Genomic DNA, 461,373 nt, shown 5'->3' with positions numbered 1-461,373 from the left:
ATACCTTTAAGCCTTCCACTCCAAACTGCTCATACATGGCAAGCTGGGGTTTTACGGAGGGAATCAGATCATAAACATGATCTACAATTTCTTTATTGAACTGCCAGATTGCTTCTGCAGCACCCTCTAATGTCTCACCCAATTCATGATATGCCTTCTTTGTTACGTGATCGGGAATATAACTTAGCATTGGATCAAGTCCCACACAAACCGGTGCATTTGTTTTTTGAATTCTGTCAATTAATTGCCTGATCATGTTTTCCTCCTCGGTTCTCTTCGCCCTGTTTTTTCTTTATCTTACCAATTCTATCATAAGAAAGTTATGGCTTCAAGCCTTTTACCAAACTGATCATAAAAATCCTGTTCTTTCTCATAGGGAGTTAAATAGAACATTTTCAGAACATTCATGCTCAACTCCCTGGTAAAATTTGGATCATCCTGCTTTTCCATCTCATTTTCAGCTTTCTTTAAAAAATCGTGCCAATCCGCAATAAATTTGTCGTATCGCTTCCCATCCGGATTGTCCATAAAGCTGCGTACCTTCACCTTGGTTCTGTTCTTCTTTGCGCATTCATAAATCTGCAGAAAATACCGGATACCTTCCTCTGTATAAATTCTTCCAAGAGGAAACAGACGGCAGATCCCGGGGCGGAACGAATGAATGCTGCACCGGCCCTGAGGATCGAGAAATCCGCATGCCTCCCCCGCTTCTCCCATCCGGATACTTGGAAGGACAATTCCATCCACAACATTTAACTCTGCCTGCTTCTGAATGAGCGCTTCAAAGGTGCAGTTAAGCCCTTTTGTCAGCCGGAATACATCCAGAGGGTCCAGCACAATGGAATTGCCCATCCCCTTGCAGCAGGCAGAACAGCCTTCGCAGTCTTTGCAGTCCGCTTTTACCATATCATTTAAGTCATACAACTTTCCATCTGAAATTTCTTTTATATCAATTTCCCGCTTCATGAATTTATCCTCACTTCTCCATTGTAGCCAAACAGTGTCATTCTATCATCTTCTGCCATCTGAAGAAAGTCTAAATGTGAAAAAAGAGAAGATTTTATTACACATCTCCTCTTTCCCCCTGTTATAAAGCTTACTTATAGTTTATATTCTTTCAAATATGCAGTGGCTACGTACGCGCCGCTTTTGTATGATTTCTTTTCCATGGCCTTATCCGCTTCCAGGCTGACATTGATCCACATCTCTTCTGCTGCAATGGACAGATGGGAAAGCATGATCCCCACGCTGATCTCCCGAAGTGAGATCAGATAAGGGTAGGGCAAAAACTCCCTGCAGGAAAACACATATATTTTATCGTGATAAACAATAAACCTCCATGGCTGGGTATTCATAATTGATGGGGAAAGCCGTACCGCTTTTAATATATTTTTTACGGACTCTCCTGCCTCTTCCTTAAACACACACAGTTCCTTAAGGGGCATCCGCTTTGCAGTTGCCGGATCGCGGTAAAGCAGCGTCCTTGGATATCCAAAGGCAATGGTTATGACCTGTTTAAAACCAGCCGGTGCAGGTCTCTGGCTCTTTGCATTGGCAAGATAACAGGTACCAAGACCCTTTCCAGTCATATATAATAAAACAGGTTCTGCCACATAACCGGCATTGACAAGATATCCTTCTTTTTCCTCCGAATAAAGGATCAGATAATAAGGAGCATCTACCTTCCACAGACCTTGTGACAAAAGCTCATCCTCCGCACTGTCACATATCTCCATCTTCACCTGAATATCGCCGTATAACCTTGAAACACAATCCCCAAAATAAAGAATATCCCTTTTTAATTGCTCCGGAACCGGTTCTTTCTTATATTTTTTAATGGATCTTCTCTTAAATATCATCTGATACAGATTCATACCTGCTCCCCCTCTCCTCTATCTGGAAATCAGTTTTATATAAGCCTTCTCATCTCTTCCAAAAGGCCTGAAAATACCAAAAGGGCGTCTTTCACCGGCTCTGCCGTGGACATGTCAACGCCACACAGCTTTAAAAGCTCAACTGGAGGCATGGAACTTCCTCCGCTTAAAAATTCATAATACCCCTTAATAACGGTTTCATCTCCTGCTAAAATCCGGCTGCTGATCGCCACTGCAGCGGAAAATCCGGTAGCATACTGGTAAACGTAAAACGGTGTATAAAAATGGGGAATCCTGGACCATTCGTAGTCGATTTCAGGATCTATCACCATCTCAGGGCCAAAATAATCTGCATTTAACTGATGATACATCTGGCACAGCGTCTCTGATGTCAAAATCTCTCCCTGCGCTGCAAGGCGGTGGGCCTTGTCTTCAAATTCCGCAAACATCGCCTGCCGGTATAAGGTACCACGGAAACTGTCCATAAAATGATTTAACAGGTAGGCGCGTTCCTTTTTATCCTCTGTAATCTCAAGAAGATGTCTGATTAAGAGGGCCTCATTGCAGGTACTGGCCACCTCAGCAACAAAAATCTTATAACCTGCATCTACATAAGTCTGGTTTTTATCAGAAAACCAGCTGTGGAGCGCATGCCCCATCTCGTGAGCCAGGGTAAAGACACTGTCAAGGGTTCCATTAAAATTCAAAAGTACGTAAGGGTGAACTCCATATACTCCCCAGGAATAAGCACCGCTTCGTTTTCCTTCGTTCTCATACACATCGATCCACCGGTGATCGAAACCTTCTTTTAACAGAGACAGATAATGATCTCCCAAAGGCTTTAACCCTTCAAGCACCATATTCTTTGCCTCTTCAAAAGATATGGTCCGTTCTTCTCTGGATACCATGGGCACATAGAGGTCATACATATGAAGTGTGTCCACTCCCAGTGCCTTCTTTCTCAATGCCACATACTCATGAAGGTATGGAAGACCGTCACGGACAGCCTTGATAAGATTATCATAAACCTCTTCTGAAACCTCATTTTCTGACAGGGAATGGGCTCTGGCAGAAGGATAATTTCTTGCTGTTGCGTAAAATGCAGATTTTTTTACATTAGAAGAAAAGGTAGCTGCCAGAGTATTTCCAAACTGCTTATATACTCCATAAAGACTATAAAATGCGGATTTCCGAACTTCCCTGTCCTGTTTTTCCATAAGGGCAACGTAATTACCATGACTGATTTTTACAGCGTTTCCGTTCTCATCCTTAATTTCAGGGAATTTTACATCTGCATTATTAAACATATTGAAAATTTCCGAGGAACCGGAGGTTGCTTCCATAGAACCAGCAAGCAACGCTTCCATGGCTGCTGGAAGTGTGTGTGCTTTCTTTTTTAATATCACTTCAAAGGTGCGGTTATAGCGGTTCAGCTCAGGAACTGCTTCACGGTATTCCTTTAACAGTTCTTCGGATATGGTTAAGATCTCAGGTACAATATAGGATGATAAACCAGCAGCCTGATAGGACAATGCCCTGGCTTTTGATGACAGCCCCTGATATCTGGCATTCCCCGTGTCTTCGTCAGATTTTTGTTTTCCATATACGAACAAAGTCTCAATCTTTAATGACACCTCTTCATCAAATTTGAGACAGGAAAAAAGCATCTCGCCAGACTGGGCCAGATGACCTTCAAAATTTTTATAACCTGAAAGCGAGCGTTCTGTTTCGTGGAATAAATCCTCCCAGGCCTCCTCAGACGGCAGTATATCCGCCAGGTTCCAGGTGTCGCAAACTGGTATTTCTTCTCTCTTTTTCAATTTGATCCCTCCAACTGCTTTACATGTGTTTATTCTATCACCCATATTTCAAAGAGACAATCAGCAATATGGAAAATATTTGATTGAATTTTACTATTTTATTGTATTATACTATACGAAAACAAACCAGGAGTAAAACCATGAATCTTATCCGAACAAATGCACCAGATGCCCGTTTGACAAAAGACCTCCGTCTTTTACAGGAAACCTGCAATAAATACGATCATATCTCTTTCTCATTTCCTTTGGAGGAAGAGTGCATCTGCTGTTTATTATATGAAAATGAACGCCTCTTATCCGCTCTTATCGCTTTTTTTACTGATTCTGACACCATGGAATGCTACGGCTGTACACTTCCTGACGAACGGCAGAAAGGACATTTTACATCTCTGTTAAAAGAGCTGGTAAATGATCAGCCTGACTGCGATTTTTTATTCCCAGTGTACGAAAACTGCAGGGATGGGATTAAAACGTTACAGGCCATGGAGGCTTCATTCTGTTACACGGAACATTTTATGGAACGTTCCATTCCTGTTTCAGCAAAATCCGGTTTGGAGGAAGAAAACGAAGATAGGAATCATTTAACCATCTCATCCCATAAAAATTCCGATAGTCAAATCTGCTATGAGTTTTTTAAGGATAAAGAAGCAGTCGGGATGTGCAGTCTTGATATTCAGGAAAAAAGCGCTTATTTATATGGGTTTGAAATATTAAGGCCCCTGCGGGGGCAGGGTCTTGGAACTGCCTGCCTGGGTTTATTTTTAAAGACTTATATTTCTCTTCCCGCAGATCAAAGAACAAAAACCATCTATTTACAGGTATCCGGCGACAATCTTCCGGCCGTGGCTCTGTATCAGAAAGCCGGTTTTAAGATTCGGGAAAGCCTGTCCTACTATTTATACTAAGCCCTAGTACATTTCTCTTATCATACAGTACTGTTTTAACTCAAAATGCTTTTCTACCACGCCGAAAAGTCTGAAACCAAAATGTTCATAAAAGCTTACATTGCTGTGTTTGTGTGTTTCCAGTGATATCATGAGGTGATTTCTGTCTGCAAATTCTATGGCTTCTTTTAGAAGGCAGGCAGAAATTCCATGATGCTGCATACTGGGTCTCACTGCCAGATAGATAATGTGAAGCCGTTCTTCCTGATGAAGCTGGTCAGTCCATCTGGAATTTAAATAATCCCTTCCCTGAAAAAAATTCCAGAATGTCTTTAGCGACCTGTCTTCCTTGATTAAATAACTATCCGTTTTCAAAGTCGCTGCTGCTTCTGCCAGATAATAATGAACCGGATTGTAAACTTCTGATTCATCATCTACAACCATAATTCCGTTAATATCCGGACTGTCCGCATAAATCTCACAAGTCTCAAAAAATTCTTCCATATCACATTCAAACAGTTCGGGGAGAAGACGTTTCCTTGTATCTGCGTCCGGGATCAGATTGCAATAAAGTGGATCCCCCTCAAAACATTCTGTCAGCAGTTGCTTCAATTTCTCAATATCTTTTTTTTGCACCCGGTACAATCGGTCACTTTCCATAATCCTTGAGCCTCTTTTTTAATCTTTTTCACGGTGATTGTAGCACAATAATCATCAAGCTTCAATGGATTTCGCAGATATTACTGCTTACTTCCTTGCTTGTATTTATCCTACCATTATTATATAATAAGTATGATAAAAAGGTACCGCAAATTACAAGAGAGGGGCATGCATACTATGATCGATATCAAAAAGTTTATTGATTTGAAGGCATTGCAGTCGATTCAGGACCAGTTTTCGGAAGCGACAGGGTTAGCAGCAATCGCGGTGGATGCAGAGGGTAATTATATCACAAAAGGCAGTAATTTCACTGAGTTTTGCATGAAATACACAAGAAACAGTGAAGAAGGCTTAAAGCGGTGTGAAGCCTGCGACAAAGAAGGAAGCGGAGCTTATTTTTGCCATGCGGGGCTTATGGATTTTTCCTCTGACATCGTTGTGAAAGGTGAAAAGGTGGGAGCAATCATCGGAGGACAGGTTTTGCCCTCTCAGCCGGATGAAGAAAAGTTTTGCGCCATTGCCAGAGAGCTGGGAATTAACGAAGAGGAATACATCCGTGCACTAAGAAAAGTACCGGTACGATCAGAAGCCACCATCAAGGCAGCTGCACAGATGCTTGGCAGCATAGTGAACCAGCTGGTTAATATGGAATACATACAGGCAATCTCCGGCAAAAGAGACAGCGTACTGGATAAAGAAATTGACAGCATCAAAATCTCATTGAATGAAGTAACAGCAAAAACCCATGACCTGCAGAAGGTGGCTTCCATGGAAAATATTCTTTCTATTAACGCCTCTATTGAAGCGGCCAGAGCCGGTGAAGCAGGGGTTGGCTTTGCAGTAGTAGCAAGAGAATTCGGGGAAATCTCCAAAAGCTCTGGTGAGGTCTACGAGCGAATTCATGAACTGGTTGCAGAGATTCAGAAGTCGGTTAGAAACTTAACTGAAATTGTGTAAGGGATCTATAATAAAAAGGCATGCACCGATTCCCGTGCATGCCCATTTTTTTATTCGTCCCAGTTATGATAGGTCGCCTGTACATCATCTTCTGCATCTAACAGATCCAGAATCCGGTTCATCTTCTTTAATGAATCCTCATCTGTCAGTTCCACCCATGTCTGTGGAATCATGGTAACTTCAGCCTGAATCATGGGAATTTTTGCTGCTTCCAATGCTTCTCGTACTGCGCTGAACTCTTCTGGCGCAATCAGAACTTCGTAGCTGTCCTCTTCTTCTGAGAAATCTTCTGCGCCTGCATCCAGAGCAATCATCATAAGCTCATCCGCATCCATATCACATTCTTCTTTATCTATAATGATCTGTCCCTTTTTGTCAAACATAAAAGATACACAGCCTGGAGTACCCACATTTCCGCCGCCTTTTGTAAATGCGTTCTTTACGTTGGCAGCAGTCCGGTTTTTATTGTCTGTCAGAGTATCTACGATGATCGCCACTCCATTGGGGCCGTATCCTTCGTATGTAATTGTCTCATAGTTAACAGAGTTGGCATCTCCGGCAGCTTTTTTAATACCCCTGTCAATGGTGTCATTGGGCATGTTATTGGCTTTCGCTTTTGCTATTACATCACGGAGCCTACTGTTGTTCGCAGGGTCTGATCCGCCTTCTTTTACCGCTACTGCAATTTCTCTTCCAATTACAGTAAATACTTTACCTTTTGCGGCATCGTTTCTTTCTTTTTTGTGCTTAATATTTGCGAACTTTGAATGTCCTGACATCGCTACAACACTCCTTTTCTTTCTCTATTTCGTCCTCTTTATATCGGAAAATAACATCTTTTCTATTCTATCACTATTTATTTCATCTTGCAAGAAAAAACAATACACAGCTGCCATATCCTTTCTGGCTGATGCAGAAAAGTTGTGGCAGCTGTGTGCTTATGATTCTTTTTCAGAGTCTTTTAATTCGGATTCCGTTTTTCTGACTGTTTTTTCTTCCTCAGAAAGCACCTCTGGTTCTTCCTTCCAGACACGAACCGTCTGAATCATCTTGTTCTCCACCTGAAGGATCTTAAACTTATAGCCCATAATGGATACTTCTGATTCTTCCCCTTCCTGGGGAATCCGGTCCAGTCTGGAAATAAGCAGACCATTTATTGTATCATAGGAGTCATAATCCTCCTCATCAAATTCAATGTCTAATGCCCGTTCCACGTCTTCCAGGGTGGTCATACCATTCATAACGTAAGTACCGTCATCCGATGGTACGATAAATTCCTCATCCATGTCATACTCGTCAAGAATGTTGCCTACAATCTCTTCCAGAATATCTTCCATGGTAACAATACCGGAAGTCTGACCATATTCATCAACCACAATTACCATGTGGATCTTTCTGGACTGCATCTCTTTAAACAGGGTATCAAGATTCCTGGTTTCGGGAATGAAATGAGCCTCTCTTAAAAGTCCTTCAATCTCCCAGAGCTGCCGGCTGCCATTCTCCTCTATCTCAGCGGCAATCAGTGCATCCTTCATGTGAAGAATACCAATGATGTCATCCACATCTTTTTTATAGACCGGATATCGGGAATTATATCCCTCTGTCAGGATAAATGTCACCGCTTCTTTTAACATCATCTCTCCGTCTAAGGAAACCAGATTCTTTCTGTGAGTCATGATATCCGCAGCTTCCTTGTCATTGAGCTCAAAGATATTGGTGATCATCTCCGCTTCCCTGGCTTCTAACACACCCTGTTCATGCCCCTCATTTACCATAGACATAATATCTTCTTCGGTTACGTTCTCATTGTCCGATGCCATATCAATGCCCATAACCTTAAGAACTATGAAAGCAATCAGGTTTGCAACCCAGGCAAAGGGAATCAGGGGAATCATAATAAAAGTTACTGCGGGAAGCATACGGTATCCCCACTTTTCCGGATTCTCAGCCGCACAGCGCTTTGGAATAATAATACCGAAGCTGATCAGCAGAATAATTAAGCAGGCACCTACAAGGAAAAGACTGAAAAGAGAAATCCACCGGTTGGGGCCATCGCTCCCCCGGCTTAAGATTGCCTCCAGCCAGATCTTAAACTGTCCTAATACAAACGCTCCCGTTACCATACCAATTAAATTGGTGGTGATCTGAATGGTGTTCACAAATCTGGTGGGTCTGTTCACGATATGCAGCAGTTTTGCAGCTTTCTCGCTGCCTTCTTCCATCTGATGTTCCAATTCTGTCGTATTCACATTCTGAATTGCTGCACCAAATCCATAAAAAATTGCATCCAATACGATAAAAGCAATAAATATAATCACGCGTATAAGCGGATTGCCATCGTCCATCTGAAAATTCTACTCCTTTTGTTGATTTTCTTTCGTATTTTTTCTCACAACTATTTAAGAATATACCATTTTATCAGCATTCCGTCAATGGTGAACTATGTATTCAGTTCTAAGCTGATTCTTAATGCACAGTCCACTTCCTGCTGCAGTTTTTCATCAATATGACAAATTTTCTCTTTCAGTCTCTGCTTGTCAATGGTCCGCAGCTGCTCCAAAAGTATCACTGAATCTTTGATCATATCGCACTTTTTTGTATCCAGCTCCACATGGGTAGGCAGCTTTGCCTTATTCATTCTTGAGGTAATCGCTGCACAGATCACAGTGGGGCTGTGCTTATTACCGATGTCATTTTGTATAATAAGAACCGGGCGAATCCCGCCCTGTTCAGAACCTACTACCGGTCTTAGATCGGCATAATAAATGTCTCCACGTCTGATTATCACATTCTCACACTCCGTCAATTTATTTAAGTCTATTATTGACCTACTTTGACTCGTGTATTCACTTAAGTTTTTCCGCCGCATACCTTATCATATGATATGGACATGGAGTTGGTTATCACACCTTTAAAAAGGAGTTGTAACAATCGTTAAAATAATCTTTGGTTCCCACTACTTCACCGTGTTCCACATAGACCCTGGGCACCCGTTTGCTGATGTCACAGAGAATTTCATAATGAAAGCCACCGCACCGCTCGGCCAGTTCTTCCACGGTAATCTGTTCCTTTCCCTGTCTGCCGACCAAAACAACCTCATCCTCTTCTTGGACCCCCTGGATCGATGTGACATCAACCATAAACTGATCCATACACACCCTTCCAAGAATTTTAGCCCGCTGTCCCCTGATTAAGACCTCGCCTTTTCCAGATAAATTTCTGGGATAGCCATCTCCATATCCCACAGGGATTGTAGCCACTGTCATTTCCTGTTGGGCAGTAAATGTTCCACCATAGCTGACAGAAGTTCCAGGTCCGATTTTCTTTATGTAGGTAATGGTACTTTTTAATTCCATGGCAGGTTTTAACTTTACAGGTTCTTTTTTTACCTCTGTGGAAGGATACAACCCATAGATAGAAATTCCAGCACGGACCAGATGAAAATTAGCCTCCTGCAAATCAATAATTCCTGCACTGTTGGAACAGTGAAGGACTGGAATAGTGATTCCTCTTTCCCCCAGCATGTCTACAAATGCCTGGAATTTCTCAATCTGTGATCCCGTTGCTTTTTTATCCGTTTCATCTGCTTTTGCAAAATGAGTAAAGAGCCCTTCTGCATAAATTCCCGGCAGTCTGCAGATCTTTGCCGCTTCCTCCGCCGCTTCCTGCGTCACCGGATATCCAATCCGGCTCATACCAGTATCAAGTGCCAGATGAACCACCGCTTTCTTTCCTGCTTTTTCCGCCAGTTCAGAAAGGCGCATGGCCTTGTTCAGCTGAAATGCGGCAGAACTGATATCATAATCCACCAGAAGCTGATAGCCATCACAGGGAACCACTCCAAGAACCAGAATAGGCTTTGTGATTCCATGTTTTCTAAGTATGACGCCTTCTTCCACTGTGGCAACTGCATATCCCCACACATAAGGATCAATTGCCAGAGCCACAGGGACAGAACCATGACCATATCCATCGGATTTTACAACCCCGATCATCTTTGTATCCGGCTTTAAATTTGCTTTCATCTCTTCCATGTTGTACCGGATTGCATCTAAGTCTACTGCTTCATATACCCTTCCATATGTTTTCATGATTTATTCCCTCGTTCGCTCCTGCAATATTATACCAGTCTCATCTGCCAGTTCTCTGGCAAGAAGACTGTAATCTCCATATTTCTTCTTTCTCATATCCCCTGCCAGACCGTGAAGCCATACACCCAGAGCCGCTGCATCCGGCCCTTCCATTCCCATTGCCAGTAACCCGGCCAGAATTCCGGTCAGTACATCTCCTGCTCCTGCCTTTGCCATGGAACTGTTCCCGCTGCTGTTTACGTAGGTTCTCTGATCATTAAGGGCAGCAATGGTAACTGCATCTTTTAAGATACAGGTTATACCAAACCGGTCTGCATACTCTCTGGCTGTCTGAATGAGATGTTTTTTTATTAGTTCTACCGAGCTTCCGGTAAGTCTTGCCATCTCTCCCAGATGAGGGGTAATGATAATATTCTCCGTGTAATAACTGGTAAGCTCCGGATTATTGGCAATGGTATTCAGACCGTCAGCATCTACTATTACCGGAACATAGGCATTTACAAGAATGGATTCCACCAGATTTTTCACATAAGCATCCTGCCCCAGTCCCGGTCCCAAAACAATCACACTGGCCCACTCACACTGTTCAATCAAAAGCTGCTCAAAGTTCTCCGTTTTCCGTTCAGCATCTGATGACCGGTAAGAAACAATCACAGCTTCAGGAAGTAAGGTCTGCAAAATCTCCCTGTTTTCCTCCACAGTAAAGATCCGAACCAGGCCAGCACCAGTCCGATAGGCGGAAAGTGCACTTAAATAGGCAGCTCCACTCATGTTTCTGGAACCAGCTACCAGAAGAACTTTTCCAAAGCTTCCTTTATTGGAATAAGCCGGCCGTGGGGGAACCAGTGCCATGTCAGTCTCCTGGAATGTAAAATATTCTGTTTTTACATAATTCATACTTTCAGGAGGGAAACCAATATCCTCTACAATCACCCTGCCGCTGTATTCTTTTCCCGGGTACAGCATGGTACCAAGTTTTTCAAATCCGAATGTAACCGTTAAATCCGCGGGGATTGCAGTTCCCATAATCTGTCCGGTATTGGAGTGAATGCCGGAAGGAATATCCACTGCTATTGTAAATTCCGGTTTACACCTGTTTACAGATTTCATAATCTCCAGATGGGTACCAAGAATCTCCCTGTCAAGCCCTACGCCAAACAGCGCGTCAATGAGCAGACTGCAGGTTCCCAGGTTTTCCTCCATGCCTTCCATCACTTTTACTCCTGTTTTCTCTGCAATGGAAAGCTGGGTTAAATATTCACTGCTTCCTTTGTCCTTTTTTCCAGCAAGAATAACCAGAACATCATAACCGCTTATATGAAGCATTCTGGCAACAGCGATTCCGTCAGCACCGTTATTACCGCTCCCGCATAGCACCCACACCGGTTCTGTCTGTTTCACATGATTTACTGCTTCGTTAAAAACGGCCAGGGCTGCCCGCTCCATCAGTACCAGTGATGGGATACCAATTTGTTCTATGGTATATTGGTCAACCTGCTTCATCTGTTCTCCCGTTACCAGATATCTCATACTGCACCCGCCTTTCTCCATAGCAAACTACCGGCAGCAAAGAGGAGAAACTCCTCTTTGGCTGCCGGCAGGCATATTAACTGTTCCTTGCTGATTGTCTTTGCTTTTCATCAACCGAGTTATCCTGCATACTGCAGACCCGGTAAGACAGTCTCATCAGACTCTCTGATAAGTGTACATTCTCTACCACAACATCATCCGGCACCGTTAAGTCTGTATGAGCGAAATTCCAGATAGCCTTGATGCCTGCCCTTACAAGACGGTCTGCAATTTCCGGTGCCTTGGTCTTTGGTATGGTCAGGGCTGCAATCTGAACATCATTATCTTTTACAAACTGTTCCAGATCATCTACACTTCGGATCTCAATTCCACGAACAACCAGACCGATCAGACGTGGATTGATATCAAACATTCCTTTGATTAAAAAACCACGCTTTTCGAAATTTGCATAATTTGCAATCGCCTGTCCTAAATTGCCCGCACCAATAATCACTAAATTGTGCTGTCTGTCAATTCCTAATATCTTCGCTATCTCTGTATATAAGTATTTCACATTATATCCATAACCCTGCTGTCCGAATCCGCCGAAATTATTAAGATCCTGGCGTATCTGAGAAGCGGTCACTTTCATACGCAAACTCAGCTCATTAGAGGAAATACGTTCCACTCCATCCTCCATAAGCTCTCCCAGATGACGATAATACCTGGGAAGCCTGGCAATCACTGCTTTTGAAATTTCTTTATCTGCCACATCTTCACCTTCTTTTACTTAGAATTTTACTAACACCATTATAACTGCGTGATAAAATAATGTCAAACGAGTTTTACGATTGTATCCTTGAAAAATATATGGACCTATATTATACTGGTACTATTGTCCCAATTTATTCAGGAGGAAAGAAACCATGATTCTCTCATGCAGCAATATCAGTAAAGCATTTGGCACCAACGAAGTGATTAAACACGCTTCCTTTCATATAGAAGATCATGAGAAAGCCGCCATTGTAGGCATTAACGGAGCCGGTAAATCCACTTTGTTAAAGATGATTATCGGCGAGCTGGCATCCGATGAAGGAGCGGTGGTCATATCCAAGGGGAAAACCTTAGGCTATTTATCACAGCATCAGGATTTATCCGGAGACCGGACGGTCTATGAAGAAGTTCTGGAAGTGAAACGTCCCCTTATGGATATGGAAGCAAAAATCCGCAAACTGGAGCTGGATATGAAGCACGCCACTGGTGAGGAACTGGATGAGATGCTTACCGTTTACAGCCGCTTAAACCATGAATTTGAGCTGCAAAACGGCTACGCTTACCGAAGTGAGGTTACCGGCGTATTAAAAGGTCTTGGTTTTACAGAAGACGAATTCGGGAAGCCGGTATCTGCTCTTTCCGGCGGGCAGAAAACCAGGGTAGCCCTAGGACGCCTTCTCCTTACAAAACCAGACATCATCCTGCTTGATGAGCCTACTAACCATCTGGATATGGACTCCATTGCCTGGCTGGAGGGTTATCTGATTAATTATGACGGCAGCGTAATCATTGTTGCCCATGACCGATACTTTTTAAACCGTGTGGTAACAAAGATCATTGAGCTGGATAATGGCATTTTGTCCGTATATCAGGGTAACTATACGGAATACAGCAGCAAAAGAGCCATGATTCGGGAAGCCAAGATGAAGGCCTATTTAAACCAGCAGCAGGAAATCAGGCATCAGGAAGAAGTAATTACAAAATTAAAATCTTTTAACAGGGAAAAATCCATACGGCGGGCTGAAAGCAGAGAAAAGATGTTGGACAAGATCGAGTTGTTAGAAAAACCTACCGAGGTGAACGACGAGATGCGCATCCAGCTGGAACCTAACGTGATCAGTGGAAATGATGTTCTGACTGTAAAAGATCTGAAAAAATCATTTGGAGACAATCTCCTGTTTGACCACATCGGGTTTGAGGTTAAGCGTGGAGAACGGGTAGCCATTATTGGCGGCAACGGAACCGGGAAAACTACAATTTTAAAAATATTAAACGGCATACTGGCGCCCGATGAGGGAGAAGTTTCCTTAGGCTCCAAGGTACATATCGGATATTATGACCAGGAGCATCAGGTTCTCCATATGGAGAAAACTTTATTCGATGAACTTCAGGATACTTATCCATATATGAACAATACCCAGATCCGTAATATCCTGGCCGCCTTTCTCTTTACAGGAGATGACGTATATAAAAGGGTTAAGGATTTAAGCGGTGGGGAACGGGGACGTGTTTCTCTGGCAAAGCTTATGCTTTCTGAAGCCAATTTCCTGATCCTTGATGAGCCGACCAACCATTTGGATATCACCTCCAAGGAGATACTGGAAGGCGCCCTGGTCAATTACACCGGCACCGTGCTTTACGTATCCCATGACCGTTATTTTATTAATAAAACTGCCACACGAATTCTGGATCTGACCAACCAGACTCTTGTTAACTATATTGGTAATTACGATTATTATCTGGAAAAGAAAGATATTATGACAGGTCTTTTGACCCCGGTGGCCGAAGCTAAAGTTGTAACCGGCGAAGACACTTCCGGGATAAAGCTTGACTGGAAAGCACAAAAAGAAGAACAGGCAAAGATCCGCAAACGCCAGAACGAACTGAAAAAAACAGAAGAAGAAATTCATAAACTGGAAACCAGAGACGGGGAAATCGATGAACTTCTTGTAAAAGAAGAGATTTTCACAGATGTACCAAAACTTATGGAATTAAACCATGAAAAAGAGATGATCAGCAAACGTCTGGAAGAGCTGTATGAGCTTTGGGGTGAGCTGGCAGAATAAAGAAAGGGAAAGCTGTTTTTTGCAGCTTTCCCCTTGTTTTATTTGTCGTTTAAAAACTTCTGGTCTTTCATGGTTGGATAAACATCAGGGTAATAAACATTCTGATAAATTCCCGCGGTATATTTACTCCAGTTTCCTTCCTGCTGACGCCCCACTTCTTTTAGATAATCTTCCATCTCCATATCGTACTGGTCGATGGCTTCTTTCATTTCCTCTGTGTGATAAACTTCATTGTGGCGGAATGTGGAGAATGGAAGTCTTGGTTTCTTGTGTGATTCGTCTTTGGGATATCCCACTGCCAGGCCAACTGCCGGATAGGTATAGGGAGGAAGATTCAAAAGCTTTATGATTTCACCTGGATTTTTACGGACTCCGCCAATTGGTACAATCCCAAGATTCAGCGACTCTGCGGCTATAATTGCAGCGCCCATGGAAAGTCCTGCATCAAAGGTTCCTGCCATGGTTCCTTCCACACTCTCATGTATCACCTGAGTCAGCCCGTTTTTCTCAGCCGCAAGATTAGTTTTATAAAAATCCAGTACGAACAGTAGAAATACAGGTGCATCTTCCACCCATTTCTGGCCACCGGCCAGCTGGGCTATTTTCGCTTTCGTTTCTTTATCCTTAATTACTATTACTGAACTCTGCTGGCCATTAATCGAATTGGGCATGGACTGTGCAGCCCTTAGGATCTCGTCGATGATAACGTCATCAACCTCTTTATCCAGGAAACTTCTGATTGATCTGTGATTCTGAATTGTTCTTATAGTCTCATTCATATATATTACTCCTTTAATTTAAATAATTATTATTATAAAAAGTGCTGCAATTGCAGGCAACGCCTGTTTAAAAAATATAGTTTTCGATGAAGTCAGAGCTCCATATACCCCTGCGATAATCACACAGGAAAGAAAAAATATGGAAATTCTGTCTGCCCATATTCCTTCCCTCACAAGCAGGGACCAAATAAGACCTGCGGAAAGGAACCCATTATATAACCCCTGATTTGCCGCCATTACTCTTGTTTCCTCAAAAAATGACGGTTCAAAACCAGGTAACATCTTTTTTCCAGCTGTCTTCCAGGCAAACATCTCCATCCATAAAATGTATAAATGTTCTGCTGCAATCAATAGAACAACGATACGGGGTAATAGATCCATTCTCATTCTCCTTTTATATTGCTAAATTCAATTTTATTAAATATAATTTTATAATATTATATATTGATTAATTTGTCAACCATATTTTAAATTAAAAAAGCAGCGCTGAATTGGTATAATCTATATCAGACTATAAATGCCTGCTATAAAAATTATTCGTAATTCAACTCTGCCTGTATAATATCTTTTTTAATATCCTGGTCACTTCCGGGGCTTCTGCCTCCATCTCTGACCTGGTTGATGCACTTCCCAGATATGCTGCTGCCAGCTTTCCAAAATAAAATTTCATATCATCCGCATAGTAATCCGGTATGTAAACATATTCGTCCATCAAAGATTTATCCATGGATAAATCCGTCGCCTCCTGAAGCGTTCCCTTGTATAAGCCGTATTCATATCCGATATATTCGCAAAATGCTTCCGTGAGTTCAGACGGATTGCATATCTTTATTTTCTTATAAGCGGTATCCAGTGAATGGCCTACATAATAAACACCACTCCCAGTATTAGGTGCAGAAAAATACAGTTTGTCCGGATAATAAAGAATTTCCCAGCCCTGATCCGTAAAACGCTTCACCCACTCCCGTGGCAGATTCTTGGAGGCTTCTGTAAACCCTTCCTTTACTTCAGCAGAAACGGTAGTATTCTTTTTCTTACTTTCAATTATAATATCAAAATTTTTGTTTCTGTTTCCGGTTTCATCCATATAAAAAAGACCGACATACTGGTTCGCCGCCATCTGCCCGTTATCAAAGAAATAATACTTTCCTCCGGTTACATACTTATATCCGGAAGAAGTCATCTCACCCTTTGCAGAAAACCAGTACCAGCTTCCATCCTGGTCCTGAAACCAGCCTTTTTGCGGGGTACCATCTTCCTTGTAATAATGCCATTTTTCCTCTTCGTCGTTATAGCACCAGCCAAGCTGCAGCTCCCCGGTCTCGGCAAAGAGATAATCCATACCGCGGATGGTTGTCCAGTCTGTGCTCATATAACCATCAAAGCCAAAATAATACCAGCTTCCGTTAATCTTCTCCCAGCAGTTCTTTTTATAGGTTTCATCCTTTTTTATGTATCTCCAGCCTCCGGAATCTTCCTTCCACTGCCACTCTTTAGTGGCTTCCATAAGATTAATGGGGGTGCTTTGTTCCTGTCCATTATCTTCTGAAGCAAGGGAACTCATCATCCCTCCCATGCTCAGAAGGATCCCTGCTGAAATTACTACCAACCATTGTTTCCTCAAGGGTACCAAGCACTCCTTCCACGTTGTCTGTAATCTATTAAAAGTGTACTATAGATTGAGAGAAATGTACAGTTTTCAATATCTGAAGATTTTGTGAACATTTTCCAAACATTTCTTTCCAAATGTACTGTTTTGGGATATAATAAACCCAGTATAATTCTATCAGAAAGAGAGGTTTCTCCATGAAATGGAAACGCGCCCTGGCTATTGTCGGTCTGGTACTAATCTGTTCCCTTTATCTTATTGCACTGGTAGCCGCATTTTCTCATAGTGCAGAATCAAAGAAATGGCTGATGGCGGCTATCTATTCCACAGTAGTTATTCCTGCATTTATATATGCTGCACAGCTGGTTGTCCGGGTCATTAGACCCAATGATAATCATAACCATACTGATACCATAAAAAAAGAATAATTTATGTTTGTATAGGTATATTTGGGTATTTTACCGAAATCACTTGAAACTAAATAGAGAATTGACTATAATAGAAATATAAAGAGGAACAACCACCTCACACAAGAGGTTGCCTTTATTGAATAGACAGAATACCACCCAATACCGGTCAAAGTATACAAGGGTGGTTTTTCTGTACCCATTCCTGGGATTTATAGAAAAACTTTACTTACGATTATTATAAATAAAGGTAAGCAATGCAATAATGAACATGCCAAAAGCCATAAGGTCTTTAAAGTCAAAATTCATCTGCATCACCTCCCATCTTATGTAAAATGGAAGGCCAACTCCTTGTAATAACATGATTGTTCCCTATGAATATTCTATCACAAGAACTGATGTTCTGCAATCAAACTTTATATCATTGCAGCCGGACCCTGGTGCAGATTTAACCAGACAAAAATAAGCAGAGACAATAGGAAATAATCCTAATGCTCTGCTTATTTATTAAATCCTATCGATAAATAATATCATCTCTTCCCGGTCCATTGGAAACCATGGTTATGGGAGTTTCAAGCTCTTTCTCAATAAATTCAATATAGTTTCTGCAGTTTTCTGGCAGATCCTCGTATTTTTTAATTCCTCTAATCTCACATTTCCAGCCTGGAAGTGTGGTATAAACCGGTTTTGCCTTATTAAGCTCTATGGTATTTGGGAAATCTTTTGTAACTTTTCCATCAATCTCATATCCGATACAAACAGGAAGTTCATCCAGATAACCAAGTACATCCAAAACAGTAAGTGCTGCTTCGGTAGCTCCCTGAATTCTGCAGCCATATCTGGAAGCCACTGCATCAAACCATCCCATGCGTCTCGGTCTTCCTGTCGTTGCGCCATATTCGCCGCCATCACCGCCGCGGCGTCTTAACTCGTCTGCCTCGTCTCCAAAGATCTCGCTGACAAATGCGCCAGCACCAACTGCACTGGAATATGCCTTTACTACTGTGGTAATGTTCTTGATTTCATATGGAGGAATGCCTGCTCCAATTGCACCGTATGCTGCCAGTGTGGAAGAAGAGGTAACCATAGGATAGATTCCGTGATCGGTATCCTTTAAAGATCCCAGCTGTCCTTCCAGCAAAATATTTTTACCTTCCTTAATTGCATTATGAAGATAATTGGAAACATCGCAGACAAACGGTTTTACCATCTCGCGATACTCAAGTAAAGTCTTAAATAATTCTTCCGGATCAATGGCTGGTTTGTGATATAAATGTTCCATTAAAACATTCTTCATCTCACAAACGCGTTCCACCTTTTCCTTTAATGACTCTTCATCAAACAGTTCGCATACCTGGAAACCGATTTTTGCGTATTTATCTGAATAAAATGGTGCAATCCCTGATTTTGTGGAACCAAAGGACCGTTTTCCCAGACGCTCTTCTTCATACTGATCAAACAGAATGTGATATGGCATCAGAATCTGTGCACGGTCAGAAACCAGAATAGCCGGCTTTGGAACTCCTTTGCTCACAAGATCATTCACTTCCTTAATTAAATAAGGGATGTTTAATGCCACGCCATTGCCGATAATGCTGGTTGTGTGGTTGTAGAAAACACCTGATGGCAGAAGGTGAAGGGCAAACTTGCCATAATTGTTGATAATGGTATGCCCGGCATTGCTTCCTCCCTGATAACGGATAATAATATCGGACTCCTTTGCCAGCATATCTGTGATTTTACCTTTTCCTTCATCGCCCCAGTTGGCGCCTACGATTGCTCTTACCATTCGATTAATCCTCCTATGAGTGAAAAAATACCTTTTACTTCCCTATGATAGCGCAAAGACTCACATAAGTAAAGTCAATATTATTTATATTTGGCATAAGTTTAGCTTATATCATCAATCATCAGTTTCAGAATCTTCTTCCCAGCAGGAGAAATGGGAGTCTTACTGTCTGTAATTATTGCAAACTGCCGTCCTGGCATGGGCTCTTCAAACTGCAGTTCTATCAGGTTACCTTTCTCAAGCTCCATTTGGGCAAATCCAGACATCACACAGCCAATTCCTAAATTCCGCATGGCAAACTGAACGATCATATCGCTGGTAGAAAGTTCGAATTCCGGCTCCACCTCCACTTCCCGCTCTTTTAAGAACTCATCCATAAATGTCCGTGTGCTGGTATTCTTCTCCAAAAATATACAGGGAAGTTCCTTCAGGATATCATAACTGAGTTTTTTCCCTTCCAGATGCTTAAACTTCTCGCCTGCAATAAAAACATTGCGGACTTCCTTTACAGGAGTACTTTTCACCTCGTTCCTTGCTTCAAAGGGAGTACTGACCACACCGAAATCAATCTTTCCTTCATATAGAAAGCGAAGTGTTTCTGGTGTGGGGCCATTGGAAACCGTTACTTTAATTCCCGGATAAAGTTCATGAAATTTTTCCAGATAAGGGAGTAAATAAAACTGAAGTGTCATATCACTTGCTCCTATGCGTACCTCACCGGTCTCTAAATCCCGCATCCGTCTTAACATATTTTCCCCGTGCCAGATGCTCTCTAAACCGGATTTAACATAATCAAATAAAAATTCTCCTTCTCTGGTCAGCTTTACTCCTTTTGACAGCCGCATAAAAAGCTGGCAGTCCAATGACTGTTCCAGCTGCCGGACTGCCTGGCTGACTGCCGGCTGGGAGATGCAGAGTTTTTCTGACGCCAGTGTAATACTGCCTAAGGTTGCCACATAATAAAAAACTTTATAATATTCCAGACTACTGCTCATCGTTCCTCCTTGCACACAAAAAACTGCAGACAGACTCATTAATAAAGATCAGTCTGTCCGCAGCTTTCTTATACATTGATTTCTGCTGTCATACCAAGAAGTTCCTGGTTGTCCTTAAGAAGAGGACGAATTACCTCATCAAGGTATATGGTAACCTGAGCCGGGGCGCAGCCTACATATTTTTTAGGATCCATGCTTTTTTTCAGTTCTTCTAATGTAAGATTAAATGATGGGTCTGCTGCAATGAGTTCCAGCAGATTATTATCAAGTCCGTTTACTTTCACATTCTTTCCGGCTTCCATGGAAAGCTCCCTGATCCGCTCATGGAGTTCCTGTCTGTCGCCGCCTGCTTTTACCGCATCCATCATGATGTTTTCTGTGGCCATGAAAGGAAGTTCCGCCATCATATGCTTTTCAATGACCTTGGGATAAACCACAAGACCATCAACCACATTCAGATAGAGATCCAGAATTCCATCTATTGCAAGAAAGCCTTCCGGCACACTCAGACGTTTGTTTGCAGAGTCATCCAGTGTCCGTTCAAACCACTGAGTGGAAGAAACAAGCATGGGATTCATCACATCTGCCATAACGTAATTGGACAGGGAAGCGATTCTCTCACTTCTCATGGGGTTTCTCTTATAAGCCATGGCTGAAGAACCGATCTGGCTCTTTTCAAATGGCTCTTCCACCTCTTTTAAATGCTGGAGAAGGCGGATATCATTGGAGAACTTATGAGCGCTCTGAGCAATACCAGCCAGAACGTTGACCACACGGCTGTCCACTTTCCGGGAATAGGTCTGACCCGATACCGGGTAACACCCCTTATATCCCATCTTCTCAGCAATCATGGCATCCACTTTTCTCACTCTGTCCATGTCTCCGTCAAACAGCTCTAAAAAGCTGGCCTGGGTTCCGGTTGTTCCCTTGGAACCAAGAAGGCGTATGGAATCAAGGAGATAATCCAGATCCTCCAAATCCATGGTAAGATCATGGAGCCATAACGTAGCTCTCTTACCTACAGTCGTAGGCTGGGCAGGCTGAAAATGGGTAAATGCAAGAGTTGGTAAATCCTTATAGCTATCTGCAAACTTTGCCAGCTCAGAGATTACATTAATCAGTTTTTTCCGTACCAGCACAAGTGCTTCTGTCATAACAATAATATCTGTATTATCACCCACATAACAGGAGGTGGCTCCAAGATGAATAATGCCTTTTGCCTTGGGACACTGGACTCCATATGCATATACGTGAGACATTACATCGTGGCGGACTTCTTTTTCCCGCTGTATGGCTACCTCGTAATTTACATCATCCTGAAACGCCTTCAGTTCCTCTATCTGTTCTTCCGTAATAGGAAGTCCAAGTTCCTTTTCTACTTCTGCCAGTGCAATCCACAGTTTTCTCCAGGTCTTAAATTTCTTATCAGGAGAAAAAATGTACTGCATCTCCTTGCTGGCATAACGCTCAGACAGCGGGCTTTGGTAACGATCTGTCATGTTATTTTCATTCCTCCTTGGGTTTCGTTGTAGAGCTATTTTATCATAGTTTCTTTATTATGGGAAGAGCAGTCAGGGACTGTCTTCCGGTTATGCAGCGCAAACCGGCCTGACAGCCCCTGATTTTTAAGTCATATTATCTGCTGTATTCACCGCGTATATCTTCTTTCGGCGGTTCAATGGGATAGTTTCCACTGAAGCATGCCGTACAGATGGGCAGTCCTTCCGCCATCTCATTCAGACGTTCTATATTTAAATAAGACAGGGAGTCTGCTCCAAGAAGATCCCGTATCTCGTCAATGCTTCTGTTATGGGCGATCAGCTGATCTTCATCTGGAATATCCGTTCCGAAATAACAGGGGTGTAAAAAGGGCGGCGCACTGATCCGTACATGAACCTCTTTGGCACCGGCCTCCCGAAGCATGTTTACAATCAGGGCACTGGTAGTTCCCCTGACTATGGAATCATCAATCATGATTACCCGTTTTCCCACAACTGCTTCCTTAAGTACGTTTAACTTGATTCTCACCGATGATTCCCGGTAGCTCTGCTTTGGCTTAATAAAAGTCCTGCCTACATAGGAATTCTTCACAAATGCAGTTCCATAAGGAATTCCTGACTGAAGAGAATATCCGAGGGCTGCTGCATTACCGGATTCCGGAACTCCCACAACAACATCTGCCTCTACCGGTGAATCCACAGCCAGCGCACGGCCTGCACAAAGCCTGGAATGATAGACACTCACTCCGTCAAATACGCTGTCTGGCCTTGCAAAATAAATATATTCGAATACACACCTGGCCTCTTTGGATTTTTCTTTAAAGCAGAGGCTTGTGTCTGAAACAATTCCGTCTTTTGTTATAGTTACTATTTCGCCAGGCAGAACATCACGGACAAATTCCGCACCTATTGTGTCGAGGGCGCAGCTTTCTGATACAATGATGTAAGAATTATCCCGTTTCCCAATGCACAATGGCTTAAATCCGTATGGATCCCTGGCTCCGATCAGCTTACGGGGACTCATAACAACCAGGGAATAAGCTCCCACGATTTTTTTCATTGCATTGGCAACTGCTGCCTCGACAGAAGGGGTCTTAACCCGTTCTCTGGCAATATGATACGCGATTACCTCGGAATCAATTGTAGTCTGAAAAATCGCACCGCTGTACTCTAATTCTTTGCGAAGCTCCGGCGCATTCACCAGATTTCCGTTATGAGCCATGGCAAGAGTACCTTTTACATAATTAAGAACAAGAGGCTGGGCATTTTCCCGTGTACTGCTACCTGCCGTTGAATAACGAACATGGCCTACTCCGATATTTCCATGAAGACCTTCCAAAACCTCGGGAGTAAAAACTTCGTTACATAATCCCATCCCCTTATGCGCACTTACTTTTCCTTTCGGACCTTCGGTATCACTGACAGCAATTCCGCAGCTCTCCTGTCCTCTGTGCTGTAATGCAAACAGACCGTAATAAATGGTGGAAGCAACGTCGTCTCCGTCAAAATCATAGATGCCCAAGACGCCGCACTCCTCATGTAACTCTTCTTCTATATTGAAGTTCAATTCGTTACTCATGAAATATCTACCCTCTCTGTGCTGTTTACTGAATTCCAAGACGGCGGAATATCTCCTCATATGCGTCTTCCACACCGCCTAAATCTCTGCGGAAGCGATCCTTATCCAGTTTTTCGTGAGTATCCTTATCCCACAGTCTGCATGTATCAGGAGAAATCTCGTCGGCAAGAATAATCTGTCCGTGATAACGGCCAAACTCGATCTTAAAGTCAATAAGATCAATATTTAAAGTGTCAAAATACTCCATGAGAACTTCGTTTACTAAAAACGCATACTTTGTAATGGCATCAATCTCTTCCTGTGTCGCAAGATTAAGAGCCAGAGCGTAATAATCGTTAATAAACGGATCTCCCAGGTCATCATTTTTATAGCTGAATTCAAGAGTCGGACAGGCAAACTTAATTCCCTCTTCCATACCCATCTTTTTTGCAAAACTACCTGCAGAATAGTTTCTGATGATTACCTCAAGAGGAACGATCTCTACTTTTTTTACTGCAGTCTCACGGTCGTTTAACTCTTCAACCAGATGAGTCGGAACACCTTTGGCTTCTAATTTTTTGAAAACGAAATTAGTCATACGGTTGTTGATTGCACCTTTTCCAACAATGGTACCCTTTTTAAGACCATTGAAAGCTGTGGCATCATCTTTATAAGAAACAATTAACACGTCCGGATCTTCAGTAGTATAGACCTTCTTTGCTTTTCCCTCATACAGCATTTCTTTTTTCTCCACGGTATCCACCTGTCCTTTTCTGAATTAATTTATAAGTTTTTCAAATAAAACTATGGTGTTTCAGTAGAAATTATAATACAGTGAAAATTGGATTGCAACTGGTTTTATTATTATAAATACTAATGATCAATATACATGTCTGTTTCTCAATGTGATTCGTTCAGGATCTGACGCTCCACTTTCTGCCATAATTTTAATTCCCCTTCTTTTAAATCCAGCAGAACCCCACGTTCTTTTATTTCCCCCTCCGTTCCTTCAAAAGAAGAAATTTCAGTAATTGCTTCTTCCATGATCTCATCGTTCACTGTATATATTTTTACCAGCTCTCTGCATATTCGGTCTCTTTCACTGGGAAAGAACAAGGCTGCTTCAATAAACAGGCAGCAATACAAAAGATAACGCAATCTGCTGCGACTTTTCTCGCGGTTAAATGCCCATTTCAAACTTCTCCATGGCTTCTTTTTTTTATTATATTGCAGTACGCGATAATTTTTTAAAATATAATTCATAAACAAGCTCCTGACTGATAAAAGGCATAGCATAAAGGGGAACGGAAGAAAAACAGGAATACAAATCAATAGAATTTAAGATGTGTGTCTGATCTGATTATATACGAAAGTAAAAAAAGCTTCAAGCATAATTTTATGCCGAAGCTTTTTGTTAAAGATTATTTTGCTGCTTTAGTAGTTTCTGTAGTAGGCTGACCATTACTTTCACCGGTAATTTTATCAACGCCTTTTTCAACGCTCTTTACAGCATCATTGACAACACCTGTGCTTTCCTTGCCCTCATCAGCCTTTGTTGCTCCGGCTGTTGTTGTCTGCGCTTTTGTACCCGCTGCAGTGGTTGTCTGTGTGGTTGTCGTTCCTGCTTTTGTTGTTCCGTCAGTTCCCTTGGTTGTACCGCATGCTGTCAGACACATAACTGACATAATAACAAGAATCGCAAATAAATATGGTTTTATCTTTTTCATAATACTTCTCCTTTCATGTTCTATGCTTAGTATGTGTCAAGGAGAAATGAATTATAGTGGAAAATTTTGTAAAATCAGGATTCTATCACATCTTTCATGGTATAAAGTCCCGGTTTTTTCCCTGCTAAAAATTTGGCAGCAGAAACTGCTCCTCTTGCAAAAATAGCTTTAGAATACGCGGTATGCTGGAAGGTAACAACTTCATCTGTTCCGGCAAAAATCACATCGTGTTCTCCTACAATGGTGCCGCCGCGAACAGCAGAAATTCCAATTTCTTTTTTATCCCTTGCTTTTCTTACCTGGCTTCTGTCATAAACATAATGGAATTCCTGATCCATCGCCTCATTAATGGAATCTGCAAGGGCAAGTGCTGTTCCACTGGGGGCATCCAGTTTCTTGTTGTGATGTTTTTCTAAAATTTCAATATCAAAACCAGCGCCGGCAAGAACAAGCGCAGCATCCTTTATAAGCTTCATTAACAGATTAACGCCCAGGGACATATTGGCAGACCGAAGCACCGCTACCTGTCTGGATGCCTCTTCAACCAGCTTTACCTGATCCTCAGTAAGTCCCGTTGTGCATAAAACTACCGGAATCTGCTTTTCAATACTGTAATGAAGGAGACCCTCCACAGCTTTAGCAGAAGTGAAATCAACGATTACATCCGCTTCTACATCACAGGACTCTAAAGAAGAAAATACCGGATACGGATTTTCTTTCGTCATGTTGGGATCGATACCGGCAACAATTTCTATATTATTCTCTTCCGCTGCAATACCGGAAATGACCTGTCCCATGGCCCCGTTACAGCCGTGCATTATCATCTTAATCATGATTTCCTCCATATGTATAGCATATACTTCTTATAAAATTCCATACTCTTTCATGGCAATTTTTAAATTTTCCTGATTTTTTTCTTCCATTTCAGTTAACGGAAGACGCATTGGTCCTGCCTGTCTTCCCATGAGATTTAACGCTGCTTTTACAGGAATGGGATTAACTTCACTAAATAACGCATTAATTAATGGGATAGCTTCCAGCTGAAGTCTCGCGCTGCGCTTTACATCACCGTCAAAATACGCCTGGCAGATCTCATGTGTCTTTGCAGGAGCAACATTGGATAAGACAGAAATAACTCCTTTTCCGCCTAAAGACATCATGGGAACAATCTGATTATCATTGCCGGAATAAACATCTGCTTTCCCATCTGTCAGACTCATTAAATCAGCAATGGCAGAAAAGTCGCCGCTGGCCTCTTTCACGCCTAAAATATTAGGAACAGTAAGACAGAGATCTGCAATGGTCTCAGCTTTTATGGTTACACCGGTTCTGCCCGGGATATTATATAGAAGAATCGGAATATTCACAGCATCTGCCACAGCTTTAAAATGAGCCTTTAATCCGTTCTGTGTCGCTTTATTGTAATACGGAGATACCAGAAGAAGACCATCCGCACCCAGCTTTTGTGCTTCCACAGACAGATAAACAGCTGTATCCGTGCAATTAGAACCAGTTCCGGCTATGACTGGAATTCTTTTCTTCGTTACCTCACATACGTATCTGATTACATCCAGATGTTCCTCATGAGTCATGGTAGATGCTTCGCCAGTGGTTCCACATGCAACAATCGCATCGGTTCCCTCCGCAATCTGCTCCTCTACCAATTTTTCAAGTACCTCATAATTAACAAGTCCGTTTTCCTGAAATGGTGTTACAAGCGCTACTCCTGCGCCTTCAAAAATTGCCATGGTCTTATCCTCCTGATTCTTTATCGTTATACATAGTAAACTTCTAAGGGCCCTTTGATACTCTGCTCTTCCTGTCAAAACGAAAAAACAGAGCTGACAACAGGGTCAGCTCTTAAAGTCCAGAATCTGGTAATCTCATCTTTCTTTAAGTAGCTCCCCATCCATACGGATGACAGTCATATGGCTCTTAACCATATGCCCAGAACAGATATGTTCAGGCCATACCGTTCTTCGGCGTCTCTTCCTTTCCACTGTCCTCCTCTGTACCTGATACATCGGACAATATACTGATAAGCAACGCAACCTCTACTCTATTATGTATGTTACCATACTAACATTATTATTTTGTATTGTCAACTTTAACATGATTGATTTCCAGAATACTGTCTACATAAGGTTCTATCTCTTTTGAAAATACCTTACCGGTTAATACGACTTCCATCTCATCCACTTTAGCCTGAAGAAGTTTTATGAGTTCTCCCGCTTCTACAATACCCTGGTCCAAAAGTCCAAGAATTTCATCCAGGATCAGCATATCGCATTCTCCTGTAGACACTACTTTTCTGGCAAAATTAAGACCATTGCGGATATTCATACGTTCCTCTTCCTGCCGTTCCATGGACAGATTCTCAAATAATCCATCGCACTTTTCAAACCGGAAGATCTTCATCTCCGGTTCCAGTCTTTTCATAATCTCCAGAGATCCCCGTCCCTGACAGCCTTTCAAAAACTGAATCATGATGACAGTTCTGTTCTTCGTCAGAGCCTCGATTCCCATGCCGAGTGCAGAAGACGTCTTGCCTTTCCCTTCCCCGCATATAACCTGTATCGTACCTCGATTCATCTTTCAGCACCTCATAACAGCTAAAAAGCAATTATTTACTTATTATGTTAGAACCTGCTTATCGTATCATATATTTAATATTTTTTCAAGTTTTCTTATTATTTCCTTAACATATTAATAATATTTTATTCAGAGCACTCCAACTTGCTGACCGATACCTCGTAAGCCACTCTTTTTTCACATTCCGTATCCGTAAGCTTTTTGGTATACTCTCTGCTCTGAACTCTTCCCCAGACTTTAACTCTGGTGCCTACTGTAAAACCAGAAGCATATCTTGCATTTCTTCCCCATGCGATACAGGGTATGTAATCGGACTTTCCATAAGGGCGGTTCACTGCAAGAAGCAAATCTGCAATTTCCCTGCCTAACGGGGTTTTTCTGTAAATGGGTGCTTTGCAGATATATCCATCCAGAAAAATTTGATTGGTTTTTGTGTAATCTGTAAACTCTTCCATAAAATGGATCTCACGGACAAATACGGAAAGTACAAGGCGGTTCTTTGTTCCTTCATGACGATTATAGGAACGGAACTGACCAACCGCTTCTATGGTACAACTTTCGTAATTTCCTTCCACGTCGATGAGACGCTCGGAGATCATTAACGGAATCACGTCTGCCTGATCACTGAGACGGTTTACCGCAATGTCCACCATATAGAATCCTTCTCCAAATACCTCATGGCTGAAGGTGAAGCCGGAGACAATCTCTCCGATAACGCTTACTTTGTTGTTTTCAATCATTTTTTCTGACATAGTATTTCTCCTCTTCTTTCACTAATTTGCTAATATGCTTCACAGCTAATATTAAATTTATGTGGCAGAATACATGAAAATGATAAAAAGCATACCAAAAATATCGACAGAAGGAGGCAGAATGCACAAAAAATAACAGAGAATGCTGACTGATCGGCGATATTTCGGCGATCTACGTCAGCATTCTCCTGTTTATAACAATTTATACTAAAGATTTTTTATTCTGAGAAGTACGTTTTCTGATTGTTGGATCCAGAATTTTCTTTCTGATTCGAAGGCTTACCGGGGTGATCTCCAACAGCTCATCAACATCAATAAAGTCAAGAGACTGCTCTAAGCTCATCTCCTTTGGAGGGCTGAGTTTTAAAGCGTCATCTGCTCCGGAAGAACGGGTATTGGTCAGTTTCTTTGCTTTACAGATATTAATTTCAATATCTTCTGCCTTGGGGTTCTGTCCGATTACCATACCGGAATATACCTTCACTCCAGCTCCAATAAACAGAATTCCTCTCTCCTGGGCATTGTAAAGACCATAGGTTATGGATTCTCCTGATTCATAAGCAATTAAGGATCCGGACTTTCTATAAGACAATTCACCCTTAAACGGTGCATAATCATCAAATGTAGTATTCATGATTCCGTTGCCCTTGGTGTCTGTCATAAATTCACCGCGGTAGCCGATTAATCCTCTGGATGGAATGGAAAATTCAAGTCTTGTATATCCGCCGTTAGCCGGACTCATACCCTGAAGTTCACCCTTACGGCCTGTAAGCTTCTGAATAACAGCTCCGGTAAACTCTTCCGGTACATCGATATAAGCGATTTCCATTGGTTCCAGTTTTCTGTTTCTTTCGTCATAATGATACAAAACTTCTGCTTTACTTACTGCAAATTCAAAGCCTTCCCGTCTCATATTCTCAATCAGAACAGATAAATGAAGCTCTCCTCTACCGGAAACCTTAAAGCAGTCCGGAGATTCTGTCTCCTCCACACGAAGGCTGACATCTGTATTTAATTCGCGGAATAAACGTTCTCTTAAATGACGGGAAGTGATAAATTTACCTTCCTGACCTGCAAGAGGGCTGTCATTTACCATGAAATTCATGGCGATTGTTGGTTCAGAAATCTTCTGGAATGAAATGGCTTCCGGGTTTTCTACAGAACAGAGAGTATCACCAATATGGATATCTGCAATACCTGAAATGGCTACAATGGCACCAATTCCTGCTTCCTGTACTTCTACCTTATTAAGGCCCTCGTATTCATACAGCTTACCAACCTTAACCTTACGGAATTTGTCAGGATCATGATGATTGACAATGACGCATTCCTGGTTAACTCTGATTTTGCCGTTATCTACTTTACCAACTCCGATTCGTCCCACATACTCATTATAATCGATGGTACTGATTAAAAGCTGGGTTGAAGCTTCCGGATCACCTTCCGGTGCAGGAATGTGGTCAATGACTGTCTGGAATAAAGGAGCCATGTCAACGCCTTCATCTTCAAGCTGTTTTTTTGCAAATCCAGCTTTTGCTGAAGCATAAAGGAATGGACAATCCAGCTGCTCTTCACTAGCGTCAAGATCCATAAGAAGCTCTAACACTTCTTCTTCTACTTCTTCCGGTCTTGCTTCCGGTCTGTCAATTTTATTGATACAGGCTACCACAGAAAGTCCTAATTCCAGTGCTTTTCTTAATACGAACTTGGTCTGGGGCATAACACCTTCATAAGCGTCTACTACCAGAATAACTCCGTTAACCATCTTTAATACACGCTCTACTTCTCCGCCGAAATCTGCATGTCCAGGAGTATCAATAATGTTAATCTTTGTATCTTTGAAATGAACTGCCGTATTCTTGGATAAGATGGTGATTCCGCGCTCTCTTTCAATATCGTTGGAATCCATAACGCGTTCTACCACTTCCTGATTCTCACGGAACACACCGCTCTGCTTTAACAGGGCATCCACAAGCGTAGTTTTACCATGATCGACGTGGGCAATGATTGCCACATTCCTGACGTCTTCTCTTTTCATCTTCATAAATGTACTCTTCTTTCTGTTATTCAAGCATAATACAGGTAATTCACTCCCATATCATAAAAAACTAAGGACCTGCTATGCCCTTAGTTTCATCTACATTATCACGATTTATTAGTATAACACCTGAAATATAATATTGCAAGATTTTTTTTATTTTATGCAAAACTATGATCCTTCGGGAAACAATAAGACTTCTTTTTCATGGATACCAAAAAATACGCAATCGCCTGTCTCAAGATTTGCTTTCCCACCGGTAGCCTCCGTTATGTCTGCCTGAAGCTTTAAAACTTCCTCATCAGGCACCAGCACCGTGAGCATGACATGATCTGTATATTCACTGTTTAACGTAGTAATATTTGACTGGCCCAAGAGATACTGTATTTTTCCCACTCCATTATAATCTGTGTCAATAATAAGTTTTTTTGCCGGTACCAGCTTAAGAACCGTGCATGACTTAAGGCCTTCCTTTACCGCTGCGGAATAAGCTCTTACAAGACCTCCCGTACCAAGAAGGGTTCCTCCGAAATAGCGGGTAACTACCACGCAGAGATTCACGATCTCCTCCCCTTCCAGAACATCAAGCATGGGCTTTCCGGCAGTCTGACTGGGTTCTCCGTCGTCACTGCAGCGCTTCCCTTCCCCATTCTCACCCAGAATCCAGGCATAACAGTTATGACTGGCATCCCAGTACTTTTTTCTTATTTCCTCTATAAACGCCTGAGCCTCTTCTTCTGTTTTAACAGGTCGGAAGCTGGCTATAAAACGGGATTTCTTTTCAACAATTTCTCCCGTACCTTCTTTGTATAATATTTTATAGGCTTTTCTCATACGCATCCTCATTTCTTCTATATAAACAATCCTCTCCCATTATATCTAAAATAAGGTGCAGGATCAAGGTTCCATGTATAAATGGATAAATTTGTTCCAAAAATGGTAAGTGTTGAATTGCACGACAATTTTTGGTATAATGAACCGGTAAAGGAGGTTTCCCATGAATTACGGCAAGCAAGCGACAGAGAGAAAGATCAAATCTGCCAATTCAAAAGCGAGGAAATACACCACAAAGGTTTTTCTTGCCTTTTTAAAAAGTCTGTTTATCCTATGCCTGTTTGGAAGCATTGTGGCTGCAAGCGTCTTATTAGGCATGGTAAAGGGAATCATAGACAATGCTCCTGATGTGGACATCTCAACCATTGTTCCCAACGAATATGCCACTACCGTTTACGACAGTGCGGGCAATGTCACCGAGACCCTGGTAACTGCAGGTTCAAACAGAGAGGAAGCCACTTACGAGGAACTTCCTAAAAATCTGGTCAATGCTTTTGTTTCTTATGAGGATTCCAGATTCTGGGAACATAACGGAATCGATCTGCGCTCCATTATGAGAGCGGTAAGAGGTGTACTGACCGGCGATTCCACAGCCGGAGGAGGAAGCACCATTACACAGCAGCTGATCAAAAACAGTGTGTTTGGCGGAGGTATGGAAAAAAGTTTTGGAGAACGTCTGGAACGAAAGTTTCAGGAATGGTTTCTGGCCATTAAGCTTGACGGTGTTATGTCAAAGGAACAGATCATTACCAACTACTTAAACACCATAAACTTAGGCAACAATACCCTGGGCGTCAAAGTGGCTGCCAAGAGATATTTTAACAAAAATGTATCGGATCTGACTTTATCAGAATGTGCAGTTTTAGCAGGAATCACACAAAACCCATCTAAATTTAACCCCATATCCGGTCAGAAGAATAACGCAGACAAGCAGAAGGTCATCCTTCAATACATGCATGATCAGGGATATATTACAAAGGAAGAGGAAGACCAGGCTCTTGCAGATGACGTCTATTCCCGAATCCAGAATGTTGACACTGCAACCAAGGAAACTGCTTCTCCTTACAGTTATTTTACAGACAAACTGGTGGAAGAAGTTATCACTTCCATGAAAGAAAAGTTAGGCTATACCGATACTCAGGCTCATAATATGCTATACAGCGGAGGTCTCTCCATCTATACAACACAGGATCCTGGAATCCAGACCATTGTAGATGAAGAAATCAATAATCCGGAAAATTATACTGCAGCACGCTATTCCATCGAATACCGGCTGTCCGTCACTCACAAGGATGGAACAACCACCCACTACTCCGAAGAAAATGTCAAGCGCTATCACAAGGAGATGGGGGATAACGGCTATGATGGCTTATATAATAACGAAGAAGCGGCGGATGCAGATATACAGGGGTATAAAAGCTATCAGCTGAAAGAAGGAGATACCATAATTGGAGAAAGCCTTCATAAAACCCTGCAGCCTCAGGCATCCTTTGTCATTATGGATCAGAAAACAGGAGAAGTAAAAGCAATTAACGGAGGACGGGGACAGAAACTGGCCAGCCTGACATTAAACCGTGCCAGCAATACCTATCGTCAGCCAGGTTCTACCTTTAAAATCCTCACCGCATTTTCTCCGGCTCTGGACACCTGCGGTGCCACCCTGGGATCGGTTTATTATGATTCAGTTTACACAATTGGTAATAAAACTTTTTCCAACTGGTACAGTTCCGGATATCAGGGATACTCAAGCATCCGTGACGGTATCGTTTATTCCATGAATATCGTGGCTGTGCGCTGCCTGGTTGAAACAGTGAAGCCCCAGCTGGGTGTAGAGTACGCTAGGAACTTTGGAATCACTTCCCTGACTGACACCGATTACAATCCGGCTCTTGCACTGGGAGGAATCACAAAAGGCGTTTCAAACTTAGAGCTTACCGGCGCTTTTGCCACCATTGCCAACGGCGGAGTCTATACAAAACCGGTCTTTTTCACCAAGATCCTGGATCACGACGGCAAGGTTTTAATTGATAATACACCCGAGACCCATCGTGTTTTAAAAGACTCCACTGCATTTCTCTTAACCGATGCAATGGCAGCTTCCATGGAAAGCAGCCGGAAATTTTCCAGTTCCGGTCCCAGTTCCACCAGCCCTGCTGCTAAAATACCGGGAATGTCCGCTGCCGGTAAAAGTGGTACTACCACAGCCAACAACGATATCTGGTTTATAGGTTATACCCCCTACTATACTGCCGGTATCTGGGCTGGATGCGACGATAACCAGAAACTGACGAAGCAAAACGGAGGTGCCTCCTTCCACAAGGCAATCTGGCGCAAGATCATGACCAGAATCCATGAAGGAAAGCCAGACCCTGGTTTCCCCATACCTGACAGTATAGAAACGGCTCAGATCTGCCGAAAATCCGGCAAACTGGCAGTGACCGGCGTCTGTACAGAAGATCCCAGAGGCAATGCTGTTTATACAGAATACTTTGCAAAGGGAACGGTACCCACAGACGTATGTAACAATCACGTAAGAGCAACCGTATGTTCCGTATCCCATCAGCTGCCCACTCCTTATTGTCCGGAACGGACAACTGCCGTATTTATGGTTCTTCCAAACGGCGAGACAGGTCAGACAGATGATTCCAAATACGCAATGCCTGGATATTGCACTATTCATTCAGCAAATTCCATTACCATACCTCCAGGCAGTTATCCTTACGAAGATGAGACATCTCCCCAGCAATACGCACCGGGCTACATTCCACAAAATCCCGGCGCAACTAAACCCATTTATCCCTGGCAAGATTATTGATTAAAAAAAAGAAGGGCATCAAACCTTAAAACAGGTCTGATGCCCTCTCCTTATATAAAAAAATCAGCTTTTCATTTTGGGCTTGAATATAATGGATCCCAGATATCCAAAAATCAAAGCACCGGAAATCCCCACTGCGCTTGCAGTAAATCCACCTTTAAACACTCCCAGAAAACCGTCCTCTCCCATGCTCTTTAAGACGCCTTTCCACAGAGAATTGCCAAATCCCAGCAGAGGAACCGTTGCTCCTGCTCCTGCCCAGTCACTAAAGGGCTGATAGATTCCAAGAGCTCCAAGAATGCTTCCGATTACTACTAAAAGCACCATAATCCGCCCGGGCATCAATTTGGTATTGTCCATCACAACCTGAACCACTGCGCAGATTGCTCCGCCTACCAAAAATGCTTTTACAAATTCCATAGCGTTCTCCTTTCCAGATCAGTTGTCTATATGCTCGATCATAACTCCATGAGCAATACCAGGAATAGTTTCTCCTTCGTTAAAGCTTACTGTGGACAGCAGTGCACCAGTTGGCACAAAAAGAACTCGCTTCCACGTTCCATCCTTGATTTTTGGTAATATATAAGAACAGAGCGTTGATGCTGCACAGCCACAGCCGCTTCCTCCTGCATGTGTATCCTGGGAATCAGGATCGAATATCTCAATTCCGCAGTCTGTATGGATGGCCTCCAGATCATGCCCTTTGTTTCTCATGAAGTCCAGGAGAATGGTGCGGCCAACCCGGCCAAGATCTCCTGTTATGATTTTATCATAATAATTTTCATCTACATTAAAATCGTCAAAGTTCTGCTGTATGGTATGAAATGCGGCAGGTGCCATAGCTGCTCCCATATTCATGGAATCTTTGATTCCCATATCCACCATACGGCCTGTGGTAATACCTGTAATCGCCGCTATTCCTTCTTTCCTGTGTTTGGTGAGAATAACAGCTCCGCAGCCGGTCACTGTCCAGGAAGAAGATGACGGGCGCTGACTTCCGTAGCCCAGTGGAAATCGAAACTGTTTTTCAGCTGTTGCAAAATGGCTGGATGCCATTGCCATTACTTTGTCTGCATAACCTGCAGCCACTGTCATAGAGCCAAGATTTAAGGCCTCACCCATGGTGGAGCAGGCGCCAAAAAGACCAAATAAAGGAATTTCCAAATCTACTGTACCAAATGATGTTGCAATCAGCTGCCCCAGTAAATCCCCGGCAAACAAATAACGGATGTCCTTTTTCCGGACATCTCCTTTTTCAATTGCCAGGTCTGCGGTTTGCTTTTGCAGTGCGCTTTCTGCCTTCTCCCACGTATCTGCTCCAAACATATCATCCTGCTCCACTACATCAAAAAGCTTGCCAAGGGGACCTTCCCCCTCTTTTTTTCCGACTATGGAAGCCATACTCTCAATCACCGGAGGCTCTTCAAATTTTATGCTTGCTTTTCCAACCTGCATTTTACTCACTCCATTTCTCTATCAATCTGGTCTACACTATGCCGAAGGCTTTCAGGACATAGGCGATCACTCCCAGTATCCACGAACTTAATATGCCATAAAGAATAACCGGTCCGGCAATGGTAAAAATCTTACAGCCAATTCCAAATACCTGTCCCTCTGCTTTAAATTCTACCGCTGGTGCTACCACGGAGTTTGCAAAGCCAGTTATGGGCACCAATGCTCCTGCACCTCCAAACTTGGTTATTTTAGGATAGATATTTAATCCTGTAAGAATCACGCTGGCCGCAATTAAAATCAAAGTGGTCCAGGCGGACGCAGTATCCTTTTCCACTCCCTGGTTCATAATCAGTGTGGTGCAAATCTGACCTATGGTACAGATAATTCCTCCTACCAAAAAGGCTTTGATGATATTGGGAAGTTTTTTATTTACCGGAGTTACTTCCTTTACATAAGCTTCATAGGCTTTTTTATTAACTTCCATTCGTTTCCTCCATTCTGTAATAATTGCTGTTATTGTCCAAAGCGTTCTGCAAAAAATAACAGGGATCCTGTCAATTTACCAAGGGCGATAGACAGTATGATATATTGCAGGCCAACTCCCAGATTAACTCTTCTGCTAAAAACAGGTAGTGCTTTCAATGTTTCTGCAAGAGACATTACCAGGCAGCCTACAAATATTCCCACTGACAATCCAAAGATACCTAAAAATATATTACCTCCAAATCCAATGGGTGTTTCGTAAATGTCACCGATATTTCCAATCACACCTCCAAGAATAATACATGACTCATACAGCATAATGTGTTTCTTTGTATGAGTAAATCCAATCAGGCGGGGGAACACTCCAATGATCGCCAAAAAGGCAAAAACGCCGGCTGCTATGATGCCGCCAGCGCTTAATCCGACTAAGCATAGCAACACCTCTTTAGGAAGCATCGATATCAGACTCCTTTCTCCCTTCATTCTGGATCAGGGTTTTGCTGATATTATCTTCATAAAGACGCATTTCCACCTCCAGTGGGGTCGGATCGGTATTGATCTTAATTTTTGCAAAATGATTAAAAAATCCAACAATTCCAACAGCCAGTCCAATGGAATAACTGACTTCCAGAATCGTAAAACCGCTGGATTCCTCTCTCATAATAATCTTATAAATTTCCTTGAACACCTCCGCGACACTTACATCATTATTAAATGTCATAATTGCAAAAGCTGCACCGCAGTAACAGATCACGCAGACAAAAATTGTTTTTATCCACTGCCACACCCAGTTTGGAGATTTGGGTTTGTGATAATCTATGATATAATCAACTTTACCCACGTTATTGACAGAGATAGCCGGGTCCATTTCCACCAGCTTTTTAATCACATCAAGTGTACTCTCAATATAACGCTTGTTACGATCAGAATGAATGGTTTTAATCCGCATTGCATTACACTTATTTAAAACAGCAGAATCGTCACAATAAACATCAGCTACATCTTTCAGCTGCACTTCCTTGTGGTGTACCTCTGTAATTTCACTAATGTTTAAATATACGGTCTTACTCATGAAACCATCTCCCATCTGGGAGCGGCCTCAACAAGTGTTCCCTCCTTCTGTGTACCATCGGGCATAACGGCGATCATATACCAGATTGCAGCTGCGATTGCAATTAAGCATATGACCAGTAGCGTCATGACTAGTTTATGTTTCATGGATTCCATACATGCTCACATCCTTTTCTCTGGTTTTTCAAAATTAGTATGAGCCGTATGAAATTTTTTTATTCTATAATTTTTCGCGCATCTGTTTTAAAATCTTTTTTTCCAGCCTGGAAACCTGAACCTGGGAAATGCCTAGCTTATCAGCAATCTGACTCTGGGTCTCATTGTAATAATACCGTCGTATAATAATTTCCCTGTCCTTATCCGATAAATCGGTTAGCAATTCCCGAAGCACCATTCGGTTTAACAATTCTTCCTGTGCAGAGCTTTCTTCTTCAATTTTATCAATGAGAAGCAGACTGTTTTCGTCATTTTTATTGACAGAACGATATAGCGATTCCACCTCAGCTCCAGCTTCTATAGAAGCTGCCACTTCTTCTTTACTGGCCCCGATTTCTCTTGCTATCTCTTCTACTGTAGGCTCTCTTCCAAAGCGGTAAACCAGCTCCTCCCGCACATTTTTTACCTTCATCCCCATTTCTTTAATGGACCTGCTGACTTTTATGATTCCATCATCTCTTAAAAAACGCTTAATCTCTCCGGTTATCATTGGGACTGCATAAGTGGAAAACTTGACTTCATAGGATAAATCAAATTTATCAATGGCTTTCATTAAACCAATGCTTCCAATCTGAAATAAATCCTCAGGCTCATAACCACGCCCTGTAAATCTGCGCACAATACTCCAGATCAAACCAAAATTCTCGGTCACAAGCCGGTCTCTTGCCGCTTTATCTCCATCGTGAGCCATTTGTATCAATCTCATGGTCTCATCCATAGGGCTCACCTGCTAATCTTCTTTTTCATAATCACCGCAGTTCCCTTATCTGGCTCCGACTTAACTTCCACCTGATCCATAAATGCTTCCATAAAAGAGAATCCCATACCAGACCTGACTCCGTCAGGATCCGTGGTAAACATGGGTTCCATCGCCTGTTTAATATCTGTAATCCCAATTCCTGTATCCCTGACGGAAACAGTCAGTTCCTGTCCCTCAACCGTCACTTCTATGTAGATGATTCCTCCCTTCCCCTGATATCCATGGATGACTGCGTTGGTGACTGCCTCTGAGACAGCCGTTTTCACATCTTCCACCTCCTCCAGGGTAGGATCCAGCCTGGCCATAAAAACGGCTACTGCTACTCTGGCAAATTCTTCATTTTGGGACAGGGCTTCCAATTCCATTTTCAGAATTTCTGGTTTGTTTTGTTCTGACATATGTTCCTCCTCAACCTGTGACTGCTGCTTCCTTAGAGTCATATAATTTCATTAATTTTAAAATTCCTCCCATTTTTAAAATGCGGAGAGCCTGAGATCCCGCACCGTAAATGGCTACACTTCCTCCGCTTAATGCCATCTGCTTGTAACGATTAAGCAGGATTCCGATCCCGGAGGAATCCATAAATCTTGTACTGGAAAAATCGAATATAATACGGCGGATATAATTCTCGGAAAGGATTAAATCTGTTTCATATTTTAACCCGGAACAGTTATGATGATCCAGTTCCTCCGGCAGATGAACAATTAATGTGTTGCCTTCTGCCTCATACGTAAAGTGTGGTTGATTCATATGCAATACTCCTCCATTTCTTATTGTCTGTCCGTAATACCAGAGAAGAGTGTTTTTTATACCGAAAATAATCCGGGTGAATAAAAAAAGACACCACAAAAATATGTTTCTTCTGTAGTGTCTTTTCGAATTCTGCCATTAAAAACCTCGTTCTGTTTTCGCCTTAGCAGATAACGTTTCGTCTTTGCTGTTATTTATGATATCAGAAAACAAACCATTGGCCTGATCCTTCTGATCCATTCCCTTGTAGATAACGGCAGTCTTAAACTTCGCCTGCCAGCTGTCTGGTTTTAACTCAATACATTTTGCATAATAATTAAGAGCGGACTGACTGTCCCCTGCTTCCATGGCTTTATCACCCAGACTCTCTAAAATGGGGCAGCCCTTCTGTGCCATATCCTTTTTTATCTCAACAATAATCGCCTGAACATCTGCTGAAGCAATGAGCCCAGAATTGAGATCTGCATAGATTTTCACTGCAGATGGAAAATCATCCTTTTTATATGCCTGCAAAATACCGATAACCGACTGATACTGAGCCAGAACGCTGTCAGAGTTATTGGTTAAGGACGCCAGAGAATCCTCTGCTGTCTTCTTTTCTGATTCCAGAGAATCAAGCTTTTGGGTTAAAAGATCCGCCTTTTGATTGGCCTGGCTTAATTGCTCGCTGTATTTTAACATCTCTTTGTTATGGTTATCGTTAATGGATTTGGTGTTCGCCGGCATAACCATAAAGAACACCACTGCGGCTCCCAGCAAAAGTCCTGCCAGTATGTTTAAAACCGCCTGATCCCTGGTGTTTTCCTTATAGCTTGGCGGGATAATCACATCATCATCCTGCATCTGCCTGTGGGAAACCACGTTCTTTAGTTTTCTTTTTTCCGGTTCCCGTTCTGGCTTAACCCTGGTACCGGTCTCTTTCATAATTGATTTATAATAAAGCGCTTTCGGATGATTATGATCAATCTGAAGCACCTTATTTACTGCCTTCCCCGCTTTCTGGTAATCCTCCCTGACGATGTACAGGAGTGCAAATAAAAGCTGGGCTTTTACATAATTGGGCTTGTCCTCCACTGCTTTATTAAGCTGTAGTATGGCCAGATCCTCACTTTCGCTTTTGACGTAAGCCAGCGCCTGATTATACCGGCGCACTGCCCTCCGCTCCAGATCCATGGTGCCCTTTTTCTTCTGAATCACTTCCAGATAGTAATCGGCTCGGTTATCTTCAGACTGTAAATTCTTGCTGATAACCCATTGAACCAATGCATCTCCCACCTCTCCTACCTCATAGTAGATGAGACCAAGAAGATTCCTTGCATCTGTCATATATTTATTAAAATGAAGACACTTTTTTAAACAATCGGCTGATCCGGTTAAATCTCTTAGCCTGGCCTTCTCCAGTCCCATATTATAATAGCTGTTTGCAATCACCCGGATTCTTCGTTCATAATCCATATTTTATCCGCCTATTCCTTGCTGACTTCTTTAATCAGATTCATCATAAGATCATTCATATCCGTTAAATCACTTCTTACAATGGCATCTTCAACTGCATCGACCTCCAGGCTTGGCCTGTAGTCCTTAATCTCAGAATCAAAATCAATCATGTTTAATCCTCCTTAAAACGGCTTTTATCTCACCCATTAAATAGAGTGAACCTACACAAAACAGCAGATGATCCTCATCCTGTTTATGAAGCATAGAAAGCAATGCATCCTCTGTGTTTTGAAATCCTGTTATTTCGCAATGAATCACTTCTTCAAACTCATGTAAGGCTGTCTCTGTCTTCATTCCCCTGTGGGAATCTATATGGGTCACTGCCACCTCGTCCAGTGGCAGACTGGCTGCAATCAATCGTATCATTTCGTGGTAATTCTTATCGGAAACGGCAGAAAATAAAAGATTCGCCCTCTTTTTCCTGTCTGCACACAGTTCAGACCCAGTCTTTACAAATTCTTCCATACCTCCTGGATTATGTGCCCCATCCAAAAACACGTCTGGCTGAACTTCCTCCATTCTGGCAGGCCAGCGCATTTTTAAAAAGCCTGTCCGGATCTGTTCCCTTGCTTTTTTCAGTCTCATATCTCCCAGTAGTCCGGATACTTCTACTGCCCGCAAAGCGAGAAGAGCATTCATGACCTGATATCTGGCTGGAGAAGGAATCATTACCTGATATACATCCCCTTTTACCCCTTTCATTTCTGCCTGGAAGCCGTTGTTTTCTGATCCTGTGATCTGGTAACAATGCCTGTCCGTTTCAAAATAAGGTGCGTCCTGTTCCACTGCTCTTTTTCGAATCACGTCCGAAACAATCTGGTCATTTGCGTCATACACCACTGGAATATTCTTCTTAATAATACCTGCCTTTTCAGAAGCGATCTTTTCTATTGTATCACCTAAGTATTCCGTATGATCCAGACTGACTGAGGTGATAACAGATACCAGCGGATTACGGATGACATTGGTTGTGTCAAGCCTTCCGCCTAAGCCAACTTCCAGAATCACAAGATCAACCCCGGACTTTTGAAATAAATCCATAGCCATATAAAATAAAAATTCAAAATAAGACGGATGGCAGTATCCCTGTTCTATCATCCGTTCAGAAAGAGATCTCACTGTCCAGCAGCTGTCTGTAAAAGCTGATTCCGATGCCATCTCTCCATTTACACAAAAACGTTCTCTTATATCAATCAGATGAGGGGATGTAAATGTACCCACTTTATATCCAGCACTTAAGAACACAGACTGCAAAAAAGCACATACAGAACCTTTTCCATTGGTCCCTGCAACATGAATGATTCTCATGGTTTCATCAGGCTCGCCCATCTCTTTTAAAAATGTCCTGATCACTTCCAGTGAATTCTTCTTTTTCGCCCACATCGGGATACGGCTTAAATATTCCTCTGCCGTTTCTTCAAATCTCATCCTTAAAGTACCAACTTCCTGCTTAAATTCATAGAAAACGGACTGATCCAGCTTCCTCAATTAATTATAATATAAGTCTGCCAATATGCAACCCATTTCTTTCGCAAAAAGTCCTTTATTTCTACATCTTGTCCCCCGTACATTCCCGGAAAGGGGGAAATTGCCTGAATTTAAAATAGGGAATGCCAGTTAACCGGCATCCCCTTTCTACTTATCTGATACAGCTTATGATTCTCCGCAATATGCAATGGCTTCAATTTCCACTAATGCGTCTTTCGGAAGAGCTGCCACACCAAATGCTGCTCTGGCTGGGCATTCTCCTTTAAAAAAGGTTGCATATACTTCATTCATTGCTGCAAAGTCATTGATATTCTTTAATAATACCGTTGTTTTAACCACCTGATCCATGGATAAACCACCACTCTCCAGTATGGCCTTTATATTGGTTAAAGACTGTCTTGTCTGAGATGCAATATCCTCACCTGCAAATGCACCGGTTGCCGGATCAATGGGAAGCTGACCGGACACGAACACATAATCGCCCCCGCGAACACCCTGAGAATAAGGACCAATTGCTGCTGGAGCCTTTTCTGTCGCCAAAACTTTTTTCATAATTATGTATCTCCTTTCGTTCATTACAATGATATTTCTAGATTAACACACATTCCTCAAAAGTCAAGAAAATTATTTTGGTACACTCAAAAATATTTAGTTTAAGTGGAGTTTTTACCCCTTGTCATCTGGTATTGAATACTATATAATATGACTAAGGGGATTATCACATGTGCGGAGCTTTCCCGTGCAGAACGGAGGACATATGAAAACCAACGAGGAACGATTACAAAAAATTTTAGAGCATTTGGATGGGCTTGGCTATATCTCGCCGGAAACCATTCCAAACATTGATTTATATATGGATCAGGTCACTACTTTTATGGATAAGCATTTAAGCGAAACAAAGCGTTATCCAGATGATAAGGTCTTAACCAAGACTATGATCAATAATTATGCCAAGAATAATCTTCTTCCCGCTCCTAATAAAAAGAAGTATACGAAAGAACATATTCTTCTGCTTATATTCATCTACTATTTTAAAAATTTGTTATCCTTTAATGATATTGAACAGCTTTTCAGACCAATTACCGAAAAGCACTTTAATCCTTCTGATGGCATGCCATTAGAAGCAATCTATAAGGAAGTATTTTCTCAGGAAGGTTCTGATTTAGAACGTATTAAATCCGACATAATGGAAAAGTACCAGCATTCCAGCAAGACCTTTGAAGAAAAAGGAATTGAGGGTGATGATCTGGAATACTTACGCCTCTTTTCCTGGATCTGCGAGCTGTCACTGGATGTATACGTAAAAAAGCAGGTGATCGAACAGCTTATTGACGATTTAAGAGAAGATCCTTCTTTAAAAAAGAAGAAATAACGAACAGGGGACAAGAACCGGTATGGGCTTGTCCCCTGTTTTCTATATCTCTTTCTTCTCTTCCAGACGCTTAAATACCATATCATAACCGTCATTCCCGTAATTTAAGGAACGGTTCACCCGGCTGATGGTCGCTGTGGACGCACCGGTCTTCTCTGCAATCTCCAGATAGGTTCTGCCTTCCCGCAGCATCTTAGCTACTTCATATCTCTGGGATAAGCTTAACAGCTCATTCACCGTACATACATCCTCAAAAAACGTATAGCACTCCTCCGGTGTTTTTAAGGTTAAAATTGCTTCAAACAGATGATCAACTGCATCTGTCTTAATTTTTTTATTCATATGAGATCTATCCCCTTTTTATTCCTTATGGTCTATCTGTATTTTAACATATTAACGTTATAAAATCCACCCCCTGAGGCATCAGGAAAGCATAAATTTTTCCACTACCAGAGCAATTCCGTCATCATTGTTGGAAGCAGTCACATAATCAGCTGCTTTTCTGACAGGAAGAACTGCATTTTCCATGGCAACTCCAAGCCCGGCGTACTCAATCATAGACAAATCATTGTAACCGTCACCGCAGGCAATCATCTCCTCCCGGCTCATGTTAAGATGAGTAAGAAGCCGTTCCAGACTTGCTGCTTTATCAATTCCTTTGGGAAGAATCTCTAAAAAGTAAGGTTCTGAGCGGTACACGCTGTAATCACGTCCCAGCGCAGCCTTGACCTTGGGCTCTACCATGGCAAGATAGTCTCCCTCTTCCAGCATCAGATATTTGACTACAGGAAACTGTACATAGCCTTCCATATCTTCCACTTCTCTGACTTTCAGTTTATTAATGGCAGATTCCTTGCCTACATATTCATCTTCGGCATTCCCGGTTATGATTAGATCATCTTCATAAGTTAAGATATTAACCCCGTGCTCCTTGGCCATTCGTATAATCTTCTGGTTGGAAGATACCGGCAGCTCCTTTGCAAAGATGGTTTCTCCTGATTTACAGTCTATAATACGTCCTCCGTTAAAGGATAAAATATAACCGCCTGTTTCATGAAGCTTTAATTCTTTTGCAACGGGCATGATTCCATAAGTCGGGCGGCCGGAAGCCAGCACAATCACTCCGCCCTGGCGCTGCAACTCAAAAAGTGCTTCTTTTGTTCTGGGCGTGATTTCTTTATCCCGGTTCGTCAGCGTCCCATCCAAATCAAGCACTATTATGCGATATTTCATTGTACTTCACCTGCTTTTGTAAATTTTACTATAGCAGTATAGCACAGTTTTAACCTATATACCATCTTTAAATAAGAAAATATGGAATAGTTCGTAAACTCTGCCTGTCAGCCTACATAGCATTCTATCAGGAGGATGAATGGAGGAGAATCAAATGAAGAAAGCAATTGCAATCTTTCTGGCTGTAATTGTGGTCGCCGGCTTACTAACCAGCTGCAGAACAACATCCAGAAAACAGATCAAACCCCTTTTTTCCCACGTATCCGCCCAGATCTTTATTATTTAAAATTTTTTAAGACAAGGTACTTTCCCGTATTACAACAATACAATGTAGTATTAAGATATGAAAAAGGAGGATTTTATGAGAAAAGCCTATCGTACATTTATCATGGCCGTTCTCACCGGAGCGTCTTTACTAAGCTTAACTGCCTGCGGTTCAAAGACAAAGTCATCGGACTTAACCCCGGTCAAATTAAATGAAGTTGCCCATTCCATCTTTTATGCCCCTCAGTATGCAGCCATAGAGCTGGGATACTTTGAGGATGAGGGCATTGATTTAACCTTAGTAAACGGAGCCGGCGCTGACAAGGTTATGACCGCCCTTATATCCGGTGATGCAGATATTGGTTTTATGGGCTCCGAGGCCTCAATCTATACTTATGCTAACGGCTCCCAGGATTACGCAGTTAACTTTGCACAGCTGACTCAGCGTGCAGGCAATTTCCTTGTTGGAAGAAGTGAGCAGCCTGATTTTAAGTGGGCCGACTTAAAAGGGAAGAAAGTATTGGGCGGCAGAGCCGGTGGTATGCCGGAAATGGTATTTGAATATATCCTGAAAAAGAACGGAATCAATCCTGCCACAGATCTGACAATCGATCAGAGCATTAATTTCGGACTGACGGCAGCGGCCTTTACCAGCAATGATGCAAATTATACCGTAGAATTTGAACCGTTTGCAACTGGACTGGAAAAGGAAGGCAATGGCTTCGTAGTTGCTTCTTTGGGCGTAGACTCAGGCTATATTCCGTATACCGCCTACAGTGCCAAAAAAAGCTACCTGGAAAAGAATCCGCAAACAATACAGAAATTTACCAATGCCATTCAAAAAGGCCTGGAATATGTAAATTCTCATTCCTCGGAAGAAATTGCAAAAGTAATCCAGCCCCAGTTTAAGGAAACCGATGTAAAAACCATTGCCGCCATTGTAGACCGTTATAAAGCCCAGGATACCTGGAAAAAGGATACTGTTTTTAACAAAGACAGCTTTGAGCTTTTAGAGAATATTCTGGAGGAGGCTGGTCAGTTAAAAGATCGGGTTCCTTACGAAAATCTAGTGACGACTGAGTATTCTGAGAAGGCTGCCAAATAATCAGCTCAACAACAAAGGGGACATTGCGCAGGCAATTGTCCCCTTATCATAGTGACATTATGAGGTGAAATCAATGAATGCTCCATTCACTCAGATACTGAATCCCACCAATGAAGAGCGGCAGGAAATGATCAGAAATTCATTGGAGATGGCTGGACGGCCGGAAGATTACGAAAATATTGTTCGTTTGCTGAGTCCGCCTCCGGACATTACAAATTATGCACAGCCAGGAGAACTAAAGGGTGTAAAAATCGGCGTGATCGGAGGAGGTCTTGCCGGTCTGTCTGCTGCATTTGAGCTTCGAAAGCTGGGGGCTGACATTACCATTCTTGAGGCCAATGACAGCAGAGTGGGAGGAAGAGTTTATACCTACTATTTTAATACGGAATATTATAACGAATTCGGCGCCCACAGAATCCCGGTTACCCATCAAACCACCTGGCACTATATTAATTTGTTTGGTCTCAATACCCGTCCTCTCTCTGTAAGGCAGCGCAACAATTTTTTGTATGTACATAACACCCGCTTAAGAACAACAGAATCCATCGAGCAGAATCTTTATCCCCTGTACGACTTAACTCCTCAGGAACGAAATACTCCCTGGGCAGAGCTAAATGACTACGCCTTTACGTATCCAATGATGCAGCTTTCGCCGGATATCCGCTCGGAGCTGATACAGATCTTACCCCGGTACTCTTCTGAAATTCTGCCCTTTATGAACTATTCTGTCCGGCAGACTCTGGAAAATCTGGGTCTCAGCCAAGGGGCAATCAGCCTCATCTCAGGGGTGGATCCGGGAACCGGGTCTTTGATTGATGCCAGTTACGCTGAAACTGTCCAGGAGGAGTATACCCTTGATTACCGTAATACCTATACCATAGAAGACGGGATTGTAAACCTGCCCTACGCCTTTATTCAATCCTTCTACAATGACAATTTACCCCAATATCAAAATATTCCGTCCTCTCAGCTAGGCACTGTCACTTACCAGCCCGGTCAGACGGTCACAGGTATTTACCAGCAGGAAAATAGCGATCAGATTGTTCTTGCCCATCGTAATGTGCGGGATTTGAGCAGAACTTCTGATACGTTCGATTATGTTATATGCGCAATCCCCTACTCCACTCTGCGGGAAGTGGAAATCAAACCAGGTTTCAGCAATCCAAAGATGCAGGCCATTTTAGAATATAATTATACCAATTCTCAAAAAACCTTCTTTTTATGCAGAGAACGTTTTTGGGAACAGGATACGGATTATGGTCGTATGGTAGGAGGATTTTCCCAGACAGATCTGCCGATTCAGTACATTTTCTATCCCGGAGATCATCTTCTGTGTCCGGATCCTTCTTTCTGCTCACCAAATGAACCAGGTGTACTGATTGCTTCCTATAACTATCATTTAAATTCAACAAGAGTGGGGAATATGCTAGAGCCCCTTCGGTTTGAGTATATAAAAGAAAGTGTAGAGGAGGTTCATGGACTGCCAAGAGGATACTTAGATCCCATTGTGGCAGACCATAAGACCGTGGTCTGGGATAATGAGCCTTACAACCGGGGGGCTTTTGCTGAGTCACTCCCAGGGCAGAAACCATTGTTCGCTTATGAGATGCTAAAGCCTGAATTCAATCAAAGGGTTTTCTTTGCCGGCGAGCACATATCCACAAAGCACGGCTGGATGCAGGGGGCGCTGTATACAGGAAAGGAGGCTGCCAATCAGCTGGCCTATTCTATTTACAGTCAGCCAATGTAGTATCATTAAAAAGCAAGGGGCTGCCCTAATAGAATCTTCTATTAAATGCAGCCCCTCTTTTAATGGTCAAAAAATTTATTCATTTTTCACTCTGATATCTAAAATATCCAATAAGAACATAAACATGGGAATACCTAAAAGCAGTCCCCACACTCCGATATAATGCTCACTGACTAAAAGAATAAGGAAAACCAGAAATACCGGCAATTTGGTTTTAGCCGACATCAATTTAGGATTGAGCACATAGGTCTCCAACGAATGAAGCACAAATATCATGATGATAACCTCTATAATTTTAAACGCACCTCCAATGTTAAACGCTATAATGGAAAGAGGTATAAGAGATATAATCACTCCTGCAACCGGAACCAGTCCAAGTATAAAAATCATGGCTCCTAGTCCCAGCGTCTGGGGAAATCCCATAATTGTTAATGCTACTACAGACAAGAACGAATTAATAAATGCAATGACGATTTGCAATTCAATGACTTTTCCAAAGGAATTTAAAAACTTCTTTCCGTAAAATGTAAAATATCGATAGAGAAATGACACTTTACTGTGCTCCATATGTTTAAAAAATGCTATAATCTCTTCCTTCTCCAGAAGAAAGAGAAAGCTGATCAACAGAGACAGCAGAATGTTGATGCTGAAAGTTCCTGCAGTCGTTACAAAGTCCAGCAAATGGCTTTCCGCCATACGAATGTAGTCGCTGATCTGATCTTCCGGAATGCTGCTTAACAGATTAAACCGGTCATAATTTTTTAACTGATTTAAGTCAAAGGTAGAAATCAGATTGATTACATCAATCAGCTGCTGGGTAACTTTAGGAATATAAGCAATCATGGTAATGATAAAAATAAGTAAAAATATAAGATACATTAAAATGGTAATAAGCTTCCGACTGATCTTTATATACTTATTAACCTTATCATATATAAATTTTTGAAGCTGACCAAAGATGAAAGTCACCATAAATATCAGCAAAAACTGATTAAGCATTCCTCTTAAAAAATAAAGAAAAACTGCCAAAAGAATGATACTGATTATTTTTTTCGCCAGTTCTCCGTTAATAAAATGATCCAATTTATCCATTGCCTGTGCCTTTCTGTTGTCAAATATTATTTTTGTCACTGTTAGTCATCTGACACACTATCTATGAGATTATAATATAGAAACAGGACAATGGAAATACTTAATAGAAAAAAATCCGGAAACTCCCATGCATTTTAACAAATTCATAACTATCCCTTTTCATTCTGTCATATGGTGTTATAATTGTTTTTACAGGACTATTATTATTAGTCCCTGTAATTTTATGATTGATCGGAGTGATACATATGAATATCGTATTATTAGAATCTCTTGGAATTCCTGACAGCCTGTTAAATGAATGTGCAAAACCATTGATTGATGCAGGTCACACTTTTACAGCTTTTGAAAAAAACACAGATACCAAAGTTCAGATTGAACAAGCTGAAAATGCCGATGTCATTATGATAGCCAACATGCCACTAAACGGTGAAGTCATCGATGCCTGTAAGAACTTAAAATTTATAGATGTTGCTTTTACAGGTGTGGACCATGTAGATCTGGCAGCAGCAAGAAAAAATAATATTTCCGTCAGCAATGCCGCCGGTTACTCAACTGAAGCTGTTGCTGAGCTGTCTTTATGTCTCATGCTCTCCCTGTTACGCAATGTGATGCAGACAGATGCCCGCTGCCGGGAAGGAAAGACAAAGGAAGGTCTGGTAGGCTGTGAGCTGAGAGGAAAGACCATCGGGATTATCGGTGCTGGTGCAATTGGAACAAGAACTGCAGAACTTTGCAAAGCCTTTGGCTGCCGCGTTCTTGGGTATAAACGTACAATCTCTGGGAACGAACCGGATTTCATAGAATTTGTATCTTTGGATGAACTTCTTTCCAGCTCTGATATCGTGAGTCTCCACTGCCCGTTAAATGAAGAATCCCGCCATTTAATAAACAGAGATACAATCGCTAAAATGAAACAGGGTGCTTATATTATTAACGCTGCAAGAGGTCCGGTAGTGGATTCTGAAGCCCTTGCGGAAGCTTTAAATAACGGATATCTGGCAGGTGCTGGAATCGATGTGTTTGAGAACGAGCCGCCGATTGATACTTCCCACCCACTTTTAAACTGTAAAAATACCATTGTTACTCCACACATTGCTTTTGCCTCTGCAGAATCCATGAAATTAAGAGCCCAGATCGTATTCGAAAACCTGAAGAAATGGATGGAAGGCGACCAGATTAATAAAATTTTATAATTAGGAACCAGAGAGGCATCCCACAATTTGATGCCTCTTTTCTATGATATTACTGGAAGTTTTTTACAACAAAATCCACAGAAAAGAGCGAAAAATATTTTTCTATTTGTGCAAATAATACTTGTAATTCAGAATCTTCATGCTATAATTTAGACAAGGGGATATAGCTCAGCTGGGAGAGCGATGCGTTCGCAACGCATAGGCCACGAGTTCGAGTCTCGCTATCTCCACGAAATGGAAGTATAGCTCAGCCGGGATGAGCGTTCGCCTCACACGCGAAAGGTCATGGGTTCGAGCCCCATTACTTCCATTTTTCTATAAACAGCCAAAACACCGGAATCACTTGTGTATGCAGGGGATTCCGGTGGTTTTGTTTCGTAACAATTTGCTTAATAAAGATGTATATACCCATAAATACAACACATTAGCATATAATAGAATTAATAAGATCATTTGAGGGAATTCATGATCATACATGTTGTCAAACAAGGTGAAACCATCGTTTCCATATCAGAGTATTATAAAATCCCCGTTGACCGATTAATATTGGAAAATGGAATTACAAACCCCGATAATTTAGCTGTCGGCCAAACCATCGTAATTGTACAACCGGAAACACTCTACGTTGTTCAGGCAGGCGACACTTTGGAGAGCATTGCAAAGCAGCATGGTACTACTCCAATGGAATTATTAAGAAATAATCCCTATCTTTCCGATAGAGAAATTTTGTATATCGGTGAATCCATAGTTATAAGCTATCAAACGAATAAAACAAGAACAATTGCCACTAGTGGTTATACTTTTTCATATATAGATAAATCTGTTTTAATAAAAACGCTTCCATTTCTAACATATTTGACTATATTCAATTATAGGGCTACAAGTGAAGGAGAAATTATTACTATTGCTGATGATGCTGATGTAATTCAGTTGGCTAAAACTTATGGTGTTGCGCCCATAATGTTCGTTTCTACAATTACGGAAGAAGGAACTATTATTCGTGAAGTAACTCAGAATATCTTAAATAACTCTTCTGTGCAAGATCGTCTTATTGACAATATTCTTCAAATGATAAAAACAAAGGGTTATTATGGAGTGAATATGTATATCGAAGATATTACACAGGATAACATAAATAGTATTGTAGAATACATAAAAAAGGCTTCTGCTATATTTCGTTCTGAAGGTTATAGAGTACTAATCACCACTACGCCAATTATGAATATTCAGGGGCCTATTGTCAGCTTTGAAAAGTTGGATTATTCACGATTATCTGGATATGTAGATGGAATTCTATTTGCTTCTTATGATTGGGCTAGATTTTATAGTTATCCAAGCTCAATTTACCCAGTTAATGTTTTAAGAGAACTATTAGCCTACGTAACCAGTATTATTCCACTGGAATTATTATTCTTAGGAATCACTACACTCGGTTATGATTGGACACTACCCTATGTTCCGGGTGCAACAGAAGCAACTGCTATAGCAAACAATAATGCAATACAGATTGCAGCAGATAACAATATACCAATACAATTTAACGAAGCAGCACAGTCACCTTTTTTCTATTATATGGATAGTAATGGGATTCTTCACTTAGTGTGGTTTAATGATGCGAGAAGTTTTGAGGCAAGAGCCGGGCTGGTAGCAGAATTTGATCTTCAAGGTTTATCCCTATGGACTATTATGAGATTTGATACCCAAATGTGGTTTATTATTAATACTCAATACTACATCCAGAAATTGTCCTTTTAATTACTTACGGATATCGTTTATAATTGGAGTTGTGCAAACTGTACAACTCCTTTTTCTAAATAATTCTGGCTTTACGGCAACTAATTCTTATAGATGAATCCAATACCGTTTAATCCTGTCCCCATCCACAACCACTTCCTTTTCAAAAAGCCCCCCGTTTGCCAGAATCGTCTTCTCACTTCCCACATTATTATAATCGCAGGTAACTAAGACTTTATCTAAACCATAATCTTTACAGTTTTTTAAATTCTGCCGCAACATTTCTTTCGCGTACCCTTTTCTTCTTTCATCAGGACGAACGGAGTATCCAATATGACCGCCCCAAACGCTCAAAATAGGATGGTTTATGTGATGTCTGAAATCAATAACTCCAATAATTTTATTATCGGCTGACCGGACCGCAATAAATGTATTAGATGTCACCCTGTCTTCGGGACAGGTTTCATCATTTTCCAAAAGATCAATGGTTCTAATCCATTCATCTGCCGAAGAGCACATCTTTAAATTGCCGCAGCCATCCAGGCTGTCACCGGAATCTAAAAATTCCTGACGATACTTCATGATATCGTCTGCATATTCCATTACTGGCTTTATTAATCTGATTTCATCCATTCTTTTTATCTCCTACTCAACGATTTTCTATTATATTAATATATCAGTTCTGAATAATCAATATTTAATCCTCAAACTGTATCAAAATACCCCAGATAACTCCCTACCATATAACCTGCTCTCTCATATTCACTTTTTTTCAGCATAATATAGAACAAATGCTCCTACCTTTTTTAAGGGAGGCCTCTTTTGGAAAAAATACTGGACAATAATTACTATGATCTGATTATTAATAACGTCTCTGTGCCTCTGTATGACGAAGGGGATAATATCACACCTTTAAATATCAGACATTCTCTGCTGAATGTTCCTGTAGGAAATGCTGATCCATGTAATCTGGGTAAATATCCTTATTACAGTTTCCCATCCCTTTATACTCCTACCTCCACCGTAAGCCATGAAAAATCCGGAATGGGAGCCGTACAGCGTAACCCATATTTAAATCTTAACGGACGGGGAATTATCGTGGGTATTATTGACACAGGCATTGATTATCAGCATCATACCTTTCTTTTTAATGATGGCACTTCAAGAATACTCTCTTTATGGGATCAGTCTGTTCAGGATGGTAAACCACCGGAACAATTTACATATGGAACCGAATATTCACGGGACACCATCAATTTTGCTCTGGCATCTGACGATCCTTTATCCATTGTTCCTTCCAGGGATACTGATGGGCATGGAACCGCAATCGCCAGTATCATCGCCGGAGCACCGGAAGAAGAACTGAATTTTTCCGGTATTGTTCCTTTTACCGAACTGGCAGTTGTTAAGCTGAAAGAAGCGAAGAAAAATTTAAAGGATTTGTTTTTTGTCCCAGAGGGTATTTCCTGCTATCAGGAGACTGACCTGATGCTGGGCATTACTTATCTTCTTTCCATCGCGCAGAAAGCCAACCGCCCTCTTGCCATCTGTATTGCCATGGGAAGCAGTCAGGGAGCACATGATGGCAATGGGGCTTTGAGCAATTATTTGAATTATCTGGTGCGTCTTCCCGGTTATGGAATCGCTGTTTCTGCGGGAAATCAGGGTAATGCCCGAAGGCATTATTTTAATTCTACGCAGCAGGAACCATTTACCAATCAGTTTGAATTGAGAATCGGGGAAAAAGACCCCATGTTTTCCATGGAAATATGGCCATCTGCTCTTGGCAGGCTTTCCATTAATATTAACACACCCAACCAGGAATCGACTAAGCTCATACGTCCGGGACTGGGGGAATGCAGAAGATTCAAGTTTGTTTTCACTCCTTCTGTCTTATGGGTTAATAATATGAGCTTTGAGGAAGAAAGCGGGGATCAGCTGATTCTGCTGCGCTTTCAAAACGCCATGCCAGGCATCTGGAGTTTTAACGTGCAAAGTATGGAAAAAGAACCGCTTGCTTTTCATTCCTGGCTTCCAACAGGCAGCCTGATCAGCGATGATACGTTCTTTTTAAATTCCAATCCCGGCACAACCATTAACTCCCCCGGAAATGGATCCCACCAGCTGACAGTCACCGCTTATAATCAGTTTAATGACAGCATTCTAATAGAAGCCAGCAGAGGTTATTCCAGAAATAATTTCGTAAAGCCGGATATCAGCGCTCCAGGGCACCAGATCCCCTGTGCACTTCCTGGAAACCGGTTTGGGACCTTAACCGGCACAGGCGCTGCTACCGCACATGCCACCGGTGCTATTGCAATGATTTTAGAGTGGGGTATTCCCAGAGGTAACTATACCACCCTGTCAGGTAATGTGATCAACAGTCTGATTACCCGCGGAGCACGACGGGAATCTTCTATTATATATCCGAATAATATCTGGGGTTATGGAATGTTAGACGTAAATGAATTGTTTCAGCGACTTACCAATATTTAGAGGATGTAACATTTTTCCATTCTCCCCCCTCCTTTCATATTAGAATTCCTGCTGCATAAACTTATCATATATGCCCTCAGTATAAGACAGGAGGACTTTTATTGAATAAAATTCTGGACAATAACTATTACGACCTTATTATGGGCAATACCATAATATCGGGTTACGACACAGGCGATAATATAACCCCGCTGAGTGATCGTTACTCTCTGCTTCATATACCAATTACGTCCCCGGATCCCTGTGACCTGGGAACTTACTCCTATACCAGCTTTCCTTCCTTATATGCATTGGAATCTGAGGTAAGCCTGGATAAATCAGGAATTAGTTCCGTGCAGCAAAACTCTTATCTGGGTCTCATGGGGAAAGGCGTACTGGTCGGCGTAGTTGATACAGGAATTGAATACACACACCCGGCATTTCAAAATCCCGACGGTACCAGCCGGATCTATTCCATCTGGGATCAGACAATACAGGAAGGAACCCCTCCAGATAGTTTTACCTTTGGATGCGAATACAAAAAAGAACAGATAAATGAAGCTTTATTATCCTCCCAGCCGCTGTCTGTAGTTCCTTCCACAGACAACAACGGGCATGGAACTGCCATTGCCAGCATAGCTGCCGGATCACCCTCAGCAGACCTCTCCTTTTCTGGAGTCGTTCCATTATCTGAACTTGTTGTAGTAAAACTAAAGGATGCTAAAAATAATCTGAAAAATATTTTCTTTGTTCCTGAAGATACCTACTGTTTTCAGGAATCGGATATTTATCTGGGAATCCGTTATCTGCTGTCAGTTTCCCAGAAAGCGGCAAGACCCATAGTAATATGTATCTGCCTGGGAAGCAGCCTGGGTGGCCATGACGGCAACGGGGCAATCAGCAGTTTCATGACAGCAAAAACACAAGATCCCGGAATCTGTTTTGTTGCTTCCGCTGGCAATGAAGGAAATAAAGCCAGACATTATCTTAATAATACCAGCCAGATCCCCTGGTATCATGATTTTGAGCTTAAGATCAGCGAAAAGGATAAAGAATTTTGTATGGTTCTCTGGCCTTATGCAACAAGCCGGATATCCATTGATATTTCAACTCCCAACAGAGAATCCACACAGAGAATTTTTCCTACCCTGAACGAATGCAGAAAATTTAACTTTATTTTTGCACAAAGCATCATTTGGGTAAATAATATTCTTTTTGATGATGAAACAGGTAATCAGGTAATCGTAATGCGGTTTAAAGATCCGATGCCCGGAGTGTGGTATCTGCGGGTGCAGTCAATGAAGGAAGAACCTTTTTCTTTTCACTGCTGGCTTCCCAACGGGAATTTTCTGTCCGATGATACTTACTTTTTAAATCCAGATTCCTCTGTGACCATAACCTCTCCCGGAAACGGGACTCATCAGTTAACAGTTACTGCTTACAATCAATTTAATGACAGTGTTCTGGGAGATGCCAGCAGGGGTTATACAACGGCGGGTATAATCAAACCAGACATTGCGGCTCCAGGTTTTTTGCTTCCCTGCGCTGTTTCAGGGAATTCATATGGCAGCGCAACGGGAACTGGTACTGCTGCTGCACATGCTGCAGGTGCTGCAGCCATGATTCTGGAATGGGGAATCGTCAGAAAAAATCTCCCGACTTTAACCGGATATGATATTAACCGAATGTTCATGAGAGCCGCCAGGCACGGGGCTGCGAACACATATCCAAATAACCTTTGGGGGTATGGTCAGCTTGACATAAATAAAGTTTTTCAGCAGCTTACAAATATGTAACGGCAAATATGGAAAAATGGACCGGAGGACTGTCTTTTGGAAAAGATTCTGGATAACGATTATTATGATCTGATCATTAATAATGTCTCAATTCCCAGCTATAACTCAGACAATATAACCATGATTAATTTCAGACATTCCCTGCTTCATATTCCTGCAGCCGGTTCAACTCCATGCCTGCTTGGAGAATATCCATATCACACATTTCCTACTCTTTATACACTTAACTCTACCATCAGCATAGAAAAATCGGGAATTGGTCCTGTACAGAGAAATCCTTTTTTAAATCTGACAGGGCGGGGAATTATTGTAGGAGTGATTGATACAGGGATCGATTACACACATGAAGCGTTTCTATACAACGATAATACTTCCAGAATTCTTTCTATCTGGGATCAGTCCATTCAAAGTAACAATCCCCCGGTGGGATTTACATATGGAACAGAATACAACAGAGAATCCATTAATATTGCTCTGAGATCAGATGATCCCTTATCGATTGTACCTTCTGTCGACACCGTAGGACACGGAACCTCCGTTGCAAGCATCATTGCTGGAAGATACAATCCGGAGAATTCCTTTACTGGTGTGGTACCGGAAGCGGAACTGGTTATTGTAAAGCTAAAAGATCCCAAACAGAATTTAAGAAGTATGAATTTTGTAAAGCCGGACGTATTGTGCTACCAGGAGTCTGACATTATGCTGGGTGTCCGGTATCTGGAAACATATGCCCAGAATGCCAGCCGCCCGTTAGTTATCTGTATTGCCCTTGGCAGCAGCCAGGGAGGTCATGACGGCACAGATGCACTTAGCAACTATTTAAATTATCTTTCCAGACTGCCGGGAATTGGAATATCTGTTTCAGCAGGAAATGAAGGCAATGACAGACGTCATTATTTTAACAGTACCACAGCCCCGCCTTATTATAATAATTTTGAATTAAGAATAGGAGAAAATGATTCCTTGTTTTTTATGGAAATCTGGCCTTATGCACTGGGCCGTGTATCCATAGATGTTTCCACTCCAAACAGAGAATCCACTCAGCCCATTTTCCCTACCATTGGTTCCTGCAGAAAGTTTGAATTTATTTTTACAGGAAGTACCCTGTGGGTAAATAACTTTATATTTGAAGAAGAATCCGGCGATCAGCTGATTCTTCTGCGTTTTCAAAATCCCCTTGCGGGAGTCTGGAATATCCGGGTACAAAGCATGGAAAATGAACCCATTTCATTTCATTCCTGGCTTCCTTCTGGTGATATTATTACAAATGATACATTTTTTCTAAATCCCAATCCGGATACTACTATTACCTCTCCCGGGGATGGAATCAGTCAGCTGACTGTTACTGCTTATAATCAGTTTAATGACAGTATTCTAATTGAATCCAGCAGAGGTTATACAAGAAACGGCCTGATAAAGCCAGACATTGCCGCTCCCGGCTATCAGATACCATGTGCCATTCCCCGAAATCTTTATGGAACCATGACTGGTACTGGTGCCGCTGCTGCTCATACAGCGGGAGCTATTGCCATGATACTGGAATGGGGAATACCAAGGGGGAATTACACATCCATGACCGGAAATGACGTGAACCGGCTGTTGATCCGGGGAGCTGCACGTGACAGTTCTATCATCTACCCAAACAACATCTGGGGATATGGCCGGCTTGATGTAAATAACCTGTTTCGAAGGCTGACCAATATCTGATCCGGTTGTCTTGAACGGGTGTTTTAATTCTTAATATTGGTGCAGTGAGGAGGCCTGATTTTGAATAAAATACTAGATAATAATTATTACGACTTAATCATTAATAATATCTCGGTCCCCTCCTACGATACGGGAGACAATATTACACCACTTACAGAACGAAGCTCACTGCTTCATATTCCCACAACTGGAACGGATCCCTGCGATTTAGGAACACACCCCTACAACGCCTTTCCCTCACTTTATACTATTGAATCCACCATCAGTATAGAAAAATCGGGGATTGGCACGGTTCAGAGAAATCCATTTCTGAATCTGACCGGTCAGGGTATTTTAATGGGCTTTGTGGATACCGGCATTGACTACCAGCATAACGCATTTCGCAATAACGATGGAACCACACGCATTGTTTCTATATGGGATCAGACATTGCAGACCGGAGTCATTCCGGAAGGTTTTACCTTCGGCAGTGAATATAACAGAGAGGCCATCAATCTGGCCTTAACATCAGAAGATCCGCTTTCCATTGTTCCCTCTACTGATACCAACGGTCACGGAACTGCCATGGCAAGCATTGCGGCGGGCAGCACCAGTGCTGATCAGGTCTTTGCCGGAGTGGTTCCCAATTCCCAGATTGTAATTGTAAAGTTGAAAGATGCAAAGGAAAACTTAAAAAATGTATTTACCATACCAAAAGATACATACTGTTTTCAGGAATCAGATATTTTACTGGGGATCAGATATCTCTTTTTGACAGCGCAAAAACTGAGTCTCCCCCTTGTTATCTGTATTGCACTTGGCACAAGCCAGGGCAGTCATGATGGCAAAGGTACACTAAGCAGTTATTTAACTTATCTGGTACAGCTTCCTGGAATTGGCGTGTCTACCTCTGCTGGAAATGAAGGAAATACACAAAGGCATTATTTTAACAGTACGTCTGCTGTACCGTTTTATAATGATTTCGAATTGAGAATTGGAGAAAATGACAAAGAATTCTGGATGGAAATCTGGCCATACGCACCAGACCGAATCTCCATTGATATATCTACGCCAAACAGGGAATCCACCCAGAGAATTTATCCTTCCATCTCAGACTGCCGGAAATTCAATTTTATTTTCACCCAGAGTGTGGTCTGGGTGAATAATATTATTTTCGAAGAAGAAACCGGAGATCAGCTTATTTTAATCCGTTTTTTAAACCCTCAGCCCGGAGTGTGGTCATTACGGGCTCAGAGTCTTGAAAATGAATCCTTTTCGTTTCATTGCTGGCTCCCAAGCGGATCAATCCTATCAGACAGCACCTATTTTCTAGCACCCAATCCGGATACTACCATCACATCTCCGGGCAATGGTGCCAACCAGCTGACCGTAACAGCTTATAATCAGTTTAATGATGGAATTCTTCCTGAATCCAGCAGAGGTTATACCAGAAGCGGTCTGGTTAAGCCGGATATTGCAGCACCCGGCTACCAGATCCCCTGTGCTGTTCCCGGCAACCAGTACGGGACTGCAACCGGCACCGGAGCCGCCTGCGCCCATGCAGCAGGAATTATTGCCATGGTACTTGAATGGGGAATTCCAAGAGGCAACTATACTTCTCTGACCGGATATGACGTCAACCGGTTAATTATAAGGGGTGCCGTAAGAAGCCCATCAGAAGTTTATCCAAATAATGTCTGGGGGTACGGACGCATCAATGTAAACAATTTATTTGAACGGCTTACCAATATCTGATTTTTAAGAAACAGGCACCAGAATTCCTGATATCAGGATAATCTGGTGCCTGTTTCTTTTCCTTGCATGTTCAGTTAAAGACAGAAATTCCATATTTCAATTTTCTGTAAAATTTCCAAACGATCACTGCCGGGAAGCTGAAAAACAGATAAAGTGTTGTCAGCCCACCGATAACAGCATATACCGCCATAAGCAAAACAATTATGAACCCCATAATTCATCCCTCCTTCTACCCTTCTATTTTAGTAATATATGCTATAAAAAGATAGAGATTAGAGGGAATCTTAACGCTATTTTAATAAAATCGATTATAGTCGAAACCGGTCGATTAAATTCTTTAAAATCTGTGCCTGACCAGAAAGTTCCTCACTGGTTGCCGCACTCTCTTCGGCTGTTGCGGAGTTTGTCTGAACCACACTTGAAATCTGATCAATCCCCAGATTTACCTGCCCAATGGAAACTGCCTGCTCAGCTGACGAATTGGAAATTTCATTGATCAAAGATACGGTTCTTTCAGAAGAAGCAGCGATCCGGTCTAAGGATTCTTTTGTTTCTGCCGCAATCAGTGTTCCATTTTGTACAGACTGGTAGGAATTTTCGATCAGGGAAGATGTATTCTTTGATGCTTCCCCACTTTTGGAGGCAAGATTTCTTACTTCATCTGCAACCACTGCAAAGCCCTTTCCTGCTTCCCCTGCCCTTGCAGCTTCTACTGCCGCGTTCAATGCCAGAATATTAGTCTGGAAAGCGATGTCTTCAATCGTCTTTATTATTTTTCCAATTTCCCCAGACGTCTGGGAAATCTCATCCATGGCCTTTGTCATCCTTAGCATCTGTTCTTTTCCGCTGCTTAATTCCTCAGCCATTTCTTTCGCCCTGTCACTGGCCTCCCTGGCACTTTTTGCATTTCCTTCTACCTGCTTTGATATATCACCGAGAGTAGCAGCCAGTTCCTCTATGGAGCCTGCCTGTTCCGTAGCTCCCTGAGACAATGCCTGCGCACCTGCAGATACCTGATCCGCTCCTGCTGCTACCTCACCAGATGAACGGCTGATGCTTAAAAGGGTATCTCCCAGCTGAGCCTTTAGCTGATGCATCGCCTCGTGTATGCCACTGAATCCCCCCACGTAGGCGGAGTCACAGGTGGTGCTGACTGTCAGATCTCCTGCTGCCATCTCATGAAGAACGTAATCCACATCCTTGATAATCATACCAAGTCTGGAAACCAGATCTCTGGTAGCATCTGCAAGAATACCTGTTTCATCTTTGTTTTTTACCTCTGATACAGGAGAATCAAGATCTCCCTCTGCCAACAGCTTTAACCGGTTTGCGCAGGAAGTAATGGGGCTTGCTATCTTGCCTGCCAGAACAGCAGATACGATCCCTGCAACTACGAGAAATACTGCAATCAGAAAAAGTGTAATCCCGGTTGCTGTTTTAGTGGATCCCATAAAATCCGACATAGGTGCACTGATTCCAATGCTCCAGCCATCCGTTCCTGCGATGGGCGCATAGGAAAGGAACATCTTATGCCCCTGGTTTTCATAACGTCCGAAACCGCTTTTCCCCTGGGTCATCTCTGCTTCAAGCGCTGCAAGCTGGGCAAGCCGTGAGTCCTTTGAAGCACTTTCCTGGACATTGATTCCGTTGGTGACCTTATCCATGTTGGGATCGGCAATTACCTTCCCTGACTGATTAAGAAGATAAGTATTGGAACCCTTGCTTACCTGTATAGAAGCAGCAATATCATTTAAAAAGGTTTCTTTTGGCACAAAATAAACAACTCCTACCACTTTTGTTCCGGGAATCCCCTTCTCCCATAAAGGGGCTGATATAATTATCGTCATCTGCCCTGTAACCTTACTGATTAATGGTTCCGATACCGCCATCTCGCCTTTGATTGAACGTTTAAAATAATCCCTGTCCGAATAGTCTTTTCCATCAAAAATGCTGATACCGTCGATCCCTATAATATTCCCTCTCTGGAATTCGTGAGTCTTGGCTCTCTGATCAATAATAGACTTCTTTTCATCAACACTTGTATCCGGATTGGCCAGTCTTGCTATGCTTCCCGCTTCATAAGCAAGGTTCTTATAGATATCCAGTTCCTTTGCCACCCGCTCAGACGCTGTCTCAGCCAGTTCCGTCATGGACTGGTTCATGGTTCCGATCATACTGAAATAATTTAAATAAATACTGATGCCGCCAACTACTGTAAGTGAGATAAAAACAGTGAAAGCCATGTAAAAAAATATTTTGTTTTTTATGCTCTTCATGACAATTCCTCCTTTGTGTCTCAGCAGAAAATTTATGGATAAATCTGCTGTTCAACTTAATTTCAGTATACTTCACAAAGGTATAATTGTCTATTCTCTTTTAGAAACCCGGTTATTCCACCTATGGTGTAATCCGGTACATGGCAATTTCATCAATTTCCCGGTTTGCGCTGATCAACAGATCCTCCCCGTCTTTTTTCAAATGCAGGACATTGGCAGGTCCGCAGTCCCGGTCCATGATCTCCCATTGATATGTCTTAAGTTCTTTATTCCAGGTAAAGCAAAGGAGATTTCTCTCTCCCTGCCTGTGCCCCACTACCAAAGCAGGCTTCCCGCATAAGCTTCCCCCAAAGATCCCATGGGAAAACTCTGCCTTTTTCTCATATTCGTATACTTTTTTATAGCTGCCTTCCAATTTTTTATAAATAGAAATGCAGTCACCATGGAAAGGGGACAATACAGCAAGCTCTTTCTCTCCATCCTCATCAAAATCAAGTAAAACACCATCACTGGCAGGCGTGTCAAGCAGCTTATGTACCTCCCATTTTTCCCCTTTTTGAAAGGGCGGAACAAACTGAAAGACTCCTCCTTCACATGATATCAGCCCCGTGTCTGCTCCGTTTTCCTCCACCCGGTAATAGCCGTGGTTCTTAAACAGTCCTTCCTCAATCACTTCAAACTGCAGCGGACTGGACTCACTAAGCTTTGAAAGATCCTCCGGAAGCACTGCAGCATAAACCCTGCCTGGACTTGACCAGTCTTCCTTATACTCATGGCCGGATTTTAAGGTACAGGCAATAAGATACAGTGTCCTGCCCCTTTTTAGTATGTCAAACCGATGAACATGAGGAAGGACTGCAATGGTCTTAACCTGCCATTTACCAGAATGGTCCGGCGTCACCAGTACGATGACTGCCTCTTTGGAATCATTGGGAGAATAAAACCGCTGGGTTGCCAGAAACTGTCCGTCTGTACCGGGAACCTGTACCATGGACATCGTGCCTCCAGGTTCTTCCCAGACAGTATCCACCTTATTTCCGTCCATATCAAATAAAAGACAGGGATCTTCCTTTTCTGCTGCCACCAGAAAATGTTCTGTCCCTTTATAATTTAAGGGGGCAACCGAATAGCATTTTGTTAAATGCCCCAATACCTTTTTCTCTGCTTTCATCCCACACTCTCCTTCAGGCATTGTTTATCCAGAATCTCAGTCATCCGTTTGTTTGCATCATAAAGTTCTCTCATCCACTGGGAATTACCGGTATACCAAAACTCTGCCACATATTTTCTGATTCCCAGTTCCCAGGCTGTCTGAATGGCACTTTCAAAGTCCACATGCCCTGTGCCAAATGGAATCTCCCTGAACTTTCCAGGAACGGTTTCTTTTAAATGCATGGCAACCAGATGACCTTTCCCTGCGCGTAAGTCATCTAAGGCATTGATTCCGTAAGTTTTGGCTGCATTGGTAATATTCCCGATATCCGGATAGACGTTTAAATACATAGAAGATACCAGCTTTACGTATTCCATGGACTTTTCCACTGTATTCATGAATTCCGTTTCCATGGTCTCAAATCCCAGTACAACTCCCATTCGCGCCGCAATTTCCGTGGCTTTCTTCAGATTTTCCAGAAAATACTGTTTCGTTTCCTCGCTTGAGTCCTCATAATATACATCATAGCCTGCCAGCTGGATGATTCTGACCCCCAGATCATCTGCCAGCTGGATTGCTTTCTTCATGATCTCCATCCCCATTTCCCGTATCACAGGATCGTGGCTTCCAAGAGGATATTTGCGGTGCCCGCTTAAACACATGGTGCGAATGGGCAGTCCCACAATCTTCATGGTATTGATTAATTCCAGCCGTTCTGCCTGCGACATGGATAAACGGCTTAATTTTTCATCTGTTTCATCAATGCTGATTTCCACAAAATCATAACCTGCAGCCTTTGCTGCCTCCAGTTTTTCTTTCCATCCAAGCCACCCAGGCATGGACTTCTCATATAATCCAAGGGTATATGCCTTTTCCATAAATTTGCCTCCACGAAAGATGCAATCAACATGGACGCCCGGGCATTGTTCCACTATGATTGATTTAAAAATCTGACCGGTGGACTACAAACACTTCCACCCCTTTTTCCCTGATCAGATCCAGAGCTTCTGATGATGCTTTCTCATCGGTGATTAAATACTTGATTTTTTCAATCGGGCAGCTGACAAAGCTGCTGTTTTTCCCGATCTTTGTGTGATCGGCCAGGACATAGACATCCTGGGTCGCATGGCCTGCCATCATTTCATTGATACTGACCTCGTTGAAGATCTCCGTTGTCATGCCGTTTTCCCCGCTGATTCCGGAACAGCCGATAAATGCTTTCTTCGCGTAGATTGTCTGTAAATTGCGTAGTGCAAAATCTCCTACCATAGCTTCTTTTGGATAGCGCAGTTCACCGCCTGTCAGCACAACGTTTACTTCCTGGGAATGCTCACAGTGAATGGCTTTTCCGTTATTGGTAATGACAGTTACATTGGAACAGTTAATGTATTCCAGTATTTTTAATGCATTGCTGCTGGTATTAATAAACAGCGTATCATTATCGGTTACGAACTTCGCAGCAAATTCAGCAATCAGTCTCCGGTACAAGGAAACCTCATCGATAGGACTGCCGGAAGCAATGGCGCCTCCATGGGTGCGTACAAGAAGCTTCTTATCTTCTAAATACTGCAAATCCCTGCGTATGGTAATAAGTGATACCTCTAATGCTTCCGCCAGTTCATCTACCCGCACCCTGGGATTCTTTTCCATCAGCTCCAGGATGCGGCTCCTTCTGTTCTCAACACAAGCTCTGTCTTTTTTCATTGTTTTCCCTCTCAACTCATAAAGATATGATTCTTTATCCTCATTATAGCCTGTTCAGAAGCCTGTGTCACTTGTTTTATGTTCGTTTTGATTGAAATTAAAGAATTCCATTTTCCTTCATTTTTTGTTCCATCTCCTGGGGAGACATGATATTTCTAAGACCAATCACCAGAGTCCCTTTTTCCTGTGCCCCTTTAAACATGCTGACAAAATTCTGTGCGCAAAAGACAACATCGTACTGAGCGGCTGCCGTTTTTCCTTCCGATAAGGCGCAGTGATGAACTTTGGTGGGCTTTATACCCGCCTTATCAAGTACCTTCTGCATGGTCATTTTCATCATCAGACTGGAGCCGGCCCCATTGGCACAGCAAACCATAAAACTCATATTTTCTTTTGACATTTTCCTTCTCCTGACTATTATTTGATTCCTTTTAATTCTTTATAGGCTTCGTAATTTTCTGTAATAAGGAAATAACCTTTTTTATCCTTCCGGTACTGAATCTGGGGAATTGCCAGTAAAACAGCCACTACAATCAGTACACCGGCATAGCTTAAGAACTTCATGACTGCTGTCATAACCGGCCATACAACAGCCCAGTCCCACATACCTAAGTATCCGCCATAAGCTGCCATTCCAACCCAGCCTGCGATAATTGCTGAACCGAATACCTGACAGATACCGGAGAAGAATGGTAATAAAAGAGCTGCTTTAATTCCGCCTTTCTCGTTGGCAAATACGGCAATGGTTGCATTGTCAAAAAAAACAGGAACGAAACCGCAGATTACAAGAACCGGGCTCTTTAAAACAATCAGTGCGATGATTGCCAGAATCTGACCGGCAAAGCCTGCAAGGAAACCAAGAGGTACCGCATTGGCAGAACCAAATCCGAATACAACAGCACAGTCAACTCCGGGAAGGGAACCAGGAAGGAGCTTATCTGCAATTCCCTGGAAGGAAGCGGTCAGCTCAGTGACGAAGGTTCTAACTCCCAGCTGGAGGATTGCTAAGTAAACAGAGAAATAAAGGCAGGTCTGAATGACATAGAAGACCATGCTGGCGCCCTCTTTCATGAACTTTTGTTCCACCAGATAATCCCTTCCTAAAATACACAGAATTGCTCCGAAGAAAACGATCATCAGTATGGAGGTACATACCATGTTTTCATTGAATATGGACATGAATCCGGGAAGCTCGATCTCGTCAATCTTCTTAATTTCTTTCCCGTTTTTCTTTTTGCCAAACAGCTTTTCTGCCAGCCAGGTATTAAATGCAATGCCGAACATCTGCTGATGTGCCAGACAGAAGCCTGCGCCATCGGTCAGTTCCTGACAGGGCTTGATGGTTAAGTTTGAACCCACTGCCCAGTAAGCTCCGAGAATCAGTGCCATTACTACCAGGAGGGCAACATTATTGTTTAATAAAAACGGGCAGGCAAAGAGGATCAGCCAGTAAGCGGTAGCCGCCTGCTGTACCTGTACATGGCCTGTGGTAAACAGGGCTCTTAACTTGGTGACCTTACTGAAACGAACCAGAAGAATATTTACAATGAACGCGATTAATAGCAGAATCATGGCATTGCCGAATGCCTTGCCAAACACTTCTTCCACTCCTGCTGTTACCGCATTCTGCCCAAAGTAAGGGTCAATTACCATTGCGTTCATATTGAAACGGTCTTTCAGACCCACAAGCACAGGACGGAAATTATTGACTAAGCCCCCGGAACCCACAGTCAGAATCAGATAACCTACGATTGCCTTAATTACTCCTGCAAGAACATCATACCAGGGTTTTCCAAGCAGTATATAACCGATCATTACGATCAGACCAATCATAAAAGCCGGCTGCTGTAATACATTGACTGCAAAATACGACCAGATCTTTAATAAAATATCCATAAGAAACCCTCCCCATTATGAATCCAGATAATCGCTCTGGATTTTGATTAAATCCTCTGGTGAATTGGCACTTAACAGTGCTTCCACCGCCCCTTCATTCATTAACAGTTCCGACAGCCTTGTCATATTTAACAAATGCTGCTCCGGATTACAGGAAGCAAGGGTAAAGAAAAGCCTTGCATTCTTTTCCTCGTCCCCCGGTTCAAAACTGACCGGCTTATTCAGCTTCATAAATCCGATTGCAGTTTTGTGCACCCCTTTTGCACCTTCCTGGGAATGCGGCATGGCTACGTTTGGCATGATAATAATATAAGGTCCATATTTCCTGATGCATTCAATAATTTCTTCCTTATAATCTGCCTCAACGGTTCCATCCGCCTCTAAGGTCTCACAGCTCATCCGGACCGCATCCTCCCAGCTTGCCGCTTCCTCAGCGAATTTGTAATGCCCCAGTTCCACAAACTCTTTTAACAGCATGGCTAACCCTCCCCAATTGTTTACAAACAGGACCGAAATGGTATGTTCTGAGGAGCTTCAAAGCAATCCTCAAATCCCCTGGGGTGATGATAGGCTTTTTTCTCTCTGTCTGTTGGATAGACATATTTTCCGCCCACCTCCCAGAAGAACGGATGGAACCGGTAATCCAGACGGTCCTTTTTCATCTCATAAAGCACCCGGATTTCGTTGACATCAGCCATAAAGTTGCTCCACACATCATAGTGAATGGGAATCACCACATCACAGTTTAATGCTTCCGCCATGCGAAGTACATCACAGGAGGTCATCTTATCGGCCATACCTACCGGATTTTCTCCATAGGAGCCGAACGCCACATCAACCTTATGATCCTTTCCATGCTTTGCAAAATAGATGGAATAATGGGAATCACCGCTGTGATAGATATTGCCGCCTGGCGTTTTTATTAAGTAATTGACCGCCTTATCGTCCATATCGGTTGGGCAGATTCCGGTCAGTTCTTCTCTGTCCGCTCCGGTGGAATCCGTTGTTACAAGACAGGTTCTGTCAAAGGAATCAAGCACTACGATTTCCACATCCTTGATCTTTATGGTATCTCCCGGACGCACTACCTTACACCGCTCTTTCGGAACTCCCCATTTGATCCAGGTCTCCACCGATTTTAAAGGACCGATAAATGGAACCGGAATCTCATTTCCATTCTCGTCAGTGGTTGTCATCCCGCTTTGAATGACGTGAGCTGCATACTCCGCACTCATGTGATCCTGGTGATAATGAGTTGCTAAAACTCCATCCACCTTTTTGATGGCAAACGGATCAATGACAAAAGGTACTGCTCTTAAATTGGGCTGCATCTTCCTGGCACCGCACATATTAGCCATCTGATGACCTTCTGCCATCATTCCGTTTCCATGGGTACGTTTTCCATTTCCACACCATAAGTCGATGGTTAAATTACAGCCGCCTGGCGTTTTAAACCAGATTCCCGTACAGCCTAACCACCACATCGCCACAGTGCCGGGTTTTACTTCCTCGCTTTCAATCTCTTCATTCAGCCAGGTCCCCCACTCTGGAAACGTGCTCATGATCCATGATTCTCTGGTCGTTTCACTCACCTTGCTCATACTACCTTCTCCTTTGATCTTAATGGGTGTTTTATATGTTCGTTTTGTTTCTGTAATGCCATATTAACATGATTAAATTTGAATTTCAATAGGCATATATGTTCGTTTATCTTTTATATGATCTTTATTGAATTTTTGTAATATCATACAGATTTTGGTCGTTTTTTTGTGCATTTTTACATGGGATATCCGGATTTTTTCTCCACATAATAAATGGAAACAGGAGGTTAACCAACATGTTTCCAGATAAAATTTATTTTGAACCAGATTCTCTAAACTATGAGTTAGGCGGATTATTAAAAGAGAAATACAAAGATATACCTTGGATCCCCATTGAAAGCCATAATAAAATAGATGAACTGCGCACCCGGCCCAACAAGGATTTCCCTGAATTAAAACGGCTGCTGGTAATTGGAGTCAGGAAAACCCATAATTACGTTCCAAACCATAAAGTTTCAGATTATCTGGTTCCTTATACTTCATCCGGCTGTACTGCCATGTGCCACTACTGCTATCTTGTCTGCAACTATAACAAATGTTCCTATCTGCGCCTGTTTGTGAACCGGGAACAGATGCTGAATAAAATAATTAATCATCAGGCTAAATCCGTAAAAGACAACACTTATGAGATTGGCAGCAACAGTGATCTGGTTCTGGAAAATACAATTACCGGCAATTTATCATGGACCATTGAACAGTTTGGAAAAACAGACAAAGGCTTTTTAACCTTTCCAACTAAATTTAATCAGGTGGACCCTCTTCTTAATTTAAACCACGGTGGACGCATTATCATGCGTATGAGCGTAAATCCCCAGTCCATCATAACCAGGTTCGAACCTGGTACTTCCGGATTAAATGCAAGAATAACCGCATTAAACAAAATGTGCGATGCCGGTTACCGGGTTGGAATCCTCATTGCACCTGTCATTTTAACAGACGACTGGAAACAGCTTTATTCCGAACTGATTACAATTCTTTCCATGCAGTTAAGTGAAAAGGTAAAGCGGACTGCTCTGGTTGAAATAATTTTCATGACTTACAGCTTTGTTCACAATGCCATTAACAGTGAGGCATTTCCTGACGCAGGAAAACTTTATGACAAAGACTTAATGACTGGAAGAGGCAGGGGAAAATATTGTTACAAAACTGATTTAAGAGAAGATGGTGAGCTGTTTTTAAGGCAGCAGATGAATGAAAAATTAAAGGAAATGACTATTTTATATATTGTGTGATACGTGGAGACATTCGGCTTTCTTTGCAATGTTTTAAAAGATATGATATAATAACTTCGTTTTTATTCTAAAGATTAAAGAAGGAAGATAACCATGTATAACGATTTATTCTCCATCGGGGGCTTTACGATTCACGGATACGGTCTGATGATCGGCATCGGAATTGCCGCAGCCTACTTAACAGCAGAATATCGCGCCAAAAAAGCTGGGCTGGAACCGGATCACTTATTCTATCTGCTTATACTGGGAGCAGGAGGCGGCCTTATCTGTGCCAAGCTTCTTTACTACGTTACAATATTTGATGAGATCAGAAGTAATCCCAGGCTTTTACTTGATATCTCTACCGGATTTGTGGTATATGGAGGAATCATCGGTGGAATTGGTGCCGGATTTGTTTACTGCCGTATTAAAAAAATAAGCCCAATCCGTTATCTGGATCTTGTAGTCCCGTCAATTGCCCTGGCACAGGGGTTTGGAAGAATCGGATGTCTTCTTGCCGGATGCTGTTATGGGCGTCAGACCCCCGGACCTTTTTCCATTACCTTTCAGAGCTCTCAGTTTGCACCCAACGGAATTCCGCTGCTGCCAACTCAGATTGTATCCAGTGTTTTTGATTTTGCCAACTGTTTTGTACTGCTGGCACTGGCACGGAAAAATCCCCCTGCCGGAAGAGTCAGCGCTTTCTATCTGATTTTTTACAGCCTGGGGAGATTCGTCATTGAATTTTACCGGGGTGATTTAATCAGGGGTTCTGTTGGAAGCTTATCAACTTCCCAGTTTATTTCCCTGTTTGTAGCTCTTGCAGGTTTTATCCTTTTGTGGAAATCAGGCAGATATAAGAACCAGCTGTCATAAACGTGATCATCAGCCCGCTTCAAGGTCTAAGTTGTTTCTCTCTCAATAAGAGAAGCTTCAAATACTTTGTGAAACGGGCTGTTTTTTTTATCCGGCCCGCCTTCGATGTCGGAAATAATCATCCTGGTAACCTCTTCTCCCATCTCTTTTGCCGGAACCTCCATGGAAGTCATTGCGGTTTCCAGCATCCCTCCGATGGAATGTCCCGTCAGGCTGATGATCTTCACTTCCTCCGGAACCTTTATCCCCCGCTCCTTTAAAGCTCTGATTGCCCCCAGCCCCTGCATATCCACGGCTACCATAAGGCCGTCCAGTGCTGTGTCTTTCTCCATAAGCTCCAGAATTCCGTTATATCCGTTTTTAAAATAATCTTTTGGGGGAAATGGAGAATCGGCCACATATTCTGTTGATGACAGTTCCCGGATTGCTTTCCGGTAACCCTTATACCGTTCTTTGTATGGGATAATTTCCATTGAACCGTTAATAAAGCCAATATGACGGCAGCCCTTCCCATAAAGGTATTTAACACCCTGATAGCCGCAGGCATAATAATCGGCTACAACACTGCTTAATATGCTGTCCTGATTTCTTACGATCTGCATCACCGAAATACCACTGCTTTTAATGTCCCTTAGCAGCCGCCCGTTCTGCCCGGTTGCCGCTATCAAGATTCCATCCACCAGTCCGTTCCGGAGTCTGCTTAAACACTCCTCTTCTGCATCCTGCCTGTCTTTTGTATTGCATATGATGATACTGTAACCCATCTTTCTTGCCTGGATTTCTATCCCCTGTACCATTTCCCCAAAGATGGAAAAATTGATTTCCGGTATAACAACACCAATGGTGTGCCGCTTTCCCTGTCTCAGCCCCTTGGCCAGAAGATTTGGCTTATAGCTAAGCTGCTCCACTGCGGCATATATTTTTTTCTTTGTCTCAGGATGGACATAAGAGGTATGATTAAGGGCTCTTGAAACAGTGCTTACATCTACATTGGCCAATCTTGCCACATCTTTTAATGTTGCCATTTTACCAGTCTCCTTTCGCAATACAACAAATCCCTTTAAATCTTTTATACCACACAAATTTTTCCTGTCAACAAGATGAGATATCTGATACAATAAAAGTCTTCAGCGGCCGGACAGCCCTCTGAAGACTTTCATTTAAACTGTTAATCAGGAGAATATTTTCATTATGGACTCAGCAAATTTGGGCAGGGCCGTTTTAAGAGCTGAAATAGTCAGTACCAGACAGAATATGTAGCTGATTACCATGCAGATTCTTAATATTTTAGGCTGCTTCACACCTTTATTTACGTCCTTGTTCCAAATCAGCATACATACAAAGAGGCCAGATACCGGAGTTGCAACGGCTGTCATTATGTTGGCAAAAAGAATCAGCTGAGTGGGCGACCCATTATAGGAAAAACAAATTACAGCGGCAATTGCAAGAACAATCATAGAACCAATTTTTATACTTTTATGATCCAGATTGGTAGGCTTGTCAAAACCGGCATTCAGCAAAACAACCGTGCGGTGAGTATTACCAAGAAGGGAAGAAAAAGCAGCTGCTAAAAGTGCAATTCCCATAACTACATAGGCTGCTTTCCCCAGCAGCGGCACCATCATTTCTCCTAATTCGGCAGGATTTTTAATTACAATTCCTGCCGGGTGAAGAACGATTGCGCCTACAAGCATGACTGCTCCACTGATTAAGATCACTCCTACAATATGGGTGATAGAATCAACCAGCATTGCACCGTTAAACAAATCTTCTTTCTCCCACTTCTTTTCTTTTCCAAGGTAAGTGCCGTAAACACCTGTGGTAACAGATGCATTGGTGCTGATAAACCCCAGGGCAGTCGCAAGACTTCCAGCTGGAAATGTCCAATGTGTAAGACCACTTCCAAACTCTCCAAAGGAAGGCCCCCCAGCCCTCACCAGCGTGGCATAATAAGCGAATATCATACCAATAATACAGATTGTAATTCCTTTTTCCACCTTGGAATATACACCTTTTGTCAAGTAGCAGAATACAGTGATTGCAATCATAATGATTGCTCCTAATTTCCAGTCCATACCAAAAATCAGATTCATACCTGATCCTGACCCGGATATATTCCCCATTGTGAAAAACATACAGGATAAGAATGAAGCAACTCCCACAAAGGCTGCAGCTTTCCCTCCATAATAATGACGAATGGCATGGATAATCGGTTTACCTGTAAGCAGCGCAATCCGATAAGTAGTAAGTAAAAATGTAACCCCCATAAACAAAATGGGAATGAACAGCCAAAGCATTGCATAACCATATCTGGCTCCCAGCATGGCTGCAGTTGTGATGGCTCCCGGACCAATAACAATTCCGGTAAGTACAAGTCCCGGACCGATTCTCTTCACTAACTCCAGAAACGGCAGGGTTTTTATCGCTGAGTTGTCAAAGGGTGCATCTAGTGATACAGTAGCTGTACTTATATTATTTTCCATTAACTGACCTCCACCATAAGAAACTTAATATTCCTGACGTTTGAATTGCTTAAAGAGTGATTTTAGATGTATAGCCGCTTCCCTTTAAGCCTTCTGATACCTGTGCCTTCTCCTCATCGGTTAATGGTAGCACCGGCCGGCGCATCAGAGCTGAAGAAAAGATTCCTCTCTGATAAAGAGCCTCTTTCATACGGGCATGTGCTTCTCCTGACGGCTGTCCTCCGCCGTAAATTGCTCTGGAGATCGGGAAAATTTTATCATCGTATTCATGGATCTTTTTAAAATCGCCTGCTTTATAAGCTTTAAATGCTTCTGTGATCAGTTCCGGAATACATGCAGCAAAACCGATTAATGCACCATCCATACCAGGGAATGTTAGAGAAGACATCAGGCTTTCATCATGGCAGGTAATGAGAGAAACGTGGGGAGCTTCCCTGCGCAGAATCCGCACATCATTTTCATATAATGGAGTCACACGGGTTCCCATCTTAATTGCTTTTACATGATCGATTTCTTTGCACATCTTAACCAGAGTATCAACTGGATAAAATGCCTTGCTGATTGCCGGATATAAATGGATAATAATATCAATATCTGCGCCGTCTGCCACGTCTTTAATATAGTTAAATGGTGCATCCGGATGCATTCCAAAACGAAGCCACATGTGAGGAGGCATAAGCAAAATACCATCAGCGCCTGCTTCCTTTACTTCTTTTGCCATCTCAATGGACTCAACCGTATTTTCGCAGTTGATTCCTGAAATGATTGTCAGTCTGTCGCCAACCTCATCTGCTACAATTTCAACCACTCTTTTTCGTTCTTTTCTGCTTAATCCCGTTACCTCTCCAGTATGCCCGTTACAGACTAAACCTTCGATCTCATCAAAGCCGGCAAGCCAGCTGACATATTTTCTCAGTTCAGCTTCATTAATGCTATAGTCATCATTCATAGGAACGCAGATTGCAGGGAATATGGTTTTCCAGTTTTTTACTTTAGACATTTTTTTATCTCCTTTTTCATGAAAGAATGTAATGAATCTGATTTCATATGTATTGCGCTATACATATGAGAGGTTTTCAGCCCGGGTTAGATATAATATACAATTTTATTTGGATACAAACGTTTGTATATTGTGAATCAGATTATATCACTCAAAAATGTCGTTGTAAATATAACCAAATATTCCTGCAAATAGTTGCATAAATTGGTGTTTTTTATAATCCGTTGTACTTTGGCATGGGGAAGTCCAGTTCGTAACACCTGCAAAGATCAATGAATTCATGAATGGTCCTGGTTAAAAGCTTGTCTTTGTGATGGACGATATAGAAGTACCGTTTAAATTCCGCTCCCTCTATTTCCAGCTGGTAAACCAGTTTTTTCTCCAATGGGCCGGAAACCATGCGCTTTGGCACAACGGCAATTCCAAGTCCATGAATGACTGCATTAACCAGTGCGGTTGTACTCATCCCTTCCCAAACTGGCTTTACCGTAATACCTGATTTTTCCATCACCTCTTCAAACAATTCTCTGGTCCCGCTCCCATGTTCACGCAGGAGAAATTTTTGTCCGCTTAACTCTTCCGTTTTCAGCACCTGTCCCTGGTAATAGGGGTGACGGCCCGGAGCGATGACTGCAAGGGAATCTTCCATATAAGGCTCTGCAAGCAGGGAGCTTTCATGAACCGGCCGCTCCACCAGCGCAAAATCCAGTTCATTACTTAGAAGCTTCTGCTCCAGCTGATGGGAAGTTCCGATAAACACCTGCACTTCCGCTTCCGGATACATTGCTGAAAATTTTTCCACATAGCTTGGCATGAACTGGGAACCAATGGTGATACTTGCTCCGACTCGCAGCACCCCGATGGTATCCCAGTTTCTGATCCCTTTCTCCATATCATCAAGGAGGGCAAATATACGCTGGGCATATTCCAGAAACTGTCTGCCTGCCTCAGTCAGATAAAGCCTTCTGGATATGCGGTCAAATAGCACAATCCCATAGTATTTTTCAAGCTCCTGTATGGCTACAGAAACCGATGGCTGGGTCATATATAGTTTTTTCGCTGCTCTGGTTATACTGTTATTGCATTCACACACAGTAAGAAATATGCGCAGATGGCGTATGGACATTGGGATACCTCCTGTTATTATAGCTAATATCATATGTTTTTCATAAAATTATACTATTTTAATTATAAACCATCAAGTGCTATACTTGTAAAGGAATAAACAACCTGAAAGGAAACTTCTATGAAATACTTAATAAAAGCAGGAAAACTTTATATCCTTGATAATGAAAGACCATCCACAAAGCTTGCCTGCTTAAAAATGCCCTATTATCCTACAAGGAAGACCATACTTTCCCCTGACGGCAGAATTAAATTATATGCAGATATAAAAACCTGTGAGGGCGGTGAACACAGCCAGGAACAAATTTATATCCTTTCTGATTCTCTCAATCAGACCATATTATCCGGAAGTCCTGTATTCCCGGAAAATCTGTCTTTGCTGAATGGCCAGCCACTCAACCAGATCAAGTTCATCATGGATCATAAAGGTTATAATTTATTTATGAAAAGCAGCGAGGAATACTGGATCATGGATGAGGAAAGCTGGGTGACTGCCAGGCTTGTACACAATATAAAAGGTGGTGGCTGGAATGTGGAGGCAGATCCGGTGTTTTCTCCTTTTATTCTAATGGGACTCTTTATTTTTTGCAGATATTTAGACAGAGAAAATGAATTTGCATCAGAAACAGGAGACTTACACAGATGAACAAAAAAATACTAAGCAATATATTCTTATCAACACTTTATTTAAGTTCCTTTACCTTTGGGGGCGGCTATGTAATTGTCACTTTACTGAAGAAAAAATTTGTAGATGAGCTTCACTGGATTGATCAACAGGAAATGCTTGACCTGGTAGCCATCGCCCAGTCCTCACCAGGAGCCATCGCTGTTAACGGAGCTATCGTTGTGGGATATAAACTCGCCAGATTACCCGGCGTTATTTGCGCTGTATTAGGTGCTGTGATTCCACCCTTTATTATTCTTACTGTCATCTCATTTTTTTACACCGCCTTTAAAGAAAATTTTATCATTCAGGCGATGCTAAACGGTATGAAAGCAGGAGTTGGTGCTGTGATTCTTTCCGTTGTTTATGACATGGGAGGTGACGTGGTAAAGGGAAAAGATCCCCTTTTAATTATTTTGATGGCAGCTTCCTTTATTGCCGCTTACTTTTATCACGTAAATGTAATTTTTATCATCCTGGCTGCAGCACTGACCGGCATAGGTAAGACTATCATTAGAAAACTTAGAAACGAGGCATAATTATGATCTATTTAAAATTATTCTGGGCATTTTTTCAGATCGGAGCGTTCAGCTTCGGTGGTGGTTATGCCGCCATGCCGTTAATTAAACAACAGATTATCACTACTTATCACTGGCTCACCATAAACGATTTTACCGATTTAATTACCATCTCACAAATGACACCTGGACCAATTGCCATAAATTCTGCAACCTTTGTAGGAAATCAGATTGCCGGAATACCCGGCGCTTTTTTTGCCACATTGGGATGTGTTCTTCCTTCCTGCCTGTTTGTCACCTTCTTATCCTGGGCATATAACCGATATAAAAATTTAAGCATTCTGCAGGATATATTAGAAAGCCTGCGTCCTGCCGTCGTATCTATGATCGCAGTGGCGGGAATTGATATTTTACTTCCTGCTGTCTTTCCCTCTGGCTCCCTCTCTTTTTTACCTGGTCAGGTAAAACTTCGTCCAGTGCTCTATTTTGCTGCTGCCGTATTTCTGCTCCAAAAGAAAAAGAAAGACCCTATTTTCGTTATGGTTCTTTGCGGTGTTGCCGAAGTAGCAGCTCAGTTGCTCATGCCTGGTATATAAAGTTGTTCATCTGTGTCACAGCCGATTGAATCATGAGTATTACCGTTTAAATTATCTTATTTCCCTTATTATTAATAATTATAGTAATCTTTTTTATGAATTTTCTATTAACAAATTGTCACTTTGTGTCGAATAACAGTTGATGGTGAAGAAAAATGAAACTAATGACAGGAAAGGAGGGTCATTTTTTTAATATATAAAAATTTAGCTGCATGATATGCAGTTTATTTTTTATACGGTAATTGGTAAATTTTTCCTTATAAGCAAACTATATTACCGATGCACAGGAGGGAAGTTTTTTACTATTTTTTTAATTTGAGGGAGCATTAAGATGAAGAACAAGAAAAAAATTAATTTCAATGATATGAAGCTTGCAATGAAAACAACCATTGCTACAGGTATCATACTGATTATGAGTTTGACCGTGCTTATTACCATCTCTTCCATACTTGCAAGCAGTTCAATATCCAAAGCAATCAATGGTGAGTTTACAGGAATTGCAGCTCAGAACGGTCTCATGGTCCAGTCTATTATTAATGATGCGTCTGGCACTGCCAAAGATTTACAGGATTACTTAAATCGGGTGTATAACGGTGGGGAAGCCACCAGTGACTGGAAAGACATTAACAGAAAAAGCAAAATATACAATGCCCAGCTGAAAGAAGTCAATTATGAGGTAGAGAATTACATTACAAATTCAGCCTGGGCAGCGGTTAATGGCAACGATTCCTTATATGGTGTGGGCGCCTTTTTCGAGCCTGGACAATTTGACCCGGCAGTCAAAGATTACTCTGTTTATGTTGACCGTGACAATGCAAAAAATAACACTGCCCAGTCTCTCGGTGCCTATAGCGAATACTCCAATCAGGATTATTACCGGGTCGCAAGAGAAACAAAAGCGCCTTTTCTGACTGATCCCTTTGATTATAAAGGAACCATGATGAGTACCATTGCATATCCAATTATGAACGGAGACCGTGTAATTGGTGTGATTCTGGCTGATATTAACGTATCTAATTTTTCCAGAATTAAAACCACCGATGCCAAGTATCCTTCTATGTATGTGGATATTTATACAGAAGGAAATATGATTGCTTTTGACAGTAAATCAAGTGACAACATAGGTAAAAAACTGGAAGACTTAATTCCTCCATCAGAATATGCCAGGATTGTAAAAATGCAGGAAAACAAGAAAGAATTCCACATTGATACAAAAAAGGCTGACGGTTCTCTGGAAGCCAGACATTACTATCCCATCACCTGCGGATCCCAGACCTGGTGGGCTTCAAGCAGTCTTGACAAAAGCGATTTGAATAAGGATGTGGTAAAAAGCGTTATTGTCATGATTGTACTGGCTGTTATATCTCTTATTTTTATTAATTCGGTTATTATTGTATTTTTACGGAGAACATTAAAACCCATTGACGGAGTTGTGGCCGCAGCGAAGAACATTGCGGCTGGAAACTTAAATGTTGAGATTCAGGTCAAAAGTAATGATGAAATCGGCCAGCTATCAAAAACATTCGTGGATATGGGACAAAATTTAAAATTAATTATTCAGGATATCAATTATCTGCTTGGTGAAATGAGCCAGGGAAACTTCAAAGTTCAATCGGAGTGCCAGGATCAATATACCGGGGATTACCGCTATATCTATGAAGCAATGCATAACATCCGCTTAAATTTAAGCAGCACCCTTCTGGAAATTGACGAGGCATCCGAGCAGGTATCCACAGGAGCCTCCCAGGTAGCTGACGCTTCCCAGGCATTAAGCCAGGGAGCCACAGAGCAGGCCTCCTCCATAGAAGAATTGTCCGCAACAATCACGGAAATCTCAGAACGTGTAAAACAAAATGCGGCCAATGCAGCGGAGGCAAATACCCTTTCTCAGGAAGCAGGTATGGGTATCATGGAAAGCAACCAGAAAATGAAAGAAATGACGGAAGCCATGAACGAGATTGCCAATACTTCCAATGAAATCAGCAAAATTATCAGAACCATTGATGATATTGCTTTCCAGACCAATATCCTTGCACTGAATGCAGCTGTTGAAGCAGCCAGAGCCGGATCTGCGGGCAAGGGATTTGCTGTTGTTGCTGACGAAGTACGAAACCTGGCTGGTAAATCAGCAGAAGCAGCAAAAAATACGACTGCTCTTATTGAGAATGCCATATCTGCAATTGGAAGCGGAACAAAAATCGCTGACGAGACAGCAAATGCACTTCGCCTGGTGGTTCAGAAGTCTGAAATCTCTACCGGTAAAATCGCAGAAATTGCAGAAGCATCTAATGTACAGGCAGATGCCATTACACAGATCACAACTGGAATTGACCAGATTTCCGCAGTAGTTCAGACGACTTCCGCTACTTCAGAAGAAAGTGCCGCTACTTCAGAGGAATTGTCTGCCCAGGCAGTGAACTTAAAATCTCTGGTAGGAAAATTCCAGCTGGTAAACAGCAAGGAACAGCTGGCAGATGCGCCCCAGCTGACAGAACGCAGCCATAAGGCTACTACTGAGTTCTCTGAAACAAATACAGATTCCAAGTATTAAATTCAATCAATATAAGAAACGTACATGAACGGTTTTCCCTGTCATGTACGTTTTTCTTTACAATTCCATTCCAAGTGCAATAAGTCGGAACATACGGATTGCTCCCTGATAATATAAATCTTCTGCCCGGTTAAATGCCTCATTCAGATCCATAACCCCATTTACCGTAGTCATAATAGAACGGATTCCATAATCATAGATTTTCTCCGCACCAGGTCCCATGGATCCGGTCAGGGCCACAGCAGGAATCCCTCTCCGTCTGCATCTTTGTCCAATCCCCTGCATCACCTTGCCAAAGCAGGACTGCCAGTCTGCCCGCCCCTCTCCTGTCACTACAAGGGAAACGCCATTAAGTCGGGAGTCAAAATCAATTAAATCCAGAACCGTTTCAATACCGGATTTTAGTTGCCCCCCTAAAAATATGCAAAGTGCAGCGCCAAGTCCGCCAGCAGCACCTGAACCAGGAATTTCATCCGGATTGATTCCAAATTTCTGTATCATTATATTTCTGTAATTTATCATGCCATTTTCAAGCTGGTCTAAAACAGGCGGAGTCCCTCCTTTCTGCTTCCCAAAGGTATAGGCAGCTCCATCAGGACCGCACAGCGGATTGTTTACATCACACATAACAGTAAGCTTTACCTGGTTAAGTCTGGGATCCAGACTGGAGGTATCAATGGAAGATACCCTGATTAAATCCTCACCCGTACCATTTAGCTCCTCTCCGCTAACATCCAGGAACCGGACACCCAGCGCTCTCATACACCCCATTCCGCCATCATTTGTTGCTGATCCTCCTATGGCAATGGAGATGTCTGTAAACCCTCTATCTAACGCATCTTTTATCATTTCACCAGTTCCAAAACTTGTGGTGGTTCTGGGATCTCTCTTCCTTTCTGGTATCAGGGTCAGACCGGAGGCTGCCGCCATCTCGATAATGGCCCGGTTCTCATCCAGGCTTCCATAATAGGTGTGAACTGTCTCTAAAAGAGGACCATGTACAGTCACCGGCACCCTTTCTCCCCTGACTGCAGAGATTACCGCGTCTGCAGTACCTTCTCCTCCGTCGGCAACCGGAATCCCTTCCCACTCACAAAGTCCAAATACTTCATTAGCAGCCTTACCTAACAGATCAATGGTCTGTGGGCTGGTAAGCGTTCCTTTCAAAGAATCGGATGCAAATAATAGCTTCATATCAGGTCTCTCCTTTCCCCCTCTCTGTCTGATTCCTAATGAAGAATCAATGACAGAATAAAGATTTCCAGTATTCCTGCTATACCAAGTACCAGAGTTGCCATAGTCTGAGTCTTATATCCCTTTTCCGGTGTCATTGCTCCAAAGTTTGTCACAACCCAGAAATAGGAGTCGTTGGCATGAGAAACAGTCATTGCACCAGCACCGATTGCCATACATGCAAGCGTAACTCTGACTGGACTCTCCAGCCCCAGCATAGGAAGTAAAGGTGCCACAATTCCAGCCGTTGTGGTTAAGGATACAGTTGAGGAACCTTGTGCGCTCTTTAAAATTGCTGCCAGAATAAATGGGAAGAAAATACCCATGGTACTTAACACAGAGGCGTGATCCTTAATGTAATTAACCATGTCAGTGGATGAAATCACTTTACCCAAAACTCCCCCTGCAGCTGTGACAAAAAGAATTGGTCCCACTGTTTTTAACGTTTCATTAGTGATTTCATAAAAATCACTCATTTTTCCTGCACCTTTCAGCTGAATCACACTAAAAAGTGTACCAACTGCCAAAGCGATAATCGGTGTTCCTAAAAATTTGATTATATCCCCGCCAAGTCCCGTCATACCAGCCATGGCGGCTATAGAAGAAAGTGCCATCAGAAGAATTGGAACCAAAATCGGAGCCAGAGCATTTGCGCCACTGGGGAGCTTTCCATATTCTGCTACCAGTTCTTCATAAGTCTTTCCGATCTCTCCCATATCCGCCTCATCATTTGATTTTACCTTTTTGCCTATGTATCTGGCATAGAAGTAACCTGCTATCAGAGGAAAAACAGAACACAAAGCGCCCATTCCCATTACAAGAAGCAGATTTTCACCAATTCCAAGGGTAGACGCTGCTGCAATGGGGCCTGGTGTAGGCGGAATAAATACATGGGAAATATATAATCCGGAGGAAAGCCCAACTGTCATTGCCACGGAGGACGCCGCCGTCCTGTTTACCAGTGCTTTTCTGATGGGATTTAAAATTACAAATCCCGAATCACAGAAAACTGGAATAGAAACCACCCAGCCCATCATTTCAATTGCCAGTACAGGATTGTTTTTTCCTACCAGCTTAATTACCATATCTGCAAGTTTCAGTGCAGCCCCTGTTTTTTCCAGAACTGTTCCAATTAAAGCACCCAGAATAATTACGATACCGATGCTTGAAAAAGTGCCGGAAAATCCTGCTCCGATTACAGATGCCAGTCCGCTTACTTTTGTTCCATCTCCCAATGTTTTGTCTGCCAGCGGTATTCCTGCTACAAGGCCTAACAGCAAAGAGATGGTCATAATTGCGATAAACGGATGAATTTTAAATTTGGAAATAGCCATAATCATCAGAATAATCGCCAGGATAAATACAAAGATTAACGGTAAACCTGTCATAAAATGACCCCCTTCTTAAATGAAATTAATCATGCAGCTAACTTCTTATGCCAATAGTATCATCATAATAAATCCAAAACCACTGCTGTGAATCTCAATATCACGGTGATTTTTGTATTATCAATACGAAACTAATGTTCTTTTGTTAAAAAAGAATAAAAATTCTCCATAAAAAACGGTCTTTTGCTGCTTCAATGGGGTTTATATTAAAGTAATCTTTGATCTTGCCGTAGCGGTATAAAAGCGTATTTTTATGAACAAAGAGCTCTTTTGAAGCTGTCACCAGATTATAATTGGATTTTATCAGCGCACCTGCAATCTCAATGAATGATTGTTTCAAGTCTTCATTCATTTCCTTTTCATAAGTCTGAAACATCCACTGAAGTTCGTTAAAGGGTACAACGGAACGTACATAATTTCCCGTGTAATCATAAAAAAATGCTGCGGTCGTATTCACTGCTTTTTCCTCCAGCCATACGCAATGTTTGTAAGCGTAGTAATACTGAGTGAAATTTTCCTGAAAGGAACCAATATAAAATCTACATTGCTTCTCCTGCTGACGCAGCCATTTTAATACGGTACTGAGATAATCCCCAATCAAATATTTATAATCAGCAAACAGCTTGGTGTTTTCTGTCTTCATGGTTTTAAATATCAGTACATGGGTATCATTTAAAACTGCACTGATATCCTCTCTTCCATGACGGGGACCATGTTTTAACATGTCCAGAATTAATTCAGCTTTTACCTCTTCTGTTTTGCATAAGATGGGAATCCGGATTATGTTTTCAGAGTAATTGAGCTGATGGGCCATACTCCGCAATTCTCCCGGGTCGGTATGTTCCACATGGATCAGCAGATTGGTAAAGTGTTCTTTTTTATCTCTTCTCCTCCGGATTTCCTCCTGCTGTTTTTCATATTTTAACATCGCCTCAATTGCCATTTTGGTAATCAATGCTACCGGCTTTATTTCAGCTGGCTCTCCGGTTATCCCAACCACACCCTCCCGCCTTCCATCGATGTTGATTACCATGTTAATTCCGGGTCTGACACCGGGATAATCTTCCTCTCCTGATGTGACCACCATATCTTCTTTCCCTGTCACAATATAATAAGCGACCTCATGAAACGTTCCCACCCGGCTCTCATCCCGGCTTGCAATAATAATCCCCTGATCATTCATAATATTGATATTATACTGGGTATACTGGGTTACCTGTTCAATAAATTTCCTTGCCAGATCTGTTTCAATCATACCTTACCTCCTGACCTTCTCTGCTGCATGCCAATAACAGCTTAACATATTTTTCCATCTGTAACAATCATGGGTATGTGCTTAAATTCTTTACTTTTTGATTCCGTTATGATACAGTAATTCTTGCCTGAAATTTATCAAAAATAGGAATTCAGAATCAGAATAGGAGAATATTATGCTGACAGATGATTACGCTACACGGATCAATAATGGAATGGTTAGTACACTGTTAAAACTGATTTTTAATATAGAGCTGGGAAAAAATGATGACAGGGCTTTTAAAAGCCGGGAAATGGAAGAGAAATTTGAAGAGCTGAAAAAACTGATTGAAGAAGGATCCATTAATGATGCTGAGAATACTCTTTTGGAAGAACTGGATTCTGAGGATATGGAATACTTAAAACTGGCTTTGATGTTCTATTATACCTTAAATGACAAAGACGGGGACTTCTTAGATAAGAACGATTTTTCCAAATCTGAGATATCTGACGGACTGCGTTATGTATCAGGAATCTACGGATATGAGAGCATGGCAGAGGCAATGCTTGGCGACAGTGACATCTGATTACATCGAAAAATCCCCCATTCTGCATATTTCCTACTGATGCAGAATGGGGGATTTTCTAAAATATCATTTATTTGGACATATGTCCGTTTAACTTTTCTACCAGTTCTTCCACTGGAACTCCGTGTACCATGCAGGCTTCTTCCAGACTTTCCATAGTTGAGGAAGGACAGCCAAGACAATGCATTCCCATTTCAAAAAAGTATGGTGCTGTGGTGCGGTCTGCTTCTAAGATTTCTCCGATTAATGTTTCCTTTGTCACTGTAAGATTCATTTAAATTACCTCTCTTCTCATATTGTTTTTCATAGGCTCGATGGTTTCAAACAACCGCCCTGCCCCTTCTTTTGGCATAAGTACCTGCTCCATCCGTGGCAACGCTATTCCTATGGTTTCTCTTATAACATCTTCTATGGTCTCCACCGCAATGATGGTAAGCCCTTCTTTTGTTTCTTCCGGCACATCCTTTAAATCAACCACATTATCCTGAGGAATCAGTACTTTCTTAATTCCTGCCCTCTGTGCTCCCAGAAGTTTTTCTTTCAGTCCGCCAATTGGTAATACGGCTCCTCTTAAGGTGATCTCACCAGTCATTGCAAGTCTGGAATCAATCTTAGCGCCTGTGACTAAAGAAGCCAGTGCGGTAAAGAGTGCAATTCCAGCGGAAGGGCCATCTTTTGGTACAGCACCTGACGGTACATGAATATGAAGATCTCTCTCTTTAAAATTAAAGGTATTAAGGGGCAGTCTGGATTTTAAAAGGCTTAAGGAGATTCTGGCGGATTCCTTCATCACATCTCCCAGCTTGCCGGTTAATATGATGTTACCGGTGCCCGGCATATCAGCCGCTTCAATAAATAAGATCTCTCCTCCTACCGGTGTCCAGGCCAGTCCGGTTACCACACCAGGCGGGTTGTCAAGCTGGGCTTTCTCATGGCGGGAAACTTTTCTTCCAAGAAGGTCTTCCAAATCTGCAGGTTTCACTACAACTGGTATTTCGGTCTTTTTTGATACTATTTTTTCTGCTGCAGTTCTGGCAAGGGATGACAGCTGCTTTTTCAGGCCTCTGACCCCGGCTTCCATGGTGTAATCATTGATAACCGCTTTCAGAACTTCATCTGCAATCACAAGCTCTTTTTCACTTAATCCGTGTTCTTTTAATACTTCCGGAATCAGATGATCTTTTCCGATATGAAACTTTTCATCTGCCGTATAGCTTGTGATGTTTATGATCTCCATTCTGTCAAGCAGGGGACCGGGTATGGTTTCTAAGGAGTTTGCCGTAGCGATGAAAAATACATCGGACAGATCATAAGGAACATCCATATAATGATCCGTAAAGGTATTGTTCTGCTCCGGATCAAGCACCTCAAGGAGTGCGCTGGCAGGATCTCCGCTGTATCCTCCTGACATCAGCTTATCCACTTCATCCAGTACCATAACCGGATTGGTGGCGCCAGCTTTTTTCATGCTCTGAATGATTCTTCCAGGCATGGCTCCCACATAGGTTCTCCGGTGTCCTCTGATTTCAGATTCATCCCTGACGCCGCCAAGACTTAACCGTGTATAAGGTCTGTCAAGAGCTTCGGCAATGCTTTTTCCAAGACTGGTCTTTCCTGTTCCCGGAGGTCCCACCAGTAAGAGGATGGAGCCTTTCTTTTCTTTGTTCAGTTCCATAACCGCCAGATGCTGTATGATCCTGTCCTTTACTTTATCAAGTCCGTAATGTCTCTCATTAAGAATTTTCCTTGCTCCGTCTAAATCAACGGATTTTGCGGGCTGTTTTTTCCATGGCAGCTTTACCAGTAAGTCCAGATAATTGCGCATTACCTTGTAGTCGGGCTGGTTTGGTCCCTGCTCTTCCATCTTTTCATATTCTTCCAGAGCAGATTCCTTTATATCCTGGGGCATGCCAGCTTCTTCAATCTTGGAACGGTAATCATTCTCTTTCTTGCCGTCCCCTTCTTTTCCTTCGTTTAATTCTTCCTGAATGGCTTTTAACTGTTCTCTTAAAACTGCTTCCCGATAATTTTTATTGGCTCTTTCAGAGAACTTCTCCGTTACCTGCATCTGCAGTTCAATCATTTCCTTCTGCTTCAGAATATGATCCATGAAACGAAGGCTTCTTTCCTTTAAGGACTGGATTTCTAACAGCTGATAGCGTTCCTCGGAAGAGATCTGTATAAACTGGGATAAATACATCATAAGTGCATTGATATCCTGAAAACTGTTTACAATTCGTTGGTACTGTTCTCCACCTGTGAATTTACCGCTGATCTCATTGCTGACTTTTTTAATGTATCCCAGCATTTCCTTAAGGCTTGCCTCATCTAAATCTGCCAGATCCGGCTCTTCCTCAAATGCAGCGTATAAAACACCTTTATCTTCACTGATCTGGTTCACCATGATTCTGCTGCCCAGTTCCACGGAAAGGCGGAATCCCTTTTCCGTCTGTTCCACTGAGTTTATGGAAAAGGTAACACCAATCCGGTGAAAATCATCTTCTGTCTTATCTTCTGAGCCTGCATTCTGTTTCAGCGGCAATGCAATCTTTACGATTTCCTCCTCTTCCAGGCTCATGATCTGTCTTTCATTTAAATGTTCCAGATGTATTATTGTCGCGACACCAGGCAATAATACTTTATTAAAAACCGGAACAATTATGCCGAGATTATTATCATTATAATTTTTCATAGTTTTATCCTTTCTGTGCGTATTTTAAGTGAATGTTCATTTAACAATCAGATTTTTAATGGCGAGATATCTCTTACTAGATCAATAAAAGAATCCCGCTTATAAATATTACATCATAATTGCGTTTTGTATCATGATAATCAGCTCTGTGAGCAAATCTTCTTTCTGAGCTTCATCCTTCCGGTTATCAACCGCAATGGCTTTCACCGGCTGGAAAATAATTGCCAGTAAATTATCTTCCCTGTAATCTCTTAAGATATGGTTCTGCTTCATCTCTGCCATCATATGATAGATTTTGCAGATGCCCTGTTTTCCAGAGCAGCTGTTGGCTAAAGATGGACAGTTGGAAAATTGTTCCACAAAACTGAATATTTCCTTATTCTCCAGAATGTAGTTATAATAACTTCGGATCAGTAGCTCAATCTGCCTGCGCCCTTCTAACTCCTGCTTCATGCTGTCTAATAAGTAGTCGTAAATCTCTTCTGAATATTCCAGGTAAATGTCATGCAGCATCACATCCTTATTCTCGTAATAGATGTAAACCGTTGCCGGCGAAACCCCTGCCAATCTGGCTATTTTAGAGACAGAAGTGCCGTGAAAGCCCTCCTGCAGGATCAGCTTTATTACTGCTTCCTTGATATTCCTCACCTTTTCGTCGTCTTTTCTTCTCATTTCATCACCTCTATAGGTTTATAATAAATGATCATTCACTTATTGTCAATACTTTTTTTACACACATTATTTCTTCTGTGATTTTATTACTGAATTACAAACCAATTAACTGCTATAATGCAGAAAAAGAAACGGAGGTAGAGAACATGGCATGGTATCATCTAATTGGCATAGCGGTTGGAGGGGTTGCCGGGATTGTATATAATAAAAAGGTGGGATGCCCCAGCGGAGCGTGTCCAATCACTTCTAATCTGCATTTAACGATTCTCTATGGAGCAGCAATTGGTTACTTAATAAGCAATTTTTTTTAATGTAAGATACTATAAAAAGCCAATTACCTGATCAGTTTCTGATGTCAGGTAATTGGCTGATTTTATATTACGCTGGCTTAAAGGGGTAACCTGTCCTCATCTGCACAATATTCAAAAAAGTCAAAATCTGCATAATGACTGTGCTTTACTCTGTCCGCACAGGTTAACCCAACCATAGTACCGGTGAATTCCCCGTACTTACAGTATTCATCAGAAAATCTGGTAGTGTCAAAGACCCGGCCGATCTTCTGGTAATTTACTCCGTCATAACACCAGGAGAAATAAGACTGCCGGCCCTCAATTGTAAGCCTCAGATAAATGGGGTCATCACTTACCGGTATCCTGGTATTTAAAAATTCGGTCTTTTCTCCGTTCTCCAGATGGATAATGGAAAGTGCACTCTGTCCAAGGGTTTCACTGTAATATTTTCTTAAATTAATATAATTCATATTGTCATAATATAAAATCAGTCCGGCACTGTGCTGATGAACTTCCGGAACAAATTCCATCTTTGTAGTCACGGTTGCATAGACAGAGGTCAGCTTTCTCGCCAGGATGCTTACCTGATTTAAGGATGTCCGTGATTCCTGACCACGAATCCGCACATAGCCCGGGCGGGCTTTTAAGTCAGCAAAGCGCTGAGGCATGATTCTGGGTGCGTAATACTGCAGTCCCAGTTCCTCTTCATTAAAATCATCAAAATCAGGAATTTGCTTCACCGGCACTTCAGGCAGGTTACTTGCTTCAACCAGAACTTCCGCTAAATTACCGCCATTTGCCATACGCAGCCAATGATCATCTGTCCATATCATCTTCTGAATGGCCGTTTCTCTTCCAAGAGTGCAACGCAGTTCTGGTACAAAAGGCCGGGCACATAAATGAACCAGATAGGTTTCCCCATTCTGGGTATCTATCACACTGCCATGGCCGGATTTCTGAAGGATGGAATCAGGATTATAATATCTTGGTTTTAAATGATCCGGATCGTGGCGCTCATTAGACTCCCCATGAACAGAGGTTACGATGGGATTCATTGGGTCCGCTGCATATGGCCCCCAGATTTCTTTGGATCTTCCCATGGTTACACAATGATTATAGCCGGTTCCCCCTTCTGCACACATGATGTAATAATATTCTCCCCGTTTGTATAGATGGGGTGCTTCAATGCAGCCCCGGTCCGTTCCACCGTTCCAGATGCGTTTGGGATAACTGATAATTTCTTTTTTTTCGGGATCGTATTCCACCATACAGATTGCACCAGGCTTTTCATAGCCTTCCCTGGTCTCCCATTCCAGAGATACAATATACTTTTTGCCGTCATCATGCAGGATTGATGCATCGAATCCGGAGGAATGAAGATATACTGGTTCACTCCAGGGTCCTCTGATATCTGTTGCAGTAATCAGATAATTGTTTACATCAAAATATCTTGCATTCATGGAATTCATGACTCCGTAGATCACATAAAACAGATCTTCCTCTTCACAGTACGTGAGGCATGGAGCCCAGATACCTTTTGCAGATGGAAGCTTTTTTAAATCAACTGTTTCATCGTCTGTCAGAACATGGGTGTACAACTCCCAGTTTTTTAAATCTTTTGAATGGTATATGGGGATTCCCGGAAACCATTCAAAGGTTGATACTGCCAGATAATAATCATCCCCTTTTCTGCAAATGCATGGGTCGGGATTAAAGCCCGGTAGAATGGGGTTTTTTATCATATTATGCTGTTCGTTCATCATTCTTCCTCCAAAATGACAGCAGCCCAGTCTTTCAGGGGTATCCTGTCACCTTTTTTATAACTTGTTCCGTCTAATATATTTTTCACCCGGTCATAGGGGCAGATAATGGTTGTTTCTTCCTCTGAATAGTGAAGTACATAGTGTATTTTTTTATGATCCCGATTCACTCCGCTGCGAATGATCACCGGAAAGCATACAGCCGGTATGGAATCAGAAAGACCTGCATCTTTTACAGCCATCTTTAATATTTCTTTTACAATATCCTTATCTGTATAACAGCCGATGTAATAGGTGCTGCCTTTTTCGTAATCTGCCTGGGTAATTCCCGCATACTTTCCCCAGTATTTATGCTCATAGGACGCCAGCACCCTGGCTCCGGCTGTATGAAGCAGTTCTGCAAAGTACTGAACCGGTCTTCCTTTGATTTTTGCAGTTCCCGGTTCCGTAAACTGGTTGTAGTGAATTTTGAAGCACTCATGAAGCAGATGAGGCTGTGTGTCCGGATAAACACTTAAATATTCATTGGAAACGAAGGATTTAAAGGTGCTGACTAATACTCCTCCGTTGGAAACGAATTCTTTTAACTGCTTACATTTATCTTCTGTAATGCAGTACAGAGCAGGTGTTACAATCATCTGGTATTTAAAAGGATCCAGACCGTTGACATCCACTACATCACATTCCATATTTAATTCATAGAGACTGTCATACATCCATCTCACCACATCATTATAGCCTAAATCCCGGTCTATGGGGAACCATTCCAGTGCTTGAAGGGACTGATTGTCAACTATCAGCGCAATCTTGTTGTCTTTTCTCAGATTCAGGAGACTATTTCCCATCTTTTTCCACTGGTTTCCGATCTCCCATGCCTCTTCGTATGCTGGATTGACTGCCAGATCATGGCTTAACAGCCCTTTCCAGTAGGTCTCATATCCATTGTGAATGGAATGCCAGTTCCAATACATAATTCCGTCTGCTCCGCTTGCCAGATGGCTGTAAACGTGAAGCTTTAACTGTCCGGGATAAGGCGTCCAGTATTTAAACGCCTGAGCCTGACATTCCAGTACCAGATAATTACTTTCTTTTAAAGAGCGTATGGAATCTCCGCCAAACGCGATCTCCGCTCCGGTAAGCTGATCCTGGGTGTGATGATAGATATCAGTACCGGCAATTGTTACCGCAGCTGCGGCTTCATAATGATTCATGTCTGGCTGGACACCATAGGAATATCCATCCTGAGCAATATCTGCTCCGAATTTCTTCCACTGAAAATCAAAATTGTGGGTAATAAACTGATCTTCTCTTTTATATTCTTTTACTATTTCCGACTGCCATAAGAGAAATCCAGCTGCAAGACTTCTCTTAAAACGTTCAAATTCGCAGGATAAACCAGCATTGATACAGCCATTCATATCGGGAAAATCATTCCAGTCATGGATGGAATTACTCCAATAGGCAAGACCAAAGGTTTCATTTAAACGGTCAGTTGTAACAAATTTCTTCTGCAGATGTTCCACAAACAGCGTTTGCACCAACTCTGATGAGGTACCATAATGCTTCGTTTCATTGTCTATCTGAAAGCCTGTGACACATGGGTGACCTGCGGTATGTTCAAGAAGTCTGCGAATCACCCGTTCTCCATAAAAACGGTAGGAAGGATTCATAATATCCATCGCCTGTCTTCGCCCGTAAACAGCCTGTCCTGCTTTCGTCTTTACCATTACGTTCTTATCTTTTTTCTCCAGCCAGCTTGGGATGGCGTATGTTGGCGTACCGATAATTACCTCCATCCCCTTCTTTTGGGCAACTTCAAGAACCCGGTCAATAAAGCTGAAATCATATATTCCATCGGAAGGTTCCAGCGTACTCCATGTGGATTCCGCAATCCGAACCACGTTCATCCCTGCCTCACACATCATGGACAGGTCTGTCTCCACCCTGTCATAAGGCATATATTCCGGGTAATATGCAGTTCCAAACAAAAGAGTATCTCTTTTATATCCAGTGTTATCTTTCATCAGTTCTCCAATCTGTGTTTTCCTGCTGATAAATCTGAAACAATCTTATCATATTTTTTATCAAGATCAAATAATAAGAGGCAGACAACCCCAATTCCCATGGTAAGCGCCGGAATCCAGATAAACGCCCAGTCGATTGCTGCCAGGGAAGCCCCGCTCTGCACTGCCTGATCTGCGTGGAATCCGCCAGCTGCCAGAACCCAGCCAAGTGCTGCTGTTCCAATACCCGAGCCGACTTTCATACAGAAGGAAGATGCCGCATTTCCCATACCAGCCGTACCGTAGCCGTTATACCATTCCCCGTATGTAATGGCATCCTGCAAAAGCCCGAACATACACGCTCCCGATAATCCGAATCCGATTCCCTTGATTACTGACATGACACTGATAAAGGTTATATTATAAGACATTCCTGTTAAAGCAAATCCCAGGGTTGCAACTGTAAGACCTGTAAGCATCAGCTGCTTCTTTGTGAATTTCTTCATTAGAAACGGTGTAATGAATAAGGTTATGATCTGGGACATGGACAGGAAGTTGGAAACAGGTGTAAAATAGTTGGCATCTCCCAGACGGTACTGTGCAAAATAAACTGCAGATCCAAAGAAACAGGACATCATAAAATACAGGGCGAAAATAGCAATTACAAGTAAAATCCAGTATTTATTCACTAATAACCCTTTTATGCCCTTGGCAAACGATATTTTCACTTCCTGGTTTTTCTCTGATTCTTCATCTACTACCCGCTCTTTACACACTGCAAATGTGAAGAGATTGATTATAATAAATATAATCATCAGGATAATCATGGTAATCGTCCAGCCCTTCTGGCTGTATTTATCCCCACCGCCAAAGTAACCGGTCATTTTTAAGACTACCGTATTAATGGTCATTGTACCCGCCGTTGCCAGAAGATTTCTGAAATTGCCCAGAAGACCTCTCTCATACTGGTTGGTTGTCATCAGGCCGTGCATGGTTGCATATGGAATGTTGATTCCAGTATAAAATATGGTGGAAACAAGATTATAAGTCAGGAACATGTATACCAGCTGTGCCTTACCCTCCATACTTTGAGGCACGGTAAACATCAAAACTGTGCACACTGCAAGAGGCACACATAATCTGGCAAGCCAGGGACGGGCCTTTCCCCATTTGCTTTTCGTATGGTCTACAATGTACCCCATGGCAAGATCCGAGACCCCGTCAAAAAATTTTGATACAGCAATAATTCCTGCAGCTGCCGCTGCACTCGCTCCTACCACATTGGTATAATAAACCAGCAAGAATGCGCTGATTGCAGAATAAACAAGATTTCCCGCGTAATCTCCCATACCATATCCAAAACGCTCCACAAAAGAAAGCGATCCGTTTGCTTTTGTCTGTTTCATATCTTCTCCTCTTTTCTGAATTATATTTTACTTTTTACAGGAAACCAGCCAAAATCCACACATCTTCCCAAATCCCAGCTGTCCCAGCCGCTCCAGCCGCTGGTGTTGACAGTATCCGTTAAAAGCTTATAACTCCAGTAAAAATGACCAGAACCCTTATTCCATGCTTCCAGCTGGGCCTTTGCCACAGCCTGATAGATTTCTTTTTTCTCTTCTGCAGATTTCAGCTCTTTGTCAGATCCCTCTACACCGTTTAAGACAGTCTGACCCCCTTTTGTATCCCAGCCGCATGCCAGAGAATTAAAGAGACACCATTCCCCGCATATCACTGGGACATATTCCTGTATTTTCTCTATCTCTTTTGCAAAATGGGTCTGAATATAATCCAGATATTCGTTTAAGTTCTGACCGCATCCCATCATTTCTGCCATCATCAGATACTGATGGGTATCCAGAACGATGTTTTGGAAATTATCTTCTTCAAAGAATTCCTTCCAGCCGGATAAGTCAAATGCATCGTGAAAGATCACATGCTTTTCCTCCGACATAAATGCTCTGATTCTTTTGTAGGCCTCCCGGTAAAATTGTTTAATAAATGAAATGGGGATTCCACAGCTTCCCTTTCCCATGGTCTCATCTTTGGGAGGATATCTTTTTTGCACATTCATTAACTCCCAGATTGCCTCCGTAGCCGGCTCATTGAGAACCTCAATTCCCCACAGTCCATTCCTTGTTCCATATCGTTTTGCCAGGCGTTCCAGAACAGTCAATACAAACTCCACCTCCTGGGGATTTTGAGCCCATTTGCATACGCCGCTGATTCCTCCGTTATCGAATCCGTTCTGACCTTCTGGTGCCGTATGTAAATCAATCAGTATTTTAAGACCATACTTTTCTGCCCAGTTAAATGCCTGATCAAGCTCATTAATACAGCCCAGAAAAGGCTTTCTGTCACCAAAAACAAAATATGGAACCGGAATACGTATGGTATCCATGCCCCAGGATTTGATTGTCACAAAATCCCGCTCCGTAATATATTCACTGCGATGTGTTAAAATCCTGGCTTCATAAACTTCTTTTGTCAGACTGCGGGGAAGCCAGTATTCATCCGCTGCATCCGTTCCTTCAAATAATCCGGGGCTCATCCATTTCTCCAGTACCAGCCAGTTTCCCAGATTTACACCATTCACTTTCATATAAATCTCCTTGTTGTATCATTTTTTAGTTGCTTTCATTTTAAATTAAGTTATACTGATCTTATATCAATATTTACAGTTTTTTATCACGTTTCTCAGATAAAGGAGTTTGTATGATTACAAATTATTTCATGAAACACATTTCCTATCATCTTCATACCTTTGTAAAATCCTATACGATGGATAAAAAACCAGGAGAGACTATATGTGCCCGCAAGGACTTTTCTGATCTCCCGTTTTCCTCCCCGAAAGTCAGGGACGCCGTACTTGAGATGAAATCAGAACCTTTTCCGACACTTACCTCTGTTAATGGCAATATCATTTATGCAGCAGTCCCTGCTCAGAACATGATTTACGTGATTGGGCCAGTGGGCTTTCATACACAGGTGAATATTAACCGCAGCATCCAGGCTGCAGATATTGACTCTAACTGGATCCAGAGTCTGAGTATCTGTGATTTTGATGATTTACTGCGGGATATCCTTCTCATTTACAACCTGTTTCATGAGGAAATGCTTACAGCAAGTGACATCATAAAGGAAAACTGTGTGGATTCCCTGACGAAAGAGCAGATACAGAAGAATTTTTCAGAATTGATCTTTGAGAATCATGAAAATGGGAAAAAACACAACCCATATGATCAGGAGGTCAGGGAATTTTCCAGCATTGAAAACGGAGATATCAAGCAGTTGGAGCAAAGCTGGGCGGAGGACTACACCGGACAGCTGGGCATCCTGGCAAAAGACCGGCTTCGCAGTTTTAAAAATGTATGTATTGTGGTTATTACTCTGGCAAGCCGGGCTGCCATACGGGGAGGTTTAAGCCCGGAAATTTCTTTTTCCCTCAGCGACATATTTATCATGAAAATAGAAGAATCCAACGATATCGCCACTCTGATTCATATCAAAAACAGTGCGGAATATGAGTATGCCAGGCTGGTTCATGAAGGAAAGGAAAAGCAGAAAGGAACGCAGAAAAAAGAGAAAAATCCCCGCGTTGAGGAATGCAAGGATTATATCTTTTCCCACCTTCACGATAAAATCAAAATTGGGGATATGGCTTTGGAGCTTCAGATGAACCCCAATTATATTTCCGATTTATTTAAAAAGGAGGAAGGGATTTCTATTACAGACTATATTCGAAATGAAAAAATAAAGCTGGCTGAAAATCTTTTAATTTATTCCAAATATCAATACATTGAAATATCAGCCTATCTGGGATTTTCATCACAGAGCCACTTAGGTAAGCAGTTTAAGGAAGTGACTGGCATGACCTTAAAGCAATACAGGGACTGTTATGGTGTAAAAGAGTTTATCCATAATGGAAAAAAAGAAAATACAAAAGCAGAAGCCTGACTGTAAGATAAGTCAGACCTCTGCTGATTCTATTAAAACTCCCCTGTTTTAATACGCTCTTTTTAGTTCGTCTATGTAGCTTTTTAATGCATCAAATCCTCCCTGCTGATAACGGCGGATAAATTCGGTTCCAATTATGGCGCCGTCTGCACCATTTTTCATCACCGTTTCTACATCAGAGGCAGTTTTGATACCAAAACCTACAAATGCGGGAATGGAAGTAAACAGTTTCACTCTTTTAGCAACTTCGATATATTGATCAGGCAGTTTATCAAAAGAGCCTGTTTTTCCTTCTCCCGATACCACATAGGCAAACAGATGATTGTGTTCTAATGCTTGTTTCAGTTCGTCATTACTTTTTGACTGACTGAGTACTTTGATTGGATCATGAAGGATCTCCGCCGGATAGTCACCATTGACACAGATAAAACCATCATATAACTCATGTGGAATCCGGGTAAGGGAAAAGCGTTCCACACCTTCCTGATAAGTCATGATAACAACTTTAAAACGAAAACGGCTGCGAATCTCCTTTAACGAAGCTGTAATGTCTTCCCCGGTTAACCCCTGGTTCAGGATCACTTTGTTTGTTTCACGGATAATCTCCCCATCCATATAAGGATCTGAAACAGGAATCCCAACTTCCACATACCCCGCCCCTTCTTCATCAAGCAGCTGAAGAATTTTAAAAAAACGTTCTCTGTCCGGATAATGCAGTGGGATATAAAAAGCCAGATGTTTCATTACATTCCTCCAAACATTCTCAGGATCCATCCTAAAATAGGTCCGTAGAAGGAGTAGTCTGTCTCACTTAAGATTCTCATAATCGGTGCATAGGTACCGATCATTGGCAGTAATAGGGCTTGTCCGAAGATCAGAATCAGACCATTTACAAAGGATCCGATTATGGCTCCTCTGCGGCCGCCGTGGGCATTGCCGAAGATTGCGGTTACTGCACCGGTGAAGAACGTTGGAATCAGTGCCGGGAATACTACTACCGGATAATTCAATAAGCCAAGAACCATCATTCCCAAAAGTCCTGCAATCAGGCTGGTAAGGAAACCAAGTATGACTGAATTGGGGTAATTAGGGAACAACAGTGGAATATCCAGTCCAGGTACGGAATTAGGAATAATTTTATTGGCAATTCCGTGGAATGCAGCAATAATTTCGGAAAGCATCATTCTGACACCGGTAATAATAACTGTAATCCACATACCAAAGGATAAGCCTTTTAAGAAGCTGAAAACCAGGATATCCTGTCCGCCGGTAACGTTTTTAAGTGCCCAGGATGGACCGGAAAGAAGGCTGATGGCGAGGAAAAGGATAGTCATAACAATGGTCAGTGATATGGTCATTTCCCTTAAAAAGTTCAGTTTTTTTGGTACATTGATATTCTCCAGATCATGCTCCTTGTTGCCAAACGCTTTTGCCAGCAGGGAAGAAATAAGAATTCCCACAGAGCTGGAGTGAGCCAGAGTAAATCCTTCTCCGCCTTTTACCTCTTTCATAAACAAAGCGACGTAAGCGCAGGAAAATGTCATATAACAGCCAAGTAAAACAGCACCCACTGCTACTAACGGTATCGTGCTTAAGCTGGTTCCGAATTTCAGCAGTGCTGCGATGAGTCCTGCATAGAAAAAGGATACGTGAGCAGATAAATGTACGTATTTAAAGCGGGTGAATCTTGCAAGGAGAAGATTGACTACAAATCCCAGTGCAAAGATCAGCGCCATCTCCGTTCCGATTCCGGAAAGACTTTCGCTTTGTGCCGCGCCGATATCAACGGGAATTTCCGGCAGATTAAATATTTTCGTGATCATGGTCTGCAAAGGCAGCAGCGATACACCAAGAGTCTGTCCCCCTACATTGATCATGGTGAAACCAATCATGGTTTTGATTACGCTTGGCAGAATCTGATCCCAGGTCTTCTTCTGCGCAGCCATACCTATAATTACTACGATTCCAATGATGAACACCGCCTGGCTGAACACATTGCGAATCAGATACATCATTACTTCCATAGTTCTCCCTCCCAGGGTTTCTACACCTGTTATCTCTTTGTATTAATTGCTTCCATAAGCTGTTCTTTCAAATACTGCTTATCCATCATATTATCAATGCGGATAATATGAGCCTTTGAATCTCTTAACACATCAGCAAAATCTGAGGTGGTTATTAAGATATCATAAAAATCCGGGCTCACAGAACCAATATCAGACGCGTCTACCACTGCTTCAATCTTTTCTCCGTCTAAAATCTGCTGGGTAAACAAACGAAGCATCATGGAGCTCCCCACTCCTGCACCACATACCGTAACTATTTTTAACATTTAGGATTCCCCCTTTATAATTTTCATGATTTCCTGCTGCGAATCTGCGTTAATAATTTCTTCTACTTTCTTCTCATCCATAAGAATGTCCGCAAGCTCTGTCAGAGCTTTTAAATGAGACTGGTGATCGATGGCGCATAGACCAACGACGATTTTAACAGGATCATTTTTGGGATGTCCAAAAACCACAGGCTCTTTCAGCGTAACAATGCTAAGTCCGATCCCAAGTGCCCCTTCTTCCGGTCTTGCATGAGGCATGGCGATTCCGGGAGCAATTACAATGTAGGTTCCGTTGACCTCCACATTTTTAAGCATTGCCTCAATATAAGCTTCATCAGCCAGACCTTTCTCAACAAGCAGTCTGCCGCTCTCCCTGACAGCTTCGTCTCTGCTGCCTGCAGAAAACTTTGCCTGTATTAAATCGGTTGTCAGTATTTCTTTTAGCATAGGTTGATAAATTCCTTTCCTGGGTTCCGTTTTTTCAGAGAACCCCAAATATAGGCTTAATTCTTTTTTCAGAGCTGGAAGCTGTTCTTCTTTGATATCTGCGTATTTGCGGATAATGCCCATAACATCTCCCAGATGAATTCTGGCAGTTAAAAAGGATAACTGGTTTTGTATTTCTCTGATATCATAATCTGACAGAAACGGACTGACTTTTAATACCTGTATATCTTTCCATTTAAAAGGTACCGTTGAAACAATAAAATCGGGCACGTGCTCCATCAGCCACAAAGCTGCATTGCGAAGGCTGAATGTCCCCAGTATGTTTACATGGAACATGGCTTCCAGTCTGCTTTTTAAGATCTCGGAGGTGCTGATTCCTGCATTGCAGACAATAATTACATTGGGCGTTCTGCGCACCTGTTTTTCATTTCTCTCAATTACAGAAGCAAACAACAGTGTGAAGTATGATACTTCATGCTCATTAAAATGAACTTTCAGCTTATCCTCTACCAGCATAACCCCTTTTGAGACAGCATCATTAAGCTGGGAGAAGTTCTCCCTTACATAATCAAGCAGCGGGTTTTCCGCCCATTCTTCGGATAATGCCCTTTTATAGGCTGGCCGGAGATGATTGAGCAGTCCCTCGTAAAGCTTTGTATCTGTAACAAATGCTTCAAAGGGATATTCCTTTGTGACTGCTTCGATAAACTGATTGGTTACCAGATGAAAGGGGAGCCATTGCTCAGAAAGCAGTTCTTCATACTTTACCACAGACGCTTCCGTCAGCTTATTAGCCAGATAAAAACAGTCATCTAAGGACACTTCTGTTCCAAAAATGTATGCAAGCTCTTTTCTTTTCTGTAAAAAGGTGATTTCCTCTCTTGTCAGCGGATCTTTGGGACCTTCCGGAAAGACCTTTCCCATGGAAATTCTTGCATAGGTAACCCAGAATGCAGCCAGCATCCGGTGAAATGAAACATCACTGAGTTCCACGCTCAGTCTCCCTGACACATCATCTAAAAAAGCTTCACACTTCTTTATGATTTCCAGATCGTTAAAAGGCCGGTTTTCAAAAAACAATGGGTCTTCACTGACTGACAGGATCAGTAGATTTCGGATATTTAACTCTTTTCCAATCACACGATAACCTTTAAAAGGTGTGGATTCTATTGCAATTGAGTGAATGGCCAGCATTTCTTTTATTTCCTTTAAATCTGCAATCAGCGTGTTTCTGGAGATATCCAGAACCTTGAGTAAATCCTCTACCGTAAACTGGTCTCCTGCCAGAAGTATGGTTTCTACAATCCGCAGGCGCCGGATCCGTTGATTGGTTAAAACAAAATCCGAGGTGGAAGCAAGAAGACTTTCAAATTCAATTGTTAATGGTTCTGCATAATGCAGCTTCCCTTTATCTGCCTGTATAATGGGATATCCGCCTGTCTCCAGAAGCTCATTCAGCTTTTTTACATCACTGTAAACGGTTCTGGTACTCACTCCAAACTGAGTGGCAAACTCCCGGACTGTTAATTCCCGTTTGTTCTGACAGACAAGTTCAAATATTTTTGGAAGTCGGTTTTCCATGATTTCCTCCTTTATGTGCTCAGTATAGCATTTCGGTTGTTTCGCCCGCAAAACCAATTTGCTTCACAGGCTTTGCATACTTTGGTATATAGGGAACGAAAAGAGACACCTTTCAGTGTCTCCCATAACTTACATAATTAGAATGGTTACAGATTAATATCGTCATTAATGTTTTTCTTATAACCATCTTATGTGAAATATCTTTTTATTTTTCTTTCCCGCCCAGTTCCGCGGCTTTGAATATTTTTCTTTTTGGATTTTCAGGAAACCAGCCCTTTTCCACTCTCTTCTTCTGCTCAAAAATTTCTTTTATACTCCACAAAAGAGAACAACCAAGGACCGCTGACAGGGACCGTTCCGTGGAAGATGGAGACACAAGAGAAATCCCAAAGCACAAAAGTCCAAATATCAGAAACAAGGGCCATATTTTAGTAGTAAAATAATACTCTGCCTTAATCACAACCGGATGCAGCAGTCCGATAATAAGAAATGTCCCTATGCCAATGATGATTCCATCATAATTCATTCAGTAGTACCTCGCTTAATTACATTTATTACATTGTATTAATGGAATTTCAGGTTTATACGGATAAATCCCAGAAGAAACTTGCACTTTACCTTAATCTAACGTATGATTTTATCATACAATCAATATTTTGGAGAAACGAGGTTTCCTGTATGAAAATAAGCAGATTTGGTGGTTTGATTGCGGCAGCAAGCAAAAAAGCGGCACTGCCCATGCTGAAAGTCGGCTCAATTACGATTATCAAACGAATCGTTATTTCTTTTCAGCAAGCCGGAATTTTCCCCATTGTTGTCATCACCGGCGCAGATGAAGATGAAGTAAAATATCAGCTGAGCAATTATGGTGTCATTTTCCTCCCCTATGAACAAACGGATCAGCTTGAAATGTTAGACTGCATAAAGCACGGATTACGGTATCTGCAGGGAAAGTGTGACCGAATCGCCTTTACTCCTGTCAATGTCCCCATGTTTACACCTGATACACTGATTCGACTGAAAAACACCAGTGCAAATATTGTAATCCCTTCTTTTTACGGCAAGGGAGGCCATCCGGTAATATTATCGGAACAGATTATTCCGGATATCTTAAACTACAACGGTCCTGACGGTTTGCGGGGAGCAATCCGGTTACTAAGAGAGGACACTTTATGGCTGCCCGTTGCGGATAACGGAATTTTAACCAGCGTACGTAATGTGGAACAACTCCAGGAACAGCTTGCTGAGCACAACAATGCCATCGTTCACCCAATGCTGCATATGAGCATCGAACGGGAAACTGCCTTTTTTAATGCACGTCTTAAGCTTCTTCTCTATCTGATCTCGGATATGCATAATGTCCGAAAAGCATGCAATGCCATGTCACTATCCTATGGAAAAGCATGGGACATGTTAAACCAGCTGGAAACAGAGCTGGGGTATTCCGTGGTTTTGCGAAAGCAGGGAGGCCGACAGGGAGGCAACACGCTTCTGACGAAAGAGGGCTATGCATTTTTGTCCACCTACCAGCAATTTGAAGAAGAGGTGTTTCACTTCACCCAAAGCCGCTTTCACGATTTATTTCTATCCTCTGACTTATTATAACAGCTTACCAAGTTCCTTTTTAAAAGAACTTGCAGTCAAATACCACCCCTTTTACAATAAAAATAGCAGTAATCTGTTGATTCGTTCAGAAAACTGCTTTCTTATGAAAGGAGTGGTTTTTTGTTACACAATCAGCAAAATCTAAGCAGTCTGATCCTGGCAGCAGGTTTATCTTCCCGCATGGAGAATTTTAAGCCTCTGATGCCTTTCCGGGGTAAAACACTGATCGAAAACACCATAGACAGTGTACTCTCAGGCGGTGCGCAGACAGCCGTTGTTGTAACCGGGTTTAAGAGCGAAGAATTGGAAGATCTCTTAATGAAACGCTATGGAGATCAGATTCTGCTGGTAAAAAACCAGCACTTTAAGGAAACCGACATGATGACTTCCATAAAGACAGGCTGCTATGCCCTGCCGCCCTGTGATGCCTTTTTTCTGCTTCCCGGTGACATGCCGGTGATATGCCCTTCCACATTTGAGAAATTAATAAAAGCCCGCAGCCTACACATACCCAGTGTGGTAATCCCCACCTTAAACGGATACCGAAAGCATCCTCCTCTCATCGATGGAAGGCTGATTGCGGATATTCTTTCTTTTCAGGGAAACGGCGGACTTCGCCAGCTTTGGAGGCAGCGTGAAGAACTGATTTGCACGGTACCGGTAGATGATGAGGGGGTCACCATCGATCTGGATACCAGACAGGATTATCAGACATGCAGACAAAAATATGAAATATCAGGAGGTAAACTTTAAGCTATGGAGAAGGAACTTAACAGACAACCCTATGCCCTGTGTATCAATGGAAAGAATTACTATTCCGACCATGACAAGAAACTGCTTCGTTTTTTAAGGGATGATCTTCATCTGACTGCCACAAAAGATGGCTGCAGCGAAGGCGCCTGTGGCACCTGTATGGTTTTGGTTGATGGCGTTAAAACAAAAGCATGCGTGATATCCTTAAGCAAATTGCAGGGAAAACAGATATTGACGGTGGAAGGGATTGCTCCGGAAGAAATGAAGGTTTACGAGCACTGCTTTGCAGCTGCCGGGGCCGTTCAATGTGGTTTTTGTATTCCCGGTATGGTCATTTCTGCAAAGAGTCTGCTGGATTTCAATTTAAATCCAACCCGAACTGATGTGAAACAGGCGATCAAAGGGAATCTGTGCCGGTGCACCGGTTATAAGAAAATTGAAGATGCTATATTAATGGCGGCTGATTTTTTCAGGGAGAAGAAGGAGATTCCATCCGCTCCCTCCTCACTGCATATGAATGAGACCGCAAAACGAATTGATGCAGAAGAAAAAGTAAACGGTACCGGTATTTTTGCTGATGATATCATAATTGATGGAATGCTGTATGCAAAACCGGTGTATTCCAAATACCCCCGTGCCAAAATTGAACGGATTGATATCAGTAAGGCACTGTTGCACCCTGATTGTGAAAAGATCCTTTTAAAATCGGATGTTCCCTGCAATAAAATCGGTCATATCAAGCAGGACTGGGACGTAATGATGGGACCTGGTGATATTACACGTTATGTGGGAAATGTTCTGGCTGTTGTGGCCTCCAGAAGGAACGAGACACTGGAAGAAATCTGTTCTATGGTGGAGATTGATTATATCGAATTGCCACCTGTCACCACACCCTTCGATGCATTAAAGGGGGACGCTCCACTCATTCATGAGGATGGAAATGTTATGAGCCGGGCTAATCTAGTGAGGGGCAATGCAGACGAAGCAATCAGTCAGTCTAAATTTGTAGTTACACGAAAGTATAAGACTTCCTGGCAGGAACATGGCTTTATGGAGCCAGAATGTTGTGTTGCCATGCCGGAAGGGGAAGATGGTCTGCTGATTTATACAAGCTGCCAGTCCGTCTATGACGTTCAGAGGGAATGTGCCAAGATGCTGCAGATTCCAAGAGAAAAACTGCATTGCCGCGCACCTTTGATGGGTGGAGGATTCGGCGGCAAAGAAGACATGTCAGTGCAGCAGTATGCAACGCTTATGGCCTGGGTAACAAAAAAACCGGTAAAAGTGAAATACACCCGCCAGGAATCCTTAAACTATCATGTCAAACGTCACCCCATGGAAATGGAGTTTACAACCGCCTGTGACGAAAACGGGATTCTCACAGGTATGAAAGGGGTCATCATCGCCGATACCGGCGCCTATGCCTCTCTGGGTGGTCCAGTTCTTCACCGTGCCTGTACCCATGCGGCAGGACCTTACAATTACCAGAACATTGATATCTTTGGTATGTCTGTCTATACCAACAATGTGGTTTCAGGGGCATTCCGGGGCTTTGGCGTCACGCAAAGCTGCTTTGCTACCGAAATGAATATTAATCTTCTTGCAGAAATGTCAGGAATCGATCCCTGGGAATTCAGGCGACGTAATGCCATAAAACCGGGAGACATTCTGCCAAACGGACAGACTGCGGATTCCAATACCAATATGACAGCCTGTCTGGATGCAGTGAAAGATTTATTCTATTCCAATCCCTACGCTGGAATTGCATGCGGCTTTAAAAACTCCGGGACCGGTATGGGCAAAAAGGATATCGGCCGTGTATTATTGTCAGTTGAGAATGGCAAAATCCATATCCGTACATCTGCCGCCTGTATGGGCCAGGGGATCGGGCAGATGGTTCTGACAGAAATCTGTCATGTAACCAGCTTAAATCCGGAAATTTTTGTGTTTGAGAATGCTGATACAGTCCGCACGCCAGATGCCGGAACATCCACTGCTTCCAGGCAGACAGTCATGACTGGAGAAGCAGCACGCCGGGCAGGGGAAAAGCTCAAATATGAGCTGGAAAAAGGAAAAACGGTTGCAGACCTGGAAGGCAGAGAATTCTTTGGTGAATATTCTGCACTCACCGATCCTCTGGGAGCTGTCAAAGAAAATCCAATCAGCCATGTATCCTATTCTTACGGCACACAGGTAATTGTTTTAAATGAAGAAGGGAAAATCACCAAAGCTGTATCAGCTTTTGACGTTGGAACACCGGTGAATATCCAATCGGTTGAAGGACAGATTGAAGGCGGCATGCTGATGGGCATTGGCTACGGTGTGACAGAAAAATTTGAATGTGTAGAGGGATATCCAAAGAGCAGATTCGGAACCATAGGCTTTATGAAAGCTTCTGAGGCACCTGAGCTTTCTGTAATTCTTTGTGAACCGGAAGAGAAAGATAAACTGCCTTACTCCCTGGGGGCTAAAGGTTGTGGTGAATTATGTATGATTCCTACTGCTCCCGCCTGTGCTCATGCGTATTATCGGCTGGATGGAGTATTTCGTCAGAGTCTTCCCCTGGAACACACACCATATAGAAAATAGTATCAGACAGACAATAAGAGCTGCAAAAACCCCAACTTCCGGTTTGTGCAGCTCTTATTATTATATCTTCATTTCAAATTCCAGACCCAATAAATCATCACGCCAGGCCCGATTCTCCTTCTCTGTCGTCTTCATAAATCCAGCTCACCTGTATCTGTTGACTGGGCAAAACAATAATAAGAATTCTGTTCGTCTGTAAAAGTTCGGACTTCAACACCAAAAAGAGTTCTTATACTTTCTAAAATACGACTATCACCAGTTGTATGGATGTCAAAAACACCTCCCTGCCTCATAAAAACCAGGGAATCCGAATATTGAAGAGCCAGATTCAAATCATGAAGCACCATCACCACCGTTTTTTTCTGCTCCCTGTTCAGACTTCGAATCAGTTCCATCATTTCATAAGTTACATGAATATCCAGATAGGTAGTTGGCTCATCAAGAAGAATTAAAGGAGTATCCTGATTGTATATCATTGCAAGAAATACTCTCTGCCGCTCTCCGCCTGAAAGCTCCGCCATGCTTTTGTGACGAAACTCTTTGCACCCGGTTAACTCCATGGCATATTCGCTCATCTCTTCCTCAGCCTTAGTGTATCCGGCAAAAGAAGTCTGGTAGGGATATCTGGCTGCCATCACTGCACGTAAAGCCGTCATATCCGGAATCTGGCTGTTCTGCAGGAGCACGGACACTTCTCTTGCTACCGATTTCTTACTCAAATGTGAAATGTCGTTATCACCCAAAAAAATTTTTCCGGTCTGAGGTCTCAGAAGACAGGATGCCAGCTTTAAGACTGTACTCTTCCCGCATCCGTTTGGTCCTGCGATAGTAGTTATCTTTCCAGCCTCGATGTCTAAATCCAGATTAGTGATAATCGGTCTGTTTTTATGATAGGAATAGGAAACCCCCTTCATTTTTAACATTCCATATCCCTCCTGCTTCTATTTTTCAGGATAAGATAAAGAAAGAACGGACAGCCCATGAAAGACAGAATAATTCCAACCGGAAGTTCATAAGGAACAAATAAAGTCCGTGCAAATAGATCACACAATATGACAAACATTCCTCCAAGAAGTGCGCTGCCTGGTAATACGAAACGGTTATCCGTACCAATTAAAAGCTTCACTCCATGGGGAATAATAAGACCGACAAAACCAATGAGACCTGCAAAGCTGACTGCTGCACCTGCCAATGCTGCTGCAATTACAATAGCCAGACCTCTTGTAACTGGTACGTTCATCCCTAAAGCACTGGCACGTTCTGTACCAAGTCCCAGATGATTCAGTGCTTTTGCAAAGCATAAGGAAAGTAAAATTCCTCCCAGAATGCCAAAAGAGGGATAGATCAGCATAGCAGTCGTAATCCCGGAAAGACCTCCTGCCAGAAAATTACCGGCGCCTACATAGGCATCCGGAAATAATATCAGCACCCCGTTCATTCCGGCTGTAAACAGGCTGTTGATCACAAAACCGGTTAGCACTAGTAATAGCTGAGACATTCGTCCGGTCATCGCAATCAACAGAATCAGCACTGAAGCCAGCAGCCCGCCTAAAAATGCGGCAAAGGGGATCAGTTCTCTGGCTCCTGGAAATAGAATGGAACAGATCAGTACAAACAGCCCCGCTCCCGCATTAACACCGATAATATTGGGGCTTGCCAGCGGATTATGAAATACCGTCTGAAGAATTGATCCGGAAACAGCAAGACCGCTTCCTGCAAGCAGCGCTCCCAATACCCGCGGCAGTCGCACAGTCATGAAAATACGGTAAACCGGATCCTGGGTACTGCCAGAGAACAAAGCCTTAAACAGCACAGATGGAGGAATGAAGCTGGAACCGGAAAATAATCCCAGTAAAACAGAAACAGTAAGAAACGAAAAGGAAATCACCACAAGCAGCCACCCCTTTTTATCTGCTGCCGCTAAGAATTTCAGAAAGGTAAACATAGCTCTCCCCCCATTTCTCATTGGGCTTATATAAAAACTTCTCTTTGGGAAGAAGAATATAATGCTGATTCTGAACCGCTTTCAAACCATTCCACGCCGGATTATTTTCTATGCTTTCTTTTAGGTTTTTATTCGCCTGAGCTTCGTCATTGCCCATGGGGACAACAAAGATATAATCCGGATCTTCTTTGATTATGGCTTCCATGGAAAATTCTTTTAACAGGCTTTTATCCTCATCTGCCAGATTGGTACACCCTAAGTCCTTCAGCATTTTGCCTGTCATACATTCAGAATTTTTAGCCACAACACCGCCGGAATAAGTGATAAGAAAAAGAACTCTTGGTGAACTTTCCGTGATATTCTTTTTAATTGCAGCTTCAATCTGCTGTTTTATCTCCAATCCGTTTTTCTTATATAAATCCTCTCTTCCTGTGATATCCGTGCAGATTTGCAGCATAGAAAGATAGTCCTCAAAGTAAGTTACACGAAAATAGGCAGCTGTTATTCCTGCCTGCTTAAACGCTTCTTTTAGAGCGGTGTGCTCTTTGGTCTCAGACGACAAAATAACAAGATCAGGGTTTAGACCAATGATCGTCTCCAGATTAGGGCTGTTGTACATCCCAACAGAGATTACGTTTTCAGGAAGTACAAGACCCCTCTCATCCAATGCATCATCTGTTACTCCGCATAGTTCACCCCCTGCTTTTTGCCAGGTATCCGCAAAACTTCCCATGAGCGCAACAACACGTTTGGGATTCTTCACCCGGATCTCCTGTCCTAATGCATCCGTAAATTGATAATACCCGGTCTGATCATCTGCCTCATTGCCGGCTACAGCCACAGTCCGTGTTGCGCATCCAGATAAGAAGGAAGTAAGTATCGTAATTAATACCGTTATTTTCAGCAAGCGGAAATTCATTGTGCAGGGAGTCCCTCCTTCCACTTCTTTCCAAACCCACAGTAACTGTCCTCCGCCATATAGTCACCGTCGTGGTAATATCCGGCTCTCGCCCGGCAGCCACCGCAGTCTTCTTTGTAAACGCATGTATTGCAGGTGCCTTTATACTCCCTGCTTCTTAACCTTTTAAACACACTGCTTGTGGACCAGATTTTATCAAATGATTCCTCTCTGACATCTCCCGCAATTTCTGTCATATATGCACAAGGTCTGACCAGTCCCTCAGGTGTAATCACACAATAAGACAAGCCTGCAAGGCAGCCCTTTTTAAAACGAGTCTGAACCTCCAGTTCCTTTGCCACACGGACAAATTGGGGCGCACAGGTGGGCTTTATATCAATGGGTACATTTTTCTGTTTCTCCATAATGGTTTTTAATAGTGCTTCATATTCCATAACCTGCAAGGAAGTGTCTTCCAGAAATTTTCCTCTCCCTACTGGAATGAGAAAAAATATGTAGTTTGCCATGGCTCCCACATTTACACTAAAATCAATGATATCGCTTACTTCCGCCTGATTCCAGTCCAGAACTGTGGTATGGATCTGAAATGGCAGTCCCACTTTTTTGCAGTTTTCAATTCCTTCCATGGTTAAGCGGAATGCATCGGAGCAGCCTCTGAAATCATTATGCTTTTCTTCATTTAAACTATCCACGCTGATTCCCATGGCTGCAGCACCGCAGTCTTTTAACTTTCTGGCCGTTTCTTCCGTCAAAAGTGTCCCATTGGTTCCAAAGACCGGCCTTAGCCCGGCTTTTGTGGCATGAGATACCAAATGATAAATGTCCGGCCGCATCAGTGGCTCTCCCCCACTAAAAATCATGATTTTAAATCCTGCCTTTGCGATTTCACCGATCATCTTTTCTGCTTCTGCTGTTGTCAGTTCTTTTGTTTTTCTGCTTCCGGCATCCTGGTAACAATGCCTGCATTTTAAATTACACTCGTTGGTTGTCAGCCACGATACAATCATGGATGCACTCCTTTCGTTTTATGCGCCTTATGCAGTTTCAAAAAAGTACATCCTATCTATATGCTGAGAAGCTATGACATAGAAGCTTCTGAAGATTGGTAAAATCCACAGATCTCTGAAGAAAGCCGCCTCATCTTTTCCCGCATTTCCTCCGGCTCCAGACATACACATCTGGTTCCCATACCAAGCAGATAGCCACAGGCAAGATCGTCCACAGGCATATATAGTTCAGCTATATAATAATCCGGACCGTCCGGAGTCAGACAATCTTCCCCAAAACGCGTTATAACTAAATCCTTTACTCCTTCCTGAATCCTCAGCTTTACCCTTGTTAGAGAATTTTCTCTGGTCTGTATCTCATCCAACCGTTCCATGGGAAAATCCCGGATTTGAAATCGCTGATCTGATATTAAAAGATCGCTCATCCTTATCAGCTTAAAAGTACGAAAATCCCTGCGTGACAGACAATATCCCTGAAGATACCACGCCTCTCCCTTCCATAAAAGACGATAGGGTTCTACTTCTCTGCTGCTTTTTCTATCTCTGATATCCCGGTATTGGAATGTGAGAAGTCTCTGCTGATCTAACGCTTCCTGTACCAGTTCAACTGTGTGAAACAGATTCCCGGCATTAAACCAGGGTAAAGCATCTATTTTCATCTGATTTGCGCGATATTCCCACTCCTTATGATGTTCTTTTGGAATCATACCCTTTACTTTGGCCAGCGCTGCCATGGTCTGTTCTCCTGGCAGATTATTTTTAATACTGGATAATCCCATCAGAAGTGCGGTGATATCATTTGCAGAGAAAATTCGTTTTTCTACTTTAAATTCTTTCATGATTTCAACGCCGCCGCCCGGTCCTGAAGTGGCAAAGATTGGAATTCCGGCCTGATTAATCACTTCTAAATCCCTGTATATTGTCCGCATGGAAACCTCAAACATTTCTGCCAGAGATTTTGCGGTTACTTTCTCCCGTTCTAAAAGAATCATGATAATTGCAATAAGCCTGTCTATTTTCATCTCATCACCTTCATTTTTTTAATCAGCTTAAATCATTGACATATAGATGTCAACAATAGGATGTTATACTTTTTAAAAAAGGAGAAATCAAACATGGATAAAATAATTGAAAAGGCACTGGAAGGCCTGGAAAAAGAAATTGGACAAGATAAACTTATGGTTCTTGCAACGAGAAATGAGGAAGGCGTTTCTGCCCGAACCGTTAATATTTATACTTACGAGGGATGTTTTTACTTTGTGACAGAAGCTGACTCCAACAAATATGAGCAGATAAGTAAAAACAATTCTGTTGCCTTAAGCATTGATGCCATTCAGATCAGAGGGAATGGAACCTTGCTTTCCCATCCCTTAAGTGATTCCAATGAGCGGATAATAGGTTATGTACAGTCCGGGCTGCCTCAGCATTTTGACCGTTATAAAGATGATTCTGCTATGAGGCTGATTAAAATCACCCCTTCTTATGCCAGTTTTCTATCTATGAAGACAGGGAACGGTTATGTGATCGATTATAAAAAACAAACAGCAATGCCCATTGAGCACCAAATGTAATTGAATTTGTTTGCCACTTGAAGTATGGTATAGAAAAAGAACAGGAGAACAAGATGAAAAAGAATGTACTATTTGTAATATTAGAAGGATTTGCAGATTGGGAAGGCGCCTATTTATCGTCCGCAATCCGGACATTTGATGCCAATCAATATAATGTCAAGACTGTGTCCTTAGAAAAGAAGGCAGTGGAATCCATTGGCGGATTCCGGGTTATTCCTGATTATGATATCCATGATATGCCAAAGGATTATGAGGCTCTCATCCTCATCGGTGGGACCTCATGGAGGGGGGAATCAGCGCAGCAGATCCGGCCCCTGGCAGAAAGCTGTTTTCATGATGGAAGAATTTTAGCTGGCATCTGTGATGCTTCCGCATTCCTGGGTACAATTGGGCTGTTAAATGACGTTCGTCATACCAGTAATGACTGCGATAATTTAAAGCAATGGGCCAAAAATGCTTATACAGGAGAAAAAAACTATATTGTGGAGCCGGCGGTAAGAGATGAAAAAATCATTACTGCAAATGGAGTTTCGCCTTTGGAATTTGCAAGAGAGGTTCTTATGGCATTAAATATTGCGCCAGAAAACCAGATTCTTAGTTGGTATCAATTTTATAAATACGGCATTTATGAGGGAAATCAGAACTAAGTAAAGCCCAGGGTATGTCCCCAGACCTCACCTGTCTGGGGACATACCCCAAAATATGATTAGAGCTTAAGCCTCTGCATAACTCCCTGTTCCATATAACAAATGGAAAAATCCAAAGCCGCAAAATTGCAGATTAACTCCGCCCACTTATCATTTGCGGTTCTTCTCATAATTAAGATCCCCTCGGAAGGAACCGTAACCTCCAGATCTCCATCAAATGCATCAAATGTATTCCGAAATTGCATCAGTGATCTTAATTTTTTAACAACATCTCTCTGAGCGCAGGTTCTGATCTCTTCCACCGTATAATTATGGCGGTTAATGGATCTGTGATCTTCTGACTGTTCCAGTGCTGCATAATCATTTTCACCTGCCAGCATTCCAACGTAATACACCTGAGGGATTCCCGGCGCAAAGAACTGTACCGCACGGGCAAGTAAATATGCCTGTTCATTTTCATGAAGCGCGGAAAAGTAGGTTGTGTAAAGCTGATATGCCTTTTTAAACCGTTTCTTCTCCGGATTCAGCGGCTTAAACTGATAGCTTAAGCGGTCTTCAATCCGTTCAATTAATTGGGCTGCTTCCTCTTCATTAACCCAGTCATAGGCATCATATACACCAATTCCGTCATGAGTATCCAAAACCGTGAATTGTGTACGGGGAGCCACTTCCAGCCAGCCCGCCAGCTTTTTTGCGTCCCCGGTATAGATGGCATGAAGCATCAGGAACGGCAGAACAAAATCATAGCTCCATACCTGATGCTCCTCTAACTTTTTTGCTGTCTCCCATGTATCGTGGATCTCCGGCAGAAGCCATGCCCTGTCACCGGCCATTCCGGTTATCTCATCAATCACGTTCCAGATATCCGGTTCAACCATAAAACAGCTTGTATCCCGTTTTTTCACCACATAGCCAAGTGCATCAAGCCGGATAATGCTGATGCCATTCAATGCCAGATGATTGAAATTCTCTCTCAGGTACTGCTTTGCTGTTTCAGTCCGAAGATCCAGATCAATCTGCTCATTGGTAAAGGTACACCAAAGCTTAACAGTCTTTCCATCTGCCCGGACAAAACTCTGATACGGCTCTCCATCCTTTCGCCGGTAGAGCAGGTTTATGTCCCGTTCATCCGGTCTTCCCTCTCCCCAGAACTGCTCATAATCAAGGAACATGTCCGCAAAAGGGGAAGCTTTACCTTTCTCAAGATAATCCAGAAATTCTTTACTCCTTTTGGAAACATGATTTACCATCACATCACACATGAGATAATATGTTTCTGACAGTTTTTTAATATCAGCCCAGTCTCCAAAATCAGGTTCTACCGTTTCATACGTAATGGGGGAAAATCCCCGGTCTCCGCTGGAAGGAAAAAAGGGCAGAATATGTATCCCTCCAACGGCATCTTCAAAATACTCTTTCAGTACATTTCTTAATGTAACAAGATTTCCTCCAATGCTGTCCGGATAAGTTATCAGCATTATTTTGTTCGATATATTCAAGTCAGCTTACCTCCATTATTTAATAGCCCCATCCATGACCCCTGTCACAATCTGCTTCTGAAGGAAAAGATAAATCACAACAACAGGCAAAACACTTAAAATTAAAGCAGCCATTGCCAGACCCAGTTCCGCGGTATATTCACCAAAGAAATAGAATGTGGAAAGGGGAATTGTCCTGTTCTTATCTTTGATGAGAACTAAAGAAGGAAGAAGAAAATCATTCCAGATCCATAATATGTTAACAATTAATATTGTGGTTGTAATTGGCTTTAAATTGGGAAATACGATTTTCCAGAAGCAGTAAAAATGGGAACAGCCATCAATCAGAGCCGCTTCCTCCATCTCTCTTGATATCCCTTTCATAAAGCCGTGATACATAAACGTAGTCATTGGCATACCAAAGCCCATGTAGAAAAATATCAGGGCTGTCCGGCTGTTCATAAGTCCCAGTTTTCCAAAAATACTGACAAACGGAATCATTAATGACTGAAACGGTATAATCATGGCGCAGATTAATACTGTAAAAATAATTTTGTTGGCTTTAAAGTCCCAGCGAACCAGCATATAAGAAAGCATTGCACCAAATACAATCAGCAGAATCTGAGAGAATGCTGTGATATAAGCGGTATTCATCAGCACTGTTCCGAATTTCATGGTCACCCAGGCTTTTGTAAAATTGGCCAGTGACAGGGCATGGGGAAGGGCCATGGGGTTCTTAATAATTTCAATTCTTGGTTTTAACGCATTAATCAGGACAAGAAAGAAAGGTAAAAGCATAAAAACTAAAAACAGAATAGCAAACAACTGTTTTATCAGGGAGTTGATTCTTCTTTGTGTCATCATATGGCATCAACCTCCTTCTTTTTTAAAACTGCTACCTGGGCAACCGCAATAACAGCGACCAGTATAAACAGTAAAAATGCCTTTGCCTGACCAGGACCCATGTTCTGGTTTAAGAATGCTTCATTGTAGACATGCATGGAAATCAGCTCCGTGGTATTATAAGGTCCGCCCTTTGTCAGGGATAAGTTCACATCATAAACCATAAATGCCTTTCTGAGGGTGAGAAACAGCGTGATGGTAAATGCCGGCACCATCATGGGTACTTTTATTTTCTGAAGCATCTGAAGGGGGCTGGCCCCATCCATCCGCGCCGCTTCAATCAGACTTTTATCAATTCCAACAAAGCCCGCGATATAAATTAACATCATATAACCAGCATTCTGCCAGACACCCACGATGATCAGCGCCCATAAAGCTGCGTGAGGCTGTGTCAGCCAGCTGATTTCAAAAAATGGGATTCCGGTCTTTGTACCGAAATAAACAAATACTCTGGAGAAGATGAACTGCCAGATATATCCTAAAATCACGCCGCCAATCAGATTAGGCGTAAAATACCCCGCTCTGTAAAAATTCTGTCCCTTCATACCGCTGGTTACCAGCAAACCGAATAAAAAAGCAGATGTATTTGTTAAGATCATAACAAAGAAAACATAATAAAACGTTTTACCCAGGGAACCCCAGAATGCGGGGTCCCTGACTGCTGAAATATAATTTCCGATTCCTATAAACTCAATTTTACTGTCTAAGGAACCATTCCAATTGGTAAGCGATAAAAACAGACCGGAAAAGAAAGGGATGAGTACTACGATACCAAAAACCAACAGAGGGATTAACCCAAATGTAGCAAAAACCTGAAAACTTTTCAAATTTGATTTTTCTTTATACATAATATCTCCCATTTTGTCTTTTATTTCTTGGAGAATTCCACCCATTTATCCTTAAACTGATTGGCAACATCGGCTCTGGTTATTTTCCCATCCAGATATTGCTGCATGGTTGCACCAAACTGATTCATAACACCAGCCGGGAAATAATCGCTCATTCTCTCCAGAGTATTTCCCTGTTCCATATAAGAAACAATCTGCTTTGCTACCGGATTGGTAGGCTGTATCTCAAAACCTTCAAATATCGGTACAAACATAAGGGTGTTGACATAGGAATCCTGACCATCTTTGGAAGTAACCAGCCAGTTAAAGAAATCGATGGCTGCTGCCTGCTGTTCCGGTTTGGACTGCTTTGCGTCAATGGCAAACATGGAATAAGATAATACAATTTCCTTATTTCCAACAGCTGCTTCATCATCTCCCATTGGATAAGGCATCAGGCCAACCTGTGCATCCGGGTTAATATCTACAATGTTTGGATAAATATAATTACCGATAGGCCAGAAAGCAACTTCATCACTTGCCATTGTTAACTGATCATCCTCATAAGCATTGGCAAGTGGTGACTTGGCGTATTTGTTGTATTTCATGAGAAGATCAAAGGTATCCATCCAGTTGTTAAACACCTGGCTGTCAGCAAAATTGTATTCTCCCTTGCGGCATGCCTCAATGACAGCCTGTCTCTCATCATAATTCTTACTTACTGCGCCATATAAAACAGAAGTCAGATGAGATCCTAACAGCCAGTCCTTATTGGTAATCTGAACCGGTGCATACTTAGTCTTTGAAATCTCTTCTAAAAGCTGTGCAAAATCTTTTCTTGATTTAATTGAGGATGGATCAAACTCTTTTCCAGTCGCTGCCTCAATTACTTTTTTGTTATACATAATGCCGATGCCTTCAGCGGTTGTGGGAACAGCAAGAACTTTTCCATCTGATTTCGTCTTATCCTGTGCCCAGCTATAAACTTTTTTAGCAAAATCAGTATTTGTAATATCTAAAAAATTATCTTTAAAGGATGTAAATTCTGGTCCTCCTACCATTGTGATCGTAGGCGCATTCCCAGATGCATATAGGGATGTAAGTTTTTCGTATATTGTCTGTCCTGACAATGGAATTGCAGTAATTGTCACATTGGGGTGAGACTCGGTGTAACGTTTGAATGTCTCTTCAAACTGGGGAACAATTTCCGGTTTTGTTACAAGGAAACTAATCTCCACTTTTTCCCCGCTTCCTTTGCTCTCACTGGTTTGTTCTGCTGCTTTTGTATCTTCCTGTTTTGCAGGAGCCGTTTCTTTCACGGAACCGGAGCAGGCAGTCAACGATGCAGCCATAACACCAGCCAATAAAAAACTAATAGCCTTTTTCATAAATAATCCTCCTTCTCATTGTACATATTGCCATTTTTCTCTGAGATCTATTACAATCTCTTGTATAAATTATAACATTATGAATTCAGAATAAATAACGAAAACTGGCGTGAACATTGCAAATGTTGACAATTTCCGATTTTAATGTTTCTTATTAATCTGATCGCGGTCCACCGCCAGCTGTATGGTACTGTTATGACTTTGAATCATATAATTCTTGTAGTCTCTGGGAGACATTTGGTACGCAGATTTAAATGCCCGGAAAAAGTTAGAATAGTCATCAAACCCGCTTAGTTTATAGATATCCTGTATTCGTGCCCCCTCCATCAGATAATTCCTTGCAATAATCAGCCGACGCTTTTTGCAGTAATCCATGATGGTCATTCGTGTATGCTTTTTAAATTTTCTCATAAGATGATATTTATTCATAAAGAAATGCTGCGCTATCATGTCCAGAGTGATCGGTTCCATATAATGCTGGTCAATATAATCCATAATGGATTGAATCATCTCGTCGTTTTCAAACGTGGTCTCTTCCACTGACTGAGAATTCTGGCTATATCGGCAAAAAAGCAAAAGGAGCTGGCTTAAATAACTCTCCTGAAGATAGGAACTTGCAAAATCCACTACTTCACTCTCACGGCACATTTTCCTGAAAATGGATTCGATTTCTTCACTCTGCTGCCTGGGAAGACGAAATATCTCTGTTCTGCTTTCCTTTCCTATCATTGTATTATATTCAATTTTTCCACCCAGCAATGTCTCCAGGTAATTATATTCCAGCCATAAAACAAACCGCCGGTATGGTTTTGTCATATCCTTGATCACAGCCCGATGTAAGCGCTGATTGTTAATCAGTACAATATCTCCGTGTTTCAGGGTATAGATCCTGCTGTCAATGATATAATCGCAGTCTCCTTCTGCATGGTAATATATTTCAAGAAAATCATGGTAATGGAGAGGATGATCTGCAGAAGGAATATTATCCTTATAAAAAACTTCGTAATTAGGTGAATCCATATTATCTTTGATATACAACGTATTTTCCAAATAGTCTCCGTTCTGCCTACCGAATTACGATTTCGGACTAAGCTGATATTCTTATATTATTATCAGCATACCAAATCAGATCATACAATTCAATGCCAACTGAAAGAACCGATAAAACATAAAAAACGAGCGTCGATATGCTCATTCAGAACAATCAACGCTCATCTTTTGTTTATCAGATTACTTCTCCATTTGTTTCGATTACTTTTTTATACCAGAAAAAGGAATCTTTTCGTATTCTCTTTAAACTTCCATTTCCCCTGTCATCCTGATCCACATAGATCATTCCATAACGTTTGCTCATCTGAGAAGTCCCACAGCTGATTAAGTCAATACAGCCCCAGGATGTATATCCCATCAGTTCTACACCGTCACAGACAGCTTCTTTCATCTGCCGGATATGCTCACGCATATATTCAATCCGGTAAGGATCATGTACTGCTTCATCTGACTCCAGAGTATCCACCGCTCCTAAGCCATTCTCAACCACAAACAGTGGGATCTGATATCTGTCCCATAACTTATTTAACGTAATTCTTAAGCCAATGGGATCAATGGGCCAGCCCCAATCTGTTAATTTAATATATGGATTTTTAATCTTAGATACAAGATGTCCGGAAAGTTCCTTTGCATCCGGTCCTCCTTTTGTTACATAGGTCATGTAATAGCTGAAGGAGATAAAGTCTGCGGTATTTGACCGGATAATTTCAAAATCCTCTGGAAGAGTCTCAAATTCTATCCCGTTTTCCTCAAAATAACGACTCATATAAGCCGGATACTCCCCCCGCACCTGTACGTCCGGATAAAACAGATTGATATGATCTTCCTTAAGCGCCTGAAGCTGATCCTCAGGATTACATGTCTCTGCATATGTTTCCAGCCTGCATATCATACAGCCAATTTTCGCCTGGGGCATGATCTTCTTTCCAATCTGAATGGCCAGGGAACTGGCAACAAACTGGTAATGGGAAGCCTGATATGCAGCTGCCTCCTGATTGGTAACCAGATCAGGAAGAGTTCCTGCACCTGTATAAAGACTGTTTAGATTCATATTCATCTCATTAAATGTGATCCAGTATGTGACCTTATCTTTATACCTTTTAAAACATGTTTCCGCAAATCTGGTAAACAGGGGAATCAGTTCTCTGCTCTGCCAGCCATTGTATTTTCTTGTAAGCTCAATGGGCATCTCATAATGTGATAACGTAACCAATGGCTCTATTCCATATTTTTTTAGTTCATCAAATACAAGATCATAAAATTCAAGACCCTTCTCATTAGGCTCTTCCTCCATTCCGGTGGGAAAAATTCTTGCCCAGGATATGGAGAGCCGGAATACTTTAAATCCCATCTCAGCAAATAATCGGATATCTTCTTTGTAATGATGATAAAAATCAATTCCCCAGCGTTTGGGAAACAGATATCCGGATTCATTTGCGGTATATTCTAAAAGCTCCTGTGAGCTTACATTAAAGGTGAAATTATTAACTTCTCCCCCTGCATAAGGATCCTTATAAGCAGCAAAATCGGATGTTGACAAACCTTTTCCGTCTTCTAAATAAGCACCTTCCACCTGATTGGCAGCAACTGCACCTCCCCACAGAAAACCTTCTGGAAAACCTTTTTTTAACTGATTCATTCTAGTTCCTCCTGATTAGTATTTTTTTGAAATTTCTTCTTGCCTGGGGGTAATCTGCAAAACAGGGTCAGAAAAACACACTGTTTCTTTATTTGTCATATTTTTGACTGCATCATACACTGCCGTATTCGTGATCAGAACGGGAGAAATTAAGTCAAATCCTGCATTCATGATTTTTTCCATGTCAAACAAAAGGAGGGAATCTCCCTTTTTTACCTTCTGTCCTTCCTTTACAAGCAGTTCAAAACCATCACCGCCCAGATTTACGGTATCAATTCCGATGTGAATCAAAAGTTCGACTCCCTCATCTGATGTCAGACCGATTGCATGCCTGCTGTCTGTAATGGCTGAAACAATCCCCTGAAACGGTGCTTTTACAACGCCTTCTGATGGTATGATTCCAACCCCCTGCCCAACAATCCCTTCTGCAAAGGTCTTGTCCGGCACTTCGGAAAGGGGAACCAGTTTTCCTGCTAAAGGGGATCCGATCTCCATTTTGGACACTTTGTTTTCAAAATTTGATAATAAGGTCAGAATAAAAGCAACCACAAAGCTGCATCCAATACCAAGTAAAGCGAAGAGAAAGTTTTTTGTTCCATGCTCAACATAAGACGGCAATGCGGTAATTCCCGGAACTGAGAATGAGAAAGCCTTTACTGCAAAAGTTCCATAAATTCCTCCTCCTACTGCGCCTCCGGCAAGAGCCGCATAAAAGGGTTTTTTCAGCTTCAGGGTCACTCCATAGATTGCAGGCTCTGTGATACCAAATAATGCAGACACCGTTGTAGAAAAAGCAAGTGACTTCATCCTGGAATCCTTTGATTTGACTGCCACACCCAAAGCCGCTCCTGTCTGAGCCATATTTCCCACCAGATTTAAGGGAAGCAGAATCGTATCATAGCCCAGCTTACTGAAGTTTAAGAACGTGCTTGGGAAAAAGGCATAATGCATACCTGTTATAACGATCAAAGGCATGATTCCCCCTAATAGTGCACCTGCCAGAGGTCCCGCTATTTTATAAAGGTAGGAGAAGAAAAGCTGTACGTAAACACCAGCATAACTGCCTAAAGGTGCAACCACAACAAGGACAAGAACCGCATCTGTAAAGAGCACTACCAGAGGCGTCACAATTACCTTCAAAAAATCAGTTACGATCCGATCTACAGCCTTGTAGATGTAGCTCATTAAAAATACACCTAAGATGATGGGAATCACCGTTGAACTGTAATTGATCATGGGGATTTTTAAACCCAGCAGACTTAAGGAAGCAACCTCTCCAGATGCCGCATATTGAATTATGGTGGGATACATGATGACTCCGGCAATGGTAACTGCCAGGAACTCATTGGTCTTAAACTTTTTTGCCGAAGAAAAAGCCACTAAAAAAGGCAGAAAATAAAAAGGTGCGTCTGCAATCATGTTTAACACTGCATAACCGGAATCTGCAGGAGCCATCAGTTTGCAGGCAATGATCAGAGACAGCACTCCCTTTAACAGACCTGCACCCACAATTGCCGGAAGAATTGGTGCAAATATTCCTGATATTATATCAAAAACTGCATCAATTAAATGTTTCCTTTTTACCGGCCGGGCCTTTGCAGATGACTCCTGATTGCCCAGAACCTGGGCTACTGCCTCGTAGACTTCTGCTACCTTATTGCCAATAATCACCTGAAACTGTCCATTCTGGTACTGTGCACCCATTACGCTCCCCAGTGCCTTTAACCCATCCAGATTGACCTTTTCTTCGTCTGCCACATTAAAACGCAGACGGGTGATGCAATGCCAGCTTTGCAGAATATTTTCCTTCCCGCCAAGTTCCTGCACAATTTTTTCTGCTAATTCCTTTTTGTCCATATAACGCTCCTCCTAAGATGAAGTAGAAATTTATTATTACCCCTCGAAGAAATCATAGCACAAAGAACGATATTTGATGGCTTCATTGTAGGAAAGCTTTTTCTTCTTTTATATTGATTTTCATTTTTTGAAAATAGAATTATTTTTTGATTTGCCCGTACTTTTGACAATAACGATTAATAAGAATTTCGGTATAAAGCTGCATCTTATATCTTCCTTCTGTAGCACCTTTATAGTCACCTAAATAATACACATAATCACATTGCCCCGCCATTTTCAGAGCCGGATTCTGGGTAACAAGAACAATCTTCCCCCCATTCTTTTTTAATGTAAAGAAGATCTCAGATTTGTTTCTTAAAAAATTACCATCAACAGAAAAAATAATGGACAGACTGTCTGTGGCAGACATCTCCGCCAGTTTTTCCTGATCACCTTCCAGGCAGGCGTAACTTGCAAATTTACCCGCAAGAAACAGATGATATTGAAGGTTCTGGATAAAATATCCGGATAAATGAAAACCGAATAAATTAATTTCCTTTGTTTCATGAATCATTCGGATCAATTGATCCACTTCCTCCAGATTTAATTTGTCGGCAAAATTCATTAATGATTCTCCAATGGATTGAGCCAGTCCAATGACAAGTCCTTTATCATCTCTGGATCCAAAACGAAGATTGAACTCATTATCTACCAGAATTTCCGAATCCAGCCTTCGCTTCTCAATACATTTTAATTTGAACTCATTAAAGCTGGCATATCCCAGCTTTTTTACAAACCTGCTTATGGTAGAAATGGAGGTATAGCACAAATCTGCAAGTTCCATAATGGATATATTCTCCATATCCTTGTCCAAGTTTTCCAGGATAACTCTGGCTATAGTAGAATTCGTCTCGTCTACCCCTTCTGTATTAACAATAATTTGCAGCTGATATATCAGATCCCGTACCATGTTTCCTCCTTGCAGCATCCATTGTGGTCGATGTATTTGTTATCATTTCACTGATTTGTTTTTTAATACAGCATAAAGCATCGATCCACAACTGTCAATAATAAGGAAAATACACCATAGCAGGAAATTTTTAAAAAAGACAGGCAACAAAACATGCCCGTCTCTTCTTTAAACTTATATAATTATGTTTCTACTTCTTATCATTAATACAGTCCACCAATTCCTGCAGTTCTTTTAAAGAGCTTACATCCGGTGCAAAGCTTAATATCTGGCGAAGAGGCATATAACGGAACATGGCATCGTCCATCTGCTGTGAAATTGCCGATTTAGCAGCATCTCCGTCGGAATTCCCCAGTGCACTGCCTTTTTTATAACGGTCGATAAGGGGGGTAATTATTTCTGCAGCATCCGGATCAGACAAAATGTCCCCTATGGTGCTGTTTAAATCGTAAACCACCGGTTCCTTTCCTGTAGATTCTACGTACACACTTATCATCTGACGAAGATCTCTGGAAGAAGATCCTGCATGTATGAGATATGCACCCGTTTCTGCAAACCAGTCTTTTAATTCCACGTGGTAGTAGGAAAATGCCCGTTTACCAAGAATAAAAGCCACTGTTTTTGTTTCTCCAGGCTCTAATTCAACCTTTGCAAATTCACGCAGCTCTCTTACCGGGCGGATTACATGGCTATCCGGCGCTTCCACATAAATCTGTACAACCTCTTTCCCCATAACCTTGCCTGTATTAGTGACATCAAGAGAAACGATCACCGTTTCATCATCTTTCATGATGGATCTATCAGCTTTCATATTGCTGTATTCAAAAGTGGTATAACTTAGTCCATGACCAAATGGATACAGTACTTCCATTTTCTTTTTATCATAATAACGGTAACCTACAAATACTCCTTCCCGGTATTCTGCCCGATCCTTTTCTCCGCCATAATAGAGATAGGACGGATTATCTTCCAGCTTGATCGGAAATGTCTCCGCCAGTTTTCCGCTGGGATTTACATGACCGTATAAAATGTCCACAACTGCACCGCCAACTGCCTGACCGCCTAAATATGCCTCCAGCACTCCTTTTACCTTATGAATCCAGGGCATCTCCACTGGTGAACCATTGTGAAGCACAACTACAGTATTGGGCTGAACGGCAGACACTGCTTCAATTAAGGCATTCTGACATTCCGGCATAGCCATATGGGTTCTGTCATACCCCTCTGATTCAAAGGAATCGGGAAGGCCGGCAAAAACAACAGCTGTTTTAACTTTCTTTGCCACTTCAACAGCTTCTTCTAACAAGGTATTATTCCTTTGATCAGCATCGATTTCATATCCCTGGGCATAGATTACTCCCTTGTCCTTGGCCGCTTCCACAGCAGACTCTACCTTTGTAGAATTAATGTGTGAGCTGCCACCTCCCTGGTATCTGGGATGGGCTGCAAAATAGCCAATAAATGCCACCTCATCGGAATCAGAAAGAGGAAGTATTCCCTGATTTTTCAGGAGTACTGCACACTCTCCCTCTATCTTTCTCGCCAATTCGTGATGGGCTTCTTTATCCCATACGGTTTCCGGCTTCCGGTTCTTTAAGTATCGGTCAACAATAGTCAGAATTCTGGTGACGGCCTGGTCAAGAACTTCTTCTTTCAGCCGTCCCTCTCTCACTGCTTCCACCATACGTGCATCATTGACTCCGCCTGAGGAAGGCATCTCCAAATCAAGCCCTGCAATTACTCCGGCAACACGGTCATTAACCGCTCCCCAGTCACTCATAACATAGCCGTCAAAGCCCCATTCATCTCTTAGTATATCTGTTAAATAACGCCTGTTTTCCGAACCATAAGTTCCGTTTATTTTATTGTAAGAACACATCACAGTCCAGGGCTTTCCAGCTTTTACCGCCCCCTCAAAAGCAGCCAGGTAAATTTCCCGCAGTGTTCTCTCATCCACTACAGAATCAGAGGTCATACGCCTGTGTTCCTGATTATTGGCAAGGAAATGCTTTAAACTGGTACCTATCTCCTTACTCTGTACGCCCTTAATATGGCTTCCTGCCATCTCGGCCGCAAGATAGGGATCTTCGGAAAAATACTCAAAGTTTCTGCCGCATAAAGGAGAACGCTTAATGTTAACAGCAGGTCCCAGTATAACACTGACATTCTCCGCCTGACACTCATCTCCCAAAGCCTCACCAAGACTTGTAAGCAATTCCCGGTCAAAAGAGGAAGCGGTTGCGCATGCGGTAGGAAAGCAGACTGCTTTTATACTGTCATTGACACCTAGATGATCGCTTTTTTCATCCTGCTTTCTTAACCCGTGAGGGCCGTCACTTACCATAGAGGCCGGAACGTTCAGCCGATCCACTGTCTTTGTATGCCAGAAATCCGCACCGGAACACAGTCCAGCTTTTTCCTCCAATGTCATTTCCCCAACCAATTTTTTTATATCCATTTTTATCTATCCCTTCTTTTCATTCATTGTTATCGGATGTTATAAACACTTCTCACAGTTAACTCCTCTGGCAGGCCTTTTAAAACCCTGACTCTTCTTTCTCCCGGATTCATATCAAAGAAATTATCGCTTAACAGAAGATTATCCTCTTTATTACGGATCTCTACAGAGCGGGCATAAGTCTTTGCCTCCACGATCAGATATTCTCCCTCTGACCGTACAGTCAGCTGGGGATCAAGAAAACGATAGTGTTTGGGCGGGCAGAATAACACCGTTCCCTGGGAAATGGTTTCCCCCATCTGCTCCAGTTTATAGCTGACATAATCCTCATAAAGACTGGCATCCTGCATTGAAACCTTATCAAACCACAGAGATGAAAGCTTTGGAACTACACACTCTTTTCGCCCGCTTTTCACTATCTCTCCGTTATTTTTTCTCAGTTCCCAGACGGCGGTCACCGTTTCATCCCTTCGGGTTTCATTGGCCACGCACAGTCGTATGGATTTCATCACCTCATAAGGCTGGGCGTTGGGATTGGTATCCTGGGTAAGTATTCCCTCTTCCTCACAGGAAATCATAAGGGGTGCAAAAAACCGCTTCTCATAGTAATGAAGCGCTTTCCATCTTCCGTAATAATCGATGGACGACCACGAAGCTACAGGCCAGCAGTCATTGAGCTGCCAGACAATTGCTCCCATACATCGTCCCCGGTTTCTTCTAAAGTGCTCCACTCCATAACGCATGGCCTCTGCCTGCAAAAGCTGGGAAGCATAAAGAAGGGTATCAAAATCACTGGGATATAAAAAGGTCTGCTCCATATAGTTCATGATCTTTCCATTTGCTGCGGAATTGCGCTGATGCTTTTCCATGACATAGGAAAAGATATTTCTGTCCTCTTTTTCCGTAAAAGTCTCCACTGTCTTTATGGATGGAAATGACTGAAAACCAAATTCTGAAACGTACCGGAAATAAAATTTGCGGTACTCTGTAATAGGTTTGTTTCCATGCCACACATCCCAGTAGTGGACATCTCCCCGGTTTTCATCGTTGGGGTTGTCAAAGCTTCCCCCAGATGAGGGGCTGGCAGGCCAGTAAAAGGTATATGGATCTTCTTCCTTTAATATTTTCGGTATTATATATTCATAGAGCTTAATATAATCAGCTTTCTGTCTGGGAGTACAACCCCAGATTTCCGTATCCGTAAACATCTCCATCTCATTGTTGCCGCACCAGAGTCCCAAACTTGGGTGACTGCGGATTCTGCGGATGTTATCAATTAATTCCCTTCGGACGTTCTCCTCAAATTCCTCTGTCAGATCATAAAGTGCGCAGGCAAACATGAAATCCTGCCACACCACCAGTCCCAGCTCATCGCAGATATCCCAAAAACCATCAAAGGGATAATGCCCGCCTCCCCAGACCCGGATAACATTAAAATTTGCTTCCTTGCACTGGGTCAGCAGCTGCCTTGTTCTCATCTCACTGCATCTGCCTAAAATACAGTCCTCAGGAATGTAATCAGCTCCCATGGCAAAAAAGCTGACTCCGTTAACCTCGTGAGCAAAGGATTCACCAAACTCATCCTTTGTTCTTTTCATTGTAAGCGTACGAAGGCCGATCCTCTTTTCCCAGGTATCGACCTCTTCCTCATTTTTCAAAAGCCGGACCAGTACCGAATAAAGATTCTGCTCTCCATACCCATTGGGCCACCAGAGTCTGGGATTTTCAATGAGAATCTCTTCTGGCTTTCCACCAAAGGTATGAACCTTCTTTTGGTTCTTATCTGCAAGGTCTGTGACCGTAATGCTCAAAGCATAACCATCTTTAAGAAGCTCTTCGTTATCTTTCTCCCAATCAAGCAGACGGTTATCGCCAGTCCTGCCGACTAAAACCTTAAAATTTAAATATACCCCTTCCGCTTCATGGCGCTGACTGACCGAAACACTGTTAAAACTGGCGCCGGTTACACCTGTCAGGAATATATCCCGCCAGATACCGGCATCCGGAAGTCTGGGACCCCAGTCCCAGCCAAACATGCAATGTGCCTTTCTCAGCTTTGAAAAGCCCCGCATGGCATCCTCAGAACCTCCGATTTTATCCTTTTCATATTCTTTTTCAATAAACCTGGTGGGAGAATGGAATACCAACCGAAGTTCATTTTCTGTCTGCTTTATTACATCTGTTACTTCAAATTCCCATTGGCGGTGCATGTTATTTACACTGCCAAGAAGAGTCTTATTCAAATAGATATCTGCCAGAGTATCAAGCCCCATAAAGTGAAGGTATACTTTTTCCTGCTTTAATATCTCGTCATCTCCGTCAAAAACGCCCACATATTCAAAATCCTCATTCATCAGCTCCAGCGCTTTTAACTCATTGTCCCTCCAGTAAGGATCTTCTATCACTCCATTGTCCAGAAGATCTCCATACACGCTGCCAGGCACCGTTGCCGGATACCAGGTTTCTTCTGAAGCAATCCGCATTACAAATGCTTTGTCTATTACCCTTTTTTTCATACATTCTCCTTTCAATCCGCAGTCAGACCGTCGATAAGTCCCACTCTTCATGAATTTTGGGTACATCATTAATAAGGCGTTTTGTATATGCCGCCTTGGGATTTAGAATCACAGCTTCTGCTGTTCCTGATTCCACAAATTTTCCATGCTCCATTATGTAGATGGAATCAGAGATGTAAAAAGCAAGCCCGATATCATGAGTGATGAAAATTATGGTCATATTGGTCTCATCTCTCAGCTTTAACAGCATATCCAGTATGGTAGCTCTGGAACAGGCATCAATCATGGACGTGGGCTCATCTGCCAGCAGAATCGCCGGCTTTAAAAGAAAGATCCTTGCAATCATCAGCCGCTGCATCTGACCTCCGGAAAGCTCAAAGGGATATTTGTTGGTCAGTTCTTCAAATTTCAGATTAACAAAACGGCAGGCTTCTGTCATCATCTCCACCTTTTTCTCATAAGGGAGTCTGGCGCCGCCTCTCATTTTAATGCAGTCTAAAAGCACCTGATCAATTTTATAAAATACATTAAAGGAGGAAAACGGATCCTGAAAAATTGCCTGAATTCCCTTCCAATACTCTTTCTTCTTACGATAGCCTTTAATATCCCTGGGCTTTCCCTGAAAGCTGATTTCTCCTTCTGTGACACTGATTAATCCCAGCAGCATCTTAGAAAGAGTTGTCTTCCCTGAACCGCTCTCACCTACGATAGATACAATCTCACCTTCCCGAAACTGAAAATCTACATGATCCACCGCCACTGTTTTTTCTTTCCCCATTCCAAAGATCTTCGTCACACCAGTCCCGCTTAAACAGGAACTGTTCTGTACTGGTTTTTTTTCTTCACTCATCCTGATATACCTCCCTTAATTCCTTTTCTTCCAGATAGCAGCGGTACATCCGGCCATCTTCCAGGCGGCTTTCCGCAATTGGGTGAAGCATACAGGCAGGCTTGGCATAACGGCAGCGATCAGCAAACCGGCAGCCTTTGGGTGGATTTTTTAAATTAGGCGGAGTACCGGGTATGGCAGTCAGCTTGGCATCTCTTGCCCCCTTCTCCGGAACCAGGATGGAACCCATCAGGCCTTTGGAATATGGGTGGAGAGGATCAAAAACCATCTCCTTCGCAGTTGCATGCTCCACGATCTGCCCCGCATACATCACCATAATCTCATCCGTAACATTATAAAGGAGAGGAAGCTCATGGGTAATGAATATCATGGATTTAATAAAGCCTTTTTCCATTAAGTTCCGAAGCATCTTGATTACCATCTTCTGGGAAGTCACATCAAGAGCAGAGGAAGGTTCATCTGCAATCAGTACTTTGGGTGATAAAATAGTGGATATGGCGATGACTGTCCTTTGCCTCATGCCTCCGGACAGTTCCACTGCATGTTTCTTTAAGACACTTTCCGGCAGTCCCAGAATTTCAAACCGCTCCCTTGCAAGATCATAAATCTCCTTTTTTGAAGCACCGGGGTCATGAGCCCGTATGACATCTTCGATAAAAGAAATAATCTTTTGTGTAGGGTTTAAGGCATTCATGGCAGCCTGAGGGATATAAGCAATTTCATTGCCAAGTACCTTCTTACGGATCTCATCCGGCTTCATTCCGGTTATATCCACTCCATCCACCTTTATGGTCCCGCTCTGATAATGAAGGGGCGCAAAATAATACCCCATCAGGCTCAGTGCCAGTGTGGATTTTCCGCAGCCTGATTCCCCTGCGATTCCAAGAGATTTCCCTTCTTCTATTTTAAGCGATACACCGTCAACTGCAAAGACATTTTCTCCAAATCTGGTAATATATTTCGTTTTTAAATGATCCACTTCCAGCATTGTCTTTCCCACGTTTTATCCTCCTCACTCTCTTAACTGCGGATTAAATATCTGATCCAGGCCCGTATTCATCAGATTTAAGGAAAATGAAATCAGTGCGATGGAAATGATGACAGGAAAATAAGCCCACCAGTCCCCATTCAAATGTGCACTGTAAGACATCGCCCAGTTCATCATAAGACCAAGAGTGGATACCGTCGTTGTGGCAGGACCAAGCCCGATCATGGATAACTGCGCTTCTGCAAGAATCCCGGAGGAAATCTGTAAAATCAGTGCCATTACAACGTAAGATGCTATGTATGGAAGAATATCTGTCAGAATAATCCGAAACAGACTGTGCCCGGAAAGCTTTGACAGATTCACGTGATCTCTGTTTCGAAGAGAAATCACCTGGGAACGAACTGATCTGGTAGTCCAGGTCCATGAGGTAAGTCCGATAATAATTGCCACCATCATCACCCCTCTGGCATTTTTACCTATGCTGTAGGAAATGAGAATAAGAAGAATAAAGCTGGGGATTACAGTAAACAGATTGGTAATAAACAAAATAAAGTCATCGATGATTCCCCCCAGATACCCGGCAATCAGACCCAGAGAAAGCCCAATGGTTGTGGCGATCAGTCCTGCAATAAATCCTATTTTTAAAGAGGTTTTAATGGCTGCCACCAGCTCTGTCAATACATCACGTCCGAAATTATCTGTCCCCAGTATGAATACCCGTCTGCTTCCTACATCCTTAACATTGACATAAGAGGTTGATGGTATGGTCTTTTTCACCGATACTTCCCCCGTCTCCTGATTCTTTTCAGCCAGAAGAACATCTCTGTCCTCAAGCAGACCTGTAATCTTTTTGTCAAGACGGCTGAAATACTTTTTTCTGGCAGCGATAAGACCTTTTTGCTCACTGGCAGAATCATAATGGTCTTTCCACAGTGAAACAAGCCCCCCGGCATCCGTTACATCCATCTCCTTTGAAGAAATGCCTGCGAACTGATTCAGCCAGTCAGCCATAGCCATACGTTCCTCCATGCTTAAATTCTGCTCAAGCCTGCCAGAGGACGCATTTAAATTTAAGGTATATGGATTTGTATTTACCGCTTCTGAGACTGAGATATAGGTTCCAGGCTTAAAAAAGTTCCCCTGTCCTACCATCTCCAAAGGATCATTGGTCACAATCAAAGGATAAAAAACGGTTAATACAAGCAATGCTGCAAATATGATAAATCCCACTGTAAATTTAGGGGAATGGAAAATCTGTCTGATCTGGTTTTTCATCACTCGCCCTCCTAATCCTGCTGTGCTGCCTTGATCCTGGGATCAATGACACCGTAAATCAGCTCTACAAATAAATTAGCCAGTAATACCATGATTGTAATAATCAGTGTACAGGCAGATATTAAAGGGTAATCCCTTCCTTTGACAGCGGCCAGCAGTGTGGTTCCAAGACCCGGATAACTGAAGATGATTTCCGCAACCAGCGCCCCTCCGATCATGGTTCCAATGGACATGGCAAGACCTGTGATCTGGGGAAGCATGGCATTTCGAAATACATATCCTACAATTTTTCTGTCTTTAATTCCCATAAAGCGGCTGTATTTTACGTAGTCCGCATTTAATTCATAGATTGACATGGAACGCATTCCGATGGCCTGACCACCAACCGTTATAAGCACGACAGACCAGAATGGAAGCTGGTAATGAGCCAGAACAGAGCGGAAAAATGTAATGCTTGCGCTGGGAATCAAATCAAAACCATAGCCTCCGCTGGAAGGAGCCAGACCCAGCTTCAGTGAAAATATATAAAGAAGAACAGTCGCCATACCAAAAGCCGGTACATTGCTCATAAATAAAAATGCAGGAAGAATTCCTTTATCAAATATACCCTTCTTATAGGCAGAAACCGCTCCAAGGACATTACCAAGAATCCAGCCAAGCAAAATTGCAGGAAGCTGAAGACAGACGGTCCACCATACGGATGAAGCAATAATATTCCCAACGGTTCTTGGATACTGGCTGAAAGAAACTCCAAAATCCCCTCTTAAAGCATTCTTTATGAAAATAAGAAACTGCGTGCTCATAGGCAGATTCACACCGAATTTTTCCGCATAGTCCTCATATACGGCCTGGATTGCGGTAGAATCGGTCATACCGTCTACCGCCCTGGCCGCAATGGCTGAGACCGGATCACCTGGCATCAGTCTGGGCAGAATGAAATTCAGCACCACAGCAATTACCAGAGTTATCAGATACCAGATGATTTTATTGGTATAATATTTTTTATATCCCATCAAAGTCTCACCCCTTTTGTAATTCCTCTTATTTTACATTAACCAGATTATAAAGCGCTGCGATTCCGTAACCATCGGTACAGTCTGTTGGCGGAATATTATCACCATCATCTAGCTGCGGGAATCCGGTCCATACACTTTCATTCACCGCATGAAACACCATTGGTCTGTACATCAGGGAGAAGGAAGGAACCTCATCTAAGTAAATTCTGCTCAGTTCTGTATAATACTCTTTCAGTGTATCTTTATTGGTCTCTAACGGGATCTTCTTTAACAGATTGTTTGCATCCTCATTGATATAACCGCCGTAGTTGCCAGTCCAGTTTACCTTAAGCTTAGCGTAATCAGTGGACATAAAGGCCATAGCTCTGCCCCATGGGTTTGCAACAGAAGCTGCAGGCGGACTCCACATACAGATATCAAACTTCCTGGTGGTCATATCGTCATAGAAGGTATTGGCATCTGGGAAATAAGTCTCAATTCCGATTCCTATTTTGCTTCCTGCTGCTGCAACGATTTCCAAAGATGCATTCCAGTCCGTCCAGCCATCCGGACATTCGGCCTTAAAGGTAAGATTCTTACCGTCAATTTCACGGATTCCGTCTCCATCTTTATCTACAATACCAGCCTTGTCTAAGAGAGCTTTCGCTCCTTCCACATCATTGCCTGTAAACTGATAATCTTTTAACGCATCCTGATTCACCAGCGCCTGTTCCCCGGAAGTAGGATTCATAATGGAACGGGGTACATCTTTAAAGCTTGGTGACTGATTGGACATGGCGGAAGCGATGATCTGATCATAATCAACTGCCATGGCAATGGCTTTTCTTACTTCTTTCCGGTCAAGTCCTGGTTTCTCCACGTTAAAGAAAGCGGTTGGCATGGTGGCACAGACGCCGTAAGGTGCCTCATCAATATAGGTGGAGATTGGCAGACCATCTTCTTCCCAAAGTTTCTGCACATTGGTGATGAACTGCTGGGAAACATCAACCTCTCCGGCTTTAAACGCAGTATCTCCTGCGGCATTATTCTCATAGATTACATGGGTAATATATTTTGGTGCGGGAAGCTTTCCCCACAAGGCCTTTCCCCAATAATTCTCATCTCTAACAAAAACAACTTTCTGGTCGTCATTGTAATAGGATTTATAAGGTCCGGAAGCGACAAAATCGTCCATACGATCCTGTTTGATTTTGTCTGCATCGTTGCCATTACGCTGCTCCACTTTTTGTAGATAAGCTTTCTGCATAACATAAATTTTCGGAACATATTCCACAACCTTTAAGGGATTCTCCGGAAGACCTTTGTCATCAAGCTTCGCCTTAAATATTACGGTGTGATCATCCTTTGCTACAACTGAATCAATGTAATTGGAATAATCACTGCCCTGTGCAGAGGCATATTTTTTATGGCAGTCAAAGGTGTACGCAACATCCTGTGCAGTAACCGGAGTCTGATCGCTCCATTTGGCATCCGGATTTAAGGTTATGGTCAGCTCTGTCTGTGCATCGTTCCAGGAATAATCCTTACCTAGAAGTCCGTAAAGTTTTCCGTCCAGCATGTTATACATGAAAAGAGTCTCATATACAAGCACCCTTGCATTATCCTGCTGTGTAACTGCCATTGCATTGTTTGAGTTAGAGCTTAACGGATTCCAGTCATTAATTGTCCCCCACTGCTGTCCGTTGAAATAAAGAGTTTCATTCCTTGGTGTGGAGCCGGCATCTGCCGAATCCTTTTTTTCTTCCGCCGTTGTCGTCTGTGCAGTAGTCTGTGTTGTCTCCTCAGCCTTGCTTGTCTGCCCGGTTCCATCCGTGGATGCTGCTTTCTGGCATCCGGAAAGAAGGGTCATAGTCATTGCGCCAGCAGTAAGCAGCGCAGACCACTTGTTAAATCTCTTTCTCATTCATAAACCTCCGCCCAATGATCTCCCAGGTCTTTTAACCTGGGGCAATTATCTGCTACAATTCTATTGTAGATGTTAAAAGGTTTGATTAAAATGTTACTATTTTCGTTTTTGGTGTAATATTTTCAGTTTTCCCATCCTTCACTCTTAAATTTTTCCGAAATTCACTGGGAGTGATACCAGCCACCCACTTAAAAGTCTTCATGAAATGCTTGGGATCTTCATACCCTGTCATCTGTCCGATTTCGCCGATCTTATAATCAGTTTCTGCCAGCAGCCGCTTTGCTTCATTCATCCGGATCTTTCGTAAATAATTAACAAAGTTATCACCGGTGTATTCCTTAAATGCAATGGAAAATACGGTGTAATTCATGTTTACGTGATTGGAGACCATGGCCATGTTAATATTTCTGGAGTAATTTTCATTCATATAGGCCAGTGCCTCTTCCACCTTTAAGCGGCTTTTATAATCATCATTTTCACGAAGCACCCGTTCATTGATACAGGAGAACACCCGCCTGATTTCTGTACAGTACTCATCAATGTTGTTAAATTCAAGCATATGGCAGAGTTTTTCCAAAGATATCTCTTCCTCTGCCAGGATTCTGCCGTAAAATTCTCTGACTCTCATAATAATGTGACTCATAAAATCCTGAAACTGTAATCCTTCCACTTCTCCTTTTTTCACTCGGTCTGCAAGTTCCAGTAGAATCGCTTCGTTTTTACTGTTTTTCTGGGTTCCAATCCGTTGAACAAAACACTCCATTTCATTTTGGGGCATCAGGCAGTTTTTACTGGTTATCCCTTCTCTTTCCTGCATACAAAAGCCACGGATTCTCCGCTGTCTGGCTTGTTCATACGCTTTCCTTAAATTTGAAACTCCCTGAAAGGGATCGCTGACTCCAAAGTCTGAGCTGCCACTCCTGTTTAAAATAAAATCTTTCACTTCTTTTTCTGCCATTAAGGTCACCTGGCACCCCTCCACATCAGGGAACGTAACTATCTGTATATCATCTGACTCATTAAAAGTCCCGCTGCTTATTACGACTGAATAAGTTTCCTCATTGAACCAGTTTAACCGCTCTGCCTCATTCATCTCTTCTCTGGTAATAGTTTCAGATAAAAGAATTCGCCTTATCTGACTGTAACACAACGCCCTCTTTGCCCGTTTTTCAGACTGCTCCTTCTGTATCTCTTCCTCCAGCTTCATCATAATTGAATTCAGTTCTTCCCTTTTCACTGGCTTTAACAGATATTCTCTTGCTCCACATCTAAGCAAATCAACAGCGCAGGAAAAATCATCATATCCACTGATTGCAACAATTCTTGGTATGTACTGGCTTTTCTGAAGTTCTTTCACCAACGTGATTCCATCCATATCCGGCATACGAATATCTGTAATGAGAACATCAATGGGCATGTTCCGGATAATCTCCAGTGCCTCCAGACCATTTTTACATTCTATAATCTGGTTAATCGGAACCTGACACCGGGCAATCATGGCAGAGATTCCTTTTCTTATAATTTTACAATCTTCTGCAATCAGCACATGATTCATGTGATCCCCTTCTTTCTTTTCTGATATGGAATTTTTACCGTAACCTCTGTAAAAGCATGCTTTCTGGAATCAATAACGATTCCATAATCCGGACCAAAGCCAATTTGTAACCTGTCATGGACATTCTTTAATCCAATTCCATTTTCCTGCCCGGATGTATCTTCTATTTCTCCGCTTAACCGTTTGCGCAGTATTTCCAGCTCTGCTTCTTCCAGCCCGCACCCATAATCTGTGATGTGAATATAGCAGATATCTTCAATGATCTCTCCTTTCATATAGATGCAGGTATCTTCCGTAAATTCCCGCATCCCGTGGCCAATTGCGTTCTCAACAATGGGCTGCAGTGACATCTTGGGTATTTCCTGACACAGAATTTCCTGGGGAAGTTCCATACTTAAGCCTATTTCATCGTCATACCACAAATTCACAAGCGCCAGGTAATTCCGGATCTGATCAATTTCTGCCTCCACCATAACGTAGCCTGATTTCCACCGCATGCTGTAACGCAAAAGCTCGCCAAAGGAAGCCACAGTATCTGCAATCTCATATTTTTCATCAATTTCCGCCATCATTTTGATTGATTCCAATACATTGTAAATAAAATGATTATTGATCTGATTCTGCAATGCCTTAATCTGGGCATCCTTCACAAGCAGCTCACGGTGCAGGGTTTCATCCATCAGCTTCTGTATCCGGTCCAGCATGGTATTTAGCTCAATTCCCAGTTCTCCGAATTCATCCCGGCTCATATTCTTTACCCTTACCTTTAAATCCCCCTTCTGTACCTGATAAACCGTATCGTAGATCTCAAAAAACTGCCTTAATATATGGGTTACCTGCTTATTGGAAAATAAAAACAGCACGATGAGAATCATAATCCATAGAAGAGAAAACTGTAATTTGGAAGTACGAAGGGCCATTTTTTCATTTTTCATGGAGACAATCCGGATTAAGTATCCCTGAATGGATTTAATTTTCACGCAGCCGGCTAAAACCTCTTCTCCCCCAATTCTTGTTCTTTTGCTGACTGCACCGTTTGAAAGCGAGTCTGATTCTTCCAGACTATGTATAAAATCCATCATATCTTCTTTTTGCTTTTCCCACAGAGGGGAAAGCTGTTGACTGCTGTATATAATGCCTTCCGAATCGATAAAACAGGTTCTGTCTGTCACAGTTGAATGATAGAGATCAGGAAACATATTTTCCATGGTTACCGCAGATTCCACTATGCCATACCGTCCGTACCGGTAATCATTGAGCCTTGTTATGAGGGAAGCGATTCTGGGAATATGATCCTGATCATCCGCCTCACCCAAAGCGTCCTCATAATCAAAACACCAGGTTCCTGTAGGCGGTACCCCGTCTTTTCCCCATTTTAAGTCAGCAATTTTATCTTCTTTGTAGAGAAGAGGAATAATCTCCTTCACGGTATTGGAGTTGACAAATATTCGCAGCTTATAAATATAGGGATTGCTTTTGACAATCTTCTGCACTCCGCTGATCTCTTTCCCGTAAAAGTCCAGAATGTCCATAAAACTGAATTTTTTATCGGACGCAATCTGATTTAAGAAATCATTGATGGATTCATTATTTACAATAATCTCAGAGGATAATTTACAGTTTACTGCAATCTGCTCCGCATTCTGGCAGCTTTTATCCAGTTCATAAATCATCTGTGTTTGTCCATCCTTGTATAAGGACGCTTCCATATTATGAAAAAACAGCAGAATAAAAATTCCAATGGGTACCATTAAAACACCAAGAATCAGCAATGTAAATTTACTGCTCAGTGACAGCATTCTGAATTTTTTTCTGGATATTCGTTTTCTGTCGATCAGAATCTGAACCCCCCTTCCAATTCAATTCAGGTTCCAAGGCTGATTTCCAGCTTGTCTTTCTGGTAATCAGCCCTATTTAATATATATTTTGCTGCATTCGTCTTATGATTTTAATGTCAGAAAATTTCAGATAGTTGTTAACTCAACGAATGTAATAGATATGTCTGTCAATTAAATGTTAAATGAGATGAAAGAAATCCATCTGCCCATCCTTTATGGACTTTACGGGTCTTTCCGTTATCACTGCATCCTGAGGAACTGATCCAAACAAGACCGGGGACTTGGGGTCGTGATTCTCCCGGTTTATACGGGCTCGTTCTCTTGAATAAACTCCATAGCAGTACTTGCAGCCATTCCCACAGCTGTCATAGCTGCCGATATCCACACTTTCCATGCAGCCACATCCGGGACGCTGTCCATTATCCTTCTTTTTGCGAAGGCTGCAGCCAGTCAGTTCTTCAATTAAGTCCCCATCGATGCAGGAAGCATGGCTGATGCCGAACCGGCTCAGATCAACAGATTCACAGCATGTGGACAATTGGATTCCATGCTTTTTTGCACTTTTTGAAAATCCTTCCCCAATCCTTCCCATGTCCTCTTCCTGTATGTCACGGACTCCCATATTTTGCAATTGGTATTTCAGTCTGGCATAAAAATCAAGGAAACTGAAGATACAGCGGTTTGTACTGCCTTCCAATAAACCTGCCATTTTTTCAAAATACGTTAAATGGTACTCCACATTCATCCTGTCAGTGAATACCACAGGATCATAGCGCCAGATAACGCGATTAGAACCAATTTTTGCACTTAGCTTTAAAAATACCTCAAGCAGTTCTTTTTTATCCGGTAAATATTCCTCCACATCTCTTCCATAAGGAGTAAGGGTAAACTGGATATAAAAATCATATCCCAAAGCGGATATCACGTCAAGCTTAGATATCATCTCTTTGGGATTTTTAGTCCAGAATACAATACAGTCCACGGTCTCCGGGCTTAGCTGTATCCGGCTGTAATGTGAAGGATTTCTTGGATTGGGAACCAGGACAAACCCTTCTTTTAAACGATTTAACAGCCAGTCAGAATAAAAGGCCGGAATATCAGTCCGGCGGCTGGCACTAAGTATCATGATACCTCCTTTTCTGTTACCTGATCATATGGGCAAACATACCGGAGAAATAAGGTATCAGCCAGATCAGCCATACAAACAGGCTGAATTTATGAAATCCAGCCATCATATCTTTATTATTTCGTATTAAAACCACCGTTGCCCAGACTGCATGGATAAGCATAAGCAGGATTGCCGCAATCCCGGTTACTGAATGAAAATTAATGGCACTCTGTCCCACTGCAAGACGGCTCATTAATGATGTTCCCGTAGTATCACAGACAAATCCAGCCCAGAAAGCAACAAGATGCCATGGTTTTAAAATCTTTTGCAGTTTTTCACCAAACACTCCCAGCGTATAAAAGATTAAAGCTAATGTAATAAAAAGCACAGCGAAAAATAACATATCAGCTCCTCCTGTTTCTTATGAGATTACTATTTGTATATAATGATTCCTCAAATGAACCGGTTTTATAATTATTTCTTATTCCCGAATAGTTACTTTAAAAAATACAATAATATCAAATAATCTGTTTTATAAATTACAAGGAGGTTTTTATGAACAAATACAATCAGGGTATTGAATTGCCTTTAGGCTTCGGGCTGGCACTGGAAGAATTTCAGGCGATGAATTACTTTTTTTCCCTGCCGGAAAAAGAACAGCAGCATATGGTTGACCATGCAGAAACAATCCAGTCAAAACTGGAAATGCTGGCTTACGTTCAATCAATTGTGAAATCAGGATCCTCTGACAACCACACTTATTAATATGATACATGATAATGATTGTAATAACAATCTGGAAATTATAAAAAGCAGACCGATCTTGAATAAATCGGTCTGTTTTTTATAATTGTTTTCCTTTTATTTTATTTACAGTGATATTATTAACAATAATTAATAATTCTTAATATTTACTGACATATGTTAGGATTAGAAAAATAATTACGATAAATAGTTTATGAAGTAAAGGAGGTGGTTCCAATGTGGAGTTTACAATAATAAAACAAATTGATTCAGAACAAATGTAACAGGGGTATGAAAAGCAAATGATAAAAACGAAAGGAATTAATAATGCACAAAAAGATTAAATATTTAACAACAGGAATTACTGCAGCTGCAATGCTTGCAATGATGAGTTTCAATGTTTTGGCAGCACCATATGTCAATAAACAGTTTGAGTTAATTCAGCCGGACGGCAATAAAGTTTTAGTAAATGCCACAGGAGATGAATATTTCCAGCAGATAGAGACTCCCGAAGGGTATACTCTTTGCCGTGACGATAATGGCTGGATCTGTTATGCAAAGTTAAATGATGACCAGACAGAATACATATCATCGGGAATTGTTTACAAAGGAACTCAAAACCGGAGGAATACTGGATCAGCGGGTGAGGGTGAACAGGGAATCACAAACCTGGAGAAACATGTAAAAATCAAAAGTGAAGCAGTTCGGGAGAAAGTTGATGAAGTAAGAAAAAGACTGCACGGAACTGATTTAAAAAATGCTCCTGAATCAGATAACGATTTCGAAAGAGGCCTTCTCGATTCAAAAATAAAAGCCTCTGGGGACGTAAAAGGCCTGACAATTTTAGTGGATTTTCCAGATGTAAAGAGTGATATTTCTGAATCAGAAATAGAGCGTTTCTTTAACGAAACAGGCTACACAGGTTTTAACAACAATGGATCTGTAAAAGATTATTATTACGATGTCTCAGGCGGAAAAGTTACTTATACCAATCAATTAATCGGATTTTACACAGCAAAGCATCCAAAATCCTATTACGACGATATTTATGAACAAACAGGTTCCTATGCCAAATCAGACGAGCTTGCCGAAGAGACATTTCAGTGGCTTAAATCCTCTGGTTTTAACCTTTCCTCACTTACCACAGATTCCAGCGGATACTTAAAAGCAGTTAATCTTCTTTATGCAGGCACTCCAGATGCAGGATGGGCAAAAGGATTATGGCCCCATCAGTCCTGGTATCCAAAATCCGACTATATCAGTGGCGTTAAAATCCAGAAATATGAGATGTCCAGTATCGGAAGTGATATGTCACTCTACACAATATGTCACGAGAGCGGTCATATGATTTACGGATATCCGGATCTTTATGATTATGATGGAGATTCACAGGGTACTGGAGCATACAGCCTGATGAGTACTGTATTAAATGAAAAGAATCCAGTCCCGCCAGACCCATATTGCAGAAATGTGATATCCCGCTGGAACCTTCCCATGAGCATGAATGAATATGGCGCAGGTACAAAATTTACTGCTGCAGCTGATGGAAATGGAAATTCCTATTGTTATAAGTGGTCCGGCAATCAGACCAATGAATATTTTTTAATAGAAAACATACAAAGAAACGGCAGATATGCAGACGTTCCAGATGCAGGACTGGCAATCTGGCACGTAGATGAAAAAGGGAATAATTCTAAAAATGAAATGACATCCGGCAGCCACTTTTTAGTATCCCTAGAGCAGGCAGACGGGAAATATGATTTGGAAAGAAATATAAACGGAGGAAACCGGGGCGATTTATTCCGTGCAGGATACAGGGATTCCTTTACCAGCACCACAACTCCTGATTCCAAATGGTGGAATCAATGGGAATCAGGTTTGGAATTATCTCAAATCAGCAATTCAGGTAAGGAAATGACATTTGTGCAATCGGCCTCCAGTCAAATTCCTGATCCGGATCCGGAACCACAGTTAAAAAACATCGCGGGACTGGCTTCTGCCACAACCTCTTATGTATCCGATTGGGAATCTATCACTGCATTAAATGATGGAATTGATCCTTCCAGTTCAAACGACCGGAGCGGCGCTGTATACGGTAACTGGCCAGAAACCGGGTCACAATGGGTTCAGTACACATTTAATGAAAATCACACCATTACAGGGTGTGATATCTATTGGTTTAAAGACGGTCAGGGGATCGATGTTCCAGCTTCCTGTCACATCTATTACTGGGATGGAAATGCATGGCAGGAGGTGGAAAATGCCAAAGGCCTTGGAACAAAAATCAATCAGTATAATACAACTACTTTTACTCCAGTAAATACAAGAGCAATTTCCATTGTAATGGAATCAAAAGGAACCAGCTCAACCGGGATTCTTGAATGGAAAGTATATGGGAAATAATAATGATAAATAGCTGGATTTATTCTACTTCCTGACTGCCAAATTTTTTCTCCCAATAGTCCTGATAATCTTGGGTAAATCCGGCATTCAATGCATTTTTCCAATATAAATAGTCCAGTGTACCGTTGTAATCCGGACTCCATGGTTTAGGGAGTCCGGTATAATGAATGACAACTGCAGTATCTTTTATATCGGAGAGACTACATTGGTCAAAGGGATACGTCTGGGTATTATATTCCTGGCCGCAAAGCTTAATATGATTCTTTAAAAGGCAGTTTAATACATCCTGATCAAAATAACGCAAGGCTTCCCTCTTCTCTTCAATCAGAGCCATAATATCTTCAAGCGTAATCTCTTTTCGAAACAATGCCAGATTAAACAGCATGACTCCTGAATTAAAATACGAATCTTCTTTTTTTAATCCAAGCTTTTCTTTAAGGACAACCACTTTATCGATGTTTTCAAACCGGTCTCTGACAGCAGCGGCATAATTGTCTTCAAAGCTTTGATTGTAAAACTCATTCAGGGATCCATTGATAATAATATCCGCATCCAGATATAAAACCCTGTCAAGTTCAGCAGGAAGCAGATATGGTGCCAGGATACGGTAATACAATTCCGGCTTTTTATACCGGCTGGAAAGAGGAACGTTGGTAAAAAACCCAGAGACACAGACCGGATGAAGCCTTGCTTTACACTTATTAATCAGAAAAAGCTCCAAATCATTGATATCTTCCTGGGACAATGAACTGTATAATAAGTATATATCAACATCTTCATGGAATCTGGAAAGGGAATACAGCATCACCTTAGCCGGTGTTAAAAAACTTTCACAAATTGAAATTAACAGATTCATACTCTCCTCCTCAATCACACTATCATTTTTAATTCTATGATCCCCTTATGGCTTCCATGTCTTTAAAGACAATACAGTACATAATCCTGAAGTTCACGGCGAAAACCTGCCAGCCGAAGCAAATCTTCCGCTTCCCTGGGGTATTCTTTTATTACGATTCTGTTTCGTGAAGAGTAGATTCTATGTCCCATAAATTCTTTCACAAACACCTTAAGCGCATCTTCTGCACAATCCATATCAAATATCTTTAAGACTTTTCCCTGGCGTTCAAAAATGGCTGCCGGTATTCCTTTGCATAATGCCACTGCTGTTCCCTGTACATTAAGAAATGATCTTCCTTCCTGATGCTTTAACACTTTCCCCCAAAGCTGGGCGGGATCAGCTCCGTTTAACCAGATTACCTCTTTACCGGGATTGGAGAGACCTGCCATGGTTCCTGCAAAATTTTTATCCCGGATAAACTGGATTCCTGACAGACCTTCAATAAAATACCCCCTCCGCACCCTGCCAGTATATTCCCAGATCCGCAGTGTTTCCAGTGCTGCACTCCAGGTCAGTCCCTTGATTGTCTCTCTGCACACAATCACTGTTCTGTCAAAGCAGCGGTCAAGCAGTTGTTCAACATTAGCTTCCTTACGTGGACGTACGACTTCCCATCTGCCGGTTAATAAAATTTTTGTCCTTGCATTTACCCGCTGGCGAAGGGTTCCTTTATTCAGTTTATCCCGGTTCATAAGCTGCCTGACTGGAATCAGACTGTCTGCACTTACAAGCCCCTTTTCTGCCAGCGAAAACAAGGATTCATAAGGCGATCCCCCTATAATTTCATCCAATCTCTGCATAAAGCATGCCCCATGTTTCAACAGGGCGCCATATACGGCTTTTTCCTCTCCCTCCAGCTGTTCATGAACTTCCCACAAATCTGCACTCCAGTCAATATCAGCAGTCTGATGGAACGTAAGGTCAGAACCGTTTTCCAGCTGCCAGAATACTTTACCGGCTGATAACAGCGAATCCATAAGTTCCGGGCGATAGTTTCCCACTCGTGCAGGCAAAAGAACATTTTCCCACAGATCTGCCTGAAAAGGCTGATCCAGTAGTCCTTCCAAGGCAGTCTGAAGCTGCTCAAGAGGTGAGGCGGATATCCGAAGGCGCATTGCCATAAGAGCGGCATAGCATCCGGAAGGGAGGGTGGTAATCTGCCTTCTTCTGCTTTTAATTGTCTCATTTCTGGCTCTGTCATAAAGATCAGCGTGATAGTAAACTCCATCCTGTAAAATCACCTTCTTCTGGTCACACAAAGAAGTTAAAATATCAAGTGCCTTTTCCTCTGACCACAGATACCGTTCCGCTGTCTGTTCTAACGATTTTGCTCCCCGATACTTAAGCATTCTCTGAACAAGACGTTTTCCCCCATTTTTCTGTCCCTTAATCAGAGCATTTTCATATTCATCCCCATGCTCTGCCGCAATCCATAAACCGGGTTCTACGTAGAGTGCCCTTCCCTTAAAAGCCAGGGACTCCAGCCATTCAATGGGGATATCAAGTTCTCCTGCTTCCATATCCCCTTCTATCATAAGAAGTGTATGAAGCTGTTCCTCATCTTCCGGAAGATGCATTCTCTGGGAAACGCGGGCCAGATGCTCAGGCTCGGGGGTGATTTTGGCCGCCTCATGAACCGCCTCCTTTACCGTCTCATGGATGCTCTGGGGCGTGGGAGCATAATCATACATCATGGATGCTTCTGTCTGGCGCCTTAAAGGCAGTGACATGGGGGAAGGTGTCTCTAAGTACATCTCCCGTATCTGAATGTTTCCTGATTGTATCTCATATAGAACAGACTGCAGTCCCTTTAAATCCCAAAAGTCCTCCAGACATTCCCGTTTTGTCTCCCTTAGTATGGGATGGGTTTCCTCTTTTACCAGACCAGACAGCATCTGTGCACTTTTCATTCGCTGAATCCAGAGTGGCTGTCGTTTTTGATTTCTTACTCCCATAAGCAGCGCCCTGGCGGCATTGTAACGGAAATTCATGTTAAATAAAGGGGTGACCGGAAGTAATGCAGCCACAATGGCATCTGCTTTTTGAGGAGATACTTCATAAATAAGTCCATCAGGCAAAGGGGTTCCATCATAAGGGAACAATAAAAAGCCATCGTCATCTGCCGTACAGTTAATGGTAGTATCCATATGAAGTTTTGCCGCTTCAGTCACAAGAAGAGACAGGGGTTCATTGATCTGACGTCCAAATACTGAGTGAACCATCATCTGATGATTGCTGTTTTCATCCATAAAGTGCTCTACCAGTATGGTTTTGTCATCTGGAAGGATTCCCGTGCTTTTTTGCTGACTGAGCAGGAAATCAAGGGCACGCTCTCCTGTCACTTCATCTAAGCCAAGCTTTGTTAATTCTTTATATAACGCTTCTGTACTGCCGGACTCATTAAACCTGCGAAAAATCTCACCGAATACAAGTCCGGTTCCAAGTTTTCGCCCCTTAATATCTCCATGCCAGAAGGGAAGCCTGGCGCCGGAAGTATTTGCCTGTGATACGATCACTGTATCCCGCATAATACTGACAATCTGCCATGCGAAAGTACCAAGTAAAAACCGATCCCCGATTCTGCTTTCAAAGACAAACTCCTCATCAAGCTCTCCCAGCCTGACTCCACTCTCTGACCGGACTGTATAAAGACCTCTGTCAGGAATGGTTCCACCTGCGCTGACCGCCAGCATACGGCTGTAAGCATCTCCGCATATCCGGTCATGAATCCGGTCGTAAATAATTCGTGGCCTTACCGGAATATCCCGTTCATGCTCATAATCACCTGCAAGCATTCGTAAAACATCTTTTACATCCTCAGCCGTTACCTCATAAAACGGATAGGCTCCGGCTAAAATATCCATCACATCTTCCACCCCAAATTCCTGGGTACATGCCATGGATACCAGATGCTGGGCAAGTACATCCAGACATAGTCTGGGCGGTCTGGCATATTCTATCTTCCCGTTTCTGGCCGCTTCTGCAGTAAGTCCGCAAAATAAGACTTCCGAGGCCTCTCTGGGAAACATATACATAACGCTGACACGCCCGGGATTATGCCCGGCACGGCCCAGCCGCTGCATGGTGCTGGAAACAGAGCGGGGGCAGCCAACCTGAAATACCTGTTTGATTTCTCCTACGTCAATTCCAAGTTCCATGGAGGAAGTGGTGCAAAGAAGTTTCAAAGAACCATCACGCAGTGCCTGCTCCACTTCAAAGCGCTGATCCTTGGATAGGCTCCCGTGATGGGTACGGGCGAACCCTTCTCCACCTAACTCGTTAATAAAATGGGCAAGCTTTTCTGCATATGCCCGTCCTTCCACAAATGCCAGAGAACTGCCTGTTCCTTCTATATAAGAGTATATGGTTTTTGCAATGTCTTTCCAGACAGAGTCCTTACCCTGAATGCCTCCGTCTGAAAATGGACTTTTTATTTCAATCCGGATCTCCTTGTTCATCTTAGGCGCGACAATGGAAACCTCTCCGGGAGCCAGGTAGCTTGCTGCAAGATCAAGAGGTTCAATGGTAGCGGACAATCCGATCCGCTGCAAAGGTTTCCTGCAAAGCTTGTCCAGTCTGGCTGCAGAAAGCATTAAATGGGCTCCTCTTTTGGTGTCAATCATCACATGCAGCTCATCGATAATCAGTGTTTTTGCTGTCTTTAAGATTTTCTGCCCTGATTTACTGGTCAGCATCAGATAGAAGGATTCCGGAGTTGTTATGAGAATGTGGGGAGGCTTTTTAATCATCTGATTCCGCTCTTTTTGTGTGGTATCGCCGGTACGGATTCCCACGGAAAGTCCCTGACCATTATAATTCCCTGACTTTTTTCTCTCCTCCACAATTCCTTCCAGAGGCCGGCGGAGGTTTTCCCTGATATCACCAGCCAGGGATTTTAAAGGAGAGATGTAAATCAGCTGCAGTTCCTGTTTTAACTCACCCTTTGCTGCTTCGTTTAAAAGCCTGTCAAGAAATATCAAAAATGCGGTCAGCGTCTTACCCGTTCCGGTAGGGGCGGAAACAAGGGTGTGTCTGCCTGCTGCAATTTCAGGCCATGCCTGTTTCTGAACCAGGGTAGGAGTACCAAGAGCACGTTCAAACCAGTGTCTGGTATCTGTTTGAAAAAGTTCCATGGAATGATCTGACATAGACGCCTCCGTTTTTTATATTTCACCGATCTTTCTGTCTTAATCACATATACTTTAATATATCACATCGCTTTTATAAAACAAAGTGAAAACCTCAGAAATATGATTTCTGAGGCTTTTTTAGCCGGTTGGTCAAACATCACAGCTGATTTTTACTGATACATGCCAATCACTCCAAAATCATATGTTTTGTTATATTCAGGATTGCCTGAGATAAATTGAATATACACTGGTGCATGATCCAGATCAGGTTCTTTTTCAAACAAAAATCTGTCAGCCTGGCGTAATGCCTGAAGTGCAGTAGGCATTTCGTTATAGAATATCTTATTTCTTATGGATGGATCTCCGGTTACACCCTCACCATCAACAATCACAGAGCCAATTAAAGCAACTCCTTCATTATATAATTCCCAGGCAATTTTCACCTCGTCATGCATTTTGGTAAATTGATCCTCTGCATACTCAGGGGCTACAAACACAAACAGTTCTGCGGTTATATCTGAATGTGTAATCGTATATAATCTGCCCTTAACAGGCCCGTATGGTTCCATTATATCCCGATATTGTACAAATACCTTTTGAGAATTAAGCTTTTTCACCTTATAAACCTCTTTCAGCAACAGTCTCATTTATGGTATGCTTAAACACATAAATTTGTGATAATTATCAGTCAGCGCACAACGAAAGCCCCAGAGGTGTGAGCTCCAGGGCTTGCTTCATACTGTTTTTACTATGAGTGACTAAACATCATTGTGCTTAATGGACTTACGCTTGGCATTTTTATTCTTATTCTGATTTTCTCTTGTAAGAGGCGTCTGACCATTGCATTTTTCCATTCTGGCTTCCTTATTATCCGGCTGACTGTCTTTTGGCATAAACAGGCTCCTTTCATTTTTTAATTAGGATGTGTCATTTTCGGAATCCTATGTATGCCTGCCGGTTATTTATCTGCTCAGTATCTTTGTGATGCCTCCAATATACAGATGATGATAATCTTTATCTGCATAAAATTTGGTGTCTATTTCTGGAATGATAAAGTTCTCCGGCTTCATGTCTGTTACAAAGAGTTTCTCACAGATTAAAACTTTGGACGCTTCATCAATAAATGGCACACCGTCTTCATGATTTACTGTTACTCCAACCTTTTTTATCTTATCTTCGTCTCTTCCTGATACGCTGCCTAGATACCCCAGTTCTTTTGCATATGCTTTATGATCCAGAAACGAGAGGGAAAAATGATCAGCACCATCAACAAATTCTTTTGTAAAACGGCTCTGTCTGATGACAGCATAGGCAACACTTCTGTTCCATAAAATCCCAAGTCCGCCCCAGGAAGCCGTCATGGTATTTACCTTCCCGTCTTTTTCAGCAGTAATCAGCATCCATTCATCTCCAATTAAATGAAATGGATTGTAATCAAACTCTTTTGCAGTAATGGTTTGAAACGTGTTCATAAATTACCTCCTGATTTAATTGTTAATCAGCACCCTTTTCCATCAATAGAACAGGCATTTTGAACCGGTTGGGATTTGACATCATCTATAAAATCAGCGATATCAAAGGTCTGGGTTCCATCTTCCAGAATAAAGAGAGGAATTCCGATTCTGCCCTCTTCCTTAACCGGTTGAAACATCTCATCATGATCCCGGTGGCGGAGAAATTCTTTTAATGTTGCAGTATTCTCTGTAATATTCCTGTAATCCAGCTGGGCTGTGGTAAGTTCCCCCAGCTGAGCCTTTGCTGCTACACAATCTGGACAGATTTCTGTCCCATACATAATGATTTTCATTTGGATCTCCCTTTCTTTATAATGCAGTCATAATATCTGATGAGATCAGTATATCATAGAATCCGGTTTCTTTTCTTATTTTTTTACAACAATTCTCCGTACCGTTTTATATAGACTGTTTTTAAAACAGTGGCAAGCACCATATAGCAGACTACAATCAGCCCAAGCCATGCAAAATAGATTCCGGGCAGCCTTGCCAGCTTTAATGCCTGCGCCACAGGAGTGAATGGGATCATGGTAAGAAGTGCAATCCCTGCAAAGGAAAGGCATACCACCTGTTTGGAAGCCCAGCTCTGAATAAATGGTATTTTAGGTGTTCTGATCATATGAATAACCAGTGACTGGCTCCACATGGATTCGATAAACCAGCCCGCCTGAAACGTTGCGATAAAAAGAGCCTGCATTGCCGGATCCGTAATCTGATGGAACATAAGCCCGCCGCATACTGCCGGGCAGATGACAAAATACATCAGTAAATAAGTGGCTATGTCAAAAACAGAACTGGCAGGTCCTAACCAGACCATAAAACGTCCCACAGACGATGCATCCCATTTTCTTGGCTTTAACAGATATTCTCTGTCAACATTATCCCACGGTATCGCCGTGCAGGAAACATCATAAATCAGATTCAATAAAATCAGATGAATGGATGCCATAGGAAGAAAGGGAAGGAATGCACTGGCTGCCAGCACGGAAAACATATTTCCGAAGTTGGAGGAAGCCGTCATCTTTATATATTTTATCATATTGGCATAGGTCTTTCTGCCTTCTATAATTCCCGATTCCAGAACCATTAAGTCCTTATCAAGAAGAATCACATCTGCCGATTCTTTGGCGATATCCACTGCAGTATCAACCGAGATGCCCACATCCGATGCTTTCATGGCGGAAGCGTCATTAATCCCATCCCCCATGTAGCCCACCATGTGACCATTTTCTCTGAGAACTCTTACCACTCTGGCTTTCTGGGCCGGTGAAAGTTTGGCAAAGACAGTTATGCTCTCGGCTTTTTCTGCCAGGGTTTTGTCATCAAGATCATCAATCTCAGAGCCAAGAAGAAGCTCATTGACCGGAAGTCCCACCTGTCTGCAGATACAGCAGGTAACCTTCTCATTATCACCAGTCAGTATTTTCACATCCACACCATGCTCATGAAGTGCTTTGATTGCCTGGGCAGTGGTTTCTTTGGGCGGATCTAAAAAAGCCAGATATCCGATCAGTACCATATCCGTCTCATCGGAGACAGAAAACTGACCTTCCGGTGCCGGATTTGTCTTGTGAGCCACTGCGATTACACGCATTCCATCGGCATTGAGCTCATTGGATTTGGATAAAATAAATTCACGTATCTCTTCTGTAAGCGGTTCAACATTACCATTATATTCTGCAAAGGAGCAGCATTTGAGCATTTCTTCTACAGCTCCTTTTGTGATCAGCTGAGTCTTACCATTTAAATCCGATACCACCACACTCATACGGCGGCGGTTGAAATCAAAGGGAATCTCATCCACCTTGGTATATCCAGTTTCAAGATGACTGTTCTCAAGCTCACGGTTTTTTGAAATAATTGCCAGATCAATGAGGTTTTTAAGCCCTGTCTGATGATAGCTGTTTAAGAATGCGTGACGGAGAACTCTGTCATCCTCATTTCCATGGATATCAAGGTGATATTCCAAAACCACCTTATCCTGAGTCAGTGTTCCGGTTTTATCCGTACAGAGGATGTCTATGGAGCCTAAATTCTGTATTGCGTTTAAGTTTTTAATAATTACCTTTTTTCTGCTCATGGCAACCGCTCCGCGGGCAAGTGATGTGGTTACAATCATAGGCAGCATTTCAGGGGTCAGCCCCACTGCTATGGAGATGGCAAAAAGTGTGGCATCCAGCCAGTCACCTTTGGTAAATCCATTAATAAAAAGTACAATTGGCACCATAATGAGCATGAAACGGATCAGAACCCAGGAGACTGAATTCACTCCCCGTTCAAAACCGGTCATGGGCGGTTTCACCGTCAATTCCTTAGCAACCGTTCCAAGCACGGTATCATTTCCCACTGCAACTGCAACTGCTTTTGCGCTTCCACTGATTACGTTGGTTCCCATAAACGCCAGGTCCGTGATCTCAGTGAGCACCTTGGTATCTGCATGGTTAACTGCAAGCTTTTCCACCGGCTCACTCTCACCGGTCAGTGCGGACTGACTCACAAATAAGTCCTTGGAGTTTAGAATCCGTACATCTGCAGGCACCATATCTCCTGCTGAGAGATGTAAGATATCACCCACAACCACATCCTCTAAGGGAATCTCCTCCCTGCCGGCTTCTTTTCGCTCCACACAGGTGGTGGTGTGAATCATCTGAGAAAGTCTGGCTGCAGCGTTGCCGCTTCTTGTTTCCTGAACAAAGCGGAGAATTCCGGAGATCATTACCATGGTTGTGATAATGATCACGGTTGTATAGCTTTTATTCTGGGGTTCTGCATAAATAATATCGGTGAATACAGAGACCACAGTCAGGAGAAACAGGATTGAAGTAAATGGATTGACAAATGCAGCCCAGATCCGTTTCCATATGGAGTCTTTTTTTCCATGTGTAATCACATTGTTTCCATAGGTTTCTCTGGATTCCTCTGCCATTTCCTCTGTGAGTCCGTCCTCAAAGGTTCCCAATGCATTCAATACCTGTTTTGTATTTCCATCAGCAGCATGAATCAGTCTCTGTTTTGTTTCATTGTAACGGGAATGATCGGTCAAAAGTCCCCCATTCCTCTTTCTGTTTAAAATAATCTTCTTCATGGTTTCTACCTCCATAATTATAGTTTGTAATTTCAAAAATTATGGCGGCCAAGAGAAGCGTATTGAGTTCAGGAGCCTGGAGCAGACAAGTGTACGTCCTGTTCCAAATCACTCCTGCTGCTTCGCTTCCCGGGGGCCGCGCCGCTACTTCCGTCTGCATCCATTCTCCTCACCTCACTTTCAAAATAATTAAATAACCCAAAAACAGGCACAAAAAAACCACCATTATCAAAAAACGTGTTTTTGAGAATGATGGCCGTAATATCTGGCTGAACAGCACAACTAAGTAACAGGCAAAGACTGCCTGTCACCGATATCATATACTGCCATCATCCGTTTCATACAACTGTGATAATTACCACTATCCAAAACAGGCACATCCTTTCTTTTTAAAATTTAAAATAAAAAATTCCCGCATATTCGGAAAGAATATACGAGAATGTATTGACATTTTCTTATATTTTCGTATGAGTTTTAGCTTTACAGGGCAATGTAACTGTATTATGCTGCACCTTAATGTCGATGCAGCCTGTTCAAACCATCTCATTGTGTCTCCACAACTTTGCGGCAACAGCCCGTATCCCTGTAGTAGCCTCACCTACCGAATATTCGTCTTTATACTAGTTCAATTTGCCTCGTTTGTCAACCCCCTAAATCGTTTTTCATCCCATAAGCCATGCCTTAGCAGTAAAATCACCATCCATAAGCCCATATTCTTTTATAATTTTTTTATTCTGAAGGAAATCAAGGCTAATATCTTTGGAATTTTCAAATCTATGGGCGATTACTAACTGTTTATTGCAAAATTCCCGGATAACAAGCTGTTCTCCCTGTGGATTATTATAGCTTTTCGTACTGTTTTCATATTTTGTTGTTTTACCATATTTTATGATATCAGCTGCTTCTTTATAAAATTCCATTCCTGCCTCAATCACTTCCCACTGTTTTGCAGTAAGATCGTAGATATCACCGCTTAAGCACATTCTGCCTAAAAAAGTACTGATCATGGAATAATAGATTCTGTTAATGCTGTCACTGCTTCGCATAACTGCCCAAATCTGACTTTGGGACGGTTTTATAACTCTATGCATATTTGCTGCTATAATCGGTATTGCCGTTGTTTCATGTGCATCGGAAAAGCTGGCCTGGGATACCAGTTCCATCATGGATGGCTCAAGCCTGTGTCCCCCGCTGGAACAGTTTTCAATTACAATATCCGGAATCTCCCTTTTGATTTTTTTGAAAAATTCCTGGGTTGCACTGACTTTCTGTCTTAACCCTTCACCAAGGCTTTCGGCACCGTCACAGCCAATGCCGATGGTATCATTATAATCAATTTTAATATAGCCAAATCCGCATTCTTTCAGGGTTTTTATAACCGTATTATTTAAATACTCCATAACCCAGGGATCGGACATATCCCAAAAGCGTTTATCGCCCACAGTAAGTACTACACCATCTTTTTTCAGCAAATGTTCTGTATCGTCCCAGTGTTTTGACCGTCTGCCCACAGATTCCAGTTCAAACCAGAGGCCTGGTATCATCCCGCATTCCCTGATATGATCCGCAGCTTTTTTTAAGCCTCCCGGGAACTTTTCACAATTGACATCCCAGTCCCCAATGCTTTCCCACCAGCCATCATTTTTACCATACCAGCCGGAATCAATTACCAGGTACTTAACTGCCTTATCTTTTAACTTATTGCAGATTTTACTGATGTTTTCAAGGCCTGGGTTACCCCAGGTAGTACAATATTCATTAAACATGATACCCATATCCTGATCCAGTTCAGATACCTCAGGCTTTTGTGCCTTTACCAGTTTATCGCACACCTCATAGAGTGAATTTCCACTGGCAATGACTGCTTTGGGGGCAGTAAAGGTTTCTCCCGGCGCAATATTCTTAAACCAGTGTCCAAAGTCCCTGTCTGCAATACCACCCACAAGTGACAGAGTTTCATCCTCTTTACACAGGATCTCAATTTGCCAGGAAAAGGGTATGTATAACTGAACCGCCGTAAACTCATGTGTTTCACTGTTTTCCAGCGCTATAAAAGGAAAATACTTTCTCACTGGCATAGATCCTAAATTGCCAAATTTTTCAACCCGCATACCACATCTGTTCCAGGAGGGCTCTAAGTGCAGCTCCTCAATTGTTTCTGTCCTGAGTTTTCCTTCCGCACTCCAAAAGGATTGGAGTCTGTGAATTTTATCCGCTTTTATTCCCTTTAGAGCAAAGGATGAGAGCATTTCTAAAATTGCACTTTCAGTACCTTTATTCTCAAATGTAGTGCTTACCTCAACGGTATCGTCATTCATTACCATATCCAGTGTTACATACTGATTGGTACTGTTTTTATAAACAATTTTGTCATCCTTTTTAAGAATTCTTTCAAGTCCTCTTGTGGATTCACCTCCGCATAAAGTCAGGCCATTGGAAAATCCTCCGTTATGAGCATCTTTTCTAAGTTTCAGTTCTGCATAATATTCCATTGCCAATCTCCTTTCTCACAGCTTCCGGGCTTGTTCTCCATAGATTCCTTCTCCTGCCTTAACTTTATGCTAAGAGCTGTATTTCATAGATACCCTCACCATTACAGACTACCTTCTGCCCTTCATAAGTTACGTCTACCGTTTCCCCGGAAACGATCTTTGTAATGCTGTCAGGCTTTATAAAGCAGCATCTGTCGCCTTTTTCCACAAGAATACTGCCTGAAATAACCTCTCCGTCCTTCCAGGTAAGGGAAACGGTAAGGGCACCTTTGGCTTTTAGTCCGCTTATATGTCCGCAGTCCCAGGTTTTTGGCAGTGCGGGCAGGAACGTTAGCTCACCGTTTAAGCATTGCAGTAACATTTCCACAATTCCTGCCGTCCCGCCGAAATTTCCGTCAATTTGAAACGGAGGATGACAGTCAAAAAGATTGGGATAGGTTGATTTTGTCAGTAGATCCCTGATATTCTCTCCTGCTTTTTCACCGTCCCTGAGTCTGGCCCACATGGTAATAATCCAGGCTCTTGACCATCCGGTATGACCGCCGCCGTTCTTAAGACGTCTTTCTAGGGTCACCCTTGCAGCCTCCATTAATTCCGGCGTTCTTTCATAAGTTATCTGCTCAGAAGGATACAGCGCATACAGATGTGAGATATGACGGTGACCAGGTTCCATTTCCTCATAGTCTTCCGCCCATTCCATTAATTGTCCGTATTTACCAACTGACAGCTCCGGCAGACGGGGTAAAATTGTTTTTAGCCTATTTGTCAATTCATCCTCGCAGTCAGTGATATCTGCCCCTTTGATACAAGCCTCCAACAGGTCCCTGATAATCTCGGTATCCATGGACGGTCCGATACAAAGCTGCCCCTCTTCTCCGCTCTGATGGAGATAGGTATTTTCCGGCGATATGGAAGGTCCTGTTATCAGTTTCCCCTGATGGTTTTCAAATAGGTACTCTGATATAAAAAGACTGGCTTCCTTTATCAAATCCATATTCTCTCTCAGAAATTCCTGATCCAGCGTATATTCATAATGATTCCAGATATGAATGCAAAGCCAGGCTGCACCCATAGGCCAGATCGTAGACGACATGACTGCATCCTGGGGCGCGCAGTCTCCGAACAAATCCGTATTATGGTGTGCAACAAAACCGGGCAGACCGTACATATCCCTTGCAACCTTCTGACCATAGGGAAGCATTCTGCGGATTAATTGGAATAGGGGAAGGTGGCATTCCGATAAATTGCAGCTTTCTGCCGGCCAGTAATTCATTTCCGTGTTAATGTTAATTGTATATTTACTGCCCCATGCCGGATGCTCATTGCGGTTCCAGATGCCCTGTAAATTTGCCGGCTGTGATCCCGGTCTGCTGCTTGATATTAACAAATATCTGCCAAACTGGTAATACGCTGCAATCAGCTCCAGATCCTGCTCTCCCTCCTGCATGGCTTTCAGTCTTTCAGGAATCGTCTCTTCCACTTTTGCAGTATCCTGACCCAGCGAAAATTGAACGCGATTAAAGTAGCTTTGGTACTCCTTTCCATGCTCCGACTTTACAATCTCATAAGGCAGTTTAAGTACAGACTCCAGCTTTTCTCTGCACCAGACGGCCGGTTCTCCTTTATAGTAGTCACTTCGGATTGACAAATAGATCGTAAAGGAATCTGCTTCCTTCACGCGGATCTGGTCTCTGTGAATCTCCACGGTACCGCCTTCATTCTTAATTGCAGCCATGACGCAATAGCAGCAGCCCTCCCCGCCTTCCTTTACAGTCATGGATAGGATGTGGTCGGAGATTTTTTCAATTTTTTCTACATTGCTGCGAAAAAAAGTCAGAGTCAGGCAGCCATTTACCTTTTCTTCACCTTTACTCTCCTGATGGATGGCAATTACCTGATGTACGGCGCTGGCAAAATATTCCCTTTGGTACTCTATATCGTCAATTTCATATCCCATGGTTACAATTGCCTGATTTAAGTCAAGACACCTTATGTAATTCTGAAACTTCTGGCTCTCTTCATGAAACTCTAAAAAGATTTCACCGGCTGTACTGTAATTTCTCTGCTGGTCTGGAATTGGCATCATCGTATCACTGGCAAGCTTCGAAGCATCTGAGACCATGCCGTCTGACAGTAACTGTCGAATCTTAAGATAATTGTCTTTCGCTTCCGGATTCACACGGTTTCTGCCCCCGTTCCCATACCAGATGGTATCCTCATTCAGCTGTAATTTATCTATCTGAACTCCACCAAAAACCATAGCGCCCATGTTCCCGTTGCCAATGGGTGCTGCTTCATTCCAAATTTCTTCACTGTCAGGTCTGAATCTTTGGTACGGAACCGGTCTGTCATATAGTAAACGATTCTTCATAAGAATATCCTCCAGACTAAATTAAAGTAAACGATTGTAAAGACGCACTGCCTTCTCCACGATATGTAATATAAATTGGCCAGATCCCAGGAGGTTTTTATCTCAAACTGCCCCTGCAGTTGCCGCGTACTTTAATTATAACACTTTTCACTCCCTGACAGTCAAAATATTTAAATCCAGCAGTTGCCGTATCACACATATTCTGTATATAACCAGCTTCCTCATCCCCGTCTTTCCCGTCCTGCGTTATTTTGGGGAACCGGCTGTCCATCCACAGGCCTCCAAGGGGAGTATAAATTTCTGGGCCTTGGATTTTCTGAATAATTTAAAAGTTCTTTTTCCATTTTGTTTCATGACAGGTCTCCTTATGGAAAATATTATTTTTTTGTATGATGCAAATAGAAATAAAAAAGGAATGCTGCAAAATAAGTAAAGGAGATAGATTTCATGACTGTTTCTTAATGCTCTTTTTATAGTCAGCCACATATCATCTTATTTCCCGTTACTATAATGCAACACCCCTATTTATTGTTTTAAATTGATAGTCTCAAAACTTTATGTCACAGCATCGTTCATGATATTACCGAGCAGATTTCCATCCGTTTAAACACTATTATTACATAAAATAATAAAAACGTGTATATTCAATCCCTAATTTGTCATATACAATTTTTTAGAATTTCATCAAAGCCCATCTGTCCTTTACATATACATGGTTTCAAACATTCGGATTCCTGCTGCTGTTGCAAATATCTTCTTCCTGACATTCTCAACTGCCTCCCGGGACATCCCGTCTTCCCATGCATTGACAAGAAAATCAGCTTCCACTAGAATCTGATAATCCTCACCTTCTATATTTTTGTATGTATGATGGTGACCTACCAGCCAGCAAATCCGGTCAATCTCTTCCGGAGAATAATCAAGAGACGCAAGAAGTTTTCTTGCAATGGGCGGTCCCTCCAACTCCTGGTAATTACCTGCGCTGCTGTGATATTTTTCTTCACTTGCCTTAATGCCGATATCATGAACCACGCAGGCTGTTTCCAGTATCCGCTGCTTCTTGGCATCAAGCCCCTCTTCTTCTCCAATCAGCTTACCAAACTGGTATACTTTAATAAAATGCTGAATCCTCTTTGGATCCCCTTTATAATAATCCATCATTTTTTCAATCACATTGTTTATGGTATTCATCCGTTGAGAGCCCTCCTTATTTATTCTGTATTTATCTTACTGAGGCGGAGGGCATTTGTCAACGCAGAGAACCAGTTTCATCTTTTAATTATGGCTGATGTCAAATTCAAAGCTTTTTAAATCAGCCGTAAGCGCAGCATAATAGGTACCCCAGGTGCGTATGATAGTCAGCTCATAATCCTTTTTTAGTTTTACTTCCATATTTCCTTCCAATGCAAATGCCGGGTGAGTGTTTCTAAAACGCATCAGCTCAAAAAGCCGTTTCACAACCGGACGATCTGTCTCTTTTGCTATTTCTTCCAGGCTGTAGTAGTGGCGGTTAATGTCTCTGCCATTTTTCGTCTTTTCCATCAGCTCAATATCATTGGATCCGGCAAGCAGACCCACATAATATACCTGGGGAATTCCTGGTGCAAAAAACTGAATGGCTCTTGCCAGCAGATATGCATCGTCTCTGTCACCAAGTGCAGAATAATAGGTAGTGTTCACCTGATAAATATCCAGATTGTTATAAGCCGCTGTATTGTAGATCTTTTTTACATTGGCTCCCTTGGTAAACATTTTTTCTTTCGTCTCCTCAATCGCCTCATCAGGCATTAAGTCTCTGGCATCCACAATTCCGATTCCATCATGGGTATCCAGCGTGGTAAACTGCTTTTTCGGGGACATCTCAAGCCATCGTTTCAAATACACTCCGTTTCCTGTATAAAGCGCATTTAAAACCAGCACAGGAAGTGCAAAATCATAGATCCAGAAGCCCTGCTTTGCAATTTTCATCTGGATGGTATAATGCTCATGGATCTCCGGTAATATATCCACACCCTTTGGGGACACAACATCCTGAATATCATGAAGCAGCTCCCAGATATCCGGTTCCACAAAAAAACAGTTAGTATTTTTCTTTTTTACAGCATAGGCAAATGCATCCAGCCGAATAATGGATGCCCCATTCTCACACATGCCAGTTAACGATTTACGTATGAATTCCTTAGTTGTCTCTGTCCTTACATCCAGGTCAATCTGTTCCTCACAAAAGGTACACCAAACCTTTTCCACATCCCCATTTTTAAATGTAACCTCCGTATAGGGTGCCCGTGGCTTTCGTTTGTAAATTAAATCCACCTCTTCTTTGGTTGGTTCTCCCTGATCCCAGAATTCTTTATATCGTATAAACATTTCCTTATAATCAGAAAGCTCCTTTTTTTCCTCAAAATCCTTAAAATAATCAGAGTTTCTGGAAATATGATTTACCATAAAATCAAACATCAGGTAATAATCTTTGCTGATCCTCTTTATATCTTCAAATGTTCCAAATTCTCCATCCACCTGATCATAGCACAGAGGAGCAAAGCCTCTGTCTGCAGAAGAAGGAAAAAAAGGAAGAATGTGCACACCGCCTACCTCATTCTGCAGATAGGTGTGCAGAACTGTATCCAGTTCTTTTAAATTCCTGCCCAGACTGTCCGCATATGTAATTAACATGATCTTATTATTCAGTTCCATTCATCTAACTCCCATCTATTCACTTATCCTGATAGCCCTTAATGCATGAAGTTTTATATCTCCCATGATCCCGGAATACTCTATCTCCACAGATCCTGAAACGCTGTCACTTTCATTATCAGTCACAGCATATGTCAATCCTTCGCAGGCAAACACTTCAAACACATCCGTATCTGCATAAATCCTTAAATGATGCTCTTTTTCTTCTTTTAATGGTATTCTGTGTGGTCCCACTTTTATTTCAAGGCTATAAAGATCTATAGAAAACAGGGTTCCAAATACAGTCAGCTTTATATACGATTCACCTTTACCCATTATTTGTCTGGCGTCACTAATTGTCAGTTCTATCTCAAATGCCTGACCCTCACCAGAATAAAGGCTTGCAAAACATGGTGCCAAAGTCTCTTCTTTCTTATCCAGAACTTTACTGAATGTCTCACTTCTCAGCTTTGCCAGTTCCTTTGCCGGATTGATACAGATCCGGTATCCCTCAGTGGTTTTACTAAGCCCCAGCTCTCCAGGCAGGGACAAAATACCGGCGTAATTCCTGTCTTTTTTCACGCTGGTTATCCAGCTAAGCTGCAGAATGCGGTCACCTGTCCCTTTAAAAATCTGTGCTGCATATGGCCTTACAAAGTTTCGGTCAGCTTTGTTCTCCCCATTTGTGATTATGTTATAAAGCTGATACCTGGCAACGGTATCTCCCTCTTTATTCTTCTCTGCCTGAAAATACATACCGTCAAAATCTCCCAGACAGTAATATCCGTCTGCAGACCACAGAGCCCACTTCTTCCCCCCATCCCCTTCGCAGGTAAGTGGAAAAAAGTCCGGACATTCCCACATACCCGGTATGATAATTTCCTGCATCTTCTCCCAATGAATCAGATCCTTGGATCGAAAGAAACAGAAGGTATCATCAGAGATATAAAGCACCATAATATAAGAGCCGCTCTCTTCGTGATAGAACACCTTTGGATCTCTGTTTTCCTCATTGATATGAGGCAGAACAGATTCATTCAGCTTTTTCAGAGTTTTTCCATGATCGGTGCTTACCGCCAGTTTCTGGGTGAACTTATGCTCCTTAGACCAGTGGCTGCGTCCGCCAGCTGAAGTATAATAATACGCAATTGCATCCCCACCTAGTCCCAGGCAATTATTCTGATCCAAAATAGCTGTCCCGGAAAAAGCCGGTCCCTCTTCATCCGGAAACAGAACATCCTCCGTCTGTGTATAAGACAGAAAATCACGAGTACTGGTATGTGCCCAGTGCATGTTCTCCCACCTGACTCCGTAAGGATTATGCTGATGGTAAATGTGATAGACTCCATTGTCATAAATCAGCCCATTGGGATCATTGAGCCACCCAAATTCAGGCGCATAATGGATCAGGGGTCTTTTGGTTCCTGGATTTACTGGTTTTTTATCTCTTACCAGAATGTTCTCAAACCATTTTTCTTTGTAATCCCCTTCTATGGTCATGATAGCGCCCAGATACGCCGATGCATCAAACCATGCATAAAAATGTGGTTTATCTTCTCCGGTCTCAATACACATCTCCTGAATCTTAACGCCATTCGTATAAAAAGATACAATGGAATCTTTCGCTCCTGGTGTGATGGGAATCCACAGATATTTTCCTGTAATACGAATTGTCTTTTCCAACCTGCTGCCCTCTCTTTTTGTCATTTTTCTGTTAAAAAAGCCCTGCGTCACCAAATATGGAATCACAGGGCTGTCTTCTATGCCTTTACTGCTCCCGCTACAACACCGCTGATAATCTGCTTCTGCAATATCAGATATATAACAATGACTGGCAGTATGGTCAGCACCAGACCTGCCATGATTTTACCCAGATCGCTGGAATACGTACCATAAAAAGTATAAGTTGATAAGGGCAGCGTATATAGTTTCTTTTTTCCGAGTATCAGGCTGGGGAGAAGATAATCATTCCACAGCCATAAGACATCAAGGACAATCAAAGTTGCGGTAGTGGGCTTTAAAAGTGGAAAAACAATCTTAAAAAACAGCTGGTAAGGGGTGCAGCCATCAATAATCGCCGCTTCCTCCAGGGAAATGGGAACCCCGGAACGGATAAATCCATAATAGATAAATATCGCCAGACCCATACCAAATCCGATATTCATAAATATTAAAGTCGACCTCATATTCAGCATTCCAAACATATTCCCATAAATGGATATGAGGGGAATCATAATCGTCTGAAATGGAATTACCATAGCTGCCACAATCAGTGAAAAACTGAATTTTGCTGCAAAGGTTTTGGTTCTTGCAAAGAAGTAGGCTGCCATAGATGCAAACAGGACAATGAAAGCCACACTGACAAAGGTAATTAGCAAGGAGTTTCCAAATGCCCTTACATAGTTCATCTCCCGAAACGCCGAACTATAGTTATCAAAGGAAAAGCCTTTGGGGTCTACCAGCATAAGGGGATTCTTAATAATCGTAATCTTTCTTTTAAACGAATTGATCAGGATTAAGAAAAATGGAATCATGTATAAAATCAGCACCGCCGTTAATAAAACCAGCTTTATAAGGTTCATAAAAACTGCTTTTCTTCCGCCTACCACAGTTCTCCCTTTCGCCATTACGCTTCCACCTCCTTCTTCCTGCTTAAGTAATACTGGGTGACAGCCACAACTGCGACTACTGCGAAAAGCACCAGCGCCTCTGCCTGACCTAACCCGTACTGTTTGGATTTGAACGCCTTCTGATACACATGGAGAGCCGCCATAATCGTACTTCCATATGGTTCTCCACCTGTTAAGGATACGTTTAAATCATATACCATAAAGCATCTGGTCAGTGTTAAGAATGTACAGATGGAAAATGACTGAGCCATCATGGGTATCACGATGTGTCTGGTCCTCTGTGTATTGGTGCATCCATCAATACTGGCCGCTTCTATTAAATCCTTTGGTACTCCGACAAAGCCTGCAACGTAGATCAGCATCATATATCCCGAATACTGCCATACGGTAACCAGAATTAAAGCAAAGAACGCTTTTATGGGATCCGATAACCAGGAACTTTCAAACAGCGGCGCTGAAATGATCGCTCCGAAAGCAGTAAATGCTTTGGAAAACACAAACTTCCAGATAAATCCTAAAACAATCCCGCCGATTAAGTTTGGTGTAAAAAATCCTGCCCGGAAAAAGTTCTGACCTTTCAGCCCGCCAGTCAGTAAATATGCCAGCGCAAATGCAATCACCTGTACCAGGATTGTACTGATTGCCACGTAAGACAGGGTCAGTAACAATGCATTCCAAAATCCCCCATCCTGAAATACTGCTATGTAGTTGGTGATTCCGATCAGATGTTTTTTCTCTGAAATCCCATCCCAGTTGGTAAAGGTTAAATACACACCATAGATAAATGGAATGATGACTACTGCGAAGAAGAAAAACATTGCCGGACCCGCAAACATCATATATGTTTTTATTTTATTGGATATCGCATTTTTTTCCATAAAAGCGTTCCTTCCCTATCCCCTATTTCTTGGATTTCCAATAGCCCTCTAAGTCAGCTGCAAGGCCGGCCCGGTCTGTTTTCCCTCCCAGATATTTCTGTACAAAACCACCGCATACAGACCAGTGATCTCCAGGCAGTCCGTTATACTGATCAAAGGTCAGCCCTGCATCAGCGTAAGCCTTTAATGCCTGCCCCAGCTTATTGTCAGGGGAAGCGTTGAAGGTACTAAAGCATGGTACTGCAAGAATCTGGTTTGCCACAATATCCTGGGCTGTCTTATCATAGACCAGCCAGTTTAAAAAGTCTTTCGCAGCCTGGATCTGTTCCGGAGAAGCGTTTTTGTCAATCATGATCTGTTTGGAACCAACCGCATTGACCAGAGTGTTGAACTTATCGTCCTTTGTATTCTGAACAACAGGAAGCATTCCAAACTCAGAACTGGAATCTGCAAATCCGGATACAACTTCCCATACCCAGTTACCGTTAAACCAGAATGCAACGTCGCCTTCTGCAAAATAAGCATTATCCGTATCGTAATCAGCCGCAAGAGGATCTTTTCCATTAATGTTATATTTCATAAGCACATCAAAGGTATCAAACAGGCTGTTGAATCTTGCGTTGTCAGCCAGCTTTGCAGATCCATCCTTTAACGAACCGATGAGACCTTCTGCTCCTTTGGAAGTTCCGTCCTGTTCTTCATACATAAGTCCCAGATAATGAGCTCCCAGTGACCAGTCCTCTTTGGAGATACAAACCGGTTTTTCCATTCCTGCAGCAACCAGTTCATCACAGATTGCTTTAAAATCATCAAGATTTTTTATGGATTTCTCATCAAAATCCTTTTCCAACGTCTTTTCGATGGCGGTTCTGTTAAATAAAAGTCCTCTGCCTTCCAGACTGAATGGGAATCCATACAGCTTTCCGCCAACCTTTACACCGTATTTATCTCCTCCGTCGGCCACCCATTTTTCCCCATCTAACGGGAGGGCCTTTTGTTCTGCTAAAGCAACAATATCATTGCAGTCCATGATGGCAAGTGTAGGAGCATCTCCTGCTGCATATCTTTTCTGAATTGCCTCGTAGGGAGAATCTCCCTCTGAAATAGAAGTCATCTCCACCGTAACTCCGGTTTTTTTCTTATAATCCTCAAACGCCGGTTCAAAAAATTTCTCCATGCCTGCTTTCGTGTTTAAAATGGTGATAGTGACTCCATTTGCCGCAGTTCCTGCGCTTTGGGATGATTCTGCTTTGTTCCCTTCTGTGCTTCCTGCTGCCGTTGTGCCTGCGTCCCCCTCAAGCGTCTTGCTTCCGCCGTTACATCCTGCTGCAGTAAGCATCATAACAGCTGCCAATCCCAATGAAAGAACCTGATTTCGTTTCATTCCAATACCTCCCTGATATTCTGATTTTCCGCAATATCTGCTTCCTGATGAAAGCGTATTTACGTATGCTGTAACCTGAGTATATTCCTCTCCGCGCTCCATGTCAACCGCTTGACATATTTTTGTCTTATCTACAAATTTTTCATTCTATTTTTTGTGCATTTTGCTCAAATATTCATTGTAATATATATGATATATGTTTTATTATTCATTTTAAAGTGCTTATTTTATAAGTCAATCGCTTATAATATTTTATTCTACATTCGACAACAAAAAATGACACTGGCTTTTACGTTCCAGTGTCATTTTTATTTATGTGGAATTTCTTTTTACAAGTGTTACCGGCAGCTTAAACTGTTCCGGAACTGCTTCATGATCCAGACTCCTCTGTATAAACTCGATGGCCCATTCCGCCATCTCTCTGACCGGCTGTCTGATGGTGGTAATTGTGGGAGTTGTCAGTCTGGCAATATCCACATCGTCAAAACCAACCAGCCGGATCTGTCCGGGTATGGATATCTTCATCTCAGCGCAGATCTGAATGGTCTGGGCAGCAATCAGATCACTGCTGGCAAAAATACCGTCTACGAAAGGATCTTCCTCAATGGCTTTTCTGATGTGCTCATGATAATCCAGAGTATTGTAAATGGTGCTGGTAGCCATCACTTCCCGGTGATGGACTCCGTGCTTTTCACAAACAGCAATAAATCCTTCCGCTCTGGCATCCGCCGGCATGTTTTCATTTTTAATTCCGCTTAAATGGAGCAGATTCTTACATCCTAAGGATATTAAATGTTCCGTCGCCAGACAGCCTCCCTGATAGTTGTCGCACTGAATTCCCACTGTTCCGGCTTCTAAGTTACGCTCTATGGTAATGACCGGAATGTCTAAATTCTTCATCTCTTCAATATCCACGTTTCGGCTGCACAGTACAATCCCGGATACCCGGTTGCTCTTACACATCTGGATGTATTCCAGTTCCTTTTCATTCTTTGCTTTGGAATTACAAAGCAATATTTTATAGCCTTTGTTGGCAGCTGCGTTTTCTAAGTTGCTGATGAGCTTGGCAAAATACGGGTGGACTATGTGAGGGACAATAATTCCGATGGTATTGGTTCTTTGCATGGAAAGAGACCGTGCCAGTTCATTGGGCTGATAATTAAGCTCCTTCATAACATCGTAAACTTTTTTTCTCGTCTGTTCACTGATATAGCCCCGGTTATTAATGACTCTTGAGACAGTGGTGACCGTAACTTCTGCCCGTTCTGCCACATCTTTAAGGGTTGCCATTGGTCAATCTCCTCCCGCCGTCTTTTATTCTGAAAATAAATTTTGGATTCAGTATACCATATTGCCCGGCTATGGTCTAGTACAATCCCGGAAAACACATTTTACTTCTGCTATCTCTATGCCTGATGTTTTCTAATGCGGACAGCCATATATTCCTTCCCGGGCAGCTCCACTTTAAATTTCCCCTTAAATGTTCCCCTGTTCTCAATAACCATATCCCATGTATCGATAACTTCCACATCAAATTCTGTTGTGTCATCAAAATAAAATTCCCGGAAGGAAGGTCTGTTAAAACCATAGTAATATAAATAATAGCTGACACGTTCCACAGTTGCGCAAACCTCGTCCCAGGCCTGTTTTAACGGTGTGAGCCCATACCCCGGTGTTTCTGATAAGATCTGATAGAGAAACTTCAGTCTGTCAGGACTTTCTCCGTGTAAGACACCGCCGTGAGACCACCACAGGATGTCTTTTGGATTCATATAAGTTTCTCCATGACCGGCGTATCCCCCTCTTAAGCTGGCTTCCCAGAATCTTCGAACCAGTTCCTTACCGCTTATATTTCCCCAGCCATGCTGAATGTTTCCTTCATAGGCTATCTCATCCAGCACCACCGGCTTTTGGTACCTCTCTCTCCATTCATCCACGTACTCCGCCGTTTTATAAACATCCTGCCTCTGTATGCTGCAGTGGGTAATCCATGGTCTGGTATAATCATAAAAAGCCATGCAGTTATGAATGGATCTCAAGTGATTGTATTTGTCCTTCCTGCAAATGATCTCTGCATAATTTTCCCAGTCCTCCACGGACTTTTGAGGCATAAGATCATACTCATTGGCAAGTGACCACCAGACATTCCTGTATGCAGAAAATCTGGCAATTACGTAGTTCCAGTATTGTTCATCCTGTTCTCTGTCCATAAGGCTGAATCCCCACCGATCGTAAGGATGCATAACAATTAAATCCGCTTCTATAGAAAGATCTCTCAGCTGTCTGATACATTGTTCAATATGCCGGAAATGATCCGGATTAAAACGGAAATAATCCCACTGGTTTCCTTCTGCCCTTCCATTAAACTCCATAAAATTATCACTGGTTAATTTTGTACTGTCGCAGGGAGTTCCTATGTATGGATAAGAGATCGGTTCGTTTAAATTGTAATCATAATGTTTCGGTAAAATACAGAAACGAATTTTGTTAAATGCGCTCTTCTTAAGAGTTTCAAGAGTCTGTTTCTGTAATTCTTCTGATTGCAGCTCCCAAACATAACAGGTCGTTCCTATGGAATAATAGGGAGCTCCGTCTTCATAGGCAAAATGATAGGTATTCGCTACATGAACAGGTCCACGATTGTTACCAGAAGCAGGAAGTACTAAAAAGGTTCCTTCCCATGTTTTCTCAGAAAAACTTCCGCAAATTAAAAATTTATAATTCCCCTCAAAAGAAGGCATGAACCGAACCACATAATTTCCGTCTCCATCGTAAAAACCATCCACTGTTTTGCATTCATGATCGCCGGTAAAGGTTCCGTGAATCTCGTAATCCACAAATGGATTTCTATCGGTGTGCCCGGAACAGGTAATTTCCCAGGTATCCCATTTTTCAAGTCTTTGAATAAATTCTGTCATATCTATTCCCCCATATGCATTTGTGAAAGAAACGTTCCCTTTTTATTATATTCGATTGTACAACCATCAGCAATACATATAATAATTACCAGACTATTAAAAACGAGGCATATATTCATATGCCTCGTTTTATCACATTACCATTAATCCTCATTCTTATTTCCTGTTTTGTAATCGTCTCTTGCCCAGTTTGGCGCATTGACGGGACCTGCTTTTTCACTGCTGTTTTTTGCAGCTCCCTGAATCTCAGGAACCTTGGCCTGTTCATTCTTAGGATGATGCATTTTTTCGTGATTTTCCGTTCCATGATTTTTGGGATCATAAGGACTTGGTCTTCTCATTCCTGCTTTTGCCATTTTCTTACCTCCTGTATGACATTAGTTTCTGTAGTCATCAGGAAAATATACGGTCAAAAATTTTTATTTCATATTACGGAAACCGCGGCTGGCTCCGTCTCCAATATATAAAATATCATCAAAAGCGGATATGTTTAGTCTTCCTTCCCTGTTTAAATATTCTTCCGCTACAAGACGGCCTTTTATTTTAGCCAGAATGTTTGTAATTCCTATATGATTTTCGCTTTCAATTACATCCGTCAGGCTGCATTCAATGGAAATGGGGCATTCTTTGATGACAGGAGCATGAATAACCTCAGATGCAATCGGTGTCAGACCGATGCTGTCAAACTTTTTGCACTCTGCTCCTGTGTTGCCTCCGCAAAAATTCACTGCCTCCTCCATGCTGATGTCAACAATATTTACCACAAAATCCGACGTCTCTTTAATCCGCTTTATGCCATATCCCTTTGAAGAAAAACCCAGCGCCATCATATCCTTTAAAGTATAGGATGAAGACACAGTAGTCACATTGGGAGTCCCATCTGTATCGTAATAACTTACAAGTACAACTGGAAATCCATAATACAGCTTCTCATAATTTACATTTACCTTTTTCATGTCTGCCTCCATATCGATTTGTATCATTTTAGTAAGTCAGCTCTTACTTTTCTATGATAGCAAAAAAAGTCCACCCAGGATGTTGCACACGCAACATCTGAGTGGAACCTGTCATCTAATACCTGGTTGTAAACAGAAAACGGCTTATCTCCTCCATCTGGGTAAAGCAGTTCTCAAATAACATCCGGTAGCTTTCGCAGAAATAATTGTCCTCCATACCATCTCTGCAGCGATAGCAGCCGCCGCGGCAGAGAGAAAACCAGCGGCACTGTCTGCAGTCTTCGGAATGATTCTGGGACCGCGCAATAAAGCCGATCTCCGATCTACGTTCCTGGATTTTCGCCATTGTATCCTGGTTTAGATTTCCCAGTTTAAAATCATCCAGAACATAAAAATCACAGGGATAAACTCCGCCGTCCGCCTCTACCACATTCTGAATCCCGCATACCCCTCTTTGTTCACAGGATTCCGGTTCATATTTTAAGAGGATGCCGATATAGTTTTCAAACTGTCTGATATAGGGCTGTTTTCCCCGTTTCCAGTCCTTATACCACAGGTGAAAAAGCCTGACTAAGAACTCACCGTACGCCTTTGGAGTAAGGGAATATTCTCTTTGGCCGCGAATCTCCCCAATCGGGTCCAGGCAGGCAATAAACTGTAAATATTCCCAGCCATTCCTCTTGTATTCCTTATAAATGGAGTCAATATTTTCTGCCGTTTCTTTATTAACTACTGTAAGTATATTGAAATCTACACCGCCTTTCTTCATCAGCCTGGCTGCCTGAAGAACCTTCTGGTACGTTCCTTCGCCCTTTTTGTCATGCCTGTACTTATCATGTGTGGCTTCCGTTCCATCCACGGATAAGCCCACCAGAAAGTGGTTTTTTTTAAAGAATTCACACCATTCCTCTGTAATTGCATATCCATTGGTCTGAAGCGCAAACTCAATTTTTAAATTATTTACGTTATACTGTTTTGCTAACCGGACTGCCTCTTCAAAAAAATCAATTCCACAAAGAGTTGGTTCACCCCCCTGAAAAGCGATTCCTACACTCTGTTCTGCATAAGAAAATGCTTTACGAATCACGTTGGCCAAGGTCTCTTTTGACATCAATCCGTAAGAAGCCTGCTTCCTTTTTTGTGTCTCATCACAATAAAAACAGTAATCACATTCCATATTACACAACCCGGAAGCTGGTTTTATCAATAAATTTACCGGCGGCATACCACCCTTTCCTCCTTGCCTTTTAAGATAACTGATAAATATTATAGCAGCAAATCATCATAATCTCCGCCATCAGTACAATAAAAAGTTTATTCACTGTAATCTCGCTGAGTCGCTTACAGACCTTTCTGCCAATCGCCCCTCCCGCAATGCCGCTAAGTACCATAACCGCAAGGATCAGAAAACTGAATTCCGGTATCTGGCTGGCTGCAATGGAATTAATCAGACTGGCTGCCTGGGAGAATAGAATTATGTACAGAGAATTTTGCCCAGCGGTTTTCGTATCCATAGAAAAGAAATAAAACAGTACCACCAGATTAATAGGGCCACCCCCGATACCAAGAAAGGAGGACAGAATTCCTAAAACAAAACCAATAATAATACAAACTACTTTATTCGTAATATGGTGGGTTTTAATCCTGTCTTTTTTTATCGTATAAAGTAATGTTCCCATAGTAATAAGTAAAAGGCACACCGCCTGTACAGAACCCACCTGATCACGATCAGAAAAACTGCTGGCAACCATATGAAACATTACTTTTCCTGCCACACCCCCGGCTGCTGCACCGATTGCCAGAGGTGTACCAGTTGTTTTGTCAACAGAAGAAGCTCCGCCTGAAATTGATTTTAACACAGAAAAGCAGGCCATAGCAAGCACTGTGCAGCCGGATAGAAAACTTATGGCTTCCACGCTGAGCAAACCAAATGCATCTAAAAGAGGCTTTATGATCACCCCGCCACCAATACCGCAAACCGCCCCTGCTGTGGAAGCACTTAAACCAATCAGTCCAAACAATATATATTCATGCAGCTTCATAATTTTACACCGACTCCATTTATTTTATGATGAATTTCGTTGTTAATCTTCCTTTATCAGAACAGCTCTTAAAATCCCCGGACATTTGTAAGCTCTCTTTCCAGCGCCCAGACCGGTTCTGCACGTGGTGAAATGACCGGGAAGCTGCTCATCCGTACGGATTGCAGCGGCAATTGCGGCTCCTGTGGGAGTAACCAATTCCCCTTCCACTTCAGTGGTGTGAAGATTCAGCTTATGTGCCATGTCAATATTTTTCACTGCAGGCACCGGAACAGACAGCATCCCGTGGCGGCAGCGGATGGTTCCAGTCCCATCGCAAATCTCAGGAATGATGGTTTTGCTGATTCCCAGATTGTCAAAGCAGACTGCCGCTGCAACGATGTCCGCAATGGAATCTACCGCTCCCACTTCATGAAAATGGACTTTTTCTACCGGAACTTCATGGGCTTTTGCTTCCGCATGTGCAAGAATTGTAAATATCTTTACAGCCAGTGTTCTTGCACCAGGGGTCATATCTGCCTTTTGTATCATTTCTTTTATTTCCACAATTCCTCTGCACTCATAGTCATGAGTATGTGCTTGGTCTTGGGAATCACCCTTTTTCGCACCATGAAGATACTCCATATCATGATCGTGGTTTTCATGTTTTTCATCTAAAATTACATTAAAATCACAAGCATGATATCCGGACTTTTCCACTCTGCTTATTTTGACTTTAAATCCCTGAACCAGAAGACTGTTTAATGCATTTAACATAACCTCTCTGTCAGCTCCCAAATCCAGCATGGAAGCCACAAACATATCTCCGCTGATCCCATAACTGCAATCCAAATATAATGTATTGTCCATATCTGCTTCCTCCTGTTGTTTGTGAGATTCATTCTAGCATTTTTACACAAATATATGTAACAATTTTACTCAAACGTTTGCATAGACAGTAATCGAAATGTTATACTAAATCCTGTATAATTGAATTACAGGAGGAACTTCCATGACATTGAAAGAAATAGCAAATTTAGCGGGTGTGTCAGTCTCAACTGTTTCCCGTGTAATAAATAATAACAATACCAAAGCCGCCAGCAAAGAAGTTCAGGATACCATATGGCGCATTGTCCGGGAAACCAATTACACTCCCAATACGGCAGCACGTAATTTAAAGCTGAACAGAGATCCCGATGGCCTTTCGGCCCCTGTGAAAACAATTGGCTGTATCTTTGCACGGTCAAACAGCACCACTGATGATCCCTTCTTTTCAAAGATAGCAAGATCCATTGAACAGGAGGTTTACAGACAGGGGTATATTATGAAATATTCCTTTTCCGCTTATGATATAAACGATGCCGCCACTTATCAGGTCATAACAAACAACCGGGTAAATGGCATAGCAGTTCTGGGACGGTTCGATAAGGATCTGCTGGAATTTATCAAAAAGCAGTACAAACACGTTGTTTATGTGGGACTAAATAAAATCGATACAGAGTTTGATCAGATCGTAAGCGACGGATACCAGGCATCTATGGCGGCAATTCAATACCTTCATAAGCTGGGTCACAGTTCCATTGCTTATGTGGGAGAAAAGCAGAAAGAATTAAGATACCAGGGGTATCTGGAGGCCATGAAAGACTTAAAGCTGCCTGTTTTACGGGAACATATCATAGCAGCCCCCATGTCCCCGGAGGGGGGATATAACAGTGTAAAAGCATTTCTTCAAAAACAGCAGGAAAAAACTGTCACCGCGTTATTTTGTGCCAATGATTCCACTGCAATCGGTGCAATGAAAGCCATTAAAGACTGCGGCTTTCGCGTACCACAGGATTTCTCAATCATCAGCATTGATGATATTGATACTGCCCAGTACATGTCTCCCATGCTGACCACTATCCGTATTCCAATGGAGGAATTGGGAAAGATGGCTGCAAAGATCCTGATTGACCGGATTGAGAATGGAAAAGGCATTCACGCAACCGTAGAACTCCCATTTCAGATTATCACAAGAGAAAGCTGCTGCAAATCAAGCAGGATAAGAAGAACATAACCATGTCAGTTTTTTTCATAAGGAATCGGAACGTAATTGCTTTCCGATTCCTTTTTTTATTTCAGGCTTCATCTTAAAACTTTTTTAATCCGCTTTATCTCTGAGATCAGTTCCTGCCTGTCGGGTGTATGGCTGTTGCTGACATAAAACCTGGTTGCTGCATTGGCAATGGCAAGACGTTCCACTGCCTTTAAATCGCCAAGACAGGCGGCGATGTAACCGCCATTAAACGTATCCCCGGCTCCTGTAGTTATAACTGGTGCATCGCAGTAATCCTGTTCCAGTAATTCCACTCCCTCTGATTCCGATGACATCACTGCATATTGAGGGGTGTGTACGATCAGCTCATCAAGCCCGATTATGTTCCTGATGAACTGGGTATCCCGGGCAACCTCTTCCCTGTTTTCAGAGAATTTCCGGTCATAATAGGAAAATAATATAACAGCTTCGTGCTCATTTAAGCTGAGACTCACCGGAATTTTATGGTTAATACTCTCTAAGACCTGGAAGGTTCCCTGAATCGCCTCTTTACTGCGCTTCTTGATATTTGCAAAATCAAAAAATAATCTTCTGGGCCGGTTTGTATGAAAATAGTTCTCGGTAAGCTCCGTTATAAAGGTGTCAAAATCAGGCATATTAGACCAGTAGCCCAGGGATACAATATCCGCATTTAATAATATCTTTTGTAACTGCTCATGCCCAATTATGCTTAAAAAGTCCTTCCATGTAAAGTTTAACAACTCATCTAAGTTAGGCATCATTATTTTTCCGTCAGTAAATTCCAGAATCGTACTGACGACTGGATCCCCAACGGAGATCAGCCTGCATTTTTCCTGAAGATCATGAAAGATCTTATCAATTTCTTCTTTACCATACATTCCAATCAGGGTCGTGGGCAGGTTCATATTTCCAAGAGCTTTTCCGGTATTGGCAGTAAACCCGCCATAGCTCCTTCTCTTTTTAATCAGCTCATTTGCCATGCCGCCATCCCTGCGGTTTACAATGAGATTTCCAAATTCCTGCATCTTATCAATGAGAATGTAGTTGTTATCCTGGGTTCTTGTCTCCACAACCTGCCATACCTGATCAATGAAACCATCAATTCCAAGTACAATTTCCCCGCTTAGATTTCTTATATACGCTTCTAAAATTCCTTCTTCCATGGTAACCCATTTACTATGCTGCATTAATCCACCAGTCCTTATTCCATGTTTTAAACTATTAATGATGATGATACATGTTGTCTCCGCTGTATACCTCGTCCTTCATCATAAGATGAACAGCTGCTGTTTTAAAAGCCTTTGGAAGTGCCAGGATATTCGGATTTGATCCCACATATTTGAGTTTTGCATCAGCAAGTGCTTCTTCAATGGTTGCTCTTGTTTTTAATCCCATTCCTCTTGCATAACCTGGCTGTTCTGCTCCCACAATGTAAATGGCCGAAGTGTTTTTCTCAGCCAGATGTCCGCAGGAAATCATGGAAAAGCCGTGGAACGGGTGAAATGCATTGGTATAACGGTATTTTCTGATATACTCCTCGTTTGTGGCGAAATATTCTCCAAGACGGTTCATATCAGGAAGTGTATTCATGTGGTCCGTCTGGAACATCTCATACATCTGTCTGGTATATGGCCATAACTCATCATGGAAATAGCCGTTGCAGGTGGAAGCACAGATAATCACACAGTTGTCGCTCATCACTCTCTTATGGCGGATCACCTGTGCAGAAAGAGCCTGCATCAGCATGATTGGATTGGTTCCCATCCCGTCTCCATAATGGAAGAATTGAGGCATACCAAATATCATAACGTCATATTTCTTTTCAGCAAATGGCACGTAAGTTCTCTTATCCGCTGTTTTCCAGGAAACAGGCTGCATCTCTTTTGCGTAACCACTGTTAATTTCAATCTGTCTGGAATTGGTATCAAGTACAGCATCACAGCAGAAAAACTTCTTGCCCATGCAGGTTTCCATATACTCGCCGATTTCATCAAACTTTGATCTCATTAATGATTTTCCGCTGACCGGAACAAAATCAGCCCGGTGCATCACTTCAGGAACATGATGAGAACCAATGGACTTCCAGTGTGTAATACCAGTAGAACAATGCTTATATCCGCCGGAATAGCCGCCGTAGGGGTTGCCCTGGGTATGTCCGATCAGGATTGCAACATCGCTGTCATATACATATTTATTCATGATGACCGGATCGCCCCGGTCTGTAACTCCTAAATCAACCAGGTGGTCATAATCTTCGCTGTCGTGATTAATAATCTGATGGGTGAACCAGAATTCATGGAATAAATCCTTTCCTAGGATATTAAAAATCTCCTCCTTGGTATTCTTTCTGTGGAGACCATTGGAACAGATTAAAAGAATGTCTTTCTTTTCCACTCCTGCACTGTATAATTCCTGAAGAATTAATTTTATGGAGATCTTACGGTGAGCCGTTTCCTGTTCCCCGCCCTTTACCCTGTCAGGGAAAATTATGGTTACTTTTGATCCCTTTTTTGCAAGTTTGGTTAACGGTTCCAATCCGATTGGATTACGGATGGATTCAAGGGTTTTAGCTTCCAGCTGGTCCTCCGGTATATAAGGCGGATCCGCAATAGTTTCCCCAGGTATAAATACATCGGTGTCATCCGGTAGTTCCGCATTGACAAAACCCTGTCCATATTCAAATTGTAATTTCATTTCAGGTACCCCTCTTTCTCTATCCTAAATATGTACGTATAATTTCCAGATACTCCTCCGGGTAAAAACCAATGTCTCCAGAAAATCTCGTAAGTGCAATGAGTCCGCCGTCGATTTCAGGTATGGAGGCGAGCATGCCGGCGTTATCCGTTTTAAGTCCCCCGCCATAGGTTACCGCAATCCCGCTTTTTACTTTTTTGATAAAACAGGCTATTTTTCTGATGTATTCTCTGTCAGGCGGTGTTTTTCCAGGTCCAATGGCCCATACTGGCTCATAAGCCACTGCCACTTTACTGATATCCACCCCATCTAACCCGATGGTCAGCTGGCTTTCTAAAACTTCCTTCCAGTTTTCCTGCTGGTCAGCCGTTTCACCGATGCAGTAAAGCACGTCAAGTCCTGCCTGAATTGCCGCCTGAATCTCCTTGTTTAAAATCCGGTTAACGGCATCAAAGTCGGTCACACCGGCTTCGGACAAAATACCTGCCTTGTCCTTTCTTTCCTCAAAATGACCGATAATTGTGCTGTCACAGCCAATTGCTTTCATGGAATTGCCGGTTCTATGGGAGGTAAAGGCACCAAAGTTTGCTCCTTTCGCGGTATCCTCACGAAATACACTCTGACAGCCGATCTTAAGGTTTGAATCTTCGTTCCGTTCCTTAACTGCGTTGATAATATGTGCTTCCGGCATATACATTACAAACTCCACGTCATCGGCGTTATACTCTTTCAGTTCTTCCTGGACTTTACCAACAATATAAGCGCCCCACTCCTGTGGGCTGGCAATGCTGTTTACTCCGCTGTATTCCCTTGGAATATCAAATCGTTTTAAATTTAAAAATATATGCTTCATGGCATTCCTTTCCGGTTACTTTCTATATTTACGGATCATATCATCAGTAGTCAGCTGTTCCACCAAAGATGCTTTGCCTACAGAGCCGAATTCCACAATTAAAGTTCCGACAACTTCCTTTACGCCCTGTTCCATACACTCTCCCAGTGTTCTGATGTCATCATCTGTTTCAATCCCCTTCATCACCGTATCCATAATAGGGGTCAGGAAAACCCTGGGGTCAAATGCAGATTTCTTTTCTTCCAGCAGTTCATATATCTTCCCAACGGATGGGCTGTTTTTCTTATCCGGGTGCTGATAGAAATATTCCCGTAAATTCCTTGTTACTGCCAGACGCAAATCGGTGTCGACATTGATTTTTCCTATCCCGCATGCAATTGCCTGTTTGATTTCATTTACCGATATTCCATCTGCATTGGTAATTTCACCGCCAAGAGCATTGATTCCGTCAACAATATATTTTGGAACGGTTGAAGAGCCGTGGGATACTAATACACCAAATATTTTCTCATGTTTTAAACATTCTTTGATTGCAATAACGATTTCTTTGCGGAGTTTTACATTCTTACCTTTTACCGCTCCATGCATGGTTCCATAGGAAATTGCAAGACAGTCAACCTCTGTTTTTTTGAAAAATTCAATTGCCTTCATGGGATTGGTGTAGGTGGAAGCATCAGAAAATACATGGTCTTCCACTCCGGCCAGAACTCCCAGTTCCCCCTCTACCGATACGCCCCGCTCATGTGCGTATTTTACAACTTCACGGGTCAGTTCCACGTTCTCATCAAAAGGAAGAGAAGAACCATCAATCATTACCGATGTATAACCGCCGTCAATAGCTGCTTTTACCGAATCAAAGTCTTTCCCATGGTCTAAATGAAGTACGATGGGGACGGGAGAATAGGCGCCGTATTTATGGACAGCAGCTCCGATGTTCTTTGCACCAATGCGCTTGTCCTCAATGGTTGAGTTTAAAAAATCTGTTCTTCCGCCCATAAAACCGTTGGCTAAATCTGCTCCCTGTAATATGACCGGACTTCTTAACATTTCATGAACCTCAATTGCTGCTTTAATCTGGGATACTGCATTTACATTAAAGGCGCCTTGTGCAAACTGATATTTGTCGGTTGCCTCCAAGAGAGGTCTTAATGGTATAATTGGCATAGTTTTTTCCCCTTTCGACTGTACACTCTGATCTTTATCAAATTATAGTTGATTAAAAATTTCATTTCTACAACTCATTAGTCAAACGTTTTCGTAAACCTTTTCCGAAACTGTAATGATTGATCTATTCTGCTGGAACCAGATATTCTTTAATCTTCTGATAATCTTCTCCGTTATAGCAGACGATTTCATAGGATTCTATTTCAGGATTACTGAATACTCTGGTAAGACCGATAAACTGGGTCAGCTTTGATGCTAAGTTCAGTACATCCTTATCATCTGTAATCAGTTCCACTCTTCCCTGGCAGGTTGCCAGCGCCCTGAAAAAAGCATCGATGTCTTTAATCTGTTTCACTCTCATTGTTATTTCCTCCCTGGTTTTATGACTTATTGTTCATTCAGCCGTTTTCTCATCAGTACTGACCATGGTGTGGGCTGAAATGGTTTCTTGCTTTTAACCGGATTATCAAGTTCCTTAAGACCAGACGGAATCCATCTTTCATCCGTGTTATCATAATCACATTTCATCAGGATGCGAAGCTGCTTCATCACCCAGTTTTCGTGTTCCATTACCTGATCATAACTTTTATAGGAATCAGCCTTTTGCCTGAGTTTTTCTGCAACCTCAGGAAACCCGGCGATTACATTATGCTCTTCATTTAAATCCAGCTCTAAATCATAGAGCACGTCATCCTCTGGAAATCCTGAATAAGTAATATACTTCCACTGTCGATAACGAACCAATCTTCCAAGGGAGGTCTCTCCATTGCTTAAATATGTATACAGTTCACTGACTACCATTCGGTCTACATCCTGGCTGTTCTCCATGATCTGGGCAGAAATATCTTTCCCATCCCCTTCTAAAATCTCTGTTCCTGTCAATCCGCAGATGGTAGGGCCAATATCCAAAAGGCTGGTGGGACTGTCAATCCTTCGCCCGGCCGGAATATTATTACCCTGAATTAAAAAAGGAATGTGGGCTGATGGTTCATAAAATACCTGCTTGCCGTAATATCCATGTGTGCCATTCATATCACCATGATCGGAAACATAAATAAATATCCCCTCATGACCAGTCCGTTCTAAATATTGCTGAAATGCATCATACACTGTTCCAATATGCCGGTCCTGCTGCTCAACCAGACCATAATAAGCCGCACGTGCTGCTCTGGCCACTTCCGGATCTGCCTCTGTAAACTTACCATTAAGAGCGGGATGCCCCTCATAGGTCTCTGAAACATCCTCCAGGCTGACTTTATCATAATAATACTCATAAAGTTCCTCCGGAGCCACATAAGGGAAATGGGGTCCATAGGTTCCTACTGTAATAAACTGGGGTCTTTCATGTTCCTTGCTTAAGTAATCCAGTGCTTCACCTACAACATAGCGGTCATATGCAAGAACTGGAGAATCCCCACCGCCTATATAGTAGAGCGAGCTGTTCTCATCAAAACCCGTTACTTTTGATTTGTTTTCCATCTCCTCTTTTGTTTTTGGAGCATTGTTGTGAAATACGGGAGTCCTCTCCTTTGCAATGCGCTTTGCATAACCATGACGCTGATCCGGTCCGACAAAATGCATACGGCCGCAAAGTACCGTTTCATAACCGGATGCTGTCAGGCTGTGAAGAAAGGTAGCGCTGTCCGAATGAATGGAGTTAAAATTAAACAAAACACCGTTATTACTGGGAAGCTGTCCTGAAATCATGGAGGCCCGGGCTGGTACACACAGCGGACATGCCGTATATGCATTGGTAAGTGCTGTCCCTTCCCTTGCTATGCGATCCAGGTTGGGAGTTCTTACTATATTGTTTCCGGCATACCCCTGCAAATTATAGGAATGCTGATCTGACATGTAGAATAAAACGTCCATCATAACGTTATTTTTCCTTCCGTTCTATTTTTTAATTAATTTAATTTATTATATCATCACAACGAAATAATTTCAATAACTACTGTCAACAAATATTTTCTAAAACTTGTATTTTCTTAATTATTCTGCTATTATGAATATTAAATCATTTAATTATTGCAACACAGGAGCAGATCATTCCCCGCTATCCTCATTTAAAATAATTTTGAGAAAAAATATTTGATACATATACAGAAAGGATTCAAATAACATGCAGATTGCCAATGGAAATAATTTATCAAGAGTTAAGGTCACGAATCAGTCCGCGATTCGCCAGATGATTTATCACGATGGCCCCATTTCCAGAATTGAAATATCAGAAAAGCTGTCACTTACCCTTCCCACAATCACCACCACTGTGAATTTTCTACTTTCCAAAGGACTAATTAAAGAGGTGGAAAACACAAAAGCTTCCGGAAAAACCCTTGGGCGAAAGGCATCTCTCATTGATATTTCAGACGATGGCGGATATTTTATTGGAATTGAAACACGAGGTACTATGCGCCGTGCCTGCATCACCGATTACCGTGGCAAACTGATAAAAGCAATTGCAGATGATACGGCCTACAGTGATTACGAGGAAATCATGACAGAAACTTCAGAACTGGTTAAGAAGCTGCTTCGGACCAGTAAAATACCAAAGGCAAAAATCGCTGGTATTGGTCTGTGCATACCGGGACTTGTGGACCGCAACAAGGGAAAACTCATTGTCCTTCCAGGCTATGAATGGAAAAATAAAGATCTGAAAGGCGATTTATCCAGGCTGCTTAACTACGACGGACCTGTCTCAATCGAAAACAATGCCTGCGCAAGAGCCTATGGCTCCTATTTATTTGATCATGAACGAATGGACCACTATCACTCCTTTGCATACTTTATGGTTTCAACAGGTATTGCCTGCCCTTTGATGTATACTCATGATCGTTTTCGGGAATCTATTATCGGCCAGGGCGAGGTGGGGCATATGGTGGTTGACTCTCACGGTCCTCTCTGCAGATGCGGGAACCACGGCTGCCTTGAGGCATTTTCAAGTGAACGGGCGATCATTTCCAATTGCATCAGCGTGCTGAACAACGGTAAGGCAGATATTCTTCGCGGTATATGTGCAAATGCTGAGTCTCCAACCATTTATGAAATAATAAAAGCCCAGTCTGAGGGAGATCAGAGTGTGAATGGGATCCTGGAAGATGCGATCTATCATATGGGAATCGGAATTGCCAATATTGATAATTTCGTAAGACCAAAATGCATCCTCATTGACGGAAACATCTTCCAGAATCAGAAGAACAAAGATCAGCTCATGGATGTCATTCATCGGAATTTATATACAGCCACTGATATCGATACCAACTTTATGTTTGTTGAGCCCGACACCTATAGCGGTGCTTTAGGCGCTGCCGCTGCTGCGGTACAAAATGATCTGAAAACCTTCATCGAATAGAACAACAATGCGGTTTTAATTATCAGTCTGGACTGAAAGATAATTGAAACCGCATTGTTATTTTAATTCTCTGTCTGCATTGCTGCCAGTTGGGCTTTGATGTAGGCCATACCCTTTCCATCCCTGATCATTTCCCATGCCTGTTCCTTCAGTTGGGGAGGACAGTCCTGCTTTATTTTGGACCACATCATTCGATCGCTCATACGTCTGTCACAATCCCTTGGAACAATATCACAGGTCTGTTGATACCAGTCCAGAAGGCGGAGCCTGAATTCCATTGTTTTGGTTTCATGTTCCGGATTCCCGTAAACATTATTTTCCTCAAAAGGATCAGACTGAAGGTCATAAAATTCATGGCGACCGTTTGAACGGTGAACATATTTATAAGAATGATCCCGTATCATGGTTCCTTTACAATGGGCATCTGAGTCCAGCTGGGCTGTCTGCCTTGGCCAGTACATGCTGGTTTTGGGAATTACGCCGGAACTGCCGGCTGCCGGATGGTATTCATCAGCCTGTTTTTCCCATGGCATTCTGCCGCCCTCACAAAAAACAATATCGCGAAGCTGTACACTCCGGTCCAAGACAACAGGCTTAAGAGATTTTCCAAAGTGATCATGACCGGGATCTGTATTGGTATAATCCATCACAGTTGCATAAAAATCCACCAGTTCTACCAGAGAATTAGAGATTCCAGGATCAACCTGCTCTCCCTTAGGCGGTTTTATAAGCAGCGGAACCTTGGTGAGACAATCTTCAAACGTATTCTGGGATTTTTCCGGCAAATCAAAGTCACCGGCATAATCACCGTGATCGCTAAGGAAAAAGATAGCGCAGTCGTCGTAGATTCCAGCTTCCTTCAGTGCATCACATAAGCGCCGGAACTGTTCATCCACCTTCATGCACATCCCTAAGTAACAGGCACGCAGCTCATCCCAGTCCTGCTCCGTATAGGAATCCATAGCCATGAGATTTTTAAGGGCTGACTCCATCTCCGGCTTATCTCTTCCTGCTGCAGCACGTCTGGGCAGCAGGCTTCGGTCAATGGCTGAAAAATAGGGCTCTTCCACTGCATAGGGAGTATGGGGATACATTAAGCCAAGAAACATACACAGGGGCTGGTCATTGACCCGGTGAAATATCCGGTCAATCGCCGCATCTACCACTCCGTCATCATCGGAATAGTGGATTCCGTTCTCGTCGGTCAACAGCCGGCCTTCGTAATGAGAGTAATAGTTCTTATCTCCCATCTGCCCCCGAAAATCTTTCTTTTCCGGACCCGGCGGCTTGGGACAGTCCTCCCCATAATAGATCTCAGTTGCATGCTCTTCCATAAGGCCTGGTACCTGTCCTGCAATTAAATCATTCCGGGTGTTCATCCAGACATAATAACCTGTATCTTTCAATTCGGAAAACAGGCTTGATTCATGGCTGCGCAGCAAGTGCTGCATGGTACGATGTCCGCCCACATGGGGGTAGAGACCGGTAAAAAAGCTGCACCGGCTGGGAACACATACCGTATTCTGGCAGAAGGCATTGCGAAAGGATACAGCTTCCGTCCTGGCAAATTCATCTAAGAACGGAGTCTTGGCTGCCTTATTCTGCCCCAGATGAGCCAGGCAGTCAGAACGCATTTCATCGGGATTGAAGATAATAATATGAGGTCTTTTCTCCATAAGTTTTATTCCTTTTTAACTAATGAACTTCTGTATGGCATACATAAGAGCGTCTTCCCATCATATCTGCGGGTTTTCCAGTCAGCAGCACACGGCTGTTTAACGTAAGATTTGCTGCACTTGTTCCCACCATAAGGTGCATATTTCCCGGCTCAACCACAAACTCCATAGATTCGTTGTAATATCCCAATTGTGCCATATCCAGATGGAATACAACCTTTTTTACCTCTCCTGGCTTCAGGGACACACGGAGGAAGCCGGAAAGCTGCTTGTTTGGACGTGTTACATGAGCTTCAGTAAAACTGGTATAAAGCTGTACCACCTCATCACCGGCAACATCACCGGTATTTTTTACATTACAGCTGATTTTCAGTTTTCCGTCTGTTGGAATTTCAGCTGCGGATAATTCCAGATCAGAAAGCTCAAATGTGGTATAGCTGAGACCATGTCCAAAACAGTAGAGCGGATCGGCAGGACCATCCACATATCCTCCGGAAAAGATGGAAGAAGAGGTGATATCTCCTCCACTGTTATAGCCGGATCCGATGCGGTGGTTATAATAGATGGGGATTTGTCCGGTGGTTCTCGGCACAGTCATTGTCATCTTTCCTCCGGGATTAGTGGTTCCGTCTAACACATCGGTAATAACTTTACCAGCAAACGGTCCGGGCATAAATGCCTGCAGAATTGCTCCGCAGTTTTCCTGTGCCCAGTTAACAGCAAATACACCTGGTCCATAAAGCACCACAACTACTGGTTTGCCTGTTGCTGCAACTGCTTCCAGAAGCTTCTGCTGAACACCTGGCAGATCGAGAAACTGACGGTCTTTCCCCTCACCTCCGGTTACATTGACCCAGCCTGAGTTTCCGCCGCATGCCACCACAATCACATCGGACTCTCTGGCCGCCTCCACTGCTTCGGCAAAACCATCTGTCTCTTCGCCTATAATGCTGCAGCCCTGTGCATAGGATACCGTGAAACGCTCTGTGAGAACTTCTTTTAAACTGCGTGTTCCCGTTCTTCTTAACGCCGATTCCATATCGTTCATGGCGTTCTGTTCTTCCTTTGAGAACATATCAAACATGACTGCAAAAGGTCCTTTGTATTTCTTCTCACTGCTCTGTGCTTTTTCCTGTTCATCAGCCAGACCATTAAAACCAGTTGACTGACCGCTGGCACCGGCCTTCATCATTTCTACATATGCCGGATAGGTGTAACCGCTCACCGGATACCGCAGTGAATCTGCATGGGGGCCAATAAGCGCTACCTTTGTTCCTTTTTTCAGTGGCAGCACGCCGTCATTTTTTAACAGAACCATTGATTTGGATGCAATTTCTTCACTCAGTTCATTCTTTGAGTCATTGCATAATGCCATCGTAACCTTCTCTTCTTCGCAATATGGATTCTCAAACAGTCCGTGTTTGAATTTTACGGTAAGCACACGGCGGACAGAAGCATCGATGCATTCTTCACTGAGTTCGCCAGAACGTACATACGATGGCAGCTGACGGAAAGCTGCTCCTACAGGGATCTCTGTGTCAGTACCCGCTTTTTTCGCCAGATATCCTGCCTCTTCATAGGTCTTGGCAACTTTAAAGTATTGGAACGTTTTCAGTACGGCTGCACCGTCAGACGTTAAAACGCCATCAAATCCCATAGTCTTACGAAGCAGATTTTCAATAATATCCTTATTAACAATTACAGGAAGCCCATCTATTTCTCCGTAATTCGCCATCATGGCATCCAGTCCTGCCAGCTTATCCGCTGCTTCAAAAGGTGTTGCAAATATCTCATATAGCTCCCGTTTTCCCATACGGCATGCAGAAGTATTTAAACCGCCCTGCGTTGAAGAATATCCCAGGAAATGCTTTGCGATACAGCTGACGCCCTGTTCCTGCATTCCTTTTACATAGTGAACGCCGAACTGACTGGTCAGATAAGGATCTTCTCCAAAGGTCTCATAAGTTCTTCCCCACCTGGGATCCTGAACGATATCGATTACCGGGCTCATGGCGGAGGTAATTCCCACACTGCGGCTCTCCTGACCGATAATCTCACTCATTTTCTCAGCAAGCTCCGGCTCCCAGGTACATCCCATATTGATCATTGCCGGGAAAAGGGTGCCGCCTGCTGCAGGATAACCGCAAAGATTCTCTGCCTGTAATGCAACCGGTATTCCTAGTCTGGTCTCTTCCACAAAATAACGCTGTATCTGGTTGCTGATTCTGGAAATCTGCTCCGGGCTTACCAGACCAACAATGGAATACTGAGTAAAACGTCCATGACCGTCAGGAAACTTCTTTCTTAAAAGATCTGTATTTACTTTCCCATCTTCAATAAATGAAGCCGGTAAATCACCGCATAACTGGGCAACCTTCTCTTCAAGAGTCATTCTGGAAAGAAGATCCTCCACTCTCGCTTCTATCGGCTGATGTGGGTCCTTGTACAATTCCATATCAAATACCTCCATTTATTTTTATTCTTTCTTATCTCTTTGCAATTTGACACAATACGGTTCATTGGTTATAATGGGATTAATTATTTAAATTGTTTAATTTAAAGAGAGGACTATTACCACATGAAAAAAACATACCTTGTCGATACCTTTAAGGCGGCAGTGAGCATTGCCACCGTCCTGTTTTCTCTTATGATTGTTATGAGCCTGATCATCCTTCTACGTTTGGGGTCAGCTGCAGTATTTTTTCTGATCGGACTTCTCTTTGTAAAGCCTATGCTCACCTACGCTGCTTCCGTTTGTGTGGACCAGACCGGTGTTCGCTCCTTTCTCCCCTGGAAAACGCTTCAATCCTTCACCTGGGATGAAGTTGGGGAAGTGGGTGTTGCAGGAACGAAGCTGTTTACCAGAAAAGACTCCAAGAATACCGGATCACTCTATATTTACATTTCAAAAACAGCATTAACTGACGAAGACCGGTTTGACATGATGCTTCACTGGCCGCCAAAGGACCTGATTTATCTCACCTATTCCAAACAGCGCTTAGATGAAATACAGATGCGGTTCAGCAACAAGATCCAAACCTATAATGCAGGCGACCTTCATTTCTGATCCTGCCAGAAAGACTCCAAAAACACGGATTCTTCCTTAGCGTTTTTGGAGTCTTTTTCCTTAATTATACGAGGAACTTATTTCCTGCAGACGGCAGCATGTCACGAAATGTCCAGGGGAGACTTCTTCCTGTTTCTGCTGTTTTAAGCACTCCTCTTTCGCATAGGGACAGCGGGCCGCAAAGCGGCAGCCTGGTTTTGGATTGACCGGCGATGTGATTTCACCGCGCAGAATCTCACGCTTATTGGGTTTATCAATATCTGTGGAAGGGATTGCAGAAAGCAATGCTCTTGTATAAGGATGAAGCGGGTTTTGAAACAGTTCCTTTGAAGAGCATTTTTCAACAACCTGTCCTAAGTACATAACACAAATATCATCAGAAATATGGCGTACCACTGACATGTCATGAGTAACAAACATATAGGTCAGGCCTTTTTCCTTCTGAAGCTTCTTTAAAAGATTGAGTACCTGTGCCTGAATTGATACATCAAGAGCGGATACGGGCTCATCACATACCACAAACTCAGGCTCTAATGCAAGCGCACGGGCAATTCCCACCCGCTGTCTGCGTCCGCCGTCAAGTTCATGGGGGTATGCTTTTCTCAACCGTTCATCTATACCAACCAAATCCATTAATTCCTGTGTTTTCTGATCAATCTGGCTTTTTGTAAAACGCCTTGATACAATCAGGGGTTCCCGGATCGTACTGTCTATGGTTTTACGTGGATCAAGAGAGGAGTATGGATCCTGGAAAATAATCTGCATCTTTTCACGGGCCTGTCGTAAATCCTTCCCCTTTAAATTGGTGACATCTTTTCCGTTTAATAAAATCTGTCCTTCCGTACTTTCATGGAGATGGATAATGGTTCTTCCCAGGGTGGATTTTCCGCAGCCTGACTCTCCTACAACACCCAGAGTACGTCCTTTTTCAATGGTAAAGGTGACGTCATCAACAGCGTGAAGCATACCGCGGGGAGTTGTAAAATATTTTTTTAAATTCTTTACTTCAATAACAGGATTCATTTAATCCTCCCCCTTCATCACAGCTTCGATACGGCAGCAGCGGCAGTCGTGTCCATCCTGAGTCTTGTTCATGCTGACTGGTTCCTTCCGACATGCATCTGTTGCAAATTTGCATCTTGGTGCAAAGGAGCAGCCCTGAGGCAGGTTGGTTGGATCCGGCGGCAGTCCGTCAATGGGGTGAAGCCATTCTTCATCCTCATTCATGTCAGGGATCGCTCCAAACAATCCAATGGTATATGGATGGGAGGGATGCTTAAAAATCTGCTGTTTCGTTCCATACTCAATAATGCTGCCAGCATAGATGACCGCCACAGTATCGCATACCTGTGCAACCACACCCATATCATGGGTAATTAGAAGCATGGCTGTGTTATATTTGTTTCTTAACTCTGCGATCAGATCAAGCACCTGGGCCTGTATGGTCACATCGAGAGCCGTCGTTGGTTCATCTGCCAGCAGAAGGTCGGGATTGCATGCCAGAGCGATGGCAATGACAACTCTCTGCTTCATACCGCCGGAAAATTGGTGGGGATATGAATAATAACGCTCTGCAGGAATGCCTACTATTTCAAGCATCTCCTTTGCCCGTTTTTCATGTTCTGCCCGATTATTGCTGTCACTGTGCAGACTCACTACCTCTGCGATCTGATCACCCACGCGAAGAACCGGGTTTAACGCTGTCATGGGATCCTGAAATATCATGGAAACTTTATTTCCACGGATCTTTCTCATATCAGTTTCTGATAATTTCAAGAGATTTTCCCCTTCCAGGTAAATCTCACCATTTGCAATATGACTGCCAACATCGGGTAAAATCCTAAGGATGGATTTTGCTATGGTAGTTTTCCCTGCACCGGTCTCACCAACCAGTCCCAGGGTTTTTCCCCTTTCAAGCTGAAGACTTACGTCATTTACGGCATGGACAATCTGACCATCCGATTTGTACTCCACCTTTAAGTCCTTTATAGAAAGGAACGGCATATCTGTATTGATTTCTTTCTGATGCACAGCTGTTCCTCCTTCCTTAATTCTTTAATTTGGGATCGAGAGCATCTCTTAAGCCGTCTCCCAGTAAATTCAATGCAAGAACCGTCACTGCAATCGCAAGCCCTGGGAAATAAACCAGATGAGGAGCCTGACGAATAAACTGGCGGGCTGCTGATAACATGGCACCCCATTCAGGAATAGGAGGCTGTACGCCAAGACCGATAAAGCTTAAACCAGCGGCCATGGTAATGGTCTGCGCCACTCCCATGGTGGCAGATACAATCATGGGTGAAATACAGTTGGGAAGCAGATGACTTGTAATAATCCGGAATTTGCTGCAGTTAATGGACTGTGCGGCTTCAATGTATTCGTTTTCCCTCTCCTTCAGCATCTGGGCACGCAGCATTCTGGCCATACCGGAAATACTTCCTATGGATAATGCGACGATTGTATTAAAATAACCAGGTCCCAGTACGGCAGAAATAACGATCATTAAAAGCATTCCCGGAATTGCCTGAATGATATCCAAAAAGCGCATGATGAGATTGTCCACCTGCCCGCCGAAATAACCGGCAATTGCACCAATGGTACAACCAATAGCGGAACCAATGGCAACCGCTATAATACCGATGGAAATGGAATATCTTGCGCCAAAAAGCACACGGCTGAATATATCTCTTCCCATATCATCGCATCCAAACGGATGGGAAAATGATGGTGTGGCAAACATATTTGCCATGTCCATAAATGAATAATCATAAGGTATAATGTAAGGTGCCAGAATAGCCAGGATGATTTCAGTTGAAAGAATTAAAAGGCCAAGCATTGCCGCTTTATTCTTACTCATCTGTTTCATAACAGCAGTAAAACCGCCCTGATTCTTGGCATGTCCGGTCGTCTTAGGCATTTGCTTTCACCTTCCTTTTCTTCCTGCCTGATGCATACTGCGCTTTGATTCGCGGATCTACCAGTGCATAAAGTAAATCTACAATAAGCATACAGAAGCTGAATGTGATTGCAAGGAAAATGGAGCCGCCCTGCACGATGGGATAATCACGGCTGTTTACAGCACCGATAATATAGGTGCCCATACCCGGAATAGCAAAGATTGTTTCAATAATCATGGCTCCCCCAAGGAAATGGCCAAACATGGTTCCCATAACAGTTATAATTGGGATTAAACTGTTTTTTAAGGCATGTTTCATAATTACATCCCGTTCCGGCACACCTTTTGAACGGGCAGTTGTGATATAATCGGCACGGATTACGTCTAACATGGCAGACCGGGTTTGTCTGGCGCAGCTTGCAAGACCTCCTGTACTTCCGGAAATTGCAGGCAGAATGTAATATTTAATTCCGGCCAGCCCAGTTCCGATTCCCAAAGCAGGGAGCCAGTTGAGTTTTACAGAAAACTGTAAAACCAGCAGCAACGCAAGCCAGAAATTGGGGATTGCCACACCAATCAGTGCAAGCACCATACACAGGGAATCCTGCCATTTATTCTGCTTGATTGCAGCTATCACACCCAATGGAATACCAATACCAACGGATATTAATAAGGTAGTAATAGTCAGCATCAATGTTCTTGGAAGACGTTCCTTAATAGAACTGGTAATATCCACATTGGTCAGCCAGGATTTTCCAAGGTCAAAATGGATAAAAACATCACTCATATACCGGCCGAGGCGAAGCACAATCGGATCATCCAGTCCCAGTTCCAGACGTTTCGCAGCAAGTTCTGTTTCCGTCGCGGAAGGACCAAGGATAATTTCCTCCGGCTTTCCCGGGCAGAAAGTCATCATAATAAAAACCAGAATTGCAACTCCCAGAACAATCGGTATCATCCAGATCAATCGTTTCAATACATATTTTAACATAGATTATTCTCCATTGAAGCTGACTGGTGCGCAGCCTTTTTGTGCTACTCTTCGCACCTCAGCTTAGAATTAGTATAAAACTGTTCTGTTTCTGATATTTTTAGTAATTGGTAAATGTACTGGATGCCGGAGCAATATAACCCTGGTACTCAAGTACTTCTTTTTCTAAACCTGCATCTTTTCTTATTACTATAATCGTCTGGGGATTAAACATTCCATAGGCAATTGCATTATCCTTGATATACTTATGAACTGCATCAATGTTTTCCTCTGTATAACCACTTGGTGTCCAGGTCTTATATAAAAGCTCTGCCAGAGTATTGTCATGACGGCTTGTTGCATCTCCGGTCTTATAAGCAGCAGGGTCATACCGGATAGACCAGTGGTCACTTAAGAATGTTCCACCGATTGTATTAAGTACAATGTCATACTGGGTACCATCGAGACGAATGGATGTATATAACGCCATATCAACTATTTTTAACTCAACCTTGATACCGATTGCCATTAAGTAGCTCTGGAGCATCTGGGCCATTCTCTGGGATAATGTGTTACTGGTTGTAAGAATGCTGATTGATTCACCGTTATAGCCGGATTCTGCAAGCAGCTGTTTTGCCTTGTCAACATTGTAATTATAATAATCTTCTTCCAGCCACTTCTGGTTAAATCCGTTAAACATTGGCGGGCAGACATCATACATCGGAGTACCATAGCCCTGAAGAAGACCGGCAACCAGACCATTCTCATCAATGCTATAGCAGATTGCCTGACGCAGTTTTACATTATTTGCAACTACACTGCTGTCTGCGCCGGAGAAAAACATCTGATATCCCTGAGAACCATCTGCCAGTTCAACGGTGTAATCCTTGTTGTCTGCAAACTGTTTTACAGAAGAAGGATCAAGATTCATTACCATGTCTACAATACCGGTTTCCAGAGCAATTGCCATCTGGGAAGATTCTGTAATACAGTGATAGCTGAGCTTCTTAACAGAAGGACGTACACATTTTGGCATATTTGCTTCATCCTGCCAGTAATCGCTCCTCTTTTCAAGAGACAATATGGAATTTGCTGTATATTCGGTGATCATGTAAGGTGATGTGGAAACCAGTGATGCACCGAATTCATCAGAGCTGGCTTCAAAAGCTTTTTTAGAGATTGCGTATGTATCTCTTAAAAGAGACTCAAATGTACCCACAATATTGGATTTCATCTTAACTGTCAATGTATAGTCGCCAGTCTGTTCCACACTCTCAACCTTTGCAAAAACAGGCTTTAATGCCCGTTTCATGGATTCCTGCATAAACCAGACAATATCAGATGCATCGATTTTATTACCTGCGGAATCGCTTACTCTGTCCCAGATTTCAATATTATATGTAAATCCATCATCATCTGTTTTCCATGATTTTGCTACCAGTGGTTCCATTTCCCGGATTTCATTTACAACTGCCAGAGATTCATACAACTGGGTCATAAAGGGAGCATTTCTTAAGGTATTACCCCTGAATGGTGTTAAGCTTTCCACCATCTGATTATAACCAATATCCAATACACCATCGCCGCCTGTGGCTGCTGCCTGAGTACCCCCAGTGCCTGCTGTTGTACTTTCAGCTGCCGCGCTGCTGCCTGCACTACTTTCTGATGTTTCTGACTTAGATCCGCCGCAGCCTGCCAGCGTAGAAGCTGTCATTACCACAGCCAGGGCAAGCGAACAAATTTTCTTAAAACCTTTTTTCATAAAAAATTCCTCCTTCTCTAATGCCTTATTATTTCAAGTGTTTTTCATGCACCTGATATTAAAAAGAGATACCACTGACACTTCTGTCACCGACAGCTGCCCCATAACCGTTCGCCTGAATCTTATTTTCATTTTTTCCCAGGGCCTGAAACATATACTGTTTATACGCTTCCACACCTGGCTGGTCAAACGGGTTAACCCCAAGAATCTTTGCTGATAAATAACATACAAACTGAAAGAAATAAAACAGCTGGCCAAAGGTTTCCTCATCAACTGCAGGAACGCTTATTTTCATACACGGAAACTTTTTACTGTGTGCTGTAATTGTTGCCTTAAATGCTGCCCGGTTTATTTCATCAAAATCCTTACCGTCTAAATAATCAAACAGATCATCCACATTATCATTGTGCAGAACATAAGAGGACCCTGTATCCTGAACTTCCAGGAACGTTTCAAAAATCACATTGGATCCATCCTGTAAAAACTGGCCGATGGAATGCAAATCCTCAGAAAAGTTTCCAAACAGAGGATATAAGCCTTTGTTGTCTTTTCCTTCGCTTTCACCAAACAGCTGCATCCACCACTTTGCAAAGCGGAAATACCGCGGTTCAAAATAAGAAAGCATCTCCATGCTGAACCCTTTCTGATAGAGCAGATTTCTTATAACCGCATATTCCAGAGCCATACTTTCCGAGGCGCTTTCCTTAAGAAGACGCTGACGCATGAGCTGTGCACCCTTGGCAATTGCACCAATATCTATTCCTGCCACAGCCATGGGAAAAAGCCCTACCGGAGAAAGAGCCGTAAAGCGTCCTCCGATGTTAGCAGGAAACGGAAGGAAGTGAAATCCGTTCACCTTACAGAGCTTTTCTAAATGACTTCCCTCTGAGCCAGTACAGATCACCCGTTTTACATATTCTTCACCGTATTCTTTTTTCATGAAACTGCGCAGAGCACGGAATCCAATGCCAGGTTCCAGTGTTTCGAAATTTTTTGCAATTACGTTTATGTATACACTCTTTCCTTTTAATTCCTGCAACACACTTCGGATGCTGTCTGCAGAAATACTGTTTCCCGCCCATACAATGGTTACCGGGCCTGTCTCTCCTATGGCATCCACCACTGCACGTGCTGCCTGATTGGATCCGCCAATACCAATGACTACGAATGCATCTGCATTCTTCCTGACATCTGCTGCTAATTTCTGGTAATAGGTGATCCACTTTTCTCCGGCCCATTCCTCTACATCAAGCCAGCCAAGATTTTCTTCATACTGTTCTTCCCCGTACTTTACTTCTTCAAGGTAAGAGGCATATTCTTCCACACCACTGGCAATTTCCTCCGGCGAAAGCCATGAGGAACCGTCTATTAATTCCATACTTATTTCTTTCATAATTCACCTCGAATAAATGTAAAAGCAATTAATTAATTAATTTAATTTATACTAATATTACTTTACATTTAGCCATTATTCAAGATGTGAATTTCCATAAATTTATTCCATATTTTTTGTGCACTTTTTACAATGTTTTGCATTTTTCGACAAATCCCATTAGATAACCGTTCTATGAAATGTTTTCGGTAAAATACTTTTTATTGTTAACATTGATGGTATGGGAATATATGGAATTTACAATAACAAGATGAAAAACAAAATAAAAAATCCGTAGAATTGTTATCTAGATATTCTAATATCAATTTTATTGTTTTTATTAATAAATAATATCAATTGTGTTTTCTATTAATAATAATCTATCATTAACGCTTATTTTTTATATTTTATGCACAAATATGCTTTACAAATATGAATATGTACTATACCATATAGGCGTAATATGTTTGTAAATTAAAACACGGAGATCAGGAGGTGATTATTTTGAGATAAACAGTCCGCAATTTTAAAAATCGAATTGCAGATCATATAACCAGGGAGGTAACACTTGAAGATATACCGGGCAAAAAATACTTTCATTATTTTAACGGCAGCTATTATGATTTTAGATACATCAATGGTATCCAGAGCGGCTGGCTGGACAGAGACAGAATATGGCTGGCATTATGAAGAAAATGGGGAATATATAAAATCCGCATGGAAAAAAGGGGAAAAGGGGTATTATTATCTTGGTGAAAGTGGGAAGCTCTCCACTGCTGCCTGGATCTCTCATGGAGATGAAAAATACTATGTGGATTCCGATGGTCTTCGGGTGAAGAATACATGGATCAATACAGAACGCTGGGATGATTTCTCTGATAAAAATCAATATTGGTATTATTTTGATCGAAATGGAGAAATGATGACTGGTAAACAGCAGATCGGAGATAAAAAATATTTCTTTTCTGACACCGGTGAGATGCTGACCGGCTGGATTACATATACAGATGGAGAAGCGGCTGAACTGACAGACGAAATCAGCAGTAATTATACCTATTATTGCCTGGAAGACGGAACAAGAGCCAGTGGATGGCTTAAGTTAGCGCCTCCCTCTGACGAGGAAAATACCGGGGCAGAATACTGGTATCACTTTCGCAGTGATGGTAAAATACGGAGAAATACAACAGTAACCATTGGAGACCATGAATACTGCTTTGATACCGAAGGCAGAATGATGGCTGGCTGGGTTTATAATACGGGTGATACATACGTAAAGGTCGACGACCAGACTGACAGGGCATTGTTAGATAAGTATAATGAAGATACCAGCAAGTATATTTATTGTGGCGCAGAGAATATGGGGGTTATCCAGAAAGATATATGGCTTTCTATCGTTCCCCCAGGATTAAATGGAGACCCGGATGAGGATGAATGCTGGTACTATTTTAATAAAAAAGGAAAAATAACCACTGCCTCAAAAAGCTCTGTATCATTAGCCACACAATCAAATGCCAGCCGTACCACAGAAGTAAGGTCCGTTGATACAAAAGGAAAATATGGATTATCCGGGGGGGATGATAATCTGACCTATATCCAGCTTGTAACAATTAAGGACGAGCAGTATCTTTTTAACTCCAAAGGAACGCTTGTTGATGGTTTAATTTATATCTATAACAAAGATGGATCCTTTCCTTTAAAAGAAGGCTATTATTATTTCGGATCAAAATCTGCTAAATCTACAGGAAAAGTGATATTAAAAAATGACGGGACGGAATATGAATATTATTTCTCAAAAAAGAGAGAGAATGGTTATTCACAAGGGCAGGGAGTCTCAGGAATCGTTAACGGAAAGTTGTACTACAAGGGACTTGCCGTCACAGCAGAGGAAGAAATGAAATACAAATTGGTATATATTCCGGAATTTTCTGGAGATCATGGAACAGGCCTGTTTCTCGTAGATGAAAACGGGAAAGTAAAAACCGGGGGCTTAACGTCTGAATCAGAGGCTGGATATCGGTATCGAATTATTAAAAATACGAATAATAGCAGCTCAGGTTTTCGTATATACCGGGTGGAAAAAGGCATGGAAGATGAAGAACTCTCTGAGGAGGATGCGGATCTGAAACTGGATATTTCCGATCCTGAACTCATTTTATAAAAGAAATCTGATTAAAAAAGTCCATGGACTGCTGCATCAGCAACAGGTCCCATGGACTTTTAAACAGACTAATTATGCATTCATGAATAATGCGATATCATCATCCACTTCACCGATTCCTGCAATACCGAAGGTATCTACAAGCACATTTGCAACATTAGGAGATAAAAATCCTGGTAATGTCGGTCCTAAGTGAATGTTCTTTACGCCAAGGTGAAGGAGTGCAAGAAGTACGATAACTGCCTTCTGCTCATACCAGGCGATGTTGTAAGCGATAGGAAGCTCATTGATATCAGCCAGACCGAAGATTTCCTTTAACTTCATTGCAATGACTGCAAGAGAATAGGAATCGTTACACTGACCTGCATCAAGGACTCTGGGGATACCATTGATATCACCTAAATTCAGCTTATTGTATTTATATTTTGCACAGCCTGCTGTCAGGATTACAGTATCCTTTGGAAGCTTCTCTGCAAACTCGGTATAATAGTTTCTTGATTTAGCTCTGCCGTCGCAGCCTGCCATTACAAAGAATTTCTTGATAGCGCCGGATTTAACAGCATCAACCACCTGATCAGCCAGTGCAAATACCTGATTATGCGCGAAACCGCCTACGATGGAACCAGTTTCAATTTCTTCCGGACTTGGAAGTGTCTTTGCAAGCTCGATGATAGCTGAGAAATCTTTCTTTCCGTTCTCATCTGCTTCAATATGTGTGCATCCTGGGAAACCAGTAGCACCTGTGGTGAAGATTTTAGCTGCTGCTTCAGGAGTTCTTGGAGGAACGATACAGTTGGTTGTAAAGAGAACCGGACCATGGAAGGATTCAAATTCTTCTAACTGTTTCCACCATGCATTTCCATAGTTACCTGCGAAATGATCATATTTCTTAAATGCAGGATAGTAATGAGCTGGAAGCATCTCGCCGTGGGTATAAACGTCTACTCCTGTTCCGGCAGTCTGCTCTAAAAGCTGTTCCATATCTGCTAAATCATGACCGGAAATTAAGATGGCTGGGTTCTTTCTTACACCAATGTTAACGGAAGTGATCTCCGGATTGCCGTAACGGGAAGTGTTGGCTTCATCAAGAAGAGCCATAGCAGTTACGCCAACTTCACCGGTCTGTAAGGTTAAAGCAACCAGATCATCTGCAGAAAGGGTATCGTCAAGGGTTGCTGCCATACCTTTGTACATAAATCCATAGACGTCAGTGTTTTCTTTGCCAAGGTTAATTGCGTGCTCTACATAAGCAGCCATACCTTTAATACCATAGATAATCAGCTCTCTTAAAGAACGTACATCCTCATTCTCTGTGGAAAGAACGCCTACTGTAGCTGCCTTATCAAGCATAGCTTCTCTGGTTGTTACATGGAAAGTTGCTGCATCGTTATTGCCTGTATAACCTTTTTTAGATGCCAGCTCATCTCTTAAGCCAAGTACCTTTAAAACCTGTGCTTCAATTGCTGCTGCATCGAAGTTTGCATTGGTAATGGTAATAAAAAGGCTCTTTACCGCCTCATGATTGATCTGGGCGATATCAGCTGCGTTTGTTCCTGTCTTTACGACTACTTCAGAAATTCCTTTTACTGCATAGATCAGCAGGTCCTGCAGCTTGGCAACCTCTTCTGTCTTACCGCATACACCTTTCACTGTACATCCTGTGTTCTTTGCTGTCTCCTGACATTGATAGCAAAACATGCTCATATTCCTTACCTCCTAAAGTAAATTTATACACACCCCATTTGGGAGTTTGTGCGCGTTTCATATTTGTGTTATTTCCCTGTTGCTCATTAAGAATATCATCGAACCTGATTTATGTCGGTTGTTATTACAACACAACTCAATCAATTTTAATTTTTTCGATTTTTTATTATTTTAAATGTGTTTCTGTCAAAATCAATGAGCCCTTCTGACCTCATCAGATTCAGCTCTCTTGTCAGCGCACTTCTGTTTACACAAAGGAATTCCGAGAGCTCCATTCTCCCCATATTCACAGTAAAATATCTGCTGTTATTCTTTTGCGCCTGTATGGAAAGAAAGCAGCTTATCTTTTCCCGAACTGATTTCTTTGTGGTCACCTCCAGCTTTTCAATCAGCTGAACATTCTTATCCGCAAGAAGGGAGATTAAATTTCCCATAAGCTTATGATGACAGGCACAGGATGTGGTACAGGAGTTCCATATTTTTTCAAAGGGAAGAAACAAAATCTTTGCTTCCTTACCGGCAACAAAGGTCACCGTCGACGTCTGTGCGTGGCTGCAGGTGAAAATTTCCCCAAACAGTCCCCCCTCTTCCATCACTGCAAGCAGTGTTTTATTTCCCCATATATCTTCCTTAATCATTTTTACGGATCCACTCAGAATAATGCCCAGACTTTTTACGGCATCCTCAGTGAGAATTATGATCTCACCGCTTTTATAGTTTTTTTTGTAGCTCCCCAAACAGTCCAGCATAGGGAGCAGTTCCTGATTACTGATTCCGGAAAATAACAGGACATGACTATAATCAATCATCTCGGACTCCAATTCTTATTTTTTCAATTCAATCATATCATAGGAATAATCACAAATACGTTGTATTTACAACTTATACTGGATTCGTTCTGAAAATAAGATAGAACGTAAAAACCGCATGGCTTCTGTAATACAATACAAAAGCCATGCGGCTGACTGACTATTCTGTTATATTTAAAACAGCTTACTAAGTTCTGTATTCATGATCAGCTGTCCGAGGGGAATATTCTTAAGAGGAAGCTTATCTACCCCCAGGCATGTCTTTGCTGCATTGATCAGAACCCGGATATCATATTGGGATGGGTAGACCGGATCCACTGCTTTCCCCAGATCCATCAGACCATATACCGCCATCATTGCGCTTCTGACTGAGTATTCCACAGTAAACACACAATCGCCGGGTACTTCTGCAAACTGCCCGAGGAATCCAAAGTTTTTGCTTCCCTGTGGAATTACCGCCGGTCTGTCACCAGCAACCCTGGGCATAAACTGAGCGGTTATATAAGGCATCATGCTTGGTATGACATTCACTGTATGAGACAGTATCTCTGGTATTTTCTCTTCTAAGCCCATATGATACAGCAGCTCTTCAAACATCTCACGGCCGGTACATTCTGAAAATGTCTTCTTTACATAATCCCCGGGAACGTCCATATTCAGTGCATAAGCCCAGAGAACCTTGACATCATCTGGCTGATTGATGAAATGGGGATGTTTTGGCACAACCCAGCTCATAAACCAGCTGGAATCTTTAATCGTTACCAGACCTCCCATTCCTGGTTTATCGCCAGTCAGCTGGTAGAGATAAGGAAATACCGTATCATCGTCTTTTAATGTTACAGTAAAGGACATCCATTTGGATTTATCAATATCTTCACAGAATTTTTCTGGGTGTCCGAAATCCGGTGATTTTGCAGCGATCTTTTTCCATACACTAAAACAGCCCTTATCCTCAGAACGATTGAGCACAGCCGGGTGGTTTAAATCGCCTCTGGTGGTATTTTCAGTCATGGAGCCATTTGTAAACAGTACTAAATCATCTTCTGCTACTTCAATCACATCTTCTTTTCCGGCTCTGATCAGATGAATTGCAGTAGCTGTTTTTTCATTTCCTATAATATTAAAATCAATGTCAGTCACCTTGCAGCCATATTCAAAGGAAACATTCTGTTCCTTCAACCAGGTGATTAACGGAAGAATCAGAGAATCATACTGGTTATATTCTGTGTGAAGTATCCCATCCAGCCGGTTCATACCTCCAATCAGGTGCATAAACCGCTCCATATAGCGTTTAACTTCTACTACGCTGTGCCATTTTTCAAATGCAAACATGGTTGCCCAGTAATACCAGAATTTTGTTTCAAAGAAGCTTTCGCTAAAAAACTCTTCAATGGTTGTAGCACCAAGTGCATCTTCCGTCAGCATATGGAGTTTTGCCAGCTCCATGGCATTCGGTGTAGATAAGCCCAAATCAGAAAAATCCGCTTTTTGGCCCTGATTTTCCACTAATCTGCAATGGGACAGGATGGGCTCCTCTTTATTTAACTGAACAAATTCATCTAAAACGCTGATTGATTTATCCTTTATAGAAGGAATAAAGCTGAACAGTTCCATGAAGCATTCAAAATGTTCTTCAATTTCCCTTCCGCCTCGTGCCGTATACCCGGTTTCAGCAGTACCTGCCCCGTCCATAGAGCCTCCCAAAACCTCCAGCTGTTCCAGTATATGAATGTTTTTTCCTGGCATATGAGCATCCCTTAAAAGGAATGCGGCTGCGGACAGTGAACCAATTCCGCCGCCCAATAAATAGGCATTTCTTTTTTCAATATTATGGGGTGCTTTTGGGTTGATTCTTTGATAGTTGTTCATAATAAAATCCCCTTTCCTAATAAATCAGTGATGCTCGTTTGATTATCATTTACAAGGTGATTTTACTTATTTCAGCCTTCTCTTTCAATGAACAAAATTTTTATCTGTATCATTTTTTCACAGTTTATCAAAAGTGTGAAAAAATGATCGTCAGGCTGTTGTTTTCTTTATCATATAAAGAATCGTTCCGTCAAGCATTCTGGCAATTCTGTCTGCAACATCTTCCTTTGATTCTTTCATACCATTGTTGATCCATTTTAAAAATTCACCAGTGATTGCATAGGAATAAAATTCCGATACTTCCTTTTTGATTTTCTCTTCCACAACTGTGGTTAAGTCTTTCGAAATATCCTCAATCACTCCAGTCAGTGCCCGCGTAAAAGTCTTATATAAAAACAGTTCCAGATGCTCACGTCCCATGGATCTGCAGGTATTGGTGCAGATTACACGGTTTTCCTGAGTATAATTGAGTACAATCATAAGCCCTTCCTTCCAGTTGGACAAACGGCAGTGATCATCCAGTTCATCAATTACTTCATTCTCAAATATCCAGTCTAACAGCTCATAAACATCATGAAAATGATTGTAAAAGGTATGTCTTGTCACACCACAGGCATCGGTCACCATTTTTACCGATATTTTATTCAGAGAGTGATGCATCATCAGAGACTTTAATGACTGTGCCAGGGCATTCTTGGTTATAAGGGAAGACGACATAATTTTCATCCTTTTCTGCAGCTTATATTTTACCACCTGTATCCAGCTCTTTTTTATATAGGGCAAAGGAATAAATGGGAGGTATAACAACGATTAGAATCACTACGAAAATAATGACAGAGACTCCATGAAAAGCAGCAGTCAGATGCAGATAACCGCTTACCAGGAGGAGGAGACCTCCGACCACCATCAAATGACCGGCCAGCCGGTTTGTTTTATTCCAGTTATCCGGATTATCTAATGTCCATGGAAGTCTCACTCCCATCACGTAGTTTCTTCTGCTCTTCGGTAAGTAGTTTCCAGTTATAATAAGCACAATGCCTGTTAAATAGAAGGAGAATGACATGATTGGAAATTTAAAACCAAGTGACATAAGCAGTGTGGCGGGTATCATGATCAGGGAAATAAGAGGTACCATCCAGATACCAATTACGCGGAGTGCCCTGGACTGCCCCCTCCATTTGGGATCATAGAGGAGACGCATGTTTGCAAAGATATTGAGCAGCAGAAATACAAATGGCATTCCAAATGCAGCCATGGCTTTTGGAAGATATCCATTAATTTCACCTGCACTGTTCCAGTGTACCGCGATTTGCTCCGGCAGTCTTTTATAGAGTATTACAGAGAGGATCTCGGGAAGCAAACACAAAACAGAGGTTATAATAATTGTTCTTTTATTCTTCATCATTCTTATCCTTTCCCTTAAATTGAGACAGCCAAAGCATAAGCTCCTCAAAAACAGATGTATTCAGTTCATAATAAACAAAATTTTTGTGCTTTGATTCAAATACCAGATCTGCCTTTTTCAACTGAGTAAGGTGGTATGAAATCGTGGCATTGGTCATATCAAATTTTTCTGCAATCTGTCCCGCTGATAAACGGCCGTTTCTTAACATCATTAGAATCTCCCGTCTGGCGGGATCTGAGAGAGCCTTAAATGTATCTGGAAATCCCAATATGATCCTCCTATCTATTTAGATATTTTTCTAAATAGATATTACTCCCGACTTGAATTTCTGTCAATAATATCTTTTCATTTATTTCCTGGCATTTTATTACAAAACAGGGACATACCGGGAGAAAAACAACTCCGGCATGTCCCTGTTATTATACTTCTATATCCGTTAAATCTCCCCCATAGGTTTCAATTACTTTTTTGTACCAGTAGAATGATTTTTTTCTGACCCGTTTCATTGTTCCATTTCCCTGGTCGTCCTTATCCACATAGATAAAGCCATATCGCTTTTTCATTTCTCCAGTGCCCGAGCTTACGATATCAAGAGCTGACCATACGGTATATCCCATAAGATTTACATGACTGTTAATAGCACGTTCCATTTCAGTTATGTGCTGTCTTAAATAGTTAATTCTGTAATCATCACGAATAAATCCGTTGTCATCCGGCTGATCAACCGCACCAAGTCCGTTTTCAACAATGAAAATCGGAATCCCGTATCGGTCCTGAATCTTATTGAGCGTATACCTGAGACCTTTGGGGTCAATCTGCCAGCCCCACTGACTTGTCTCCAAATAGGGGTTTCTTACACCGCCTAACAGATTGCCCAGAGTGGTGGCATGACCTTCCTCTGTAGTAACGCAGTTGCTCATATAATAAGAGAATGAATAAAAGTCAACGCATCCATTTCTTAATACAGCCTCATCCTCCGGTTCAACAGCCAGCTGAATCTGATTCTCTTCCAGATAGCGCAGTGCATATCCGGGATAGCTCCCCTTTACCTGAACGTCTGCACAGAAATCATTAATTAAATGGTCAAGTTCCTGTAGAAGAAGCATATCCTCCGGTCTGGACGTCAACGGATACATGGTGATATGAGCAATCATACAGCCCACTTTAAATTCCGGGTTGATTTCTCTTGCTGCCGCCACCGCTTTTGCACTGGCAAGAAATACATGATGGAGTGCCTGAAAGCGGAGGTTTTTATCATCTAAGGGATTCGCCACCTCATCGTCTTCCCGGTTAATAATGCCAAGCACCTCAAGATTTCCCATAGGCATGGTGGCAAAATTGATTTCATTAAAGGTCAGCCAATACCTTACCTTATCCTTATACCGCTCCATTACGCACCTTACATAGCGTTCAAAAAAACCGATCACTCTGCGATCCGCGAATCCTTTGTATGCTTTCACCAGATGGTACGGTATCTCAAAATGGCTCAGTGTCACCATTGGTTCAATTCCGTACCTGTGGCACTCGTCAAAAACCCGGTCGTAGAATTGCAAGCCTTCCTCATTGGGAATTTCATCATCTCCATTTGGGAAAATTCTGCTCCAGGCGATGGACAGCCGGAATACCTTGAACCCCATTTCTGCAAATAATGCAATATCTTCTTTGTAGTGGTGATAGAAATCAACTGCGGTATGGCTGGGATAACTTTCCTCCTTACGAATCTCAGAAGTAAAAACCCTGTTCTTATTAAGGGATCCTGCCGTCAAATGATCACAGATGCTCTCTTTTTTTCCATCAGCCTCCCAGGCTCCCTCACACTGGTTGGCTGCAACAGCACCGCCCCATAAAAAATTATCTGGAAACAATTTCATTCCTCCTGTCTGTTATAATATGGCAATTAAATCATCACCGCGCCGGACGTTTGAACCGCCTTCCATCACTGCAATAATATCCATATAATCATTTGTGTTTGTCACGATAACCGGGGTATCAAGAGAATAACCTTCTTTTTCTATTGCATCTTTATCAAAGGTGATGAGAAGATCTCCCTTTTTCACCTTGTCGCCCTCTTTTACATGGGCATCAAAATGTTTTCCGTCCAAACGAACCGTATCCATTCCTATGTGGATGATCACTTCACAGCCCTGATCAGACATAAGTCCTATGGCATGCTTTGTTGGAAACAGCATCATAACCGTGCCGTCAAACGGAGCCGTGACTTTTCCCTCTGCCGGTATAACTGCAACCCCTTTTCCCAGAGTTTCATTTGAAAATGCCGCATCCTCAATCTGACTGAGAGGTTTGACTTTACCGGTTAACGGAGATGCAATCGCTTCTTTTTTACATTTTTCAGAATCACTTTCCTCCCCCTTCGTCTGAGAAGGTTCTTCATCTTTAAAGGTCAGGAAAGAAACAACAAAACCAATTACCAGTGAAATCGCTGCAGCAATTACTGCTCTCACCAGACTTACTCCCGGCTGTGCCGGATCAAGTAGTGCCGGAATCTCAAACAGTCCCATACCTGCCATTGTGTGATATTTTAATCCTAAAGCTGCTGTTGCTGCACCAGCCACAGCTCCACAGAGACAGGAAAGAACGAAATGCTTCATTCTGGGAAGTAAAATTCCGTATATAGCCGGCTCTGTTACTCCGAAAAAGCCTGAAATCCATGCAGGAAGAGCGATCTGTTTTAAGCTCTTATCCTTTGTTTTCAGCCACATGGCGAAAACCATACCGGTGGTTGTAAAGGTAACAAAGGTGGTAAATGCCAGGATCGGATCGGGAGTTCCTGAAATAATATTTGTAATGCAAAGCACAACCAGTACAATATGAACACCAAATACAATCATTACCTGCCAGAATCCGCCTACTAAAAATCCGGCAGCAATTGGGCTTAGTTTATATACAGATAATACCGCCTGAGAAATGCCATTGGACAGCATGTTGGCAAGAGGTCCGATTACCACATAACCAAGAGGAACTGATATTAACAGCACAAGCATTGGTGTGATAAAGGTTTTCACCATATCAGGAATTATCCGGTTGAAAAAGCTCTCCAGAGGCTTTGCTACAGCTACGATTAATATGACTGGAAGCAGTGTGGATGTATAAGTTGCATTAAACACATGTCCAAACAGAGGTACATCCACTCCGTTAATGGTTGGATAACACAGAGCAGCTCCTATAATCAGACCCAGGAACGGATTCATCTCTATTTTCTTTGCAGTGTTGTAACCGATAACAACCGGGAAGAAATAAAAGATGGAATCTCCGATTGCATTAAGCAGAATATAAATTCCGTCTTCATTGGAATAAAGTCCCAGGTAGGATAGGATGGAGTTAAATCCTTTTAACATACCGCAGGCACAAAGGATACCGATTGCAGGCATCATAATCCCGGAAATCAGATCCAGTGATTTTTCCCTGAAACTCATCTTCTTTTTTTCTGACTCTTTTTCTGATGAAATATTTGCAATTTTACAAACATCTGCAAATACCTGGGGTACATGGTTTCCGATGACAACCTGATACTGACCGGAGCTGCGCATCACTGTTATGATACCTTCTGTCTGTTTCAGCGCTTCATCATCTGCAAGGCTTTCATCTTTTAATTGAAAGCGCAGACGGGTTACGCAGTGTACAAGGCTTAAAATGTTATCCTTGCCGCCGACTTTTTTGATAATGTCTTTTGCCAACAGGTCATATTTTCCCATTGTTAAATCCTCCATTTTTCTTTTTTATTTGAAATATGAAAGTTTAGCCAACCTAATGTAACCATCTTGTCATAAAACAGTCTTATAAACAACTCGTTCAATGTGAAGCGTTAAATACAGTTTTTCATCATTGGATACCTGGTAGTTATATTTCTTTCTGAGAAACTCACAAATCTTTTCCGCACACTCATAGGCATTCACATATTTTTTCTTAATGATTAAAAGCAGATCATCCTGTTCATCATCAAGATAGGTTTTTCCCTCCAGAAGTCTCTGGGCAAAAAACTTTAAGTGGGTGATAAAACGGTAATAATATAATGAGTCTTCTTTAAAAAAAAAGTGAAAATTATAGGAAACAATATTGGTAATCTCTGAGATCAGTTCCGCAACCTGATGAATCTCTTCAGAACCTTTTTTTGTAACAGCTTCCACAAAATGAATGGCGATAAATCCCGCTTCATCTTCCGGCAGGCGGATAGAAAAACGTTTCTCTATCATATCCAGTGCCTTTAAACCAATCTCAAATTCTTTCTTGTAAAACTTCTTTATATCCCATAAAATAGCGTTTTTTATTGTGATTCCTTCCTGGAACCGTTTCACAGCAGAATAAATGTGATCAATTAAAGATAAATGAATGGTATCATTTAAGTCTGCCTCTAACACCTTTGAAGCATATTCAATCATCTCTTCTCCCAGCTCCACATAGCCGATGGGAATGTTGGCAACCAGCTCCTGAAACCGGTTGTTTATTAAGGGATCAGACAAAACAAAGATCTTATCGATTTTGCTTTCATCAAGCTCATCTCCATTCTTCTTTTTAAATGCAAGACCGCAGCCCATAACAACCTTCTCCACCCCGTTTTCATCTCTGATAACGACTGCGTTGTTATTAAAAATTTTGTAAATGATCATGCTTTTCACCCCTGTCCACTGTATTAACGATCCTCAAGTACCTGTTTTTGGCGAAAAAAAACCTGTTTATCATGTATTATGGGCAAAAAATGCCACAATAACATAATAAACAGGTATAGCTTGCAAATGCAATCACCATCCATTTGACCATAGTATAATACAAAAGAATGAATTTAGCAAGATAAAAAAAAGCACCGTCAACGGCCTGCTGTGAGGTGACCCCTAAAAGTTAGACTTTATGGCGAGGTGGATTTTTCCGCTTCGCCTTTTTCTTTTATGCTGCCAAGAGGCTGAGTCTGTATTGCACAGGACTCATCCATCCTAGTTTCTCTTTAATTCGTTTCTCATTGTAATACTTGATAAATTTTTCTATTTCACTTTTTAGTTCTTCGAAACTATAATACACAACACCATAATAAATTTCTTGTTTTAAAAGTCCGAAAAAGTTCTCCATAACAGAATTGTCGTAACAGTTCCCTTTTCGTGACATACTCTGAAAGATTCGTTCTTCTCTGAGGCGATGAGAGTATGCTTTCATTTGGTAAGCCCAGCCTTGATCTGAATGAAAGGTTCTGCGATATGGGCAATCAGATGTTATTTTTATTGCTTCATTTAATGCATTCATTACATTAACAGCCAATGGATGTTTATCAATAGCAAAACTTAAGATTTCACCATTACACATATCCATAAATGGATCCAGGTACAGCTTATGCATTGCCATATGTCCCTTGCAATCGACTTCATAGTATTTAAACTCAGTAGTATCTGTCGTAATCTTCTGATGAGGTATAGAAGTTTTAAATCGTCTCCTGATTCTATTGGGTGCTACAGTTCCAACTTTCCCTTTGTAAGAACTGTATTTACGGCTCTTTCTGGTAAAGGAGAATACCTGAAGATTAAGCTTTTGCATAATTCTCTGTACTTTCTTCTTGTTAACCGTAAATCCTTGATTACGAAGTTCTCCATACATACGACGGTATCCATAATCTTTGTTATTTTTATGAATTTCTAAAATTTTATCTTCAAGTTCCTGATTAGGATTTTCTCTATCAAATCTTTTTTGCCAATACATATAAGTTGCTTTTGGAAATCCAATAACTGCGAGAATGTCTTTTAGTCTGTATTCTCCTCGGAGGCTGTAGACGATTCTCGCTTTTCTTTCAGAAGAGCTTCCTCCTCTAAACGCAGCCTCCTCAGTTCTTTTAAATAAGCATTCTCAATCCTAAGTTTTAGAAGTTCGTCCTCAAGTTGCTTTACATGTTCAGCACTAGTATCAACTGGAGTAATCTCAGTAGGCTGAATATCTTGTTTTCTTCTAAATAAATCCAATGATTTCTTACGTCCCTTCTTCTTTGGTCTCAAAGCATCAGGACCGGCAATTCTGTAATCATTTACCCACTTTGCAATTAATGCATTATTGTTAATTCCTTCAGAAAGAGCCAGCTCTTGATATGAAACTTCACTTGATAAGTATAACTCTACCACACGAAGCTTATATTCAAAAGAATAACTCTCATTTTTTCTAGAACGAAATAGTCCTTCATCACCAAATTTCTCGTAATAATGAACCCAATTTAAAACTTGACGCCTATTCGTAACTCCAAACTTCTCAGCTAGAAACGTATATCCACCTTTTCCTTGTAGATATGCATCAACCACCTGTTTTTTAAATTCAAAACTGTATTTTGACATAATAAAACCGACCTCCAATCGTTAGATTCTAGGTCTAACTTTTGGGGGTCGGTTCACTGACGATGCTCTTTTCTCACATTATTATGAGAAAATTTGATCATGGTATCCTATTTTTGGTGCTTTACATGGATTAAAGCATTCTCAATAATTTCAAATACGTGTTCATCGTCTAATGAATAATAGACAAATTTACCCTCTTTTCTGGACTTTACCTGGCCTGATCCCTTTAGAAGCTTTAATTGATGGGATATTGCAGATTTCGTCATATCTAAAATTACAGCCAGATCATTTACACATAATTCACTTTTTGATAACGCATACATAATCTTTATTCTGGTATCATCACTGATTATTTTAAAAAATGCAGAAAGGAGGGAAAAACAGCCGTCGTCTTCCATTTCTGATTTCACTTTTTCTGCCAATTCCTCATTAATCGCCTGACAATCACACTTATTAATTGAGTCTCCCATTCACACTGTATCCCTTCTAAACTTCAATTTATTAATTATACGTAATTCTTCCATCACACGTCAAGACGGAGAATGGAATTTATTCAAATAAAGTAGTTGACATTTTTGATCCCTCTACATATAATGTATAAATCTCTTTGCACTGCATTATATTCCAATGGAATTCGAGATCAACAGTACAAACTGAGCAGGCGATGCCCGAAAGGGCGTGGGGCTGGGCCGTCCAACGAACGGCAGCGGATTGCAATTTACGCACATCTGCGGGACAGTAGTATGTTCCGCCGGTGTGTTTTTTTTATACACATTTACGGAACAACGAACTCAAATGGAGTGCCATAGGAGAAATCATGACACCGCCGCTTTGGCGAGAGATGGAGGATTTTTTTTATGACAGACACCCCAAATTACAATGGCCTAACCAGCGAGGAGGCCAGACTAAGACAGCATCAGTATGGTAAAAATGAACTGATCCCGCAGAAGAAGGAAAGCTTTTTTAAGAAGGTTTTTCACATTATCTGCGAACCCATGTTTCTTTTACTTATCATTGCAGCTGTCATTTATTTTATCCTGGGAGAACCCAGAGATGGTGCCATTATGCTTATTTTTGTTATCGGCATAATCAGCATTGATGTAATTCAGGAATGGAAAACAGATAAAACCTTAAACGCTTTAAAAGACCTTTCTGCACCCACAATTCCGGTAATACGGGATGGAATTGAAAAACTGATTGCCAGCGCGGATCTTGTGCCTGGTGATTTAATGATGATTCACGAAGGTGTGAAGATTCCGGCTGACGGTGAGGTGATTCGCTGTGCCGATTTATGTATTGATGAATCCTCTCTGACCGGCGAGGCTGAAAGGGTCTTTAAGATACCTGTTGGAAATAAATTACCGGAAAAAGACTATTGGCGTAAGGACTACTGCTATGCCGGAACACTGGTTATGCAGGGCACTGGAGCAATTAAAGTGGATAAGATCGGAGCACAGTCCGAATACGGCAAAATCGGCCTGGGAGTTGCCATTACCCCCCAGGAAGATACCCCGCTGCAAAAGCAGACCGGAAAGCTGGTGAAGACCTGTGCCGTGATAGCAGGTGTTCTTTTCCTGATGGTAGGAATCTTTACCTGGTTTAATATCCCTGATCACAGATTCAGTGACCGGCTTATTGAAAGTATCCTTTCCGGAGTGACTCTTGCCATGGCAATGATCCCGGAGGAGTTTCCGGTCATCCTCACCGTCTTTCTTTCTATGGGAGCCTGGAGACTGGCTAAGAAGAATTCACTGGTGCGCAAATTGCCAAGTGTAGAGACACTTGGTGCCGTTTCAGTTCTGTGTGTGGATAAAACCGGAACGATCACCATGAATCAGATGACGGTTCAAAAAGTATGGGCTGGAAACCAACAGGAACAAAAGCTGATAGAAACAATGGGACTTGGCTGTGAGACAGACACCTATGATCCTATGGAAAAAGCCATGCTCACTTACTGTGAAGATCATGGTATATCAAAAGAAAGTCTGTTCCATCATGAATTTGTGACCGAATATGCCTTTACCAATGAACTAAAAATGATGGGGCATGTCTGGCGCCGGAACGGACAGCTGGTTATCGCAGCAAAAGGAAGCCCGGAACGAATCCTGACAATCTGTGAACTCACCCATGAGGAACGAGAGATTGCTGAAAAACAAATTAACGACTTATCCGGTGAAGGATTACGTGTGATTGGAGTTGCAACTGCAAACCCTGTAAATGACCAGGCGATTCCTGCCTCTATTACAGACTGCCGCCTGACATTTCTGGGACTGGTGGGTCTGGCAGACCCTCCCCGGGAAAGTGTGAAAAATGATATAGCCTTATGCAGGGAAGCTGGCATCCGTGTGGTCATGATAACCGGTGACAATGGTATTACTGCTTCCGCAATTGCAAGGAAAATTGGCATTCCCGGCAGCGACCGTATTATTACAGGAGAAATGCTGGAAGCCATGTCAGATCCCCAGCTGCAGGAGGCCGTTAAAAACGTGTCCATCTTCTCCCGGGTTATCCCGGAGCATAAGATGCGGATTGTAAAAGCATTTAAGGAAAATGGAGATATTGTGGCTATGACCGGCGACGGTGTCAATGATGCTCCCGCCCTTAAATATGCCGACATAGGGATTGCTATGGGGAAACGAGGAAGTGAGGTGTCCAGAGAGGCCGCCGACCTTATCTTAATGGATGATAACTTTACCACCATCGTGGAAACCATCAGGGACGGACGCCGCATCTACGATAATATCCGCAAAGCTGTGGGTTATGTGTTTACAATCCACATTCCCATTGCGTTCTCCTCCCTGCTTGGTCCATTCCTTGGCATCGCCCCTGCTTCTCTTTTACTCCTGCCTCTTCATGTGGTGCTTTTGGAAGTTCTGATTGACCCCACCTGTTCCATTGTACTGGAGCGTCAGCCAGCCGAAACCAATATTATGAAACGCAAGCCACGCAACCCAAAAGAAAAGCTGCTGACTGGTAAGCTGCTTTCAAAAAGTATTCTCCAGGGTCTGTTTGTATTTGCAGCTTCCTTTGGAGCATATTACTTCACTGTAAAAAACAGCCCTGCCCATGCACCTGCTGCCCGTTCCATGGGGCTTTCCATAATCATGCTGGCAAATTTATTCCTTGTACAGGTCAACAGCTCAGACTATAACAACATCTTTCGTTCCATCAGACAGCTTCTAAATGATAAGATTATGTGGGCTGTCAACGCAGGTACCGTTATTCTTCTTGCTGTCATCCTCTATTCGCCTCTCGCAGGACTTTTAAAGCTGGCTCCCCTCTCTGCTTTGCAGATGTTTACAGCACTGGGGCTGGCAGCTGCATCGGTTCTGTGGTATGAGCTGGTAAAACTGACCAAGGTTAATGAAAAAGCGGTTAAGACGTAAGAAAGGTCCACCAGTTTATAATCATTAAAATAGCCAAAAAAGAAACAGCCCGGTTCCATTGATTCGGAACCGGGCTGACGATTTAAGAAAGATTAAGCAGCTCTTTCTGTTTTTCCTGATCACCTTCTAAAAGAACTTCAATTGTTTTAAATTTATCTGAATTAGTAACAATCACCGCCGTTGTAGTCGCATAACCGCTTTTACTTATTTCCTCTAAAGAAAATGTCATAATCTGCTGTCCGCATTTTATTGAATCTCCGACTTTTACCTGTTGGCTAAAGCCTTTCCCGTTCATCTCCACTGTGTCCATTCCCACATGTATGATGAGTTCAACACCCTGTGTACTTTTTAAACCAATGGCATGCTTTGTGTCTGCAATTAAAATAACCTCTCCGTCAAATGGGGCGTATACAATACCTTCCTCAGGTATAATACCAACTCCTTTTCCAAGAATGCCTTCCGAAAACACACCGTCATTAATTTCGCTTAAAGTAATTACTTTACCGGTAATGGGCATATAAACGATTTTTCTGCTGTTGAATTTCTGTCCTATTTTTTCAAATAATCCCATCTTATCTCCTTAATTGATTGTATTATTTTTTATAATCCGATTAATGTGTATCATCAGATATAGTATCTCATCCTGTGTTATCTCTGCATGCAGCTGATCGACCACCCTGTCGCTGATTTGTACAGCACAATCGTAGATCTCCGGCTTTTCAGCCTTCAGTGTTTCAAATAAAGCTCCATTATCATCTATGAACTGCTTTTTTTCTATAATTCGCTTCAAAAAATATCTGAAATGCATAACAAACCTGTTATAATTAAACCCTTCCCTGTCTATCTCTGTTTCAAATGTCTGTTCAATCATACCAGTAATCTCATCTATCAGCTGATCAGTTTGGAACTCTCCGTTGGTTTCACCCATGTTTTCTTCTTCTGCATTTACAAAATGCATTGCGATATTGGTTATTTCGCTGTCGGGTAACTTTACGCACAGCTTACTTTCTATCAGCCCAACTGCATCTCTTGCCAGGGAAGTTTCTGCCGGATACAATTGCTCGATATCATAGGAAAAAAGCATTTTCATTTCCTTGTATTTTTCTATACGCTTTAATGCAAAATGAATATGATCCGCAAGTCCCGGCAGAAGATTGGGATTCAAAGTGCAATCCAGTGTCATTTGAGCTTTTTTTACAATGATCGCCGATACCTCAAACACTTCCTCTGGTATTTCCTCCAGCAATTTATAAAAGCTCTGGTCCATTCGATAGAAGGTCATTGAAATGGAGCTTAAATCCCTGATCTCATAAGGCATAGCGGGAAAACCGATTCCTTTGCCAAAAGCAATTAACTCTTTTTTATGATTATCCACACATAATGCAACATTATTGTTAATCTTTTTTATAACCTTCATAATATTTCCTCACTTGAAAGTACGTAAATAAACAAAAAAACTCCCTGAACGCATACCAAATAAAACAGGTAATGCCTCAAAGAGTAACAATCCTTATAATGAATTAAGTATAGTGAAAAAACAGCGTTATGTCAACGTGTAAAATCTAATTAAAATAAAAGTTATTATTTGTGCACTATACACAAGTGGGTTATTAAAAATACTGCACTATTAATATATTTGAGAACCAGAGAAATACGGTCTCAATTCTATAAACAGTGCAGTCGATGATGAAAAAATATTTATTTATTCCTATGTATTACTTTTTTGTAGTAGCTGCAGTTTTTGTAGTGGCTGCGGTTTTTGTAGTAGCTGCAGTTTTTTTAGTTGCTGTCTTTGCTGCTGTATTATTAACCTTTGCTGCTTTTTTCTGTTTTTTTACTGCTTTTGTCTTTTTTACAGCTGCTTTTTTATGTGTTTTAGCCTTGCTGGTCTTCTTTGCAGCTGCTTTTTTATGTTTCTTTACTTTTGCTGCTTTTTTTGTAACGGCTTTCTTATCTGTTTTTACAGCGGCTGCTTTTGCGGAATCAGCTTTTGCTGCCTCTGTTGTTTTTGCTGCTTCTGTTGTCTTGGCTGCCTCTGTTGTCTTTGCTGCCTCTGTTGTCTTGGCTGCTGTGCCTGCCTTGCTTGCCTGTGTTGTGGCTGCTGCTTTAGTCGGATTTACTGCTGTTGTTGCTGCCTGAGCTGGAATGGCTACTGTTCCTGTGATAAGCATAGCAGTGGTTAAAAGAGATGTAATTGATTTCATTGATTTTCTCATAATTGTTACTCCTTTCATTGGGGGGGATTTTTTCTTTTCTGTTTGAAATCATACTACCATTACCTGACGCATTTCAAAGGTGAAACTGTGGCAAAATTGTGGCAGCTCTATGAATTCGAAATAGAAAATGATAAAATATACGAAACAGCCGAAAGGAAGGGTTATAGATAAATGGAAAAGAAACGAATTTACCTTGCAGATGACGAACAGCCCATCAGGGATTTAATACAGCTTTTTCTGGCTGCTGAGGGGTTTGAGGTACAGACATTTCCAGACGGAGACCAATTGTATGCCGCTTTTGATAAAAATCCTTCAGATATGGTAATCTTAGATGTTATGATGCCTGGTACGGACGGACTTGTGCTATGCCGGGAGATCAGGAAAAGAAGTAATGCACTGATTGTAATTGTTTCTGCCAGAGACAGCGAAGCAGACCGAATAGCCGGAATCACTTTAGGGTCCGATGATTACTTAACAAAGCCTTTTTCTCCTATGGAGCTTGTAACCAGAGTAAAAGCATTATTTCGGAGAATGGAGCTGGACTTAGGCAGCTACAAGGGAGAAATCTATCTTTTTGGAAATATAAAGGCTGATGTAAATAAAAGAGAGTTCTCCGTGAATGGAAAGACACTTGATGTTACTCCCACAGAATTTGCCCTTATGGTCTATTTGATGGAAAAAAAGGAACAGGCGGTGTCCAGGGAAGAACTGCTAAAGCATGTCTGGAAATTTGATTTTGAAGCAGATACCAGAGCAACCGATGATGTGATTAAAAGACTGCGAAAAAAACTGGCAGTTGCGGAAGCAGACGTAAAAATACAGTCTGTCTGGGGTTTTGGTTTCCGCCTGGAATTAGGAGATACCCATGAAGAGTATAAAAAATAAAATCCAGAAGCCATTTTTAACCCTTCTCATACTGATTCCCCTGGCCACCCTTATCTTATTTAATCTTTCCTTTCGGATCTACAGCAATGCTACTGCCAAAAATGAATTAAAAACTACAATCCGCGCAGTGGAAAAGGAAATAAAAAGTGAACTGGAAACAGACGGAGGCCAGCCCTCAGAGAAGAAAGCATTGAGTATGGCAAGAAATATCCTCATGGCCCTTAAATCCTCTCATTTTTCACAAGGTATGGATTTCTATCTTCTGGATCGGGATGCAAACCCTGTATTTCCATCACAGATAAAGCTTGCCCCTTCCCAGATTGCATACTTAGATGTGATAAAGGATGAGTATCTTAAGATGAACCAGGGCACCGTTTACACCATTCCTGTAAACGGTAAAAAATATTTCACCATCGCCTATTCCCTGAACAATGACGATTTAAGCAATCTAACCGCCGTATTTGTCCTTCCGGCAGACCGAATGAATAAATATCTGGGAGCAGTCAATCTCATCCTTTTTGCCATCATGCTTCTTGGTATCCTTATCGCTATCTATTTTTCAGAGAAAATCGCAGCACATATTACTGTGCCCATCACCAGGCTTGGTGTTCTTTCCCTGCAGATCGGCCAGGGGGATTTTGATGTAAGCCATTTTAACATTCCCCTGGATACACTAGAGTTTAAGCAGCTTTATGATAACATCAGCATCATGGTGGGAAGGCTTGAGACCTATGATAAAAATCAGAAGACATTTCTGCAAAATGCTTCTCATGAACTTCGAACTCCACTCATGTCCATTCAGGGGTATGCCGAAGGAATTGAAAGCGGCATATTCCCTGATACAAAAGAAGCAGCTCAAATTATCAAACGTGAAAGCATACGCTTAAACGAACTTGTAAGTGAACTGCTCACACTCTCCCGCTACGAAAGCGGAACGTACAAACCACAGTGGGAAGAGGTCAACCTGTGTCATTTATTAAAAGATTATACTCAGCGTCTTATGGGGCTGGCGGCTAAATCAGCGAAACAGTTAGAACTGCTTCTGCCTGAATATGACGTAATGATTCAGACTGACGACGTGATTCTCTCCCAGGCAGTTATTAACATCGTCTCCAACTGCATGCGCTATGCCAGGCAGAAAGTCACCATCTCCCTGGAAAAAAAAGGCGGGATTGTGTCTTTAATTATATCAGATGATGGAGATGGAATTCCCCAAAACGACATTCCCTTTATCTTCGACCGTTTCTATAAAGGGAAAAATGGTAATTTCGGTTTAGGGCTTGCCATCGCAAAATCAGCAGCAGAGCTGCTGAACGGCAGAATTAAAGCGTATAACCAGGACCATGGAGCTGTTTTTGAAATATCCTTTTAAAAAGTCTGGTTTATTTTAAGATCTTGTATTTTTCAATGGGCTCCGGTCCTCTGACTACAGTACGGAGGACTTTCAGCCCTCCTTCTTCATCGGCTGCAATCCTCCAGTCAACCATTAATATCTTACCATCTATTATCTCAATCCCTGATATTCCTCTTGTGCGGGTACAGCAGCCAGTGTTAAAATAGGGAAGGTCATTTGCTTTTGGGAATTTCGGTCTGTGGGTATGACCGCAAATCAGCATAACCTTTTTTTTCTTAATCCATTCATCATAGATCCGTTCTATCTTATGCCTTTTGAATAAATTACGGGCAGGGCTTGTGGGATTGTCAAAACCCACCAGATGGAGATATCTCCAAAAATAGCGCAGAAGCAGCATGGACACAACCCATAGCTGATCGTTCATAACATCTCCCTGATGTCCATGAAGTACAAAGATCTTCTGCCCGTTTTCTTTATATTGTAAGACCAAAGCCTCTTTTGGTTTGATTCCCTTAAATAAATCTACCGTCTTTTGATTGTAATAATCATAAAATTCATAATAATTGGATTTTACAAAATGTTTGGACTTAAGATAAATATTATGATTCCCATATAACAGAATGAACCGTCCGGAATCATAAAACTTCTTCATTACAGTGAACACATCCGTATGGGCCAGTCGAATGACACTGAAATTTTTATATTCCCATAATTCATCACCGTCGCCCACTTCTACATAAACATAGTTTTCTTTGTAATAATAATTAAGAGCATGTAAAAAAATGTTCTGGTTCCGGATAAATTCATCTGAAACACTGTCATCACCACGGTGACTGTCACTAAAAAATATAAATTTAGAATTTTTATCAAAGGTTATGGTTTCAGCATGTTTAAATGCTTTTGTCAGTCTCTTATTTGCTTTCATATTAACTCCATTTTGACTTTTCTATTAGTATAAAACTTATTTAAGCTTTTATACTGTTGAAAGCCGGGAAAAGAAATGCCGTTTCTTATAAATCAAGGTTTCCTGCATATTCCGAATTCTATTGCTTTCTTTGGACAGCCATCCACGCATTCCAGGCAGTTAATACATTCTTTACTATCTACATTTCCTGATTTAACCATCTCCGCTATATTCAGCCCCATTGGACAGATTTTGCTGCATTTACCACAGGAGACGCAGTTATTGGGTTTCGCTTTCAACCGGAATCTTGGTATATGAAGAGCGTCTGCAATTGTTTCGCCAATTACCATAAACGGAGCCATCCAGCAAAGGCTGTGGCACATTCCACGTTTGCCAGTCATTAAAGTGAACAAATATATAATGGACATTACAATTCCATAAATGATAAGGTATTGTGCATTAATGTCTATAAAATAAAGGAAATCTGCTTTTAGGGGACGATTATGTATCCATAGAAAAACGATGAATGAAAACCACACCAGCCAGATCATATACTTGGTTACATTCTTCCACCTGCTGTTCCAGTGACGGCTGTTCGCACCGGAAATATAATCCTGAACAGCTCCTCCGGGGCAAAGCCAGCCGCAGAAAAGCCGGCTTCCAATGACCGAAAATATCAGGAGCAAACCAAAGATCATCGCACTTCCATTCAAAACACCTTGTGTGGCAGATAAAACAATTACAAAAGGGGATAAAAGAAAAAAAGTCATTGGAAACATTAAAGCAGAAAAAACCAATATACCTTTACGAACTTGTTGTCTCATTATAGTAAACTCCTTTTTTAATTATCGGCCTGCTATTGATATGATGGCAGTTACCGGATCTGTTTATGTATTTTAATGATATAACATTATGATATATTAGTCAATATAAGATTTTTCTGATTGATTTAATTTTTAGATTGATATATACTGTCAGTACATAAATCTCGTAAGCGTTCACGTAAGCCAACGCACTGTCTGACCTGCATGGTTGGAGGGTGTGTTTTTTGCGTTCTCCTTCAGGCAGGAATATTAATAAAAAGGAGATATAAGCTATGAGAAAAGAATTGGATTTGGATTTGGAGACTGATACATTGGAAAGATATGAGACTTACATCGAAGACCTGTATAGTGTAACAGCTTCTCTGCAAAAAAAAGAATTTGTAAGCAAAACCGGTTGGAAAGATTTTGTGCCGGTTGTGGATGACAGCACGGCCCGCTTTCTGCAATTAATATTACAGATGAAAAAGCCAAAGACTATCCTTGAAATTGGTACCAGCATCGGATTTTCGGCAACTTCCATGGCACTGACTGCCAGAGAGTATGGAGGAACCATCACTACAATTGAGTTTGATCCTGCTGCTGCCGCACAGGCGAAAAATAATTTTATTCGCTCAGGCGTTGACAGTACCATACAAATTCTGGAGGGTGATGCATGCCAGATTGTCCCTGGCTTTTCAGATGCCTCTTTTGATTTTATTTTTCAGGATGTGGATAAACAGCTTTACCCCTGTCTGCTTAAGGATTGTATCCGGATTCTAAAACCCGGCGGTGTTTTCATTGCCGATGATGCCTTATTTCCTGTGATGGACTTAGATTCAAAGTGGGGCGATCAGGTGAAACCTATAGGTGAGTTCAACCACATTGTGGTAAATTCTACAGAACTGAGCAGCACGCTGCTGCCAATTGGAGACGGAATGATTGTTGCAGTAAAAAAATAATATATTACTTTTCGTAACTATCAATCAACAATAAAACAGACTGACTTCATTTTTTGGAGTCAGCCTGTTTTGCTAGTTTTCAATAATATCTAATATTTCTTTCATGGATGTCTGAAATTCGGTATCCGAGGAATTTTTAAAGATTAACAGATCATCGTTACAGTCTGGATCGTCTAATTCTTCTGGTATGTCAAAATTAACACCTGCTATATATTCCTCCCAATGGTCCAGCTTCCACTGGTCCCGGTCACTGTTTCGTTCAATCATTCTCTGCCTGCATACTTCCACATCCGTCTGTACCCATATTACGGTAAGCTTTGCATCTTTTTCTGCCAGTCTTTCCCGCAGGGCATTCATATACCCGGTATCTCGTATTTCTCTTGTAAATGGAGCATTAATCAGAACAATATCATCATAGTCCAAAGCTTCCATGGCAAGATCAACGATTGCCATATACTCATAATCCCGGATATTAGCCTCAAAAAAATCAGAGCTTCTGTTGTATTCCTGACCGGCTACCACAAATATCTGCTTGGATAAAACAATCAGAGTATCTTTATCAAGATAAACCACGTGCTGTAAATTCCTGGCAAGCTGTTTGGATATATATGTTTTTCCGCTTGCCGGAGGGGATGTTACTAAAATCAGTCGTTTCATATTTACCACACTCCTGTCCTGTTTTAATTTACTTCCTCTGCCATTCGGTATCCTACTCCCATTTCCGTTAAAATATATTTAGGAAATCCCGGATTTGATTCAATTTTTCTCCGGATATTCGCCATATTAACACGCAGAGTATGGCTGTCATCGGCATAAGCTCCCCATATCTCCTTAATAATATAATCATGGGTAAGCACTTTTCCTGGGTTTTTTGACAGCAAAGCAAGGATTTTATACTCTACCGGCGTCAGATGAACCATATTTCCGTCAAGAAGAACCAGCCGTTTTCCGAAATCAATTTCAAGATCACCAATGGTTATCTTTTCTGTTCCATTTGATTCCCCGCCCATGCTTTGTGGGCTGTGCCGAAGCGCTGTCCGTATGCGTGCAAGCAGTTCCGATGTTCCAAATGGTTTTACGATATAATCGTCTGCACCTAAATCAAGTACTTCTACTTTCTCTCTTTCATGACCCCGGGCAGAAACTACGACCACGGGTATTCTGCCCCATTCCCTGATGCCCTTTAACACTTCCACACCGTCCATATCCGGAAGCCCTAAATCAAGCAGAATCACATCAGGATTATAAGAAACTGCCATAGAAAGCCCTGTCTTACCGGTGTTTGATTTTGCGACCCGATACCCGTTGGAATTTAAGATTGCTGTGATAAAGTTGCAGATGGCATTTTCATCCTCTATAACCAGAACCATTGGTTTAATATCCATTCTATTCACTTCCTTCCAGCGGCAAAGAGAATTGGAAGACTGCGCCTCCCTCTAACCGGTTATTCGCTTCCATCGTACCGTTATGTGCCTTAATAATCGTCATGCAGATAGAAAGACCGATTCCCATACCCCTGGAGGAATCAGAGCTTTTGTTTCCGTTTGGTACATAACTTGTAAAAAGATAAGGATAATCCTCATCTGCGATTCCTTTCCCATGGTCAAGCACCTGAAACAGGGCATACTCTCCTGTCTTTTTTAAAATGACTTCTACAAAAGAGTCATCCGTGGAATGTTTAATGGCATTTTCCAGTAAATTAATGAGTACCTGTGCAATCAGGGTACCATCCATAGGAACTTCCAGCAAATCATCCGGCACGCTGACAATTATTTTACGCTGGGGGAATCTCTTTTTAATCCGTCCAACTGCTTCAGCGATCACTTCTTCAGCGGCTTCGGGACTTTTTGTTACTTTGGAGGCACTCTCATTAATACGGGTTACAGACAGAAGATTTTCCACCATACGCAGGAGCCACTGTGCCTCCTCCTGAATATCTCCATTCAGCTTCTCACAGGTTTTCTCATCAAGAGTATTCTTATTTTCACGAATGGCAGAGCTGGCACCAAGAATCCCGGCAAGCGGTGTACGAAGATCATGTGCGATTGCCCGCAGAAGATTGCTCCGCATTTTTTCTTTTTCTGCCTCGACTATGATACTCCTCTGTTCATCTGACAGGTGCTGGCGTTCCAGGGACATGGCAACCTGAGAGGCTATCATGCGCAGAAACAGCCGGGTATTGTGATCCAATGTGCCTTTTAAACAGGAAATACCTAAAACGGCAAGCACCTTTCCCTGAGAAATAACCGGCATATAAAATGCAGAGGCTCCCATAAGTGTATCCGTTCCAGCTCCGGCCCGTTTCTGATTAAGAAAAACCCAGTGAGCCACAGCCTTTTCATCTGCTGAGTTAAGTACAGAGCCATCTACATCATCCGGTCCCTGCATCATACTTCCATCGTCTCCCTGTTCCGGGTCAGCAGCAAAAAATACAACGGAACGACCAAACAAATTAACAATGTATTCATTTGTCAGGGCAACGATATGTTCAAGTCCTCTTGTTATAAGAAGCTTTTTGTTGATTTCATAAAGAACCTCCGTACGGCGTTCCCTTTGTACTGCCAGACTTGCCTGTGTCTTAATCCTCACCGTCAGAGTAGTTGTAATCAGGGCAGCCAGCAGCATGATGAGAAATGTAACGGAATATCCAGCCTGTATGGTGTTAAAAGTGAAGTAGGGTTCTGTGAAAAAGAAATTAAACGCCAATACGCTTATTACCGACCCAATCACTCCGTACACATGCCCTGTGGTAACCCTTGAAATGATCAGAACTGAGAGAATATAAGCCATTATAATATTCTGATCACCAATATCCAGCCTTCGAAGCCCCAGACCCAGAACAGTGGCAGCCGTTAAAAGGCCCATAGTCTTAGTAAAATCCAGCCAGGTAAAGTTGAATTTTTTAATGGGGATTGTTTTGCGGGGCTTTTTATAATTCCGGCGGATTGTGCTGCCAGGTATAATGTATATCTCAATATTGGGCAGAAGTGAAATCAGCTTATCTTCAAAGTCCAATTCAAATAGATTCCTGATGGATTTTTTATTCCGGCTTTTTCCTACGACTATGTTGGTGATTCCCGACAGCTTTGCGTACTCGGAGACCGATTCCGCAATATCATGACCAGAAAGAGTAACAATTTCCGCGCCCAGTTTTTCAGCCAGATCCAGGTTTGTACGGATTGTCTTTTGCTGCTCTTTCGTCAGATCATTGTTGTCTATACGCTCAACATAGAGAGCCACCCAATGTGCATGAAACGCATCTGCCGCCCGCGCCGTCCACCTGATACATCTTGCTGAGGAGGGAGACGGCCGATGCAGACCAGCATCTTGGTATTGGCCAGTTTTTGAGATAACCGCCGTTCATTCTGATTTTCATTGCTGATTCTGTCAGCTGCTTTTCGCATTGCAATTTCACGCAGCAGTTTTAAGTTGGCAAGGGAGAAGAAATTGAGCATGGCAGTCTGTGCCTGATCAGGTCTGTAGATCTTACCTTCCTCAAAGCGCCGGAGCAGCTCCTGTGGTTCGATATCAACAAGCTTTATCATTTCGGCACGCTCAAAGATATAGTCAGGGACCGTTTCTTTTACCCTTACCTTTGTTATATCCTCAATCACATCATTCAGACTTTCCATGTGCTGAACATTGACCGTGGTATAAACGTCAATTCCTGCATTCAAAAGCTCCTCTATATCCTGAAATCGTTTCCTGTTTCTGACACCTTCCGCATTTGTATGGGCAAGTTCATCTACCAGAATCAGCTCCGGTCTGCGTCTTAACGCTTCGTCCAGATCAAATTCCTGAAGCTCTATATTGCGGTATAATATCTTTCTGGGAGGCATTGCAGGCAGCCCCTGCAAAAACTGCATGGTATCCGGGCGTGTATGTGGTTCAATATAGCCAACCAGTACGTTCTTACCACACCGATACTGTTCCTGTGCATCGTCAAGCATGGCATAGGTTTTGCCTACTCCTGCCGCATAGCCGAAAAAAATTTTCAGCTTCCCACAATCCTTTTCCTGATGTGCCCTGATTTCATCTAAAATGGCATCGGGATCCGGACGCGCTTCCTCTATTTCCATTATTTCTCACCTCCCTCCTATTATAACACCATTGTTCTCTATAATAAACAAGCTGAATCACTTTGATTACAGTAATCCATCAAGGGCTAAATTTACTTTCAGGACATTAACAGCCGGCTCACCCCAGATACCAAAAAATGGTTCTGTCGTATATTTTTCAATTAATTCTTTCACAGCTTCCTCACTTATATTTCGTTCCCTGGCAATCCGTGAGGCCTGATACTGTGCGGCTTCTGGCGAAATATGGGGATCTACACCACTTCCCGAAGCTGTTACCAGATCCATTGGTATTTTTGCTGTATTTTCCGGATCAATGGAATGCCACCAGTCAATCCGTTCCTCCACCAGATCTTTTTGCTCTTGCCCTACAGGCGATAAGTTGGATGTACCCATAGGTCTTCCTAGTAAATATTCCGGTTTTGTAAATTCCTGGGCTATCAGTTCAGATCCGTACTCCTTTTTCGAACCATCCTTTAATGTAACTGTAATCATACTTCCGTTTGCCTGTTTTGGAAATATAATCTGTGCAATTCCTGTAATGGCTGCTGTATAAAGTATTCCGCACAATACTGTCATTACACAGAAACAGATAAAAGCGGGTCTTAATAGATTTGTTTTTCCCATCATCGTTTCACCTCACACAATTTTCCCGGCAGTCAGCAGCATATCAATCAGTTTTATAGCAATAAACGGTGCTGTAATTCCGCCCAGGCCATAAATCAGCATGTTTCTTTTCAACAGCTTCCCTGCAGGCAGTTCACGGTATTTCACACCTTTCAGTGCCAGTGGGATGAGCGCTATAATAATCAGCGCGTTATAAATAATGGCTGAAAGAATGGCAGTCTTTGAACTGGTCAGGCCCATAAAGTTTAAGGCAGCCAGCTGGGGGTAGATCCCGAAGAATAAAACAGGAATTATGGCAAAATATTTCGCCACATCATTTGCTACACTGAACGTGGTCAGAGAACCTCTTGTCATTAGCAGCTGTTTGCCTATCCGTACAATATCAATCAGCTTTGTTGGACTGGAGTCCAGATCCACCATGTTGCCTGCTTCCTTTGCCGCCTGTGTGCCGGAATTCATTGCCACAGCCACGTCAGCCTGTGCCAGGGCCGGAGCATCGTTGGTTCCGTCACCGGTCATGGCTACCAGATGCCCTTTTAACTGATAGTCACGGATGAGTTCCAGCTTTGTTTCCGGTGTTGCCTCTGCAAGAAAATCATCCACTCCTGCTTCAGCGGCGATTGCCGCGGCAGTCATGGGATTATCGCCGGTAATCATGATTGTTCTGATACCCATTTTACGTAAATCTTCAAAACGTTCCTTTACACCATTTTTTACAATATCCTTCAGATAGATAACACCCATCACCTGGCTGTTTTTTGCAACTACAAGGGGGGTTCCTCCTGCACCTGCAACACGTTTCACAATCTGCTGGCATTCCTCCGGATAGATGCCGCCCTGTTCTGTCACAAATGCCTTTACTGATTCTGCCGCACCTTTCCGGATCTGTGTTCCCTGATAGTCAATGCCGCTCATCCTGGTTTTCGCTGTAAATTCCACAAATTCTGCATTCAGCCGGGAAAGCTCTCTCCCACGTATTCCAAACCTCTCCTTAGCCAGAACCACAATGCTTCGCCCCTCTGCCGTTTCATCAGCAAGAGAAGAAAGCTGGGCTGCGTCTGCCAGTTCGTGTTCCGTCACACCATTTACCGGAATAAATTCACTTGCCTGACGGTTTCCCAAAGTGATTGTTCCGGTCTTATCCAGCAAAAGTACATCCACGTCGCCTGCGGCTTCAATCGCCCGGCCGCTCATTGCCAGTACATTTGCCTGATTTAACCGGCTCATACCGGCGATACCGATGGAGGACAACAGCGCACCAATGGTTGTGGGGGCAAGACAGACCAGAAGGGCAATCACATTTGTGATGGAAATAGCCGAACCCCTGCCGGCCTGAAGGCTTGCAAATCCTGAAAAGGGCAAAAGAGCCGCTGTTACCACCAGAAATATAATGGTTAAAGTCACCAGCAAGATCTGCAGTGCGATCTCATTGGGTGTTTTTTTTCTGGAAGCCCCCTCTACCATGGCAATCATCTTATCAAGAAAGCTCTCTCCTGCTTCCGCTGTGACCTCAATTACAAGCCAGTCAGATACCAGTGTGGTTCCTCCTGTCACCGCGCTTCTGTCACCGCCTGATTCACGGATAACAGGAGCCGATTCACCGGTAATTGCACTTTCATCCACAGATGCAGCACCATCGATTACTTCCCCATCCATGGGAATCTGCTCTCCCGCTTTTACATATACGATATCCCCTTTTTTTAGATCAGCAGACAGTACTTCTGTAAATTCATCTGTATTGCCTGGGGATTTAAGCTTTCTCGCCCTCACATCCTTACGCGCTTTACGAAGAGTATCGGCCTGTGCCCGCCCCCGCCCTTCTGCAATGGCTTCTGCAAAATTGGCGAATAAAACGGTAAACCACAAAATCAGCGATATGGCCAGGATATAGCCTCCGTTCTCATCTTTGACTCCCATAAACGACAGAATATAAAGAACTGATGTGAGAATCGCGCCCATATAGACTACCAGCATAACGGGATTTTTCACTTGTATGCCGGGAGCCAGCTTCACAAAGGACTGTTTCAGCGCATCCGCAAAAATATTTTTATTTACACTTTTCTTTTCCATATTGGTCACCTCACTCTGTTACATCGTAAAATAATCGGCAATCGGTCCCAGAGCTAAAGCCGGTAAAAAGCTCAGCGCTCCGATGATAAAGATTACTCCGATTAAAAGCCCTGCAAACATGGTGTCACTGGTTGATAATGTTCCCTCACCGCCAGCAACTGTTTTCTTACCAGCCATATTACCGGCGAGGTAAATCGCAGCAGTCATGGGTATAAAACGGGCAAGCAGCATGATAATACCACCGGTTAAATTGGTAAAAACAGTATTCGCGTCAAAGCCGGCAAAAGCGCTGCCATTGTTATTTCCCATTGAAGTGAAGGCATATAAAATCTCAGAAAAACCATGAGCACCTGAATTGGTCAGCCACGACGAGGCCGCAGGCATGGAAACTGCTGCTGCGGTACCAATCAGTGTGACCAGAGGCGGGACGAGCACAAGCAGACAAACCATTTTCATATCATAAGGCTCCACCTTTTTTCCTAAGTATTCCGGGGTCCTGCCCACCATCAGTCCTGCAATAAATACGGTGAGAAGAACAAATGCCAGCATTCCATAAAGACCGCTGCCCACACCTCCAAAAACAATTTCTCCCAGCTGCATCAGAAACATTAATACCATCCCGCCAAGGGGCGTGAAGCTGTCGTGCATGGAGTTTACTGAACCATTTGAAGCTGCAGTAGTCGCCACCGCCCATAAGGATGAGGCTCCTGCTCCATGAATTACCTCTTTTCCTTCCATGCTGGCAGAAGCTGCTGCTCCCACAAAGTATGGAGCGGTAAACTGCTCACTGGCTGTTACCGCAATCAGGGAAGCAGCAAAGAAAAACAGCATGACAAAATAGAGGACTCTTCCCTGGCTGCTGTCCTTTACCGCTTTTCCAAAAGACACGCAAAGCGATGCAGGAATCAGAAGAATGGACAGCACCTGAAGAAGGTTTGATAATGCCGTGGGATTCTCAAGGGGAAATGCCGAATTGGCTCCAAAAAATCCGCCGCCGTTTGTTCCAAGCTGTTTAATGGCAATCTGGCTTGCCGCCGGTCCCAGGGGAATGGTCTGGACCGCCCCGTTTTCCAGCATGGCAACCTCTTTGTAAGGTCCAAAGGTCTGAACCACGCCCTGTGAAACCAGCACAATGGCAAGAATCATGGACAATGGAAGCAGTACATAGAGCGTAGTTCTGGTCAGATCCACCCAAAAACTTCCGATTGTCTTTTTCTCTTTTCCAACAAAACCTCTGATCAGGGCAAATACTACCGCGATCCCCGTTGCCGCTGAGACAAAATTCTGAACGGTGAGCCCTGTAAACTGGGTGAAATAAGTCATACCTGTTTCACCGGAATACGCCTGCCAGTTGGTATTGGATACAAAGCTTGCAGCCGTGTTAAAAGCCAGATGCCAGCTTGTGCCCTTTATTCCTGCCTCATGAAACGGCAGTACGCCCTGGAACATCTGCATCAGCCAGAGGAAGACAAAGCCGATTCCACTGAATACAAGGACAGAAAGAGCATATCTCTTTGCCCCCATTTCTTCGTCGCTTTTCACTCCCATGAGCTTATAGATTCCATATTCCACAGGTGCGAGCATTCGGGTCAGAAATACGTTCTGACCGGTCATCACCTTATATATATAAATGCCCAGTGGGATGGACAATCCAATAAGAAGAGAAACGTATAAAATGTCCTGAAGGATTATCATCTTCATAAATTCTCACCTCGAAATAAAATATAGAATAAGTAAATCAGCAAAGCCAGACCAATACAGCCTGATATTACCAGTACGATTCCCATTACTCTCAACTCCTTTTTTTTGTTATTTGCAATCATAATGATATCAGAAAAGATGTCAAGAATGTGTCAATTCATCATGATCGGTATCAAGAAAGTGTCAAGATAAAAACGGAGCCAATAACAGAACAATAACAGAAACAGGCTGACTTCGAAGAAATGAAGTCAGCCTGTTTCTCTATATGGTCTATAGCATATCCTGTAGATTTTTTTGAGCAGAATAGATGGACTTGTTATCGTTAAAGACATAAGCCACGCAGCATACCAGGAAAAAATACGGCACATAAGAGTATCCAAAAACCTCTGCTCCTATAAAAACAGGAGCCAAAAGCGTATTGGTAGCACTGCCGAAAACTGCCGTATATCCCAATGCTGCAGCAAATTCAACGGGCAGGCCAAGTATCACCGCCAGAGCAGCACCAAGAGTTGATCCAATGGAAAACAAAGGGGTAACTTCTCCTCCCTGAAATCCCGCTGCCAATGTAATTATTGTTAAAACAAGTTTTAAAACCCAGTCCCACTGGTATATCTTATCACCATGAAAGCTTGCTGAAATCAGGTTTGTACCAAGACCGGAATACCGTCCCATTCCTGACACAATCAGTAAAATCATCAGGAACGTTCCTACTATGGCTATTTTACTGACAGAACTCTGAAACCGGTTATTTAATTTGTCCTTCACCAGTTTTAATCCATGGGCAAACATTGCCCCCACTAAACCAAACATAATTCCTGATAAAATTAATTTCATAATAAATACAGGATCCAACTGTATCTGTGTCTGAAGATTATAATGAAATTTTTCCAGACCCAGGCTTCCGGAAACCCAGGTGGCCACAAAAGCTGCAATTACTGCAGGAAATAAAGCCGTATACTGCAAAGAACCCGCGATTAAAACTTCAAGTGCAAAGAAACACGCGGCAATGGGTGTCTGAAATAATCCAGAGAATCCTGCCGCCATACCTGTTACCAGGAATACCTTTGAATGGGAAACCATGTTCAGTTTACGGCCAACCCAGTGAGATACTGTTGCACCAATCTGTACCGCCACACCTTCACGTCCGGCGCTGCCCCCAAAGAGGTGGGTCAGCCATGTGCCGACTACTGTAAAAGGGATCAGCCGCAGAGGAATTTCATCTTCCTCTCCATGACCCACCTGGAAAACCAGACCCATTCCTTTTACACATTTTCCTCCGAACAAAGAATATGCTTTTGCTATGATTACTCCTGCTACAGGTAAAAATAATATAAGGGGGAAGAAATAGTGTTCCCGGACATCGGTTAAAAAAAGCAGCATTTTACCAAAGCCTGCATCAAGTGCACCTACTACAGCTCCAATTACCACTGCGCATATCCCTAATATAAAAAGCTGCCTTATATTTTTCAACTTTTCTAAAAGCATTGTAATTTTTCTCCTTAACAAAAAAATAACTGACCACTTCTGTATATTTAACATAAATATACAGAAGCCATCAGCAAAGTGCGGTTTGAATCCAACGATCCAGGGAGAGCTTCATTCCCAGTCCAATAATAGTACTAAGTTTACTTTCTTTTTCAGACCTTGTCAAGTACACTCCTGTAAATAACTGCAGAAAAACGGTAGAATCCTGTTTGTAAATGTGGTATGCTCTGATAAAGTAAAAATGAAACCGCCTTAGTATAAAGGAGATTAACGTTAATGATTTTTGAGATAACAGATACCATTCATGAAACCGATGAAAAATATATTTTTGAAGGCTTGCTGGAATATAATTTAGAAAGAATTGAAGACAAGAATCCCAGGGATCTGGGTATCTATCTTCCAGATGAAACAGGCAGAAAAATTGCAGGGTTAATCGGTAGCACCCATGGAAACTGGCTGTTTGTAAAGTATCTCTGGGTAAGCAAAGAGTTGCGTGGAAAGCAGATCGGAAGTAAAATTTTAATCCAGGCAGAAGAAACCGCAAAAGAACGTGGGTGTAAGTATTCATTTTTAGATACATTTAGTTTTCAGGCGCCTCTGTTTTATAAAAAACATGGATACAAAGAAGTCTTTACATTAGAGAACTATCCAGTAACGGGAAAGCGCTATTATTTCACCAAATCTTTATAAATAACAATAGTACGGCAGGAAATCCCGTGGCACACAGCACCGGGATTACCTTGCGTCACAGAAGTGTTCCTTTTTTATTACTTTACCAATCCTTTATTTTTAGCATAATCACAAACAAAGAACGTGAATGCAAAGATCAATAATATGAATGCTGACAGGAAATCCCATATATCAATTAAAGGTTCAGATATCATTCTTGATAATATTATATTTATAATTAACATGAATGGAATGGATAACAAAAAAGTTATTCCTCCAGCAACTAATTTTCTTTCTCTTAAGCGATTGAAAATCACAAATAAGAGCCATAAGTACGCTGTCGAAATAATTGCCATAATTGCACCAACTGAAAAAATAGCATTAACTTTTATAAGGCTTCTCAATATAAATAGATATGGAATGATAAAGATACTTACTGATATCAGGCCTCCATTAATTCCCTTTCTCCCTGATATAATAATTGGGAACGATACAACCCAGGTAAATATTAAACTTTTCTGCTAACTGTGCCTGAGTCAATTTTTTCTCCTTACGACATTTAGCAATAAATTTTCCAATTTCAACCTGATTCATCGCAGTGCTCCTTTCCTCTCGAACTTTACACCTTTTGCCGGTGATATAAACGAACTATAAGTTGAATTATGGCAACTCAACCTATGGTTGGGGAGTAGTTTTCTATAAAGTCCGCTCTTTATTCTCAGTTTAGCATATAATCATGCAATCTAAAAGAATTATATTAGCATTGAATATCATATATAATTCTATAAATAACTGCATAAAAATAGTAGAATCCATTTTCTAAATGTGGTATGCTCTGATAAGAAAAATTTGTACACCACTCTTTTGCTACGGAGGCAAAAATCATGAAATCCTTCAAAAATAAGGGTTCTAAAGAAATAATAAAATATATTTTAATAACAGTAGTAATCATTGCCGCTGCCACTGGAATCGGCTGGATTTTTCTAATGATTGGATTTCCTGAAACAAACATTGTTATTGTTTATCTCCTTTCTGTTTTAATCACTGCCCGCTTTACAAGGGGATATGCTTACGGACTTGTGGCTGCTGTAGTGGCTACCTTTACTTTTAACTATTTTTTTACAGTACCCTACTATACTTTTTCAGTCAGTGATCCAGCTTATTTCATTACATTTGGTATTATGACAATTACAGCAATTATCACAAGCACCCTTACTTCGAAAGTAAAACAAAATGCTTTGGAATCACAGGAGAAAGAAGCAGAAACAAGTGCTCTGTTTCACCTTACCAACCGATTAACGGATGCAGCTGATATAGCCGATATTGCAAGTATCACAACAGGAACTATCAGCGGTATTATGAATTGCCGTGCTGCCTGTTTGTGCTTTGACGAAAGCGGTCAGCCAGAGCAGAGCTTTATTCAGCAGTTAAACAGCAATGAACAGGTGCGAAGAAAAGTGGACGATACGGCTGAAGTGAAACACCAGATAGAAAGTCTGAGGAGCGGTTATTCCATAGGCAGTGAATTTTATGACTGGCCCATTTATGGCAGAGAATCCATACTTGGCATTCTTAGAATACCAAAAGAACATGCAGTTATCATGGGGGAACCTCAAAAACGTCTGCTTCGTTCCATGATTGAAAGCACGGCGCTTGCCATGGATCGTTTTCAAAGTGCCAGACAGCAGCAGGAGTCACGAGAGGAAACAATCCAGGAACGTTACCGCAGTAATCTTTTGCGGGCTATTTCTCATGACCTTCGCACACCTCTTTCCGGTATTATGGGCACATCAGAGATACTTATGGACATGACCGAACCACAGGATCCAAGATATGATCTGGCAGAAGGAATTCATAAAGATGCGGACTGGCTGCATTCACTGGTTGAAAATATTTTAAGTCTGACCCGGCTGCAGGATGGGCGGCTCACCATTACAAAACAGCTGGAAGCGGCTGAAGAAGTTGTTGGCGGAGCTGTGGGGCATATCTTAAAGCGCTATCCAGAATACGAAATTACGGTAGATGTACCTGAAGAAGTCCTGATTGTCCCTATGGATGCAAAATTGATTGAACAGGTGCTGATTAATTTACTTGATAATGCCATTAAGCATACACCGCCAACTGGAGAGATTAAAATTACAGTGAGTCAGGAAACCAATTTCGCTACCTTTTCCGTCGCTGATTCCGGGTGCGGCATAGCAGTATCAGATTTACCCAATATTTTCCAGATGTTTTACACCACCCGCGCCGGAAAAGCGGATTCACAAAGAAGTATTGGTCTTGGACTGCCAATCTGTGAGGCAATTATAAAGGCTCATGGAGGCACAATTGAAGGTCATAACCGCACGGACCAGATGGGTGCTGAATTTATATTCACCTTGCCAAAGGAGGAACACAATCATGCAAAACCGGAATGAACTAATCCTGATTGTAGAAGATGATTCACAGATTCGTAATTTTATCTGCTATTCACTGAAACAGGAAGGTTTTTCTTATATCACTGCAGGGACAGCACAGGGTGCGCTGTCAACACTGGTTACGGAGCAGGTTGATCTTATGCTTCTTGACCTTGGTCTTCCTGATTTTGATGGGATGGAAGTGATTAAAAAGGTCCGTGAATGGTCGGAAATGCCTATAATTGTAGTCTCCGCCCGGGATCAGGATAAGGAAAAAGCATCTGCACTGGACAATGGAGCGGATGATTATCTCACAAAGCCATTCTCGTCCATGGAACTCATGGCTCGCATCCGGGTTGCCATCCGCCATCTGCACAAAGCAGAAAGCACCCGGTTACAGACTACGTTAGGTGTAGGCGGGCTTAAAATTGATCTGGATAAACACATGGTGTATCTTGAGGACAGCGAACTGCATACCACCCCCCTGGAATACAGCCTGCTTTCTTTGTTTTTCAGAAATATTGGAAAAGTGCTGACTACAAACTATATTATTAAAGAAATCTACGGGGCTGGATATGGATCTGACACTCAGGCTCTCAGAAAACTGATGGCGGGACTAAGACGTAAAATTGAAAAGAATCCGGCAAAACCACGTTATATCCTGACAGAAATCGGGGTGGGATACCGACTCTCCGACGTATAAACACAACTTTATTTTTCATATAAGACTATTTCCGTAACCTGGAAATGGTCTTTTTTTCATCCTCACAGCTTTCTCACAGAAAATACTGCTCTCTCACAACATGCTCACAGCTTTTTTGATAGGATAAACGTGTAAGAAATCTGCAAAGGAGGTTCCCATCAATGACAAACAACGAATTAAACGAAAATAGAGAAACTCTTACAGCCCTCTGTGAGACGATACGGGATCTGATCAGTATGCAGGACTATCAGACGTGTGAAACCTTGATCTGCCAGGCAATTGGAGCATACCCTCATGCGCCACAGCCCCATAATCTGATTGGAATCCTGCTTGAAAAAACGGGGGACCACCCTGCTGCCATGAAGCACTTTCGGGCAGCCTGGGCACTGGATCCCACATATCTGCCTGCACGGCAGAATCTGGAATGCTATGGCACATTTTTCTCAAATGGAAGGTGTGCTTATGATGAGAATGATTGTATAACCGATGGCACTGGCCATTAGGAGGAGTTGAATATGAAAATCCAATTTAACAAACAAAAAAATGAGAATTACACAATTATCATCGGGTGCGGCAGATTAGGTGCGAACCTGGCCAATACCCTTTCCGACAACGGAGATGACGTTCTGATCATTGACAAAAACAAAGAGGCCTTTCGAAAATTGTCCCCTGCGTTTGGTGGTCTTACCTTAAATGGAGATGCTACAGACTTAGACATTTTGCTGGAAGCACAAATAAGCAATGCAACTACGGTAATCGCTGTTACCAATAACGATAACGCAAATATACTGGTGGCTCAGATTGCACGTGAGATATTCCACATTGAACGGGTTATAGCCAGGCTGTATGATCCGGAAAGAGAATACGTTTATCATGAGTTTGGCATCGATACCATATGCCCTGCGGTCTTATCTGTAAAAGAAATTGATAAAATATTATCCAGACCCGATATGCTTAAGGATACATTACAGGAGGCAGAATAATGAAAACAAAGGTGTTGCTGGTTGGCGGAAGAAGCAAGGCAAAATCTCTTGCTATTTCGTTAATCAATAAAGGATATCAGGTAACCGTAATTAATGATACATTGGAAGATTGTGTGAAGCTGTCTGAAATCGACAGACTTACCGTCATTCATGGGGACGGAACACGTCCCTTTGTTTTAGAAGATGCAAGCGCACAAGATGCGGATATCGCCATTGCCATGACTGCAAAAGACGAAGATAATCTGGTTATCTGTGAATTGTGCAAGAAAAAGTTTCAGGTCAAAAAGACGGTCGCACTTTTAACTGATCCCAAAAAAACTGACTTTTTTTATAAGATGGGAATCGACAGTGTTGTCTGTGCTATTACTGCAATTACCGGTATTATTGAACAACAGGCTTTTGTAGATAAAATAACAACATTAATTCCCATTGGGGAAGGGCGGGTCAATATTGCAGAGGTTCCTATTACCGGTACTTCACCGGCTGTAGGTAAAAAGCTGTGGGAAATTAATCTTCCAAAGGAAGTGATTGTGGGCTGTATTCTACGTGGGGATTCGACCATGGTGCCCAGAGGGGACACCCGGATTCTGGCCGGTGATATGCTTGTCCTGATCTCTTCGGATAAACAGGAGATGGCCGCCATTCAGGAATTGACAGGAAGGTGATAACATGACCCGTAAATTTTATAATCGCAGTAATATAGGAAAGCTCATGCTTCTGATCGGTATCCTTGTTGGGGTCCCTCTGGTAATCGTCCCATTTTATCCGCAGGATAGAATCTATATGATACCGTTTATTCTTCCATCACTTGGCTCTATAGTACTTGGCAGTATTCTCTGTCTGATGAGGAAAAAGGAAGAATCCACGTTTGAATGGCGTACTTCCATGCAGCGCAGCAGCCTTACAGTCCTGTTTGCATGGGGCTGGGGTGTCCTGATTGGTGCCGGACCATTCGTACTGGGCGGGCAGCTTACGTTTGTTCAGGCACTGTTCGAGGCAGTCAGCGGCTGGACAACTACCGGCCTTTCCGTCATGGATGTGACTATAACCCCTCATATCTATCTGTTCCACAGAAGCTTTATGCAATTTTGTGGAGGCCTGGGATTTGTAATGATGATGGTAATGCTGATACAGGATAAGCAATCCATGAATCTGTATAACGCCGAGGGACATCCGGATAAGCTTCTGCCAAATTTAAAAAAGACTGCTCAGACTATTTGCCTGATGTATAATGGTTTTTTAGTGATAGGAACTGCAGCTTATGTAATTGCTGGTATGAGTTTGTTTGACGCAGTCAATCATACCATGTGCTCCCTGTCTACTGGTGGATTTTCAACCAGATTAAACAGCATCGGGGAATATAACAGCTTTCCCATAGAGATCATCACAATTATTCAGATGTTAATAGGTACCACAAATTTTGCTGTACTGCTGCTTTTGACAAAAAGGAAATGGAAGCAGGTATTGAAAGTCAGCGAAGTCCGCTTTATGTTTCTTGTGCTCATACTTACTGTTCCTGTTACTGCATTTTCCCTGATACACAGTATGAATATGGGTGTGTTTGAAGGACTTCGCCGGGCTTTGTTTGATGTTACCTCTGCACTTTCAACAACCGGCTATTCCAGCATGAGCTATACCTCCTGGCCGCCGCTTGCAGTGAATATGCTGATATTAACCATGTTAATCGGCGGTGGCATCGGTTCCACGGCTGGTGGTATCAAACTGACCCGTGTTTATCTGATGATCCGTACTGCCCTGTTAAATATACGCAAGCGCCTTACTTCACCAAGAAATGTGGAGACGATCTACTACTACAGGGCACAGGGAAAAACAGAGATTGACTCCACTCTGGCTGCAGATACCACCGGCTTTGTTACAACTTATCTGTTTCTTTATATTATCGGCACATCTCTGATTACAGTTACTTCCAACTGTTCACTGACAGAGGCCATGTTTGAATTTGCTTCTGCCCTGGGCACGGTAGGACTGTCAATCGGACTTACCTCTCCTGCTACCGGGAATGCTACCCTGGTGGTGGAAATGCTTGGTATGATTCTTGGAAGACTTGAAATTTTTATTGTGTTGACCGGAATTTATTCTACAGGCGCTTTAATCAGGCAGAAGCTGATAAAGCCCAGAAAATCCAATTGACAATCGTGTGGCAGAACAATCCCGGGGCATATAGCACCCGGGATTGCTTGTACCATTTCTCTATTTGTAATTTCTAATCACTCCCAGATCCCAGTTAATCTTCTGATAAGGACCTGATAAGTTGTTTGTACCCTGGATAAGAAAATCAACACGATTAATATCATTGATCTCCATCTTCTGATTATATCCGGCACGGATGAATTCACCGTGAGATACATTGGTGGTCCACCTGTCAGCTTTATATTGTAAATTTCCTCTCCATGCCCATTTCTCAGCCACTTTGCTCCACGGACCTCCGGCGCTGCCTGACTGCCATAATTCATAATACCGGCCATCTTTTTGATCTTCAATTGTAAGATAGTATTTGCCATCTGCCAGAGACTTATAGACATTTGCACCTTCGAACGTGTCTGATATGGCTACGGATGGAGCTCCCCAGCCTGACGGGAAATTAGAAAGTGAAGTTCTTCGTACATATAATTTACCGGAACCATCACTTGGAGTATTATACATATAAGCATAGGAATTATCACAAATAACAAAATAATCCCACCCCATGTTTCCGGAAATACCAAAGGACTTAGGCCCTGACCAGGATTTTGGATCAGCAATATTCGTTGTTGTTGCGTATGCTGCTCCATGGGTTCCATCCTGATAAACCAGATACCATAGCTTCTTGGGTTCAAAGTAAAATACCTGAGGTGCACAAAAATAATTTTCTCCAATGGAACTCATATAGGTTCGTGCAGCATTTTTAAGACCTGAAATCGTAGAGGCTGATGTATAAAGCATCTGCCATCCACCGCCCTGATTGGCACCGGTATAAAATACATGATACTTTCCTCCATAATAAACAATGGTGGGATCCTTTGCGCCATAATAATCATAGGGTTTTGCTTGTCCATGAAAAATAACTCTCTCATCTGCATACCATGTTGGATTGGATACTGCTGTTGCACTTAATAGCTTCTTCATCATATACTCTCTCCCTTAATACATTTTTCTGCCCTTTTATCCCTGGTGATTTCCACTGGCTGTCCGACACAATTTCGCAAATCTTTGAATTATCGCCTCCCTTTATATGATATGCAAAGGATACAGGAAGTGCTCCTCCTGATTTTGCACCATTGTTTAAAATGTGATATGAATTTAAAAATGTGGTATACTCTACAATAAGCGTATTTTAAACAACATTTCGTTACATATTGACCTATTATAAGACAGGAGAAGAAAATGAAAATAAAACAAAAAAGTTTATTCCACTTTTTTTTACTGATTGCAGTTGTCTTTTTTATGAATGCAGTCCCGGTATATGCAGCAGAGGAGGCAATCCCATCAATCAATGTGGACGTTCAGTTAAAAAAAGATGGATCTGCCGTTATAACAGAAGTTTGGGATGTCCGCGGTGTATCTGACGGTACGGAATATTACAAAGCGTTGTACAACATGAAGGGAATGAGCGTTCATTCTCTTCTTGTATCAGACGAATCCGGGAAGCAATACAAAACTCTGGAAAACTGGGATACAAAGCGTTCCAGAGAAGAAAAAGCCGGTACCTGCGGCATATTAAAAACCTCTCAGGGATATGAACTTTGCTGGGGAATTGGAAACTATGGCGACCATCAATATACCATACAATATACACTGGAAGGACTGGTGAAAGACTACGGTGACTACGCCGGGTTTTACCATCAGTTTATATCAGAACTTTCAAGCGCTCCTGAATCAATTTCCATGAAAATCCGAATTCCGGATACACAATTAACCCAGGACAACTCCAGAATCTGGGCTTACGGTTTTACAGGCCAGGTGGAAATAGACCCGGACGGCAGTCTGGTCGCATATTCTTCAGAAGCATTGGGGAAAAATGATTATGGAAATGTGCTCTGCCGCTTTGACAGAAGCTTATTTCCCATGGCGAAAGCAGGCGGTATGTCGTTTGAAAAATTGCAGAAATCGGCTGATAATGATAAATCTGATCTGGCTAAGACGATCCTCTTTTCCATTTTAGGAGCGTCAGCAGCTGTCATTATTCCTGGTATCTTCTTTTATTCCAGATATAAGCTGGCAGACGGAACTGTTATGAGGCTTCCTGGAATGAAACATATAGATATCAACTGGACGATTCCCTTTGGAGGCAGTATTCCTGCCGTATACTCCGCTATGCATCTGCTGCGCCGGGGTACTGCCCTAGATGCGCTGGGCGCATATCTTATCCGCTGGCAGGAAGCAGGTTATATCCGCATGGAGAATGGGGAAAATGAGGACGGAAAAAAAATCAAAAAAGAAGAAGCGGTGGTATTGAGTCAAAATAAGCCTCATGGAACTGAAGCGGAGAATTCCCTGTATCAAATCTTAGCCAGTGAAGCTGACGAAAATGGAATTCTTCGGATTTCTGATATTGGAAAGCGTTCAGAAGAATTTCATAAGAAGCTCACTGCCTGGGAAAATGCAGTGAAACTGGAAGGCGACAATGAATTATTGCACTTAAATGCAGCCGACAAAGACATAAAAGGTACTCTTCGTTTCACTTCTTCTGGCTTTGAACAGGCAGTCAGAATACTTGGGTTTCAAAAATATTTAAAAGATATGGGTGGGCAGAAACAATACCAGACCTCCCAGGGAGCATTATGGGGTGATTATCTTGTCTTCGCCACCCTGTTTCATATGGGAGAACAGGTTCTTGAAAGTATGAAATCACTTGACCCAGTATATTTTAATTCCTTTGCAGGTCTGTACGGCTGCAATTCCTATAGTATGTTGTATTTAATAACTATGACAAACCATGTTTCCAGTGCTGCATCCCCCAGTGCAAACATGGCTGGAACCGGAGGCGGTGTCAGTTCTATGGGCGGCGGCGGTTTTTCCGGGGGAGGCGGCGGCGGAAGCCGTTAACAAAAGTTTAAATAAAAGATACCGTCAGGACCTGTTAATCCCTGGCGGTATCTCACTATCATGATTCTTTTTTGACCGGCAGCCATATCTGGAATTTGAAATCTTCGGCACCTCGGTTGCCCTCATTAGGAAAGCATTCCATATCCACAGATTCTGCATATTGATATCCTGAAGCAGGAAGCCACTCACTGAAAATACTTTTCCATGCAGCCTCCAATGTTTTACTCACCGGACCTTCCAGTTCAAAAACAGCCCAGGTTGATTCACCTATGACAAAACTTTCCATTCCTTCCGGCGGCTCCTGATCAGTGATACATGCTATGGTATAATCCACGTTTTCCTCACTTAACACCTGAATAAAACCGTGAACACCCTTTGGCGTACCATTGGATAAATGGATTAACTCTTCGTAAGTTCCATCTACAAAAACTTCCCTCCAAAATTTGTCCACAGCACCCGGATCATCCTCAGGTGCGTGAAAATGTCTTTTCATTCCTACAATTCTAAACCCTTCCTTTTTCTCAATCCTGTAATTCATCTCGGCATCTCCTTTAATAGAAATATGAAAGGTTATACGAGGATAAGCTTTTAAAGACTTCCCGTCACTGCGTGCCACAGAGGGAATCACTCCATGAATCGCCTGAAATGCGCGGGAGAAAGAATCGGGGGATTCATAACCATATTTAACAGCCAGGTCTATTACTTTTACATTGCTGTTTAGCAATTCAAAAGCAGCTAATGACATTCGCCGGCGCCGGATATAGTCTGACAAGCGTATATCTGCGATATAGGAAAACATCCGTTGAAAACAGCTGATGGAACAGCAAGCCAGCTTTGCTACCGTGGAGTAATCAATCTCTCCATCCAAATTGCCTTCAATATAGTCAAGTGCATGATTCATATCTTTTAAATAGTCCATCCTGCCTCCTTTCTGTGCCCAGTATAACAGGATTGAAATAATAAGACCCGATAAAGTAAATTGGTTTTTATCGGGTCTTATATTTACTCTTCCACCTGTTCTGATTTGACCAGGGGCTCTTCTTTTGGAGTAACAGCAGACGGCTCATTCATATGCTGCAGGGATACGCCAAGTTTATCCAAAGTAATAAATTTCAGCAGTGTATCCATTACAGTTCCGGTTCCGCCAGCACCGCTCCCATTTTCTCCGCTCCCCATCTGCACAACTGTTTTCGGAACGATATCAACAGTCGCATTTTTAACAGCATCAGCCAGCTTATCCGTAATCTCCTGAATCACCCGGTATTCAGCTCCGCCATAAGCTTTTACCTGTGCCTCAATGGCCTGGGCTTTGGCTAATCCCACATTGGATTCCTTGGAAGCTTCCGCCTCGCCTTCCAGCTTGATTTTAGATGCATTGGCTTTGGCAAGAGCAATGATCTGATTGGACTCCTGCTCTGCACGGCTTGCAAGAGCTGCACCATTGTTTCCTTCAATCTCAATCTGAATCTTGGATTTGGTCAGGAAACTTTGCTGTTCTGCTACTGCCTGGGCTTCACGCAGGGATTTCTCACTTTCTGCCGCAGACTGCTGTTTTTGGTAGGTGACCTTTTTTTCCTCTGCAATCTGACGTTCCCGAAGCTGCATGAGAATATTCTCAATCTGAGTATCGGCTACTGTGGTTTTCGGTGTACCGATCAAAACTTCCTCAAGCTGAAGATTATATTTTTCAAACTTCTCTTTCATTTCAAGAACAGCCCGTTCACGAATGGCACTTCGTTCCTGAATCAGTTCGATGAGTGTCTTCGTCTGCGCCACATCTTTGAAATATGCACTGACCAGCGGATCTAGAGACTGGTTTACCAGCATCCCAATATCACCAAACCGCTGAATAACCCATGGTGCCTGCTTGTAGTCTATATGCATGACGACGGACAATGGAAGGGAAGGCTCAAAGGCATCCTTGGTGATAATATCCACTTCCGTAAGATTTTCATCATACTTATGGTCGCCGGTTTCGGTTTTGTTCCACTTTAAGATGATATTGGTGGTGGGAACAAGTACAACTTTGCCCGCATCGGTATTGAACGCATATTTTCCTGGCATCAGAGGTTTTTCCAGTACGCCCTTGGAACCTACGCTGACCAGTTCTCCGTGCTTATAGTTTTCTCCCGAGGTATCCACTCCCTCACTTCCAAAGAAAGAAACCACAACACCTACAAAACCAATGGGAACCACTGTTTTGGGGCGGAATTCAACGGTGGCAAAAAGACGATTGATATAATAAGTACCATCTGTCAAAATCTGGATCTGTTTTCCCCGCCTTCCGCCAAGCTCCAGAAACTTCTCCGGATCCTGAAAACTGGCATGGTCTTCTCCCACATCCGGAGCGATGATCTCTCCCTGGGAAATAGGGGTTCCATCATGCACTGTAACAATTCCCATCATGTCACTGGACTCACTGCCCCCTCTGCCCATAATTACCACGGGTGAGAAGCCTTCTCTTTCAGCCAGGGTTTTCTGCATGCTGACCAATTCGTTACGCTCCTGCTTTAAATTGCTGGAAATGGATTTGATTGCGCTGGGCGTAATTACAATGAATTGTGCCAGATTGATGGCGTAGGTACCCTCTCTTAAGATTCCCCTCTGTGGTCCACGCTGTCCGCCATTTTTTAAGAATCCGGAAACATCCTGAAAATTGTTGGCTTCAGGCACAATCCGTCCCAGAGTCTGCACTGGGGATAGAGGGGCGCCGTCACGGGCAAATAAATAGGCAATCTGCCCCTGGGGAATGGTAATGAGCGGATATTTATGTATCTTGTACATCAGTACGGATTTGAAATGGATACCTCCCCTCAAAAGTCCAGGAGCATACCCGGCTTCTCCGTTTAAGGCAATAATGGAATCCTTCAGTGATCCCTTAAGACTCCACCACTTTTCTACCACTGCTACCTCGTTTGAGTTGATCACTCTTAATCCAAGTATCTTGAAAATAAACAGGTAAAGCAACACAATTGTTCCTACTGAAATTCCCGCCAATGTCAGCCATTCTTCCATGAGTAATTCCTCCTGTCAGCTATTATTGAGACTTTGCTCTCCATGATTAATGCCTCTTTTCTTCTGATTTTGAAAATCAGACCTGCTATGTAACTGTTATTCCATGAAATAAAAAAAATTCCTGATTGCAACTGTTCACTGCAGGTTTGTAACAAATGCCAAATTCTCTAAATATCATCAATGTACATTTACACTATTAATTGCCTGGTAATCGTAACAATATAAATATTTAAAGCCTTAGAAAAGTCGGCCTGCGATTGCGGGAGCAAGGGGGAATTGTTTTTAGTTTAACATATTTTTTTGCAATCTGAAAGAAGACTTTTATTATTTTAATAAGAAATACTACTCGCTTACAGTCACGGTCACCGTCCCCGCCGCGCCATCCACCGTTATCATTTGTCCGCTCTGGATCGTTCGTGTCGCGTTTTGGGCAGCCATGACTGCGGGGATTCCATATTCCCTGGCAACAATGCTTGAATGGCTGAGCGGACCGCCAATATCCGTTACAATGGCACTTGCCAAAGAAAATAATGGTGTCCATGCCGGAGTCGTGGTTACGGCAATTAACACGCTTCCAGGCTTAAAGCTTTCAAAATCTGCAGGGCTGTGTACGACACAGGCTGGTGCTGTAACAACGCCGGTGCTGGTGCCTATTCCCTTCAATATAATTATCCCATCTTTTTGGTACTGTGGCACATGGTACAAAGTCTTTTCATTCTTCTCCGGCAATCTGGAGGGAGGTACATAACCCTGGAATATTTTGAATTCTGCCTTTCTGGCAGGTATTGCCCCTCTCAAATCCGATAAAAGCATATTTTTATCCAACTGAATTACCAGTGAATCTAACTCTGATTTTGTGAGCCAGTATATATCATCCATATGTAGAATGGCTCCGCCTCGTATAAGGCGTTCTGAAATCTCCCTGAACATACTTCGAATCAGCGGATGCCCCAAACCCATCAGATATATAGCATCTTCACGCATGGGAGCCGTTTCCTGCGCCCAGTTAAGCAGCTTTAAAAATAGTGCTTTGGGGGGACCATCAATCAGCTTTAATGTGGCATCTTCTGCCTGTTTCCTATATTTTTCATATATTGACTGGCGCAAAAAGGGGCTATCCCCGTTCCCATCCATAAATGATTTTATGGATTCCAGCGTTGGAGTAAGCATTTCCTGTGGTGTTGGATAGGAAAAATCAAATTCATAAGCGGTGCGGCCAAACTCTTTGAAATACAGATTGATTCGGTTTTTCCATTCCACCCACACTTCCTCAGTGACTCCTGCTGGTGCAGCTGGAGATATGGTATCTCTCTCTATATTTATTGTGGAATTGTTTTGCAGATAATGATTAAGGGAGTTATTTTTCTTTGCCCATTCCGAGATCTTCCATAGACTCTTTTCCGATTGCAGAGAAATGGTATCAAAACCAAGCAGGAATACAGAAGTATTTGTTATACCGGCACGGCAAACTGTTCCAGTAAATAATTTTTTAAATAATGCTTCGCTGAGGGAAGCTGCGGGCAGAGTAAGCTGGATTTTTGTAAAATAAGTACATGCCGCGAAAAATACAGTCTGAATTCCCTCCATCAATTGATGGGCGGTCAGCGTATGCAAAGGTTTTTTTCCCCATTCGTTTACCACTGATTCAAATTCTTTCCGCGCTGCTTTCCAGCGAGGGATACTGTTGGTCAGTGTCTTTCGCAGGGCGCGGGGAGAAAGTGATTTTGCAGCAATAAGAAGGGGCTTTGATTTTGCAGATAGATAGACATATCCATTAATCACCGTATATGCCCCGTTCTGGGGCAGCAGTTTTTTTGCACTCTTCTCAAACATATCAGCCCATAAAAGTGCCGATGCACGGTTAATGATTTCAAGTCCAAGCGTGGCAAATAAAGGTGTGACAGGATTTGGCAGATGTTCTGCCAGACTGCCCTTTGTGTATATCACATCTTTTTCCGGCAGCACCCACTCCGGTGGCAGGACCGTAATCGGACGAGCCTGGACAATATATAAATTGTTCTTTTCCATTGCCCACTCTACATCCATAGGCATTTTATAATACGTTTCAATTTTCTTTCCAAGCTTTGCCAACCGCATAACCTGGTCCCCGGTCAGTGTATGTTTTTTCCTTAACTTCGCAGGAGTTGGAATTTCTTCCGTACCGTTTGAGGTGCGAACCGTCATGATCTCTTTATCTGCTGCCTTATATGAAACAATTCGTCCGTTATTCTTATCCACAATAATGGTATCTGGTGTCACTAAACTGGATACCACTGCTTCACCGAGCCCCCAGGCCGCATTAATAACCATCTCTCCCCGCTTGCCATTAATCGGATTTTGAGTAAACATAACGCCTGCACCATTGGAAAACACAAGTTTTTGCACTACCACAGCAATTGAAACCTGCTCCTGTTTTATATGATTCTTCATGCGGTAAGCAATCGCGCGGGCTGTCCACAGAGAAGCCCAGCACCGCTTTACAGCATCAAGGACCTGGTACTCTCCCAGTATATTAAGATAGGTATCCTGCTGTCCTGCAAAAGAAGCCTCCGGCAGATCTTCGGCTGTTGCAGAAGAACGGACAGCAACTGGAATGCTTCCTAATTCCGCATAAGCCAAAAGAATCGCTGTTGCAACTTCTTCTGGCATTTTTCCTTTATGAAAAAGCATTCCAATCTGGGCAGATGCAACTTCCAGCTGGGTGGAATCAGTAAAATGAACTTCCTCCAATAATTGATTTATGTAAGGCTGTATATGGTTGATTTCAACAAAGAGCCGGTAAGAAGCTGTTGTTACATGAAAAGCATCTGGTACAGAAATTCCCGCCGTCAGAAGTTTTGATAAAGACATACCTTTTCCACCAACCATTTCAATAGTCGCTTTCGTTTGCGCAAGGGGCAGTGTATATTCAATCATAGTCCTTCCCCCCATTCATGATTCCGTGGAGAAATATACTCATTGTTTCATTAAGCATTTCCTCCATGCTGCCAGACGGCCGGGATGTATAAACAATTGCTATAACGGAATTTAGCAGCAAACGTGTCATAAGGGCGGCATCAGTCCTGCGGAAAACGCCTGCAGCCACTCCATTTTCGATCACTGATTGAATACTATCCTGATATTTATAACGTGCGGCTTTCAGTCTTATTCGATAACTTTCTTCTAAATAGTCAGATTCCGCATTTAACCACATCAGCACAGATCGATACTGTTTTGGAACGTTCAGATGATTCTGCATGATTTTTCTAAGGCACTGCTCTGGAGAGGATTCTTCAGAAATAATTTTGTGTATAATTTGTATGTTCTCTTCTATTACCTTCTCAAATGCATATACAACGATCTCGTCTTTGGTTTTGAAATAATCATACAAACTGGACTTTCCCATGTTTGCTAAAACCGCAATTTCCCGCATCGATGTTTTCTGAAATCCATTTTCAGCTATGAGCCGCAAGGCAACACCGATAATTTCTTCCCTACGTGCTTCCTGCTGTTGGGGTGAAAGCATAATTCCTTTTGGCATGTGATAATACCTCCTTGTAACGACCATCGGTCGCTTCTTATACATTTATTATATAGCGACTATTGGTCGCTTGTAAAGATAATTTTATTTATTTTAGAAGAAATTAAAAAAGAAGATTTCAGCGGACAATGATTTTCCGTTAAAATCTTCTTGCTTTTCTATTAATTCTTAATTTTTAACAACTGAAGGAAATTATCTGCTAAATAGTTTAACTTGTCCCTGCTTGTTGATGTCCTGGTATATACCCGGATACCAAGTAATGTACAATGCAGAATTTCTCCCAATGCCTCCGCACTTAAACCGCATGAGAATTCGCCGGACTCCTGTCCTTTTCGGACTAAATCTCCCATAAGCTTTTCTGATCGGGCGAATACGGCTTCTATCTTTTCTTCTACCTCTTTATCCCTAAGAGCCAGTTCAGTGGCAGCGTTTACGATAAAACACCCCCATGGTCTCTCATTTGTGCCATTAATCATGATATCAAATATACTTTTAATACCCTCATTTGCAGTATCTGCCTGTGATATCACAGTTTTTAATCTCTCAGAGATACTGACACTATAGTAATCGATAGCCTTTAGATACAGCGCATGCTTATCCCCAAACGTGTCATACAGACTTTTTCGATGAATCCCCATGTACTCTACCAGATCGCTCATAGAAGTTTTTTCATATCCCTGTTTCCAAAACAATTCCATCGCTTTCTGGAGAACAGCTTCTTCTTCAAATTCCTTGTTTCGCCCCATCTGATCACCTCCCAATATTTATATGGTATCTTTTATTGAACCGGCGGCTTCCTGTCTATTCCTGATAAAATGTAACAGATACCGGCTGTCTTTCAGTAAAACGTTTGTAGCTGTACTTGGGATAGCCTACCATGACACAACCTGTAATCTGTTTTTCTTCCGGGATATTTAGTAGCTTAAGCATAGGGGAACCTTCACTTCGTGCACAAATTTCCAATAATCCAGCCCAACAAGATCCCAGATCCAGAGATGGAGCAAATAATTCAAGATAAGTTAAAGAGAAAATGGAGTTTTCTCTGCCATGAGAAAAGTTTTTATCCGCTAATGCCAGTATGATACTGGGCGCGCTTCTTAATATTGTATCTACCTTATTTTCTCTGTATCCCTTTGTAATTCCATTCAGTATTTTACCATAGATTTCATGATTTTCAACCCAGTTCACATATTCTTCTACTACTGCTTCAATCTTTTCCTTATCGTCTACAATTAAGTATGAAATTCCTTGTGTATTACTGGCAGTGGGAGCTAAATTGGCCACCTCAACCAGCTGAAGCAGCTTTTCTCTTTCCACTGGTTTATTTTTATAGGAACGTATGGAACGACGTGTGCGGATAAAATTCTTAGCTTCCTGTGGGCTTAATTTTGGCATATCTCCAATTGCACTTTGTTGTGCAAGGGGTGATTTCACGTTGTCCATGGCTTCCTTTGGACAAATGGCAACACAATGACCACAGGCAATGCAGCCTTCCGGGTTCACCTCTACCGGACCAGATGACTCCATTTTTATAATTGCTTTTGGACATTCCTCCGCACATAACCCGCATTTAATACAGCTTTCTTCATTTACAGTTATTAGACCCATTTTAATCTGCTCCTTATGATATATTTTACGGTTTCAAATTGTAGAACGATCGTTCTTAATTCGTCCTAAGTATATCTTTTCTAGAATGATTAGTCAAGTATTATTTTACCCATGTCCGGTTTTCAACTGCATTCCCATGTCCGAAATAAATCATGAGCCTGCCCATATTGGATATTTTCTTTGCACTCTTTTGCATTTGTTCATAATTTTCATACAATAACGAAATTCCTGGTGTAAAAAAATTCATTAATGCATCACCAGCCAATAGACTTTGGTCACTTAGCCTAATTCCAATGGATCCCTGAGTATGTCCGGGCAATTCGATTATCTCTCCATCGATCCCATATTTCAGCAGTTGATCCCCCTCCTTTAGCATAACGTCTGGCATAAAAGTTGGAATTTTTGCGTATTTTGCACTCATAACTGAGAATAAGCTTATTATATTGCCTGGAAATCCTGTTGATTTCATTACACGGCATAAATTATTCTTTATTAGCGCTACATCTTTTTCGTGCATGGCGATAGGAACCTGCAGTTGTTTTGCAAGATATGCTGCGTTTTGTATATGATCAATGTGACCATGGGTAAGTACGATAAGTGTTACGTTTTTTCCTTCGCACGCATTTAATATTTTTTGTTCATTTCCCTTTAATCCCGTATCTACAAGGATTGATGAATCATTTTCTGAAACAAGATAACAATTTGATCCTGCTTTAATTTTTACAATATGATACATATATGTTTGCTCCCTTCACCCCAACTGCAAAACCAATTTTTTTATTATGGTAAGATTAATTATACATGTGATATGATGTTTTTATCAATGATACATTTTAATCAAAAACTGAGAAAGGATATGCTTATGCAAAAATATATTGCGTTGTTACGTGGTATTAACGTTGGCGGTAAAAATAAAATATCAATGCCAGAATTAAAAAAAATGTTTGAAGATTGTGGATATGGGGATGTTATCACCTATATCAACAGTGGAAATGTCATTTTCTCCAGTGAAAAGGAAGATAAAGAAGAATTTAAAAAGATCTGTGAATCTGCAATTGCGAACCAATTTAGTTTAAACATTATTGTTACAGTCATATCAGCCAAAGATTTATCCGCTGCCCTTTGCAATGCACCTGCCTGGTGGGATCACGATGAACAATCAAAGCATAATGCAATTTTTGTTATACCGCCTGCCACTGCAGCGGAGATTATCCAAGAGGTTGGCATTGCCAAAGAGGAATATGAACAGGTGGGTTATTACGGACAGGTAATATTCTGGTCAGCACCCATAAAAACATTTTCTAAAACAAGGTGGTCGAAGATCGTGGGGAAGTCAGCATATAATAGTGTCACAATCAGAAATGCAAACACTGCTAAAAAGCTATTACAGCTTACGGGTATGTAAGTATATGATAACCATCTCGATTTTCTTTACAAATAAACTTTCTTCTGATAATTGTGATATATTATTAATTGTTCAAGTTTTTAAACAGTTTGGAGGTGTCATGTGAAAGATACGTTGGAGGATATTGAACGATTAGAGGCCGAGTTTCAATCCTGTCAAACGATATTAACTGCTTTTGGGGATGAAATGCGGCAGCATATCCTTTGTATTATGTTAAAAAACGAGTGTTCCGGAAGCCGTGTTATAGAGATCGCGCAAAAAACAAATCTGTCCAGACCCGCGGTTTCACATCATATGCAGATTCTAAAAAATTCAGGTATCGTAAAATCAAGGAAAGAAGGGACCTGCATCTATTACTATCTTGATCCTGATGATAATACACTGGGGAGTCTGATTACTTTATTTTCAGATATTAAAAAAATTATGGAAGACGTGCCGGATCGGAGTGGTGAATTAATATGATACTTTATTTTACAGGAACAGGAAATAGTTTTTATATAGCAAAGAAATTATCAGCAGCATTACAGGATGAATTATTGTGCATAAATGACAGAATTAAGAAAAATGACAATACACCGGTAGAATCACATAAACCACTTGTGTTTGTCTTACCAACCTATGCGTGGAGAATTCCTAAAGTTGTTGAAGAATGGATTAACCGAACGGAGTTTTCACCAAATGCAGATGCTTATTTTGTCATGAATTGTGGCAGCGACATTGGAAATGCGGAAAAGTATCTCATAAGACTATGTCAAACCAAGACGTTCTCTTTTAAGGGTGTAAAGGAAATCATTATGCCAGAAAATTACATTGCTCTTTACGATGCGCCAGAAGCCCCAGAGGCAAAACGTATCATTCAGCATGCTGAGCCAGCCATTGAGGATTGTGTGAATGTAATTTTACATAATTCTATCTTTGAGAAACCAACCCCATCTGCTGCTGACAGGATTAAGAGTTCCATTACCAATCCTGTGTTTTACCGTTTTGTAGTAAAAGCGGATAAATTTAAAGCAGATGAGAAATGTATTGGTTGCGGCAAGTGCAAGGCAGTATGCCCTTTGAACAATATTGAATTAAAAGAAAATAAGCCTGTCTGGGGTAACAATTGCACGCACTGCATGGCTTGTATCTGTAAATGTCCGGTTGAAGCCATTGAATATGGTAAAAACAGCACAGGGAAACCACGTTATCAATGTCCTTTATAAAAATCAGAATAGTAAAAACAGACATTTTCTAAATGAAATACCATGTCAGGTAGATTTTCATTATAGAAAACGTCTGTTTTTTAATTGTGATTCTTTAGCAGCACACGATCTCTTTTATTATCAAGTCATCGCCCTCTAAAATTTCCATATCACTGCTACCGCAGTCAGGACAGGATAAATCACTGTAAACGGCATTGAATACTCTGCCGCACCCTTTGCACTTTACAATACCTGGAATGACAATAAGCTCCAGCTCTGTTTTTTCCATAAAGGTCTTATAGGAAGCAGCAGGCCAGCTCTGCTCCAAATATCTGGGAACAATACCGGAAAGCTCGCCTACCTCAATGACAAGTTTACTGACCTCCGTCACGTTCTGCTCTTTTACGATACGCTCAATGGTATGTACCATTGAGTTTAGTACACCAAGCTCATGCATCTTACCTCTCCTCTTCTGTTCAGCTTCTGTTGACGACGCTTTCTTTGAGAGTTGTGGCAGCAATCTTTCCAGTACGTACAATTGCATTTGTTGCGATCTTGACAGGAAGTTTTTCATAGGTATTGGGAACTGTATCATAAGTCCGTTCCAGACTGATTGCATCAAATTTACATTTGGTGGTACATAAGCCGCATCCAATACACTTGTAGCTGTCTATTTCTACCGTTCCGCATCCAAGGCAGCGTTCCGTCTCTTTCTTTAACTGCTCCTCTGTAAAGGTCATTCGTTCATCCTGGAATGTACCTTTTTTCTCAGGAGAATGGCCCGGTCTCTGGCGGGGTGTCATATCAAAATCCTGTATCCCGATTGCAATGTTATTCTTGTCAAATGCGTGATATTCACGGCGGTCACGACCAAATACAAGAGACTGACCAGGCTGTACATAACGGTGAATGGAAATGGCACCTTCTTTTCCCGATGCAATGGCATGAATTGCAAATTTAGGACCGGTGAAGCAGTCTCCGCCTACAAAAACGTCAGGCTCTGCTGTCTGTAATGTGAGGCTGTCAGCGTATGCATTCCCGCCTCGTCCCAGTTCCACACTGCTGCCGGAAAGAAGTCCGCCCCATTCTATGGACTGACCGACAGAAAGCAGGACTGAATCAGCTTTTACAATGATCGTATCGTTTTCATCATACTTAGGGGCAAAACGGTGGTCTGCATCAAAGACACTGGTGCACCGTTTCAATTCCACTCCGGTTACCTTACCATCTTCCGTCAGAATACGCTTAGGTCCCCAGCCATTGTGGAAGGATACGCTGTCTTCTTTCGCCTCTTCAATTTCCTCTGGTAATGCCGGCATTTCACCAGGACTTTCCAGACAGTAAAGATGAATCTCTTCTGCACCCTGTCTTTTTGCAGTACGGGCCACATCAATGGCTACATTTCCACCACCGATCACAACTACGTTGCCGGATAATTCTGACTTTCTTCCAAGATTCACATCGCGAAGGAAATCAACACCAGAAATAACACCCTGGCCATCTTCCCCCTCAATACCAAGACGTCTGCCGCCTTGTGCTCCGATTGCCAGATAAAATGCTTCATATCCTTCTTCACGAAGCTGATTCAGGGTAATATCTTTTCCAACTTCAACTCCCGTTTTGAAGGAAACACCCATTTCCCGCAAGACATCAATTTCAGCATTAAGAACCTCTTTTTCCAGGCGGAACGAAGGAATACCAAGGGTTAACATACCGCCCAGTTTTTCTTCTTTTTCAAATACAGTTACCTTGTATCCGTCAATTGCCAGGTAATAAGCACAGGAAAGTCCGGAAGGACCAGAACCAACCACAGCGATTTTATTGCCCAGATTATAACGCATGGGCGGTATATAGCGAACCGATTCATCCAGTTCTTTATCCGCAATAAATTTTTTAATTTCATCAATGGAAACCGGTTCATCAATGTCTCCGCGGGTACATTCACTTTCGCATCCATGGGGACAGATCCGTCCGCAGACAGCAGGGAACGGGTTTTCTTTCTTTATCAGTTCCAATGCTTCCCGGTAACGTCCGGAAGCGGCAAGCTTTATGTATCCCTGTACGGAAATATGTGCCGGACAGGCTGTTTTACATGGAGAGGTACCTTCTTTAGAAACGTCTTTCCGGTTCTCCCGGTAATCCACATTCCAGTTGCTCTCTTTCCAGATATGGTCGCGGGCAGTCGGTTCTGCCTTTATGGAGACAGGTGTTTTGGAGCAAAGCTTTTGTCCAAGTGTTAACGCATTCACGGGGCAGTTCTCCACACACTGTCCGCAGGCCACACAATTTTCCTTCTTAACCCTGGCGGTAAAATTGGAACGTATGGAATCCGGAGTATTAAAAAGAGTTGCAAGACGCAGAGAAAAACATGCGCAGCCACAGCAGTTACAGATTGCCGCTGATTCACCCAGTCCGTCGGTATGGGGCATTTCATGCATCAGGCCGTTATTTTCTGCGAATTTAATAATTTCCTTTGCTTCTTCCCGGGTAATCTGACGGCCTCTGCCTGTCTTGATATAATATTCAGCACCTTCTCCCATCTGAATGCAGATATCTTTTTCCAGGTGACCGCAGCCCTCCTCAATCACACGGCGTGACTGGCGACAGGAGCAGTCAGATACGGAAAATGTATCATACTTATCCAGATAGTAGGAAAGATGTTCCCATGGTTTTGTGCCTTTAATATCCTTGATGGCTTCTTCCACAGGAATTACTCGCATCATTGCCATTCCCTGAGGGAATTTGGCAGCCATGGGTGCAAGACGAAGCCTGGTATATTCTTCAAACGCTTTTCCAATTTCCGGATGTTCGTTTAACTGTTCCCGGTTATTTACCATCATCTCCAACATGCCGGGAGCAAAGATATTTACGAAATAGCGGTCTTTCTGATCTTCCTTATCTTTCCATACTTTGGCAACACCGGTGTAAGCCAGCTGATCTAAAAGGGCCATTGTTTCATTCTTACTTTTTCCGGAACGTTTTGCTATGTACTCGAAGGTACGGGGTTTGCGCAGTCCGATAATCATGGCAATATCAGCCATGTCATCGGTTACAACACAGTCCAGTGAATAGTATTCGGGAGAATTTTCATCAATCTTGTTCATGACTCCTGCAATACCGCCCACCATTTTAGCAAGCTTTACTATTTTCGGTCTTAATTCACTCATAATTCCCTTTCCCGCGCTTATGTCGCGCATTCGAAGTTTTTTATCTATCTTATTTGTTATTCACACCAGGATTTTACCGCATTATGAAGCCAGTCGGTCCACTCCTTTATTCCTTCCTCTTTCAGTGCGCTGATGGGAATAATAATCGCATTCGGATTACGCAGGCGGATATTCTCTTTGCATTTTTCCAGATCAAAATTAAAATACGGCAATACATCCATCTTATTGATCAGTACCACATCGCAGATGGAAAACATGAGAGGATATTTTAATGGCTTATCATCTCCTTCCGGTACCGAAAGGATCATTGCATTCTTTACTGCGCCGGTATCAAATTCAGCCGGGCATACCAGGTTGCCCACATTCTCTAAAATTACAAGGTCAAGACCGTCAGGATCAAGGCCCTCCAGTCCCTGGCGGGTCATTTGTGCATCCAGATGACACATCCCTCCTGTATGAAGCTGAATGGCTTTTGCACCAGTCTGTGATATGGTCCGGGCATCTACGTCAGAATCAATATCTGCTTCCATAACACCAATCTTTAAGTCGTCCTTTAACCCATTAATGGTACGAACCAGAGTGGTTGTCTTACCTGCGCCGGGACTGGACATCAGATTAAGAAGAAATACCTTTTTCTCTTTTAATTCCTCACGAAGCTTTTCAGCCTGTAAGTTGTTGTCAGCAAAGACACTAGTTTTTATTTCCAGAACTTTAAAATCTTTCACGTGCCGCGCTCCCTTCTTTTTATTCACTCCTCTGCCATCCTTTTAGCCAAAAGGTGCATGGTGGTTTCTTATAAGTATACTGGTTCAGTCATAACAATATTATTATAAAATATTCTCAGTGTACTGGCAATAATGCAAAAAATAACTGTGATAATCACATATAAATTTGTTGAATTTTAGTAAGAATGTATGATAAAATAGGTTCAATCTCTGGTATGACCAGAGCCAGAATAAGGGGGAGAATATGGAATTTCAGAAACTGAGTGCTTTAAGCTTAAAAGAAATGTTTATTCATCAGATCCGTGATTTGATTTTATCCGGACAAATGCCAGTTGGAAGCCGACTGCCTTCGGAAAGGGAAATTGCAAGGCAGATGCAGGTGAGCCGTGCGGTTGTTAACAGCGGATTTTCTGAACTTGAAAAACAGGGCTTTTTAGAAGTCCATCCAAGGCAGGGTGTTTTTGTTGCAGATTACGGGAAGAACGGTAATATCAATACCTTGAATGCCATTATGGAATATCACGGAGATACCCTTGGTCAGGGTGATATATACTCAATTATTGAAGTGCGGCGGGCATTGGAACATCTGGCAACTGATTCAATTGTAAAAAATTCATCAAATGAAGATATTCTGGGTCTGGAAGGGTTGCTGGAAGAGGTTGCTGCTGCAAAAACTATTGATGATACGGTTCTTGCCACCTTTTCTTTTCATCACAAACTTTCGGTTATCAGCGGGAACAGTATTATTCCTTTGATTTACATATCCTTTAAACCTGTTGTGACACAGCTTTGGAAACGTTTTTGTATGAAATACGGAAAAGAAGCGCTCTATGACAGCGTACTTTGTTTGTATAAATGTATGAAAGAACGAGATGCTTTAGCCGCGAGGAGGTGCACAGACAAACAGCTGAATGAAGCACTGGAAGGCGGGCATCAGATTTTTTAATCGACTCATCAAAAGGCAGGACCGTTGCCGGTTGCCTGCCTTAAATTCTTTACTAAACTGTGTTATTGTTAAAACTGTCAACAATTACAACGATAATGTTATTGCTAAAGTTATCACTGAAGTTATCACTGAAGTTATTGCTAAAGTTATTATTTAAATTATCGATTATATTATCGTTTAAATTATCGATTATATTATCGTTGAAATTATCGTTGAAATTATCATTAAAGTTATCGTTGAAGTTATTATTAAAGTCATCATCAGATTCTGATGAATACCTGCAACCAGGCCTGCGCCCCCTATCGGAACCATTCTGTGAAGCTTCTCTGAATCGGCGTTCACACCATTCACGATTTTCATCACGATCAGACTCGAAACTACGTCTACAACATGCACATCTACAGCAACACATATAAATCACTCCTTTCTAAGTAGGATACACTATATTTTATGCTGGAGTTAGACAAGTCGTGATTATCCATACTTTACCGATATTATTCCCCCATTGTTCAGCCCGTTTTCATTGGCATTTAGCACCTTCATACACTTGTATACCCCCCCTTAACTTTCACTAAAAAAGAACACAAGGCTTTTATTCCCTGTGCTCATATGGTTTCTTAAATTGTCTGAAACAGTCAATCCATTCATGCTTTAACATATGTTGTTCTGGATGCTGCACTTTTACGAAAACGTTCCGTTGGCTTTTTATCAAAATACCCACAGAGAAGAACTCCTGCCAATTTTTCATCAGGTTTCAGTTCAAGACTTTTACTGATTTGAGGAGCGTACATATAGGATTGTGTTTTCCATACAACACCAATCTCCTTTTCCCAGGCTGCTAATTGAAAATTCTGAATCAATGCACTCACTGATGCAGAAACCTCATCCATAATCTTCTGATTGCGGTCCAGTTTTCCCACCACTGCAATGGCGACAGGAACCGTACGAAGATACGTTTTAAGCTTCTCTCCATATTCTTTTCTTTCCGGCAGAGAAAGTGCCTGAAGAATCATATCTATTAACCGCTCCATTCCATTTTCTGAAAAAACAATAAACCTCCACGGCTCAGGTATCCCATGATATGGCGCCCAGACAGAAGTTTCCAACAGCTCTGTTATGGTATCAAGAGATACTTTTTTATCATTGAATTCACGAATGGTACACCGTTCACGAATTATTTCACTTACAGTCATAAAGCAAAACCTCCTTCAATCAGTTTTTTCCGGCATCCTGTACGGCACACATAGCAGTATGCCATCACGGGGATCCTTAAGAATTTCAGCATCAACGCCAAAGATATCCTTAAGCATTTGTTTGTTCATAATATCCTTTGGCGTCCCAACACACATTGGTGTCCCATGCCTGATTGCAATGATATTATGTGCATAGCGCGTCGCCTGATTTAAATCATGAACCACCATTACAATTGTTCTATGCTGCTCCTGGTTTAATTTTTTAAGGAGTTCAAGTACATCCAGCTGATGAGACATATCCAAAAATGTGGTGGGTTCGTCCAGGAATAGTATCTCCGTCTGCTGGGCAAGAGCCATGGCAATCCATACCCTCTGCCGTTGCCCACCGGAGAGTTCATCGACAAAACGGCTTTCCAGCTCTAAGGTATTCGTAGTTTTCATCGCCCAGGTGATTATTTCCCGGTCCTCATCTGTTATATTTTTAAAACCTGTCTTGTGGGGGAAACGCCCGAAGCTTACCAGATCAAATACTGTCAATCCCTCCGGAGCCATAGGGTTTTGCGGCAGGAAGGCTAATTTCTTAGACACTTCCTTAACGGATTGGGTTTGAATTGATTTTCCATCTAAAAGCACCTGCCCGCTTTGGGGGGATAATAGTCTGGCAATGGTACGCAGGATTGTTGATTTTCCTGACCCATTGGCGCCGACCAGCGCAGTAATTTTTCCCGTCGGGATCTGCACATTGAGGTTTTCGACTACCACTGTTTTATCATAGGAAATGCAGAGCTGCTCCGTCTTAATTCTATATTCGTTCACGCTTTTAACCTCCTGTATTTATGCAATTACTTTAACTCCCCTCTCTCTTTGCTGTTCGCAGCAGAAGATAAAGAAAGTAAGGAGCCCCTATTACAGAGACTACAATTCCGGTTGGCATTTCGGAAGGGAGAAACATACTTCTTCCGATGGTATCGGCTATAAGAACCAGCAAGCCACCCACCAGTGCCGTAACCGGCAGAAGACGTTTGTGAACAGCCCCCACCAGTCTGCGTGATATATGAGTACTGAGCAATCCAACAAAACCTATATTACCGCCTGCCGCCACACAGGATCCGGCGAGAATTACAGAAAAGAGTATTGCAATCCCCTGCCGCTTCCGGACCGAAACCCCTAAACTAGCAGCCATGGAATCCCCCAATGGCAGAACATCAAGCGTGGAAGCCTGTGACAAAACAATTATAATAGATACTGTCACAAGGGGCAGCAATGTCACTACATAGGGCCACGTCACTCCCCATAGACTGCCAGCCATCCAATAGGCATAGGTCTGATATTCCTGCGGATTCAGTGACAAAGTAATTATGGTGGTAATGGCCTGAATTCCAAAATTTAAAGCAATACCAGTCAGCAGGAGCCGTGTGGAGGAGAGTCCTTTATTCCCATTTCTGGCAAGAAGATAGATTGTAAACGCCGCACCGATTGATCCCACCCAGGAAAGAATGGACATTCCGGCTGGTGATGGAGAATTCTTTGCAAAACCAGCTATGTATACCAGGACCACCAGCCCTGCTCCGGCATTGATTCCTAATATACCGGGATCCGCCATGGGATTACGGGTGACACTCTGAAGAATACAACCAGATACTGCCAGTCCTGCTCCCACCAGAACTGAGATTATAATGCGCGGCATTCTTAATTGAAACACCAGGAAACTCTCCTTTCCAGTCCCCTGATTTAACAAAGCCGGAAGTACCCGCTGAAAGGGCAAATGAATCGTCCCTGTCTGTACCCCGAGAAAGAATACCACAAGGAACAGCAGAAACAGGCTGAATATAACAACAACAGCTCTTTTCTTCGCTTTCGCCTCTGCCGAAAAAACATATTTTTTCTCTTGCATATCGTATCCCCTCACCCCTTCTTGCGTGCAAGCAATAGAAAAAACGGTACTCCTATTGCTGCAATAATAGCCGCTGCAGGTATTTCATGGGGCGGGTTGATACTCCTTGCCCCTAAGTCGGCGAGCACCACAAGAAGGGCACCCAGGGTGGCAGAACATGGAATCAACGCCCTATAATCAGTTCCTACAAGCTTTCTTGTAATATGAGGAATAACTATGCCGATAAAGCCTATATTTCCCACCATAGCAACAGATGACCCCGCAAGCAGCGTAACAGTGAGAAAGCAAAGCAGTTTCACGGTTTTTGTATTGATCCCCAGACTTGCAGCAATATCCTCGCCCATGCTCAGTGCCGTAATTGAGGGGGACAGCATAACAGACATTGCCATTGCCAGTACAAAACAGATGCCCACAATGATCACCTGGTTCCATCTGGCACCGGCAAGCCCGCCGGCATACCAGAATGCCAGATCCTGTCCAATCCCGCTGCGTATAATAAGGCCTTCACTAAGAGCAGTCAGAAACGCAGTGATTGCGGTGCCGATAAGAATAATCTGAAGCGAATTTTTTCTTGTCATCAGACTGATACCAATTACCATCGCCATTCCCATGCCGGCTCCAAGAAAGGACATAAATGCTATGCCAGTAAATGACAGCGAGGGCATGAAGACAAAGCAAACAGCAATCATGATACCGGCGCCTGCATTAATTCCAAGGATTCCTGAATCCGCAAGCGGATTTCTGGTAATCGCCTGCATAATTGCACCGCAGACAGCAAAGCCTGCACCGATCATTGCACCGCCAAGAACCCGTGGGAATCGAAGCTCGTGCATAATCTGATGGGATAAATTATTTTTATCAAAAGAAACAATACTGCTCCAGATCGTCTTGCTGTCAATATCTGCCACCCCATACCCTATTGAAAAGATCATAATTCCAAACAGCAGAAAAATACCGGGAATGATAACCGCAGCAGCAGGCACACGGCCTTTTACATAAGTTGGCGTTTTCTTTTTATTCATCACCATATGGATTACCTTAACATCATATCTTCGATATTATCAAGACGAATATTCAGGGCAATGGGATCAGAGCTTGCAAACCAGATATTCGCGTCCACAATTGCTGTGTTTTCTTTCTTTACTGCCTCCAGGCTTTGCCATACCGCAGATTTCTTTAGTTCCGCATATGCCTGCTGGCTTGTTTCATCAGGGCGGACAGCCAGTATTAAGTAATCCATATCAAGCTGCGGCAAGGCCTCCATGGAAATCGTTGCATTCCAGCCGTCTCCAAAATCAACAACTCCCTCACTGGCAGATGACCAATTCATATCACGGTAAAGATCTTTAAAATAGACCGAAGCAGGATTGAGAATTTGCAGCTCCTTGCCCTGTACACGCATGTAAGCAACCCTTGCTCCCTGTGGATACTTCTCCTTCATGTCCTGCTGCAGCTTGGAGCTGCGCTCATCATATTCTTTCTGCAGCACTGAAGCAGTCTCCTGTTTCCCCACCAGCTGGGCTACGGTATGAAAGGTCGCCCAGTCGTCGGTCGCTGACTCTAATAAAACTGTAGGAGCAATTGCTGACAATAATTCATATTGCTCCTTGTGAACTGATGCTACGCCAATGATTAAATCAGGCTCCAGTTCCATCAATGCTTCCAGATTAAGTGAATCTGTTTCACCAAGATCAACCGCACCAGCCAGATTATTTTTAAGATAATCCGGGAATCCGCTCTGAGTTGCAGTGCCCACTGGAATCGTATCCAGCGCAGCCAGATAGCCGGTTATACCAATTAGGGCGGAGGCGATTCGTTTTGGATTGGCTGGTATTTCTACCGGTCCCATAGCCGTTTCAACCATAACTTTATCAACTGCGGCGCCTGTAGTTTCGTCTGTTTCCGGTGTCTGTTTGCTGTTCGCGCAGCCGGATAAACACGCTACAACAAGAATAAAACAGAAAACCAGGGAAAATATGCGTTTCATATGTATACTCCATTCTATGCATTCCAGAGTGTTAGTCTTCGCTAACCTTTCGCTATTTTAGCATAGACTAACCGGCTCGTCAATCAATTATTATTTGCCCACAAACATTGCTTCCAGATTCCTTTCAAATATGGTATCCTCAATAAAAAAGCATACACAGTCAAGCGGTATCCCTACCAGACATGGTATACTGCAGGAAAAAAGGAGGTGCTTAAATATGCACGCATGGGAACAAATACAACAAACAGTCAATTATATTGAAGATCATTTAAATGAGGATATTAATATTGAGGATCTGGCAAAAACAGCTTGTCTGTCTCCGTTCTATTATCAACGCTTATTTAGCCGCCTTGTCAAAAAACCGGTCGCTGAGTATATCAAACTCCGCCGTGTGGCAAAGGCAGCAGACTGCTTACTCCAATCAGACATAAGAATCCTGGATATTGCATTAGAGCTTGGATTTACCTCTCACGAACACTTTTCCCGCACATTTAAAAACACCTTTGGTCTGACTCCAGATGAGTACCGCAAAAACCCACAGACTCTCAACCGTATGACAAAACCCCAGCTTCTGCTTCACTACACACTGGTAGATGAGGAAGTGCCGCTGATTACCGATGGTATTGTTCTGGAAATACACAGAAAAGAACTGAAAGAACCCGTTCATTATATGGGGTTAATAAAGGATGTACCAATCCATCATATAGACGGTCTTGGCCGGTATGCCTTATGAGCACGCAGAAATTCCAAGCGCTTTTAAGAGCTGGGAATTACCTGCCGGAGAATATATTATCTGCTCTTTTGAAGCCGAGAGTTTTGAAGCACTTGTTATGGATGCGCTTTATAAAGCCCAGCATTATATTTATAATACATGGCTTCCTAAACACAAATTGCAGACCGATGCTTTCTGCGCGGAACGCTATGCAAGCCATTCACCTGATACAACAAATATGGAGATCTGGCTCAGAAATCTCACCTGAACTGGTTTTAGCAAAACAGGAACAGCAAACCCCAAAAATAGTTGATATAATACAGTTACCGTACGGAGGAAAGGCAAGGAGATTATTTGGAATATAGTAAGACAATCGAACAAAGCATTCACTTTATTGAAAGGAATATAAAAGAAGAATTGACAGCGGAACAAATATCACTGCAGGCGGGATATTCCGTATTTCATTTTTGCAGAATATTTGCTGTCAGTCAAGGGATTCCACTTATGGAATTCGTCCGTAAAAAGCGATTATTGCTTTCCCGTGCAGACCTTCTTATTAGTAAAAAGATTATAGAGGTTGCACTTGATTACGGATTCGAAACTGCAAGCGGATATTCAAAAGCGTTTCGTAAAGAATTCGGTTATAGCCCTACTACCTATATTTCCAGAATGAGTGGCTGTGATGTGAAAGAAATTATAACAAATATAGGGGGTATTATTATGAATCCTGTTATTATAAAAAAACCGGCTTTTCTAGTGGCTGGCTATGGAATTAGCACAAGTATTGCAGAAAATTATACAAAGGATATCGCTGCATATTGGGATACCTATAATGGAGAAAATCTGGAAAGTAAAATGTATCAACAATTAAATCCGCCCAAACATGGGGAAGTTGGAATCTGTGTGCCTAATTCAGAAAATGGCAGCGCTGTTTATTTATTGGGTGTTATTGTTAATGACTTTGAAAAAGTTACTCCGGATATGATGACAATTACTGTACCAGAAGCAGAATATGCTGTTTTTACAACACCGCCTGTTAAAGAACTTCCTGCAGACCAGATTGATCATATTGACCCGTTTTCAACCGCTATAAAACAGACATGGAAATACATTTTTAACCAATGGTTTCCTTCCAGCAATTATGAATTTGATGAAACAAAGATGGATTTTGAATTTTATGACGAAGATGCAGTAATGGAAATTTATGTACCTGTCACCCACAAATCCATCTGACAGATTGAGTAAAACGTGGGCTGCCTGCTGTTTTAGGCTGCCCACGTTTTATTATAGCATTTGATTTTTCAACCTGTTTCTTAAATCTAAGATTTTATTCTCGATTATCCCAATGGTTTTCTCAAAAGCGGCATCGTCTTTCCCTGAAGGATCATCTAATCCCCAGTCCTCTCTCATTTTACAGGGAAGAACCGGACAATTCACGTTGCATCCCATGGTAATTACTACATCAGGACCTGGTATATCTTCCAACAATTTACTTTTCTGTGATGCCTCCATATCAATTCCATATATCTTTTTCATTAACCGGACTGCATCCTGATTGATCTGATCCTTTAATTCGGTTCCTGCCGAATAGCTTTCAAACACATCACTGGCAAGATGTTTTCCTAACGCTTCCGCTATCTGGCTTCGGCAGGAGTTGTGTACACAAACAAAAGCCACTTTCGGTTTATTATCTTTATTCATATCACTTTCACCTCTTTTATCTACAGCAAATATAAACTCTCATCTTTTATTTCATCTGGTCTCCAGCTGATCACTGCAAAATTTCCATTGGCATGGTCATCCACCTTATTAATCCATTGAATTTCATTACTGGCTTTTGCTGACAGCAAATGATTCGTGGTACCGGTACGGTAAAGGGATGAATTAATAACCCACCACTTTGCGGCAATGCCCGCCCGCTTTAAATCCGCCTCCAGACGCAGTGCTTCATATACCGGGGTGGTTTCAGCGAGAGTGACTATAATCACTTCTGTCTCACTTTTATTTCTTAATCTTGGAAGCAGTTTTTTGGCTGAATCAGGGACATCACCCTGGGAGCGTTTTATCTCCTGATTATAGCTTTGGGTTGAATCCAGAAGTAATAACGTATGTCCAGTGGGTGCGGTATCAATCACTACAATCTGGTCTTCTGCCTTGTCAACGATATCCGCAAATGCCCTGAATACAGCTATTTCCTGGGTACAGGGGGATCTTAAATCTTCCTCTATATATGCAAGATCCTCTTCTGACATCGTTTCCCTCGCTTTATTAAGTACTTCCTGCTGATATTTCTTTAACTCCTCTTTTTCATCGATATGGCTCATTGTAATTTTATTCGTTTCGCTCATAACAAACTTAAGATGAGCAGCCGGATCGGTTGTAGTCAGATGTACTTTTTTCCCTCTGGATGCCAGACCAAGTGCAACAGATGCGGCTATTGTTGTTTTCCCCACACCCCCTTTTCCCATGGTAAATATGACTTTTTTGCCAGATTGGTATAAGTCGTCTATTACATCTTTCAGCTCTGGAATGATATCCGCATTAACTTTATCCCCGCTGACAACATCACTGTCTTTTTTCAGTAAGGCTCTTACGTTTTCTAATCCGGTTATGGGATAGGATCTGAGAGGTATGAAACTGCATTTCAGATTCATAAGTTCTTCTGGCATACCGGATAGCGCTGCCTGTTGTTTTTTATATAAGCTTTCTGAAATAGTATCATCGTATTCCGTCAATAATCCGTTCATGATCAATTTCTGGTTTTTTACTCCAATATCTTTGAGTTCATAAGAGGCTCTCGCAGCTTCTTTTAACGGAGTCACCTCAGGTCTTGAAACCAGAATTAAGGTTGTAAGAGTTCCATCAGATAGAGTTTTCACAGCCTTTTTATAGATTTCCCTTTTGCTTTCCAGACCGGACAGCTGCCCTAAACAGGAAGCGCCGTGGGTATTTTCACTGATAAAGCTGCTCCAGGCTGATGGGAGCTGGAGCATCCTTAATGTGTGGCCCGTAGGTGCAGTGTCAAAGATAATAGAATCAAATTCATCCTGAATTTGCTCACCTGTAATAAATTTTGAAAACTCATTAAAAGCTGCAATTTCAACTGTGCAGGAACCAGACATCTGCTCCTCCATATTTTTCAGGACAGCGTCCGGCAGCTGCCCCCGATAAGGGGCAATTACACTTTCCCGGTACTCTGCAGCTGCCTCTATGGGATCTAAGTTCGCTACCACAAGACCAGGCACACCAGGGATTGAGACACCTTTATTGTTCAATTCTGTTTCAAATACATCCTGGAGATTGGAGGCCGGATCGGTGCTGATCAGCATCACCCTTTTTCCTGAATCAGCAAGGGATACCGCTGTGGCACAGGCTGTTGAAGTCTTTCCCACTCCGCCTTTTCCAGTGAAGAAAAGATATTTTGTAAATACTTCTTTTTCTATATTAAAAGTCTCCATTAACAACAGCAATCCCCTCCAGAGCAGCCGCAGCCTTTTGATTTTTCAGTCTCTGCGTCACCTGCAATTTTGCCAACAAAATGTTCCGGAACATCAAGCAATTTTATAAACTCTTCGTTAGATGGATATCTTCCGGTTATCGCAATTTCTCCATCCACAACAACAACCGGTAAGCCTTCCACGCCTTTTTCTCTGACAAAATCATTAACTGTTTTATTTCTTACAAATTCCTGAGGTGCATTGGTAAGATTAAAACGGCCCACAAGTACTCCGTTATTCTTTAACGTATTCAATACCGTGGAAATCCTTAATAACTCCGGATCAACGGAAACTCCGCAAAGTCCTGTCGAACAGCACATGGCTGGTTCAAATATCTGCATTTTTTTCATATTCTGATACTTCCTTTCCTGATTTCATTTTGTTTCAAACCAATGAGTTGTCTTATTTGCTATTTTTACAAGTATGAGCATGATCGGTACCTCGGTCAAAACACCCACTACAGTAGCAAGTGCCGCCGGGGAATCCATGCCGAACAGGGCAATCGCAACTGCAACCGCAAGCTCGAAGAAATTGGAAGCGCCGATCATACCAGCCGGAGCTGCTATATTATGAGGAAGCTTAAGCACTTTCGCTGCAAGATACGCAAGGAAGAAAATTAAAAATGTCTGTATGGTCAGCGGCACTGCTATGAGTAATATGTGCAGAGGATTGTTTAAAATAACATCCCCCTGGAAAGAAAATAAAAGTACAAGCATCAGCAGCAAACCGGCTATTGTTGCCTGATCGAACCTGGGAAGAAACTGATTTTCAAAGTAATCCCTTCCTTTTTTCTTACTAATATACATTCTTGTTAAAACACCAGCTGTTAAAGGTACCACAACAAATAAGACGACTGATAAAATCAGAGTATCCCAGGGAACAGATACCTTACTCACTCCCAGCAAGAATTTGACTATGGGTACAAAGGCAATTAAAATAATTAAATCATTGGTTGCAACCTGCACCACTGTGTAGGCCGGGTTCCCTTTCGTCAGCTGGCTCCATACAAAAACCATGGCTGTACAAGGCGCTGCTCCTAATAAAACGGCACCGGCTAAATATTCTTTTCCCAAATCTGCAGGAATCAATCCTTTAAATACAACGTAGAAAAAGAAAGAAGCAATTGCAAACATGGTGAATGGTTTGATTAACCAGTTTGTAATCCACGTTACATATAATCCTTTGGGATTTTTTCCCACGTACTTCACACTTTCAAAATCCACCTTCATCATCATTGGGTAAATCATAATCCAGATTAATATGGCTGTAGGAATCGATACATTGGCATATTCAAACTGACTGAAAAATCCAGGTATCACCGGAAGAAATTTTCCAATTAATACGCCTGCAACCATACACAGGGCTACCCATATGGTTAAATATCTTTGAAAAAAACCAATCTCTGCTGATTTTTCTTTCTTCATTCTGCCTCTCCTTCATGTGTTAATTTTGAATTGGCACAGACATCAACGGTTTTGTACTTCTCGCATTGTCTGTGGTCAGACTCATAGGTCGGTAATTCAACTATCTTTTTCTGCAGATACTCCCACAGTTCTTTATGTTCCTCTTTAAAACTGTCGCTGATTCCAAAATATGCCCATTGTGCCTTCTTATAACCGTATAAAATCCCACAGTTTTTTAGTATCGTCAGATGTCTGGACGCGTTTGACTGTGTCATATTCAGACAAATTTCTATCTCACAGACACACATTTCCCGTTCCATCAGCAAAGTCAGTATTCGCAGCCTGCTTTCCTCAGACAGTGCTTTAAAAATATCTGTCAAACTATCACTCCTTTCTTGGTTAATATCTATATGAGCATATATGCATATACTATGCGGAATGAATTGGTATGTTACAAAAAAACATCAATCCATCTGGTCATTCGCCGCATCGTTCGTCTGCTTTTGTGGATTTACAGATACAGTCTTTATGTTCTGTAGTAATATTGGTCCAGTAATTTTTAACCAGCTCAATTAACCGGGTATTATTGCTGTAATGCATCCAGGATCCTTCTTTACGGCCTATTACAAGCCCGCATTCCGTAAGTATCTTCATGTGGTAGGATAATGTTGGCTGTGTAATCTCAAAACATTCCAGAATATCACATGCACAAAGCTCACCGCAGGATAACATTTCAATAATTTTTAGTCTAGTCATGTCGCCTAATGCTTTAAATACTGAGGCATAGTCTGCATACTGATCCATAGTCTTTCTCCATTTCTTTATTCTCAGGATATATGATATAGATATTTATCTATATTTCAATTATAAAAGCATATTGATATTTGTCAATATGCTTTTATGTAAAATTTATGTAATTTTCAAATACCCTTTAACCAGCCATTTTGCTTCTCCGCTCAACTAATACCACATCATGCCACGTTCCGTTATCCATTTTCCCCAGCCTTTCTCTATAACCAATTTCCCTGAATCCGCATTTTTTATGCAGATTCAAGCTTGCAGCATTCTCTCTGATAATCCCGGACTGCAACGTCCAGTAACCATTTTCTTCTGATAATCTGATTAATTCTTCTAAAAGAGCTGTCCCAACTTTTTGCCCCTGATAGCTGGTTCCGATATAGATGCTTACTTCTGCCACCCCTGAATAAACGCATCGCCCCGAAACAGGAGATAAAGCAGCCCAGCCAAGAATCGTATCACCTCTCCTGGCGGTCAGGCGGCAGGTGCTGCAATGACTTCTATCCCAGTCTTCCCAGCCTGGTGCCTCACTTTGAAAAGTAGCGATTTTAGTCCTTATCCCTTCCATGTAAATTTCTGCAGCCTGAGGCCAGTCTGCAGCTTTCATTTCATCAATTCTGTAATCCATAACCTGCTCCTCCTTAACCATATGAGTTTCATTTCTCCTGTACTGCCTGTCTGCTGCTTTCCACGGCTTCTTTAAGAAGCTCTAAGCTCTCAAGCACCTGATATCTTTTGCTCTCAGGAATTGCATTGAAAATATCTCTATAATATGTTTCCATGCTATCCTCAATATCCTTAAATACACTTCTGCCCTTTTCCGTTAATTGAATGATTACATAACGTCTGTTCTCCATATCAGATTCCCGGAGAACGAAATCTGATTCCACCAGATTATTAATGGTCCGGCTCATCGTGCTTTTATCCAATCCCAGCAAACCAGACAGGTCAACCAATGAAATCTTTTCTTTTCGGCCGATTTCAACAATCGCATGGCACTGTGCCAAGCTGATACCACAGCAGGACGCATCACTCTTTTCAAGAATGCCTAAATCTCTGACCAGGATCCGGATCAATTCACGTAACAATCCACTTCCCTGATTTATCATATTTATCACCTCAAAAAATATGATATCATGCAACTGTTGTATTTTGCAACTATGATTTTAAAATTATTATTTTATTACGTCTTGACTTTCATTTCTTTTGAGCATATACTATGATACATCAAATTATTTTGATATGAGGTGATAATATGGAGATTAATCCGGAAAAATGCGCGAAAGTATTTAAAGCCCTTTGTGATGAAAAACGGCTTATGATTTTAGAACTACTGCGAAGCGGTGAAAAATGCGCCTGTATTCTGATAGATCAGATGGAGATCGGTCAGTCTGCCTTATCTTATCACATGAAGATCCTTTGTGAGTCCGGAATTGTGGAAAGCAGGCAGGAAGGTAAATGGACACATTATAAAATCAGTGAACAAGGCAGTGATCATGCTATGTCTCTTTTAAAATTCATCACTACTCCCAATCTGGAGGCAGAGTATAGCAGCCACAGCAATTGATAATAGCCATCAAAACACAGATGGCTATTGTTCAGCACTAAATATCAATTTTTTTTGATATGATAATTTTATTAAAGAAAGAGAGGTACATTTCAATGAATCCCATTCCTACAATCTGGCTGTTTCTTCAAGACCAGGTACTTGGTATGAAATGGCTCAATGCCGTCATCGGAAGACTGCTTTCTAGTCTTGGCATTGACATTTCCAGTCAGCTTGGCGGCAGTATCCGCTTTTTTATCTATGATGTTATAAAAATCACGGTTCTGCTTTGCGTTCTGATTTTTATGATATCATACATTCAGAGCTATTTCCCGCCTGAGCGCAGCAAAAAAATCATGGGCCGTTTTCACGGTGTATGGGCAAACCTGATGGCAGCATTACTTGGTACGGTTACGCCATTTTGCTCCTGTTCATCCATTCCCCTGTTTATAGGCTTTACCAGTGCGGGATTACCTCTGGGTGTGACATTTTCCTTTCTCATTTCCTCTCCCATGGTAGATCTTGGCTCTCTTGTGCTTCTGATGAGTATCTTTGGTACAAAGGTGGCATTTATTTATGTAATACTCGGGCTCATCCTCGCCGTGCTTGGAGGTACTTTGATCGAGAAGCTTCATATGGAGAACCATGTTGAGGATTTTATCCGTTCTGCTAACAGTGTGGATCTTGATTCCCCCGACCTTACCCGAAAAGACCGGGTGATTTATGCCAGGGATCAGGTGGAATCCACATTCAAAAAAGTGTTTCCTTATATTTTAATTGGTGTAGGTATTGGTGCAGTCATTCACAACTGGATACCTGAAAGCTGGATCGAGGCGGTACTGGGCAGCCACAATCCCTTTGGCGTTATATTAGCCGCTTTGCTGGGCGTTCCCATGTATGCGGATATTTTTGGAACTATACCAGTTGCAGAAGCGCTTCTTTACAAGGGTGCACAGCTTGGAACTGTACTCTCCTTCATGATGGCGGTCACGACCTTGAGCCTGCCATCCATCATCATGCTGCGTAAAGCTATTAAGCCTAAATTACTTAGTCTGTTCGTGGCAATCTGTACGATCGGCATCATTATCGTTGGCTATCTGTTTAATATTTTTCAAAACTATATTATATAATAAATTTCTAAATGGAGGATCATATTATGGCACTGTTTGGGTTTGGCAAGAAAAAAGAAGAGGTACCTGCTAACAATTCTGAATGCTGCTGTGGCAGCAAAGAGGCTATGGCTGAATCAGAAGAAACGAAGACCTGCGGCGCGTCAGTCAAGGTACTTGGCTCTGGCTGCGCAAAATGCAATCAGCTGGAAGCAGCCGCCAAAGATGCACTGGACGAACTGGGCATGGAGAATACCATAGATCATGTAACGGATTTTTCGCAGATTGCGGCTTATGGAGTCATGTCTACACCAGCTCTTGTGGTTGACGGCAAAGTAGTTTCCTTTGGTAAAGTTCTTAAAAAAGAAGAAATTGTCAAAATTCTTCAGGATATAAGAAAAGCTTAATTAGAATCATAAAACGCGGGCAGCTTTGTTCCGTCAAAGCAGCCCGCGTTTTTGGTTATCATCTATTATCTATCTCTGTTAATACTCCCCTGAAAGTTATTACAGAAAATTGAAGATTTGTTCCAGAGGTTCAACCGAACCTAACTTTGGCTGGCTCATAGTCCCCATCAAAGCTGCATTGGGCACCAGAACCATAGTGGTCGTCTTATAACCTTTTTCTTTAATCTTAGCGCAATCGAATTCTACCAGCAGCTCCCCTGCCTTCACATGATCTCCCTGCTTTACCAAAGCGTGAAAACCATCTCCTTCCAGCTGTACTGTATCGATTCCGATATGAAGCAAAACTTCCATATCATCCCCGGTTTTCATTCCGATTGCATGTCCGGTTGGAAATACGGATACAACCTCTCCATCAACGGGAGCATATAACTTTCCTTCTTCTGGTTCGATGCCAACACCTGGTCCCATAACTTCTTCTGCAAATACCGGATCACTTACCTCGGAAAGCGGTATTACAGTTCCCTTTAAAGGGCTGTAGATTGTTTTTGGTTCACAGGTTATTCTTTTATCAGAAGAAGTGTCTAATTCCTTTGCCTCTTTATTACCAAATAAATTATCTAAAAATCCCATTTTGCTCAGTCCTCTATATGATTAGTCCAATGATTCCCAACGTTTTTTTAATACGAAAGCAGCACTTTTCGGCTGTCTTACACGATTGAAAATCCCCTTTTTGTTCCCATTTACACGCATGATTCCCTCTGTTGTCTGGAAATCAGCAAAATTCCAAACCAATTCGCCCTGTACAAACTCAAACTGGTCAAATATTTCAAAATTCATATCCAGATATTCGTTCTGGTATTCCTGGCTCCACATAATACTTGGAAGTTTATGTTCTGCCGCCATGGTATCCGTGCCGAATTCAGTAAATACAAACGGAATATTCAAATTTTTATCTTTCCACTTATTCATCTCAATTAAGAAGGCTTCCCTTGCATCAACAAGCTCCGGACCTCCTTTGATATACCACCCATAATAACGGTTCAAACAAATAAAATCACAAAGCTGGTAGCACTTACACAGTTCCGGCTGACTGTTCTTTTCAAATGCCCCCGTCATCGGACGATTCTGTGGATCTAAAGCTCTTGCAGCATCAAATATTGTGGTGAAATATTCTTTCGACTCTTCGCTGGTGGATTCCGGTTCATTAAACAGACTCCATGCAATCACACTGGGATGGTTTTTATCCCTTACAATCATCTCTTCCACTGCCTGAAGATGGTTCTTTAACAGATTCGGCACGGTAGGTGTTTCAAAAAATCTGGTGAATTTACCGGTTCCTGCATCTGCGAAGTTTCTGGTGGATCTCATCATACCCACTGCCGGAACCTCATCAATGATCAGAAAGCCTTCTTCATCTGCGAACTGATACCACTCTTCTGCATAAGGATAATGGCTGGTTCGGAAGCAGTTGGCACCAATCCATTTCATGCATTCAAAATCTCTCTTTAAAACGCCCCAGTTAAAGCCACGGCCAATGACTTCAAAATCTTCGTGTTTTCCGAATCCTTTCAGATAAACAGCCTTGCCATTAATCTGAATTTCTTTTCCTGCTATTTTTACTGTTCTGACACCGATTTTAGAGGAATACTCATCAATCAGTGTTTCTCCATCCCAGATACGCATGACTGCCTGATAGAGATAGGCTTTTCCCACATTCCACAGATGGGCTTTGGAAACAGTCACACTTCCATTCCTGCCTGTGCTTTTCGCCACCTGCTTTTTATTCTCATCAAATAATTCAAAGGAAACTTCGTGATTTCCATTTGTCATAATCTGATAATGAACAACGGCATCTTCTCCATTTAACTCATAATCCACGCTGAAATCTTCAATGGATTCTCCAGGCTTTGAAACAAGCCACACACTTCTCTGGATTCCGGAGTAATTAAAAAAATCAAAATAAGGCTTGGCCAGTTTTCTTCCGTCACTAAGCACCATAGTGGTTCCGCAGGGAAGACTCTCTTCATTTAATTCGTTATTGGCCTTTACGGTAAATGTATTTACCTCACCAAATTTCACATGATCCGTCACTCTGGCAACCACCGGCAAAAAACCGCCTTCATGAGTTGCTGTCAGACTGCCATTGCAATAAACGCTGGCGCGGTGGGTAATGCTTCCGAAGCGGATTTCCAACTCCTGTTTCTCCCACTCCCGTGGCACAAATACTTCTGTCTCATACCAGAAATCTCCGCAAAAATCCCGTTCCTCTTTCGTAGTGAAAAAGTCCGAAAAACTGGCGGGAACTGGCATGGAGATGGGGTCTGGCAGCTTATGCTGCCAGCCCTCCTGCAGTCCTTTTTCCTCCGGATCAAACCGGAATTTCCACATACCATCTAACAACTGAGCCATTCTGGCCTGATTGCTGCATGGGTATAATTCTGAAAAATTCAGCATCTTTCACTCTCCTGTTATCTTTTTATGCTTCCATAATTCACCATTTTTTATTATACTTCATCTTTATAGAGAACGAAATAAGTTAATAAAAATACTACTACAAAAGAAAATGTAATTGATATAACGATAGCCGGACCCGCCATGGCAAAAAGGGCTGGAATCGTTAAAAGGTTGACTGGAACCTGTGCTGTACGGATACAGCCTGCAACAGCTGCAATAATACCACTGATCCCATTAACAATACACATTCCGATGAATATTTTACGGTTTTTCATTAAAACACCGTAGATACCTGGTTCTGTTACACCACCAATCAGAGCTGAGACAGTAGCAGAGCCGGATACTAACTTCAAATCTTTATTTCTTGTCTTTATGAATACTGCCAGACATGCTGCTGCAATACCAAAGTTAGCACCAAATGTAGCTGGTGAGATGTAATCATATCCTAATACGGAATAGTTATTCATAATGATAGGTACAAATCCCCAGTGCAAACCAAACACGATAAACAGCGGCCATAAAGCGCCCATAGCAAATCCTGCAACTGCGGGAGAAAAAGTAAATACTGCCTGAATTCCTCCGGCAATACCTTTACTCACAATATCTGTAACCGGTCCGATCACGATCAAAGCGACAGGGAAAACAATAGCAAAATCCACCACCGGAATGACAATGCTCTGAATAATCTTAGGAATAACTTTCATCAGCCCTTTTTCCAGTTTGGACTGCGCATAAACAGTTAAGAGAATCGGCAGTACAGAACTGGGATAGCTGATCAGCTTTACAGGAATTGAGAAAAATGTAACAGCAACTTCCTTATTACCGAACAAAGCCGTCATGGAAGGATAACACATAGCGCAGGCGATTGCCATTGAAATAAACGGCTTGGCGCCAAATTTCTGTGCAGAACAATATGCCAGAAAAACAGGCAGGAAATAAAAAATACCGTCTGATGCAGCATAAAGTATAGTATAAGTGGTAGAAGTTTTATCAAGCAGGGACAGGGTTGTGAATAATACCAGGAACCCCTTTAAAAGTCCTGCACCGGCAAACGCTCCCATAAAGGGCATAAAGATACCGGAAATAAGATCTGTCATCTTCTCCATAAAGCTGTTCTTTTTGTTTCCTGATGCGGAATGGTCTGTTTCTTCTGATTCATTCTGATTTTTGTCCCCAATGGAAGTGTTCAGTAAAATCTGGTCATAAACATCTTCCACATCACTTCCAATTACAACCTGATACTGACCGCCTGCCTGCATTACCTTAATAACACCCTGCATATTTTTCAGTGTTTCCGTATCCGCCTTGCTTTCGTCTTTTAACTTAAAACGAAGCCGTGTGATACAGTGGGTCAGGGAATTTACATTTTCTTCCCCACCAACATGTTCTACAATATCTTTGGCTAATTTTGAATAATCTGCCATAATGATACCTCCCTAAATTTTTTTATCAAAAAAGCCTGGTTATCCCCTATCATTTAAGAGAATAACCAGGCTTTGCTGAACTGAATCATAACACTGCCTAAAACTAACTGTTTTTTAATTGTGACAGATGAACTGCCAGATAAACTAATTCATCGTGTCCTGCTTTATAATGATATTTATCTTCAATGTATTGACATACCTTCTGGCTGCAACGATATTCATCGGGGTAGTTCCTAAGCAGCTCTTCTAACATACGCGCCCCGCCATGCTCTTTATAATAATACTTTTTCATGACACGCTGGGCAAAGAATTTCAAATGGGTCATATATCGGTAATAGGGAAGCGAATCTTCCTTCACCTGAAAATTCAGTTCTGACATAATCAGATCATTGAGTTCGCTCACCATGACAATCATCTTTTTCGCATTACCGCTTATCTGATTATGCCGGGCTGTTACAAAATGCATAGCCACAAATCCCGCCTCATCATTGGATAACCTGTAACCAAATTTGGATTCAATTAAATCCAGCATCTTTTGTCCGACCTTATATTCGTCCGGATAAAACCGTATAATATCATGTAAAATGGAGTTGGGTACGACTAGCCCCTGCTGAAAATTTTCTACTGCATGATAAATATGATCGACCAGGGAAATATGAATGGTTTCATTGAGAGTCATATCAAAGACCTGAACTGCAAAATCAATGACATCCTCTGCAACCATGATGTATTCCTGGGGCACTGTATCAAGTATTTCCCGGAACTGACTTTTATGGTTTTTATCTTTCAGAATAAATTGTTTTTCAACCCGCTCCTGATCGATGGCATCGCCGATACGGCTTTTAAATCCAAGTCCGCTTCCAAGCAGCAGGACATCCTGTCCATTTTCATCGTTTGATATCACAGCATTTGTATTTAAAATCTGCTTAATAACCATTTTCATAAAAGTTTCCTCGATCTCAATGTGTAAAAAAACATAATGCTACAGATGGATTAAAAACAAAAAAAACAAGCGTGCACCAAATAAAACAGATGCAGACTTGCCTAATTTAATAGTAACACTCCTGTAAACTACGTAAAGCTTATCACAGGAGTGTTGCAAAGGCAATCGGTATTTTAACCAATATTGATTCATATATTTTGTACACATTTACTGTTTTTAACCTTATGTTTCTATTGTTTTTTATAACTTAATGGCTTTATCTGCAGCTATATTTTGACCGGAGTATATTTTTTGCGAGGTCCATGGCTGATCCTCATCTGACCAGAACGGGTCCTCCTGCAAAAGCCCCAGAGCCAGAAATACTGTTGTACATAAATACAAACTGCCAGTATTGATATACCGCTCTCCCAAATCCGGCTGATAGCCGCAGACACCGGTTTTCAACCAGCCGTTTTCATCAAATATACCTGGTCCATCGATAATCCGTTTCATCACTGCAGTCAGGGCACAGCGCACCTGCGCAGGAGTAAGTTCCTCTGGAAGGCTGTGGTACAGGGCCATCTGCGATAAAGTCTGAAATGCGCCAAACCGGTAGCATACGGAACGTCCTACGATTGGAAATGTCCCCTCCGGAGAAATCATCCTCTCCAAAATTGCTGCATACCGCTTTGAACGCTGCCAGACTACAGGCAGCATCTCCTGTTCCATATCTTTAATACAATTCATAATATCCAGCAACATCGGTTGTATGACAAAGCTGTTGTAATAGTCAAAATGAAATACTTCTCCATCTCCGTAAAGTCCGTCCCCTTTATACCAGCCAAGCATCTTACGGACACAGTTACGAATCCGGTCCTTGTCATACTCTCCTCCCAGAAGATAAAGGCCGGTCTCTACCATGGCGCTGAATAAGACCCAGTTATTATCTAACGGCTGAATCCTTCTGGTAATCATCAGGCAGCGAATCAGCTGCTCCTTTGTTTTCCCATCCATATTGCCAACAAGACTGTTTTGTGCTCTTACCAGGGCACTGCATAAAAACGCTGCATCTACCAGAGGCTGCCTTTCATCCTCTTCTCCTCCAAATATCATATAGTCTTTGGCTTTCGGATCGGTTGCGTTGGCCAGTGCCTTATGAAAAAGCTTCCGACAGGAATCCTGCATCTTTTTTTCTTCTCCGGTGAGGCCCTCCAGTTCCAGCCATGGACTGATCCCATAAGCGGTACGCCCAAATGTCTCCAGCAATGCATTTTTATGGCAGCTGGGATTTGTATTGGGCAGGTGTACCTTTAAACTGTCATTTGCCAGATTTTCAAGTACCGGCAGAGAGATTTTAAGCATTGTATTTAACCAGTATGATCTTACCTCAGTCTTCATGGACATAATGTGATTCCTTTCTTTTACCAGATAAATAAATCTTTTTCGGCCAGTTTCAAAACAGCCTCTATAAAGTAATAATCAGCATAAATCATTGGGAAATTGTGTCTCGTATCATGGTAAGCTGCAGAACAGTTTTCCAAAAGATTATCAATGTCGGGATTCCAGTTACAACGGCTCTCATCCAGTGCCTTTAAAAGACGAATGGCTGAATTAATGTAAACATGCTTCTCAGATTCTTTGACATATTTGGAAAGTTCAATCATTGCGCAGGCAGAACAGGCCGCAGCCGTAGAATCTTCCCAGCTGCAGGTCTGTGGCTGGGCGAAATCCACAGGGATCAGACTGCTGTCCGGGATATTGGCAATAAAATAATTTGCAATGACCTTAGCAGTATTCAGATACGATTCTTTTTGTGTATGTCTGTAACTTAAAACAAACCCATAAATTCCCCATGCCTGTCCTCTTGTCCAGGAAGATCCATCTTCGTATCCCTGACCTCCGTGGGATTTTATCATTTCACCGGTTTCCGGATTAAATTCAACGATATGGTTGACCGAACCATCGGGCCTTACAAAACAGGTCTGTGCCATGTCCGCATGGTTAACCGCTATATGCCGATATCTGGGGTCCTCGGTTTCCTTCCATGCCCAGTATAACAGCGGCAGATTCATCATGCAGTCAATAATTGCCCAGCCAAGGTGTTTTTCTCCTCCCCATTCATTCCATGCACGAAGGAAATGTCCGGCAGGATTGTAACGTCCCGCCAGCAGTTCTGCCGCCAGTAGTCCTCTGTCTCGGGACTCCTGGCTTCCCGTAATACGGTAATTGGCCACTGCCGAGGGAAGCCATTTAAACCCATTATCGTGATCCAGTTTTGCCGGCATCAGAAAATTCTGATCCATCTTCTGCTCTGTTTTTACTGCAATCTCTTTATACAGATTATTTCCGGTGACATGATACATCTGCCACATGATTCCAGCCCAGAAACCATTGGTCCACCAGTAGATCTTCTCCTGGGAGTAATCATTGAAAACTCCGTTTTCCGCCGTATATGGTATCTTGTTCTGATTGCGTTCTGCTACAAAAAGCATTTTTGATTTAATTTTTTCCAGAGTTTCATCCACCCACAATTCCTGGCTCACTGATAATTTCATAGATACCCCTTTCTTAAAACCCAACCTTATTATAAAAAAAAACAAGTATGCACCAAAAACAGATGCAGACTTGCCTAATTTAATAGTAACACTCCTGTGAACTATCTAAAGCTTATCACAGGAGTGTGAAAGAAATCAACTATTATTTGTAAACTTTTACAGACTTTCCCCATTGGTTGCGATCACATTTTTGTACCAGTCAAAGGATTTTTTCTTATATCTGTTTAATGTACCAGTTCCGTCATCATTTCGGTCCACATAGATAAAACCATACCGTTTCTTTAATTCCGCAGTTGAAGCACTGACTAAGTCAATGCAGCCCCAGCTTGTGTATCCCATAACCGGGACTCCGTCTTCTATGGCTTCCCCTACCTGAATCAAATGATCTCTTAAATAATTAATCCGGTAATCATCAAGGACTGTCTTTGTTCCATCCGGCTGTGTTACAAGCTCATCAACTGCGCCTAATCCGTTCTCCACAATAAACAGAGGTTTCTGCCACCGGTCATAAAACTGATTGAGCACATAGCGAAGTCCCTGGGGATCGATCGCCCAGCCCCATTCACTTTGTTTTAAATAGGGATTTGTCACGCCGCCCATGAGATTTCCCTCTCCTGCCTGTGCCTTGGAATGGTCAGCGGCTTCACAAATACTCATGTAGTAGCTGAATGATACGAAATCCACAGTATGATCCTTTAACAGCTCTTCATCCCCATCTGCCATCTCAATCTGAATATTATTTTCCCTGAAATACCGTTTCATATAACCAGGATACTGGCCTCTGACATGCATATCGCCAAAAAATGTATTCATATGATCTGATTTCATGACTGCAATTACATCATCCGGATTAGAGGTCAGGGCATACATTGGCATGCTTAAGATCATACAGCCCATTTTGCATCCAGGCATCATCTCATGGCCGATTTTCGTAGCCAGTGCACTGGCCACCAGCTCATGGTGAATGGCCTGATAAAGATCCTGTTTCTTTAATTTGCTCTTATCTGTATAAATTCCCCCGCTTAAAAAGGGTTCATGAAGCACGGAATTTATCTCATTAAATGTCAGCCAGTATTTCACCTTTCCACCGAAGCGTTTAAAAATTGTTCTGACATAGCGCTCATAAAAGCTGATCATATCCCGGTTTATCCATCCATCATACTGAATGGACAGGTTTAAAGGTGTCTCATAATGAGAAATCGTTACCAGCGGTTCAATTCCATGTTTTAGTAATTCATCAAATAAATCATCGTAAAACTGAAGCCCTTTCTCATTGGGTTCTTTCTCATCCCCATTTGGGAATATCCGGCTCCAGGCAATTGAGGTGCGGAACACTTTAAAACCCATTTCTGCAAAAAGCTTAATATCGTCCTTGTATCGATGGTAGAAGTCAATTCCTACCAGCTTCATATTATCTGGAGTGGGTTCTTTTGTTATTGGTCCTTTAATACCGCGTGGAGTCACATCCTGGGTACTTAACCCCTTTCCGTCTTCGTTATATGCTCCTTCACACTGGTTCGCAGCCACTGCTCCTCCCCATAGGAATCCATCTGGAAATTTCATATAGCAGTTAGTCCTCCTTTTCCTTTTATAGAGATGTCGACTATAATAACAGATTTTTATGAAATAAACAACTTACAAAAAAATTGAAGTATCATTCAATCATGTTTATAATAAAGGGAGAAATCCAAAAAGGGGGATAATTGATGTTTCAGATAGGTGAATTTTCAAAGCTGACCCATGTAACAATTCGTATGCTCCGATATTATGATGAGGCAGGGCTTTTAAAACCTGCTGAAATAGACTCCTGGACGGGATATCGTATGTATTCTGCAGACCAGATACCGATATTGAACAAAATTATCTATCTTCGTGACAGCGGTTTTACTGTTTCAGAAATTGCGGCAGCTCTGACTATCGAAAATGACGCCTCTTTAGTAACGCAGCTGGACAGGAAGCAGTTGGAGGTAAAACAGGCAATCCAGGCTGAACAAGAAAAAATAAATAAAATAGAGCTTGCAAAAAATGAACTATTAAATAAAAAAAGTGAAATGCATTATAACATTTCAATTAAATCCATACCAGGTTGTCCGGTTCTTTCCTTACGCCGCACAATACCGGATTATTACGCAGAGGGTGATTTATGGCAGGAGTTATCCGACTTTGCAGCTGAACATCAGATACAAATATCAAAAAATACGTTCTCTATCTACTATGATACCGAATACAGGGAAAAAGATGTAGACGTTGAGTTATGCGCACCTGTTAAAAGACAGGGGGAAAATATAGATGGCTTTACGTTTAGAAACGTTGATCCGGTACCAATGATGGCATGCACAATGGTATACGGAGCCTTTTCAAATATTGCTGGCGCTTACCTTGCATTTGCACAATGGCTGCATGAAAACAGCCAGTATGAAATGTCTTCACCAACCAGACAACTCGTACACCGCGGGCCGTGGAATGAAAGCAGCCCTGAAAAATATCTGATTGAGATTCAGATACCACTTAAAAATAAATAGCCCAATTTCTCTTTTTAACCGCTTGACTCTCACATGGTGTGAGGGGTTATGCTCTGCTTGAAATCAAGAAAATGGAGGAAAAATACATGAATAATTTTACAGTGAAACCAATTGGAACGGTTCATAACAACGATGACGGCACGTTTATTGAGGTATATGAACACTATATTCCAGCTCTGCAGGCATTGGAAGGATTCAGCAATATTAATATCTTCTGGTGGTTCAGCGATTTTGATGATGATCAATCCCGCTCAACGCTGCAGGCAGAGCAGCCCTATAAAGGCGCTCCCGAAGTAATAGGGGTTTTTGCCACAAGATCACCGTTTCGTCCTAATCCAATTGCTTTGACCACAGTCGATGTGATCCACATTGATTATGAAAGAGGGATCATACAAATTGCTTTTATTGACGCTAACGATAATACACCGGTGATTGACATTAAACCCTATACACCAAGCTTTGACAGGGTAGAAACTCCTGGTGTACCTGCATGGTGCAGTGATTGGCCTAAAAGTACAGAAGAATCCGCCTGTTTTGCATGGGAAGAGGTATTCAATTTTTAGGAGGGCTTATGAGCTTAAAAGATTATATCAATCATAAGCCAGTACTTCATTCAGAAAGACTTATGTTGCGAGAACTTATGCCTTGTGATGTTTCCGATTTGAAAGAATGGTCAGGCGAGAACTCCCTATACCAGTATTGGGGAAAACGTCCCGGAAAAAGTGATTTAAATCCGGAGCTTCTCTTCCAGAAAAAGGATAAACCGACGAAAAGTTTTCATTGGGGGATTATTCATAAAGCAAATAATAAGGTTATTGGAGAACTATGGATATACTTAATTGAGAATGATCGAATGGCAAAAGTTGCTTTTCGACTTTCTCCTGCCTACCAAGGCAAGGGCATAATGACAGAAGCATTATTTCGGGTTGTTACATTCTGTTTTGAGGAAACGGAGCTGCAGCGATTGTGGTCTGATGTCCATATTTTAAATTATGCTTCCTGTAAAACACTTGAAAAAGCAGGATTTAAGCGTGAAGGACATATCCGTAACGGCAAAATGGTAAATACTTACTGTGACTACTATTTATATGGTATGTTGAAAGATGACTATACTGGTCAATATGTTAAACCGTAATATCAGCAAGTAAAATCAAGAATTCTGATTTCTTATCGGTTATAATTCTTTTAGAGCGATTGAAACGAGGTGAACAGGGAAATGTACGAATGGCACAAGCAAATTCAGCTAATTGTTGATGAAATCGATGAATCAATCAGACAGCATCATGATGAATCGCTGACTCTTAAATTTCTTTCCCGCAAACTTGGTTATTCTGACTTTCATACAACTAGAAAATTCAAAGAAATATCAGGTATGCAGTTCAGGGAATATTTACGGCTCAGAAGGTTAGCCTTTGCGTTAAAAGAGGTTCGTGACAGTAAAAAAAGTTTTTTAGACATTGCTTTTGATTATGGTTTTTCATCCCATGAAGCCTTTACCAGAGCGTTTAAGAATTCCTATGGTATCACTCCAAGTGAATACCGGAAAACGCCCAAACCTGTAGTTCTTCGTACTAAAATAACCCCTTTCGACCGCTACTTTTTAGGATTTGGAGAAATTGGCATGATGAAATCGGAAAATGATGTAAAGATTTATTTTGTTACCATTCCAGCACACAAGTTTTTGTACATTAAAAACTATGAAAGCAATGGATATTGGGATTTTTGGCAGAAACAAAGTCTGATTCCTGGACAGGACTGCGACACCATCTGCGGCTTACTGGATAGTATTAAGGGCAAACTGGATGACGAAGGCGGAACGGAATCAAACAGCGGCAGCGGCCAGATTATGGCTTATATGAATGACCCAGACGGACGGCTTTGCGATTGGGGAATCCCACGCACAGAGTGTTATGGAGTCCGCCTTCCTGCTGATTACAAAGGCGAAGTACCGACTCAAATGCTTCTGATTGATGTGCCGGAAGCAGAGTATATTACATTTGAACACGGACCATTTGATTATGAACAGGAAAACCGAAGTGTGGAAGAAAAGATTGAAAAGGCAATGACGGACTTTGATTTTTCAGATACCGGCTACTGCTTTGATACTTCTCCCGGCAGAATTCTTTATTTCTATCACAATCCGGAACGGTTCTGGAAATATGTGCGACCGGTTAAAAAGCAGTCCTGATAATACATCCTAAATAACGTTATCCTTCGGGGCTGTGCCGTGATATCGGGTGCACAGCCCTGATTAATATATACGGATATACCTTTTCCAGCATAATCTCAACAACCCTTCCACCCAATTTACCATCTCACCCTGTTATAATATAACGCATAATATGTTATTTTTAATAAATACTATTTATTACAAAACCATTGATATCGTCCTACATATAGTATATAATAAATATCGTTTCGCAATATATAGTATTTTGTCCTGTTTTGTATATGGTCACAATACAGATATAAGCTTATTTGGGAAGAGAGGGTAATTTTAGAATGGATATTATGGAATACTTGGGGAGCGGCAATATTTTAGGGCAGGATATCTGGAACAATAAATACCGGTATAACAATGAAGAGTTTGACGAATGGGTTGAGCGTGTCTCAGGAGGAAACAAGAAAGTAGCAGAGCTTATTATCAATAAGAAATTTTTATTTGCCGGAAGAATTTTAACCAATAGAGGATTATTTAAATTTGGCAAGAAGATTACCTACTCCAATTGTTATGTAGTAACTCCACCCGAAGATAATATCGAAAGTATCTTTGATACCGCTAAATCACTGGCAAGGACATACAGCTACGGAGGCGGTTGTGGTGTTGATATTGGTAAGCTCAGACCAAAAGGAGCCCTGGTTCACAATGCTGCTGAGAATACAAGCGGTTCCGTTTCATTCATGGATTTATACTCTGCAGTAACAGAATTAATTGGGCAAAACGGAAGGCGGGGAGCGTTAATGATCAGCATACCCTGTACCCATCCGGATTTAGAATCATTTATTGAAATAAAATCCGATTTAACCAAGGTTACAAAAGCAAATATTTCTATTCGTATAACGAATGCATTTATGGAAGCAGTGAAGGAACATGCGCCTTTTATGCTGACCTTTCAAGTAGAAGATACTGGTGAAGTAATTGAAAAAGAAGTAAATGCATATGAAATTTTTTGCCGTATCAGTGAGATGAACTGGGATTATGCAGAACCCGGAATGCTGTTTTGGGATCGTATTGAGAGCTGGAATCTGCTGTCCAATACCAGGGAATTCCAATATGCCGGAACAAATCCATGTGCGGAAGAACCATTACCGGCTGGGGGATCCTGCCTGCTTGGAGCAATTAATCTTTCCGCTTACGTTGCCATAAAAGATAATACGAAAGTCTTTGATCATGAAAACTTTATAAAAGATGTACGTACCTGTGTAACTGCTCTGAATGAAGTACTGGATGAAGGTCTTCCTTTACACCCGCTTAAAGAGCAGCGGGATTCTGTCCGGGACTGGCGGCAGATCGGCCTAGGTGTATTGGGTATTGCTGACTTACTCATTAAATTAGGTATTCGATACGGAAGTGATGAAAGTATTGAGCTTTGCGATAAAATTGCAAAAGAAATGATTCATAATGCTATTTATCAATCTGCAAAGCTTGCAAAGGAGAACGGACCGTTTCCTAAGTGCAACATAGAAGAAATTATGGAAACCCCATTTTTTAAAGCTAATACAGATGAAGAAGTAGCTGCATTTGTGAAAGAAGCAGGAGGGTTATTCAATTCCCAGCTCCTGACAATTGCACCAACAGGGACACTGTCAACCATGCTTGGTATATCTGGCGGAATAGAGCCTATTTTTTCCAATTCTTATACTAGAAAAACGGAAAGTCTTCATGGTGAAGATGTATTTTATAAAATATACACCCCTATCGTTCAGGAGTATATGAATGAAAATGGTATTACAGACGAAAAAGATCTGCCTGATTTCTTTGTAACTGCGCAGTCACTTCCCTACACGGAACGAATTAAAATGCAGGCAGTCTGGCAAAATCATATCGATGCATCCATTAGTTCAACTGTTAATGTCCCGAAAGAATTTACAAAAGAAGAAGTACAGGCTTTGTATTTTATGGCATGGCAATATGGTCTGAAAGGAATTACAATATTCAGAGACGGATGTAAGCGTCTGGGGATATTAACAACCAGTGAAGAAAAGACTTCCCAGAACCTGGAGCGGGGCCATATCGTAAAAGTTTCAGATGCCTGTATTGGAAAAAGAAGAACTCTGCGAACTGGCTGCGGAACGCTCCACTGTGAAGCATTCTTTGATCCCTTCACCGGAAAATTTATGGAAATATTCCTTTCAAAAGGGTCTAAAGGGGGATGCAATAGTTTTATGGTTGGTTTAAGCCGTATGATTTCACTGGCTGCAAGAGGTGGAATCGAACTGGAAGATATTGTTGACCAGCTGGAAAGTACACTGGTTTGCTCATCCTATGCAGTGCGGACAGCAACAAAGCGGGATACCTCACCTGGATCCAGCTGCCCAATGTCAATTGGAAAAGCACTGACTCAGATGTATGAAGAAATGCAGTCAGAGTTGCATTTAAAATATTATGGCGCTAATAAAATGGGATTTGACGGAGAAACAGCACAACTGAAAAAGAACCATAATACGTATGATAAGGCGGATGGAGCAAACGTAGTCAATCCTTGTCCCATATGTGGTTTAGAACTTACATTTGAAGGCGGATGTAATACTTGTAAAAGCTGTGGATACTCTAAATGTGAATAGAATAATGGACGAGCCATAATAAAGCATGTTCCGGATCCTTATAATAAGAATCCGGGACATGCTTTGCTTTTGATATTTATGGAATTTTGTTTCCTATCCCTTAAGGTTCAATTCCCCATTTCAGGCTGTTAGATATATATCCAATGACTTTTGGGGAATCCACATAGTTCATTGCTGTGCCATCAAAGGAATAGTCATCTGTCTGAGTATAATTTGTCCAGTTAGCTTTCGTCACTCTTATCTGGATCTCAGCATACTCTCCTGCTGCCAGACTTCCAGCTCCAGATGTAAATCCAACCTCCAGATAGTAGTCAGCATCCTTCTTTGGAGCAGACAATTTAACAAAGGTTCCGGTGATGTTACTGCTGCCAACGGAAGACCAGTCACACCAGAAGTTCTGATCAATTTCTCCATTTATCGTGTAATAATATCTGATTTTAACATCAGAAAGTTTTACATTGGTTGTGCCGTTATTGTAGATCTTGAATTTCGGACTGAGAGAACCGCTCTGTGCTGATGTGTTTGCATTATACATCTGTATCTTAATGCTGCCTTTTGCAACAGAAGTATCTACTACAGTCAGAACCATCACAGGGTCTGTTCCTGCACTTAAATCGAATACTACATTGTAGGTTCCTGTAGCAAGACCAGCCAGTGAAGCTTTTAAGAATGTAACGGAGGTTCCGGATATGGTGTAATCCACACCTTCAGCTAACGCTTTACTATCCAGTCTGATAGCTTTTAGTGTATGTCCTGCCATAGTTAAGACAGCGGTAACATCTGCCTGCTTCGCAGGGTTCTTATCAAAGGTGGCTGCTGCAGGTTTCACAGAACCACTTGGTGTGGAATCAGTGATCGTTACTGTCAGTACCGGATCAACTCCCTTATTGAAATCAAAAACAAGCTTTAACTTACCCACATCCTGACCTGCTAAATATTCTTTAGATAAAATGACTGTATTGTCGGATAAGGTATAATCTGTACCTTCCGTTAAATAAGTACTTCCGTCCTTAATACCGGTAAACGTATTACCATTTAAGGTAAGTTCTACTGTTATATCTGTTTGTTCCGCAATATTCTTATCAAATGCTGCCACTACAGGGTTGATTGCAGAGTTGGTGACTGGTTCACCGCCTTCTCCAAACAGCAGGGAATATACACCATTTGCAATGGCGATATCGCACTGTGCCCAGAAACGGTGGTATTGAAATACAGGATCAGTATTATTGTTATAAGCAGTAAGAAGTTTCTCATAATCCGGATCATCTTTATATTTGGAACGAATGTCTAAAAATTTAACACCGGATTTAATTACATCCCCATTTGGCATTTTTCCAGTCCAGCCTGCTGGTACGTAGATCTCCTGTTCAAAGAACCGTTTGTAATCTGTTCTTGGTTCTGGCGTTGAAAGGCCCTTATCATCTCTGTACAGATCCCACATACGATCCAGTAATTCCTTTGCAAGCACTCTTGCTTCATCATCACCAGATGCCTTGCTGTAATACAATAAGGTATTTGCAAGGGAACCAGTAACACCAAGGTCTGTGGTGTAGCTGGTAACAGTTACATGCAGGTTCTTATTACCTGTATAAGTACCTGTCCAGGTATCAGGCTGTCCGGACCAGTCAAGACCGTTAGGAATTGCATATGTTCCGTCTGCTTTCAGCTGTACCACAGTTTTAATCCAGCCAACCCATTTATCCAGAATAGCTTTTGCTCTTTCATCCTTAGTTTTGTAATAGTATTCAGCTACACGCTGCATGGACCATGCCTGGAAACCAAACCAGGTATTACTTCCAGGATCTGCATAGACAGGATTTGCTACATATCCCATTCCATAAAAAGTTGAAGTACCTGCCGGCCATTCTTCATAACGGCCATTATGTGAGTTACTGGCTCCGCCTGCAATTGCACCTTCAGAAGTCTGCAGCCACTGATAGAATTCCAGCTGTCTGTCAAGACTTAACTTCCAGTCGCTGGCTCCCTTTTTAGACAGAGGTTTTAAATCTTCGTCTTCCGATAATATCCAGGCTGTCATAGGATTCTGATATCCAAAATGGTTATGGCTGTCTCCAATTTTCCATGCCCAGTCGGAACCTACTCCGCCGCCCCATGCATAATACCAGGACATGAGATAATGAGCTGCATCATACCCGGTACCAGCAGCTGACGGATTACCGATTTTACGGAAGTATTTATCAAACATGGCATATCTTAAATAATCACCCATTTTGCTGGCTTTGGAATTATAGGTTCCAAGGTCAACGCCATATTCTTCTGCCCATTTATTTGCCCAGTAAGTAGCCTGGATTGCACGAGCGTCTGCATCGGGTGCATCGGTGTATTTAAACTGCTTTGAATAGCTGCTGTCTCCGGTGAACAGATCAAGATATCCATTCTTTCCGCCGTATTTCATTGTTTCCCAGCATGGCTGAGGGATGGTCTCCCAGGTAGACTCCTGTTCTCCTCTCTGGAACGTATTGATATAAGATGGTGTTGACACACCGTCGCCTCTGCTTCCAAAGCCGTACCAGTTATCTGCATCTAATAACCAATGCATTCCATACATGGTATTGCTGCCGTATGTAGCCGCCAGTTCACTATTGATCGGGTCAGTTCCAACAGCTGCACCAAAATTCAGCTGGGCAGGATATAAGTCCGGCAATTCCCATTCCGGGGCATAAGTAGCAGGTTTGCTGGCTGAATATTTACTCATACTGGATTCTGGCTGATCTTTTTCCGTAGGAATCATGTAGGTTTCTGCTGTGTCCCAGGCTTTTTTAAATCCGCTGAAATCTCCTGTGAACTTTCCGTACATTGCCTCCAGCCACATATAGTAGCTGAGAGTTTCACTTGTCGTTACGTGTCCATAGTCCGGAGCTTCTACAATCATAGTCTCAATCGAATGATATGGAATACCTTTGTTACTGAAATACCCATTTTTTGGATCCTTAATGTCTCCCCAAAGTTCCAAAAATCTGTTTTGATATTTGTCTGTGCTCTTACTAATAACTTTCTTACTCATCTAACGATGACCTCCTTTTTATTTAACTTTTTATTCATCAGTCGGTTCCTTGCCTGTGAAATACCTCTTACCTCTCCGCTCACCTCTCCTTTCCTTTTATTGCAGGTTGATAACCAATTGACTTCTAATTTAGATAAAGAATATTTAAACTGTAATGTAAACATGGAAATGAATAAGCTGCAAAATTCTTCCTATACACTTAAGACGTTACAACTGACCACTGCTGGTTAAAGCTTGTACTGGCTGACCACTGGCACAAATTCGATCCATTGGCAGTTGCTCCCATTCCATCCAGATAAAGTCCGGTTGCAGCATTTTTAAATTTATAAAAATTATTTGTACTTTCCCGCAGCCATTTTTGATTGTTACTTCCACTGTTACTCCACTGACCGCAAACTGAGCCGTTAGACGTTCGGGCCATACCATCTAAATACAATCCGGTTGCAACGTTTCTGATCATATAATAGCTTCCGGATTGCTCAAGCACCCATTTCTGATTGTTACTGCTATTGCTTGTATACTGATTGCAATCGGAGCCATTTGTGGTATATCCATATCCATCCATACACAATCCGGTAGCCCGGTTTACAAGTTTTACATTGGTATCTGTTGTTGTTGAAACTGACATATCACCATAAGTCACATTATTTAATCCACTGCCATTCCAGCCCGCTCCAATCACAAACAGGCGTCCGTTACGCATTGGTACAAGACATCTGGAATAGCATGCACCGATAACAGAATCAATCTGCGTCCAGCTGCCAATGCCATTATTTTGATTGGTATATAACTTATTGTTACCGCCGCTGCTTAACAGAATTGTGCCATTTAGATTTACACAATATGGACCACTTCCTGACGGATCAAAACAAGTTCCGGCATCTGCCTGATTCCAGCTTTCGGGATCTGATGATATTTTATAAAATGCACCTCCGGGATTTCCAATGATCTCATAAGTCATAATATAATTACCGTCCGGCATTTTTGTTACCACTGCCATACCCGGTCTCTGACTGCTGTTAGAAAGTGCAACATCATTTACTACACTGCTCCAATGAATGCCGTCTGTTGTAGTCTGATGCACTAATTTCTGACTGTGGGCAGTATCCCGTTCATCGGAGTAATAACAGATCAGTCTGTTATTGGCTACCATTAAGAATGGCTCCCAGACAGGATCGTTTCCAGGATACGCAGCCTTGCCTTCTGCAATTGTGCTTACATATGTCCAGTTTCTGCCTGCATCGCTGCTCTTATATAAATCAATCTCGCAGAAAGACCGGTCATAAGGTAAAACAAGTCCGGCACACAAAAGCGTACCTGCCGGCATATTCCCTATCGCCTGAGGCAGCTCATATAAATGTGGCTCCCATCTCATTCCTACTCCCTTATGGGTATCCTTTACGTCACCCACCTTTGTCCAGGTTTCTCCCTCATTTGTGCTTTCAAATATGGGGAATGATGCTGCCCCTGTGGTGTACTGTTCAAATGTTGCATACATTGCTCCATTGCCTGTCTGCATAGCCCTTGCATATAATACGCCTGGAGCAGGCGAACCTGCAGGTGACGTATACATGACTGATGGTCCGTAATTATTCATTTCGTTACCCCTTTCTTATTTTTATTAATACCGGTTTCTATCACATGGGAAAATGATTCAGCGCAAGATTATGGATGTTATAAACCTGCCTTAAACTGTAATTGGTTATCTCACTGATTTCTTCCCACGTATATCCGGATATATATTTTAATAAAAGTATGTTTTTTTCTATTTCACAGTCCATACACTCCACTTTCTTTACAATTGCACTGCAAATTAGATTTTTTTCTACCAGCTGCTTTTTAAAGCAGGTAAATACATCCGTCATCTCTACATCAGACTGGTTTAAACCAGAATGCGCCGCTAAGACAGACATGGATTGTCTTTGTTCCTCTTTCATACGTTTTATCAAGACATCCAACGTTTTAATTGAAAAACTGAGAGCCTGATACGATTGTAAGTAAGTTTTTTTCAGCTCTTTTTTCTCTGTATTGCCATTCATCAGAAAATCCTCCTTGATGGTATTTACTAAGTAAAAAGAAGAATGGCTGCGAATTGTAAACCTGATTATAATTTTTTAAATCATATTAAATACCAGGTACAGTGGAAAACCATTGTGATACGTGGTAATATGGTCTTAGTTTATGGTTTAGGGTATTTAATTTTAAGGCATGCTTTAGCAGCCCTCAGACGCGGGCACGCCAAACCTGTGAAATTATTTGTGAAGAACCCATTATATTAGATGACAGACTTTCAGAAATTAATTGTGGTGAGTTTGAGGGTACAGACGAAACGGCTGATTCTCTTCAATTATTTTGGCAAGCAATAAAAACTGGAGAGAAAGGCACAGAGAAATTTCAGGTATTTGTAAATCGAACTTTGGATTTTTGTAATATGATAATGAAAGATTACATAGAAAATAATATTTTAATTGTTACACATAGTGCTAACGCGCGGATCATTAACTACTATTTTAAAGGAAAGCCTGATAATTATGACTTTAGTAGAAGTGTTGTAAAAAACGGAGGGCTGTTAACCTATGAAATCAAATAGGCTGCATAGACGATATGATCTTATTGCCTGTACTGGTGGCGCTTACCATCCGGCTGATACCACCTGAAATATTTGCCGTAATTACATTGTATTGCACGAACCAGTCGTTATAATATTCAGTCATAGAAAACTTGGATCCGATTTTCTGTAATTAGAATAACAGGAGGTTTTAAACTATGATATCTGAAAATTATTTACATCCAGCTTCTGGTGCTGGTCTTACCCTGACAGAAAGCGGGGGCTGGTTTGAAAGTGCTTATATGAAATGGAACCCTCTCAGCAATGCAATCTCCTACAAGGTCTATATAAAACCTTCGACTGCTGGTGATTCTGCTTATGCACAACTTGACGATGAGTTAATAAGAAAGTATCCCACCTATTGGAGAGCCGATGCAGTAGGTCTTGAAGCCGGCCAATACATTATGAAAGCAGAAGCAATCCTCTCAAATAACACGAAAGAAAGCATTATTTCCGGCGTTATCACCGTAAAGGCAAACGACAGAACCGGATTTGCTTTTTCCCATGACTCCCAGTATAAATCCGGATCTGGCGCATATATGGAAAACGGAATCTTAAAAGAGAATGCCCAGGTAATTTATGTGACTTCTGAAACAGCAAAAACCGTATCTCTTGATGTTAAGGTAAACAGTTCCGGCAAAAAGCAAACAGGTACCGGTATTGGTGAGATTTTAACTTTGCGCCAGAAAGGATACGACACAACTCCTCTCGCTATCCGCTTCATCGGACAGGTTACGGACAGCAATATGGCTGGAGCGCTTAACAGCAATGGATACTTTGAGGTGAAAGGAAAAACATCCTACAAAGAAATGAATATGACATTAGAAGGTATTGGCGATGATGCAACCGCATATGGATGGGGGGTTTTAATCAGAAATTGCGGAAACTTAGAAATCAGGAATTTAGGAATCATGCTGTTCCCTGACGATGGAATTTCACTTGATACAGCTAACTGTAATGTCTGGGTTCATAATAATGATATCTTTTACGGAAAAGCAGGATCCGATGCTGATCAGGCAAAAGGAGACGGTTCTGCTGATGTGAAGAGCGGATCCACATATGTAACTCTCTCCTACAACCATTTCTGGGATTCTGGAAAATGTTCTCTTTGCGGAATGAAGGATACGGCAGAATTTTTTGTAACTTACCATCATAACTGGTACGATCATTCCGATTCCCGCCATCCAAGAATCCGTGCAGCATCCGTTCATATCTACAACAATTATTTTGATGGTAATGCAAAATACGGCGTTGGGGTAACAAAAGGAAGTTCTGCATTTGTAGAATCAAACTATTTCAGACACTGCAAATACCCCTTGATGAGTTCTTTACAAGGCACAGATGCTTTGGGTCAGGGTACATTTTCCGGGGAAAACGGCGGTATGATCAAAGCCTTTAACAACAGAATAGAAAATGCCTCCAGCCTGATCTATGCAAACTCCAATGAAGGAACCACAGGCAAAAATGCGGTCTCCTTTGATGCATATTTAGCATCTGCAAGAAATGAAACCGTTCCCAGTCTTTATAAAACGATTGCAGGCAGTACTGTTTACAATAATTTTGATACCGGCAAAGACATTGGCGTCAGCCTCTCTGATATTGAACCCGTGAGTAATGTGGAAGGAATTGTTACAACAAGTGCCGGGCGGTTAAATCAGGGTGACTTTACCTGGAAATTTAATAATGAAGTTGATGATACTTCTTCTGATTTAAATTCAGCATTAATGTCCAGAATCAGAAGCTATACTACAAATCTAATATCAGTTGGAGGAAATTAATCTCCAGACTGGGGTGCCGCAAAATAGCCAAATGATAGTTATTGAGCGGCACTTTCCATTCTATTATTATCAGTACATATGCCATTTACATAAGCAATTAACGAATCTATGCTTTGCTTATTCTCAAAATTTACTTTTGAGTTATAAGTATCCAGAAATTCTTTGTCCTCTCCATTCCTTTCATAATCAGGCTTTTTTTGAATCATGTTTTTCATCATGGCCATCATCGTTTTATGAACTGGTCCCAGCTTTTTATAGTCTATTCCTCCCCGTAAATGAAATAACTTCGTGTTTTTCAAAAGCTGTGGCGAAAAGTTTTTATTTATAATCGGACTATAATCCGTTGTAAGGGGATCCGCTAATCCCACAGTAAACACGATAAGATTCTTGCAGGGATTTTGAGTAACCAGTTTTACTCCTGCAATACCGCCTGCATACAAACCGCCTCCATAGATAACAATATCATATTTACTCAGATCTTTCGGATCCACCGTTCTGGCGGGAAATAAATCTGCATTTAATTCCTCCGCAATCCATTGGGCATATTGGCTGGTAGAGCCATATTTTGAAGTATATATGACTATAATTTTTTTAGACATCTGCTTTCCCTCCGTTTATCTTACCCAGGTTCTCAAATATTGTTATCAGTGAACTACTTAAACCAGTGATCTCATCCGTGCGCATGCCAGAAAACATTCCAGCCATGAACTTTGTTGCAATCATTTCATTGTCTTTATCCCATTGCTGGCACTGATCGGTTGCGGCTATCCGCATGGCCCTGCCATCCATTTCATCATTATAAATAGTCACAAAACCTTTTTCGGCCAGTTTCATAACAAGCTGCTTTGTATTCTGGTGAGAGGTATCACATGCTGCCGCAAGTTGCTTTAAGGTAGGTGGCTGATCAAATAGTCCCAATACAAGAATTACAAACCATTGTTTCGCAGTCAGGTCTTTCATCTGGGAATCCATCTTGCTTTGCAGACGATTGGCAATTCGGAACAAATACCCAAATACAATCAGTCTTTTATCCATATTTTCAAAATCGTACATTAACATGCCTCCTAATAGGTAATATATTATCTATATTTAGGTATTATATTACCTATCTACAGCTGCTGTCAATGAAAATTTCTTATCATAACCATTTTTTTGATGGTCTGTATCTCAGTTTCTGATAGATCAACCCCAAACCAGGACCTGACAAATGCGCAAACGTTCTTAAAATCCTGATCTGATAACTTTTGATTATTTGCCATTTGATTCCACAGTAAAGTGAAAATTACTCTTCCAAAATCAGACAGCATATAATTATCCATATCAGAAAATGAAATTTGAAACACAGATCTAAATGTTTCAAATAAATCATGTTTCATGTTATTTAAGTCATCAAAGCTTCTCGTTTTTCCATTATCCAGCCATTCTCCAGTATGGATTAAGCCTTTTGTTGATTGCATTTCAGATAATCTTGCTGCTTCTTCCTGATAATCCTTTTTAAGGATCGGCAACGGAAGTTTATTTGTACATAAAATCTCCATATTAACTTTAAAATTACGAAGATATTGACAGGCACGATTATTTAGGGTTTCAACTCTTAAGCCATGAAAATCCGAAGTACTTGGTTCAAACAAAACATTGATCTCCCTATTTCTTCTCTTCAGACCACAGCTCACCCAGCCTATAACTGCAGCATTTGTGAAAGCGTCAATAATTGTATAGGTGGAACCATAAGGAAATCGATATGCAGGAATGATTCTCATTGCCGGAATACCGTATTTATTTATTAGCATTTCTTTCGTATATTCCCCCAGCCGCCCTTTAAAAAAAGAGGTGTAGGATGGTGGAGCACAGGTGGCCGATGCAATAGCAAGAGAAAACTCATCCTCCATCAAAATCTTTGCTGCATGAGCAATTCTTTTATCTTGTATGTCTTTATCCCAGTTTCCTTCTATAGAAACGAAATGTAAATTGTTCTTTATTTCTACTTCGCATGATTTATCATCAATCACAGGGAGAAACCTCCTTTTTTCTATTAAACCGAACTGTATTCTAATTACTGATTTGGAAAGCCTTGTGGCCGGACAGTCTGCCTGTGCTAAAACACCTATATTTCCAGGTATTCCAGACGCTGTGCAACTCTTTTTATATTTTCCTCTACACTGTGACCCGTTTTTGAAAGGCGCAATTCTTCAACAATGCTGCCATCCCGCATAAATAATACACGCTCAGCATTTGCAGCCACTTTGGCATCATGAGTAACAATTAAAAGGGCTACTCCATCAGCATTAATCTGAGAAAAAAGCTTCATTGTTTCATTGGCAGACTTGCTGTTAAGTGCACCGGTAGGTTCATCACAAAATAGTATCTCAGGTGTCATTAGAAGGGCTCGGCAGATGCCTGCCCGCTGTAACTGCCCGCCTGATACTTCCGTAATGCTGCGCCTTTTCAGTTCCTCAATTCCCATTTTCCGCATCAGCCTCTCTGCTTTTTCAGTAAGTGCTGCAACATCTTTGTGACTGCTCCGCAATGCAGGAAGCAAAATATTATCAAGAATATCTAAATTTTTAAGCAGGGTAGGCTGTTGAAAGACAAATCCCATGCCAGTCTGCCTTAGCTTGGAAAGCTGGTCTTCTGAAAGCTGGGACAGGTTTTGCCCGTTAAAAGTGACGGTTCCTCCGTCAATGGCTTCCATTCCGCTGAGAGCAAAAAGCAGGGTGGATTTCCCTGATCCGGAAGGGCCCATTATTGCGACAAATTCTCCCTTTTCAATCTGGACAGATACGTTTTTCAAAACCGTTTGTCTTTCATCTCCCTGACCAAACATTTTGACAATCTCATTTCCCATCACCAATGTTTTCATTGACTACTCCTTTATGTGTGCTGAAACCTGAATATTTTCTATCCCAGTCGTCCCAAGCGCAACAGCAAGCACAACTGCGCAGCCCATTGCAAGCGGGGAAATCAGGTAAGCAGAAACAGGATTCACAACAAATTTAAATGTGGATGCTCCAAACGATGCAATAACGGCACCAGCAAGCACCTCTCCAAGTGTATTGGCAAGTATTGTACCCGCCAGAGTTCCCATAAACAGCACCAATGCAAAGCGGGAAATAAACTGCATCATAATGTCTCTGTTTGTAAAACCCAGAGATTTGATGACAGCAATGGTATGACGTTCTTTTGCAATCAGCATTTTCATCATAAGAAGCGTCACTAATGTTGTCATGAGCAGTGCGGCAATCATGGCTGCTACAGAGATTTTTTTAATGGAATCAATAGTGGGGCCAAAGGTTTGGGCTATATAACTATCAATATCCGCGACTTTTGCAAAGGAAAACTGCTTTGTGTATTCGGTTGCTTTTGCAGTACTTAAGCTATTATCTTTTAACTTTACATAAGCCGTATACCACATCACATCACCGCTTTTTTCACTAAATGTTGCCTTTGCTGTTTTCCCTCCATTGGTAATGTCGGAATAGATGCCGCAAACTTTCAGGATTCTCTCCCTGCCTTCGTTTGTCAAAACAAGAGTATCTCCAATCTTTTTTTCCAATTCCCTGGCATTCATTACAGAAAGGGCGATTTCATTCTCTGCCTGTGGCGACTCTCCTTTGACATAATAAACAGGAAACGCTGAGTGGTCACCTAAATCAACTTTGATTGTTTCACTTTTGCCATTTTTCCACTGTATGGTAAATCGTTTTGTGGCGTGCACCACATATTTTGTAACAGCTTCATCTGTTTCAAGGGTTTTCTTTATTGCCGTTATCTTTTCACTCATCTGATCGGTCTGCTGAACACGGAACAGAATATCAGATCTGCCGATACCCATATAGCTGGTAAAGCCCGGGGAAGAAATTGTACTGTATAGATTCTGAGGAATCAGCATGATAAAAGTTGAAACTATTACTACGGATAACATGGTCATATAAAGTCTTTTTCTTGATATAACGTCCTTAATTCCCAGAAATACATTGGTATTTACCAGCCTGTTTTTCCTCAGCTTCATTCGTTTTAAACCTGTGCCACTTTCCACAACAGTACCAAACCGGATTGCCTGTGCTGCCGGTATCTTTTGAAAACGGTTGAGTACATGGTTTACATAGGCGATCACAGCAACAAACACGAAAAAGACTGCAGCTGCGCCCCACATTCTGGCAGAAGCTGCGGTTGCGCTCTCTCCCATGGTGAGACGGATATTCCTAATTACACGTTCTTCCAGTACAGCTGATAATCCCCAGCCGATCCCACTGCCTGCCCCAGCGATTACAGCATATTTTCCCAGATAAAGCTTTTTCATATCGGAAATACGCAGCCCAATGGCCTTCATAATGCCGATTTCACGGGCATCCTCTTCTATTCTTGCGATCAGTGTAAAACGGATACATAAAAAGGCAATCAGCACAGCTAATATACTAATCAGCAAAAGCACAGCAATCATCAAGCCATCGGATACGGCATTTATCATACGAAAAAGGGGATAGGTCACTGTTGGTCCATTGGATTCCAGCCCTGCACCAATATATTCTGCTTCAAATGCGTTAAGTTCGGACAGGCTCTTTAGCCGGAACTCAATCATGTACTCAACAGTTCCCTTGCTTTTCATAGCTTCATAATCGTGATCGCTTACTAAAAACCGCTTGGAAGATGCCAGCGGAGAATTCATCTGAGAATCACGAAGAAAGCCTGCAACCGTAAATGTTTTACCTGCAACGATAACATTCTTTCCTAACAGCTCATTACCTTTCTTTGCGTAAGCCAGAGGAACGTAAATCTCTCCGTCTGCCGGCCGGATAATTTCTCCGTCCAGATTGAGAAGGTAATCAAAAGACTTGCTTTGGGTGGTAAGACCGTTATCCTGAACACTGTCCTCAAGGGTACTATCTCCTATTTTAATTTCTGCCCCATCTATATTCAGGAACTCCATTACCTGAAATTTCCTGACAGCCCCGTTTTCCTGCGCGAAATGCTCCAGCCTCGGAATATTAATCTCCCCTGTATGCATCTGTAAGAAATGGGGAGTTTTTGCCTGTACCATAAGCAAATCAACAGATCCTGCAAGCTGTAATCCCAAAGTTACTGCTAAAGAAATCAGCACAGCTGCTGCGGTGATAAATAGCAGCATAATGGCTGAAATCGTGGGGCTTTTTCTCAAATCATTCCAGATGATTCGTCTGAACATCGCCATCTCCTTTTTCAAGTCTTTGAATTGATTGAAACTGATATAACATAACGGACGCGATACATAATAAAATACCCGCTATTACGATAAGGAATCCCGATCCTCTTCCTTTTCCAGTACCAAGAACACCGCCGACGCTTTTGGATAGTTTTCCATTCTCCAGCAGCAGTGGAGTAAAGAGATGGTCTGCAAGAAGCCCCGAAAATCCGTAAGCAAACACGTAACCTAATTGGGAGATCAGTCCTACAAGACCCCATGCACGACCTTGAAATTCGTTATCAATGTTGGTTCGAAGTAAATAATCAATACTCATATTGGCAAAAGGCAGCATGGAAAAAAATAAAAATCCAGCCGCAGTGATCAGGATGAGATTCTCACGGAATCCAAACAGTGCCATAAACACACCTGCACAAAACAGTGATCCGCATAAAATTTTCACGTAATCCTTTTTTATTGAAAAGACACCCAGCAAAAGACTTGTTACCAAAAGACCAATCGCTGCCAAAGACTGAACAGAGCCCAAAGCCCCGCTGTCGGAAAAACTTAAAATCATAGGGGAAGCAAGTGTCTGGATAAAGCCAAGGCATAAGGTTATGACAGCTCCCACCAAAACCAGTGTCAGTACACCTTTGTTTCGGGCAATGGCTCTCCAGCCTTCTCTAAAGCTGGATGCAAAAGAAGCATTTTCCGCCTGAGGCTTTGCTGTCAGCCCCTTCCGCACAGCCAGTGTTGCCGTAACCGTTACAAAAAAGGTGCAGATATCAAGAATCAGCAGCAGCCTGATATCCCATACTTTCAGCAAAAGTCCAGCCAATACAGGCGAAATCAGGTATTTTGCAGAACCGGCAAGCTGAACGAAACCGCTGGCTTTTGTATACTGTTCCTCTGTCAGCAAATCAGTCACGGTAGCCCGGTAGGCTGGCTCTAACAAGGAAGAAAATACTGAACTAATGGTCACTCCTACGCAGATCTGCCAAAATGCCGCCTGCCCATCCCAAAGGACAAAGAGAATAAACAAAGGGCCGATTGCAGAAAGACTGTCTCCAAGTATCATCAGAATCCTTCGATCATAATGGTCAGCCAGTACCCCTGCCGGTGCACTAAGCAGCAGGGAAGGCAGAAAAGCCAGCAACATGACGAAAGAAACATGAGATGCCATTCCAGACTGCTGATAAACATAAACGCCTAAACCAAAAGAGGTAAGTCCTCCGCCTATTGCTGAAATAAGTTCTCCAGACCAAAGAAGCAGAAACTTTCCAAATGGTTTTGATGTACGATTCATCTTATCCCTCCGTTTCTTTTTCAAAAATTTGTGATGCAAATAATAAGGTACCGCTTTCAACGCCCAGCAGACGTTCCACATTGAAAATAAGAGCCTTCACACGGGAAGCATATTCCGGTTGACTAATGTCTAACATGTCTCCATCAAACACCGTACTGGCATAAACCACCAGCATCTCAACACATTCATATGGGTAGGGTGTATGAAACAGATTATCCTCAATTCCTTCACAGATAATACCGGAAAGAATGGGGGGTAGCCCATTTAATATTGTTTTTTGTACTTTTTGATGCATCAGAGCATTCTGTGGCCTGTGAATGTGCTCAAGTACTTCATTGCCGCTCTGATTCATCTTGAGAGCCCTGACTGATTGAATGATACGGTCATAAACTGGTTTGCTTTTGTCTTCGGCTATTTCCTTTGCCGCCTTTAGTAAACGGCTGGTATGCCGTTCAATCAAAGCGTCCATGATGTCCTCTTTTGATTTAAAATGGTAATACAGTGTTCCACGGGCAATCCCCACTGCTTCCAGAATTTCATTTGTGCTTGTTTTGTCAAACCCCTTCAGGGTAAACAACGTTTCAGCTGCATCCAGTATTTCATTTTTTCGTTGATCTGCATCTTTTATTATTCTCATCAAATTACCCTCCTTATAGACCGACTGTCTGTCTATAAGATAATATATTTTTTGCTGATTGTCAAGCTGCCTTCTACCAATTTATCTATTGTTAAGCTCCTGACACGATAAGTGTCATAGCTTTTCCCTGATGTGACAGCAGATTTCTTGGCATTTCAAACATTGGATCCCATAATTGATTTGTCAGGTGAACACAGAAAAAAACACAGAAGGGAATCATTATTATGAAATATATAATTGAAACGGATCATCTTACGAAACGGTATGGGACAAATGTGGTCGTAAATCAGGTTAACTTTCATGTGCCAAAAGGGAACGTTTATGGACTGCTTGGCAGAAACGGAGCAGGCAAAACCACAGCAATGAGAATGATGTTACAGTTGGTTTTTCCAACGAGTGGCTCCATTCGGCTATTTGGAAAAGAATGCAGGGACAATTCTGCAGCCCTTTATCGGAATATTGGTTCTATTATTGAAACACCTGGTTTTTACGGTAATTTAACAGGAGAAGAAAATTTGGAGATCCTCGCCAGATTACGGGGACAATTCTGCAAAAATGCAGTCCCAGACGCCCTTGAAATGGTAGGGCTTAATAAGGAAAAAAGAAAGATATTTTCCGATTATTCCCTTGGTATGAAACAGCGGCTAGGCATCGCTGCTGCTATTATGCACAAGCCAAAGCTGCTTATACTGGATGAACCGATTAATGGGCTTGATCCAATTGGAATATGGGAAATCCGGACCTTTCTAACTAAACTTACTCGTGACAGCGGTACTACCGTATTTATTTCCAGTCATGTTTTAAGTGAGATTGAACAAATTGCAGATATTATTGGAGTTATGCATCAGGGACGACTGATAGAAGAAGTTAATATGACAGAGTTGCGAAACAGAAACCAAACGTATACGGAATTCGAATTATCGGATGGGCAACTGGCAGTAAAGATAATAAAAGACCACTATCCCCATACAAATTATACGATACAGGATAATACGCTGAGAGTTTATGGTCCCAATCATATTGTCGGAGATATGAATCGTGATTTTGTTTTAAACGGTATAATTGTCACAAAAATAAATCCCTGTGAAGAGAACCTGGAAGAATACTTTTCTAAATTAATAGGAGGTGGTGGAATTGCTTAATCTTATTTTCTGTGAACTGCTGAAATTAAAGCGGTCAAAAATAATACCAATCAGTATAATCGGGGTACTTTCAACTCCAATGTTAATGCTGTTAGAGGCTGTGCAAACACATTTTGACAAACCAGAGCTGGCTTTCACCTTAGCTGACATCTATAAAAGCAGTGTACTGTATTCCATGCTTCTTACAAATATGATGATTTATGTGGCAATTACTGCATTTTTATTCAGCAGGGAATATTTAGAAAATACGTTGAAAACCATAATTCCCATCCCTGTTTCCAGATCAAAACTACTGATAGGAAAGTTTTTTGCCTTACTGCTTTGGATTCTGGCTCTTAACTTTGTGACCTGGGCCGGAATTTTTATGATCTGCGGATTGTATCACATTGTCTTTACGCTGGATCAATACAGTTTTTCTGCAGCAATCGTATGGCTTCCAAAGTATTTATTGGGAGGGGTCTTAATGTTTCTGACAATCTCCCCTTTTGCATTCGCAGCAGAAAAAACGAAGGGATTTGTGACTCCTGTCATTGGTTCAGCCGTTATCGTAATGGGCAGCGCTGCTCTGGCAAATCATGATTGGGGAGCTTTCTATCCGTGGACAGCTGTCTTTTTTCTGGTGCAGGGTAAAATCAGCAGCAACGTTTATATCACTGCTCTATCTATAATAATTGTTCTCTTGCTGTCTGCTACTGGGTTTATTTTAACTTTTTACCATTTAAAAACGGAGGATCTGAAATGAAATTTTAATATGGATTTCGGTAATGGTTAGCAGGTCGAATAATTTCCCATTACCTGCAAATAATAATTTTATTAATGGCAAGTAATAAAAATCAATTTTAAACAGAGGAGCAAAAAAATGAATCATGATAAACTGATAGCCCAGGTAAAAGATGAATACGCAAGAATAGCCTCATCGGAATCCCAGCAGCATTTCCATCAGACAACAACCGAAGTCACTCCGGAAGCGTATTATGAAAAACTGTTAAGTAAAGTTATAAACGAAATTGACAAAGGAACTTTTGATAATTTTAAATCCGGCGAGGAAGTTGTAACCGCAGTTGCAAATGACAAAACCTGGCTTTCGGATTGGAAATAAACACAAAAACATACCCCCAAGCAGGAGAATACAAAACTTACTTGGGGGTGATATTATGTGATGAATCGCCCAGATATTTTAATGCAAGTATTTTACTGCATGAAAATGGTCAGTTTCCCTCCAATGGACTTATACCGCATGATTCTAATTTCCTTTAGCCTGGCGAAGTTTTCTTCAAAAGAAATCGGCTTTGCTAGTTTCAATCCCATTGAAAAATCCCTCTTATACCGAATTACGGCTTCAGGATACAACCCGATTACATGTACCTGATTCCAGGTGGGATATTGGGGATTGTGATAAAATACCTCTACTGTCTCAAGTGCATAGAAATTATGACACCATTTTGCCTGTTCCATAATATACCTCATGGCTGGTCCATTTTTCTCCACCATAATCTGCCGGAATTCATCCAGATAGTTCCTCTTAACGTCCACATACTCCACGGCGTAAAATGGTTTTATACGTCTTTTTTTTGCCCCCTCTCCAGGAATAGGATAGGTACTGTTGGGCGTTGTGACCAGCAGCTCCATTCTTATGATTTCAGGAACAAAAGAAAGTTTAAGCGTTCTAATCTTCGGCAGCAAATCCGCTTCTGTTTGTTTATCCTTTAATTGAATCAGCACCATATAATCCCATAAAGGAAAATCCCCATGTTTTTCGGCAGCTTTCTTATGGCTGTATACAGATACTTCTTTTATAGCCCCTTTCTGCTTTAATTCCTTAAGCGCTATGTTAAGGTTCTCCTTTATTTCCTGTTTAAATTCCTTTTGCTGAGCTTTCTCCACTTTTAAGCTTAGAGCTGCAAAATAGCTCTCTTCCAGAGATTTCAGCTCTTTTTGTGGTTGATTTTTGTCCTTATTCATGCATGTCTCCCATCCTTTCAAATCTTGTGTTGCAGCAGGCATAACCTTCTGCCATATTTCCCTTCCGCTTAAAGCAGGTTCCTAATTGTGGACATAACTTTGGAAACAGAATGTCATCACCGTAGCAGTTTGCTCTGCAGGCCTCTCTCGGTGCAATCTTATTCATATATTCATAGATGGCACAGTAGGTTATGTCAAATTCCAGGCAATCTTCTGTATTTTCAAGAATCACATATTCATGGATACCTGCTTGCCTGCTTACCTGAAACATTTCCAGAATGTAATCTTTAAATGCTGTGAACCCGTCACCGCAGGCGAGAAAGTCCTCCGGCCCCGGAAGTTCGGTCATAGCCGAGAGATAAGCTGTTGCATTGGTGATTTCTTTCATAATCTTCATGGCTCTTATATTATCTGTTACCTTTGCCAAAGCACAGAACATGGCTGCTTTGGCAGAAAAAGAATTCTTAAGCATTGCAGCAGTTTCCTCAGACATGGATTGTTTTGCTGGAAATGGGATTTCATTGATCCGTTTTTTCTCTTTAATAAGGTAAAAAAGCATCACGATCATTTTAGGCAGACCTAACTTTCTGCGAATAATGGCTGTTGCAGTCCCCTTTGCCTCTTTTACCACCATTGGGTGGTTTTGGGGAATCTTTTGGAATATCAGGTTCATCTCCACTCCATAATTTTTTAAGTTCTCTAGTTCCATTGCCATTCCTCCTTTCCATTTCAAAGATAGACAATCAAAAAAAGTCTGTAATTAGTTTAAACTAACCACAGACTTATCTTATAATCCATTTTCTCTTTCTGCAACTCCATTTCTTCCTTCATGAATCCAAAAATACAATTTAAACAAATTTATTTTGTTTTCGGTATTCAATGGGCGTCATCCCGTACTTCGTCCTAAATGCTCCCGCAAATTTACTTGCATTCTGCCAACCTGCTTCTCCCGCTATTTCCGTTACGGTCATGCTTGTATGTGACAGCAATTGCTTTCCCTTCTGAAGTCTTAACGCTTTCAGATAGCAATAAGCCGTCTGCCCGGCGTAATCCATAAAGCATCGGTTTAACCTGCGTTCCGTTATCCCCAGTTCTTTTGCCAGCTCCGGTATGATAATGGGCTCGGATATATGGTACTCCAGGAAGGTAACCGCCCTTTCGAAGATCTGATATCCTGCAGTTCTTTTTATTCCAGCGGTCCCATTCAGCCCCTCCCGTTTTATGCTGTTGCTGCTGATAAGTACCAGTTCCAGAGCCTTTAATAAAAGATACTCTTTGTCATAGTCAAAGGGATTCTCAGCTATACTAAGAAAAACACTTCTGAGATTTTCATTGCCAAAAACAAAGAATAATTGCATTTGCTTCTCGATTCTTTCCTGAAACTGCTTCATAGTAAGTGTATTCTGGCTTAAGTGTTTTCTAATTACAATATCTGCCTGGTCGATATCAAGGAGTAAGCTGATTCCTTTTACATTTCCCTTTTGCAGGATTACTTGATTGGGACAGGTATTAAAGTCATAGATACCAATCATATTTTTCAAAAGAGTAGCGGAGCCGGTGTCGTACTTCATTTCAACGTTTCCCCTTAAGCAATAGAATATCTCCATAAAGTTACTCTTTTCAAAACCATCTGTTTCCTGATCTTCTTTCAAATAATAATCAAAGAACAGCATTTCCACACCTTTTTCAAGTTCACAGCGTATAATCGTTCCGCTTAATCTTTCCTGATCCAGAAAATATTTTGTTATTTCATTATTTGATTTAATATTCTGAGTAAAGTGAAGTAAATATTTTTCATGTGTATTCATATTTTTTACTCCTACTGTCGGAAACAAATTTACTGTTGTGGTACACTATTTTTTTCAGCCAGGTTGAGAAGTTCCCCGGTAACCAAATCCAATTGGGCTGACCAGGAATATATAACTCCCTCATTTCATCTATCCCTTCATTATGCGTGGGCACCATGCAGTCTTGCAAATATCCCGCCTCTTTCCATTAGTTCATCGTGGCTTCCCATTTCCGCAATACCTGTTCCATTAAGCACCACAATCAAATCTGCATCCCGGGTTGTAGAAAGCCTGTGTGCAATCATAATGGTGGTACGGGTCTTAGATATTTCGTTTAACGCTGCCTGAATTTCCATTTCTGTTTTGGTGTCTAAGGCAGAGGTTGCTTCATCTAAAATCAGGATGGGGGAATCTCTTAAAATAGCCCTGGCAATGGCAATTCTCTGTCTTTGCCCCCCAGAGAGCAGGATACCTCTTTCTCCAATGGTTGTATCATAACCATGTTCCATTTTTTCAATAAAATCATGGGCATTGGCAGCTTTTGCCGCTGCAAGTACATCTTCTTTCGTGGCACCTTTCCAGCCATAGGCTATATTCTCATACACTGTGCCGTTAAATAAGAAGGTATCCTGTAATACCATAGAAATATTATTGCGCAGACTGGAAAGAGTTACATCACGAATATCAATTCCATCAATATAAACCGCACCGTTTTGAGGATCATAAAAACGGTTAATCAGGTTTGCAATGGTACTCTTGCCCACACCTGTGGTTCCAACCAGTGCCACTGTCTGTCCCGTTTGTATTTTTAAGTTAATATTTTCCATCACAGGAATATCTTCATGATAGGAAAATGTAAGATCTCTTAACTCGATTTCACCCTTAACCCGCTTCAACTCAATGGCATTTTCTTTTTCTTTCACCTCTGAAATTTCATCAAACACATCAAAAACACGTTTACATCCAGCCCCCGCCTCTCCAGCGCGCTCAACAAGAGCGGAAAAATTTTTCACTGGTCCATAAAACATAGATAAATACATGGCAAATCCAACAATGTCGCCAATGTTTACCTCTCCCGTGCCTACTAAATGTCCGCCGTAAATCACCACAATAACCGTGCCCAGTGCAGTCACAAATGCCAGCAATGGATATGTTGTTTCAAAAAAGAAACTGGCACGAAGATAGGCCTGGCTGTGGAGCATGGCAAGGTGGGCAATACTGGTTTCTTCATGACCCTGCTGATTAAAAATCTGTATTTCTTTCATTCCTGAAAGGTTGTCCTGAACCTTCCCCGCAAGCGCTCCTCTCACACGGGAGTTCTCCTTCCATACGGGTGAAACGTGATGTCCCTGCCAAAGAGTAATGCCTAATAAAAACGGAATGGTAACCAGGCTCATAAAAGCCAGTTTTACATTAATTGTAAACAGCAGGATGCCGACCCCGATAAAGGTAAGAATATTCACAATAAAATCAGGAATTACATGAGCCAAAAGCACCTCTGCATCTAATGTATCATTCACCACCCGGCTGGTAAGGTCGCCAGTTCTGCTTTTGTGGAAATAACTCAGGCTCATATTTTGCAGCTTTCCATAAAGCATTTTGCGTAAATCCGCCACATAATGCAGCGCCGCATAATGGTTCATATATCCTGCAGCCGATGCACCCGCCGCCTGCAGCGTTGCCGCCCCCAGCAAAAGCAGACCGATGCGTAAGGCTTCTGTGCCAAAATCTCCCCTTCCCTCTGTTGCAAGAGAGGTTAACTCTCTTAATGCCCACGGAGTATAAAATCCGGCTACTGTAGATACCACCAGGGCTAAAAATGCAAACACCAGAAAGGCCCGATATTTTTTTGCCTCGCAAAATATCCGCAGTGCTATATTCATAGAGAAATCGCCTCCCTCTTTGGTACGTCCTCCTGATGCAGCAGCGAGTAGGTCAGGCAAACCGGTCTTCCCGTTCTGGATTCATGCACAACCTCTGCATCAATAGAGAAGGTCGCTTTTAAAACCTCAGGAATCATTACTTCCTTAGGTGACCCGTGCTGTATGATTTTTCCACTGCGGATGGCAATCATATAATCAGAAAAACGCGCTGCTAAGTTTAAATCATGAAGTACCATAGCAATGGTACACCCCTGATTGCGGTTTAAGCTGTATAAAAGCTCCAGCACCTCCAGCTGATGAGCCATATCCAGATATGTAGTAGGTTCATCCAGTAAAATCAAATCTGTCTGCTGGGCAAGAGCCATGGCAATCCAGACTCTTTGCCGCTGACCGCCTGACAGGGTATTTACCTCCCGATGCTCCAGGTCAGAAAGCTTTGTTGCAGAAATTGCCCACTCTACTATTTTTTTATCTTCCTTTGTTAACTTTCCAAAGCCATTTTGATGAGGAAATCTTCCGTAGGCAACAAGTTCACTTACTGTCAATCCACCAGGTGCTGAAGGGGTCTGAGGTAAAATGGACATTTTTTTTGCAATCTCTTTTGTGGGTAAAGTGGAAATGTCACCGCCGTTTAAATAAACCATACCTTTCTTCGGCTTCAAAATGCGCCCTACCGCCTTTAGCACCGTTGATTTTCCGCATCCGTTGGGGCCGATGATTGACGTGATTTTATTACGAGGGATGGCCATCTCCAGATTCTCAACAATCAGTGCATTGTCATACGCAATGTCTAAGTTTTGTGTCGCAATACTATTCATACTGTACTCCTTAATTATTTGCTTTTGCCAATAGATACAAAAAGTATGGTGTGCTGAGCACTGTAATTACAATGCCCGTAGGTACATCCGTACCCAGGCTGATGGTTCTTGTTATGGTATCTGCCAGCAGAACGATTATGGCTCCGCACAGCCCAGCCGCTATAAGAAGCAGTTTGTGGTTAGAGCCAACGATTTTTCTTGCCATATGAGGAGCAATCATGCCTACAAAGAAGAAATTGCCTCCCAGAGATACACTTCCAGAAGAAAGCGCCACTGCCGCCACCGTCAGGCCGATAAATTCCGGCTTTACCGCAGTGCCCAGACCTGTAGCCGTTTCATTTCCAAGGTTTAAAATATTCAGCACATGGGATTTATATAATGCATATGCGCACAAAATGGCTGTCCATGGTACCAAAATCGCCAGATACCGCCAGTCATCTCCCCACAGGCTGCCTGCACTCCATCGCTGTATAAATTCCATCTGATTTTGATCCAGTTTCAGAGTAAGCAGTGTAGTTAACGCACCATAACCGCTTCCCAGTGCCACACCCGTTAAAATCAATCCAGTAGGGGAAATATCTTTGTTCTTTCGGTAGGAAAGAAGAAAAATTAACCCCGCGGCAGTCATTCCGCCCACAAAAGATAATACAGGCATTAAGATTGCCGAAGAATTGGACTTCGCAGAAAAAATTACAACAAAAATTAATACAAAGAGTCCTGAACCGGAGCTGATGCCCAAGGTGCCCGGGCTTGCCATATCATTTCTTAACAGACTCTGCATGATGCAGCCTGAAATTCCCATACCGATTCCAACGCAAACCGCCAGTATTATGCGGGGCAGACGAAATTCCATAATAATCAGGTTCTGCTTCGGTGTACCTTTTCCTAAAATCACACTCATTACTTCTGCAGGAGTAAGGTTCATTTTACCTGAATTAATACTGATAATCGCAACCAGCACCATTAAAACAGTCATAAACAACAAAATAAAACCTTTCTTTTTCACTCAAATTCCCTCCTTTGTTTTCTTGCCAGATAGAGGAAATAAGGAACACCAATAACGGCAAAGATAATGCCTATGGGTGTTTCGTATGGCTTATTGATTAATCTTCCTGCCAGATCCGCAAAAACTGTAAGCAACGCACCGTACAGTCCTGATGCTGGAATAATATAGCGGTAATCTACTCCCACAAAATACCGGACAATATGAGGAGTAATTAAGCCCACAAAACCAACCGGACCAACAATAATCACGGAAAGTCCTGTAAGCAGGAGCACAATAATCGTAGAGATACCCTTCACAAATCTTGTTTTTAATCCAAGACCCGTGGCTACATCTTCCCCTAAGCTGAGCACTGTGACGGAAGGTGAAATTGCAACGGCTCCAATCACACCAAGACCAAAAGCCGGTAAAACAGTTAACAGCTCACTCCATTTAGCCCCCGCCGTTCCTCCTGCTGTCCAATAAGCAAGGGCATGTCCCAAATGATATCTGATGGAAATATACTGGCTGAATGCGCCAAACAGCATGGAGATTGAAATCCCGGCCAAAACAAGGCGCTGGGGCGTCATTCCTCCTTTTCCCATGGATGCAATAAAATAAGTCATTGCCGTTGTGACAGCAGCACCCATACATGCAAACAGCATGGTCTGTCCGTAAGTCCGCATGGGCAAAAATGCCATACAAAGTGCCATAGCAAACGTTGACCCCGAACTAATACCCATCAGTCCGGAGTCAGCCAGTGGATTTCTGGTTGTCCCTTGCATGATTGCACCGCAAACAGCTAAACTGCAGCCTACCATTAAATCCGCCACAGTTCTGGGGAGACGCAGTGTCTGTATAATCTGATGCTCTGTTAATTCAGGATTAAATTGAAAAACCGCCTCCCATGCAGTGGCAATTCTCATGTCGGCAGCACCAAATGTAATGGAGGCTGCCGAAACAATCAATAAAAATCCAAATCCAAGAGCCATGTAAAAGGCAAAGTTGATGGAACCCTTCCATCCCTTTGTTGTGGTATTTTTCATGGTGTCGTTCCTTTCCGTGGTGATAATAACATTACTCTTGTGTTTTCAGCAGAGCATTTAACAGATAATCCAGTTGTACGTTTGAGGAGTAAATATCAATATCATAAAACAAGGTAAAATCAATAGGAATCACATTTCCTGCCTTAACCGCAGGCAAAGATTCCCAGATTGTGTTTCCCTCTAATTCCTCAAGACCTCTGGCAATTATGATATAATCGCCGATATAATCACTGATGACCTCCATAGAAACATCTCTGTATTGTTCCGCTGCGATAATTTCCTTCTTAACAATTTCGGGCGCCTGAAGTTCCAGCTGACTGTATAATAAATCTCCCCCACGTCCCCATTTATCACCGTAAACCCAAATACCACCGTTTCCGTCACTTTCAATCACACTAAAGGTTTTATCCAAAACATTTTTATCCTCAAGAGAAGCCTTTGCCTCCACCAGCTTTTGGTGAAACTCGTCCAGAACTGCATTTGCCTTTTCCTGCCTGTTTAATATATCACCCATAAAGCGTACCCGTTCTTCCATGGACAGCGCTGTAAATGGAAGCAAAATTGTGGGAGCTATTTTAGAAGCAATATCATATTGTTCCTGATTAGCAACAATCAGTAAATCCGGCTCGTAAGAGATTAACTGTTCTGCTTCGAAATTTCCCAAAACAGGCACTCCTTCCAATTCTTTTGCATAAGCCGTGCCAGCTGCATCATAGGTTGCTACAGGCGTAATTCCAAGAGCCAGGGCATCCCCCACGCAATATGTCACAATGACTCTTTTGGGATCAGCGGGTATTTCTATCTCCCCCTGCTCTGTACTGATTACTCTGATTTCTGCCGATCCCTCCGCTGCTGTTTTCGCTGGCTTTGAACCGCAGCCTGAGACAGAAATGCCTATGGCAAAGGCCAGTAATAATGCACCTTTGTTTTTGAACTTTAACATGCAGATTTCTCCTTCTATATGGTTACTCCGATATTTTTTTGATGGCATCAATGGCATAGTCCAGCTGTGCAGTTAAACTGGCGATATCATCATAGTAAAACAATCCAAGGTTCTCTCCCGGAATCTCTGCCACTCTGCCTTCCAAAACAGCAGGTATGCTTTTCCAGATATCAGACTTTGCATATTCCGATTCCTTCCCCTCCTGCTGGAACCACAAGATATAATCGCCGAAATATTCATGAGCGACCTCATAACTGAGTGTTGCTCTGTTTTCTCCTGTTTTGGCAATCAGCTGTTCCAGTTTTTCAGGCATTTTCAACCCAAGATAGTCATAAACCAGGGTGCCGCCTCTGGAGCCGGTTTCATATGCTACACCACTCCACTCACCGGTAGATCCCCAGTCTTCCATAATACTAAAGGTCTTTCCCTCATATTTTTCATTTTGAAGCTCTGCCTTTGCCGCCGCAAGCTTTTTATCAAATGTTGTGATCAGTGCCTCCGCTTCCTTTTCCTTTCCTGTGGCTTTTCCAATCATTCTCAGCCGTTCTGCCGAAGTTACCTCTCCTTCGGGAATTACTAAAACTGGTGCAATTTTATTAAAATTCTCAAAATCCGCTGTGTTATATGTAATAATCAAATCTGGCTCTACCGCCATAATATCCTCCGCAGCCCAATTTTCCAATTCTGCAGATGTTGAAAACTTATCATAAAATGGCATGGTCTCCTGTGCCCAGGCTGAATAACCCACCACATTTAAATCCAGAGAAAAGGCATCGCCGATATACCAGTTCACTACCACACGTTCCGGCTTTTGGGGCACTTCAATTTCTCCCATAACCGTATCAATTTTATTGATATCTGTCCCTTTATTCTTTGCTATTTCTGCATTTCCACATCCTGCTAAAACAAATAATAACATCATGGAGCATAGTAACAGCCCTCTTTTTTTCATATCCATTCTCCTATACTTTTTATGTCTGTATCATGACAAATTGAGTTTTTTTGTTAGTTTAGACTAACCTAATAAATACTAGCATAATAAAAAATAATCGTCAATATAGCCGTATTCCAAGATAAGGAAGTTCCATTCTTATTAAAACTCTAAAAGCTCTGTGTTTATATGTATTTTTGGCTCACTTTCCTTCCTTTCTGTTTTATGGTTGGATCATAATTAAAACAAAATGGAGTACTTTCAATTGCATTAAACTCTTGTTTCCAGTATACTTTTAATAACTCACGAAGAAAGGAGACTTTTAAATGAACAGATATGATGATGCATCCTGGGGTTCCATGGCAAAAAAATATAACCTCCGTCAAACCCCTTACGGACCGGGTACTGGGCATTATTTTCCGCCCCATTGGTCAAACGGCTGGATTGTGGAAGTCTCCCCTGCCCAGGGACTTTATGTCTCCAGTGCGTGGTTTACGCCCAATCAGACCATTGTTCATAAAATTGATATCAAAGAACCCTGTCTCTGGCTTTTTTGCATTGATTGCGGTGATATTATTTATTCTCAGCAGGGAAAAGCTGCGACTACATTTACCCCTATTTGCCATAAAATAATAAACCCTCAAAAGGCGTTTCAGTTTACCTTCCCTAAGGATGTCCATGCCTGTTTTACCAGCATTTTAATCTACCAGGACTTTTTAGATCCTTTCCTGCAGGCAAGAGCCGATGCGCCTAAAATCAGCATTTCGGATGCAAAATTATGGGAAACAGAGCATCTGAATACCCCGGGTACAATGCTCATTTTTGAGCAGATCCGCTGGGCAATCAGAAATGGAGATATGCCGCCCTTTGCATTTGAGGGCATGGTGATTCACCTTCTTGGTTCCATTGCACGTAATTATCCTGTTATTCCTGATCGGAGAAGTAACAGACGGAATTATGTAACATGGGAAAATGAGAAAAAAATGTATGCTGTGAAGCAAAAACTAGACGATGACATTCTGGATGTCCCCTCTATGAGCGAACTGACAAAGATTGCAGATATGAGTGAAAGCAAACTTCGCCTCAGCTTTAAAAACACGTATCATATTCCTCTTTATGATTATATCAGAAGGGAAAAGATGAAGCGGGCAATGCAGCTTCTCTCCTCTGATCATTTGAGTATCCATCATATTGCAGAGCTGTGCGGTTATAAAAATCCATCAAAATTCACCGCAGCATTTCAGGAAGTCCACGGAATAACTCCAAGCCAGTTCAGAAAGACATTTAACTTATAACTCCTTGTTTAATAAGAGTTTATTTAGTAAAATGAAAACAGGAAGGTGGTAATGTCGAGTGGGTAAAGCGTTGGCTTACCCACTTTCGCGTGAATCAGTAGATTCAATGGTTATTAAGCATTGCAAAATCTGACATTGACGAATTAATGGCGGCAAGTTAATATAGATTTACACGCAGCGAAAGGGGGCAGTCATCTTGGGACGATCTTACACGGAGGAAGAACGGGAAGAATTAAAGAAAAAAATAAAGAATATCGCTTCTATCATGTTTATGGAGGAAGGGTTTAAAAGTTGCAAAATACAGGAAATCACCAAAAAGGCCGGGATTTCCATGGGAGGTTTTTACACCTTTTACAAAGACAAAGAGGCTCTTTACGAAGAAATCCTGCGGGATGAGACGGACAGAATACGGCAGAAAATTCTGACAATCATTGATGAGGAAAATCAGACACCACAGGGGTTTTTCACGGATCTGGCAAATGTTTTTCTGAAAAAAACCTCTACAAACAAATTTTACACCAGTGAGTACAGCGGTCTTTTAGAATCAATGGTCTGGAACAATGACACATACGCCTCACAGGATAATCTGGACTTTATCAAAAAACTGAAACATATTTGGGCTGGCAAGGGGTATTTTCTAAAAGCTTCCGATGAAGAGATTGCTTCCGCCGTAGCCACATTGGCTGTTTTATGCATGCAGAAAGAGATGATTGGCGAGGGTTTTTCTTACTGGTATGAAAAAATACAAATTTTAATTCTTGAGCTTATTTGATATTTTTTATTAAAGCTATGAATTTTATTTGATATTTTCACAGACTGGTGCTATAATCCAGAAAAAGGGGGCCTTATCTATGAAATATGTTATGAAATTCAGTGAAATAGGAAAGGAAGACATCTTAGCTGCTGGCGGTAAAGGTGCGAATCTGGGTGAGCTGTTTAACGCAGGTTTTCCAGTTCCCGAAGGGTTTAGCATTACCAGCCATGCGTTTGATGAGTTTATGAAACGCAATGGATTTGATTCTCCCCCATCTGGTAACAGCCTTACCAGTGAGGAGGTTGCAAAAGGTCAGCTATGGAAGGAACTGGAGGATGAAATCGCAGACTACTATCATGCTTTGGGGCTCAATTCAAAAGTTGCGGTCCGTTCCTCTGCTACAGCCGAGGACCTGCCGGAAGCAAGCTTTGCCGGACAGCAGGAAACTTATCTTAACATAGAGGGACTGGATCAGCTTTATCTTTCCGTCAGAAAATGTTTCGCATCACTCTTCTCATCAAGGGCGACAGCCTACCGGAAGCAGACGAACTTCGATACTGGAAAGATTTCGTTATCGGTAGTGGTTCAGCGCATGGTGAACAGTGAGATATCCGGTGTCCTTTTTACAATTGACCCCATTAGTAAAAATAAAAGCAGGATGATGCTCAATGCCTCATGGGGACTGGGCGAATCCATTGTATCCGGGAAAGTGACTCCTGACATCTATGTCTACGACAGAAACCACAGGCAGATAGTAGAGAAACGATTAGGTGATAAAAAGATTCTGGTCTGCTACAGTGCAGAAGGAACCAAAGAAAGAGTAACCTCCTCGCAGCAGCAGAGGGAATTTAGTTTAACGGATAAACAGGCAATTGAAATATTTGAACTGGGAAGAAAAACAGAGCAGCACTTTCAGTGCCCCCAGGATATGGAATGGGCCATCTCCCAAAACAGGTTATATCTGCTGCAGGCTCGGCCAATCACCACGCTGAAGGTAAAAAACAGCACCGACATCCAGCTTACAAAATCTCAGCGGGCCGTATTAAACAACTGGATCGAACACTTCCCCACCCCACTCTACCCCCTTGATGTGAAACCATGCCTGATAGTGGATGAAGCCAAAAATAAAGTATTTCATGAGCTGGGCATTTCCGCGGAAAGTGAGCTGACCATGGCTGATAATGGATTGCTTTCCCTGTCTGCGGGGAAAATACATATCTCACCTAAGGTGTTAAAAATCCCGCTCCTGCTGAGCAGTTTTACCGACTATTCCACCAACTCAGCCAGAACAGACGATTCTTTCCATAATATAAGGGAGGAATTGTTCTCGAAACAGAGAACGGATCTTTCTGTATTACCAGCCAAAGAATTGATCCATCAGATAATGGAACTGATGAAATTGTCTGAGAAACTTGCTTACACCCGTTTCCGTTACAACATCTTTCCATCTGTGGCAGTATCAAAATTAATTCATCATGACTTGAAAAAGATAGACAAAAATATGAGCGAATATGATTTGCTGAGTAATCTTTCTTATAAAACGTGGGATTTAAACCTGAAACTAAAAAAACTATCCACTTACATTCAAAGTACCCCCGGGCTGGAGCAGTTATTTATGGAACTGGACAGAACCAATCCCCAGGCGATTGAGGATTTTCTGGAGAATCAGCCTGATTTTAAAGCAAAATTACAAGATTTCTTAAATGAATTCGGTTGGAAATCAAGCAGCAGCTATTGTGCCTTTGGTTCTGTATCCTGGTTTGAAAATTTGGATTCTCTGTTTTCCATGCTGAAGGTGCTGCAAAGCTCCCGCAGAAACGATGACTCACCCGTCAAATTTCAAAACATAATGACAAAAATCACAACTACTTTTGGTAAAAAGAAAGCGGACCGGTTAAGAACAAAAATTGAAGAAATAAGGGCCTATCACGTAAATCGGGAAGAAAGCCTTTATATGATCGAAATGTGCTACGGTCTTGCCCGCAGGGCTGCATTTGAACTGGCAAAGCGCTTCCCCCAGTTGTTTGAACAGGCGGAAGATATCCGATATCTCACCTTAGATGAGGTCTATGAATTACCGGGTAACATAGCAGATCTGAAAGAATTGATTTGTGTTAGAAAAAGCAACCGTCAGAAAAATGAAATACTATGGTCTGGCTTTTCCGTTGGTACAAAAGCAGGTCACCAGAATACTCTGTCCGGTGTTTCCGGAAATGGCGGACGCTGCCGGGGCCGGGTACGGAAAATACTGACTCAGCAGGAATTTGATAAAATGCAGTCCGGCGACATACTGCTCTGCCGCTATACAGATCCCTCCTGGACTCCCCTGTTTGTTCTTGCTTCGGCGGTTATCTCTGATACTGGCGGTCCTCTCTCCCATAGCGCAATTGTTGCCAGAGAATATAACATTCCTGCAGTGCTTGGAATTGGGAATGCCACCGATCTGCTGGAGGATGGGGATGAGGTTTGGGTTTACGGCGACACTGGTAAGGTAATTATATTACCAAAAAAGATATAATTCTAAATATACGTAAGCCACAAACATTTACGTCTGTGGCTTACTGATTCACCGATTACATTTTTTCTCGTTTCACATAATGGGTATGGAGAAGTTCATGTGCCTTTTCTCCATTGGGCTCACCCAGATACTCCTCATAGAGTTTTTTAATTGCCGGATTTTCATGTGATTTTCTATATTTTTTGCTTTTATCTTCTTTATATATTCCTTCCATTCGTTTTTTCAGAACATCAAAGTTTCCAAAATGGTAAGGCTGACCACCGCCTCCGATACAGCCTCCAGGACAAGCCATGATCTCAATGGCATGGTAATGGGATTTACCGGCTCTTATATCTTCCAGAAGCTTTCTTGCATTTCCAAGACCATGGGCAACCGCAATATTGATATCCTGGTCATTGATCTTCACCACAGCTTCCCTGATTCCCTCGAAGCCCCTGAGTTCATGGAACTCTACTTCTTCAAGAGTTTCATTGGTAAGCCATTCGTATGTGGTCCGCAAGGCTGCCTCGATAACACCACCGGTTGTTCCAAATATAACTGATGCACCAGTAGATTCTCCCAATGGTTCGTCAAATTCTTCATCCTTTAAATTCATCAGGTCAATATTTGCCTCTTTTAACATATCACCCAATTCTCTTGTCGTTAATACTGCATCCACATCCTGCATATCATCATGCATAAGCTCTGGTCTGGCAGCTTCATACTTTTTTGCCAGGCAGGGCATTATGGAAACCACGAAAATATTTTTAGGATCAATCCCCATCTTTTCTGCATAGTAAGTTTTCGCGATCACTCCAAACATCTCATGGGGGGATTTGCAGGTTGATGGAATATCAAGCAGATCATTAAACTGATGCTCAAAAAACTTAACCCAGCCTGGACAGCAGCTTGTGAGTATGGGAAGCCTGCCCCCATGCTGCAGCCTGTGAATGAATTCCGCCGCTTCTTCCATAATCGTAAGATCTGCGGCAAAATCTGTGTCAAATACCTTATCAAATCCCATCATTCTAAGAGCAGCCACCATTTTTCCCGTAACCAACGTTCCTGGCTCTGCACCAAATTTCTCTCCAAGAGCTACCCTCACTGCAGGTGCTGTCTGAACGATGACGAATTTATCTTTCGCATTCAATGCTTCCCAGACATTGGGGATGTCATTTACAACCGTTAATGCAGCTGTGGGACATACAGAAACACACTGTCCACAAAAAGTACAGATGGATTTATCCATAGGTAAATTAAGTGCTGGTGCGATAAACGTATCAAATCCCCGGTTAACAGCTGAATACACATGGACCGTCTGTACCTCATTGCACATGGTTTCACATCTTCTGCATAAAATGCATTTATCCATATTTCGGATCATTGCTTTACTTGAGATATCCTTTTCATGAGTTGCCCTCGCTCCATGAAACTTGATCCGTCGTATATCCAGTTCTGCTGCCAGTGACTGTAATTCACAGTTTAGATTCTTTTCACAGATCAGACAGTCTGTGGGATGATTGGACAATAATAGTTCCACTACCAGTCTTCTTGCCTTAATGCATCTTAAGGTATTTGTTCTTACCACCATGCCCTCTGATACGGGAGTCGCACAGGAGGGGGCGAGATTTCTCCTTCCCTCGATTTCCACCACACAGACCCGGCAGGAAGCAGAGCCATTTACCGTTTTTACATGTTCCAGATTAAGGTAACAGAGTGTGGGTATCCGAATATCCAGTTTCTTTGCAGCCTCCAGAATCGTTGTGCCTTCCTCCACTGCAATCGTTTGATTATTTATCGTAACATGAACCAGACCCATAAGTTCCTCCTCCCTTACCCTTTTTCTATGGCATTAAATTTACATGTATTATAACATGCACTGCATTTGATACATCTTGACTGATCAATTACATGAACTATTTTACGTTCTCCCTCGATGCAATGAGCCGGACAGATTCTTGCACACGCAGTACAGCCCACGCACTTGTCCGGTAATATATGAAAGGAAAAAAGTGCCTGACAAACTCCGGCAGGACAGTGTTTATCCCTCACATGAGCCAGATACTCATCCTGAAAATAATGCAGGGTACTGAGAACAGGATTGGGGGAAGTTTGTCCAAGTCCGCAAAGGGATGTATCTTTAATCACATCGCCTAACTCAACCAAGTCTTTTAAATCCTGTTCTGTACCATTTCCCTTTGTTATCTTTTCAAGTATCTCCAGCATTCTTGTATTACCAATCCGGCAGGGTGTACATTTTCCACAGGACTCATCCTTGGTAAACTCAAGGTAGAACTTTGCAATGTCTACCATGCAGTTATCCTCATCCATGACGATCATTCCGCCAGATCCCATCATGGAACCGATACTGTTTAGTGACTCATAGTCAATGGGGATATCTAAATTTTCTTTCGTGATACACCCACCAGATGGGCCGCCGGTCTGCACTGCTTTAAACTTCTTGTTATTCTTTATTCCTCCTCCGATATCATAGATGACCTCACGTAAGGTAATGCCCATAGGCACTTCCACAAGGCCCACATTATTTACTTTACCGGCCAGAGCAAAAACTTTTGTACCTGGCGATTTCTCCGTACCGATACTTTTAAACCAGGCAGGTCCTTTTAAAAAGATTGGGGGGATATTGGCAAATGTCTCTACATTATTCACACAGGAGGGTTTATCCCAGACACCTCTTTGAGCCGGAAACGGGGGCTTTGAACTGGGCTCCCCTCGTTTTCCTTCTACCGAATGGATGAGAGCCGTTTCTTCTCCGCAGACAAATGCACCGGCACCGTACCGTAATCCGATATCAAAATTGAATCCTGTGGAAAAAATATCTTCTCCCAAAAGTCCCAGTTTCCTTGCCTGCTTTATGGCTATTTCAAGACGGTTGATGGCAAGGGGATATTCCGCTCTGATATAAATATACCCGTACTGGGCTCCTATGGCATAGCCTGCAATTGCCATCGCTTCAAGAACCGAGTGGGGATCTCCTTCTAGTATGGACCGGTCCATAAATGCACCTGGATCTCCTTCGTCTGCATTGCATATAATATATTTTTCATCCGACTGATTCTGCCTTGTATATTTCCATTTGAGGCCGGTGGGGTAACCGCCGCCGCCTCTTCCTCTGAGACCTGACTGAACGACTGTATCGATTACTTCATCCGGACTCATTTCCGTTAAGCATTTTGCCAATGCCTGATACCCATCTGCCGCAATGTATTCATTAATATCTTCCGGGTTGATAAAACCACAATTCCTAAGTGCGATCCGGATTTGCTTTTTATAGAAGGGAATGGATTTTTGTCCTTCTAATCGTTTTTTTGTATTTGGCTCCACATACAGAAGACGTTCCACCTTACGGCCTTTTATCACATGCTCCGTAATGATTTCCTCTGCATCCTCCGGTTTTACCGTGATATAAAACACATTATCCGGATAAACTTTTAAAATCGGACCTTTCTCACAAAAGCCAAAGCATCCGGTGACGACGACCTCCACCTCATTGGTTATTTCATGCTTTTTTATTGATTCCTTTAGCATCTTTACCAGTTTCAGGCTATCGGACGCCGTACATCCGGTGCCTCCGCACACTAGTAAATGCATTCTGTAGTTACTCATATGCCCTCCTCCTTATTCCACGTTTTCAAATGATTTATTAATAATTGCATTTTGGAGGAGTCGGCCATTTTTTATATGCTCAATTACAATTTCCCGTCCTCTGTTCTCGTCCACTTTTCCATACAGGACAGACGGCATTCCTTTGGAGATAACTTCCACCACCGGTTCCTGGGCACAATATCCGATACAGCCAGTCTGTGTCACGGAGACATTGGCTAGTCCCTGCTTTGCAATTTCATCCAGAATGGCTTTCATGGTTGTTCTTGCACCGCTGGCAATCCCGCAGGTGGCCATACCCACCCGGACTAAAACCTTATCCTCGGATTCAGCAGTGGACCGTAAGTCTAATTGATCAAGCGCTGCCTGTCTGATCTTTTTCAGTTCTTCTACTGTTTTTAACTTAGCCATCACGCTTCCTCCTGATATTCTTCAATGATTGCTTTAACCTGATTCAGCTCAACCCTTCCATATACCTTATCATTGACCATCACAACGGGAGCAAGTCCACAGGCGCCAATGCATCGTAATCCCGATAATGTGAATTTTTTATCTTCCGTTGTTTCACCTGCCTTGATATTCAGGATCTTTTCAAATTCCCGCATAATAGCATCGGCACCTCTTACAAAGCACGCGGTTCCCAGGCATACATTGATCACATATTTACCTCTTGGCTCTGTGGTAAAGTAGGAGTAAAAGCTAATGACACCAAACACCTTCGCACTGGGGATCTCAAGCTTTTCAGCAATAAAAAAAATCACATCATTGGACAAATATCCATAGAGATGCTGAGCCTTGTGCAGTACCGCAATTAACGCTCCTCTCCTGTCTTCCATGCTGTCAATAAATTTCTGCAGATCCTTAAATTTCTCCTGGGTATTGCATTTGCTTTCCATAAACAGATCTCCTTTTGGCTTTATGTAGACACTACCTGTCTTACAAAGGATAGATTTCCTGTTTATCCTGTCTTATATACATATAAAATACAAATAATTTAAAAAATTGATTGACTCTGACGGAACGTTATGGAGTATAGTTATCCTATCAAGAGCAGGAGGACAGATCGTATGAGAACCGTAAAGGAAGTTTCAGAGCTTACAGGTATCAGCGCGCGTACGCTTCACTATTATGACGAAATTGGATTGTTTCCGCCCACAGGCAAAAGTGAAGCTGGATATCGGCTTTATGACGATAGAGCCTTAGAAATTCTACAACAGATTTTATTCTTTCGTGAGTTCGGTATACCTTTAAAAGATATCAAAACTGTCATGAAAAACCCGTCACTTGAAAGAAATCAGATTCTGCAATTGCAAAGAGAGATGCTGGTTGAAAAAAAAGAACGCATGGAACGCCTGATTGCCAGCATAGATAACGTTCTGAAAGGAGACAGCAAAATGGATTTTTCAGTTTTCAACAAAACAGAGATCGAGAAAATGTTTCAGCTTATGTTTGACAGCATGCCGGAGGAAATGCGCCAGACAGCCATTCGAGAATTTGGCAGCATAGAGCATTGGAAAAAGCATTATATTGAAGTAGTGTCCACAGAAGATATGCAAAAACGATATGCAAAAGTAGTTGAATGGTATGGCGGGAAAGACGCTTATTTGTCCACCCTTGAAAATCCAATCAGCAGAGAGGTTGCCGAAAGCTATAAAAAACGAGAGGACACAATCCGTAAAAAGCTGATGGAAAAACGTGGTTCTGACCTTAATTCTTTTGAAGTGAAGGCGATTATCGGTGAATACGGTTTCGTCATGAAACAGGTTTGCCAGATGAAAGAAGAAGATGGATTGATGCTGGCAATTGCCCAGTCCTACCGAAACAAACAATGTCAGCAGGCTATCGATGAAGAATATGGGGAAGGTGCAGCAGAATTTTTTGCACAGGCAATCGAAGCATTTTATTGTGATTAATCTCCCTTCATCAGGAGTTCAAAAAATAAAAAACTACGAATATCACAGAGGAGGTAGCAAAGATGAGGAAAGAAAAATATTTGTATCTTTATTTGCTTTTATTCTTGTTGATGACAATTGGTGCATTTGTATGGCAAATGTTTTTTCCCGATGTGGCAGAAACTTTTTCGGTATGGAGGATGAGTCGGGGATGGCAGACCGAAATCGCTTTATGGAATGCGGGGATTGATACTGGCATTGTCATTACGCTGATCAGACGTAACATTGAATATGCAAAAATACTCTCGCTTATCTCGGTTGTACTTTGCATTCTATTGGGAGGGCACCACCTTATTTATGCAGTTACAGCAACGAACGGCAACATCACTCTGCATTGGATGGGCGCAATTGAGGTGCTATTTATAGGTGGAGGGACCGGAATTTTTGCCCTTATTAAGTCTAACTGTTTTTAAAAAGAGCCAGCCTTCCATTAGTAAGGAAAGGCTGACTCTTTGGAGGTATTAAGATTTATAAGTTCTTATGAACAATTTCTTTTAAAACGGGTAAAACCTCCTCTTCATACCACGGATTTTGCTTGAGCCACCCCAGGTTTAAAGGAGACGGGTGTACCAATGGAAAATATTCAGGTAAATATTTCCGAAAATTTCGTACTGTCTCCGTTAAACTTTCCTCGTGTCTTACATTTAAATAATACTTTTGTGAATAGCTGCCGATTAGAATGATGATTTCAATATCTGGCATCTCCTCCAGTAAACGTGAATGCCACTTTTCTGCGAACCCTTTTCTGGGAGGTGCATCACCAGTTTTTGCTTTTCCCGGATAATAGAAATCCATAGGCAATTGAGCGATACGGTTTGTATTATAGAATACCTCTCTGGATACCCCCAACCACTCTCTTAATCGATCTCCACTTAAATCATTCCAAAACAATTGAGTTTCTTCTGCTTTACGACCCGGTGCCTGCCCTACTATGGCAATGCGTGCTTCTGCAGAGGCTTTAAATATTGGGGATATCCCCATTTTTGTGTAGGATTCATTTATTGGGTCAGCCATTATTTCCTGTTTGATTTTTTCAAATATATTCATGCTTACTTCTACCCTTAGCTTTGATCAAAGAGAATATGTTCTCGTTTTTTCTTCCCCATTTTATACCTCCAGGCTAAAATGAGCTGAAACCATTTCTACTAAATCTTTAATACTTGTTTTTCCATCGTTAACGAATGATAGATATCTGTTTTCACCACATTGCCTGATCACTTCTTCTGCAAACAAACAATCTCTATCCATCCAATTATTAAAGGCCTTCTGGAAGTCACTACATCCATCTAACACAGAATGGATCCATTCTCTCTGCATATAGTGATTAATCTGAAAGTTTCTTGTTGGTATTATTGCTAAATATCGATTCCATGGTATACCTCTTTTATTCATGAGATTTGGTAAATATGCAGCCCCTTCTGTAATAATATCTCTGCCCTCACACATTGTCTCCAAATCTTGTAGGATAAAATCAAATATCTCATCGTAAAACTGCAATTCTTCATTATACTGCAAAGTGGCTTCTCTCATCCAGATTTCTTCCGGATTCATAATACTCTGCTTCCTGCATATTTCCAAATTCAACAAGAATCCATAATTTGCATATTTCTCTAGATAATCATCAACTTTAAAATAATACAAGCCATACCTGTTCGATATAATCTCTGCTATTGTGCTTTTACCGCTGCAAGGTGAACCACCTATCCAATATATTTTTGCCATCTAAAACCTCCTGAAATTTATTTAATTTCATAGTTTAATGACATTGTCCAGATATCCATTCTAAGACCTCCGTTAAATCTGACTTTTATACCTCTCAAATTCATTGTTACTATATCCTTTGTAAATATAACAATTATATATCAGTTCACTTCTCAATGCAATCTGCTTAGTTTTGCAGTGATCAAAGCATTTAATTTATTGTTTACGTAAAAAAGACCGGTCATTCTCTATTATCCTAAGAATAAACGGTCTTGTAATTAGATATAAAAAATAAAAACATATTCTTACACAGTAGTGCTCCATTTATTGCATCTTTCAGCGGTACCCCTCCGGATTACCAATCTGCCACCGCAGGGAATCCTTACACATTTCATCAATTCCCCGCTCCGCTTCCCAGCCAAGTTCTTCTTTCGCAAGGGAAACATCCGCGAAGCATTCTCCGATATCTCCAGAACGGCGCGGTTTAATGGAATAAGGGATGGGCTTTCCCCATGCCTTTGAGAATGCATCTATCATCTGAAGCACGCTGTATCCACGTCCAGTTCCCAGATTATAAATCCTGACCTGGGAATCATGGGTAGAAATTTTCTCCAGAGCCTTAACATGACCGAGCGCCAGATCCACTACATGGATATAATCCCTGACCCCTGTGCCATCTGGCGTGTTGTAATCATCGCCGAAAACGCTGACTTCTCTAAGCTTCCCTACAGCAGCCTGAGTGATATAGGGGGCCAGGTTATTGGGAATTCCAGTTGGGTTCTCACCGATCAGCCCGCTTTCGTGAGCTCCCACTGGATTAAAATAGCGAAGTATAATAACGCTCCACTCTGGATCCGCAGTATGAAGATCCGTGAGAATCTGTTCCAACATACCCTTGGTCTGACCATAGGGATTGGTGATGCTTCCTTTTGGGCTCTCCTCTGTGATGGGAACAAAGGCCGGATCTCCATATACAGTGGCAGAAGAGCTAAAAATAATCTTTTTTATCCCATGAGCTCTCATGATCTCACATAAAACAAGAGTCCCCGTAATGTTATTATGGTAATATTCCAAAGGCTTTGAGACCGACTCCCCCACTGCCTTTAAGCCCGCAAAATGGATCACTGCCTCAATTGCTCCCCTGTCAAATATCTCTTCCAACGCGTCTCTGTCCAGAAGATCTGCCTTATAAAAAGTCACCTGTCTGCCAGTAATTTCTTCCACTCTCTTTAATGATACGCTTGAAGAGTTCGATAGATTGTCTACCACAACCACATCATATCCCCGCTCTAAAAGCTCTACGCAGGTATGGCTGCCGATATATCCGGCCCCCCCTGTTACCAGTATTTTCATCCGTTATCCCCTTTCTTTATTGATATTTATTTATAATTTCTTCCATCTCCACCCACTTCTTCTCCATATCTGCTACCAGAGCAAACTGGGTTCTTGCACGATCTAAGTTGTGGTTATCCCTGCTGGTGTGGAAATAGGTGTCTCCTTGAAGGAAATCAGTCAAAAAACGCATACCGCATTCATAAGTCATTAATTTGGCACCCATAGGGAGCATTGTTCTTTCCTCTGCCGTCAATACCTCTTTGCAGCCTTCCAGATAGCCTTTCGTATAGATTTCAAACAATTCCAGAGATAAGGAGGCCTTGCTGGAATCTGGATCATCCTCTTCCGCCGTATTGGCTCCGAACCGGATGGCATCACCGAAATCAAAGATAGAGAGCCCCGGCATAATGGTGTCTAAATCAATGACACACAAAGCCTCACCAGTCTGGTCATCTATCATGATATTGTTAAGCTTGGTGTCATTGTGGGTTACACGGAGCGGCAGCCGGCCTTCTCGCAGCAGTTTCATTGCAGTATCTGCCTCGCTCTCCCTGTCCAGTACAAAATTTATCTCTTTGCTGACCAGGTGTGCCCGATTACAGACATCCGCTTTGACTGCCGCTTTAAAAGCTTGCAGACGAACCGGGGTATTATGGAAATTCAAGATGGTTTCCGTCAGTTTTCCGGCAGGGTATTCTCCAAGCCTGCACAGGAAACGACCGAAGGCTCTGCCGCTCTGGTAAAAGTCTTCCGGATTTCTCACCTTATCGTAGGTGGTCGCCCCCTCGATAAAAAGGTACCCTCTCCAATAGTTCCCATCGCTGTCCTGACAGTAATCCTTTCCATCCCTCGCCTTAACAATATTTAACGTCTCCCGGTCCGGATCTCCAGCCTGATCAATAATCGCTTCTCGAAGAAACGAGGTGACACCTGAGATATTTTTCATAAGAGAGACAGGATCCTTAAATACCTCATTGTTGATTCTCTGTATGATATAAGGCTTTATGGTTCCCCTGTCCACACAGACCAGACGGAACGTATCATTAATATGACCATTTCCATAGCGTTCACATGAAACCACTTCTCCCTGGAAAGCCAGCAGACCAATGGCCTCCCCGATCTTTTTGCATTGTGCGTCTCCCATTACTGTTCCTCCCAAAGTTTTTCCGGATAAATACCTGTTTTCTTAAGTTCCCTGATGGCATTCACCACCGTTTCCTTATCTTCTTTGTAAGTAACACCGTACCAACGGTCCACGCTCTTTAAAACGGTAACCTCCGCCTTATATTCCTTTAACAGTTCATCCACCACAAAAGGAAGGAAATATTCACATTTTAACGGATTTCCCGGAAGTTCTTTATCCAGAAAAGCGGCAAACCTCTGATCAAGCTCTTTTATTATACTTTTCGTAAATCCCCACATGTTCATGGAAACAACGGTGTCCTCGCCCAGCTCTGTCCAGGTCTTGCCGTCATCCTCTGTAAATTTCGCCTTATCTCCCTGCTTTTCAATTCTGGTGCGTTCATGGATATCTACAAGCTTTCCGTCTTCACTGATGGTGCACACGCCCCTTGCCACATGACCATTTTCCGTCAAGGTATTATAAAGGCGGTAGCCTACCATGGTATACTGATACTTCTCACCGTCGGAAATCTCTGACAACTGATTGTATATGGACACAAAAGCGCTTTTTCCATAATAATCATCCGCATTAATCACGGCAAAAGGTCCGTCTATCGCATCCTTGCAGCATAAAATTGCATGACCGGTTCCCCACGGCTTCACCCGGCCCTCCGGCACCTGATACCCGGCCGGCAGCCGGTCCAGCTCCTGGTATACATATTCCACTTTCACGTGGGACGCTATGCGGTCTCCAATGTTCTCCCTGAATTCTTTCTCAATGGTCTTCTTAATAATAAAAACAACCTTTTCAAATCCAGCCTGAACTGCGTCAAAAATAGAATAATCAATAATCTTGTTCCCATATGCATCGATAGAGTCTATCTGCTTTAATCCACCATAACGGCTGCCCATGCCTGCAGCCATAATCACCAGAACCGGTTTTTCGTTCATTGCTGTTACCTCCTGAAATTTACTATCCTCAGTATAATGAATATACTTAAAAAAATATTTGCACTATCTATTATTTTATTGATACAATTGTACTCTTCTTTCATTTTTACAGGAGGATGTGGTATACTAATTTTAAGAACAAACATCAAAAGAAAGGATGACCCATGGCCTATAAAAGCACTTCACTCCGTCCCTCAGCTGTGATTAAAAAAATTATAACGGTTCACTATTTTGAATACATGAGCAATTTCACTTTTCCCGGTGAAAGCCATGACTTCTGGGAATTTGTCTGCGTTGACAAGGGAGTCATTGACGTGGTGGCAGACGGGAAACAGATCCCTTTAAAGAGGGGAAACATCATCTTCCACAGTCCAGGGGAATTCCATAACATACTGACCAATGGGACGATTGCCCCCAACCTGGTTGTAGTGGGATTTGAATGCAATTCTCCCTGCATGAAAGCATTGAAAGGAAAAGTTTTGTCCGTTCAGGAAACGGAAGCTGCTCTTCTTGCCCAGATTATCATAGAAGCCAGGAACGCATTTACTGGAAGACTTGACGATCCCTATCAGGAAGAACTGGTCAGACGGCAGCCCGTGGCTTCCTTTGGTGCGGAACAGCTGATCGGCAATTATCTGGAAGAGCTGATCATCCACCTCTACCGTAAATATATTTCCAATCCGGAGCAGATTCTCACGGATAGCCCGGCAGAGAGCCGGATCCATGGAGATATCCATAACCGGATCGTCCGCTACATGGAAGAGCATTTAAGAGAGCACCTCACCATTGAATCCATCTGCCGTGACAATTTGATTGGGCGGTCCCAGCTTCAGAAAATATTCCGGGAAGCCCACGGCTGTGGCGTCATCGATTTTTTCTTAAATAAGAAAACGGAAGCGGCCAAACAATTAATCCGCAACAACCAGATGAACTTTACGGAAATTTCAGACTGTCTGGGTTATAGCTCCATCCACTACTTTACCAGGCAGTTTAAAAAAATCACCGGAATGACTCCCACCGAATACGCCTCCTCCATACGTTCTCTCTCAGAAAAGGCATAGAGGCTTATTTTTGTTCATTGATTCACTATATAGTCCATATACATGCCAGGGTGAAAAAGATTATAATTAATATGAATTACAACAATCTATAACTGCTTATTTAAACGGAGGCACTCCATGCAAAATTTACCGATTCAAGATAATCCTTTACAGACCCGTCAAGATTTAGTGAAAGCTTTAGAATCAATTGTTCATCCTCTGATCCCATTTTATTCTGACAGGAACACACAGCTGGTTTTAGGTAATACTGGTACATGGGCCGTAAGCCGTACTGCTAATATGGAAGCATTGGCCAGACCTCTCTGGGGGCTGGTTCCTGCAGCTGCAGGAGGTTTTGCAGATGATATCTGGCTTATTTACCACGATGCGATCCGCTATGGCACCAATCCTTCCTCCCCGGAATATTGGGGCGATATTGAGGATTATGATCAAAAAACAGTAGAGACCGCAGTATTAGGACTTGCTCTTTGTATGGCACCTGAGCAAATTTTTTATCCGCTCTCCAAAGAAGAGCAGTCTCACTTCGCAGACTGGCTCTATCAGGTAAACTATCATAAAGTTCCGGAGAACAACTGGAGATTTTTTATCGTTCTTGTTAATCTTGGTTTGAAAAATGTCGGAATGCCTTATGACAGGGAACGCATAAAACAGGAATTAGAGGCTCTGGATACTTATTATCTGGGGGAAGGCTGGTATTGTGATGGTGCAACCGAACAAAGAGATTATTATATTGCTTTTGCCATGCACTATTACGCCTTAATTTACGCACATTTGATGAAAGAGGAAGATCCTGTTCGAAGCAGGCTTTACATAGAGCGCGCTAAGATCTTTGCTCAGGATTTCATCTATTGGTTTTCGGAAGATGGCGACTGCGTCCCTTACGGAAGAAGTCTGACTTATCGCTTTGCACAATGCGCTTTTTGGGGTGCGCTTGCCCTTAACGATGTGGAAGTTTTTTCCTATGGGGTTATGAAAGGAATTGTTTTAAGGCATCTTAGAAACTGGTTCCAGAAACCTATATTTAGTCGTGACGGTATTCTTAGTATTGGGTATTGCTATGAAAATCTGGTTATGTCTGAATCTTATAATGCTCCTGGATCACCCGCCTGGTCACTAAAAGCCTTTCTACCTCTTGCCTTATCAGAAAACCATCCTTTCTGGCAGGCAAAAGAAGAACCATTGCCTGCCTTATCCTACAAAAGAGTTATGCCTCATCCTCATATGGTTTTTGTTAGAAAACCACATCATGTAGCAGCATTTACCGCTGGACAATATGCTGGCTTTGAGCCTGCTCATATGGCAGCAAAATATGAGAAATTTGCCTACTCCAATGTATTTGGATTCAGTGTACCAAGGGGTGATTATGACCTTGCGCAAAATGCTCCTGACAGCATGTTAGCGTTAAGTGAACAGGATAGCTATTACCGCGTCAGAAGAAATTGTGAATTATTGGAACTAAATGAAGAACTCATCCGCTCTCGTTGGAAACCATGGCCAGACGTGACGGTCACAACTACCGTTTTTCCAGGATTACCCTGGCATTATCGTATTCATGATATTGAAACCCAACGTCCTCTATTTGCAGCTGATTGTGGATTTTCCATTCCAAGAGCTGCCGACAAGAGGGGAGATTTTATTCCTTCAGAAGCTCAAAAGGCTGAAAATGGCTATCTGATCTTTGAGTGTCCTTATCAAGACGAGAATGAAAAAACCTGCTACCATTATATCAGTGGAATATACGATTTAAGCGGAGAAGGAAAAGCACATTTTATTCAGGCAGATAGCAACAGCAATCTGATCCATCCAAGAACCTACATACCCATGATTCAGTCACAGCTGAAGCCTGGTAAACACCGACTTATTTCTGCCGTCTATGCTGGAACAAAAGAAGCGTTGCCTACCCATATCCCAATGACTGCAGAGATGTTGCTGACACTTTTGGAAAATAGAAAATAATTAAAAAACGCCCCTGGTCTCAATCTTAAAAGACCAGGAGCGTTTAACCATGAGAGAATCACTCATCAATGGTTAAGTTCTGCTTTTTATTCAGATTCTTGTATTGCCCCGGAGTCAATCCTGTCTGCTTCTTAAAAAAACGAATAAAGGCATTACAATAGAGATATCCCACCAGTTGAGAAATCTGATTAACACTTAAATCAGTTTCATCTAACAGTTTTTTGGAGGCTTCAATCCGAATGCTATTAATTGCATATAATAAAGAGTTTCCAGTTTCACATTTATAAATCTTTGATAAATATGCAGGAGTCAGATGAAAGGTCTCTCCAAGCATTGATACATTTAGATCCGGGTTGAAATAATTTTCTTTAATATATCGATTGATATCCTCTTCTTTAAAATATTTCTGCATCTCTTGTTGTGGCAAATCCAATTCCCATGCACAAGAGCAAAAGACTAATTCCCCAAAACAATTTGGTATATGAAAATTGATTATCCCAGTGGGTGAGCATGCCAGATATTCAGCATCATCTCTAAAGCTGTTATTGATCCTATATGCGTTAAACAGCCATATATCTCCTATTTTAGGCGGTATGCTTGATGCTGTAATAAATTCAGTAAATGGGATTGCGAATTCCACCATAAATTCCTTCTCTTCCTGATCTTGAACAACAGCTGATATAATATTATTATTCACTCTGGCATATTGTAAAATCGTACCAGCCAGGTCGTTATGTATATTATAATGAAGTACTGCATTTAACGGATTTACCTCAATTTCCATATAGGTTTTTCGATCACCGTTATCATCAATGAATACTTCTACCACATCCTCTTCATACAGTTTTTCATTAAAGCCTCTCTTAGTTGCATTGATCTGTTCATACTTGCAATAGAAACCAGCGTATAAAAAGTTATCATCCCATAAGAACTTAACGATTGTCTGGTTATCACTTTCTAATCCTGTTACTGTATCTACTAGTAGAATACCTTCTGCATCCTCCCATTGGACTTTATTTAAATTACCATTGATAATAAGTTTATCGCTTATTTTCCTGCATTGATATCTCATAATGATTTCCCTTTCTGAAAATTCATATTACGCGATAAAGTAAAAAGCGGGGTGCTATAAAACTAACTTACGTTAATTTTGCAACACCCCTTATTCTTGATTTTCTTTTAGCGATTCCACAAAAATGGATCTTCTGTCCTGCTTAAATAAGCTCTAAGCCGTTCCCTGTATTTAAGAATTTCACTTCTCTCACAATCCGGCTTTAATAATTCTGGATTCATTTGATAGGGATCCATTTCATTATCATAAAGATATTCCATCTGTTCCTCGCCTGGGGCATAGCCGTTAGATATGACATAAGTGTAACGCTTATCCTTGATACCACGCCAGCCATAGGATTTATGACTAAGACCTTTCGAGGAAAAATTCTTTACCATCTCCGCTCCTCCCGGATAGGAGCATATCAACATATCCTCAGGCTCGTTCTCATCCGTTCTGAACATTCCTTTCACATGACTATAGCCTTCGCAAGTCTCTGGAACGGGAATATCCAAAAGTTCCAGAATCGTGGGCATGTGGTCAGGACTGGCAAAAATCCCATCATTGTCAGCCGCCTGGATTCTTCCCCTCTGACGAATCATAAGTGGTATATGAATAGACTCCTCATACCAGATATTTTTACTCATCAATCCATGGGAACCTAGCATCTCTCCATGATCCGATGACAGGATAACAAGGGTATTTTCCTCCATGTCATGATCTTTTAGATATTTTAGGATTCTTCCAAACTGCTGATCAATCCCATAAATTGCGGCATAATACTGCCTTGTCTGAGTCTCCAGGAGCCCTCCCTTTTCTCTCATCTCTTCCGGAACATTTTCACGATAGCAGACCTCCAGGTCCTTAAACCGCTGGTAATACTTATCCGGCACCAGCTCATAGGGAAGATGTGGCGGATTGTAGGATAGATACAGTGCAAATGGCTGTTCACCCTCTTTCCCTGCTTCCATGTATTCAAGCGCCTTGTCTGTTTCAAATTCTGCCGACCATTTTCCTGGCTTTATCTGGCTTTCATCGTCTTGCCAATAATGGGGATTCATATGATCGTCCCAGGCTCCGTAAGACAGCCAGTAATCAAATCCATGCCTTCTTTCCCCTGGCGGCGTATAGGCATCCCAGTCTCTTGCACCTGATATTGGATTGGTAACAAAGTTAAGCTCCGATGCATCCAGATGCCATTTACCAATGTATCCTGTCCGGTAACCTTCAGCCTTAAGCACGTCTCCAATGCAAAGCTCCTGAGGTCTTAACATGACCTTTTCTTCCAATCCAATCTTGCAATTGGTCCACATTCCAAGGTGGAAGGGGTATTTACCTGTCATAAGAGACGCCCTGTGAGGCGAGCATAAGGGATACGTGCTGTAAGCATTGGTAAATCTCATGCTCTCCCTGGCAAAAGAGTCAATGTTCGGTGTTATCACCTGATCCATGTTCATAAATCCCATGGCGTGCGTCCGCCACTGGTCAGCAAATACATACAGCAGATTTGTCTTCATTCTTTTTTCTCCTCCACCAGCACTTACCAGTACAGCTTCCAGTCCCTGGAGAGCCTTGTCAGCGCCTCCATATAAAAATAATCTCCCCATGTATTGCACTCATCTACACCACGGTCGGTACAGGTATTCTCTTTTGAATTCCTTGCATAGGTGCCATGGAGCAGTAACCCATTGGATGTTTTGTGATCCCTGTTGGCACAAAGGTCTGTCAGCGCCCTAAGCATCCGGTCAGCTGCAGCCAGATATACCTGGGCCTTCTCTTTTTCTAAATATTTTGCCATTTCCAGGATTCCGCAGACAGCAATGGCAGACGCAGAGGAATCTCTCGGCTCCTCACTTCCTGTGTCAAAGTCAAAATCCCAGTAAGGAATCAGATCTTCCGGCAGATGTTCAATAAAATAATCCGTCACTCTGCAGAATAAGTCCATGTACTCCGGATTCTTCAAATACCGATAGCTTAAAGCAATTCCATAAATCCCCCAGGCCTGGCCTCTGGCCCATGCAGAACCGTTGCGGTTCCCCTGGTGGGTTACTCCATACGTGGGTTCCCCTGTTTCCACATCAAAGAAATGGGTATGGTAAGTAGAATGATCCGGACGCAAAATACATTTCATGGCAGTCTTTATATGGTTTTCCGCCTTATCTTCGTAGGAAGGATCTCCTGTCACTTCGGTTGCCCAGTAAAGTAAGGGAAGATTTAACAGGCAGTCAATGATCAGTCGGTATTCCTTTGGTTCGCCAGGATTTCCCCATGCCTGAAGAAACTTTCCTCTTTCTCTGTATCGTTCTGCCAGATGATCTGCTGCCAATAATGCAGCTTTTTTTGCATGTTCATTGCCAGTCAGTTTATAGGCTGCAACACAGGATAAGCTATATAGAAATCCCATATCATGATGATTTACGTCAATTTTATTTTCAATTCTGTCCAGAAAGCTTTCTACCTGTACCTGAGCGGCTTTTTGGAATGCATCATCCCCGGTATGCTCGTAAGCCAGCCAGATCACTCCTGTCCAGAACCCTGTTGTCCATTCCACGTTTTCTGTTGCCTGGTAAAATCCATCGAAGCTGTTGGAGGACTGGAATTTATCCGTAAACTTCGTAAGATTCTCTTTCACGATCTTTACTGCGTCATTAAGAGCCTTTTGAACCATCCCCTCTTCCATTTCAGGATACTTTTTAATTTGTACCAACGTCTGTGCCATATGCTGCTCCTTTCCTATTCACTGTCCATCTTTTTGGACATAAAGGGATACCCGCAGGGTGTTTCCGCTTTCTATCCTTTGATTCCGCTGGCTGCAACGCCCTCTACAAAGAACTTCTGACAGCTTAAAAATACAATAATAACCGGGATCAATGAGCAAACGGAAGCAGCCATGATCCATGCATAATCCGCACCAAACTGAGATATGAACATTCGGATACCAAGCTGTATGGTTTTCAATTCCTTTGTCTTTAAATAGATAAGCGGTCCCATAAAATCATTCCACACATTGGTAAATGTAAAAATGGTCAGGGTTGCCATAGCAGGTTTCCCAAGAGGAAACACAATTTTTCCAAAGATGCCATATTCATTTAACCCATCGATCCTGGCAGCTTCGCATAATTCATCGGGAATGCTGATATAAAACTGGCGGATTAAAAATACACCAAACGCAGAGAACGCCTGCATTAAGATCAATCCTAAATGAGTATCGTTAAGACCCATCCTGGAAACCAGAATAAACTGTGGAACCATATAGACCTGCCATGGTACAGCTATGGTAGTAACATACATGAGAAAGATCAGATCTCTGCCTTTAAAACGCGTTTTTGTAAAACCATAAGCAGCAAAACAGCTGGTGCACAGCTGTATGATGGTAGTAATAACCGTCAGCTTGGCTGTATTGAAAAAGAAGGTCACAAGGGGCAGCTTCTTCCAGATGATTTTGTAGTTCTCCCAATGCATCGTATCGGGCCACCATTTCATTGGTACGGAAAATACGTCTTTATTAAGCTTTAAAGAAGAGATCACCATCCAGTAAAAAGGCACCAGCATAAAAAGGGATAAAGCAATCAGTCCCAGATACAGAGGTATCTTTAAATCCTTTGTTTTTGTATTCATCGCTTTCCCTCCTTACATCAAATCCTTAGACCACTTCTTTTCACCCGCGAACTGAATCAGGGTGATCACAAGCACTACTGCGAACAAAATAATGGCTCCCGCACTTGCCGGTCCAAACTCCCATGAGGTAAATGCTTTTTCATAAATATAATTGACCAGGGTCTTGGTGGCGTTACCAGGACCTCCCCCTGTCATTACATATACAAGATCAAATACCTTAAAGCACTGAATTGTAAGCATAATCAGCACGAAAAATGTGGTCGGAGTCAGCATGGGAATCGTAATATACCGAAGCTTCTGAATACCATTGGCTCCGTCAATCCCTGCCGCTTCATAAAGGGAACCTGAGATTCCCTGGAGAGCTGCCAGATACACGATCATATAGTAACCCATATATTTCCATACACTTACTACAGAAATGGCCACCATGGCCCATTTCACATCAACAACCCATCTGGGAGGTCTGGAAATGCCAATGAATTTTAAAAATTCATTAATGGGGCCAAAATCGGGCTGAAATAACATGTTCCATACTGCACCTACCGCCACAATGGAGGCAATGTAAGGAAAATACAGTGCTGTACGAAAGATCGCTATCCCTTTTAACTTATGATTCAGTAAAACTGCCAGTAAAAGTGAAAGCACCAAAGTTGGGAATACCGTAAGCAATGCATATTGAATGGTGTGAAGAAAGGATTGAACAAATATCCTGTCACCAAAAATCTGAGCGAAATTTTTTAATCCAACAAACTCCATAGGAGCCTTGGAGCCATCCCATTTCATAACACTTAAAATAAAGGAAAAAATAACGGGGATAAATACGAAAATAGCATATCCGATTAAATTAGGCAAAATAAAGGAATAACCGACCAGGTTACTTCGGATTGCTTTCTTTTGATGCGACGTCAATGTGGTTTTTACTTCTTTCATACTGGGTTAACCTCCTTTTCACCTGCTTTTTGCCACAAAAAGAGCGCCTTGTTTAAAGTTTAGATAAGGCGCTCTTTGGCAATCAATTATATTTTACCAGCCTTTGATCTCTGCAACACGTTTGTTCAGTTCTTCGATTCCCTGATCAACCGTATACTGCTTAATCATTATCATTTCATGAACTTCGTCAAGAGCCTTACGAATTTCTTCGATCTTTGGGTCTAAAGGACGGTCAAATGTGTAATGAGTATAGGACAATGCTTCAATATTAGAGTCTCCCTCAGGGAAGAACTGTGCGGAAGCGATGGTCTTTAAAGATTCCTCTGTCTGGATACCGGTAAATACACCCTGTTCAGCCAGAATATTTGCTGCTTCTTTGCTTGTGGCAAATTTCACAAAATCCCAGGATAAGTCAGGTTCGTCCGTATAGGCACTGATTCCCACAGGAGTAAGAGCTCCTACCGTATATCCTGATTCTGTATCAGAAGGATGAGGAAGTCTTGCAATGCCCCAGTTAAAGGAGGTCTCATCTGCTGCACGGGACTGGATCATGGTGGCGATAAACCAGGTTCCCATTGGCATCATAGCACACTGCTGATTCTTAAATACAGAGGAATAATGGATATTTGCTGTCTTTAACGTGGAGTAATCCTGGATATATCCCTTATCCTGTAAGGAAAGAGCTGCCTCATACCATGGCTTTAAAAAGGAATAATCTTTTTCAACAACTGTATGCTTACCATCCTGAACGGCCCAGTTTGTTACAAGCGCCTGCCATGTATGATTATGTCCGCCGTATACCTTAGAGCTGCCTTCTCCGGAAGTCATCTTCGCAGCCAGTTCATTATACTGATCCCAGGTCATATCATTGGAAGGATATGCAACACCTGCTGCATCAAAAAGATCCTTATTGTAGTATAAAACATACCAGTCGGAACGGTACGGAAGTCCGTAGGTCACTCCGTTGTACTGAAGCTGCTCTGCAGCACCATTGTAAACGGATGTATCAAAGTTGTCTTTTTTCATGAAATCATCAAGAGGAAGAAGCTGCTTTTTATCAGCCATCTGAAGCATGGAGCCCATATCCTTTACCCAGATAATATCCGGATCCGGCTGAGCTGCTGATAAACTGATTCCTAAGGAATTGTTGTATTCATCAGCAGATGTATCAATAACTTTGATTTCCACATTGGGATTTTCCTTCATATAGGCATCAACCACTGACTGAAACTGAGGAGATGAATCATAGTCCCATGTCGTAACGGTAAGAACCTTCTTTTCACCAGAGTTCTGTGTTTTATCGCCTGCCTTTGCAGAATCTGCGGCAGTCGTTGCTCCGGTTGTATCTGTAGCACTGCTTTCACTTGTTTTGCTGCCACATGCAGTTAAAGATGCACACACCATTCCGGCTGCTAATGCCATAGCTAAAACCTTTTTTAATCTCATTGGTTTGAAACCTCCCTTTTATTAGAACTACGCGCGTGTTCTTTATGCTATAAAGATACCAGATCTGAGGCTATATCGGAATAAACGATTTGCATAATTATATTATTTTTTTAACGTTTTTCCTATTGCTATAAATGAAAACATATACTTTATTCAGATTTTTATATTTTTTTAAGATTCATTTCTATTTCGTTGAATTTCTGCGGAATAAAGGATATGATATTACTAAATTTAATCTCGTGCAGGCTGAGATGCAAAGTCGTGCATCTGGCATTGAACGGCTGTTCACGGGGGAGAAAGGATGAGATCATGCCCCGAACATTCCGGTATAAATTTCTTTTATACAATCTGCTGATGGTTATCATCATTGCATGTGCCGTGAGTTTTTATAACTATCACTCTTATTATAAGGATGCGTTAGAAAACGAAACAAAAAATACAGTGAACCGGGTCCAGATTTTGTCAGATCGGATGGAAGTGGCTTATAAGGAAATGGTCAACATTGTTGTTACCTGCTCCGAACGAAAATCGTTATTTTCCTCTCCTTCTTTTAAAATGGGAGACCACGGGGAATCTGCCTATATTAAGCTCTATGCCTCCAATGTGCTGAGAGATTTTTGTGCAATTTCAGGTTACAGTAAATATATTTATAAAATCACACTGTATAATAATGGAGAAGTTTTACAAGCCGGTAACGCTTACGGTTCCACCAGAGACGTAGGTGACATTCAAAATGCCCCCTGGTTTCATGATCTGCTTTACAGAGAAAATACCCAGTACCTTCTTTCTCTGGAGGACAACCCTTTTTCTCCTACCAATTATACTCCAAAGATTCTTCCACTTTTAAGGCCATTAAAATATGCTTCCAACGGGCAGCCGGAAGACGCATGGATATTTCTTGCTGTTTCTCCCAGGCTGTTTTCAGATACACTAAAAAGCATGGGAGACAGTCAGATCCTTTATGCGGCCACTTCAGACGGAAGTATTATTACTTCTGTGAACGGAGATTCTTTTAACGTTGACCATTTGCTTGGAACTTTAAAAGACAGGAAAGAACCCCAGGGAAATTTCCGTACCCGGCTTGGTGGCGAGGAATGCATCATCGCCTATGAAAAACAGGCTGTCAGCGGATTGATTTTTTTCCAGGTTCTTCCAGTTTCTTCTCTTAATCTGGATCATGGAGTGATCGGCGGCACTATCAGCCTTATTTTCTTTTTCTGTTTTGCCATCGGCCTGACCTTGTCCTGGTTTATATCCCGCCAGTTAAGCGCTCCCATCAGCCGCCTGAAAAAACGTCTGGAATTTATCTCCCAAGGTAACTTTGATCCGGACCGTTCCATTGAAACAGCTGATGAGATCGGAAGCATTGGAAAGCAGATTAACCAGATGTCCAGCCGGATCTCCGATCTTCTGGAAACAAGGGTACAAAGTGAGAAAGAAAAAAGGGATTTAGAAATTAAAATGCTTCAGGCCCAGATCAATCCTCATTTTCTTTATAATACCCTGGATTCTATTAAATGGATCGCAACCATGCAGAAAAACAGCGGAATCGTCCAGGTTGTCACTGCCCTGTCCTCTCTGCTGAAAAACATGGCAAAGGGATTTAATGAAAAAGTAACGCTTCGTCAGGAATTGGATTTTTTAGAGAACTATGTTATTATAGAAAAAATCCGGTACATTGAACTTTTTGACGTATCAACCCAGGTAGACCAGGAGGTTCTTTACGATGCCAAAATTGTGAAGCTGACCCTTCAGCCCATTGTGGAAAATGCTATATTTAACGGAATTGAACCCAGCGGAAGAAACGGGCTGATACAGATACGCGTATATACGGAAAACGGCATACTCTATATTTCTGTGAAAGACAATGGGATTGGAATATCACCTGAAAATATAGAAAAACTGCTGACAGATACCTCCCGTATTACAAGAAGTAATATGAGCGGAATCGGCCTTCCAAACGTGGACCGGAGATTAAAGCTTGTTTACGGAGAAGAATATGGCTTAAAGCTGGAAAGTGAATTAGACCAATATACATTGATTACCATTGCCCTACCACTGGAATTTTAGAATGAACTGACAAAGGGGTGCGAAACATTATGTATCGAATTATTATTATAGACGATGAGCCACTTATCCTGGCCGGCATCGCCTCCCTGATCGTATGGGAAAACTATGAATGCAGCATTATTGGAAAGGCCACCAATGGCCCTTCCGCCTTTGACATGATTATGGAGCTTCAGCCGGACATTGTTATAACGGATATTCGTATGCCCGTATTAAACGGTTTGGAACTGGTGGAAAAATGCAAAGAAAACAACTGTTCTTTTGCTTTTATTGTATTAACCAACTTAGAAGAGTTTCATCTGGTTAAAAAAGCACTTTCTCTGGGAGCCTCCGACTATCTGGTGAAAATTGATTTAAACGAAGACGCTCTGGTCGCTGCTTTAGAACGGGCTAAAGAATCCTGCGACTTATTTCTTAATAAAAAACACCATCTGATGGATAGACGTCAGGAAAACACGCAGGAAGACCTGGATAAGATAACGTTTCGACATCTTTTATTTTCCCAGGAAGAAGTCCCTGATATCCCCGAAGAACTTAAGGAGCAGTATCCGGCTCCTTTTGTCATCCTTTTTACCTTAAAACCCATTCACAGAAATTTTGAAACAGGGGAAGGAGGCTACGACCTGCATTCGGTAAGCAGGCAGCTGATTGATATCTTAGGCGGAATCGCGGCAAGATCTTTCTTTCATGATACAATTCTGGAATACCGGCAGGATACTTTTCTTATCATTGCCTCTTTTAAAGGAGATACTTTTTCCCAAAATTTGATCAGTGAATTCTGCCATAAATTCAGTGTGGCTCTAAAAACCTATTTTGAGTTATCTGCTGTTTTTGGGGTAAGCCGATCAAAGGAAAGGATGTCAGAGCTTCGGGAAGCGTTATATGAGGCCCAGACCGCACTGGATTATTATTACTTTGATTCTTCCTCCCAGGTAGTTTTATACCAGGGTCAGCCCTCTCATTTCAGCCAGGCAAAAAATTTCAACATCAATGTGTTTAAAAAAGAACTGGCAGCCTATATCAGTCAAAATGACAGTGAAAAGCTTGCTTCTATCTTTGAAGATATCATCACCCTGTTTCGTGAAAATAAGCCCCGAAAGGAACAGGCAACCAGTGCCTGCATTAATATCTATACTTATTTATACTCCTTCTTTGAAACAGGAAATAGCAACTATCAGGATATCTTCCCTTATACCATAAACATTGCGGAGCGGCTCAGTCAATTTAACAGCCTGGAGGACATTTTGGAATGGCTGAGAAGCTTCTGCCAAAAGCTTTGCAGGCTTCTAAACGACAGAAAGTCCACCCGTTCTGATAAACTGGCAGACCTGGCAAGAGGCTACATCAAAGAACACTATATGGAAAAGCTGACTCTGGTGGATGTTGCGGAAGCTTTAAATATCAGTTCCGGTCATTTAAGCAATACCTTTAAAAAGCTGACCGGAACCACTCTTTCTGATTATATTGCTCAGGTGAAGATCCAGCACGCCATGGAGCTTATTGACACTCACCAGTACCTGATGTATGACATCTCTGATAAACTGGGCTTTGATAACCCTTATTATTTCAGCAAGGTATTTAAAAAAGTTACTGGAATATCACCAAGAGAGCATGAAAACAGGATTCGATATCCGGATACAGATAAAGGAAGCTAAAAGCTATTGTCGCTTCCGCTGGACTTAATTCCATGGTTGAACTTCTGTTTTTATGGCTGTATGCGGCTGCTTTAGAGCTTCCTGCATCAATAAGAAAAAATAGTTATCCTGGCAGCCCTCTGCAAAGGAATAAAAGCTGTTACCAGTCAATAGATATTCTTTCATTCCAAGGAGACAGCGTAACATGGCAACTTCATCATCCGTAAGCCGTTCCCTTGCAAAAGGATTATTATAGAGACATTCCCCTCCAAGATTAATGGAATAAGTAGACAATGTATTAATGTCCTGGGTAATCTGAAAGGTTTGAACTAACGGCTGGTTATCTTTGGTCAGGCTGCGTACAACATCATCATCCATTTCACCACGAACCCCCTGTATATTCAGATGACGGGTCCGGATTTTTGAACGGTATTGTACATTAGACGCGAAATCATAAAAAGCTACTTTTCCGCTTTCGAATTCTATGGTGTATCTTGACCGGTCAGCAATGACGACCTCTCCATCCGTCTTAATTCCATCTCTAGAGTCGGTGACCGTCACAGGGAATTGATAGTTTTTACCAATTATTTGGGCTTTTTCAAATCCAACCCCTAACAGTTTTCGAATTAAACTGACACCGTGGTAGTCATGAGCCCAGGATATGGATAAGTTATGAACCTCCCCTAATATTCCTTTTTTTAGAGCCTTTAATTTTGCCTCATAAAGCGGCTGTAAAAAATACTGTTCCGCAATTTGAATCTTGGCATCTTGTTTGATAGAAGTGTCCCACAGGGAATGAAGGTCATTTAAGTTCATGGCAGGCGGTGTCTCCACTAACATTGGAATGCCATAAGGGATTAACCGTTTTATCATCTCAGGATTTCCATCCCTTCCAATGGCGATCACCACAAAATCAGGATTGGCAGATAAGCATTCCTTTATGGTCAAAGCTGTTGGAACGGAATGGGTTTGGGAAAATTCAGCTGCTTTCTCTTTATTTCGAAAAAAAACAGAAGTTACTTCGAATTTTTCAGATAGAACAAGGCCTATTCTTAAAAAGGCCATTGCCCGGAATCCATTTCCTATTATAGCATATCTAATTTTAGTCATGGGGTCCTCCTTAGATTATTAAATAACAAAACTGCAATAAGCCTGCATGTAATTACGTAGAATATTTTACCACTTTCTATTAAAATAGACCATCACAAAAATCTAATTGACTAGTTGAGAATCATATGCTAATGTAAAAACAGAGGATACTCTCGGTTTTGTGCAGGAGGATAGGCAATGAAAAAAGGAAGCAAAAGAAAGCTGGATATTCAGCAGGCAACAAGGTTACTTATAATTGAGAAAGGTTACTCAGCCGTTACAATGGCGGACATAAGCGAAGCACTTAAACTGTCGGTCGGGGGACTTTATTACCATTACCATTCTGTGGAAGAAATCTTTTTAGACATTGTTAAGAACGAAACCAGTGACGTATGGGGGATATTTTCCGAAGTAAAGGACATTGAAAGTTTAATAATTGCTTTTCGCTTATATTACCAGCTTGAAAAAGGCGACATGATGAATTTTGAAAATACGCTAAACTGTATATTTTATCCGTACTTTTTCAGTTTTCCTCCGGATGTAAGAAAAGAAAAAATGAGAGAAGCCTATTTGAACACAATAGATGCAATTAATACAATTCTTAAAAAGGTTTACAAAGATAAAGGGAATGTTAAGCTGTTAAGCCACCGCATTTATATCATGTTACATGGTTTAAACATACTTGCCACAACCGGACAGATTGATGAATTAATAATCGAAAATGAGTTTATGGAAGTGGAAAAACTCATGTGGCGACTGTACCATGAAAGCGAGGGAAGGCAATGAGCATATCTATAATTAAAAAACACGATTTTGAAAATTTCACGGCAGTGGAAAAGGTTCTGACAATAGATGGTAACCGTTGGAGATACACGGTTAGCGGGAACGGAAAGCGCTTTTTGCTTGCCATACTTTCAAATATTACGGGGCACTTGCTTGGGCTTGCGCTGGCGGAGGAGTTCCGGAAAGAATTTATAACAATAGCGCTTTCAGTTCCGCCTATGCATACGTTTGCCGACACAGCGAAAGGCCTCAAAGCCGTTCTGGATGCCGAACAGGTAACAAAGTGCAGTGTTATCGGCAATTCAAATGGTGGCGTTTATCTTCAAAACCTTATAAAGCAGTACCCCGGTATTGCTGATAAAATTGTATTTTCCCACAGCTTGACATCCATGAATCCAAGTGATGTCAACACCACAAATGCGTCAGAAGTCAGGATTTACAGCAAAATGCGTAAAATACTTAAAGTGCTGCCAGTTTCCGCATTGACATATGGGCTGGGCAGAGCGTTTTGCCCAAAACTGCGGTTGCAATCCGGAAAAGCAGATACAGATAAGTTAATTGCACTTTGCAAAGAGGATTTTAAAAGAATAACCAAACAGGATTTTTTTGCCATGGCAGATTGTATGGAAGATTTCCTCTTTAACCACATATTTACTTCTGATCCGTACATAAACAGACCGAAGGATATTCTGATAGTAGATAGCGAATCTGATAAATTGGCCAACCCAATGCAGCGCAAAGAGATGCTGGAGCTCTGCCCTAATGCCAATGAGTATCATTTTAAAACAGGTGGGCACGTTACAATTATAAACTGCCGTGAAGAATATTTTTTGTTGCTGCATAAGTTTTGGGATAAGCCGGATTAATCGTCATAAAAGTCTAATAATGCGCCATCGCAGAAACGCTCTGCTCTTACAGCTCCAATTAAAAGAGCTATCACGCATTTTGCAGCTGATTTTGATACATCAGCAGTTCTCCTCAGTATTATGAATGCCATAAGAGCAGGTTTTCATTTTCATAATGAAAATAATTTCTTCGTCTTTACCGAATTTTACTCCATCACCGCTATTATAAACAGCTCCATTGATTGTTTGAAAAGCACCTTTTCCTATCCCAAATCCAATCCTGATTGTTTGTTCGGCATAGGAAAGAATAGCCGCAAGAATGATACCTTTTTCAAGATCCCATTCAAGCCTAGTAACCTGTGCATTCGTCCTTGCCATAATTCCACTGATGGATCCCATTTTCCATTTTGACGGTAATGCGGGAAGAAACTCAACCTCTCCTGTATCTGAATATACAAGCATTTCATTGATAATCCCTACAGTCCCTAAAGAGGTATCTGTGCAATACACCCCCGCACTCCGGTCGGTATTATGATCCGTCATTAAGGAGGTAAAATAGATGTTACTGGACATAATTGTATGGAGCAGATCATATGCAGATTCTCCATTCTTAAGCCTGGCAGTAACCAGTGCTTTGTGGACCCACCCATGTGATGCGGTGTCATCCTTACCAGCGTTTTCTCTATTTCTATTTGCGATGGCTGAATTACAAGCTGCTATAAGTTTACCATTATTATGAACTTCATAGGCCGGCCATGCACAATATAAGTGACTTATATGACGATGTTCATTGTTTTCTGCATATTCATTCATCGCCCATTCACATAGAGTTCCAGTACTATCATATTTGTATTCCGGAAGCAGGTCCATTAGGTTCAGCCATTTATCCACATCCGTTTCATATCCATCGTAAGCCAGCGCTTTTTCAATTTCTATTATCATTTTTAGTCCATCCCGCGCAGCAGAAATATCCATAGTGGCATTGGCTGTAATTGGGCTGTTATATCCTTTCGGTCTGTTTTCAGGTGAATAGGACGGAATAATGATATATTTTTCTCCGGGTTCCAGGTTCCTCTTTCCCTCTTTGTAGCATGCCCGCCCATTAATATCTGTATAATATTCAGGCGTGAACAACTGCTTCCAGAAATTTGCCTGTTTCAAAAGGAGTGGATGCAGTATATCCTCCACCAGATTCAGATATTCCTTGTTGTACAGGTGACTAATTTTTTTGTTGACAGGTATCTTGCAATCCCCAAAACATTGCCAGAACTCATAGATTGGCAGAAGAATCCAGCTAGCGCCAGCATTCCAGTATTGAAACGGATAATATTGATCATACTCGAACATTACAGCACAATCGCCATCCGTATTTACAGGCACAAGGAGTGCATCTTTCATTCCGTAAACCTTGGCTGCATTCTCTTCCCAATCCCTCGCCTGTCTAAGGACAAAATAAATGTATCCCATTGACGCATCGACAACATTCCCTGTATTCATTCCAGAGACCTGAAGATTTACATTGGCATCCATTGTATAGGCGCCGCTCCATCCGGGATTCCATTCACCTGTCCATAATCCACAAAGCCGTGGAGCCGAGTTGCCTGCGCAACATACCTGCACATATCGACCCTGATTATAGGCTCTTTCAACAATTGCATCCAATAGCTCGCTGCAGCTCTTTTGTTTCCTTAACAATTCCTCATTAAATAAGCCTTTGTCTTTATCTGTATCCGGACCAAGACAAAATGACACCGCATTAAATAACGATGACTGCTTTTTCGCATGAGGGGTAAGTGCTGACTCATATGAAAAGTTACCTGTTTCATCCATGTATTTCCTAATAATTTTCTCAGTATCAGACAACAATTCATTGACCAGATCGTAATTTTTTTGGGCTGCAAATTCGTGTAATTTCCCCATCTGATGTGTACGGGCAGTCTTCGTGATTAAAAACACTTCATCTGCGCCGGTAATACGTATCACAGGATTTTTTTCCTCACCTACATTAATCATTTCATTTCTGTCAATTCCGGATACCTTTTTTTTCGTTCCACCAACGACAACCACCCTGGTAACTCCTGCATAGCCGCCTTCGGCAAGTTCACTGCCGTCATAGGAAGGATAATGCGCTACCATTGAGATATGTGTATCATCTTCATCCAACAGCTTTTTATATTGCACATTTTCTTCATCGCATTTTGCATCTTTATTAAACGCATCCTTACCGAAGTTTTTCATTGAAGATAAATCATCGATTGATAGATCCATATTGATTTTTACTCCAGCGTCCGATTGGGTGATTTTAGTGATGGTTACATTGTCTTCTCTTGATGTAAAAGTCCTTCTCGTCCATGTTCCGTTCTTGTCGGTATAACTGACAACGATCTCGCCTGATTCAAAATCCGTCTCCCGAACATATTCCAATGTTTTTTCCTGCGGCATGCTCAATCTGACCTGGTGACCGGGGTGAAAGCGATAATTATATGTACGAATTCTGTCATGTACATTCCAACTATCATCAAAATTAATCACTGCCTGTCTGGCCTCATGAAGTTCAGCTGTTACTTCAGGCGGCGTAAAGCGAGGTTCTGGTGTTGGCATTATAAAGTACATATTCTGATAGATAAGCGTTTCAGAATATGGAGAGCACGAACAGATTACTCCATTCTCTCCATTTCCAGTAACCATGCCGTCACGCCATCCTGGTTCAGTTGTCTCGTAATTATAATATGGGATAATATCAGTATAAGTATTGGAAGTTACCTTTGTTCTGTGTTTATCTTTCATATAAAATTCCTTTCACCTGCTTATTTAACCACACAAATAATTCAAATTATTATATTGTAATATCATAATATAAACCATGTCGCCACACAACCTCTTTGAAAAGGAAATGTCATATTTATAATTTAAGGGGCTGTTGTAAAAATAGATGAATCATCTATTGAGCAAAGAAAAGTGGGTGTCACTCCTTCACTTTATTATAGTGATTTTGCGACACCCTCAATCGTTATTCTAATGCTTTGTAAATAGCTCCAATCTTATCAATATTAGCCTCCGCCCGCCCAAAAAATCCGGCAATATATGTTCCTGCGGGTGCAGTTAAAGTAAGTGGGGTTCCACTTTTTACTCCACTTTCCAAAACACGGTTTTTGTTTGTTGTCAACTCCAGATAGAATATCCGGTCTGACCCCTTATAAGTATTTTTATAAACAACCGCCTTAATGATATATTCATCGTTTTCCAACGCCAAAGTCTTCTGAGTTCCGCCAGTTCCACCATTGCTAAGCACTGTACCATCCGCATAGGTCATTGATATGGCATCCACGCGATTTTCTCCCCTTATAGTAACGGACACAGGTCTGCTGAGTGTTGGTGATGGATTTCTCAAAAAATTAAACGCTATGCCACCAGATCCTCCCCATAAATCACTGTAAAGGATGCTATTATCCCTGGTATAGCTAAAGTTTGCACTTATGGCATAGTGATCAGAAAGCTGATTTCCTTCTGTGTCAGTGAAATAACTATTTTCAACCTTATAAGAGGTAGGATTCAGCGTAATTCCGGCACCGCTTCGATAAAAAATTTTATCTACAACTTCATTGTTGGCACTGGTCTCTCCAGACACTCCCAGCAATGCTTCTCCTCCCTTTTCCGGATAAATCCCATTTCTGATTTTTTCTATCCAGACATCTCTCATATCCAGCCTGTCCACAAATAAAGATTTTAAATCGTCATCAGCTCGGGTATATCTGCAATTGGTATCTCCAAACACAATCACTGCATGACCCTGAGAATATTGCTCAATATAGGTAGCAAGCTGATTTAGATTACTACGCCTTGCAGCCTCCGATTTCGGATCCGTATCCGCATCTGCGTGAAGATTGTAAACATCTACATAAACTCCATCTGCTACTTTAACTTGATTGTACATGAATCCCTTTGGAGTCAATTCATCACTACCGCTATCAAACTTACCATAACGGTCTGTCCATGTCTCCCGGTCTGTATCTCCAAAAGGATACTTTGACAGAAAATTCATACCATCACCAATTCCTGCTCCTCCTGAAGTAGGGGTTCTATATGGATGAGTATCATTTGCATAAAGCGAAGCGTGATAATTAAAATCTTCCTGTACATTTATTAAATCGTAGGCATAAAGCTTTGATCCAATTTGAGGAATATATTTCTTAGGATCTCCACTACTTGAAAACATTTCTGGCAGCCCTCCGATATTGTAGGATAGAACACTGAAAGTACCTGTGGTATTGCTTTCAGTACTTGCAGAAATGGAAATATTATTACTTCCAGTTATAAAAGTAGTTAATGCTAAAAAAACGAAACATTTTAATTGATTCTTACGTTTTATCATACTCAATAATCCCCCTTTAAATTGTGCATTTTTACAATTATAACAATTTAGATTATGTTTTTCTATGTGCAATTTGCCCTTACGCTCTTTAAATTATTGTATTTTTTGCTATTTTTTACCAATTTTATTAAGTAATTAAAAAAGAAAAACCCGCAGCTCAAGCAGTTGAGCTGCGGATAATTTTGCATTACTAATTAGCAGTTTACAGTGTTATGACAGTATCAGTAAAATTCTCAACCGATGCACTTTTTTCATGAAACCGAACCGCATTTTTTAAGATCCCCTCAAAAGAATAATATACATCTCCCGGCTTGATCGGAAGCTTTACCCGTTCTTTTAAACAGCCGGCTTTGTAGATAGCTGTAATCAGCTCCACAGTCCTTCTCCCGTCTTCCCCGGTAATCAAAGGTCTGGTTCCGGTCTCAACTGCACGAAGGATATCATCAATCTCTCCGGTGTGCCCTTCATATAAAAGATCCGGTATTTCCTCATAAAAGGCTTGAATTTTGTCAAGCAGCTCCCGATTCCCCCCTTTCTCAGGGAAGCCATTGGCCTTTGAGATTTCTGCTTTTAAATCCCACGGTACCGAAAGCTTTGCATCCGCACACTGCAGCTCTATACCCTGCTGTTCTCCGTGATGTATAACAGAACTTGTTACCTGCGCCAGACTTCCGTCCTGGTATTCTAACATGGCAAGAGACAAGTCCTCTACCTCTGAATTGTCATGCATCACGTTTGCCAGCATGGCCATGACTGCATCCGGCAGTTTTCCTTCCAACCAGTTAAGCATATCAATATGGTGTACCGCATGATTTAAGGTAGGACCGCCCCCTTCCTTTTCCCAAAGCCCTCTCCACCACAAATCATAATAGCAATGTCCTCTCCACCAGCTGGAGTTTACATGTACGCAGCAGATCTTACCGGCGATTTTGCTATCAACCACTTTTTTTAATTTGTAGATCTGGTTTCGAAAACGATTTTGTGCAATACACGCCATAATTACATGATTTCTCTTTTCCGCGTCCAACATGGCGTCGCACTCCTGAAGGCAGGCAGCCATGGGTTTTTCCACCACAACATGACAGCCTGCATCCATGGAGTGAATGGCGATTTCTCCATGGACGTACGGCGGGGTGCATATGTGGATTACATCAATATTAAGACCGGAATCAAGCATTTTCTGATGATCATCAAAAATCCTGCAGCTCAAATGATACTTCTCCTTTAAAGCTTCCGCTTTCTCCGGATAAATATCACACAAAGCAACGATACGGCATCTGTCTGGAAACGTAAGAAGGCTTTCGATATGTGCCGGGGCGATATTTCCCGTTCCAACAACCGCAATATCTAACATGGTTTCTGCCCCCCTGCTTCCTCTTGTATATTAATTGCCTGGTTTTGCGCCCTGACGCACAGCTCTGCCGCCTTGAAAGCATGTTCCTGAGTCATGGCATTCTCCGTCCGGTTCATACAGTCTAAAATTAACTGACCAAAGAACGGGTATCCCACCATTCCGGTCACTTCAAAATGCTGCTCTCCTTCCTCATTGACCAGAAAGACATGATTTGAGCTTCCGTCACAGGCTCCGATATTTACGTATTTTCGCAATTCGATATAACCTTTTGTGCCAAGAATGAAGGTTCTTCCGTCACCCCAGGTGGAAAGTCCTTTTGGAGTAAACCAGTCTACACGAAAATGCTGGGTTGCCCCATTGTCTCCCAGAAGTACCGCATCCCCGAAATCTTCCAGTTCAGGATAATCCGGATGCCCGAAATTCCCCACCTGGGAATACTGCACTTTTGCATCCTTTACCTTACAGTAATACAGAAACTGTTCAATCTGGTGGCTTCCAATGTCACACAATATGCCGCCATATTTTTCCTTTATAAAAAACCAGTCCGGTCTGTCCTTAGGATCTCCCACTCTGTGTGGACCAAAGCCGTCAATATGTATGGGGGTTCCAATTGCTCCCTGCTCAATCAGCTGTCCGGCAAAAACCGCTGCCTCCACATGGATCCGCTCACTGTAATATACCATATATTTCTTCCCGGTTCGTTTCACCATTTCCTTTGCGGCTGTCAGCTGCTCCAAAGTGGTAAGAGGTGCTTTATCTGTAAAATAATCTTTTCCCGCTTCCATTACCCGAAGACCCAGTGCACAGCGCAGGCTTGTTACTGCAGCGGAACAGACCATATGCACCATGGGATCTTTCAGGATCTGCTCCTCAGATTCTGCCACCTGAACCTCAGGAAAAACTTTGACAAAGTTAGCCACTTTTACCGGGTCGGGATCATATACCCATTTCAGTACTGCCCCCGCCTCAGTTAAACCATTGCACATCCCATAAATATGCCCATGGTCCAAGGCAATCGCCGCTATGAAAAAATCCCCTTTTAAAACCACAGGCTCTGGTTTTCCTTTTGGCGCATAATTCATGCCATCATTTCTACTGTACATCTTTTTGTCTCCTTTCACTTTCTGTCTGTTTCCTGCAAAGCTTACTTCCCGGCAAATACTCCGTCATAATAATCGGTTCGCTCTTTGATAATCTGGTCGTATCCTGCTTTCTTTAGTTTATCCTTAAACTCCTGTAATGTGGTAACAAATTTATCCGGCTGGCAGGTAACTAATTTTACGAAATACTCTTCCCTGATTACACTGATCTCCGTATTTTTCTCTGTAGCGGTTGGTGCAGTAAACGTTGGATCGTGTCTTATTGTCCCAACAGAAGCATTTTTAAAATTGTCCAGCACATAGTTTTCATATCCGGGACATTCCTTAGAGGTCGCCAGTGCGAATTCATCGGCAGTCTTATAATAACCCTGGTTTCCAATTATAAACAGATCATGTCTGGTCCAGTCTTTGTCCTTTGTATTATAACTCGCATCAAGAACACAGGGAACCCCTGCATCATCATATTTGAAATGCTCTCCTTCAAATCCGTGGAAAATTGTAAATCCGCCCTCCTTGGTAGCAAGCCAATCCAGATAAGTTACGGCTGCTTCCACATTCTTTGCTGATTTAGGAATAAAGAGATAGGCACCGTTAATGGGATAATTCTTATTATAGATTTCCCCGTCATTTTCATTTTTTATGGGAGGAATGCTAATGACATCCGCTTTGGGGTCCGTTGACTGAAGCACCTTTAATAAGCTTCCACGGAGACTGTCTACATTATAGTTGACATTGGATTCAAAACAGCCTACTTTTCCGTTAACAAAATCCTCTTTTAAGGCGTTTTCCGTAGTGTCCACATAATATTCCGGATCTATCAGCCCTTCATTATACAATTGGTTCATCCATTTGAAATACTCTCCAAAGCCCGGATCCATATAAATTAAGCTGGTTGCAGAGTCTGCTTCGATTGCATAAGCTTTTTCATCTTTTACGTTCTTTAAAAATGAGGTAGCCATTACCCCCGCAATATCGCTGGCTTTGGTACATACCCAAAAGCTCGCCGCAAAAGAATCGGGCTTATATTTTTTAAATTCCTGCAGAACGTGGTACATCTCCTCTTTCGTTGTGGGAGGCTGTAAACCCAGCTCATCCAGCCAGTCTTTACGGATAAAGAGATTTGTTGAGGCTGTAGTGGAACGTCTTGCCGGAATGGCCCACAGCTCTCCCTGCTGATTCCGCCCCAGATCCATACAGTCTTTACCAATATATTCTTTTAGGTTTTTTGCCTGATCTTCTCCATCCACATAGGGTGACAGGTCATAGGTTCCTCCATCTTTATAAAATCCTTCCACAATAGAGGATGTATAGCAGATCATAATATCCGGACCGGTGCCGGATGCCATCATAAGTTGGGCTTTATTCACTTCATCCGATCTTGGAACAGCCACAAATTTAACGTTAACACCTACTTTATTCATTTCCTGATTGATGTATTTTGTCCATCTGTTGTCAATTACTGTACTCCCCTCCGGTGCATTGCTTCTGTCAAATACTTCAACCGTTATCGTCACATCATCAAATTTTTTAGAACCATAGGTAGTTTTTAATTCTTCTTTTCCTCCTGCTGCCTCGGATACCGCGGTACCCTTTGTGTCTGCATTTTTAGAAACCTCTCCCGTACTTTTGCAGCCAATCAGACTGACTGCCATTGCGAAAACCAATCCCCCTGCCAGAAAACGCCTTACCTTTTTCATATACCTTCCTCCAATCATATAATTTAGTGTATTAAAATCCCGGACTTGTCAGCCTTTCACAGAGCCCAGCATAACACCCTTTACAAAATATTTCTGAAGCCATGGATAGACAGCCAGTATGGGAACTGTTCCAACTACGATACATGCCATCTTTAACGATTCTGCCATTACCTGCTGTGCCAGTCCCTCGTTGCCTGCCGCCCCCAGCTCTCCAGCAAAAAGAAGACTTCTCAGCCGAAGCTGGAGGGTATACTTTTCAGGGGACTGAATATAAATAAGAGCATTAAAATAATCATTCCAGTAATAAACAGCATAGAAAAGTCCGATGGTAGCGATAATCGGCATGGACAGGGGAAGAACAATCTTAAAGAGAATCTGGACGTCCGTTGCTCCGTCAAGATAAGCAGCCTCTTCCAGACTTTTTGGGATTTCCCTGAAAAAAGTTCTCATTACAATGAAATTAAAAACATTAACAGCAGAGGGAATATAAAGTGACGTAAGCTGGTCATACATTCCCAGATTTTTTATAACCAGAAAGGTTGGAATAATACCTCCGTTAAAATACATGGTAAACAGAATCATTCCGGATATCCATCTCCGTCCCTTTAATTTATCCTTTGAAAGTGCATAGGCTGCAAATACAGTAAGTATCAGACCAATGGCAGTTCCTAGCATTGTTACCACCATGGTTACTCTCATTGCTGTCCAGATCTGTCCTCTATGTACAATCTCCTTATATGCATCCAGCTGCATTTCAATTGGGAAAAAAGTAACGGTTCCGGATAAAACTGCCCGGTTGCTGCTAAAAGAATAAGCAACTACATTTAAAAATGGATAAAAGCATATAACTACCAGGATTGTCAGCAACAAATAGTTTATCACAGTTCCCCAATTAATTGCTTTCTTTTTACTGACACGTATCTTGTTCATAATGATATCCCCCTCTCTATAAGATCCCCTCTTCTCCAATCAGTTTGGCAATACGATCTGCAAGAATCAGTATGAAAATATTAACGGCTGACTGAAACAGACCGATTACTGTAGATAAACTGTACTCTGCCTTTACAATACCCAGACGATAAATATAGGTACTGATCACTTCTGACACATTGATAACCTTGGTGTTGCCAAGAAGCAAAGGAGCGTCCAGACCGATACTCATCATTTTACTGATAGACAGAATCAGCATGACAATAATCACTGACCGGATCATAGGAAGGGTGATATAGAGGATACGCTGAACTTTGCCTGCACCGTCTATGTAGGCTGCCTCATAGAGGGATTCATCAATACCGGTTATAGCCGCCAGATAAATAATTGTTCCCCAGCCAATTTCCTTCCACACATTGCATATAACATAAGTGAAGATCCACCATCCGCTGCTGTTTAAGAACGGAATCGCATTGAATCCCAGATGCTTCATCATCTGATTTACGCTTCCATCGGTCTGTGCAAAAAGATTGGTTGCAATACCTGCCACTACCACCCATGACATAAAGTGAGGAAGATAAAGAAATGACTGGGATACGCGCCGGAACAAGGGATACTTAACTTCATTCAGCATTAATGCAACCAGTATGGTTAATGGAAAATTCACAGCCAGTGTAGACAGATTAAGTATTAAGGTGTTTTTAATGGACAGCCAGAAGAGATCTGTCTGGAAAACCTGTTTAAAGTTAAGTAAACCAACCCATTTGCTCCCGGTAATTCCCTTAAAAACATTATAATCTTTAAAGGCAATAATGAGGCCGTACATAGGCACATATTTAAATACAATATAATAGGTAATGACAGGTACCAGCATCAAATACAGCCATTTATCTCTCCAGATATAAAACCAGATATTTTTACTGTCTGAATGCCTGGATTGGTATCCAACCTGACGTTGTTTTGCCCACTTCATTTTCATATTCTCCCTTCGCTCTTTCATATACTTAAATTTACCGGACCCCCTCCCCGTATACAACGGTAGATTTCTATTTAGGAGTATGAATAACTATCATGGAGGATCAAAATCTATTATTTCCGTGTAGATTTATGGTATCACTTGAAAACAAACTTTATCCTGTGCTATAGTTAAAGTTAGCCTAAGAGCAAGGATCCACCGTATTGAGAATATTTCAGCGTAGGAGGCTTTTATGAATCTATTTTCGAATAAGAACTGGGTAAGCAGAAAGAAAAGAGGATTCCGCAGATATTTGTACCGAATCCTTCTTTCTAACATCCTCCTTATTTTAATTCCCATCAGTGTCCTGGGCTTTTTCTGGTACCACATGATGTCACAACAGGCAAAACAGAAATTCTATCAGCAGAAATCCATTGACATAAATGAAATTGCTTCCGGGATCAATCAGCGAATTAAAAGCATAAAGATGGAAACTGCTACGGAAATCGGCGAAAAGAGATATAGTACCTACACCTATTCAAACGACTATAATACAGATTTATCCATGATTTCAAAAAGGCTGTCCGCCATGACACAAAAATACTACTTAATTGATTCCGTATATTTTTACGACAGGACAACCGGCAAAATCTATAATTCAAAAACCGGAAGGTATCTTTTCTCAGAATTTTATGATACCAAATGGTTAAATGATATAAACGACAACATCTACAGCATACAGCAGCTGCCTCCCCGCCTGATCTTTGATGATGAATCTTTGTTTGACAAGTACAGCTTTTTATACAATAAGCGGAATAATCTTGTCCTTTCTCTCGTTATAAAGGGCAGACCGGATTTCTATCTGGTAACTAACATCAGTATAAAGAGCTTATACAATGAAATTGTTGATTCCTACCATCTGACCGATAATCATATGGAATTTTTTATTCTGGACAGAGATGGCAAGCTTATTGAGGGAGACAGCCGGTATGCAGAATGGAAAGAACTGATCCGTCAGCCTGCCAGAGAGCTGGATAATGGAGTGACTTATATCGTCTGCAATAATCGTATATATTTTATGAAATCCGTTAACTTTAATGCTTTATCAGTTACTTCTTATCCCCTCAGCGATTCTTATCAGGAAGCTGTTTATCTGGGAAAGTACATACTTCTGATTTGTATCGGACTAATCCTTTTTTCCCTGATCATCTCATTTTATATGGCAAAACGATTATACAGGCCGATTAATATTCTATATTCAGATGTTGCAAAAGGTACCAGAAATTCTCCACAGGAACACGTGACAGATGAAATCGATATGCTGAAACAAGTATTTTCAGAAATGAACACATTTAATTCCAATGCCAGATTAAAATTAAAACGATTTGATGAATTAAGTAAGGCGTTTAACTTCAGAAGTTTTCTGGAAAACTGGAAGTATACAACTGAATTTACGAATGACCATCCCTATCTGTTTGATAAAAACGGAAACTGCCACTGCGAAATGCTGTTGGTGAAATTCGATATCACCGATATGAAATTGTCACCTGATGATGAGTTGTTATTCCGTCTGAACCTGCAGGAAGTACTGCGAAGCTATCTCCAGTCTTCCATGAAAGGAGTTTTAGCAAAAACCGAGGAAGAGACTCTGGTCTTGCTCTATCAGGGTAATGAAGTGGAGAGTCTTGAGCAGACAAGAACAGTTCTGGCTGATACGGTAATTAAGTTGACAAACCAGAACGCATATTTCGGCATCAGTCAGCCCATATGTAATGCGGAAGAAATTTTAGAAGAGTACCCCAAATGTCTTGAAACAGTCAAAAACTCATATTTTTTCAACTGGAAAAATGAACTTACCACATTCAAAAAAATTGAGAAAAGTCTGGATTCTGATGAAGTATATACGATGTTATTAAATATTAATACATCGTTTATCCGTAGCATTGTCTCTCAAAACGAACAGGAAACAGAGCGACTGCTACTGGAGTTGGAAGATAAACTTGAGGAAATCAGGAATGCCTCTCAGGTCAGGGATGTATTTAACCGGATACTGGTGGAGCTGGATCACGAATTTCATTTCACCAGGCTGATGGATACCAACCTTTTAGATGCTTTATATGAGTATAAAACATTAGCGGATATGATTCATTCCAGCAGAAAGCTTCTCATGAATATCAGCATTCATTATAAAAGCAACGACGCAAAAGAAACCAATTACTGTGATATGGCAAAGCAATATCTAAATGAACACTATATGAATGACATGAATATCACTGATACGGCTGACTATCTGAATATCAGCTACTCTTATCTCAGTAAAATTTTCCGGGCACAAACCGGATTGACCTTAACCGATTACTTAAATAACATACGAATTGACAAAAGCAAGGAATACCTTACTGATACGATTCTTACGTTAACTGAAATATCGGAACTGGTAGGATATAATAACGTGCAAAGCTACCAACGTTTTTTCAAAAAGTATGTAACCATGACTCCGGGAGAATACAGAAAGCTTCAGACTTCCAGATTGTTTTAGCAAAATAACGCCCCTTATGGTTTACAATTAGGCAAAAAGGGCACATTTTCGGTTTTGAAAATGTGCCTTTTTTGCCTTTAAAATATCAAGTGTCCTGTCCCTATAACTTAAAAGCCCGGTAAGCTTCCCGAATTGCTTACTGTACCAAATCTGAACCAGTTCAGATTGAATAAGTATCCGCTTCCTCCCGTAAATTTCAGGTATAAGTCGTGCTTTCCGCTCACCCCGCTAACATTGCACGTTGCAGCCACCCAGGTCTGCCAACCCCCAGTCCCGGCAACCGGACAAGTCCCTATCAAAGTCCCGTTAGGGCTATCCAGCCTGATCTCTATATTCCCTCCGCTGGTAGCACTGGCGACTCTGGCCTGAAAGCTTGCAGCACCACTGCCGAAATCAATATTGCTGTAAACTGCATAATCCCCGTTTTCAATGTATCCGACATTCTCCCCACCTTCCGTACAGCTTTCGGTTTGAACTCCCGATTGGTTATTATAACTCTCCCCTTCGATCTGTGTAAAGGCTGATCTTGGGTCAGGTGTTGGCAAAACACCCCCAGAATCTAAAGCGGCACCATCAAAGGGAATAACGATAACCTTACTGCCATGACTGTCGTTACCCAAGTCTTTGTCTTTTGCAACATCGATCGCAGCCAGTGTCATTGCAACCACATGTCCATTCTCCATATACACATTGGGACGTTCTAATTTATTCCAATGATTGACCGTACCATTTGAATAGCGGATAAAATTTGCTGTAGGGTCATAGGCATATCCCGGCTCTAATTTCCAGTTGCTGATACCATCTTGGGAAGTGATGTGATACGCCTTACGTGTGTCCCACTTATTGACAATAATATGATAAAGGCCACCACTATACCACATAACCGGATCTTCCATGTTGACTGTCGGACAACCAGGAATCTTCTCATAAATATTGGTTCCCTGAATGGTGTAAGGTCCAAGTACATTATCAGAAATACCTATTACCCCATCTCTTTCAATCAACCCATAACGTCCATCCGGACGAAGCATAATGTAAACATTGGACGCTGTATATTTGGATGAGTAAGCATTTGGAGTAATCGATACACTACCCAGCTTTGACCATGGCCCATCCAAAGAATTGGAGACAAAAATCTCTGCCGGACGCCTGGTTTCACTCACCAGGATCGCATACCGCCCATCTTTTAGTTGAAACGGTACCACGTTATGACCTTTGCCGCCCTGATCGTTAGGCCAGCACAACCCCTTGTCTGTATAAGGTCCATACAGGTTGGAGCTCGTCGCATGAACAGCCACAGAGCCAAACCACCCGTTGTGACCGGCAGATTGATTCCAACGGCTGGCAAACATATGATACATGCCATCCGGCCCCTTGATGATTCCTCCATCCCAGTAAGCGTACTTCGACATGGTTCTGTCTTCCAAACCGTTGGATTGATCACGAGGGCCCACTGCCGCGGCGCCCCAACAGGACGACGATAGGGAATCGATTATGGGTGTCGTTTTAAAATAATCAATATATGAGGAAGCAGCATGTACTACATTGAAAGATGCCAGTGATAAAACTAATCCAATAATAAATATTGATTTTTTCTTCATAATCCACAATTACCTCCTTACTTGAGATCTCCGGCGGTTACACTTCCACCGGTAAACTTAAACCAGTTCAGGTTGAATAAGTATCCGCTTCCTCCCGTAAATTTCAGGTATAAGTCATGTTTTCCGCTCACCCCACTAACATTGCACGTTGCATCCGCCCAAGTCTGCCAGCCTCCGGTTCCGGAAACCGGACAAGTCCCTGCTAAAGGACCGGTAAGACTATCAAGCCTGATCTCAATATTACCTCCGCTGGTGGAACTGGCCACCCTGGCCTGAAAGCTTTCTGCACCACTGCCGAAATCGATATTGTTGTAAACTGCATAATCACCGTTTTCAATATACCCCACATCCTCTCCTCCTTCGCTGCAGCTTTCGGTTTGGATTCCAGACTGGTTGTTGTAGCTTTCCGCTTCAATCTGTGAAAAAGCTGATGTCTGGCCAGGAGTTACACCTGTGCCGGTGAATTTCCACCAGTTGAAGTTAAATAAGAAACCGCTTCCCCCGGTAAATTTTAAGTATAGATCATGTACTCCTGTTGCACCGCTTACATTACAGGACTTGGTTATCCAGTTCTGCCACCCTCCGGTATTTGAAACAGCACAGGTTCCCACCAGTTTCCCGTTCTCGCTGTCAAGGCGGAGTTCAATATTCCCGCCGTTCGTTGCCGAAGCTACTCTTGCATCAAAAGATGCCGCACCGGAACCAAAATCTACACCTTTTACTTTTATCCAGTCCCCGTTTTCGATATTACATACATCCATTCCGCCTTCACTGCATTTTTCTGTCTTAACACCGGATTCCCAGCAAATTGTTTCAGCTTCCGTTTTAACATATGGGTCTAAATTACCAAGCTGGCCCGGACCATTTTTGGTAATTGGAATACTGGGAATTGTACCATCTGCATTGTATTTGAATTGCTCCAAGCCAACAGAACGATGATAGCTTCCGCCTCCTGGTAAATTACCGGTATGGTAAAAAAGGTAGGAATTTCCTTTATAATCGGTTACTCCCGGATGGTTTGTATAGCTGTTTTGCGAACCCATAATAGTTCCCTTTGAGGTCCATGGCCCGGTAGGACTGTTACTGGTCGCATAGGAGATATTTTCGGATCCTCCGGTCATACCTGCGTATACCATGTAATATAAATTATTACGCTTGTAGAACCACGGACCTTCCACATAATTTGCTGGTTTGGGAGTTACCTGGACAATACCGCCTGAATATGAAATCATATCCTGATTCAACTTCACATAATAGAGGTTACCGTTTCCCCAGTAGAGATACGCCTGTCCGTTGTCGTCAATGAATACGGTAGGGTCGATATCCTGCGCCCCGTTATTGGCGATTAAAGGTTTCCCCAGAGGATCGGTGAACGGCCCTGTCGGGCTGTCTGATACTGCTACACCAATTACCCTTGCGCCCCCGGCGTTATTCCGGGTCATGGGACCGTAGAAATAAAACTTCCCGTTCCTGTTAATAACCTGGCCAGCCCATGCATCGCCTTTTGCCCAGCTGAATGTGTTGTAAGACAACGGCGATCCATGATCCGTCCAGTTTTGCATGTCGGTGGATGAATAGCATCTCCAGTCATTCATGGTATAAAAATTATTGACGATGGTGTCCTCGTCATGAGTCGTATACAAATAGCAAGTCCCGTTATAGACCGTCGGAGCAGGATCCGCAGTATAATTCGTTTGTACCATTGGATTGTCTGCATAACACTCTGTTGATTGAAATAGGGAAATAGCCATCAGGAAAACTACAGCTTTACATACTTTTTTCATAAATTACCTCCAATTATTAGGTTAATTTCCGCCCTGGTTACTAGTTTCCGTCTGGATTCCAGACTGGTTATCGTAACTCTCTGCTTCGATCTGTGTGAATGCCGATTTCGGAATGTTATAATCCGTAAATCCTTTTGCGCACGCCATTTGTGCAAAATTCCACAGACTTGGTTTCCAGACAGTCCAATCGTGACCTCTTCCTGGAATTTGATAATAGGTGCAGGGGATATTATTGCTCTTACAAAAATTAGCTATGCCGTTACTGTAAGATAAATTATCATTGGTTCCAATACAAAGAAACAATAGCTTCATCTGCTGACGGGTAGCTGCAGGATCCGGAAACAGCTTGCTGGTGGGATAGGCAACGGGTCCGCCGCCTGAAAAACCTCCCACATAGGCGAATTTATTCATATTTGTACACCCAATATTATATGATTGTGGACCACCATACGAAAGACCGGCAATTGCTCTGTGAAGGCGGTCAGTATAAACCGAATAGTGTGAATCGATGTATGGGATAAGGCTGTTGAGTATATCATCCGGAAGCTTACTATCAGATATTGACGATGTATTAGCATTTGGTGTCACAATGATAAATGGCTGGATTTTTCCATCAGCAATAAGGTTGTCCAAAACAACATTGGCTGCGCCTCCGCCTGTAAACCAATCACCTTCACTCCCGCCATAACCGTGCAATAAATACAGGACGCTGTATTTGTTTCTTGTTGAATATCCTGGTGGCAGGTAAATTCTCGCCTTCCTCTGGCTTTTTGTTGCTGATGATTGATAAGTAATACTGTTGACCTGCCCATGGGGAATGTTGTTCCTGGCCTGGTCATATCCTGTCGGGGGCATGGTTGGGAGCGCTTGTGCCGCCATTGAATCTACAGGCATCCCTAAAAGTACCGCAAGAGTGAAAAAAGCCGGTACTATTTTCCTTACAATTTCATTCATTAAGGGTTTTAGTCTCATTTTTTATTTCTCCTTTCTTTCTATATTGCCGGTATCCCAAACGGGATACACGGCAACATGATTAGAGTACACTATCTCCCTCCGGTAAATTGGAACCAGTTTATATTGAATAAGTAGCCGCTCCCACCGGTGAATTTCAAGTATACGTTATGCTTCCCGCTTGCTCCGCTGATACTGCAGGTTCTGGTAGCCCACGTCTGCCAACCGCCAGTCCCGGTAATAGAGCAAGTTCCTACTAATGGACCAGTAAGACTGTCCAGCCTGATCTCAATATTCCCTCCACTGGCGCCGCTGGCTACTCTGGCCTGGAAGTTTGCCGCCCCTGCGCCGAAGTCGATATTGTTGTATACGGCGTAATCTCCATTTTCAATATACCCAATGTTCTGTCCGCCTTCGCTGCAGGTCTCCGTTTGAATACCCGACTGGCTGCTGAAACTCTCCGCTTCAATCTGTGTAGTCGATCCGCTTACCCGGAGCAGTGCCGCCGATTCCCCCATCTTCATACCTTGTGAATTTACTACACACAACCGGTACGTACCGGCAGCAACTGGGGCAGTAATTGATGTGGCAGTTCCTTCCGCTTTCGTCATTGCAGATCCCTCGGCAAAACTGGTTGTTCCGGCCGGTGCAAGCCATACCGTGTTTGAAGAATTCCCGCTGCTCCTTATACTTATGCCAGTTCCGGCTGGAGCTGCACAACTTGCGGGGAACACATAATCCGGTGTTGAAAGTAAGTTCGCCGGGATAATATCCCTGTATGCTTCCTGGATTCCCGAATTCAAACAGGTGGTGTACTGTGTCAAAGGCCATACGTTATCCCCAACGACAACCGGGGGATCAATTTTACTGTTTGGAGGATTAACGCCCATTTTACTTACAGTGGCATAGGTCCGCAGTATGGTTAAATCGTGTTTTTCTCCAAAATCCTCACAATTGATGGTATACTTCACCCCCGGATCAATATCCAGTACGTTGTCATTTTCATTGATATAGGCAGTTCCTTCATCGTTATGCAAACCATAGGTCGGACCGGAGGTTGCAGGAGGAATCCCCCTGACATAGTTCTGGTTAATGTTCGTACCCGGCATCTGTCCGATGGTATAGATGGCTCCGCTGTCATGAAGCCTGGTTAAGGTATTAATAATCCGGTTATTACTTACTGTGTTGTTTTTACAGGTAGTGGAGTCAGTGAAATTACGCCATCCCCATCCTAAATGGATCCCATTGTAAGCTGTTGATTGAACATGGTTATTGGTTATTTTGATGGTATCCACAAAGTAAGCCGTGATGGCGGCACATCCCCCAAATCCGTGTGACGTGCTTATGTTGTACAACAAATTATTGTTGATGGTGTTATTCTTACAAACCCCTTCTACTCCGGGAGCATATTTTGCATGGTTTCCACCGTCTCCGATATAAACATGCTGGGGATGCCCCACCGTGATGCCGCTTGATGTGATGTCCGTGATGTAGTTGCCCATAAGGCTGGAATTTATAACATCGTTTACCATGGTAATTCCATCGTTGCCGCTGTGCTTTACTGTATTTCTTATAAAGTTGATGGAATCACTGCTGCTTACGTTGATCATTCCCGGCAATGTATCAACAAGATCATACTTGGTGTTGTGCCAGTTGTCGTTATAAAAAGCGATAAATGCCTGTGCTGCCTGACATGTGGACTTACCGTGTGAGCCTGCAACATTCAAAAGACTGTAATCCGTATTTTCAAAAGTAATGCCCTGAAAGGTGATATTCTTAACTCTGTTAGTCGTTGATGTCCCTGTGATGTCGATCAGCTTCTCTACAACAGGAGCCTCTACATCGGCAGTGGCCATATTCTCACCTGGACGGATATAGTAATAAAGCGTTTTGGTCGTTTTGTCAAAATAAAATTGTCCAGGAGAATTTAAGAATTCAAAGGCATTATATATCGTATGGGTACCGGAAGCGCTAAAGGCTGCACCCCATCCTGGAGTCTGTGCTATCGCCCCATAAGGCTGCTGCAAAAGAAGCACTCTGTTACTGCCGGATGTAATGACATCCCTGGTACAAACTATATTCTCATTCCAGGTAGTACCGTTTACGATCTCAAGGTCATCTTTGTTGCTGGCAATTGCCGGTACATCCGATGCATTATACTGAACTCCGTCACTTTTACTGCCGCTTGTCCATGCCCAACTGGCCTGTCCTGCAGTGACGGAATAAGTCCCGTACCCTCCGCGGGCAGTGACGGTTTTGCTGGTCATCGAAGCCCTCTGGTCATTCACATAAAGGTTTCTCAATTTGGTGGAACGATTGAGCGCAGCCTTATAAATATTGCCGCTATGCTGAGTCCAGCCTGTGACTTTTGTTGCACCGTTTAGGACAGGCGTTTCACCCGGGTATGCCTGGTAATAGATCCTGTATCCGTTTGTCCCCGAATCCTGTGGTCCGAAAGTAACGGTACTGGTAATACTGTAGTTTCCGCCCCGCAAATAAATATAGATATCTCCGGTCATATTGCTGTTGATCATGCGGACAGCATCCCGCGCCTTTTCTATTGTCTGGAAGGGTGCTGTTAGCGTTCCTGAGTTGCTGTCGCTTCCTGCCGGCGAAACATAATAGGTTGCCTGAGTCGCAGCGGATGCAGCTATGGGAAAGACAGTAAAAGTAAATATGCTGCATAATACAGTTATCAAAGAGAGATTTAATAAAACACTTCTTTTGGAAGCCTTCTTTTTTAACATACCCGTTTCCTCCTGATTTTTTAAAACGTATCTTTATAGTATATGAGGTAACTTCGAAATGGTGCCCAACAAGTACTTTTTAAAGATGGTAAAATCATAGGTTTTACATGCAAACTCACCAGCCAAGGGCCTGAATCATTTTATCAGCATATCGCTTACCCAGGGTAACTGATGAATCATGACTAAAATGGAGACGGTATTGTGTATCGCCAGGATCCACTACCAGACCACTTGCAGAGACTACATAGCAATTTGGAATCAGGGAAGGCAGTTGGTTTACCAACTTATTGTGACCTGCACAAGGACCGCTGTAAAGCAGTTCGCCAGGAAGGAACGGAACATTCCCCAGGTTTAAATCTTTTCTAAGGTCCTCCACCAGTGTTTTTACCTTGCCAGGCCAACTGGGGTCACCGCTGTTGGATTCGCCCTGGTGGAAAATGATGCCTTCAATGACGCCTCCATTTTGCTGTGCAATTCTTGCACGGTTAATGATCCAGTTATATTTAGTGCCTCCCGACTTCATAAATGTCTCGATCTTTTCACCGCTGATCGCGCAGGGTATCAATCCGATGGTATCACCAGCCGGGACTTTCTGTATCATGGTCTTGCCAAACCAGTCTCCAGGGCCGATAGCATTAAGCCAGGAAGCATGAAGAGGTGGACATGCCACATCCCACTTATTGGTTACCCGTCCCAGTGCAGCATTATTATCGTACCCCAATACCAGCACGCGGGGGTCTTCCACTTTATCAGAAGCTTGCGCCAAAGCATAACCTGCCATATTGGATTGACCTAATAACAGAAAGCAGTGGAATTTGCCAGCTTTTGCTGTTAGTGTTGTTGTCGGTTCGGGTGTCTGTGCAGACGTAAGGGTGAAACCTTGTCCGTTTACAACTCCCAGGCTTTCCATGCTGTATGACGCCGTAAATTTAAACCAGTTGAGGTTAAACAGGTATCCGCTTCCGCCTGTAAATTTAAGATAAACGTCATGTTTTCCGCTTGCCCCGCTGACATTGCACGTTACATCAGTCCAAGTCTGCCAGCCACCAGTTCCTGCAACCGGACAAGTCCCGATCAAAGTGCCGTTAATACTATCCAGTCTGATCTCAATATTACCACCACTGGTAGCGCTGGCTACTCTGGCCTGGAAGCCTGCCGCACCGGTTCCAAAATCGATATTGCTGTAGCTAACATAATCCCCATTCTCGATATACCCTACATTCTCCCCACCTTCGGTGCAGGTTTCGGTTTGAACTCCCTGCTGGTTTATGAAACTTTCTGCTTCAATCTGTGTAAAGGCCGATATGGGGTCAGGGGTTGGGGTATTCTGATCCGTAAATCCTGCTGCGCACGCCATCTGGGCAAAATTCCACAGACTTGGCTTCCACACGCTCCAATCATGGCCTTTACCCGGGAGAAGCCATTCAGTGTAGCGAATATTATTGGACTTGCAATAATCTCTTACCCTATTGTTATTGGATATAAGTCCATCTGAGGTTCCACATGAGAGAAACAGTAGTTTTGAATTCGCCCTAACCTTAGTCCCACCGTCAGGAAACAGCTGATTAACCTGTTTGGTGATGGGTGAGGAGGAAAAGCCACCGATATAAGGGAACTTATCCACGTTGGGCAACCCGATATTCAGCGATTGGGCGCCACCTTGTGAAAGGCCGGCAATCGCCCGGTGCTGGGCATCAGTATAAACAGAATAGTGTGATTCGATATAGGGTACAAGAGAATTCATCAAATCTTTTGTAAAATTCTCCCAACCATCCCTTACTCCAGATCCAGTCGCATTTCCGTTTGGTAATACAAGGATAAAGGGTTGAATTTTACCGGCAGCAATGAGATTGTCAAGGATGACATTGGGTGCGCCGTTGTTGTACCACTCGTCTTCATTTCCGCCAATGCCATGCAATAAATACATGACGCTGTATTTGTTGTTTGTTGAATATCCCGGAGGCAGGTAAATTCTCGCCCTCCGCTGGCCGTTTGTCGCCGTGGACTGATATGTAATATAGCTGACCTGACCGTGTGGTATGTTACTCTTGACTTGGTCATAGCCTGACGGTGGAGAGGTTGGGAGCGTTTCCGCCGCCACTGAACTTACGGGTATTGCGAAAAGTACAGCTAGAAGTACAGCGATTATGGAAAATGTTCGTCTCAATTTCCTGCTTATTTTTTTCATTAAGTTTTTTGATTCCATGTTTATTTCTCCTTTCTTTTTTGTTGTTTTGTTATTTTGTTATTTAACAGAAAACCTACCTTTAGATTAATTTCATCGTTACGTCTGTATTTTAACCTCCCTTCTTTTTAGTAAGTACACTGCACTCGTATTGCTTATCTTTAAGTTCTCATAGCCCCCCTTTCACTACCTTATTGTGTAATATAAAATAAACTTATCTTTAAACCGCCGATATTTTAAAGGGGGAGAGAGACGTTTTTTTCCTCTACATCATGATATTAACCCATAATCATCCGGTATTTATATTACATGTAAGAAATGCGGTGCAGCGCGCTATTTTTCACTACTCCCCAATGAAAGGATTATTTTTATTGTGAATTCACATATATTAAAAAGAAAAATTAAAATGCTTTGTAAACTAATTTAATATTAAAAATATTTTGTACATTCGGTCAATCAATCAGCTATGTCTATTATTTTCTTGTAATAAAATACACCTATAAGAAGCCTCCCCCACACATATCCCCGACCAAAGTTCAATGTTTATGGAGGTAACCTCTTATAGATGTATCCTAATCATATCAACTATTCATTTACTTCTATATTAAAATGTTACAGCTTAAATACAAACGTCCAGATTGTGGCTTTAATCCATTAATCTAATTTGCATGATCCATCAGAGCAATATCCATCGGACGATCAGCGGGAAGTTAGCCTGCTCCTTATTAGAGACGTTGCAGAAGCTTCAATCAATTTAGAAGTTTCTATTTTCTTAACGAATTTTGAATTCCTGTCCTGGTGCCAGCACAATCACGCGCTTTGGATTGACTACATGATCGAAGATATTCTGCGGATTGCCATTAAATGCTTTTTCATTTGGTGCATCCACTGTTCCCCAATGAATCAGCACAAGTTTCGCATCCGGATAAGTATTGGCTAGTTTGTATGAATTCTCCAAACCAATATGTACATAATTATCTGAGAAATCAAAGAGTATTACATCCGGTGGATCCATGTGTAGCTGGCATTCCATTAATCTAGAATCTCCAACATACCAGATTTTTGCATCTCTTGTACGCAAATAAAAGCCACAACATTCTCTGTCTTCCCATACTCGGTAATTATAGCTTTCATACAATCTCTGCCATGCGTGATCTGCTGGTGTCAGTTCTATGTCTATCTCGCCCACATGAATATGGTCTGCTATATCATGCCCATTTCCATCAATATCACACTCTTCCTTCATTAATGAAGCCACATAGAGCGTTGTATGATATGCATTGCACACAGATTTCAAGCTCTTACAGGTAGCTCTAGAATAATGATCACTATCTGAATGGGAAACCAGAATAGCATCCACCTTAAGTACTTCTTGTGGTAAAATCGGTATATCAATTAACAGTGGCATATCAAACCCTTCCAATACGGGATCAATCATGATGACTGTGCCCTGACTGTTTATCATGGCTCCTCCTCCACCTAACCAATATATACTTGTTCCACCTTTATTTTCAAAATCTTCGGCTGTCATCCTACAGGTAGCAGGTGCTATCATTTGACCTTTTTCATTCATTTTCATTTCGATTCACTTCCTTTCCTATCAGCTTGATACGCTTACACGGAATTTGAAACGGTCTCATAACGTGCTTTGCCAGCTTTATTTGAAGTAAAATGAACCTAAAAAGCATTTAATTATCTAATAATTGAGTAGACTTGAGTTCTCGTAAGGTTTGTCATATACTTGAAAACTCTAATATTTCTTGCTTATATCCCATATTTGTATGAATTCCATTGGGATGTATTCTATATAATCTAAACTCAAAAAGTAATTTACTGTGTTCAATCAATACACTATCTTTTTGTATTTCAAATGAATAGACATACGTATTATTTTTCTTTTTAACACTTCCATATACTATGGGTTCAATAAATAAGTCATTATGTTCATTAATAAATTCATTTGAATACTCTTTTCCTGCTGACGTTTCTATTCTTTTTCTGGAAAATTCTTTCGTATCTATTGGCAGATAAAACTGATCATACAATGTTGGCATAAAGGTATTGCTGTTGATCAGAATAATTTTTATGCCATACTTTTCTTTCATATCATCATTTGTTTGTGCATTAACCTCGCATTCTATCTTTATAAAGTCTTTATAATTACAATACCGATAAAATACACTGTCTTGACTTTCACATTTTATCCATTCTGTAATCTCGTCCAGCTTCATCACTTTTCTATTTATATAGAGCAAACATAATTTTGAAAACACAGACAATTTATGATTTCTTACATATTCAAAATAAGCGCAGTCCTTATCTATTATGCGCATTGCCGAACTCATTCTAACTATATTATTAGGTACGCGTGATCCACCCATAAAGTCTTCTTTAAAAGAAAAAGCGGGCATTCTTTTAGGATAAGATAAAGCATCACTTCTTGATAATTTAACTGCTAAATTTATATCAAAATTATTAAAGCTAAATAACTGCTTTAGACTACTTAATACACTATAAATCTTTCTACTACAATATAAATTCTTCGCTACATTTATTACATGATTAAAATCATCATGAAAACTATATTCTAGGTAATAAGCTAAATCCAAATAATTTCGAATAGTATTTCCCTGCGACAAGACACGATCTTCATTATCAGTAAAAGTGTTCGCAAACATATGAATCAGTGCATATGTCTTATTTTGTGTTTTGACAAGATCTCCATTAATGTTGACAAGTTCTATATTCTCAAACCATGCGATATCTTGTTTGGCAAAAGCTGAACTTCCCCATTTAAGCTCGATATGTGGTAACAATTGTGTAGTGTCCGCAACTAATTTAATTTCAAAATACTCATCACTATAATATAGAACAGGATCATCTGAATCTTTATTATCAATTTGATAATAGCCTATATCTTTCATATGTGTATATATTTTTTTTAAATCATTTGCATTAATAATGATGTCAATATCTCCTATATCTCTGATAAGAGGATCCCCGTATATCTGAGTAGATAACGGCATTCCCTTAATAATACAGTAGGCATAGTCATTACTCTCTAACATATCTATTGTTTTATGTAAAACCATAAGAGAGTCTTTTAAGTATTGCTGATTACTATTATACAAATATTTAACATATCTATTATTTGGGAATTTTATAATTAGTACATTATATAAAATATTTAGCATTCTATGGTCTTTAGCGATATTGACTAATTCTTTAATCTCTTCTTCGTCAATATCCACAACTACATTATTATAAGATAACTCTGATTCAAATATCTGCTGTATAATACATAGGAATTTATCAAATAATTTCATAACTACTCTCCATCATTCTTCAATTATTATATTAAAAATTTTGTTTAACGAAAGAAATGCACCATTATTATTGTTATCAAAATCCGTAATTACCTTTACTTTACTACGAACATCTTCATTCGCATTTTTCATACATAATCCAATTGAAGAATTGTTTATCATGGAAATATCATTTTTTCCATCCCCAATCGATATTACTTTGTTCAGGTTTACCTCTAGCAAAGAACAAACCTTGGTAATGGCAGTCCACTTATCAACGTCTCCTATGGAAATATCTATTACTTCGTCGTGATTTCTCCAGGAAAAAATTTGTATGTTTTTATTTCTGTTTTTAATACTTTTCACAATTAAATCTTTATACTCTGGCTTAACAGAGACTAATATTCTGTGTACATTAATATGTTTATTAAAATTATCAGTATCAATTCTAATACTTGGCAGTTCTGGATCTATCATCATATCAAATAAATAAGTGTTATTCGTATTAATATAATAGGTATTTAAGCCACTTGAAATAATAATATTATCAATCTTATCTATAAGATACTCACTGAACAAATAGTCAAGTAACTTTTCAGATTTTGATATTGGCTTTGAGAATAATGTGTCGTTATTATTTGGATTACATATATATCCTCCATTGTAACAGATCATTGGTGTGGTTAATTTGAGCTTTCTATAATACCTCATAGCATCAGAAACAGATCTACCTGTAACGATACATACATTTACTGTATCTCTTATTTTATGTATAAACCTTTCCATCTCAAAACTAATGTTAAACTGATCATCAATAATGGTGCCATCTAAATCCAGACCTAAGAATTCATACCTCATCAATTTCCCTCCTCAACATAGAAACAGTAGATACTATAAACCTTTTGCTTTTCAATACTTTTCTAATGATTGGTTCGTTAATTCCAGATGGCTCATTCATTTTATAGTTTTTCACTTGAATATCATATTTTCTATTGTAGATATCTTCATACTCCTTATTTTCAGAGTCTACTAGTTCAAAAAAGTAATTGACAGTACTATAAAAAAGACTTAATTGATATCTAAAATCCATATAAATCACCTTGTCCACATCTAAAAACTGAGCAACCGCGTAATCATATAATTCATATATATCTTTATAACTATTTCTACTTATTCCTCCTAAAGCACGTGTTCCGGGTATTTGTTTATAGGTGGGATTAATTTCTAATACTTTTTTTTCGTCAATGATATGCATATAAATATAAGGATAGATATCTAATGCTAAATCCTCCAAAATAATATCCGCTCCATCTCTATAAAGATCTATTGTAACTATTTTTTTTTGATCATGCAATTTTGATATCAGCTCGTACTCAGCATTTATTAATTTATCATAAAGATTTTTATATATGAATATTGTGTACTGTTTTGCAGTCTCTATCAGATAATTCTTAGTAATATCAAGATTATGATATCCACCATTAAAAAGTGCTTTTTTTTCCATTTCGAACAACACCCTTCTATAATCTTCTATACATTAGTAAATCTAGTTTCCATATAAAAACCCTGTCAAAATGTATTACTAATTCCCCTATCTTATAATTTGTATCTTCTGCCATTTTCGCATGAATATTATGAAGCAAATATATATCTATTAAATTAAAAATGGCCATATTTGATGATAAATAATTACATACTGCAGAGATCTTATCATTATCTCTAATGAAGTGAATATCTAATAAGCATTTTGGATATCCATTTGTCTGATAATCTTCCTCTGGATACTGTACCATAATAACAGGTACTCTATATGAGTCATTAGAAAGTATAGCTTCTTTTGCTAATTCATACTGATTAACTTTACTTTTACCATATTGATATATACGTTTTAACTCAATTCCTGTATTATTTATTCCAAAACTATTACTATAAGACCTTTTATACATATCACTTATTAAATACTTGTCATGTAATTTCTCTTCTTCTACCCGATCTAATACGTAAGTAATATTAGTTGCCATAAGATACTCGCGCTGATATAAAATGTTTTCTTTCCCGTATTCCAACAGGTAGTCCATTGTTTTTTCCCAACAAGTATTTGGTGAATTACTCCTAATCTCCATATATTCTTATATGATGTTTAAGGAATCAAAAACATCGTATTCTCCTTTCTTTTTTATACCGGTTAAATGTGACCTAATAGCTAGGCGCCTAAATATATGACTGAATCACTCTCCTCCAATATGCTTTTATCATGAGTTATAATAATTGCCATATTAAACTTTGCTCTCTTTCTTAATGCAGCCATAACATGCTGTTTCGTTATATTATCCAGACCTGCTGTTGGTTCATCAAAAATCATTATTTTCGCACCTGATAACATAACCCGAGCAATCCCTAGACGTTTTCGCTCACCATCAGAAAAAATAACAACATCTCGACTAATAATTGTATCAAGCCCTTCTTTTAGATTTAGAACCCTTTCTTGCATATCTAATGATTGTAATACTTTATATATCTCATCTTCAGAGGAAGCACATCCTGAATAGTTCAAATTATCTTTTAAGGACATTTCAATTAATTCAGTTCCTTGAGTTGCTCCGATTATATTTGATGAAAACCACTCATCATTATATAAATCTATGGATTTATCATTTATTGATATTTTACCTGATTCTGGCTTCTCCAGCTTAAGTAATAATTTAGTTATTGTTGATTTTCCACAACCAGAAGGACCAAAAATAAACAGTACTCCATCCTGATTAAGCTTAAAATTAATGTGATTTAGAATGTAGTTTTCTTCATCACTGTATCGAAAGCACACATCAGAAAATTCCAGTGTCTTAATCTCATTCGCAACTAAAGTCTTCTTTTCTACCTTTCTTTTTAAAAGTAATACCTCCTCAATTCTATCTTGGTTACTTTTAGCTGAGAAATAGCTTATTATCCACCTTTGCATACCAAAAAATACAGGTGTTAACCACGCTATGTAGGAATTTAGTGCATATATATCACCAATTTTAATATTTGACTTCATAAATGCTATCTGTGAAAAAATCAAAAGGAGAACTATTCTTGCCAGTTCACATACCGATGCTGTGGAATTTGAGAATATATCATTTTTAATTCTCATAGAAATAGATTTTAAGAATTCATTTTTCCATATACCTTTTGTATTCTCAACATTACTTGATAAACTTAAAAGTTTGATATATGAATTATTTTCTATTGTTTCATTAACAATACTGTTCCACTGAATAGAAACATCGTTAAACTTGTCTTCTATTTTCTTAGTATATTTCTTTCTTATAGTCAGTACCGTTAACTGAATGATTGAAATAATAATTAGAATCGCGGATATAAATACATTAATTTTCAACATTAAAAAACAACCAACCACAATGGTTGATGTGTACCAGATAAAGTTACTTAATGTAGAAAAATAAAAGTCAGCAAGCTTTTGTGTTGCCTGAATTATTTTATTATACAATGCTTGCTCAGAATTTTTTTGCATCCATGAGACAGGCTGATGCAGCATATTATCAATTCCATCTGTACGGATGTCTCTAATAATATCGAAAACAAATTTACTCATTCTCGTATCAATAATGTAAAGTACTAAAACCATTGTCGGTAATGCTACATACAGTACGCCCCTCGCATAAATCTCATTGAAAGATATATTATCTGATATACCATTTATGATTTCTTGGAGCATCATAGTTGGTAATAACATTAAAATACTTCTTACTAACCCTGATAATATAGAAAGTATTACCTTGTACCAATGTTTCTTTAATTTTTTATAAAAAATATCAATGTATTTTACATTTTTATCCTTCATTATATAACTCCCTGTACTGTTTACATTTTTCGTAAATGTCACTGTGCTTACCAGTAGCAATTACTTTTCCTTCATGAAACAATATTATGTTATCGAATTGATTCATCTTAGAAAGGTCGTGAGTTATTAGTATTACAGTTTTTAAGGGGAATTTTTGAGTTAGATCATCTACTATAGAAGAGGCAGATTCTTTATCTAATCCAGTCGTGACTTCATCCAAAAGATAGTAATTTCTATCAATTGCCATTCCTCTAACAAGACCAAGGCGTTTACATTCTCCTCCTGACAATTTAGTATCCTGAGGAGTTATTACAGTATCATAGCCATTTATTAATTTTTCAGTGACTTTGTCAAAAGCAAATAGTTTACACATAATTTGTATACTCTTTTCTGTTGCTCCGCTTAGCAAAAGATTATTCCTTATAGTATCTGCACAAATATATGTATTCCCTTGAATATACGAGAGACTATAGCGCATTGATGTCATTTGCTCTTTTTCCATTTTCGTGTCTCCTACTATAATTTCACCATCGGTTGGTTCAATTAATCCCGAAATAATATTTGCAAATGTACTTTTACCGCTTCCACTTACTCCTACGATAGCTGTCTTTTCTCCTGCTTTGACCTTACACGAGATATTATTTAATATATCAATATTGTTTACCTTATAGCTTAGATTTCGTATTGTTATATCTCCACCAAACTTATTTTCAATCGTGCTACCAATAACTTCATCCTCTTCCGATAAAAATGTATGTATACGTTTTATCTTAAATATCATACCCTTTATTTGCACCACAAAACTACCAAACGTCTGTATTGGTGTACATATACTTGAAAGCAATCCCACTGCCGTAATAATCTGACCTATGGTGATTTGTCCTTTCATATATCCATTGCTACCTAAAACAACAATTGTTGCTGGTGCAACAGCATTGATTACTCTGGCAAGTGTTCTGTAAAAATTATTTGTAATCTTAGAGTTGACAACATTAGAACTGTATTTGTCATTTTTCTCTTTGATTTGCTCAATTTCCTTCTCTTCCTTACCATATATTTTTATAAGTACAATATTCCTAATCGTTTGAAAAAAACTTTTGTTTATTTCTTCCTCACTATTACGTACTGCCACTTCGTATTTTTTATTCAATTTACCAATTGGTTTGATAGAGATAATGGAAATCAGATATATACAGCAAACCACCAAAGGAAACGTCTTACTTATCATGAACAATTCATAAATAGCAATAATTGCACTTACTACACTAATCAGAAAATGTACAGCCATGTTGATTGAAATCTTTTGAATATCATATATGTCCTTACTTAGCATTTGGAATAAGTCATTTTGATTCCATGACATCATTACAGAGTATTTAACAGAAATTACTTTATGTATCAGTTGATTTTTAATTTCAATTATTAGATTATTTGACAGCCTCTGTTCTAAGATATCCAGACACACCTTATCGAAAATAAGCTTTAATGCTAAAATAATCAGCAAGGTTAAAACCTTTCTAAGAAAGACATGGTAATCTGACATTGTATCTATTGATTTACCTAGATACAATGATGTTTGAACATCTAATATTGCTATAATAAAGATTAAAACAATAGGTGTAACAATTAAGGCAATATTGTGTTTAATAAATTTTTTCAGTAACATGTAACAAGCCCTCTCAATATTTGATTTACATGTTCGATTGTATCACTTATTTTCTGATCATTATTTATTACATTCCATTGTTTTTCTTCTGCATATCTTTCATATTGCCTCTTTACTCTTTTAAGTACCAATATATTTTCAGTAGGCTTAATTTGGCTTCGTTTTTCTAATCTCTCCTCTATATTTTTAATTTCAGCTGTTATAAGAAATGTCTGAGCCGGAACTAAACAATTACTCAAGCATTCATCTATGAATCCATTCCAGACAAACCATATCTTATCATATATCTTCTGGCAGCATGTCCATCGGTCTAAGAGTATAAAATCATACTCTGATTCAAGTTTCTTCAGCTTCTCAGAATCACATAAAATTTGAAATGCCAACATATTCGCTACGATTTGATTTAGTTCTTTCGTAACTATACTTTCCTTTTGAATACAGTTCTCTTTAATTAAAGATAATAGTTTTGTAAATTCTGTATTCTTATTTGCACTCTTATATATTAAAACCTTTTTGTTCTGTGATTCAAGACAGTCCTTTACGCCTTCGATTACTGTGGATTTTCCTGCTCCATCTACTCCAACAAATGCTATGATCATGTCTTTCCCTTTCAACAATTAAATATTTTATTGTATATTGGTTTTGGCTTTTCACTCATCCAATTTGGCTCCTCTCCAACAGTATTTTCAAATTCCTGAAGGGAAATTCTACCGGTTATAAACTGTTCAAAAACTTCTATTTCTTTCTCCGGATGCCTTTCTAAAAATATTTCCATACTCTTTTGTATACTATCAGCATAAAAACTATTATCTCTCTTATGAACGATGTGATAGTTCTCTGCCTTTCCATTAAGGAAAAATTTATGTCCTGCTTTATGTAAACGGTAACCGTATTCAAAATGTTCGAATCCCCATAATTTGAAAGCTTCATCAAACAAATATGGGCTGCTGCTATTTTTGACTGCCATATTCCCAGATAATGTAGAAATCCAAGGAACATTACTATTTGTACATCCGTTTTCATCAAAGAGATTTCTAATCACTTTATAGTATAAAGCCAATCTTAATAATCTTTTTTCCTCATCTGCGTACGGATTTATGGTCAGATCTTCCATTACACTACCAATACTAACCACATTATCTTTCGTGCTGTTTACTAATCTAGAGTGTTCATATATAAATGTATCTGAAGGATACCTATCAGCATCGCAAAAAACCAAAATATCACCATTACTGTTTTTGATTCCAATATTTCTTGTATAACTTCTTCCCATATTATTTTCATTTAGAATAAACTTAATATTAATATTTTTTACTGTTTTTTTTATATTTTCAATTAATTCAAAATTTATATTACGTGAGCCATCATCAATTACTATAACCTCAAATGTGTCAATAATTTTCTGTTGCGAGAACTTATATAACGTATATTCAAGTTGTTTATATTGTTCGTAAACAGGTATAATAACACTGATAAACATACCGTTTCCCCATTTCTTTATAAATTTTACACATACTTATTTACTATATTTACTAGTTTATCTATAGTATCTAAGTTCTCACTCATTAACTCTTCATCTGGAATTTCAATTCCTAATTCTTCCTCTATATACGTCAATACTCGCAATATTCCTAAAGAATCAAGTCCATTCTCAAACAGATTCATATCATCTGAAATTACCTGTTTTATCTCTTGATACACAATTTTTTGTACGCATTCATTAATATTTTTCATACTAATCTCTCCTCTTATAATATTTTTAGTCATCATAATTCATATTACCTCTCACATCGTCCTTTGAACTCTTGAGTCTATTATAAATGTCTGACCTGTTACAGAAAAAAATAAATCAGACAACATATAAACAATAAAATTAACTAATGCCCCTAAATTTCCATCAATCGGTAAATAGCTTTCTGATTGAGCAGCTATTTTTTTATACTCGTTACTCCTGTTTAAATTTGTATTAATATATCCAGGACATACAATATTAACAGATACTCCATACTTCCCCATCTCCATTGCTGCTGTTTTTGCTATGAGATTCAGACCAGCCTTAGAAGCAGCATAATTTCCCTGATTCTCACGTCCCGATATTCCAAGAACAGAGGATAAGCATATAATTTTTCCTTTGCTTCTTACTTTCATTAGATTTGAGAAAGCTTGAATTAAAGAAAAACTTCCTGTCAGATTAACATCTATTACTTTTTTCCAATCGGTATCTTTCATCTCATCAATTCTATCGTCAGAAATGATTCCTACGCAATTAACAACTCCGTCAATTACTACCTTATGGTTGTCTATAAATTGTATAAGTTTTTCAATATCGTCCAAACTAGTTATATCACATTTTGTCTGTAAGAATGCTTCCCCTAGCTCTTCCGTATCCATTACTTCATTTTGATAATATGTTCCTATTACTCTGGCTCCATTTCGAATAAGCTCTTTTGCCAATCGTCTTCCAATACAAGATGATACCCCTATGATGGCAATATATTTATCTTGAACTCCTATCTCCACTATCCCACCTCTTTATTTTGCCCGTATACGTCTTACTAATGCTGTCCACAATATTTATATTGTTCAATTTGTTTAAGTTGAATCTTTTATTACAGAAGTCTTTAAAATTACACAAATCGAACTCATCATCTACGACAATATCCGCAGCAATCTTTTCACCAAGAAACTCATCAGGTATACCATATACTTTTACTTCTATAATATGATTATAAGTTGTGATAATCTGCTCATATTCTTCTGGGTAAATATTGATACCACCAGATATTATTATATTCTTTTCTCTTCCTACTAAATACAGATATCCATCTGTATCTAAATACCCTACATCTCCTGTGTAAAACCACGAACCTTTAAATACCGCTAATGTGGCTTCCACATTTTTATAGTATCCACTCATTCTGGAAGGGGACTTTACATATATACGTCCAATTTTGTTTTCTTTTAGCGTATTTCCGTTCTCATCAACAATCTTTATATCAATTCCCTTCAATGATTTTCCTACCGAGCCAACTTTGTTTAATATATTAGGGATGTCCATACATGTAACTCGTGGGCCAAGTTCAGTCATTCCATAAGTCTCTAATAACGCAATTCCAGAGTATTTTTTTGTAAATTTTATAATGTTATCAGCCGCCAATTTAGATCCGCCAAAACAGATATACTTTAGATATAATTTCGATAGATCAACTTGACCTCTGTATTCAAGAAGCAGTAACAAGTGAGTTGGTACTGCTGAAAAAGTGGTTACTTTATATTTCTCACATAGATTAAAAAAATCCTTTGCAAGAAATTTCGAACTACCTATTACCAGCTTAGCACCTAAAAATAGTGAACTTAAAAATAGTGTTGTATGACAGTAGCCGAAACACATTGGCAAATACACCAAAAAGATATCTTCTGAGGTTAACTCCAGGTTTTCTACATGTAATTTGACATTTTTTAATATAGCATCCTGTGTTAACACAATTCTTTTACCACTGGCTGACGTTCCTGAAGAACCCAAAATTATATTGCATTCATTCTCATAGTAATGAAACTCAGGACTAAATGTTATATTGTCTTTTATATAGTCATTTATATTCAAAACAGATATAGCATGTTCAAACGCTAACTTTGATGCTATTTTATAACACGAGTCATCCGTTACGATACAATCCACATCACAATAATGAGCCAAATCTTTAATCTCATATTCTGTCAACTGGGGGGATGCCAATATTAAATTCTTAGCAGATTGTATAATTGCTATATAACTTACTATAAACTCAATAGAGTTATATGCTATAAGTAAAACTTTTTTTTTTCAATCGAGCTTCGAATCTGTTTTGCAATATAGTAACTAGTATTACATATATACGAATATGTATATTCCTTATCTCTATATACTACTGCGACTTTCTCTCTCGGATTTTTTTGTAGAACTTCCAGAATATTCATGTTTCCCTCTGTATAATGTATTAAAAACTAATACATTTACTTTTCCTTCCTTTATTACTTGATGTCTTAATATGATAAACCTACTTATTAACGCCCCATCTCATTGTACGACCTACGTAACTTTTGATATAAAGCAGAAAAAATTGCCATGCCTCTAAAAATGTTTCTCAGAGGTGATAAAGCAAGCATTTTCTTTGTTAACTTAATTTTATATGTTTTGCAGCATAATAAAATTTGAAATATTGGAAAAACAACAAGTATAATAACACCAAGTGTACCAATAACGTGACTACCTATAAGCAGCATTAACGAGACAATCAAGAGTAATAAATACTGAATCCACGATAAAAAATCAAAAAATACACTCATATAAAACAACACTTTCCTATAGTGAGATACCTTCTTTATCTTTTCTTGATTTATTTCCGATAAAACTTTGAAGGCTTGTAAAGGTGCTTTTATCCAATTCCCCGATTGATAAAATAACATTTTAACATTTTTAACTACATCTCCGTGATCCTTGCTCACCATAGGAACAATCCCCTGTTTTAATAACATTAACTTCATTCCCTGCGGAACATCTTCATTAGGTTCTGGGAATCCTCCAATGTCATAAAGAAATTTTCCTTTAAAGCACATACCATGTCCAACACAATATGCATATGGCATCATTATCTTATTAAGCGGTAAGCATGATAAAAAATAATTGAATCTCTCGTATCCCATGGACCTTATGGTTTCAAAAATCCCTTCCACTCGCATATAAGCAGAAACATTCTCAAAATTCTTAGTATAAAGTGTACTTTGCTGAATTACGTTAACACCTTTACCAACTAAATTACATAGTTCCAATATAGATTCCTTATCCGGGCGGGAATCACAATCATAAATAACAAGATAATTATCTGGATTATACAATTTATCTTTCATTTGCGATAATAGATAATTTAGTTGCGCTCCCTTATTCCCAATTTCACCAGGATAATTGACAACGCTAATATACTCACAACTTGTCTCTTTCATCATATTATTAATTACATCTAATGTTTTATTGTACCCAAAAATTCTACGTTCCTTTTCGGTCGTAACCAATATTAATCGTATATTATCGCAAAGAAATTTCGAAAAATAATGAATTGTTTCCTCAATAGATTTACTTTCATTAAATAAAGCTATTACTATATATAATTTTTGATCAGAGATATTTGTGTTGGATGATGGTAACTTATTTGTGAATTCGAAAATCCTTTTATCTGTCATGTAGATTAATCCAATAACTATAAACATATCGCTCATACATACAACAACAATTAGACACCAAAATATGTAGTTCATCATTTATTACACTCCAAAATATTAGTTATCTTAGAAATTGCATTATCTCTCACTCTACCAGACATTAATAAACATGAGGAATCCTTACATTCAATCTTTATGTTTTCATTATCTGTTATATAGACAATACCTGAATGATATTCACTTTCAATCCTAGTTTTATATAAGTCATAAAGAAACTTAAGTGGTAATTTCATACCTCGAATTCTATTTGATACATTTCCAAGCTTGTAAAACTCTTCTTCTGCCCAAGGATACTTTTCATAAATATAGTATGTATCTATCTCTTCTCTTTTCTTGTCTATATCATCAATCTTGTACCAAATTTGACTTGATTGTGGAAAAAGATAAATTTTGTTAAGTTCTTTATTTCTGATCGCCTTACTATACTCTTCTATAACCGTACAACCAATGCCTGTGCCTAATAAAGTGAGTTTTTCAAACGAGTGAACTTTATCAATATACGTTACTATATCACTTAATTGATTTACATAATCAACCAGGGTGATGTTTTTAAAAACTTGAGGATCGAAGTCACTATCACCATAACCATAAAAGTCAAAAAAAAGCATATTATGTGAAGTTATATGGTTTGAAATATGATTGTATAAAAATCCTGGTCCAGATTTATTCTGACCAACACCATGAACAAAAACAATCAAATCTTTTGAACCTTTGTCTATATATCTAATGCATTGTTTGCCATGAGAGGTTCTGAGAAAAAATTCCTCCATTTCAAAGTCTGTATTTTCTGTTAAATAATTATGAGTCCAGAATGTAATCATTTCTTGGAGCCAGACATAACTGGTAAAAAGGTGATCAGCCCCTTTAATTTTATCAACTCTAATTCCCTGATCTTCAATAAATTTGAGTGAGTTTTGTGTCAATGGATCGCTATCGGAATACACCGCACCATAACAAACATCTATTTTCAGATCATTTTCTGATATAAACCAACTCTTATACTGTTCGACCACATTCCAACTGACCCATGTACCAAAATTACTATCATAAACTAGCTGATTATTAATCAGTTTAGGTCTGGTTATTGCATTTTGGTTCTCTTCTTCCACAAGAATTGCGTTACAAAATCCTATAAATTTAATGCAGTCCATTTTATTGGAAAGCTTGACACAAATCTTACCTGCTTCACTAAAAGCAATAAGCCCAATTTTCTTAAACCAAGGGAATTTATGCATTACATCCTCAATTATAAATTTCAAGGTATCCATCATAACCTGGAAATCATTTTTTGTGTAATCGCCTTCACTGCTACCGCCACCCAAATAATCAAATCTCAGAATGCTACAATTATTATGAGCCAAAGCTCTTGAAAGACGAACAAACATATGACGTGAATCTGTCCTGTCTCCTAATAAACCTGGAACTAAGATATACAGCATATCATTCTTATAGTTGAAATTAGTATGTAGCACACAGTTAATTTTGTTATTACAATACATAACAGGAATTAAAATTTCATAGTTCTCTTTTTCAATTAGATCAGTCATATTCGTTTACCCCAATTTTTTTAAAGCTGTAATAAACTGTAATTCACAGAATTAAATATTCCAATTAACTTTCCTAAGTAATTTTTTGTACCCGGCGTACGTCGTAAATATCTGTAATTTTCACGATGCTTGTACAATTCTATTACGCAGTTTATTTTCATATAATTTTTTACCCGTTCAAACTCATTTCTTTGTAAACCATAATCAGAAAAAATATGTATAATCGTATTCTCTTTGTCACTAGTAAGCGGAATCTCATCGTCATACAAAACAGAGTTTGCCGCATTAGCTAAGTCTTCAAGAGGGTCCCCTGTTTTAAAGTTATCAAAATCAATAAATGTAATTTTATTGTCAGTAATAATGCAATTATTTCGTGTACAGTCTCCGTGAATTATAGATAGGGTAGATGTCTGATAATTTTTGCAAGCTTTCAAAGTTTCTGCAGTCATCCCTATAATCATCGATGACAGTTCATCAATCTCCTCCCAATCATTAATATTTGCTATGCATTGGTTTACCTGTTCTTGAGTCGATAGTCCCGCAAGATTGGTATCCATAGTACACAAGCTGTTATGGAGGCTCTTTAGAGCAGAACCGTAACTCAACTTAAAGTTAGCAATGTTGCATTTTTCTCCTTCTAAATAAGTGAATATTACATATTTGCCATCTGCAAGTTCAAAAACAGCATTTTTATCCCGGTCAAACACAATTTTGTTAGTTATAGTACCATAATGACAGAGCTCAGAATAGAAACGAATAATTGATACAAGTTCTTGGTCCTCCGTTGATTTTGGATATTTTTTTATAACATACTTTCTTCCATTATCATCATCAAAATAAAAGCTTTCTCTGAACATCAGTCTTGGAATTACTTTAAAATTATTTATGGAAATGCTATATTGATTTTGAATAATAGTTATAATGTCTTCTTTTTTCAAAAGTTCCCCATTCCCCTCCGCTAAATTTATCAGATATTACATAAGCTATACGTTAGTCCTTAATATATCAAAATAGTTTCGAACATAATCATATGCATCTTCTGTAGGTATAAAATCTTTATTTGCTTTTATTTCTAAGATGTATACTATATTTCTCCAATACCTATCAAGGCCTTCGTAATCTGCCACTTTATGCTTACGCAAATTCTCCTCATTTTTAAGTACCTTTTGTTTTTGTACATCACTTAATAATGTCATTCTAGGCATTTCTATTACATTTTCTCGCTTTGAATCTGCAATAGCTTCAATCCTTAACTGATTCTTTTCGTAAACACAAAGACTTCCAACCATATGAGTATATGTACCGAGCTCAACCCCAAGCTCACAAGCCATCTGTTCTTGAAGCATAGAAAAACTAAAAACATCATACGGTGTTCCAAGATACAAATCATTTGCACGCATATAAACAATACAATCTAATTTATCATTACGAATAAAATATTGTACCAGACAAGTACAAGGTATATCATTTGAATGATATCCGACATCACCACTGTTATATATTGGCAAAACAGCACGTCTTGAATCTGGATCTTCTCTTAATAATTGCTTAATTCTTTCCCAAGATGAATTTAATACTTTTTCTTCACCAAAAATTCTTTTTCCATATGCCCCATGCAAATATATCCCATCATCAGAGAAATTAGGATACATCTTACTATAATATTGCATAATTTCTAATTCGTTGCTACCACGAAGATACCATAGGAATTCACCTACTGAAAAAGATAATGACACCTTTCTCAATCCATTACCAATAATCCTCTTACGAGGGTTACTAAGTTCAAATGTCTGTGCTGTAAGCTCCCTGACTTTTACTCCTCTTGGTGATACAAAAGGAGAACTCTTAACTTTATTGCTCATGTGTATATATACATCATCCATATTACTAAAACATTCCATATCTTTGTCTCCTCTACAAAGCTTTCGTTATTTTTTTAATTACATATTAATCAACTTAAGATTATAATCTTGTGGAAATATAATACTGCTATTATTAGGATTCTTCTTTTCATTGATTTCCCAATATGTTTCAATAACAGAGCTTTCACTCATCAAATCCAGCTCCTGTTTTACTGCTTTTATCTGATCCTCGTTACCCTCAATTTCCATATATATTCCAAATGGCAATTCATCTATGACGATGGACACTTGTTGAAAAGACCACATGGTTCTGTATTTATCCAATTCCCGAATAAAATCAAATCCAATCCGTTTGAAAATATAAATCATATTATCAATGTCTTCAATTTCAAACTCTGTTTCTAAACGATTTCTTGTAGTAGTATCTTCTCCAACTTTTTCTTTTAAAGTTATTGTATTAGAAAATCCACCTCGTACTCTCAAAAATAATCCCTTTTCCTCTAAATCACAATTCTTAGTGTCAATCCTAATAGTCTTTTCCTTTGCCGCCCCTAGAAAAACTGCTCCATTCTCTCTTAATTTTTGAATCACTGATCTTGGATCAGATAATTCTATTTTTATTTCAGTTTCTAATGCAGTCATTATTATTACTCCTTTACGTTAATTTTATCTTAAGAAGAGAGTATCTCAATATATTTTCTAACCAGCCAGTCATCTGAAACTGCCTCAGAAGACATATCATAAATTCTGTTAAGCACAACAACATAATCCAGGCTACTGGCAACATAGCGGTTATTAGGGAATAACCCCATCGTTATGGCGATTCCACCAGCGTCTTCTATAAGCTTTTTCACTCTTAGCAAGGTCTTTCCCGAATAGCACTTATCAATAATTAATACTCTCTTATTTGAAAAATCTTTCCTATCATAATGCATATAACGTCGTAAATTTTTATTTGAGTGCATCTCGATATACGAAATATCGTCTATTTTTTCTTCGGATATGAAACTTGACATATACCCAAAACAACTGGTAGGAACAAACACAATAATATCATAATCAACTAATTGCTCTCGAATTCTATTTATAATTACTGAACTATATACTTTCTTGCACCCAACAACATGAAACGCTTTTCCTAATCTATTATAGTAATTTACTAAGTTGGCAGAAAGTCTTTCAAATGGTTCATATACGCATAGCTTTTCATGATTATTAATGGGTATAATTGATTTAGCTTCATCATAGGCTATTGTAAATTGTTTACTAGTGAAGAATCTTTGAAACAGATCATTTTTTAAATTGTTAACACGTAAATCACTACCAATTATTCTGATATCAGCCTCTTGTACAGCACCTGTTGAGACCACAAAACTAAAATTCTTGTAATAGATGGATTTACTTTTAATAACCGACTCAATATACTCAACGAATGAATTCACTCTAATCAGTTTTTGAAGGAAACAGTAATATGCAAAATTAATTGTTGTATTACCGTAATAGATTGCCTTTTGAGGATCTGCTATGTTAACCAACCATACTTCTGGCGCCCTCAACCAAAAACTATCATCAACAACCTCATATTTCCAACCCTTATTCGTCTTGTCACATATTTCCGACAAATCATTTGTATATGTAGTTGCTATGCTTCGTCCACTATAACCGTACACTATATATTCACTAATATTATCCACATTAGCACCTCACTATATTATAAGGAGATAGACGTTTATAAAAACGCCAAGTGTTCCTAATCTTGCTCCATAAGCTCATTGATGATACTTGAACGGCTACTTAGTGAGCAAAATATCGGCTTAAAATTGTAATGTTTATAAATTGCTGCCAGTTCTTTTGAAAAAGTAACAATATCCTTCATATCTGGAGCTTTACGTTGTGCATATGGAGTACCTCTTTTAGGTTGGAAAACACTGTAATCACATACAACACCTTTTGAAGACAATATATTAATGTCATCTAACAGTTCATTCATAGGCTGTAATCCAAAAACAAAGTTACTTCGTACATTTCCTTTTCCCATTACTGTAACCGCTTCAATTAGCTTATTTTTTATCTTACTAAAATCCATTTTTCCTGGACATGTATCACGAAATGTTTCCTCATTACTTACTTCCAGGTTATACTGTACTTGTTTTAAACCTTTTCTCTTAAGTCTTGCCAAGTCCTCAATGTTATTATGGGGTGCTATATTTAGATACGAATCAATATCCTCTAAATTCACATATTCACTCACAATGTCAACAATATTCTCGCAGATTTTCCACAATAAATTACTGTCAGGCAAATTACCAGCCATAATCATCAAATGTAGATGCGGTTCTATTTTTACATTTTCAAAAAAGCACTTTAATGATGCAGATAGACATTTATAATATTGTATGGCATATTGGTTCCACCAGACACCTGCATCAAAATTACATTTATGCAAATCATTCAATGTTGGACGTAGTGACGTCATTCCGATTTCTCTCTTAGGATGAAGATCGCAAAATTTGCATGGAGTTCCTAAATTCCAATTCCAGCATCCATCATACGGTATTATACTAATTCTATCCATTCCCAGAAGGCTAATATAATCAAAAACATTTATATCAATGAAACGTTCTCCGATTTGAACCTGGGTTATTAACTTTTTTGGTGCTGGAACAAGTGAAACCTTCAATGGACAGATGCATCCATTTAACTTATCAATAATTTGCATAGTACCATCAGAAGAATTAGTAATTGCTAAAACTAGAGGTGAATTCGGATTATATCTTAACTTAACAATGGATTTTCCTTTATTATCATCACTAAGTAGAATCTCAGATGGTATTAACTCCTGATCAGCCGCTGTATCTACTACTTTAAAATTATTTGCAACTGGATTCATCGTTCGTAGCTTCATTTTGTATGAATCTGCATTCGACAATGTTCTAAAATCCGATTCTGTATTTACTCCAAACTCAAGTAATTTTATCTTCCATTCTGCAATAACAGGTAATTCTATATTCTCTGTTTTATTCAAAGCTGCCAATAAATCTTCAACTCCTTTGTAAACTAATCTTTTATACTCTAATGGTCTGTTCATCCTATCAATAAGATATTTCATTTCATCTAAATCAATATACTTTACATCATCTACTTCACTTTTTTGTAGAACGCATTCAGATATCTTAATATCTGAAACAATGAAATATAGATCAAGCAGATATTTCTCTTCATACCAGACAAACCGCTTTTTTAAACGTATATTGGAGGGAACAAGGGTAATTCCTAATTCCTCCTTAATCTCTCTAAATAATGTATCATCAGATTCTTCACCTGTAGTTGCATGTCCCATATGTATGTCCCAAACACCTGACAAAATCTCTTTTTGAGCAGAACGCTTTTGTATAAGAAATTGTTTTTGAGAATTACAAATATATGCATTAACACCAAGTCTAAATTCACCGTCTAAAAGTTCATATTTTCTGTCTTCTATTTTGCCTGTTCTTATACCGTTACTGCTATATACATCAAACATTTCCATATACACTTCGTCCTTTTCACATTATTTGTTCTATAAAGAATAATAATCCTATGGTAATATTGAAAGATTCTTTATACTTCTAGTTTACTGGAATAAGTTAGTTTAACAACCCAAAAAACTAATAAGATTACAGGACAAAATATACATGATTCACCATATTTTATTAATTTATTGGAATAAATTAATTTAACAACCCGAAAAAAGAAAAAGATTACAGGACAAATTATACAAGAAATGTATGATGGTTTTTATGCTGTCTGCACTAACTTAATTTATTGCTCTGCCGTTTCAGGTCTCCGTCCTTTTCACCAAGATGACGGAAAATAGCCTGTTCATCAGTGGCGGTTGGGTATTCACGAAGTGCTCACACACAGCGGTAAGTGTTGCCGCAAATAAAATGTTCCGTATTAAATTTGACCACCGAGGGTGCAATCATATCAAGAAACTCCTGAATTCGAATATCCTTCTGCGATATACTCTCAGGATTGCTTTTTTTCGACATAAGCAAACTCCTTTCGTATAAACTAACTCAAAAAAACCGCCACTAAAAAGTGACGGCTTGCTGTTGAAGAATATTAACTTGTTAACTAGAAAGACCCCCATTATTACTGGAGGTCTTTCTAGTTAAAGAGGCAGCAAGCTCAATTACATTTTCTATTGCTCTATCCTGCAAATCCATATAAAATGCTTTTACCTGACGATACATCTCGTTAGGGCTTGGCGGAGTATGGGAGGCACCAGAAATATAAACATCTACGTTCCGATATATTCTTCCAATCATAAATATTCTCCATTAAAATAGCATGTAAGTCCTTAATAATATGCTCGTCCAAAGGCTTTTTTCTGCGATACAGTCTTTTACATACTGATAGGCTTTGTTATGATTAATGACCTCATAAATTTCTCGAAGTTTTTTTCCACCTACAGACAGCCCTTCCTCCAATACCACCTTAGTTTCCAAAAGGGTAAGTGTGTTCCCTTCAATTGCTGTAGAATTATGTGTATATTGTAGTTCAAATTGCTGTGCGTAGCTTTTTACCGTTATTTCAGGGAATGATTTCTTCCGACTGAAGGAGTTTTATAACCAAATTTCTCAGATTGTAGGTGAGCCATTTATGGAAGAACTCAACTTAAGACTGAAAAAGCGGTTTCTGCTTGCACCAATTACGGTAGTGTTTGCACAAGGCTTTACCGATGAATTGCTTGACAGACTTATGTGCCGCGATCCGGAAACCAGCAGACTAATATTTCAGCTTATGATTGATGTTTTGTAAAGGATGATTTTATCCACCAGCCCGATGAGCAGCTCCCGGTCAAGCGCATCCACGCACACATACTTACGAATAAGATAAACTCACTCACGGATGTCGTGTTCGACTTCCTGTAAGTGGGTTAATTGTTTGGCAATCTGTGCCACCAGTGTGGACTTTATTTCCTGTTCCTATTTGTATTTTACATCATCTAAAGAACCATCTTGCTGGGGCTATCGCCTGGCAGATATACATGAACACAAACAAGACACCGCTTTGACTGACACGCAAGCCACAAGAATAAGCCGGTATAACGTGTAAAATGGCAACTCTACCGACAGTCGGTTGCGTTATTCAAGAACAAATGCTACCATACTTGTGGGAGGTGGATAATTTGAATGAAATGAATTACGATAAATGCGGAGTCTTTATTGCAGGACTTCGCAAAGAGATTGGATACACACAAAAAGAACTGGCTGAAAAATTAATGCTGTCCGACAAAGCAGTGAGCAAATGGGAGCGAGGGTTGAGTATGCCCGACATTACTATCCTTATGCCGCTGGCTGAGGCGCTTGGTGTAACCGTGACCGAAATATTACAGGGTGAGAAGACGAAAGAGACCACAAGTATTTCTCCCTCCACAGTGGAGGAGTTGCTAACCAAAACGATTCTGCTGTCAACAAAGGAGGAGCAAATCGTGAGAGCGCAAAAACGAAAGCACCGTGTTGCTGTATACATTGCTTGTGTTTCAGTTGTATTGCTTGAGGTGCTTATTCTCTCGTTGCTTGGATACTCAAACCAAAAATTGTTTACAGATCTGTTTTTAGTGGAATTTCTCATGCTACTCTTTGGCGGCTGGTTCTGCCTTATTATAAAAGAAGTACTGCCAGATTTTTATGATGAAGATTGCATCGGTTTTTACACAGATGGGATTTTTCGAATAAACATAGCAGGGATGCACTTTAATAACACCAACTGGCCGCATATTTTACGCGTGGGTCGGGTGACAACGCAGAGTGTTGCGGTTCTATTTCCGATTCTGTATGGAATATTAAGTTGGTGTTTCTCTCATATATGGGAGTCATACAGGCTGGTTATCACCTTAGCACCTGTTTTTGCTGTATCTATCCCAATTATTATCGTTGGAAAGAAATATGAATAAACCGCTAACTCTACCGGGGATTTAACCGGTAGAACAGCTTAAACAAGGCAAGCAAAAAGAATAGCGGGCGCAGCAAATTCAAGCTGACCATGCTTACGATGTAGGCTAAGTGCCCAGCGCCTTATCATATTTCTATGACAGGTTTCCAAACACTCGCCCCTGAACCGTGCTTGCACCTCTCGATGCACACGGTTCTCCACTTATTAATTCAGTTTGCCATTATGTAATTGTTCGTGACAGTCTATACAGAGCGCCAGTGTTTTGCGGTTTCTCGCAATCATAAAGCGCTCCCAATAGCTTTTACCTTTTAGGTCTTTGAGCTGATTGGCAGAAATTCGTTTTGATCTCATAATTGCTAGTCTCCGAAATAGAGTAAAATGCTGCATTCTCGCAAAGGCTTAGAGTAAAACGCTCGCATTTCCTGATAACAATTATAAAGATAAACGGTGCAATTTAAAATCCACCCTTAGATTAGGCGCTTACCAATTAAGCGTGTATATCTTTTTAAATCTATCATAATATTTATTCTTTCTCTCGATATTAATCGTCTTTTATAACAATCAATTTGAAACATTGGATATCTCTTCCATATACTCTTTACTATTCAATAGCTTAAATGCTTCTTTTTTGTCATTAAAATTATAGATTTCTACTTCTTTATCTCCTAACTCCATCAATTTGTATTTATCAGCATTAATAGCAATAAAATGGCTTTCTTCATAGAGGGTGCATGGCTTTACAAATACTTTTCCCTCATATATTGCTAATATCACATACTTCTCTCCAGCTTCGTCTTGTATGACTTCAAACTTAGTCGTATCCTTACACTTATCTTTTCTATTATTATAGAGGTTAGAACTAATATAAAGAATAACACATATAATGTAAACGACTAAAGCTAAATGCCATATTGTAAAATCTCTATTAATAATTTTATTTTCCCGCTTATGCTCTGCTTCTTGACTTATCTTAATATCTTTGCAGTCTGTCTCAGCTATTTCTTCACTCACTTCTTCAGAAGGCTTTTTCTCCTTAACTATTGTTGCAAGTCTTTTATTTTCTTTTTTACTCTTTGATGCACTTTTTCTTTTAAATAAATGTATGAATCCAATCTCCATGGGATAAAAAATACATTCTATCCAAATATAAAAATAACAAATATCTTCATTTTTTAGATTCAAAACCTCAGAAAATATTCCACCTATTCTATAGTTAACATACCAAACTATAAAAATATTAATTAATAAAGGGACTATATGTAAAAAAATTCTACCCTTCTTTTTGCATGAATCATATATCTTAATATATATAATACAAAATGTTATGGATACAAATGTAATAGAAAAATTATAAAATAATTGTATTAATAAATTTATTTGGTCAATTTCCATATATCTAACAGGTATTTCCCAGTAATTAAAATAACCTTTTTCATACCAATAAAAATTGTATCTTAATAAACCCGTAAATATTATACCAAATAAAGATGATAATGCACTTATTAAGCCAAGATGTACTTCCATAAAATCTATAATTGACGTTCTTTTCTTTTCTTCCATTTACCTTCATCTCCACATTTTTTATCATTAGATTATAAAAAATCAAATAATTATTATTACTAATTACCTTTTTTGAATCTGCTCCCCGTCTGCTTAAACCAAAAGAGCACATCTGTATTCCATACATTGCTGCATTATATCTAATATCCAAGCAAAGTCGCAAATTCTACCCTCGTGCCCTGACTCTCCACCACAAGTAACCTGTTCTATTTTTCCCATGGACAGATAACTCCGGATGTTTATTGGCTCCAACCCTTGTTCCAAGCATTCAACATCTTTAAAGAAATTTTATACTTCACTTCATTTTGTGCCTGTTCCTTAGTCATTCCACTTCCTCACAATCTTTTCAACTTCAGCAATTAGCTTCTCATTATCCGGAATATAATAGGTATATTTATATGCAAATATATTATTTGATAAACCACCAAGAGCATATTCAACAGTCAATGCATCTTTATCCGTACACATGATAATTCCAATGGGTTTATTATCATCTTCTTCATTTACTTCATTTTCATAATAATTTAAGTACATATTTAGCTGTCCTGCCTCTGGCATAAGCTTTGTCGTCTTCAGTTCAATCAGCACATATGACTTCAGCGGTTTATTATAGAATACCATATCAACATAATAGTGGGTATTATTTTAAAAACTTTTCTATCTGCTCTGTAAGTGCTTTTTCCAATTCACTTTCCATAACAGGCTTATTTTCCAGTAAACCCAAAAACTCAAATACATATGGATCTTTAATCATATCAGAAGGCCTTGCATGGATTTTCAGAATAAAAAAGGACGTGAAAGTTTTTACTCTCAGGTCCTCAATCATCGTGGTTTTCTATTACCTTTCTTTTATAATTTAACCCATTTTCTTTTGCAACAGGACTTTGGATTCCACATTCGCTGTTGCCGTAATTCGGATGACCGTCGTCCACAGGAGATAGGTGCAAAGCACCACAAGAGGGTGTAACCTTCTTGGTCAGAACTTTAGTTCCGTAACCTTTCAATATTGGCGAGAACTTAGGCAGTTGGGAACATAACTAATGATTTTTAATATAATCAATAATTCAATTTATATCTGTGAAATGAACTATTAAAAAGTCACACTTTTAAATTCAAAATGTACCTTTTTTGCCCTTGATTTATCAAGTGACCATCCCTACAAGTTATAATTTAAGCCACAAGCAATCATGCCTGTGGCTTACCGTTTTAGTGGAGATAGTGGGATTCGAACCCATGACCTCTTGAATGCCATTCAAGCGCTCTCCCGATATGTCGGGTGTGCACCCCCAAATAGCAAGTTTTTATATGTAGGATATATTATATTACTCAGCTGTGAAGAGATTATTGCGAATATGTGTTACTTTACTATGCCACTGTAATAGCCTTTTCCTCGGCTATACTATCGATTCCGTTAAGAAATTGCTGTATATCCAGGTTCAACTCAATATCCAGTTTATAATCCTTAAACACATTTATCCGTTTTATTATATAACTGGTTATCATCTTCTTGACTTCCATATTGCTATCATCAAAAATTTCTGACCATGTGCGAATAAGAGAAAGTTCATTTTTCATTTCCGCAGCCTTTTCATTACCTCGTTCAAGCTCTGTCATAAGTGCAGTCAGTCGTTCACTGGTTGCAAGAACCCTATCACGGCTTTCATTGACTAATTCCGACAGGACTTCCACGGGCATTTTACTTTTCCCTTGTACTGCTTTGACAACTTCAGCCTTTAATGATTCATATTCTGTATTTGCCTTGGTATTCTCAGCCTTCACCCTTTTTATTTCTGTCCGGAGTTCTGTCATGTGACGATCTTGTGCGCTGCTAACAACCATGTTGTCTGGGACTACTGACATACGATCAAAAATTTGATGTAGCACTTGAGTAACAGCATCGTCAAGTAAATGCATTGTATATCCTGTCTGACCATCGCACTCAAGACGGCGTCTTGTTTTATTATAGCAAATATATCGTATTCGTTTAACGCCTTTTGTTTCACCATTCGCTAGTCTAACTACTTTGCCGTTAGTTGTTAAGACCAGACGTCCACCGCAGTGACCACAAAATACATTACCGGATAAAAGTGATTGCCCTGAAGTATTTAACGGAGTAGTTCTCTCTTCCCTTTTCTCATTGATGCGTTCTTCTATTAGCTCCTGAGCAAGATCAAATGTATATGGATCAATAATTTGAAGTTCCTTAAATGGTTCCGAAAATGTGGTTCCGCTTCGGAGTATCCCTTTATAAGTTACATTCTTCAAGATTGCTCCCACTGATGATTCATGCCAGTTTGCACCATTCCGGGTTTTAATACCTTTGTCATTTAAAAACATAGCAATACGCCAGCGTCCATATCCGGAAGATACACATAAGTTATACATCATGCGTATTACTTCAGCTTCTTCTTCATCAATCACCAATTTATTGACCTCATGCTTACGCTTGTTCATTACTCCGCTTTTTTCAAGGCGATATCCAAATGGCGCTACGCCACCGCGGAAGCGACCTTCTTGAACCATCTGGCCAAGGGCAGTTTTGGTTCTTATGGAGGTTTTCTGACTTTCACCATCAGCCTGCCAGAAACGGATGTAATTCGTTAGGCGGTCTGTATGTGACTCGAAACGCTGCTCTCCCTCGTTAACGCTCCATACTTTAATGCCTTCTTTTACAAACCATTCTACGACAAAAGGTGTTTCGTCAGATTTTCTTCCCAGCCGATCAAACATAAATACCAACAAAATGTCAAACTTTCCCTTTTCAGCATGTTCTTTAACAAGCTGAAGTTTATCACGATCTGCTGCACTGACCTTAAATCCAGAAACACCGGTTTCCTGTTCCTCGCGAATGATTGTCCAGCCCATATGTTCTGCAAATTCACGGCAGGCTTTTCTTTGCATTGGTATATCTGCTTGATTTTGGTTATCGTGGTCTACCTGTTTGGTGGTAGAAACTCTGTATAAACAATAAACTCTTTCAGCCATATTGTATCCTTCCTCTCATATAAAAATTGTATGAGAGACCGGACACTTGATATATTAAATTGTCAAGGAACTTTGGCCTTCGCCAATCCCATTATCTCACACAATTAATTGGAAAGCTATATGAATAGTTTCGTAATATTGTAGCAAAACGTAAAGCGGCCTTAAAAGATAAGACATTAACCAATGATGATTGTTTTTATTATTTAGCATAAGGGCATTTTTTGTCCAAAGTAATCCATTGCTTTTCGATTTTCAATGCACCTTCGACCCAACAATGATTTGGTTTTGCGAAACGAAAAGCCTGAATATTGTTCTTCTCATCAAAATAAGTTAGGATGAGCTCGTCAAATGCCTTTTTATCGGGCGGTAATTCCTGCTCATATAATATGAAACTCATGTCAAAACGACGTGCACAGTTTTCTGGAATTACCAGAGTATAGGATTCTTTATCGCCTAGTAAGATTGCATCATCGCCATCTCCAATACGTTGGATTTGTGTAAATGAGGCGATTTCAATCTTACCTGCATAGGCATATAGATTAACATTACGGAGAATGCGTGGAATGCCACAAGTGTTGCACACATCAAACCAAATTGGAACTTGCATGAATAGTCCCGGTTTATTGCTGCTCCTATAATATCCCCACGATCTATTGATTTCTCCTCTGGAGTGCACAATTTTTGCGTAAAGCGAAACTTTGCCACTGGACTGAACTTTCTTATTTAGCCAAGTTGTCGCTAAGGACGCAATTGCACCAATAATTGCTCCTAAGAGAGCTGCTCCGGCAGAAATCAGAGCAATCTGCTGATTGGCATCTAAATTTTCAAAAATTTCTATCATCCCTTTCTAGAAGCATGTATACCCGACCATATGCATGATCATCTATACATAATGAGAAGCTCAAATATAGTTCAAATATTACTGAGATTTTTATTACCCTTTTAAGCTTTATTTATTAGGCATCACCGTCATAGAAAGCCAATCTTTCCGTTCGTACATCAATATGATAGCAGGTCTCCTAAAGGGTGTTCATTTGCGTTTCTAACCATACACATAGTACAAAATTCTTTTTCTACATTTCCGTTTTCTGCTATACATATGGAAGAATGACAAACGCTACAGACAAAATCGTCTGGATTCATATTTTTTTCTGTTTAGCTTCCTTTGCGATATAGTCTATTAAAAATACCATTTTCCGAATAAATAATATATATTATATATCTCAATAGTAAATAAAGCAATTGCATTGATGTAATTTAAGGATATATTTGAAGTATTACTCTGTTTTATTACGTCCCTATTCCTAATTCAATAATATCTGTTAAAATATATAAAAAACTAAGGAGCATAAATATACCATGAACAATTTACAATCATCTATTTCAAATTACTTGGAATTCTGCAAATCCCAAAAAAGGCTTGATTTCAAGACTCTTAAAGCTTACAAAATTGATCTTTTGCAGTTTGAGCGATTTCAATCAAATCAATTATTAAAGTACTCTGATCCTCATTTAATAGAAGATTTTATTTCTTTACTTCATAAAACATTCAAACCAAAAACTGTAAAACGTAAAATTGCAAGTTTAAAAGCATTCTTTCACTTCTTAGAATATAAGGATATTATTTTTGTTAATCCTTTTAGCAAATTGCAAGTGAAATTTCGGGAACCCTTGATTTTACCTAAAACTATACCCCTGCATACAATTGAGACATTTATCTCCTCAATATATAAACAAAAAGACCAAGTTACTACTCCATATCAAAAAAAATGTATTATTAGGGACATTGCTGTTATAGAGCTTTTATTCGCCACAGGGATGCGAATCTCGGAATTGTGTTCTTTAAAATTTTTCAATATTGATTTTATTGAAAAAAATGTACTAATTTATGGTAAAGGGTCTAAAGAACGTCGCATACAAATAGGAAGTGACGATGTAATTCTTGCATTAAAAAAATATCAAGTTAATTTTGAGAAAGAACTTATAGGTTCAGATTATTTTTTTGTAAATCGTTCAAAAAATCGTCTCTCGGAACAATCCGTTAGAAACATGATAAATAAATACACATTATTGGCGGCCATTCCTTTACATATCACACCACATATGTTCAGACATTCTTTTGCTACATATTTATTGGAGGAAGATGTAGATATTCGTTTTATTCAAGAAATGCTCGGACATAGTTCTATAAATGTTACTGAAATTTATACTCATGTTACGTTAGCTAAACAAAAAAATATTTTAACAAACAAACATCCTCGTAATTACTTTAGCTTCAATTAAAAATATATGCAGCCTAGTTTAATTATTAAGGCTGCCTATTTTTTAACTTACTCAACATAGATTCTCTCTCCATCATTTTTTATAGAGGATAATTCAATATTATCTTTTATTGCTTGCTGGTTATGAGGTGATTTGTAATTATCTTTTATAAGCAAAGTGATCTTATTCTTTAATTAATAAGTGATTAGTAGGGGGGAAGCAAATGGACAAAAGAGAATATATCAAAAGTCTTCTTACCAATATTTCAGCAGACATTGAAATCCTTTTTGTTGCAAATGTTGTTAATAAAACAGAGATTAAAGATTTTAGGAAGACAAAAGATAGTATAATAACAGAATATTTTACGGAAGACGAATACAATCAGATGCTAATTGCAATTCGCCAAAATGGATACAATGTAAATGTGTTTTTTAATGAAGATGAATTTATAAAATTTATACTAAATCATTCGAACAATGCCACAATGCCGAAGTATGTAGTTTTTAACTTGGCTAGAAATGGCACTGGATTATGTAAAAAATCTTTAATTCCTTCTTTTTGTGATGTATACAACTTACCGTCAACAGGTTCAAATGCCTATATAACATGCTTAGGTCGCCACAAATTCCATTATAATGCAATTCTTAGACAAAATAACATCAGTGCTGTAAAATCGTGGCTTTATACGAAACAAGGTTGGCTTAATGGTATAGAGCCACCTAACAATATGAAACTAATTGCAAAACCTACATATGAATCTGCATCTCGAGGCGTCCGTGATTCTTCAATTTTTGAGTATTCCACTGACTCAATAAGGTTATTAAATAATCTGTATAACGAGTTTGAACAGGATGTAATCGTACAAGAGTTTATTCAGGGGTATGAAGTTCAAGTACCGTTAATCATTGGAAATGATCCTTTAGTGTTAGAACCAGTTGCTATTACAATTAATAATTCGCCAAACCTAGCGGAAAAGATTATCACGTATGATTTGGCTTTTTCTGAGGAATACAGCTTTGCTGCTTATTCCTCAATAAATAAAACAATTTCAGACAAATTAATTGATGAGGCTATTAAAACGGCAAAATGCTTAGGCATGGAAAACTATGGACGAGTAGATTTCCGTATAGATGCTAATGGAAACTATTATATTACAGATATTTCTACTCACCCATACCTTATTGGACATAGTGCTTTTGCATTTGTTTTTAAGGAAATGGAACTTGAATATAAAGACATTTTTGCATGTATTATTGAGCTTACATATCATAAACAATTAGTATTCTGACCAGTATTGTAAATCAGAAAAGATACTTGCTTTTCTCCATACATCAGGAAATGGTGATTCATCCAGATGTATGGATTTTTCAAAATATTGGCAATATTCTTCAATAGATGAATATTGTTTTTTTTCAGCAATGATTATTTTCAACATATCATAATGTTTCTTTATATAAAGATCATCCATTATTGAAATGGTTGGAACTACATAATTCAATTCATCAAAAATAATTTCTGCATCTTTGTAAGCCCTATTTACAATCAATATATTCAAATAATTAATTCCTATTATAAAGTGATAGTATTCATGTGCCTTAGTATTAAGAAAAAGCTCCTTCATTGGTACAAGAATCTCTTCCTTTTCTCCATCAAGAAATTTCAAGATCATTTGATTGCATTCAAGTAAAGCTCTGGATGGTATATGTCCATTTTCAGACAATAATGAATCAAACAATTCTATTCCCTCTTGAAAGGTAAGACTTCTGGATAGTATTCCTACTAAAATATAATTATTTATCAACTTAGGTATACCATAAATATTCATATTAAAAACATTATTAAGAAATTCAATGCCCTTGCATGCCTTTGTAAATAAGCTTTCCCATGAAAGTTCTGAATCCACTGTTGTTCCAACGAGATAAATTCCCACACCAAGGAAATTAGTAAGTGACATAATATATTCTTTACTATAATTCGTTCGCTTATCTTCAAAAAAGTTTAAACTTCTTCGTGTTTTTACATATGCTATTTCATTTGCATATAAAGCAGGAGAAAGACGTTCCATAATTCTAATTTCTTTTTCTAAATCTAAACAATTAACTAACTCCTGCTGAATTTGTTTGGTTATTGTTTTTTCTACTTTTTTCGCTTTTTCATAATTGCCAAGTCTATTACAATATAATAGGAATAGAAGCATACCTATCCGAATATGCTGTGAAAAGTCTGTATCTCCATCAAAATATTCCGCAAGAATTGATTCAATATCATTGAAATCGTTTATATTACCGGTTCGATATTTTAAAAGACATAAAACATAATCTTTTTCTATATTAACCATTGGATCTACGCATAAATCAGATGATTCTATTAAATCATAATACTGAGTATAATCGGTTCCTGTCCTATAATTTTTTATTGACTGACTGATATTCTGATACACATTCCAATAATTGTCATGTTTATGTAATATTTCTAGTGATTTTTCGCTTGGATCACATCCATCCATACACTGGCGGATACAATGAATAGTTAAAAGCGGAATTGCTTCAAGGACATTTCCGGACAAATTCATATGAAAATACCTCAAATAAAACTGATATGGAGATATTTTTTCTAATATTTTAGCAAACTTATAATGGTAATCAGTACTTCTTCCGTTTAATTTTGAAACAAAAAAGCTATATAATGTATCTGTAGAAAACGAGAATTGATTTTCGCTATCTTGTTTGGTTACAAATTTTTCATCACACCCTATTTCTATATGGTAATCCAGTTCCCCTATTGGTTGCTCTAGTAATTTGGTTAGATATTTCAGATTGAATTCCTTACCAATTACTGTTGCTGTCTGTAGTGTGCTTAAAACCTCATCTGATATTTTTTTTGATGAATCAATTCGTTTTTCTAATATCTGAAAAAGTTGCTTTTGTATAGATTCTGTTCGCGTTAAGGAAGATACGTCAATGTATTTTTTTATATTTGCAATTAAGCCAATATTTCCATTTGTAATGTCATATAATTCATGTATTGTTTGTTCACTAGATATTTTCAATTTTCTTGCTTCTTCTGAAAAAGAATTGTAGCTTAAATTGCATTCTATCTCAATATGAAAACAACTCCCTATATTTAAATCTAATGACTCTACACTTTTCGCTGTAAAAATTAACACTGTATCTTTTATGAAACTACATTCCAAGTCATTTTGTAAAGCTATTAATTTTCCTAATAGTTTTTTCGATTCTGAGTCCCACTTATCAACATCATCTGCTAAAATTAACAATTCACTTTTTTTACAAATCAGAGATATTCTATTCAAAATATCAATTTCAACTTCTGAAAAAGAAATTAGCTGATATTTTAATTGATTTTTCTTATAGTTAACCAAGAACTCGCTTACCAATCCAAAAGTTTTATTTTTTTCACTAATAATTCCTGTTGCAACTGACAGTGCCTGACTATATTCGCCCGTTCTAGATAATGCAGCAATAAATACTCCGTATTCAAGATTTTCTAATACAGATGTTGATGTTAAAGGTAAAATTACTTTATCACTACTATAATATTTCCCGACTTTTTCTAGCACATAACTTTTACCAGCACATTCAATTCCTGACAAGAATATTGTTTTTTCAAAATCAGTTATTTGTTTTTTGATTTTTCCAAATGCTACATCTATGTATTTAAACTCCATATATAAAAATTCCTCACAGTCTATCTCTTCTGCTGAACACCAACTTTTTCTCTTAATTATAGATTAATTACAAATTATCTAAAAAAGTAATGAATAGAGGATAATATTGAATTATCCTTCATTTATTATATCAAATAATTAAATAAATTAAAATGTTTATTTTTATAATATCCATAGTACTGTAATCTGTTTTCTACTTATTCATTTAAATAAACACTCACCAAATTCTTACAATCAATATTTATCATTTTATTACCATAACAAGGTCATCTTAGACTCTATAATTTACTCCAGCCTTCTCAGCTTGTCTAATCTGATCCTTTCTCTCAATGGTATATACCTTATTACCTTTTTTGAATTTGCTCCCCGTCTGCTTAAACCAAAAGGGCACATCGTATTCCATACATTGCTGCATGGTACTTAATATCCAAGCAAAATCGCAAATTCTAGCCTCATTCCCCGATTCTCCACCACAAGTAACCTGCTCTATTTTTCCCATAGATAGATAATTCCGGATGTTTATTGGCTCCAACATTGGCTCATGAATAATCATCCGATGCTTTATTGGAAGTTCCATGAAAATAGGTAAGCGATAATCTGCACGGTTCTGATTCTCACATGTACAACAGATTGTGACATTGTTGTAGCCTTCTCTCCAGTCTTCTGGTAGTCCGACATCGAACCGGTTAATTCTCTTTGTAATAATTACAAACTGTAAATCGCTTCGCTCTCGGATCATCTCCCACGCTTTAGAACGCCATGCATCTGCTTCCTCCAAGAAAAAGTCAGAAGTCATGCAAGTATATACACATTCTCTTTCAGGCTGTAACTTATACTCTCGCTTGCGGTCACGCTTAACTGGCAAGTCAAAACTTGCCGTCCTTGTTACAATACTACTATCCTTACCAAATTCTGCATCTCTACGATAAACATAGCAGTTCATACAACCAGGACTTATTTTTTTGCATCCATGCCATGGGTTCCAAACTGCCATTTCACTGCCTCCTTATAGAACAATATTATGAATGTTTTTTATTGTGTAACCAGAATTAGCCTGCATTATATACCATTAGAAACTCGTTCTCACCAGTTTCTTTTTCTGTTAAATAATTTTCTATACAAAAACCTTCTTTTTTATAAAAAGCCACCGCTCCGTTATTCTTTTCATAGACATGTAAGGATAATCTCTTTTTTCGCTTCATTGCATCTACCAATTGATGACCAATCCCCTGTCCTTGATGGCCTTCTTCCACAAAAATTCCAGCTATATAATCTGCATCCATTCCGATAAATCCCAGTATTTCATTTCCAACCTCATACACGTATACTTCCGCATTGGGTAATATGGCTCTTACAGAATTATAATTATTTTTCCAATAGGATTCATCTATAAATGAATGGGTATTTACATTCCCCTTCAGCCAGATCTCCATGATTCTATCTACATCTTTAAACTCAAATAATCGTATCATCACATCTTCCTCCCACATCTCTTCTTATATTATAACTGAGCATATCGTGGAGTGCAATATGCAAAAGAACATTTGTTCTGTTCTAATTAGATTAGTTCTTCTGCAACCAGGAATTTATTAAAGTTTTTTTTATAAATTCTGCCACCTCCAAATTAGGTTCTGGCGCAAATGTTAAAGTTACCAATTTGTCATTTATCGTGAGCTTCAAGGAATTCTTTTTTAAATCATTATCTATTTCATTCATAGCAATGCCTCCTACCTGCTAACAGTGAGATCCGCCATGAAATCTGTCGGAATCAAATTTCTTAGATACAGTGGTGTTGATACGATTACTTATTTTTAAACAGATTGCGCTTAATGGTATAGTAAAATTGTTTCTATACCATTTAAGTCGCATTGATTTTCTCCGCCTACTTAAAATCCAGAAAAATTCATGACTGTCCAATCATAAATAAGAACAGCAAAGTTTTCCGGCAACCTATTAGTAATAACAAGACATATTTTACATTCTATTTCTTTTCTCATTTAAATGTATTTTTATTTATTCGTAGATTTTCAAATACTATGTCTGTACAAATTCATCTCACAGGAATGAGGCAGGGCAATCTTGCTCTGCCTCATGATCTCTAAAATGAATATTTCTACTTATTCTTCATTTTTGCATTTTTATTCGACACAACTTCCCAAAACGCAAAGAACCAATTGATTCTTCTATAGGGCGGCAACAGTAACGGCCTATCGGTTAAACGGGCCTCATAGGAATTTCACCTCTCTCAGGATCTCTGCGAGCCGCCCCCATTGCGATGTCTGTGGCTGGACGGAAGTAGCATTAGCACTGTCCATTTCATTGCGAAACAGTCCACCATAGACTGTTTTATGACCAGGCGTTCTCGCTCATCACCTTCGATGCCATCGGTTCGACGGATGTCTCTCAACCTTCCGCAGGCAGTTCTGGCGCGCCCGTCAATGTCGCTGCCGCTTTTACACGGCTGGATAGATCATGTATTAATGCTGCCGGATATGAAGTTTTCAAGGAGCAATAGATAAACCCCCTCACTTACTTTCACGTCAAGCGAGGGGGTTGAGCGGAATATTTTTTAATTTTCCATCAGTTTCTTTAATTTGCTAAGGATTCTTACCTTTCGATCATGTATGGTTCTCTGTGCAATATTTATTTCTCTGGATATTTGATGTTCACTTTTCCCTTTGAAAAACAGCTCATTTATCAGTTCTTGCTCCTTTGGTGTAAGCATTTCTAAGCAGAAGAGCATTTTTTCAATTAACACCGCTTGGACTGCGGCATCCTCTACACTTATTTCATCCGATGCAAACTGGTGATTTGAGTCCTCCAGCCGCTCAAAGGAATCCTCCCTGCTGGGAATGAGAGTAATTGCACAGCTAACGCAGTCAATTTGGTAACGTTCCACCTTTAAGTCATACTGCTGATACTCCATTTTGCGGTCACTTTTTTCCAATACCTCAATAACCGCATCACTTGCTTCGGGATACCTCTCCCGATAATTAATTCTTCTGATTCTTTTTGCCATCTGGCTTGTCCTCCATTTCATGATTTTCAAAATCAAAGAATGAAGAACAAGCGGTGGAGACCTGCATCGGGGTATTGACGGGGTTCTGTATAAAATGACTTTTTCAGTGACTACTTTTGTATTATTTAGTCGTTGAAACAGTTTTATTGTCGAAACAAAAAAATCAGTACTACGCCAGGTTAGGTGCAGTACTGATTTTTTATTATATTTATTTGTAGGTGGGCAAAGTGTATGTACTCGGCTGTCTTTATCTCCACCTCAAAACACAGTTGTTGGAATGAAGCATACAGATACCCCTCTTATTTAAGCAATAAGCAAACACCGGTATCTTAATTTCTTCCATGTTTAAAAGGTGTTAAAAAAGACAGAATCCTACCCTCAAATGAGGAGAAATGCCATAAAGCTTTTTCTGGCGGCTAGGCTATCATAGTGCAAGAAACACCTTAGATCCTTGGCTTTGCGTCCCCGTTTTTCAACTGGTTTGCCTTTGACATATTTTATTGTGAATAAAACTATTTCTTATGACTACGGGTACTTCTGTTCTTAACGAATCAGATATAACCATACACACACATTGAACACTGTAAAACTTGTTAATAATTACAAACACAGCTATCCTTTAAGAAATTCATCCATAATAAAGGAATGCGCTTGTTATTTTCTGTAACTATGTAAATTATAACATGCAAATACCATGAAAACAACAAATAACGACAATTAATACTATCGTTTAATGTGCAAAACGTACTAATTTTATCATATATGGGAGATTTAAAAACAACGAAACTAACTGATAAGGATAGATATATCTCTGGTATATCTGTTGTACTAGCAATTTATCTATTAAGTTTAATGTTCTTTTTCTGCCATTAACTTTTCTTAGTAGATGAGGAGTTCTCTTTACGGCGCATTACGCCCCCTGGCACATTCCATCAAAAAAGCAGACCATTCTTTTGGCGGAATGAACTGCTTTTAAGCCTAACTGTGTACTTGACCTTTATAATATAGCCATTATATCATACAAAAACTGCTCTCCATTTCAAACAAATAACATTGCATCATACAACTTCTTTAGGAAATCATTTTTTATATCCGGTTATTATCGTACATAAAATACCAAATTACATTGGTGGTATTTTATATTTCGTTTCCGGAGGTTGCCAATCTTCTCCATATAATTTCCTGTAATACGTTAATCCAACGGCAAATGCATTGAAAAATATCCTCAGATTATCAACATTTTCTAAGGTATGAAGTATTCCTAAAATTCCTTACAGTTTACATCTTTCAAAAATTATTAATTTTCTATCTCTATTTTTAAAATCGTATCATAGAACATTGTATTATTGTGAGTCAGAAAATAAATAAGTGTGATTGGCCACAATATTGATGCTGTTATTTTAATTAACGTATGTACATATGAATATTCAAATTTTATCTTATCGACATGCTGATAAGGTTTTATATTCATAATTTTTTTACCCACAGTGAGTTCAGAAAATTTATAATCTGCTATAAAAAAATAAGCAAATAATATAATTATCATTATGACAATATAAAAATTAAATATTAAATCTATAAATATATACAAACTCGAATTTAATATACAAGCTAATAATAACAATACCACAAGGGAGACCAGCTATGAAAAGTCAATCATAAATCAGCAAAAAATTTCTTTTTCGTATCGATGGTAAAATAGGGTAACTTTAATAGAGCTCCCTGAGGGTGCTTTTTCAAAATCTATCGATATTGGTATACAGACCTCTTATTCGAGGTTAAATTCAACTTCGTCAGTGAGCATCTTCCAGATGATTCTGACTAACTTGCCGGAACAGTGCCCAAGGGCATTATAGTGAGTTCGGCCTTCTGCCCTCTTGGCATCATAATAAGCCTTGAAGGTGTCGTTGTTTCTTACAACGTTCCAAGCTGCATTTACTAGGGCATATCGCAGTACACGAGAGCCACGTTTGGACATACGAGTTCGTTTAGCCTGAAAATTACCAGACTGATATACGGACGGATCTAAACCAGCAAAAGCAAGCAGCTTGTTAGGACTTAAGAAACGGTGAATATCACCTATTTCACCAAGAATCATTCCGCCATTTATGTATCCGATACCAGGAATGGTCATGATGACTGATTCATTGAAATTCATGATGTCCGTCATTTCTGCTTCAATCTTATTTAATTGGCTATCCAGTAACTCGATTTGTTGAATGGTCTGGGTTATCTGAATAGATATAGCGCTGTCGTTTGCACCGACAGACTTCTGTGCCAGAACTCTTAATTCTTTGGCCTGCTCCTTTGTAAAGTGACCATGAGACTTCACTTTGAGCAGATTTGCCAGATGAGTCATATGCATGGAAGCAATCTCGTTAGGAGAAGGTGCTTCATTAAGAAGGGCATAGACAGCATTCTGATGCAGACCGGATTTAAAGAAGTATTGCAATTCGGGGAAGACCTGATCAACATAGGTCGTCAGTTGGATTTTAAGGCGGGTTCGCTGTTTTATCGTTTTCTGGCGAAAGCGCCCAAGAGCTTTTAAGTCCATCAGATCAAGATCATAGAAGCTGACGAACCGTAAGGAATCCTGCATCATTAGAGTTTTAGCAATAACGTAAGTGTCGACCTTATCTGTCTTAGTTTTGCGAATGTTGTTCTTTCGCATCTGAGACGTCTTAATAGGGTTGAGAACACACACTTTGTAAAGACTGGCAACAAGGTATCGAACAAGGTTGTCACCGTAGTGTGCCGTCGACTCAAGACCGATGATGGTGCTGTCCTTATCGAATGATTCGATTTTGGAAATCAGCAGTTGGAAGCCATCAGCGTCATTTGTGAATTTGAACGGCTCAATGAGTATCTCGCCCTCCGAAGAAACGGCAGCGGCGAAATGGTTAAGTTTGGCAATATCAATACCAACGTAAATCATGAGGTTGTACCTCCCTTTCGTAAGATCTGATACCGTGATATCCACCAGCGATTATCATCGTAGACTTGATTGAAATAAGTACTCATTGGAACAAAGTGCTCCGGTACATCCAGCATATAAACAATTCAGATAAAGGTAGCGGCAATACACTCCAGTTGAGTAGTCAAAGCTACAGGAAAAAATCAAAAGTCCACAGTATCTGAATGTATTATAACCACGATATTAAAAAGAAAGGAACGTGTGATAATTAACTTCCTAATTATCATACAAGTTAAAAATATAAAATAAAACAATATCAATTATAGCTGCTATAAGTCTTTTCATAGTATATTCCTCCAACTTATAAATTTATTGACGAAGCGAAAATTCATAAGGCAAATATTCAGATAAAAATAAGTATTTAATAATAAATGCATTCTCTTCGTCTTTAATATTATCCATCTCAAATATGCCATTTTCAATTTTTTCCGAAATTAATGGATAGGAATACATCTCTTGATCAATAATAATACCTATATGTTTTCCTATATTCTGTTCTGTAAAATTTCCAAACTCCTCAGCAGCTTTTTTACATAAATGAACCTCTAACGAAAAATTAGATTTACCGTCTAATGGTTTAAAATAAATTTGAGCCGATTCAATTAAATCATTTGAACTATTATCCAAAATTGTATTACCATTCTCATCAATAAAACAAATATTCCCCCTACGACATAATTTTTCAATCAATTCATCTGATTTATCAATACCTTTTATAGTTACAATTATAGATTGGTTTTTAGTACTTGCTGTCCCATCTATTTTTAATATTTTTATTCTATTTTCTATTACATCACATGCTTGCTTAAGCTGAGTTTTAGATATATTCTCTGTTGTATCTAGAGTTATAGAAAATGTATGAGAAGAATAGATAAAATCCTTCATTTGTATACAACCACTTAAGGTTAATAGCATTACACATATTATAACTATATGCAATCTCTTTTTAAACCTTTTATTTTCTCTAATAATTAAATCTCTGCTTTGAAACACTCCTTCTACCTCTCTGAATCTCCAAATTTAGCTCTCATATGCTGCATAATGAGAGCCGTAGGAAGATGAACTTTTTTTCATCATTTCCATTACTATACTTTTCTTTCCCATCTTTCCTCCATTTTCACACATGCTCTCGCCTTTACACTGCATCCAGCCTTTACAAAAATGGAATAGAAGATACTAAACTGCAAAAACTCTTGGGTCATCTTGATGATAACTATGCAAGAAAAAACTACAACTAAAATGAGGGCAATTTGGAATTAATTACCCCCCTTTTTTTATAACTTTAGAGAATATAATCTTCTATCCATCAGGATTTCTTTTCAATCAAAACTCTGGCAGACAGGGATATCGAACATAACTGAATAAAATCTGTCGGTTGTTTAAAAACTTTAAACCGTCAGTAACATCTTACTTTATGTCTTTTTTAATTCTATTGTTATGATTAAATATCCAATAAGCAATCGCACCAACTGGTACCGATAAAAACACCTGTATACCAGTTGCATATTTCATTATTTTAGGCATAAATAGCGTATACACAAAAAATCCCACTTGAACATTTTCTGTCACTGTGAAGCATACGCCTCCATATACAATCATAATCAAAAGAAGCCATAATCCCCAACGTTTCTGCTTCTTTTTTATACAAATACTTGATGTATATAAAGTAAAAATCACTTCTAGCATGGCACAAAAAGCCATAACCCATTGTGCAAAATCAAATTTTCGCCAAGTACTAAATTTTCCTGTTGGCTCCTCCTGGCGTTTTAATTTAAAATAGTTTAGCCCGGATTTTCCATTATAATTATTATCAATTGATAACTCAACCTGAAAAGTATCCTCGGGACACTCAATTTCATAGGTATATAGAACTCCTGCAGGTCGTTTTCCCTCAGCAGGTCTATATTTTTCACCACTCTTAGTATAAGTATATGTTTTTTTTACACCCCAAATTTTTAAATGTCCACTAAATAAGTCCGCAAAAGATTTTCTTGCTTTTTCTGAATCATCACCATGAATCCATAAACGGTAAGCTGCTTCCTCATCCTGATTATTAAACGCCTCTAGATATTGCTCTAAATAGGATTCTGGTGTAATTTTCACGGTGGCTTTTTCAGTATTCAGCTCTGATGCAACTACTTCACTAGAGCTAAGTTCACTTAATATGACTGCATATAAAGAAAGAACCATAAATAATAATAATTTCCTTATCATGTTGAATATATTCATTTTTCACTACTCTCCATATAACAGTTTATTACTTTTGAATTCTTATTTTATGCAATGCATTTTTTAATGGCATCACCTTCCTCTAGTCACAGTATTGCTTGGCATTAATAAAACACAGACATTTAACCCATTCTGTCTTTTTCACTTTTACTCCACTTCTATACTGGTCTCAATGCTCTGGCTTTAAACTTTCATTCTTCATCCATTTCTATATCAAATTGTGAGCTTGGTTTATCACTAATTAAATTTTCATAATACCAAAAGTACTCTTTCTTCCCCTTTGCATTATATTCAATTATCTCTGTTGGACTCTGACCTTCTATTTTTAGAGTATTTACTTTATCAGTTCCAAAACTACCAAATATAAATCGTTCTCCATCATTAATGCTATATTGAGCCAATAAATCATATAAAGGAGCCGACCTTTGAGCAGTTATTAATGGTTTAGATCTCCACTTACCACCTACAGTTTCTGGATTTGTTAAAATTAATGCATATTGTTTTTTTTCATTTATTGTCCTAACCATAAATTTACTAGCCACAATTCCATCTGATTCTAATCCTCCATCTACATGATAAAACATTGTAGCATAATTATCATTTTCTAATATTTTAATAATATCACTCACTTTATTCATATATGGATATCTTGAAAAAAAATATTCAGAATTTATTTGAAGAGCTTCTTCCATAGTATCCGCATATTGAGGTTCTGGTTTTTTTATAGTAAGCGTATAGCTGTTCTCACTAAAATTTATGCTTACAGAATCATTACTACTATTTCTATACCTATGTAAATTTAATAATAAAAAATATAAGATTGTAGCTATTAATATTATCGAAATCATAGTAATAACCACAATTTTCTCTATTTTTTTAAGTAAATTTGTCATAAATTTTACCTCAAGAATAATATTTTTAAATGTATTTTGGATATCAATTATTCTTAATACTCTATAAATTATATATCCTGCACCAACACCTATACCAACAGTTTTTGCTGCCTTTTCCATAGTCTTATATTTTTCCAGACTTTCTGCTGGTACAGCTACAGGATCTTTCTTGGGTTTGTTTACATACCCCCAATAAATCATTCCTGGTTCATCAAAAAAAGTGTAATATCGAAGATTTTTATTAGGCTTTAACGGACAAGGTACAATCCAGCCATTTGGATCAAATATTGTCCCATTTTCGTTAACGTTATAAATTTTCATGGAATTTAAAGCCTGTATTACTTAAATATATATCTATTTTTTCCATCCCAGTTAATACAAATGCCTAATATCATTTACTACATATGCTCTTCCTCAGATATAAAACTTATGCTAAATATTTCAAACTAAGTTCCAATAATATTGGACCTAATAACCAATAAAATTTTTGAAATTTTGAATATATATCTACCAAGTATATTATAAATTCATTAACTCCAAATAATACTATAATAATACCTATACATATCATTAATATAAATAAGAAAAAGTTAAAAACCTGATATATAAGATTTACATATGTAAATCTTTCTATGTTAAATAACGGGAACAGTATTCTTTTTATTCCTGCTTGTAACTGGATTTTACCTTTTGCCTTTTCATAATAAGCTGTTAAATTTCCAAACAATATATTTTCCCATAAGTAAATACAAATTATTACTCCAAAATAATATAATATATCTGCTCGCGATGTCATTAATTTTTCTCCTATACTTGACTACAGTGCATTTTTAATTTAGTGATGCCGAAATTTAAAGTTTATTTACTAATGAATTTATGTGTTCTGTATAATGTTACGGAACATTTTATTTGCACCTATTTTCAACCAGATTAATCAAATTAATTTACCACAATTCTAGCCTTGTAGAAACGGTAATTGTCTTTTCAATTATCGATCCTACAAGGATTCCAGGAGATTGGGGGTGGAAGACCCCCAAGGTCTTTTAATTTGCGAAAATTAGGCTCAGATAATGTGCCGTTCAACAGTATAATCATGACATAATTATTCAATTTGTATTCTAAACTCAATATTTCATCAATGTACTTTGCATTTATTGACAACTTGTATCAACTATAATGCTATATGCTTATGTTTCGTGGATTGTTTTATTTAACTAAGTTCATTATTCAGTTACAATACACTTATCAGCTGCTTTACTTTTATGTGTATTTGTTAATATATCAGATAAACCATCTATTGCTTCTGTTATTAATGGAGGTAACCATGGATTTGACACAGAAAATGATTTCACTATCCCCTTCATAAGTACTGAGGTGTTAACCTTTGCATACTCGTTTATTATATATTTAGGCACATAGGGTACATTTATGCCTGTCCACACTGGTTTTAATGCACTTTTACCGTAAGCTAACTTAGATGCAGTTGCACGTGAGATTTGTGAAGCTAGTTTTCCACCTAAATATCCAAACCCTGCATTAGTTACAATACCAGTTGCAGATGGTGTTCTATCATTCACAATCTCTGTCCCAACATAATTCGTTGCCGCTACAATTCCAGCGCCAACCGGACCTGTTAAAGCTCCAGCTGCACCTGATAATCCACTGATAGCCAATTCATATCCATTAAACTTATCCCTTTTACCTTTTTTTATTTCAACACCTTGGATTATTGCATCTACTCCTACCCCTATCCCTGCTCCTACGCCTGCTGTTGCTGCCATACCTCCTATTACTGCTCCAACTCCAAAAGTCGCAACAACAGGGGCTGCCGCCACCGCCACTACTGCAACCGCGACTACTGCTACACCTGCAACTACTGCTCCCTTGTGTTTTTTTCCCCATTCAACTGCATTGTTAATAAATTTAGGCCATTCTCCGTCTAGATCCACATAATTTAAAGGACTATTGAAACAATATGCATAATAGTTCATGGAAAATGGATTATGGATATCTCCTTTTGAAATATCTTCACTAATAAATCTTCCCCACTCAGGTTTATACTCTCTGGCATATGCATAGTACAAATCAGCAGCCTTATCCCACAAATAACCGGTATACCCAAATATAGGATTTTCTTTCTTCTCATTAAGTGTGGCAATTCCAAATTCATCATAAGAACAACTATATGCTGTTCGTCCGTTTTTGTAAAGTGTCCTTATTGGGCTTCCTAAATCATCAAGAAGAAAATTTTGCTCATTCTTACCATTATCTACACTTACAATATTATCATCCCATATAAACTTCTGTTTTTGAGATTTGTCTGATATTTCAAGTAAATTGTGATCACTTAAAGTTAAATCTAATGTGTAATCCCATTCTTGATAATTATCTCCTGAAGAATTATTAGAAAAAATTCTGCTTCCTAGTCCATTATAACCATATACAGACTTTAATCCTGAAATGTCCTCTACTTTTTCAAGGTAATTATTTGAGCCAAAAGTGAAATTTTTTATTTCTTCTTCACCTTGTATTATTTTATTCAAATTACCACGCTTATCATAGAAGTATTGTTTTTCTTGATCACCATTTTCAGAAATTAATTGATTCAATGAATTATATGTATAAGTAGAATGAATTACACCCTCTTTTTTATAGAAGCATCTATTACCAAAATTATCATATTCATATTCAGCTAAAACTTTGTCTTTATTTTTAACTCTTGTTAATCGATTCATACCATCATAATCATAGAAAAATTCACCCGTTTCTTCACTAATGCCTTTTCTATATTTATTTACATTAATTTTATTTCCTTCTGAGTCATAATTAAAATGATATTTATCTATAACGCCTTGTGATTCTTTGTGAATAATATCTTTTAGAAGTCCTGATTCATCATAATTATAATTTGTAATTAAATCATTAGAATAGTTTTTTTGCTCTAAACGCCCATATTTATCATATAAATAATTAACTTTTTGATCTTTATAAGTTAATTGTTTCAATCGCAGATTATGATCGTAGCAATAACTAACTCTGCTATTATCCGGATAAATAGTAGCTATTCTTTCACCCATTTTACCAAATTCATATGATATTTTTTCTCCTTTATAATCAGTTATAGTCTTCAATCTGCCGTAAGTATCTGATTCGATACTAGTCGTTCCATGCCAATCATTCATTTCCTTAAGATGTCGAAATTCATCATAACTAAACTCAGCATGTTTTCCATCATCATAAATTATACTATGCAAATTGTTAACTAAATCATATGTATAGCTTGTACTATACCCTTCACGATCATAACTCTTTATTATATTTCCAACCTGATCGTACTCATATTCCTGCTTATTTCCCAACGCATCCGTTACAACTATAATTCGTCCTAACAAATCTCTATCCATCTGGGTAAGATGTAAATTATGTTGTTCTTTGTTTATTTTTATCGCATCACCAATCTCCATCATTTTTTCTTTTGCGTTTCCGGGTATAAATACTGATGTCAATTTTCCCATACAATCGTAACCGTATTTCGCCTCATTTTTTAAAGAATCTATTACACTTATCAAATTGCCATTCGGTGAATACTTGTATTGAGTTGGATTTCCATTCGCATCGATTTTACGTGTTACTTTTCCATTATTATTATAATCAAAAATTAATTCCTGATTTTTGCTGCTATGAACGTTTGTAAGCTGATTTAATTTGTCATATGCATAATAAACAGAATATCCTAACTGATTTTTTCGCTCTGCTAAATTTTGATTTTTATCATATGCATAACATTCGCTGGTTCCATCAGAATTTTTAACTTCTCTCAGCAGCCCCCCGGGATAATAGTCGTATGAAGTTTTTCTATTTGCACCATCAATAACCTCTATAAGATTATTCATAGAGTTGTAATTAAATGTTGTTATATTCCCCAAAATATCAATTTCTTTTACTTTTCTCCCACACATATCATATTCATAGCATGTACTCTTTCCCTGCTTATCTATTATCTTTGATATATTACCTTGAATATCATATTCGTACGAAGTAATTTGTCCGTCTGGTTCCTGAATACACGACCTTCGATTTAAACAATTATAAGATAAACTTATTTTTTCTCCTCTGGGTCCCATTATTTCTATAAGATTCCCAACTGCATCATAATGATAACTGACCACAGCCCCCATAACATCTGTATACGTTTTTAAACGATTCAAATGGTTGTATGTATAAATACACTCTCCCCCATTGGCATAAGTGATTTTCTCCAAATTACCCATTTGGTCGTATTGATATAATGTCACATTTCCCTCTGCATCCTCATAACTACATAGATTATTACAATCATCATAATCCATATGATGGCTTGTCCCATCGAAATCGACCATAGTTATTATTTTACCACTAACATTGTATTCATACCTTCTTTTATTTCCGGCAGCATTGATAATTTCTTCAATATCACCTTTCGTATTATAAGAATAACAGGTTGCATTCTTATTTCCATCCTCCTCTCTAACCATCTGATTTCGTTCATCGTATTCATAACACATTTTATTACCAAGGGCATCCGTAAAACAAACAATATTACCTTTTTCATCATAATCAAAATAAATTTCAGAATTATCAGGTTGAATAACGCAAGTTACTCTTCCTTTACCATCATAAACAGCCTTGGAAGAATAGCCAAGCTGATTTACAGTTTCAATCAAATTACCTTGCTCATCATAATGAAATTTAATTTGTCCGCCATTTGGAAATTTTAAACATACCAACAGATTTTCTTCATTGTAGGTCATACAGGTTTTCAGTCTTAAAGCATTAATCACCTGCGTTAAATTTCCCCTGTTATCGTATGCATACCTCGTAGTGTTTCCGTTTTTGTCTGTAAAACGGATTTTCTGGTTCCTGTCATTATATTCAAATATCTCTTCCCCATCCTCATAAATGGTACGAACATTGCGCATTAGTTTATCACATTCATAAATAACCAGATTTCCATTTTGCTCCAACATGTAGGTGCGGTTATTTTCATCATCATACCGAAACTCTGTCACACCCCCATCGGGCATGATCTGTTTTCTTACCCGGTCCGCTCCATCATACTCATTCTTTACTCCCAGTATATCCCGGGGCGTAATAATTCCATTTAGCTTTCCATTCTCATTGTATTCATAGGCATAGGTGTTTCCCATGGAATTGGTAAACCACCGCAGTTTCCCATACTGGTATTTCAGACTGATCTTTCTTCCGGTATGATCCTCTACATAGATCAGTTTCCTTTCCTTGTTAAAGGTATAATTCAGCCTGCCTCCGGTCCCATTATCCACACATTCCAAAAGTCCGTCACTGTTGTAAGTAAATTTACGCTTGTTTCCATTCCTGTCTTTCTGACTGTATAGCTTTCCCTCCTGGTCGAATTCATAAACAGTACCATCTTCCCGCTCAAACTGGTAGCCGTTTTCTAATCTGCTCAGTATTCCTCCGTCTCCCATTACAGGTGCATAACTATCCCCCAGCTTCCGGCAGTAAGGCAGTTCCCGGCCATCTTCCATGACGATTCCTAACAGTTCTTCCTCTTTGATTTTTATCAGACGGACCCCGTAATTATGATTCCATCCTTCTCCAAGTACCTGTTGGTCTCCGCAATCCATAGCATTATAGAACAAGTGAAAACTTAACGGCAGATCCCCATCTATTACAAGATCCTCTTTTTCATAAATATAATTTCCTGTGTTCATATTGATGGGATCTTTGCCAAAAACCTGACAGAGCTTATTCTTTCCTGCTACCCAGCGGAACACATTCTGGTAACGCTTTAAAAATGCAGCCCAGTTTATCTTTCCGTCATATCCCTGACCTGATGTCACGGGAATAATGACTCCTCCCTTTTTGCAGAGAAGGACAGAGCTCATGCTGATAGCCTCTTCTCCTCCTACGGTTTCCGCCTTTCCGGTTCCTACTGCCGTGTTTTCCCATTTATCAACCAGATCCATGAAGCCTTCGCACTTATGGTCTTTCTCGTTCTTTCGGCACTCTCCAAAGTATGGAATATTTTCACAGGCCTTACAATCCTTGCAGTTTACCTTTTTCTTTCCACCGCTGGTATATCCATGACCAGTTGGAAGCTTAAGCTGGGTAATATTGCTGCCGTTGACACAGAAAAGCTTTGCGCCTTCCACCAGATACTCCTTACTGTCTGCTGCTTTCTGGGCCTGATTAAGCAGCATTCCTGGTCCCTGACCTAAATTCATTTTACCTGCCTCACTCATTGCTTTTTCTCCTCTCTTTCCCCTATTTCAACCGTTTATTTCAAGATGCTGCTGTCAGATAAACTTACCTCCTTAAGCTTCAGACCGATGGCCTCCCGTTCCAGCAGACTTTCCGCTAAATCCATACGAATTACTACTGCACTTTCTGTTCCTGTTCTGACACGGAATAAAGGAGCTCCACTAATTTTTTCTCTGTCAAGGACTATCTCCCTCTGTCCGGGACCGGGCTGCTTTACCAGACACTCCTCTTCTTCTAACACAGGACAGTAGTAGGAAGCACATTCCCCTTTTTCCGTGTCAAATAGTACAAAAAACAAAAATGGAATATCTCGATCATATAAAGCCGTTACCTCCATAGCTGACCTGGAAAGCAAAAGAAATGGTTTAACAATGACATCGGGAAATATTCCGTCCATTCCAAGTTTCGCATTAAGCTGAATAAAAGGCGGAATCTTCTGGTACTCGTCCCGTGTCAGCTTCCTTACATCAATGGTCTGGCTCCAGTTTAAGATATGCGGAAAAGGATTCTTATCTCCGTTGGTCAATATAAAATATTTCATCTTTCCTTCATACGCCAAAGGATCTCCCCCTCTCCCTGATATCTTCCGAAAAAGGCAGTAAAATTTTCAGCCTTTACTGCCCTTTGAAAAGCTTCCGTTTCCATAATCTCTCCTGATAGGTCAAAGCACAGCTGACGGAAAGCCGCATAGTAATATTCCACACATTTCCTGCGGACAGCATCTTCCTCATACCTCCAGATCCTTGGGTACTTTTTCCGTAAGCCTGTCATCACAGTTTCCATATCTTCCTCAAAGCATTCAAAAAAGCAGGAAGGACGCCAGTACAGTTCTGCCGGTTCCGGATCAAAATAAAATTCTTCGTCATACAGAGACAACCGGAATTCATGGCTTCCGGTCTGAAGGCTGGTGTGGAGATAACATATCCCCAACCATGATACTTCTTTCTGCTCATCTACTGCCTGACTGAATAACCGTATAAAGGCATCCACCGCTTCTTCTCTGCGCTCCTTTTTCTGGTATTCTCTCTCCAGCCTGCGGCACTGGGAAGAAAATAACTCTTCCTCGGCATCTTGGGCGGCTCTCTCTAATTCTTTTAACCGGTCCATCATGATCCTCCTGCCTATTGTACTTTCAGTTCTCCTCCGGTAAATGATATACCCTGATCAATGTCGATGCTGGTTGTCTTCTGTTTTAAATTTACAGATGAAGTCCCGGCCGCTATGAGTGAACCGGTCTCACTGGAAATCGTTAAGTCGTCCTTCGCTTTTATCACGATGTCATGCTGGCTGACAATCTGCACCCCTTTTGCATCGTTGAGTTCTATTTTCGTCCCCTGATTATTGGTAATTACAATAGAATCCGGGGTAAAACGGATTTCCTTCTGGTATTTATTCTTGATGATCTTGTGCTCCGGATTTTTCCGGTCCGGACTTTCCGTATCCAGATGGACGGAGCTGACCACATAAGCCTCTTCTTCCCTTTGCTCCGGTATATGCAGTCTTACCGCATCGCCGATCTCCGGCATACAGTACCAGCCGGTTCCGTCAGGAGTAGAATAAACCGTAGAGTATGGATACCACAAATTGATATTCTGCTCCTGGTTTTCATCCTTTAAGACCTTTACCATCACTTTATCCTCTTTCACCTGCAGGACCTCTGCCTGGAAGGAACATCCGGTCCTGTCTTCCTGAAATGTTTCCGGTAAGTCCATGCCAGACCTGGATTTTAAATGGCATGTATGAAGCATTTCTCCTCTCTCATAACTGCTGTCCATCTTCCATACAAAGAGCTGCAGTCCGTTTACTGTTAGCTGGTCCCCGATCTGATATTCCTCCCGGCTCTGTAGGATGTATTCCAGACAGGCTCCTTCCTGCATTTTCGAAAGTCCGTGATTCCGTTTTCTGCGGTAGTTTCCCAGATCTTTTTTTACTGCATATTTCATGTGATCTGCAAGTTCATAACGTTCACCCTTTGGCAGATCATAAAAACATTTAACACCCCATGTCCTGGTGCTTGGCACGAGGAAGCTGTGAAATCTTGCTGCCATTCGCTTTAAAAATTCCCAATCGGTTTCTCTGTGCTGCAGCACCAGTTTACCTGTTGGATCCGTAAGAGGCCGTGTTTTGATGAGTCCTGAGTTCTCATAAGTACCGGTGATCTGTTTAAAGATCTTCTCATATGTAACTGTACTGTCCTGGAAGGTCCTGAAATGTGGTTTTAAATCCATAAAACACGTACCCGTAGTTATTTCCAGGATCATCTTTTTCTGGTCCTTCATGCTTTCAATGGAGAAACCAGTAACAATCCCCCAGAAGAGGGTCTGTACTTCGCCATCTTTTCCTATTGCTTCTATTTTCTCCCATACGTCTCCGGTCAGCTGACTTATATAACTATCTTCATCCTTATCTGCAATGTATCCGCTTATTACAGCAGTACCATGTTCATTAATTTCTTTGCTGACCTTAAGTTCTCTGATCTCTATAAACTGTAACGGTTCTGTTTTAAGATTGTATTCTTTCACACTCTTCCTCCTCTGTCTGTATCGTATCAAGCATGGTAAGGATTTTCGGCTTCCATCTGTCGTAGTCCTTAAATATGCAGTAAAAAGTTCCTATGATTAATTTTCCCTCCGAAAGGAACAGGAACATCATGTTATAGACCCGTTCATCGGCGGCAAAGCTTTTGTAGTCAAACCATAGGACAGGGATAGTTCCAGATACATTTCCCTGGTCATAGAAAACGTTCTTTCCGTCTGCCTGTTTTAGTATATGGCGGATTCGTTCCCTCTCAGCTTCCAGATCTGTATCGGTTTCTTCACATTCCAATATTGCATTCTGGAAAGTGAGTCCTGCGTGTTCATGTGGATTGACAAGAATTATTTCCGGACGGTTTTTGGAGAAGAAAACCGACGCTGCTTTTTTCCTTCCTGTCTCTTCAAAACCACAAGGAATCTTCATTGTAAAACCAGGACCATTAAACTCTGACCGGCCAGACGGTTCTCCTCCCGGCTTCTTCGTATCCGGTTCTATCTTTTGCAGTTCCTTCTGTATTTGAAGGAATACTTTATCTATATCATCATCCTGAACTTCTTCCATCTGGTTCTCCTCCCGACATTACCTGATATACTAAATTGTTTCACGCAGCGTATTAAAGAACTGTTTCAACAGCACTTCCCATTTCATGCGGTCCTGCTCCGGGTAAGTCGCTGTAGCAAGAAACATTTGGTTGCGGACTGACAGGACCGCCTTTACATGTTGCTGCATTCCTCCGGCTTCCTCCAGTTCCATAGTAAACCAGCTTGCCGGATACTGTCCGGCTGCATGAAAATGAACTGGTGACAGCTCACTTCTTGGATATCTGCTGCTTATGTATTCCCTGACCGCCTCTGCTGCTTTTCTTGTTTCTTCCTGCCCCAGGTTTTTATCAATCAACTGGAATGTCATCTGATTTTTTCCATCCACATCTGAAAAGATCATTTCCGGGCGATCTTCATATGGGTAAAGCATGTCTTTCATGCTCTCAGGCATTTGCTTAAGCTCTGCCGGAATCTCTGCGGATAACATTGCATCAGCCAATGTAATCCGTTCCATAGTGACCTGCTCCTGGAGACACCCTTCTGTGTCCGGATCATACAATATGTTCATCATACCTACACCTTACTCATTCTTATCCTGAAAGCTGATGGAAAAATTCTCAATGATCTGCTTTCTTTTGTTCAAGCGTTCCTGCGCCTTAGCCTGTTCTGACTGGAATACCTTCTTTTCAAGCACGGTCGCTGCATCCAGACTGCTGCTGATTGCATTCAGACGATTAACCTTTTCAATTGCAGGGCTTTTCCCCACGCCGCCGATTTTTATGGTCTTCCCCATCTTTTCACCTCCCTTAGAAACTATTCCTATCTGGCCTTCACCATATCTACCCTTGTCCCTGTTATCTGCCGTTCCAACCCGGTAGAGCCAGCTGCGCTTGGAGTGGAGGCCATTACAGCATTCTCCGCCCCACCGATATCATATCCTTTGGCATCTGAAGAATCAAAAACAGGAAATCCGGCATCTTTGCTTCCTTCCATTTTTACTTTTCCGAATTTTCCAATGGAATCAAATCCATTGCACATATTGATCACCGTTGGAGACAGGCTATTCCTTCTTACAATCGAAATTTCCTGGGGAGCCTGAAAAGATACCCGGCTGCCTTTCAGCCATACTCCTTTTTTAGCCAGGATTGTCACCTCCCGGCTGCTCTCAATGTCCGCTCCCGTCTTGTCATGAATTTCTACTTTTAACGGAACCTTTTGCTTTAAATCCACAAATCCCAGACTATCCGGCAACAGAAACAACCGTTTATCCTTTGCTGTTGTAAAATACCGCTTGGACGGATCTCCCATCTCTCCATTGCCAGCTCCGTTTTTCCGGATACTCCTGCTGGCCCTGGCAGCGCCTTCTCCGTCATCAAATGTTATCGTGATTCGCTCTCCAACCTCCGGCATACAATACATCAGATTACCGGTTTCCGGCATCCACGGATACCAATACCCTTCTCCGGAAGACTGCTCCCCGTCAATGTCCAGCTTAACCCGCACAGATTCCTGTTTCGTTTCCAGCACCGTTCCTGCCATAGAAACCCCGGACATTTTAGGATTGTCATATCCAGCCGTCCCGAATACTTCGGGGGAACCTACCGTATAATGGTAAACCAGCAGACCGTTTTCCAGCCTGCACTTTTTTGATAGAACCACCATTTCCCGGCCATCGGAGATAGATATATGGTCTCCGGGCTTCCAGCTTTCATAGCTGCTTATTTCATAACAGATAAACTGATGTTTTGCAAAATGGTACTGATCCCGGTCAAATGTATAGTAAGTCTTATCAAACCACGTTCTCTCAGGCCGGATTCCTTTCTCTTCTACCGAATCCCCAAGGGGCAGACCAAAATACAGCTCCGGCTTTAGGGAAACTCCTCCTGGAAGCAGGGAAGTTCCTAATTGCCCTGCAATCCGTTTTAAAAATTTCCAGTCCGTCTCTCTGTATTGATAGATTGGTCTGCCGATTTTCCGGTCTTCGATATGAAAGATTACATCCGCATTTCCTATATCCGATAATACACTTCTCACCAGTTCCTTATAAGTCATATCAGTCTTTTGAAATGATCTGCTTTTTTCTTCCAGATCCAGCAACTCCGTAGGCGATATTGCATCAATTCTTGCTCTATGACCATTTCCTTCCTGCCATATCTCAACATTTCTTATGAAACCGCAAAAGATAGGTGGGACGGCTTTATTCCCCCTTTCATCTGCAGTTGAGATTGTTACACTGCTTCCCTCCAGTTTCTGAAAGACCGGAGACCATCCTGTTTCATCCGGTACAGATCCTGTGATCCTGGCAGCGGTATGGCAGTTTTTCTCTATTTTCATATCAAATTCCTGAATTTCACTGATGTTCAGATCGCTGCTGATTATTAGATTCCCTGATGTTACTGCATTCATAAAATAGCACCTCTCGCATCTGTTTGGACTTTTTTATTAATCAATATGTAATACCACTCTAATGTTACATTATATACCATAAATCGTCAAATTTGTGCTTGATGTAACATTTAACCGGCTACATGTAATTTTTGGTAATATTATGTCAACTTTACTGCAGTCTTGGTCAATAGCATTTCGAGTTTCCCGTTTTGTAAACGAGTTTCACACTTTGAAATCGACCTTCAATTTTTGAACTCGAAATTCCACAATTGTTATGACTTTCCCGTTTTTCACTTGCTTTCTATGGTATAATCTCTGGTAACAGGATGATTTTGGCGCACAAAAACCGGACGTCACTTTTGGCTTACAAATTTTGTACTCCGAAATTCACGTCTGCTGGTATCTGTTTTTTCGTTCCAGCCGGTGGCTTCATGTTCCGATTATCTTGCTACTTTTTCAATAGACCTGGTGTTAGATTGATGCTTTTGGCGCCAACCTCGTGGCATCCTAGTTTATCTGCCAGGTCTTTTCCATAATAAAAACAGAATGCTTCATACGGGCTTTTCCCATTTAGTTTTTTTCTTCTATAGGAATTGATATGATCCATCATCAGATTGATATCCTCCTGCATCAGTTCGTCAAAGCTTTTCCCCTTTGGTAATACCCTTCTTATGAATTCATGACCTACCTCTATTTCTGCTTTTTGATAGGGCGCACTTGGATTGCAATAATAGATTCTGGTTCTTCGTAGTCCGTTTCCATCTGCACCATACTCGATACTCTTCGGATTAGAAAATTCACTTCCGTTATCTGTTAAAATGATTGGAAACAACTTTCGAAAGTCTTGTCCCCCCAGCTTATGATATAGTTCTTCATAAACATCGATTACTGACTTAGAGGTATTGGCATCTCTTAGGAATGCAAGCATCAAGGACGTTTCTACAAAAAATACCGTGAGCAGAACTTTTCCACCTTTGCTCCCGATCACAGAATCCATCTGGGTCACCGCTGTATCAGGATGCTTCTCTAAATACACCTCGTAATCATGATAGTTTCTTCCTACACGACAGCCTCTGTCTACCTTCAGTTCTGGTTTTTTATAACGCGGACGATACTTTACTTTCCGTGGAAGATCAATGTTTCTCACATCAAACAGACTTCCATCTATGTAATTGTATAAGGTCTTCTCGCTACACATTAGTTCGTCCTTATTATTTAAATAAATCTGATGGATGGACTGTCCTTGTTTAATCAGCGGAACCAGGATCTCATTGAGTCTGCCAATTTCTCCCTCTGTAGAAAGAATCCCACTTCTTGATTGTGCGATCTTTTCAGATGCCTGGCGGTGGGCTTCCAATGCGTCGTAAATTGTCTTCGTCAGTGTACACTTTTTCACTTCACTGCAGCCATTACATACATAGGGAGCTTTAAATCTGCTGGTACAAACTTCTTCTTCAAACTGTTCGCAATACCTGTTACAAAGACTCTCACACTGTTTGAATACGGTTACCATTGGATGCTTACATTCATTTGTTCCGCACACTTTTTTTCTCTTGCATCCTTTTCGATACTTGCATACATTATGAGGATAGACTGAATATCCTGTGCATTGCTCAACTGCATAGTTACGGATTTCTTTTGTAATAGTAGTTCTGTCCCTTCCCAGTTTCTTACCCATCTCTGTAAAAGTTAGATCCTCTTTCAGTACACTTTCAATCTCCAAACGATCCTCATAAGATAAAAACTTTGCCATAGTGTCTCCTTTCTCCACCGGCTAAGTTCAATATATCATGAAAGGCAGGGACTGCGCCCTGCCTTTTTGTAATACGAATTTCTCATTACTGTTTTTAAATATTTGTACCTAACTTTCCCTTTCAGACGGGAAAGTTATTTTACAATTGAGGCAATTTTAAATTCCGATTGCCAAGGCTAGAATTTAGTTATTCATTTAAGTATTAACGTTTTTTCTTCAGTCCTGCTGCTTTTCTCCAAGCATCCATTTCTGAGTACTTAACTGCAAGGTACTCATTTCCATAATATGATACTCGCTTTTCTACGTGAACCTCGTCTGGCATAGTATCCATTATTTTACCAACACGATTTTCGGTCATTCTTCCAACAACTTCCTTAAAATAAGGATCCACGCCAACCTCTACCGATTTCTCCCCACTTTCTACATAAAGAAGAAGCTGTGATGGTCTTGACTCTGTTGCCCATCCGAACCCATCCTGTCTAACGAATCGTCCTGATTTATTGTAGTGATTTTTCTCTCCCGACTTATGTCCCTGTGTCTTGTAATACTCTCCTGGGATGTACTGCATTGATACTGTTTTAAATTTACTCATGGTTTCAACCTCCTGATAATAATTTTCTCTTCGGTGGCCACTTCAGATTAACCTTATTATAATTTAGAGAAACCCAAATCGCAGTATGTGTACAGAAAACAAAAAAGTTGTACACTTTACTTCATAATCTCTTGCATTGCCTCTCCTACAAGTTCATCTACAATCTCGTGAAGACGTTTGTTTACTTTGTCAACAGTCGTGCAATGTTCCTCAAATGATGTCTGCAATCCTAGTAACAAAGGATTCTTTTCCAAGTCTTCTGTTTCATTTTCCAACTCTTCTAAAATTTTCTCTGCTACTGCTATATATGCCTTGTAATCTGCAATATTAGCTTTCACATTTTTCTTCTTCTCTTCAAGAGATAATTCAGAAGGTTCTTTAAAAGAGCCATCCTTAATTGCATCTACTCTATTTCTCCACTGACTATTTTTCTCATGGAGATGTTCTAAATTGAATTCATTTGTTTCATATGATGTTGATGGCAATCTTCCTGCTATCATTTGACGATAGTATAACATTCGTACCAAGAACAAATCATCCTCAGCTTCTTCTCCGTCTGGAACCACAACTGCCTTAAGACCCAGGATCGGATTGTTATTTATAAACTCATATGGTGGCTCGTATTCTGGAAACTTCTTTTTTCGAATTTCTCTTACAGTTGGGAGAAAACCTTTTATCATATCCGCAATAATAAAATCAATGCTCTTATTCTGAACATTCATAGATTTATCTAATTCTGTCATACGGAATTCTAGTGGTGTTGCTTCTTCATTAGATGCCATTACTTCATTTCTGAAATACTCTCCCCTAAACAGGAAATAATTCATATCATCTAACTTCTTTGTAAATTGTGCCAATGCGTCACCAATATTCTCAGATTTTAAAGCCGAAAGATTATAAATAAACCTGGTTAACTGTTTTACAAATTCATCTGTCCAAAAAGCAATATTATTAGCAGCATAATGACCTGGTCTGCAGTATATGGCTTTCTTAAAAACATCTTCCATCTCATCAATATCTTCCAGTATTTTCTTATTGTAATTTGCAACGTCCGTTGCTTTTACAATTTTATTTTCCTTTTCTTTTTTAGCTAGTGTCAACGGATGAAAATCAAAATTTTTTACAAGTAATGCTAGCAACTCCGCTACTTCTGGTGGGAAAGTATAATGGCTGTTTGGATTATCTTTTTCCTTTTTAAAGTCACTTACTTTAATTCCATACATATCACATACTCGATCTAAATTTCTCTTAAACTGAACTCTACCCAGTCCAGTCATTTCTTCCATTTCTTTTTGAGTAAAATCAACTCTTCTTCCGGCTGCCATAATTTGTACCTCCTTACATATGATAAAACAGCAAACCCACATTAACCAAGAAGGTTTTCTACTCCTGGTTTCTTACCTTCTTCAACCCTAAAAAAGAATTCACTGTATGTATCAGTTACAAAAATCTCCATTAATTCTCTCATATTCCATATTAGGTTTGCGTTATCAGCATCTGCTCTATCTAGCCAAAATACTCTACCTTCATCTGAGGACTTTAACTCTCCTTCTGTATCTAGTTCCATCCTCTTGTATCCAATCCTTAAAACCACATGGTTGCGGAAGTCTTAAATCAAGACTCTCTTGAAATACAGTACTTGTGTAAAAAAGACAAACGTTTAGCAAAAATCATTTCCATGGTTGGTGAAATAACTCAACAGTGAACAGAACGGATATGTATAGAGCTTATCTCCATTCTCCAGGCCATTGATGAGCAGACGCTTGTTGAATTTATCTAAATTATTCAAGGCACTATAAAACTTTTGATATGCAGAAAGCAATAAACCTGGCACAGATACACCCCCTATATATTTGTAGTTCTTTGAATGAGCTTTGAAAAGAAGATTTTAAATGTAAAAATCGGGTTAGTGGCTAACCATTATTGTTTATCCAGGTGTCCATCATAAACATAATGGAAATAAATTATTATGGTTCAACTTTTTATTTGCTAAAATGGTGGTTGGAAGTGATACTTTTGTTTTATATCTATCAATTCTTCTGCGTATGGGAATTCCTTCATTAATAAGTAAGTCTTTAAAGAAGCACATAGCTTATATTCACGTGGATTTCCATAACTTGTCCAATCGCTGTCATATACCAAATGATTTTGTACAAACAGACTTAAGCAAGCTCCATAGTTTTCGGACAATTTCATCTCCATGCTATTCTTACTTTCCCACATTTTTATATGTTCAATCTGTTTTTCAGCCATCCAACGATCACCAAAAGAAGATACTTTTTCTTCAACTATATACGTCAAAAACAATTTTACAACATCGTCAAATTGACCTGAGTTCCACATAGATTCAAACGTATCTCGACCCAATTGTCGATGTTCCTTAATACAAGGAGCTAATTCTCTAAGGATACTTTCTGCCCTTGTTGAGTAGTCCCTGAAAACATTAACATCCAGTTCCAATGTGCCATTAACAATTTTACCACTACCTAACGAGGATAATAAATCAAAAGCATTATCTATATTGAAATCATAGATTTCTTCATCATTTATCCAACTAGATAAATCCTCTTTCTTCAATCTTCGAACTTTTTTTTAAATGATGTAATAGAGAACAATACGCTCATCATCAGTAGTAACTTCAATTATTTTTTCGAGGGTCGCAGCGGTAGGAACAAATGACCTGGAGGCTATGTATTTCAAGTATTGATCTTTTAATTTTCGCACCTCAGCAGTTATTATACTGGCTTTCACCTGTTGTGCGGAAATTACATTCCGAACAGTATCGTAAATATAAGAAATATCATCATCACAATCTAGTCGTCGAATTTTGTATTCATTATTGAGAAAACCGATCATACTATCCGACGATATTTCCGGTAACGCAATAGGAATGGCGGGTACTGAATCCATAAACCAAATAATACCGGCTTCATTTAAACAATATGCGCTTTTATAATACTCCTGTGATAGAATAACAATATTAACAGCGCTTGTTTTAATAGCATCCTTAACCTCAGATGAAATCTTCTCGTTAATATCATTTCCAGGGAGAGAAGAACAAAATATAAGGTCTCTTGAAATACCCATTCTAACAAAGAAATCAAGAAGTATATCCGCAATCTCTTTATCAATTGACCGATGGCTGATAAATATTGTTGGATGCGTTTCTATTGACACGACGCTCTCACCTTTTGCCATCTTTTCGATGCTGTCAGCAGTAATCAACCACATGTTCTATTTTGTAGCAATTGCTTTTAGTTCCTGCCTATAGTCAAACTCAGCGCCAACTGGTACAACTTTGCCACTGGTTGACAGGTTTTTACTGAAGTTCTTATCGACAACGCTATATTTTGCAACCAATTGACCATAGAGTGCTTGAGATCCATTACGCTCTTGATAATTTTCACATATAGCGATATCCTTTTTAATTTCTTCTTCAAGTTGTGGCGTAATAATCATAATTGGATATTTCCTTTCTAACATAGTAGTAACTTAATATATTTGATCATATTCCGAATAATATGAGGCCATTTCATAATAGATGTTTCCCCTTTAATAATAATTTCTAACTACACATTATTGCTATTACATGCTTAGTTTTATTTAAATCATTAACCAATATTTCTTATAATTTTATACATACCTACATTCTTTAATTTGAGTACTTTATTTATTTTATGACATATTGTAAAATAATTCAATCAAATAATGGTAATTTATTATTCGATTATCCACTTCTTCTCCATAATAATTACCATATTTGCATAACTTCAATAATAGCCCCTTGTCATCTACAATTAGGGCAAAAAAAGAGGCACATTCTCAAACTGAAAATGTACCTTTTTGCCCTTGATTTACCAAGTGTCCCGTCCCTATAAGTTATTATTTAAGCCACAAGCGATCATGCCTGCGGCTTATTATTAAAGTGGAGATAGTGGGATTCGAACCCATGACCTCTTGAATGCCATTCAAGCGCTCTCCCAGCTGAGCTATACCCCCATGACGGCTATTATAGCAAAGAGTAAAAAAAATTGCAACTAGATATTGCATTTAATAAAAAAAATGTTATAATACATTCAGAACAACTGCATATAGATGTCTTCAGGGCAGGGTGAAATTCCCGACCGGCGGTAAAGTCCGCGAGCGCTCAGAGCGCAGAATTGGTTAGATTCCAATACCGACAGTAAAGTCTGGATGAAAGAAGATGTGTTAAATGATGATAATACACCTGTCTATTTTTAACACCTGAAAGACACTCTTTCAGGTGTTACTTATTTTTCAGGAGGTCTGTATCATGAATATGAGCAGAAAAGCAAACAAGTTAACTGTAATGGCAATGTTGTGCGCATTGGCATTTGTAGCCGTAGTGGCAATCCGGATTCCGTTAATCCCTATCGTTCCATTTTTGGAATATGAACCTAAAGATGTGATTATCCTGACCGGTGGATTCTTATTTGGTCCTATGTCCGCAGCTGTGATCTCCATCATCGTCTCTTTCATCGAAATGTTTACAATCAGCAGCACAGGAATCATTGGACTTATTATGAACATCCTTTCCACAGTGGCCTTTGTTTGTCCTGCTGCCTACCTCTATAAGAAACACCATTCCATGAAGGGTGCCTTCCTTGGTATGATTGCCGGAACACTTCTTATGACACTGATTATGGTACTTTGGAACTATTTAATCACACCGATTTATATGGGTTATCCCAGAGAAGCTGTGGCAAAGCTTCTGCTTCCTGCCTTCGTACCATTTAATATGTTAAAAGGCGGAATTAATACAGCACTTACATTATTAATCTATAAACCACTGGTTACTACACTGAGAAAATCAAATCTCTTAAACTTTGCTGATACTTCAACCGAGAAGAAACGTAGTCTCAATCTTGGTATGACACTTACAGCTGCAGTCGTTTTAGCTACCTGCATTATGATAATCATGGTAATGAAAGGCGCAATGTAAAGCAATAAATATAAAACAATAAATGGAAAAAGGTAAAAGATCCGCCCTCTACAAACCGGCAGGATCTTTTACCTTCTTCTTTATCTGGTAAATTCTCTCCAACGCTTCAGACTGTCTATGGAAAATGTATATTCCGGCGTTACAACAGTATCCTTAATCTCATTGCTATAATACCATGGATCTGCATCGTGAAGGGGATTATTCAGCACATGAAACTCCTGCGCCGGCATATACCCCTGTGCCAGTAAAAAGCACCGGTTTCCTGACTGATCTTCTGCCACATCCACAACCATAACGCAATGTCCGGGACTTCCTCCCCGAATCAGCAAATCACCTGCCAGCACCTGGTTTAAATCAGTCCTGGTACACTCTTTCTCAAGAGAAAGCGTTCCTGCATATACCATAACCTGCCGTAAATATTTTACAAAGCTTTCTTTGCTGTCATCATAAGCTGCCTTCTGCACCCAGGATACATTGTTTTTATCCACCAGCAAACGCTTTCCGGCTCTCCATGACGGATAGTCCATAAAAAAACCATTGGTCAAATGAAATGCAATACCATCATAGGCTCCCACTGACCATAAATATTCTCCGTACATTCGTATAACGCTGTCTGCACATTGCTGTAAATCACCTTCTACCAAAGGCATGGAAAATACTGCGGCGTGGACATCCTGGCGTCTTTTCTCCTTGCCGTCATATAAAAGAACGGGACTCTTGTCCGGTTTCATGGAATACTGTCTTAAATATCCCTGCAAACTTCCAGCTGGTTTCTCCAGCCTTTTATAACCGGCAGGAACCAGGAAACGGCTCTCCAGCGTAGATCCGGCAGGATCTAAAAGCGAAACCTTATCGCCAGCCACAACGCTTTTGGCCGTCGTGTTTTCTTTCTGGCTCTCTTCCAGAGAAACCATAGAAAGATCTTGTTCCGGCGCAGACGCATGAGGCACAGGCAGCTCTTTCAGTACAATCCCCGAATGACCTGACTGCACCGAAACAGCTGCCACACAAAGTATCGCCCCGGTTATCAATAAACTGATGGTTCGCTTCATAATAAGACCCCCTGCATACTGGTAGTGTTTCCCACACTCTTTTCTAACATTGTAGCATAGTCTTATTTTGATTACCAGAAGGAATCTTAACGCTTAACTCTTACCCCTTAACCGCTCCTGCCGTCATTCCGCCCATAAACTGCTTGCTTGCTGCCATATATACCAGGATAATCGGAACAATGGCGATGGCAGAACCTGCGAACAGAATGTTCCACGCTGCCGCCCCGTCTCCGGCATTCTGAAGAGCAACGACTCCTACGGTCAGGGGACGAAGCTTTTCATTGGTCATGGTAAAGATTAAAGGAAGGATGTATTCGTTCCAGCCGCCGCGGAATGATAACAAAGCAACACTTGCCAAAGCCGGTTTTATAACAGGTAAAATAACTCTGTAGTAAATTCCGAAAAAGCTGCAGCCATCTATTTTTGCTGCTTCATCCATTTCCTTAGGGATGCTGTTCATAAATCCATGAATCAGGAATACATACGTTGCCTGGCCGCCACCGGCTGAGATCAGTATGATGGAGATCAGTGACTTGTTCATGTGCAGTTTTACAGCCAGTTCAAACAGAGGACGGAGTGCAACGCTGCCTACATTGATAAACATGAACATTACCATGGAATTATAAATAAGGCTTTTCAGCTTGAATTCTTTTCTGGAAAATACATAGCCTGCCATACTGCTTACAGTAAGGGAAACTGCCATTACACCAAAGCTGAGTACAAGGCTGTTCATGGTGTATCTTGAGAAATTCGCCATTTCCCATGCCTGTTTGTAGTTATCCAGAATGAATTTCTGGGGAAGCAGGTTTACGCCGCCGCGAACAAGTTCGTTATTGGTTTTAAAGGAACCAAACAGGATATAAATAACCGGATAAACAGTGAAAAATGCCAGTGTTGCAAGAAGAAGAAAAATAACAACATTAATCATTTTAGTCTTTCGGGATTCTACGGAATGCCCTGTTCTTTCTTTTGCCATTGTTTTCTCCCTCCTATGAAATGTCATCCATTTTTTTGCTGATCTTCAGATATATGATGGTGATAACTCCTACGATAAGCGCCGAAACGATGCTGAGAACGGAGCCGTATCCGATCTGCAGCGGGGTTTTTGCTCTTGAAGTGCCAAATACCATCTGGAAAATGTAGGAAAACATCACATGAGTCCGGTTGTTGGGACCACCTGCCGTCAATACCAGTATGGATTCATAATCTTTAAATGCGGTGGTAATGGCAAGCATGATAACCACTTTTAATACAGGTCCAAGCATTGGGAGTGTGATCTTGAAAAAGGTCTGAATTCCGTTTGCCCCGTCAATCTGTGCACTTTCGTATACGTCTGAAGGAATCCCTGCCAGACCGGAAATCAGGAGGATCATGTAATTTCCAAAACCTCCCCAGACTGCTACTATGACCACTGCTGCCATGGCGGTCTTTCCGCTTCCCAGCCAGTCGATTGGCTGCTGTATTACTCCTATGCGCTGCAGGAATGCATTTAAGACTCCGTTATAAGTTGCGAAGATAAAATACCAGATGAGACTGTATACCGCTGAGCTGATGACAGTGGGTAGGAAATAGATGCCCTGCATCAGTCCGCTTCCAAACCGTTTTCTCTGTAAAAGCACTGCTGTCATCAGAGAAAGAGGCAACAGAAAGACAAGCTTTAAAATAGCATATTCAAAGGTGTGAAGAACACTGTTCCAGTATATTCCATCTCCGGTAATACGTTTGAAGTTTTCAAATCCTACAAAATATGCCTTAAAACCATTGTAATCATAAAAAACATATCGAATCAGCCATGTAAATGGATACACCGACATTACCAGGATAAAAAAGATGGTGGGAATCAGCATCAGCCACATAGGGATATCACCATGATCCCAGCTCTTTTTGAACCGGCTTCCCAAAGATTTGTTTGAATTCATTTCCTTCACTCCTTATTTTTATTCTATAATCGTTTTCCGCTCCTGCCCGCCCAGTGAAAGAAAGGCTGCTGCAAGACAGCAGTTCTGTTTGCAGCAGCCGTAATACCAATTTACTTATCCAGATATTCCACTGTGCCTGCGCCTGGATGAAGAGGATCATAATCCTTAATAACCACACGTTTTGTCTTGCCCATTTTTACTTCTTTATCCAGAGCATCATTATAGGTCTGATTTAATTTTGCAATTGTTTCATCGATTGATGGTCCTTCCGGGAGACATGCATTCCAAAGTGCGTCTCTGTAATTCTCGCCGTCTGGTGTTACAGATGGAGCAACGGGATATACTGCTTCATAATCAGCACCTGCAAAATCTGCCATTCTTCCGGTTTTGCTCTTATCAATCTTGCTTTCCATATATTTAGAGATTGGCAGAGAATAACCGCCTTCTAAATAACCTTTTAAAACTTTTTCAGAACCAAAATATTCAATAACTTCCCATGATTCCTTTGGATGCTCAGTAAATGCACTCATCATCCAGCCAGTGTTTGGAGAGCAGGTTTCCGCACCTTTGATCTCACCGTCTAAAGTTGGCAGCTGTGCAACGCCCCACTGAACTTTAGCTGGGAACTGCTCAGTTAAAACGGTTGCTTCCTGGGACGCATTGCCATGAATTGCTGCATGACCTTCTGCAAACTGTACACGAACCGGGTCAATCTTCATGGAAGTGGAACCTGGGAAAACGCTTTGATCCTGAAACATCTGGCGTACGGTTTCAAGGTATGGTTTAAATCCGGTAAAATCAAATTTACCTTCTTTGTAGTTATATAATTTAACTCCGCTCATTTCAGCAGAATGCTCCAGCCAACGCTCGAACGGGCCGCTTGCTCCCGGGAAAATGATGCCGTAATAATCGCCTTTTCCAGCCTCTGTAATCTTCTTTGCCATTTCCGGAAGCTCACTGATCTTTGTTGGTGGTTTCAGTCCCAGCTTATCAAAGACATCTTTGTTGTAGATCATTCTGGAACCGCTTCTTTTGCCGCATGGAACCCAGTAAATCTTATCTCCTACTACGTTGCAGCCTTCGTATAAGTGCTGATCAACCTCATTTACTTTTTTGAATTCATCAGTCAGGTAATCATTTAAAGGCTGGATAATTCCATTATCTGTGAAGTTTTTAAAATCATCTCCGTTAATCTGAGAGAATATATCCGGTGACTGTCCGGAATTAGCCGCCATGGACAGTAAGTTTTCGTAGTTCTCTGTCTGTACCACATAATCAAGTACGATATGATCATTTGTTTTATTAAATTCATCCACCACCTTATTCATGTACTCCAGATCATGACGGTTATCTGTCCAGATAGTGATTTTCACCTTATCTGATGAAGCGGAATCCTTTTTTGTTTCTCCCCCTGCTGCTGCAGTTGTTGTTTCCTGCCCCCCTGATGCCGGTGCCGCAGTCGTTTGCTCTGCACTCTTTGCCCCACATGCAGTTAATGCAGATGCAGCCATCATACAGGCCATGCTCATTGCTGCCAGTCGTTTTGTTTTTCTCATAATTTCTGCTCCCTTCTTTTTGTTAACTATTACCTTCTTGTTGGTGATGTGCCTTAATAATAAATCATTTTCTCGAATGAAAACACCACTTTTTCTACTATGCATGTAACATTTTTTACGAAATATACTACTCATGGCCTTTCGCCTTGATTTTCATTATGCACAATGCTATAATTGCCTTGCTTTTTAATACGAACTGAGGAAAGGATGCCGCTATGAACCCAATATCCATGATTACTTTGCTGATTGTAGACGATGAAGCGGAGATCCGTTCCGGTCTTAGGTCCATTATTCCCTGGGAGGATTATTCAATCACACTGATCGGGACTGCTGCCAATGGCGCGGAGGCCCTGGATAAAATCCGCTTTTATGAACCGGATATTGTAATAACTGATATTCAAATGCCAGGAATGAGCGGACTGGAGCTGGTACGGCGCGCGAAAGAGGAACAGTTTGACTGTTCTTTTGTTATATTGAGCGGTTATGACGAATTTGAATATGCGAGAAATGCGATTCGGTATGGGGTAAAGGAATATTTACTGAAGCCCATTTCCATCAGAGATTTAACCGAACTGATCCAGAATTTAAAAGAAGAAATCTTAAGTAAACGGGACTATCACAGCGATCAGCTTTCTACACTGAGAAAACTGCGCAAAGCCCAGGTTTCCCTGCGTAAACAAAACTTAATCCCCCAGCTTCTTCGTGGTGAGCTTTCCGCCATGGAACTGAATAAGGTAATTGAGGAATATGGTCTTTCTATACGGGATAAGGAAAGCTGCGCCGTTTTAATCCAGGCATATTCCACGTATCAGTATACAGAAGAAACGTCTGAACTGGCATATACACTTGTCCCTTTAATGGAAGCTCTGGAAGAAGGATTAAGCGGGTTACCGGCACTGATCTCTGATTATCCTCCTGCCGGTCTTGTATTAATTGTAAATCTTCCGTTTCAGTCAGACCATTGGGACTCTCTTCATAAAATGCTGGAACATTATATTAACAGAATAAACATTGACGGGATGGTCTGTGTTACAGCTGCCATTGGCAAACCCGTTTCTTCTCTCTGTGGAATCTCCGCCTCTATCCAGGATGCAAGGCATATCATTACCTGGCATATTTATCCGGAAGCTGGCGCTGTTCTTGATTTTGCTGTTCTTGAATCGGGACAGCCCCCGGTCATTATGCCTGGTGACGATCTTTTGGAAGCTGTTTTAAAAGATGACAGAGATAACATACAGGCCCGTTTTAAACTCTATTTAGAGAAACTGACCACTCCTGTTCTTCCTCCACCGTCTTATCTTTACAGTATGTGCAATTATTTAATCATTACATTGCAAAGCCAGTTGTCCCGGTATCTTGACGGACCGCCGAAAAGCTATACCGGCAATTCCTTTGCAGCATTGCAGAGTTTAAATTCTTTGGAGGATATTGAGATCTTTATGGTAAAGGTCCCTTTCCGGATTTGCAGAGGAGCTGACGGTAAGCCAGGCTGCAAAGAACGATCCATTAATTCAGAAAGCCCTTGATTACATTAATAAAAATCTCTTAAAAAATCCCAGAACCGAAGATGTATGCAATTATCTGGGACTGAGCAAAAGCTATTTCAGCACTTATTTTAAAAATAAAACACAGCTGAACTTTCGGGATTATACCCTGGATTTAAAGATCAACTATGCTCAGGAACAGTTGAAATTTCAGGAACATACATCAGGAGAAGTCTCCCTGCTCCTTGGCTATGAAGATTACCGCTCCTTCAGCCGTGCCTTTAAGGCAAGAACCGGGCTTACACCTTCGGAATATCAAAAACAGTTTGCTGCCGGAGAAAGGAGCAGTTAATGATTAAGTGGTTTGCCAATTTAAAATTCCGTTACCAGTTAGTGACCGGAATGATTTTCATTACATCGGCTGCTCTTTTTCTCATTGGGCAGGTGTCTTATTTCTATTTTTATGAACGAAACACCAATGAAGTATTAAGAAGAGCCAGAAGCTCCGTAGAGATGGCCGGAGATTCCCTTTCCTACCAGTTTAATTCTCTCTCGGCTGCTACCAATCATCTTCTGGTAAAGGAGCCCTTTCCTAAGATGATCGCCGCTATCAACAACTACAATTTTACCGGTTATGCCAGATATTTCACGACTGCTACTGCTGTTACGGATTCATTCCTGCAAAATCATGATCTTGTAACCAATGTGCTGGTATGCGGTGATGATCAAATTATGTTCAGCCCCACCTCTCTGGGCATCAGCAATCATTTTGACCAACTTCTCCCGGAGAATATCTGGCAATATCCGCGCATTACCGTACTACCCACCCGTTTCAGCAATATGTTCGGCAAAAAAGGGGTGATTCCGGTTTCCTATCCGGTCTCCAGTATTCTGTCGTCCAAGCATCTGGCTTATCAGGATATACCCAACTGCAGAAAAGTCCGGTTCATTCTTCTGGTTGACACGGAGCAGATCCGGGATTATTTTAACCGGATGTCCAACCGCTACACTTACTGTATGTATCTGGCAGATGAGAACGGACAGCCTTTGGATATTACGGAAAAAGAGTATCCGGATGCATTTCTTCCCCAAATCTGTAAGTGGGTCGCAGATGGTTCACCCGGACAGGAAGGGACGGTTCAGGCGGATAATGAAGATCTGTTTCTGACCATGGATAAGATCAAATTCTGTAATTTAAATGTGGTTCACATGACAAAAAAATCGGCTCTCACCGGTGATATTAAGGAGATTCGTTCCTTCTTTATTCTGGTATGGATTGCCTGTTTTCTTGCGGCTGTTTTACTCAGCCTGGCTCTGTCCGGCCTTCTTACCAGAAATTTACGGGTGCTGGGAACAATTATTCGAAGCATTAACGACAAAACCTATACCAAACGGAAGGAATTTAATCATACAGACGAAATCAGCCTTCTGGGCGTCCAGTTAAACCAGATGTACGATACCATACAGCTGCAGCTTTTGCAGATTAAGGACGAGGAGCAAAAAAAGGCGATGGCGGAAATACAGATGATGTCGGAACAGATTAATCCTCATTTTCTTTACAATACTCTGGAATGTATTCATTTCCAGATATTAAATGGCCATTCAAAAACTGCAGAAGGAATGCTTGAAAGTCTGGGAAAATACTTACGGACTACTCTGAGTTTTGGAAAGACAATGATTTCAGTGGAAAAAGAAGTGGAACACGTCACTTCCTATATGGAAATCATGAACCGTCATTCTTCAAGCGGGATCCAGATGGAAACACAAATTGATCCTTTATTAAAAGACTGCCAAATTATGAAAATACTGCTGCAGCCCCTGGCAGAAAACTGCATACGCCATGGTTTCGACGGTTTCATAAGCGGCCTTGAACCGGTTCCTCCCCGGATTGATATCCTGATATCATCAGCTGATGACAACAAAATCAGGATTGAAGTAACGGACAATGGCAAGGGAATTGATATTGAAGTGGCAAATGCCTGCATTACAGAAAATTCTTCAGAGTCTCAGAAGCATTTTGGATTATCCAATATACAAAAGAGACTGAAAGCATGTTATGGGGATTCTTTTCACATCACATTTCAAAGTATTCCTTATTTAAAAAACAGCGTTATTATTGAACTTCCCAGGGATATTTAAAAACCGGATCAGTGTGGTTTTTCCATGCTGATCCGGTTTTTTCACCAATCTGCCATGTATCTTCCAGTTTTATTGTATTATATTACTATATCATTTATTTAAAATACTATATGTTTTATAACATTGTAAAAATATATTTATGCATATATATCTTTATAACAGTTGACAACATTAATTATTACTTTTATAATTTATTTTAACAATACTTCTAATTAAACATCAAGTTACTTCAAGGAGTGCCATTATGCCTAAACAAAAAAAAGTTTTAACTGACCGGGAAATGGATATTTTAAATATACTTTGGTCGTCAGAAAGCCCTTTAATTGCATCTGAAATTGCGAACAGTGACCCTTCCTTAACTATTAATACGATTCAGGTTGTATTAAGGAATCTGTTAAAAAAGAAACTGATTGAAGTAGCTGATATTGTGTATAGCGGTACTGTTCTATGCCGCAGTTACCGTCCAACAGCAGAATCTAAAGATTTTACACTGCAGAAATTCATTACAGAATTTAAAAATATGAAGAGCATCACTACACCAAGACTGGTTGCATCACTTTTAGAACATGAAAAGAATGAGGAGGCAGTTATTGCTGAACTTGAGAAATTATTAGAAGAAAGAAGACGTAATCTTAACAGGGAGGAGTAATATGGAATTCTCTATCCTTTCTCTTTTGACAATGACATTTTTCAGCAGTATACTCATTGTCATAATTTATTTTGTCCTGAGAGATAATCGTATGATAGAACGGATTGGAATGGCTGCGCTGGCTATGTGCATTGGTGCAACCATATTAAGATTATTTATCCCATTTGAACTGACCACATCAAGAAACATGCCAATAGGAAAACTTCTTCCTGCATTGATACGTTTCCTTGAAATTAAGATCATTCAATCAGGCGGGATCACCATCAGTCTGTTAGATGCCCTTTATATAATTTGGGTGTCCGGTATCATCATACAGCTGGTAAAAACATTTTATATATACACCCGTTTCGCAAAGACTATCACAAATAGCTGTTCCGTTATAGATGACGAAGTAAAAGAAGCTTTCTATCAATTAAATAGTGATTATAACAAACCTTTTTCAATACAGATTATACAAACTGATTTAATATCTACGCCAATGGTTTTCGGATTTTTCCGCCCCCGGATTATCCTGCCTGAGATTAAGCTTACAACCGAAGAATGGTACTGCATTTTAAAGCATGAATTATCCCATTATATTTGTGGTGATTTATGGGTGAAGTTCCTGGTGGAATTTTTATGCGCCATCTATTGGTGGAACCCTTTCGTCTATTTATTTAGCAATCAGATATCCAAAGCACAGGAAATACATATTGATCTTTACGTGACTAAATCCATGAATGAGAAAGACCGAATAAAATATCTGGAATGTCTGATAAAAATTGCTAAGATTCCCGTCAGCAGGAAACTGAATAAGTGGATTTTGTCTTTCAACGGTGAAAGCAGGAATATTTTGTCCCAGCGTTTTAACATTATTTTAAATCGCCCCAATTCATCAGACGAAACAAAGGGGGGAATATTTTTAACCTTATTATTACCGGTTTTACTCCTGCTAGCCTTGTCTTTTAGCATCGTTTTTGAACCATATTCAATCAAACCACAGGATGCGGCTGATACGGTTGAATTGACTAATCAGAATAGTTACTTAATACAAAATCCGGAAAGTGGCTACGATGTTTATTTAAATGGCCAGTTTTATGGACATATAGATGAAATCAAAGACTCATTTTCTGATTTACAAATTTATAAAAACATTACGGAGGTGTCCAACAATGAAAAAAACAGGTAAAAAATTATTAGCTGCTATTGTAGTGAGTTTAAACCTTGCAGCACTTGGTTCAGAGGTTGTATATGCAGAACCTTCTACCCAGCAGCCTGCTGTTCCACCAGTATTAAGTACATATGATACCCAGTCTTACAGTCCATTATCAGACATCATTGGCTGGAGATACAAATCAGTAGATGGTCATGTATACCGGCGTCAATACAATTATTCCAAGGAAAAATGGATCGGTGATTGGGAAGCCTGCTAGTACTCAAAAGCATCAAGAAATAGTCTTGATGCTTTTTCCTTTTATAAAAACCATATCTGATCAGCTAAGATCCGATTCGTTCTTTTCATTAAGCAATTTCTTTCTCTCTGCCAATAACAGTTCCAGTTCTTCTATTACTTTCTCCTCATTTTTTTCATGTTTCAGTAAAGTGGCAACTAAATTAGGTATGGAAACCTTATCATTTTCCTGAAATTGCCCAATAAACCGCTGCACTGCCATCTCTTTTTTAGATAACGCCGGCTTATAACTGCGGGTTAAGACTGTACCGCTATAAACGATATCATCCACTTCAATGTATTTTTTATCCAACAGTTTTCTAATAACGGACTGTACCGTGTTTATATTCAATGATTCGTCCATTTTAGTAATCTCTGAAGCAACCAATGGTCTGCTGCTTTCCCAAAGTATTGTCATTACATCCAATTCTCTCTTTGTTAATGATAGCTCCGTCTTTCCACTGGGCATTTTAATTCATTACCTCCTGTTTAAAAATCCAATTATATATTTTAAAGATATACTTTTTTTTTTACTTTGTCAATATTACTGCTCTTTTACTTACTTTGTCACTTGACAAATAATGTATTTTTATGTTTTAATTATATTGTAAAATAAATAATTAATCAATATTTATTTTACATTAAGGCAAAGAAGGGGGGGATTCCTTTGTTTGTTTAAAGTTTTACACACAGATACCAATCGTATAACACAAATTATTTGGAGGGTGAACAATGAAAACAGCTAAAAAAGGTAAAATACTGGTGGCATTGACATGTGCATTCCTGATGACAGCATCAGGAACTGCATTAGCAGCAAATCATAGCTTTACGTTCAAGTTTACTGATTTAACTAACAAGACTACATCCAGCTATGCAAAGAGTGATAATTCTCAATCCTGGTATCTCTCATTGGATAATAGCGGATCAAACAACATGTCTTCTGCCAATATTTTTGGCTGCAAAATGAATCGTACAAGCAATAACAACGTAGATATATACCATACGTTTTCTAATTACGTAAGTGGTTATGGAATTAGTTACCAAAGTAAGGTATATAAAAATGATAACATGTACATGGGAGCAAAGAAAGATAGTGCCAGTACAAGTACTAAGGCATTAACAATTTCCGGTAGATTTGCGCCGTAATACATACGAAATAGAATATCTGCAGGGAGAACCAGTGCTTTCAATATTTCAAGAAGCCGCCTATTATTGGGTGGCTTCTTGGCAGTGACTGATTATGTTAAGATAAGAGAGGTTAATTATGAAGAAAAAACTAAATACAATAGCAATGTTGTCGCTATTATTACTTGTAACAGGTTGTTCACCACAAACAAAACAGGCTGGTGAAAGCAATCAGCCAGCCGTTACCGTAACTGAGGATATCCAGAGCAATAACACCGGTGGTGTAAAACATATCAGCAAAAAATTATCTGATAATTTTTTTATAGATGCAGATGTTGAAGAGCCTGCAGCCAAAGAATATGCGGTTTATTCTATGAAAAATAAAATATTTGATAAAACCGCCTTAGACCTGTTTTTATTAAAAGATGATACCGACCGCACATTTACGGAGAATCCAAACAGGCCTCAGACGTTAATTGTGGATACCGGAAAAGGCAGCAGCCTTCTGATGGGGGACGGCAGTGTTAATTATCTTAAAAATGATATACGGGATTCAGAAATCGAATCAATAATCGAGAGTTATCTCCTATCCGGTAAGGTTAGCGAAGATACGAAAGAATTGGATTTTCAAAGCAAAGACGATGCAATTGCACTTGGCATAAATAAAATCAGAGAGGTAGTGGATTGTCAGGCTGAGGCGGTAAGAGCTGTTGCAATCAGCCATGAACGCTTAGAGCAGCTCCAGGATAGTTTATCTAAGAACGATATCTATCAGGCAGAGTTAAAGAACGGATCCTCAAATAAAATAGATGGATTATCCGCTGCAGATGATTTGTACTACATTCAATATGCAATAAAGGTGGACGATTTATATCTGTATAATGCTATTCTGGAACCAGGTATATCCATGAATATTGATGCATTCTGGGACAATAAAGTTAATGTAACAATTATGGTAGACCGTGATGGAATCCGCTATTTTACTTTCAATAACGTTTTTGACAGTTTTGATAAAATCAAGGAGAAAAAAGCAATAATAACCGCCGAAGAAGCATTACAAAAGGTGGAGGAAAAATATAATAATATTATTCTGACGGACAAAACTACTATATCAAGAATATGGCTGGAGTATATTCCCGTACCAGTCAGCTGGAAAGATCCGTCTGACATTGAACTGAGACCATATTGGTGCATTCAGCTGGACATTACAGATAAAGACGGACTGACAAGCAATGCAGAAAGAATAAACGCAGTAACAGGGGGAAATCTTGCCAATGGAGAATAAGCATAAATTATTCAGCATGGTTAGCCGGGGAATTGCAACTGCAATGAAAGAAGGGTTTTTACCGGCTGCAGCAGGCGTTGTTTTATGCATTTTTCTGGATACCTGGAATCAGCTCCCATTTCTCTGGAATGGTCATGCTGATGTAAATTATTATTGGTTTAATTCCTTTTCATTTGGTGGGTTTTATAGCGTATATATCATTCCCATGCTGTCCTGCATTCCTTATGCAGCCAGTTTTTGTGAGGAATACCGTTCTAATATGATAACCGTTCTGGTGTCGAAAATAAATATTAAGACGTACTGCATCTCAAAAGTCATTACAACAGCAGTATCCGGCGGGTTATCATTAGCAGCCGGAGGGATTTTTTTTATATTTCTTGCGTCAAGGTTCACAGACCTGATAAACGAACGGACGCTGATAGAATCACAGGGGTTGCCATATTATGCCCTAATGAAGAGCGGAAATGGTATCACATTCTTTATAGCCGCTGTCTTTCTTCTATTCCTTTCCGGAGTATTATGGTCAAGCATTGCACTATTGGTATCCTCATATGTTTGTAACCGCTATATGATTTTTGTAACTCCCTTTATTTCATCATTTTTTTTGACGAGACTAAATGTAATTTTAAATGTACCTGATATTTTTCGTTTAGATCTGCTGCTTCACGCAAGAAGCAGCTTTGGAACAGATATGGAGACAATTTTTATAACAACTCTTATGGTCCTTGTCCTTGTTATTGCTTCTGGATTTTTATTCTGCAAAAGAGCAAAGAGGTTGATTAAAAATGAACAATTTATTTAAAGGAATTCGAATATTTGGGATTCAGCTAAAACGGGAAGGGCTTCAACTGAGAGTTCTGAGTTTATTTATTATTATTGGAATATTTATTTACTCTTACCTGGAGCCTGTAACAGTTTTTTCTAATGCAGTAAATATCAGTATTGCACCCTGGGCATTTTCTCATTTAACCAATGATTATATATGCCAGATTGTATTCATGAGTGGTGCTGTATATTTATTTTGTACAGCACCTTTTCAAGGTGAAAATTATTTCTATACCATATATCGTTCCGGCAGGATGTGGTGGCAGCTGGGTAATGTTTTTTATATTATTTTTATGTCATTTGCTTATGTTGGGTTTATTCTGGTTACAAGTATGGCAAGCCTGCTTCCACACATCTGTTTTTCCAATGACTGGGGGAAGATATGGGGCACTCTGGCACAGACAAATGCAGCTGCCCAGTTTCAGATACCGTTTATCGTTGACAGTTATATTATTGGTGTCTTTTCTCCGGCAGAAGCAACCACCATAAGTTTTCTTCTGGAATTTGCCTGTGTGATATGGCTTGGGTTAATTATTTATATTTTCAATTTCATTTCTCATAAACCTGTCGGTGTAATAATAGGAGCATTTTTTGTTCTTTTGGATGTAGTAATATCGAATTCGTTTTCAGCTGAAACCTTTTTGATCTCTCCTGTAACACTGACTCAATTAAAAGCTTTATCCGGAATTAACGTCCAATACGGTCTCACACTTCGTTATGCTGCATTGTTTTTTGGAATAACGCTGATTTGTCTGATTGGTATCTGCCTGACGCTTGGAACAGGAAAACAAAAGGTTGGGAGGAAGGGTAAAATTAATGGATAGATTCATACAAGTTATTGATGTGTGTAAGACACTGGAAGGTCAGGAAATATTAAAAAATATTAATCTGGAATTTGATTCTTCCAAAATACATGGTATTATTGGCAGAAATGGTTCCGGAAAAACTGTATTGATAAAATGCATCTGCGGATTTATGCCAGTATCTTCAGGATCCATATTAGTGGATGAAAAGAGGATCGGTTACGATACTGAGTTCATTGAAAATACTGGATTCATAATTGAAAATCCAGGCTTTCTAAACAGATATTCCGGATTAAAGAACTTAAAATATCTGGCTTCCATACGCAAGATCGCAGATGTTGACCGGCTGCGTGAATGCATGAAAATGGTTGGACTGGATCCGGATTCTAAAAAAACAGTTGGAAAATACTCACTGGGAATGCGTCAACGACTTGGCATCGCTCAGGCGTTAATGGAATATCCGGATATTATTATACTGGACGAACCAATGAACGGGCTGGATAATTCCGGAGTCATGGAAATACGGAAAATTCTTCTTCAGTTAAAGGCTGAAGGCAAACTTATCATTATAATCAGCCATAATCGGGAGGATATTAATTCATTATGTGATAAGGTCTATGAGATGGATAAAGGGGAAATAAAGCAGGTTTAAGTGCTTAAAAAGACCGGTACCCCAAGGTACCGGTCTTTTTGTATTTATAACATTTAAATTTAAGTTGATCTGGTTAAATCTCTCACAGAGCGGTTCTTATAACCAAGCACCGAAGATAAGGCCCCCAGGAGACCAGTGCACAGAAACATAACTGCCATTCCACTTCCAGTTCCTTTTCCAACTATACTTTGTAAGAAAACTGCTGCGGTGTAATCAGAAGCCATAAATGGCTCAAATACATAATCCGCCAGATATCCTCCAAGCAGCAGGCCGATGGGTACTGTGGAATACTGAATTCCATTGCGGATTGCAAAAATTCTACCCTGAATGTTCTCTGGAACAGTCCGGTACAGCAGTGCATTTTGTCCCGCCATAATAAATGGTATAGGTAAGCTAGCAAAGATTCCGGCTGCAGACCACGCAAAAACATTCCGCCCTGCTCCCATAGTTAAATCTCCAAGTAAAAATGAAATACCTGCTGAAAGATAAATCATTTTACGGGGGCTTTTTGTCTTTTTGCCGGAAGCAACCATAATACCGCCAATAATCCCTCCTGCTCCCATCATACTGTTTACCAGTCCAAAGACTCCTGCATTTCCTCCACTTCTTGCCAGAATCATAGGATTAAGGATGTTCTCATAGGTCAGTCTGGAGAAAAAGTTAATCAATGCAAGGCTGAGCATCAGATACAAAATACCTGGCTCCTTCTTTAAAAATTCTATATGCTCCCGATTTTTCCGTCCTGCATGCGTACGATGAGTTTTTGATGTTCCGGTATTCTCCCTTGGGTTAACCAAAAAAAGTGTAATCATACAGAAGGTAAAGGTCAGCAGATCAATGGCAAGCACCAGCCGGATCCCAAAAAAGCCTACAAGTGTACCGGAAAGAACTGGTGCGGTAACCATGATTAAATTGGAAGAAAATGAATTCAGACCGCTTGCCTTTTCATAATTTCCATCTGTAATCAACTGCCCGGTTACAACTGCTGCAGCCGGTGACTGAAATGCATTCATAAACCCGATTACTGCATTTACAACATAAATCTGCATCAGTGCCAGACTTCCCCGAAACAAACTAAAAAGTATGCTGATTGTACAAACAGCCGCTATGGTATCGGAAATAATTAAAATTTTCTTTTTCGATGCCCGGTCAATGAGTGTCCCTCCAAACATACTGACTATTATGTAAGGCAGATAATTGCAAAAAGACATAAACGACACTGCCATTGCTGAATTGGTCTGTTGATAAGACCAGAAGGTCAAAGCCAAAGATGTCATAGAACTGCCCAGTTGAGATACTGCCTGCCCCAGCCAAAATATCTTATAATCTGTATTTAATTTCGATTTCATTGTATTCTCTCCTTATAAGTAAATTCCCTATAAGTACAAAATCCAATGAGGACGAGATAATAATTATATGTTACTACTCTGTACAAGCCTCGTCCGTTCATCAGACCTTGTACAGAGAAAAGTGCTCAAATCAATTGATTGATTTCCCATCATTCTTAGTTTCTCACTTTCCTGTTTCCATTGATTGGTACAGCGTCTATTGTAACATATCGTTTCCTGACTGTGAAGCGTAAAGTATGTTGCATATTATTATACCTCCGCCCTCTAAAAAAGAGAGCGGAGGCTTTCATTAAAAGCAAATGAAATTAAATTACTCTTACAAGGGTCATATAGGTGCTTGCACCGCCAAGAAGCGTTGCTGCTCCCAGCAGACCAAATAATTGCAGTGAAAGCGTATCTCCTACAGTCAGTGGAACAATAAATGTTGATTCCAGGTTACTGGCTGCAACCGTTGGTGTAATAATAGAAGCTGCAATTGGTGCACCATTCTGCGTGATCTGTGAGGATACCAGTAATGCTGCCGTTGTTGCAACAGCATAACTTATCAGATATTCCCCTGTGGCTGGTACCGTAAATACAGCATTGGTACCATCAACAGTAAACGTATTTAAATTTTGGTTATCCGGAAGCGGTATATTGGTGCCGCCTAATACAACAGCTATTACTGTTGAAGTTGTATTAGCTGCCGACATACTGTCGCTTGTTACAGAAGCTCCAGTTGGGCCGGTTGGGCCGGTGGCTCCTGCAAGACCAGCAACTCCGGTTGGACCGGTGGGGCCGGTGTCGCCGGTTGGGCCGGTATCGCCGGTGGGGCCGGTTGGGCCGGTATCCCCCGTCGGACCCGTTGGACCGGTTAGGCCTGCTGCTCCTGTCGGACCCGTTGGACCGGTATCTCCCGTCGGACCCGTTCGGACCGGTATCTCCCGTCGGACCCGTTGGACCGGTATCTCCCGTCGGACCCGTTGGACCGGTATCTCCCGTCGGACCCGTTGGACCGGTATCTCCCGTTGGACCCGTTAGGCCGGTGGCTCCTGTTGGACCCGTTAGGCCGGTGGCTCCTGTTGGACCCGTCGGGCCAGTATCTCCCGTCGGACCCGTTCGGACCGGTATCCCCCGTCGGACCCGTTGGACCGGTATCTCCCGTCGGACCCGTTGGACCGGTATCTCCCGTCGGACCCGTTCGGACCGGTATCCCCCGTCGGACCCGTTGGGCCTGCTGCTCCTGTGGGGCCAGTATCTCCGGTCGGGCCGGTGGCTCCCGTTGGACCGGTTAGGCCTGCTGCTCCTGTCGGACCCGTTGGACCGGTATCCCCCGTCGGACCCGTTGGGCCAGTTGGACCAATATCATCTTGAACTACAACCAACGTTCCCTTTAATGGAACTATTAGAGAAAAGAATACAGTCGCTGTACTGATATTTACAAGAGATACCGTAACTGGAGCTACAGTTACATCAACAATTCCGATCCCATAAACCTCTCCTGTATTGATCGGTGAATTACCTTCCAGAAAATCTCCCTGTGAGGACGATAATGCAAAGGATGTCCCATTTGACGTTTGAGAAGATTGTGTTGCCAGCCACCAGTCGAGCACGTATCTGCCAGCCTCATTGAATGTAATTACCCCTGTAGCTGGATTGTAAGATATGGTTCCGGATGAATAGACTATAGTGTCAAAAAGGACATTGGCACCTGCAGCTACTGTTGTAGCTACATTCAGTTCTATTTGCAAAGCATTATTAGCCATAAAAAATCCTCCCATTTCTATATTGCAAGGCGTATCAGTCTGATTACGCCTATTAGTAATATATGTTGTTATAAGAATTTTCGATACTGAATTTTTCTTAGCTTATAGCCTTTTTATAAGTGCTTAGATCCATATTTTTTTCCGTATACCGACCTATTTAAATGTTATTTTACTCTACTTTTTCTTGTAAAAGGTTTGTCTTTTTGTCATTTATTATTTTACTGATTGTATTATTCCTGCTCAATATCAGAGTGTCCTCAACAATGAACCCTAAGTCCGGTAGCTAATCATTTTAAATAAAATTAAACATAAAATAAGATTGACAAAGTAGAAGTCTACCCATATAATAATAGATAGAAATCAACTTATTTGAAAGGAGTAAATAAAATGAACATAAATCGTCTACCGCCTCACGATTTTTATATTAAGAACATTGCTCATGTGTTGCGCTATAAAAATGATCAAAGATTGGCGGCATACGATATTACCGAACCGCAAGTGCGCCTTTTGGGTCACATAGACGGAGCACACAAATCTAACCAGGAAATCAACCGCAGATATTTAAGCATGGCCATGCAAATATCAGGTCCGTCCGTGACAAGTTTACTCAACAGTCTGGAAAGAAATGGATTTATAATACGCCGCTCGGGTAATGAAGATGGCAGGACGATATCCATTGAACTTACTGAGAAATCCCAAAAACTTCTTAGTGAAATGTCTGGTATTCTTAGCGAAATAACAAACGAAATGTTAACTGGATTTTCCGAGGAAGAAAAAACTATTTATTTAAATTTTTTAAAACGGACTTTTGAAAATTTAGGAGTAGAATCACATATATAAACCTTGTTTTATTTTCGAAAATAGGTAGAACTTTACTTAATTACACTAACCTATTTACAGATAGTAAATAAAAGCGATCGGCAAATAGGTAGAAATCAACTTATATATAACGGAGGTATTCCACATGGAAAACAAAGACGCAATGTACTATCTTGAAAAAGCACCTGTACCAAAAGCTATCGCACATATGGCTATTCCCATGATTTTAGGTATGGTTGTCAATATGATTTACAATATTACAGATGCTTATTTTATTGGAAGGTTGAACAACACATCCATGTTAGCGTCAATTACGCTTGCTCTGCCGTTTACAACTATTCTCATGGCACTGGGAGAACTATTTGGTACAGGTGGCAGCACATATATTTCAAGATTATTAGGAGAGAGAAAATCAGATTTTGTAAAAATAGTTTCGTCTGTAACCTTGTATCTGTCATTAATTTCAGGGTTTTTATTTATGCTGCTTTGTATTCCATTCTTATCTCCCATATTAAAACTGCTGGGGGCCACGGGAGAAACACTGCTGCATACACGTTCTTATATTATTGTATATACACTCGGAAGTCCGTTTGTAGTTGCTAATTTTACACTCGCCCAAATGGTTAGGGGCGAAGGTGCGTCCACCGAATCGATGATCGGAATGATCATCAGCGTTGTTACAAATATCATACTTGACCCGATATTTATTTTTTTCTTTCACATGGATGTTATGGGGGCTTCGGTTGCCACTGTTATTGGTAATATCTGCGCCGTTGTCTACTATATGTACTATCTGGAGATGAAAAGTACAGCTCAAAGCGTTCGTTTAAAATATTTTAAACCAAATCCAACTATCCTTTTTAATATCTTTAAGATTGGTATATCTGCGCTGCTACTGTCTGGATTTTTAATTGTTTCAAGCCTGATGTTTAATAACTATGCAGTCTTATATGGTGATCAGGTGGTTGCGGCATTTGGAGTAGCAAATCGTGTATGTCAGATATCAGATTTTATCGGCATGGGTTTATATATGGGTGTTGTTCCGCTGATTGCATTTTCTTATGCCTCAAACAATATTGAACGACTAAATAAAGTTTTAAAAACAACAGCATTTTATCTTGTTACAATTATTTCTGTGATTGCCGCTGTTTTGTTTGTGTTCCGGACACAGGTCCTTGAACTTTTTAGTTCCGATGAATCCGTTATAAAGGTCGGTGTCATTATTCTTACTGCATTATTGTTTTCCACCTTATTTGCAGGTATATCGGGACTTCTAACAAGCATGTTTCAAGCTTTCGGGAAAAGCATTCAATCCACCATAATGTCTGTATCCAGAGGTATTGCACTGATTCCCATTATTATTATTGGAAATAGTTTATTTCAGTTAAACGGTGTAATATGGTCTATGACTGCTTCTGAATTATGTGCCTGTTTCATTGGACTTCTCCTGTGGTTTGGCTGTAAAAAAGAAATTATGGACGTTAACCCGGAAGAATGTGTGGTTAAGTAAGCTTATCATTATAAAAGGAGTATATTAATTTATTTTGATTTAAAAAAATGGATTCCTGTATCTTTATTTAATATGACCGGTATCCGAAGATACCGGCCATAGTTTATCAGCTTAACAGAATTACATCAAATTGTGCGCCTACACCCGTAGAGGCATCCGTAGTGAAAGGAGTTGCCCCCGAGTTGTTCCTCAGTGTAAGACTATCCCCCGCAGCAAGCGTAAGCATAACATCGCCGCTTGTTTCGCCCGTTGCTGTGAGCAAATTCACGTTTGTTGATGCATCCACAACTCCATTTACGGCAATTGCAATGGCTGCGCCTACACCGGCAGTAATATTGACACCGTAGTATATCTGGTAAGTTCCGTCGAGAGGAACTACTACCGGAGCGGTTCCAGCAGTATGAGTAACTCCGCTAAGAGGACCATTGTTGCTAAGTGTTACATCCGTGCCTGCGGCAACCACTTGACCACCAACCGTCGTATCATATGCATAACCGAAAGTAGTCACTCCTACGGAAGGACCGGTATCTCCTGTCGGACCGGTTGGACCAGTATCTCCTGTTGGACCGGTTGGACCAGTATCTCCTGTTGGACCGGTTGGACCAGTATCTCCTGTCGGGCCGGTTGGACCGGTATCTCCTGTCGGGCCGGTTGGACCGGTATCTCCTGTCGGGCCGGTTGGACCGGTATCTCCTGTCGGGCCGGTTGGACCAGTATCTCCTGTTGGACCGGTTGGACCAGTATCTCCTGTCGGGCCGGTTGGACCGGTATCTCCTGTCGGGCCGGTTGGACCGGTATCTCCTGTTGGACCGGTATCTCCCGTTGGGCCGGTATCTCCCGTTGGGCCTGTTGGGCCGGTATCTCCCGTTGGGCCTGTTGGGCCGGTATCTCCCGTTGGACCGGTATCTCCCGTTGGACCGGTATCTCCCGTTGGACCTGTGGCTCCTGTAGGACCGGTATCTCCTGTCGGGCCGGTATCTCCCGTTGGGCCGGTATCTCCCGTTGGGCCGGTATCTCCCGTTGGGCCGGTATCTCCGGTTGGACCGGTATCTCCCGTTGGACCGGTATCTCCAGTTGGACCAGTATCTCCAGTTGGACCAGTATCTCCGGTTGGGCCGGTGTCACCTGTTGGGCCGGTATCTCCCGTTGGACCGGTATCTCCCGTTGGGCCAGTGGATCCAGTTGGACCGGTATCTCCCGTTGGACCGGTATCCCCGGTTGGGCCGGTGTCACCTGTTGGGCCGGTATCTCCGGTTGGACCTGTATCTCCCGTTGGTCCGGTGGCTCCGGTTGGACCGGTATCTCCCGTTGGACCGGTATCCCCGGTTGGGCCAGTGTCACCTGTCGGGCCGGTATCTCCGGTTGGGCCGGTGGCTCCAGTTGGACCGGTATCTCCCGTTGGACCTGTATCTCCGGTCGGGCCGGTATCTCCCGTAGGACCTGTATCTCCGGTCGGGCCGGTATCTCCGGTTACACCGGTGGCTCCCGTTGGACCGGTATCTCCCGTTGGACCTGTATCTCCGGTCGGGCCGGTATCTCCCGTAGGACCTGTATCTCCGGTCGGGCCGGTATCTCCCGTTGGACCGGTGGCTCCGGTTGGACCGGTACCTCCCGTTGGACCTGTATCTCCGGTCGGGCCGGTATCTCCTGTCGGACCTGTCGCTCCGGTCGGGCCGGTATCTCCTGTCGGACCTGTCGCTCCTGTCGGGCCTGTATCTCCTGTCGGACCTGTCGCTCCGGTCGGGCCGGTATCTCCCGTTGGGCCGGTTGCTCCCGTTGGGCCGGTTGCCCCAGTTGGGCCGGTATCTCCGGTCGGGCCGGTTCCGCTTAAATCATCCTGAACCACTACCAGGGTACCTTTTAACGGAACTATCTGTGAAAAGAATACGGTAGCATTGCTGATGTTCACGAGAGAAACCGTAACAGGGGCAACGGCTACTTCAATAATACTAACACCTACTACCTCCCCTGTTTTTATAGGAGAAGCTCCTTCTAAAACATCTCCCTGAGAAGAGGTTAAGGCAAAGGCTGTCCCATTTGTTGATTGGGATGATTGTGTTGCCAACCACCAATCAAACACATATCTTCCAGCTTCAAGGAACGTAATGACTCCCGTAGCCGGATTGTAAGTGATATTGCCAGATAAATAAACAATTGTATCAAAAAGTACATTTGCACCGGAAGCTACGCTTAGCGCTGCATTTAATTCTATCTGAAGAGCATTGTTAGCCATATAGAATCCTCCAATCGTATCAATAAGGCGTCCTATTGAAATACGCCTATTAATAATGTATGTAGCTTAAATGAATTTCGATACTATCTGCATTGATACTCCAAAAACAGAAACAGTAGGAAAGTCTTATCCAAAACAGAGGGCATTCCTACTGCATTTTATATTATGTATATCAATCAATAGATTCCGATCGAATTATAGAATAAAATTATTTTTTGTCTTGTGACGCATTCATTTTAAAATTGTATTTATTATATGTTTTTTATCTAAAAAACTGTTTTTGTAAAATCTTTCTATATATAAGCACAATAATCTTTTTAAGAAACCAGGAAAAAGAAACCCATTTCATAGATGTAATCCTAAGAGTCTCCTGAAGGCGTTATACCACCCTGGTAGTAGCAGATGCCATATATTTACGCTTCCGACTTTGTGACCATTGCGTATATACTTAGGAGCAAGGTAATCAATATGACTGTCACGTCACACTCCTCCGGGGTTGTCCCAGTCTATGCAAGTGCAATTACTGCAAAGGAGATTAGTATCAGGGCAAGCCCTAAAAGTCGTTGTTTTGTCGTTTTAATGAGCTTGAATGTAATCGTCTCTGCCACACTCCTCCATAATACGAAATGCATGACTATGGTACGATATCAGAGGACAATATAACAATCAAAAACAGGAGGTAAGTCCTATCCGAAACGGATAGCTTTCCTCCTGCCTCTTTATTCTTTATTATAACAAAATCTTTTCCGGTCGATTATAAAGAAAATGGATTTTCAGTCTTGTAAAGCATTCCCTTAGGCTGGTTAAATCCAATCTCTTCCACACCAAGGTATTTAAATATTTCAAATAAAGCTTTACCATAATGTCCAAATGCAACCGCTCCATGATGTGGGAAATTCTTCTCGATCAGCACATGGCGGTAGAACCTTCCCATCTCTGGAATCGCAAAGATTCCAATGGAACCGAAGGAACGGGTTGCTACAGGAAGTACTTCACCCTGGGCAACATAAGCACGAAGAATATTATCTGCAGTGCTCTGTAAACGGAAGAATGTGATGTCTCCTGGAAGAATATCTCCCTCCAATGTTCCCTGAGTCACCTCTTCCGGAAGGGCTCTTGCCATAATCATCTGATATTTCATGGAACATGAGGAAAGCTTTCTGGAGCAGGTATTTCCGCAGTGGAATCCCATAAAAGTATCCTGGTGTGTATAATTGTGCTTTCCTTTGATATCGCCTTCATACATATCATCCGGAACCGTATTGTTAATATCAAGAAGGGTTACAGCATCTAAGCTCACACAGGTACCGATAAACTCACTGAGTGCTCCGTAGATATCAACTTCACAGGATACAGGAATACCCATTCCGGTTAAGCGGCTGTTTACATAGCAGGGAACAAAGCCAAACTGAGTCTGGAATGCAGGCCAGCATTTTCCGGCAATGGCAACATACTTACGATATCCTCTGTGCTGCTCTACCCAGTCTAATAAAGTCAGCTCATACTGAGCAAGTTTTGGAAGAATGTCCGGTTTTTTATTTCCTTCTCCTAATTCTGCTTCCATATCTTTTACTACATCAGGAATTCTGGGATCTCCTGCATGCTTATTAAACGCTTCAAATAAATCAAGTTCTGAGTTTTCCTCAATCTCAACGCCCAGATTATAAAGCTGTTTAATTGGAGCATTGCAAGCCAGGAAGTTTAATGGGCGCGGTCCAAAGCTGATGATCTTTAAGCTGGAAAGACCTACTAAGGATCTGGCGATTGGAAGGAATTCCTCTATCATATCTGCACATTCTGCGGCTGTTCCAACTGGATATTCGGGGATATATGCTTTAATGTTTCTCAGCTTTAAATTATAGCTTGCGTTTAACATTCCGCAGTAAGCATCTCCTCTGCCCTGGGTTAAACTGTCTCCGCTTTCCTCCGCAGCTGCAATAAACATAACCGGGCCGTCAAAATGTTTTGCAAGAAGGGTTTCGGAAATCTCCGGTCCAAAGTTACCAAGATAAACAACCAGTGCATTACAGCCTGCATTTTTAACATCTTCCAATGCCTGTACCATATGTATTTCGCTTTCTACGATACATACTGGACACTCATAAATATTGGCGGCATCATACTTTGCTCCATAAGCTTCAACCAGAGCTTTCCTTCTGTTTACAGACAATGTCTCCGGGAAACAATCTCTGCTGACTGCAACGATACCTACTTTTAATTCCGGGATATTATTCATATTATGACTCCTCCTGTTATCTTAAGGCTTTCTTTTAAGCCCATCCTTTTTTATCATTCTTTAAATAGTAAGATTTTCTCCTGTGATACCAATATAGGCTTCTTCTGGAAGACCACCCTCTTCATGTCCGATCAGCCATTTGTTCTTTGCAAACAACAGCGTATCCTCTTTGTTTACTGCCTTATCAAGAGGTGATAAATCAGTATTGGTTCCCTGGGGAAGAATTACCACACAACGGAAACCGCCTTCCTCTGTATGGCAGGGTGCATAATGAAGGGTTGTAGCATAAACTTCCACTACCGTTCCCTTTGGAATAAGAAATGCTTCCATATTACCTGAATCATAGGTGTATTCCGGCGTAATCTCCTGCTGTTTTCCAAGAATCAGCACCAGATCAGTGGCAGCAATGTTAATCTCGGAATTCCTGTGATACTCCGCAGCATTTAACTTCTTATTGTGACCATTACAAAACCCAACCTGTATCGGCATCTGTCCGTATAAATTCTTCTCCATCTCTTTGCAGACAGGAAGTGCTTCCAGTTCTTGTACAGAAGCAACGTATGTCACATCTTCCGGAAGAGGAGTATGCTCCATCTTCTCCAGAAGATCACCAATTTCGTACCCCGTTACAACCTTTCCATAAGCACGAAAGGCCGGATCGGTTACTGGTTTTATGTCTAATCCCATAATAATCCCTCTCTTTTCATTTATTCTCCGAAAACCGCCAGATAATCCTTCTTAAACTTCTCGATTCCCTGATCTGTTAACGGATGACCTGTCATCTGCAGAAGTACCTTATAAGGAACTGTAGCAATGTCCGCTCCAGCCTTTGCGCAGTCAATCACATGAATGGGATTGCGCACACTGGCTGCGATGATCTCGGTCTCAATTCCATGAATCTGGAAAATCTCCATAATATCACTGATTAAATCAATTCCAGGCATGGAAATATCATCAAGACGACCTAAAAATGGTGATACATAAGTTGCACCTGCTCTTGCAGCAAGAAGAGCCTGAGCGCAGGAAAATACAAGAGTAACATTGGTTTTGATTCCTTCGGAATGAAGAACCTTAACGGCCTTTAAGCCTTCCGGAGTCATAGGAATCTTCACTACCATATTGGGGTGGATTGCCGCAATATCCCTACCCTCTTCGATCATGCCCTTTGCATCCGTAGTTGTCGCTTTCACTTCTCCGCTTATGGGGCCGTCTACGATAGAAGCAATTTCCGCAATTACTTCTTTAAAAATACGTCCTTCCTTTGCAATCAGAGATGGATTCGTAGTTACTCCGCATATAATTCCCATCTCATCTGCCATTCTGATCTCTTCCACATTTGCCGTATCAATAAAAAAACGCATGTTCCAATCCTCCTGCTTTCTGTTGGTAAACCTATGATTTATAAACCTGCCAGTATCTTATAACTGCCTTTTAAATCCTCATAAAGCTTCTTGTAAAGCTGGTGATAATGTTTATATTTCTCTGATTTTTCTGCATCAGGCTCCGTTGATTTGTCTTCACAGATCAGTGCTTCACAGGCAGCTTCCACACTCTCATATAAGCCGCAGCCCACTCCTGCAAGAATCGCCACCCCTAAGGCCGGTCCTTCCGTCTGAGCCACTGTTTTTACACTGCACTCATACATATCTGCAAGCATCTGACGCCATACCGGACTTTTGCCTCCGCCTCCGCACGCCATCATCTGCTCCACATCAATTCCCATCTCTTTTAGAATGTCATTGCAGTCGCTTAAGGAATAGGAAACTCCCTCCATAACGGCACGCAGCATATTCGCCCTTGTGTGTATGGCAGAAAGACCGAAAAATACTCCTCTGCAGTCCGGATCAAGATGGGGTGTCCTCTCTCCCATCAGGTAAGGAAGATATAAGAGCCGCCCGCTGCCGGCTTCCACCTGTGCAACTTCTTTATTGATAATGTCATAGACATCAATCTTCTCTTTTTCTGCTTCCTTCACATAATCCCCGCAGAACTGATCCTTAAACCACTTTAAAGAAAGACCTGCTCCCTGGGTTACCCCCATCACATGCCAGGCACCTGGTACGGCGCAGCAACAGGTATGAACTCTTCCCTTGGGATCAATGGTAACCTGGCTGCTGTGGGCAAATACCACACCAGAGGTTCCGATTGTCGTAAAGGCAGTTCCATCCTTAACCACACCGGTACCTACTGCCGCAGCCGCATTATCTCCAGCTCCGCCGACTACTTTAGTCTCCTCAGATAAACCTGTCTTCCCGGCAATCTCAGGAAGAACCGTGCCAGTCACTTCACAGGATTCATATACCTTACCTAAAAGTGCCGGATCAATATCCAGCTTTTCAAGAACTTCTTCTGACCAGCATCTGCCTGGTACATCAAGAAGCTGCATACCGCTGGCATCAGACACCTCTGTGGCGTAGTTTCCAGTGAGTACAAACCTTATGTAATCCTTGGGCAGAAGAATATGTCTGCACCGGCTGTAATTCTCCGGCTCATTCTTCTTAACCCATAAGATCTTGGCTGCTGTCCAGCCAGTTAAGGGCGGGTTTGCGGTAATCTCAATCCACCGTTCTCTGGGCATAATGGAAAGCATATCTTCTACCTCCGCACCAGTTCTCTGGTCGCACCAGATAATGGAGGGGCGAATCACTTCATTCTTCTCATCAAGCATGACAAGACCATGCATCTGACCGGATAAACCAATTCCCTTAATATCCTCTTTTGAAACTCTGGATTCCTTTACTACCTGGGAAATCGTCTCCAGAACTGCATCCCGCCAATCCTCCGGCTTTTGCTCCGCCCAGCCATTCTCCGGCTGGTAAAGCGGATACTCTCTGGAGGCTGAAACCACTACCTGTCCTTTCTCATCAAACAGAACGGTCTTTGTTGCCGATGTTCCCACATCGATCCCTATCAGATAATTCATCCTCTTACCTCCTGGTAAAATCTCTTACCCTGATTATAATATAAATGACGTAAAAAAGCGTGCTTTTATTTGTCCAAGTAATAGCACTTTCTTGCCTTTTTTTATTTTTACATTTTTCTGTTTTCAAAATATACGAACCGGTCCGTAGCATCCAGTATATCTTTAAAATCCTCTCTTGGAGCCAGATCAATATATCTTCTTAAAATCTCTCCCTCCTGTTTTTTATAGGGTCCGTAGAAGATGTCAAACAGATTGTGGCCGCGCATATATAGTTTGAATTCTTCCATATACTCCTTTAATTCTTCCGGACTTTCCATGTTCTTTCCCACTGCCTCCAGAAACTGTTTTCCGCTTTTTAGCCGGTGAAGATACTCATTCCATTTTTCAAATAATATCCGGTAAAATGCGTCCTCACTCTCCACAATTCCCAGCTGTTCCATGATCTTTGGATTAAAGAAATAGTTTTCAAAGGAATAATATTTTAATATAAGCACATTCCTTCTGGTCACCTTAGGCAGCCGGTCAATCTCGTCCCTGCCCCTTTCATCGTAATACCGGCACAGTTCCCCCGCCAGCTCCTCCGGATCTTTTCCATCCCCATCCCGAATCATCAGAAACTGATCCCGTAAATAAACCTGATTCATATATTTTAAATTGGCATAGGTTTTGATATTGGTACAGCTGTTGGTGGTGATGATGGAAATTCTGGACAGATTTCCTTCTTTGTCATAGATCTCCGAATAATACTTCTCAAGTAATAGGGGAAGTCTGCTCTTGTCCTGCTTTCCTTCCACTATAAATACAAAGCTTACACCTAAAAGGTCGATTGCACCGTACCCCAGATCATCTAAAATCACATCAATATCCGTTTTCTCCTTAACTACCGAATATCCTCCCCGGTCAAGAACCACCTGCCGGATCTGCCGTCTGGTGAAATTAAACAGCATATTGGGGGAATGAGTGGTGAAAATAACCTGATTCTTTTTGGATAAACGGTACAGGATCTCACTGGAAGCCTTCTGAAGCTGTGGGTGAAGAAAGATCTCCGGATCCTCTACAATGATAATATTGGGAATTCTCTTCCCATCCTCTGTATATGCTTCCAGAAGGGACAACATGTATAAACTTCTCATGCCGTTGCTTAAATTACTGATGGGACTTGTTTTCTCCCGTTCCTCATGATAGGTTTCTGCCGTCACCTTAAACATCTCATTGGGATCGCAGACCAGGGAAAAACGGATTTCTTCATACCCGCCGTTCTTTCTATAATTCTCATTGACTCTGGCAGCAAAATCATTTAAATTCAGCTGGTACATCTTATATTCCAAAAGCTTGGCTGTTTCATACACTGCCAGTTCTTCCGGCTTCTTCTGATTAATCAGTCCGATACACTGAAAACACTGGCTGCACGCTCTGGCACTGTCAAAGATACAGACATGATTTCTTAGCCTGGACAGCTGGTCATCTTCCTGAAAAAGCAGGAGATCATTCTGAAACTGATTCAGCTCTCTCTGGGAATCGATATAGTACAGTCTGGGGATGACTTCTTTGATATACCGGTTATTTTTATGATAACCGTCAAAGAACCTGGTTTCTCCGTTCCAGCTGGCCTGAAAGGTAAAGGATAATTTTCCTTCCTGATAAGAAGGAAGCTTTGTCATAAAATCGTGAAGCCAGGTATCAAACCGCTTATACTGACTGACAATTCCCGCGCGGTGAAATAATTCTAAATCCTCCTGGGTGATTGCCAGAGTCATAATAATCTCGATTTTCTGTTTTTTCTCGTTAAAATCCTCTTTTGTTACATCATACCCATTGGCTGCAGCCCTTATGGCATCCAGGATTCCTGTTTTTCCGGTATTGTTCTTTCCCACCAGGATCAGGGCATTTTCAATGTCCGTAATCTCCATGTCCTCAATTGACTTAAAATTCTTAATATGAACCGAAATAATCTGCATAAGATATCTCCTTTATAGAATCCAGTATAAAAGCCTGAACTGAAAAATTCAAGTTCCTCTTAAAAAATCACACTGGCCGTTCCCTTGCCTCATACAATAGATTATATTATTTCCCAGGAGTGATTCCTATGATTGATACCAATCTGGTGCTTACGCCCTTGCATTACCTTTACCTGGCAGGCGTTCTTACAATACTCACAGTGATGATTTTACGGCGGGATACTCCTTTTGTCTGCATCGCCTTTTTATTCCTGATTGGCGTCGTGGGGCTTGGAACCATAACCGGCGGTATTATGACCGTATTTAAGGCCATTGTGTTTGCAGCAAAGGAATTTACGGAAATTATTGCAACCATTGCTTTAATTACCGCTTTGTCAAAATGCTTAAAGGATTTAGGCAGTGACTACATCATGATGATTCCCATGTCTAAGGTGATGAGATCGCCTTCGGTTACCTGGTGGATTCTGGGCTTTACCATGTTTCTTTTTTCCCTGTTTCTCTGGCCCTCTCCTTCCGTGGCTTTAATCGGCGCAATTATGCTTCCTTTTGCCTTAAAAGCCGGACTGGACCCGCTGGCAGCCGCCATGGCAATGAATTTATTCGGACACGGTTTTGCCTTAAGCTATGACCTGGTCATTCAGGGTGCTCCTTCCATTTCCGCAGGAGCTGCTTCTATCTCCGCTTCCGATATTTTAACAAAAGGCCGCCCCCTTTTCCTGGTTATGGGCATTGTCACCGCAGTCAGCGCATATGTGTTAAACAGGAAACAAATCTCCGCATGCTGCAGCCAGGTAAGCATACAGGATACACAGCCTCAGCACAAGCCGGGACTTTCCGGCATTATCATGGCTTTTATTACCCCCCTGCTCTTTGCTGCCGATATCATTCTGATGCTTGTCTTTGATTTAAAGGGAGGCGATGCTACCAGTCTGGTTTCAGGAACTGCAGTCCTTATCATGTGCATCGGCGCTTTTTCAGGTTTTGGAGTTCATGCGCTGGAAAAGGTCACCCTCTATGTAACCGACGGTTTTCTTTTCGCTATACGGATATTTGCTCCCGTTATAATCATCGGGGCATTTTTCTTTTTAGGAGGAGACGGAATTTCTCATATTCTGGGTGATCAGTTCCAAAGGGGCATATTAAATGACTGGGCAATCTGGCTGGCCCGCAATACGCCTCTTAACAAATATATGGCCGCAGTCCTGCAGATGGCCGTTGGAAGTCTCACCGGTCTTGATGGATCCGGCTTTTCCGGTCTTCCCTTAACCGGCGCTCTTGCAGGAACTCTGGGCTCTGCTGTTCATGCCTCAGTACCCATTTTAGCCTCTCTGGGACAGATCACAGCAATTTACGTTGGAGGCGGCACCATCGTTCCCTGGGGACTGATACCTGTCGCAGCCATATGCAGCGTCAATCCTCTGGAACTTGCCAGAAAAAATCTGCTGCCCGTTTTCATCGGATTTGCCGCAACGTTCCTTGTAGCCTGTTTTCTCTTATAAACGATTCACCCAAAGGAGGAGTCATTATGTGTGGAATTTCCGGATTCTATAACTCAAACCGGGATTACTTAAAAGATAAATCCTATTACACCCACGTGCTGGAGGATATGGCTGCCATTCAAAGACACCGGGGACCGGATGCGTCCGGCACCTGGCTATTTGAGCATGGAGGACTCTCCCACGCCCGTTTATCCATTATTGACTTAACAAACGGCAGCCAGCCCATGAAAAAAACGGAAGCAGGGAAAACGTTTTGCATTGTATATAACGGAGAAATCTATAATACCGAAGAACTGCGCAATGATTTAATTAAAAAAGGCCACTCTTTTGACACTACCTGCGACACAGAGGTCATCCTTACCGGCTACATGGAATATGGTCCTGATTTTGCCAGACAGCTAAATGGGATCTTCGCCTACGCCATACAGGATCCGTACCGGGAATGCCTCTGTTTATGCAGGGACCGTGCCGGTGTAAAACCCTTGTTTTATACCGTGCGGGATGATGAAATTATCTTTGCCTCCGAACTGAAAGGGATTTTTGCCTATCCGGGTATCCGTCCTTACCTGGATAAAAAGGGATTAAATGAAGTATTTTCCATCGGACCTGCCCGCACTCCGGGCTGCGGAGTTTTCAAAGACATGAAGGAATTGCTGCCGGGGCATATGCTTCTTTGCTCTCAGCAAGGCTTCCATTTGAAAGCCTACTGGAAGCTGGAAAGCCATCCCCATGAGGACAGCTACGAGGAAACCATAGAAAAAACTTCATTTTTAGTCACGGACTCCATTAAACGGCAGATGGTTTCTGATGTGCCTATCTGCACCTTCTTGTCAGGAGGCGTGGATTCCAGCATTGTGTCTGCAGTCTGTGCCGCAGAGCTGAAAAAACAGGGCCGAAGGCTAAATACCTTTTCCTTTGATTTTGTAAATAACGATCAGTATTTTAAAGCCAGTGCTTTTCAGCCCTCACAGGACCGGCCATTTGTGGATCTGATGGTAAAGTTTCTGGATTCTGACCATCACTATCTGGAGTGTGACAATCTGACCCAGGCAGACCGGCTTTACGATTCCGTTATGGCCCACGATCTGCCTGCTATGGGAGATATTGATTCCTCCATGCTTCATTTCTGTTCTATGGTGAAACCCCATAATAAGGTGACTTTAACTGGAGAATGCGCCGATGAAATCTTTGGGGGTTATCCATGGTTTCACAGAGAAGATTGTTTTAAAGCCCATGCATTCCCCTGGACCATGGATCTGCAGCCCCGTAAGTCCTTGCTGAATGACGAATTTTTAAATTATTTAAATATGGATGAATATGTAATGGAAACCTATGAAAAATCAGTTGCTGAGACTCCCTTACTGGTAGAAGACAGTCCAACAGAAGCCAGAAGGCGGGAGATTTCCTATCTGAACCTGCGCTGGTTTATGCAGACACTGTTAAACCGTATGGACCGGGACAGCATGTATTCCGGGCTGGAAGCCAGAGTTCCCTTTGCAGACCACCGGATTATTGAATACGTATGGAACGTTCCCTGGGATATGAAGACAAGAGACGGAGTGGTGAAGAACCTCCTTCGTCAGGCAGGCAAGGGACTTTTACCAGATGAAATTCTTTTCCGCAGAAAATCTCCCTACCCCAAAACTTATGATACCAATTACGAAGCCCTTCTTATAACCAGAGTCCGGGAAATGATGTCTGATAGCAAAGCGCCAGTTATGGAATTCCTTGATAAAAATAAGCTGGAGCATTTTCTGGCAAAGCCTTCCGATTATGGAAAGCCCTGGTATGGGCAGTTAATGGCAGGCCCCCAGATGCTTGCCTATCTTCTCCAGATTAATTACTGGCTGGAGATATACTCCATTGGAATTGTATAGATTCTGTTAGTATTTTGTAAGCATAGAAAGAAAACCGTAAGGGAAATTTGTCGCAATTTGTGATAGAATAACAGTGGCAATAACAGACTGAACGCGAGGAATTAGCATGAAGAAGTACAGCATTGGAGAAGTCTCCCTTCGGTTAGGTTTAAGCCGCGATACCCTTCGCTTTTACGAAAAAAAGGGTATCATACAGCCGAAAAAAGAGGAAAATGGTTACCGAAGCTATACCTATGATGACATTAGCAGGCTGTTAAGCATTATGTATTACCGCAGACTTAATTTCAGCCTGGAAGACATTGAGCGGATTCTTTATAAAAGTTCCATTCATTCAAGCCGCTCCATGATTCAGAAAAAAATTACAGAAGAAAAACAACAGCTGGAACTTCACCGGCAGTCGCTGGTGCATTTAAATCTGTTGAAAATCACTTACGATAACGTGAAGCAGGGTCTGGACCGATACCAGACCAAACCGCTTCTTACCCACTACAGGATCAAGGACTGCGAAGAGATCAACCGCCTTGGAATCCCTGACTTATGTGCTCCATTCCAGGAATACATAATTAAGGGAAAACAAGTGAAACTCCGGGACGAATTTTTTCTTCTTTCAGAAGAAACTTCCTCAGTGATGAGGCTGAATCCTGATCTGAAACGCTTTCCTGTCCTGAAGTGGGAAACCTGTGTTTACACCGTTCTTGCGTCCCACTCTCTTGTTCCTGATGAAGAGAAGATGCTAAAGGCAGCTGAGTGGGCTAAGGAACAGGGTTATTCTCTCACAGGAACTGCTTACTGCGGCCCTGTCATGGGCTGCGCACCAGAACAGCAAAAAGAAGAGGAAACAGAAGGGGATTCAGATAAAACCATTCATTATCTGGAACTGTATCTTCCTGTTTCTCAGTAATTCATACAAAAAGTCCCGTTTGGCTATTGGCCGGACCGGGACTTTTTGTATGATAACGTTGAAATTTCAAAAGGAGAAGCAGGCAGACCCGCTTCATTGTATAAAAGGCCTTTCTTTGGAGCATTGGACCAGCAGTACCGGAAGAAAACCGGCTGTTTTACCTTACTGCTGTGGATTCGGACCAGATTCTCATTTATTTCTCCTGTCACAGAATAATAAATTCCGTCTGAACCTGCAATCTCAAACTCTTCCAGTCCTGTTCCTTTGCGGATTACAAGACCTTTTTTATCTTCTGTCTCAAAAATCAGGGTAATCCATTGATCTGACACATCAAAATCCGATAGCCATGGACCTCTAAAGATTACACGCTCCCCGTAAATCATGGCTCTTACTGCCAGCGACATACGGTAAGCTACCTCCCGCTTATTAAGCGGGTGAAGGTCGTTATCTTCCCCTAAATCCAGATTTACCGTAACTGCCACATTCTTTAATCCGCCCGCTTTTCTCTGTGCTTCCCTGATCCTTGGCCAGGCATCGTTTTTGTCCTCTAAATCAATGGAAAAATTAGGCAGCTGGGCAATTACAAAGGGCAGACACTCTTCCTTCCACATCTTTCTCCAAAGAAGAATCATCTGCTGCAGCCGTTCCTCATAGGAATCCGGTCTCTCGTCATTGCTCTCTCCCTGATACCATAAAACGCCTTTTACCAGATAGGGAAAACAGGGTGCCAGCATCCCGTTATAAAGCCCGGTCGGTTTCTGGGACATTAAGTCCACTCTGGGCGCAGGTTCACCCACCGCCCTGCTTTGGTACTCCCATCTGCCATCTAAGACAATGACTTCCTCCTCTGCAAATAAGGCGTAAATCTTGTCTGGGGTTACTCTTCCTGCCCCATTCTCACACACCAGGCAGATGCGGATCTCATTTTCCCCTGCTTTTAGCACACCTTCCGGAACGTTGTATTTCCTGGGCGGATACTGGTATCCGGTCTCTCCCACCAGAACGCCGTTTACATAGGTTCTGTCGCTGTCTACCATGGTTCCCAGCCAGAGTCTTGCCTTCTTCCCCTCCAGATGTCCAGGCAGCATAATCCGCTTACGAAACCAGATGACTCCATTAAAATGATCCAGTCCGAAATCCTTTAAAAAGGCCGGAAGAGTCACTTCCTTCCAGCTGTTACCGTTCCAGTCCATGCTTTTTTCTAAATCTCTTACCGTCTCATACCAGTCCTCATGAGCCTTTGTCTGCCCTGCCATTTTTTCCTCTAAAAGCTTCTGATTCTGGCAGAGCTCCAGCTCTTTCTTCATATCCGGATACTGACTGACCGCTTCTTCTCCCATCCAGGCTTCTACAGAAGATCCGCCAAGGCTTACATTAATAAGGCCAATGGGCACATTTCTATTCTCCCGCATAAATTTTCCGAAGAAATAAGAGACAGCGGAAAATTCTCCAATGGTATCAGGAGAACATTCCTTCCATGAAGCTTCCACGTGATCCTTTAAAGGCCCATGAAATTCATAGTTTTCTTTTACTTTATACAGCCGGAATCTGGCATCCCCCTGTTTTTCAAACTCTATGGGATACCGGTCCTTTACCCGGTTCATGGGCAGTTCCATATTGGACTGGCCGCTGCAGATGAATACCTCCCCCAGATAAACATCTGACACCTGAATTGTCTCACCGGATTCCCCGGACAATTCCATGATAAAGGGTCCGCCTGGCTGTAAGTGATGAAAGTAAGCTTCCCAGTTTCCGTCTCCATCTGCCCTACAGCTGATTTCCTGGTCCAAAAGCCGCAGTAAGATGCCTTCATCCGGAGCAGCAAGGCCCCAGATTCTTGTTCTCTCTCCAGTCTGCAGGACACAGCCTTGGCTGATCAGTTTGGGAAGCATAAGCCGTTTTTCCTTATTTTGCATAGACACCTATCCTTTCGCACCGGTAGAAGTGATTCCTTCCACAAAATACTTCTGAGCTGCAAAAAACAGGATCAGAGCAGGAAGCAGAGCAAGAAATGACATGGCAAGAATCTGATTCCATTCCACAATTCCACTGCTTTGATCGATAGACATCTTTAGTGCCAGCGCTACCGGATACTTGGATAAACTGGTGACATAAATAAGGGGCCCTAAAAAATCGTTAAAGCTCCAGATAAACTGGAAAATGGTACAGCTGACAATTGCCGGTTTTAAGGCAGGCAGCAGAATGCGAATCAGGATCTCAAAGGAATTACATCCATCCACAGTAGCCGCCTCATCAAGATAGGTGGGAATGGACCGGAGAAACTGAATCAGCATGAAAACAAAGAATGGTTCATTGGCAAATATAGTAGGTGCAACCAATGGAACATAAGTATCTAAAAGTCCAAGATTCTTCCAAAGCAGATAAAGAGGTATTCTTGTTACCACTGCCGGGAGAAACATGGTTGCCATAAGTAAAGAAAATAAAAATTTCTTAAATGGAAACTGAAATCTGGCAAACCCATAAGCAACCAGGGTGCTGGATATCAGGCAGAACAGAATCTTTGGTATTACGTACTGAAACGTATTGAGAAAGAAGGTTGTAAATGTAAACTGGGTTCTCGTCTTCCAGCCTTCTATGTACGGAGTAAAGTCTATTCTTTTGGGAATAAAACCGACCGTCGTAAATATTTCATTATTTGTTTTAAAAGTCGCGCCTACCAGCCAGAGAATGGGATAGATCATCACAAGTGCCACTGCTGTCAATATCCCATAACGTATCAATGCACTGATTAAATTCCGACGGTGCCTGCGTCTTTCTAACTTACTTAATCCGTTCATATGTCCCCTCCTTAGTTCCCTTCGTCAGAATAAAATACCCATTTGTTCTGTGTGGCGAAGAGAATTGCTGTTACAGCCATGATAATGATAAATAAGAGCCAGCTGGCCGCACTTGCATACCCCATGTTAAAAAACTTAAAGGCATTGTCATAAATATACATAGAGGTCAGATAAGTCGCATTTAGCGGACCTCTTCCGGTGACCAGATAGGGACCGTTAAATTCCTGGAAGGCATTTACCATCTGCATGACCAGATTAAAGAAAATGGTGGGTGTAATGAGCGGAATAGTAATCCGGAAAAAAGAATAAAGCCTTGAAGATCCATCCACACTTGCTGCCTCATACAGTTCCTGTGGCACATCTTTTAATGCCGCCAGAAAGATCAGCATGGAAGACCCAAACTGCCAGACTTTCAATAAAACAATGACAGACATTGCTCCATTTGGTGAAGATAACCATGGTATGGGAGCCGCTCCAAAAATACCGATAAAACGGTTGATAAAACCATCTTGCTGAAATAAAAACCGCCAAAGCACTGCAACTGCAACATTTCCTCCCAGTAAAGACGGAATATAATAAGCAGTACGATAAAAATTAATGCCCTTCAGCTGAAAATTTAAGATATAGGCAATAAACAAAGCAAAGGAAAGCTGAAGTGGTACGGTAAATATTGTGTACTTTATAGTAGCAGTCAGAGTTGACCGAAAATCAGCATTCCGGAACAGATCTATATAATTTGCGAATCCTACAAAGTTGGGTTTCCGTACAAGATTATAATCAGTAAAGCTGATAACAAGTGCATTCACAAAAGGATATAATGTTAAGAATATTATACCTGCCAGCCATGGAAGAATATATAACAATCCAATTTTACTATGTTTCAAAAAGCTCCCTCCTTCGATTCAGTCACGCAGAAGAATCTCACTCCTCTGCGTGACGACTTAACCAGCAGTTTTTTCTGCTATTATTTGTATTGCTCTTTCAGCTTGGCATTTTCCTCGCTGATAGCATCAAAGATTGCTTTTGCTGCATCATCTGCACTGCTCTGTCCAAATTCGAATTTCTCGTAATTTTTGTCGTATGCGTCTGTAAATTTGGCATTCTCAAAAATCGGAGAGTTATTGATTACTTTTGCATTGGCAGTAAAGTCATAAGCATCTTTTACAACACCGGTAATCTGACCGTCTGCTTCCAGGGAGGCTTTTGCTGCCTTTGAAGCAACCATTCCTCTGGTGGAACCCATTAATTTTGTTCCTTCCGGATCGTTTAAGATATACTGTAAGAATTCTGCGGCAGCCTTTGGATTTTTGGAATCCTTGGAAATTGCAAAGGTTAAAGATGGCTTTGCCATAGTTCCCTCAAATTTTGCACCATCAATTACTGGAAGCGGTGCAATCGCCAGCTGGTCGCCTTTATCTGATAAGGTCTTGGCATTGGAAGCAATTCCGCCGGTCCATTCTAAGACGCCGGCATAACCGCCGTTGATAAATTTAGCGTTCTGAGCGATACTAACAGGCTCATTGCCTACATTTTCAATGTAGTCTTTTCTGGAGCAGAATACATGGGCATCTGCCAGATCTTTATACCAGATCAGCGCATCTTTATAATCTTCCTGTGTATAATTCATGCTTAAATCATCGGCAAACTCTCCCTTGCCTGTCTTTTGCTGCAGATAGTAGATGGCAGCAAAACGGAATGTGGGGCTGACGATTAAATAAGAGTTGGGATCTGCTTTTGTAAATGCTTCTGCCGCTTTCTTATATTCGTCAAAGGTCTTTGGAAGCTCCTTGATTCCGGCTCTTTCAAATGCAGACTTGTTCAAATAAAATCCAAGGGTATTCTGACCATATGGAATTACCTGCATCTTACCTGCTCTCTGACCAAATTTTAAAAATTCCGGATCATACTGGCTGAAATCAAAGATGTCCTTTACCTGATCCAGATCATAAAATCCTTTGCCGTCGGGGCTGTACTGAAGAACCCATGGATAGTTTACTGTCATGATGTCCGCTGCAGTCCCTCCTGCGTAACGGGTGGCAAATGTCTCTTCCAGATTACCAAAGCCGGATGGCTCTCCTGTTACTTTGATTTTTCCTGCATGAGCGGTATTAAACGCATCAATTGCTTTCTGAGTCGCCTGGTGACGGTCATCATTTCCCCACCAGGAAAAATTTAAAGCCACCTCTCCCCCTGCATCTTTTCCTGCTGTTTCTCCTTTAGCCGGCTCTGCGGTCTTACTGCTGCATCCGGTTGCCAGCATACTGGCTGCAAGTAACGCAGCACACATCATACCTGTTGTTTTCCTCATACCCATTTCTAAACTCCTCCTTCTCATTTATCATTAATTTATATGAAAAAACTAAGAACTGCTAATTGTAGATCGTTCTTCCTGCTTCATCCCCAATACCGGATTTCCGGAAGAAGTAAGTATTGACCTGATCCCGCCACTCCACTGCATTTTTAAGCTGAAGATTCAGGCGGTCTCTTACGTTTTTATAACTGTCTTCATCAAGCACATCCCGAATGCTCTCCCACTTGGCCTGGTATTCTTTTACCTTCTCCACACCGTCAAAATGGGTATCGTAGATATGCTGAATCACCGTTTTCCCTGAATGAAGCACATGGGTATAAGGTACATGATGAAAAAACAGCAATAACTGGTCAGGACATGTATTAATATCTTCATACTCTTGAAATTTAAGAGGCGAATACTGCTTTGTATAACCAGTTCCGGTTGCTGCAGTCCGGTCTCTTCCCACTCCGTCTCTGTCGGCATAGTGGTAAGTCCCCCAGCAGTCGTATTCATAGCCATCGATATCACATCCATAATGAATTCCCGGCTTACACATAAATCCCACAGCCAGTGGGCAGGTATAATTCTCATATGTATCTCTTGAGGTAATGAGAATGGACAACGCTTTTTTTAATGCATCTTCCGTTAAATCAAAGCTTAAATGAAGCCACTCCTGTGCTATTTCCTCTGAAGTCAGATCATTGTCCCATGCAAGCCGTCCATATCCGTACCAGTTGGCCTGTGCCATCTTATTTCCGGTCCAGTTCCGGTCCATTCCCACATTTCCTACAGCACAGATCCCGGAAAGCTTTTGATTGGGTGAATACTCCCTGACCGCTTTTTTAACCAGACTTGATGCTCCATGCCTGGTGTCAAAATCCAGGACTTCCTTCCACATAGGAACCAGATAACAGATATCTTTCTGGTGACCGGTGTACTCCTGGGTAATCTGAAACTCCAGGATCTGATTGGTCTCTTTCAGGGCGCCAAACAAAGGAGATACCGGTTCCCTGATCTGGAAATCAATGGGACCGTTCTTAATCTGCAAAATAACATTTTCATCAAAACTGCCGTCTAATTCATGAAAGAGATCGTAAGCGGCCCGTGCCCTGTCTAAACTTCGGTCTCTCCAGTCCTGGGTGCAGTCATAGACAAAGCATCTCCAGACGATAATTCCTCCAAAAGGCCGGATTGCTTTTGCCAGCATATTGGCTCCATCCCCATGACTTCTTCCATATGTAAACGGACCTGGTTCATGCTCTGAATCTGCCTTTACAACAAATCCGCCAAAATCGGGGATTATGCTGTATAGTTCCTCTACCGTATGTCTCCACCAGGACGCAACCTCCGGGCTCAGGGGATCTGCTGTAGAAAGCTTCCCTACTGAGATAGGTGCTGCAAAATCAATGGCAAGAAATATCCGGATTCCATATGCAGTAAAGATATCTCCTATTTTTTTTATTTCCTTTAAGGAATCTCCTGTGATGAAGGAGCGTTCGTATTTTCTGACGTTTACGTTGTTGATGGAAACTGCATTAATCCCTACTGATGCCAGCAGTCTGGCATATTGGCGGATCAGATCCATATCACCGCGAAACTTATTATGATCAAAAAAAATCGAGTTTCCAGAATACCCACGTTCTATGGTTCCGTCAAAATTATCCCAGTGATTAATCATCCGGTAATTCTGATCGGGAATACTGATGTAAGGGAAATTGCCATTCTTCCCCACCAGCAGACGATGCAGACCAAAGATTCCGTAGAGAAGACTTTTTGGTGTGCTTCCTGTGATCTCATATCCCGATTCTGTTTTATCTATGGAATAACCCTCATCTCCCAGGCCGGCTTCCTCTGCAAGGCTTAATATAATTGAGGCATCTCCCGTTTGTGAACGTGAAATTCCATCAAACAGAAGGGGCATCTCCCGTTCAATTGTCCGGGCTGTCACTGACGGGGCCCTGTCTTCCATATACCAGGTTACAATTTGTTTTTTGCTTACCGGCTTGAGCAACCAGCATAAATCTCGTTTTTCAAACATCCCTATTCCTTCCTGTACTCAGTCCGACAATTATCATTTTTTACCATGTAAAACATTACAAACAAAGCTTCGTCCGATAGGTGTATCATAGCAAATTGCACAAAATAATAGAATGGAATGATTTAAGATTTTTGTAATTATTAAAGATTATTTTTTGATAAAATAGACTTGTATTGTGATTATCAATGCCATATAATACGATTAAGCGCATAAATCGACAATTTTTTAAAAATATTTACTTGTATTAATTTAATAATTATTTTAAATTTGGTTTTTCCATAGAAAAAGGAGCGTTCCATATGACCGAGGAACTGGATTTTAACA

Annotated in this window: 406 protein-coding genes, 3 tRNA genes, 4 pseudogenes and 6 riboswitches (2 of these 419 only partly in view); of the genes and pseudogenes, 104 read left to right on the top strand and 309 right to left on the bottom strand. The window is 41.0% G+C overall.

Annotated elements, in window-relative coordinates; all coding sequences use genetic code 11:
* The 4 genes from pyrF to pepF all read right to left on the bottom strand — a co-directional run.
* Positions 1-256 carry the 5' end (the start) of an orotidine-5'-phosphate decarboxylase gene (gene pyrF / locus ACOAOT_RS07040; protein WP_420216337.1) on the bottom strand. It extends 662 nt beyond the left edge of the window, so only the first 256 of its 918 coding nucleotides appear in the window; it begins with the start codon at positions 254-256; its stop codon lies off the left edge, out of view.
* A 53-nt stretch (positions 257-309) separates the two neighbouring features.
* The gene (locus ACOAOT_RS07035) at positions 310-966 is read right to left on the bottom strand and encodes a YkgJ family cysteine cluster protein (RefSeq protein ID WP_420216336.1); all 657 of its coding nucleotides are present in this window, start codon (positions 964-966) and stop codon (positions 310-312) included.
* A gap of 134 nt (positions 967-1,100) precedes the next feature.
* Positions 1,101-1,874, bottom strand: a complete 774-nt coding sequence (locus ACOAOT_RS07030) for a nitroreductase family protein (RefSeq protein WP_420216335.1) — start codon at positions 1,872-1,874, stop codon at positions 1,101-1,103.
* 35 nt (positions 1,875-1,909) lie between these two features.
* Positions 1,910-3,694 carry an oligoendopeptidase F gene (gene pepF, locus ACOAOT_RS07025; protein ID WP_420216334.1) on the bottom strand — a complete coding sequence of 595 codons (1,785 nt, stop codon included), beginning with the start codon at positions 3,692-3,694 and terminating at the stop codon, positions 1,910-1,912.
* A gap of 140 nt (positions 3,695-3,834) precedes the next feature.
* Here pepF and ACOAOT_RS07020 point away from each other — a divergent pair, with 140 nt between their 5' ends.
* A complete protein-coding gene (locus ACOAOT_RS07020) occupies positions 3,835-4,599 on the top strand; it encodes a GNAT family N-acetyltransferase (RefSeq protein WP_420216333.1) in 765 nt (254 codons plus the stop codon).
* 3 nt (positions 4,600-4,602) lie between these two features.
* Here the strand turns inward: ACOAOT_RS07020 and ACOAOT_RS07015 are convergent, their stop codons facing one another.
* Positions 4,603-5,238 (bottom strand): GNAT family N-acetyltransferase, encoded by a 636-nt coding sequence (locus ACOAOT_RS07015; protein WP_420216332.1) that lies wholly within the window; start codon positions 5,236-5,238, stop codon positions 4,603-4,605.
* 177 nt (positions 5,239-5,415) lie between these two features.
* On the opposite strand from ACOAOT_RS07015, the gene ACOAOT_RS07010 reads away from it, so the two are divergent.
* On the top strand, positions 5,416-6,195 hold the full coding sequence (locus ACOAOT_RS07010) for a PocR ligand-binding domain-containing protein (RefSeq protein WP_420216331.1): 780 nt from the start codon (positions 5,416-5,418) through the stop codon (positions 6,193-6,195).
* A gap of 50 nt (positions 6,196-6,245) precedes the next feature.
* On the opposite strand, the gene ACOAOT_RS07005 is transcribed toward ACOAOT_RS07010, so the two are convergent.
* The 6 genes from ACOAOT_RS07005 to ACOAOT_RS06980 form a co-directional block, all read right to left on the bottom strand.
* Positions 6,246-6,974: a YebC/PmpR family DNA-binding transcriptional regulator gene (locus ACOAOT_RS07005; RefSeq protein ID WP_420216330.1), complete on the bottom strand. Its 729-nt coding sequence runs from the start codon at positions 6,972-6,974 to the stop codon at positions 6,246-6,248.
* Between the two features lie 159 nt (positions 6,975-7,133).
* Entirely contained in the window at positions 7,134-8,540 is a 1,407-nt protein-coding gene (locus ACOAOT_RS07000) for a hemolysin family protein (RefSeq protein WP_420216329.1), read from the bottom strand.
* A gap of 95 nt (positions 8,541-8,635) precedes the next feature.
* The gene (locus ACOAOT_RS06995; protein WP_104439045.1) at positions 8,636-8,983 is read right to left on the bottom strand and encodes a type II toxin-antitoxin system PemK/MazF family toxin; all 348 of its coding nucleotides are present in this window, start codon (positions 8,981-8,983) and stop codon (positions 8,636-8,638) included.
* Between the two features lie 115 nt (positions 8,984-9,098).
* Positions 9,099-10,286, bottom strand: coding sequence for an alanine racemase (gene alr, locus ACOAOT_RS06990; RefSeq protein WP_420216328.1), 1,188 nt, complete (start codon positions 10,284-10,286; stop codon positions 9,099-9,101).
* Between the two features lie 3 nt (positions 10,287-10,289).
* Positions 10,290-11,816: an NAD(P)H-hydrate dehydratase gene (locus ACOAOT_RS06985; RefSeq protein ID WP_420216327.1), complete on the bottom strand. Its 1,527-nt coding sequence runs from the start codon at positions 11,814-11,816 to the stop codon at positions 10,290-10,292.
* 76 nt (positions 11,817-11,892) lie between these two features.
* Positions 11,893-12,567 (bottom strand): redox-sensing transcriptional repressor Rex, encoded by a 675-nt coding sequence (locus tag ACOAOT_RS06980; protein ID WP_420216326.1) that lies wholly within the window; start codon positions 12,565-12,567, stop codon positions 11,893-11,895.
* 154 nt (positions 12,568-12,721) lie between these two features.
* On the opposite strand from ACOAOT_RS06980, the gene abc-f reads away from it, so the two are divergent.
* On the top strand, positions 12,722-14,635 hold the full coding sequence (gene abc-f / locus ACOAOT_RS06975; protein ID WP_420216325.1) for a ribosomal protection-like ABC-F family protein: 1,914 nt from the start codon (positions 12,722-12,724) through the stop codon (positions 14,633-14,635).
* A gap of 38 nt (positions 14,636-14,673) precedes the next feature.
* On the opposite strand, the gene ACOAOT_RS06970 is transcribed toward abc-f, so the two are convergent.
* From ACOAOT_RS06970 to ACOAOT_RS06960, 3 genes are all read right to left on the bottom strand, one after another.
* On the bottom strand, positions 14,674-15,414 hold the full coding sequence (locus tag ACOAOT_RS06970; protein WP_420216324.1) for an NADPH-dependent oxidoreductase: 741 nt from the start codon (positions 15,412-15,414) through the stop codon (positions 14,674-14,676).
* Positions 15,415-15,432: 18 nt separating this feature from the next.
* Positions 15,433-15,795 (bottom strand): DUF1304 domain-containing protein, encoded by a 363-nt coding sequence (locus ACOAOT_RS06965; protein ID WP_420216323.1) that lies wholly within the window; start codon positions 15,793-15,795, stop codon positions 15,433-15,435.
* Between the two features lie 163 nt (positions 15,796-15,958).
* On the bottom strand, positions 15,959-17,038 hold the full coding sequence (locus ACOAOT_RS06960; protein ID WP_420216322.1) for an N-acetylmuramoyl-L-alanine amidase family protein: 1,080 nt from the start codon (positions 17,036-17,038) through the stop codon (positions 15,959-15,961).
* Positions 17,039-17,220: 182 nt separating this feature from the next.
* On the opposite strand from ACOAOT_RS06960, the gene ACOAOT_RS06955 reads away from it, so the two are divergent.
* The gene (locus ACOAOT_RS06955; RefSeq protein ID WP_420216321.1) at positions 17,221-17,451 is read left to right on the top strand and encodes a hypothetical protein; all 231 of its coding nucleotides are present in this window, start codon (positions 17,221-17,223) and stop codon (positions 17,449-17,451) included.
* A 204-nt stretch (positions 17,452-17,655) separates the two neighbouring features.
* On the opposite strand, the gene ACOAOT_RS06950 is transcribed toward ACOAOT_RS06955, so the two are convergent.
* The 14 genes from ACOAOT_RS06950 to ACOAOT_RS06885 form a co-directional block, all read right to left on the bottom strand.
* On the bottom strand, positions 17,656-17,715 hold the full coding sequence (locus tag ACOAOT_RS06950) for a putative holin-like toxin (RefSeq protein ID WP_278246313.1): 60 nt from the start codon (positions 17,713-17,715) through the stop codon (positions 17,656-17,658).
* A 229-nt stretch (positions 17,716-17,944) separates the two neighbouring features.
* On the bottom strand, positions 17,945-19,219 hold the full coding sequence (locus ACOAOT_RS06945; RefSeq protein WP_104439036.1) for an adenylosuccinate synthase: 1,275 nt from the start codon (positions 19,217-19,219) through the stop codon (positions 17,945-17,947).
* Between the two features lie 101 nt (positions 19,220-19,320).
* The gene (locus ACOAOT_RS06940; protein WP_420216320.1) at positions 19,321-20,214 is read right to left on the bottom strand and encodes a LysR family transcriptional regulator; all 894 of its coding nucleotides are present in this window, start codon (positions 20,212-20,214) and stop codon (positions 19,321-19,323) included.
* 68 nt (positions 20,215-20,282) lie between these two features.
* Complete coding sequence (gene purB, locus ACOAOT_RS06935) at positions 20,283-21,713, bottom strand: adenylosuccinate lyase (protein ID WP_420216319.1); 1,431 nt, start codon at positions 21,711-21,713, stop codon at positions 20,283-20,285.
* Between the two features lie 136 nt (positions 21,714-21,849).
* A complete protein-coding gene (gene purF, locus ACOAOT_RS06930) occupies positions 21,850-23,292 on the bottom strand; it encodes an amidophosphoribosyltransferase (protein WP_420216318.1) in 1,443 nt (480 codons plus the stop codon).
* Positions 23,293-23,317: 25 nt separating this feature from the next.
* Positions 23,318-24,025, bottom strand: a complete 708-nt coding sequence (gene purC, locus ACOAOT_RS06925; RefSeq protein ID WP_420216317.1) for a phosphoribosylaminoimidazolesuccinocarboxamide synthase — start codon at positions 24,023-24,025, stop codon at positions 23,318-23,320.
* Positions 24,026-24,171: 146 nt separating this feature from the next.
* Positions 24,172-24,534, bottom strand: coding sequence for a hypothetical protein (locus ACOAOT_RS06920; RefSeq protein WP_420216316.1), 363 nt, complete (start codon positions 24,532-24,534; stop codon positions 24,172-24,174).
* 158 nt (positions 24,535-24,692) lie between these two features.
* A complete protein-coding gene (locus ACOAOT_RS06915) occupies positions 24,693-24,998 on the bottom strand; it encodes a hypothetical protein (RefSeq protein WP_420216315.1) in 306 nt (101 codons plus the stop codon).
* Positions 24,999-25,072: 74 nt separating this feature from the next.
* Entirely contained in the window at positions 25,073-25,831 is a 759-nt protein-coding gene (gene dapB / locus ACOAOT_RS06910) for a 4-hydroxy-tetrahydrodipicolinate reductase (RefSeq protein WP_420216314.1), read from the bottom strand.
* Between the two features lie 30 nt (positions 25,832-25,861).
* Entirely contained in the window at positions 25,862-26,746 is an 885-nt protein-coding gene (dapA, locus tag ACOAOT_RS06905) for a 4-hydroxy-tetrahydrodipicolinate synthase (protein WP_420216313.1), read from the bottom strand.
* A 142-nt stretch (positions 26,747-26,888) separates the two neighbouring features.
* Positions 26,889-27,063, bottom strand: a riboswitch (Lysine riboswitch).
* A gap of 23 nt (positions 27,064-27,086) precedes the next feature.
* Positions 27,087-27,590 carry a cob(I)yrinic acid a,c-diamide adenosyltransferase gene (locus ACOAOT_RS06900; protein ID WP_420216312.1) on the bottom strand — a complete coding sequence of 168 codons (504 nt, stop codon included), beginning with the start codon at positions 27,588-27,590 and terminating at the stop codon, positions 27,087-27,089.
* 125 nt (positions 27,591-27,715) lie between these two features.
* The gene (locus ACOAOT_RS06895) at positions 27,716-28,342 is read right to left on the bottom strand and encodes a single-stranded DNA-binding protein (RefSeq protein WP_104439027.1); all 627 of its coding nucleotides are present in this window, start codon (positions 28,340-28,342) and stop codon (positions 27,716-27,718) included.
* A gap of 202 nt (positions 28,343-28,544) precedes the next feature.
* The gene (gene typA / locus ACOAOT_RS06890; protein ID WP_420216311.1) at positions 28,545-30,386 is read right to left on the bottom strand and encodes a translational GTPase TypA; all 1,842 of its coding nucleotides are present in this window, start codon (positions 30,384-30,386) and stop codon (positions 28,545-28,547) included.
* A gap of 165 nt (positions 30,387-30,551) precedes the next feature.
* A complete protein-coding gene (locus ACOAOT_RS06885) occupies positions 30,552-31,214 on the bottom strand; it encodes a YigZ family protein (RefSeq protein ID WP_420216310.1) in 663 nt (220 codons plus the stop codon).
* Positions 31,215-31,377: 163 nt separating this feature from the next.
* Here ACOAOT_RS06885 and ACOAOT_RS06880 point away from each other — a divergent pair, with 163 nt between their 5' ends.
* The gene (locus tag ACOAOT_RS06880; protein WP_420216309.1) at positions 31,378-34,029 is read left to right on the top strand and encodes a transglycosylase domain-containing protein; all 2,652 of its coding nucleotides are present in this window, start codon (positions 31,378-31,380) and stop codon (positions 34,027-34,029) included.
* Positions 34,030-34,092: 63 nt separating this feature from the next.
* Here the strand turns inward: ACOAOT_RS06880 and spoVAE are convergent, their stop codons facing one another.
* From spoVAE to ACOAOT_RS06815, 13 genes are all read right to left on the bottom strand, one after another.
* Positions 34,093-34,449 carry a stage V sporulation protein AE gene (gene spoVAE, locus ACOAOT_RS06875; RefSeq protein WP_104439023.1) on the bottom strand — a complete coding sequence of 119 codons (357 nt, stop codon included), beginning with the start codon at positions 34,447-34,449 and terminating at the stop codon, positions 34,093-34,095.
* Positions 34,450-34,467: 18 nt separating this feature from the next.
* Entirely contained in the window at positions 34,468-35,484 is a 1,017-nt protein-coding gene (gene spoVAD / locus ACOAOT_RS06870) for a stage V sporulation protein AD (RefSeq protein WP_420216308.1), read from the bottom strand.
* A gap of 31 nt (positions 35,485-35,515) precedes the next feature.
* On the bottom strand, positions 35,516-35,968 hold the full coding sequence (locus ACOAOT_RS06865) for a SpoVA/SpoVAEb family sporulation membrane protein (RefSeq protein ID WP_104439021.1): 453 nt from the start codon (positions 35,966-35,968) through the stop codon (positions 35,516-35,518).
* A gap of 29 nt (positions 35,969-35,997) precedes the next feature.
* Positions 35,998-36,423, bottom strand: coding sequence for a stage V sporulation protein AB (locus ACOAOT_RS06860; RefSeq protein WP_420216307.1), 426 nt, complete (start codon positions 36,421-36,423; stop codon positions 35,998-36,000).
* Positions 36,413-37,039 (bottom strand): stage V sporulation protein AA, encoded by a 627-nt coding sequence (locus tag ACOAOT_RS06855; protein WP_420216306.1) that lies wholly within the window; start codon positions 37,037-37,039, stop codon positions 36,413-36,415. The genes ACOAOT_RS06860 and ACOAOT_RS06855 overlap by 11 nt, the downstream gene beginning before the upstream one ends.
* The gene (locus tag ACOAOT_RS06850) at positions 37,036-37,194 is read right to left on the bottom strand and encodes a hypothetical protein (RefSeq protein WP_420216305.1); all 159 of its coding nucleotides are present in this window, start codon (positions 37,192-37,194) and stop codon (positions 37,036-37,038) included. The genes ACOAOT_RS06855 and ACOAOT_RS06850 overlap by 4 nt, the downstream gene beginning before the upstream one ends.
* Positions 37,195-37,258: 64 nt before the next feature.
* Complete coding sequence (gene sigF, locus ACOAOT_RS06845; RefSeq protein ID WP_277407190.1) at positions 37,259-37,972, bottom strand: RNA polymerase sporulation sigma factor SigF; 714 nt, start codon at positions 37,970-37,972, stop codon at positions 37,259-37,261.
* Between the two features lie 5 nt (positions 37,973-37,977).
* A complete protein-coding gene (gene spoIIAB / locus ACOAOT_RS06840) occupies positions 37,978-38,412 on the bottom strand; it encodes an anti-sigma F factor (protein WP_104439017.1) in 435 nt (144 codons plus the stop codon).
* Between the two features lie 10 nt (positions 38,413-38,422).
* Positions 38,423-38,764 (bottom strand): STAS domain-containing protein, encoded by a 342-nt coding sequence (locus ACOAOT_RS06835; protein ID WP_420216304.1) that lies wholly within the window; start codon positions 38,762-38,764, stop codon positions 38,423-38,425.
* 138 nt (positions 38,765-38,902) lie between these two features.
* Positions 38,903-40,219, bottom strand: coding sequence for a hypothetical protein (locus ACOAOT_RS06830; protein WP_420216303.1), 1,317 nt, complete (start codon positions 40,217-40,219; stop codon positions 38,903-38,905).
* An 11-nt stretch (positions 40,220-40,230) separates the two neighbouring features.
* Positions 40,231-40,371, bottom strand: a complete 141-nt coding sequence (locus ACOAOT_RS06825) for a hypothetical protein (RefSeq protein WP_170072532.1) — start codon at positions 40,369-40,371, stop codon at positions 40,231-40,233.
* A complete protein-coding gene (locus ACOAOT_RS06820; RefSeq protein WP_420216302.1) occupies positions 40,364-41,689 on the bottom strand; it encodes a bifunctional folylpolyglutamate synthase/dihydrofolate synthase in 1,326 nt (441 codons plus the stop codon). The genes ACOAOT_RS06825 and ACOAOT_RS06820 overlap by 8 nt, the downstream gene beginning before the upstream one ends.
* 225 nt (positions 41,690-41,914) lie before the next feature.
* Entirely contained in the window at positions 41,915-42,301 is a 387-nt protein-coding gene (locus tag ACOAOT_RS06815; RefSeq protein WP_170820050.1) for a RidA family protein, read from the bottom strand.
* 205 nt (positions 42,302-42,506) lie between these two features.
* On the opposite strand from ACOAOT_RS06815, the gene ACOAOT_RS06810 reads away from it, so the two are divergent.
* Positions 42,507-43,121 (top strand): DUF1836 domain-containing protein, encoded by a 615-nt coding sequence (locus ACOAOT_RS06810; RefSeq protein ID WP_420216301.1) that lies wholly within the window; start codon positions 42,507-42,509, stop codon positions 43,119-43,121.
* 42 nt (positions 43,122-43,163) lie between these two features.
* On the opposite strand, the gene ACOAOT_RS06805 is transcribed toward ACOAOT_RS06810, so the two are convergent.
* Positions 43,164-43,463: a YerC/YecD family TrpR-related protein gene (locus ACOAOT_RS06805; RefSeq protein ID WP_097005014.1), complete on the bottom strand. Its 300-nt coding sequence runs from the start codon at positions 43,461-43,463 to the stop codon at positions 43,164-43,166.
* An 81-nt stretch (positions 43,464-43,544) separates the two neighbouring features.
* Complete coding sequence (locus tag ACOAOT_RS06800) at positions 43,545-44,354, bottom strand: Cof-type HAD-IIB family hydrolase (protein WP_420216300.1); 810 nt, start codon at positions 44,352-44,354, stop codon at positions 43,545-43,547.
* A 139-nt stretch (positions 44,355-44,493) separates the two neighbouring features.
* Here ACOAOT_RS06800 and ACOAOT_RS06795 point away from each other — a divergent pair, with 139 nt between their 5' ends.
* From ACOAOT_RS06795 to ACOAOT_RS06785, 3 genes are all read left to right on the top strand, one after another.
* Complete coding sequence (locus ACOAOT_RS06795; RefSeq protein ID WP_277407186.1) at positions 44,494-44,640, top strand: hypothetical protein; 147 nt, start codon at positions 44,494-44,496, stop codon at positions 44,638-44,640.
* A gap of 75 nt (positions 44,641-44,715) precedes the next feature.
* Positions 44,716-45,723 carry an ABC transporter substrate-binding protein gene (locus ACOAOT_RS06790; RefSeq protein WP_420216299.1) on the top strand — a complete coding sequence of 336 codons (1,008 nt, stop codon included), beginning with the start codon at positions 44,716-44,718 and terminating at the stop codon, positions 45,721-45,723.
* 73 nt (positions 45,724-45,796) lie between these two features.
* Positions 45,797-47,473: a flavin monoamine oxidase family protein gene (locus ACOAOT_RS06785; protein WP_420216298.1), complete on the top strand. Its 1,677-nt coding sequence runs from the start codon at positions 45,797-45,799 to the stop codon at positions 47,471-47,473.
* 75 nt (positions 47,474-47,548) lie between these two features.
* Here the strand turns inward: ACOAOT_RS06785 and ACOAOT_RS06780 are convergent, their stop codons facing one another.
* A complete protein-coding gene (locus tag ACOAOT_RS06780; protein ID WP_420216297.1) occupies positions 47,549-48,604 on the bottom strand; it encodes an AI-2E family transporter in 1,056 nt (351 codons plus the stop codon).
* Positions 48,605-48,810: 206 nt separating this feature from the next.
* Here ACOAOT_RS06780 and ACOAOT_RS06775 point away from each other — a divergent pair, with 206 nt between their 5' ends.
* From ACOAOT_RS06775 to ACOAOT_RS06760, 4 genes are all read left to right on the top strand, one after another.
* The gene (locus ACOAOT_RS06775; protein WP_420216296.1) at positions 48,811-49,758 is read left to right on the top strand and encodes an NAD(P)-dependent oxidoreductase; all 948 of its coding nucleotides are present in this window, start codon (positions 48,811-48,813) and stop codon (positions 49,756-49,758) included.
* A 157-nt stretch (positions 49,759-49,915) separates the two neighbouring features.
* Positions 49,916-49,988, top strand: a tRNA-Ala gene (locus ACOAOT_RS06770).
* A 6-nt stretch (positions 49,989-49,994) separates the two neighbouring features.
* Positions 49,995-50,068, top strand: a tRNA-Val gene (locus ACOAOT_RS06765).
* 155 nt (positions 50,069-50,223) lie between these two features.
* Positions 50,224-51,513 carry a LysM peptidoglycan-binding domain-containing protein gene (locus ACOAOT_RS06760; protein ID WP_420216295.1) on the top strand — a complete coding sequence of 430 codons (1,290 nt, stop codon included), beginning with the start codon at positions 50,224-50,226 and terminating at the stop codon, positions 51,511-51,513.
* An 87-nt stretch (positions 51,514-51,600) separates the two neighbouring features.
* Here the strand turns inward: ACOAOT_RS06760 and ACOAOT_RS06755 are convergent, their stop codons facing one another.
* Complete coding sequence (locus ACOAOT_RS06755) at positions 51,601-52,125, bottom strand: GNAT family N-acetyltransferase (protein ID WP_420216294.1); 525 nt, start codon at positions 52,123-52,125, stop codon at positions 51,601-51,603.
* Positions 52,126-52,314: 189 nt separating this feature from the next.
* On the opposite strand from ACOAOT_RS06755, the gene ACOAOT_RS06750 reads away from it, so the two are divergent.
* The 4 genes from ACOAOT_RS06750 (at position 52,315) to ACOAOT_RS06735 (ending at position 59,204) form a co-directional block, all read left to right on the top strand.
* Positions 52,315-53,988 (top strand): S8 family peptidase, encoded by a 1,674-nt coding sequence (locus ACOAOT_RS06750; RefSeq protein WP_420216293.1) that lies wholly within the window; start codon positions 52,315-52,317, stop codon positions 53,986-53,988.
* Between the two features lie 101 nt (positions 53,989-54,089).
* On the top strand, positions 54,090-55,763 hold the full coding sequence (locus ACOAOT_RS06745; RefSeq protein WP_420216292.1) for a S8 family peptidase: 1,674 nt from the start codon (positions 54,090-54,092) through the stop codon (positions 55,761-55,763).
* A gap of 36 nt (positions 55,764-55,799) precedes the next feature.
* Positions 55,800-57,470: a S8 family peptidase gene (locus tag ACOAOT_RS06740; RefSeq protein ID WP_420216291.1), complete on the top strand. Its 1,671-nt coding sequence runs from the start codon at positions 55,800-55,802 to the stop codon at positions 57,468-57,470.
* Between the two features lie 60 nt (positions 57,471-57,530).
* The gene (locus ACOAOT_RS06735; protein ID WP_420216290.1) at positions 57,531-59,204 is read left to right on the top strand and encodes a S8 family peptidase; all 1,674 of its coding nucleotides are present in this window, start codon (positions 57,531-57,533) and stop codon (positions 59,202-59,204) included.
* Between the two features lie 70 nt (positions 59,205-59,274).
* On the opposite strand, the gene ACOAOT_RS06730 is transcribed toward ACOAOT_RS06735, so the two are convergent.
* The 9 genes from ACOAOT_RS06730 to ulaG form a co-directional block, all read right to left on the bottom strand.
* Complete coding sequence (locus tag ACOAOT_RS06730; protein ID WP_277407164.1) at positions 59,275-59,418, bottom strand: hypothetical protein; 144 nt, start codon at positions 59,416-59,418, stop codon at positions 59,275-59,277.
* Positions 59,419-59,512: 94 nt separating this feature from the next.
* The gene (locus tag ACOAOT_RS06725) at positions 59,513-61,480 is read right to left on the bottom strand and encodes a methyl-accepting chemotaxis protein (RefSeq protein ID WP_420216289.1); all 1,968 of its coding nucleotides are present in this window, start codon (positions 61,478-61,480) and stop codon (positions 59,513-59,515) included.
* Between the two features lie 121 nt (positions 61,481-61,601).
* The gene (locus tag ACOAOT_RS06720) at positions 61,602-62,651 is read right to left on the bottom strand and encodes a hypothetical protein (protein WP_420216288.1); all 1,050 of its coding nucleotides are present in this window, start codon (positions 62,649-62,651) and stop codon (positions 61,602-61,604) included.
* On the bottom strand, positions 62,648-63,511 hold the full coding sequence (locus ACOAOT_RS06715) for an L-ribulose-5-phosphate 3-epimerase (RefSeq protein ID WP_420216287.1): 864 nt from the start codon (positions 63,509-63,511) through the stop codon (positions 62,648-62,650). The genes ACOAOT_RS06720 and ACOAOT_RS06715 overlap by 4 nt, the downstream gene beginning before the upstream one ends.
* A 64-nt stretch (positions 63,512-63,575) precedes the next feature.
* Positions 63,576-64,337, bottom strand: a complete 762-nt coding sequence (locus ACOAOT_RS06710; protein ID WP_420216286.1) for a DeoR/GlpR family DNA-binding transcription regulator — start codon at positions 64,335-64,337, stop codon at positions 63,576-63,578.
* 97 nt (positions 64,338-64,434) lie between these two features.
* Positions 64,435-64,737, bottom strand: a complete 303-nt coding sequence (locus tag ACOAOT_RS06705; protein ID WP_207657089.1) for a PTS sugar transporter subunit IIB — start codon at positions 64,735-64,737, stop codon at positions 64,435-64,437.
* A 17-nt stretch (positions 64,738-64,754) separates the two neighbouring features.
* Positions 64,755-66,233, bottom strand: a complete 1,479-nt coding sequence (ulaA, locus tag ACOAOT_RS06700) for a PTS ascorbate transporter subunit IIC (RefSeq protein ID WP_420216285.1) — start codon at positions 66,231-66,233, stop codon at positions 64,755-64,757.
* A 15-nt stretch (positions 66,234-66,248) separates the two neighbouring features.
* Positions 66,249-66,710, bottom strand: coding sequence for a PTS sugar transporter subunit IIA (locus ACOAOT_RS06695; protein ID WP_420216284.1), 462 nt, complete (start codon positions 66,708-66,710; stop codon positions 66,249-66,251).
* 20 nt (positions 66,711-66,730) lie between these two features.
* A complete protein-coding gene (gene ulaG, locus ACOAOT_RS06690; protein WP_420216283.1) occupies positions 66,731-67,834 on the bottom strand; it encodes an L-ascorbate 6-phosphate lactonase in 1,104 nt (367 codons plus the stop codon).
* Positions 67,835-68,070: 236 nt separating this feature from the next.
* On the opposite strand from ulaG, the gene ACOAOT_RS06685 reads away from it, so the two are divergent.
* The gene (locus tag ACOAOT_RS06685) at positions 68,071-69,066 is read left to right on the top strand and encodes an SPL family radical SAM protein (RefSeq protein ID WP_420216282.1); all 996 of its coding nucleotides are present in this window, start codon (positions 68,071-68,073) and stop codon (positions 69,064-69,066) included.
* Between the two features lie 93 nt (positions 69,067-69,159).
* On the top strand, positions 69,160-69,921 hold the full coding sequence (locus ACOAOT_RS06680; protein ID WP_420216281.1) for a prolipoprotein diacylglyceryl transferase: 762 nt from the start codon (positions 69,160-69,162) through the stop codon (positions 69,919-69,921).
* A 26-nt stretch (positions 69,922-69,947) separates the two neighbouring features.
* Here ACOAOT_RS06680 and ACOAOT_RS06675 read toward each other — a convergent pair whose 3' ends face one another.
* The 4 genes from ACOAOT_RS06675 to ACOAOT_RS06660 form a co-directional block, all read right to left on the bottom strand.
* The gene (locus tag ACOAOT_RS06675) at positions 69,948-70,946 is read right to left on the bottom strand and encodes a LacI family DNA-binding transcriptional regulator (protein WP_420216280.1); all 999 of its coding nucleotides are present in this window, start codon (positions 70,944-70,946) and stop codon (positions 69,948-69,950) included.
* 147 nt (positions 70,947-71,093) lie between these two features.
* Positions 71,094-72,404, bottom strand: coding sequence for an Nramp family divalent metal transporter (locus ACOAOT_RS06670; RefSeq protein ID WP_420216279.1), 1,311 nt, complete (start codon positions 72,402-72,404; stop codon positions 71,094-71,096).
* Between the two features lie 49 nt (positions 72,405-72,453).
* Positions 72,454-73,404 (bottom strand): dihydrodipicolinate synthase family protein, encoded by a 951-nt coding sequence (locus tag ACOAOT_RS06665; RefSeq protein ID WP_420216278.1) that lies wholly within the window; start codon positions 73,402-73,404, stop codon positions 72,454-72,456.
* Positions 73,405-73,618: 214 nt separating this feature from the next.
* Positions 73,619-74,530, bottom strand: coding sequence for a LysR family transcriptional regulator (locus ACOAOT_RS06660; RefSeq protein WP_420216277.1), 912 nt, complete (start codon positions 74,528-74,530; stop codon positions 73,619-73,621).
* A 120-nt stretch (positions 74,531-74,650) separates the two neighbouring features.
* On the opposite strand from ACOAOT_RS06660, the gene ACOAOT_RS06655 reads away from it, so the two are divergent.
* The 4 genes from ACOAOT_RS06655 (at position 74,651) to ACOAOT_RS06640 (ending at position 78,858) form a co-directional block, all read left to right on the top strand.
* Complete coding sequence (locus ACOAOT_RS06655) at positions 74,651-75,175, top strand: hypothetical protein (protein ID WP_420216276.1); 525 nt, start codon at positions 74,651-74,653, stop codon at positions 75,173-75,175.
* Complete coding sequence (locus ACOAOT_RS06650; RefSeq protein ID WP_420216275.1) at positions 75,172-75,732, top strand: chromate transporter; 561 nt, start codon at positions 75,172-75,174, stop codon at positions 75,730-75,732. The genes ACOAOT_RS06655 and ACOAOT_RS06650 overlap by 4 nt, the downstream gene beginning before the upstream one ends.
* Before the next feature lie 2 nt (positions 75,733-75,734).
* Complete coding sequence (locus ACOAOT_RS06645; protein WP_420216274.1) at positions 75,735-76,307, top strand: chromate transporter; 573 nt, start codon at positions 75,735-75,737, stop codon at positions 76,305-76,307.
* Positions 76,308-76,638: 331 nt separating this feature from the next.
* Positions 76,639-78,858: a methyl-accepting chemotaxis protein gene (locus ACOAOT_RS06640; protein WP_420216273.1), complete on the top strand. Its 2,220-nt coding sequence runs from the start codon at positions 76,639-76,641 to the stop codon at positions 78,856-78,858.
* 57 nt (positions 78,859-78,915) lie between these two features.
* Here the strand turns inward: ACOAOT_RS06640 and ACOAOT_RS06635 are convergent, their stop codons facing one another.
* The 3 genes from ACOAOT_RS06635 to ACOAOT_RS06625 form a co-directional block, all read right to left on the bottom strand.
* Positions 78,916-80,052 (bottom strand): glycerate kinase family protein, encoded by a 1,137-nt coding sequence (locus ACOAOT_RS06635; protein ID WP_420216272.1) that lies wholly within the window; start codon positions 80,050-80,052, stop codon positions 78,916-78,918.
* A gap of 35 nt (positions 80,053-80,087) precedes the next feature.
* Entirely contained in the window at positions 80,088-81,479 is a 1,392-nt protein-coding gene (locus tag ACOAOT_RS06630; RefSeq protein ID WP_420216271.1) for a GntP family permease, read from the bottom strand.
* 145 nt (positions 81,480-81,624) lie between these two features.
* Positions 81,625-82,734 (bottom strand): CdaR family transcriptional regulator, encoded by a 1,110-nt coding sequence (locus ACOAOT_RS06625; protein WP_420216270.1) that lies wholly within the window; start codon positions 82,732-82,734, stop codon positions 81,625-81,627.
* Positions 82,735-82,909: 175 nt separating this feature from the next.
* On the opposite strand from ACOAOT_RS06625, the gene ACOAOT_RS06620 reads away from it, so the two are divergent.
* Complete coding sequence (locus ACOAOT_RS06620; protein ID WP_104438988.1) at positions 82,910-83,299, top strand: DUF6483 family protein; 390 nt, start codon at positions 82,910-82,912, stop codon at positions 83,297-83,299.
* 70 nt (positions 83,300-83,369) lie between these two features.
* On the opposite strand, the gene ACOAOT_RS06615 is transcribed toward ACOAOT_RS06620, so the two are convergent.
* From ACOAOT_RS06615 to ACOAOT_RS06605, 3 genes are all read right to left on the bottom strand, one after another.
* Positions 83,370-83,573 carry a DUF1858 domain-containing protein gene (locus ACOAOT_RS06615; RefSeq protein ID WP_104438987.1) on the bottom strand — a complete coding sequence of 68 codons (204 nt, stop codon included), beginning with the start codon at positions 83,571-83,573 and terminating at the stop codon, positions 83,370-83,372.
* Positions 83,574-85,991, bottom strand: coding sequence for an endopeptidase La (lon, locus tag ACOAOT_RS06610; RefSeq protein ID WP_420216269.1), 2,418 nt, complete (start codon positions 85,989-85,991; stop codon positions 83,574-83,576).
* A 108-nt stretch (positions 85,992-86,099) separates the two neighbouring features.
* On the bottom strand, positions 86,100-86,663 hold the full coding sequence (locus tag ACOAOT_RS06605) for a TetR/AcrR family transcriptional regulator (RefSeq protein ID WP_420216268.1): 564 nt from the start codon (positions 86,661-86,663) through the stop codon (positions 86,100-86,102).
* A gap of 146 nt (positions 86,664-86,809) precedes the next feature.
* Here ACOAOT_RS06605 and ACOAOT_RS06600 point away from each other — a divergent pair, with 146 nt between their 5' ends.
* Complete coding sequence (locus ACOAOT_RS06600) at positions 86,810-86,974, top strand: DUF6132 family protein (protein ID WP_420216267.1); 165 nt, start codon at positions 86,810-86,812, stop codon at positions 86,972-86,974.
* A gap of 77 nt (positions 86,975-87,051) precedes the next feature.
* Here the strand turns inward: ACOAOT_RS06600 and ACOAOT_RS06595 are convergent, their stop codons facing one another.
* From ACOAOT_RS06595 to ACOAOT_RS06580, 4 genes are read right to left on the bottom strand one after another with little or no spacing between them, the layout of a single operon-like run.
* Entirely contained in the window at positions 87,052-88,716 is a 1,665-nt protein-coding gene (locus tag ACOAOT_RS06595; protein ID WP_420216266.1) for a glycoside hydrolase family 43 protein, read from the bottom strand.
* Positions 88,713-90,737: a beta-galactosidase gene (locus tag ACOAOT_RS06590; protein ID WP_420216265.1), complete on the bottom strand. Its 2,025-nt coding sequence runs from the start codon at positions 90,735-90,737 to the stop codon at positions 88,713-88,715. The genes ACOAOT_RS06595 and ACOAOT_RS06590 overlap by 4 nt, the downstream gene beginning before the upstream one ends.
* Positions 90,737-92,122 (bottom strand): MFS transporter, encoded by a 1,386-nt coding sequence (locus tag ACOAOT_RS06585; RefSeq protein ID WP_420216264.1) that lies wholly within the window; start codon positions 92,120-92,122, stop codon positions 90,737-90,739. Before ACOAOT_RS06585 ends, ACOAOT_RS06590 begins: the two co-directional genes overlap by 1 nt.
* A gap of 20 nt (positions 92,123-92,142) precedes the next feature.
* Positions 92,143-93,318 carry a glycoside hydrolase family 5 protein gene (locus ACOAOT_RS06580; protein ID WP_420216263.1) on the bottom strand — a complete coding sequence of 392 codons (1,176 nt, stop codon included), beginning with the start codon at positions 93,316-93,318 and terminating at the stop codon, positions 92,143-92,145.
* Positions 93,319-93,431: 113 nt separating this feature from the next.
* Between ACOAOT_RS06580 and ACOAOT_RS06575 the strand changes: the two genes are divergently transcribed.
* Positions 93,432-94,673: a helix-turn-helix domain-containing protein gene (locus tag ACOAOT_RS06575; protein WP_420216262.1), complete on the top strand. Its 1,242-nt coding sequence runs from the start codon at positions 93,432-93,434 to the stop codon at positions 94,671-94,673.
* 48 nt (positions 94,674-94,721) lie between these two features.
* On the opposite strand, the gene ACOAOT_RS06570 is transcribed toward ACOAOT_RS06575, so the two are convergent.
* The 5 genes from ACOAOT_RS06570 to ACOAOT_RS06550 all read right to left on the bottom strand — a co-directional run bounded on the left by ACOAOT_RS06570 (position 94,722) and on the right by ACOAOT_RS06550 (position 99,559).
* Positions 94,722-95,417: a tryptophan synthase subunit alpha gene (locus ACOAOT_RS06570; protein WP_420216261.1), complete on the bottom strand. Its 696-nt coding sequence runs from the start codon at positions 95,415-95,417 to the stop codon at positions 94,722-94,724.
* Positions 95,417-96,697: a PTS ascorbate transporter subunit IIC gene (gene ulaA / locus ACOAOT_RS06565; protein ID WP_420216260.1), complete on the bottom strand. Its 1,281-nt coding sequence runs from the start codon at positions 96,695-96,697 to the stop codon at positions 95,417-95,419. Before ulaA (ACOAOT_RS06565) ends, ACOAOT_RS06570 begins: the two co-directional genes overlap by 1 nt.
* Positions 96,698-96,726: 29 nt before the next feature.
* A complete protein-coding gene (locus ACOAOT_RS06560; protein WP_104438976.1) occupies positions 96,727-97,005 on the bottom strand; it encodes a PTS sugar transporter subunit IIB in 279 nt (92 codons plus the stop codon).
* A complete protein-coding gene (locus ACOAOT_RS06555) occupies positions 97,006-99,033 on the bottom strand; it encodes a BglG family transcription antiterminator (RefSeq protein WP_420216259.1) in 2,028 nt (675 codons plus the stop codon).
* A gap of 205 nt (positions 99,034-99,238) precedes the next feature.
* Entirely contained in the window at positions 99,239-99,559 is a 321-nt protein-coding gene (locus tag ACOAOT_RS06550) for a DUF4491 family protein (RefSeq protein ID WP_420216258.1), read from the bottom strand.
* Between the two features lie 152 nt (positions 99,560-99,711).
* Here ACOAOT_RS06550 and ACOAOT_RS06545 point away from each other — a divergent pair, with 152 nt between their 5' ends.
* The 3 genes from ACOAOT_RS06545 to xdh all read left to right on the top strand — a co-directional run bounded on the left by ACOAOT_RS06545 (position 99,712) and on the right by xdh (position 103,980).
* Positions 99,712-100,638, top strand: a complete 927-nt coding sequence (locus tag ACOAOT_RS06545) for an NTP transferase domain-containing protein (RefSeq protein ID WP_420216257.1) — start codon at positions 99,712-99,714, stop codon at positions 100,636-100,638.
* A gap of 120 nt (positions 100,639-100,758) precedes the next feature.
* Positions 100,759-101,391 (top strand): nucleotidyltransferase family protein, encoded by a 633-nt coding sequence (locus ACOAOT_RS06540; RefSeq protein ID WP_420216256.1) that lies wholly within the window; start codon positions 100,759-100,761, stop codon positions 101,389-101,391.
* Positions 101,392-101,394: 3 nt separating this feature from the next.
* Complete coding sequence (xdh, locus tag ACOAOT_RS06535) at positions 101,395-103,980, top strand: selenium-dependent xanthine dehydrogenase (protein WP_420216255.1); 2,586 nt, start codon at positions 101,395-101,397, stop codon at positions 103,978-103,980.
* Positions 103,981-104,111: 131 nt separating this feature from the next.
* Here xdh and ACOAOT_RS06530 read toward each other — a convergent pair whose 3' ends face one another.
* The 5 genes from ACOAOT_RS06530 to ACOAOT_RS06510 form a co-directional block, all read right to left on the bottom strand.
* Positions 104,112-104,903 (bottom strand): ABC transporter ATP-binding protein, encoded by a 792-nt coding sequence (locus tag ACOAOT_RS06530; protein WP_420216254.1) that lies wholly within the window; start codon positions 104,901-104,903, stop codon positions 104,112-104,114.
* Entirely contained in the window at positions 104,897-105,925 is a 1,029-nt protein-coding gene (locus ACOAOT_RS06525; protein ID WP_420216253.1) for a FecCD family ABC transporter permease, read from the bottom strand. The genes ACOAOT_RS06530 and ACOAOT_RS06525 overlap by 7 nt, the downstream gene beginning before the upstream one ends.
* Complete coding sequence (locus tag ACOAOT_RS06520; RefSeq protein WP_420216252.1) at positions 105,888-106,844, bottom strand: ABC transporter substrate-binding protein; 957 nt, start codon at positions 106,842-106,844, stop codon at positions 105,888-105,890. The genes ACOAOT_RS06525 and ACOAOT_RS06520 overlap by 38 nt, the downstream gene beginning before the upstream one ends.
* The gene (gene nirJ2 / locus ACOAOT_RS06515) at positions 106,841-107,851 is read right to left on the bottom strand and encodes a putative heme d1 biosynthesis radical SAM protein NirJ2 (RefSeq protein WP_420216251.1); all 1,011 of its coding nucleotides are present in this window, start codon (positions 107,849-107,851) and stop codon (positions 106,841-106,843) included. Before nirJ2 ends, ACOAOT_RS06520 begins: the two co-directional genes overlap by 4 nt.
* A gap of 71 nt (positions 107,852-107,922) precedes the next feature.
* On the bottom strand, positions 107,923-108,873 hold the full coding sequence (locus ACOAOT_RS06510) for a helix-turn-helix transcriptional regulator (RefSeq protein WP_420216250.1): 951 nt from the start codon (positions 108,871-108,873) through the stop codon (positions 107,923-107,925).
* 93 nt (positions 108,874-108,966) lie between these two features.
* Here ACOAOT_RS06510 and ACOAOT_RS06505 point away from each other — a divergent pair, with 93 nt between their 5' ends.
* Together ACOAOT_RS06505 and ACOAOT_RS06500 are read left to right on the top strand one after the other, a co-directional pair.
* Complete coding sequence (locus tag ACOAOT_RS06505; protein WP_420216249.1) at positions 108,967-109,422, top strand: pyridoxamine 5'-phosphate oxidase family protein; 456 nt, start codon at positions 108,967-108,969, stop codon at positions 109,420-109,422.
* Between the two features lie 53 nt (positions 109,423-109,475).
* Positions 109,476-110,069, top strand: a complete 594-nt coding sequence (locus tag ACOAOT_RS06500) for a type 1 glutamine amidotransferase family protein (RefSeq protein ID WP_420216248.1) — start codon at positions 109,476-109,478, stop codon at positions 110,067-110,069.
* 59 nt (positions 110,070-110,128) lie between these two features.
* Here the strand turns inward: ACOAOT_RS06500 and gtfA (ACOAOT_RS06495) are convergent, their stop codons facing one another.
* The 19 genes from gtfA (ACOAOT_RS06495) to ACOAOT_RS06405 form a co-directional block, all read right to left on the bottom strand.
* Positions 110,129-111,568, bottom strand: coding sequence for a sucrose phosphorylase (gene gtfA / locus ACOAOT_RS06495; protein WP_420216247.1), 1,440 nt, complete (start codon positions 111,566-111,568; stop codon positions 110,129-110,131).
* 15 nt (positions 111,569-111,583) lie between these two features.
* Positions 111,584-112,411 (bottom strand): carbohydrate ABC transporter permease, encoded by an 828-nt coding sequence (locus ACOAOT_RS06490; RefSeq protein ID WP_277407131.1) that lies wholly within the window; start codon positions 112,409-112,411, stop codon positions 111,584-111,586.
* Positions 112,408-113,298, bottom strand: a complete 891-nt coding sequence (locus tag ACOAOT_RS06485; protein WP_420216246.1) for a carbohydrate ABC transporter permease — start codon at positions 113,296-113,298, stop codon at positions 112,408-112,410. Before ACOAOT_RS06485 ends, ACOAOT_RS06490 begins: the two co-directional genes overlap by 4 nt.
* A 20-nt stretch (positions 113,299-113,318) precedes the next feature.
* Complete coding sequence (locus ACOAOT_RS06480; protein ID WP_420216245.1) at positions 113,319-114,665, bottom strand: ABC transporter substrate-binding protein; 1,347 nt, start codon at positions 114,663-114,665, stop codon at positions 113,319-113,321.
* A 141-nt stretch (positions 114,666-114,806) separates the two neighbouring features.
* Positions 114,807-115,715, bottom strand: coding sequence for a helix-turn-helix transcriptional regulator (locus ACOAOT_RS06475; protein ID WP_420216244.1), 909 nt, complete (start codon positions 115,713-115,715; stop codon positions 114,807-114,809).
* 175 nt (positions 115,716-115,890) lie between these two features.
* Positions 115,891-117,354: a glycoside hydrolase family 1 protein gene (locus ACOAOT_RS06470; RefSeq protein ID WP_420216243.1), complete on the bottom strand. Its 1,464-nt coding sequence runs from the start codon at positions 117,352-117,354 to the stop codon at positions 115,891-115,893.
* Positions 117,355-117,369: 15 nt separating this feature from the next.
* The gene (locus ACOAOT_RS06465) at positions 117,370-119,211 is read right to left on the bottom strand and encodes a beta-glucoside-specific PTS transporter subunit IIABC (protein ID WP_420216242.1); all 1,842 of its coding nucleotides are present in this window, start codon (positions 119,209-119,211) and stop codon (positions 117,370-117,372) included.
* Between the two features lie 139 nt (positions 119,212-119,350).
* Complete coding sequence (locus tag ACOAOT_RS06460; protein ID WP_420216241.1) at positions 119,351-120,160, bottom strand: MurR/RpiR family transcriptional regulator; 810 nt, start codon at positions 120,158-120,160, stop codon at positions 119,351-119,353.
* Between the two features lie 190 nt (positions 120,161-120,350).
* Positions 120,351-122,618, bottom strand: coding sequence for a glycoside hydrolase family 3 C-terminal domain-containing protein (locus tag ACOAOT_RS06455; RefSeq protein WP_420216240.1), 2,268 nt, complete (start codon positions 122,616-122,618; stop codon positions 120,351-120,353).
* Between the two features lie 29 nt (positions 122,619-122,647).
* The gene (locus ACOAOT_RS06450; RefSeq protein ID WP_420216239.1) at positions 122,648-125,134 is read right to left on the bottom strand and encodes a beta-mannosidase; all 2,487 of its coding nucleotides are present in this window, start codon (positions 125,132-125,134) and stop codon (positions 122,648-122,650) included.
* A 22-nt stretch (positions 125,135-125,156) separates the two neighbouring features.
* A complete protein-coding gene (locus tag ACOAOT_RS06445; RefSeq protein ID WP_420216238.1) occupies positions 125,157-125,984 on the bottom strand; it encodes an ABC transporter ATP-binding protein in 828 nt (275 codons plus the stop codon).
* Entirely contained in the window at positions 125,977-126,984 is a 1,008-nt protein-coding gene (locus ACOAOT_RS06440; RefSeq protein WP_277407125.1) for an ABC transporter ATP-binding protein, read from the bottom strand. Before ACOAOT_RS06440 ends, ACOAOT_RS06445 begins: the two co-directional genes overlap by 8 nt.
* Positions 126,985-126,996: 12 nt before the next feature.
* The gene (locus ACOAOT_RS06435; RefSeq protein WP_420216237.1) at positions 126,997-128,247 is read right to left on the bottom strand and encodes an ABC transporter permease; all 1,251 of its coding nucleotides are present in this window, start codon (positions 128,245-128,247) and stop codon (positions 126,997-126,999) included.
* An 11-nt stretch (positions 128,248-128,258) separates the two neighbouring features.
* Complete coding sequence (locus ACOAOT_RS06430) at positions 128,259-129,260, bottom strand: ABC transporter permease (protein WP_207657087.1); 1,002 nt, start codon at positions 129,258-129,260, stop codon at positions 128,259-128,261.
* Positions 129,261-129,288: 28 nt separating this feature from the next.
* Positions 129,289-131,166 carry an ABC transporter substrate-binding protein gene (locus ACOAOT_RS06425; protein ID WP_420216236.1) on the bottom strand — a complete coding sequence of 626 codons (1,878 nt, stop codon included), beginning with the start codon at positions 131,164-131,166 and terminating at the stop codon, positions 129,289-129,291.
* An 88-nt stretch (positions 131,167-131,254) separates the two neighbouring features.
* Positions 131,255-132,724 (bottom strand): response regulator transcription factor, encoded by a 1,470-nt coding sequence (locus tag ACOAOT_RS06420; RefSeq protein WP_420216235.1) that lies wholly within the window; start codon positions 132,722-132,724, stop codon positions 131,255-131,257.
* The gene (locus ACOAOT_RS06415) at positions 132,721-134,523 is read right to left on the bottom strand and encodes a sensor histidine kinase (RefSeq protein ID WP_420216234.1); all 1,803 of its coding nucleotides are present in this window, start codon (positions 134,521-134,523) and stop codon (positions 132,721-132,723) included. Before ACOAOT_RS06415 ends, ACOAOT_RS06420 begins: the two co-directional genes overlap by 4 nt.
* 217 nt (positions 134,524-134,740) lie before the next feature.
* Positions 134,741-135,688 (bottom strand): DUF1848 domain-containing protein, encoded by a 948-nt coding sequence (locus ACOAOT_RS06410; protein ID WP_420216233.1) that lies wholly within the window; start codon positions 135,686-135,688, stop codon positions 134,741-134,743.
* Positions 135,689-135,704: 16 nt separating this feature from the next.
* Positions 135,705-136,073 carry an HsmA family protein gene (locus ACOAOT_RS06405; protein ID WP_349669974.1) on the bottom strand — a complete coding sequence of 123 codons (369 nt, stop codon included), beginning with the start codon at positions 136,071-136,073 and terminating at the stop codon, positions 135,705-135,707.
* 152 nt (positions 136,074-136,225) lie between these two features.
* On the opposite strand from ACOAOT_RS06405, the gene ACOAOT_RS06400 reads away from it, so the two are divergent.
* Entirely contained in the window at positions 136,226-136,435 is a 210-nt protein-coding gene (locus ACOAOT_RS06400; protein WP_420216232.1) for a hypothetical protein, read from the top strand.
* 306 nt (positions 136,436-136,741) lie between these two features.
* Positions 136,742-138,817: a M6 family metalloprotease domain-containing protein gene (locus ACOAOT_RS06395; RefSeq protein WP_420216231.1), complete on the top strand. Its 2,076-nt coding sequence runs from the start codon at positions 136,742-136,744 to the stop codon at positions 138,815-138,817.
* A gap of 19 nt (positions 138,818-138,836) precedes the next feature.
* Here ACOAOT_RS06395 and ACOAOT_RS06390 read toward each other — a convergent pair whose 3' ends face one another.
* The 23 genes from ACOAOT_RS06390 to larC all read right to left on the bottom strand — a co-directional run bounded on the left by ACOAOT_RS06390 (position 138,837) and on the right by larC (position 167,637).
* A complete protein-coding gene (locus tag ACOAOT_RS06390) occupies positions 138,837-139,673 on the bottom strand; it encodes a glycosyltransferase family 8 protein (protein ID WP_420216230.1) in 837 nt (278 codons plus the stop codon).
* Between the two features lie 62 nt (positions 139,674-139,735).
* Positions 139,736-143,863, bottom strand: a complete 4,128-nt coding sequence (locus tag ACOAOT_RS06385) for a DEAD/DEAH box helicase (RefSeq protein ID WP_420216229.1) — start codon at positions 143,861-143,863, stop codon at positions 139,736-139,738.
* A 152-nt stretch (positions 143,864-144,015) separates the two neighbouring features.
* Positions 144,016-144,462, bottom strand: a complete 447-nt coding sequence (locus tag ACOAOT_RS06380; RefSeq protein ID WP_277407107.1) for a staygreen family protein — start codon at positions 144,460-144,462, stop codon at positions 144,016-144,018.
* Positions 144,463-144,603: 141 nt separating this feature from the next.
* Entirely contained in the window at positions 144,604-144,738 is a 135-nt protein-coding gene (locus tag ACOAOT_RS06375; RefSeq protein ID WP_277407106.1) for a hypothetical protein, read from the bottom strand.
* A gap of 69 nt (positions 144,739-144,807) precedes the next feature.
* A complete protein-coding gene (locus ACOAOT_RS06370; protein WP_420216228.1) occupies positions 144,808-145,317 on the bottom strand; it encodes a flavin reductase in 510 nt (169 codons plus the stop codon).
* 26 nt (positions 145,318-145,343) lie between these two features.
* Positions 145,344-145,652: a hypothetical protein gene (locus ACOAOT_RS06365; protein WP_420216227.1), complete on the bottom strand. Its 309-nt coding sequence runs from the start codon at positions 145,650-145,652 to the stop codon at positions 145,344-145,346.
* 83 nt (positions 145,653-145,735) lie between these two features.
* Positions 145,736-148,444 (bottom strand): magnesium-translocating P-type ATPase, encoded by a 2,709-nt coding sequence (gene mgtA, locus ACOAOT_RS06360; RefSeq protein ID WP_420216226.1) that lies wholly within the window; start codon positions 148,442-148,444, stop codon positions 145,736-145,738.
* A gap of 453 nt (positions 148,445-148,897) precedes the next feature.
* A riboswitch (M-box (ykoK) riboswitch) is annotated at positions 148,898-149,057 on the bottom strand.
* A 49-nt stretch (positions 149,058-149,106) separates the two neighbouring features.
* Positions 149,107-150,936 carry a glycoside hydrolase family 36 protein gene (locus tag ACOAOT_RS06355; protein WP_420216225.1) on the bottom strand — a complete coding sequence of 610 codons (1,830 nt, stop codon included), beginning with the start codon at positions 150,934-150,936 and terminating at the stop codon, positions 149,107-149,109.
* Between the two features lie 64 nt (positions 150,937-151,000).
* Positions 151,001-153,307, bottom strand: coding sequence for a glycoside hydrolase family 95 protein (locus tag ACOAOT_RS06350; protein WP_420216224.1), 2,307 nt, complete (start codon positions 153,305-153,307; stop codon positions 151,001-151,003).
* Positions 153,308-153,404: 97 nt separating this feature from the next.
* Positions 153,405-153,578, bottom strand: coding sequence for a hypothetical protein (locus tag ACOAOT_RS06345; RefSeq protein WP_420216223.1), 174 nt, complete (start codon positions 153,576-153,578; stop codon positions 153,405-153,407).
* Positions 153,579-154,009: 431 nt separating this feature from the next.
* Positions 154,010-154,498, bottom strand: coding sequence for an HD domain-containing protein (locus ACOAOT_RS06340; RefSeq protein WP_420216222.1), 489 nt, complete (start codon positions 154,496-154,498; stop codon positions 154,010-154,012).
* Between the two features lie 84 nt (positions 154,499-154,582).
* The gene (gtfA, locus tag ACOAOT_RS06335) at positions 154,583-156,001 is read right to left on the bottom strand and encodes a sucrose phosphorylase (RefSeq protein WP_420216221.1); all 1,419 of its coding nucleotides are present in this window, start codon (positions 155,999-156,001) and stop codon (positions 154,583-154,585) included.
* A 15-nt stretch (positions 156,002-156,016) separates the two neighbouring features.
* Positions 156,017-157,663, bottom strand: coding sequence for a glycoside hydrolase family 32 protein (locus ACOAOT_RS06330; protein WP_420216220.1), 1,647 nt, complete (start codon positions 157,661-157,663; stop codon positions 156,017-156,019).
* Between the two features lie 77 nt (positions 157,664-157,740).
* Entirely contained in the window at positions 157,741-158,607 is an 867-nt protein-coding gene (locus ACOAOT_RS06325; protein ID WP_420216219.1) for a carbohydrate ABC transporter permease, read from the bottom strand.
* The gene (locus ACOAOT_RS06320; protein ID WP_420216218.1) at positions 158,607-159,488 is read right to left on the bottom strand and encodes a carbohydrate ABC transporter permease; all 882 of its coding nucleotides are present in this window, start codon (positions 159,486-159,488) and stop codon (positions 158,607-158,609) included. Before ACOAOT_RS06320 ends, ACOAOT_RS06325 begins: the two co-directional genes overlap by 1 nt.
* 22 nt (positions 159,489-159,510) lie before the next feature.
* Complete coding sequence (locus ACOAOT_RS06315) at positions 159,511-160,872, bottom strand: ABC transporter substrate-binding protein (RefSeq protein ID WP_420216217.1); 1,362 nt, start codon at positions 160,870-160,872, stop codon at positions 159,511-159,513.
* A 312-nt stretch (positions 160,873-161,184) separates the two neighbouring features.
* Complete coding sequence (locus ACOAOT_RS06310) at positions 161,185-162,162, bottom strand: LacI family DNA-binding transcriptional regulator (RefSeq protein ID WP_420216216.1); 978 nt, start codon at positions 162,160-162,162, stop codon at positions 161,185-161,187.
* Between the two features lie 116 nt (positions 162,163-162,278).
* Positions 162,279-163,790 carry a DUF5605 domain-containing protein gene (locus ACOAOT_RS06305; RefSeq protein ID WP_420216215.1) on the bottom strand — a complete coding sequence of 504 codons (1,512 nt, stop codon included), beginning with the start codon at positions 163,788-163,790 and terminating at the stop codon, positions 162,279-162,281.
* A 143-nt stretch (positions 163,791-163,933) separates the two neighbouring features.
* The gene (locus ACOAOT_RS06300) at positions 163,934-164,146 is read right to left on the bottom strand and encodes a hypothetical protein (RefSeq protein ID WP_420216214.1); all 213 of its coding nucleotides are present in this window, start codon (positions 164,144-164,146) and stop codon (positions 163,934-163,936) included.
* Positions 164,147-164,209: 63 nt separating this feature from the next.
* Positions 164,210-164,746, bottom strand: coding sequence for a flavin reductase family protein (locus tag ACOAOT_RS06295; protein ID WP_420216213.1), 537 nt, complete (start codon positions 164,744-164,746; stop codon positions 164,210-164,212).
* A 115-nt stretch (positions 164,747-164,861) separates the two neighbouring features.
* Entirely contained in the window at positions 164,862-165,971 is a 1,110-nt protein-coding gene (locus tag ACOAOT_RS06290; protein WP_420216212.1) for an anaerobic sulfatase maturase, read from the bottom strand.
* 22 nt (positions 165,972-165,993) lie between these two features.
* Positions 165,994-166,788, bottom strand: a complete 795-nt coding sequence (locus ACOAOT_RS06285) for a sulfite exporter TauE/SafE family protein (protein WP_420216211.1) — start codon at positions 166,786-166,788, stop codon at positions 165,994-165,996.
* A 42-nt stretch (positions 166,789-166,830) separates the two neighbouring features.
* Complete coding sequence (larC, locus tag ACOAOT_RS06280) at positions 166,831-167,637, bottom strand: nickel pincer cofactor biosynthesis protein LarC (protein WP_420216210.1); 807 nt, start codon at positions 167,635-167,637, stop codon at positions 166,831-166,833.
* A 142-nt stretch (positions 167,638-167,779) separates the two neighbouring features.
* Here larC and ACOAOT_RS06275 point away from each other — a divergent pair, with 142 nt between their 5' ends.
* Positions 167,780-168,823, top strand: a complete 1,044-nt coding sequence (locus ACOAOT_RS06275) for a LacI family DNA-binding transcriptional regulator (protein ID WP_420216209.1) — start codon at positions 167,780-167,782, stop codon at positions 168,821-168,823.
* 68 nt (positions 168,824-168,891) lie between these two features.
* On the opposite strand, the gene ACOAOT_RS06270 is transcribed toward ACOAOT_RS06275, so the two are convergent.
* From ACOAOT_RS06270 to ACOAOT_RS06245, 6 genes are all read right to left on the bottom strand, one after another.
* Positions 168,892-170,010, bottom strand: a complete 1,119-nt coding sequence (locus ACOAOT_RS06270) for a PfkB family carbohydrate kinase (protein ID WP_420216208.1) — start codon at positions 170,008-170,010, stop codon at positions 168,892-168,894.
* A 34-nt stretch (positions 170,011-170,044) separates the two neighbouring features.
* Positions 170,045-171,517, bottom strand: a complete 1,473-nt coding sequence (locus ACOAOT_RS06265; RefSeq protein ID WP_420216207.1) for a lactate racemase domain-containing protein — start codon at positions 171,515-171,517, stop codon at positions 170,045-170,047.
* Between the two features lie 19 nt (positions 171,518-171,536).
* The gene (locus ACOAOT_RS06260; RefSeq protein WP_420216206.1) at positions 171,537-172,370 is read right to left on the bottom strand and encodes a triose-phosphate isomerase family protein; all 834 of its coding nucleotides are present in this window, start codon (positions 172,368-172,370) and stop codon (positions 171,537-171,539) included.
* Between the two features lie 15 nt (positions 172,371-172,385).
* Complete coding sequence (locus ACOAOT_RS06255; protein WP_420216205.1) at positions 172,386-173,534, bottom strand: class II fructose-bisphosphate aldolase; 1,149 nt, start codon at positions 173,532-173,534, stop codon at positions 172,386-172,388.
* Positions 173,535-173,658: 124 nt separating this feature from the next.
* A complete protein-coding gene (locus ACOAOT_RS06250) occupies positions 173,659-173,895 on the bottom strand; it encodes a polya polymerase (protein WP_349669356.1) in 237 nt (78 codons plus the stop codon).
* Positions 173,896-173,921: 26 nt separating this feature from the next.
* Positions 173,922-175,409, bottom strand: coding sequence for a sulfatase family protein (locus ACOAOT_RS06245; protein ID WP_420216204.1), 1,488 nt, complete (start codon positions 175,407-175,409; stop codon positions 173,922-173,924).
* 247 nt (positions 175,410-175,656) lie between these two features.
* Between ACOAOT_RS06245 and ACOAOT_RS06240 the strand changes: the two genes are divergently transcribed.
* Complete coding sequence (locus ACOAOT_RS06240; RefSeq protein ID WP_420216203.1) at positions 175,657-176,886, top strand: ROK family transcriptional regulator; 1,230 nt, start codon at positions 175,657-175,659, stop codon at positions 176,884-176,886.
* Positions 176,887-176,948: 62 nt separating this feature from the next.
* On the opposite strand, the gene ACOAOT_RS06235 is transcribed toward ACOAOT_RS06240, so the two are convergent.
* Both ACOAOT_RS06235 and ACOAOT_RS06230 read right to left on the bottom strand, forming a co-directional pair.
* Positions 176,949-178,562 carry a sulfatase family protein gene (locus tag ACOAOT_RS06235; protein ID WP_420216202.1) on the bottom strand — a complete coding sequence of 538 codons (1,614 nt, stop codon included), beginning with the start codon at positions 178,560-178,562 and terminating at the stop codon, positions 176,949-176,951.
* A 19-nt stretch (positions 178,563-178,581) separates the two neighbouring features.
* Positions 178,582-181,017 carry a glycoside hydrolase family 3 N-terminal domain-containing protein gene (locus ACOAOT_RS06230; protein ID WP_420216201.1) on the bottom strand — a complete coding sequence of 812 codons (2,436 nt, stop codon included), beginning with the start codon at positions 181,015-181,017 and terminating at the stop codon, positions 178,582-178,584.
* 123 nt (positions 181,018-181,140) lie between these two features.
* Between ACOAOT_RS06230 and ACOAOT_RS06225 the strand changes: the two genes are divergently transcribed.
* Positions 181,141-181,629, top strand: a complete 489-nt coding sequence (locus tag ACOAOT_RS06225; RefSeq protein WP_420216200.1) for a hypothetical protein — start codon at positions 181,141-181,143, stop codon at positions 181,627-181,629.
* Between the two features lie 60 nt (positions 181,630-181,689).
* Here ACOAOT_RS06225 and ACOAOT_RS06220 read toward each other — a convergent pair whose 3' ends face one another.
* The 6 genes from ACOAOT_RS06220 to ACOAOT_RS06195 all read right to left on the bottom strand — a co-directional run bounded on the left by ACOAOT_RS06220 (position 181,690) and on the right by ACOAOT_RS06195 (position 188,650).
* Entirely contained in the window at positions 181,690-182,652 is a 963-nt protein-coding gene (locus tag ACOAOT_RS06220; RefSeq protein ID WP_104439795.1) for an ABC transporter ATP-binding protein, read from the bottom strand.
* Positions 182,653-183,633, bottom strand: coding sequence for an ABC transporter ATP-binding protein (locus ACOAOT_RS06215; RefSeq protein WP_491711668.1), 981 nt, complete (start codon positions 183,631-183,633; stop codon positions 182,653-182,655).
* Between the two features lie 43 nt (positions 183,634-183,676).
* Positions 183,677-184,546, bottom strand: a complete 870-nt coding sequence (locus tag ACOAOT_RS06210; RefSeq protein WP_420216198.1) for an ABC transporter permease — start codon at positions 184,544-184,546, stop codon at positions 183,677-183,679.
* Positions 184,539-185,516, bottom strand: coding sequence for an ABC transporter permease (locus tag ACOAOT_RS06205; protein ID WP_104439796.1), 978 nt, complete (start codon positions 185,514-185,516; stop codon positions 184,539-184,541). The genes ACOAOT_RS06210 and ACOAOT_RS06205 overlap by 8 nt, the downstream gene beginning before the upstream one ends.
* 100 nt (positions 185,517-185,616) lie before the next feature.
* The gene (locus ACOAOT_RS06200) at positions 185,617-187,257 is read right to left on the bottom strand and encodes an ABC transporter substrate-binding protein (protein WP_420216197.1); all 1,641 of its coding nucleotides are present in this window, start codon (positions 187,255-187,257) and stop codon (positions 185,617-185,619) included.
* Positions 187,258-187,315: 58 nt separating this feature from the next.
* Positions 187,316-188,650 carry a phosphoglucose isomerase-related protein gene (locus ACOAOT_RS06195; protein ID WP_420216196.1) on the bottom strand — a complete coding sequence of 445 codons (1,335 nt, stop codon included), beginning with the start codon at positions 188,648-188,650 and terminating at the stop codon, positions 187,316-187,318.
* 547 nt (positions 188,651-189,197) lie between these two features.
* On the opposite strand from ACOAOT_RS06195, the gene ACOAOT_RS06190 reads away from it, so the two are divergent.
* On the top strand, positions 189,198-190,787 hold the full coding sequence (locus ACOAOT_RS06190) for an N-acetylmuramoyl-L-alanine amidase family protein (protein ID WP_420216195.1): 1,590 nt from the start codon (positions 189,198-189,200) through the stop codon (positions 190,785-190,787).
* A 72-nt stretch (positions 190,788-190,859) separates the two neighbouring features.
* On the opposite strand, the gene hcp is transcribed toward ACOAOT_RS06190, so the two are convergent.
* The 11 genes from hcp to ACOAOT_RS06135 form a co-directional block, all read right to left on the bottom strand.
* Positions 190,860-192,491: a hydroxylamine reductase gene (gene hcp, locus ACOAOT_RS06185; protein ID WP_420216194.1), complete on the bottom strand. Its 1,632-nt coding sequence runs from the start codon at positions 192,489-192,491 to the stop codon at positions 190,860-190,862.
* A gap of 146 nt (positions 192,492-192,637) precedes the next feature.
* Positions 192,638-193,300: a Crp/Fnr family transcriptional regulator gene (locus ACOAOT_RS06180; protein WP_420216193.1), complete on the bottom strand. Its 663-nt coding sequence runs from the start codon at positions 193,298-193,300 to the stop codon at positions 192,638-192,640.
* Positions 193,301-193,474: 174 nt separating this feature from the next.
* Positions 193,475-195,169, bottom strand: a complete 1,695-nt coding sequence (locus ACOAOT_RS06175) for an oleate hydratase (RefSeq protein WP_420216192.1) — start codon at positions 195,167-195,169, stop codon at positions 193,475-193,477.
* Positions 195,170-195,319: 150 nt separating this feature from the next.
* A complete protein-coding gene (locus tag ACOAOT_RS06170) occupies positions 195,320-195,886 on the bottom strand; it encodes a TetR/AcrR family transcriptional regulator (RefSeq protein ID WP_420216191.1) in 567 nt (188 codons plus the stop codon).
* A gap of 22 nt (positions 195,887-195,908) precedes the next feature.
* Positions 195,909-196,574: an SdpI family protein gene (locus ACOAOT_RS06165; RefSeq protein WP_420216190.1), complete on the bottom strand. Its 666-nt coding sequence runs from the start codon at positions 196,572-196,574 to the stop codon at positions 195,909-195,911.
* Positions 196,561-196,842, bottom strand: a complete 282-nt coding sequence (locus tag ACOAOT_RS06160) for an autorepressor SdpR family transcription factor (RefSeq protein ID WP_349669157.1) — start codon at positions 196,840-196,842, stop codon at positions 196,561-196,563. The genes ACOAOT_RS06165 and ACOAOT_RS06160 overlap by 14 nt, the downstream gene beginning before the upstream one ends.
* Positions 196,843-196,993: 151 nt before the next feature.
* On the bottom strand, positions 196,994-198,445 hold the full coding sequence (locus ACOAOT_RS06155; protein ID WP_420216189.1) for a glycoside hydrolase family 1 protein: 1,452 nt from the start codon (positions 198,443-198,445) through the stop codon (positions 196,994-196,996).
* A 12-nt stretch (positions 198,446-198,457) separates the two neighbouring features.
* Positions 198,458-200,287, bottom strand: coding sequence for a beta-glucoside-specific PTS transporter subunit IIABC (locus ACOAOT_RS06150; RefSeq protein ID WP_420216188.1), 1,830 nt, complete (start codon positions 200,285-200,287; stop codon positions 198,458-198,460).
* Between the two features lie 69 nt (positions 200,288-200,356).
* The gene (licT, locus tag ACOAOT_RS06145) at positions 200,357-201,199 is read right to left on the bottom strand and encodes a BglG family transcription antiterminator LicT (RefSeq protein WP_420216187.1); all 843 of its coding nucleotides are present in this window, start codon (positions 201,197-201,199) and stop codon (positions 200,357-200,359) included.
* 274 nt (positions 201,200-201,473) lie between these two features.
* Positions 201,474-202,894, bottom strand: a protein-coding gene (locus ACOAOT_RS06140; RefSeq protein ID WP_420215795.1) for an IS3 family transposase whose coding sequence is annotated in 2 segments (ribosomal slippage) — positions 201,474-202,408 and positions 202,408-202,894 — 1,422 coding nt in all. Because the reading frame shifts where the segments join, the coding sequence is not laid out codon by codon here.
* 107 nt (positions 202,895-203,001) lie between these two features.
* Complete coding sequence (locus ACOAOT_RS06135; protein ID WP_420216186.1) at positions 203,002-203,364, bottom strand: ArsR/SmtB family transcription factor; 363 nt, start codon at positions 203,362-203,364, stop codon at positions 203,002-203,004.
* A gap of 173 nt (positions 203,365-203,537) precedes the next feature.
* A riboswitch (NiCo riboswitch) is annotated at positions 203,538-203,635 on the top strand.
* 116 nt (positions 203,636-203,751) lie between these two features.
* Here ACOAOT_RS06135 and ACOAOT_RS06130 point away from each other — a divergent pair.
* A complete protein-coding gene (locus ACOAOT_RS06130; protein WP_420216185.1) occupies positions 203,752-206,280 on the top strand; it encodes a cation-translocating P-type ATPase in 2,529 nt (842 codons plus the stop codon).
* Between the two features lie 82 nt (positions 206,281-206,362).
* Here ACOAOT_RS06130 and ACOAOT_RS06125 read toward each other — a convergent pair whose 3' ends face one another.
* The 3 genes from ACOAOT_RS06125 to ACOAOT_RS06115 all read right to left on the bottom strand — a co-directional run bounded on the left by ACOAOT_RS06125 (position 206,363) and on the right by ACOAOT_RS06115 (position 208,496).
* Positions 206,363-206,851: a PTS sugar transporter subunit IIA gene (locus ACOAOT_RS06125; protein WP_420216184.1), complete on the bottom strand. Its 489-nt coding sequence runs from the start codon at positions 206,849-206,851 to the stop codon at positions 206,363-206,365.
* A 9-nt stretch (positions 206,852-206,860) separates the two neighbouring features.
* Positions 206,861-207,697, bottom strand: coding sequence for a PRD domain-containing protein (locus tag ACOAOT_RS06120; RefSeq protein ID WP_420216183.1), 837 nt, complete (start codon positions 207,695-207,697; stop codon positions 206,861-206,863).
* Between the two features lie 298 nt (positions 207,698-207,995).
* On the bottom strand, positions 207,996-208,496 hold the full coding sequence (locus ACOAOT_RS06115) for a hypothetical protein (RefSeq protein WP_420216182.1): 501 nt from the start codon (positions 208,494-208,496) through the stop codon (positions 207,996-207,998).
* A 171-nt stretch (positions 208,497-208,667) separates the two neighbouring features.
* On the opposite strand from ACOAOT_RS06115, the gene ACOAOT_RS06110 reads away from it, so the two are divergent.
* The gene (locus tag ACOAOT_RS06110; RefSeq protein ID WP_420216181.1) at positions 208,668-209,381 is read left to right on the top strand and encodes a response regulator transcription factor; all 714 of its coding nucleotides are present in this window, start codon (positions 208,668-208,670) and stop codon (positions 209,379-209,381) included.
* A complete protein-coding gene (locus ACOAOT_RS06105; RefSeq protein ID WP_420216180.1) occupies positions 209,362-210,753 on the top strand; it encodes a sensor histidine kinase in 1,392 nt (463 codons plus the stop codon). The genes ACOAOT_RS06110 and ACOAOT_RS06105 overlap by 20 nt, the downstream gene beginning before the upstream one ends.
* 10 nt (positions 210,754-210,763) lie before the next feature.
* Here the strand turns inward: ACOAOT_RS06105 and ACOAOT_RS06100 are convergent, their stop codons facing one another.
* Together ACOAOT_RS06100 and ACOAOT_RS06095 are read right to left on the bottom strand one after the other, a co-directional pair.
* Positions 210,764-211,660, bottom strand: a complete 897-nt coding sequence (locus ACOAOT_RS06100; protein WP_420216179.1) for a metallophosphoesterase — start codon at positions 211,658-211,660, stop codon at positions 210,764-210,766.
* A gap of 92 nt (positions 211,661-211,752) precedes the next feature.
* Positions 211,753-212,463, bottom strand: a complete 711-nt coding sequence (locus tag ACOAOT_RS06095) for a 4Fe-4S binding protein (RefSeq protein WP_420216178.1) — start codon at positions 212,461-212,463, stop codon at positions 211,753-211,755.
* 272 nt (positions 212,464-212,735) lie between these two features.
* Here ACOAOT_RS06095 and ACOAOT_RS06090 point away from each other — a divergent pair, with 272 nt between their 5' ends.
* Positions 212,736-213,401, top strand: a complete 666-nt coding sequence (locus ACOAOT_RS06090) for an O-methyltransferase (RefSeq protein WP_420216177.1) — start codon at positions 212,736-212,738, stop codon at positions 213,399-213,401.
* Positions 213,402-213,473: 72 nt separating this feature from the next.
* On the opposite strand, the gene ACOAOT_RS06085 is transcribed toward ACOAOT_RS06090, so the two are convergent.
* The 8 genes from ACOAOT_RS06085 to ACOAOT_RS06050 form a co-directional block, all read right to left on the bottom strand.
* The gene (locus tag ACOAOT_RS06085) at positions 213,474-214,058 is read right to left on the bottom strand and encodes a P-loop nucleotide/nucleoside kinase family protein (RefSeq protein ID WP_420216176.1); all 585 of its coding nucleotides are present in this window, start codon (positions 214,056-214,058) and stop codon (positions 213,474-213,476) included.
* Between the two features lie 23 nt (positions 214,059-214,081).
* Positions 214,082-214,786, bottom strand: coding sequence for a response regulator (locus ACOAOT_RS06080; RefSeq protein ID WP_420216175.1), 705 nt, complete (start codon positions 214,784-214,786; stop codon positions 214,082-214,084).
* Position 214,787: 1 nt separating this feature from the next.
* On the bottom strand, positions 214,788-216,641 hold the full coding sequence (locus tag ACOAOT_RS06075) for a DUF4118 domain-containing protein (RefSeq protein WP_420216174.1): 1,854 nt from the start codon (positions 216,639-216,641) through the stop codon (positions 214,788-214,790).
* Positions 216,617-217,480 (bottom strand): histidine kinase, encoded by an 864-nt coding sequence (locus ACOAOT_RS06070; protein ID WP_420216173.1) that lies wholly within the window; start codon positions 217,478-217,480, stop codon positions 216,617-216,619. Before ACOAOT_RS06070 ends, ACOAOT_RS06075 begins: the two co-directional genes overlap by 25 nt.
* Positions 217,481-217,546: 66 nt before the next feature.
* Entirely contained in the window at positions 217,547-218,107 is a 561-nt protein-coding gene (gene kdpC / locus ACOAOT_RS06065) for a potassium-transporting ATPase subunit KdpC (protein ID WP_420216172.1), read from the bottom strand.
* Between the two features lie 9 nt (positions 218,108-218,116).
* Positions 218,117-220,174: a potassium-transporting ATPase subunit KdpB gene (kdpB, locus tag ACOAOT_RS06060; RefSeq protein ID WP_420216171.1), complete on the bottom strand. Its 2,058-nt coding sequence runs from the start codon at positions 220,172-220,174 to the stop codon at positions 218,117-218,119.
* 18 nt (positions 220,175-220,192) lie between these two features.
* Positions 220,193-221,875 carry a potassium-transporting ATPase subunit KdpA gene (gene kdpA, locus ACOAOT_RS06055; protein ID WP_420216170.1) on the bottom strand — a complete coding sequence of 561 codons (1,683 nt, stop codon included), beginning with the start codon at positions 221,873-221,875 and terminating at the stop codon, positions 220,193-220,195.
* Positions 221,876-222,145: 270 nt separating this feature from the next.
* The gene (locus ACOAOT_RS06050; protein WP_420216169.1) at positions 222,146-223,360 is read right to left on the bottom strand and encodes a chloride channel protein; all 1,215 of its coding nucleotides are present in this window, start codon (positions 223,358-223,360) and stop codon (positions 222,146-222,148) included.
* A 54-nt stretch (positions 223,361-223,414) separates the two neighbouring features.
* A riboswitch (Fluoride riboswitch) is annotated at positions 223,415-223,488 on the bottom strand.
* A gap of 148 nt (positions 223,489-223,636) precedes the next feature.
* Between ACOAOT_RS06050 and ACOAOT_RS06045 the strand changes: the two genes are divergently transcribed.
* The 8 genes from ACOAOT_RS06045 (at position 223,637) to ACOAOT_RS06010 (ending at position 230,262) form a co-directional block, all read left to right on the top strand.
* The gene (locus tag ACOAOT_RS06045; RefSeq protein WP_420216168.1) at positions 223,637-224,050 is read left to right on the top strand and encodes a GNAT family N-acetyltransferase; all 414 of its coding nucleotides are present in this window, start codon (positions 223,637-223,639) and stop codon (positions 224,048-224,050) included.
* A gap of 144 nt (positions 224,051-224,194) precedes the next feature.
* Complete coding sequence (locus tag ACOAOT_RS06040; protein ID WP_420216167.1) at positions 224,195-224,554, top strand: hypothetical protein; 360 nt, start codon at positions 224,195-224,197, stop codon at positions 224,552-224,554.
* 359 nt (positions 224,555-224,913) lie between these two features.
* Complete coding sequence (locus ACOAOT_RS06035; protein WP_420216166.1) at positions 224,914-226,446, top strand: DUF4118 domain-containing protein; 1,533 nt, start codon at positions 224,914-224,916, stop codon at positions 226,444-226,446.
* Positions 226,430-227,128 carry a response regulator gene (locus tag ACOAOT_RS06030; protein WP_420216165.1) on the top strand — a complete coding sequence of 233 codons (699 nt, stop codon included), beginning with the start codon at positions 226,430-226,432 and terminating at the stop codon, positions 227,126-227,128. Before ACOAOT_RS06035 ends, ACOAOT_RS06030 begins: the two co-directional genes overlap by 17 nt.
* Positions 227,129-227,289: 161 nt before the next feature.
* Complete coding sequence (locus ACOAOT_RS06025) at positions 227,290-227,631, top strand: hypothetical protein (RefSeq protein ID WP_420216164.1); 342 nt, start codon at positions 227,290-227,292, stop codon at positions 227,629-227,631.
* Positions 227,632-227,643: 12 nt separating this feature from the next.
* Positions 227,644-228,111 (top strand): potassium channel family protein, encoded by a 468-nt coding sequence (locus ACOAOT_RS06020; protein WP_420216163.1) that lies wholly within the window; start codon positions 227,644-227,646, stop codon positions 228,109-228,111.
* Positions 228,111-228,776 carry a potassium channel family protein gene (locus ACOAOT_RS06015; RefSeq protein WP_420216162.1) on the top strand — a complete coding sequence of 222 codons (666 nt, stop codon included), beginning with the start codon at positions 228,111-228,113 and terminating at the stop codon, positions 228,774-228,776. Before ACOAOT_RS06020 ends, ACOAOT_RS06015 begins: the two co-directional genes overlap by 1 nt.
* Before the next feature lie 4 nt (positions 228,777-228,780).
* Positions 228,781-230,262, top strand: coding sequence for a TrkH family potassium uptake protein (locus ACOAOT_RS06010; protein WP_420216161.1), 1,482 nt, complete (start codon positions 228,781-228,783; stop codon positions 230,260-230,262).
* Between the two features lie 60 nt (positions 230,263-230,322).
* On the opposite strand, the gene ACOAOT_RS06005 is transcribed toward ACOAOT_RS06010, so the two are convergent.
* Positions 230,323-231,240, bottom strand: coding sequence for a non-reducing end alpha-L-arabinofuranosidase family hydrolase (locus ACOAOT_RS06005; RefSeq protein WP_420216160.1), 918 nt, complete (start codon positions 231,238-231,240; stop codon positions 230,323-230,325).
* Positions 231,241-231,495: 255 nt separating this feature from the next.
* Between ACOAOT_RS06005 and ACOAOT_RS06000 the strand changes: the two genes are divergently transcribed.
* Positions 231,496-233,157, top strand: coding sequence for a DUF2207 family protein (locus tag ACOAOT_RS06000; protein ID WP_420216159.1), 1,662 nt, complete (start codon positions 231,496-231,498; stop codon positions 233,155-233,157).
* Positions 233,158-233,215: 58 nt separating this feature from the next.
* On the opposite strand, the gene ACOAOT_RS05995 is transcribed toward ACOAOT_RS06000, so the two are convergent.
* The 7 genes from ACOAOT_RS05995 to ACOAOT_RS05965 all read right to left on the bottom strand — a co-directional run bounded on the left by ACOAOT_RS05995 (position 233,216) and on the right by ACOAOT_RS05965 (position 242,036).
* Complete coding sequence (locus ACOAOT_RS05995) at positions 233,216-234,076, bottom strand: AraC family transcriptional regulator (protein ID WP_420216158.1); 861 nt, start codon at positions 234,074-234,076, stop codon at positions 233,216-233,218.
* A gap of 83 nt (positions 234,077-234,159) precedes the next feature.
* Positions 234,160-236,172 (bottom strand): SPFH domain-containing protein, encoded by a 2,013-nt coding sequence (locus tag ACOAOT_RS05990; RefSeq protein WP_420216157.1) that lies wholly within the window; start codon positions 236,170-236,172, stop codon positions 234,160-234,162.
* A gap of 342 nt (positions 236,173-236,514) precedes the next feature.
* Complete coding sequence (locus tag ACOAOT_RS05985; protein WP_420216156.1) at positions 236,515-239,088, bottom strand: PEP/pyruvate-binding domain-containing protein; 2,574 nt, start codon at positions 239,086-239,088, stop codon at positions 236,515-236,517.
* Entirely contained in the window at positions 239,081-239,692 is a 612-nt protein-coding gene (locus ACOAOT_RS05980) for a TetR/AcrR family transcriptional regulator (protein WP_420216155.1), read from the bottom strand. The genes ACOAOT_RS05985 and ACOAOT_RS05980 overlap by 8 nt, the downstream gene beginning before the upstream one ends.
* A gap of 161 nt (positions 239,693-239,853) precedes the next feature.
* Complete coding sequence (locus ACOAOT_RS05975) at positions 239,854-240,438, bottom strand: TetR/AcrR family transcriptional regulator (RefSeq protein WP_420216154.1); 585 nt, start codon at positions 240,436-240,438, stop codon at positions 239,854-239,856.
* Positions 240,439-240,493: 55 nt separating this feature from the next.
* On the bottom strand, positions 240,494-241,300 hold the full coding sequence (locus ACOAOT_RS05970; protein ID WP_420216153.1) for a nitroreductase family protein: 807 nt from the start codon (positions 241,298-241,300) through the stop codon (positions 240,494-240,496).
* A gap of 100 nt (positions 241,301-241,400) precedes the next feature.
* Positions 241,401-242,036: an MBL fold metallo-hydrolase gene (locus ACOAOT_RS05965; RefSeq protein WP_420216152.1), complete on the bottom strand. Its 636-nt coding sequence runs from the start codon at positions 242,034-242,036 to the stop codon at positions 241,401-241,403.
* A gap of 126 nt (positions 242,037-242,162) precedes the next feature.
* Here ACOAOT_RS05965 and ACOAOT_RS05960 point away from each other — a divergent pair, with 126 nt between their 5' ends.
* From ACOAOT_RS05960 to ACOAOT_RS05950, 3 genes are all read left to right on the top strand, one after another.
* Entirely contained in the window at positions 242,163-242,705 is a 543-nt protein-coding gene (locus ACOAOT_RS05960) for a DUF1697 domain-containing protein (RefSeq protein ID WP_420216151.1), read from the top strand.
* 102 nt (positions 242,706-242,807) lie between these two features.
* Positions 242,808-243,167, top strand: coding sequence for an ArsR/SmtB family transcription factor (locus ACOAOT_RS05955; RefSeq protein WP_420216150.1), 360 nt, complete (start codon positions 242,808-242,810; stop codon positions 243,165-243,167).
* Positions 243,164-243,910, top strand: coding sequence for an EFR1 family ferrodoxin (locus ACOAOT_RS05950; RefSeq protein ID WP_420216149.1), 747 nt, complete (start codon positions 243,164-243,166; stop codon positions 243,908-243,910). Before ACOAOT_RS05955 ends, ACOAOT_RS05950 begins: the two co-directional genes overlap by 4 nt.
* Before the next feature lie 94 nt (positions 243,911-244,004).
* Here the strand turns inward: ACOAOT_RS05950 and ACOAOT_RS05945 are convergent, their stop codons facing one another.
* Genes ACOAOT_RS05945 through hypB form a run of 3 tightly spaced genes read right to left on the bottom strand, consistent with a single transcriptional unit; the run spans position 244,005 to position 247,781 of the window.
* Complete coding sequence (locus ACOAOT_RS05945; protein ID WP_420216148.1) at positions 244,005-244,346, bottom strand: hydrogenase maturation nickel metallochaperone HypA/HybF; 342 nt, start codon at positions 244,344-244,346, stop codon at positions 244,005-244,007.
* A gap of 19 nt (positions 244,347-244,365) precedes the next feature.
* Positions 244,366-247,056: an FAD-dependent oxidoreductase gene (locus ACOAOT_RS05940; RefSeq protein WP_420216147.1), complete on the bottom strand. Its 2,691-nt coding sequence runs from the start codon at positions 247,054-247,056 to the stop codon at positions 244,366-244,368.
* 56 nt (positions 247,057-247,112) lie between these two features.
* Complete coding sequence (gene hypB, locus ACOAOT_RS05935; RefSeq protein ID WP_420216146.1) at positions 247,113-247,781, bottom strand: hydrogenase nickel incorporation protein HypB; 669 nt, start codon at positions 247,779-247,781, stop codon at positions 247,113-247,115.
* Positions 247,782-248,025: 244 nt separating this feature from the next.
* On the opposite strand from hypB, the gene ACOAOT_RS05930 reads away from it, so the two are divergent.
* Positions 248,026-248,727, top strand: coding sequence for a FadR/GntR family transcriptional regulator (locus ACOAOT_RS05930; protein ID WP_420216145.1), 702 nt, complete (start codon positions 248,026-248,028; stop codon positions 248,725-248,727).
* Positions 248,728-249,371: 644 nt separating this feature from the next.
* Here the strand turns inward: ACOAOT_RS05930 and ACOAOT_RS05925 are convergent.
* Genes ACOAOT_RS05925 through ACOAOT_RS05905 form a run of 5 tightly spaced genes read right to left on the bottom strand, consistent with a single transcriptional unit; the run spans position 249,372 to position 253,801 of the window.
* Positions 249,372-249,920 (bottom strand): nitroreductase family protein, encoded by a 549-nt coding sequence (locus ACOAOT_RS05925; RefSeq protein ID WP_420216144.1) that lies wholly within the window; start codon positions 249,918-249,920, stop codon positions 249,372-249,374.
* 15 nt (positions 249,921-249,935) lie between these two features.
* Positions 249,936-250,736: an ABC transporter ATP-binding protein gene (locus ACOAOT_RS05920; RefSeq protein ID WP_104437151.1), complete on the bottom strand. Its 801-nt coding sequence runs from the start codon at positions 250,734-250,736 to the stop codon at positions 249,936-249,938.
* 31 nt (positions 250,737-250,767) lie between these two features.
* The gene (locus tag ACOAOT_RS05915; RefSeq protein ID WP_420216143.1) at positions 250,768-251,814 is read right to left on the bottom strand and encodes a FecCD family ABC transporter permease; all 1,047 of its coding nucleotides are present in this window, start codon (positions 251,812-251,814) and stop codon (positions 250,768-250,770) included.
* Between the two features lie 11 nt (positions 251,815-251,825).
* Positions 251,826-252,842, bottom strand: coding sequence for a FecCD family ABC transporter permease (locus tag ACOAOT_RS05910; RefSeq protein WP_420216142.1), 1,017 nt, complete (start codon positions 252,840-252,842; stop codon positions 251,826-251,828).
* 5 nt (positions 252,843-252,847) lie between these two features.
* On the bottom strand, positions 252,848-253,801 hold the full coding sequence (locus ACOAOT_RS05905; protein ID WP_420216141.1) for an ABC transporter substrate-binding protein: 954 nt from the start codon (positions 253,799-253,801) through the stop codon (positions 252,848-252,850).
* A gap of 217 nt (positions 253,802-254,018) precedes the next feature.
* On the opposite strand from ACOAOT_RS05905, the gene ACOAOT_RS05900 reads away from it, so the two are divergent.
* From ACOAOT_RS05900 to ACOAOT_RS05890, 3 genes are all read left to right on the top strand, one after another.
* On the top strand, positions 254,019-254,534 hold the full coding sequence (locus ACOAOT_RS05900) for a helix-turn-helix transcriptional regulator (protein WP_420216140.1): 516 nt from the start codon (positions 254,019-254,021) through the stop codon (positions 254,532-254,534).
* On the top strand, positions 254,524-254,781 hold the full coding sequence (locus ACOAOT_RS05895) for a GyrI-like domain-containing protein (RefSeq protein WP_420216139.1): 258 nt from the start codon (positions 254,524-254,526) through the stop codon (positions 254,779-254,781). Before ACOAOT_RS05900 ends, ACOAOT_RS05895 begins: the two co-directional genes overlap by 11 nt.
* A gap of 86 nt (positions 254,782-254,867) precedes the next feature.
* Complete coding sequence (locus ACOAOT_RS05890; RefSeq protein WP_420216138.1) at positions 254,868-255,746, top strand: AraC family transcriptional regulator; 879 nt, start codon at positions 254,868-254,870, stop codon at positions 255,744-255,746.
* A gap of 51 nt (positions 255,747-255,797) precedes the next feature.
* Here the strand turns inward: ACOAOT_RS05890 and ACOAOT_RS05885 are convergent, their stop codons facing one another.
* The 8 genes from ACOAOT_RS05885 to ACOAOT_RS05850 form a co-directional block, all read right to left on the bottom strand.
* Complete coding sequence (locus tag ACOAOT_RS05885) at positions 255,798-256,214, bottom strand: arsenate reductase ArsC (RefSeq protein ID WP_420216137.1); 417 nt, start codon at positions 256,212-256,214, stop codon at positions 255,798-255,800.
* Between the two features lie 20 nt (positions 256,215-256,234).
* Positions 256,235-257,971 (bottom strand): arsenical pump-driving ATPase, encoded by a 1,737-nt coding sequence (arsA, locus tag ACOAOT_RS05880; protein WP_420216136.1) that lies wholly within the window; start codon positions 257,969-257,971, stop codon positions 256,235-256,237.
* A complete protein-coding gene (arsD, locus tag ACOAOT_RS05875; protein WP_420216135.1) occupies positions 257,971-258,360 on the bottom strand; it encodes an arsenite efflux transporter metallochaperone ArsD in 390 nt (129 codons plus the stop codon). Before arsD ends, arsA begins: the two co-directional genes overlap by 1 nt.
* Before the next feature lie 24 nt (positions 258,361-258,384).
* On the bottom strand, positions 258,385-259,434 hold the full coding sequence (arsB, locus tag ACOAOT_RS05870; protein ID WP_420216134.1) for an ACR3 family arsenite efflux transporter: 1,050 nt from the start codon (positions 259,432-259,434) through the stop codon (positions 258,385-258,387).
* Positions 259,431-259,793 carry an ArsR/SmtB family transcription factor gene (locus ACOAOT_RS05865; RefSeq protein WP_420216133.1) on the bottom strand — a complete coding sequence of 121 codons (363 nt, stop codon included), beginning with the start codon at positions 259,791-259,793 and terminating at the stop codon, positions 259,431-259,433. Before ACOAOT_RS05865 ends, arsB begins: the two co-directional genes overlap by 4 nt.
* 97 nt (positions 259,794-259,890) lie before the next feature.
* Entirely contained in the window at positions 259,891-260,217 is a 327-nt protein-coding gene (locus tag ACOAOT_RS05860) for an ArsR/SmtB family transcription factor (RefSeq protein ID WP_420216132.1), read from the bottom strand.
* A gap of 127 nt (positions 260,218-260,344) precedes the next feature.
* Positions 260,345-260,860 carry a GNAT family N-acetyltransferase gene (locus tag ACOAOT_RS05855; protein WP_420216131.1) on the bottom strand — a complete coding sequence of 172 codons (516 nt, stop codon included), beginning with the start codon at positions 260,858-260,860 and terminating at the stop codon, positions 260,345-260,347.
* 7 nt (positions 260,861-260,867) lie between these two features.
* Positions 260,868-261,320 carry a MarR family winged helix-turn-helix transcriptional regulator gene (locus ACOAOT_RS05850; RefSeq protein WP_420216130.1) on the bottom strand — a complete coding sequence of 151 codons (453 nt, stop codon included), beginning with the start codon at positions 261,318-261,320 and terminating at the stop codon, positions 260,868-260,870.
* A 146-nt stretch (positions 261,321-261,466) separates the two neighbouring features.
* Here ACOAOT_RS05850 and ACOAOT_RS05845 point away from each other — a divergent pair, with 146 nt between their 5' ends.
* The 3 genes from ACOAOT_RS05845 to ACOAOT_RS05835 all read left to right on the top strand — a co-directional run bounded on the left by ACOAOT_RS05845 (position 261,467) and on the right by ACOAOT_RS05835 (position 263,273).
* Positions 261,467-261,778, top strand: a complete 312-nt coding sequence (locus ACOAOT_RS05845; protein WP_420216129.1) for an ArsR/SmtB family transcription factor — start codon at positions 261,467-261,469, stop codon at positions 261,776-261,778.
* 95 nt (positions 261,779-261,873) lie between these two features.
* Positions 261,874-262,887 carry a permease gene (locus tag ACOAOT_RS05840; protein WP_420216128.1) on the top strand — a complete coding sequence of 338 codons (1,014 nt, stop codon included), beginning with the start codon at positions 261,874-261,876 and terminating at the stop codon, positions 262,885-262,887.
* Between the two features lie 26 nt (positions 262,888-262,913).
* The gene (locus tag ACOAOT_RS05835; protein WP_420216127.1) at positions 262,914-263,273 is read left to right on the top strand and encodes a thioredoxin family protein; all 360 of its coding nucleotides are present in this window, start codon (positions 262,914-262,916) and stop codon (positions 263,271-263,273) included.
* Positions 263,274-263,372: 99 nt separating this feature from the next.
* On the opposite strand, the gene ACOAOT_RS05830 is transcribed toward ACOAOT_RS05835, so the two are convergent.
* The 7 genes from ACOAOT_RS05830 to ACOAOT_RS05800 form a co-directional block, all read right to left on the bottom strand.
* The gene (locus ACOAOT_RS05830) at positions 263,373-263,903 is read right to left on the bottom strand and encodes a PTS sugar transporter subunit IIA (RefSeq protein WP_420216126.1); all 531 of its coding nucleotides are present in this window, start codon (positions 263,901-263,903) and stop codon (positions 263,373-263,375) included.
* 21 nt (positions 263,904-263,924) lie between these two features.
* Positions 263,925-265,727, bottom strand: a complete 1,803-nt coding sequence (uidA, locus tag ACOAOT_RS05825; protein ID WP_420216125.1) for a beta-glucuronidase — start codon at positions 265,725-265,727, stop codon at positions 263,925-263,927.
* A gap of 50 nt (positions 265,728-265,777) precedes the next feature.
* Positions 265,778-267,151, bottom strand: coding sequence for a PTS transporter subunit EIIC (locus tag ACOAOT_RS05820; RefSeq protein WP_420216124.1), 1,374 nt, complete (start codon positions 267,149-267,151; stop codon positions 265,778-265,780).
* 103 nt (positions 267,152-267,254) lie between these two features.
* Positions 267,255-268,094 carry a PRD domain-containing protein gene (locus ACOAOT_RS05815; RefSeq protein WP_277407030.1) on the bottom strand — a complete coding sequence of 280 codons (840 nt, stop codon included), beginning with the start codon at positions 268,092-268,094 and terminating at the stop codon, positions 267,255-267,257.
* A gap of 240 nt (positions 268,095-268,334) precedes the next feature.
* The gene (locus tag ACOAOT_RS05810; protein WP_420216123.1) at positions 268,335-269,477 is read right to left on the bottom strand and encodes a DUF2264 domain-containing protein; all 1,143 of its coding nucleotides are present in this window, start codon (positions 269,475-269,477) and stop codon (positions 268,335-268,337) included.
* Between the two features lie 17 nt (positions 269,478-269,494).
* A complete protein-coding gene (locus ACOAOT_RS05805; protein ID WP_420216122.1) occupies positions 269,495-270,628 on the bottom strand; it encodes a glycoside hydrolase family 88 protein in 1,134 nt (377 codons plus the stop codon).
* A 156-nt stretch (positions 270,629-270,784) separates the two neighbouring features.
* Complete coding sequence (locus ACOAOT_RS05800; RefSeq protein WP_420216121.1) at positions 270,785-272,191, bottom strand: glycoside hydrolase family 1 protein; 1,407 nt, start codon at positions 272,189-272,191, stop codon at positions 270,785-270,787.
* A 143-nt stretch (positions 272,192-272,334) separates the two neighbouring features.
* On the opposite strand from ACOAOT_RS05800, the gene ACOAOT_RS05795 reads away from it, so the two are divergent.
* From ACOAOT_RS05795 to ACOAOT_RS05775, 5 genes are all read left to right on the top strand, one after another.
* Complete coding sequence (locus ACOAOT_RS05795) at positions 272,335-273,150, top strand: MerR family transcriptional regulator (RefSeq protein ID WP_420216120.1); 816 nt, start codon at positions 272,335-272,337, stop codon at positions 273,148-273,150.
* A gap of 86 nt (positions 273,151-273,236) precedes the next feature.
* Positions 273,237-273,713: an SAM-dependent methyltransferase gene (locus tag ACOAOT_RS05790; protein WP_420216119.1), complete on the top strand. Its 477-nt coding sequence runs from the start codon at positions 273,237-273,239 to the stop codon at positions 273,711-273,713.
* Between the two features lie 8 nt (positions 273,714-273,721).
* Positions 273,722-274,285 carry a GNAT family N-acetyltransferase gene (locus tag ACOAOT_RS05785; protein WP_420216118.1) on the top strand — a complete coding sequence of 188 codons (564 nt, stop codon included), beginning with the start codon at positions 273,722-273,724 and terminating at the stop codon, positions 274,283-274,285.
* 81 nt (positions 274,286-274,366) lie between these two features.
* Positions 274,367-275,338 (top strand): helix-turn-helix transcriptional regulator, encoded by a 972-nt coding sequence (locus ACOAOT_RS05780; RefSeq protein ID WP_420216117.1) that lies wholly within the window; start codon positions 274,367-274,369, stop codon positions 275,336-275,338.
* A 314-nt stretch (positions 275,339-275,652) separates the two neighbouring features.
* Complete coding sequence (locus ACOAOT_RS05775) at positions 275,653-277,935, top strand: adenosylcobalamin-dependent ribonucleoside-diphosphate reductase (RefSeq protein WP_420216116.1); 2,283 nt, start codon at positions 275,653-275,655, stop codon at positions 277,933-277,935.
* Between the two features lie 100 nt (positions 277,936-278,035).
* Here ACOAOT_RS05775 and ACOAOT_RS05770 read toward each other — a convergent pair whose 3' ends face one another.
* The 3 genes from ACOAOT_RS05770 to ACOAOT_RS05760 all read right to left on the bottom strand — a co-directional run bounded on the left by ACOAOT_RS05770 (position 278,036) and on the right by ACOAOT_RS05760 (position 282,999).
* On the bottom strand, positions 278,036-280,960 hold the full coding sequence (locus ACOAOT_RS05770; RefSeq protein ID WP_420216114.1) for a glycoside hydrolase family 48 protein: 2,925 nt from the start codon (positions 280,958-280,960) through the stop codon (positions 278,036-278,038).
* A 199-nt stretch (positions 280,961-281,159) separates the two neighbouring features.
* Positions 281,160-282,557 carry an RICIN domain-containing protein gene (locus ACOAOT_RS05765; protein ID WP_420216113.1) on the bottom strand — a complete coding sequence of 466 codons (1,398 nt, stop codon included), beginning with the start codon at positions 282,555-282,557 and terminating at the stop codon, positions 281,160-281,162.
* A gap of 40 nt (positions 282,558-282,597) precedes the next feature.
* The gene (locus ACOAOT_RS05760) at positions 282,598-282,999 is read right to left on the bottom strand and encodes a sigma-70 RNA polymerase sigma factor region 4 domain-containing protein (protein ID WP_420216112.1); all 402 of its coding nucleotides are present in this window, start codon (positions 282,997-282,999) and stop codon (positions 282,598-282,600) included.
* A gap of 155 nt (positions 283,000-283,154) precedes the next feature.
* On the opposite strand from ACOAOT_RS05760, the pseudogene ACOAOT_RS05755 reads away from it, so the two are divergent.
* Positions 283,155-283,550: pseudogene (locus ACOAOT_RS05755) on the top strand (histidine phosphatase family protein); the annotation flags it as partial.
* A gap of 176 nt (positions 283,551-283,726) precedes the next feature.
* Entirely contained in the window at positions 283,727-285,346 is a 1,620-nt protein-coding gene (locus tag ACOAOT_RS05750; RefSeq protein WP_420216111.1) for a pectate lyase family protein, read from the top strand.
* 38 nt (positions 285,347-285,384) lie between these two features.
* Here ACOAOT_RS05750 and ACOAOT_RS05745 read toward each other — a convergent pair whose 3' ends face one another.
* The 7 genes from ACOAOT_RS05745 to ACOAOT_RS05715 all read right to left on the bottom strand — a co-directional run bounded on the left by ACOAOT_RS05745 (position 285,385) and on the right by ACOAOT_RS05715 (position 292,447).
* Entirely contained in the window at positions 285,385-285,945 is a 561-nt protein-coding gene (locus tag ACOAOT_RS05745) for a flavodoxin domain-containing protein (RefSeq protein ID WP_420216110.1), read from the bottom strand.
* Positions 285,938-286,399 (bottom strand): MarR family winged helix-turn-helix transcriptional regulator, encoded by a 462-nt coding sequence (locus ACOAOT_RS05740; protein ID WP_420216109.1) that lies wholly within the window; start codon positions 286,397-286,399, stop codon positions 285,938-285,940. Before ACOAOT_RS05740 ends, ACOAOT_RS05745 begins: the two co-directional genes overlap by 8 nt.
* Positions 286,400-286,467: 68 nt before the next feature.
* Positions 286,468-287,355: a hypothetical protein gene (locus tag ACOAOT_RS05735; protein ID WP_420216107.1), complete on the bottom strand. Its 888-nt coding sequence runs from the start codon at positions 287,353-287,355 to the stop codon at positions 286,468-286,470.
* 95 nt (positions 287,356-287,450) lie between these two features.
* Complete coding sequence (locus ACOAOT_RS05730; protein WP_420216106.1) at positions 287,451-288,206, bottom strand: ABC transporter ATP-binding protein; 756 nt, start codon at positions 288,204-288,206, stop codon at positions 287,451-287,453.
* A 3-nt stretch (positions 288,207-288,209) separates the two neighbouring features.
* Positions 288,210-290,528, bottom strand: a complete 2,319-nt coding sequence (locus tag ACOAOT_RS05725) for an ABC transporter permease (protein ID WP_420216105.1) — start codon at positions 290,526-290,528, stop codon at positions 288,210-288,212.
* The gene (locus tag ACOAOT_RS05720; protein ID WP_420216104.1) at positions 290,503-291,810 is read right to left on the bottom strand and encodes an MFS transporter; all 1,308 of its coding nucleotides are present in this window, start codon (positions 291,808-291,810) and stop codon (positions 290,503-290,505) included. The genes ACOAOT_RS05725 and ACOAOT_RS05720 overlap by 26 nt, the downstream gene beginning before the upstream one ends.
* Before the next feature lies 1 nt (position 291,811).
* Positions 291,812-292,447 (bottom strand): TetR/AcrR family transcriptional regulator, encoded by a 636-nt coding sequence (locus tag ACOAOT_RS05715; protein ID WP_420216103.1) that lies wholly within the window; start codon positions 292,445-292,447, stop codon positions 291,812-291,814.
* Positions 292,448-292,668: 221 nt separating this feature from the next.
* Between ACOAOT_RS05715 and ACOAOT_RS05710 the strand changes: the two genes are divergently transcribed.
* The 3 genes from ACOAOT_RS05710 to ACOAOT_RS05700 all read left to right on the top strand — a co-directional run bounded on the left by ACOAOT_RS05710 (position 292,669) and on the right by ACOAOT_RS05700 (position 294,688).
* Positions 292,669-293,589, top strand: coding sequence for an ABC transporter ATP-binding protein (locus ACOAOT_RS05710; RefSeq protein ID WP_491711667.1), 921 nt, complete (start codon positions 292,669-292,671; stop codon positions 293,587-293,589).
* Positions 293,582-294,331 carry an ABC transporter permease gene (locus ACOAOT_RS05705; protein ID WP_420216101.1) on the top strand — a complete coding sequence of 250 codons (750 nt, stop codon included), beginning with the start codon at positions 293,582-293,584 and terminating at the stop codon, positions 294,329-294,331. Before ACOAOT_RS05710 ends, ACOAOT_RS05705 begins: the two co-directional genes overlap by 8 nt.
* Positions 294,332-294,448: 117 nt before the next feature.
* A complete protein-coding gene (locus ACOAOT_RS05700; protein ID WP_277407013.1) occupies positions 294,449-294,688 on the top strand; it encodes a hypothetical protein in 240 nt (79 codons plus the stop codon).
* Positions 294,689-294,780: 92 nt separating this feature from the next.
* Here ACOAOT_RS05700 and ACOAOT_RS05695 read toward each other — a convergent pair whose 3' ends face one another.
* The 9 genes from ACOAOT_RS05695 to ACOAOT_RS05655 all read right to left on the bottom strand — a co-directional run bounded on the left by ACOAOT_RS05695 (position 294,781) and on the right by ACOAOT_RS05655 (position 303,962).
* On the bottom strand, positions 294,781-295,551 hold the full coding sequence (locus ACOAOT_RS05695) for a hypothetical protein (protein WP_420216100.1): 771 nt from the start codon (positions 295,549-295,551) through the stop codon (positions 294,781-294,783).
* The gene (locus ACOAOT_RS05690) at positions 295,544-296,260 is read right to left on the bottom strand and encodes an L-2-amino-thiazoline-4-carboxylic acid hydrolase (protein ID WP_420216099.1); all 717 of its coding nucleotides are present in this window, start codon (positions 296,258-296,260) and stop codon (positions 295,544-295,546) included. Before ACOAOT_RS05690 ends, ACOAOT_RS05695 begins: the two co-directional genes overlap by 8 nt.
* 139 nt (positions 296,261-296,399) lie before the next feature.
* Positions 296,400-297,359: a helix-turn-helix domain-containing protein gene (locus tag ACOAOT_RS05685; protein ID WP_420216098.1), complete on the bottom strand. Its 960-nt coding sequence runs from the start codon at positions 297,357-297,359 to the stop codon at positions 296,400-296,402.
* Between the two features lie 140 nt (positions 297,360-297,499).
* Positions 297,500-299,221, bottom strand: a complete 1,722-nt coding sequence (locus ACOAOT_RS05680) for an ABC transporter ATP-binding protein (RefSeq protein WP_420216097.1) — start codon at positions 299,219-299,221, stop codon at positions 297,500-297,502.
* Entirely contained in the window at positions 299,218-300,039 is an 822-nt protein-coding gene (locus ACOAOT_RS05675; RefSeq protein WP_420216096.1) for an ABC transporter ATP-binding protein, read from the bottom strand. Before ACOAOT_RS05675 ends, ACOAOT_RS05680 begins: the two co-directional genes overlap by 4 nt.
* A gap of 10 nt (positions 300,040-300,049) precedes the next feature.
* A complete protein-coding gene (locus ACOAOT_RS05670) occupies positions 300,050-301,045 on the bottom strand; it encodes a FecCD family ABC transporter permease (protein ID WP_420216095.1) in 996 nt (331 codons plus the stop codon).
* Positions 301,042-302,067 (bottom strand): FecCD family ABC transporter permease, encoded by a 1,026-nt coding sequence (locus tag ACOAOT_RS05665; protein ID WP_420216094.1) that lies wholly within the window; start codon positions 302,065-302,067, stop codon positions 301,042-301,044. The genes ACOAOT_RS05670 and ACOAOT_RS05665 overlap by 4 nt, the downstream gene beginning before the upstream one ends.
* Positions 302,068-302,098: 31 nt before the next feature.
* On the bottom strand, positions 302,099-303,010 hold the full coding sequence (locus ACOAOT_RS05660) for an ABC transporter substrate-binding protein (protein ID WP_420216093.1): 912 nt from the start codon (positions 303,008-303,010) through the stop codon (positions 302,099-302,101).
* A 22-nt stretch (positions 303,011-303,032) separates the two neighbouring features.
* Positions 303,033-303,962 (bottom strand): ABC transporter substrate-binding protein, encoded by a 930-nt coding sequence (locus tag ACOAOT_RS05655; protein WP_420216092.1) that lies wholly within the window; start codon positions 303,960-303,962, stop codon positions 303,033-303,035.
* Between the two features lie 305 nt (positions 303,963-304,267).
* Here ACOAOT_RS05655 and ACOAOT_RS05650 point away from each other — a divergent pair, with 305 nt between their 5' ends.
* The 3 genes from ACOAOT_RS05650 to ACOAOT_RS05640 all read left to right on the top strand — a co-directional run bounded on the left by ACOAOT_RS05650 (position 304,268) and on the right by ACOAOT_RS05640 (position 308,508).
* Positions 304,268-305,236: a helix-turn-helix transcriptional regulator gene (locus ACOAOT_RS05650; RefSeq protein WP_420216091.1), complete on the top strand. Its 969-nt coding sequence runs from the start codon at positions 304,268-304,270 to the stop codon at positions 305,234-305,236.
* Between the two features lie 196 nt (positions 305,237-305,432).
* Positions 305,433-306,008, top strand: a complete 576-nt coding sequence (locus ACOAOT_RS05645; protein WP_420216090.1) for a TetR/AcrR family transcriptional regulator — start codon at positions 305,433-305,435, stop codon at positions 306,006-306,008.
* A 79-nt stretch (positions 306,009-306,087) separates the two neighbouring features.
* Positions 306,088-308,508: a PEP/pyruvate-binding domain-containing protein gene (locus ACOAOT_RS05640; RefSeq protein ID WP_420216089.1), complete on the top strand. Its 2,421-nt coding sequence runs from the start codon at positions 306,088-306,090 to the stop codon at positions 308,506-308,508.
* 55 nt (positions 308,509-308,563) lie between these two features.
* Here ACOAOT_RS05640 and ACOAOT_RS05635 read toward each other — a convergent pair whose 3' ends face one another.
* From ACOAOT_RS05635 to nuoE, 4 genes are read right to left on the bottom strand one after another with little or no spacing between them, the layout of a single operon-like run.
* Entirely contained in the window at positions 308,564-310,306 is a 1,743-nt protein-coding gene (locus ACOAOT_RS05635) for an NADH-dependent [FeFe] hydrogenase, group A6 (protein ID WP_420216088.1), read from the bottom strand.
* Positions 310,307-310,320: 14 nt separating this feature from the next.
* Complete coding sequence (locus tag ACOAOT_RS05630; RefSeq protein WP_420216087.1) at positions 310,321-312,114, bottom strand: NADH-ubiquinone oxidoreductase-F iron-sulfur binding region domain-containing protein; 1,794 nt, start codon at positions 312,112-312,114, stop codon at positions 310,321-310,323.
* A gap of 12 nt (positions 312,115-312,126) precedes the next feature.
* Positions 312,127-312,522, bottom strand: coding sequence for a (2Fe-2S) ferredoxin domain-containing protein (locus ACOAOT_RS05625; RefSeq protein ID WP_420216086.1), 396 nt, complete (start codon positions 312,520-312,522; stop codon positions 312,127-312,129).
* Positions 312,522-313,007 (bottom strand): NADH-quinone oxidoreductase subunit NuoE, encoded by a 486-nt coding sequence (nuoE, locus tag ACOAOT_RS05620; protein WP_104437209.1) that lies wholly within the window; start codon positions 313,005-313,007, stop codon positions 312,522-312,524. Before nuoE ends, ACOAOT_RS05625 begins: the two co-directional genes overlap by 1 nt.
* A gap of 171 nt (positions 313,008-313,178) precedes the next feature.
* Between nuoE and ACOAOT_RS05615 the strand changes: the two genes are divergently transcribed.
* Positions 313,179-314,024 carry a MerR family transcriptional regulator gene (locus ACOAOT_RS05615; protein WP_420216085.1) on the top strand — a complete coding sequence of 282 codons (846 nt, stop codon included), beginning with the start codon at positions 313,179-313,181 and terminating at the stop codon, positions 314,022-314,024.
* A 62-nt stretch (positions 314,025-314,086) separates the two neighbouring features.
* Positions 314,087-314,476 carry a hypothetical protein gene (locus ACOAOT_RS05610; protein WP_420216084.1) on the top strand — a complete coding sequence of 130 codons (390 nt, stop codon included), beginning with the start codon at positions 314,087-314,089 and terminating at the stop codon, positions 314,474-314,476.
* A 55-nt stretch (positions 314,477-314,531) separates the two neighbouring features.
* Here ACOAOT_RS05610 and ACOAOT_RS05605 read toward each other — a convergent pair whose 3' ends face one another.
* The 5 genes from ACOAOT_RS05605 to ACOAOT_RS05585 all read right to left on the bottom strand — a co-directional run bounded on the left by ACOAOT_RS05605 (position 314,532) and on the right by ACOAOT_RS05585 (position 319,172).
* Positions 314,532-315,110, bottom strand: coding sequence for a uracil-DNA glycosylase family protein (locus tag ACOAOT_RS05605; protein ID WP_420216083.1), 579 nt, complete (start codon positions 315,108-315,110; stop codon positions 314,532-314,534).
* Positions 315,111-315,170: 60 nt separating this feature from the next.
* Entirely contained in the window at positions 315,171-315,785 is a 615-nt protein-coding gene (locus ACOAOT_RS05600; RefSeq protein ID WP_420216082.1) for a nucleoside/nucleotide kinase family protein, read from the bottom strand.
* 315 nt (positions 315,786-316,100) lie between these two features.
* Positions 316,101-317,117: a UDP-glucose 4-epimerase GalE gene (gene galE / locus ACOAOT_RS05595; RefSeq protein ID WP_420216081.1), complete on the bottom strand. Its 1,017-nt coding sequence runs from the start codon at positions 317,115-317,117 to the stop codon at positions 316,101-316,103.
* 16 nt (positions 317,118-317,133) lie between these two features.
* On the bottom strand, positions 317,134-318,243 hold the full coding sequence (locus ACOAOT_RS05590) for a phosphotransferase enzyme family protein (RefSeq protein WP_420216080.1): 1,110 nt from the start codon (positions 318,241-318,243) through the stop codon (positions 317,134-317,136).
* Positions 318,243-319,172 (bottom strand): nucleotidyltransferase family protein, encoded by a 930-nt coding sequence (locus ACOAOT_RS05585; RefSeq protein ID WP_420216079.1) that lies wholly within the window; start codon positions 319,170-319,172, stop codon positions 318,243-318,245. The genes ACOAOT_RS05590 and ACOAOT_RS05585 overlap by 1 nt, the downstream gene beginning before the upstream one ends.
* Positions 319,173-319,336: 164 nt before the next feature.
* Between ACOAOT_RS05585 and ACOAOT_RS05580 the strand changes: the two genes are divergently transcribed.
* Positions 319,337-320,233 (top strand): AraC family transcriptional regulator, encoded by an 897-nt coding sequence (locus ACOAOT_RS05580; RefSeq protein ID WP_420216078.1) that lies wholly within the window; start codon positions 319,337-319,339, stop codon positions 320,231-320,233.
* Between the two features lie 117 nt (positions 320,234-320,350).
* Complete coding sequence (locus ACOAOT_RS05575) at positions 320,351-322,189, top strand: DUF2264 domain-containing protein (protein ID WP_420216077.1); 1,839 nt, start codon at positions 320,351-320,353, stop codon at positions 322,187-322,189.
* A gap of 58 nt (positions 322,190-322,247) precedes the next feature.
* Here the strand turns inward: ACOAOT_RS05575 and ACOAOT_RS05570 are convergent, their stop codons facing one another.
* From ACOAOT_RS05570 to ACOAOT_RS05545, 6 genes are all read right to left on the bottom strand, one after another.
* A complete protein-coding gene (locus ACOAOT_RS05570) occupies positions 322,248-323,261 on the bottom strand; it encodes a carbohydrate-binding family 9-like protein (protein WP_420216076.1) in 1,014 nt (337 codons plus the stop codon).
* Between the two features lie 107 nt (positions 323,262-323,368).
* On the bottom strand, positions 323,369-324,757 hold the full coding sequence (locus ACOAOT_RS05565) for a sulfatase family protein (RefSeq protein WP_420216661.1): 1,389 nt from the start codon (positions 324,755-324,757) through the stop codon (positions 323,369-323,371).
* Positions 324,758-324,780: 23 nt separating this feature from the next.
* Positions 324,781-325,959 (bottom strand): glycoside hydrolase family 88 protein, encoded by a 1,179-nt coding sequence (locus ACOAOT_RS05560; RefSeq protein ID WP_420216075.1) that lies wholly within the window; start codon positions 325,957-325,959, stop codon positions 324,781-324,783.
* 71 nt (positions 325,960-326,030) lie between these two features.
* A complete protein-coding gene (locus ACOAOT_RS05555) occupies positions 326,031-326,858 on the bottom strand; it encodes a carbohydrate ABC transporter permease (RefSeq protein WP_420216074.1) in 828 nt (275 codons plus the stop codon).
* A 12-nt stretch (positions 326,859-326,870) separates the two neighbouring features.
* A complete protein-coding gene (locus tag ACOAOT_RS05550) occupies positions 326,871-327,788 on the bottom strand; it encodes a carbohydrate ABC transporter permease (RefSeq protein WP_420216073.1) in 918 nt (305 codons plus the stop codon).
* Between the two features lie 93 nt (positions 327,789-327,881).
* Complete coding sequence (locus ACOAOT_RS05545; protein ID WP_420216072.1) at positions 327,882-329,234, bottom strand: ABC transporter substrate-binding protein; 1,353 nt, start codon at positions 329,232-329,234, stop codon at positions 327,882-327,884.
* Between the two features lie 309 nt (positions 329,235-329,543).
* On the opposite strand from ACOAOT_RS05545, the gene ACOAOT_RS05540 reads away from it, so the two are divergent.
* Both ACOAOT_RS05540 and ACOAOT_RS05535 read left to right on the top strand, forming a co-directional pair.
* Positions 329,544-331,304 (top strand): sensor histidine kinase, encoded by a 1,761-nt coding sequence (locus ACOAOT_RS05540; RefSeq protein ID WP_420216071.1) that lies wholly within the window; start codon positions 329,544-329,546, stop codon positions 331,302-331,304.
* A gap of 29 nt (positions 331,305-331,333) precedes the next feature.
* Positions 331,334-332,956: a response regulator transcription factor gene (locus tag ACOAOT_RS05535; RefSeq protein WP_420216070.1), complete on the top strand. Its 1,623-nt coding sequence runs from the start codon at positions 331,334-331,336 to the stop codon at positions 332,954-332,956.
* Positions 332,957-332,980: 24 nt separating this feature from the next.
* Here ACOAOT_RS05535 and ACOAOT_RS05530 read toward each other — a convergent pair whose 3' ends face one another.
* Complete coding sequence (locus tag ACOAOT_RS05530) at positions 332,981-334,045, bottom strand: Gfo/Idh/MocA family protein (protein ID WP_420216068.1); 1,065 nt, start codon at positions 334,043-334,045, stop codon at positions 332,981-332,983.
* A 177-nt stretch (positions 334,046-334,222) separates the two neighbouring features.
* On the opposite strand from ACOAOT_RS05530, the gene ACOAOT_RS05525 reads away from it, so the two are divergent.
* Entirely contained in the window at positions 334,223-334,810 is a 588-nt protein-coding gene (locus ACOAOT_RS05525) for a TetR/AcrR family transcriptional regulator (RefSeq protein ID WP_420216067.1), read from the top strand.
* A 113-nt stretch (positions 334,811-334,923) separates the two neighbouring features.
* Positions 334,924-335,673 (top strand): alpha/beta fold hydrolase, encoded by a 750-nt coding sequence (locus ACOAOT_RS05520; RefSeq protein ID WP_420216066.1) that lies wholly within the window; start codon positions 334,924-334,926, stop codon positions 335,671-335,673.
* A gap of 99 nt (positions 335,674-335,772) precedes the next feature.
* Here ACOAOT_RS05520 and ACOAOT_RS05515 read toward each other — a convergent pair whose 3' ends face one another.
* The 7 genes from ACOAOT_RS05515 to ACOAOT_RS05485 all read right to left on the bottom strand — a co-directional run bounded on the left by ACOAOT_RS05515 (position 335,773) and on the right by ACOAOT_RS05485 (position 346,078).
* Entirely contained in the window at positions 335,773-338,439 is a 2,667-nt protein-coding gene (locus ACOAOT_RS05515; protein ID WP_420216065.1) for a glycosyl hydrolase family 95 catalytic domain-containing protein, read from the bottom strand.
* A 223-nt stretch (positions 338,440-338,662) separates the two neighbouring features.
* Positions 338,663-340,024, bottom strand: a complete 1,362-nt coding sequence (locus ACOAOT_RS05510) for a jacalin-like lectin (RefSeq protein ID WP_420216064.1) — start codon at positions 340,022-340,024, stop codon at positions 338,663-338,665.
* 202 nt (positions 340,025-340,226) lie between these two features.
* Positions 340,227-341,378 carry a Gfo/Idh/MocA family protein gene (locus ACOAOT_RS05505; RefSeq protein ID WP_420216063.1) on the bottom strand — a complete coding sequence of 384 codons (1,152 nt, stop codon included), beginning with the start codon at positions 341,376-341,378 and terminating at the stop codon, positions 340,227-340,229.
* Positions 341,372-342,481, bottom strand: coding sequence for a Gfo/Idh/MocA family protein (locus ACOAOT_RS05500; protein ID WP_420216062.1), 1,110 nt, complete (start codon positions 342,479-342,481; stop codon positions 341,372-341,374). The genes ACOAOT_RS05505 and ACOAOT_RS05500 overlap by 7 nt, the downstream gene beginning before the upstream one ends.
* 41 nt (positions 342,482-342,522) lie before the next feature.
* Positions 342,523-344,175 carry an extracellular solute-binding protein gene (locus ACOAOT_RS05495; RefSeq protein WP_420216061.1) on the bottom strand — a complete coding sequence of 551 codons (1,653 nt, stop codon included), beginning with the start codon at positions 344,173-344,175 and terminating at the stop codon, positions 342,523-342,525.
* A 48-nt stretch (positions 344,176-344,223) separates the two neighbouring features.
* Positions 344,224-345,105 carry a carbohydrate ABC transporter permease gene (locus tag ACOAOT_RS05490; protein WP_104437245.1) on the bottom strand — a complete coding sequence of 294 codons (882 nt, stop codon included), beginning with the start codon at positions 345,103-345,105 and terminating at the stop codon, positions 344,224-344,226.
* Between the two features lie 16 nt (positions 345,106-345,121).
* On the bottom strand, positions 345,122-346,078 hold the full coding sequence (locus ACOAOT_RS05485; protein ID WP_420216060.1) for an ABC transporter permease: 957 nt from the start codon (positions 346,076-346,078) through the stop codon (positions 345,122-345,124).
* A 235-nt stretch (positions 346,079-346,313) separates the two neighbouring features.
* Between ACOAOT_RS05485 and ACOAOT_RS05480 the strand changes: the two genes are divergently transcribed.
* Positions 346,314-348,599, top strand: a complete 2,286-nt coding sequence (locus ACOAOT_RS05480; protein WP_420216059.1) for a helix-turn-helix domain-containing protein — start codon at positions 346,314-346,316, stop codon at positions 348,597-348,599.
* A 107-nt stretch (positions 348,600-348,706) separates the two neighbouring features.
* Here the strand turns inward: ACOAOT_RS05480 and ACOAOT_RS05475 are convergent, their stop codons facing one another.
* The 26 genes and pseudogenes from ACOAOT_RS05475 to ACOAOT_RS05350 all read right to left on the bottom strand — a co-directional run bounded on the left by ACOAOT_RS05475 (position 348,707) and on the right by ACOAOT_RS05350 (position 379,657).
* On the bottom strand, positions 348,707-350,200 hold the full coding sequence (locus tag ACOAOT_RS05475; protein WP_420216058.1) for a carbohydrate-binding protein: 1,494 nt from the start codon (positions 350,198-350,200) through the stop codon (positions 348,707-348,709).
* Between the two features lie 17 nt (positions 350,201-350,217).
* On the bottom strand, positions 350,218-351,984 hold the full coding sequence (locus tag ACOAOT_RS05470) for a glycoside hydrolase family 43 protein (protein WP_420216057.1): 1,767 nt from the start codon (positions 351,982-351,984) through the stop codon (positions 350,218-350,220).
* 21 nt (positions 351,985-352,005) lie between these two features.
* Positions 352,006-352,956, bottom strand: coding sequence for an alpha/beta hydrolase (locus ACOAOT_RS05465; RefSeq protein ID WP_420216056.1), 951 nt, complete (start codon positions 352,954-352,956; stop codon positions 352,006-352,008).
* 71 nt (positions 352,957-353,027) lie between these two features.
* Entirely contained in the window at positions 353,028-355,682 is a 2,655-nt protein-coding gene (locus ACOAOT_RS05460) for a carbohydrate-binding protein (RefSeq protein WP_420216055.1), read from the bottom strand.
* A 115-nt stretch (positions 355,683-355,797) separates the two neighbouring features.
* A complete protein-coding gene (locus ACOAOT_RS05455; protein WP_420216054.1) occupies positions 355,798-357,888 on the bottom strand; it encodes a sialate O-acetylesterase in 2,091 nt (696 codons plus the stop codon).
* Positions 357,889-358,639: 751 nt separating this feature from the next.
* Entirely contained in the window at positions 358,640-359,446 is an 807-nt protein-coding gene (locus ACOAOT_RS05450) for an MBL fold metallo-hydrolase (RefSeq protein WP_420216052.1), read from the bottom strand.
* A gap of 154 nt (positions 359,447-359,600) precedes the next feature.
* The gene (locus tag ACOAOT_RS05445; RefSeq protein ID WP_420216051.1) at positions 359,601-361,193 is read right to left on the bottom strand and encodes a nucleotidyltransferase family protein; all 1,593 of its coding nucleotides are present in this window, start codon (positions 361,191-361,193) and stop codon (positions 359,601-359,603) included.
* 12 nt (positions 361,194-361,205) lie between these two features.
* Complete coding sequence (locus ACOAOT_RS05440) at positions 361,206-362,030, bottom strand: Cof-type HAD-IIB family hydrolase (RefSeq protein ID WP_420216050.1); 825 nt, start codon at positions 362,028-362,030, stop codon at positions 361,206-361,208.
* Positions 362,020-362,676 carry a hypothetical protein gene (locus ACOAOT_RS05435; RefSeq protein ID WP_420216049.1) on the bottom strand — a complete coding sequence of 219 codons (657 nt, stop codon included), beginning with the start codon at positions 362,674-362,676 and terminating at the stop codon, positions 362,020-362,022. Before ACOAOT_RS05435 ends, ACOAOT_RS05440 begins: the two co-directional genes overlap by 11 nt.
* A gap of 16 nt (positions 362,677-362,692) precedes the next feature.
* Positions 362,693-363,250: a hypothetical protein gene (locus ACOAOT_RS05430; RefSeq protein WP_420216048.1), complete on the bottom strand. Its 558-nt coding sequence runs from the start codon at positions 363,248-363,250 to the stop codon at positions 362,693-362,695.
* Positions 363,251-363,375: 125 nt separating this feature from the next.
* Positions 363,376-365,016: an ATP-binding cassette domain-containing protein gene (locus tag ACOAOT_RS05425; RefSeq protein ID WP_420216047.1), complete on the bottom strand. Its 1,641-nt coding sequence runs from the start codon at positions 365,014-365,016 to the stop codon at positions 363,376-363,378.
* Positions 365,006-366,682, bottom strand: a complete 1,677-nt coding sequence (locus tag ACOAOT_RS05420; protein ID WP_420216046.1) for an ATP-binding cassette domain-containing protein — start codon at positions 366,680-366,682, stop codon at positions 365,006-365,008. The genes ACOAOT_RS05425 and ACOAOT_RS05420 overlap by 11 nt, the downstream gene beginning before the upstream one ends.
* Positions 366,673-367,281 carry a nucleoside/nucleotide kinase family protein gene (locus ACOAOT_RS05415; protein ID WP_420216045.1) on the bottom strand — a complete coding sequence of 203 codons (609 nt, stop codon included), beginning with the start codon at positions 367,279-367,281 and terminating at the stop codon, positions 366,673-366,675. Before ACOAOT_RS05415 ends, ACOAOT_RS05420 begins: the two co-directional genes overlap by 10 nt.
* Positions 367,282-367,292: 11 nt before the next feature.
* Complete coding sequence (locus ACOAOT_RS05410) at positions 367,293-368,162, bottom strand: glycosyltransferase family 2 protein (protein ID WP_420216044.1); 870 nt, start codon at positions 368,160-368,162, stop codon at positions 367,293-367,295.
* Between the two features lie 26 nt (positions 368,163-368,188).
* Positions 368,189-368,416 carry an acyl carrier protein gene (locus ACOAOT_RS05405; RefSeq protein WP_420216043.1) on the bottom strand — a complete coding sequence of 76 codons (228 nt, stop codon included), beginning with the start codon at positions 368,414-368,416 and terminating at the stop codon, positions 368,189-368,191.
* A 51-nt stretch (positions 368,417-368,467) separates the two neighbouring features.
* The gene (locus ACOAOT_RS05400) at positions 368,468-369,202 is read right to left on the bottom strand and encodes an SDR family oxidoreductase (RefSeq protein ID WP_420216042.1); all 735 of its coding nucleotides are present in this window, start codon (positions 369,200-369,202) and stop codon (positions 368,468-368,470) included.
* Positions 369,180-370,490, bottom strand: a pseudogene (locus tag ACOAOT_RS05395) (class I adenylate-forming enzyme family protein); the annotation flags it as partial. The pseudogene ACOAOT_RS05395 and the gene ACOAOT_RS05400, both read right to left, overlap by 23 nt.
* A gap of 236 nt (positions 370,491-370,726) precedes the next feature.
* Positions 370,727-371,977 carry a glycosyltransferase family 2 protein gene (locus ACOAOT_RS05390; RefSeq protein WP_420216041.1) on the bottom strand — a complete coding sequence of 417 codons (1,251 nt, stop codon included), beginning with the start codon at positions 371,975-371,977 and terminating at the stop codon, positions 370,727-370,729.
* Entirely contained in the window at positions 371,974-373,485 is a 1,512-nt protein-coding gene (locus ACOAOT_RS05385; RefSeq protein ID WP_420216040.1) for an alpha/beta hydrolase family protein, read from the bottom strand. The genes ACOAOT_RS05390 and ACOAOT_RS05385 overlap by 4 nt, the downstream gene beginning before the upstream one ends.
* A 20-nt stretch (positions 373,486-373,505) precedes the next feature.
* Positions 373,506-374,423, bottom strand: a complete 918-nt coding sequence (locus ACOAOT_RS05380; protein WP_420216039.1) for a phosphotransferase — start codon at positions 374,421-374,423, stop codon at positions 373,506-373,508.
* A gap of 45 nt (positions 374,424-374,468) precedes the next feature.
* A complete protein-coding gene (locus ACOAOT_RS05375; protein WP_420216038.1) occupies positions 374,469-375,386 on the bottom strand; it encodes a thymidylate synthase in 918 nt (305 codons plus the stop codon).
* Between the two features lie 39 nt (positions 375,387-375,425).
* Positions 375,426-375,989 (bottom strand): class IV adenylate cyclase, encoded by a 564-nt coding sequence (locus ACOAOT_RS05370; RefSeq protein WP_420216037.1) that lies wholly within the window; start codon positions 375,987-375,989, stop codon positions 375,426-375,428.
* Between the two features lie 29 nt (positions 375,990-376,018).
* Positions 376,019-377,041 (bottom strand): phosphoribosyltransferase, encoded by a 1,023-nt coding sequence (locus ACOAOT_RS05365; protein WP_420216036.1) that lies wholly within the window; start codon positions 377,039-377,041, stop codon positions 376,019-376,021.
* A 56-nt stretch (positions 377,042-377,097) separates the two neighbouring features.
* The gene (locus ACOAOT_RS05360; protein ID WP_420216035.1) at positions 377,098-378,876 is read right to left on the bottom strand and encodes a radical SAM protein; all 1,779 of its coding nucleotides are present in this window, start codon (positions 378,874-378,876) and stop codon (positions 377,098-377,100) included.
* A 295-nt stretch (positions 378,877-379,171) separates the two neighbouring features.
* A pseudogene (locus tag ACOAOT_RS05355) lies at positions 379,172-379,378 on the bottom strand (type VI secretion protein); the annotation flags it as partial.
* Between the two features lie 81 nt (positions 379,379-379,459).
* A complete protein-coding gene (locus ACOAOT_RS05350; RefSeq protein ID WP_420216034.1) occupies positions 379,460-379,657 on the bottom strand; it encodes a hypothetical protein in 198 nt (65 codons plus the stop codon).
* A gap of 334 nt (positions 379,658-379,991) precedes the next feature.
* Between ACOAOT_RS05350 and ACOAOT_RS05345 the strand changes: the two genes are divergently transcribed.
* Together ACOAOT_RS05345 and ACOAOT_RS05340 are read left to right on the top strand one after the other, a co-directional pair.
* The gene (locus ACOAOT_RS05345; protein WP_420216033.1) at positions 379,992-380,150 is read left to right on the top strand and encodes a hypothetical protein; all 159 of its coding nucleotides are present in this window, start codon (positions 379,992-379,994) and stop codon (positions 380,148-380,150) included.
* A 379-nt stretch (positions 380,151-380,529) separates the two neighbouring features.
* Positions 380,530-381,288, top strand: coding sequence for a helix-turn-helix domain-containing protein (locus ACOAOT_RS05340; protein WP_420216660.1), 759 nt, complete (start codon positions 380,530-380,532; stop codon positions 381,286-381,288).
* Positions 381,289-381,491: 203 nt separating this feature from the next.
* Here the strand turns inward: ACOAOT_RS05340 and ACOAOT_RS05335 are convergent, their stop codons facing one another.
* The 7 genes and pseudogenes from ACOAOT_RS05335 to ACOAOT_RS05305 form a co-directional block, all read right to left on the bottom strand.
* Complete coding sequence (locus ACOAOT_RS05335) at positions 381,492-381,638, bottom strand: HNH endonuclease (RefSeq protein ID WP_420216032.1); 147 nt, start codon at positions 381,636-381,638, stop codon at positions 381,492-381,494.
* A gap of 210 nt (positions 381,639-381,848) precedes the next feature.
* Positions 381,849-382,847, bottom strand: a complete 999-nt coding sequence (locus ACOAOT_RS05330) for a hypothetical protein (RefSeq protein WP_420216031.1) — start codon at positions 382,845-382,847, stop codon at positions 381,849-381,851.
* 62 nt (positions 382,848-382,909) lie between these two features.
* Positions 382,910-383,108 (bottom strand): annotated as a pseudogene (locus ACOAOT_RS05325) (DUF5131 family protein); the annotation flags it as partial.
* The gene (locus ACOAOT_RS05320) at positions 383,087-383,173 is read right to left on the bottom strand and encodes an SHOCT domain-containing protein (RefSeq protein ID WP_420216659.1); all 87 of its coding nucleotides are present in this window, start codon (positions 383,171-383,173) and stop codon (positions 383,087-383,089) included. The pseudogene ACOAOT_RS05325 and the gene ACOAOT_RS05320, both read right to left, overlap by 22 nt.
* Positions 383,166-383,468, bottom strand: a complete 303-nt coding sequence (locus ACOAOT_RS05315) for a PDDEXK nuclease domain-containing protein (protein ID WP_491711665.1) — start codon at positions 383,466-383,468, stop codon at positions 383,166-383,168. Before ACOAOT_RS05315 ends, ACOAOT_RS05320 begins: the two co-directional genes overlap by 8 nt.
* 744 nt (positions 383,469-384,212) lie before the next feature.
* A complete protein-coding gene (locus tag ACOAOT_RS05310; RefSeq protein ID WP_420216030.1) occupies positions 384,213-385,832 on the bottom strand; it encodes a recombinase family protein in 1,620 nt (539 codons plus the stop codon).
* 199 nt (positions 385,833-386,031) lie between these two features.
* Complete coding sequence (locus tag ACOAOT_RS05305) at positions 386,032-386,673, bottom strand: hypothetical protein (RefSeq protein WP_420216029.1); 642 nt, start codon at positions 386,671-386,673, stop codon at positions 386,032-386,034.
* Positions 386,674-387,191: 518 nt separating this feature from the next.
* Between ACOAOT_RS05305 and ACOAOT_RS05300 the strand changes: the two genes are divergently transcribed.
* Positions 387,192-388,115 (top strand): tyrosine-type recombinase/integrase, encoded by a 924-nt coding sequence (locus ACOAOT_RS05300; protein WP_420216028.1) that lies wholly within the window; start codon positions 387,192-387,194, stop codon positions 388,113-388,115.
* 202 nt (positions 388,116-388,317) lie between these two features.
* Positions 388,318-389,382, top strand: coding sequence for a D-alanine--D-alanine ligase family protein (locus ACOAOT_RS05295; protein ID WP_420216027.1), 1,065 nt, complete (start codon positions 388,318-388,320; stop codon positions 389,380-389,382).
* Here ACOAOT_RS05295 and ACOAOT_RS05290 read toward each other — a convergent pair.
* The 26 genes from ACOAOT_RS05290 to ACOAOT_RS05165 form a co-directional block, all read right to left on the bottom strand.
* Positions 389,371-391,782: a P-loop NTPase family protein gene (locus ACOAOT_RS05290; RefSeq protein WP_420216026.1), complete on the bottom strand. Its 2,412-nt coding sequence runs from the start codon at positions 391,780-391,782 to the stop codon at positions 389,371-389,373. The genes ACOAOT_RS05295 and ACOAOT_RS05290 overlap by 12 nt on opposite strands.
* A 271-nt stretch (positions 391,783-392,053) precedes the next feature.
* Positions 392,054-392,776 carry a DUF5131 family protein gene (locus tag ACOAOT_RS05285; protein ID WP_420216025.1) on the bottom strand — a complete coding sequence of 241 codons (723 nt, stop codon included), beginning with the start codon at positions 392,774-392,776 and terminating at the stop codon, positions 392,054-392,056.
* 55 nt (positions 392,777-392,831) lie between these two features.
* A complete protein-coding gene (locus ACOAOT_RS05280) occupies positions 392,832-393,254 on the bottom strand; it encodes a GNAT family N-acetyltransferase (RefSeq protein ID WP_420216024.1) in 423 nt (140 codons plus the stop codon).
* A gap of 91 nt (positions 393,255-393,345) precedes the next feature.
* On the bottom strand, positions 393,346-393,498 hold the full coding sequence (locus tag ACOAOT_RS05275) for a hypothetical protein (protein ID WP_420216023.1): 153 nt from the start codon (positions 393,496-393,498) through the stop codon (positions 393,346-393,348).
* 853 nt (positions 393,499-394,351) lie between these two features.
* Positions 394,352-394,801: a sigma factor-like helix-turn-helix DNA-binding protein gene (locus ACOAOT_RS05270; protein WP_420216022.1), complete on the bottom strand. Its 450-nt coding sequence runs from the start codon at positions 394,799-394,801 to the stop codon at positions 394,352-394,354.
* 408 nt (positions 394,802-395,209) lie between these two features.
* Positions 395,210-395,297: riboswitch (cyclic di-GMP riboswitch) on the bottom strand.
* A gap of 1,272 nt (positions 395,298-396,569) precedes the next feature.
* Positions 396,570-397,736 carry an IS110 family RNA-guided transposase gene (locus ACOAOT_RS05265; RefSeq protein ID WP_420216021.1) on the bottom strand — a complete coding sequence of 389 codons (1,167 nt, stop codon included), beginning with the start codon at positions 397,734-397,736 and terminating at the stop codon, positions 396,570-396,572.
* Positions 397,737-398,084: 348 nt separating this feature from the next.
* A complete protein-coding gene (locus ACOAOT_RS05260; protein ID WP_420216020.1) occupies positions 398,085-398,768 on the bottom strand; it encodes a SecDF P1 head subdomain-containing protein in 684 nt (227 codons plus the stop codon).
* Between the two features lie 414 nt (positions 398,769-399,182).
* The gene (locus ACOAOT_RS05255; RefSeq protein WP_420216019.1) at positions 399,183-400,004 is read right to left on the bottom strand and encodes a hypothetical protein; all 822 of its coding nucleotides are present in this window, start codon (positions 400,002-400,004) and stop codon (positions 399,183-399,185) included.
* A gap of 191 nt (positions 400,005-400,195) precedes the next feature.
* Positions 400,196-401,218, bottom strand: coding sequence for a hypothetical protein (locus tag ACOAOT_RS05250; RefSeq protein WP_420216018.1), 1,023 nt, complete (start codon positions 401,216-401,218; stop codon positions 400,196-400,198).
* A gap of 106 nt (positions 401,219-401,324) precedes the next feature.
* Positions 401,325-401,693: a hypothetical protein gene (locus tag ACOAOT_RS05245; RefSeq protein ID WP_420216016.1), complete on the bottom strand. Its 369-nt coding sequence runs from the start codon at positions 401,691-401,693 to the stop codon at positions 401,325-401,327.
* A 427-nt stretch (positions 401,694-402,120) separates the two neighbouring features.
* A complete protein-coding gene (locus ACOAOT_RS05240) occupies positions 402,121-407,160 on the bottom strand; it encodes a DUF6531 domain-containing protein (RefSeq protein WP_420216015.1) in 5,040 nt (1,679 codons plus the stop codon).
* Between the two features lie 35 nt (positions 407,161-407,195).
* Positions 407,196-407,738: a hypothetical protein gene (locus tag ACOAOT_RS05235; protein WP_420216014.1), complete on the bottom strand. Its 543-nt coding sequence runs from the start codon at positions 407,736-407,738 to the stop codon at positions 407,196-407,198.
* Positions 407,717-408,289 (bottom strand): hypothetical protein, encoded by a 573-nt coding sequence (locus ACOAOT_RS05230; protein WP_420216013.1) that lies wholly within the window; start codon positions 408,287-408,289, stop codon positions 407,717-407,719. The genes ACOAOT_RS05235 and ACOAOT_RS05230 overlap by 22 nt, the downstream gene beginning before the upstream one ends.
* Before the next feature lie 11 nt (positions 408,290-408,300).
* A complete protein-coding gene (locus ACOAOT_RS05225; protein ID WP_420216012.1) occupies positions 408,301-409,701 on the bottom strand; it encodes a contractile injection system protein, VgrG/Pvc8 family in 1,401 nt (466 codons plus the stop codon).
* Complete coding sequence (locus ACOAOT_RS05220; RefSeq protein ID WP_420216010.1) at positions 409,682-410,275, bottom strand: hypothetical protein; 594 nt, start codon at positions 410,273-410,275, stop codon at positions 409,682-409,684. The genes ACOAOT_RS05225 and ACOAOT_RS05220 overlap by 20 nt, the downstream gene beginning before the upstream one ends.
* A 30-nt stretch (positions 410,276-410,305) precedes the next feature.
* A complete protein-coding gene (locus ACOAOT_RS05215; RefSeq protein ID WP_420216009.1) occupies positions 410,306-410,827 on the bottom strand; it encodes a hypothetical protein in 522 nt (173 codons plus the stop codon).
* Between the two features lie 9 nt (positions 410,828-410,836).
* Complete coding sequence (locus tag ACOAOT_RS05210; RefSeq protein ID WP_420216008.1) at positions 410,837-411,049, bottom strand: hypothetical protein; 213 nt, start codon at positions 411,047-411,049, stop codon at positions 410,837-410,839.
* Positions 411,050-411,075: 26 nt separating this feature from the next.
* On the bottom strand, positions 411,076-412,662 hold the full coding sequence (locus tag ACOAOT_RS05205) for a contractile injection system protein, VgrG/Pvc8 family (RefSeq protein WP_420216007.1): 1,587 nt from the start codon (positions 412,660-412,662) through the stop codon (positions 411,076-411,078).
* Between the two features lie 430 nt (positions 412,663-413,092).
* Positions 413,093-414,397, bottom strand: a complete 1,305-nt coding sequence (locus tag ACOAOT_RS05200; protein WP_420216005.1) for an IS30 family transposase — start codon at positions 414,395-414,397, stop codon at positions 413,093-413,095.
* A 202-nt stretch (positions 414,398-414,599) separates the two neighbouring features.
* Positions 414,600-414,989: a hypothetical protein gene (locus tag ACOAOT_RS05195; RefSeq protein WP_420216003.1), complete on the bottom strand. Its 390-nt coding sequence runs from the start codon at positions 414,987-414,989 to the stop codon at positions 414,600-414,602.
* Between the two features lie 116 nt (positions 414,990-415,105).
* Complete coding sequence (locus ACOAOT_RS05190; protein WP_420216002.1) at positions 415,106-416,314, bottom strand: hypothetical protein; 1,209 nt, start codon at positions 416,312-416,314, stop codon at positions 415,106-415,108.
* 41 nt (positions 416,315-416,355) lie between these two features.
* Positions 416,356-416,556 carry an NUDIX hydrolase gene (locus ACOAOT_RS05185; protein WP_420216001.1) on the bottom strand — a complete coding sequence of 67 codons (201 nt, stop codon included), beginning with the start codon at positions 416,554-416,556 and terminating at the stop codon, positions 416,356-416,358.
* Between the two features lie 422 nt (positions 416,557-416,978).
* Positions 416,979-417,566 (bottom strand): hypothetical protein, encoded by a 588-nt coding sequence (locus tag ACOAOT_RS05180; RefSeq protein ID WP_420216000.1) that lies wholly within the window; start codon positions 417,564-417,566, stop codon positions 416,979-416,981.
* Positions 417,567-417,581: 15 nt separating this feature from the next.
* Entirely contained in the window at positions 417,582-418,166 is a 585-nt protein-coding gene (locus tag ACOAOT_RS05175) for a TIR domain-containing protein (RefSeq protein ID WP_420215999.1), read from the bottom strand.
* A 57-nt stretch (positions 418,167-418,223) separates the two neighbouring features.
* The gene (locus ACOAOT_RS05170; RefSeq protein ID WP_420215998.1) at positions 418,224-418,448 is read right to left on the bottom strand and encodes a hypothetical protein; all 225 of its coding nucleotides are present in this window, start codon (positions 418,446-418,448) and stop codon (positions 418,224-418,226) included.
* A 467-nt stretch (positions 418,449-418,915) separates the two neighbouring features.
* Positions 418,916-418,988: transfer RNA gene (locus ACOAOT_RS05165), tRNA-Ala, on the bottom strand.
* A 94-nt stretch (positions 418,989-419,082) separates the two neighbouring features.
* Positions 419,083-419,199, top strand: a riboswitch (FMN riboswitch).
* A gap of 84 nt (positions 419,200-419,283) precedes the next feature.
* Between ACOAOT_RS05165 and ACOAOT_RS05160 the strand changes: the two genes are divergently transcribed.
* Positions 419,284-419,952 carry an ECF transporter S component gene (locus ACOAOT_RS05160; protein WP_420215997.1) on the top strand — a complete coding sequence of 223 codons (669 nt, stop codon included), beginning with the start codon at positions 419,284-419,286 and terminating at the stop codon, positions 419,950-419,952.
* Between the two features lie 80 nt (positions 419,953-420,032).
* On the opposite strand, the gene ACOAOT_RS05155 is transcribed toward ACOAOT_RS05160, so the two are convergent.
* From ACOAOT_RS05155 to ACOAOT_RS05140, 4 genes are all read right to left on the bottom strand, one after another.
* Complete coding sequence (locus ACOAOT_RS05155) at positions 420,033-421,004, bottom strand: DUF4846 domain-containing protein (RefSeq protein ID WP_420215996.1); 972 nt, start codon at positions 421,002-421,004, stop codon at positions 420,033-420,035.
* Positions 421,005-421,104: 100 nt separating this feature from the next.
* Positions 421,105-421,980, bottom strand: a complete 876-nt coding sequence (locus ACOAOT_RS05150) for a carbohydrate ABC transporter permease (RefSeq protein WP_420215995.1) — start codon at positions 421,978-421,980, stop codon at positions 421,105-421,107.
* Between the two features lie 13 nt (positions 421,981-421,993).
* Positions 421,994-422,923 carry a carbohydrate ABC transporter permease gene (locus ACOAOT_RS05145; protein WP_104436795.1) on the bottom strand — a complete coding sequence of 310 codons (930 nt, stop codon included), beginning with the start codon at positions 422,921-422,923 and terminating at the stop codon, positions 421,994-421,996.
* A gap of 110 nt (positions 422,924-423,033) precedes the next feature.
* Positions 423,034-424,479, bottom strand: a complete 1,446-nt coding sequence (locus ACOAOT_RS05140; protein ID WP_420215994.1) for an ABC transporter substrate-binding protein — start codon at positions 424,477-424,479, stop codon at positions 423,034-423,036.
* 215 nt (positions 424,480-424,694) lie between these two features.
* On the opposite strand from ACOAOT_RS05140, the gene ACOAOT_RS05135 reads away from it, so the two are divergent.
* The 6 genes from ACOAOT_RS05135 to ACOAOT_RS05110 all read left to right on the top strand — a co-directional run bounded on the left by ACOAOT_RS05135 (position 424,695) and on the right by ACOAOT_RS05110 (position 430,163).
* A complete protein-coding gene (locus ACOAOT_RS05135) occupies positions 424,695-426,005 on the top strand; it encodes a response regulator (protein ID WP_420215993.1) in 1,311 nt (436 codons plus the stop codon).
* Positions 425,953-426,315 carry a helix-turn-helix domain-containing protein gene (locus tag ACOAOT_RS05130; RefSeq protein ID WP_420216658.1) on the top strand — a complete coding sequence of 121 codons (363 nt, stop codon included), beginning with the start codon at positions 425,953-425,955 and terminating at the stop codon, positions 426,313-426,315. Before ACOAOT_RS05135 ends, ACOAOT_RS05130 begins: the two co-directional genes overlap by 53 nt.
* Positions 426,315-428,102, top strand: a complete 1,788-nt coding sequence (locus tag ACOAOT_RS05125) for a sensor histidine kinase (RefSeq protein WP_420215992.1) — start codon at positions 426,315-426,317, stop codon at positions 428,100-428,102. Before ACOAOT_RS05130 ends, ACOAOT_RS05125 begins: the two co-directional genes overlap by 1 nt.
* Positions 428,103-428,346: 244 nt before the next feature.
* Complete coding sequence (locus ACOAOT_RS05120; RefSeq protein WP_420215991.1) at positions 428,347-428,751, top strand: BlaI/MecI/CopY family transcriptional regulator; 405 nt, start codon at positions 428,347-428,349, stop codon at positions 428,749-428,751.
* 1 nt (position 428,752) lies between these two features.
* Entirely contained in the window at positions 428,753-429,919 is a 1,167-nt protein-coding gene (locus ACOAOT_RS05115; RefSeq protein WP_420215990.1) for a M56 family metallopeptidase, read from the top strand.
* Positions 429,903-430,163: a hypothetical protein gene (locus ACOAOT_RS05110; RefSeq protein WP_104436801.1), complete on the top strand. Its 261-nt coding sequence runs from the start codon at positions 429,903-429,905 to the stop codon at positions 430,161-430,163. The genes ACOAOT_RS05115 and ACOAOT_RS05110 overlap by 17 nt, the downstream gene beginning before the upstream one ends.
* Positions 430,164-430,223: 60 nt before the next feature.
* Here the strand turns inward: ACOAOT_RS05110 and ACOAOT_RS05105 are convergent, their stop codons facing one another.
* Positions 430,224-430,649, bottom strand: a complete 426-nt coding sequence (locus tag ACOAOT_RS05105; RefSeq protein WP_420215989.1) for a BlaI/MecI/CopY family transcriptional regulator — start codon at positions 430,647-430,649, stop codon at positions 430,224-430,226.
* 263 nt (positions 430,650-430,912) lie between these two features.
* Between ACOAOT_RS05105 and ACOAOT_RS05100 the strand changes: the two genes are divergently transcribed.
* The 5 genes from ACOAOT_RS05100 to ACOAOT_RS05080 all read left to right on the top strand — a co-directional run bounded on the left by ACOAOT_RS05100 (position 430,913) and on the right by ACOAOT_RS05080 (position 434,870).
* Positions 430,913-431,326, top strand: coding sequence for a hypothetical protein (locus ACOAOT_RS05100; protein ID WP_420215988.1), 414 nt, complete (start codon positions 430,913-430,915; stop codon positions 431,324-431,326).
* Between the two features lie 118 nt (positions 431,327-431,444).
* Positions 431,445-432,590 carry a hypothetical protein gene (locus ACOAOT_RS05095; protein WP_420215987.1) on the top strand — a complete coding sequence of 382 codons (1,146 nt, stop codon included), beginning with the start codon at positions 431,445-431,447 and terminating at the stop codon, positions 432,588-432,590.
* Positions 432,580-433,392: a hypothetical protein gene (locus tag ACOAOT_RS05090; protein WP_420215986.1), complete on the top strand. Its 813-nt coding sequence runs from the start codon at positions 432,580-432,582 to the stop codon at positions 433,390-433,392. The genes ACOAOT_RS05095 and ACOAOT_RS05090 overlap by 11 nt, the downstream gene beginning before the upstream one ends.
* The gene (locus tag ACOAOT_RS05085) at positions 433,376-434,239 is read left to right on the top strand and encodes a hypothetical protein (RefSeq protein WP_420215985.1); all 864 of its coding nucleotides are present in this window, start codon (positions 433,376-433,378) and stop codon (positions 434,237-434,239) included. The genes ACOAOT_RS05090 and ACOAOT_RS05085 overlap by 17 nt, the downstream gene beginning before the upstream one ends.
* Positions 434,232-434,870 carry an ABC transporter ATP-binding protein gene (locus tag ACOAOT_RS05080; protein WP_420215984.1) on the top strand — a complete coding sequence of 213 codons (639 nt, stop codon included), beginning with the start codon at positions 434,232-434,234 and terminating at the stop codon, positions 434,868-434,870. Before ACOAOT_RS05085 ends, ACOAOT_RS05080 begins: the two co-directional genes overlap by 8 nt.
* 59 nt (positions 434,871-434,929) lie before the next feature.
* Here ACOAOT_RS05080 and ACOAOT_RS05075 read toward each other — a convergent pair whose 3' ends face one another.
* From ACOAOT_RS05075 to ACOAOT_RS05065, 3 genes are all read right to left on the bottom strand, one after another.
* Positions 434,930-436,219 carry an MFS transporter gene (locus ACOAOT_RS05075; protein ID WP_420215983.1) on the bottom strand — a complete coding sequence of 430 codons (1,290 nt, stop codon included), beginning with the start codon at positions 436,217-436,219 and terminating at the stop codon, positions 434,930-434,932.
* Between the two features lie 305 nt (positions 436,220-436,524).
* Positions 436,525-436,911, bottom strand: coding sequence for a BclA C-terminal domain-containing protein (locus tag ACOAOT_RS05070; RefSeq protein ID WP_420215982.1), 387 nt, complete (start codon positions 436,909-436,911; stop codon positions 436,525-436,527).
* Positions 436,912-437,262: 351 nt separating this feature from the next.
* Complete coding sequence (locus tag ACOAOT_RS05065; protein WP_420215981.1) at positions 437,263-437,964, bottom strand: hypothetical protein; 702 nt, start codon at positions 437,962-437,964, stop codon at positions 437,263-437,265.
* Positions 437,965-438,351: 387 nt separating this feature from the next.
* On the opposite strand from ACOAOT_RS05065, the gene ACOAOT_RS05060 reads away from it, so the two are divergent.
* A complete protein-coding gene (locus ACOAOT_RS05060; RefSeq protein ID WP_420215980.1) occupies positions 438,352-438,804 on the top strand; it encodes a MarR family winged helix-turn-helix transcriptional regulator in 453 nt (150 codons plus the stop codon).
* A 124-nt stretch (positions 438,805-438,928) separates the two neighbouring features.
* Positions 438,929-440,293, top strand: coding sequence for an MATE family efflux transporter (locus ACOAOT_RS05055; RefSeq protein WP_420215979.1), 1,365 nt, complete (start codon positions 438,929-438,931; stop codon positions 440,291-440,293).
* A gap of 106 nt (positions 440,294-440,399) precedes the next feature.
* On the opposite strand, the gene ACOAOT_RS05050 is transcribed toward ACOAOT_RS05055, so the two are convergent.
* The 6 genes from ACOAOT_RS05050 to ACOAOT_RS05025 form a co-directional block, all read right to left on the bottom strand.
* Positions 440,400-442,526, bottom strand: a complete 2,127-nt coding sequence (locus ACOAOT_RS05050; protein WP_420215978.1) for a BclA C-terminal domain-containing protein — start codon at positions 442,524-442,526, stop codon at positions 440,400-440,402.
* A gap of 754 nt (positions 442,527-443,280) precedes the next feature.
* Positions 443,281-444,762, bottom strand: coding sequence for an L-fucose/L-arabinose isomerase family protein (locus ACOAOT_RS05045; RefSeq protein WP_420215977.1), 1,482 nt, complete (start codon positions 444,760-444,762; stop codon positions 443,281-443,283).
* Positions 444,763-444,822: 60 nt separating this feature from the next.
* Entirely contained in the window at positions 444,823-445,449 is a 627-nt protein-coding gene (locus ACOAOT_RS05040) for a DUF4867 family protein (RefSeq protein WP_420215976.1), read from the bottom strand.
* A gap of 20 nt (positions 445,450-445,469) precedes the next feature.
* Entirely contained in the window at positions 445,470-446,123 is a 654-nt protein-coding gene (gene fsa, locus ACOAOT_RS05035) for a fructose-6-phosphate aldolase (protein WP_420215975.1), read from the bottom strand.
* A gap of 38 nt (positions 446,124-446,161) precedes the next feature.
* Entirely contained in the window at positions 446,162-447,685 is a 1,524-nt protein-coding gene (gene xylB / locus ACOAOT_RS05030; RefSeq protein WP_420215974.1) for a xylulokinase, read from the bottom strand.
* Between the two features lie 107 nt (positions 447,686-447,792).
* Positions 447,793-449,643, bottom strand: a complete 1,851-nt coding sequence (locus tag ACOAOT_RS05025) for an ATP-dependent nuclease (RefSeq protein WP_420215973.1) — start codon at positions 449,641-449,643, stop codon at positions 447,793-447,795.
* Positions 449,644-449,771: 128 nt separating this feature from the next.
* On the opposite strand from ACOAOT_RS05025, the gene ACOAOT_RS05020 reads away from it, so the two are divergent.
* The 3 genes from ACOAOT_RS05020 (at position 449,772) to ACOAOT_RS05010 (ending at position 453,920) form a co-directional block, all read left to right on the top strand.
* A complete protein-coding gene (locus ACOAOT_RS05020) occupies positions 449,772-451,142 on the top strand; it encodes a citrate transporter (RefSeq protein ID WP_420215972.1) in 1,371 nt (456 codons plus the stop codon).
* A gap of 26 nt (positions 451,143-451,168) precedes the next feature.
* Complete coding sequence (gene asnB, locus ACOAOT_RS05015) at positions 451,169-453,019, top strand: asparagine synthase (glutamine-hydrolyzing) (protein WP_420215971.1); 1,851 nt, start codon at positions 451,169-451,171, stop codon at positions 453,017-453,019.
* A 106-nt stretch (positions 453,020-453,125) separates the two neighbouring features.
* Entirely contained in the window at positions 453,126-453,920 is a 795-nt protein-coding gene (locus ACOAOT_RS05010; protein WP_420215970.1) for a MerR family transcriptional regulator, read from the top strand.
* Positions 453,921-453,943: 23 nt separating this feature from the next.
* Here the strand turns inward: ACOAOT_RS05010 and ACOAOT_RS05005 are convergent, their stop codons facing one another.
* The 5 genes from ACOAOT_RS05005 to ACOAOT_RS04985 all read right to left on the bottom strand — a co-directional run bounded on the left by ACOAOT_RS05005 (position 453,944) and on the right by ACOAOT_RS04985 (position 461,049).
* Positions 453,944-455,836: a sialate O-acetylesterase gene (locus ACOAOT_RS05005; protein WP_420215969.1), complete on the bottom strand. Its 1,893-nt coding sequence runs from the start codon at positions 455,834-455,836 to the stop codon at positions 453,944-453,946.
* A gap of 6 nt (positions 455,837-455,842) precedes the next feature.
* The gene (locus ACOAOT_RS05000) at positions 455,843-456,718 is read right to left on the bottom strand and encodes a carbohydrate ABC transporter permease (protein WP_420215968.1); all 876 of its coding nucleotides are present in this window, start codon (positions 456,716-456,718) and stop codon (positions 455,843-455,845) included.
* 11 nt (positions 456,719-456,729) lie between these two features.
* Positions 456,730-457,602: a carbohydrate ABC transporter permease gene (locus ACOAOT_RS04995; RefSeq protein WP_420215967.1), complete on the bottom strand. Its 873-nt coding sequence runs from the start codon at positions 457,600-457,602 to the stop codon at positions 456,730-456,732.
* An 80-nt stretch (positions 457,603-457,682) separates the two neighbouring features.
* Positions 457,683-459,032 carry an ABC transporter substrate-binding protein gene (locus tag ACOAOT_RS04990; RefSeq protein WP_420215966.1) on the bottom strand — a complete coding sequence of 450 codons (1,350 nt, stop codon included), beginning with the start codon at positions 459,030-459,032 and terminating at the stop codon, positions 457,683-457,685.
* 55 nt (positions 459,033-459,087) lie between these two features.
* Positions 459,088-461,049 carry a glycoside hydrolase family 20 zincin-like fold domain-containing protein gene (locus tag ACOAOT_RS04985; RefSeq protein ID WP_420215965.1) on the bottom strand — a complete coding sequence of 654 codons (1,962 nt, stop codon included), beginning with the start codon at positions 461,047-461,049 and terminating at the stop codon, positions 459,088-459,090.
* A 299-nt stretch (positions 461,050-461,348) separates the two neighbouring features.
* Here ACOAOT_RS04985 and ACOAOT_RS04980 point away from each other — a divergent pair, with 299 nt between their 5' ends.
* On the top strand, positions 461,349-461,373 hold the 5' end (the start) of the coding sequence (locus tag ACOAOT_RS04980; protein ID WP_420215964.1) for an AraC family transcriptional regulator. The gene runs 785 nt beyond the window's last position; only the first 25 of its 810 coding nucleotides appear in the window; it begins with the start codon at positions 461,349-461,351; its stop codon lies beyond the right edge, outside the window.

Source organism: Lacrimispora struthionigena, from assembly GCF_048627165.1.
Taxonomy (GTDB): domain Bacteria; phylum Bacillota; class Clostridia; order Lachnospirales; family Lachnospiraceae; genus Lacrimispora.
Note: the sequence above shows the minus strand (reverse complement) of the source record. Positions and strands in the feature narration are given on the sequence as shown.

Coding starts and splice junctions, on each gene's coding strand:
- ACOAOT_RS07035 (WP_420216336.1), bottom strand. CDS start 966: ATGAAGCGGGAAATTGATATAAAAGAAATTTCAGATGGAAAGTTGTAT.
- ACOAOT_RS07030 (WP_420216335.1), bottom strand. CDS start 1,874: ATGAATCTGTATCAGATGATATTTAAGAGAAGATCCATTAAAAAATAT.
- ACOAOT_RS07020 (WP_420216333.1), top strand. CDS start 3,835: ATGAATCTTATCCGAACAAATGCACCAGATGCCCGTTTGACAAAAGAC.
- ACOAOT_RS07015 (WP_420216332.1), bottom strand. CDS start 5,238: ATGGAAAGTGACCGATTGTACCGGGTGCAAAAAAAAGATATTGAGAAA.
- ACOAOT_RS07010 (WP_420216331.1), top strand. CDS start 5,416: ATGATCGATATCAAAAAGTTTATTGATTTGAAGGCATTGCAGTCGATT.
- ACOAOT_RS07005 (WP_420216330.1), bottom strand. CDS start 6,974: ATGTCAGGACATTCAAAGTTCGCAAATATTAAGCACAAAAAAGAAAGA.
- ACOAOT_RS07000 (WP_420216329.1), bottom strand. CDS start 8,540: ATGGACGATGGCAATCCGCTTATACGCGTGATTATATTTATTGCTTTT.
- alr (WP_420216328.1), bottom strand. CDS start 10,286: ATGAAAACATATGGAAGGGTATATGAAGCAGTAGACTTAGATGCAATC.
- ACOAOT_RS06985 (WP_420216327.1), bottom strand. CDS start 11,816: ATGAGATATCTGGTAACGGGAGAACAGATGAAGCAGGTTGACCAATAT.
- abc-f (WP_420216325.1), top strand. CDS start 12,722: ATGATTCTCTCATGCAGCAATATCAGTAAAGCATTTGGCACCAACGAA.
- ACOAOT_RS06970 (WP_420216324.1), bottom strand. CDS start 15,414: ATGAATGAGACTATAAGAACAATTCAGAATCACAGATCAATCAGAAGT.
- ACOAOT_RS06965 (WP_420216323.1), bottom strand. CDS start 15,795: ATGGATCTATTACCCCGTATCGTTGTTCTATTGATTGCAGCAGAACAT.
- ACOAOT_RS06955 (WP_420216321.1), top strand. CDS start 17,221: ATGAAATGGAAACGCGCCCTGGCTATTGTCGGTCTGGTACTAATCTGT.
- ACOAOT_RS06945 (WP_104439036.1), bottom strand. CDS start 19,219: ATGGTAAGAGCAATCGTAGGCGCCAACTGGGGCGATGAAGGAAAAGGT.
- ACOAOT_RS06940 (WP_420216320.1), bottom strand. CDS start 20,214: ATGAGCAGTAGTCTGGAATATTATAAAGTTTTTTATTATGTGGCAACC.
- purB (WP_420216319.1), bottom strand. CDS start 21,713: ATGACAGATCGTTACCAAAGCCCGCTGTCTGAGCGTTATGCCAGCAAG.
- purF (WP_420216318.1), bottom strand. CDS start 23,292: ATGAGTAACGAATTGAACTTCAATATAGAAGAAGAGTTACATGAGGAG.
- ACOAOT_RS06920 (WP_420216316.1), bottom strand. CDS start 24,534: ATGAATTATATTTTAAAAAATTATCGCGTACTGCAATATAATAAAAAA.
- ACOAOT_RS06915 (WP_420216315.1), bottom strand. CDS start 24,998: ATGAAAAAGATAAAACCATATTTATTTGCGATTCTTGTTATTATGTCA.
- dapB (WP_420216314.1), bottom strand. CDS start 25,831: ATGATTAAGATGATAATGCACGGCTGTAACGGGGCCATGGGACAGGTC.
- dapA (WP_420216313.1), bottom strand. CDS start 26,746: ATGGCAATTTTTGAAGGCGCAGGAGTAGCGCTTGTAACACCATTTCAG.
- ACOAOT_RS06900 (WP_420216312.1), bottom strand. CDS start 27,590: ATGAATCGAGGTACGATACAGGTTATATGCGGGGAAGGGAAAGGCAAG.
- ACOAOT_RS06895 (WP_104439027.1), bottom strand. CDS start 28,342: ATGTCAGAAAAAATGATTGAAAACAACAAAGTAAGCGTTATCGGAGAG.
- typA (WP_420216311.1), bottom strand. CDS start 30,386: ATGAAGATGAAAAGAGAAGACGTCAGGAATGTGGCAATCATTGCCCAC.
- ACOAOT_RS06885 (WP_420216310.1), bottom strand. CDS start 31,214: ATGAGAAAAGCCTATAAAATATTATACAAAGAAGGTACGGGAGAAATT.
- ACOAOT_RS06880 (WP_420216309.1), top strand. CDS start 31,378: ATGAATTACGGCAAGCAAGCGACAGAGAGAAAGATCAAATCTGCCAAT.
- spoVAE (WP_104439023.1), bottom strand. CDS start 34,449: ATGGAATTTGTAAAAGCATTTTTGGTAGGCGGAGCAATCTGCGCAGTG.
- spoVAD (WP_420216308.1), bottom strand. CDS start 35,484: ATGCAGGTTGGAAAAGCAAGCATAAAATTTGAAGAGCCTCCGGTGATT.
- ACOAOT_RS06865 (WP_104439021.1), bottom strand. CDS start 35,968: ATGGAAGTTAATAAAAAAGCCTATGAAGCTTATGTAAAGGAAGTAACT.
- ACOAOT_RS06860 (WP_420216307.1), bottom strand. CDS start 36,423: ATGCTTCCTAAAGAGGTGTTGCTATGCTTAGTCGGATTAAGCGCTGGC.
- ACOAOT_RS06855 (WP_420216306.1), bottom strand. CDS start 37,039: ATGAGTAAGACCGTATATTTAAACATTAGTGAAATTACAGAGGTACAC.
- ACOAOT_RS06850 (WP_420216305.1), bottom strand. CDS start 37,194: ATGGAATCCATGAAACATAAACTAGTCATGACGCTACTGGTCATATGC.
- sigF (WP_277407190.1), bottom strand. CDS start 37,972: ATGGATGAGACCATGAGATTGATACAAATGGCTCACGATGGAGATAAA.
- spoIIAB (WP_104439017.1), bottom strand. CDS start 38,412: ATGTCAGAACAAAACAAACCAGAAATTCTGAAAATGGAATTGGAAGCC.
- ACOAOT_RS06835 (WP_420216304.1), bottom strand. CDS start 38,764: ATGAATCAACCACACTTTACGTATGAGGCAGAAGGCAACACATTAATT.
- ACOAOT_RS06830 (WP_420216303.1), bottom strand. CDS start 40,219: ATGGATTATGAACGAAGAATCCGGGTGATTGCAAACAGCTATTATAAT.
- ACOAOT_RS06825 (WP_170072532.1), bottom strand. CDS start 40,371: ATGATTGATTTTGATTCTGAGATTAAGGACTACAGGCCAAGCCTGGAG.
- ACOAOT_RS06820 (WP_420216302.1), bottom strand. CDS start 41,689: ATGAGATTTGAAGAAACGGCAGAGGAATATTTAAGCCGTATCCCGATG.
- ACOAOT_RS06815 (WP_170820050.1), bottom strand. CDS start 42,301: ATGAAAAAAGTTTTGGCGACAGAAAAGGCTCCAGCAGCAATTGGTCCT.
- ACOAOT_RS06810 (WP_420216301.1), top strand. CDS start 42,507: ATGAAAACCAACGAGGAACGATTACAAAAAATTTTAGAGCATTTGGAT.
- ACOAOT_RS06805 (WP_097005014.1), bottom strand. CDS start 43,463: ATGAATAAAAAAATTAAGACAGATGCAGTTGATCATCTGTTTGAAGCA.
- ACOAOT_RS06800 (WP_420216300.1), bottom strand. CDS start 44,354: ATGAAATATCGCATAATAGTGCTTGATTTGGATGGGACGCTGACGAAC.
- ACOAOT_RS06795 (WP_277407186.1), top strand. CDS start 44,494: ATGGAGGAGAATCAAATGAAGAAAGCAATTGCAATCTTTCTGGCTGTA.
- ACOAOT_RS06790 (WP_420216299.1), top strand. CDS start 44,716: ATGAGAAAAGCCTATCGTACATTTATCATGGCCGTTCTCACCGGAGCG.
- ACOAOT_RS06785 (WP_420216298.1), top strand. CDS start 45,797: ATGAATGCTCCATTCACTCAGATACTGAATCCCACCAATGAAGAGCGG.
- ACOAOT_RS06775 (WP_420216296.1), top strand. CDS start 48,811: ATGAATATCGTATTATTAGAATCTCTTGGAATTCCTGACAGCCTGTTA.
- ACOAOT_RS06760 (WP_420216295.1), top strand. CDS start 50,224: ATGATCATACATGTTGTCAAACAAGGTGAAACCATCGTTTCCATATCA.
- ACOAOT_RS06755 (WP_420216294.1), bottom strand. CDS start 52,125: ATGGATGAAATCAGATTAATAAAGCCAGTAATGGAATATGCAGACGAT.
- ACOAOT_RS06730 (WP_277407164.1), bottom strand. CDS start 59,418: ATGGGGTTCATAATTGTTTTGCTTATGGCGGTATATGCTGTTATCGGT.
- ACOAOT_RS06725 (WP_420216289.1), bottom strand. CDS start 61,480: ATGAAGAGCATAAAAAACAAAATATTTTTTTACATGGCTTTCACTGTT.
- ACOAOT_RS06720 (WP_420216288.1), bottom strand. CDS start 62,651: ATGAAAGCAGAGAAAAAGGTATTGGGGCATTTAACAAAATGCTATTCG.
- ACOAOT_RS06715 (WP_420216287.1), bottom strand. CDS start 63,511: ATGGAAAAGGCATATACCCTTGGATTATATGAGAAGTCCATGCCTGGG.
- ACOAOT_RS06710 (WP_420216286.1), bottom strand. CDS start 64,337: ATGAAAAAAGACAGAGCTTGTGTTGAGAACAGAAGGAGCCGCATCCTG.
- ACOAOT_RS06705 (WP_207657089.1), bottom strand. CDS start 64,737: ATGTCAAAAGAAAATATGAGTTTTATGGTTTGCTGTGCCAATGGGGCC.
- ulaA (WP_420216285.1), bottom strand. CDS start 66,233: ATGGATATTTTATTAAAGATCTGGTCGTATTTTGCAGTCAATGTATTA.
- ACOAOT_RS06695 (WP_420216284.1), bottom strand. CDS start 66,710: ATGCTGTTAAAAGAGTTTGTGGAACTGGGGCATTACAAATTCGCTGAG.
- ulaG (WP_420216283.1), bottom strand. CDS start 67,834: ATGAGCAAGGTGAGTGAAACGACCAGAGAATCATGGATCATGAGCACG.
- ACOAOT_RS06685 (WP_420216282.1), top strand. CDS start 68,071: ATGTTTCCAGATAAAATTTATTTTGAACCAGATTCTCTAAACTATGAG.
- ACOAOT_RS06680 (WP_420216281.1), top strand. CDS start 69,160: ATGTATAACGATTTATTCTCCATCGGGGGCTTTACGATTCACGGATAC.
- ACOAOT_RS06675 (WP_420216280.1), bottom strand. CDS start 70,946: ATGGCAACATTAAAAGATGTGGCAAGATTGGCCAATGTAGATGTAAGC.
- ACOAOT_RS06670 (WP_420216279.1), bottom strand. CDS start 72,404: ATGGAAAATAATATAAGTACAGCTACTGTATCACTAGATGCACCCTTT.
- ACOAOT_RS06665 (WP_420216278.1), bottom strand. CDS start 73,404: ATGTCTAAAGTAAAAAACTGGAAAACCATATTCCCTGCAATCTGCGTT.
- ACOAOT_RS06660 (WP_420216277.1), bottom strand. CDS start 74,530: ATGTCCATACGCCATCTGCGCATATTTCTTACTGTGTGTGAATGCAAT.
- ACOAOT_RS06655 (WP_420216276.1), top strand. CDS start 74,651: ATGAAATACTTAATAAAAGCAGGAAAACTTTATATCCTTGATAATGAA.
- ACOAOT_RS06650 (WP_420216275.1), top strand. CDS start 75,172: ATGAACAAAAAAATACTAAGCAATATATTCTTATCAACACTTTATTTA.
- ACOAOT_RS06645 (WP_420216274.1), top strand. CDS start 75,735: ATGATCTATTTAAAATTATTCTGGGCATTTTTTCAGATCGGAGCGTTC.
- ACOAOT_RS06640 (WP_420216273.1), top strand. CDS start 76,639: ATGAAGAACAAGAAAAAAATTAATTTCAATGATATGAAGCTTGCAATG.
- ACOAOT_RS06635 (WP_420216272.1), bottom strand. CDS start 80,052: ATGAAGCTATTATTTGCATCCGATTCTTTGAAAGGAACGCTTACCAGC.
- ACOAOT_RS06630 (WP_420216271.1), bottom strand. CDS start 81,479: ATGACAGGTTTACCGTTAATCTTTGTATTTATCCTGGCGATTATTCTG.
- ACOAOT_RS06625 (WP_420216270.1), bottom strand. CDS start 82,734: ATGATTGAAACAGATCTGGCAAGGAAATTTATTGAACAGGTAACCCAG.
- ACOAOT_RS06620 (WP_104438988.1), top strand. CDS start 82,910: ATGCTGACAGATGATTACGCTACACGGATCAATAATGGAATGGTTAGT.
- ACOAOT_RS06615 (WP_104438987.1), bottom strand. CDS start 83,573: ATGAATCTTACAGTGACAAAGGAAACATTAATCGGAGAAATCTTAGAA.
- lon (WP_420216269.1), bottom strand. CDS start 85,991: ATGAAAAATTATAATGATAATAATCTCGGCATAATTGTTCCGGTTTTT.
- ACOAOT_RS06605 (WP_420216268.1), bottom strand. CDS start 86,663: ATGAGAAGAAAAGACGACGAAAAGGTGAGGAATATCAAGGAAGCAGTA.
- ACOAOT_RS06600 (WP_420216267.1), top strand. CDS start 86,810: ATGGCATGGTATCATCTAATTGGCATAGCGGTTGGAGGGGTTGCCGGG.
- ACOAOT_RS06595 (WP_420216266.1), bottom strand. CDS start 88,716: ATGATGAACGAACAGCATAATATGATAAAAAACCCCATTCTACCGGGC.
- ACOAOT_RS06590 (WP_420216265.1), bottom strand. CDS start 90,737: ATGAAAGATAACACTGGATATAAAAGAGATACTCTTTTGTTTGGAACT.
- ACOAOT_RS06585 (WP_420216264.1), bottom strand. CDS start 92,122: ATGAAACAGACAAAAGCAAACGGATCGCTTTCTTTTGTGGAGCGTTTT.
- ACOAOT_RS06580 (WP_420216263.1), bottom strand. CDS start 93,318: ATGAAAGTGAATGGTGTAAATCTGGGAAACTGGCTGGTACTGGAGAAA.
- ACOAOT_RS06575 (WP_420216262.1), top strand. CDS start 93,432: ATGATTACAAATTATTTCATGAAACACATTTCCTATCATCTTCATACC.
- ACOAOT_RS06570 (WP_420216261.1), bottom strand. CDS start 95,417: ATGAAACATCTGGCTTTTTATATCCCACTGCATTATCCGGACAGAGAA.
- ulaA (WP_420216260.1), bottom strand. CDS start 96,697: ATGGAAGTAATGATGTATCTGATTCGCAATGTGTTCAGCCAGGCGGTG.
- ACOAOT_RS06560 (WP_104438976.1), bottom strand. CDS start 97,005: ATGTTAAAAATAGTTACGGTATGTGGTGCAGGAGTGGGGAGCTCCATG.
- ACOAOT_RS06555 (WP_420216259.1), bottom strand. CDS start 99,033: ATGGAAAACCGACTTCCAAAAATATTTGAACTTGTCTGTCAGAACAAA.
- ACOAOT_RS06550 (WP_420216258.1), bottom strand. CDS start 99,559: ATGAATTATGATGGAATCATCATTGGCATAGGGACATTTCTTATTATC.
- ACOAOT_RS06545 (WP_420216257.1), top strand. CDS start 99,712: ATGAAAATAAGCAGATTTGGTGGTTTGATTGCGGCAGCAAGCAAAAAA.
- xdh (WP_420216255.1), top strand. CDS start 101,395: ATGGAGAAGGAACTTAACAGACAACCCTATGCCCTGTGTATCAATGGA.
- ACOAOT_RS06530 (WP_420216254.1), bottom strand. CDS start 104,903: ATGTTAAAAATGAAGGGGGTTTCCTATTCCTATCATAAAAACAGACCG.
- ACOAOT_RS06525 (WP_420216253.1), bottom strand. CDS start 105,925: ATGTTTACCTTTCTGAAATTCTTAGCGGCAGCAGATAAAAAGGGGTGG.
- ACOAOT_RS06520 (WP_420216252.1), bottom strand. CDS start 106,844: ATGAATTTCCGCTTGCTGAAAATAACGGTATTAATTACGATACTTACT.
- nirJ2 (WP_420216251.1), bottom strand. CDS start 107,851: ATGATTGTATCGTGGCTGACAACCAACGAGTGTAATTTAAAATGCAGG.
- ACOAOT_RS06510 (WP_420216250.1), bottom strand. CDS start 108,873: ATGAAAATAGACAGGCTTATTGCAATTATCATGATTCTTTTAGAACGG.
- ACOAOT_RS06505 (WP_420216249.1), top strand. CDS start 108,967: ATGGATAAAATAATTGAAAAGGCACTGGAAGGCCTGGAAAAAGAAATT.
- ACOAOT_RS06500 (WP_420216248.1), top strand. CDS start 109,476: ATGAAAAAGAATGTACTATTTGTAATATTAGAAGGATTTGCAGATTGG.
- ACOAOT_RS06490 (WP_277407131.1), bottom strand. CDS start 112,411: ATGATGACACAAAGAAGAATCAACTCCCTGATAAAACAGTTGTTTGCT.
- ACOAOT_RS06485 (WP_420216246.1), bottom strand. CDS start 113,298: ATGTATAAAGAAAAATCAAATTTGAAAAGTTTTCAGGTTTTTGCTACA.
- ACOAOT_RS06480 (WP_420216245.1), bottom strand. CDS start 114,665: ATGAAAAAGGCTATTAGTTTTTTATTGGCTGGTGTTATGGCTGCATCG.
- ACOAOT_RS06470 (WP_420216243.1), bottom strand. CDS start 117,354: ATGAATCAGTTAAAAAAAGGTTTTCCAGAAGGTTTTCTGTGGGGAGGT.
- ACOAOT_RS06465 (WP_420216242.1), bottom strand. CDS start 119,211: ATGGACAAAAAGGAATTAGCAGAAAAAATTGTGCAGGAACTTGGCGGG.
- ACOAOT_RS06460 (WP_420216241.1), bottom strand. CDS start 120,160: ATGGTACGGGATCTGATATATCAGCTGCAAATTATTGTTAATACAGAA.
- ACOAOT_RS06455 (WP_420216240.1), bottom strand. CDS start 122,618: ATGGATATAAAAAAATTGGTTGGGGAAATGACATTGGAGGAAAAAGCT.
- ACOAOT_RS06450 (WP_420216239.1), bottom strand. CDS start 125,134: ATGAAAAAAAGGGTAATAGACAAAGCATTTGTAATGCGGATTGCTTCA.
- ACOAOT_RS06445 (WP_420216238.1), bottom strand. CDS start 125,984: ATGAGTGAAGAAAAAAAACCAGTACAGAACAGTTCCTGTTTAAGCGGG.
- ACOAOT_RS06435 (WP_420216237.1), bottom strand. CDS start 128,247: ATGAAAAACCAGATCAGACAGATTTTCCATTCCCCTAAATTTACAGTG.
- ACOAOT_RS06430 (WP_207657087.1), bottom strand. CDS start 129,260: ATGGGATATAAAAAATATTATACCAATAAAATCATCTGGTATCTGATA.
- ACOAOT_RS06425 (WP_420216236.1), bottom strand. CDS start 131,166: ATGAGAAAGAGATTTAACAAGTGGTCTGCGCTGCTTACTGCTGGCGCA.
- ACOAOT_RS06420 (WP_420216235.1), bottom strand. CDS start 132,724: ATGAATCATGTGCTGATTGCAGAAGATTGTAAAATTATAAGAAAAGGA.
- ACOAOT_RS06415 (WP_420216234.1), bottom strand. CDS start 134,523: ATGCTGTCACTGAGCAGTAAATTTACATTGCTGATTCTTGGTGTTTTA.
- ACOAOT_RS06410 (WP_420216233.1), bottom strand. CDS start 135,688: ATGATACTTAGTGCCAGCCGCCGGACTGATATTCCGGCCTTTTATTCT.
- ACOAOT_RS06405 (WP_349669974.1), bottom strand. CDS start 136,073: ATGTTATTTTTCGCTGTGCTTTTTATTACATTAGCTTTAATCTTTTAT.
- ACOAOT_RS06400 (WP_420216232.1), top strand. CDS start 136,226: ATGAACAAATACAATCAGGGTATTGAATTGCCTTTAGGCTTCGGGCTG.
- ACOAOT_RS06395 (WP_420216231.1), top strand. CDS start 136,742: ATGCACAAAAAGATTAAATATTTAACAACAGGAATTACTGCAGCTGCA.
- ACOAOT_RS06390 (WP_420216230.1), bottom strand. CDS start 139,673: ATGAATCTGTTAATTTCAATTTGTGAAAGTTTTTTAACACCGGCTAAG.
- ACOAOT_RS06385 (WP_420216229.1), bottom strand. CDS start 143,863: ATGTCAGATCATTCCATGGAACTTTTTCAAACAGATACCAGACACTGG.
- ACOAOT_RS06375 (WP_277407106.1), bottom strand. CDS start 144,738: ATGCCAAAAGACAGTCAGCCGGATAATAAGGAAGCCAGAATGGAAAAA.
- ACOAOT_RS06370 (WP_420216228.1), bottom strand. CDS start 145,317: ATGAACACGTTTCAAACCATTACTGCAAAAGAGTTTGATTACAATCCA.
- ACOAOT_RS06365 (WP_420216227.1), bottom strand. CDS start 145,652: ATGAAAATCATTATGTATGGGACAGAAATCTGTCCAGATTGTGTAGCA.
- mgtA (WP_420216226.1), bottom strand. CDS start 148,444: ATGAAGAAGATTATTTTAAACAGAAAGAGGAATGGGGGACTTTTGACC.
- ACOAOT_RS06355 (WP_420216225.1), bottom strand. CDS start 150,936: ATGGAATATTATGCAGAACTGAAACTTAGAAAAGATGCTCATAACGGA.
- ACOAOT_RS06350 (WP_420216224.1), bottom strand. CDS start 153,307: ATGAAGAATCGTTTACTATATGACAGACCGGTTCCGTACCAAAGATTC.
- ACOAOT_RS06345 (WP_420216223.1), bottom strand. CDS start 153,578: ATGGACAGCCGGTTCCCCAAAATAACGCAGGACGGGAAAGACGGGGAT.
- ACOAOT_RS06340 (WP_420216222.1), bottom strand. CDS start 154,498: ATGAATACCATAAACAATGTGATTGAAAAAATGATGGATTATTATAAA.
- gtfA (WP_420216221.1), bottom strand. CDS start 156,001: ATGGAACTGAATAATAAGATCATGTTAATTACATATGCGGACAGTCTG.
- ACOAOT_RS06325 (WP_420216219.1), bottom strand. CDS start 158,607: ATGGCGAAAGGGAGAACTGTGGTAGGCGGAAGAAAAGCAGTTTTTATG.
- ACOAOT_RS06320 (WP_420216218.1), bottom strand. CDS start 159,488: ATGGAAAAAAATGCGATATCCAATAAAATAAAAACATATATGATGTTT.
- ACOAOT_RS06315 (WP_420216217.1), bottom strand. CDS start 160,872: ATGAAACGAAATCAGGTTCTTTCATTGGGATTGGCAGCTGTTATGATG.
- ACOAOT_RS06310 (WP_420216216.1), bottom strand. CDS start 162,162: ATGGCAACCCTTAAAGATGTGGCAGAACGGGCAGAAGTTACGGTCACC.
- ACOAOT_RS06305 (WP_420216215.1), bottom strand. CDS start 163,790: ATGACAGAATTTATTCAAAGACTTGAAAAATGGGATACCTGGGAAATT.
- ACOAOT_RS06300 (WP_420216214.1), bottom strand. CDS start 164,146: ATGGCAAAAGCAGGAATGAGAAGACCAAGTCCTTATGATCCCAAAAAT.
- ACOAOT_RS06295 (WP_420216213.1), bottom strand. CDS start 164,746: ATGAAAAAGGTAAATGTAAATTATGAGAAGCTGTATTATGGATTTCCA.
- ACOAOT_RS06290 (WP_420216212.1), bottom strand. CDS start 165,971: ATGCCGCCGGTAAATTTATTGATAAAACCAGCTTCCGGGTTGTGTAAT.
- ACOAOT_RS06285 (WP_420216211.1), bottom strand. CDS start 166,788: ATGAAGCTGCATGAATATATATTGTTTGGACTGATTGGTTTAAGTGCT.
- larC (WP_420216210.1), bottom strand. CDS start 167,637: ATGGACAATACATTATATTTGGATTGCAGTTATGGGATCAGCGGAGAT.
- ACOAOT_RS06275 (WP_420216209.1), top strand. CDS start 167,780: ATGACATTGAAAGAAATAGCAAATTTAGCGGGTGTGTCAGTCTCAACT.
- ACOAOT_RS06270 (WP_420216208.1), bottom strand. CDS start 170,010: ATGCAGCATAGTAAATGGGTTACCATGGAAGAAGGAATTTTAGAAGCG.
- ACOAOT_RS06265 (WP_420216207.1), bottom strand. CDS start 171,517: ATGAAATTACAATTTGAATATGGACAGGGTTTTGTCAATGCGGAACTA.
- ACOAOT_RS06260 (WP_420216206.1), bottom strand. CDS start 172,370: ATGAAGCATATATTTTTAAATTTAAAACGATTTGATATTCCAAGGGAA.
- ACOAOT_RS06255 (WP_420216205.1), bottom strand. CDS start 173,534: ATGCCAATTATACCATTAAGACCTCTCTTGGAGGCAACCGACAAATAT.
- ACOAOT_RS06250 (WP_349669356.1), bottom strand. CDS start 173,895: ATGAGAGTGAAACAGATTAAAGACATCGATGCTTTTTTCAGGGCGCTG.
- ACOAOT_RS06245 (WP_420216204.1), bottom strand. CDS start 175,409: ATGATGGACGTTTTATTCTACATGTCAGATCAGCATTCCTATAATTTG.
- ACOAOT_RS06240 (WP_420216203.1), top strand. CDS start 175,657: ATGCAGATTGCCAATGGAAATAATTTATCAAGAGTTAAGGTCACGAAT.
- ACOAOT_RS06235 (WP_420216202.1), bottom strand. CDS start 178,562: ATGGAGAAAAGACCTCATATTATTATCTTCAATCCCGATGAAATGCGT.
- ACOAOT_RS06230 (WP_420216201.1), bottom strand. CDS start 181,017: ATGGAATTGTACAAGGACCCACATCAGCCGATAGAAGCGAGAGTGGAG.
- ACOAOT_RS06225 (WP_420216200.1), top strand. CDS start 181,141: ATGAAAAAAACATACCTTGTCGATACCTTTAAGGCGGCAGTGAGCATT.
- ACOAOT_RS06220 (WP_104439795.1), bottom strand. CDS start 182,652: ATGAATCCTGTTATTGAAGTAAAGAATTTAAAAAAATATTTTACAACT.
- ACOAOT_RS06215 (WP_491711668.1), bottom strand. CDS start 183,633: ATGCCGTTCCTTTCTATAAAGGACTTAAAGGTGGAGTACAAATCGGAT.
- ACOAOT_RS06210 (WP_420216198.1), bottom strand. CDS start 184,546: ATGCCTAAGACGACCGGACATGCCAAGAATCAGGGCGGTTTTACTGCT.
- ACOAOT_RS06205 (WP_104439796.1), bottom strand. CDS start 185,516: ATGTTAAAATATGTATTGAAACGATTGATCTGGATGATACCGATTGTT.
- ACOAOT_RS06200 (WP_420216197.1), bottom strand. CDS start 187,257: ATGAAAAAAGGTTTTAAGAAAATTTGTTCGCTTGCCCTGGCTGTGGTA.
- ACOAOT_RS06195 (WP_420216196.1), bottom strand. CDS start 188,650: ATGAAAGAAATAAGTATGGAATTAATAGACGGTTCCTCATGGCTTTCG.
- hcp (WP_420216194.1), bottom strand. CDS start 192,491: ATGAGCATGTTTTGCTATCAATGTCAGGAGACAGCAAAGAACACAGGA.
- ACOAOT_RS06180 (WP_420216193.1), bottom strand. CDS start 193,300: ATGATTGATTATAGTCATGTCCTGTTATTTTCCGGAATCAGTAATCAG.
- ACOAOT_RS06175 (WP_420216192.1), bottom strand. CDS start 195,169: ATGAACAACTATCAAAGAATCAACCCAAAAGCACCCCATAATATTGAA.
- ACOAOT_RS06170 (WP_420216191.1), bottom strand. CDS start 195,886: ATGTCGTCTTCCCTTATAACCAAGAATGCCCTGGCACAGTCATTAAAG.
- ACOAOT_RS06165 (WP_420216190.1), bottom strand. CDS start 196,574: ATGATGAAGAATAAAAGAACAATTATTATAACCTCTGTTTTGTGTTTG.
- ACOAOT_RS06155 (WP_420216189.1), bottom strand. CDS start 198,445: ATGAAATTGTTTCCAGATAATTTTTTATGGGGCGGTGCTGTTGCAGCC.
- ACOAOT_RS06150 (WP_420216188.1), bottom strand. CDS start 200,287: ATGGGAAAATATGACCTGTTGGCAAAAGACATTATCAAAAAAGTCGGC.
- licT (WP_420216187.1), bottom strand. CDS start 201,199: ATGATCATTTACAAAATTTTTAATAACAACGCAGTCGTTATCAGAGAT.
- ACOAOT_RS06135 (WP_420216186.1), bottom strand. CDS start 203,364: ATGGGAGACTCAATTAATAAGTGTGATTGTCAGGCGATTAATGAGGAA.
- ACOAOT_RS06130 (WP_420216185.1), top strand. CDS start 203,752: ATGACAGACACCCCAAATTACAATGGCCTAACCAGCGAGGAGGCCAGA.
- ACOAOT_RS06125 (WP_420216184.1), bottom strand. CDS start 206,851: ATGGGATTATTTGAAAAAATAGGACAGAAATTCAACAGCAGAAAAATC.
- ACOAOT_RS06120 (WP_420216183.1), bottom strand. CDS start 207,697: ATGAAGGTTATAAAAAAGATTAACAATAATGTTGCATTATGTGTGGAT.
- ACOAOT_RS06115 (WP_420216182.1), bottom strand. CDS start 208,496: ATGAGAAAATCAATGAAATCAATTACATCTCTTTTAACCACTGCTATG.
- ACOAOT_RS06110 (WP_420216181.1), top strand. CDS start 208,668: ATGGAAAAGAAACGAATTTACCTTGCAGATGACGAACAGCCCATCAGG.
- ACOAOT_RS06105 (WP_420216180.1), top strand. CDS start 209,362: ATGAAGAGTATAAAAAATAAAATCCAGAAGCCATTTTTAACCCTTCTC.
- ACOAOT_RS06100 (WP_420216179.1), bottom strand. CDS start 211,660: ATGAAAGCAAATAAGAGACTGACAAAAGCATTTAAACATGCTGAAACC.
- ACOAOT_RS06095 (WP_420216178.1), bottom strand. CDS start 212,463: ATGAGACAACAAGTTCGTAAAGGTATATTGGTTTTTTCTGCTTTAATG.
- ACOAOT_RS06090 (WP_420216177.1), top strand. CDS start 212,736: ATGAGAAAAGAATTGGATTTGGATTTGGAGACTGATACATTGGAAAGA.
- ACOAOT_RS06085 (WP_420216176.1), bottom strand. CDS start 214,058: ATGAAACGACTGATTTTAGTAACATCCCCTCCGGCAAGCGGAAAAACA.
- ACOAOT_RS06080 (WP_420216175.1), bottom strand. CDS start 214,786: ATGGATATTAAACCAATGGTTCTGGTTATAGAGGATGAAAATGCCATC.
- ACOAOT_RS06070 (WP_420216173.1), bottom strand. CDS start 217,480: ATGGAAATAGAGGAAGCGCGTCCGGATCCCGATGCCATTTTAGATGAA.
- kdpC (WP_420216172.1), bottom strand. CDS start 218,107: ATGATGGGAAAAACAAATCTATTAAGACCCGCTTTTATCTGTTTCTGT.
- kdpB (WP_420216171.1), bottom strand. CDS start 220,174: ATGGAAAAGAAAAGTGTAAATAAAAATATTTTTGCGGATGCGCTGAAA.
- kdpA (WP_420216170.1), bottom strand. CDS start 221,875: ATGAAGATGATAATCCTTCAGGACATTTTATACGTTTCTCTTCTTATT.
- ACOAOT_RS06050 (WP_420216169.1), bottom strand. CDS start 223,360: ATGCTTTTAGAAAAGTTGAAAAATATAAGGCAGCTTTTTATATTAGGG.
- ACOAOT_RS06045 (WP_420216168.1), top strand. CDS start 223,637: ATGATTTTTGAGATAACAGATACCATTCATGAAACCGATGAAAAATAT.
- ACOAOT_RS06040 (WP_420216167.1), top strand. CDS start 224,195: ATGAATGCTGACAGGAAATCCCATATATCAATTAAAGGTTCAGATATC.
- ACOAOT_RS06035 (WP_420216166.1), top strand. CDS start 224,914: ATGAAATCCTTCAAAAATAAGGGTTCTAAAGAAATAATAAAATATATT.
- ACOAOT_RS06030 (WP_420216165.1), top strand. CDS start 226,430: ATGCAAAACCGGAATGAACTAATCCTGATTGTAGAAGATGATTCACAG.
- ACOAOT_RS06025 (WP_420216164.1), top strand. CDS start 227,290: ATGACAAACAACGAATTAAACGAAAATAGAGAAACTCTTACAGCCCTC.
- ACOAOT_RS06020 (WP_420216163.1), top strand. CDS start 227,644: ATGAAAATCCAATTTAACAAACAAAAAAATGAGAATTACACAATTATC.
- ACOAOT_RS06015 (WP_420216162.1), top strand. CDS start 228,111: ATGAAAACAAAGGTGTTGCTGGTTGGCGGAAGAAGCAAGGCAAAATCT.
- ACOAOT_RS06010 (WP_420216161.1), top strand. CDS start 228,781: ATGACCCGTAAATTTTATAATCGCAGTAATATAGGAAAGCTCATGCTT.
- ACOAOT_RS06005 (WP_420216160.1), bottom strand. CDS start 231,240: ATGATGAAGAAGCTATTAAGTGCAACAGCAGTATCCAATCCAACATGG.
- ACOAOT_RS06000 (WP_420216159.1), top strand. CDS start 231,496: ATGAAAATAAAACAAAAAAGTTTATTCCACTTTTTTTTACTGATTGCA.
- ACOAOT_RS05995 (WP_420216158.1), bottom strand. CDS start 234,076: ATGGACTATTTAAAAGATATGAATCATGCACTTGACTATATTGAAGGC.
- ACOAOT_RS05990 (WP_420216157.1), bottom strand. CDS start 236,172: ATGGAAGAATGGCTGACATTGGCGGGAATTTCAGTAGGAACAATTGTG.
- ACOAOT_RS05985 (WP_420216156.1), bottom strand. CDS start 239,088: ATGATTGAATATACACTGCCCCTTGCGCAAACGAAAGCGACTATTGAA.
- ACOAOT_RS05980 (WP_420216155.1), bottom strand. CDS start 239,692: ATGCCAAAAGGAATTATGCTTTCACCCCAACAGCAGGAAGCACGTAGG.
- ACOAOT_RS05975 (WP_420216154.1), bottom strand. CDS start 240,438: ATGGGGCGAAACAAGGAATTTGAAGAAGAAGCTGTTCTCCAGAAAGCG.
- ACOAOT_RS05970 (WP_420216153.1), bottom strand. CDS start 241,300: ATGGGTCTAATAACTGTAAATGAAGAAAGCTGTATTAAATGCGGGTTA.
- ACOAOT_RS05965 (WP_420216152.1), bottom strand. CDS start 242,036: ATGTATCATATTGTAAAAATTAAAGCAGGATCAAATTGTTATCTTGTT.
- ACOAOT_RS05960 (WP_420216151.1), top strand. CDS start 242,163: ATGCAAAAATATATTGCGTTGTTACGTGGTATTAACGTTGGCGGTAAA.
- ACOAOT_RS05950 (WP_420216149.1), top strand. CDS start 243,164: ATGATACTTTATTTTACAGGAACAGGAAATAGTTTTTATATAGCAAAG.
- ACOAOT_RS05945 (WP_420216148.1), bottom strand. CDS start 244,346: ATGCATGAGCTTGGTGTACTAAACTCAATGGTACATACCATTGAGCGT.
- ACOAOT_RS05940 (WP_420216147.1), bottom strand. CDS start 247,056: ATGAGTGAATTAAGACCGAAAATAGTAAAGCTTGCTAAAATGGTGGGC.
- ACOAOT_RS05930 (WP_420216145.1), top strand. CDS start 248,026: ATGGAATTTCAGAAACTGAGTGCTTTAAGCTTAAAAGAAATGTTTATT.
- ACOAOT_RS05925 (WP_420216144.1), bottom strand. CDS start 249,920: ATGACTGTAAGTGAAATAATTCGTGAACGGTGTACCATTCGTGAATTC.
- ACOAOT_RS05915 (WP_420216143.1), bottom strand. CDS start 251,814: ATGCAAGAGAAAAAATATGTTTTTTCGGCAGAGGCGAAAGCGAAGAAA.
- ACOAOT_RS05910 (WP_420216142.1), bottom strand. CDS start 252,842: ATGGTGATGAATAAAAAGAAAACGCCAACTTATGTAAAAGGCCGTGTG.
- ACOAOT_RS05905 (WP_420216141.1), bottom strand. CDS start 253,801: ATGAAACGCATATTTTCCCTGGTTTTCTGTTTTATTCTTGTTGTAGCG.
- ACOAOT_RS05900 (WP_420216140.1), top strand. CDS start 254,019: ATGCACGCATGGGAACAAATACAACAAACAGTCAATTATATTGAAGAT.
- ACOAOT_RS05895 (WP_420216139.1), top strand. CDS start 254,524: ATGCCTTATGAGCACGCAGAAATTCCAAGCGCTTTTAAGAGCTGGGAA.
- ACOAOT_RS05885 (WP_420216137.1), bottom strand. CDS start 256,214: ATGAATAAAGATAATAAACCGAAAGTGGCTTTTGTTTGTGTACACAAC.
- arsA (WP_420216136.1), bottom strand. CDS start 257,971: ATGGAGACTTTTAATATAGAAAAAGAAGTATTTACAAAATATCTTTTC.
- arsD (WP_420216135.1), bottom strand. CDS start 258,360: ATGAAAAAAATGCAGATATTTGAACCAGCCATGTGCTGTTCGACAGGA.
- arsB (WP_420216134.1), bottom strand. CDS start 259,434: ATGAAGAAAGAAAAATCAGCAGAGATTGGTTTTTTTCAAAGATATTTA.
- ACOAOT_RS05860 (WP_420216132.1), bottom strand. CDS start 260,217: ATGGATCAGTATGCAGACTATGCCTCAGTATTTAAAGCATTAGGCGAC.
- ACOAOT_RS05855 (WP_420216131.1), bottom strand. CDS start 260,860: ATGGTTAAGGAGGAGCAGGTTATGGATTACAGAATTGATGAAATGAAA.
- ACOAOT_RS05850 (WP_420216130.1), bottom strand. CDS start 261,320: ATGATAAATCAGGGAAGTGGATTGTTACGTGAATTGATCCGGATCCTG.
- ACOAOT_RS05845 (WP_420216129.1), top strand. CDS start 261,467: ATGGAGATTAATCCGGAAAAATGCGCGAAAGTATTTAAAGCCCTTTGT.
- ACOAOT_RS05840 (WP_420216128.1), top strand. CDS start 261,874: ATGAATCCCATTCCTACAATCTGGCTGTTTCTTCAAGACCAGGTACTT.
- ACOAOT_RS05835 (WP_420216127.1), top strand. CDS start 262,914: ATGGCACTGTTTGGGTTTGGCAAGAAAAAAGAAGAGGTACCTGCTAAC.
- ACOAOT_RS05830 (WP_420216126.1), bottom strand. CDS start 263,903: ATGGGATTTTTAGATAATTTATTTGGTAATAAAGAGGCAAAGGAATTA.
- uidA (WP_420216125.1), bottom strand. CDS start 265,727: ATGCTGAATTTTTCAGAATTATACCCATGCAGCAATCAGGCCAGAATG.
- ACOAOT_RS05820 (WP_420216124.1), bottom strand. CDS start 267,151: ATGGCAGATTATTCAAAATTAGCCAAAGATATTGTAGAACATGTTGGT.
- ACOAOT_RS05815 (WP_277407030.1), bottom strand. CDS start 268,094: ATGAAAATGGTTATTAAGCAGATTTTAAATACAAATGCTGTGATATCA.
- ACOAOT_RS05810 (WP_420216123.1), bottom strand. CDS start 269,477: ATGTCCATGAAGACTGAGGTAAGATCATACTGGTTAAATACAATGCTT.
- ACOAOT_RS05805 (WP_420216122.1), bottom strand. CDS start 270,628: ATGAAATTATCAGTGAGCCAGGAATTGTGGGTGGATGAAACTCTGGAA.
- ACOAOT_RS05800 (WP_420216121.1), bottom strand. CDS start 272,191: ATGAAATTTCCAGATGGATTCCTATGGGGAGGAGCAGTGGCTGCGAAC.
- ACOAOT_RS05795 (WP_420216120.1), top strand. CDS start 272,335: ATGTTTCAGATAGGTGAATTTTCAAAGCTGACCCATGTAACAATTCGT.
- ACOAOT_RS05790 (WP_420216119.1), top strand. CDS start 273,237: ATGAATAATTTTACAGTGAAACCAATTGGAACGGTTCATAACAACGAT.
- ACOAOT_RS05785 (WP_420216118.1), top strand. CDS start 273,722: ATGAGCTTAAAAGATTATATCAATCATAAGCCAGTACTTCATTCAGAA.
- ACOAOT_RS05780 (WP_420216117.1), top strand. CDS start 274,367: ATGTACGAATGGCACAAGCAAATTCAGCTAATTGTTGATGAAATCGAT.
- ACOAOT_RS05775 (WP_420216116.1), top strand. CDS start 275,653: ATGGATATTATGGAATACTTGGGGAGCGGCAATATTTTAGGGCAGGAT.
- ACOAOT_RS05770 (WP_420216114.1), bottom strand. CDS start 280,960: ATGAGTAAGAAAGTTATTAGTAAGAGCACAGACAAATATCAAAACAGA.
- ACOAOT_RS05765 (WP_420216113.1), bottom strand. CDS start 282,557: ATGAATAATTACGGACCATCAGTCATGTATACGTCACCTGCAGGTTCG.
- ACOAOT_RS05760 (WP_420216112.1), bottom strand. CDS start 282,999: ATGAATGGCAATACAGAGAAAAAAGAGCTGAAAAAAACTTACTTACAA.
- ACOAOT_RS05750 (WP_420216111.1), top strand. CDS start 283,727: ATGATATCTGAAAATTATTTACATCCAGCTTCTGGTGCTGGTCTTACC.
- ACOAOT_RS05745 (WP_420216110.1), bottom strand. CDS start 285,945: ATGTCTAAAAAAATTATAGTCATATATACTTCAAAATATGGCTCTACC.
- ACOAOT_RS05740 (WP_420216109.1), bottom strand. CDS start 286,399: ATGTACGATTTTGAAAATATGGATAAAAGACTGATTGTATTTGGGTAT.
- ACOAOT_RS05730 (WP_420216106.1), bottom strand. CDS start 288,206: ATGAAAACATTGGTGATGGGAAATGAGATTGTCAAAATGTTTGGTCAG.
- ACOAOT_RS05725 (WP_420216105.1), bottom strand. CDS start 290,528: ATGTTCAGACGAATCATCTGGAATGATTTGAGAAAAAGCCCCACGATT.
- ACOAOT_RS05720 (WP_420216104.1), bottom strand. CDS start 291,810: ATGAATCGTACATCAAAACCATTTGGAAAGTTTCTGCTTCTTTGGTCT.
- ACOAOT_RS05715 (WP_420216103.1), bottom strand. CDS start 292,447: ATGAGAATAATAAAAGATGCAGATCAACGAAAAAATGAAATACTGGAT.
- ACOAOT_RS05700 (WP_277407013.1), top strand. CDS start 294,449: ATGAATCATGATAAACTGATAGCCCAGGTAAAAGATGAATACGCAAGA.
- ACOAOT_RS05695 (WP_420216100.1), bottom strand. CDS start 295,551: ATGAATAAGGACAAAAATCAACCACAAAAAGAGCTGAAATCTCTGGAA.
- ACOAOT_RS05690 (WP_420216099.1), bottom strand. CDS start 296,260: ATGGAACTAGAGAACTTAAAAAATTATGGAGTGGAGATGAACCTGATA.
- ACOAOT_RS05685 (WP_420216098.1), bottom strand. CDS start 297,359: ATGAATACACATGAAAAATATTTACTTCACTTTACTCAGAATATTAAA.
- ACOAOT_RS05680 (WP_420216097.1), bottom strand. CDS start 299,221: ATGAATATAGCACTGCGGATATTTTGCGAGGCAAAAAAATATCGGGCC.
- ACOAOT_RS05675 (WP_420216096.1), bottom strand. CDS start 300,039: ATGAATAGTATTGCGACACAAAACTTAGACATTGCGTATGACAATGCA.
- ACOAOT_RS05665 (WP_420216094.1), bottom strand. CDS start 302,067: ATGAAAAATACCACAACAAAGGGATGGAAGGGTTCCATCAACTTTGCC.
- ACOAOT_RS05660 (WP_420216093.1), bottom strand. CDS start 303,010: ATGTTAAAGTTCAAAAACAAAGGTGCATTATTACTGGCCTTTGCCATA.
- ACOAOT_RS05655 (WP_420216092.1), bottom strand. CDS start 303,962: ATGAAAAAAAGAGGGCTGTTACTATGCTCCATGATGTTATTATTTGTT.
- ACOAOT_RS05650 (WP_420216091.1), top strand. CDS start 304,268: ATGAACAGATATGATGATGCATCCTGGGGTTCCATGGCAAAAAAATAT.
- ACOAOT_RS05640 (WP_420216089.1), top strand. CDS start 306,088: ATGAAATATGTTATGAAATTCAGTGAAATAGGAAAGGAAGACATCTTA.
- ACOAOT_RS05635 (WP_420216088.1), bottom strand. CDS start 310,306: ATGGGTCTGGTTCATGTTACGATAAATAATCAAACGATTGCAGTGGAG.
- ACOAOT_RS05630 (WP_420216087.1), bottom strand. CDS start 312,114: ATGAGTAACTACAGAATGCATTTACTAGTGTGCGGAGGCACCGGATGT.
- ACOAOT_RS05625 (WP_420216086.1), bottom strand. CDS start 312,522: ATGGCTAAGTTAAAAACAGTAGAAGAACTGAAAAAGATCAGACAGGCA.
- nuoE (WP_104437209.1), bottom strand. CDS start 313,007: ATGGAAAGCAAATGCAATACCCAGGAGAAATTTAAGGATCTGCAGAAA.
- ACOAOT_RS05615 (WP_420216085.1), top strand. CDS start 313,179: ATGAGAACCGTAAAGGAAGTTTCAGAGCTTACAGGTATCAGCGCGCGT.
- ACOAOT_RS05610 (WP_420216084.1), top strand. CDS start 314,087: ATGAGGAAAGAAAAATATTTGTATCTTTATTTGCTTTTATTCTTGTTG.
- ACOAOT_RS05605 (WP_420216083.1), bottom strand. CDS start 315,110: ATGAATATATTTGAAAAAATCAAACAGGAAATAATGGCTGACCCAATA.
- ACOAOT_RS05600 (WP_420216082.1), bottom strand. CDS start 315,785: ATGGCAAAAATATATTGGATAGGTGGTTCACCTTGCAGCGGTAAAAGC.
- galE (WP_420216081.1), bottom strand. CDS start 317,117: ATGAAAATACTGGTAACAGGGGGGGCCGGATATATCGGCAGCCATACC.
- ACOAOT_RS05590 (WP_420216080.1), bottom strand. CDS start 318,243: ATGGGAGACGCACAATGCAAAAAGATCGGGGAGGCCATTGGTCTGCTG.
- ACOAOT_RS05585 (WP_420216079.1), bottom strand. CDS start 319,172: ATGAACGAAAAACCGGTTCTGGTGATTATGGCTGCAGGCATGGGCAGC.
- ACOAOT_RS05580 (WP_420216078.1), top strand. CDS start 319,337: ATGGCCTATAAAAGCACTTCACTCCGTCCCTCAGCTGTGATTAAAAAA.
- ACOAOT_RS05575 (WP_420216077.1), top strand. CDS start 320,351: ATGCAAAATTTACCGATTCAAGATAATCCTTTACAGACCCGTCAAGAT.
- ACOAOT_RS05570 (WP_420216076.1), bottom strand. CDS start 323,261: ATGAGATATCAATGCAGGAAAATAAGCGATAAACTTATTATCAATGGT.
- ACOAOT_RS05565 (WP_420216661.1), bottom strand. CDS start 324,757: ATGAAGACAAATCTGCTGTATGTATTTGCTGACCAGTGGCGGACGCAC.
- ACOAOT_RS05560 (WP_420216075.1), bottom strand. CDS start 325,959: ATGGCACAGACGTTGGTACAAATTAAAAAGTATCCTGAAATGGAAGAG.
- ACOAOT_RS05555 (WP_420216074.1), bottom strand. CDS start 326,858: ATGAATACAAAAACAAAGGATTTAAAGATACCTCTGTATCTGGGACTG.
- ACOAOT_RS05550 (WP_420216073.1), bottom strand. CDS start 327,788: ATGAAAGAAGTAAAAACCACATTGACGTCGCATCAAAAGAAAGCAATC.
- ACOAOT_RS05545 (WP_420216072.1), bottom strand. CDS start 329,234: ATGAGATTAAAAAAGGTTTTAGCTATGGCATTAGCAGCCGGAATGGTG.
- ACOAOT_RS05540 (WP_420216071.1), top strand. CDS start 329,544: ATGCCCCGAACATTCCGGTATAAATTTCTTTTATACAATCTGCTGATG.
- ACOAOT_RS05535 (WP_420216070.1), top strand. CDS start 331,334: ATGTATCGAATTATTATTATAGACGATGAGCCACTTATCCTGGCCGGC.
- ACOAOT_RS05530 (WP_420216068.1), bottom strand. CDS start 334,045: ATGACTAAAATTAGATATGCTATAATAGGAAATGGATTCCGGGCAATG.
- ACOAOT_RS05525 (WP_420216067.1), top strand. CDS start 334,223: ATGAAAAAAGGAAGCAAAAGAAAGCTGGATATTCAGCAGGCAACAAGG.
- ACOAOT_RS05515 (WP_420216065.1), bottom strand. CDS start 338,439: ATGAAAGATAAACACAGAACAAAGGTAACTTCCAATACTTATACTGAT.
- ACOAOT_RS05510 (WP_420216064.1), bottom strand. CDS start 340,024: ATGATAAAACGTAAGAATCAATTAAAATGTTTCGTTTTTTTAGCATTA.
- ACOAOT_RS05505 (WP_420216063.1), bottom strand. CDS start 341,378: ATGTTAGATATTGCGGTTGTTGGAACGGGAAATATCGCCCCGGCACAT.
- ACOAOT_RS05500 (WP_420216062.1), bottom strand. CDS start 342,481: ATGTACAGTAGAAATGATGGCATGAATTATGCGCCAAAAGGAAAACCA.
- ACOAOT_RS05495 (WP_420216061.1), bottom strand. CDS start 344,175: ATGAAAAAGGTAAGGCGTTTTCTGGCAGGGGGATTGGTTTTCGCAATG.
- ACOAOT_RS05490 (WP_104437245.1), bottom strand. CDS start 345,105: ATGAACAAGATACGTGTCAGTAAAAAGAAAGCAATTAATTGGGGAACT.
- ACOAOT_RS05485 (WP_420216060.1), bottom strand. CDS start 346,078: ATGAAGTGGGCAAAACAACGTCAGGTTGGATACCAATCCAGGCATTCA.
- ACOAOT_RS05480 (WP_420216059.1), top strand. CDS start 346,314: ATGAATCTATTTTCGAATAAGAACTGGGTAAGCAGAAAGAAAAGAGGA.
- ACOAOT_RS05475 (WP_420216058.1), bottom strand. CDS start 350,200: ATGAAGAAAAAATCAATATTTATTATTGGATTAGTTTTATCACTGGCA.
- ACOAOT_RS05470 (WP_420216057.1), bottom strand. CDS start 351,984: ATGAAAAAAGTATGTAAAGCTGTAGTTTTCCTGATGGCTATTTCCCTA.
- ACOAOT_RS05465 (WP_420216056.1), bottom strand. CDS start 352,956: ATGAGACTAAAACCCTTAATGAATGAAATTGTAAGGAAAATAGTACCG.
- ACOAOT_RS05460 (WP_420216055.1), bottom strand. CDS start 355,682: ATGTTAAAAAAGAAGGCTTCCAAAAGAAGTGTTTTATTAAATCTCTCT.
- ACOAOT_RS05455 (WP_420216054.1), bottom strand. CDS start 357,888: ATGGAATCAAAAAACTTAATGAAAAAAATAAGCAGGAAATTGAGACGA.
- ACOAOT_RS05450 (WP_420216052.1), bottom strand. CDS start 359,446: ATGAAAATGAATGAAAAAGGTCAAATGATAGCACCTGCTACCTGTAGG.
- ACOAOT_RS05445 (WP_420216051.1), bottom strand. CDS start 361,193: ATGAAATTATTTGATAAATTCCTATGTATTATACAGCAGATATTTGAA.
- ACOAOT_RS05440 (WP_420216050.1), bottom strand. CDS start 362,030: ATGAGGTATGAATTCTTAGGTCTGGATTTAGATGGCACCATTATTGAT.
- ACOAOT_RS05435 (WP_420216049.1), bottom strand. CDS start 362,676: ATGGAAAAAAAAGCACTTTTTAATGGTGGATATCATAATCTTGATATT.
- ACOAOT_RS05430 (WP_420216048.1), bottom strand. CDS start 363,250: ATGGACTACCTGTTGGAATACGGGAAAGAAAACATTTTATATCAGCGC.
- ACOAOT_RS05425 (WP_420216047.1), bottom strand. CDS start 365,016: ATGAAGGATAAAAATGTAAAATACATTGATATTTTTTATAAAAAATTA.
- ACOAOT_RS05420 (WP_420216046.1), bottom strand. CDS start 366,682: ATGTTACTGAAAAAATTTATTAAACACAATATTGCCTTAATTGTTACA.
- ACOAOT_RS05415 (WP_420216045.1), bottom strand. CDS start 367,281: ATGATCATAGCATTTGTTGGAGTAGATGGAGCAGGAAAATCCACAGTA.
- ACOAOT_RS05410 (WP_420216044.1), bottom strand. CDS start 368,162: ATGTTTATCAGTGTTATTATACCTGTTTACGAACAATATAAACAACTT.
- ACOAOT_RS05405 (WP_420216043.1), bottom strand. CDS start 368,416: ATGAAAAATATTAATGAATGCGTACAAAAAATTGTGTATCAAGAGATA.
- ACOAOT_RS05390 (WP_420216041.1), bottom strand. CDS start 371,977: ATGATGAACTACATATTTTGGTGTCTAATTGTTGTTGTATGTATGAGC.
- ACOAOT_RS05385 (WP_420216040.1), bottom strand. CDS start 373,485: ATGACTGATCTAATTGAAAAAGAGAACTATGAAATTTTAATTCCTGTT.
- ACOAOT_RS05375 (WP_420216038.1), bottom strand. CDS start 375,386: ATGGAATGTTTTAGTAATATGGATGATGTATATATACACATGAGCAAT.
- ACOAOT_RS05370 (WP_420216037.1), bottom strand. CDS start 375,989: ATGACTGCATTAGAAACTGAAATAAAAATAGAATTATCTGATCCAAGA.
- ACOAOT_RS05360 (WP_420216035.1), bottom strand. CDS start 378,876: ATGGAAATGTTTGATGTATATAGCAGTAACGGTATAAGAACAGGCAAA.
- ACOAOT_RS05350 (WP_420216034.1), bottom strand. CDS start 379,657: ATGATTGGAAGAATATATCGGAACGTAGATGTTTATATTTCTGGTGCC.
- ACOAOT_RS05345 (WP_420216033.1), top strand. CDS start 379,992: ATGGAAGAACTCAACTTAAGACTGAAAAAGCGGTTTCTGCTTGCACCA.
- ACOAOT_RS05340 (WP_420216660.1), top strand. CDS start 380,530: ATGAATTACGATAAATGCGGAGTCTTTATTGCAGGACTTCGCAAAGAG.
- ACOAOT_RS05335 (WP_420216032.1), bottom strand. CDS start 381,638: ATGAGATCAAAACGAATTTCTGCCAATCAGCTCAAAGACCTAAAAGGT.
- ACOAOT_RS05330 (WP_420216031.1), bottom strand. CDS start 382,847: ATGGAAGAAAAGAAAAGAACGTCAATTATAGATTTTATGGAAGTACAT.
- ACOAOT_RS05320 (WP_420216659.1), bottom strand. CDS start 383,173: ATGACTAAGGAACAGGCACAAAATGAAGTGAAGTATAAAATTTCTTTA.
- ACOAOT_RS05315 (WP_491711665.1), bottom strand. CDS start 383,468: ATGGTATTCTATAATAAACCGCTGAAGTCATATGTGCTGATTGAACTG.
- ACOAOT_RS05310 (WP_420216030.1), bottom strand. CDS start 385,832: ATGGCTGAAAGAGTTTATTGTTTATACAGAGTTTCTACCACCAAACAG.
- ACOAOT_RS05305 (WP_420216029.1), bottom strand. CDS start 386,673: ATGATAGAAATTTTTGAAAATTTAGATGCCAATCAGCAGATTGCTCTG.
- ACOAOT_RS05300 (WP_420216028.1), top strand. CDS start 387,192: ATGAACAATTTACAATCATCTATTTCAAATTACTTGGAATTCTGCAAA.
- ACOAOT_RS05295 (WP_420216027.1), top strand. CDS start 388,318: ATGGACAAAAGAGAATATATCAAAAGTCTTCTTACCAATATTTCAGCA.
- ACOAOT_RS05290 (WP_420216026.1), bottom strand. CDS start 391,782: ATGGAGTTTAAATACATAGATGTAGCATTTGGAAAAATCAAAAAACAA.
- ACOAOT_RS05285 (WP_420216025.1), bottom strand. CDS start 392,776: ATGGCAGTTTGGAACCCATGGCATGGATGCAAAAAAATAAGTCCTGGT.
- ACOAOT_RS05280 (WP_420216024.1), bottom strand. CDS start 393,254: ATGATACGATTATTTGAGTTTAAAGATGTAGATAGAATCATGGAGATC.
- ACOAOT_RS05275 (WP_420216023.1), bottom strand. CDS start 393,498: ATGAATGAAATAGATAATGATTTAAAAAAGAATTCCTTGAAGCTCACG.
- ACOAOT_RS05270 (WP_420216022.1), bottom strand. CDS start 394,801: ATGGCAAAAAGAATCAGAAGAATTAATTATCGGGAGAGGTATCCCGAA.
- ACOAOT_RS05265 (WP_420216021.1), bottom strand. CDS start 397,736: ATGATTTACGTTGGTATTGATATTGCCAAACTTAACCATTTCGCCGCT.
- ACOAOT_RS05255 (WP_420216019.1), bottom strand. CDS start 400,004: ATGAATATATTCAACATGATAAGGAAATTATTATTATTTATGGTTCTT.
- ACOAOT_RS05250 (WP_420216018.1), bottom strand. CDS start 401,218: ATGAAAATTTATAACGTTAACGAAAATGGGACAATATTTGATCCAAAT.
- ACOAOT_RS05245 (WP_420216016.1), bottom strand. CDS start 401,693: ATGACATCGCGAGCAGATATATTATATTATTTTGGAGTAATAATTTGT.
- ACOAOT_RS05240 (WP_420216015.1), bottom strand. CDS start 407,160: ATGAGTGAGGCAGGTAAAATGAATTTAGGTCAGGGACCAGGAATGCTG.
- ACOAOT_RS05230 (WP_420216013.1), bottom strand. CDS start 408,289: ATGATGGACCGGTTAAAAGAATTAGAGAGAGCCGCCCAAGATGCCGAG.
- ACOAOT_RS05220 (WP_420216010.1), bottom strand. CDS start 410,275: ATGGAAGAAGTTCAGGATGATGATATAGATAAAGTATTCCTTCAAATA.
- ACOAOT_RS05215 (WP_420216009.1), bottom strand. CDS start 410,827: ATGATGAACATATTGTATGATCCGGACACAGAAGGGTGTCTCCAGGAG.
- ACOAOT_RS05210 (WP_420216008.1), bottom strand. CDS start 411,049: ATGGGGAAGACCATAAAAATCGGCGGCGTGGGGAAAAGCCCTGCAATT.
- ACOAOT_RS05205 (WP_420216007.1), bottom strand. CDS start 412,662: ATGAATGCAGTAACATCAGGGAATCTAATAATCAGCAGCGATCTGAAC.
- ACOAOT_RS05200 (WP_420216005.1), bottom strand. CDS start 414,397: ATGGCAAAGTTTTTATCTTATGAGGATCGTTTGGAGATTGAAAGTGTA.
- ACOAOT_RS05195 (WP_420216003.1), bottom strand. CDS start 414,989: ATGAGTAAATTTAAAACAGTATCAATGCAGTACATCCCAGGAGAGTAT.
- ACOAOT_RS05190 (WP_420216002.1), bottom strand. CDS start 416,314: ATGGCAGCCGGAAGAAGAGTTGATTTTACTCAAAAAGAAATGGAAGAA.
- ACOAOT_RS05185 (WP_420216001.1), bottom strand. CDS start 416,556: ATGGAACTAGATACAGAAGGAGAGTTAAAGTCCTCAGATGAAGGTAGA.
- ACOAOT_RS05170 (WP_420215998.1), bottom strand. CDS start 418,448: ATGATTATTACGCCACAACTTGAAGAAGAAATTAAAAAGGATATCGCT.
- ACOAOT_RS05160 (WP_420215997.1), top strand. CDS start 419,284: ATGAATATGAGCAGAAAAGCAAACAAGTTAACTGTAATGGCAATGTTG.
- ACOAOT_RS05155 (WP_420215996.1), bottom strand. CDS start 421,004: ATGAAGCGAACCATCAGTTTATTGATAACCGGGGCGATACTTTGTGTG.
- ACOAOT_RS05150 (WP_420215995.1), bottom strand. CDS start 421,980: ATGGCAAAAGAAAGAACAGGGCATTCCGTAGAATCCCGAAAGACTAAA.
- ACOAOT_RS05145 (WP_104436795.1), bottom strand. CDS start 422,923: ATGAATTCAAACAAATCTTTGGGAAGCCGGTTCAAAAAGAGCTGGGAT.
- ACOAOT_RS05140 (WP_420215994.1), bottom strand. CDS start 424,479: ATGAGAAAAACAAAACGACTGGCAGCAATGAGCATGGCCTGTATGATG.
- ACOAOT_RS05135 (WP_420215993.1), top strand. CDS start 424,695: ATGAACCCAATATCCATGATTACTTTGCTGATTGTAGACGATGAAGCG.
- ACOAOT_RS05125 (WP_420215992.1), top strand. CDS start 426,315: ATGATTAAGTGGTTTGCCAATTTAAAATTCCGTTACCAGTTAGTGACC.
- ACOAOT_RS05120 (WP_420215991.1), top strand. CDS start 428,347: ATGCCTAAACAAAAAAAAGTTTTAACTGACCGGGAAATGGATATTTTA.
- ACOAOT_RS05115 (WP_420215990.1), top strand. CDS start 428,753: ATGGAATTCTCTATCCTTTCTCTTTTGACAATGACATTTTTCAGCAGT.
- ACOAOT_RS05110 (WP_104436801.1), top strand. CDS start 429,903: ATGAAAAAAACAGGTAAAAAATTATTAGCTGCTATTGTAGTGAGTTTA.
- ACOAOT_RS05105 (WP_420215989.1), bottom strand. CDS start 430,649: ATGCCCAGTGGAAAGACGGAGCTATCATTAACAAAGAGAGAATTGGAT.
- ACOAOT_RS05100 (WP_420215988.1), top strand. CDS start 430,913: ATGAAAACAGCTAAAAAAGGTAAAATACTGGTGGCATTGACATGTGCA.
- ACOAOT_RS05095 (WP_420215987.1), top strand. CDS start 431,445: ATGAAGAAAAAACTAAATACAATAGCAATGTTGTCGCTATTATTACTT.
- ACOAOT_RS05090 (WP_420215986.1), top strand. CDS start 432,580: ATGGAGAATAAGCATAAATTATTCAGCATGGTTAGCCGGGGAATTGCA.
- ACOAOT_RS05085 (WP_420215985.1), top strand. CDS start 433,376: ATGAACAATTTATTTAAAGGAATTCGAATATTTGGGATTCAGCTAAAA.
- ACOAOT_RS05080 (WP_420215984.1), top strand. CDS start 434,232: ATGGATAGATTCATACAAGTTATTGATGTGTGTAAGACACTGGAAGGT.
- ACOAOT_RS05075 (WP_420215983.1), bottom strand. CDS start 436,219: ATGAAATCGAAATTAAATACAGATTATAAGATATTTTGGCTGGGGCAG.
- ACOAOT_RS05070 (WP_420215982.1), bottom strand. CDS start 436,911: ATGTCGGCAGCTAATACAACTTCAACAGTAATAGCTGTTGTATTAGGC.
- ACOAOT_RS05065 (WP_420215981.1), bottom strand. CDS start 437,964: ATGGCTAATAATGCTTTGCAAATAGAACTGAATGTAGCTACAACAGTA.
- ACOAOT_RS05060 (WP_420215980.1), top strand. CDS start 438,352: ATGAACATAAATCGTCTACCGCCTCACGATTTTTATATTAAGAACATT.
- ACOAOT_RS05055 (WP_420215979.1), top strand. CDS start 438,929: ATGGAAAACAAAGACGCAATGTACTATCTTGAAAAAGCACCTGTACCA.
- ACOAOT_RS05050 (WP_420215978.1), bottom strand. CDS start 442,526: ATGGCTAACAATGCTCTTCAGATAGAATTAAATGCAGCGCTAAGCGTA.
- ACOAOT_RS05045 (WP_420215977.1), bottom strand. CDS start 444,762: ATGAATAATATCCCGGAATTAAAAGTAGGTATCGTTGCAGTCAGCAGA.
- ACOAOT_RS05040 (WP_420215976.1), bottom strand. CDS start 445,449: ATGGGATTAGACATAAAACCAGTAACCGATCCGGCCTTTCGTGCTTAT.
- fsa (WP_420215975.1), bottom strand. CDS start 446,123: ATGCGTTTTTTTATTGATACGGCAAATGTGGAAGAGATCAGAATGGCA.
- xylB (WP_420215974.1), bottom strand. CDS start 447,685: ATGAATTATCTGATAGGGATCGATGTGGGAACATCGGCAACAAAGACC.
- ACOAOT_RS05025 (WP_420215973.1), bottom strand. CDS start 449,643: ATGCAGATTATTTCGGTTCATATTAAGAATTTTAAGTCAATTGAGGAC.
- ACOAOT_RS05020 (WP_420215972.1), top strand. CDS start 449,772: ATGATTGATACCAATCTGGTGCTTACGCCCTTGCATTACCTTTACCTG.
- asnB (WP_420215971.1), top strand. CDS start 451,169: ATGTGTGGAATTTCCGGATTCTATAACTCAAACCGGGATTACTTAAAA.
- ACOAOT_RS05010 (WP_420215970.1), top strand. CDS start 453,126: ATGAAGAAGTACAGCATTGGAGAAGTCTCCCTTCGGTTAGGTTTAAGC.
- ACOAOT_RS05005 (WP_420215969.1), bottom strand. CDS start 455,836: ATGCAAAATAAGGAAAAACGGCTTATGCTTCCCAAACTGATCAGCCAA.
- ACOAOT_RS05000 (WP_420215968.1), bottom strand. CDS start 456,718: ATGAACGGATTAAGTAAGTTAGAAAGACGCAGGCACCGTCGGAATTTA.
- ACOAOT_RS04990 (WP_420215966.1), bottom strand. CDS start 459,032: ATGGGTATGAGGAAAACAACAGGTATGATGTGTGCTGCGTTACTTGCA.
- ACOAOT_RS04985 (WP_420215965.1), bottom strand. CDS start 461,049: ATGTTTGAAAAACGAGATTTATGCTGGTTGCTCAAGCCGGTAAGCAAA.